We start from the raw sequence: 461,373 nt of genomic DNA on the forward strand, positions 1-461,373 counted from the left end.
CGCTTTGTAAGGACGGTCGTCGATTTCAAACAGCAATTGGCCTTTTTCGACCATATCGCCATCTTTAAAATGAATCGCGGTTAATTCGCCACCGACTCGAGGCATAATATCAACGTCATTTACCGCTTCAGTTCGACCGATAAAAGTATGATAAGGAGTGATTTTTGTTTCGGTTAGGGTAACGGTTTCAACAGAGGGTGCTTGGGCAGTTTTCGTTGCGATATCGCCAGTTTTGCATCCTGATAGTAATGCAGAAGATATAGCAATAGATACCAACGCAAATTTATATTTGGCTTTCATGATAAACCTACTTTATGTAGAAAGTGCCCTAGCCTAAATATTTAAATATATGGATAAACACACTTTCTATTCTGGAAATAAACGAGGGAGTTAGAATTGGTAGTTAAATTCGATACGGTGATCACCATCACCGAAATTAACGTGCTCATTCCAGTTTGCAAAGTAACGAATATTAGCGCGAGGATTAATTTGATAAGACAACGCAAACTCATGAGTTAAGATATTATCTTCACCCGCGTAATAAGTATCTTTATATTGACTAGACCCTGATAATGTATGCATATACATTGGGTTGTAGTTAATCCAGATTTTATCGGTTAATTCAATTTTTGAGTACATACCGACAACGGTGAAAGTACCTGGAATTTCATAACCTTTGTCATCACCACTAAAACCATTAGCAATAGTGACACCCGCACCAGCTAAAGGAAATAACTGCAACATACCAAACTTAGGTAGGCCTTGAATAAAGCTATAAGATGCATCTAATTTATCGTTATCAACATCGTAGTTTACATCCAATTGACGGCCTAGACCTTTTGCGACTTCTACTTGGAAATTACGTAGTCGGAAAGAGTCAATGCTGTCATCAACATTGGCATACATTGGATCGTCATTGTCGCGAATGCCAAATAGCTCACCACCAATGCCTTTCATTTCGATGATGTTCATCGCCATGGTGCCAGGCTGGCTAGATTGGTAAGTTTGACCGATTTTGATGTTCGCGCCTTTGTCAGTAATACCAAAGCCCGCTTGGGTGTAAACCGCAAGTGGGTCAGACATATCTTGTAGTTCTTCGTCATTATTTGTCTGAGCATAAGCAGAAGACGCGAGTTGAAGGGCTGCTGCCATGATAACAACAGACGGTTTCACTAAATTCATAAAACTGTATCCATTTTAATGATTATAAAATTATTCACGTCATGAGGTCATCATAAATAGCAAGCAACACAACTCGCTTTGGATAATATAAATTATCAAAGCAAATTTAATAATGACGAAACATTAGACGTTTTAATTAAAATAAAATAAAGCGTCGTAAAAGTTCAATCACTGCTACTTATATCTTATATAACTTGAAATTTGGTAAGCTTTACGAAGAAGGGAATATTAAAACTTATGAAAATTCAATTATCATTAGAACAAATGATTAATTAAATTTACCATATAAATAAGGAGTGCAATGGTGTTAGGTGATCGCGATCAAGTTTTATTTGTATCGTATATTACTCTTCAGGTAAAGAAGAGAGTTGTAATAAATTGCAAATACCTTAATTTAATTAGCCTTGCGGTCAATTTAGAATAGTTACTCCACAATAAATTGAAAGGAAATCACACTCTGTGATTCCCTTTTATTTTCGAGTGCAAAAGCACCAATTCATTTCGTTAACTAAAAACGCAAACGATTCGCACTATTGCAGTTTCTCTATCCCCATATTGAACAGTGCAAAGCTATAAATATCTGCATTTGTCTCAATTATTTTACGCGTTGGTGTGCCAGCACCATGTCCTGCATTGGTTTCGATGCGAATCAAGGTCGGATTTGAACCCGCCTGTTTTGACTGCAACTCAGCAGCAAATTTATATGAGTGAGCAGGAACAACACGATCATCATGATCACCCGTTGTAATCAATGTTGCTGGGTATTCCACCCCCGCTTTTACATTGTGCACTGGCGAATAACCTTTCAGATATTGGAACATCTCTTTACTTTGCTCTGCCGTACCGTAGTCATACGCCCAACCAGCACCTGCGGTAAAAGTATGATAACGCAGCATGTCCAGTACGCCGACTGCTGGCAACGCCACTTTAAACAGCTCTGGACGTTGCGTCATAACAGCCCCCACTAACAAGCCACCATTCGATCCACCGTTAATGGCTAACTTGTTTGATGACGTTACCTTTTCATCAATTAGAAATTCAGCCGCAGCAATAAAGTCATCAAACACATTTTGCTTTTGCATTTGAATGCCAGCGTTGTGCCACTCTTTACCATACTCCCCACCGCCACGAATGTTCGCTACCGCGTAAACACCACCAAGCTCCAGCCAAGCCGCACGTGTCGGGCTAAAAGATGGTGTGAGGCTAATGTTGAAACCACCATAACCATATAGGATGGTTGGTGCGCTGCCGTCCATCGGTGTCCCTTTTTTATAGGTGATGATCATCGGCACTTTTGTTCCGTCTTTTGAGGTGTAAAACACCTGGCGAGATTCATACAAAGCAGGGTCAAATGGCGCTTTAGATTTGTAGTACACCTCGCTATCACTATCTTTGATGTTCAGACGATACGTAGTGCTTGGCATCTTGTAGTTGGTGAAAGAATAGTAGACTTCGGTTTCTTCTTTTTTACCCGAGAAACCGTATGCGCTGCCAATATCAGGCAATTTGATTTCTCGGATGAGTTTGCCGTTCATGTCGTATTGCTTCACCATCGAGATCGCATCAACAATATAGCTCGCAAACAAGTTGCCACCCGCGGTAGAAACACGTAACACGTTCTTTGTTTCAGGGATCAAATCTTTCCAGTTTTTGGGCTGCGGCTGACTCGCATCCACCGTCACGACGCGTTTGTTCGGCGCATTAAGGTTCGTAACCAAGTACAGTTTCGTGCCTTGGTTGTCTATTACCCAAGTATCAGAACTGGTGTTATCTAAAATGGTTTTCAGCGGGCTGTTTGGCTTACTCAAATCTTTAAAGAACAGTTTGTTACCCGATGTCGATACGCTGGCTGAGATAAACAAGTAGCGTTCATCATCTGACGTATAGCCGCCAACATAACGGTATTTCTCTTCCTCAAACCCGCCGAAAATCAGCTGGTCTTCACTTTGTTTCGTCCCAAGCTTATGAAAGTAGAGCTTGTGTTGATCTGTCTTCGCGGAGAGTTCACTCCCCTGTGGCTTGTCATAACTCGAGTAATAGAAACCTTGATTGCCGAGCCAACTGATGCCGCTGAACTTAATATCCACCAGCGTTTCACCGACGGGCTTTTTGGTTTCTGTATCTAACACAATGACTTTGCGCCAATCGCTGCCGCCTTCCGAAATGCTGTATGCGACCAAAGAACCGTCTCGTGAAAAGCTCACTCCCGCTAACGATGTGGTGCCATCCTCACTAAAAGTATTTGGATCGAGAAAAATTTCTGCTTCACCATCACCTAGCTGCCGATAAAGCACGTCTTGGTTTTGTAACCCGTCATTTTTGTAGAAGTAAGTGAATTTACCCTCTTTGAACGGTTGGCTTTGTTTTTCGTAATCCATGAGCTTAGTAATGCGCTCTTCAATCTGCTTGCGGTAAGGGATTTTCGACAGATAATCAAACGTCACTGCATTTTGTGCCTTCACCCATTCTGCGGTTTCTGGGCTGAGATCGTCTTCCAACCAGCGATAAGGATCACTCACTTTTGTACCAAAGTAGTCATCGACAACATCCACTTTTTGTGTGGTTGGGTACGTGACGGCTTTCGGATTTACCTGTTCAACCGACGACTGCGCCGCTTCATTTGCATGCGCCACAGACAACACACTTCCGAGTGCGAGAGCCGTTGCTAATGCTAGGGTGTTCTTTTTCATGAAATTCCTTTTTATTTTTCTGTTGTCTTTTTGTGCAATACATCAGAACTCTACTATATATCGACAAAATGAATCTAATTTCATTAAACGAGTTGTGAAAGCCATCCTAACTCCCTCATTTCCTGCGAATTCTACATATCGGTAAGTGGAAGTGTAGAGCTTAGGAACAACGCTGAAGAGCTACGATGGCGTTTACTCTCTTTCGTTTAATTCAGTTCGATTTGACGCAAAACCCCAGACTCAGAAGCGAAATCTTGGTCGTGACTAATCAGAACAAATCCACCTTTGTATGCATTTAACGCCTGACTAAGTATTATTTTTGAATCGAGATCGAGATGGTTATCTGGCTCATCAAGCAGCAGCAAAGGCTGGGAGTGTTGATGGCTGACGATCAGCATTGCGAGCTTCATCTTCTCGCCACCGCTTAGTACGCATCCCAACCGAAATACAGCGTCTCGACGAAAACCGATCCCTGCCAATAAGGTTCTCGCTTCACTTTCCGTCATCTCTTGGCAGGTCTCCATTACGTTCTCAAGTAACGAAAGATTTGGATTCACTGCGCCAAAGTGTTGGTCGAGATAATACAAGGGTATATTCACTTGCAGCTCACCACTCAGCAACGACAACTCGCCAAGCAACGTCTTTAACAAGGTTGACTTTCCGCAGCCATTTTTCCCTTTGAGATGGACTTTATCGTTCGCAAAAATCTGCAACGTGATAGGAGTAGAATCCCCAAAAGGCAATGTACCTTCTTGTATCGACAACACTTTTCTCGAACGGTTCGGATTATCTGCAAGATAAAGCTTCTGCGCTTTGAGCTGCTCATGTCGCGATTGCAACGCCTGTTCTTTGGCTTGTAAATGCACTTGTCTGAGTTGCTCATTCTTATTGCGACTTGAGGTGCTGGCGGTCGCGCTATCCTTTTTGCCATCAAGCAAAATTTTGGGCTGACTGCCGTCTTTGCGCAGTTTGTTCCCTTGCGCGGCGCGTTGGTCTGCTTTTTCGCGATTTTTCTGGGCTTGCTCAGCTAACCGTTTTTTGTGTTTATCGACCTGCGCTAACTGCCTTTCGACCGCTTGTAGCTCAGTGCGTTTTTGCTCGGCATACACATCGTAATTTCCCCCAAAAACTTGTAAGCCTAAGCCCGATAGTTCCCAAATTTCCTCCATTGCTCGCAGCAGCTCACGATCGTGACTGATGAGTAAAATCGCGCCGCCGAAATGCGTCATAGACTCTATCAGCCATTGTTTCGCCTCGGTATCGAGGTGATTGGATGGCTCATCGAGAATCAGAAGCTCCGTTTCGTTTTCAAACAGTTGCCATAACTGCAAACGCGCCAACTGACCACCACTGAGCCGAGCACATGAGAAATCAGGGTCTTGCGGTAATCCCATCGCAGCGAGCTGCTGTTTGAGTTTCAATTCAATATCCCACTGCTCGCCAACCAGTTCGAACCAATGTTCAGAAACATCACCTTGTTCAATCTGCTTTAAAGCATGAAAGACCGCATCTTTGCCCAGAAACTGGGCGATCGATTGCTGACCTGAAAGCAAATCAGACGGCTGCTGGCGATACATCATGAAAGAAGAGGGAGAAGTCACAACACCGCTGGCAGGCTGAGTTTCTCCCGCCAAAATGGAAGCCAAAAGTGACTTACCGATGCCATTGCGCCCAACCAAACCAACACGTCGTTTAGTCATGGAACAAGAAATAGACTGGAATAGCGTCTCGCCATTATCAAACTGATGGCTAACATTAAAAGCTTGTAAAACTGGCATAATTTGCCTCCTGTATGACAGGGACAACAGCCGTAGCTATGATTTGAGATTGCAACAAAACGCGTGCACAAACGCATTAAGCTCTATGTAAAGCTCGACGATAAACGTCAAATCAAAAAGTCGTCTTGTTGCAAAGAAATATCGGAAAGTGAGCTACGCCTACTAACCCTGCAGATCCAAAAAATAAGTAAAAATATGGATAACAGGTTTAGTTCTTCATGTTGGCGTAATCTCCTAGAGAAATGATTTGCGAAGTTTAGCGGGTTTTCTGACTAAAAAGCAAGCAGCATTATTTATCAAAACTTTGAACGATTTCGAGATCTTATCTACACAAATTTTGCCCAAGCCATACTATGCTTACAGTAAAGCTAATCCACATAAGGGCGTGGTAATGAAATACAAACATATCCTTGTTGCACTCGAACTGTCCGATGAGAGCACTGTTCTGATCGACAGAGCCGTAGCGATGGCTAACTATCTCGACTCCGATATTTCATTCATCCATATTGATGGAACTCACGGGGAAATTTATCGTGAGCTCGTAGACATTAAAGAGAACCCAGACCAAAGGCCGCTGAATGAGCACTCTATGGAATGTTTGAGAACATTCAGTGAGTACATGGATTATCCACTCAAACACTTCTTCGTGGGTACTGGTGATTTAGCCGATAAGCTCGAAATTACCATCAAAGAGCAAGAAGTGGACTTGCTGATTTGTGGCCATCACCAAGATTTCTGGAGCAAAATCATTTCCTACTCAAGACATCTTATCAACAAGTCACCAGTCGATATTTTAGTCGTTCCTATTCATGATTAATTAGAATTTGACGCTTGCCAAAACCACCAACTTATTTGGTGGTTTTTTATTGATATTGAAACAGCTTAAGCACTTTTCCAAGCTAGCTTGACGGCCATTTATGAGTTACATTTTCTAACCAACCTGCGCTCCTACCGGGCATGGTTATTTAGATAGCAAGGATCCTTATGGCGAATAAAAAAGTATTAATTCTCTTTGCTCATCCTTCCCAGCATCGTTCAGAAGTGAATACTCCACTTTTCAAAGAAGCTCAAAAAATTGAAGGCGTGACATGTGTTGATCTCTATGGTGAATACCCTCGTTTCGATATCAATATCGACCGTGAACAACAACGCTTGCGTGAGCATGATGTGGTGGTTTTTCAATTCCCACTATATTGGTATTCAACCCCAGCAATTTTAAAAGAGTGGCAAGATCTGGTTTTGGAGTATGGCTTTGCTTACGGCACTGAAGGAACCGAACTACAAGGTAAAACCATGCTGTGCGTGCTTTCTGCCGGCGGCAAAGAAGAAGCCTATAAAGCCGAAGGCTACAACCATTTTACGATTCGGGAACTGCTCGCTCCTATCGAGCAAATGTCAGCGCTCACGGGTATGCACTACATTGCGCCTCTTGCTTTGTTCGGCGCACGTACAGCCGAAGAAGAAGGACGAATTCCCCGTCATGTCGAACGGTACAAAAGCCTACTAACAGCATTAGTCGAAGATAGACTGGATGTTGAAGCAGCTGCGTCATTAATCAAACTCAACAGCGCACTTCCGAAGCTCATCAAGGAGGCTTCATGACAGGGATATTCTTACAAGCCTTCGTGTATTTGATTGCCGCTGTGATCGCGGTACCACTTGCCAAGCGTTTAGGGCTCGGTTCCGTTTTAGGTTACCTCATCGCTGGTGTGGTAATTGGTCCAATTATCGGTTTAGTTGGTGAAGAAACAACGACAATTCAGCACTTTGCCGAATTTGGCGTGGTGATGATGCTATTCCTAGTGGGGTTAGAGCTAGAGCCTAAAATGCTCTGGTCAATGCGAAATCGTTTAATGGGCTTAGGCGGTCTTCAAGTTGGCGGTACCATCGCGGCGATTATGGGTATTGCCCTGTACTTTGAACAGCCTTGGACCATTGCCTTAGCCATCGGCTTGATTTTCGCCCTCTCTTCTACCGCGATTGTTTTGCAAACTTTTAGCGAAAAAGGGTTAACGAAGACAGAAGGCGGACAAAACGCGTTCTCTGTTTTGCTTTTCCAAGATATCGCTGTTATCCCGATGTTGGCCTTTATTCCATTGCTGGCCCTGCCGGAGTTAGTCGAACAAGCACAAAATGCTGTTCAAACGGCTGCGCAGCATCATGACGATTTAAACCTCGTGGCCGATTTACCGGGCTGGGCATACGGAATCGTGATCACAGCATCGATTGCGATTGTTGTCGTTGGTGGTCACTTTTTAAGTCGACCTCTGCTGAGCTATGTTGCTAGCTCTGGGCTGCGTGAGATTTTTACCGCCACCGCATTGATGCTGGTGATCGGCATCGCAGCACTGATGAGTTTAGTGGGCTTATCTCCTGCCTTAGGAACCTTCTTGGCTGGCGTTGTATTGGCGAACAGCGAATTCCGTCACGAGCTAGAGTCCAATATCGAACCATTTAAAGGGTTGCTGCTGGGTCTGTTCTTCATCACAGTCGGAGCTGGGATCAATTTCTCAGTTCTATTTGGTGACTTCTGGTTGATCATGGCACTGACCATTGGCGTGATGGTATTGAAAGCCTTGGTGCTATTTATTCTCGCGCTGATATTTAGAGTGAAAGGCAGCAACCGCTGGCTGTTTACCTTAAGCTTGGCTCAAGCGGGTGAATTTGGTTTTGTGTTGCTAAGCTTCTCTGTGCAAAACCACGTCATTCCGTTTGAACTCTCGCAAACGCTTGCGCTGGTTGTTGCTATCTCAATGTTCTTAACGCCAGGTTTGTTCATTCTATTTGACAAATTAATACTGCCGCGTTTTGAAACTCAATCAAACGAAAGGGAAAGCGATACGATTGAAGAAAAAGGCACAGTAATCATCGCTGGTATCGGCCGCTTTGGTCAGATTGTTAACCGCTTGCTTGTTTCTAATGGTGTAACAACAGTGGTGCTCGATCACCAAGCCAACCAAGTCGATAACATGCGCCAGATTGGCACTCGTGCTTATTTTGGCGATGCGACTCGACCAGATATGCTGCACACTGCAGGCATCGAGCATGCGGCTGCGTTGGTCGTCGCAATTGATAACCAAGAATCGAGTGTGGAACTGGTGAAGTACGTAAAACACACGTACCCCAAGGTAACGGTGATCGCACGCGCCTTTGACCGTGGTCACGGCTATCTTTTGCGTCAAGCTGGGGCTGATATTATTGAATCGGAAACCTACCATTCCGCATTGGAGATGGGCGGTCACACGATGAAAGCACTTGGTATTCATCCCTTCTTTGTTGAGCAGCAAAAAGCGACATACAAGCGTGTTGAAGCACGCAAGTCCGAGCTACTCTACAAAGCTTGGGAAGATGATTCTGAAGGCGAACGTTATGACAACAATTTCCGACAACTGTTTATTCAGTTAGAGGAAAAAATGGCGGAAGAGATGCAAAAAGATCGCCATGACAAACTCTCGCGCTCAGAACGTGGTTGGACGCCACCGCCGAAAGGTTACGCCGATGACTTCAATGAAGATAACGTTCAAGAACTAACACCGCCGAGAGAAGAGCCGATCTGACGGTAACTTGCTCAATATTAAAAACCTCCCGTTTGGGAGGTTTTTCTTTTTCAGTACCGAGTCACATGCCGTGCAGGATAAAATGATCTTCTCACGAGATTACATAAGATCATTCATTAAAATCTCATACTCTTCGTTTGCTTCTTCCACTAAGTGAGAAAGCTCTAACGCATCAGTAACTGCAAGATTGAACTGCCACGGAGTTGTGTCTTCTTTACCACAGATTCGAGTTTCACACCCACGGCTCTCAAAAGACAAATCATCAAACTCTGTGGTATGGCGCTCTTGAAGTTCTACAATCTCAACTTCTAATTTACCGACAGGGTTAACTTTAACGTGAGCATGTAAATCTGAACTGTTAGACAAACAATAATCTCTATGAACCGCAATCATGGCCGCCTCCTTGGTCTGCCAACTGACAACTCACCCATGAGTGTAGACGAGGGAGTTTGAACGTGGGGTGAAATAATAATGAAGATTGATCTGTCTCATTGGAGTAGACAATTATTGTTGTGCTGGTATGAATCTCATCTGATTTAAATCGTTCCTAGATCACAAGAGTTGGCATTTACCGAGACTTTCCCTATTATCGAAACAAATTTACTGTAGTCATTCTTTAGAGGTCAGTATGGAGCTTGAAGCCGTCGCTAAAGCACTAAAAGAGTTAGGGCATCCTACTCGTTTAAGTATTTACAAAGAAGTTGTCAAAGCGGGATACAAAGGTATCGCGGTAGGCGGCGTACAAGAAAAGCTTGGCATTCCTGCATCCACTCTCTCTCATCATATTTCTAGTCTAGCCTCAGCCGGGCTTCTCACCCAACGTCGTGAGGGGCGAACCCTTTTTTGCGTTGCAGAGTACCAATGTTTAGATGATGTGATCGGCTTTTTAAAGGCTGAATGTTGCGTTAATGAGTGCTCATAACCTCATAGCAGAGGCGAAAGACTTCGGTTTTACATTAGACTTTACCCGTTCTTGAATGACCGCCGACAAACATAAACACCGAGCTCGCTAAGCTCGGTGTTTTATTTTTTAGTTTTCGACGAGCAACATTGAGGCTTTAGGTGGCACAATTAACTTACCGTCAGATGGAACGTCCTGATCCGTCATCAAATCCACCCAGTCGCCATCCATTTTCAATGCCAAAGACTGCTGACGCTGCGATTTATTAAGCACGACAATGCCTTTGCTCCCTCGCTTAAACACCAGCATATCATCGTTACCTTCAAGAACACTCATCGACTCGCCATGCGTCATATTATGGAATTGGATCATTTTCGCCATTCGCGGATCGTTCCATGCGCCTTGCCATCTTGGCTTGCCATTTTTATCTGTAATACCGCTAGTGTTTAAGTCGGTATAAACCAATGGCACACCACCATCGCGGCCTAGAATGTAGGCATAAGCTAACCATTCATTTTCCTCATCCATGATCAGATCAAGAAAAACGTCATTGTTAGGAATGTCATGCGTGACAACAAATGTAATCGCGCGACCAGGCGAAAGGGCCTGACCGAAACAGTATGGGTCAATCAACGACTTGAAACTGCCCTTTTTAGCAAACGCCTTAAAAATGGTTGAGAACAAAGGGAAATCGTAAGCGCCTAAGCGAGTTTCCTGTAAATACGGCTCAAGAAACAACTGATACTCTTCCTCTGTCGCACCGCCATCGGTAATAATTTCGCCAAATATATGCACATCGCGCGTGATGTCGTCTGTCCATACACGTTTAAGATGCTCTAACGTCATGTGTTTCGCGGCATCAATACGAAAACCTTTCACACCAATGGCTTTCAGTGCTTTTAGGTAAGCGCGTTGCTGCTCAACGACATGGTCACAAACACGGAGGGTTGGCAAGCCAGGATCGGTTGGTCCACCTGTGATGCGTCCATTTTGTACCTGCCATTTATCTTTCCAGTCTTTAATACCGAACGCTTCAACAAAGTCCTCTTCATCAAAAAGCGGTTGAGATAAGTCGCCAAATAACGTTAGCGACTGATATTTCTGTTTGTTTTGTTGGTATTCCTCCAGGACCTCTTGCCTTGGGTATTGGAGGTCTCGGCGAAGGTGGGCCTCATTTGCCATATGGTTAAACACCACGTCAGCGTAAACCCACACGCCAACTTGCTCCAGTTCACGAACCATACGGATAAAGTCTTTGGTATCACCCAACGCATTGTCGATGACACGGTAATCTTGAGGTTGATAGCGCTGCCACCATCGATCATCGTGGGCGCTTTTCATTGGTGGCGAAACCAACACGGAGCCGTAACCTCGCTCGTGGATTTCTTTTGCTCGTTGGGCAATGTCAGCATACTTCCAATCAAACGCATGTAAGATAACATTCGCACCGAATGATTGTATTTCCTGTGAGCCACTCATGTTGTTCTCCTACTCGTTTTCACTCACGATTACTTGTTTGCATTTTTTTGTGAGTGAATTCAATAGTCGAAATTATAAGAGCTATTCATCAGACGCCCTCACCCTTTTCGCCCTAACTCAAGGCTGAAAATGAAGGCGTAGTGACTCCTCCATTGCACAAGTAGAAACGGTTCTGGACGTAAACGAGTAGATGACATTCAAGCACATCGCACATAAAACAAACTAAGTCATTGTTTTGTATTGCAAAAAATCGCATTCAAAATATATAAAAGAAAATGCCCGGGTACGCCCTAAAGGAGGCCAAAGACTAAAAACAGCCAAACCACTCTATTGAGTAACTAATTTTTAATAAAGTGAAACTGGCAGGTGGATCACGTTTGGCGCGTATTCAAAATAGCCCCCTTCTGCGTATCCCACCTTAAAACATGGAAGATTACCGTTTGTATCTATCCCGAAATGACTTCAAAATGCGGAACTTAGCTTATGCCTATTGGTATGAATTACCTTGGAGGGTAATCATGAATATCAAAGAGTTTTCTAGCCTCGTCGGCTTGTCTGCTCATACACTTCGATACTATGAAAAAATTGGCTTACTTAAACATGTCCATAGAAACGCTAGTGGGCATCGAGTGTATAGTGCGAAAGATCTAAGCTGGATTAGCTTCGTAAAGCGATTAAAAGAAACTGCAATGCCGCTTGAAGAGATTCTGGAATATGCAAAATTAAGGGAAGTCGGCTCAGAATCTGTACGACAACGCCAAGCCTTGCTAGAGCAACACCAAGAAAACCTCAAGCTCCACATTGAACAGCAGCAAAAGCACTTAACGGCTCTAGAAGAAAAAATTGCCTTGTATAAAAGCGGAAAAGTTCGTTGACTTAGAGTTAACTCTAACGATTAAGGTATGTTTGCATTTATTCACTAGGAACATATCGATGGAACAATCACGCTTTAACAAAGGACTAGAACTACTCTCTCACATTGATGGCGACGCTGGTCACAATGTCATCGAAAGCTTACAAGATATTTGCCCAGATTTAGCTCAGTACACCATTGAGTATCCGTTTGGCGATATTTATGCTCGCCCAGGCTTAGACCTAAAATCGAGAGAAATCGCAACTGTCGCCGCGCTAACGGCAATGGGGAATTGTGCGCCACAACTGAAAGTACATCTCAATGCAGCACTTAATGTAGGCTGCAGCGAGGCTGAAATTAAGGAAGTCATCTTACAGATGTCCGTCTACGCAGGGTTTCCAGCGGCATTAAACGGCATGTTTGCCTTCAAAGAAGTGCTGGCGGAAAGAGCAGAGTAATCACGACGTTGAAATCAATTTAAAGGCAATTAAAAACGGCCCTTGGGGATCGGGCCGTGATTTAAACAACGAGTGAATTAGCGCTCAGGGGTTTCAAGCAGTTTAACCGCGCAATCTACCGCGTTGTTAATGCCTTGACTACTCTCCAACTTGCCTGAACTTGCAGGACCAAGGGCACAAGAATACAAAGCCAGCTGCTTATCGAACGGCAGATCCAACTGTTCATATAGATTTTGTCGGATTCTTGCATGTTGTTCTGGTTCTTGGTTAGCAAGGCTAATCAACGTTTCATAAATAAGCGTTTTCATGTCTTTCCCTTTTCACTTTATTGCACGGGGTGCATATATATTGTATCCGTTTGGAAAGCACAAATCAGAAGCTAGGTCACAGAACGCGTCGCTAAAAAAGTTTATGTGCGCGGTAAATTGTAATACAAACCTAAAGCCGTTTAGAAAAAGAGCAAAGGATAACTCGATAAATCAGCCGATTAACTAGCATTCGCCGCTGTTTGATCACAATAGCGTCCGATACAAACAAAAACGCCGCTCAATGAGCGACGTTTTTATCTCGATTTCAGCTAATCAAGCATGTTTTAGTTGAAGTGCACTAACATTTCAACGTCATCACCTTGTTCTGGTGCTTGAAGAGAGAAGTGCACATAACCAGCTTCAGTAACAGGAATCGCAAGGTATTCGTTGCTACCTGCATAGTTGGACACGTACTCGTGTTGCTCAACCGTAGGCCAATGCTCTCTGCTGGCGTATAGATCGACATTACCCGTTTGAGAGTGAGCCGTTAGCCATACACGAATCTCTTCAACACCTTCAGGTACATACACTGCCGCATAACGCTGCTTGTGAACGGTCAGCATTTTTGCTTCACCAGACTCTAGTACCACCGGTGCCAAATCGTCTTGCACTTGTGTTGGCGGTGTTTGCGCTTCAACGTCTAAAGCAGCCACAAGATTCACAGAGTCATAGCTATCACGGCCAGTTAAACTGATGTAGTAACGACCTGCTTTCACGTAACCATCCTGCTCTGGCTCAAATACAATCTCTTCATTGCTGCCATCGCCATACTGGCTCATTTCAAAGTCGTAGTAATGCGCAACTTTGTTGTAGCTCATGTAAAGATCCGCATCCCCCGCACCTTCAATAGATACATTAAAGCGAACGGTGTTGGCTGGTACGTCAACGTAGAACAGTTTTTCGCTGTACGCTTCGCCACTGAGTTGAAGGCTTTGGTTCGCCGTCAATTCAGTCACTTGTGCTTCAGGTTCTGTTGGTTCTATTGGCTCTTCTGGGTCAGTACCTGGTTGCTCTGGCTCCACTTCTAACGTATCCAACCAGCGCTCAAACTCTGCGTCATATTGTTGACCTAATGTCGTCACCTGTTGCGCCCACTGTTCAAACTGACCAGTGCGCGACAACGCCAACAAGCTTTCTACGTCTTGCGGATGATTTTCTAGCATGAATCGAACGGCCAAGTAACCCCAACGATAGATACGATTAGTATCGTGAGAATATGTGGTATCAAACACAGTTGAAAGGCTCAGTTTACCGCCTGCAATCAGTTCGATCGCCGCTTGGTAGCCTTGTTTGTAATGCATGTATTCAGCAAAACCTTCCAGCCACCACACGATATGACCGTGGGCTAAGTTATCACTGAAAGAGCCGTACTGGTTAAATCGCGCGTCCAAATAGTGCGTGTACTCATGCTCTAGATTCAAAATCGATAAATCTTCGCCATTCGCATAGCGATAAGCCACGAAACGGGCGGTATTGTCCGCTTTTGATGGATTCCCTTCAAGGTACTGACCACCGTTGTCCGTTGTATTACCAAACAGGAACGAAGAATAATCAACGTAGCTGTCGTTACTAGCAAACACCGCCACCTCAACACGGTCATTCAAGTCATCAGCGACAGGTTGATTGCCCGTATTCGCCACTTGATGGAAGTCGGCTTCTTTCGCAGCCAGCACTTCACACGCTTTCGCAGCTTGAGCATCGGTCAGATCTTCAGAGCGAATGATGGCAGGTCCCTGACACTCAAAACGATTTGGCATCACGCGCGCTGCTAGATCTTGCTTCGCTTGATCTAGGTCCAGACCGTTTAAACCTTCAGGTGCGTAGTAGCTCATCATCTCTACGGCAGCAAGCCACAGTTTGTCATGCTCACTACCCAATGGGTAACGCTGCATCACTTGTTGCATCACAGCCAAGGCTTTGCGTTTGGTCTCCAGATCTGGGCTCGCAAGCAAACGACCAGTTTCACGTAATGCATTGAAAACAATAAAGCTCGCATCCGTATCCAATGCCCAAGCGTTATCAGATGCGAATCTCGTTAATGTATCAATATGGTGAGTATTGTTTGCCATGTAGCGGTAGAACTCATCGTTTGCTACATGACCTGCCATAGAACGGAACAGGTTGTTTAAACCATCGACCCATTGCGTGTCCTGCGCGGTTTCACGGTTAAAGTGCATCAACGCGGCCATCATGCTATCCATGGTCAGCGGCAACTGCTTCACGTTATCAACCATCAAAGTCAAGCTCTTCATTGCGCCAACTTGTTCACGGCCTTGATCCAAAGCATGAGGGTTGTTAAGGAATAGGTTCGTCGACTGAGCAAAACGCTGACTCAACGCTTGCGAAAACTCAGGTGTACCAGTACCAGCGTTGTAGCGAACGTAGTATGCAGCACGAATAAACTCGCCCAGATTTTCTAGAACACGAGCTTGCTCTGCTTCTCCACGATAGCGGGCAATTTCTTGATCCAACGCGACTTGGATACGGCTTAAGCTAGCTTCGCTGTAAATATCGTTCAGCGTTGCGGAAGGAGCTGAAAACCAAGCGTGGTAGCAATCATACTCTGCACCAGAAACGGCAGCAGCCAAGTCTCTCGATTGTTGTAAATCAGCAACAGCGCACTGGTTTTGTGCAAAAGAGAAGCTAGACACACTCGCTAGCATACAAGCAAGCGCCAAACGATGGCGCGGGAAAAAACGGATATGAGACATAACAACACTCATTGATTATTAACATACATTGAGTGGGGGTTTATATTCTTTACAGCTCAAACAGTGAAATCAGTGTCATAAAATTTATGAAATTGCTCCCAAAAATAGGCTTTTTACTCTAAATTTATGGGATCAATCCCAACCCAAGATTTCTCACAATTATCAATAAAAACATTAATTTACCTTTTTCTAAATAACGACTTTATGAGGAAAATTGCCCTTAAACGCCCCCCTTAACTCTTCCAGATAGAGTTCACGACAATCAAAGGTTCTAAATTAAATTTTGATGCTTGATACCATCTATTTTTATTTGTGACTCATTCCCAATAAGTCATCGAGTGCATATCAAAAGGTTGGCATTAATGGTAAATTCTCCGCCAAATCAAACACATTTACTCCTCGAGTCATTGATGAGTGAATAAAGCAGATATTTGGCTAGGGATAATACATGTCACTTTGGGGATTTTTGGGAGCGGGGCTTGCCTACTTCATGACAACGTTTGCCTTTGTTTTTGGCGGCATTTTTTGGTTATGTGCTGAAGGTAATACATTAAGAGAAACAAAGCGCCAGTCATCAATAATGTCCGGGATTATTGCTTGTACTATTGGAACTTGGGTACTTGCTTTTGGTGTTTACGTTTACGGTTACTTTTGGGATAACTCTTCTCACTATTATTTTTATTTGCTCGCTCCATGGGGACTTGCCATTTTTGGGGTAAAACTTCGTAACCGCTGGGTTAAGCAATACGCTCGTGTAAAACACTCAAAAGAAGAACAGTGGCAAAAGCGCTGGCGAGAATTATTAGGAGAAAATACTGAAGATCTTCCACCATATCCACATGATTACGAGCTCTACTCAGGCATTTGGCAAGCCAATGAAGCGCTCCGAGAACAGTGCTTTGCAGCGCTTCCTCACGGGAAAGCAGTCTACGAGAGAGTGAAAGCCTTCCAAACGATGGCCTCCCCCGCAGGTGACATAAACAATCAAGTTTTGCTGAGTAAACTCGATCAGCTAGAGGATGAAATCATTCAAGTTCTTGAGCAACACTCGCAAAAGAAAGTAAGCATTGAAACTGGCGCAGGTACTTTACGCAAAGAGTCAAAACGCAATGTTTATCACCATGAGAATAGCCCAACAGAAGAGCAACTGTACGACTCAATCAACCTCCAACATGATTTGGATCGAGAGCTACGCAACATTATCTATGATCGGCTCGGTTACGATGGCGAAGATGAGTACTTTTTCCTCCAAGCGCCACTCGAAGAGCTTACCGAGAATGAAACCGCAATCAACTGGATGCTCTGGGGTTTAGTAAGCGACCATTTTGCTGTTGACCCATACCAAACGGCGTTGGATCTCAGCCTAATGAATGCGGAACCAAGATGGGGGCAAAATGAACGGTTTGTAATGATTACGGCTCAATAAACGCAAGCACTAAGCCTAACTTTAATATCACCTATTCTGAAACCACCCTCGCGTTGGTTAACTTAGCCAATAAGCCGCCAACGCGATCACGCATTTCACGTCTGTCCACAATCATATCTAATGCGCCATGTGCCAATAAAAACTCACTTCTTTGAAACTCGTCTGGTAGCTTTTCACGTACCGTTTGTTCAATAACACGCCTTCCCGCAAAGCCGATGCTTGCTTTAGGCTCACCAATATTGATGTCTCCCAACATGGCTAAACTCGCCGAGACGCCACCATAAGTTTGGTCCGTCAATACTGAGATATAGGGTAATCTGTGCTCAGATAAGTGGTTTAACGCAGCGCTGGTTTTTGACATTTGCATTAGTGCTACCAAAGACTCTTGCATGCGCGCCCCTCCGCAAGCAGAAAAACACACTAGCCCAGATTTTATATTAATCGCAGTTTCAACGGCGCGGACAAATTTCTCGCCAACCACCGCCCCCATCGAACCAGCCATGAAAGAGAATTCAAACGCACAAGCTACAACAGGCAAGCCTAGTAACTTCCCCTGCATCACAACCAAGGCATCTTTTTCTCCAGTCGTTTTCTGCGCGATGGCAATTCGCTCTTTATATCGTTTTAAATCTTTAAAACCCAAAATATCCTGCGGTTCCAACTCACTTGCCAACTCTTGCTGTGTTCCATGATCCAGAAAAGTGTTTAACCTTTGACGTGCAGCCATTCTCATGTGATGAGAGCACCTAGGACATACTTCCAAATTCTCTTTTAATGCCGCGCGATAAAGTATTTGTTCACATTCAGGGCATTTTGTCCAAACGCCCTCAGGAATGGACGCTTTGCGCGAACCTATTATATTTTTATTCTCAAATAACCTTTCTAGCCAACTCATGTGTACCTCATTATTTATCACCTCGTAGCACGACATCTGCATCGTTTGCCCGCTCTGACTTTTAAATAAAATTGTATGCAACTCAGTCTGAGGATAAAGTGCAATATGCTGGCTTGATAATCCAATAAAGTGGGACAATAGAATGTTTGATAACGTCGACCAAACCTGGTTAAAAAGTTTTCACTGTGTTTATGAGAACAACAGCTTTAAGCGAGCCGCTGAGTGTTTGAATATACCAACATCGAATGTCAGCCGACATATTGCCCTGCTTGAAGAAAAGTTAAACATCAGGTTGTTCAATAGAACGACAAGGCGAATGACGCCTACCGGTGCTGGAGAAGAACTCTATAGCAGCACTCGTCCATTATTAGAACAACTCAACAACGCGCTAGAAACCGTGACTCGCCACTCGCACACCGTAACGGGAGAGCTACGTATTCTTATGCCAGACACACCTGTACTGGCCAAAGCGGTTGTCACCTTTTGCACGCAATACCCGTCAATCTCTTTGTCTTGCGATACAACGCTAAACCCTAAAGATGAGGTTATTGATAGCTTTGATGTCATTTTAAGTTTTCATAGAGGGACTTTGTCTGACAGCAATTGGGTGGCAAGGGAAATCAAACGCTGGCCCAGTGCTATTTTGGCTGCGCCTCAACTGCTTAATAAGTACGCCAGCCCTTACAAAATTACGGATTTAAATCATGTTCCCTGTATCACGACACTTACCGCAGTAAATGGTGCTCCCTGGGTGTTTAAAAACCCCGACGGAGGTCATATTACGCAAACAGTACAATCCTCGTTCAAAGTAAACAGTGGTCATCTCGCTAAATCTGGCGCGTTATCAGGGCTTGGATACGCAATACTTCCAATAGAGTCATGCAAAGACGAGATCGAGAGCGGCAAGCTTGAAGTCATCCCTCTAGAATACGAACCTGAAGATTTAGTGCTTTATGCGTTTTACTCTTCTAGAAAGCACTTAGCCAAGAAAATCTCTATGTTTGTTGAGCACTTAAAACAACACGCGAAACTTAACGCCTAGTTAAGCATTAATCATTTATCACAATAACTATAAAAACTGACATAGTAGAGCAATTCGACATGCGATTTTCTCAAATAAAAAAGCCAGCAATCGAGATTTACTGGCTTTTGCAAAAGGATTTCCGTTGGCGTTTAAATTCTAAACGCTCCTACGTGACGATCGAGAGTTCTCGATAATTCCGCAAGTTGTTGACTTGATTCTTCCAATTGCTCACTCGCCGTTAGCGCGTTTTTCACGGAGTGACTGACGGTATCCATATTCATGTTAATTTCATTTGCTACCGTCGATTGCTGTTCTGTTGCCGTTGCCACTTGAGTATTGATATCCAAAATAGTAGTAACTTGATCAGCAATTGCCTCTAGTGCTTGTCGAGCCAGCTCCGTTTCTGCAGTGCCTTCTTCAATAAGGGTTCTACTATTACTCATTGAATTAACCGCACTTTGGGCTTCGGTTTGCAACTGATGGATCATGTTGTCAATTTCATCAGTGGACTGAGCCGTTTTAGTGGCAAGATTACGGACCTCGTCTGCCACTACGGCGAAACCTCGTCCGGCATCACCGGCGCGCGCTGCTTCAATAGCGGCATTTAACGCCAATAGGTTCGTTTGCTCAGAGATCCCTCTAATGACTTCGAGAATACTACCAATCGACTGAGTGTTGTCCGCAAGACTTACGATAATATTGGAAGTACTGTTCATCTCGTTTTCAAGGTTCGTCATTGCCGTCTTGGTTCTTTCTAGCGTCTTATAGCCATCTTGAGTCTCATTACTTGCCGTGCTCGCAGCACTCGCTGCACCAGCAGCATTTGACGCAATTTCGTTGACGGTCGCGATCATTTCGTTCATAGACGTGACAACCAACATGGTTTGCTCATTCTGCTCCTGCCCTCTTGCAAGCGCTTGTTGAGATTGTCCACGCAGCGCAACAGCGGAACCATTCAGATCCACACCAGTATTTACAACTTGTGTAATGATTTCATGTACCTTGCCAACAAACACGTTGAACGCCGAAGAAATTTGTGCAACTTCGTCATTACCTTTTGCTGGTAAACGAACCGTTAAGTCTCCGTCACCTTTCGAAATGTCTTGCAACGCCTCCTTAAGCGCAGAGAGCGGTCGCATCAGCTTGTTGAGTAGCAGCGATAGAGCCAACACACACAGAACGAAGATCACCACCATGGAAATCAGTTGGGAAGTAATAATTCCATTCGTCGCTTGGCTTACTTCTGTAATAGGAATACCAATATCAAACGTGCCGTACAACTGACCATTCACGTAGATCGGCGCCATGATATCAAACACCCACACTTTCTGGACATCGGCATACCACTTTGAATACTGTTGTACCCCCTTGGTTGCACCTTCAACGGTGTAGTTATCATTGTAGGTTTTATTTAGCTTTTGCTTATCACTGTGAGCAACCGCCGTCACATTGCGATCAATTACGACTGCATAGCTTACGTCTGAACGTTGTTTCAAACCCTCAACGAGCGATTGTAAGTCTTGCATTGGGTTGGCTGAGTTCTCCAAAATATAACTTGCATTTCCTGCTAAAAACTCAGCTTGAACTTGGGATTTGTTTAAGATGATGTCATCGATTTTCTGACTCGAAATTAGGTACGTTGATGCCATACTTGCCACGACAGCAATACCAAACATGGCGCAAACGGCTAATAAGATGATTCTTTTCATTTTAATTGTCTCGGTACAATTCAATGTGATGCTCACGACAGAGCGTTAAGCCTTTCGCCTCTTATAACCAACACAAACTGTATTTTTAGCCTGTCTGGCAAAGCTAGACGTAACTTTGTAGCCACTGTATCTGCCTGATTACCGATAACTTTAGAATGAAGGAAGAAAAGTCTTCAAAACGTCACATTTCTACGAGGTTTGGCTGAAAGACAGAGAGCAATCGCTAACTTCAAGTAAGCGGCCACACTAGCATCGAGAGTTAAAAAAGAGTTCTAGTTAGAGCCTTGAAAATATAAATAAGCGAACGCTTCGACCTATATTCTTACAATTCTCCTTTGCTCAACTAAGTTAATTCTATTCCAAACTCTTTGATAACGATGGTCACAATGAAGAAACAAACGATTGAAATAATGGCGCAAATTCCCAAAGAGAACCAAAATGAGTATCGGCTCAGTAAGAAAGGAAAAACTAGAAACATCGGCAATGTAGGCAGTACATACCAAAAAGTATAAAACGCGTGGTTCGCGAGCTTTTCCTGACCTTGCCCTTCAATATACATCCAAATCAAAGCTAAAATAGTGACCGTCGGGAGCGCTGCAATCAGCGCTCCCGCTTTATCACTTCTCTTGGCAACTTCAGATATCAGCACCACTATTCCTGCGGTTAACGCGTACTTAGTAATCATCCACAACATGAAAGATCTACCTTTAATAAACAAAAAGCGACGTAATAATTACAACAGAGCTTAGCTCATTAACGTCGTAAACCCGTGCATGCCCATATATACACCAACGGCACTAATCAAGATCCCCGATAGATAAGGTGCACGACGAGCCACATCGTTCAAACCACTCCACTTCGATGTTGCTTTTTGAACGCCCACTGCCGCGACAACACCAACCGCAACTAAAGTTAACGCTAGACCAATACTGAACGACACCACCAAGGTTGCACCAAGTGTCATGGCCTTAAGTTGCAAACAAATGAGTAAAACAGTGACCGCCGCCGGGCATGGTATTAACCCACCAGTCAAACCAAACAGAAGTATTTGTCCATTGGTAACATCTCGATCGCCAAAGCGCTTTTGAATATCTAGAGCGTGAGCACGCTCATGAGCGTCTTGGTACTCTTTATTCTCACCTTCCGAATGGGAATCCGCATGAAAATGCACCTCAAAATCGTGGGTATGATCATGGTGCCCGACCATCAACGTGACGAAAAAATCATCAGAGGCTTCAATACAGGAGGCGGATTCCAAATAGCCATCGCGCTCAATAAAGTGATAAATATCAGAAGGCTGTCTGATTGCGTTGGTTAGCACTAGTTTAACGTTTTCAGCCGTTAAAGGCTTACCGTTAAGTGTGCGTAACTGAAAACGGCAGTGATGCCCTTCTTCTACGATAGAAAGCGATAGATGCCCATGACCAGTATCGACAATTTGCGTTCTCCAGTCTCGAGCTTGCTTATGAGCTTTGTGCCAAGCTCGCTCATCGCTCCACGTTCTCCAGAACATCCATAAACCCGTCGAGACGATAATTACCCCAGAGATAAGCTGCATCCATGGCTCCGCAGCTTCTGCAGTAAATCTTTGACTTATATACATCCCACCCGCAGCAATTATCCATACGATCGCCGTATGGGAAAGCGTTGCAGCCAACCCCAACATCACCGCCTGCTTCACTGTTCCTTTTACGGCCACAATAAACGCCGCCATCATCGTTTTGGAATGTCCTGGCTCTAATCCATGTAACGCTCCTAATAAAATAGCGCTGGGTATAAAAAACCATCCATTACCTTGTTGTAATAATGCGACAAAATCCATTGTTATTCTCAATATGCTCTTCTAAAGTTGCCCCAAACTATACTCCCCCCCCAGTATTAAATGCTACCCCCCAGTATAAGATGAGTGCTACATTATCAGTTAGAATATCGCAGTCAGTAACTTAAAGAAGATAAGTCATGTCCCATACAACCAGAGATCAAAAGAAGCTCAATACCCGTGTCAGCAAAATACAGGGTCAGGTGAATGGTCTTAAAAAAATGCTGGAAGAAGAACATGAGTGCCAAGATGTGTTGCAACAAATCGCTGCAATTCGAGGGGCTGTAAATGGCTTAATGAAAGAGGTGATCAAAGGCCATCTCATCGAACACGTCGTATTGGAGGAAGAATTAGAAAAGCGTGAAGCTGATATGGAAGTTGTACTAAAAGTGTTGGACTCCTATATCAAATAACACGATTTCATGAATTTTTTGAAGTGCCATTATCGAATTTCATTAAAATAGATAACGCACGTCCTAAGGCGATAATTTGCAAATGCCTCGCTGGATATCCAACACATAAACATTTATTTTTTATAAGACTCGAGTCGCAACGAACATATTGCCTGCATAGTAAACTCCATGCATTTAAACTGTACATGGAGGTTACTATGCCTGGTGCTTTCGCACATATCACAGCGGTAAATGAAGCTTCTGCTAATAATGCATTGATGAAGTTAAACATACCTCAAGAAGCAAAAAAGGCTTTAGCTCAAAATAAACGGTATTTAGAGCTCGGTTGTGTGAGCCCCGACTATCCTTACCTTGCTCTAATGAATTCTGCGCAAAATAAATGGGCAGATAAAATGCATTACAACCACGTTGGTAAGCTAATTGATGCTCTTATTCAGCAGGTAAAAGCCGCAGATAACGAACACTTTGAAAAAACCTTCTCATGGTTATGTGGCTTTGTAGCACATGTAGCAACCGATATTACTCTTCATCCTGTTGTTGAATTAAAAGTGGGCCCTTACGCAGAAAACGCCCAGCAACACAGAATTTGTGAAATGCACCAAGATGCTTATATTTGGCCGTCCAGGATGCAACTCGGAAGTATTGGCCTTGCAGATAGAGTCAGAGAAAACATCGGCAATTGTGTGGACCAGAGTAACAACAACCTAATAGATCCAGTTATTCGTACTATTTGGTCTAGCGCCCTTTCAGCCACTTACCCTGAATATGCTAAAGAATGCGAGCCTGACGTAAACGTCTGGCACGAAGGATTTCAATCCATTGTAGATAATGCTGAGGAGTCGCATCGCTTATTTCCTTGGGCGAGGCATGTGGCTTCCAAGATAGGGTTAACTTACCCGCTTCCAAACGAAGTTGACTCTACTTATATTCAGGATTTAGAAACGCCAGATGGTATTAAGCACTACGATGAAATTTTTGATAAGGCGATTAAGACAATCCAAATATTTTGGGAAAAGCTGGCAGCTACCATTTATGAAAACCAAGATACTGGCTTTTTTGAAAATTGGAATTTAGACACTGGCCGAAATGAAAGCGGACAGCTTAGTGCTTGGAGAAATCTATGAAGCTAATCATCGTTATCACCCTTCTTCTCTCATTGACCTCTTGCGCTAACAGCTCTCAATATCCTGAGGAGGTCATGTTTGATATGGCCTCGATTTTAAAAGATGTAGCCCAAGCTGTTGACGGTGAGCTCAAGTTTGGAGACACAGCAGGACTAGCAGAGAAAGAAATATTCGAAAATGCGATGTCAGCTAATCCAGCTCAAATCACCAAACTCTCACAGTTAGCTATCGATGGAAACATTTCTAATTATCGAATTCTTTCAGAGTTTCAAGGTAATAATGCAGTTATGTTGATATGTGACGGGGATACAGCACTAATGGAAGATGCAGGTTGCAACTCAGAATTTGATAAGATCTATTGGGACTCCCCAAAACCTTACTCATGCCAAATCAAACTTGATGCGGCAGCTCTTTGTACTGATTAACAGTAGGGGAAATAGAGGAAATTTATGAGTAATACATGGCTTTAACTTATGCCTGTCATGTATTACTCACAATATGCAGAAACAGGTAATATTTAAAAAGCTCAAGCTTACCTGTAAGAAATCACTATGTTCTGTAAAGCACCTTTACAACATGCCAGCCGAACTTGGTTTTGACTAGATGTGGCGTCAGAACCTCGCCAGAAAAGCACACTTTGTCGAACTGAGGTACCATTTGACCACGGCGGAACTCACCAAGATCACCACCGCGCTTACCTGACGGGCAAGTGGAATACTTCTTCGCTAGTGTCTGAAACTTTGCGCCTTTTTTCAGTTGCTTGATAATGTCTTCTGCTTGCTCTTTGTGCTTCACAAGAATATGTAATGCGGCTGCTGTATTTGCCATTGATCTATCTCTCACTATTCTGGTCGCGCAAGTGTACCCAATCCCTTTTAACACGCCAAACATTTCTTGTTTATACCTAGGCGGCTTCAAGGTTCAAATACATGGGACTATAAAACTTTCGGCATAACAAGATTAAAATACAACCAAGTTTTGCTCAGTTAATCACTATTCTTTAAGAGATTGTCTAAAAAGCTCACATTTGTCTCTCCGATGGTTGAAGCCTTCGTCTGATAAGATTAGATTAGACACAATTCGGTGGTATTTATAAGGTTATTTCATGGCAAAAGTCGTTAGTAAAGCGAATCAATCTCAGGGCATGTTGATGTTCAAACTCACCCTGCAACAGAGTTTCGCGATAGGCACGCTAAAAGTCCGTGAAATCGTTCCGTATATGCCAACCACGAAGATCCCTTACTCGCATCATCACGTCATTGGCACCGTTACAATACGTAACTTAACAGTGCCTGTGATCGACATGTCAGCGGCTGTCGGCTTTCGTCCTATCAGTGAAGAAGAATACAAGAATTGCTACTTGATCGTGACAGACTGTTTGCGAACCGTGGTCGCCTTTATGGTTCGTAGTATTGAGAAGATCATTGAATGCGATTGGAAAGCCATTGAAACCCCACCAGCGAGTGCCGGGAAAAATATTTTCGTAACGGGTATTACTCGCTACGAAGACAAAACGGTTCAGATGCTGGATGTAGAACTGCTGCTTTCCAAAATTTATCCGCAATACGAAAACTCAAAGATCCCGATGCTGACAGATGTTGAACGTGAGCGCCTAAAAGCATTAAGCATTCTTTTGGTGGATGACTCTTCCATCGCTCGTAAACAGCTGTGTGATGCTCTTGATAGTATCAATATCGGATACCAAATTTGTAAAAATGGTTTAGACGCATTAGAGCTGATGAAAAGCGAGGCTGAGGCTCATCGACCAATCGATATTTTGGTCAGTGATATTGAGATGCCAGGGCTTGACGGCTACGAGCTAGCATTCGAAGTACAAAATGACTCCGCTCTTAATCACTCATACCGCATTTTGCATACGTCGTTATCGAGCGAAATCTGTGTAGACAGGGCTCACCAAGTTGGCGCACACGAGGCGCTTGAGAAGTTCAATGCTGGTGAGCTGATTGAAGCCATGCTGCGCGGAGCAAAAGAACTAGAAGCCAAAGCTATGGCTTCTTAACTCTAAACTAAACAGCCAAGAAGCAAATTGTCGAATATGGTGTTTTGCGGCCATTTTTTCGCGCAGAAGCTTTGATGCTCGCAGCTGCTAGTTTCTCAGGTCACTTCTTTGGCATCGAGTAACTACGAGATACAAACTCTGTCTCTTCGACTTGATTGATGTGATTAATATAAGAAGCCAAGCTATAAAGTACATTCGCCAATAAGTTCGCGTAACGAAATAGAATGGGGGCAGGTTGCTTCTTACCTGCATGTTCGATCGCAACTAATGCTCGTACCGTTTTTTTAGCTTGGCAACGGCACAAATGCAATTGACTGGATGCAGGGTGCCCTCCGGGTAGAACGAAACCTTTGAATCCACCGTCAATGCGTTGCTTAAGTAATTCATAATCTGCCTTTAGCTCTTCAACTTCCGCTTCTGTAATCGCTAGCTTTCCGCGAACCGAACCATTTAGGTGATATACATTAGGCTGCATTCTTGTCAGTATATCGCGGCTAAACTCGTCCAGATCCATCGCGAGAACTAAACCAATACGACTACAAAGTTCATCTGCCGTGATTTCAAAGTCACAAACCGGACTGTCCTCGTAAATAAAGGGATAGCAAATCTCGCTCAATTCCTTGCTCACAGGCTTCATGCTTTTGTTCCAATATAAAAAGGGAGCCAGTATAACCTAACTCCCCTTATGCGTTCATTATTCCGAATATTCGATATTTACATGACCGGTTTACAATCAAGCACTTTCGATTTTCTTGTGACCTTCTTGAAGGTGAACAAAGTCCACTAAATCGTCGCCAGAGACTTGATACGCTTGACCAAAGCCTTTAACAAACAGTCCCGATTCTGGCTTTAAGTTAAACAACACGAAATCCTCTAGTTGGCTGAGACCATCAATAATCTCACCAAAACGCTCTTTCATTTGTCCAACAACTTGTTGCCACATCTCTGTGTCTCGCTCAACCACATTTGCTACCGCATCAAAAGTTAAGCGCTTACGAGCAAACAACTGCTTTGAAGATTCTTCATCTTCGATCATCATCAAAGAAACGTTTGGATTTTCTAGAAGGTTACGAGCATGACGAGCGATTTTAGAAATGAGTACGAAGTAGCCTTCCTGATTTTGGACATAAGGCGCGTAGCTTACATTAGGGCGACCTTCTGCATCGACAGTTGCAAGCTGAAGCGTACGACGCTCCTGACGAAACTCTTTGATCTCTGGCCCTAAACGACCTTGCAAACGCTCTTGTTTAACTTGTTGATCCATATTGATACCTGACTTTACTAATTAGTATTCGAGTTGAGCCTCGATTATGTTTGTGATTACTTTTTCAATTCGGCTTGTAGGGCGCGGAATGCGGTGACTTGATCTTCAAGTAGCTCGCGCTTTTCGTTACGGCCTAAATAAACTTTGAAAATATTGCTTCCGCACTCAGAGAAAAAGCCAAAATAGTGACTCTCTCTACCCATAAACGGTTTGCTGACCAACGCAACATTTTTAACATTATCTAGTTTCAAGTGACCATGTAGCTCACCTTCTCTGCCCATTAAATTGTAATAGCCACGAGCCACTTTTCCTTTTGGGAATGGTGCTTTGACTTCAAAAATAGAGCCAAAAGAGTGAACAATAGTCGTCACCGAGCCGAAACCAACCAAACCTTCTAGAATGCTTTGTGCTTGCGCTCCTGGAGCGATGGCCACCATTTCCTGCGGCAAAGCTGCAACAACCTCAAATTCAGAAATACCGAGACGTTCTGCCATCGCTGCTGGCAATAATTGCGGTTCTTGCTCTAGTAATGCTTCAACTTGTTGTTTGATTGATTCCATATGTTTTCCGTCTTTTTTCAATTTTTTCATTAATTATTGGATACTTTCGGTACGGTTTCGTTCATCTCTGACGTAAGTACCTGAATACAACCTTGAGCCAATGAAACAGCCCAGAAACTACCAGCAAGAGTAAGAAGTAGGCTGCGTTCATGCAGTTCCACTAAACCTTTTTGCTGCCACACTTTAAATAGGGGCATTAAAAATCCGAACGTGTCCTCCCCCATAAACGATGGCAGTTGGTTTGCCTGAACGATACCGCGATCAAACCCGGATTTGAGTGCAGCAAATAGTGGCTCTAGAGGGCTTTTCTTCATCATCATAGCGATGGTGCTTTGCCCTTCTTTGATGGCTTTAATATAGGTCGCCAATGTGCGATGTTGCATCATTCCGTAACCACCGATATTACCTCCAGCGCCACAGCCAATTGGCAGTACCTCTGCATATGTCTTGGCTAAACTGTTGTATAAACTACGTTCACGGTTATCGATTGCCCAATGGTTCACACTCAGTTGCTTCATATGGTGTTTGGCCATAAAGTTCACACCAAGCTCATACATGCCTGCTTTTTCTGGCGTGGTAGCTGGTGGGGGGATTTTTCCTTTTTCTACAAGGTTAAGCATGGGTGCTGAACCACCGACTACCAACTGATATAAGTCCAACCCGTGTGCGCCAGTCGAGAGAAAATCATTTAAATCTTGCTCTAACACTTCTTTGGTTTGATAAGGCAAGCCGTAGAGTAAATCGATAATGACAGGAATTTTGTCTTCGTTGGCAATCTCGCTAACTCGCTTTAGCACATCTTCTCTATCATCTAATCGTTTCGCGCTGCGACGCACTTGTGTATTAAAACTTTGTACACCAAAAGAGAAACGATTAAATCCACCGTCGAGAGCGCCTTGGTATAGCTCATCAGAAAAACGGTTGATGCGACCTTCTAAGGTGATTTCACAATCCGCAGCCAAAGGAAAGTGATCATGAATCGCCTGACCTAACACGCGAATCTGTGCTGGAGACAGATCCGTTGGCGTTCCACCACCAATATACACAGCATGGAAAATACCGTTTTGTGTCCAAGGCAGTGCAGCTTTCTCCTTGAGCTCCTGCATCAGTGCGTCAAAGTACTCATCAACCAGTGCGCGGCTCGCAGCATTTTGAAAGAAGTTACAAAAGGTGCAACGTACGCGACAAAATGGAACGTGAATATAAAGACAACGTTTATTGGTCGCTTTAACCGAGTTAGCGGTAACGCTTGAAAAAATCGCCTGTTGCTGAGGTGGAGGTACAGGCACGCTCGCTCCGCCAGCGTGTGCCGAATGTTTCTTAACAAAGGCAAATCGCAATGGGTCAGGGCTATCGCTTCCCAACACTGATTCGTCAAATTTATCGATATCGACGCTCATATATACTCGCTTAGCTCCCACCATATAAGGGGTAGAGGCTCGTCTTTAAAAATCTGCAAGAATCATAATTTGAGCGTAATGATAATGCAATTGATAATTGATCTTATTTCGGTTGTGAGTAATAATCTGCTCAAGTTTTCATAGTTTCCCGAGATATTCCGTGAACGTACAAAGATATGTCATTGCAGGAGGTGCTTCCCTTGCCATCCATGCCGCACTTCTTTTTGTTTCTCAAGAAACGAAAGTGTTCGCGATGCCTGCTGGAAATCCAGCAAGTTCGGTAAGTTTAAACCTTGTATCGGCACCACCACCTACCGTCGAAACATCCACGCCAGAAAATGTGGCGCCACCAAAAGAACCGCAGCCTCAGGAGCAGCCTGAGCCGGAAAAGAAGATCGTAAAGAAGCAGGTCGTTAAGAAAGACGCTGTTAAGAAAAAGGTAGTGAAGAAAAAAACAGAGCCGGTTAAACAATCTAAGCCTAAGACGGTGGAACCAGCCAAAGCCGTAACAAAACAAGAGAATCAGCCCGAAGCCAAACCGAAGAAAAAAACGGAACCGGCGAAGAAAGAGATGGTCGCTCAGCAAACCGCGCCAGCGAGCCAATCCAAAGGGGCAACGTCTCAACCTATTTTGGTCGACAAACCTACGTTTGTGAATCAACCAACTCAGCCTCGCTACCCAAGATCTGCACAAAGACGCGGTATCGAAGGCGTAGCCTTATATGAAATATGGCTCGATGAAAATGGCAATCAAATTAAACAGGTTTTGATTGAGTCTTCCGGCACAAAATCGCTGGACGCCTCAGCGCTTCGTGCCATCAAACAGTGGCAATTTACACCACATATTTCGGGCGGGCTAAAAGTGGCTCACCGAGTACAAGTACCTGTTCGTTTTAAGTTGGATGGATAATGGAACAACTACAAGAATTACAAACTCAACTTGGCCTAATGACATGGCCTTTGATCATTTGCTCAGCCCTCACCGTCATGATCATTACCGAGCGGTTATTCCACGTTTTGATTAGCCTTGGCGTAGGGAAACGAGCCATTCGCCAAAAACTCATTGGGTTAGACCCAACGAATGGAAACGATCTTGAGACGCTTGCAGAAGAATTGTCGCATAAGCGACCGCTCCTTTATCGTGGCGTTGCCATGTTGCTTGCCCATCACTCTTTCTCAAAGTCTCTAAGAGAAGATGCCGCAGGCATTTGGCTACAAGAAAAACGTCATCAGCTGCATTCTGGCCTTCGCTTACTGACGTTGATTGGCGTCATTAGCCCTTTGATTGGTTTGCTTGGTACGGTACTTGGCTTAATTGAGATGTTCAAAGGCATCGCTGTCTCAACGGGGAATATCACCCCGAATGATTTGGCAGACGGTCTAGGTTTGGCCATGCGCACTACTGCAGCAGGTCTTATTATCGCCCTTCCTGCGATTTCAGGAGCACAAATCATTGGTTTGTGGGCGGATCGTGTGATCGCCAAACTCGAACACACATTAAACTATGTCAACTTATGGCTTGAAGGTATCTCTCTGCAACACGTGTCGCCAGACAATTCAACATTAGCAGTGCGCTCTTCTGCAAAGGTCGAGGCAGAAGCACAATGATTAAAACGCCACAAGACAACACTCGTAACGACTTAACTCCTGATTTAACACCGCTGTTGGACATCATTTTTATCGTAATGGTTTTCCTGATGTTAACTGCAGCGGTCAAGCTCGATTCATTAGATGTCAATTTACCGAGTACAGAATCTCAGGCCGTTGCAAATGTCGATAAGCAATCCATCACGGTAAATATTCTCAAAGACGAGCCTTACTGGGCCATTAACGGCAAGACATACATCGATTGGGACAACTTTACCCTCGCGCTGCTAGAAGAGAGTAAATCAAGCGATAAACCGATTGTGATTGGAGCAGAAAAAACCGCGAACATTCAGTCGCTAGTTCAACTTCTCGGCTTTTTGCAAGAAAACGGAATTCAGGCAACTCAGTTACTCACTGAAGAGCCATCATAAAAATAAGTAAGATAGAGATCCTTTCAAAATGAAGAACACACGTGCCACCATTCATGCTGTTGTTACGGCAGCCATTTCCCTACTTGCGAGTAGCCAACTTTTTGCCAATGAAACACCATCATCAGAGCGTGTTGTTAGTGCAGGCAGTGCCGTCACTGAACTGTTGCTTGAACTCGACGCCAAAGATAGCTTGGTTGCTATCGACGTAACCAGTCAGTTACCAAAAGGCATGGAACTGCCTAAAGTAGGCTACCATCGCCGCCTTTCAGCAGAAGGGTTGCTCGCCTTACGTCCGACAAAAGTCATTGGCTCTGATGAGATGGGACCGAAAACAGCATTGAACCAATTAAAAGCGGCGGGGGTAGATGTAGAAATCGTCAATACCGATGCCAACGTTGAGGGCCTTTACCAACGTATCGATCAAATTGCGAACCTTATGAATCGACAGGCTAAAGCGGAAGATTTAAAGCAAGATGTGAAAGCGCAAGTTCAAGCACTCAATGCAAATCAACCGGCTCAAGCTCAGAAAAAGAAAGTACTGTTTCTACTCATCCATGAAGGTCGACCTGCAAACGTTGCAGGATCAGAAACCACACCCGATGCAATTATCCAGCTAGCAGGCGGACGAAACCCAGCTGCTGACCAGCTGTCTTCTTACAAGCCTTTATCCACAGAAGCCATGGTAGAGATGCAGCCTGACGTTATTCTCGTTAGCGGTCGCAGCTATGAAACGCTGGGCGGTGCCGATGCGATTTTAAAAGCAATGCCACTGCTCGCCGCAACACCTGCGGGAATGAATAAAAATATCATCACGATTGACGGTCACGCCCTTGTTGGTGGTTTGGGTCTTAAAAGCCTTGCAGAAGCCGAGCGTTTGAATGCGCTGCTTTACCCATAGAGACATGGCATGTTGTTAAGACGTATCTCCCTTTCAACGACGTTATCCGTACTTAGTGGCTTTTTAGCATTTGTTGCTATCGCCTCTATTACAGTAGGTCCAATGAGCATTAGTTTCACTGACAGTTTGCGTAGCCTAACAGGAAGCAGTTCTGATCTCGCTCCTCACATTCAGTTGGTGATTAATGAGATCCGATTACCTCGCACCATTTTATGTATGTTCATCGGGGCTATTTTGGCGATTTGTGGCGTGGTTATGCAGGGCTTATTCCGTAACCCGTTGGCCGAGCCCGGCATCATTGGCGTGTCTGCTGGCGCTGCACTTGGCGGTGCGTTCGCTATTGTTGTATTTGCAGAGTTTAGCCAAAACTATCCGCAACTAATGAACTTAGCTGCGCTGCCTCTTTTTGCTTTCCTAGGTGGTGCGTTGACGACCATTCTCGTTTATAAGCTCGGCACAAGTAAATTTGGTACCTCAGTTACGATTATGTTGTTAGCTGGTGTTGCCATCAGCGCGCTTTCAGGAGCGGCGATCGGATACATGAACTTTATCGCAGATGATCAGATGCTGCGAGATCTGACACTTTGGTCCATGGGCTCATTAGCTGGCGCAAATTGGTCGGGGATAGGCCTATCCGCTGTCACGCTGGCCATCCTATTATTCTGGTTCCAGAAAAAATCGATGGCGCTAAATGCTCTTCTGCTAGGGGAATCAGAAGCAAGACACTTGGGAGTTCCGGTCCAAAAACTCAAACGACAGCTTATTTTGCTCTCTGCATTGGGGGTTGGTATTACGGTGAGTATTAGTGGTGCAATTGGTTTTATCGGGCTCGTGATTCCTCACTTAGGACGCATGCTAGCAGGCCCCGACCATCGAACGCTACTGCCAATCTCTGCACTAATGGGAGCGCTGCTTCTTACCGCTGCTGATATGTTTGCTCGTATTGCCGTGGCACCAGCAGAATTACCCGTCGGTATCGTGACCGCCTTGATCGGCGCGCCCTTCTTCATCTATTTATTGTTCCAGCAGAAAGGGAAGATTTTGTAATGAACCAGATCGTTTTATCGGGTAAAAACATTTCGATGAAATATGGCAAGCGCATTGTTCTCGATGACATCAATATTGATATCCGAGCTGGTGAAGTGACCGCCCTACTCGGCCCCAACGGTGCGGGAAAAAGTACTTTGCTCAAGCTTCTGTGTGGTGAAATCTCTTCAAATCATGACATCGCCTACTTCGGTAAACAAAAGCATGATTGGGAGCCTGAAAAAAGCGCAAAACACATTGCGATGCTCCCACAGCACAGTACGTTGACCTTCCCATTTTTAGCCAGAGAAGTGGTCGAATTAGGCGCGATTCCGCTATCGCTGTCCAATAAAGAAACCACTAAGTTAGCTTTACATTACATGAAACAAACCGATGTAATGCATTTGGCAGAAAGCCTCTATCCATCTTTATCTGGTGGCGAAAAGCAACGATTACATCTAGCACGCGTGATGACACAGCTACACCAATCTGGCGAGGAACGAATCTTGATGCTTGATGAGCCAACCTCTGCGTTAGATCTCGCCCACCAACACAACACGTTAAAGATTGCTCGTGAGGCCGCGAAAATACAGAACGCCGCAGTCGTTGTCGTGTTGCATGACTTGAATTTAGCCTCCCAGTACGCAGACCGACTTGTACTTTTGCATAAGGGAAAACTGGTTTGTGATGACACACCATGGAATGCACTGACGCCAGAGCGCATTGAGCACGTTTATGGCTACCGCTCCATCGTGACAAAACATCCAACTTTAGACTTTCCTCAAGTTCACGCCGCCGCTTAGCGTGTATCTCTTCTGAGCCGTCTCTTCTGCTTTCCAAACGACAAAGGCCCGCAATAATCATATTGCGGGCCTTTGCTTTGATATTTAATCGAATCTTGGGCTCAAAAGAGCGGCGAGAAAATTACTGTGTTCTGCCTTGGCTTTACAACCAAAGCAGCAAACAAGTGTTCATCTATCGCTCTCAATTGCGATTACTTACTCATTTGGATCAATGAACGACCAATCAACCACTCGAGCTCTTTGTCACCACCTGCGCCAAACTGGCTTTCAACCATTTTGTATAAACGGTCAATTCCGTTAGCAGCAAATTCTTGCGCATTTTCGGCCGTGACAATGTGATGGAATAGCAGTCGTAAAATCGCGAGGAACTCAGCATCTTCCAGTGCTTTAATCCAACTTTGTGAAAATGCACTTAGCCCTTTATCAAACTCTAGGTGTTCAATAAACATTTTAAAGATACGGCCATCCAGTGCGGCGGTGAAGTCCGTTTTCTTAGGGAAGTGATGGCTAATACCGGTACGAGATATACCTGTCTGCTGACTTAGAGTCGTGTACGACATTTTGTCGTAACCTAGTCTTAGTAGCTGATCAACAACGGCATCCATGATCTTTTGGATAGTGATTTCGGTATCTTCTTTACTACGCTTTGGCATATTTTAAGCTCTTCTCTTTGTAAATCCATCTAACTCACTATTAAATGAGGCCAGAATGAAATCATTCTTAGCATTATACCCAAGTTGCCCAAGGCACTTCGTTAAGCGAAACCTAAAAATTGAACCGCTAACACCTGCGCATTAAGGCCATTTGGATATATGTACTGCGACTACTTAATATAAAGTTAAGTTCCAAATCATAACGTCTTTACACTGCGTAATGTGCAATTTGCAGTTATGTTTTTGTCAATACATGCTACTCAAAATAAGGCGAAAAGTTAGTCTCATCAAAACCTTGCGCCAATTATTCATCGAAACTATTCAAAGACCAAGAATGATAATTATTAAAAATAATCAATCAAGAAATAGTCTTATAAATTGTCCATTAGTTCAACTGGGCTGAGCGAAATCTCGTCACTATGTTCGTTAATTGATTTTAAATGTTGATATATATCACATTAACGTTCTTGATGATTTAGTAATCCAATCTTTAACCCTTACTTAACAAGCGCCTATTCTGTTCTTTTTTTATTCAAAACTCGTCATTTTTGTAGATACAGATCAAATACCTGATAGAATACCCTTAGTATTTACAAGAGGATTCGTTATGAGTGTCGAATTAGAAAAAAACCAAGTATGTGAAGCTTGCGGCTGCGCAGGCGAGATTGGCTTCATCATCAAAGAAGGTGACGAAGTTGCCGACGTAACGGTTTTCGCACAGACAAAAACAGAGCTAGAGTCTGAACTACAAAAATACATTGAGCTCGCTAAATCAGTATGTGCTGATGTTGAATACAATGTTTCTGAAATAACAGAAGAGTCAAACCAAGCGACGGCTCGATTCAAATTTGAAGTAAGTGCTGAAAAGCTTATCTTTGAATTAAAAACTCGCTCACTCGCGCGTTAATGGAAAAAGCGAGCTCTGTGCTCGCTTTTTTATTTTTCCGTTATCCTAATATTAAACAGACCGTTTTTTGGCGTTTATTTATCTTTTTTGAATACCACCCACTTTAACGAACCATTCGTTTCAAAATCGTTCTCAGCTGTACACATCAGTAATACACCCTCAACATTAATCACGGCTCCGGTGGTGTAGGCTTTATCATCGTAGTAACAGATACGCTGACCTACCTTGCCGTCAGCGACCACCAGCGCTTTGCTTTCTGGCGTACTGTATGATTTAGCAAAAGCGGCCCCAGATAGTAGTACTGCTACAACACCAGCGACAAAAATAGACACTCTTTTTAACTTCATGAAAATCTCCCTCAGACGCTCATGATACTAACAAGGACGCTTGTTCAGTTCTTGGCAGAACCTCATATTCTTCATATCTCTACTGATATTTTTCTCACATTTACTTTTAAATAAACTATATAATCAATCACTTAATCATTCCCTAACTTGCACACTGAAGCAACTCGGCATCGTGAGAGCGTGTATGCTTTCAGATAAAGCCCTAATTTGAAGTTCTTGGGCTAAAAATCAAAAACTGTTAACAAAGTATGCATAATGAGTCTATTTAAGTATAAAATGAGCACTTAAGATCTCTATGTTTAACTAAGTCTCTGGCTATGCGTATTGTTTCCCTTTTCCTTACTTTGATGCTGCTCTGCTTCTCATCTTTCGCATATGAGCTAGATTACTACTCTAAGTTTGGTCACACCGATAATTACGGTAATCTTGATCTACGAAACAAACCTTACACCCAATTACCTTCTGGGTTAGTGGTCAAAGGCAACTTAAATATCTCGCAAACCCCGATCAAAAAGCTGCCTAAGGGGCTTGATGTTGGAGGCAGTTTGGAAGCAACCAACAGCGCACTCAAAACCATTCGCTCAGGTACAAAGATAAAAGGTTATGCGAATCTATTGGGTAGTAAGATCGAAAACTGGCCTAGGGGCATCAAACTCGGCGGTTATCTGAACTTGACGGATACACCATTAAAAACGCTCCCAGCTAAACTTCGAGTCAAAGGCGATTTAAGTGTTATTCGCACTCCTATCTCTGCTCTTCCTGAAGGATTGGTGGTTGATGGTAACCTTTATATAGGAGGATCCGCGCTACAAGTATTTCCAGACACGATGACGGTGAAAGGGAATATCTTTTTAGGTGGCAACAAGATTACCAAGTGGCCTAGCAATTTAACCCTTGGCGGGGCTGTTGCTCCTTAAAAAGTAGACGAAAAAAAGCCCCGGAAAACCGAGGCTTTAAGGCGTTCATAATCCATCAAGTTCAGTGATGAATATTACTCTTGATTGTTCACTGGGTTGGCATAGCTCGCCACCAAATAAGGTCTTGCACCTTCAGGTAACTGCTCCAATTTATCCGCGAGGTGACGCTTCACCGCCTCTGTGATGATGCTCGAATCTTCGCGTCCAGCAGCTAACAAGTTGATTGGGTACAACTTGTAGTTATTATGAATTTGGCGGTCGATTTCACCGGCAAGAGATTCTGGCGTTTCAAACTCTTGATCAATCACATCACCAAACGCGACATGCACACGACCTTTATAACCAATGATGCCCTGAATGATGCTTTCGATATCTTCAAATTCACCTTTTTCATAACGGCCATTTTCTGCTTTTTCGTACAGCTCTTTTGCTTTGGCAATGTCACATGGATCATTTTCATAGGCAATCGAGACAGGAACGATTTTCAAAGAACGCGTGTATTCACCAAAGCTGATCTTCTGCTTGCGACCTTCAACATGGAACATTTTTAAAATCGCAGGATCAGTAAAGTCATTTCCATCTTTGGCACGACCTTCCTTTTGGGCAATCCAAATTGAATTACCGGTATCAAGCGAGTGTTTAATGTAGCTCGACAGTTGTCCTAATGCTTTCATCATTTCTCTAGGCGCCTTAGCAGAGCGCTTAACGATGAAGCTTTTATTGAGTCGCATCAATTCTGTCGCACATGGCTTCTTCAGCAGGTTGTCACCAATCGCAATACGAACTGTACGGTGCCCACTTTGGTACAAGCCATAGTTTACTAGCGCAGGGTCCATCGCAATATCACGGTGGTTAGAAACGAATAAGTACGACGTGTTTTTATCCAGCTTATCCAAACCAGAAAAAGTGACGCCATCCGTTGTCTTATTCAATGTATCTTTCAGATACTTCTTCACTTCAATCTGAATCGCTTCTACAGAATCAAGCTTGCTCCATTTAGCTTTCAGGTAGATGCGCAGGATCGGGCTCATTAGCGTTTTAAACCACGCTGCTTTATTAGCAAAGCGATGATCGAGAATAGCAGTGATAAATTCATCATCTTGGATTAGACGATCCAGCGCTGCTGGAATTTCTTCGTCATTGTAAGGACGAATTTCAATATAAGGATCGGTATTGGCAGTCATTGTTCATTACATATCAAAAAAAGCTGGCACATTTTACGCATAGTTTTGCTGACAAGCAGCATTTCAACCCATACTTTTAACATGGTCATACCAGTTAGGCTACAATTTCTCATGCTAAAAAATTCTCTCAGCTGGTTGGAATCGTATAGGTTTAACGTTACCCTTAGCGCCAAAAAACACTGGTACTCATAATGAACTACGCAATTGAATTTCACGACGCTAAATACCCCTTTCTTGAAGTAGCTGCGCGCAAAAAAGCACTGAAGCACAGTCTGCTGTCTGTCGTCGAAGGGTTAGCCGTCATTAAATTGGGTAAGCAGGAGTATGCCATTGAACCAGGCCAATATTTTTGGATTCCTCAAGGATGTTTGAGCTCCCTCACCTTTTTACCTAATTCTCGTGTATATCGTTGTGATTTTTCTGTGCGTTTAAATGATGACTTCTCACAACAAGCAGGGTTTGTGAAACCTTCACCGCTGCTAAAAGCCCTCGTCGAGAAACTAGCAACAACAGCCGAGCGCTCAGATCTGCAAACCGATCTGCTGACGGTAGTAAGACATGAAGTATTGACTCTCTCTCCTAAACTAGCGCACTCAACGTTAACAAAAACCATCAATCAGTGGACGCCTGGTTGTGACATGGACATATCTAAAGAGCTGTGCTTGGTACTCACACTCCGTGAAGCAAGAAAAATGAAGCTATCGGGCAAGAAAGAAGAGCAGATTGTCGATACGCTTTTTGCGGGTAACACAGAAGAATATGAGCAACTTTGCTTTTTGGTCTTTGGAGAAGCGCTATAAGTCGCACTCTAACGAGCCATCTTTTCAGTATTACGCAAAGTGATGCGCGCAGAGAATAGAGACTCAAATAAAAAGGGCGTACATGGATGATGTACGCCCTTTTTATGTTCGCTCAAGGTGACTAGAAGGGAACTTCTATCTGCATCATCCAGTCAGCGTCGTAATATTCGTGCCAACGATAATCAAATCGCATTCTCGGCTGTCCGTCGGATTTATCACCAAAACCCACGCTGAACATCAGGCCATGACTACGGAGCCACTCTTCTGTGTCCATTTTGCTCTCTTCGTCTCGGAGCTCTTCCGGCATCCAAAAACCAAGCCCAAAATAATTCTTTTCTAGATTCTGGGTTAGGAGTGGTGTGTCTTCCGGCTTAATCGCCCACTCTTCCCAATAGTTTTCTGTTGGCCCTTCGAATTTCGCTTCCGCAGCATACCAAATCAACGCATCCGTACTTAATACGCCAATGGAATCTAAAATTTCTTCACAGATAGGAAGGGTGTTATCTTCAAACACAACAGAACGATCAGAAAAATAGTTACACGCAGAATGAGCTTGTGTGACCACAAGCAGCGCACATGCACTAAATACGGCTAATCTGACCATGAAAATCTGACCTCTCAGTTCCCAGATAATGTTTCTTTGTATAAGCCTTCGTTAAGCAACAATTCACAAACGGACGGGGTTGTGTAGGCGTTTATGTCTTCACCCGTAACCAATGCGTTACGTATATCCGTGCTTCTGACTTTTACTTTTTCAGGGCACGCCATAACAGTCCAACGTTCCATAATCTCGTCTGCTCTACTAAATTTAGCAAATTTGAAGAAATTATCAGGACCTATGACAAAAGTTATATCGGCTGTTGGGTAGATTTCTTGAATTTTTTCTAACAACGCATAGGTTGTCACACTTTGTCCGGGTTGGTATAAAGCTTGCTCTGCATCAGAACGCTGAACATTAGAAAGCCCCATATCTTTGATGAATGCATCAACCATTTTGCACCGAGTTGGGTAATCGAGCATATTCTTGCCCCAAGCGTGTGCAATGCTAGGTTCAAGTAGCACAAGGTCAAAGTGGCTCAATGACTCAATAACACTTTTATGCCCTAAACTAGGTGGGTTAAATGCACTACCAAAAATGGCGATTTTTTTCATATCCGGTGATTACCTGGTTGAAGAGAGTTTTCTAATCTGATGATTTCGGTATGATACTACTAATCTTTACAGCTTTTGACCCTAAAGTCGTGTTTATCAGTCTCAATTGCATGGTTTATCACCATTTGAGCAAGCGGGCTTTGGTGTCTGAAATATTTGCAGGAAAAGGAACCCTAAATGGAACAATCCATCCGTGATGAAATGCGTGTACTCCCTTCAATTGATCCGCATTTTGAAATTGAACGCCGTATTGCTTTTATTAAGCGTAAGCTACAAGAAGCAGGTTGTAAGTCACTCGTGCTTGGCATTAGTGGCGGTGTTGACTCAACCACGTTAGGTCGCCTTGCCCAGCTTGCAGTAGAACAATTGAATGCGGAATCTGGTACTGACAAATATCAGTTTATCGCAGTACGTCTGCCTTACGGTGAGCAAAAAGATGAAGATGAAGCGCAACTGGCACTCTCTTTCATCAAGCCAACACACTCTGTGTCTGTGAACATTAAAGATGGTGTTGACGGTTTGCATGCGGCGACTGATACCGCGTTGCAAGGGACGGGCCTGCTTCCGACTGAAGCCGACAAAATTGATTTCGTAAAAGGTAACGTAAAAGCGCGAGCTCGTATGATTGCACAATATGAAATCGCTGGTTACGTTGGCGGCTTAGTATTGGGAACAGACCACTCAGCAGAGAACATCACCGGTTTTTACACTAAGTTTGGTGACGGCGCGTGCGACCTTGCCCCTCTATTTGGTTTAAGCAAGCGTCAAGTCCGCGAGTTGGCTGCAACATTAGGCGCACCAGAACTACTTGTTAAGAAAGTACCAACGGCAGATCTAGAAGAACTAGAGCCGCAAAAAGCAGATGAAGATGCTCTGAATTTAACTTATGAACAGATCGATGACTTCTTAGAAGGCAAACCCGTTCCACAGCAAGTGAGTGATCGTCTGGTAGCGATTTACAAAGCAACGCAGCACAAACGTCAGCCAATCCCAACGATTTACGACTAAGCGATATTTTCCGTTCACTTTTAAACTCAAAACGCTGCTAAAGTTAGCAGCGTTTTTATTGAGAACCGGGGAGCCTTCTCGATTAGTTTGTTACCGTCACGTCCGTCTCTGGAACAGCACAACACGCCAATACGGTTCCCATCGCACGTTCCTCATCTGTCAACGCAGGCACGTCCGGATGATGTACTTGACCCGACGTAAGCTGAACCTTACACGCGCCGCATAAGCCAGCACGACAGCTATTGCTAACAACCTTCCCTGCGTCTTCAAGCTGATCTAACAACGTTTTCTGATTATTCCCTACAACTTTCGTCCCATTGAAATCGATCGCTATGCTCTTCTCTGGTCTTGAAGTGACTGAAGATACGCCAAACGCTTCTTGATGGTAGTTTTCTTCTGGCAGCCCTTTTCTTAGTAGGAGATTTTTCGCTTTCTCCATAAAACCATCAGGACCACACACAAACACTTGGCGCTGTTCAACATCTTTGATTTGCTTAATGTGTGACAAACTTAAACGCCCTTTTAACCCAAACCAATCAACGGCAGGTTGCGTTAAACAGACTTTTACTTCTAACCCTGGGTGCTCACGCTTTAACTGCTCCAACTCTGAGCGACAAGGAATATCATTTTCGGTACGACATTGATGGTAGAAAACCACGTTCTCCAACTGATTGTGATCCGCTAAGAAACGTACCATCGATAGCATTGGTGTTACTCCACTGCCTGCAGAGAGTAACAATAGAGGCTGCGCTTCATGAGTTTTTAGGTGGAACTGGCCATCAGGTTGTTCTGCCTCTAAAACATCACCGACTTGTAAGTTGTCTAAGAGCGAATTAGAGACTCTTCCACCTGCAATACGCTTAACAGAAATAGCATAGCGACCCGGACGAGACGGACTGGATGATAAGGTATAGCGTCGACCCACTTTCTTACCATCAATATTCACCTCTATTGGCAGGTGTTGTCCTGGCAAGTAATTAGGCAAAGAACCTTTGTTTGGTTCTAACCATAAGGTCACGAAGTCTTGGGCGATTTCCTCACGCTCAACACATGTTAACGTCATGCGCACTGGCGAGTTATCCGCGTAAAACTCCGGCTCTTTGTACTCCACTACTTCAACTTTATCGCCTTGACGAATAATGCCCTCATTTCGCGCGACAAGATTCTGACCAAAGAACACACCACCGACATCGTTTGCACGGAACTGTTGCAAGGTCTTGAGCGGCTCTTTGCTCTCACGGAATGTGCCTCTTTGGGTATTCACCGTAGTCAGGATACAGCGCTCGCAAGGTTTGAGAGACTCAAACTCTACCTCACCGATTCGTATGCGCTTCCATGAATCTTCTTCAAACGGCTTGGTATCAGAGACCACTAAGTTAGTACGGAACTGATCCATAGAGTGTTGCTCAGAGCTTCTTCGGTTCAGTTCATCAAGGGAAGCCTGGCTAATCACTAACACCGGATAACCATCGGCAAAGCTAACGTTTTGTCCTAGCTTTTCGCGAACACGATTCGATTGCTCACCACTAAACAACAACTCAACACGTTGACCCAATACACGACTAAACCAATCATCTGCATCATCTGTGGTGGTATATGCAGTAAACGTGTCTTTCCAAACTGTTGCTGGCGTTTCCTGCATTTTAAAGTCTTGATAACGGATTTTAAGCGGCTCCATCCCCAAACTGCTAAACACAACCCCATCGGATAATAAGGCGGACTTAATGGTTACCATTTGCGGATACTTTCTCGCGGTAATCATAGCGCCATCAGCTTTCGCAATCATAAAACGACGATCGAAGCTCAATCCTTGCTTCTCAACCCATACTGACGACAGCGATAATCCGCCAACTGACTTAACCGGAAAAACATTAATTTGGGACAAAATGGGTTGCGACATAGCCTTCTTCCTACAGGGTGTTTTTTATTTGTTGCAGTATTGTATACCCAAATCACATTAAGTTGCAGAGTCTATTGCCGCTTCATCCAACTCAATTTTTTCTGAATGTTATTCTCGTAAATTTGGTTTGAGCGACAAGTATTTACTACACTCAACATTCGCGTTTTTTAACATCGTTCTGACCAAATACCGTTTGATAAAGTGTGATACGGCACACATAATTCATTTGAGTTATCACTGCCCCCATTTATTGATTTGGAGCTTAATTATGGATACAAGAAAACTGGTTCTGATTTTGTTATGTATCTTTCTTCCGCCTGTCGCGGTGTTTATGGAGAAAGGTCTAAATAAAGACTTTTTGATTAACCTAATATTGACGTGTTTCTTCTTTCTACCAGGTACGATCCACGCGCTTTGGTTAACAATGAAGTAACCACTTACACTCTCACTCTGTAGAAAAGTGAAAAATGGGATGAAATGTGAGGGCAATTCCTCTATCATCCTGTCGCCTAAGCGCAAGCGTTTGCTCAAAAGCAAATACGGCGCTTGGGCTCCAATCAGACAACTTTTCAATGGTGGGAGCAATTAATGACAACACTGACAATCACTCGTCCTGACGACTGGCACGTTCACTTACGCGATGGGGAAGTTCTTAAAGACACCGTTCGCGACATCAGCCGCTACAATGGCCGTGCGCTGATCATGCCAAATACCGTCCCACCAGTTACTACAACCGAGCTCGCCCTAGCCTACCGTGACCGAATTCTAAAAGAGCAACATGGCGAACAGTTTGAACCTTTGATGGCGCTTTACCTCACAGACAACACCACACCAGATGAAATACGTAAGGCTAAAGCCACCGGAAACATTGTTGCTGCCAAGCTTTATCCTGCAGGCGCTACCACAAACTCAGATTCCGGTGTGACCAATGCGAAGAACATTTACCACGTTCTCGAAGCAATGGAAGAAGTCGGAATGTTACTTCTGGTTCATGGCGAAGTAACACATCACGATGTTGATATCTTCGACCGAGAGAAAGAATTCCTTGATACTGTCCTCGCTCCTATCGTCAATGACTTCCCTAATCTTAAAATCGTTCTAGAACACATCACTACCGCCGACGCAGCAAACTTCGTTAATAACGCCTCAGATAACGTAGCTGCTACCATCACTGCTCACCATCTTCTTTTCAACCGTAACCATATGCTTGTGGGTGGTATTAAACCTCATTTCTACTGTTTGCCAATTCTTAAGCGCAGCACCCACCAGCAAGCGCTGATCGAAGCAGCAACTAGTGGTAGCAAGAAGTTTTTCCTAGGTACAGACTCGGCACCACATGCGAAAGGGGCAAAAGAGTCCGCTTGCGGTTGTGCTGGTTCTTACACTGCACACGCAGCGCTAGAGCTTTATGCAGAAGTATTCGAGAATGAAGGCAAGCTGGAAAACTTGGAAGCGTTTTCAAGCTTCAATGGTCCTGATTTTTACGGCATTGCGCGCAACACAGATACGGTAACGTTAGAAAAATCCGCTTGGGATGTGCCGGAAACGATGCCATTTGGCAATGATATCGTTGTGCCTATTCGAGCAAATGAACAAATTGAGTGGAAAGTGAAGTAACCACTTTACTGACGTTCCATCCATAAAAGAGGGTCATGCCTTTCTGTGAAAAGAAGTCATGACCCTTGTTGTTCTTGTCTTGCTTTGGGCTGTGATTACTAGTGGCCGCGAATTTTTTCTACAGCAGCCCACACAGCAACCACAATCAACCCCGCCACAAAGCCGATAATGCCGTTAAGCAAAATAGGCAGAATCGCTGTAGCAACCGAATGACCACTAAAGTTCATAATAATCGGCTCTACAAAGTGATGAATGGCAGGTACGTTGTGCACTACAATCCCCCCGCCGACTAAAAACATCGCGGCAGTTCCCACAATCGTTAACAACTTCATCAGCTTTGGTGCAAAAGCAACTAAAGCACTGCCGACTTTCGCCATCCAGCCCTTACCTTTTGAGCGAATTTCAAGGTAGAAGCCCAAGTCATCCAATTTCACGATGCCTGCTACTAAGCCATAAACACCAATGGTCATGATGACTGCAATTAAGCTCACCACTAAGATTTGCGTCACAAGGCTCGCCCCAGTCACGGTACCCAACGCAATCACAATGATTTCCGCTGAAAGAATAAAGTCCGTTCGAATCGCACCAGCAACTTTGCGTTTTTCATACTCTTCTATCGACTCGCCAGTATTAACTAACTCTTCTTTTTCTTCGTGCGGATGGGAGTGAGGGAATACTTTCTCAAGCACCTTTTCTGCCCCTTCAAAGCAGAGAAACAAGCCGCCAATTAGCAATAATGGCATGATAAGCCATGGAATAATGGCGCTAATGAGTAAAGCAGAAGGAACTAAAATCAATTTATTTTTGAATGAGCCTTTTGCAACCGCCCAAACCACTGGAATTTCTCGCTCAGATGCAACACCAGACACTTGTTGAGCGTTTAACGCTAGGTCATCACCCAACACACCTGCGGTTTTCTTTGCCGCCATTTTCGACATTAAGGCGACATCGTCGAGTACCGTGGCAATATCATCCAACAGTGTGAGTAAACTTGCTCCAGCCATTTTTTTGTCTCTTATATGAAATTGAGTAAGTAACAAAATGTAACACCAATAAATCACTCATCAAAGTGATGATTTTGCAAAGAATACTATCCCAAATGGTGTTTTATATTGCCGTTAAGATAAGACAGGTCTAGTCTTGTGGTACCTTTCAGCAGTCAAAAGAAAAAGTATAGATGAAAAGTGGATACATTTACCCAATCGGTACCCCTGGCCAACCTTGGAGCGAAGAAGAACGTAAAACCTGGTTAGCAACGCAAGAAGTAAAACGTAGCTACCAAGATGAAGTCGTCAGTAAAATCGATGCTCTACGCGAGCGTTTTGATGTTGAACAATATGGTGCGCTCTCATACAACGAGGCACGTTTCCCTCTGTTTTGTGTCAAAACACGCAATTGGGATTCAACGAAGCCTGTTGTATTGGTCACAGGCGGCGTGCACGGTTACGAAACCAGCGGTGTACATGGCGCTTTAAAGTTTGTAGAAACAGAAGCAGAGCGCTACGCAGAGCATTTCAATATTGTCGTTGCACCTTGCGTGAGCCCTTGGGGTTACGAGGTGATCAACCGCTGGAATCCAAACGCGATTGATCCAAACCGCTCTTTCTATAAGGATAGTCCTGCCGAAGAGTCCGCTAACCTCATGAAGCTCGTTGCGACATTAGGCGATGTATTAATGCACATTGATTTGCACGAGACGACAGACTCCGATGAAACAGAGTTCCGTCCTGCGCTTGCCGCTCGTGATGGCATTGAGTACATCGAGGGCATGATCCCAGACGGTTTTTACACAGTTGGAGATAGTGAAAACCCTCAACCCGAGTTTCAAAAAGCGGTGATTGAATCGGTTGCGAAAGTGACTCACATTGCACCTGCAGATGAAAATGGCGAAATCATTGGTTCACCAGTCGTACAGTTTGGCGTTATCAACTACCCAATGGTGAAGCTGGGTCTGTGTGGCGGCGTAACAAATTGCGTTTACGGCACGACAACGGAAGTGTACCCAGACAGCCCAACGGTGACCGACGAAGAGTGCAACGATGCGCAAGTTGCAGCCGTGGTCGGTGGTCTGAATTACGTTCTGGCTCAGTTATAATAAGCGGTTCTTATATTGCTCCGGTGTCATGCCGGAGTATTTCTTGAACATCGCGATAAAAGGGCTGGCTTGGTTATAACCTAACGTTAGCGCGACTTCTTTCACGGTCTGCCCTTTACGCAGCAACTCCATAGAATGCAAATAGCGTACACGTAAACGCCACTCAGTAAAGCTCATGCCCAACTCACTCTGGCAGTGTCTCGCTAACGTGCGTTCAGTGGTATGCACTTTTTCTGCCCATTCTGCCAAACTGATCTCATCCGTCGGCGATTCTTCTACTGCTTTTAAAATCGGTTCAAGATACTTGTTATCGGTCGTTGGTAAAAAGTGGTGTTCCACTTCTTGCTTTGCGAGCTGGTCCAATAACACCTGTACCAAGCGCTTGTCTTCATCACTTTGCGCCACGTTAATATCTCGTTGACGAAAGTCCTCAATAATGGACGACACGATTGGAGTCACTTTGATCAGACTCGTTTTGGTAGGAAAGTGCGCCGTCAATTCAGGGGCAATGTTCAAAGAACAATATTCGATAGGTTTACGGTTGTAACTAGTATGACGGATACCAGCAGGAACCCAAATTGCAAGATGCGGAGGCGCTAGAAATCTTGTATCTTCTGCATCCATCTCTAGGATCCCACCGCTGATCAGCTGCACTTGCCCCCAAGGATGGCTATGAATTCGCGTTTCTGTATTAGAGAGAAAGGCTTCAAAATTCATAAATACATCCGATGGTGCGCGGTCGATTGATAATGAGGGATGAAGATTTCTGGCGCTCTTTTTCAAAATTGTCTTCCTATCGCTTACGATGTCTTTTAAGAGATACTTTTTATTATAAAGACCTGCCAGACTAGCGCCATCAATAATTGTGCTATAGGGTTCTCATGATTTATTTACTTCCGTTTTTCACCGTTATGATTTGGGGTGGTAACTCAATTGTGAATAAGATGGCAGCAAGCGCCATTGAACCAAGTGCGATGAGTTTCTATCGTTGGTTTGTCGCAATGGTACTTCTAACTCCATTTTGTCTGCCTGCGATCATCAAACAACGACACATTATTCGACCTTACTTAACTAAGCTGGCATTTCTTGCGTTACTTGGCATGGTGCTCAACCAATCACTTGGCTACTACGCTGGTTTAACGACAACGGCTTCCAACATGGCACTGATTACCTCTTTGGTTCCTTTGATCAGTGTGTTTTTAAGTGTTCCTCTATTAGGCAAGTCTGTATCAATGTTAAGTATCGTCGGTGGTGTGATTTCGCTCGGCGGCTTGGCGTTTATGCTTGGTCATGGTGATATCACCTACTTTTTACATCAAGACATGACCCAAGGTGATAGCCTTATGCTGATTGCAGCTATGGTATACGCGGCTTATTGCGTGCTGCTAAAACGCTGGAAGATGCCTTTCAGTAGTTTGACTCTGGTTTACATGCAAGGCTTCTTCTCGGTTGTGATGCTTACACCACTTTGGCTCTCTAGTGAGCAACTGTTACCAAGCCAAGGCGCGCTACCATTAATCGCCTATGCTGGCATTGCGGCTTCCATTTTTGCGCCGTTAATGTGGGTGAAAGCGATTGATTCAATTGGCGCTGATTCAAGTGCCATGTTCATGAACTTAATGCCCGTGGTTTCTGTCGTACTTGCTTCAACGTTGATTGGTGAGAAAATTTACGCTTACCACATTATTGGTGGGCTGTTAGTCATCTCTGGCGTTATCCTGTCGCAAATAAAAATACGACACAGAAAGCCACTGCCCAATTCTGAGATTGCCTCCACCGCCAATTAATCCCAGTTCCCCAAGCCACAGAACTACGCTGTGGCTTTTTGTTTTCATCGTTCGAATAAAAGTTAATATTTTGTTTCATTCGCTATTCCCGAAAATTCATCTTGCTGCTAAATTGGGAAAACAATAACCCATCAAGGAAAGACAGATGAGCAGTGGTCAAAGAGACATTACCCTTCGCTTTTTAGCAGAACCCAGTGACGTCAATTTCGGCGGAAAAGTGCACGGCGGCGCCGTAATGAAATGGATCGACTTAGCAGCCTACGCCTGCTCTGCAGCGTGGAGTGGCAAATATTGCATTACTGCATACGCAGGTGGTATTCGTTTTGTTGCGCCGATTCATGTCGGCAACTTAGTCGAAGTTAGCGCAAAAGTCATTTATACCGGACGAAGCTCAATGCACATCGCGATTGACGTGCAAGCCAGTGACCCAAAGCAAATGAAAAACAGACTCACCACCCACTGTATCGTTATTATGGTTGCTGTAGATGAGAACGGAAAACCAACCGACGTGCCGAAATGGGTTCCAGAATCTGATGAAGATAAAGCCTTGGAGCAATCCGCGATCCGCCTTATGAACATGCGCAAAGAAATCGGGGAAGAGATGGAAGCGCACGTAAAGTATCTCAAGTAACCTACATCCGTTAAGAACGCTATTGACTACCTCAACGTTACTTATAACCAGAGTGTGGAGCAACATCATGGTTTTGCCATTTGCTTCACACTCGGCCTCCTCTGTCATAAATCCTTCACCTAGCTTTGCTTAAATCTTTCCACTATTTTGGAGTTGGATAGAGTTTGGATCTTGAGACTAAAAGAAACGACCTTAAGTGAAGAGACGTTGACCAATTTAAAAGCGGTCGAGTACCAGTGGGTAAGAACCATGTACGTCGAGGGGTATAACGAAACAGAAATTAACCATTACATTCAAACCTGCTTTGGCGGTGATGTCACCTTTGCAAATTTATTTCGTCGCGTCGCACTACAGCAAGAAAGCTTATACACACTGCTTCAATACGTTGGATGTGCCCCCTCCAGTCGAGAGTTTTAATCCTTACCTACCTCAATTTTACTGATACCTGAACTCAGGTTATTTATGTGAAGTGCTACGCAGGGCATTATTCAAGCCCTGTGTAATCCATTGCAAAGCCGCTAATCTTTATCCGCTTATTGAACAACTGTATTTAACAGGTATAAAAAAACCTGAGTCTAAACTCAGGTTATGGTTACAAAAACTGTTAGTGATTGAATCGTAAGGAACTAAGCTAACAGCCAGCTATGCGTAACGCCAATAAAAGCCAAGATATTACTGATCGGCGGCCAAACCAAAATTGTAATATCCGTGCTACGTATAAGGGCGACCATGTGGTCGCCCTTTTCTAGTTATTCTTATCAATCTCAGACCACAAGAGATTATCCTTTCACACCACCAGCGGTTAGACCACCAACCAACCAGCGTTGAGCAAGTAAGAATACGGCAGTGATTGGCACTGCTGAAAGTACAGCAGCTGCAGCAAAGTCACCCCACAAGTAGTTTTGTGGATATAGGTATTGCTGCATACCCACTGCAAGTGTGTACGAGTCTACATCAGAAAGTAGTAGTGATGCTACAGGAACTTCACCAATTACCATGATGAACGACAAGATGAATACTACCGCTAGGATTGGCACAGACAATGGAAGCAATACCAAACGGAATGCTTGCCATGGTGTCGCACCATCCAGTGCCGCCGCTTCTTCTAACGAAGAGTCAATACTTTCGAAGTAGCCTTTAATCGTCCAAACGTGCAGTGCGATACCACCTAAATAAGCGAAGATCAGACCGCCGTGCGTGTTCAGACCAAGGAATGGGATGTACTGACCCAATTTGTCGAACAACGCGTATAGAGCAACCAATGCCAATACCGCAGGGAACATTTGGAAGATCATCATCGCTTTTAGGATAGTGTTCTTACCTTTGAACTTCATACGAGCAAACGCATAAGCTGATGTGGTTGATAGCGCCACGATTAGGATTGCAGAAATACCCCCCACTTTTACTGAGTTCCACAGCCATGTCATGACTGGGAATGGTGGCGGTGTAACTGTACCGTCTGGGTTAGTCACCGAGAAACCTAATGCCAATTTCCAGTGATCAAGCGTTGGGTTGTCTGGGATCAGGCTACCCGTTGCAAAGTTACCTTCACGGAATGAAATCGCGATGATCATCAGTAAAGGGAAAATAATCAGTGCCAAGAATGCCCACATCGCAATATGAGTAGCCCAAACACGATACTTTAATGACTTACCTTGTACCATTGCCATTGTAATCTCTCCTTAGTCCTGAGCTACTTTAGTTACGCGTAGGTTGATAAGTGCCAATGCGCCAACCAATAGGAAGATAAGTGTTGCTACTGCACTTGCTAGACCGAAGTCTTGACCGCCTGCACCTTCGAATGCGATTCGGTAGGTGTAACTTACCAATAGGTCTGTGTAACCCGCAGGTTCTGACGTACCAATCATATTTGGACCACCGCCTGTCAACAACTGGATAAGCACGAAGTTGTTGAAGTTGAAGGCAAAGCTCGCAATCAACAGTGGTGTTAACGGCTTCAACATCATTGGTAGCGTGATACGAGTAAAGTTAGTAATAAAGTTCGCACCATCAATTGCTGACGCTTCATATAAATCATCAGGAATCGCTTTTAGTAGACCCATACATAGAATCATCATGTAAGGGAAACCAAGCCACGTGTTCACAATCAGAATCATGGTTTTCGCCATGAATGGGTCTGAGAACCAAGCTGGACTAATACCGAACAAACCTTCCAGAAGCATGTTGATCTCACCAAAGCTTTGGTTAAACAAACCTTTAAAGATCAAGATAGAAATAAACGCCGGTACCGCATAAGGCAGAATCAGTAAGAGTCGGTAAACCGAGCGGCCTTTTAATGCTTCCCACTGAACAACACTTGCTAGAACAAGACCAATTACAAGCGTAAATAGTACGGTGAGTGCCGAGAACACAATCGTCCAGATAAAGATACTGATAAACGGCTCTTTGATGCCATCATCTTTCCACACACGCTCAAAGTTGTGGGTGCCAATGTTCACCACAAAGCCAGGAGACACTGTGCTACCAACAAACTGACCGTTTTCGTCGACAGGTTGGTAGTAACCTACTTCCATATTTGGACGTAACGTCTCTTCAGTACGGTTGTTGTAAAGCGTTTCGCCGTCTTCTTGCAGCGTGTACAAAGGCACAACTGCCGCAAACTTACGTAACCCGCTCATGCGGATGTCTTCACCGCTCGGCAGATGCAAATCAACACTGCTCAACGTATTACGGCTCTTAACAATCGTCTTGATTGATTCTTTCTCGCCCGTTGCTTCTTCAATTGGCGATAGGTCAAGATCCGATGCTGAAAGGCTATCTAGCTGAAAAGTGGGCGTAGCAAGTAGCTCACCATCTTTTTCAACCACAAGCTGATGTCCTTGATCCGTTTTATATAAAGTGAACGGGTAGCTATCACCACTTTGATAAGTTCTGTCCAAAAGTACGCTCTGCGCACGATCAAAAGAGAGTTGGTTTTTCGCGCTGTAGTTGGTAAACGCCAAACCTATGGTGTACGCCAGAGGGAAAAGAATGAAAAGGATCATCCCTGCGATACCAGGGTAGATGTAACGGTGTGCGTACGTCTTTTTACTACCAAAGATGAACAACGCTAAAGCGGTAAGAATGATCGTAAGTAGTGCAAACGCAATCTCACCGCGTGAATACATAAGGATTGTTGCGTAGCCATTGATAATGCCGACTGTGCCTAAAAGTGACCATTTCATGAACACTTTTTTGCTGCTCGGAAGGCTGGCTTCTGGTGCTGTCATAGCATTTGTACCTTGAACTGACTGCATAGGGAACCTGCTAGCGAATATAGAATAAATATAGAAAAGTAAGGAGGAGTTGCCCCCTCCTTAAAAAGGTCTTACTTAATTATTTAGTCATTTGTTTTTCTGCGTCTGCCAATGCTGCATCGACAGTTTGACGACCATCAACTACGTTGATGATTGCGTTCTTAGCCGCGCCCCAGAATGCGTTCATTTGAGGGATATTTGGCATAATTTCGCCGTTCATCGCGTTATCCATAGTAGCAGCGATACGAGTATCTGAATCTAGTTCACGTTGGAACGAGTTAAGCGCTACCGCACCTAGAGGCTTATCGTTGTTAACCATACGTAGGCCGTCGTTTGTTAGTAGGTAGTTCTCAATGAACTCAACCGCTAGGTCTTTGTTTGGAGACGCAGTGCTGATACCAGCCGTTAGAACACCAACGAATGGCTTAGAAGATTGACCTTGGAACTTAGGTAGCGTAGTCACGCCGTAGTTAACGCCAGACTTCTCGATGTTGCCCCAAGACCATGGACCGTTGATCGTCATCGCTGTCTTGCCTTGGTTGAATGCAGACTCAGATACTGAGTAGTCCATATCTGCAGAAATTACGCCTTTGTCTACCAAGCCTTTTACGAAGCTCATTGCGTCTTTAACGCCTTCTTTCGCGATACCAGCGTCTTTAACATCGTAACCTTCAGAAGTGTATTTGAACGCGTAGCCGCCATCAGCAGCCATTAGTGGCCAAGTGAAGTACGGTTCTTTTAGGTTCCACATGATTGCAGACTTGCCGTCTTTTTTAAGTTTTGCATCTAGCGCTGCAACTTCTTCCCAAGACTTCGGTGGGTTTGGAACTAGGTCTTTGTTGTAGATTAGAGATAGAGACTCAACCGCAACTGGGTAGCCGATCAATTTGCCGTCGTAACGTACTGCATCCCAAGCGAAATCAACAATACCTTCTTGAATGTTCTTAGAAGGTTTAATTTCTGCTAGCAGGCCAGCTTCTGCGTAACCACCGAAACGGTCGTGAGCCCAGAATACGATGTCAGGACCGTCACCAGTCGCTGCAGTTTGAGGGAATTTGTCTTGAAGGCCATCTGGGTGAGCCACTGTCACTTTAATGCCAGTGTCTTCTTCGAATTTTTTACCAACTTCAGCAAGGCCGTTGTAACCTTTGTCGCCGTTGATCCAGATAGTAAGTTGTCCTTCTTCGATGGCAGCATTAGCACCAAAAGAACCCAAAGCAACAAGAGTACCTAGTGCTACAGCGCTTAACTTTTTCATGTTCGTATCCTTTTTATATTTTTGATGTAGGGCTAGTCCATTGAGGTTCAGCCGTATTTCGACATATATCATCTGAAATAATCCAATATGTCTCATCCTCCTAATCCCTACGCCCTTACAATTATGACGTATTTTCGTGATCTAAATCGCCAAGGGTAAGAGACTCAAATCACAAAACGGACACTTCCTGTGATCGGTTTCAACTTTAGGTGGTGCAATAATGTGATTTCCGACCAACGGCTTTATTCCTCCTCCTTTTTTACTCCTCCCTACCTACTCCCCCTACAATTATTTCTATTAGGAGGATGTCGCACCTCGCACAATCTTACAAACTTCAGTCATCCAAGAGTGGATGGTAAGAACCCTTTCCCAGCAGTGCCTACGTATTAGGAAAAAGATTTGCTGGTTTTGCATTGCCAGACGAGTGGAATGTCATTATTGGTGTTGTTTGTGGTAATTATTTCACGGGGGAGACAACACGAATAATGTGGGGGAGAGAAACTCGTACTTGGCTATGATGGGTAGCACTTCTATTCAGGACATTTTATTGAAGTGCTACCCTACTTTTCTTACCAACCGCAATAACTTACCGATTCCTACTGTTACTGCTCGCTAGATAATTCATATAATGATGAGCGGTGAATAATAAAAAATTGATCGAGGACGAGCTACATGGCGAGTGTCACGTTAAAAAATGTTTGTAAAGCGTATGGCGACGTACTGATTTCTAAGAACGTAGACCTAACAATCAACGAAGGTGAATTTGTTGTTTTCGTAGGTCCATCAGGTTGTGGTAAATCTACCCTTTTACGTTGTATTGCCGGTCTTGAAGACATTACTTCAGGTGATTTGTATATTGGTGACCAGCGCATGAATGACGTCGAACCATCCAAACGTGGTGTTGGTATGGTATTCCAGTCTTACGCTCTTTACCCACACCTTAACTTATATGACAACATGTCATTTGGCTTAAAATTAGCAAAAGCAGACAAAGCAGAAATCGACAAACGTGTTGAACAGGCTGCAGAAATTCTACAACTGGGTCACTTACTTGAACGCCAACCAAAGGCGCTTTCAGGTGGTCAGCGTCAACGTGTGGCTATCGGTCGAACACTGGTATCGCAACCTAATGTATTCCTTCTGGATGAACCACTATCAAACTTGGATGCCGCACTGCGTGTAAACATGCGTGCGCAAATCACTAAGCTACAACGTCAACTTGGTTGTACCATGATCTACGTAACGCACGATCAGGTAGAAGCAATGACAATGGCAGATAAAATCGTTGTACTAGACGGCGGTTATGTATCGCAAGTTGGTAAGCCGCTTGAGCTTTACCATTACCCACAAAACCGCTTTGTAGCAGGCTTTATCGGTTCTCCGAAAATGAACTTCATGAGCGTATTCATTGATGAAGTAGAAGCAGAGCGCGTCAAAGTTCAACTATCTAATGGCGTATCTTTCTGGATTCCAGTGGATGGCACGACGGTTAACCGTGGCGACCGCATGTCTTTAGGCATTCGCCCTGAGCACCTATTATCCGCTTCTGAAGCTGATGCAAGCATTCACGGTGAAGTGATGATTGTTGAGAAGCTAGGTAACGAAACTCAAGTATACCTAAACCTAGAAGGTGCGGACGCGGACGTTATTTTCCGTCAGCCTGACACGCTCGCAGTCGATACCGGCGATAAAATCGAGATTGGTATTCCAGCACACCGTTGTCACCTGTTCCACAGTGATGGTCGTGCATGCCGCCGCCTATACAAAGAAAACGGCGTAGAAGTCGAATAATTCTTTCGTCCTGAGTCACAATAAATCCCTCTCACTTGAGAGGGATTTTTTTATCCTAATAAATATAAGTAATTCGATACTAAATCATTAATCGTTAACCCATAAGATCACCCGTTTCTTCTACCTTTACATAAACCATTGTCTTTGTACTGATACTTCATTTTTAATACTTTTCCTCATCCCTCATGAGTAAGTACCAGCTTTTTCCTAACCCGCCAAACTTAGCCAAAGGTCTAAATTTCATTCTTATTTCCACTTACCTCAACAACGCAAATTTTTACACTTATCAACGAAATTACACGTGACAAAAAACTTAGAAGCATTCAACAGAATGCTCTGTTCACCAACTACTAATAACGCTCACGACACGGCAATTGGGGGAGACACCCAAGGGCGGTAGCGTGTAAGAAGGGAAACTGAGTCATGAAACAAAAAGGACTTATCCGCTCTCACGAGATGGAGTTCGCTTTTTTATATCGCATCTCAGATCTTGCTGTCATCGTCTCTTTTATGCTGCTTTTAGTGTTCAAAGACATGAATACTGCGATGGGGAAAGATTACGTCATACTGGCTTTTGTTGGAGGCATCTCCTTTCTCTTTATGGCAGAAAGCGGCAATCTGTACCGCTCTTGGCGAACCAGTTCGTTTAAAGAGCAGATGATTATTGTCTGTGTGGCCTGGGCAGTTACTTCCGCGCTTATCTTTATTGTTCTGTATTTTTCGGAAGTCTATGACTTATTTGATAACACTATTCTGGCATTGTGGTTTGCGATTACGCCCGCTCTACTTTTGGCATGGCGAGTGACATTCCGTACCGGATTAGCCTATTTAAGAAAAAAAGGATTCAACACTCGTACTGCAATAATCATCGGCCAAACTCCTCACGGCATTACCCTTGCTAACGAAATTCAAAACCACACTGAACACGGTGTGCTTTTTGATGGCTTTTACGATGAGCGTTCTTCCGACAGATTGCCAAATTCTGCTTACCCTATTAAAGGGGCAGTTGACCACGCTCTTGAGCGAGCCAAAAAAGGGGAAGTGGATTACGTCTATATCGCAATGCCAATGCACGCAAAAGAGCGTATTGCATCGCTTCTTAACCAATTCTCAGACACCACCGCAAATACGTATCTGATTCCCGACTTCTTTACCTATAACCTTTTGCATTCTCGTTGGGCGCAAATCGGCCAAGTTCAAACGCTCAGCGTATTTGATACGCCATTTGCTGGAATTTCTTCCTGGGTAAAACGGTTTGAAGACATTTTGTTTTCGAGCATTATTTTAGCCTTGATCTCTCCAGTCCTGCTCGCCATTGCGATTGGCATTAAGCTGACCTCTAAAGGTCCGGTCATTTTTAAACAGCATCGTTACGGCCTCGATGGACGCAAGATTGAAGTCTGGAAATTCCGTTCAATGACCACTATGGATCAAGGCCCTCACGTGAAACAGGCGACAAAGAACGACCCACGCATTACGCCTTTTGGTGGTTTTCTGCGTCGCACCTCTTTGGACGAACTGCCTCAATTTATCAATGTACTGCAAGGGACCATGTCTATTGTTGGTCCACGCCCTCACGCCGTGGCGCACAATGAAGAGTATCGCCAGATTGTTGACCGCTACATGCTACGTCACAAAGTAAAACCAGGCATTACTGGCTGGGCGCAAATTAATGGCTATCGCGGCGAAACAGACACCTTAGAAAAAATGGAAAAGAGAGTCGAATTTGATTTGGATTACATCCACCACTGGTCGGTTTGGATGGACATCAAAATCATCTTCATGACCGTTTTCAAAGGGTTCACTGGTGCTAACGCTTACTAAGGTTGAGATTATGAAGAAACTGACGATGGCAATAGCATTGAGTCTGTTTTCAACTGGCCTACTCGCAGAACCGATGGCTTACCAAACCGAGTCTGGCATTGAGTTTATTCCCCTCGTAAAAACTTTCTACGAGGGCGATGACAACATCAACAAAGCGGAAGAATCCGGCAATGTAGAATCGGTCAATATTTGGGGTATAGAGCCAAGCTTATTAGCACGTATAGAAAGGAATCGCTATCGCGCAGATATTTTATACAAGTTGAAAGCAGGTTTTTCATCCGATGACCGCAACGACTTCGACGATCATACCTTTCAGTTTTCCAACTTTTTTGAGTTCAATCATCGTCATCGTTTAGTGGTTGATTATCGTTTTCGCGCCCAGCATGAAATTAGAGGGGAAGACATTACCGAAGGTAATGGTAGCGCAATAGACTCACCAATTGAGTTCAACCGTAACGATATCAAAACCAATTATGTCTTTGGCTCTAACGGTGCAAAAGGCAGACTCGAATTCGGTTTAGGCTACAGTGATAAAACCTATCAAAACTACCGTGACGGATTACCTGGGCGCCCAAACGCTAAAACGAAATACAACGATTTTCGAGCTCCCAATGCACACTTGGAATTCTATTTAAGGGCGACGCCAAGAACCTATTGGTTGGTTGGGACAAAACAAATAGTAACCGACTATCAGCACCGAAATTCTTCGCAACCATCCAAAGATAACAACACCAGTTTCTATTACACCGGTGCCGAATGGGAAGTCACAGGAAAAACCAAAGGCATCGCTCGACTCGGTTATCAAATCAAAGATTTTGACAGCGCTCAACGAGAGACATTTAAAGGCTTTAGTTGGGATATCGGCTTTGAATGGCTACCTCAAGAACAAACTCTAGTCAGCGTGAAAACCACTCAAGCGGCAGTTAACCCAGATCAAGATGGCGATTACAACCTACAAACTCGTTATCGACTGAACCTCAAGCACGATTGGAATAGTTACCTTGCAACTCGCTTAGGTGCTATTTATCAACAAGATGATTACACGGGGATCACCAGAAACGACGATCGCTACACTCTATCTTTTGGTATCGATTATCAGATCAAACGTTGGATACAGCTGCAAGCCGATTGGCAATACCAAGATAAAACCTCTAACCGACCAGGTTATAGCTTTGAACAAAACATTTGGACTTTAAGCGCACAGTTTTCTCTGTAACAAGGATTATTAATGAAGTCATTCATCACATTCATGAGCGTCGCGTTATTGCTATTTAGCACCTTGGTCAACGCTGACTCAAGCAAAGAAGATTACTTACTCGACACGGGCGATACCATTTCCGTGCAGGTCTATGGTGAAGAAGACCTTACGATTAAAAATATTCTAATAACGTCAGATGGCTATTTTGATTACCCCTACCTTGGCCGAATCAAAGCAATCAAAAAAACACCGAAACAACTCAAGTACGAAATAGAAACGGGTTTAAAAGGCGATTATCTCATCAACCCAAAAGTGATGGTCACTATCAATAACTTTCGTCTGTTTTATGTCAATGGCGAAGTCAGGAAACCAGGTGGATTTGAATATCGACCAGGATTAACTATCGAAAAGGCCATCGCTTTAGCTGGAGGCTTGACCGACCGAGCCTCACGCAAAGGCATTAACCTCACCAAACATAAAACGGGTCAAACGATAGAGGGTGTCAGTATGCACCGCAACGTTGAGCCTGGTGACATTGTATTTATCGACCAGAGCTTCTTTTAAGTGACAGGGAATCAAATGAACGGGACTCATCCAAATAATCTCCAGATGAACAAAGTAGAACTGATTCGTTTTGGTCATCACTTCAAAGCGATTAAAAAGAATTGGCTAAGCATCGCAGCTTTCACGCTTCTGTTTTCATTAACTTGTACTTGGTATATCTACTCCAAAGCATCGATATACCAAGCTACAGCAACGCTACTCATCCAAGAAGAACAAAAAAGCGCCCTTTCAATCGAGGAAGTATATGGCGTCGACACGACAAAAAAAGAGTACTTTCAAACGCAAATCGCTATTTTAAAATCGAATCATATCGCAGATAAGGTCATTAGAGAGCTGAACCTAACTCAACTACCGGAGTTCACACGCTCAGGTGGATTAAATCAAAAGATCGACCAAATAAAGTCGATCCCTTTTGTTCAAGACCTACTGAATGTGGCACCAAGCCCAAAAGAAACTGCCCAGTTTTCAGAGTCCTATTATCAAGCGCTTCAAGCTTTCAGAAGTAAACTCGATATTGAGCCAGTACGTAACACCCAATTAGTCAGAATTCGCTTTCGTTCTACCGATCCTAAGCTTGCTACGACAATCGCTAACGCGGTCGGCCAAGCCTACATTGACGCAAATTTTGAAGCCAAATTGGTCGTTACACAAAATGCGGCTACTTGGTTGACAAATAACTCACAAAAATTGGAGGAGCGATTACGTAACTCTGAGCAAGCGCTGCAAGAGTTCTTGTTAAAAGAAGGGTTGATCGATATAAACGGTATTGATGAAATTTACGCAAATGAGCTAGAAGAACTCACTCGCAAGCTGAATGTCGCTGTTAATAAGCGTATTGAAGCACAGACGTTAATCCAACTGTTAAGACGTAAATCTTCACAAAGTTTAGACAGCTTGCTGTCAATTGATGAATTCGCTAATCAAGCGCAGATCCGCGACCTAAAATTATCAGAAGCCCAAGCAGCCAAAAATCTCTCTGAGCTGGCACAGCGCTACGGCCCCAAGCATGACCGAATGATTCAGGCGAAAGCGCAGCTTTCTGAAATTCAAGCAAGAACCCAGCAACTCATTCGTGACATTTCCTTCAGTAAGCAACAAGACCTTCTTGCTGCAAAGGCTCAAGAGGACATGCTTCGAGCAGAACTCGATCACAAAAAGTCGGACTTCCAATCGTTAGGGTCACAAAAAGCGCGTTACGAACAGTTAAAACGCGAGGTTGAATCCAATAAGGCACTCTATGAAGCGTTCTTAAATCGTGAGAAAGAGACCAACGCCACCAGCGACTACAAAAATGTCACTGCACGTTTTACTGACAAAGCCATCATCCCTCTATTTCCGGTAGCACCGCAACGAATCAAACTGGTACTGATTGCCACATTTTTTGGCTTTGCCATTGCTTGTGCGCTGGTCATCATCTTAGAAACTCTGCGAGAAGTTATCCGAAGCACAGCCGATGTGCAGGAAAAACTTGGTGTTACGTGTTTAGGCGTGATTCCGATGGTCAAAAAACGCAATTTGCGTAAAAACGGCGTCAGTTATACCGCGTATTTAGATGATGAAGAAAAGCTATTTAGTGAAGCTTGTCGCTCCGTCAGAACCTCGCTTCTGCTCAGACTAACCAACACTAAGCAAAAGATATTGCCCTTTACTTCTGCCATTCCAGAAGAAGGAAAAACATCGACCAGTATCAATATGGCGGTGTCGTTTTCAAAAATGGAAAAGGTGTTGATCATCGACTGCGATTTACGCCGACCTTCCATCGCAAAACGGTTTGGTATTGCTGAATCAAGCCCAGGCTTAACGCATATCCTGACTATGGATACGCCAATCAAAGATTGTGTTACACATATAGAAGAAGCCAACTTAGATGTATTACCGGCAGGCCTAATTCCGCCAAACCCACAGGAACTGCTAGCTTCTGAACGCTTTAAAAAGTTGCTCGAACATTTTCAAAATAAGTATGACCGGATCATTATCGATACACCGCCCCTACTGTCAGTGAGTGATGCACTTATTCTTGGTCAGTATGCCAATGGTCTGATTACCGTCATTCGCTCAGAATCGACAAAATCATCACTGGTTAACCTTGCGTTATCTAAACAAATACAACACTCAGTTCCATCTCTTGGCGTCTTAATCACACAAGCCAAGACTAAGGAAGGAGAAACGCTTTATGTCCAGAAATACGCCTACTAACTCAAACGCATCTTGGTACCAAACGTTGAAAAGCCAAGAACAACCGGTATTGATCTATCAAATGGGCAAAGTAGGTTCGAGTGCATTAGAACATTCCATTCCTAACTCGATTCACTTGCACGACCTTATGACTGTCGATGCGCAAAAACAGATATCCCCTGTTAGAGCGCAATTGCATAAACCTCAGATCAATGCGTTAAAGCGACGACTCAAGCGCATAGCGATGAGCCGTATGTTAAAGCACAAGAAAAAAGTTCGAATTATCTCACTGGTGCGTGAACCGATCGGACGAAATATTTCAATGTTCTTTCAAGCACTTCCGTTTTGGATGGCGGACAAATACCTAAAAGATGATAGCGCAATCCGTACCGAACGTCCGCAGTTACTCCAAGAGGCATTTGATAAGCACATGAATCATCAATATGCGCTGCAGTGGTTTGACAACGAAATCAAACAACTAACAGGGATTGATGTGTTTAACGAACCTTTTAATCACGAAGTAGGCTATCAGACATACCATAACAATAACTTTTCACTGTTGGTCATTCGAAGTGACAAGCTAAAGCAGGCTAACTCCGCAGTCGAAGGCTTTTTAGGTTACCCCGTGGATGTCGTTTATGAAAATCAGTCAGACAACAAATGGTACTCGCCACTAATGAAAGAATTCAAAACGCAATTTCAACCTACACCCGAGTACGTTGAAGAAATGCTGAATTCTAAATTGACGAAGCACTTTTTCTCAAATGCAGAAATCACCGACCTTAAACAGCAATATCTGACCAATTAATCATGAAAACCAAGATTCTACATATTATTAATGATCTTTCTCAGAACGGCGGTGCTCAGAAGTTCTTAGTCGACCTTGTTTTAGAACATAAGCCTGAATACGAAATCAAAATTTTGGTCTTGTGTGATGAAAATGATTACTTACCAACGCTATCCGCCCAAGGGATAGAGTGTTTTAACTGGCGCACTTTGTCATTGAGTGAGAAATACTGTTTGCTACGTTGGCCGCATGTCGTTCACGGGCACCTCTACCCTTCCATTTATCTAGCGCTATTGGCGGTAGGTAAAAAACGAATCCAGACTGAGCACTGCTCTTACAACCGTCGACGTGACTATCCGTTGTTTAAGTTCATGGAGTACGTCTTATATTGGGGCCACGACTTGACGGTCAGTATTAGTGAAAAAGTACAAGATGAACTGGTGAAGTTCATGCCTCGCTACCAACATAAATATCACGTGGTGCACAATGGCGTTGATTTAAAAAGGTTTCCTATGATGCCGAAGAGCGCCAGCCACCTGTTCGACAAACCAGTCATCAAGATTGGAATGGTGGGCCGACTTCACCAACATAAAGATCATGAAACGCTTATCCAAGCACTTGTCCATTTACCAAGACGATACGAGCTCCATCTTGCTGGAGATGGCGAAAAAAAATCGCCACTGCAAGCATTGGCAACAAAGCTCAACGTCACGCAACGTGTTCACTTTCATGGGGTAGTTTCTGATGTTCCAGCGTTTTTGAACGACATGGACATTTACGTGCAATCATCGCATGTCGAAGGCTTTGGCTTGGCGGCGGTTGAGGCCATGGCAGCAGGCTTACCCGTATTATCATCGGACGTACCCGGTTTGGATGACGTCACCGGACGTGCCGAATATTTATTTCAGGTTGGTAACTCAAATGAGCTGAGCCAGAAAGTGCTCCAGCTGTGTGAAAGTGTTGAGCGGTATGACGCTGCAAGTCAATACTCAGTCAATAGGGCCTCTCTCTACACCATCGATAAATTTCGTGAAGGTTACTATGGAATCTACCAGCAGCTTTGCACCAACAAATAGCTCCGCGCCATCGAGCCATCGAGCCTCATGGTTTGCAGCATGCCTATTAGCATTGTTCTTTATTCCTATGAAGTTTCGTGCTGGAGGAATAGCACTAGCACCATCAGACATCGTAAGTCTTTTGTCCATTGGTTTTACAGCGTTAGTGGTATTGGAAGGAAAAGCTGAAAAACTCATGCATCCCTGCATGGGGTTCCTCGTATTGTTCACTGGGTATGTGTTCTTAAATGGCCTGCTAAATCGCGTCCCCCTAATGCCGCTAGTTATAGAAACCGTGCAATGGCTGGCGATTCTCTGCTTGCTTAGCCTAATGTACGCCTATGGCGTGTTTGATGATGAATGGGTAATGGTTTATTTCACTTATCTGCTGTTTTTCATCTGTACGCTCGTTGCCTTATGGCACTTTGCTCAAGGCTATCAAAGCGGGTTTAAGTTACTCGGGGTAAGTAAATACGGGTTCGGTGTACTTTGCTCACTACTGTACCTTTATCGGGATAAAATTCGCGCTTTCCACCTTTTGATGCTCGTTGCTTTGGTATTACTGGTGTTGTCGCAAGAAAGAAAAGCACTACTTGGTTTTTGTCTGCTTTTCTTCTTTGACCAGCTGCTCGTAAAAAACCTGATGAGAAAATCGCTTAATGAAACGTATACGTGGACCATTTTATTGGCCTTAAGCTTTATGGTGTTCACTGCCGTCGCAACTACACTCTATGTTGGGTTTGAAACGTTAGCAGACACATTGGAAATAACCCAAGAAGACGTCTTATTTGCCAACCAAAGTGAAGCTCGCTGGGTGTCGAACCTTCATAGAAAACTCTTACTTGCCAATGGGTTAGATATTTTACTTCAACACCCTATTTTAGGTGTCGGCGCGAAGATGCTGCCCAACTTTATGATCAGTTACTTTAACTATGATGAGCTGGCGATCTACACCCACAACTTTGTGTTAGATACCGCAATTGAATACGGGTTGCTCGGTATCGCCCTATTATTTGGTGGTTATTTTCTTTTTATTCGCTTTTGCTTCCGTAGTCTCAATGACAACAGGAAAAGCCTCTTACTCGCGATATACGCCCTCATCATGGTGTTCTTCGTTGCGGTAAATACCACCATCATTTTAATACTCTTATTACCCGTCATGATAAGCATGAGCCGCGAGTCAAAGGTCAACACCATTGCTCATACTTTTCCGGTAAACCATCACCACGAATTTGAATAATCAAGGATAGGATAGATGAAGTATTCAATCTCTCGACAATTTGACAAGAACCGAGAACTCCAAGCTGACAATTTTGTTTTAGTTTACCAAATGGGCAAAGTTGGCTCATCGTCAATTGAGCACACGCTGGGAGAAAGAAATATCCCAAGCTATCACATCCACACCTTTGATGATCACGAAGAATTTCACATGTATCACAATAAAAAAGACGTGAGTAAATTTTTCGATTTCAAAAACCGTGCGCTCTACCGCTTAGTGCTCAAGCAACGAAAACGTATCTTACAAAAACGCGAACAAATCAAAATCGTCACACTGGTCCGCGATCCAATCGCAACAGTCTTTTCTCGTTTCTTTCAAGACCTCCATTTGCAATTTATCGAAGGCAAAAAGAATGACGCAATTCACCGAGATATGGCAGTCACGTATCAGCACCTCGAACATTGTTTCGATAACTATATCAATCTCAACTATTTTGCGGACTGGTTCGACAACGAGTTAAAACGTAACTTCAATATCGATGTGATGCGTCAAGAACTGGACAACACTCAACCTTTCTTCACATTCAAGAACGAGCAAGCCAACGTCATGCTAATCAAATGCGAAAAGCTCAGTTCTCTCGATAAAGAAATTGGTGAGTTTCTCGGGCTGCAAGACTTCGTGCTGAAAAACAGCAATGAAGCGAAAAACAAGTGGTACTCCAATATCCACCAGCACTTTAAGCATCACTACGACTTTTCAAAGCTGTTCTATATGTACGATCTTCCCTTATATCGCCACGTTTATTCAGAACAAGAACGTGATGCTTTCAAGCATAAATGGATGCAGACAGCAGGAACAAAATCATCATGAAAAAAGTGCTCCATATTACAGAAGCCTTCGGAGGTGGCGTTCAAACAGCCCTCTATAGTTATGCTCACTCCTCTCGAGATGAGCCCTATCAACATTTCTTGCTAGCCAGAGCTCGAGAAAACGACTTAACCAATGAGAACAACCATCATATTTTCACACAGACCAAATGGGTGGAAGGCGGCTTACTTCAATTTGTTCGCGATGCAAACCACATGATTGCATCACTTGCGCCTGACGTTGTGCATTTGCACTCGAGTAAAGCGGGATTTCTCGGGCGATTTCTAAAACTTGGCAAGGCGCGCTTGGTTTACACTCCGCACTGTTATGCTTTCGAACGTGAAGATATCTCCGAATTCGCGCGCCAGCTCTATAAAGCGCTAGAGAAAGTAAAACTAAGCAAAATTGATGTGGTGGCAGGCTGTAGCCAACGAGAATGTGACCTAGCCATTAGCATTGGTGCGAAACGTGCCGAGCTGCTCAATAACTACGTGTCTTATCAAAGTGAAGAGCGTTTAGGGCGAAACAGACAAGAAGCGCTGCGACTTGTTGTGCTTGGTCGTGTTGCGCCCCAAAAGGATCCACAATTTCTCATCGACACATTGCAACACCTTAGTCGATATGCGCTTAACCGCCCATTAGATATCACTTGGATAGGTGGCGGTGACTACACACTTGAACAAAAATTGCGTACAGAAAATGTGGATGTGACTGGCATGTTGCCTCGTGATGAGGTGGTTAAAAAGCTCAAGGGTTCAGACCTTTACTTACATACTGCAGCATGGGAAGGGATGCCGTTAACTATTCTAGAAGCAGCCAAATTACATCTTCCTATGGTGATTCGAACTATCGGCGCGACCCAAGATCTCAACTACCCATTTTTAGCGCTAACACCTGAAGAAATGGCCAAGCAGATCGCGCACTGTGTCAATTATTATGATGAAATTGATTTTTGCCAATATACAACAGCGTTAAACGACGCTTTCAGTGAAGAAAAACAGCGCCTCGCACTCAATAATATTTACGGTTAAATACCTCTATGTTTCACACTATTCAACAAAAATTACTGTTGATGCCCAGCGGTAAAAAAAGCTTGCTATCTACTGGATTGAAAACCGCAATCACGCGTGTGTTGAGTGCGCTATTTGCTTTTTTACTGACACTGATTGTATCAAAGACCAGTGACGCTTCGACTTCCGGTCAATTTTTCTTTTTATTCAACCTAGTCTCACTACTCGCGATCGTTTCTCAGCTAGGTTTTGATGTCTCATTAGTTCGCTACAATGCGATCGCCTTTAACAACAAAGAGACACTTCAACAAAGCCACAACTATAAAACGGCACTTTATCGAAGTATGGCGTTTTGCTTGCTAGCCATGGCCGTTTTGTTGGTAGGATTTAATCTGTTTCCTGAACAGCTAAACCAGACCCAATCGCCAATGCATGCGATTACTTTAGGCTTGTTCTGCATACCGTTTTTGGTGCTTGCACAGACCAACAGTCGTGTGCTTCAAGCATGTAGAAAGGTCGTGTCATCACTGTTTGCTTTACAGCTTGGCGTGAGTATGTTGATGGTCTTTTTTGTCTTTGGCTTGGACTATATCGGTCAGCAAAATATCAACAATCTGATGACCGCACTGCTTCTGGCGAGTGTGGGCGTCGCGGTAATATCCAGTGTTAATTGGCTAGGTTCAGGTCAGTATCAGACATCAGCTTTCGTACCAAACAAAAAAATGGTCGCTTCTGCCAAGCAAGTCTGGATTGGCAGTATCTTCACGAACGTCCTTCAATGGGGAAGCCTTGTCATTGCGGGCTTTTTTATCTCAACAGCGGAACTCGGTTTATTAGCCGCAGCTCAACGTACATCACTGCTGATTGGCTTTGTGCTGATTACCATTAACTTTGTGGTCGCTCCTATGTTTGCCTCTCTCTACAAAGAACGTCAAATGATCAAACTGCAAAGCCTTAGCCGTTTAGCTTGCCGAGCCAACGTTGGTTTGGCCATTGTGCCCGTGATTATTTGCACTCTATTCCCAGAGTTTGTGATGCAGTTTTTTGGTGAAGAGTTTCTTGCTGCTGCGCCACTGTTAGTCGTCCTGTCTTTAGGGCAGTTAGTCAATGTTGCGACTGGCTCTGTAGGTTTTTTATTACTCATGAGCGGTCACGAAAGAACCATGAAATACATTACAATTTCCTCCGGCACAATTTCTATCTGCTTGCTCATTGCGCTTTGCCAAACGTTCGGTGTTATTGGTGCAGCATGGGCGATGGCAATTGGCATGGCAATTCAGAATCTAGCAGCGTTGTACTTTGTAAAACGTTACTTAGGCTTCTTTCCAATAGGTTAATTATGGTTTCAATACTGACACGGATAAGTTTTGTTTTCGTTCTGACGCTTACGGCTTCACTCTCTTTGTGGAAAAGCTCTGACTTACACCATGCCACTTACCTGCAAATGGAAACCTACTTAGGTGGATCGAGTACGCTTCACTTTACTTTCAGTTTATTGATCGGCTTTTTATCGGTCTTCACCTTCCCCTCTTTAGTAAGTTCAAGTAAAGCCGACGTCTTTGGCATCCGCCTTTTGCTACTGCTGTTGGCTATCGTTTCAATGGAAGAAATAAGCCAACTTTTTATTCCAAGTCGCTCATTTAGTTTTGATGATCTCAGCACCAACTGGATAGGCATTATCTTGGGTTACTTTAGTGCCAAGTTGATTCGCGTCCTGCGCACTCGCTCGTTCTCTTGAAATAAGCACCTCAAGGTTATTTGGGTATATAATTACGCCAAACAATCAGACTAACGAGTACATCATGTCATCTCACCCAACCAAAATTACCTTTTTTGAATTCTTAACCCCGTTGATCACATCAGGCAAAAAAACGATTACGATTCGAGATGAATCAGAAAGCCACTACGTTCCAAATACAGAAGTCGAAGTTTTTACGCTAGAGACGGATCGTAAAGTCTGCAACATCAAAATACGCTCTGTAGAACCACTCAACTTTGAAGATATCAATGAGTTTCATGCTGAACAAGAAGCCATCGAACTGCCAAAACTCAAGCAGTTAATTCGAGAAATCTACCCAAACACCGACACGCTATTTGTGATTGAGTACGAGCTAATCAAATAACCCACAACAAACACTAGACGACTGGTCTAATTCATTCTATAGTACGCTTCATGAACGCAAAGACGAACGACACACGCCAACATATTCTCGACGTCGGATACGAGTTAATCGTAAACCGAGGGTTTACGAGTGTTGGCCTTTCAGAGCTTTTAAAAAAGGCCGCGGTGCCGAAAGGCTCGTTTTATCATTACTTCAAATCCAAAGAACAATTTGGTGAAGAGATGATTCAAGACTACTTTACTAAGTATTTTGAGCGTTTAAACGCACGCTTTACCAATACCGATCTGAATGGCTACCAACGCCTGATGAGCTACTTTGAAGAAATGGTCAAAGTAGAAGACGACGTATGTAATGCGAACAAATGTTTGTTGGTCAAGTTAAGTGCGGAAGTCTCCGATCTCTCAGAGCCCATGCGTCTAGCGTTACGCCAAGGTGCAGACAAAACCATTCAAGCAATGGCGGATTGCATTGACGTAGGCATTCAAGATGGCTCTATCCCAAATGGTGACAGTGCTTTATTGGCAAGGCAGATATACTACCTTTGGAACGGCGCAAGCTTGCTGAACAAACTGTATCAAGATCAGGCAGCATTAACGCAAAGTCTGACCTATACTCAACATCTACTGCAAAACACGCGAACTTGCCCATAGTAGGTAGCGTAAAAGTAAGATGAACACCCTACATGTGTTTCACAGTTGGTAATAACTCCTGTGATTGCACAATACACCTTCCCGCTCTATGAGCGGGATATTTTGAAATCAAAACTAGACGACCGGTCTAATCAATAAGTGAGATAAATATGACTAACGCAACAAATCGCAGAATCGTACTCGCGTCACGTCCCCACGGTGCACCAACAAAAGAAAACTTTCGTCTAGAAGAAGTGGCGAAACCGACTCCTCAAGATGGTGAGATGCTACTGAGAACCGTTTACTTATCTCTCGACCCATACATGCGCGGTCGCATGAGCGATGCCGAGTCATACGCCGATCCTGTTGCGGTTGATGACGTAATGATCGCTGGCACAGTTTGTCAGGTAGAAGCATCGAACCACCCAGATTATGAAGCGGGTGAATGGGTTCTTGCATACACTGTTGGCTGGCAAGACTACGCCATCTCAACTGGTGAGATGGTGATTAAACTTGGCAAAGAACCACAAAACCCATCATACGCTCTAGGTGTTGCTGGCATGCCAGGTTTTACCGCGTATATGGGCTTGCTCGATATCGGTCAGCCAAAACCAGGTGAAACCATTGTGGTAGCGGCCGCGACAGGCCCTGTGGGCGCGACCGTTGGTCAAATTGGCAAAATCAAAGGTTGCCGAGTTGTTGGTATTGCAGGCGGAGAAGAAAAGTGCCGTTACGCCAAAGAAGTCCTTGGCTTCGATGAATGTATTGATCACAAAGCTGACGACTTTGCAGAGCAGTTGAAAAACGCCTGTGACCAAGGTATCGATGTTTACTTCGAAAACGTAGGTGGCAAAGTATTCGAAGCTGTAATGCCACTTCTGAATACCAGCGCACGTATCCCACTTTGTGGTTTGATTTCTCAGTACAACGCAACAGAACTGCCTGAAGGTACCGACCATCTTCCATTATTAATGGGTAAGCTGCTGACTAAACGAATCAAGGTGCAAGGCTTCATCATTTTTGATGACTACGGACATCGTTACGGTGAATTTGCGCAAGATATTAATCAATGGTTGGCAGAAGGAAAGATCCAATACCGTGAACATCTAGTACAAGGACTGGAGAATGCACCAGAAGCATTTATCGGTCTGTTGGAAGGTAAGAACTTCGGCAAGCTTGTAGTACAGATTAACGACCCATTATAAGGAAGGGATAAATAAATGATTAAACTTCACCATCTCAATCAGTCTCGCTCAAAGCGCATCATTTGGTTACTTGAAGAGCTAAATGTGGATTACGAAATCGTGCCTTATGTTCGTGACAAAGTGACCTTCATGGCACCGCCTGAGCTAAAGAGCGTTCATCCGCTTGGTAAATCGCCCCTGCTTGAAGATGATGGCGAGTTCATCATTGAATCTGGCGCGATGACCGAATATTTGATTGAGAAGTACAGTGATGGTGCGTTGGCTCCTGAGCGTGGGACGAAGGCGCACACTGAGTACCTACAATGGATGCACTTTGCTGAAAGTTCAGCAATCTTACCAATGTTGTTAAAAATCTTTATTAGCAAAGAGCCAAACGAAACTCAATTTCTATCAGGCTATGCTGACAAAGAAGCGATGAACGTTCTGGGTTATTTCGAGCAATCGCTAGAAGGCAAAACTTACCTAGTAGAAGAACGTTTAACTGGCGCAGACATCATGATGTCATTTATTGTCGAGCTCGTGCATAAGTTCGGTTTGGCTGGTCACTTCCCGAATATTGAGCGTTATGGAAAACAACTCGCAACGCATCCAGCGTTTGAAAAAGCTGAGCAAATTGAAGTGAAGTACTCCTAATCATTCCGCCCCTTTGATGTTCAGTAAAGCGATATCAAAGGGGCGATTTCCGACATTAGCCTTGTCAACAAAGCGCAATTCATGCAAATGCCAGCGTGCTCTTTTTACCCTTTTCGCCAATACGTTAATAAACCAATCATAAAAATCAGCTAAGAATTTGATTCTAAGTTACTTTTCATCATCGTTACCACCTATTGAATTGATAAGCAGTATCAGTTTTTGCTTCCAGCTTTTCCGTAATAATCTTCTCTTCAGTTGCTAAGGTATTGATCCCTGGAGGGGAAGAAAAATGACAAATAAGAAATTAACCACCGCCGCAGGCTGTCCTGTCGCCCATAATCAAAATGTGATGACTGCAGGTCCTCGTGGTCCCCAACTACTGCAAGACGTTTGGTTCCTTGAAAAACTGGCACACTTTGACCGCGAAGTGATTCCTGAGCGTCGTATGCACGCCAAAGGCTCAGGCGCTTACGGCACCTTTACTGTGACTCATGACATCACAAAATACACTCGCGCGAAGATCTTCTCGGAGATTGGTAAAAAGACCGAACTATTTGCTCGCTTTACCACCGTTGCGGGGGAGCGCGGTGCCGCAGATGCAGAGCGCGACATCCGTGGTTTTGCGCTAAAGTTTTACACCGAAGAAGGCAACTGGGACTTGGTTGGTAACAACACGCCAGTGTTCTTCCTCCGTGATCCACTAAAATTTCCAGATCTAAACCACGCGGTGAAACGCGATCCACGCACCAACATGCGCAGCTCGACAAACAACTGGGATTTTTGGACATCACTACCAGAAGCATTCCACCAAGTTACGATCGTTATGAGTGATCGTGGTATTCCAGCGTCTTACCGTCATATGCACGGCTTCGGTAGCCACACATTCAGCTTTATCAACGCAGAAAACGAACGTTACTGGGTGAAATTCCACTTTAAAACTCAGCAAGGCATCAAAAACCTGACTGACCAAGAAGCAGAAGCGATCGTAGGTAAAGACCGCGAAAGCCATCACCGTGACCTTTACGAAGCGATTGAGCGTCAAGACTTCCCTAAATGGAAGATGTACGTACAGATCATGCCTGAGCTAGGAGCGGATGAAGTGAACTTTAACCCGTTCGATCTAACAAAAGTATGGTCACAAAAAGATTATCCATTGATCCCAGTAGGCGAGTTTGAACTGAACCGTAACCCAGAAAATTTCTATGCGGAAGTTGAGCAATCCGCATTTAACCCGGCAGCTATCGTTCCTGGAATTGGCTTCTCGCCAGACAAAATGCTGCAAGGCCGTCTGTTTGCATACGGAGATGCGCAGCGTTACCGCCTAGGTGTAAACCATCACCAAATTCCAGTTAACGCGCCTCGTTGTCCGGTACACAGCTACCACCGCGATGGCGCAATGCGCGTTGATGGCAACTTTGGTTCAACACTAGGTTACGAGCCAAACTACAAACAAGAATGGGCAGAGCAACCAGATTATTCTGAGCCACCTCTACGCATCAACGGCAATGCTGATCATTACGATCACCGTGTAGACGAAGACTACTTCAGCCAAGCGGGTGACCTATTCCGTCTTATGAGCGAAGAACAGCGTCAAACTCTGTTCGACAACACCGCTCGTGCAATGGATGGTGTGCCAGACTTCATCAAAGAACGTCACGTTAACCACGCCTACCAAGCGGACGAAGCTTACGGCAAAGGCCTTGAGATTGCGCTAGGCTTAAACAAGTAAACGGACACTGCACCAGCAAATGCTGTGATAAGTAGACATAAAAAAGGAGGTGCCCCAAAGCACCTCCTCATTCAAGTTCGTTAGTCACACACTAATGTTCAAGGGGAACGATTGTGATCAACTTAAATTTCTTCAAGCTCTTTGATACCAAAGAACTGTTTATCTACTACTGATTCTTAGCCACGGCTTTAATCAGAACAGATGTATCCATGCGACCTAAACCATCGCGTTGAAGGTCTGCGTATTGCTCATCCACTTTTTTAGTTAGTGGGAGCTCCAGACCCACTCGCTCTGCTTCTTGCAGACAGAAGCCTAAGTCTTTGCGCATCCAATCAATCGCGAAGCCAAAATCAAACTGATCTTCCGCCATCGTCTTGGCGCGGTTTTCCATTTGCCATGACCCTGCAGCACCGTGCTTGAGTGTTTCAACTACTTGTTCAATATCCAAACCTGATTTCTGCGCAAGTAACAACGCTTCGCTCAAGCCTTGAAGCACACCACCAATACAGATTTGGTTTACCATTTTACAACGTTGACCTTGGCCATTTTCACCCAGAAGTGTCATTTGCTTCGCATATACGTCCATCACTGGAGCAACACGATCAAAAATGCTTTGTTCACCACCACACATGATGGTTAGAACACCATTTTCTGCGCCTGCTTGACCACCAGATACCGGAGCATCAATGAAGTGATTGCCATATTTGGTACAAGCATCGGCCAATTCAACGGCTAAATCAGCGGAAGTCGTGGTGTGATCAACCAGTACCGCGCCTGCTTTTAGACCGACTAGAATCCCTTCTTCACCGTATACAACGCTGCGCACGTCATCGTCATTACCGACACAAGTAAATACGATATCGCAACCTTCTGCCGCTTCTCGCGGTGTCTCACACGCAATACCGTTGTATTCTGCAGCCCATTTATCAGCTTTGGCTTTAGTGCGGTTATATACTTTGGTTTCATATCCCGCTTTGCTCAAATAGCCCGCCATTGGGTAACCCATAACACCCAAACCAATAAATGCTACTCGTTGTTTTTCCATTGCACGCTTCCCTTAGTTCACCTGACTGAAATGTTTTGTAGCATGCTACTAAAGAATTGAAAACATTACTCGTGATTTATCCTTCACTCGCGGCACAAATAAAAGCGAACCGCGATGTCGGAGTAAATACCAAAAGCATTCATCAGGGTCATCGAGGAGACATTTCTCAGAAGTTAAATGTTAAGACACTCTACGAGCTTGCAACAAAGCCGTAGCGTTCAACATGGCATCCTTGGTACTGACATCCAAGACTTGGATCTTTCGAAAACGTTCCGGTTCTTTAATCGCCACATCGTGAGCAAAAATCACAAACTTCGCTTTCTCGATGTCTTTCTCGGTAATTCGGTTGATGACGCCATTCGCGCCTTGGGTTTCGACTTTAATCTTAATGCCGAGTGCACACGCTGCTTTTTCCAATGACTTCGCCGCTAAGAACGTATGTGCCACACCTGATGGACAAGATGTAACCGCCAAAACATCCGCCTCACCTTCGCCTTGAACGGAACCATATACTTGAGAATGACCTTTGTAGCTTTCATCTTCGGTGACGGTTTTCTTTAGTGCAATCACGATCAACGCCGTGGTAACAGAGCCCGCAATCGTGCCGATGACGTAACCAATTTTTCCATCCACAACAGGGAGAACAATCCAACCGCCCCACGGTGCATGGTTCATTACGTGGAACATAAAGCCAATCACGTTACCAACGATACCACCCGCCACAATAGCGGGTAATACTCGTGCAGGGTCGCCAGCGGCAAAAGGAATCGCACCCTCGCTAATACCGATCATCCCCATAATACCTGCGGCTTTCCCCGCTTCGCGTTCATCTCGCTTGAATTTACTCGGCGCCAAAAACGTGGCTAGTGCCATACCCAATGGCGGCGTACAAATCGCAATACCGACCCCGCCCATCAACCATGGTTGCGTGTTCACTTGGGTTTGAGCAAACAACGTCGCCACTTTGTTAATTGGGCCGCCCATATCAAACGCGGTCATTGCCCCAAGCACAGTTCCGAGCATCACTTTGCCTGACCCCGCCATGCCCGTCAGCACCTCGTTCATGGTGGTCATTGCGCTGGCTATCGGAGCACCTATCACCCACATCACCGCGCCGCAAGTAACAAACGTACCGACTAGCGGATAAATAAAAATCGAGCCAAGCGAACTCATGCTGTCTGGTAGCTGAATTTTCTTTAATAGCCAAACGACAAAGCCAGCAAAAAAGCCGACCACAATCGCACCTAAAAAACCCGTATTGTAATGACTTACCGCAATCCAAGATCCAATCATACCCGGCGCAAGGCCCGGCTTGTCGGCAATAGAATAAGCAATGTAACCACCAAGAACGGCAGTAAACAATGTCAGACCAGCAATCCCCATTTGGGCAATATCGGCCAGAATGCCCTCTTGTGGTACACCACCGTGACCAGAGATCATCACCGACAACGACAACAACACACCGCCCGCAACGATAAACGGGATCATGTGAGATGTGCCAAACAGCAGGTGCTCTTTAATGCGACCAAGTTTTTGCGCCCAAGGGCTTAGGGGTTCTGATGTAAATTCTAAAGAAGTTGGGAGAAATTCATTGGATTGGGTTTGAATATCAGTCAGCATCTCAAGCGCTTCTTCTCGCGATTGAGCCAACTTGAGCTTTTCAACAAAGCCGTCTTCGATAATTTTGGTGGAAATTTGTGCCAATACTTCAATGTGATGATGATCATCACCATCTGGGGACGCCAGCATGAAAAACACATCGGACAGCTCGCCATCTTCGGCGCCATAATCAATCCCATTACGGCTGATCCCGACCGCGACAGCCGGTTTCGCTACAGCATCACTTTTGGCATGAGGGATCGCAATACCATCATCAAATCCTGTGTTACCGATCTCTTCTCGTTTCCAGATATCTGCCAAGAACTGGCTTTGACTATTGAGCTTGCCGGCGGCCTCTAGCATCTCGACCAGCTCTTTGAGCGCTTCATCTTTGGTTTGAGCTTTTAGATCTAAACATATCGTTTCCAGCTCAATTAGGTTTGTGATGTCCATTGTTTTACCTTCCAATATTCACGCTCGAATATATACCCAAGTGAGTTTGAGATACAGGGTCCCCTGGCTCGTATGCGTTCCTACTCATTTTATTTGGGCATAGATTAACCAGTGCCTCCCCTTTGATATATAGGACTAAAAGTGCATTAACTGGATTAATGTAACATGAGATTCAAACTGTGATAGAGCTCTTGCGTTAATCCAGCTCAAATCAATTCAATCTGCGGTGGCTGTGCTAATATCCACAAAAAATAAAATGGATAGAACATGAAAATCGTAGCGGTGACAGCATGCCCTACAGGCATCGCTCATACTTATATGGCAGCAGATGCACTAATGAAAGCTGCGCCAAAACATAACGTGCAAATTAAAGTAGAAACGCAAGGTGCGATGGGGATAGAAAATCAGCTCACTCCTCACGATATCGCTCAAGCGGATCGGGTTTTGATCGTGTCGGATATTGAGATAGAACAACCAGGCCGATTCGAAGGGACGCGCAAAATTCAAATCCCCATTGAAGAGGTTTTGCTGAACGTCGACAAAGTATTCCTCGTCCACTGCCGCGACTAAATTTGCAGATGAACGAATACCAAATCACCTTTTTCGTCGATAATGCAAATGCCAGTGCACACCTTGCTCAGCCACTCAATCGAGTGGCAAAGAAGTTCAAAAGTACCTTACATATCATTAATGTAACGCAAAATCGTGTTGCGGAACTCACCAAGTCCGTGGCGATTTTGCAAGCAGGTCTACAACAAGGTGATTTGTGTCAAATCACAGCGATTGGCATTGACGCAGAGCTGGCCTGCTTCGTCATCAAAGACATGATTGCTGAGCACTTTACTGTGGTGGGCTCTCATATCAACTATGAGTTTTCTAGCCAACTGGCCGAGCGTTTACCACAAATTTGCCCACCTTGTGAAATCAAATGGCAGTACGCCAAAGCGCATACCGAGCTCACCAAGTTTGAATGCCTTAAAGGACTAGCTCAGCTCATCCACCCCATTCATCCCGACGAACTGATTCTTGCTTTTATTAAACGTGAAGAACGTTCATCAACTTGCGTGACTCCGGGGATCGCTCTCCCACATGTGATGTTTTCAGGTGTTGACCATATTTCCATTGCCGTTATTGCGAATGAAAAGTCGATGGATTGGGCTTCGAAGATGGGTGATGTTCATCTGGCTATAGCACTGGTGATTCCAGAAAAGCCGACCCGAGAACAGATCATTGCGGCCACTAACCTCACACGAAATCTGCTTACCGATCAAATGGCGGAACGCCTACTACTAACAAAAAGCAGCGTCGACTTACAAGCGCTGCTGATGTACGCCATGTCGAGGCTGCTTGCCTAAACTTTTCTATGATTTACGCTCTCTGACTGAAGGCTTAAATCGAACCACGATATTCCGTCGGCGTTCTGCCTGTACGGTTCTTAAATACTCGGCAGAAATAGTTCACGTCTTTAAATCCACAGCGCACTGACACGTCATTGAGTTTGAAGTTGTATTTCTTGAGCATAAACTTCGCGCGATCCACGCGTACCCAAGTAATGTAGTCTGCCAAGGTCATGTGCCCCTGCTGACGGAACAAGCGCGACAAATGGTTCGAGGAAATACTGAATCTCGACGCAATGCTGTCACGCGTGATTGGGCGATGGAAGTTCTCTTGAATGTAGATGCAGATCCCTTGATAGAGATCTTGCACACGGCTATGTGACTGCTGCTCGACTGGCGCATCCAACATCGTCTTCGCGTATTGCAGCAATGCTTGCAGTAAAAGCTCATCCATTGGTTTTTTAGTATTCTCACGAGCCAGTGAGCTCAACGCTTCTAAGATGTTATCTATCGCAAATCCTGAGCGCGTTTGGATGCTATGCTTTTGAATATCATAAAAGTTTGCCTCACCTTTGCGTTTGCTCACCAAACTCAACCCAAGTTGTCGACGCCCAAACAAAATACTTAACACTGAGCAATCGGTATCCCAGTCTGGTTTATTCCAACAGTTAGGTGGAATAAATATCGCGTCGCCTTTTTTAGCAACGATGTGCGTTACTTTTCGATCATGACTTTCCATTTCATTAATATATTCCCCATCCAGAACTAACTCTAGGCGAGGGAAATTAACTTGATAGCTAAATTCAGGCGGCGTATGAAAATCTCCTGCAAACCAAATATTATGAAATGGCTCTCTTTCATTTAATACCGCTGAAATTAAATCATGAAAAATCATTGTCTCACACTCTATATATGCATCAATGATGCTATTTACTATAGATATACACCGGACTGGACTTTTGTGCTATTGAGCAAAATCACACTTCCATTTTAATGTTACAAAAATCCAGTTAACGCATCAAATCTCCAGTAAAAAAAACTCTATCAACAACACTCAATCCCTTTTCAAGTGGGAGCGAGGCCACATTTCACTTATCGTTTAGCTTCTTATCCATCATGTCACAGATATGCAGCTAGATTTGTCCAGTGAACGATCTAAATCACACTATAGTTAGTCGGTTACAATCCTCCAGTAAATGCATTTTTTCTTCACTACAGTCTTTTTCTCACTAATTTAAAAATATCCCTGAAATAAAAATTATATTTATAGGGGTTCTACAATGATCACCAAACTAATAAATGAAGACTTAATTAAGCTTGATCTTAAAGCGTCTTCAAAAGAAGACGTATTTAAAGAACTGGTTGCCGTTCTTCATGCCCAAGGTCGTATTTCTGACCAAACACAATTTCTTGCAGATATAAAAGCACGTGAAGAATTAGGAAATACTGGATTTGAAGATGGCGTGGCAATTCCACACGCGAAAAGCGCCGCTGTGATTGAACCAGCGGTTGTGATCGGCGTAAGCAAATCAGGTATCGAATACGGCGCGGAAGACGGCTTGCCTTCAAAACTGTTCTTCATGATAGCTTCTCCAGACGGTGGCGATAACCACCATATCGAAGTACTTGCAGAACTGTCTTCAAAATTGATTGAAGATGGTTTCATCGATGCGTTCTTAGGCGCAACAAACAGCCACGACGCACTGGCACTCCTTCTTGCTAAAGAAGAACCGCAACCAGTGACAGATGCTCCAGCAAACCAAGGTTTCATCATTGGTGTTACTGGTTGTCCTGCTGGCGTTGCCCACACGTACCTAGCGGCGGAAGCGTTAGAGAAAGGTGCAGCGGCGATGGGTTACGAAATCAAGGTTGAAACGAACGGTTCAATCGGTGTGAAAAACAGCCCAACCGCAGAAGAAATCGAGCGTGCAGACGCAATCATCGTGGCATGTGATAAGCAAGTCGACATGAACCGCTTCGCGGGCAAACGCGTGGTTAAAACCAACGTAAAAGCCCCAATCCGCGATGCTCAAGGACTGATTAATGAAGCGTTAAGTGCTCCGACATACCAAGCAGAAGCAAGCAGCAATGCGCAAACTTCTGTTGCAAACAAAGCCTCTCAGGCTCGCTCTGACCTTTACCGCTACTTGATGAACGGCGTATCACACATGATCCCCTTCGTCGTAACGGGGGGTCTGTTGATTGCACTTGCTCTTGCAATCGGCGGTCAGCCAAGTAAAGCCGGCATGGCCATCCCTGAAGGCAGCATGTGGAACCAAATCCTCAACGTCGGTGTGGTTGCCTTTACGCTGATGATCCCAATCCTAGCCGGTTACATTGCTTACGCGATTGCTGACCGTCCTGCTCTGGCTCCTGGCTTGATCGGTGGTTGGATTGCAAACAACGGTTCTTTCTACGGCGCAGACGCAGGTACAGGCTTTATCGGTGCCATCATCGCTGGTCTGCTTGTGGGTTACTTCGTGAAGTGGATTACGTCGATTAACTACCACAAATTCATTCAACCTTTGGTGCCAATCATGATTGCGCCAATCACAGGTTCGTTGTTCATCGCAGGTCTTTTCATCTTCGTTATCGGCGCGCCAATCGCAAGCCTAATGGACGGCCTGACTGCGCTACTAACGAGCATGAGTACAGGTAACGTCGTTCTACTGGGTATCGTACTTGGAGGTATGGCTGGCTTCGATATGGGTGGCCCATTCAACAAGGTCGCATTCCTATTCTCTGTGGGCATGATTGCGAGCGGTCAAACTCAATTTATGGGTGCGATGGCATGTGCAATCCCAGTTGCACCTCTAGGTATGGCACTGGCAACAGCACTTGGTCGTAAGTTCGACCTGTTCGAAGAATCAGAAACCGAAGCGGGAAAAGCAGCAGGTGCAATGGGTCTGGTTGGTATCTCTGAAGGTGCGATTCCATTCGCAGCGCAAGATCCAATGTCAGTGATTCCAGCAAACGTACTTGGCTCAATGGTGGCGGCAGTAATGGCGTTCTCATTCGGCATTACTAACAGTGTTGCTCACGGCGGTCCAGTTGTCGCTCTACTTGGTGCGATGAACCACCCCGTCCTTGCTCTGATTTGTATGGCAGCTGGCGCAACGGTTACCGCAGTAACGTGTGTAACGCTGAAGAAAGTGCGTAAAGCAAAAATGATGCAAGCAGCCGCTTAATCATCCCCTTCCCCCAAATGGCTCCTATGGCTTGGGCAATGTCGCCTAAGCCATGATTTTCTCGCACGGTGACACTCTATGTCTGATTTAACGATGTCCGATACACAAACGATTCAAACTCAAGCTAAGCATCCGATGTTTTTCCTGATGAACAACGTGATTCAAAACTACGCTTGGGGCAGCACTACTTCTGTTAACCAACTGTTTGGCATTGAAAACCCAACGGGCGAACCACAAGCCGAAGTATGGATGGGCGCGCATCCAAACGGTTGCTCAGTGGTGATGGTAAACGGCGAGGAGACCAAACTCTCTTCACTGATTGCTCAAGACATGAATGCTTTTCTGAGTGAAGAAGTCGCAAACCGTTTTGGTGAACTTCCATACCTGTTTAAAGTGCTTGCTGCTGAGAAAGCGCTGTCGATTCAGGTGCACCCAAACAAGCAACAAGCAGAACTGGGTTTTGCACTGGAAGAAAAACAAGGCATTCCCCTAACCGCTGCAAACCGTAACTACAAAGATCCAAACCACAAACCAGAATTGGTTTACGCGCTAACCGAATACCAAGCGATGAATGGCTTCCGCCCAACAAGTGAAATCATCAGCTTCTTCTCTGAGCTGGCGATTCCTGAGCTGCAAGGCTTGGTGGATGATCTTATCGCAAACCAAACGCCAACGGGCTTGGCGACCTTCTTCTCGGGCCTACTGTCACTAGAAGGCGAGCAGAAAGGGATGTCGTTGACGGTGCTATTGGCTCAGGCTCGCATCACCGACTTACCTCTGTTCAACCTGATCTTGGAGTTAGAAACGCAATACCCGGGCGACATTGGTTTGTTTGCGCCCTTGCTACTCAACGTCATCACGCTGAAACCAGGCGAAGCGATGTTCTTGGATGCAGAAACGCCACACGCGTACTTGAAAGGTACGGGACTTGAGATCATGGCGAACTCAGACAACGTGCTACGCGCAGGTTTAACGCCGAAGTATATGGATGTAAAAGAACTCGTTGCATGCACACGCTTCGAAGAAAAACCATTCGACAGCCTATTGCTCGCACCAAATGAAATCGACGACATGTTGGAATACCCAGTTCCCGTCGACGATTTCAAATTCGCGATTGTAAAGCAGGCCAACCAACGAACACTTTATGTAAGAACCGCAGAAATCCTGTTGCCGCTAGATTCCCCGCTCGTGATTACACACGCAAATGGTAAAACATGTGTAGTAGACAAAGGCCAATCTGTTTTCATTCCGGCTTACGCAAAGCAATACACCTTGAATTGCGAAGGTCGCGTTGCACGGGCTTACAGTTAATATCGCTGATTAAGTTTGCATGTCGTTACTGCCAATAAGCAAAAAAGAGCAGAGAAACGTCTCTGCTCTTTTACTTAATATGCGCCTTTCCCGATAAATTCACGCAATAATCAAATTGTCTAGAAAGGTTTACTGCTTAGCGTGGAACATCGCTTGTCCACTTTTATCTTTATTCGACCAAAAGTTAATATTGAACTGTGCATCATCGCTCATTTCAATACGATGCCAATACTGTGGCGGGCTTGTCGCGAACTGACCTGCGTTGATCACGACGACCATTTCAGGCTCTGTCGCGAATTCATCAGCAAAACCATAGTAGGTGACTTGCCCCTCCATTACGCATAACTGCCCAAACACGCCTTCGGCTGTGTTGTGATGAGTTAGAAGAGCTGGAGGCACACTGCCTTTGGTAAAAAATGGCGTCGAACGTTGAACCGTCCAGTCTTTCGGAATACGAAGATGTGACATGGTTATACCCTCTTTGAATATAAAATTGTGCTGCTTGAAGCGAGTTACGATTGCGCGACTTGAGACAGTTCACGCAGTAACGGAAAAGCCTGAGCCACTTGCTCGCCCGTAACAACAAACCCTGTCAATATGCTTTGTTCATTTTCAGCTTTTGCTACGATGCCAGATTGAGAAATCTGCACATTCCAATTCGCGACAGCACTGAAGTCCCCGGCAAGCTGAATTGGGTAACTCGGCGTTTTGACTTTTACCATCATTGGCGGCAACTTCAATTGCGCTTCCTGCCCAAGCAACTGCTTACCTAAAACATTAGCGCTCAACACGATTGGCTGAAGGTATGGAAGCATGCGCCCTTGTATCTCGGCGCAATCGCCCAGAGCGAATACATTGTTCGCAGAAGTCTGCAGCTTAGCGTCGACAGCAATGCCTTTCCCAACCTCTAATCCACAAGCATTCGCTAATTGAGTGTTTGAACGTAAGCCAGCGGCAGAAATCACTACATCAGTATCGATCACTTCACCGCTGTTCAAAGTCGCCACCAACGAATCGGCGGTACGATTCACCTCAACAACCCCATTTCCCAACGCCAGTTGAATGCCTTGCTGCTTAAGTTGGCTTTCCAGAGGCAACGCCACAAACTCAGGAATAAGATTGGCAAGCAAGCGTTGGTTTGATTCAACCACCGTAACGGCTTTGCCGCTGCTCGCAATATCCATTGCAATCTCAACGCCAATCAAACCACCACCGATAACCATTACGCGCTTTGCTTGACTGATTCGCTCTTCTGCGAGCTGATACTCTTGTAACGAATTGAGCGTTAGGACATCGCCAGAAGCATCACCTCGCATTGGAGGAACAAAGGCTTTCGCGCCCGTTGCAAAAATCAGTTTGGAGTACGCATAAACTTGTCCATCTGCTACCACTTGTTGGGCTTGCGTATCCACACTCTCAATTTTAGTGTGGGTTAATAACTCGATATGGTGCTCTTGGGCAAACGCTTCTCCCGTTTTTACCACCAGATCCCTCGCGGTCTGTTTTCTACTGAACACATGGCTCAAATCAGGCTTGTTATACTCCGCACCGTCATCAGCGGTGAATACTTGAATTGACACCTGTGCATCCATTCGACGCACAGTTTTAACCAGTTGATAGGCAGCAAAGCCACTGCCTATGATTACTATTGGTGCTTGCATCACAGCTCCTCACCCCTTGAACTCAACAAATACATCTTTACCCAAGTGACATTCAGGGCAGAGGAAGTAGTCCGGAACGTCTGACCACGTGGTACCCGCTTCAATTCCTTGATTAGGCTCACCCTGAGCAGGGTCATACACCCAGTTACAAACGGTGCAAATCATGCACTGGCAATCTGATGGATGTGCTTCTGAGCTTAGATTAATAAGCTCCCTTTCGACCACGGCTTGCGTTTCTACTTGTACAACGGGCTGTGATTGAACTTGCGGTTCAGACGCAGCCATCATCGGAGACGCAGCAGGACTTGTTAGTGGATGTTTCGCCCACAATTTCGCGATGCTCTTGCCATGTTCACGACACTCACGCATCGCTTTACCATCTGGTCGCCATTTGGTTTTCAGGCTGACTGCCGTTTCAAAACCCGCATCGGTCAACCGTGCGTGGATACGGTCTACCGCACCACCATTCCAACCGTAGCTACCGAATGCAGCGGCTTTTTTCGCTTTAAAGCGCAGACCGGTAATTTCTTCTAGCATGCCTGCGATCTTCGGCATCATGACGTTATTCATGGTAGACGAACCAACCAAGATGCCTTTAGAGCGGAACACATTGGCGAGAATTTCATTCTTATCGTGCTTAGACACATTGAAGACTTTAACTGCGACACCCGGGTCAACATCGTGGATGCCCTGTGCAATCGCGTCCGCCATCATTCGGGTATTGTTCGACATAGAATCGTAGAAGATGGTAATACGATCTTCTTGGTAGTTATCCGCCCATTCCAAATATTGCTCGATGATTTGAACTGGGTTATCGCGCCATACAATACCGTGTGAAGTTGCAATCATGTCGACAGGCAAATTAAAGCTCAACACTTCTTTAATTTTGGATGTTACCAAGCTGCTGAATGGCGTTAGGATGTTTGAGTAGTAACGCAAACACTGTTCCATCAACTCATTTTGATCCACCTCATCGTTGAACAAACGCTCATCGCAGTAGTGCTGACCAAATGCGTCATTACTGAATAGCACCGCATCGCCCGTTAGGTATGTCATCATACTGTCTGGCCAATGCAGCATCGGCGCTTCCACGAACACCAATTGCTTACCGTTGCCAATATCAATGCTGTCACCCGTTTTTACCGTTTTAAAGTTCCATTCGGGATGATGGTGATGGCCAACAATCGAATCAATCGCCGCTTCCGTACAGTAAATTGGCGTGTTCGGAATCTTCTCCATCAATGCAGACAATGCGCCCGAGTGATCTTCCTCTGCATGGTTCACGACGATAAAATCGATCGTCTTAAGATCGATTTCCATTTCTAGGTTCTGGATAAATTGCTGGCTGAATCGATGATCGACCGTATCGATCAGTATGGTTTTCTCTTCACGAATTAGATAACTGTTGTAACTGGTGCCTTTTGTCATTTTGTATTCTGTACCATGGAAATCTTGAACTTCCCAATCGCGTTGACCTACCCAGTGGATATTGTTTTTTACGTGAATTGTCATAATTACTACCTTGAATGACGGGATAAACAAAAATAATTTCTTCTTGTATTGCACTGGGCATGCCAACTTTTAATTACCATATATTTCAATAACTTAATTAAAACACAACTTTAACAACTGTCATTAAGACACAGTTGATAATTGTCATTAAGACACTACAATAGTCATATTGACACAATTGGTATTGGCTATGACTTCTTTAATCGCGCAATGGCTACACATCACGCAAGACCTAAATTCAGCGCTCACTCGGCAAGCTCGATTTGATACCTTATTAACAACGATTCGCGAGATATTAAAATGTGATGCTTCTGCTCTTCTTTTGTATGAAGATCAGCACTTTAAGCCGCTGGCTATCAATGGCTTAGCAAAGGAAGTATTGGGACGCCGTTTTTCTATAAACCAACACCCGAGATTGGAAGCCATTGCACGCGCTGGCGATATCGTACGGTTTCCATCGAATAGCGACTTACCCGATCCCTATGACGGGTTAATTCCGAACATCGACGACAAGCTGCACGTCCATTCATGTATTGGTCTCCCTTTGTTGATCGACGATCAATTGATTGGCGCGATCACTATTGATGCCTTCGACCCGAATCAGTTTGATGGTTTACTCAATCAAGAACTACGCTTTGTCAGTGCGTTAGCCGCGGGTGGCTTGCACACTGCTCTACTACTGGAGCAGTTAGAAACACAAGCAAGCTTGCCACGTGAGTCTTACACTGAGAAACGCACACTAAGCAACGAAATCATTGGCAAATCTGCTGGGATGAAAGCACTTCAAGAGCAAATCGATGCGGTGGCAGATACCGAACTATCTGTGTTGATAATGGGTGAAACAGGGGTTGGTAAAGAGCTCGTCGCAAACGCAATTCATCATCGCTCTCACCGAGCCAATAATACCTTAGTGTACTTAAACTGTGCCGCGTTACCGGAGTCTGTCGCAGAGAGTGAGCTTTTCGGCCATATCAAAGGCGCATTTACAGGTGCAATCAGCAATCGCAAGGGTAAGTTCGAGCAAGCCGACGGCGGCACACTATTCTTGGATGAAGTTGGCGAACTGTCGTTAGAACTGCAAGCTAAGTTACTTCGAGCTCTCCAATACGGCGACATCCAACGTGTGGGTGATGACCGCCATATTCGAGTCAATACACGCATTGTGGCGGCAACGAACCGTGTTCTGCATGAAGAAGTAAAAGCTGGCCGTTTCAGAGCAGATTTGTACCACCGTTTGAGTGTATTCCCTCTTCATGTCCCTCCACTTCGTGAACGTGAAGACGATGTCGTGCTACTGGCTGGTTTCTTTGCAGAGCAACTACGCAGCAAGTTGGGGCTGAACAGTGTTCGACTCTCTCCCACTCTAGTTCAAGAACTTAAAGATTACTCTTGGCCGGGCAACGTGCGTGAACTGGAACACGTCATCAAACGAGCGGGCGTGCTTGCCAAAGCTAGAACTCAATCGCTGGATATCGAATTGGTGGAACAAGATTTCGATATCAAAGCGTCGAACAATCAGCCCATCACTGAAGAGCCAGGTATACCTAGCTCTTCATTTGAACTGTCAGACGCTGGTTTAAAGCAAGCCACTGACACCTTCCAAAAAGCCATTATTCTAAAAGCACTAGAGCAGAATCAAGGAAACTGGGCTGCAACAGCACGTCAGTTAGAACTCGATAATGGTAATTTACACCGCTTAGCCAAACGGTTAGGTATAAAGTAAAAAAAGGATACGGACGGTTTGAATTCCGCAAGAAAATCTATCTCGCTTATGTCAAAATGCACCATCACAATCGAAAAGTCTGTAATGTAATGAACTACCAAGCTGCTATTTTTGATATGGATGGTTTGCTCCTTGATACTGAGCGCGTCTGTATGCGTATTTTCCAAGAAGCATGTGAAGTCCAAAACCTTCCGTTTTATGAAGATGTTTACCTGTCGATCATTGGTCGCAATGCGGCAGGTATTGAAGCAATTTTCCGCAAAGCCTACGGTGAGAACCTAGACCGCCTGCATCATGAATGGCGTACTCGTTACAATGCTGTCGTCAAACACCAAGCCATCCCAGTGAAAAATGGTGTTGTTGAGCTGCTAGAATGGCTGAAAGCACAAGGCTTACCAATCGCAGTAGCGACTTCTACGGCAAAAGAGGTGGCGAAAATCAAACTGGAATTAGCGGGTTTGAGTAAGTACTTCGACAACCTCACCACAGGCTGCGAGGTAAACCACGGTAAACCCGATCCAGAAATCTATTTGCTGGCAGCGAATCGTCTGGATGTAGAACCAAGCCAATGTTTGGCCTTTGAAGATTCCAATAACGGTGTTCGCGCAGCCGTGGCAGCGAATATGGTTACTTATCAGATTCCGGATTTAGTTGAACCTTGCGAAGAGGTAAAACAATTTGGTCATTCCATCGTGCCGTCATTACATGAAGCGTTAGATGCGTTGAAGCAAAATCGCTAAACGTAAACTGCCGCTCTAACTGTTAAAGCTCAGCAATTTGGCTGAGCTTTTTTATGCTTGAGCCTCTCCTCTCACCTTCTCTAATCTACTTCTAATAAACGCCAAGATACTGCTCCAAAGGCTTAATAAGATAGACCTTATCTCTGTACGGGGCGTATTCCTTTCTTTTTTGATTTACCTCACGCCATCGCATGAAATAGGGCCTATGAGTGATCAAATAGTGGAACTAACCAGTACAAGTTTGCAACAAAACGTCAATATACCGCTTGAAGCACGTTTTTCGAGTGAAAATTGGCTGATAATGAGAACTATTGGATGAGATTAATCCAAGTCAGCCCAAAATATAAAATGGAGAGTGTTATATGTCTTTACGTTTATTAGCAGCAACCTTCGCATTAGTAGGAATGAGCTTTGGTGCCCAAGCCAGTGCCGAGTGTGAAGTGTCCCTAGATGCTAACGATATGATGCAGTTTTCTACTAAAACACTGAGCGTTCCAGCCACTTGTAAAGAAGTAAAACTGACGCTAAACCACACAGGTAAAATGCCTGCACAATCAATGGGTCACAACGTCGTTATCGCAGATACCGCTAATCTACAAGCAGTAGGTACGGACGGCATGGCAGCAGGTGCAGAAAACAATTACGTGAAGCCAAATGACGACCGTGTATACGCTCACACAAAAGTGATTGGCGGCGGTGAAAGCACCAGCATTACTTTCAGCACTGAAAAAATGAAAGCTGGCGGCGACTACTCATTCTTCTGCTCGTTCCCTGGTCACTGGGCGATCATGCAGGGTAAATTTGAGTTCAAATAAGAGCTAACAAAGTCAAAACAAGACTCACTATAGGGAAGCCATCGCTTCCCTTTTTATTGCACCTTAGTTAAGCACGTCGATGGATAATCTCATCCAAAGGTACAGGCCTTGCTAAGTAAAACCCTTGAACTTTATCAACCCCACTTGACCGCACAAAGTCATAGTCAGACTGCGTTTCCACCCCTTCCGCTACGACCTCGCAATTTGCAATATGTCCTAACTTAGCAACCAATCGATACAGTTGCCGTCCACGATGATCGTTAGCGTCCAATAGCAGCGATCTGTCTAGCTTAATCTTGTTAAATGGATACTTGAACAAATGAGGAAACGATGCGTAGCCCGTACCAAAATCATCCATTGTGATACGAACTCCCATACTCTGTAGAGCGTTCATGGTGTTAGTTAAAGAAACTTCATTGTCTAATACGGCTTCTTCAGTAATTTCAATTTCAAGCCATTCAGCCGGGATTCCAAAATAGACCAACCGGCCTTGTAAATGCTGAACAAAATCCACTTGTTGAATGGTAGCAACAGAAACATTAATGGCCACTCTTCGCTGCTCAGATAATCCCATTTCCTTCATATCCGACAACACCTTTTCGAGTACTAATTTATCGAGCAGTGGCATGGCATCTAACCGGTGAAAATCTTCAATAAACGTTGGTGAAAGTAAGTTTCCATCTTCATCTTTATATCGAATAAGCGCTTCGTAAGAATACTGTTCCACATCCTTTGTTGAGTGCTGCTTTTGATAAAACATCACCAACTCGCCTTCACGAAGAATGGAAGTTAAACGCTTCTGCGCGGATGACTTGCTGATACTCGATGTGTTCGCATCTTTCACACTACTGAGTAGTGATTTAAATAGGGATTGTTCTAAACCATTGTAAGTATTACTTACACCAAATTGCCCCACATATTTGCCTGCATAGGCTAGATAAAAAGGTCGATAAATTAGTACACCAATCGCAATCACCACCAGTTGAAGTATCGCCCCCTGTACCTGATGCCCCATTGCAACATAACCACTCAACAGAGGCGGTGTCATCCAGTTCACAATATTTTCAACAGGCGCAATTAAGCCGGAAGCAATCGCACAGTAGGTGATGAGAAAACTTACCAGCGGTACTAATACAAATGGGACGACCAGAATAGGGTTAAAGATGATAGGCAAGCCAAATAGCAGCACTTCATTGATGTTGAACATCACCAATGGGGCTGCCGCTAACGCCAGTAAAATATGATTGCGCTCTTTAGCGAACAATAACAGACACAGGAGTAAACTGATGCTATTCCCTGACCCGCCCATGGATAAAAATGCGTCGTAAAAACCTTGGCTAATAACGTTAAGCGACGCTTCGCCTGTTTGCCAAGCAGCCATGTTGGCTTCGGTCGCAGCGTATATTTGCTGCTTGATGGCAAACAACATGTTGTGACCATTAATGCCCGCCGCTCCTAATAAGCTCAAGATGGATTGATAAAATAATCCTCCTGTGAACGTCAGCGGATCAAAGTTAAGTCCAGCCACTGTTGTAGTAAAAGCATCCATCACCGCTGCGGTGACATGAGATAAGCTAACCGCAAATAAAACGAATACGAAAAAATGTAAGACATCTTTAAAAAGACGAGAAGAGAAGTCCATTGCTTGAGGATCAAGCAGCTCAATTCGGAAACTTTTACAATAAACGTATGACACCGTTGCACTAAAGAGTGCTAATAACGGGTTATTCGGCAACATGTAATTACTAGAAAGGCTGTCATTCTCTATTGAAATTAAATAGAACATGACCAACGAATAAATGATGATAATCGCGCTCGACACGTTCACTTTATGCGATAAATAGTAACCAGCCACAATGCAAAACGCTGTGGGATATAAGTTGATTAAAATATCAGAAAGATGGAACAATAACTGAGAAACCTCTGACACCCCTAGGATTCTAGAAGCGTGACCAAGAAAGATGGCAAGTGCGTTAGATAGCGTCAGCGGTAACAGCAATAAGGCAATAGAAGCGAGATCAGTAAGATAAGATTTAGATCCAAGTCGCCATTTATCTGTAAATACCGTTAGACGATGAAAGGGATCAAATACGCGTTCACGACGAGTGTGCATGGTGAGTTCTTATATTAAGTAATAATCATCGGCTGCGAAATAGGCAGCCGTAAATGCAACGGCCAGACTCAGTAACGTATTATTTGGTGGATAATTTTTAGTGTTTCTATTGGCTAAAACAATAGTTTGAATTGCCAGTCACAGCGCAAAGATGTCGCAAGTGCAATTTAACGATTATATACCCCTTGATCCAATGAGATTATTATCCTTAACGATAAAAGCCATACCAAGCATCTCGATATGGCTATCGTTAAAACTGATGTATATACCCTAATGACTTCAAGAAGGAGGCTTCGGTGACACGCCCTTGACGAGCGAGTTGATTTGGCTCACATACACTGTGAACGATTTTTGATTTAGCACGAGTAGAACTTCAAGTCGTTGTCTCGTCTGTAAAACAAATCATTCAATCCCGTGTAGCTCTTTCCAGTTTCCTGGATGAACCACATAGCCGAACAGGGCATGCCCACCATAAACCAGCTCGGTTCCTTCCGGGATCCACAGCATCTGACCTGGGTGAACAAGATGTGTTTCACCGTTTGCGGTCAGCTCGAAACAGCCTTCAATCACAAAAATAACCTCATCATAAAGCACCGTCCAAGCCACTTGAGCGCCTTCCCATTTAGCAAAGCCTACGCCAATGTTTGGTGAAATTTCTGGGCTTAACGCCCTGGCAACATACGCCATTCCAGGCGTATCACCACGAACATTAAAATCTAGGTTTTTACTATCAACGAGTTTGACTTGCTTCATAATTCACTCCGGCTTTGCCATTTTGCTAATTGGATACGCGTTTTTACTCCCATGCCTAAAAAAGGCTCTGGCGGATTCAAACAAGGCATTCCTGTCACTTGCTGTATGTCTTCCAATGATTTAGATGTCGCACCAACGACATAGTCAGCTAACAGCGTTCCAGAAATGGTTCCCCACGCAGCGCCAACACCATTGTCACAAGCGCTGGCATAAACACCTTCATCTAATTGACCAAAAAAGTTAGTAAAGTTACGAGAGATGGCATATACCCCACCCCATGTGTGAGTAAATGGTACGTCGGCCAGCTCGGGGTAACGCGCCAAAAAGACTTGACGATGATCGTCTCGGATTTGCTCTCTGACTTTATCGTTCATGCTTGAGCCATATTTCGGCACGTGTTTGTAAGTATTTCGGATCAAAATACGTCGATCGGCGGTCATACGTAACGTCGTTCCCGCATGATCTGCTGGAGTTAAACCCCAATTCAGCTCACCTCCGTATCGTTGCATTTCTGCGTCGCTCAATGGACGCGTCCAGCTTGCAAAAGTCATCACTGGCAGTAATCTGTTTTTAAGGTAACCAAACTCACGAGTAAAAATGCTGGTGCCAAGTAACAGTTCAGTGGTTTCAACAGAACCACTATCGCCATGTAATACCCAGTAACCGTTTTCTTTACTGAGTTTGCGGATTGGCGAGTTTTCTAACACCTCGACATTCTCTGGAAGGCTTTCCCCTAGCCCACGCACCAGAGCAGCAGGTTGCATTAAATAACCACCTGGCGTGTAAATTGCGCGGCTGTAGTAATTTGTCCCTAAGACTTTCGCCAGCTCACTGCCATTAACATGGAAGTATGGTTCGCCAAGGTCTTTCATTAGGTGCTCAAAGTGATCGAGATACGCTTCACCGCGTGCCCCTACGGCTCCTTGATATTTGCCCTTTGCTGACCACTGACAAGAAATACTGTGCTTCGACACTAAAGTGTCTAGCTGAGCAATCGCAGAACGGTTGAGCGATAATAACTTTTGTTTGTGCTCAGGATCGGGATGCTCAAGTGAAAACTTATGGGGCAAATCGATCACAAAGCCCGAATTTCTCCCTGACGCCCCTTGGCCGATACGTTGTGCGTCAATCAGTATAATTCGTGCGTTAGGCTGAAGTTCAGCTAAACGTCTTGCCATAGCTAGTCCAGCGAAACCGGCACCTAGCACGGCATAGTCAGCAGTTTGTTTACCTTTTAACGCTGGTTTTTCTGCAATACTTGGCAACGCATGGTACCAACCACATGTTGCATCATCATTGGGTAAATGAATCATCTTCTTTCTCCGTTACGCTGCTGACAGTTTCAATGACAATTGATCTAGCCAAGGGCCACGTAATGACTGTACTTTTCTTCCTAGCAACGCAAAGCCAAGCATCGTTCCCTCAGGAGAATAAAACGCAGCGGTCAATTCATCTGCCTGACTCTCGATATACCATTGTCCCAGTTCGTTCGGGGCAACCGGGAAAATAGTGACTGGAAGAATCGGCGTTTTTACAATCACAGGAGTTGGCGTTAACGAGATTGACGCGACATCGCCTAGCAAGCTTTTCGCCACGGAAGGAATCATTTGATTAATCGGCGCAATATACGGCTGCCAACCTTGCTCCGTTTCAACACAGTCGCCTAGCGAGTAAATATTCTCATCACTCGTCTGGCCGAATTGATTCACTTTAATGCCGCGGCCCACTTCTAGCCCTGCCTGCTCAGCCAGCGATACATTTGGCTTGAGTCCAACCGCGCTTAGCACTAGGTCTGCTTCAATTTTCTTGCCACTGTTTAGATGCAAAACCGCGCTTGATTCGGACATTGGCTCGATTCTGGCGAGACTGTCTTGTAGAGCCCATTGCACGCCTCGATCGGCAAGTGCACTTTGTAATGATTCACCCAACTGTTGCGGGATCAAACGCTCCATTGGCCATTGACCTAACCCGATAACTGTCACTTCATAACCGCTTTCGATCAGGTCATTCGCGAACTCACAGCCAATTAAGCCATCACCTAGGATCGCGATGCGCTTTTTGTCTTGCAGCTCCGCTCTGAAACGGCGGTAATCAACTAAGTCGTTCACACTCATAACACAAGAGCGATCTCCCTCAATTGGGATTTCAATCGGTGATGCACCTGTTGCCAGTACCAAGCGGCTGTAGGCGTATTTGCCGATAGAGGTGTGTAGCGTTGAATTGGCACGATCGATATGTTCAACACGGGTATGCGGGTAAACGCGGATATTGAGACGGCTTTCCCACTCCAACGCGCTTTCACTTTGTAGCGCGTCGCCGTCTTTGTTCATGACCAGTGCATTAGACAATGCAGGCTTGCTGTACAGTGCGCCATCATCAGCGGTAAAGACAGTGATCGGAACCGTTTCAGATTGCGCTCTAAGTGCCGCTGCCAACTGGTAACCACTGTGGCCACTACCGATGATAACAATAGGGTCAGCTGAAAATATAGGCTGAGTGACTTCAGATGGAAGTGGCTGAGCCGCATTTGGCTGAACAGACGATCCTACCGATACCGAAGACACTGCCGCGACCTCTTCTACTGGCGCATCGTCGGTAATTTCGATCATTTCAAAATCGGCCTTACCCACTAAACAGTCAGGACATAACCAGTCATCCGGTACATCTTCCCATGCTGTTCCTGGTGCAATGCCATCGGATGGCCAACCTTGTGCTTCATCATAGATTAAGCCGCAAATAATACAGAGCCACTTTCTCATCACTTATACTCCAACTACCTTGTTCAGAATTTCCGTGTTTACAAACCGCTGTCAGATTTGTTGTGATTCCATCAACCTCGCCCTAGCTTGTGGTCTGAAATCCAAGCCGGTACGAGGTGATGAAAATCAAGTTACACGGTAGCTATACGTTGCTGTCTTACTGCAAACGAATGGCAATATTGCGTGTCTGGACATAGCTATAAATCGCTTCTTGTCCTTTTTCTCGCCCAAACCCGGACAAGCCCACGCCACCAAATGGTGTTTCGATACCACCAGCAAACCATTCATTGATGAACACTTGCCCACCACGCAGTTGCTGCGCCACACGCAATGTTGGGTTTAGGCTTTCACCAAAGACACCAGCAACCAGGCCAAAATCGGTGCCATTCGCGATCTCGATTGCTTCTTGCTCAGTTTCAAACGGTGTAATCACCAAAACAGGACCAAACACTTCTTCTTGTGCAATGCGCATATCTGGCGTGGCTTCAATCACTGTTGGTGCCACAAAGTAACCCGATAGATCAGGTGCGTAGCCACCCGTCAGGATGTTTGCGCCGTCGGCTTTTGCTTGCTCTATCATTTCAAGCACGCGTGCTTGTTGATCAGCCGATACCAACGGTGTGATGTCCGGCTGGCTTTCGCCTTGGCCAATGGTTAGGCTTTTTGCCATTTCCACAACCGCCGCTTTTACTTCTTCATAACGCTCTTTTTGAATCAGCAAACGAGACATTGCCGAACAAACTTGACCAGCGTTAAAGAAAATACCGACCTGAACGCTTTTCAAAAGTGTTTCGAGGTTCGCATCTTTCAGCGCGATAGCGGCAGATTTACCACCCAGCTCCATCACTGATGGTGTGGCGCGTTGTGCAGAATCTTTCAGGATGCGTTGGCCGGTCGGTACCGAACCCGTAAAGACGATTTGATCGACTTCTTGGTGCTGAACCAAGTGACTGCCAACCACGGAACCTTTGCCACATAGCAGGTTAATCGTGCCTTTCGGGAAGCCCGCTTTTTCAATCGCTTTAATCAACAACGTCATGGCAAGTGGGGAAATCTCTGGCGATTTGATCACCACTGCGTTACCTGCGGCTAATGCAGGTGCCAATGAGCGTGCACAAATAGAGACAGGGAAATTCCACGGCACAATCTGCACTGACACGCCAAACGGCACATATTGAGTGAAGTCGACATAGTCTTTACCCAACGGAATTGACGTGCCTTCCAGCTTGTCGGCCATGCCAGCGTAGTATTCGAAGTAACGTGCCGACTCTAAAAACTCATCTTTGGCATCTTGCAAAGATTTCCCATTTTCACGACAGGCAACTAACCCACCTTCATCAACCATTTCAAGAATAGCTGCGGCTGCTTTTAACATCCACTCGGTTCTGACGGCTGGACGAACGTCCGAAAGAAGACCTTGATTGACTACTCGACGTGCCGCTTCCATTGCGCGATCGGCATCGGTGATAGTGGCTTCTGCAATCGTCGCATACGCTTCGGCTGTGCCAGGGTTCATGACGGTCAGCGCTTGCTCTGAATCGCACCACTCACCATCAATATAATTAAGGTAATGCATCATCTTACTGCTCCAGTGCCGCTTTCACTTGCTTTGCCAACCAGGTTTGGAAGAAATGCGTCGGAACATCCATTTCTGGTGAGAACACGCCACCACTAAAGCCAGGGGAGTAACGACCTTCCTGCATACCTTCGACCGCTCCAATATCTTCGCCGAACACGACTCGCCACGACTCAACGGTAGCGGTACGACACGCAGCAAACTCATCTTTCGTTGCTTCATCACCCACATAGAAAACACGTAGGTGCTCAACACTCTTATTCGCAGTGATTGGTTCAATCATCATTGCAAAGGCATGATCGGCTTGAATACCAAGCAACACGTTTGGAAAGAGTGCAACGTATTCTGCATGACGCAGTTTATCTTCTGGCCAGCTTGGAAATTTAGGTAAGTGTGTTCCTGCTGTATCAGAAAGGTTGTACGCGAGACTACCTTGACCAGCAAAGCGCTCTGCAAACATGATGTTGTAGTGATCCTCTAGGCGAGAATAACTGTTCAAACTCGGATGCACCCAAGGTAAGTGGTAAGCCTCGCAGTAGTTTTCTACGGCAAGCTTCCAGTTACTTTTCACTTCGATCTCTAAGTTGCCACCCATGTTCACGCGGCGAAGAAGCCCTAACCCATCTTCACCTAAGAATTGCTGCCAACGTTGCTCTAGTGGCGCGATATGATCTTCAAAGCTTTCTGCATTGCCCGATAAGTTAACGAATACCATGTCCATCCAAACGGCTGAACGAAGTGGCTTAAGGCCGTGTTTTTCACACTTAAATCGATCATCTTTGTGTTTTGCGATACCACCGATGTGTGGTGTGCCTTTTAGATTGCCGTCAAGATCGTACGTCCATGAATGGTAAGGACAGCGAATCATGCCTTGAACTTCGCCTGCCTCATGAACCAGCTTCATACCTCGGTGGCTACATACGTTGTGGAAGACTTGGACTTCACCTTGACGATTTCTCATCATGAGTAGTGGAAGATTCATGAAATCAAGTGGCATCACATAGCCATTTTTAAGCAGGTCTGATGCAAAACCAATGCATACCCAAGTGTTACCAAACACCTGATCACGCTCAAAAGTAAAATACTCTTCGCTGGTGTAGGCCTGATTCGGCATCCCTGTTGCTTCACTGATTGGGTTCAGTACATTATCAACTAGTTCAACAGGAATAATGGTTTGGTTGACATTGCTCATATTCTTATCTCCGAGAGTCGAGTTGCATCCAGTGCGTACAACATCGTGTTGTGTTAGTGGAGATGATTTTGATTAACAACCCAGCAACAAACAAACGACTTTTTCGCCGGGTTTGGATGAGTTTTTGTCATTCATGCATTGATCTCAAACAACAAAATAACCTTTTAATTAACAAGGTTCTTCTTGTCATGATTAATACTCATTAACCGATGAGTATTAATCAGTTGAAACACAAAAGCCCTCTCTCTACTCTCTTTCAAAAATTAACAATAACGCAACAAACAATAACGCTAAAACAAAAAGCACTGTGAGGGATGCCTATGAGAGCAACATCTGGGATATTGAAAGGACTCAATCCGACTGTGACTATCGCATCAAAGATCGTCGTTATCGGTTTTGTACTTTTCTGCGCCATTCTCGCCAACCAAGCGGGCCAATACTTCGAAACGATTTCCGGCATTTTGCTGCAGAATATGAAGTGGTTTTACATCGGACTTGTTTCACTCGTTGTCGGTTTTCTTCTTTATCTTATGGTTAGTCGATATGGACATATTCGTTTGAGTAAAGATGACGAAAAACCAGAGTTTAGTTATTTGTCTTGGGTATCCATGCTTTTTTCCGGAGGCATGGGGATAGGCTTAATTTTCTGGTCGGTCGCCGAACCGATGTGGCATTACGCTGACAACCCATTTACTCAAGGCCTGACCAATGAAGCCGCAACAACATCAATGAAACTGACATTCTTTCACTGGGGTCTACATCCTTGGTCTGTCTTTATCATTGTTGCACTCGCATTAGCCTACTTTTCCTACCGTAAAGATCTGCCTTTTACCCTACGCTCTATCTTGTACCCTTTGATTGGCGATCGTATTTATGGGCCTATCGGGCACACGGTTGATATCCTAACAGTCGCGGTGACTGCTTTCGGTATCTCTCAAACCTTGGGGATGGGAGTTATCCAAATAAACTCTGGTTTGAATCAAGCCTTTGGTCTAGACATTAGTTTGGGGATTCAACTCTTTATTATCGTTTCCCTTTGTACTTGTGCGGTTGCGTCGGTGCTATCTGGTGTAGGGAAAGGTATTCGCCGTTTATCAGAATGGAACATGCTGCTTTCACTCGCACTCGTGCTAGTCGTACTTTACATTGGTCCAACTCGCTATATCTTAAATACGCTACTCGAAAGTACGGGGCTTTATGCACAAAACATTGTCGGTATGAGCTTATGGAGCGATGCACAGAATGACTCTGGCTGGCAAAACTGGTGGACGGCTTATTACTGGCCTTGGTGGATGACTTGGGCACCTTTCGTTGGCATGTTTGTGGCTCGTATCTCTAAAGGACGCACAATACGTGAACTTATCGGCGGTGCTCTCATCGTACCAACGCTGATCACGTTCTTATGGATTTCAGTATTTGGTGGTGCAGCGTTGAAGGTAGAGCAAGACGCTCGTGTTGCTCATCAAGAGCAAGTCACTGCGGCACAAGAAGCCAAACAAACACCACCTGCGGATTTTTCTGGCGGCCCGATTCTTGAAGCGACTAAAGCTGATACGACACGCGCTTTGTTTACGCTATTCGACAACCTAGATACAGGTATGTTTGGTAAACTCCTTAGCGTGCTTGCGTGTTTATTACTCGGTACTTATTTCATTACCTCCGCTGACTCAGGTACCTTAGTTCTATGTACCCTCGATGCCGCTGGACACAGTGAGCCTCCTACGTCTATACGCGTATTGTGGGGGATCATGATCGCTGCCATTGCGGGAGTGCTTCTATATGCAGGAGGGTTAAAAGCAATGCAAACGGCCTCCATTATTGCCGGTTTCCCTATCGCGATTTTTATCGCGGTGATGATCTTAACACTGTTCCATAGTATTCGACGCGAACCTAAGCCATGGGCAATGCTTCCTGAACATGTTCACCCAGAGCAAGAGAAACTTGATGGTCCTGTTGAACCGCTTGTTGAAAGCAAAACTGTGGCTTCCGAGCCTATCGCTTCAACATCCTCGCTGAAAGATGATTCCACACTTAATCAGGGACCAGTACTAAGTTAGTGCGTCGTTTCATCAATCAATTAAAAAAGCGGGAACTGATATTCCCGCTTTTTTAACATTACCAAACTCTGTTATTTTCTCTGCTTATTGATTTAAGCTAAGCCTCGATCACCTACCTCATCTGGCAACTGATGCAAAAGCCATTCTCTAAAACGTTTGACGCTGGCTGGGATTAAACCTCTATTTTTAGGTTCAAGCATAGAGAAATTGGAAGGTGTTGAAAGCACGTGTTCGACTGGCCTAACTAAAGCACCGCTTTGTAAGTAGTCGTCCACTAATGATCCCCAGGCTAACGCGATTCCCTGACCATTAATTGCCGCTTGTAACAGCATTGGATAGTTATTGATGTTCATGCGATTACGAGGCGAAATATTTGGCAATCCAACACTCGCAAACCACTGCTCCCAATTCACCCAATCTCTTTGAGACTCTTCCAGATAGAGTAACGTTTTATTGAAGATTTCTTCTGGCTCACTAGGCTGGCCTATTTTCTCTAAATAAAGCGGGCTACACACAGGGAATACTTCTTCTGAAAATAGCGTTGTCACATCCATTTCCGCAGGTGGAGTGCGACAATAAAACAAGGCGATATCGCAATCTAATCGGCGTAAGTCCAACACATTATCTGAGGCCAATATCCTTATATCGATGTCATCATGTTCATTTTGAAATTGAGCGACCTTAGGCAACAACCACAAAGCGGCCATTGCGTTTGTCGTCGCAACCGTGATCTTTTGTTCGCCCTGCCATTTCTTCACTTCACCCGTGATTTGAGCAATATCGAGCAAAGATTGGCTGACAGCTTGATAATATTGAAGACCTGTAGGCGTTAAGTTAATGCTTCGATTGGCTCGCGTGAACATAGCCTTGCCTAAGTATTCTTCTAATTGTCTAATTTGGCGACTGATAGCACCTTGGGTCACGTTTAGCTCGTCAGCGGCTAACGTAAAACTCAAGTGCCGCGCCGACGCTTCAAACGCAACGAGGCTATTTAAAGGTGGGAGGGGTTTGATTTTCATGTATCTTCCAGTAAGGCAGTATTGTAATTATTTTTATTCCCGGCAATCTTATGTTGCACGTGGATAATGCCATTCTGGACAACACCTCAAAAACGACAATTTATAAATGATAAAAAATAGAGATGAATCATAAATTGTTGTGAGAGAGACTGCCGTATACAGTTTCGTGGCTACAACGAGCACAAAAAAGAGGAGCAGTTACTCCTCTTATGCTTAGCCTTTTGGTCATTTTCTCCGAGTTAGCCCATTTACCCTATTGCCAGTTTAGTACTCACGTAACGCGCTTTTTTCTTTCTTGGGCTGGCTAAGAAGTACGCCAAAGTAAGTGGGCCTAATCGTCCCATAAACATCATGAAGATGATCACTAACTCACCCGGTTCGGACAAACTGCCCGTTAAGCCTCGCGATAACCCAACCGTACCCAGCGCTGAGACCGCTTCAAACATAATGTCTAACATAGACGCTTTCTCTGTCAGTAACAGCATGAAGATGGCAAACCAAGTCACGCCCACCGAGATCAGAGTCAGCGCCAATGCCTTGCTGATGGTCTCTTTGGGAATCTCGCGTTGAAAGGCATAGGTTGCTTCATCGCGACGCAAATAGCTGTAAGTTGCCAAGACTAACACCATAAATGTCACAACTTTAATGCCACTTGCCGTGCTCAATGATCCACCGCCGATAAACATCAACACCAGAATGATCGCCGTTGTGGCATCTTCCAACTGATCGATAGCTAAGGTGTTGAACCCTGCCGTTCTTGGCGTCACCGCTTGAAACCACGATGCCCACCATTTCCCTGCTTCGCTCAACGGGGCAAGCGTGTTGGGGTTGTCATATTCAATCAGGTAAATCGCGATAAGTGCCACCACGTTAATGATCATTGTGCCTAAGATCATCATTCGACTGTAAACGGTGAGTCGGTGCCAACGGCGATTGCGTTTTAAGTCAATCCAAACCGAGAAGCCTAAACCACCAATAATGAACGAACTGGTAATGGTGAAGTTAACGACCGGGTCGTCCACGTAAGGCATTAAGCTATCGGCACTCAACGCAAAACCTGCATTGTTAAACGCACTGATGGTGTAGAAGAAACCATGGAACAAACTGGTTTTCCAGCCCAGCTCTTCACTCCAATAAACGCTCAAAATAGTGAAACCAATAAGTTCAACGAGCAGAGCGAACATCAATACAGATTTAGCGGTGGCAATGAGTGTCGATGAGTCAGTTTGGTTGAACGCCTCTCTCGCGACGGCTCTCTCCAAAAAGCCAATTTTTCCGCCCAGAGCCAGCAAGGTCACGATGGCAAACGTCATTAAACCTAGGCCACCACATTGAATCAGGAAAGCGATAACCACTTGCCCAAAAGGCGTAAACGCCGTGCCCGTGTCTACCACAACTAATCCCGTCACCGTAATGGCCGATGTCGCAGTAAACAAGCTTTGAATCCAAGTGATGGGCTCTGTGGTGGCAATCGGCAGTTTGAGTAAAACTGTGCCGAGTATGATCAAGCACGCAAAACTGAGGCTAAGTATCAATGGCGGTGCGCCCAACAATTTTTTACCCGCTTTGGGTTTTCGCTCGATTGGGATAATAGAGGGATGCCACAAAACCATGTTACACCAACCTTGGAGCGACGTATTTCAGCTCAGCGCGACTACCGCAAAGCAACAGCGTGTCGAACTCATTAAGCACAAACTCATCATTGATATTGGTGTAGACGGCTTCTTCGCGCTTCACCAAGATAGGCTGAATGTTGTAACTGCCTCGGCTGATCAACTTAGAAAGCGGCGTATCGTGCAGATTGGATTTAACGTGGATTTCCACCACATACAAGCCATGCCCCATTTCTAAATAGTTGTTCACCATCGGATAGTTGAGTGCCTGCGCGACTCTTACGCCCATCTCCTCTTCCGGATGAATAATGCGTTGCACACCAAGCTTAGACACGATGGTGTGGTGTGCTTTGGTGCTCGCTTTGACCCAAATGGATTTCACACCCAGATTTTTCAGCGCCAGCGTACACAACAAACTGGCCTGCATGTCTTCGCCAATCGCCACCAACACCACATCACTATTCGCTAGCGCTAACTCTCTGAGTGCCCCTTCGTCTGTTGCGTCACATATGACCGCTTGCGTTAACTCTTCGACGTATTTTTCGACGATTTTCGGGTCGCTATCCACCCCCGTTACGGTGTGTCCAAGATGAATAAGTTCTAAGCTGGCGGCAACGCCAAATCGCCCTAAACCAATTACTGTAAAGTGAGCCATATCAATCCCTAACTGTGTTTTATGTATAGAAAATGCTAATGCGTTAAGGGCTAGACTGATTTTCCATCACGAAAAATAGGCAACACGAATCCTGTTCGAGTGCCGATAACCAGCACTAAACCTTGGCATTAACGTTGATTAAATTTGGAATTTAGTGGTGCTTGGACGCCTCAAGCACTAAACGATAGCCCAGCCCCGGCTCAGTTTTTAATAGCCGCTGTTCGTCAGCACTATCGTTCAGTTTTTTGCGTAGTTGACTCACTAACACGCGTAAGTAGTGAGTATCTTCGACATGACTTTTTCCCCAAATTACCGATAGCAAATGAGTTTGCTCAATGAGTTTTCCCGGCTTGAGAATCAACTGTTCAATGAAGGAAAACTCTTTCTTGGTGAGTGGAATTTCCCTCTGATCCAACCAAAATTGGTGAGTACTTTTGATGATTTTGACTCGGCCAGCCACCAGCTCATCAGCGACGGTTTGCTCATCCACCAAATCTCGAACCAGCACTTTGATGCGCGCGATGAGCTCTTTTACGCCAAAAGGCTTGCTCAAGTAATCATTCGCGCCCGCTTCTAAAAGGCGGATTTTTTCCTCTTCTTGATCGCGAGCTGTCAGCACTAGCACTGGCGTTTTATACGTCTGACGAAGCGTAGTGAGAAACTCCGCCCCATCGCCGTCGGGCAAGCCTAAATCTAGCAGAATTACGTGCGGCGAATACGCTTCGAAACACGCTTTGGCTTCTGCAATGGTACTCGCGCCAATGTAATCAAACCCTTCAGCAGACAGCGAAATTCGAATAAAGGTATGAATGCGAGGCTCATCGTCCACGACTAAAACTTTGTAACTCACGCCTGCTCTGCTCCTTGATTGAGTGGAAGTCGAATGCGGATCAGCGTCCCTTCTGATACTGGCATAGATTGAATATATCCTTGGTGTGCGGTGATGATGCCTTTGGCAACCGCGAGTCCCATTCCGGTGCCTGAATCGGCCGATTTGTTGTTCACACCAGAATAGAAAAGATTGAATATTTTTTCCGCATCTTCAGCTTTGATGCCAATCCCCATGTCCCGAACATCAATCACGCACGACGAACCCTGCTTAGAAAGAGAAACCTCAACAGATTCATTCTCTGGTGAAAATCGCATGGCATTATCCAACACATTAAAAATCGCTTGTTCGATGAGCGAACGACTTACTGACAAATAATCAACGGAATCATCCATATTCATGGACACTTTCTCGGTGTAATTTGGCAAACGAGAAACCGCATCCCGCACAATATCTGCAATCAGCTCATCTTTTTTGGTAATTTTTAATGTGCCGTGCTGGAGCTTAGTCGCCTGTAAGAGGTTCTCGATATATTGATGCAAGCGATGGCTTTCTGAAGTCGCACTGTCGAGCAATTCTTTACGCTCTAAGTCATTGAGCTTGGGCATGTACTCGTTGAGTGTGGTCAATGTTCCAATAATGGTTGCTAGCGGCGTGCGTAGGTCATGGGACACCGATAGCAGGATGCTGTTTTGCAACTTGGTTTGTTTTAACTCGCCCTGCTGGCGACGATAAAGATCTGCAAAAGTGCTGGTGATAAATGCCACCACCATAAACACGACTAGATTAAAAATGTCTTCCGGACGAAACATCTGCAAAGAGTAACGAGGCGTCGTGAAAAAGAAGTTGAAGCTCAACGCTTCGATCACCGCCGCCGCATAAGCGAATCGCGAGCTGCATTGAAACGCCACCACCACGACTGCTAACTGCAAAATCAGCAGGACGGCAGCCGTAGAGCCAAACAGTTGGTCTAACAGCCATGAGGCCACAACCGCGCCAACAATCACGATGGCAGAAAAGAGAAATGTGTTATCTCGCCAATGAGCAAACATAAAGTACATCAACCAAAATTCGATGTAGAAAACTTTAGCAAAAGCCCATTCGGAGTTCGCGTAAAAAAAGCGTAAAAAATTCAATAACGACAGTGAGTTATAAACATAATCATCATTAAGTTGGCCTAACTCAATGAATAATCACAAGTTAACGTTGCCCATTTACGCCTACTCACTCGGTATAAACGGCAGACACAAAAAAGAGGAGCATTTGCTCCCCTTTCGTGTAGCGCCATATTAGATGACTTGCCGTTGAGCATCACCTTGCTCAGACAAAAAGCCGCCAGTTTGATGCTTCCACAACTGAGCGTAAACGCCACCCAGTTGCAGCAGTTCGTGGTGCGAGCCTTGCTCAATGATTTTGCCGTCATCCATTACAATCAAACGATCCATCGCGGCAATCGTTGATAAACGGTGAGCAATCGCAATCACTGTTTTTCCTTCCATCAGAACTTCAAGGTTTTCTTGAATTGCCGATTCTACTTCTGAATCAAGTGCAGACGTTGCTTCATCCATGATCAAAATTGGCGCGTTTTTCAGCAGCACGCGAGCAATCGCCACGCGTTGACGCTGACCACCAGACAGCTTCACACCGCGTTCACCCACTTCAACGTCATAGCCAACGTTACCTTGCTCGTCTCGTAGAGATTGAATGAAATCATGAGCATGTGCTTTCTCAGCAGCTGCGATAACGGCACCCATTGAAGCATCTGGATCACCGTAAAGAATGTTCTCTTTAATTGAACGATGCAGCAAAGAGGTGTCTTGCGTGATCATACCGATGTGTTGGCGAAGCGACTCTTGTTCGACTTGCGAAATGTCCTGTCCATCAATACAAATCTTACCGCTATTTACGTCGTAAAAGCGCAGCAACAAGTTGACCAACGTGGATTTACCTGCCCCAGAACGACCGACAATGCCGACTTTTTCGCCCGGTTTGATGGTCAGATTCAAGTTCTCAAATACCGCCTTTTCATCACTGTAGTTAAAACCTACGTGATCAAAACTGATCTCACCTTGAGAGATTTGCAGAGGCTTGGCATTTGGTATGTCTTTCACTTCAACGTCGTTTGAAATCGTATTTATACCGTCTACTACCGTACCGATGTTTTCAAACAGTGCGCTAACTTCCCACATGATCCACTTCGACATTCCTTGTACGCGCAACGCAATACTAATGGCAATCGCAATAGCACCAATTGTTACAGCGTGCTCTAGCCATAGATAAACCGAAATGGCACTGATAGACATCAGCAGTAAATAGTTGATGGCATCAACACTAAACAGCAAACAAGTCACCATGCGCATTTGGCGGTAAACCGTCACCAAAAATTGCTTCATGCTGCTTTCTGCGTATTCCAACTCTCGCTGTGAATGAGCGAATAGTTTTACGGTAGAAATGTTGGTGTAAGAATCGACAATGCGTCCAGTCATTACAGAGCGAGCATCCGCTTGCTCTGTCGCTACTTGTTTCATTTTAGGGATAAAGTAGAACTGGATAACCGCGTACATTCCTATCCAAATCACAATAGGCAACATCAGCAAACCATCGGCCTCGCCCATCATCCAAAGCATCGAAAGAAAATAAACGCTGATATAAACCAGTACATCCACCAACTTCATGACCGTTTCTCGTACCGCTAACGCACTTTGCATCACTTTGGTCGCAACTCGGCCTGCAAAGTCACGTTGGAAAAATCCAACCGCTTGTTTTAGCAAGTAACGGTGAATCAACCAACGGATAGACATCGGGTAGTTACCCAATAACGTTTGGTGCATCACCATTGAGTGGACAAAACCGAGAGCTGGCATCACAACCGCCACTAAGAACAGCATCATTAGCATGCGATCACCCTGATCTTGCCAGAATGTTGCGCGATCCTGATTAGAGAGAATATCGACGAGCTCACCCATATAACGCAACAGCGTCACCTCAGTAATGGCAATAAGCGCACTGAAAACAGCCATGACAAGTAAAGGGGCTTCAAAGCCACGAGTGTAAAAGCGACAGAAGCCAAAAAGTGTCTTCGGTGGCTTTTCGGTTTCCATCTGGGGAAAGGGTTGGGTCAGTTTTTCAAACCAATTGAACATAACAACGACTTTAAGTACCGCGAATGAATTTGCGAACGTTTTACTATCTTTTGATACAAAAGTCAGTAAAATACCGAAACAAAAGTTCAAATGATAATAATTACAATTAAGCTTAGCGTTAATCATAATTGTCGGGAATATATTTATGACAAAGAATAACTTACTGACCATCGCGATCCGTAATGCGTTGGTCTGTGCTTTGGCACCAACAGCAGCAGTGGTTGCATTCACAGCACAAGCTCAAGAAGACGTTGTACAAGATGACATTATTGCAATGGAGACCATTACGGTCACCGCGCAAGCACTTAAAGTAGAAACCCCTGCGGCAGAAACGCCGCGCAGCGTATCTATCATTTCTGAAGATGAACTTCGTGTTCGTGCACCGCAAAAATTGGACGAAGCATTACGCTACACGTCTGGTGTAACCGCTCAACCTTATGGCGCAGACAACGACACTGATTGGTTCAAAGTTCGTGGATTTGATGCAGCGACTTACCTAAACGGCAACCGCCTATTCCGCGATGGTTACTACACATGGTTAGTCGAACCTTACGGCCTAGAAAGTGTAGAAATCGTTAAAGGCCCATCAGCTATTCTGTTTGGTGAATCGGCACCAGGCGGTATCGTGAATGCGGTGCAGAAAAAACCAACGTTTACGCCTCAAGGCGAAGTAAAAGTCGAAGTTGGCAACAACCAACACCAATCCGTAGGTTTTGACATTGCTGACGAAGCAAACGACGCAGGCACCGTGCGCTATCGTTTGGTTGGCTTGATGACAAGCCAAGACGGTGAACTGGACGGCACAAATAACGAGCGTTTCTACCTAGCGCCAAGTGTCGAGTTCGACATTTCTGACCGTACAATGCTGACCGTTTTGGCTACTTACCTTCATGATGACGGTGTACCAACTAACCCATTCTTCCCGGCAGCAGGTACTCTGATTGGTTCTAACTTTGGCAAAATCGATCCTTCGACTAACCTTGGTCAGCCAAACTACGATAAATACGAACGCACGCAGTTTTCTCTAGGTTACTTACTAGAGCACGACATCAATGACACGTGGTCATTCTCGCAAAACCTCAACTACGGCTCCAATGAGTTGTACTTGCGCAGCTCTTACGCGTTCTCAAACAACGATCCAGCGAAAGAAGAGTTAACGCAAGGCATCGTATTCCGTGACGGAAAAAACCAGAGCATCACGTTCGATAACAATGCTGTCGGCAACTGGATGACAGACAACGCAGAGCACACAGTGCTTATCGGTATGGATCTGCAATTCCACAAAACCGATGGCGACGAGCAAGACAACTACGCATTTGGCACCATCAATCCGTGGAACCCAGTTTACGGCAACTTCACCCCGCTTGATCCTGCCAACAACGTGAAACGTGAGATTGAGAAATCTCAAGCAAGTCTCTATTCACAATACCAATTGAAACTGCATGAACAGTGGATTGGTAACATCGGTGCTCGTTACGACTGGGTGAAAACAGAAAACTCTGGCAAAGGCGCTACCGTTGATCAAAGTGAATCTCGTGATGATGGTCAGTTGTCTCTCAGCGCGGGTGTTATGTTCCTTGCAAACAATGGTCTGTCACCTTACGCAAACTACTCTCAGTCGTTTGAAGTGATCAGTACAATTGATACAGCAACCAATGAACTATACAAACCGCTAGAAGGCGAACAAGTAGAAGTAGGTGTGAAGTATGAGCCAGGCTTTATGGATGGCTTTATCAACCTTGCATGGTTCGACATTACGCAAAAGAACGCGTTGGTGACTAACCCTTCAACATGGATCGCGACACAAACGGGGGAAGTGACTTCTCAAGGTATTGAGCTTGAAAGCACGGCGCAGCTAACCGACGATCTAAAACTGATGGCAAGCTACACCTACACTAAAGCAAAAACAGATGAGAGTTTTGGCCAAGGTAAAAAACAAGCCGCACTTATTCCTGAACACCAAGCTTCAGCATGGGTAGACTACAGCGCCTACAGCCTGATTCCAGGCCTCAATATCGGTACTGGTGTGCGCTACGTAGGTGAGTCAAAAGATAACCCTAAGAGCTCGAACCTAACTGTTCCTTCAGTCACTCTTTGGGATGCGTCAGTCACTTACGACATCACTTCACAGTGGCAAGCACAGCTAAACGTGAACAACATTCTGGATAAAGAGTTTGTTTCAGGTTGCGATTACTGGTGTTACTACGGCCAGTCTCGCTCTGTCATGCTAAACGCAAACTACCGCTGGTAATTGAACTTTCTACTCCCCTCTCTTGAGGGGAGTTTTCTCCTAAGAGTCATCCATGTTTCAACTGTCTAATATTGAGATCGTTCGAGGTGGACGTCAGATCCTCGGCATCGACCAACTTAACATCCCAACGAATGAACTAACTGTCGTTTTGGGCCATAACGGTTCAGGCAAATCTACACTGGTGAACTTGCTTTCTGGTCAAATGTCACCAGATAAAGGCACGGTAACACTAAACGACACTTCCCTTTCGTCACTCAAAACCAAAGAGCTGGCAAAGCAGATCGCCTATTTGCCACAAAAGCTGCCCTCCTCGGCTGGTTTAACGGTAGAAGAGCTAGTGCGCTTAGGCCGCTTTCCGTGGCGTGGCGCACTTGGTCGTTGGAAAACAGAAGACAAACAGATCATCACGCAGGCTATGGAACGAACAGGAGTTACACCTTTTGCTCAAGCTTTGGCGGATGACTTATCAGGCGGCGAACGCCAACGTGCTTGGGTGTCTATGCTACTGGCTCAACAATCGCCAATTTTAATTCTCGATGAGCCAACCTCGGCGCTCGATGTTCACCATCAGTTTCAACTAATGGCGCTGCTGGCAGAACTGAATCGAACCGAGAACGTAGGCATTATCGTGATCCTGCACGATCTGAACTTAGCACTGCGCTACGCAACGCACATTGTCGCGCTCAAAAAAGGTCAGATTGCCTTTGAAGGCACCGCCGACATGTTGTTAGATGAAGCGCGTTTGTCTGCACTTTACGAATCACCGATTAAGCTCATTGATCATCCAACCCCAGCCAACACATTGGCGAGCCAAAAGGTGGCTGTTGTATGCGCATAATAGCTCGTTTACTTACTGTGGTTACACAATCTGCTTTTCTGTTAGCATTTTTTATGACTAATGCAAATGCAGTCATCACCGTTACCGATGAATATGGTGAGCATAGTTTTGAGCAAGCGCCGCAGCGCGTTATCGCCTTAAATTGGGACATCCTAGAACAAGTTTTGGCGCTAGACGTGGAACCAATTGCCGCCCCCAATTTACCAGGCTACCGCCAATGGGTGGTTAATCCGTATGCGCCAGAGTCAATCGAAGATATTGGAACCCGAGCCGAGCCCAACTTAGAAAAAATCGCCAACTTGAAGCCAGATGTCATCCTTGCTGCGTCTCCACAGCAAGACTTGATTCCGTTACTCAAACAAATTGCTCCGGTTATCTATTTACCTAATTTTTCTGAAAATGAGGCTGCGGCCGAGACTGCTATTCGCCACTTTCGTACGCTTGGCAAGCTATTCAATAAAGAGGCACTTGCTGAACAGAAATTGGCAGAATTAGATGCTTCATTTGCGCAGATGCGCCAGCGAATTCGCCACTATTACTCTGAGTCACTAAGTGTTCTGGTGATGCGTTTTTCAACCCCGAATACGGTGTTTCTTGCAACCGAAAATTCCACCACAGACTACGTGGTCAGAAAGCTGGGATTACAGACTCCAATTAAAGAGGCTCCACGCGCGTGGGGCGTAAAGCAAGATCGGATTAATCGACTTCAAAACCTTCAAAGCAGCTACGTTCTCTACGTACAACCTTTCCCAGAAGAACGCAAACTGAAAGATTCGCCACTTTGGCAAGCGATGCCGTTTGTAAAGAAGCAGCGGGTAAATTCAGTCAGAGCAGTGTGGGCGTATGGCGGTGCTATGTCTTTGCAATACACCGCTGAAGCGATTACCGACAGTCTAATAGAGTTGGCACCAAAGCAATGAGAACGAAACATTATATTGGTTATCTGGCGCTGATTACGTTACTTAGCGTCTTTAGTCTACAAATTGACACTAATTTATCACTCTTCGAACAGTGGCAATTATTAACAAAACCAGAGGTAGCGAGCGAATTTCGTGACGTATTTTTTACGCAAGCTCAGCTTCCTAGGTTAAGTATTACTCTGCTTGTTGGTGCCATGCTTGGTCTCACTGGCAGCTTAATGCAGCAATTAACGCAGAATAACCTCACCTCTCCTTTGACTCTTGGCACCTCTTCTGGGGCTTGGCTTGCATTAGTCGTGGTAAACATTTGGTTTGTTGATTGGGTAGCCGACTACTCTGCATTAGCCGCAATGGTAGGCGCCTTAGTGGCGTTTGGCCTGATCGTATCTATTGCCGGTGTGCGTAATATGACAGGTTTGCCGTTGGTCGTTTCGGGGATGGTGATCAATATCTTGCTCGGTTCTATCGCCACAGCCATTATTATTTTAAACGCCCAGTTTGCACAGAATATTTTTATGTGGGGAGCGGGCGACCTTTCACAATACAGCTGGGATTGGTTTGAGTGGTTATTGCCTCGCTGCGCTATCGCAATCGTCATTTTGATCGTCGCACCACGTATTCTGACTCTAATGAAACTAGGGCAAGAAGGCGCAGCAGCCCGAGGCTTAGCGGTATTACCTGCTTTTGGCACGTTAATGGTGATGGGTATTTGGCTGATATCAGCCTCAATCACTGCGGTTGGCATTATCAGCTTCATCGGATTACTGACCCCCAATATCGCCAGAGCGATGGGGGCAAGAACACCGCGCGACGAATTGATCAGCAGCATGCTAATGGGCGCAATGCTATTAATCATCACCGACTCTGCCGCCATCTCGCTAAGCTTATGGTTAGAGGAAACCATTCCTAGCGGCGTAGCGGCTGCAGCTATTGGCGCTCCCGCTTTAATTTGGTTTACTCGTAAAAAGCTGACGGCAACCGATCAACTTAACCTTTCAATGAGCCAAGGAAAAACGGCGCTTTCTAAACGCGCGGTATGCAGCATTGCGCTATTCAGTCTGGTTGGGATTCTAGCTTACTCATTCGTTACCCATGGTATAAACGGGATCCAATGGTCCGTGCCAGGGGAGTTTCAATGGCAATTGCGCTGGCCGCGAATGTTAACCGCACTTTCTGTCGGTATTGCTCTATCCGTTGCCGGAATCATTTTGCAACGCATTGTTTACAACCCTCTGGCAAGTCCCGATATTCTCGGTGTGTCTTCCGGAGCCACGTTTGCCATTATTACGACTGGAGTTATCGCTGGGTCACTTCTCTCCGCATTTAACTGGGGTATCGCTTTTTTCGGAAGTATGTCCGTATTGATGTTATTGCTGATTATCGGTAAACGAAGCCATTTTAATCCATCTAACTTCGTGTTGTCCGGCATCGCACTAACGGCACTATTGGAAGCCCTCGTTCAATTTTCGCTAGCTCAAGGTTCTGGTGACAGTTACAAAATTTTATTGTGGCTAACTGGTTCAATTTATCGAGTCACAGCCGACACCGCACTGATGCTATGTTTGGCAATAATGGTTCTGCTTACCGCTGTATTCGCGATTTCTCGCTGGCTAACATTAATTTCCATCGGACGACAATTCTCAAATGCACGAGGACTTAACCCCACCGTAGCCAATACGCTAATGCTCACCATCGTTGCTTTATTATGCGCCTTTTCTACCGCTACAGTTGGTCCGATATCTTTTGTTGGCTTGGTCGCTCCCCATATGGCGATGATGTTAGGAGCAAGAAAAGTGAAAGAGCAACTAAGTGTCGGAGCCTTAATTGGTGCAACCCTAATGTTGTGGGCAGATTGGCTGGGACAAATCGCTATTTATCCAAGTCAGGTCGCAGCTGGCACATTGGTCGCTATTTTAGGCAGTACTTACTTTCTGTTTTTAATGCTGAAAAGTAAATTCAGCTAAGTATTCAGGGAATATAGTTAGAGCTGGAAATACCGTTAGAAAAACAAACCCCGCTATGTTTGATAGCGGGGTTTGTTTTAACTGGCGTACGACACTTCTCTATTTTTCACTCACCACAGGAAAGCGCTGCTCATAAAGTTCCATAAAGTCTTTACGAATCAAATGCTCCAAGTGGTTAGCTTTATCGGTCGGGCAGAAAATCATAACATGCAAAATCTGCTCACCATTGATATTACTAGAAATATGCATATGTGGCTCTGCACCGGGAAGATCGACCCCCGCGTGTTTTTCAATCATCGCATTGTAGCGATGCGCAACATCACTGAAGTAGCTACAATGCTCTTCAATCTTGTCGGTCAAGATTGGTAACAGAGGATACAAATTAACGAAGTCTTTCACCACGATAGAAAAATTGTGGTAGACGTAGCGCTTCATAAAATTGAGGTTCTTTACTGGGTAAGTAAAAAACATACTATTGGGTAAGGTCGCGGTTTTTCCGGTGTAGTGATATTGCCCATGGTGCAGGTCGATCTCTTGAATCACCGTCGCCATCATATTGTGCTCGATCACTTCGCCGCACAGTTTACCGACCTCAATCCAGTCACCGACACGAAAAGAACGTGAGCTTGCTCTTTGAATCGAGCCTGTAAAACACAAAATTATCTCTTTGGATGCCACAACAATGGCAACCGCTATCGCCGTGACACTTAGAGCAAACTCGTTTATTTCTGATTGCCATAAAATAAATAAAATCAGTAATGTAACGGCAAAAGTGCCGTTCTTAGTTCTGGACATCCAGCTGCGCTGATCTTCAGAAAGAAAGGCATGGTCACCACGAATCATCGATAAAATGGTACGACGAATTAACCACATAATCACAAAGATCAGTGCGGTAAAAATCAGTTTATGAGTGAGAAGAAAATCGACGACTAACTGCACTTTCTCCATTCCACGGCTCCCTTAGAATTAAAATACGGCCTAGTAACGGGTAACCATAACAAATTATTTTGTCAGTTGTCCGTGTTCACTCAAGTACTTTTGAGATTACTCCTCTCTAAAGGCGCGATTCATGCTTTCAGTGATTGGCTTTATTAAATAACTTAAAGGCGTTCGCGGTTCAGATAAAATAAGCACTTCCGCGTTCATTCCTGAAGTTAAGCGGTGTTTGGCTACATCTTCTTGCGAAATTGCAATTCTAGCGAGGTAAAAATCCTCTTGGTTTTCTTGTGAAAGCTTATCCGCAGAAATCGTTAACACCGTACCGTCTAATGGTGCCAACGTTCTAGCATTCAGAGCGGTCAGACGAACATGCGCCTGCTGACCTGGGTTAACTAAATCGATATCCTGAGGATTCACGCGAGCCTCGACTAACAACTTATCGTCTTGAGGAACCAACTCTAATAGCGTTTCACCCGAACCAATCACACCTTTTTCGGTAAATACCTGCATGTTGACCACACGGCCTGCAATAGGTGCATTGATGGTTGTTCTCGCTACAATATCTTGGGCTGAGCGATACTCTTCACGGATGGCGACGATTTCCTTTTTGGTGTTTCGTAGCTCCTCGACAATCTCATTCAGTCTTTCAAGCTTCAACTCTTCAATTTGCGCTTGGTTTTCATCCAACCTTTTGCTTACTGTGAGTGATTGTCTGTCTAACTGACTTAAGGTACTCCGCACTTCCGCTGCAAGACGTTTGAGTTGAAGTAAGGTGGATTTACCCGAAAAGCCTTTTTGAACTAAAGCTTGGTTACTGTCTATTTCTTCGGCGATAAAATTGAGTCTTTCTCTCTCAATGACTTTGGTTTGCTGGAGGTTTTCTAGCTCCAAATTTGCCCCAGAAATACTCTGCTCAATGATGCTCAGCTTACTATCAAAGAATCGCTTTCTCGCTTCAAAGATCTTGTTTTGAACCAGTTGAGCTTCTTGGACGATATCGACGCGAGGAATACTTTCAAGATCATCAGACCATACGATCGTTGGCAATTCATCTAGCTCAGCACTTAGACGGTTTTCCTTCGCTAGAGTATGAATAAACTGACCACTTAATGAATCCAACTTCGCCATAGCTTGTCGCTTAGAGAGTTGAATTAATAACTGACCTTTTTCAACTAAGTCTCCCTCCTGCACGTACAGCTTTTCAATAATGCCGCCTTCTAGATGTTGAATTTCTTGTCGCTTAGTGAGAACAGACAAATCGCCATAAGCAATTGCAGCACTCTCTAATTTCGCTGTCGCAGCCCAGTAGCCTAGGCCACCAAGAAAAATACTTAGCGTCACCACACCAAGTAAAATTGGCTTTCGAAAGCTTAGTTTCGCTTGCGGACTAAAACGATAAACGGTTTCAGACGGATGCTGATTAACGGCTGGCAGTTGATTGCTCATTTCTTACCCTTGGAATATCTGTTCTTTCTTCGCCCATCAAGCGTTTTAATACTTCATCTTTAGCACCGTATAATTTGACTCGACCTTCAGCCAAATACAGCAATCTATCCATTTGTCGTAATGTACTCGGATTATGGGCAATGACGATAATCGTTGAGCCTTGCGCCTTTAAATGGGCAATCAAACGTTGATATGCAGCCTCTCCTTCACCATCAAGGTTGGCATTAGCTTCATCGAAAATCACAATAGGTGGATCGCCATAAACGGCTCTAGCAAGTGCGATTCTCTGCCTTTCTCCTCCAGATAAACCACGGCCATTTTCGCCAATAACGAAATCATAACCTTTATTTTTCTTGAGTATTAATTCATGACATCCTGCTAGTTGCGCCGCCTTGATGACTTTAGCGGGGTCTTCCTCTTTGAAGCGCGCGATGTTCTCCCGAATTGTGCCAGGAAACAACTCTACTTCTTGAGCGAGATAACCAAAATGGGCCCCGCGATCTTCCGATGCCCAAGTAGACACTTCCATACCATCAAGCGTAACCTTACCTGCTAATGGCTTGATCGTACCTAATAACAACCGAGCAAACGTCGATTTACCAGTACCAGAAGGGCCAATAACTCCGACAGCGACTCCGGGAGGAATAGATAAGTTGATCGATGAGAGTACAGGCTCTGCTGTGCCAGGATGGCGATAAGCAAGTCCAGTAAGTTCATAGTGTCCTTTTGGCTTTGGCAGTGGCATATTCGATTCATCTTGGCGCACGATTGCGTCGATTTCTTTTAGTCGTTTATACGCGCCTTTAGCAGACATAGCACTTCGCCATGTTCCAATCGCCTGCTCCATCGGTGAGAGTGCCCGACTCATTAAAATGGAACTCGCGATCATCGCTCCCGCAGTAATCTCATGTTGGATCACTAACCATGCTCCGCCTCCCAGCAAAAAGATCTGTAGTGAACCACGTACAAACTTAGAAAAGTTAGCCATGTAAATGGACTTACCCGCCACTCGCTCTTCGAGCATATTGACTTCATTCACGCGCGACTGCCATTTCTCTAAAAACGCGTTCATCATCCCCATCGCAAGAATTGAATTGGCATTTTGCGTGGCTAGCTCGGCGTTGTTGATATGAGAGATCGCCCTGACTTCACTCTCTTGCATGGTTTTACGCGTCATTAGCTCATTGAGTAGCCCGAGACTAAACAATACGATAGACCCGAGTAACGCGATGTGACCCAATACTGGGTGCAATAAATATACGAACAAAATAAACAGCGGTGTCCAAGGCGCATCCAATAGTGGATAGGGTGCTTGGCTGCTCAAAAAGCTTTTGATGTTCTGAATATCTCGCAGCGTTTGCGAGGTGTAACTCTTCCCTGTGTGCGATTGGTATTGAATGCTGCGCTTAAGCATAAAAGTGGACAGTTTGGTGTCCATCCAATAACCAAATGATTTACTCATTTGCGCGCGAGCGATATCAATAATCGACATGGTTAGTAACGCGACAATCACGATAATAGTGAGCAAAAGTAGAGTATCGGTTGAATAGGAGGATATCACTCGGTTGTACACTTGAAGCATGTACAAGGGAATCGAGAGGACTAGTATGTTGATAAAAAGGCTAAAAGCGATTAGCAAGCCCGCAAGCGTGCATAGTTTTTGTCTCACTTCTTTGAAAACCGTTTTTTGCACGACTATTTCCGTTTAAATTGAAAATTTAGGCGCCAGCAAAAGCTAGCACCTAACTTAAGACAGCCTCAAATACACTCTAGAATGACCGAGTTAGTTCACCTCAGCGTGACAGAGCCACATAAACTAATCCCATTCTGAGTGATTTAAGTCATTTAGATTGCAAATAAATCCGCACCGTAAGTATTGATGTCAGTTTCGGTAACGCCAATGAGTTTCACGGTTAGATCAGCACCATCGGTAAACACGGCATTACCTACAGCATCATAGCTAAAGCTTAAATCACCGAAGTCTGTGACCGAGTCGCTAATAATGTGCAAAGAATCTTCACCAATGGTGAAATCCACAACTTTTGCTTCACCATGGCCACCAAACTTATCCGTGAACACAAACTTATCGCCATTGCTGCCGCCAACTAGAACATTATCACCAGAACCAGCTACAAGAATATCTTCACCGACGCCGCCATTTAGTTTGTTGTCACCCAACAAACCCAAAAGCAAATCATTACCTGTACCACCGCCGAGGTAATCGTTTCCTGTACCAGCCCTTAGGATGTCATCACCAGCACCACCAGTTAGGCGATCATCCCCGTCGCCGCCGATCACATAATCGTTACCGCCACCGCCAACAAACGAATCATTACCACCAAAACCAATAAACAAGTCATCGCCGCCATCGAAATCAGCAAATTGGTTATTTACACCTGCATCGCCTAGATACGTGTCATTGTCACTTGTGCTCATTTTTATTCCCTCTTGTCTTAATAATTGAATAGACCTTTTATTCTATGTCTGAGTAGATTTGTAACAGACATGAGAAGTCTAATAGTCAACCGAATAGGAATAAGTTTGAATATGGGATGATATTTCAGACTGACATTTTAATAATAAATATAAAACTTAGTACTTTATAGAGTATTTTCTTTTTATTACAGTAAGTTAATACTAGTACTACAGATTTCGCCTAGCCCAACTTGTTGCTTGCGTACGGTTCTTTACTTCTAACTTTCTAAAAATATTGTATAGATGTGATTTAATAGTATGCTCACTGATAAATAAAGAATCAGCAATTTCCATATTTGAGCCTCCTTCTTTCAACATTTTTAAAACTTGAATTTCACGCCGAGTAAGCTCTACCTCGATAGCGGGCTCAATAATGCTATTCGCTTCTTTTCCTCGATAATAATTAACCAGCTGATCCAGTAATCTTCGAGACAGCCAATTATCTCCTTTTATTATTGCTTTTAACCCCTGACACACCTTGTCCATAGAGTCTCCCGGACCGAATATACCCTTTACATGCGGCCATGAGGCGAGTTCTTCTGTGTCTAAGTCATAACCTAAATTAAGCATTATGGTTCCTAGCACTTTATTACTATCTTTTAAATAAACTAAAGTTTCGGATGGAATCTCAACTGAAAAATCAACAAGCAAAAAGTAGCGTTCCGGAATGAGTTCGTGATAACTAGGGTTTTTAGTATCTATGATCGTTATTTTAGTTTCTATATTTTTAGAAAGCATTTCCTTAAAGTTTTCACTCTGTAAACTTTGTTGAGTGAGCATTAGGACTTCAGGCTTTTCCATATACTGTTCCATAATGTTTCTCATACTTTCAGTGACTTAACATTCTTAAATTCGTCGTTAATCGTCCGCACTTAGTGTGATATGTAAGTGCTAGTCCACAGAGTAAAGTTATTTGCTACTTTTTTAAATTCCAAAGTTATTAAAAAGAGAATCAAAAAAAGTGTTTCTCATAAAAGAAACACTTTTAACACATTTAGGTCACAGTAATGATTAAGAATTCACTAAATTAAATAACGTAGTATTTCAAGGAGATTACACTGTTAACGAGTTATCCGAAATATTTTCTTTCGCCCAAATAAGTGCTTGGACTCTATTTTTTACTTCAATCTTCTTGAAAATATTGTGTAAATGAGTCTTTACCGTATTCTCGCTCACAAATAGTTGTTCAGCAATTTGTTGATTGGAAGCCCCCATAGAGAGAAAGGTAATTATTTGTTGCTCTCGTTTGGTCAAAATAGCGGGAACATTCTTATTTATAGGTTTGCAGTGGCGACGAAGGTGAGTAATGTATTGCTGAGAAAACTTACGGCTGAACCACATATCCCCCTGAAGTACCTTACCAATCCCAACTTGCAGCGTTTTTATATCATCAGAGGTATAAAAAATACCTGCTAGAGTACGCCAAGCAAAAAGATCTTCAGTCGAAACGGATTGATCACAATTAATTAAGATTTCGAGCGTATCTTTCTGTTGCGACTCTTTAAATTCCGAATAACGCCGAAATATTTCATCAGTGATCACGCTGCAATCAACAATAATGGCTGACGCTAAAGGCGAATCTAACGCTCCGTGAATAAGAGAGTCTGGTGTGATTAGAGCAACACTAATACCGAGTTTGGTCTCCAATACATCTTTCAGCAGAGATGACTGCAGACTGCCCTCCGTGATTAAAATGACATTTCTTGTTTTTTGTTGCTCCATCCTGATCGCATTCCCTTGGTCGCTTTTATTGAAATACGCAATAGATTTAGATAGAGCAGTAGTATTGTCAAGTATGAAAATAACTAGTACTAATTAATAACTCATTGAAGTGTCAATAATTTTTAAGTGGCAAGTCTGTAAGAGGTATTAGCATTTTCAGACATTAAAAAGGGAGCATACACTCCCTTTTTTGTATTTGAGTTGGTGATTTTGTCGCGCCCGTTAGAGCCGAAACCTCACCCTAGCTTAGTGAACTGGAACAGAGTTTTTTTGGTTAAATTTACCAAAGTGTTGCTCTAACACTTCTGGCGTCAACTTACCTTCTGCTTCCAGCTTTTTTAGCTCAGCGACGATCGCTTTTTGCTCTTCTAGCGACGGCAGTTTTACTTCTGGCTCCTGAGCGGCTTCCTGAGAAATCTGCTCTAGTTCTTTTTCGAAGTCATTCATAGTACTTACCTAAATTTAGTTAGTGAACTTTTAAACTTCGGCTATTCTATCCAACTCTATAGCTTGAAGCTACCAACCATCTTGTCCAGACGTGAAGAGAGCGCTTGAAGATCACGACTTGCATCCGCCAGCTCTTCTGCCGTTGCCGTTGTCATTTCATTGATCGCGTTGATTTCTTCAATGTTTTGATTAATGGTATGCACCACAGTGGATTGCTCTTCCGTCGCCGTTGCAACTTGTGTATTACGATCAGAGATGTCTGTAATTCGCTCAGAAATATTGACTAACACTTCCACTGCTTCATCGGTTGAAGCGACCCCTTCAATAGTGACCGCTTTACCCGCTTCCATCGCACTTACTGCGTCTTGTGCGTCACTTTGAAGTTGGTTGATCATCCGTTGGATCTCTTCTGTTGAATCAGCCGTGCGTGACGCTAGGTTTCTTACCTCGTCAGCAACCACCGCAAAACCACGACCTTGCTCTCCAGCACGTGCAGCCTCAATCGCGGCGTTCAACGCAAGCAAGTTGGTTTGTTCTGATATGTCACGAATTACGCCCAGAATCGAGCCAATATCTTTAGTTGTCGATGCCAGCTGCGTGACGACAATATTGGTCGTTTCTACGTCATCAGCTAGGCGGCTAATCACCTCTTTGGCTTTCATAACCACTTCACGACCCGTTTGAGTATTATCAGAAGCCTGATTTGCCGTATCGGCAGCAGTAGCCGCGTTCGATGCAATTTCGCTGATGGTCGCACCCATCTGGTTAATCGCCGCAACAACTTGAATGGTTTGATCACGTTGCTCTTGGCTGTTGTCATGTGTGGATGTTGCTTTCGTCGAAACACTTTCTGCCGCTTGACTTAATGAGCCACTGGTCAAAGCAACTTCTTTCATTGTGGCGTGGATCTTCTCAATAAATCCGTTGAAGCCTTTTGAAAGCTGAGCAATTTCATCATTACCCTGAATTTCAATGCGCTGCGCCAAGTCGCCTTCACCTTGCCCAAGGTCGGTAAAACGATCGGCAATCAGTCGAATTGGTTTAGTAATACTATTTGCCAACCATACGCCCATCAGAATGAATACAACGGCGACAATGATGGTCGTAAACAGCATTTTTTGCGCAGTAGCATTTAGGTCCGCGAAGACTTCATCGACAGGAACTACACCAATGACAAACCAATTCATTGAAGGAACATACAAACTGGAAACAAACGTGTCCTGCCCTTCAAAGTCCACATTAATCAAATTGAAGCTGTTTTTATTCAGCAGTGCACTCGCATCACTACCAAATAGCTTGGTGATAGAAGTTTGGTTTTTACCTTGTTGACGATGTATTTGAATCTCACCCTGTTCGTTAGTGAGGAACACATAACCCGTATCTTCAATTTTAAACCCATTGAGCAGCGCAACCATGTCGTCCATCGACTTTGAAAGACCTGACATTGATGTGCCATTTAAGTCTTGGTAGTTGGCAAACATTTTTACTTCGCCGTTTGCCTCTTGGAAAACGCTCACTGACGTTTCTTGACCAGAAGACGTAAAGCCAAAGAACCAAGCATCTTGAGTTCGATTAAGCTGACGCAAGAACCCGTTTTGATTCCAGTAATATGCCGTTTGACGATTGGCTACCGACGCATCATTAAGTCCGTACTGGGATTTAACGTTATTGAGCTGCTGAACTAACTGAACTTCTACCGACGGGTCGCGGTCTGTATTAGATAGGGCTTCGACAATAAACTCGTTTGTTGCGAGCTGTTTTGCGGCTTGTTGCATCTCTACAACTTCGCGGTCAATTTCTGTATTGATTTGCTGCAGCATCGCAGGTAGTTCGATATCAATAAGACGGTGGCTCAACACATCTCTTGCATGACGCTGAGCCATAACACCAACGATAATTGTTGATGCTAAAACAGCAAACGTAATACCAAGTACAACCTTCTGTTTGATGCTCAAGGAATGAAGTTTCAACATATTCGGACCTTTTAAAAGAATCACTTGTTATTGGCCCCATAAGGGGAATCTGGTGCATATCTCATGACACGCACATCACAGAAACTTTATCGGCTCACATATACAAAACTAGAGGCATTTCTCACTATATTATGAAAAATAAATGTAACACTCTGTCAGATAAGAACTTTCAGTGATAGCAAGTACTTGCAATTCTCTGCAGAGTCCCAATATTGAAAAGATAAATTGCGAAAGCGCATTGGAACTTTTTCCATCTGGAAAATGACCAATACTCAACACAAAAATCAAATGGATATCGAGAGTCCAAAGCATGCATAAATCTAACTTCGAAACTCTTCAGCAATACCTAGAGTCGCAGATCATTGGTCAGCAAGATCTAGTCAAACAACTGCTTGTTGCCCTTTTGGCAGATGGACATATTTTGGTTGAGGGCCCTCCTGGGCTGGCAAAAACCCGTGCAGTAAAATCACTCTCAGATTGTGTTGAAGGCGACTTCCACCGAATTCAGTTTACCCCTGACTTGCTGCCAGCCGATTTAACCGGCACCGATATCTTCCGCCCCGAAACCGGAGAGTTCACTTTCCAATCTGGTCCTATCTTCAATTCTCTTATCCTTGCGGATGAGATAAACCGTGCACCGGCCAAAGTACAAGCGGCGATGCTTGAAGCAATGGCAGAGAAACAAGTCACAGCAGGTCGCCATACTTACCCGTTGCCAGAGTTGTTTTTGGTCATGGCGACTCAAAACCCGATTGAACAAGAAGGGACTTATCCACTACCTGAAGCACAGCTAGATCGCTTTTTATTACATTTAGAAGTGGAATACCCAGATGCGGAGCATGAGCTATCTATCTTGCGTATTAACCGCGGTGAAGCAAAAGGCGAAACTACCGTCGAGCGCCCAATGTTAAGCCAACAAGATATATTCACTGCGCGTAAAGAAGTGTTGGATATTCATATGGCCGAAACGATAGAGCAGTACATCGTCCGTTTAGTTATGGCAACACGTCGAGCGAGCGAATATGGCACTGAGCTGGATAAGTGGTTGTCAATGGGCGTTAGTCCACGTGCCACCATCGCTCTGGATCGTTGTGCCCGTGCGCACGCTTGGCTTGCAGGTCGTGATTTTGTGTCCCCAGAAGATGTTCAAACCATGGCTTATCCGGTTTTGCGCCACCGTTTATTACTGAGTTACCACGCTCAAGCGGAAGGCATTACGGCAAACCAAGTCATTGATAAGCTGCTAAACCTCGTTGGCAGTGCATAAGACGAGGGAGTGATATGTCCACAACGCATCCATTGCCACCTCATGCGAATGGGGTGACATTAACCCTTGAAGAGCTGCTGCAATACCGCACTCAATCTGTACGTTGGTTGCCACCAGCACAAAGTATCTGGTCGCAAATGAGCGGTAACCATACCAGCCGCCAAAAAGGGCGAGGCATGGATTTTATGGAAGTACGCCAATACCAACCTGGCGATGATATCCGCAGTATTGATTGGCGGGTAACTGCTCGTACAGGGAAAGCGCACACAAAGTTATTTGCAGAAGACAAAGAGCAAGCTGTGATTCTTTACCTTGACCTGAGTTCTAGCCTGCATTTTGGGTCTAAGTATATGCTGAAGTCGGTTCAATTGGCCCACTTTGCCAGCGTGTTGATTTGGCTCACTTTGGCTAAAAAGGATCGCATCGGTGCGGTGATTGACGATGGACATCAATGTTTTGAGTTTCGCCCTTCCTCTCTACAAAAACAGGGGCTGCGGATTCTTAATGCTATCGTCGATACACATAACGCGCAGGTGGCTCGTACTGCCAACAACGAGGCTCGTACACTGCCGTATACTCAGGTGTTAGAAACACTTCATACACTGACACCTAAGGGCAGCGAACTGATTATGCTCAGCGACTTTGCCCACATAAGCGCAGCAGAGTTGACGCAGTTACGTCGACTAAAACAGCACAATAGTGTGAGGGCTATTCAGTTTTATGATCCTTTAGAAAGAGGTGAAACAAACTTTAGAGGTCAAGTAAAAGCCTCGGATGGACAACGTAGTCAATGGTTCAACTTTGGCTCCAAGGGCCAAAGAAAGGAACTCGAAACACACTTTACTCAACACCAAGAAACCATTAAACAGCAATGCCATTCGATGGCGATTCCATTTAACACGCTATCAAGTGGTTGGCCCTTGATTTCACAATTAAGCTAACAAACTGTACAAGCAGCATTTATTAAGCAGTAATAATAATGACAACAAACAACCAAAGCCTAGACCTTGAACCTCTGATTTTACCAAACGCTCCGGATTGGTTTCCGCTCGCTTGGGGATGGTGGGCAGTGCTTGCGGCCACCGTACTTTTCGTTTTCAGCATTTATCTTTATACGAAATGGCGTAAAAAACGCCTACGCGCGCAAAAGGCAGCCTTAAAACTTTTAACTCAATCTGTCACACCTCATACCCCTTCCTCTGCTCTAGAAATATTGCGTCAGGCGGCATTGAGTTACTTTCCGCGTGAAGAAATCGCGCCATTAACTGGAATCGCTTGGTATGAATTTCTCGATAGCCATACCAAAGAAACTCGATTCGTAGACAAACAACATCAGTGGCAAGAAGCGCTGTATCAGAAATCCTCTCAAGAAAATCATCAAAGCTTGGTCGATGATTGTGTCTTTTGGATAACTCACGCTTTGCCACCAAAGAAAAAGGCAAATAACCGTGACTGAGCAAACACTCATAACCGATCTTGCCCAATGGCTAAACATTGAATTTGTCTGGTGGTGGGCACTATTTTTGCTGCCTGTCCCCTGGCTGGTATACAAGCTCCTGCCACAAGAATCTCAACAAGCCGAGATCAAATTGGCGTACTTACCAACTAATGAGAATGGCAGCAAGCCTAGGCAAGCCCTGCAAAAATCACTATCAATGGCGATCTGGGTTCTTCTTATCATTGCTTGTGCGCGTCCAGTTTGGTTTGGTGATCCAGTTGAGTTCCAACCCAAATATCGGGACTTGATGTTGGTCGTCGACCTATCTGGCTCGATGCAGCAAGAAGACATGGAGCTCAACGGCGAATACATCGACCGCCTCACCGCTGTCAAAAAAGTTCTATCGGATTTCGTGGCAAAAAGAAAAGGTGACCGTCTCGGGGTTGTTTTGTTTGGCGATCACGCGTATTTGCAGACGCCACTCACTGCAGACCGTAAAACCGTCATGCAGCAGATTAATCAAACCGTCATCGGCTTGGTTGGTCAACGAACCGCCATTGGTGATGGCATTGGTCTAGGCACGAAAACTTTTGTAGACAGTGATGCTCCGCAACGAGTCATGATTTTGCTTAGTGACGGCAGCAATACTGCCGGTGTGCTCGAACCGCTCGAAGCAGCGGAAATCGCAAAAAAATACAATGCGACCATTTACACCGTAGGCGTAGGTGCTGGTGAAATGATGGTGAAAGAGTTTTTCATGACTCGCAAGGTTAACACCGCAGCCGACTTGGATGAGCAAACACTAACTAAAGTGGCAGAGATGACTGGTGGACAATATTTTCGGGCGCGAGATACTGATCAGCTCGAAAAGATCTACGACACCATCAACCAGCTCGAGCCCGTGTCAAGCGACACGCAAACTTGGCGTCCGCAGTCAGAATGGTTCCCATACCCATTAAGCGCTGCATTCGTACTGTCGGTATTGTTATTCCTACTGAGGAGAAAACATGGCTGAGTTTATTTTCCTTAACCCTTCTTGGCTTTTGGGGCTCATCGCAATCCCTATTGCGCTCTTGCTCAATCACAAATTTAGAGCAAAAAAATCGACACTGATTGCCCCTCACCTAGCTAAAGTGCTCGGACAAAACACGCAGTCCAAACACTATTTTATTCTCTGGGGCGTAGCTTGGGCCATTGCCTGTATTGCGCTAGCAGGACCAAGCTGGCAATCCAACGCTCGCCCAAGCTTTGAATTAAACCAAAACCGCATTTTGGTGCTTGATATGTCTCGCTCGATGTTCGCTACGGACATCAAGCCTAATCGACTCGCGCAAACACGTTATAAGGCGCTGGACTTACTTCCTAAATGGAAAGAAGGGGCTACGGGTCTTATTGCTTACGCTGGCGATGCCTATAACTTAAGTCCACTGACGACTGATTCCAGTACGCTTGCCGGCATTATCGAGAATTTGTCACCAGAGCTAATGCCTTTTCAAGGGGCAAACCTGCCTTCCGCAATTGAATTAGCGCTCAACCAGTTCTCTCAAGCAGGTGTGCAACAAGGCGACATCATCGTGTTAGCTGATGACCTTGATGAGTCAGAACTGTCTCGCGCGTTGAATTTAGTCGAAGGTAAAAACATTCGGATCTCTGTTCTTGCAGTAGGAACCGCTAATGGCGCTCCCATCGCCCTACCCGATGGTTCTCTTTTAAAGACTGCACAAGGCACAACTGTCGTAGCGAAAACAAATCTGAAGAATTTACAAATACTAGCAAAGAAAACAGGTGGAATTTTTGTTCCTATTCAGCACACCAATCGCGATGTTGAGAACATTTCGGTCTTTACGAGCAACGTTGGCAGTCAACTTTCGGCCAAGCAGAGTGAAGAAGTGAGCACTGATTCTCGCTTAAACGGTGGCTTTTGGTTGCTGCCGCTGTTACTTCTGCCTGCAGCTTTACTGTTCCGACGCGGCCTGATTTGGATGTTTGTGGCCACAATAATACCGATGACTTGGACACAACACGCCGAAGCAAATCCGTTCTTAAATGCCGACCAACGAGGAGCGGAACTCTACAAGCAAGGTGAGTATGAACAGGCGCAAAACCTATTTACAAACCCAAGCTGGAAAGGAGCCGCCAGTTACCAAAAAGGTGACTACGAAGCCGCTATCGAAGCATTTTCTCATGACTCCTCTCCTAACGGCCGCTATAACCTTGCCAACTCTCTGGCGCAAAATGGTCAATTAGAAGAAGCAGCAGAGCTTTATAAAAAACTGCTTGAAGAAAAGCCCAACTTTGAAGCTGCAAAGAAAAACTTGTCGGTTGTGGAACAGAAGCTGAAACAGCAACAGCAACAGCAACAGCAACAGCAACAGCAACAGCAACAGCAACAGCAACAGCAACAGCAACAAAAGTCTCAAAACGGTGAAAGGGAAGAGCAAGGACAACAGTCACAAAATCAGCAAGAATCTGAAAATAAAACAGAAAAGCAAAAAACAGAGCAACATCGACCGAAACGAGGTGAAAAGCAGGCTCATGAACAAGGTGAACCAATGCAGGCTCAAGTGCAGCCAAAAAACACGCATCGGGATGATCCTGAATTCCGTCGTCTAGAAGCAGTCGAAAGCGCTCGCGATCCAAGCTTTTTGATTCGTGCACAAATGCAGCTTCAAGCTCAACAAAAACAACCTCCACAACAATCTCAAAAGGAGTGGTAAGCCCGTGATGAACAAAGGCGTACAACTGATCTTTATTCTTGTGGCCAGCCTATTATCCAGCTTCTCGGTGATGGCACAGACGCTTCAAGCAAGCGTCAATAAAACACAAGTTGCTAAGAATGAAGTGATCAACCTCAGAATCATGGCAGATACTGAGCTCAGCTCAGATGCAATTGACTTTAATGTACTTGAGAACGACTTTTTCTTGGGTCAACCTCGTTATGGGCGCTCCAGCAATAACATTAACGGAAGAAAATCTGTACGTACTGAGTGGAGTATCTCGATTGCGCCGATGAAAGAAGGTGTTCTGACTATTCCGAGCTTTTCCGCAGATGGTATGAGAACGGAGCCAATAAAGCTTCGTGTCACCGCAAGCCAAGCTGAACCCAATCTCGATGACCTATTTAGCTTTAATATCAGTGTCGACAACAGCACGCTGTACCCTCAACAATCTGCGACATTACGTATGCAGCTTTTGATCAAAGCAGATACCCGCCGTCTTGATAACCCACAAATTGTGCCTCCAAAGATTGAAGGCATGAAGCTTGAAGCGATTGGTGGCTTACAGCAGGGACAAAAGATCTTAAATGGATTAGAAGTAGCGGTCATTGAACAGTCGTTTCGCTTAACGGCGAATCAGCCGGGTACTTACACCTTGATAGGTCCTAGACTGACAGGCTCTTACATTTATGGCGACAGCTTGACGGGCTCTACCAAGATCATGCCAATCAACACCAAAGCTGAGCAAATGCCTATCGAGGTAAAACCAATTCCAAGTGAATTTGAAGGGGAATGGCTTCCAGCTTCAGCGTTAGAAATGACGCAGAGCTGGCAAGACGATCAAGGTAATCCACTGTCGGTTAATGCGCTCAACACTGTCAAACAGGGCTCTTCACTCACTCGAACCATTCAAATTAAAGCTCGCGGAACACAAGCCGAATACCTTCCACGAGTAAGTATTGATTATCCAAGTTCGCTGCGGGTCTACCCAGAACAGCCTCAATTCGACAGCGCGAGAGATGGCACCGTTATCATGACAGTGAAGCAAGTCATTATCCCCACTGAGGCTGGGTCATATACCTTGCCGGGATACCATTTGAACTGGTGGGACAGCCAAAATGATGAAGCGAAAAAAGCGACGTTACCAGAGCTACAATTAGAAATAAAGCAAAGTGACACCGGGCTTATCACGTTGCCGGAGTCGCCTCTGCCAACACCACCTGAGTCAGCCATCAGTCCCGAACCAAACAGTGGAGTGAACAGTCTCTGGCAAACTCTGACCTTTGTTTTCGCAGGGCTTTGGGTGGCGACGTTAGGAGTCGCGATTTGGACATGGAAGAAGCGTCCTATGACGGCGAGTAAAACGGTTTCGAATACCGAGCAACCTCTTTGCGTTGATACGTTGAAAAAAGTCATCAATGAAGGGGACGCTGCTAAAATTGAACGCTCAGTAAACGAGTATCTAAACACTCACCGAGACAGGTTAAGCCCTGGTGATGCGCAAGCCGTAAAACAAGAGCTTGACGCCATGAACCAAGCGCGTTTTAGTGCCAATCAACAATCTTGGTGTCCAGACTCGCTACTGGCAAAAATTCAAAACCTTAGCAAAGCAAACGTAACGAAAACCGACCACCAGCTAGAAAAACTATAAAGCAAAATGGCAGCTCACGAGAGCTGCCATTTTGCTTGTGCGACCAAACTCACTTTAGCAGTTTTATCTAAAAATCAACCAAACTGTCTCAGTAACTTTGATGTTATGAGCATCACTTATTCAACAAAAGCTTGATGCTCTAACTCATATCGCCTTACGCAATTTCGACCATGACTCTTCGCTTGATAGAGTGCCTTATCCGACAACTGGTAAAGATGGTCGAAATTAAAGTCTTTGCCTTTCGTTTTGTAACAAGAATAACCGACTGACACAGTGAGCAGCTCACCTTCTGGGTTGTGTTGGTGTTTGATGCCTTCATCTTCAATGCATTGACGAATACGTTCCGCTCTCTGCTTTACCGCCTCTTGATCAGAGCCGATCATTAGTAACACAAACTCTTCTCCACCAATGCGACAGAAAACCTCGTCTTCACCTTTGGTATGATGATCCAAGATATGACCCACGCGCATTAGTGCGATATCCCCTTCGAGATGGCCATAGTGATTGTTAAATAACCCAAAGTGATCAATATCAATCAGGATAAGACCAAAGGACATCGCTTCCTCACACTCTAGCGCGCAATATTTCTGCATCACATGTTCTAACATACGGCGATTGCCAAGACGTGTCAGAGGGTCAAGTTTAGAAAGTACCTCAAGCTGTCGGTTGGCTTCTTCCAACTCTTTGGTTCGGTTCTGTACTTCTAACTCCAGGTTTTCGTTTAATCCGCGAATCGCCTCTTGCGCTTGAGTGCGCTGCAAAACCTCCGCTAGACTGGAAGCGAACATACGAATCACTTCACGTAGCTGAGAAGTCAGCGGCGCGCGCGTCAATAAGTTATCAACGGCAATAAAAGCGATGGGCCCGCTGCTATTCGAAGTCAAAACCGTCATCGCAGCCCAGCCAAAGCCGACAATATTACAGTCATGATAAATAGGAACGGATTCCTCAAATGCAACTTCACTAGGTACGGCGCGAGCTAAATTGATCAACGAAAAGTCTTGTGTCTCACCAAAGAAATAAGACTCATCCACCACATTGCCTTGAATGTCAGTCCCCCAAGTGCCTTGCATGTATGAGCAATTTTCATCGGTCAAAAACACCGCCATCCGATCAATACCAAGATTTTTGATGGCAAAAGTGACGGCCGATTTACATACATCACTGACGGTTGTACAGCGTGATAGCTCAACCATGCTTGAATGCAACATACGCACGTTCTGCTCCTGGCGCTTTCGAATGTAAATTTGTGAGAAAAGGGAGCCAAACGAGTCCAACATCTGTTTTTGATACGCTGTTATCGGCTTGCGATGAATAAAGTTATCAAGCGCGAACCAACCAAATGGCTCATTGCCATCACGTAGAATCAACATCGCGTTCCACCCCTGCCCAACCACTTTACCTGCCGTGTATATCGGCGCATCTTCCACGATCACTAAATTGCTCTCAAGGCTCGACAGCGCAGCGATGTATTCCTCACTCAGTTGATGAAGGTCGTACTGCGTGTGGAATTCATCGATCGTAATACCAGACTCATCCGTGCCGTATGTACCGCTGAAACTTCGCTTTTTCATGTCCAGCAGCATCAGTGTGGTGCGGTCAAACCCCAACCGTTGACGTAGCGCTTCGACGGCTTTGTAATACAAATCTTTTAAGGAATCAGGGTTGGAGATCTCGAGAGCAACTTGCTGAACTAACTTCATGTTCTCGATAAAGCGCTCGCGTTGGTTAATTTCATCGACATATTGCGCTTCACGAATGTCTCTGTGTCTCATCTCTTGCGACGCATTTTTCTCGGCGCGAATGCACTGCCAACGCGCCGCTGCAAGCTGCATTGCATCATAGCTTTCTTCATAGATATTGTGTGCCGTGCGAGCATGAACAGATTGAATCAGTAGGTAGGTGCGTTTGATAGGCGTGTTATCGAGCATCATTATGTAACTATCTCCACCTAAATCTTGGGTGTGATTCCAGTTACAAGTATTGATCGCCAGAGGAATGATGCTTTCAGAAGTGTCAAACTGACTTGCCCACTCCCAGAAGCTGTCAGGATAGCTTTGGATTGGGTAAAGCTCCCCGCGAGAGAAACTCACAGAATAACGGGGATTGATTGAAGGATCTTCAAAAATGGCTAAGGCTTGAGGGGAGAACAAACTCTCTAAATGATCAAATATCGCCTCCGCTAATAAGCGATGATCCCTCGTTGAAGACACTTTTCTTGTAAAACTTCTTAAACTCACCCTACCAACCTAATCTACTTTTTTATTCTCGATAAAAAACTACTTAGGCCATCATATGCAATCAATACAATCAAATTTGAGCTGTTAAGTCATTCGCAAAATTATCAGACTTAGTTTCACATTCGAGAGCTCTTCAGCACTTTTATAACCGTATTTCACATAAGTTACATGTTCTATAAAAAGGGGGGTATTTGTGCTTCCTTGCAAGAATTATTGGTATAGGTTGGTGTTATAAATCTGCAGCTTGAAAAGAAAAAGGCCCCTCAAAAAGAGGGGCAAAGTTACCATCGCTTATAGTTATTTAGTTATGCTTGTAAATATGGCGAATTAACCGAAATCACCATTTACGTAGCCTTGAGTACGGTCATCTTGAGGGTTACTGAAGATCACTTGAGTATCGTTATGCTCAACCAGTTCACCCATTAGGAAGAACGCAGTACGGTCAGAGATACGACGCGCCTGTTGCATTGAGTGAGTCACGATAACGATGGTGTAGTTCTTCTTCAGCTCTTCCATCAATTCTTCGATTTTATGTGTCGCAATTGGGTCAAGTGCCGAAGTTGGTTCATCCATCAGAATCACATCCGGCTCCATAGCGATCGTACGAGCGATACACAGACGCTGTTGCTGACCACCCGACAGACCAAATGCGTGTGACTTCAGACGATCTTTCACTTCGTCCCAAAGTGCTGCACCGCGTAGTGAACGCTCTACCACTTCGTCAATGTGTTTCTTGTCTTTGATACCTTGAGCACGTAGGCCGTAAGCCACGTTTTCGTAGATGCTCATCGGGAATGGGTTTGGCTTCTGGAACACCATGCCAACCTTGATGCGAAGATCCGCGACATCAATGTTGCCGTAAATGTCTTCGCCGTCCATCGCCAATTTACCCGTGATTTTCACGCCTTCGATTAGATCGTTCATGCGGTTCAAACAACGTAGAAGCGTTGATTTACCACAACCTGACGGGCCGATAAGCGCCGTTACTTGGCGAACTGGAATTGGTAGGTTGATCGATTTCAGTGCTTGGTTTTCACCGTAGAATAAGTCTAGGTTTTCAATATCAAATTTGTTCATTTTCTTAATCTCTTAAATCTTGAATTCGTGTCTTTTAACGTGCGTTCTTAATTAGTGTTGTTAGTAAGTTGCGGTGTTAAAACGTCTAGCAATCAGTTTCGTTACCATGTTGATCAGAAGAACAACCACGATAAGCACTGTTGCGGTACCGTAAGCCTGATTCCATTCTTCAACGGTAAACAGTTCGGTAGTCAGTTTGTATAGGTGAACGGTTAATGTACGACCGGAGTCCAACAGAGAATCTGGAATACGAGCAACCATGCCTGCTGTCAGAAATACAGGAGCAGACTCACCAATGACACGACCAATACTTAGAATGACCGAGGTTAAGATACCTGGCATTGCGCTCGGAAGAATCAAACGCCAGATAGTGTAAATTTTTGAAGCGCCAAGGCCGTAAGAGCCTTCACGATACGTTTGAGGCACTGCCATCAGTGCTTCTTCCGTAGTACGGATGATCACTGGCAGAATAAGAATACTTAGAGTCAGTGCACCCGACAGAATCGAGAAGCCTAGGCCAAGAATTGCCACGAAGAACGTCATACCGAATAGACCGAAGATGATCGATGGGATACCCGCCAACGACTCAGTACAGAATCGGATAATCTTTACCAATCGGCTACCGACTTTCGCGTATTCGGTTAAGTAGATTGCCGTCATGATACCCAGTGGCGCCGCTACCGCGATGGATGCGATAACCATGTAGATGGTCGAGACGATCATCGGGAAGATACCGTGCTCTTCACCAGTACGTGTGTAGTTATCAGTAATGAAGTTCCAATCTACGTGTTGTAGACCATTTGATAGGATATACCAGATAATCCAGAACAAAAAACCTACCGTTAGTGCTGCCGAAATCCAAACCAAAGCGTTAAAGACGTTATCTTTGAACTGGCGAGCTTGTTTTAGTTTTGCGCGATCCATAATAGTCACCTTTAACGAGCGATTACTTCGCTTTTTCTCGGTTTAGGTAAAGAAGTACAGCGTTCAACGACATGATGAAGACCAGAAGTACAACACCGGTGGCGTAAAGAGCGTTGGCGTGAATACCGCTTGCGTAAGACATTTCAATCGCGATGTTTGCGGTTAGCGTACGTGCCGAATCCAGGATGCCTTCTGGCATAGCAGGTGCATTACCCATCACCATGATGATCGCCATTGTCTCACCTAAAGCACGGCCAATACCCAAAATCACACCCGTCATGATCCCTGAACGAGCCGCTGGAACGAGCAATTTGAAGATTGTGTAGATTTTCGAAGCGCCAAGTGCCAAAGAGCCTTCTTTGTATGCACGAGGCACAGCTCGAATAGACGTTTCAGATACCGTGATTACGGTCGGTAGAATCATCACACCAAGCACGATGATACCTGCCAAAATCGTGTTACCCGCAGGGACATTAAAGATGTTTTGAATCAGCGGTACGATGATGACCAAACCAAAGAAACCATAAACCACAGACGGGATACCTGCCAAAAGCTCAACTGCAGGACGAATAATATCCGCAAGACGCTTTGGTGCGATTTCGGCAATGAAGATAGCCGTCAGCACACCAATTGGCACACCGACGATTACCGCACCTGCCGTCGATACAATAGATGCAACAATCATTGTCGCAACACCGTAAAGTGCAGGCGGCAGCCAGTTTTGTCCAAGAACGATGCCCGATACACCAGCTTCTTGGAATGCCGGGATACTTTCTCGAACAATAAAGTAAGCAATAACGGCTAATGAGACGATGCCGATAACGGCACTGGTTAGGAACAAGCCGTGGAAGATACGCTCTTTCCAGTCTACGCGACGTTTCTCACGCAGGCCGGGCTTGCTGATAGCTTTAGCGTCAGTATTCATAAGCTTTTCACTATTTGTTGCGATGGTCATTTAAAAAATCTCACGGTTCTGGGCGTTTTGCCGGTGAACACTATGGATAGAAAAGGCTCAGCCCTGAATGGTGGGCTGAGCAAACTTAAGAGTCCCGATAAAATTAGTTAACTGAGATGTAACCGTTTTGGTCAACTAGCTTTTGCGCATCTTCAGTTAGCATCCAGTCTAGGAATTTTTGCGTTTCAGCTGATGGCTTGCCTTCTTTGTAAAGCACAAGGAATGGACGAGCTACTTTGTAAGAACCGTTTTTCACGTTAGCTACCGTTGCATCAACGCCGTCGATTGCTAGAGCATTAACAGTGTTGTCTACAGTACCAAGAGAAATGTAGCCGATTGCGTATGGGTTAGATGCAACCATTGTTTTTAGTGCGCCGTTACCGTTTGCAACTTGAGCACGTTGAGAGATAGCTGATACCTTCTTACCAGAAATCTTCATTTTAAGAGACATGATGTCTTCAAATGCGCCACGAGTACCTGAAGCCGTGTCACGAGTAATTGCTACGATTGGCTTGTCTGCACCACCGACTTCTTTCCAGTTTGATACTTCGCCTTTGTAGATTGCAGTCACTTGCTCTGCTGTTAGGCCAGGCAGTTTGTTTTGTGGGTTAACAACCACTGCGATACCATCACGAGCAACCACTTCTTCGATTAGTGTTGATTCTTTTTCAGAGTCTTTTAGATTACGAGAAGACATACCAAGGTCTGCTGAACCATTTTTTGCTGCTTTAACACCAGCTGAAGAACCAGGGCCTTGAACTTCGATAAATACGTTAGGGTTCTTCTTCATGTACGTTTCAGAGAAAACTTCCATCAGTGGAGTTACGCTGCTAGAACCCACTGCAGAGATAGTTTCTTTAGCAGAAACAGGAGTCACTGCCATTGCGCCTAGAAGTGCGATTGCACCGATTACTGTCTTTTTCATCACAATTTCCTTAAGTGGCTTTATTGCCGTTGTGTTTCACTTGAACGGTGCTCACTTTAGAATTTGAATATGACAGTTGTGTTTCACTTAGTTGAACCCTCTATGACACGTTGTCATTTCTGTATATTAATTCCGCGACTGATCCCTCTACCGTTTTTAGCTTAGCGCTTTTATAAATTGCCGCGCGTTCAAAATGATAACTCCATCGATTTTGGTACATTTCATAACAATTGGATATGAGTAAGTCATTGATTTGACGAATATGGCAATTAAAATCGAAATGCTTATTTATAAAAAAGATAATAATCAAACCGATAGAGGGTCAATCATGCGTCAATTTCTTAGTACGCTTTCTATTAAACTGCAGGTCTTTTTACCTGTTCTATTCACCGTTGTATTACTCATCATTGGATTGAGCGTCGGAATCGGCAAGCTCGACCAAGCATTCAATAAGGTTTCCACTTCCACCAACAAGCTGATCGTTCATAAAGAGGAACTCAGCGCCATCGTAGACAACACCTACGCCATGCGCATCAAAGCCATTTACAGTCTATTTAGAGCCGAAGATGTCCAATCTCTCAACCAAGAACTGTCTGAACGACAAAACAAAAACCGCGATTTTCTGAATTCCATCGATAGCCTCCCAGGCGTTCAAACCGAAGTGAATGCAATGCGCAAAGCCATGGATCACTATGTTGATTTCACGCGCGTCACCATGACACCTCTGCTCACCACCAAGCACTCTTCTGGCTACACCACATCCGATTTCAATCAAAAGTACGAATCTGCGATGGCAGAATACCGATTGGCTGGCGAAGCGATGATCAACGCCATCGACAACCTGTCTAAGCAATTGAATCAAATCGTCACCGATGAAGTCGAAACGAATGGCGAACAGCATTCAACCACGCTCACTTACAGCGCGGTCACGCTTGCAGTTATCTTGAGTGCCGCTTCGCTTATTAGTTGGATACTAGCCAGCTATATCGTTGCACCGATTCGTAACCTTCAAGGAACCATGCAAGAAGTCGCGAAAGGAAATCTATTGGTTAAAGCCGAAGCCATCGGAAAAAACGAAGTGTCGCAACTGGCTCAGGATGTAAACCAAACCATCGACAAACTGCGTGAAACCGTGAGTGCATTAGTTCGAATTAGTGAGGATGTGGCATCAGCATCGACCGAGTTAGCGACTGTTATGACTCAAAGCAGCGTTAACTCAGATCAAGAAAAGCAAGAAGTTGAGCAAGTGGCTTCGGCAATCAACCAACTAGAATCGACCGCAGCTGAAGTGTCGACCAATGCACAAGAAGCCGATAGCGCATCAAATCAAGCAAGCATGCTTACCTCACAAAGTCTGAGCATGTTTGAGGAAAGCACTCGCGCAAGCGAAAAAATGGCAGAACAACTCAACGAAGCCGCAGCCGTCGTGACATCGCTGAAAGATCAATCAGAACACATTGGTCGCGTGATCGAAGTGATTGAAGGCATTTCTGAGCAAACCAATTTGCTTGCACTGAATGCAGCGATCGAGGCTGCACGAGCGGGCGAAAGTGGCCGAGGCTTTGCGGTAGTCGCCGATGAAGTACGTATGTTAGCGGCGCGAACTCAGGAATCGACGAAAGAGATCCAAACCATCATCGAAGAGCTTCAGCAGCAATCGGGTCACGCAAATGAAAGCATGCACTCTAGCTTAGCCATGTTGTCAGACAACCAAGCTCTGGCACAAGAAGTTAGCCAATCACTTGCTAATATCAGTAATGCTATCGCCGCTCTGAACTCAATCAACACGCAAGTGGCGACCGCATCAGAAGAGCAGAAACAGGTCACGGCCGATATCAACAACAACTTAACGAACATCTATGAACTAGTGAGCCAGAACGTGACTGGCATTACGCAGTCCGCCTCTGCCGCTCAAGAGCTTTCAGACTTAGCGGAAAACCAAAAGCACCAACTTAAGCAGTTCCAAGTTTAAACATTCTGCTCAACACGATAAGTGCCAAAGGTTAGAAAAGAAAAAAGCTCCGCACTGGCGGAGCTTTTTATAAAGGCAAAGCTATCAATCTTTATTAACGTAATAAGTATTATTCATCTGTCACTAACAAGAGAGAGCTTTTGAAACTTGAGTCTAATGGATCTCTATTGAAAACCTCACCATTAGTCGTATCAAGAGTAGCAACATGCTTACCGTCACCATTAGGTGTGTTACTCCAGATATTACGTCCTAAAATATCGTCCTTGTCTGTCAGTGTATAACCGCTCGCAAAGCCTGTACCATTCATCGCTGGTCTATAGCAAGCTTGCTCCGTTAACGATACCAACTCTTTAATGTTTGCTAGTCGCCAATTCTTTTTGCCAGCAAAGTTGTGTAGAGGGTGGTTACCGGACGGATTACGAATTTGTTGGGCCGTAGACAGCGCGAATTGCCATGACATCGTAGCTCGCGTTCCGGTGCATTCTTCGTTTGCTGCATTCCATGTCATACCGACTGGACAGCGCATCCATGTAAGACCTGTTTTTAAGTCAGTTACAGTTCCCTTATCTGAATAAGTGTAACGTGTATTAGGTGCTGTTTTAGCAAACTCAGTCGAACACTCTTGTGCTGCCATTGCTACTTGAGAAGCCAACACAAGAGATAGCGCGGTCATTAGTTTCTTCATCTTATTGTCCCTTAACTGCTACTAGACGGATTGGGAATTGGTAGGAATCATAGGCATCTTCACTTGTACTGCTTGAGCGAATCTCAACGAATGAAGTGGCCCCTCTATCTGCGCCCCGAGAGACAATTGCGGGGAAATAAATCTCACCATCCATGAGCTGTGATGATGTGTCCGTAAACCTAAAACCGTCATGCCAAAACGCACCTTGTTCTAAATAAGGACTACCTATGGTTTGCTGTGGAAAGTATTTAACATTAAAACCATAGACGTTGTATTTTGCATATTCATCGTTCGGAGCAAACAGTGTTTGTTCACCAAAGTCTAGTAAGTCATAAGTTTCACGGTAAGTAGGCAGGCGCCAACCAGTGATTCCACATAACGATTGTTTGTTTATGTACTCAACGTATTGGCTCGTAGTACAAATTTCATCGCCCACCTCTTTACAGCCCGCAAGATCTACATCTTTGCTAAATGGCTTAAATGTTTCAGACTCAAACGCAAATAGGCGGTCTTTAAATTGAACCGAGCTCGCATCCGCACTCTTATTTTCCCAAACAAGACCAGTACGCTCATCCAAAGTGCAAGCCCACTCAGTGGCATCTGCAGCTAAAGCAGCGCCTTGTGAATCTAGCTTAACGAACTTAAAGCCCGCGCCTGTCGACGTTTGCTTGTCCTGTTTGTCGAAGCCGTATTCCGCATCTTGACCAGGGTAAGAAGCTTGAACCTCTGCAACGTCTGCAGCGCCATCAGCAAAGTGAAGAATGGCACCCGTATCGTTACTACCAACCGTTTGTTCAGCAACCGCTGCAATTTCTTCAGAAAATGCACTCACTTCCGCTTCAGACAAAAGATCAGAGGCTAGCGATTTACCTTGGAAGCTAAGACTTTGAGCAAGCAGCGCTACGCCTTTGGTCATTTGTTGTGGTTGCATCGCAGCTAATAGCGCAACCGTGTTTTGCTCTAGCTTGTCTAGCTCGCTGGCTTCTGCGTTAGACATCACCGAACCATTCAGCGAAACGCCTACACTAGCCAGTTGCGCTTTAACAATCTCTTCAGCTTGAGCAACGGTTTTACCGTCAACCACAAGACCTGCGAGCAATGTTGTTACACCATTTACTGTGTTACCCGTGGCTAAGTTTTGGCCTGGAGCCGCAAGACGCAACGTTTGGTTTGAGCCTTGATCAACTTGAGCAAGAATCGTGCTAGTCAAAATGTTCTTGTCGCTTGACGTCAGGGAGAACTTACCAGCATTATCCGTTTTAGCACTCGGTTCAGTAGTATCACAAACGTAGTTCTGGTTTAAATCGATACATACTGGCGTATCAAGAAGTGTACCTGCAGAAACGATGGTGCCAGCTACATTATAGGTCGGTGTTGACGTGTCACCACCAGAACCACCGCCACAACCAGCTAGGGCTAGTGACATAGCAACGAAAGAATATTGAAACTTCATAAATTTTGTCTTCTTTAGATTTTAATTAACGAGAACGAATCACTCTCACCATTGAAAGCAGGAAAAGTCCTACCAAGGTCCAAAGCGAACCACTGCCACCTGAACCACCACTGCTTTCTTTAGTGGTATCAGCACTACACTGATACTGAGCAAAGTGACTAACACCCCACTCTTTCAACACCCCAGAGTTCCCTGACACGCGGTCAGATACTTCGAGACGCCAAGTACCCCAACTCGGTTGACCGACAAGTGCTTGTAACTCCTCGTCATACTGAGCGGTGAAGTAACCTTTAAATCCATTGGTATTGCTTGATTGATGGCTAAGTAGCACAACCGATTTACCTTGTGGAGACACAAGCGTCACTTGCAGATCCTGCAATGAGTCATGTTCGATGTTCAGGTAAACCGCAAACGAATCATCAATCGTGCGTGACTTGTCCGATAGCGTCTGAGAGAACAATCTGTCACCCTGCTCAGGCAAAGCGGAGTTCACAGGTTGAGGCTGGATATCGAGCTCTGGCGTACCATTAACCAGCATCACCTTTTCGCTCCACTGGTGAGTCTTTAAGCCTTCAGCAAATTGGTAATCCAATGAAATAGAGGAATCGAATTGCGTGCCACATGTCAGACCGCTTGGTAACGCCACCTTCATTGAGGTCGAGTCAGAAAGCGTTTCATCAAAGTCGAAAACGGATGCGTTATTTAGCTGCCATTGCCCTTTGATGCTCGCTTCGCGGCCAGTTTGGCTCAGGCTCACTCCCACGTCTTGACCTTGTGCGATGTATCGAGCGTCATAGCGAACACGAAGAGGCGCCTTAAGTAAGTTGTGTTTTTTGAAGCTGTCCGTCAGGAACTGGGCATAGTCTTTATTTGGGAACAAAGTGCTTGCGGCAAACACGGTGGATTCCGCAAGATCATGCATTTTCACGCCACGACCAATACCGTACATGCCTTCAAGTACAATGGCGTCAAACTCGCGGAACACGTTATCGGTATCATCACCATATCGTTCAACCGACGCTTTAAGTGCTTGGAACAGTGGCGTTGACCACAGCTCATCGCCTAGTTCACCGCCCACACTAACGTGCGCTGGATACTCTGAGCTCTCGAAGTAACGCGCTCTTTGGTTCCATAAGCTACGAGTTGTTTTGCGTGTTCCGAACATACCGTCCCAGTTGAACACCGTATCTAACTCGAATTCTTGGCCACGGCGAGCTGCGTCTAAATACTGTGTTCGGTAGCTCGCGCTGCCCGCCCAGTAATCACCAACACCTTCTCCAATCGCGCCAGTATGGCCATACGCCCAATCAGGAACGATTTGATAGTGAATCCCGTGTCCTAGCTCGTGCAAAATCACATCTGCATCTGCAGCATCTGGAGATACTCCGCCAACGCCTAACATCAGCGCACGCGAACCTGTGTAGTAAGAAGAGTTGTCGAGCGCTAAACCACGCCCATCAAAACGAAGCGGTTCTTCAAATAAGTCATAGCTCAAGCTCGATAAGTACTGCAGTGAGCTGTCAAGATGGTAAAACGCCATCAACTGCAAAAAGGCATTGTCGCCAAGTTGAGCGCTTTGCATCGCTTTTACATCCGCAAAAGATTGAACCCCCTCAGGCGGCAAAATACTGCTTGTATCACGCACAGGCTCCGCACCTACCGCAGGTGAAGACAGTAATGCAAGTGCATCCACCTGTTTAACGCGCTCGTTGGCTAGGTAGAACTTGCCATCGGACTGCAAAACTTGAATCTGCTTCTCAACATATTGAAGTGGCTGCGGATAATCCTCTAACGAATTCCAAGCAGAATCAGGCGCAGCTTGTTGCTGCATTGTACGTAAATCAGGATCAAAGAGTGAGACGGGAACAGTCACTAACTCACCAGAGCTCAATGCTGGCGGCTCGGTCACTTCCAATCGAACAGGCAGTTCCAGTTCTCCGGCTGGCATCGCCTCACCATTACGAATCACCGTATCTTCAAGGCTTTTGAAAATACGTTCAACTTGGCTGTCTTGGTTAGTCGACAACACAATGGTGCGTTGCGGTTGATACTGCCCATCGACCCACACATCAAAGTTGTAATGATCTCCGAGCTTAGAACGAGTTTGATAGCGAAACTTAAGTTCGCCAGCGCTAGCGTAATTCGCTTGTAAATAGCGCAGCGCTTCAGCTTGGTTCGTAACCGTAATGGCAGCGCTAGGGTAATCCCACTCGGCAGCGTTCGTCACTTGAACGCCTGCCAACGCAAGAGAAAGCGCCAAAAGTTTGAGTTTCATGCAGGGCTCCTACTAAAAGATGTACTTCGCGTTAACCGTAAAGTAACGACCTGGTTCCGTTGAGTAGCGTTTGCTCTCATCCGCTATGCCAGCAACGTCTTGGTAGCGAATGTATTCTTTGTCGAACAGGTTGATGATGGTCGCACTCAAACGAAAATCTTTGGTGATTTGGTAACTTGCCCCCAAATCGAGCGTGTTCCATGAATCTGTTTGTGCGCACTCGGTCTTTTGTCCAAGTGACGTTTGGCAACTCGGCACACGATCCATCGAACCAGCCCAGTTCCACGTCGCGAACGCATTAAAGTCTTGCTGCTGATAGTTCAGCCCAACATTGCCCTCGAAAGGTGTGATGCTACGAACGTACTCGCCTTCGGCGTCCTTTCCGTCCACATAACCAAGCTTGGTACTTAGCTTCCAAGACGAAGTGAAAGCGTACGCGGCAGAAAGCTCGGCGCCGTAGGTTTCAACGCCGTGTAAGTTTTGGTATTGCTTGATGTAGTTACCGAAGTTATCTTGCCCTGTGGTAACAACATCAATGAAGTTTTGGAACTTGTTGTAAAATGCAGAAACGTAAAGTTGCGCGCGGCCATTATCGAATTTGTTACCGATTTCAAAGGAGTCCGAAGTTTCAGCCTCTAGGTCCATGTTCGGTGCAATGACAAACGGCGTTAGCGGCACAAAGTCATGGTTTACGAAGCCATACGCTTTGTCGTATTCCGGAGCACGATAACCGTGGTTATAAGATGCATAAGCGATGTTATTGGCAAACACTTCACGAGAAATCGATAGGCTTGGAGATACCTCTGAGCTATCCATGTCTTTTAATGGGAAGCCGCCCACTTCACCCTCACCGTCCGGTGTTAGACGATGCGCATCAAAGCGCAGGCCGCCTGTAATGGTCCATTTATCCAGCTCCACCATGTCTCGAACGTACAGACCAATGTTATAAGCACGAGCAGGAGCGAAAGGTTGTTTGGTCGAAGGCGTTACCCCGTTCCAATCAATCTTGGAATCGCTATCTGTGCGTTCATAATAGTCAGTAGAAAGCTCGATACCGTAAGCCAATTGGTGCTCAGCATTTGCAGCATAAATCGTATTGGTGAAATCACCACGGAAGCCAATTGTTTCGTCAATGAAGGTTTTGTGTTCTAGCTCGCGACGTCTAACGGTCAAACCATTGTGGTCAACTTGTCTCATTAAACGATTCGTGTCTTCCACCACTTCGGTGTGGCGCCAGTAGACCTTTGTATCTAACTCTTCGAACCAAGTTGGATTAATCGGTGTAACCTCTGCACCAATGTAAGCGCTGTACTCTTTTGTCGATTCATCTTCTGCGAAGTCTTCGATATGCCATTTGCCATCCTTCTGTATAGATGGCGAACCTTCCAGGCGTTGTTGGTCTTGCCGATAAAGTTCGGCACGCGCTTTGACCATCACTTCATCATTGAGGAAATGATTGATGGCGTATGACGCGCTGTAACCATCCAAATCGCGGTTGTACAAATCTTGGCTGAAGTTACGCGTCTCTTCACCTTGCCAATACGCCGCGTTGACTAAGCTTTCCGTGTCGCCAGAACGAAATGCCAGATTGCTCGCGCCTTTGTATTTATTGCTGATCCCCGTGTACGTGCCCGTGGCATCAACATAAAAGTCACGATCTTTTAAAAACTCGCCCGGCTGTTTGGATTTTAGAATCACAGCGCCACCGATAGCACCAGAACCTAAGACTGAGGAGCTCGCCCCTTTCACTACTTCTAATGATTCCAAATTAGAAAGATCAAACGTATCGCGGCCCACTTTGTCATTGCTGTCATTCGCACCAAAACCGTCTGCTGAGCGAATGCCGTCACGAATGATCATAATGCGGTTACCCGTCATGCCTCGAATCGTGATGTTTTGTGGACGCCCAGCGCCACCCGACACACTTACCCCAGGTTCGTGACGCAGCGCATCATAAAGCTCTGTTTCGCCCTTTTGTTCAATCTCTTCGCTAGTGACAACTGCGACGCTGCCTGCTAGTTCAGACATTGGTTGTTCAATCCGATTCGCCGTCACCACGACCTCTTCCATAGAGAAAACGTCAGATTTGGCGTGCACTTGGCTGGCAGCTAGTACCGAAAGTACTGCCGCTGACACTGGGGTAAGCTTCATTTACTGCTCCGCTTTAGATGTTTTAATTAGTGATAAAAGAAAGGCGTATTCTTTTGCTTGTTGTTCTTGCGCTTGTCGTGGGTCCATTTGGTGGCCCGAATTAAAATCGGTCTGCAACAAGTACGGCCCGTCGCGCTCACTTAGCGCGGAAACCTTGGCGAGATACTTGGCACCTTCCCAGTAAGGCACGCGCTGATCGATCAAACCGACTTGAACCAGCATGGGTGGGTAAGCGTCTTTATGAATGTTGAGAATTGGATCGTACGCTTTCATTAGCGCCAGTTGCTCAGATTTGGTTGGGTTACCCCATTCGCCATACTGCTGTGTGGTCAGCGGAAGTGAGGTATCCGACATGCTTGCTACCACATCAACAAAAGGTACTTTAAGCACGACACCTGAAAACAATTTAGGGTCTTGATTAACCGCTCCTGCGACCAACGTGCCACCAGCACTTGAGCCGATGGCAAAAATCTCTCTATTGCCGCGTTCAAACGTTTGCAGCGCATTAGCGGCCGCAACAAAGTCGCCAATAGAATTAGCTTTGCGCACACCACGGCCCTGCTCGTGCCACTCATCGCCAAAGTACCCACCACCGCGAACATGGGCGATAGCGTAAATCACGCCTTGGTCGAGCAAGCTTATGACTTGAGGCATAAAGTACGGTTTCATCGTAAAACCATATGCGCCATAACCGTAAATCATCACGGGTGATTTCGCGTGTAATTTGTCTTTGCGATACGCCAAAGAGACCGGGACAGAAACACCATCGTGCTTGATAAAAATGCGTTGGGAGACATAACGTTGACTATCAAAATCTTGGTAAGCATCTTGAGAATACAAGGTTTTAGTCAGCGTTTTTACATCGAACTCTTCCCACTGAGGAGGCGTAGTCATCGACATGCTTCGTATACGAATCTTGTTTGATTCAAAATCGCCCAACGTGCTCAACCAAGCGACATTGCCATCCTGTTCCAATGGCAGTATCACTTTTTCCTGACCTTGGTATGAATACACCGTCAATGTCGCCACGTTGTTCGGCTTACTGAGTGCCACAACTCCTGCATCATAAAGGTAGAACTGGTCAAGCGGTTCACGAGGGGTAGTAAAGCGTTGCCATGTTGCGCTAAGAGGTGCTAGATCGGTTTGATAAAGTGCAAATGTACCTTCAAGGTTGCTGTTGATGTAAACGCGCCCTTTCGCCACATCCGCGTAATATTCCACGCCCGCTTCCGGCACTCTCAGTGAATCGCTTACGGTGCCCGTTTCTAGATCAACAAGCTTCTGCTCTGTGGTTGACTCGTTGTTGCTTTGCAGCACCACGTAACGGCTATCTGCCGCACGGTAGAAAGAAAGTAACCAATCTGATTTGTATTCGTGCCATACAACTGTTTTAGCCAAAGATTCAGTGGAGATACGTAGGATCTGATGAGGTCGCTGTGTACGCATTTCCTTCGAAACGAGGTAAGCAATCTTACCATCAGGTGAAAGCAATACACCTCTATCGACGTGCGTTGCCAGCTCCGTAGATTGGCCAGAGAGTAAATCAACAACCACGGCGCGATATTGCTCGCTGCCATCAATATCTTCAGTAAAAAGCAACGTGTCTCCGCTTACTTGCCACTGCCCTACTTGATAATACGGATATGCAGATTGACGTTCAGAGAAATCAAATACTGTGTTCTCTTGTGCATACTGGTTCGAACGTGATAGCAACACATAACCACCGTCACGACGCGTTAACGTCCATTCGCGTCCATTTACGATCGACCATGGTTTATCACCTTTATCTGCCACCATGGCTTCCCACTGCACGAGCAGATCTTGCGTCAACGTCTGATATTTTTTTTGATGCTGTTCAGTCTTACGGTTCTGCTCTGTTAGGTAGGTAAGAACTCGCTCATCTTTACGAGCGTCATCTCGCAACCAATTAAAGTCATTAACGGCAAAGCAAGAACTAGAGGTAATTATGAGCCCTAAAAAAACATGAGTAAATTTCATATAGAGAGCAAATTCATTTATAGGATTAATACAATGGCGCGTATTCTGCCCTTAAATAAAAATGAGATCAATTATCATTTTCATAATCATGTAAAATTTTTATCTAGTATGTGAGGAAAAACGTTTGCTTGGACCGAGGTGATAAAACTTAATACCTCTCTAAATTAGCGATCTATGCTGTTTATATAAAACCAGATAAATATAAAAGCCTAGCAAACACGTTAGTATAGAAAGACATCATTTCGCCTGGAGATAAGCATAAAAAAACCCGAGTGCGAACACTCGGGTTTTGAAAAACTAAAATCAGTTGAAAACTGGAGCGACTTTTACTCTTCAGAGTTTGGTGCCGCTGGCTTTTTCTTCGGGATGAACACATCATCACCCACTGATACGTTTTTGTAGAAACTCTTGTCACGTTTAACAGGTTTCTTAGCCGACTTCTTCGCTTGAGGGCGTGATTTCTTCGCTGTCGCTTTCTTGTTACGGAAATCTGGCTTAGGTGGCTTCAGGCCTTTGAACTTACCTTTCAGATCTTCGAATACTGAAAACTCAAGATCTTGTTGTAGGTAAGCTTCTACACGTTTAAAGCTATCCCAGTCTTTTGGACCAACAAGAGAAATCGCATCACCCTTGTTACCAGCACGGCCCGTACGGCCAACACGGTGTACATATTCTTCAGTATGCTTTGGCATATCGAAGTTAATGACGTGTGTCACTGTCGCAATATCCAAACCACGAGAAGCAACATCTGTTGTCACTAGGATCTTGAATACCGCTCGCTCAAACTGGCTCATGATCGTATTGCGTTGAGTCTGGTTCAAGTTACCACTCAATGCAACGGCCTTCAGTTTCTTCTCGTTTAGCTTCGCTGTTAGGCGCTCAGTATCATCGCGCGTCGCCGTAAAGATGATAACTTGGCGATATTCTGCTTCTGAAAGTACGCGATCTAGAATCGCCTCTTTATGATCAAGATGATCACACAGGTAGAATTTTTGCGTGATATCTTTGTGTTCTTCGTTAGAAACACCGATAGCAATACGTTTCGGAGCATTAAGCATTTCAGCCGCAATGTCATTTACGTCTGCGTGATCCAACGTCGCAGAGAACATTAATGTTTGACGGCGACGATGCTTAGCTGCCTTATGGATACGACGAAGCTCTGGTGCAAAGCCCAAATCCAACATACGGTCTGCTTCATCAAGGATCAGCGTTTCCAAACCTTCAAGGTAAAGCGAGCGGTGCTCTAAGTGGTCAGCCAGACGTCCTGGTGTCGCCACGATGAATTTCGGGTAACGGCGCAGTGCTTTCACTTGATCATTAAAGTTCTCACCACCCAAAATCAATGCAGCTTCATAAGATAGGCCAGCAAGCATAGAGCGAAGCTCACCATACACTTGTTTCGCTAGCTCACGAGTGGGAGCGAGAATAACTGCGCGAGGGTCTTTGGCAGAAAACGATTTTGTCTTTAAAGACTTGTGAAGCATTGGTAATACAAACGCCAAAGTCTTGCCCGAACCCGTTTTCGAAGATGCCAATAAATCCTTGCCTGCAATCGCAACAGGAATCGCCTGCTTTTGAATGTCAGTTGGTTTTTTAAAATCGTAGTGTTTTAGGTTCTTCAACAATCGGTTGTCTAGGCCTAGATCTTTAAATTGCAAAGTATTCTCCAATAAATCAGTCAGCGTCTGAGCGCTCTGTAATGTCGTTTCCGCTCTAACGCAGCAAAAAAATAAAGCTCGGTATAATACCGCAAATCATAGGAGTATAGATAGAGATCACACAAACTAATTCCCACGGATGAAAACAAAACATCATTTGCGGCTCAATTAAGAACAAACCCTCGCTTTATTGGTCAGCTGCTTGGCTTAAGATTTAGAGAAAAGCGAGCTCAAGGTGCGCCTCTCGTTCTCCAATAAAACTGCGTAAATGCAGTTATTTGCGCCGAGAAACTTTCATTTGTGTCAATATCGTCTAAATTATTGATATCAGGAACGTGGCAAAAACACCTGCTATGAGAACTGTTGTGGGAATAAGGGAGAGGATAATTCACTCACCTTTGTTAAGCTCAGGTAAAAGTTGACGTCAGGTACTCCATGAAATTCTTGGGTTTTTTTGACTTTTGCTACATCATGTACTGATAAAATGTATCCACATTTAACCTCGCTACTGTATAAAATAATAGTTGGTAGCGAGACTTTCACTATAAGCAAGGAGTTCTTATATGAACAAAACGTTGATCGCAGCTGCAGCAACTTCAGTACTTCTACTAGCAGGTTGTGCTTCTTCTGATGACGCAGCAACAGCAAATGCAGCAAAACTAGACGAACTAAGCAACCAAGTTAGCCAACTAAGCCAAGACGTACAAGCTCTTCAATCTGACGTTCAAAAATCAGGTGCAGCAGCAATGGCTGCTCAAGAAGAAGCTGAGCGTGCTAACGAGCGTATCGATAACATCGCTCAGTCTTACACTAAGTAAGATTTGATACCGCGTCTTAACGCCTGTTAAGGCGCGGTTATTTCGACAGGAACCCCATTCTGTGCGGCAATCGCTGCTTTAGCCTTCACATTTTTCAGTCCGAACTCATCCAGCCACCACTTTAACTCTTTTGGTACCTGTAGGTGATCTTTCTCACCATTGCTGCGAGTCAATGGCTCATGAGCCTCTAAAAATACACTTCTGTCCGGCTCTAGTGATACTTTCACTGGTTGGTTAATGATATTCACTTCTTCACCGTTACGAACTTTTTCAAACAACCATTCAATGTCGCTTGGGTCCATACGAATGCAACCCGCGCTGACGCGCATTCCGATGCCGAAATCTTTGTTGGTACCGTGAATAAGGTATTCACCATTTCCGTAGGCTAAACGCAATGCAAACATGCCAAGCGGGTTGTCTGGACCGGCAGGTACAACGGTTGGCAAATCAATACCTTTCGCTTTGTACTCGGCACGAATCGAGGCTGGCGGCGTCCACGTAGGGTTTGGACGCTTTTGGCTAATACGCGTTGTCATCACCGGGGTGTCTCGCCCAATTCGCCCGATTCCCACGGGGAATACATGCACAATATCTTCCCCTTTCGGGAAATAGTATAAGCGCAATTCCGCTAAATTGATGACAATGCCTTTGTGGGGTACATCTGGGAGGATCAGTTGTGTTGGAATAGTAAGAACGTGTCCCTCTTCTGGCAAGAAGGGATCCACGCCTTTATTTGCCGCCATTAAACCTAGCATCCCGACATCGTAGTGCTTGGCAATATTTGCCATAGTTTCGCCTTCTTGCACGACGTGGTTTTCAAGGCGACCAATTAAACGACTGCCATCCTCTGGTAGCTCGTACATTTTAGCGAATGACAAACCACTCGCTAAAGATAACGATACAGATAACAGCGTACGTTTTGCGAAACTCATTGATCGCTTTTTGCTAAGCATTTCACTTTATTCCTTGGCACTTTTAAAGAGCCGTAAGGTTATCTCTCTTTCTGTCTTGTGATCAACCATCGGCTTGTGATATTCCAGTAAAGAAAATCCCTCCCAAGTCCAAGGTTTATGGATGTATTTGTTTGGCACACTTTTGAGTTCAGGCACCCAGTGGCGCACGAATTGGCCATCAGAATCAAACTTCTCACCTTGGCTTATCGGGTTGAAAATACGGAAGTACGGCTGCCCATCACAACCCGTCGATGCAGACCACTGCCAACCACCATTGTTTGCTGCGAAATCGCCGTCCACCAGCTTACTCATGAAGTACGCTTCGCCCCAACGCCAGTCAATGTGTAAATCCTTGGTGAGAAAGCTCGCGACAACCATGCGAAGCCTGTTATGCATCCAGCCTGTTTGGTTGAGCTGACGCATTGCTGCATCGACGATCGGATACCCTGTCGCTCCAGTCTTCCATCGCTCAAAAGCCTGCTCATCATAAGACCACTGAATTTTATCCTCCCAGTCGATAAAGCCTTTGCCTTTAACGAGCTTTGGTTCGAAAACCAACAGATGCTGATAAAACTCACGCCAAATGATCTCACTCAACCAAGTTGCTTTTCCTTCTGTTAGGTCATTTTGTTGGTTTTCAGCATACAAGCGAGCAATACATTGCCTTGGTGACAATGCACCAATCGCAAGATAGGGAGACAATTGACTGGTGCCATCAATAGCCGGAAAGTCTCGATCTTCCTTGTAAGCATCACTGCGCTCACGAGCAAATTCCCTAAGCTGCTTTAAAACATCATTCGTCGAAGCAAACCAATCCTCGCTGGACTCTCGAGGATAGCTAAACGTGAAGTCTGAACTAAATCGAATTGGCTCTAATTGTTCCAATAGTTTGCTGCTTAGCGGCACTTGTTCGTGAGGCTTTGTTACCGTTGGCATTTGAAACTGCGTCAACCAAGCACGTTTGAATGGTGTAAATACCTTAAAATACTCACCTTGCTTATTGAGAACCGTCGTTGGTGGGTGCACACATTTGTCGTGAAACAGTTCAAAATCGATATCATGGGAAGCTAGCGCCTCACTCACTTGTGCATCGAGCTCTCTTTCATTCACTTCATAGTGAATATTCGCCATAACAGACGTTGCTTCAAGTGTTTTCGCCCATCCACTAATCACTTCGGTACAATCAGAAAACGACGGCACCTCTTCGTATAAAAAAGGAACATTCAGGCTTTCCAACTCGTCGTTGAGATACTCTAAACGACGAGCAATGAGATCCGCCTGCATCGGCGCCATGTGGTGTTCTCGCCACTGCTCTGGCGTCGCGATAAAACAAGCGACAACAGGCTGACCTGAATCTAACGCCGCTTTAAGTGCGGTGTGGTCTAACGTTCGTAAATCACGTCGAAACCATACTAAGATCATGGTGTCTCCTTCGTTTCGTCTACTCTGTTAGGTGCAGTTTCTCAATCACTTCAGAACATCCAATACGTTCGCCAAAACGTGTTTGAAGCATTTTGATGGACTCCACTTGCTTAGCTGCCAGCGCTTTATTGGAAAACAGGTAAATGAGCGAGTAGCTATCAACAACTTCGTGCTCCAGTAAACCAGAGACATCATCAACTTTGTCGATCAGCGTCGTGTGATACCCTTGCTCACACAACTTCGCCGCTTGAATCCAGCTCTCTGCTTCCCTATGTTGTTCAAAGCTGATAAGCAAGCACTTCCCTTTGGAAGCGGCTTTGTTTTCAGAGTCGATAACAAGGGCAAGACGAGTAATCAAACAAGTTTGAAATAACCCCATCTGCAACGATCTCAGCGATCCTTTGACCATCTCCAGCGCGTCAAATACAGGGTCAATAAACTGTTCAATAACCAAATTCAATGGATACTCTTTGAGAACAGAAGCAAGTAAGCTCTCCGCTTTGCCTCGATTCAGTTTCGAAAGTGCTGATAACATGGTTTCTACTTCTTCGAGAGTACGAACTTCATTGTTGACTTCTACGTCAGCACTTTTTCCCAAAAGTCCCTTTACTTTACCGATTGCAATCCCCTTCGCGAGCCAACTCTGGACTTCACGAATCGTATCGAGATCTTGCTGTCGATAAAGTCTGTGCCCTTTTTCTGTTCGCTGAGGCTGGATCAAATTGTATCTTCTCTGCCAAGCTCTCAGCGTAACTGGCTTTACACCCGTGATTTCTGCGACGTCTCGGATCGCGTATAGTTTTTCTTCTGAACTACAAACCATAGCGTAATCTCATCTCCTGCGGATACGGTTCTAAAAACTTCTGTTTTGCTAAATACTCATCTGGGTAAGTGTTTAAGTAGTGCTTAATCAATGTCAACGGTGCTAACAATGGCAATGTACCAGTGCGGTAGTCATGAATTACTGTTGCTAATTCTTCTTTTTCGTCTTTAGTTAAAGCGCGCTTAAAATACCCTTGTAAATGCATTAGTACGTTAGTGTTGTTTTTTCGGCTAGCACGATTCGCAAGTGCCTTCATAAGACCTAAGCGATACTCTTGATAGAATTCTTCGATTTCATAGCTAGCGACATCGGCAACTAAACGACCAAGAGAGCGGTATGACTCAGGGTGATGCGCCATCAAGGTCAACTTATAGCGCGAATGAAAATCGATAATTTTGCCTCGAGTTGGCTCTCCGTCCATCGAGTCATAAAAGTCGTTCAAGCAAAATACTCGGGTAATAAAGTTTTCTTTTAATACAGGATCGTTGAGTCGGCCATCCTCTTCGACGGGCAACCAAGGCATTTTTTTCATCAGCGTTTGTGTGTACAAGCCGACGCCTTCTTTCGCTGCGTTATTTTTGCTATAAACCTTGACGCGCTCCATACCGCAAGTTGGAGACTTGGCACAGACGATGTAACCACAAAGTTGCTCGCTTTGTAGCTCCTCCACTTTGTTAGCAGAGTAAGCAAGCATATTATCGGTATGGTCATTTTCTGGATTTTTAGTTTCTACTAGAGCTACACGCTCTTCTTCGGAAATCAAACGAATTGTTGGTCGCGGCACTGGCATTCCGACACCCACTTCGGGGCATACCGAAACAAAGTCAAAATATGGGCTGAGCTCTTTAGTCACAAAGTTACTTACTTTATGACCAGAGTCAAAACGAACTCGTTCACCCAAAACACAAGAACTGATACCTACTTTGATTGAAGATTCCATGATGACGCATCCCTATACAAAATGTTTTGTTGTATAACTTATAGCAAGGCTTTTCATATTGTACAAGAAAATAAATTGTACAATTTAATCGTTTTACTCTTCTCAAGAGCATTTCGATCAGCGCTTTCTCAAAAGTTTTTGATGTTCTCAGAGTCCATTTTGTGCGCGCAATCGACAAATCGCTCAAAAGCGAATCGATTGCTCTTTTGCTTTCAACAGATTTAGTTATCAACGATGTTCATGGTTTCTAAAAGCGTGGTTTTTGTGACTAAGCTCTCAAGGGGCTACTGTACGTCCCGATATTATTGCTTCAACGAAAACGAACAAGTTCAACAGAATTGGTAATAGCGTTCTATACTAGAGGCGTTTTATCAAAACAAAACTTTGGAGAGCACTTATGGCAACCCCACACATCAATGCACAACCAGGTGATTTCGCTGAAACGGTTCTAATGCCAGGCGACCCTTTACGTGCTAAATACATCGCAGAAACGTTTCTTGAAGATGTGAAGCAAGTTTGTGACGTTCGTAACATGTTCGGCTTTACTGGCACTTACAAAGGCAAAAAAGTGTCTGTTATGGGTCACGGCATGGGTATCCCTTCTTGCTGTATCTACGTACACGAGCTAATCGCAGAATACGGCGTGAAAAACGTAATCCGTGTAGGTAGCTGTGGTGCGGTACGTGACGACGTTAACCTAATGGACGTTGTTATCGGTATGGGTGCTTCTACAGACTCTAAAGTAAACCGTATCCGTTTCAACAACCACGACTTCGCTGCAATCGCTGACTACGGCCTTCTAGAAGAAGCGGTAAACCAAGCGCGTGCTCAACAAGTACCAGTGAAAGTTGGTAACGTATTCTCTGCAGACCTGTTCTACACACCAGAAGCTGACATCTTCGAGAAGATGGAAAAACTAGGCATCCTAGGTGTAGACATGGAAGCGGCTGGTATCTACGGTGTTGCTGCAGACCTAGGTGCGAAGGCGTTAACTATCCTAACGGTTTCTGACCACATCATCCGTGGCGAAAAACTAAGCTCAGAAGAGCGTCAAAAGTCGTTCAACGACATGATGAAAGTTGCGCTAGAAACCGCAATCAACATCTAAGAACAAGTAGTAAGTAATAATTTGCAGCCAGAGTTATTGCTGGCTGCCCGAATTATCCCGAGGGGGCGATTGTGTCTAACGGCGAACTGCCAAAAGACGCAGATGGGTTACAACTCAACTTTTGTAAAACATTGGCGTGTGACAACTTTGGATTGAGTGATGCAAAGCGTTACGTTCTGCAACATGCTAACCCTAAACGTCCGGCGATGGTATGCCGTGAATGTGGAGCTTTCCCCCCCTTACTTAACAATCGCGATGTCGTGAACGAACTTCATCGCCTGCGACACGTCCACAGTGACGGGTTGCCTGCGTGCCGCAATGATGATTGCGAGAACTTTGGACTATCCGTCCACACACATAAACACCTCTACCACGCTTTCGGTTACAGCGGCGATCGTCAACGTTACCGTTGTAAAGCGTGTCAAAGTACCTTTGTTGATAAATGGTCAGGCGCGAACAAGAAGCTACAATTCCAAGAGAATTTAATGGGCTTATTGTTTACTGGTTACTCTGTGCGCGAGATCTGCCGAAAACTCAGTATCAACCCGAAAACCTTTTACGACCATGTTGATCATATTGCGAGTCGCTGTCGCCGTAAATTAGCCACTATTGATGCTCGTTGGGTAAACCACGCAACGCACTATGAATTGGCCTCAAACTATGTTGCATTGCAGCCAAACAGCAATAATGGTGTCTACTGGATTGTTTCTGGTGAAGCCCACTCAGGCTATATTCTTTGTCAACATGTGAACTATTCTGCTGATGAAGAGCCAATCGCCACGCTAGACCATAACCCGTACGACGAGGTCTCTCGTTTTGTTTCCCAAGAGTACACAGCGGAAGCAAGTGAACCGCCAGCGGAACCTTCGAACCTCCTGCGTGAGCGTATTGACCAAAAATACCAAACCATTTTGGCTCGCGGTAACGTGGAAGATCCTCTTGGTAATCTTTCCGTATTCCATTACCCATCTAAAGGTGCATTAGTTCGTCCGCCTTACACATCATACGCTCATTACTTGCATGTACTTGATATGTGTTGCCCCAACAAACGTGTATCTCTATATATGCCTCAAGATCCCCTGCTACGTTCGGCAGCACTGAGCGTTTGTTTGTCTCGAATTAAAGAGAAAAATGTCGACTTGATGTACGTAGAAGAAGATGCAAATTGGGACATGAGCACACCTTTTGGCAAGGTCGATATCGCCTATATGAGCTGGTGGCGAGATCGCTGGGCGATCTCCACTCAAGACGAAAGCCACAAAGGCATTTGCTACCTTGCTGGTGATAGAAATGAGCCCGAGAAATGGTTTAACGTTGCAACAACTCGCCATGTGCAGTTCTATCAAAATCGCTTCCAGATCCTTTTCGAAAGCTTCATTAACGAGCCACGTCGCAAATTACGACCTGCTGGAATTTTACCTCTTTTAGATATATTCAGAGCTTGGCATAATTTGTGCTATCAGGATAAGCAGGGTCTTACCGCCGCACAAAGGCTAGAAGTCACTGATGCTCCTTTGACCATCAAACAGCTCCTATCGTAACTATTGGCATTTAGATGTAGTAATTAGGGGCTGTGACAGTATACATTACGGCACCTAATCGTTTACCAAAGCGTTATCCGCATCGTTTTGGTAATAAAACATGCATCTAACCACTTAATATTAGGTGTGAATTCCAGTTCGATAGTCATGGATGTGAACGTTGGATAAAAACCAAATTCAGCTAGAAGATGAGCTCAAAAAGCTTAAAGGCCAAATAAAAACGGCCCCTGAACACACCTTCAGTATTGCGCAGCAATACCGTATCCGCGCGGAGCAAATTTTATTTGTGGATGGTGAAATCAGAGCATTGCTGATAATGGCGCAGTGCTGTTGGTGCCTAATGGATTACCGACAAGGCTTAAAGCTAGTCAAAGACGCCTACAGCAAGCAAACCCAACTTGAAACCGACGACCACCTGCCCGAAATTCTTCATTTATTTGCTCTCCAATATTGGGGACAAGCAAAGTATTACTCAGCCCAACAATATTGGATTAATGCACTCGAACAATCTGCCCTCGTTGATGATATTGAAATTCAAATCGAATCTCTAATTGGGCTTGGCAACGTATGGCGCATCACAAATGAGCATCAACTTGCCGCTTCCACTCATGAGCTGGCCGTTAAAGTGGCAAACAACGTCCGTATTGCTTGGTTGGAAGGCAAAGCTCGTATCCTGTTGGCTTGGGACTATTACTTACTGAATAAGTTTGTCGAAATGCTCACTGTGCTGGATGGTGCAACCGAAGTACTAAAAGATCATGATGACAGCACATGGCAAGCCGAGATCTGGGACTTTAAAGGCTTAGCGCTACTTGGGCTAGAACGCCTTGATGCCGCAGAAGAAGCCACACAAAAGGCCCATAAACTCGCTATTGAACATGATCTCATTTGGATGAAGGCACACTCGTTTATTAGCCGCGCAAGGCTCGAACTCTTGCGCAAAAATACGGATAGTGCAGCAAAGTTACTACTCGCAGCAGAAGAGTCCGCGCTTAGTTTTGACAACGGCGAGCTACTAAGTCAGATCTGCTTTCAGCAATCCCGAGTCGCTGAAGAGCAAGGTGATTTTGAATCAGCGTTTAACGCGTTTAAAAAATACCGTAAACATGCACTTAAAATGCTCAAAGAACAGACTCATCGAGTCAGTATGGATAAAGCACGCGGCTCCAAACGCCAGCTAGAGCAACGAGCGCGTAAGCTGATTAATCGAATCCGTTCTCAACATGAGTATGACCCTGAAAAACAGTTTTCTAATGTTGTGTCCGAGACCTACTGGTGGGAACAGTTAGTTCTGTTTAAAACAGAGCTCAAACGCTCCAACCACGCGATCATTATGATTCAGCATGCAAACCCCGAATTTCTCGATGTTTGTACTGAGCTAGTTCATGCATTGACGACCTCAAGTGATCTCATCTCACGAATTTCCAGTGACAGACTAGCTATGTTAATTGCAGAGAAAGGTCAAGCAGCAGAAGATGTCTATCGTACGGTTCAGGCAATGTTAGACATCTATCCATGGAAACGTCGCGGGCTGAAAGGTCCCAAACCGATACTGTATTTGCAAGATATCCTGACCTTCCCATTCACTTTGGAGCAACTCGAAGAAAGCTATATTGAGGTAATGAAGCATGGAACAACTGCTTAGCAAGGTTACTGACGCAGGCATCGATCCTTCTTCCGTCTCTGGTGAAGAAGCGATTACGCTGTGGGAGCACATCGGGTTACATACTGCATCCACGAACCGAGAAAAAGCACATTGCTATATCATTAGTGCCGAGTATCGACGAGAAATTAAACAGCTCAACGACAGCATCGAAGAACTACGACAAGCCCTTGAATTGCTCGTTTTACCCGACGATGTAGAAGATATTCTGTCTGTAAAAGCAAGCTTGAGTGATCGTTTGGTAGAAGTAGGTGACTACAACGCAGCATTAACCGAGTATGTTGCTGCAACGAATATCGCCGTCGAATATGGCTATATTGATGAGTACGTACTGGCTATTATTGGAATGGGCAACTTGTGCGATGCCTATGGGGATCACCATCGCGCTTTGCGTTATTACCAAAAAATCGATGCGATCGATCACGCCATTAGCAGTCGCTCCCTACGTCTGCGCTACAAACTTTACATGCTTGCTTGTTACATCAGTTTGAACCGTACCGCAGACGCACAAGAATTATTGAGTGAGTGTGAAGAGCTAAGTATCCTCGTCAGTGATAAAAACCTTGCTGCGCAAATTCATCTCTACCGAGCCAAACTGCATCGTTTGCAAGAGGATTACCCTAACGCATTGCTTGCTATCTCTAATGTCCAGTATACGACGGGCAGTGCTACCACGTACTGGTTATCCACGATGGTCAAAATCGAGACCGCATATTGTCTAAACGGTGTCGGACACATCTCTTTAGCCAACTTAGTGCTGGACTCTATCGGTAAACGAATTCAGAAACACTCGTCTCCTCTTGTCGCTCAGCATTTTTACAACGCAATGAGTCAAGTTTACGCTTCTCAAGGGTTATTTCAGAAAGCATTAAACTGTGAAAAAAAAGCGTTTCGCATTGAATCTGACCTTGTCAAACACATTCCAATTGGTGAATTGGGTTCTACTCAATTACGTCGACTTTCTCGTTTTGAGCTACAGCTCAAACTCATTTTGTCAGAACTTGAAAACAAAGAGCTCAAGGAAACCACCAAACAACATAAGAATACGGTCGCCCAACTACAGCAAGATGTCTTTACTGACCCGCTAACCTCTTTGCACAACCGACGTTGGTTAGAAGTCAAACTCAAAGACCTGCTTTTGCACGATACTGAATTTGCGTTGATGGTCATCGATATTGACCATTTTAAGTCCATCAATGATGAGCTCAGTCACCTTGTTGGAGACAAAGCGATTAAACGTGTGTCTCAAGAATTAGCAGGATACTTCAAATTTAAAGGCGCTTCTTGCGTTCGCTTTGGCGGTGAAGAGTTTCTTGTCATTCTAGAGAATAGCAATCTAGAACGGGCAGAAATGCATGCCGAGAATTACCGCGAACGCATTTATCAATATGGTTGGGACGATATTCTTGGCGAGCGGGGGTTGACCGTATCGATCGGGATTACCTTACATCGAGAAGGAGAGAATACCCAACGTACCTTCTACCGCGCCGACAAAGCCTTGTACCGCGCCAAAGCCAATGGCCGAAACCAAGTCTGTACCGAACTTTAAACCATGCCCCAACCTTCACTTGGGGCATAACAGTGGCTTTTATTCTCTATTCCTTCCTTTAGTACTACTTAGTTTGAATATAGTCGCCTTCACTTCTTATTGTCCCCGAATAGCAATCGATACGGATATCGCATAAACATAATTCAAGTACAAAATAACTTGATTGAACGATAGTTAAGACAAATACTTAAACTGTTCATTTACGTAAGATTTTCCATTAGGTAACAAGCACAGGCAGGTAAGATGTTTCTAGACTATTTTGCACTTGGGTTACTCATCTTCGTTGCTTTAGTGATCTTCTACGGGATTATCGTTATTCATGATATTCCGTATGAAATTGCTAAAGAACGCGAACACCCTCATCAAGACGCAATTCATTACGCAGGCTGGGTTAGCCTTTTCACTTTACATGCACTGTGGCCATTTTTATGGATATGGGCAACATTGTGGCGCAAGGAGCGAGGCTGGGGCTTCAAACAACTTGAGCAAGAAACGCACGACATTCATCACCGTCTTGAAGAGCTCATCGACGAAGTCAACGAACTTAAAAACGAAGTATCGATGTTGAAACAACAAAAGATTCAGCAAAGGCCTTTGACTGAACAAAGTAAAGAGGACGAATAATGGATTTATTGCTGATTCTGACTTATACAGCCCTTTGTATCGCCATTTTTAAAGTCTTTAATATTCCTTTGAACAAATGGACCGTACCTACAGCCGTACTTGGCGGCGTTGTGTTGGTGGGCACACTCGTCCTTCTTATGAACTACAACCACCCATTTACTCAGTTAGGTAACCAAGTGTTCCCAACTACGCCTATCGTCTCTGGTGTACGTGGCCGCGTTGTGGAAGTGCCCGTTCAAGCGAACCAACCGCTCAAAACCGGCGATATTCTTTTCAAAATCGACCCTGTGCCTTTTGAAGCGGAAGTCGCACGCCTTGAAGCGAAAGTGAAAGAAGCAAACCAAGGCGCGTTGGGTTTAGAGTCTGACTTGAGAGAAGCAGAAGCGGCAGTTTTGAAAGCGCAAGCCGATAGAGATAAAGCGCAAAGAGAATTTAGCCGATATCAAAGGGGCTTTGATCGCGGCGCGTTTACGGAACAAGATTTAGATACTCGACGCCAAGCGTACAAAGCGGCAGAAGCCATGCTAGACGTCGCCATTTTGCAGCAAGAGCAAGCACAGATCGCATTAGAGTCGGAAATCGGCGGTGAGAATACCCAAGTCGCGCAACTACTCGCTGAGCTACGTAAAGCAGAGTTCAACCTTGAGCAAACCGTCGTTCGTGCGCCAACCGATGGTTACGTTACGCAATTGGCTTTGCGCCCTGGTGTGATGGCTGTGCCGTTGCCGCTTGCCCCTGCAATGACCTTCGTGCATACCGAAGACATTACGTACACCGCGGCGTTCAGACAAAACTCGCTACAACGTTTGAAGGCAGGCTTTGAAGCGGAGTTTATGTTCCGTGCGATACCGGGCAAGGTATTCCGTGGCGAAGTCATCGACGTGATTCCAGCTATTGGTGAAAGCCAAATTCAAGCCAGAGGTGCTCTGCTTGGTACCGATGCCCTGCGCACAAGCGGACGTGTCTTTGCGAAGCTGAAAATCACGGACGATTTGAGCGAATACCACCTGCCAATGGGTACCGCGGTTGAAGTCGCCGTTTACTCAGACAGCTTTACTCACGTGTCAGTGATGCGCAAAGTGCTGATTCGCATGAAGAGCTGGCAGAACTATTTGTACCTAGACCATTAATGAACAGCTAGCTCATTCATTTATCGATGAAAATAGTATCAGAAAGTGTAATCGGGGGCTGACAATCAGCCTCCGATTTCATTCTAGCCATCCAGACAGATAGCATTCCCACTTTTATCAATATTCTGTATAATGCGCGCCTTATTTTTAATGCTTGCTAAAAAACAAAGCCAGTCAAAGGGATACGTGAATCAAATCACACATTTCCTGAAGAAAAATAGAGCAAACAATAAGCAGCTTGGTTGTTTTGGATATATGTTACACAATCAAATAACCAATGCTTTCCAACAATATAAATGAACGTTCTTTAAAATCGACCATTGAACTGAGGTTATCTATGAATCTTTCTGCTAAAACCGTTGTGGTTATTGCAATCGGTGCTGCTCTTTACGGCATCGGTGGCTTACCTATGTTTGGCATCCCTGTGTTTGCAAACACAACGCTAAAACCAGCAATGGCAGTATTAGCATTGTTCTCAGTACTATTTGGCCCACTTGTTGGCTTTTTGGTTGGTTTTATTGGCCACTGGGTCACCGACCTATTCGCAGGTTGGGGCGTATGGCTCACTTGGGTACTTGGTTCAGGCATTGTTGGTTTGATTATCGGTCTATTCCCTTCTCTAACGCGCTACCGTTTAGAGAAAGGCGAATTCAATATGAAAGACTTCGCGTTATTCGTGGTACTTGCGCTATTAGGCAACGTATTTGGTTACGGTTGCTCTGCATTCCTCGACACGATTTTATACGCAGAACCGTTCACTAAAGTGTTTACCCAGCTTTCTATTATCGCGATCGGTAACACCATTCTTATTGCTATTGTTGGCTTCTTCATTCTTAAGTCTGTCGCTAAACGTAACAAGCAAAGCCGTAACTTAACAGAGGCTTAATGTCGAATGACAATCGAATTTTCTAACTTCTCTTTTAGATATGAGTCGCTGGACAAACCGACGCTAAAAAATATCAATCTAAGGATAGAGAAAGGAGAGAAAATCGTCATTATCGGTCCAAGTGGTAGTGGTAAATCTACCCTTGGGCAATGTCTTAACGGACTGATCCCACACGCAATCAAAGGGGAAACCAGTGGAACAGTGACCATCAATGGTCAAGACACCGCCCCTTTCGACATGCACCAATACACTGAGCAAGTTGGCACCGTACTGCAAGATACGGACAGCCAATTTGTCGGCTTGAGCATTGGCGAAGACATCGCATTTGCGCTGGAAAACCAGCTAACTTCTAACATCGACATGTACCCCTTGGTCAAAGCCACGGCCAAAATGGTCGACTTGGAACAGATGTTAGATCGCTCTCCCCACGATTTATCTGGCGGGCAGAAACAGCGTGTTTCTTTGGCGGGCATTCTCGTCGATGACGTCGATATCCTTTTGTTTGATGAACCACTAGCTGCGCTTGACCCTAAAACGGGTAAAAAAACCATCGAGATCATCGATGAGCTACACCGCGAAACAGGCAAAACCATCGTAATCATTGAGCATCGTCTTGAGGACGTTCTGCATCGCTCAATTGACCGTATTATCTTGATGGAAAGCGGCGAAATCATTGCCGATACAACGCCAGATGAAATTTTAGCGTCGCCTCTGCTAGAAGATTACGGCATCCGCGAACCGCTTTATATTTCGGCTCTGAAAGAAGCAGGCTGCGCGATTGAGGGCGATGCAAAACCTTCTAGCTTAACTACCTTACCGTTGGAGCAATATAAACCAGCAGTACAAGCATGGTTTGATGGTTCAACAGCACAACCACCTAAAACGCCAGCCGAGACTTTGCTTGAAGTCCGTGGCCTCACCTATTCTTACGACGGTGAGAAAAACGCGTTAGAAGACGTGAGTTTTGACATCAAGCGTGGCGAGTTTGTCTCTGTACTTGGCAAAAATGGCTCGGGTAAATCGACCATCACCAAACTGATTATGGGCGTTATTGAAGCGGATAGCGGCTCAATGAGCATGAATGGTCAAGATCTTAACGAACTGACCATCTTCGAGCGCAGCCAGAAAGTGGGCGTGGTGATGCAAAACCCGAATCACATGATTTCCCATCACATGATTTTTGACGAAGTGGCCTTCGGCCTCCGTAATCGTGGCATTGAAGAGAAACAGATCGAAGCTAAAGTACTTGAAGTCCTTGAGCTGTGCGGTTTGAGCAAATACCGTCACTGGCCAATCGAAGCATTGAGCTACGGCCAGAAAAAGCGCGTGACCATTGCGTCAATTTTGGTCTTGGAACCAGAGCTTCTGATCCTTGATGAACCGACGGCAGGTCAGGACTACCGGAACTACACGTCTATGCTGAGTTTCATCGAAAAGCTCAATCGCGAGTTGGGCGTAACCGTGATGATCATCTCCCACGACATGCATTTAGTGCTGGAATACACCACGCGCTCTATCGTGATTGCAGACAGTAAATTAGTCGCGGATGCACCAATGACGCAGGTATTCAGCAGTCCAGAGCTACTAGACCAAGCGAACCTCACCACAACAAGTCTGTTTGAGTTGGCTACGAAAGTTGGCATCGAAGACACCAATGGCTTTATGCAGCATTTTATCAATGTAGAAAAAGCGCACCGCCAACAAAAAAGCAGCGAAGTAAACCAACCAGAGAAAGCGGTGGCATGAAAGACAATAAGATGAAGTTTGGTATCAACTACATCGATACCCAATCGCCACTTCATAAGTTGAATGGCATTACTAAGTTCTTGCTTTTCATTGCTTGGGTAACGGTGGTGTTGACCACGTTTGACTTGCGAATCATTGCACTGTTGATCGTGCTTGGTTTGGGCTTATTGAAAATGACCAAAGTGCCATTTCATGTCTACAAACCACTTTTACTCGGTACAGGCACGGTATTGCTGATCAATGCCCTATTTATGTTCGCGTTAGCACCGCAACAAGGTACTGAGTTCATGGGCTCATCAACGGTTTTACTCTCGTTACCCGGTAATTACTCGCTCACTCAAGAGACGTTGTTTTACCTAGTAACAGTGACGTTGAAATACTTCAGCATGTTCCCAATCGCGTTAGTGTTTGTATTTACCACTCACCCGACGGAGTTTTCAGCTAGCTTGAACCGCTTGGGTGTGCCTTACAAAATCGCCTATGCCGTGAGCTTAACGCTGCGCTACTTGCCGGAAGTGAAAAAGGACTTTGTTAACATCATGCACGCGCAGCAAGCACGCGGAGTAGAACTGAGTAAGAAGACTCCGTTGTTCACTCGTATGAAGAACGTGGCGAAGATTCTTGGCCCTCTGATTTTCTCTAGTTTGGACAGAGCAGACCAAATCTCAAACGCGATGACGCTACGTGGTTTTGGCCGTCACTCATCTCGCACCTGGTACAGCCTAAAACCCCTGACCAAAGCCGATATGATCTGCATGGCGGGGATTGCAGTGATAGTGATTACTGCGATCAGCAAGCGTGTTATGGACACACAACTGTTCTGGTATCCGTTTTAAATTCTAAAGCTTCAAACTGAACATAACGTGGTTAGTGTTGTGACCACGTTATGTTTCCCTCTTTCCCCTCGATAACCCGCTCATTAGCCTCTTGCTTGCAGGTGCTCAAAATAGGCGTGTAATCTCAGCGGCTCGTTGATGTGCCAGAAAGTTGCTTATTTAAGCGACCAACATGAACTAAACTCATCAGTTTTATCAGGGGCTTAATGATCAACTGTGCGCTGCCTACGATGAACAGCCAAGTCCCGCTTTCAATCAACGAATCATTCAAAAAGAAAAAACTACCAATTAAAAACCAAATAGCTATGAGCAGATCGTTGGCAGCACCTAACGCCTCATAGCGACGTTGAATAACGACGTGACGGTTTCCTAGATCTAAATCCAACTCCCTGCCATGTACCTGCACTGTAAAACCCTCCTTAGTGTTTCGACTCATGTTGTACCCGAGTAATTTCAACATACTTAGGTATAAAACCCTAACGGACCCAATAGATATGTACAACCATAGAGGAAACAACATGAAGATAAAGAAAGGGGTGCCTAAGCACCCAATTCAATGAAGCTATTAACAGTAATTAACTTCTATTACTAGATAGTAAGTACCAACTTAGCTCCACTTTAATAAGCGGGTCTCATTGCCCTCTTCTGGCTTCGCTGGAATATTGAGTGACAGCAGTAAGCTCACAGCCGCCATACCTGCACCGATGTAAAATACGCTAGCAGGAGAAACCAGCCAAATCACACCAAACGTAACGGGTATCACAACCGCCGCAATATGGTTAATAGTAAACGCAACCCCAGCGGTCGAAGCCATATCGGCAGGATCAGCAATTTTTTGGAAGTAGGTTTTGATAGCAAGCGCTAGCGCGAAGAACAAATGGTCGACAACATACAATGCAGCAGCCCACTCCGCGGTTTGCACCAAACCATAACCGACGAATACGAAGATCAAACCGACGTACTCAAACATCAGCGCTTTACGCTCACCAACAACGCCGATGAAGCGGCCGATTCGCTTCGCAAACAAGAAGTTAAAGACATAGTTGATTAAAAACAGCAAGGTAATGTCTGCGGCAGAGTAGCCAAACTTCTCGACCATCAAGAAGCCAGCGAAAACCGTGAAAATCTGACGGCGAGCACCACTCATAAACGTGAGCGCATAGTACAACCAGTAACGTTTACGCAGAATGAGTTTCTTGTTTTGAGGCACTTTTGTTTTAAATTGAGGGAAAGCAAATGCCATCACCAAAATAAGCACAAAACCTAAACCACCTGCCATTAGATAGACCGTTTTAAAATCAAGTTTGAGCTGTTCGAGCGAAACCCAAATGGCGCCGTAGGTAAACAGAGAAGCCAAAGCCCCAACAGAAATAAATTTACCCAGCATTTCCGGGGCTTCTTCTTTCGATAGCCATTGTAAAGACAAAGACTGCTTTAGTGTTTCAAAGTAGTGGAAACCGGTGGACATTAACAAGGTGGTAAAAAGTAGACCGTATAAAGTGGGAAAATAACCAGTTAATGCCGTACCAAGCGTAAGCATCGCCAAAGAGACGAGCATAAAGCGTTGTTCACGGATAAAAAGTAAAACGAATACCGCGGTGAAAGCGAGAAAGCCAGGTACTTCTCTAACACTTTGAAGTAAACCGATATCAGCGCCATCAAAGTTCGCTTTCTCGATAACGAAGTTGTTCAACAACGCCATCCAGGTAGAAAAAGCAATGGGCACGATAATGGAAATTAACAGGAGGAAATTTTGCGGCGTTCTCCAGCCTTGCGATGAGGTAGTCATGATGTTTCCTTTAAATATGAAGGCATCATCATAGCTTCAAATGTAACAAATTCGCAATATCATTATTATTTTCAACCCTGGCCAAGCAGATACGGTGTAGAGATATTGTTATGAAAATAAACATCGCACTCAATTCCTTGGTTAAGCGCGATGTTGAAATATCGAGAGAAATAGGTAAAAACGCCAGTGATGAGGCTCAGTAACTTAATCGATATTCTTTACTGTTAGACGATTCTTAAATTCAAACACATGTTCTGGACATACATCCAAACAGCGGCCACAGCTAATGCAGTTTTGCTCCATAACTCGACGATCTCCCTCTTTCAATGGTTGTCGAAGCACCTCAGGTTCTGGGCAGACGTAAAAGCAATCCATGCATTTGGTGCAATCTTCGCGGCGAACAGCAGTAACGCGCAACAGGCTTTTTCGGCCTATCACACCATAGGTAGCACCCAGTGGACATAAGTGCCCACACCACCCATGCTCAACTAAGAGTAAATCCAGTACGAACACCAGTGCGATCAACACCCAACCTGCGCCCATACCAAACACCAATCCGCGATGCAGTGCCGCCACTGGATCTAACCATGTCCAAAGAATCGCGCCAGACAGCGCGCTGCCCAACATCAAAACAGGGATCAGCCAATAGCGAATAGCCGGAGACCAACGATAGCTCGCTTTAATGTTGAACTTTCGGCGCAGCCACGCCGCTAAGTCCGTCACGATGTTCAACGGGCATACCCAAGCACAAAATGCGCGCGGTGCTAAAATCGCGTAGAACACCACAACAATCACTACGCCTAACAACGCATTGAACTCCGGAATATGGCCTGTCGCCAAAGCTTGAAGCACAATTAACGGGTCACTTAAAGGGACCGTATCGAGCAACATACTCGATGAGAGGTTACCGGTTAGAACCCCTAATGTCGGCCCAGCTATAAACAGCGCAATGATGGTGAGCTGACATAGCCGACGTAAAACCAGAAACCGATGCGCGCGCCACCAACCAAGCTTTTCTACCGCTTCTTTGCCAGCATTTTGAGCTAAGTTCTTTGCCATTACTTACCTCCTTTTAGCGATTCAAGCGCACCTTCCGGTACAGGCGTCTCACTAGGGAGGATATTTTCGAGTGGTTTGTCGATCTCTTTCCAACCAAAATTGTAGTGACTGCCCACTTTGCCTTTCGCCAAATCCGTCGGGACGACTTTAATAGCAGCGACATCCAACACGCACGCTTGTTCGCACTTACCGCATCCGGTACACACTTCGGAATTCACTGTTGGGATAAGTTTGGCGTGATAACCGGTTCGGTCGTTGTGAACCATCTCTAACGTGATGGCTTCATCAATCAGCGGACAAACGCGATAACAAACGTCGCATCGTAATCCTTGCCAGTTAAGGCAAGTTTCATGGTCAATAAGAACCGCTGTCCCCATGCGAGCATCATCAATATCGGTTAGCTTCGGATCCAGCGCCCCACTCGGGCAAGCCACCACACAAGGAATGTCTTCGCACATTTCGCAGGGAATATCGCGCGCAGTAAAGTAAGGAGAACCAGTGGCTACAGGAGAAAGTAATGTCGCGAGTTTCAATGTGTCGTAAGGGCATGCTTGAACACACAAGCCACATCGAATACAGGCTGATTCGAAATCGCCTTCTGGCAAAGCACCGGGTGGGCGAATAGGCACACCTTTCGTTTCTCGAGCTTGGCTTTGCAGCGATTGTAAGCCCAACACACATGCCGCTGCGCCAACACCAGCCGCAGTTCGGACAGTATCACGCAAAAATCGACGCCGACTTTGCGATGTTTTAGACTGAGAGGATTTCATGCTATTTCCTCAACGAAACTCCTTTATCAAGTTAAGCATAAATAGCGCTAAACGTACCTCTTCCCCATACCTCATAAGAGGTAACTCCACCCTCAATTGATTCAAGTCAACTGATGTACAGTGCCGTCGTCACAGTTTGAATAATTCCATTTATTTCCTCCAACGTGAAATTCACCACGATACTCTGCCGTGCACGCCATTTTCAGTACAATAATTCAACACCTTTGCAATCTATTCGCTAAATTCAAAGATAAATGACTACTAAAATTTAGAAAAACATCGCTATAACAACCTAATTTAAAAGGTGTTTATCTCTCAAACCTCAAAAAATACTATCCAAAATAAGGAACTGTGGTTAGATTGAAAATTAATACTAAAAAGCGAAGGAGAGAAGCATGGAAATTATCGTACGTCCAACAACCGTTGAAGACGCAGCGGCACTCGTAGAAATCTATTCACAACCAAAAGCACAACGTGAAACCCTGCAACTCCCAAAACCTTCGCTCGCAATGTGGGTAGAACGATTGTCAAATATGCCCGCTGGCGTTTACAGCTACGTCGCTGAAATCGATGGTAAAGTAGTGGGTAACATTGGCTTTCATCACTCGCAGCGTCCAAGAACGGCGCACACGGCCGCGTTTGGTATTGGCGTTCACGACCAGTTTCACGGCCTAGGCGTGGGAAGTAAGTTAATCGAAACCATCATCGAGTTGGCGGATAACTGGTTGAATGTAAGACGCATCCAGTTAGAAGTTAATGCCGACAACGAGACCGCCATTGGCCTGTACAAAAAGCATGGATTTCAAATTGAGGGCGAAGCGATTGATGGCTCCTTCCGAGATGGCGAGTTCATCAATACCTATTACATGGCACGTATCAGGCCAAGTAAAAAGTAAATCAAAGCCTCCTAATTGGAGGCTTTTCTTTTTAAACTTCTACTCACTTTCGTAAGTGAGCCAGCGCTCTGCGAGTCAATGCTTCTGTGTAAGGATTGATCTTCCAGTGATCGGGGCTCCAACCTTTCACAAATCGTTGAAAGTCAGCCCACGCAACCGCAAACAAAGGACGCCATTCGCGCTCGACTTCATTGGGGTCGAGATTCGGCTGATAAACCATTAACGCCTGTTGCAACTGAGCAAAATACGTGTCCAAGACCCAAACTTCCATCTCTGCACAACGTTCTGGCTTGACGGCGCTGCTCATGAACAGTGCTACGTCTTTCATCGCACAGCCATGTCCAACGTATTGAAAGTCGACCGCAGCAACGCTTGATTCTTCTCGATCAAAACAGAAGTTAGCCAATTTGGCATCACCGTGTACAAGCGTCTTGAACTTGGCTTGCGAAAGCGTTTGATCAATTAATTGAGCGGCATTTTTTAGCTCGGTGTCTTGCAGCACCTCAAGCTCATCAGGTCTGGTTGCCAAGTGCCAATACGTGCCGATATGCCACAGCTTATCCGAGCGAACACCGATGTAACGCGCATGAAAGTTCGCCAACCAAGCAAGGCAGGCTCGTAGATGCTCTAGCTTTGCATCGGTGATGACTTTTGGAAAGCCCGCCTCGACGAGGTCTTCCATCACAATTAGCCATTCATTCTCCGATTGGAATGTTTTTAGACCTTGTGGTACTCGGCAGCGAGTGCTCACCTCTCTGGAAAAATGCGTATACCAATTCACTTCCACCTGATAAGAGTGCAGCTTTCTTTGGTGAGAGCGGTCCGTATTCCAACCTCTTGGGTGCTCTGAAGGCTTAGGGAGTTTTACATGCTTAATGATCACCGAACAAGTTGAATAATTAACTCGGACTAACTCACCATAGCCTCCCCATAGCGATTGTATGACTTCTACCGATTGATAATTCCCAAGCTTTAGCTCCTGGCCAATGCTTTGGTAACGTTGGTGGTTGTCGTTCATCATCATGCAAGCAGATGTGACCACGCTTGGTTTTTCTCCATATAATGAATGACATATGGACAGACTGGTTTGATTTGGTAACCGAGTGCCTCAATTTCTGGCAATACCGCTTCCATCATCACTTTTCCGTACCCTTTACCTCGTAATGCTTCAGGAACTACGGTTGATGTGATGTGCATGACATTATTCTCAAGCTGATAAACCACCTTGGCTTTATAACCTTGTTCTAAATCAACCCAAAATGTGTTGTTTTCAACTTCATGAGTTACTTTATGCATATCTTGCTCTCTAATTTTTGTTACGGATTGATTGAATCAAACTATATCACTGAATAGAATCAACACCATGCGGAAGTGCTCTGTCACTTCACGCCATTACCTTCTCAAATCAGGTACGACAATAATAATGAGAAATATGAGCCCTATTGCCAGAGACGGCAAACTACCTCTGCAAAGCAAGAAGGCACCCGAACGTCAGGCAAGTACACTAAATAGCACCGATGCAATGGCAATGGTCGAACATGGCAGTGAAGTAAGTTTAAACGTCACGACACCTGTTGGTACCAAGTTTATTACAACCAGCACATTTGTCGGCTGTCACTCAAATAATACCGCATTGATAGAGGTTCCGAACATCTCCGATGAGGACTTGAAATTCTATTTTCAAGAAGGCTTTTGGATCAATGTAAAAGCGTACTCTCATCGAGGGGAAGGTGCTGTCATTCCATTTCGGGCGCAATTGCAGCACCGACTCGGCGACCCGTATCCAATTTTAGTGCTAAGTCTACCTAACACCATGCAGGTCTTTCAGCTTCGTAAAGAAGTACGTTACGAAGTGAATTTGAGGGCGCGCGTTTGTTTAGAAGCCTATCGAACTGAATGCGAGATAAGAGATTTATCTCGTAGTGGGTGCCGCTTTGTGACATCACCAATGAGCCGACCACTTCAGGTTGGTGATCGCGTTTCATTGGACCTAACCATGCCCGGTGAAAGCCACATGCTCGCGCCATTGCGAGGTCGTATTTGTAACTTACAAAAATCGACACACCATGCTCGCTATGGAATGGAGTTTGATGAGGTTGGTAAAACCAACGCTAAAAGTCTCCTGAGTCACCTAAAATTTGATGGGACTAAACTCACACTAAAAAGGTAGCTTTGATAACGAGCACCAAGCATCGGCCAGTTTTGATACCCGGAAAACAAGAAACCCCTTACTGTAAAGTAAGGGGTTTTGTTTACTAAGAATAAGGCAGAATCTTAGATAACAGTTTCGACTTAGAAGTCGTAACGTAGACCTAGCGCTAGCTCATCTTTTTCATCAGCACCTTCGTTATCCATTAGATCGAAGTTGTATGATGCGTAGCCACGGAAGTTAGGCTTGAAGTAGTAAGTAACATCAACAGCTAGGTTTTCTACAGTATCAGCATCTTCTAGCTCACCTTTGTTGAACGTAGAAGTAAATACAGTTTGGCCCATAGTGTATGATGCAGCTAGTTCGTAGCCTTTGTAATCCGCAGACTCACCTGCAACATCCACGTCTGCGCCTGTGTAGTTACCAGCGAAGTAGAAATCACCTACAGAGTATGCAGCAGCAAGCATGAACTCATCACTATCGTTTTGGTCTGCATAACCAGCACCTAGTTCAATACCAGTATTAGCAAATGCGTAGATACCAGATAGAGAGAAGCCATCTTCCTCGTTGTCTGTAAAACCTTTTGCATCTGTTGTGCGATCAGCAAAGCGGTAGCTAGCACGTACAGCTAGTTGCTCGAATTGGCCTTTGTAAGACAGCATGTTGTCTGTACGGTCAGATACAGGCAGTTTAAGTGCTGCAGTGTTACCGTGGTAAGCCATAATATCGGTAAAATCAGTAAGAACGAATAATGCACCGTCGTTTTTACCGTAAGTTACTTCACCGTATTTACCGCCTAGGCCTGCGTAAGCGTAACGAGTTTCAAGATCACTGTTGTTATCTACGGCACCTTCTTCTTTTGTTTCGAACTCACCTTCCCAAAAACCAACACCGTATAGGTTTTCATTGATTTCCTGTTTGCCTAGGAAGTTAAGACGGATGCGAGTACGGTCTTTTGCCTTACCATCCATCATAGAAAGACGCGCTTCAGCGCGGCCGCCCATCTCAAGAGAAGTGCCATCTTGGTTGTATAGTTCTGAAGCGACAACTTGAGATCCTGATGCCATTAGCGCCACTGCTACAGCTAAAGTTTTTAATTTCATTGTTATTTTCCATATCATTGTTTTATATGTATTTTCTCACCAGAAAAACAGGACTTTTCTGTACCAACGAGAAAACTGGCGGCATAGTAGCAGCTGTTATTTTTCACGCAACGCGTTGAATAAACAGCACTTATAGAAGAAAACACCAAGTAAAATGACGATATGAATACCTCTCAACCATCAAGTTATCGGTTGAGGTAAAAAAATCGTTCGCGTCAAAAAAAAATTGACGCAAAAAATGTAAAAACAATCTCATTATATGTGATTTTGCTCGCAAAATATTTTCACTAAATGACTGTTTTAGATAGACTTCCTGATTTTAAATTAGTTTCTCACAAACAAAAAAATCCCCAAGCAATAGCTCAGGGATTTATACATTTTGTTAGGCGAATAGCGAATTAAAGCTTAAAGAAGCTCAATTGCTCTTTCTGCTTCTCTGCAAGTAATGAAAGCTCAGTGCTCGCGCTTGCGCTTTGACTGATACCCGCCACATTCTGGTTAACCAGTTCAGACATGTTAACCACGTTACGGTTGATGTCTTGAGTGACTTGAGACTGCTCTTCGGCTGCGGTTGCCACTTGCGTGTTTGAATCGTTAATGTTGGCTACCGACTCGGTAATACCAACCAATGCCTCATTCGCTTGTTGCGTCAGTTCGTTGTTACGACTGAGCATATCAAGGCTGACTTGCATGCTGTCATTCGCAAGCCCAGACTGCGCTTGAAGTTCTTCAATAATCGTTTGGATCTCTTGAGTCGAGTCTTGCGTGCGTGCCGCGAGCATACGTACTTCATCCGCAACAACCGCAAAACCACGACCAGACTCACCAGCACGCGCTGCTTCAATCGCAGCGTTCAATGCGAGTAAGTTGGTCTGCTCAGAGACACCGCGAATCACTTCAATAACGTCGTTGATCTGAACCGACTGCTCTTTTAAACGCAGTACGACTTGCGCTGCATCGTTCAATGCCTGAGACATCTGTGCGCTTGCTTCTGCGCTCTCTTGGAAGATAGCCAGACCTGATTGCGCAAGACCATCAGCTTCGCGAGCTGTCGAATCCGCAGACGTTGCGTTATCGCTCACGTTGTTTGCCGTGCTAGCAAGTTCATTAACAGCCGATGCAACTTGTTCGATCTCAGCTAGCTCTAGCTGAGCATTCGCTTCTGCTTGCGTCATTACTGCGGCAAGCTCAGTCGATGCCGAGGCAACCTCTTCACTAATACGAGTTAGCTGGTCGACCGTGTTATAAAGCTGTTCTGCTGTTTGGTTAACATCTTTGCTCAGCTTCGCAATTTCGTTATCACCATCTACATCTGCGCGAACTGATAAGTTGCCCATTGCCAACTGACGCATCACTTCTTGAAGTTTTTGAATAGGCGTAACAATCATGCCTGATAAGATCCACGCCCCCACCAATGAGAACGCAAATACCGCAAGAACTGTCAGCATAGCGTTGTTTTGTACACGCTCATTCTGTTGATGGCTTCTTATGGTTGACTGCTCTGCTTGGTCATTCACATGCTTCGACAGAGTATTGATTTGTTGAACCATTTCTCGGCCAACATTACGGTACTCTTTAATGAATGCACGGTACTCACTGTCCGATTTCAAGCCTTGATCGTACTGGTTAAAGAAAGCCACTGAGCGCTCTGAATATCGAACATAGGCTTCGATCGCTTGGCGAACTTTAATCGCATCTTCACGAAACAGATTACGAGCTTCAATCGCACTTAAATCAGCCTCAACCTGCTTTAAGCCTTCTTTCAATTCATTAAGAAAATTTTCACGACGGGCAGCGTCGTAGATAGCGTAAACCGCTGTAATACGAAGTGGATAAATTTCATCGTCAATACGCGCCAAAGTGTCTTTATGGAAAACCAAAGACTCTTGGTTGGAAGCAATAACATCTTGCTCAGCTTGAAGATTGTTTTTAGTAATCCACAAAGCAATAAACAAAACAATCGCGGTAAATAATACCGGAACCAAAATTTGCGTTCGTACTGACAAATTTTTCAGTGATAACTGCATGACTGGACCTCAGTTGTATGCGTGATGCCTATATCCAAACGAACTCAAGCAACTCTCAATACTGAAGCTGCATTTCGGTTATTTGAATATCTATGCTTCCTTGCGACGGGAAAGTTCCCAGACGAATAAACAAGTGGCGAATATTAGAGGTCGATCACACTTTTGTCTAGTACAAAAAGTCCCCATTTTCAATCTGTTATTGACAATATCCCGACAGTAGTGTCGGGATATTGTCGTTATGATAAATTGTGATCACTTATGATGAGATACATTCACATTTAGGGCTGTTTTAGGCTATTTTCTCAACGAATTGAGCTTGGCTTGAGCAAGGCCAAAAATGGTATCGATTGGATAAGAGCCTTCATCGGTTGGCTCACCGGCGACTTTCCCCGTGAACAGCTCGATGGCTTCAGTGACATGATCAATCGCCCAAATATTAAACTCACCTTTTTCTACTGCTTTCACGATGTCGGAACGGAGCATCAAGTTGTGAACGTTAGATTGCGGGATAATGACCCCCTGCCCTTCATGACGACCTTTAATCACACACACATCGTAAAAGCCTTCAATTTTTTCGTTCACACCACCAATCGGCTGAGCTTCACCAAACTGATTCATCGAGCCTGTAATCGCAATGTCTTGTCGGTTTGGTTGCTTTGAAAAAGCAGACACTACAGCACATAGCTCAGCCATGCTGGCACTATCACCGTCGACACCACCATAAGATTGCTCAAACGTAATCGTTGTGGTTAATGGTACTCGCGCCGTTTTACCAAACACGGAAGACAAGTAGGCCGATAGAATCATCACGCCTTTAGAGTGAATACTGCCGCCCAAATCCACACTGCGTTCGATATCGATAACATCCCCATCGCCGTAACACGTCGTCGCGGTGATGCGATTCGGCGCGCCAAACATGTAGTCGCTGGTGCTTAATACCGAGAGGGCATTCACTTGACCGATAGCCTTCCCTTCAGTACGAATCAAGGTTGTACCGTTAACAAACGTTTCCATCACGTTGTCGCGTAATCGGCTCACTCGCATTTCTTGGTTCTTGAGTGCCTCCTCCACATGACCGATACGGATCATGTTGGAGCTGGCTTGACGAGCAACGTAGTTTGACTCACGTAATAAATTCGCAATATTGGCAGAGTGGAGTGATAGCTTGGTTTGATCACCAGACAAGCGTGAACTGTATTCGATAATCCGTCCCATGGACTTTCTATCACAGTGCAGCATGTTGTTATCGTTCACGACGCTAGAAATAAAGCGCGCATAGTGCAGTTCCGACTCTGGCGTTCGCTTCATCTCATCTTCAAAATCTGCTGTCACTCGGAACAATTCACTGAACTCTGGATCGTAATGCTGTAGCAATTGATAAGTTCGGTAGTCACCAAACAGAATGATTTTAATGTCGAGCGGGATAGGCTCGGGATCGAGTGATACCGCCCCTGTCAATGTCACTTCTTTTTCTAGGGAGGTAAAGCTCAATTGACGAGCACGCAGTGCGCGCTTCAAACCATCCCAAACGTAAGGCTGTTCAAGCACTTTCTGTGCATCCATTAACAGAACGCCGCCATTCGCCTTATGCAAACTCCCCGCACGAATCAGCGAAAAGTCGGTAAACACGGTTCCCTTGAAAGTGGCTGTCTCAATCGAACCGAAGAGCGAATGGTAATTGGGGTTTTCTTCAACAACGATAGGAAAGTCGCTGCTGTTACGGCTTACCAAGACGTTCACTTTATAACGACGTGGCAATTTTTTATCCAACGACGCCGTTGCAATTTCGCCTTGCTCACCACTTTGATCAAGGAAGATATCTGCGTTTTCAACAATATCTTTTTGCAGCTCAGTTAAGTACGTTTTGATTTCAGAATATTCCGCGTAATCCACTTTGAGCTTTTTAATGAAGTGAGTAATCACATCGAGCGTCACTTCATCATTAAGCTTTTTGATTTTGTCGCTGTACGTCTCTTCCCACTCTGTGAGTTCACGGACCATCGAACGTAATCGTACTTCGAGTTCATCAATGGCATCGCTGAACTGCTCTTGCTCTTTCTTACTTAGTGCATCAAAAGACTCTTCCGTATGAAGCTCGTCACCATTCATGGCGACAAACTGATAATCACCTTGTGTGGTAAGCGTCAAGCTAATGCCTTTCTCTTTTGCCTCTCGGCTAATGCGGTCCAGCTCGTTTTGTTGCTTCGCTGCCAATTGATTTTTTAATCGTTCAGCTCGGCTAAAGTACATCTCATTGTCGAACGCTAGGGGTAAAGCATTCAGTAGCTTGCCCATTAAGGCTTCAATATCAACACGTAACTTATTCCCGATACCACAAGGCAGCTTTAATACCTTGGGTGTACGGGTATCTTCAAAGTTCGCAACGTAACACCAATCAAACAAGGCTGCTGCATCGTGCTGGTGACGATTCAGATAGCGCAGGATCATGGTGCGTTTACCTAGCCCATTCTGACCAATGGCGTAGATGTTATACCCTTTCTCTTTGATGGACATCGCAAACTCGACCGCTTTTTGCGCGCGCTCTTGGCCCACAATCTCATCAATTGGAGGTAACTCCTTGGTCGACTTACATGGCATATTCTCTAGATCTGCTACAGAATATAGCTGCTTAGCTTCCAATCTTAGTATTGCCATATCCACTTCCTTTTTTCTTATTTTCGTCATTTGAGTGTAGAGATTATTTGCTTAATTTTAAGTGATTTACCTTCCACCCTAGTTTGATTGGACATTTTATGAGCATAAAAGTGATATCAATACGCACTTGCAATTGATAATCAATTTCATTTAATATCAAAACAAATCAACTCTTGTGGAGATGGACATGAATATTGAGCAATGCTGGATGCGCTACTTGAAAGCAGAGCAACTGATGGAACAAGGCCACTGGCCCGAGGCACATCGTTTATACGACGATGTACTCAGCAATCTACCCAACCACATTCATTCGGCGCTCGAAAATGCTCAAACCAAACCTTGTCAGTTTGTCTGTCTTATCACCGGGCTGAGAGATACGTGCGTCGCACAATCGGAGATTCTCAACAAACTCGGATTACAGCACGATGCTTTTTCAACACTCAATCAAACGTACGCACTATTCCAATTCTTGCAACTAGAGAATCATGAACTTATTGAGCGTGTGGGTCATTTACTTGGTCAACAAAGTGAAGACTTGTTAGCTCATATGGCGGCATTTTGCTCCGCTCAACGTAATGCTCAATGGATGATTGAGCTAGACCATGTGACGCGCGCACATGAGCAGTTTTTGCATTTGCAAGCGATGAGTTCGGCAAAGTCTTCGCCTTCTCACTTTTATAATTAATCTAGAATCCAAGCATTGAGGCCAGCTAGGTTTGTGCTGTCCATTGCTTGAGTATCATTTGCTTTACCAACCACAAGGATCTGTGATGTCTTCTAAAACCATTCTTTCGGTGAATAACCTATCGGTCAGCTTTACGACAAACGATGGGATCGTCGATGCAGTAAAGAATGTTAGCTTCGATTTAAAAGCAGGCGAGACGCTTTCCATCGTTGGCGAGTCTGGGTCTGGCAAGTCAGTATCAACCAATGCACTGATGAAACTATTGCCAGACAACGCTATTTTGCATACGAACTCATCCATCATGTTTGAGGGTAGCTCCATCTTGGATAAAACGGAGCGTGAAATGCAAAGCATTCGCGGTGATCGTATCGGTATGATTTTTCAGGAGCCGATGACCTCATTGAATCCATACATGCGGGTGGGGATCCAAGTCGCTGAGGCCATCATGTGCCACCGTCCAGTGGATAGACGGAAAGCCAAAGCGAGAGTGTTAGAGCTGTTTGAACTGGTTCACATGCCAGAGCCAGAGAAAGCGTACAGCAAATATCCGCACGAGTTTTCTGGCGGTCAGTTGCAACGCATCATGATTGCAATGGCACTGATTAACGAACCCGATATTTTAATTGCCGACGAACCAACCACCGCGTTAGATGTCACGGTTCAAGCAGAAGTGCTGCACCTGATTAAAGAAATTCAGGCTCAGATGGGCATGGCGATACTTTTTATTACTCATGATTTAGGCGTTGTAAAACACTTTGCCGACCGTGTCATTGTGATGTGTAAAGGGGAAGTCGTCGAAGAAGGCGAAACGCAAACACTCTTCGAAGACCCAAAGCACGAATACACACGTATGCTGATCAACTCTATTCCAAAAGGCAGTAAGGACCCTATTAGCGAGAGTGCTACACAACTATTAAAAGCTGACGATATACGAGTCAAATTCTTGATAAAGTCGCATTTTATTGCCAGTAAAAATGAGTACTTCGAAGCCGTAAAAGGCATTTCTCTTGAGCTCAAACAAGGAGAAACACTCGGGATTGTTGGGGAATCCGGTTCAGGCAAGTCTACCCTCGGCCGCGCACTGATAGGCCTCCTGCCATCCACAGGTAAAATCGAATACAAAGGCCAAGATATGGCTTTGCTGACAAACAAAGAACGTTTTGAGCTGAAAAAAGACGTTCAGATGGTGTTCCAAGACCCTTATGGTTCGCTTTCTCCTCGTATGACTATCGGCGAGATCATCACTGAAGGATTAACTGTCCACCAGCCAATGTTGAGTAAAAAAGAACGTATGCAGAAAGCACGCGACGTGCTTCGAGAGGTTCGCTTAGATCCCGCGTCCATCAACCGTTATCCGCACGAGTTTTCGGGAGGCCAGCGTCAGCGTATTGCTATCGCGCGAGCACTGATCCTTGAACCTTCGTTTATTTTGCTTGATGAGCCGACCTCTGCATTGGACCGCTCGGTTCAACTGACTGTGATTGATCTCCTGAAAGATTTACAGAAAAAGCATAACATTGGCTACTTGTTTATTAGCCACGATCTATCAGTCGTCAAAGCTCTTTCTGACCGTGTTCTTGTCATGCAAAAAGGCGAGGTCATGGAGCAAGGTACAGCCGAAAATATTTTCCAAAACCCTAAAAATGACTACACGAAAAAGCTGATAGATGCCTCATTTGATCTTGAAAACAGTGAAAATCAGCACAGTGCGGCTTAGGTTCATCACAGTTTCATATTCATAAACTAGGATTAAGAAAAGGTGATGATTTCATCTTGTCTTAAGAATGGCGTAGCTGCCTTTCGGTTTGGCCGCCGAGACTGGTTGGTTCAAGAGTCAAACTTAGTCAACCTGGCTCACATACTGGCAAACAGTATGAATTGAGTTCCCCCAACCATGAAAAATGCCGCGACAGTGTCGCGGCATTTTTTATTCTCAGAAGCTTCGAGCAACTAAGGCATTAAATCGACTCAATACCCATATTGTATAACGTAAATGCATACACGTCTGTGGTGAGGTCAATTTGCTTACTCAGCGGCATCCCTGCACCATGACCAGCATTGACATCAATGCGTATCAATACTGGATTAGCACCTTGCTGCTTGTCTTGCAGCTCCGCAATAAACTTGTACGAATGTGCTGGCACAACTCGGTCGTCGTGATCAGCAGTTGTCACCAATGTCGCAGGATACTGCACGCCTTCTTTTACATTGTGAACAGGAGAGTAGCCAAGCAAGTATTGGAACATCGCTTCGCTTTGCTCAGACGTGCCATAGTCATACTTCCAGCCTTCTCCAGACGTAAACGTGTGGTAACGCAGCATATCAAGCACACCTACGGCTGGCAGCGCCACCTTAAATAACTCAGGACGTTGCGTCATACACGCACCAACCAACAAGCCGCCATTTGAACCACCACGAATCGCTAGACGCTCGGAGCTAGTGTAGTCGTTTTCAATCAGGTATTCCGCCGCCGCAATAAAGTCATCAAATACGTTTTGCTTTTGCTGCTGAGTGCCTGCGTTGTGCCAAGCTTTACCGTATTCACCGCCGCCTCGCATGTTGGCTACAGCGTAAATACCACCCACTTCTAGCCAGTTGGCCACATTGCCAGAAAACATCGGAGTGAGGCTGATGTTAAAACCGCCGTAACCATACAGCATGGTTGGCGCACTGCCATCAAGCGCGATGCCCTTCTTGTATGAGATGATCATCGGAACTTGCGTGCCATCTTTTGAGGTGTAAAACACCTGTTTTGATTCATACTCACTGCGATCGAATGGCGCTTTTGATTCTTGAAACAGCGTCGATTCACCAGACTCAACATCAAATGAGAAGATCGTCGGTGGCGTCACGTAGTTAGTAAAGGTGTAATACAGCGTGGTTTCTTCTTTTTTACCCGCTAGACCATAAGCCGTACCCTCTCCCGGCAGTTCAACATCTCGAATCCATTCACCTTGGTAGTTAAACTGCTGCACTTTAGAAAGTACATCCACCATATAAGTCGCAAACAGATAACCGCCACCTTTGCTGATTTCTAACGGCTGTTCTTGTTCAGCAATCACATCCATCCATTGCGCTGTTCGGGTGTTGTAGCTGACAACTTTGCCATTCGGCGCATCTAGGTTGGTGTAAAGCAGCAAGGTTTCGTCTTGACTATCAATCAAGTAGGTGTCACCTTGCGTTGTATCACGAAGCGTCACAATCGCTTGGGACTCAGACTGTAAGTCGATATAAAACAGACGATTACCCGATGTGGATTCCGCGCCAGAAATAATGAGGAAGCGATCGTCCGTCGTCGTGGTACCAGACACATAACGGTGAACCTGCGTATCCAACTCACCGAAAATCACTTTATCTTCAGACTGAGGTGTACCAAGTTCATGATAATAAAGCTTGTGATGTTCAGTTCGCGCAGATAACTCACTGCCTTGCGGCTTATCATAGCTTGAGTAATAGAAGCCTTTGCTGCCCCGCCAAGAAATCGACGTAAACTTCGCATCCACAATCTCAGGCTCTAACTGTTCTTTGGTTTCCGCATCAATAACAAAGATCTTGCGCCAGTCACTGCCCCCTTCCGAGATGGAATACGCGACCAAACGATAATCTTTCGAGAAGCTGACTTCGCCAAGAGAGGTCGTGCCCTCTTCAGAGAACGTATTTGGGTCAAGGAAGACTTCGGCTTCTCCCTCCCCTTTACGACGATACAGCACGCTTTGGTTTTGCAAACCGTCGTTTTTGTAAAAGTAAGTATAATCACCGCGCAAAAATGGCTGAGAGTATTTCTCGTAATTTTGACTGTTTGCGACCAAGTCACGAATCTGTTGGCGATACGGGATCTGACCAAGAAAATCGAATGTTACCGAGTTTTGACCCGAAACCCATTGTGCGGTTTCTTCGCTGCGATCATTTTCTAACCAGCGATAAGGGTCGGCAATGTCGTGACCAAAGTAAGTGTCCACGACAGAATCTTTACGTGTTTTTGGGTAATGCATAACGTCCGTGTTACTCCGTTGTTTTTATTAAGTTGTTTATTTTCATATCGTTTTATTGCGGTGACCACCTTAGAGCACCCAATATTGATTTCAACGACATTGTTTTAAATCTATGAAGAACCTAGAAATAATGAGATATCGTTAAGTAACGATCACGAATGTGCTCAATAAGCAGCTTCACTTTATTCGGTGGTTGACGAGTAAACGGGTACACCGCGTAGATACCCAGCTTTTTGCCGACCAGTTCGGGGAAAATATCCACCAGCTGGCCATTACGAATATCGTGGTACACCAAACAGCGCGGGACGTAAGCTATACCATGGCCGCCCAGAGCGGCTTTACGTAATGCGGTCGCGTTATCAGTAGAAAAGCAGCCCGAGACTTTGACGATGTAATTACCATCTTCTCCTTTGAACTCCCAGTCTGTTGCACCTGTGGTTTGGTAAGCGTATTGCAGACAATTGTGCGTGGTGAGATCAATCGGCTCGATCGGCTTCCCATTTTTAGCGATATATGAAGGGGACGCGCATACCACCCATTGGGAATCGAGAATATGTCGTGCGATCAAACTGGAATCGGCTAGGTAGCCAGTTCGAATGACTAAATCGTAACCATCAGCCACCAAATCGACAAAGCGGTTATCCAATGACATGTCCACGGTCAGACCCGGATGAAGGTTACAAAATTCCGCAACGGCATCAGCAAGTATCAAATCTCCAGAGATACAAGGCACGGACATTTTTATGTGACCGCTCACATTCTCTCCAAAGCCTGCAACAGCGTCCATAGCCTCCTGAGTGGCCTGCTTCACATTTTTAGCACTGTGGAGTAACACCTTACCTGCTTCGGTTAAGGTCAATTTACGCGTTGTTCGATATAATAGCTGCGCCCCTATCTCTTCCTCCAACCTTGCCATTCTTTTGCTAACTACCGAATTTGTAAGGTTATTTGCTTCTGCAACCTTACTAAAACTGCCCAGTTCGATTACTTGAGAAAATAGGATTAAGTCGTCTGCTCTCATACGATTATGTCACTTTTGGAATTAATTATTTTCATTATTTCCCTATATCAACAAAAAATAAAGGAGTAAATTCACGCCAAATTAACAAAACCATTACAACAAAAAGTCACCTCTACAGCGGATTGACACCGTTCGAGAAGTCAGCGTACGAAGGATGTACAAATGAGTGAAACCCTACTTGCCCTAGTGGCATTTTCGCCAATTGTTGTTGCCGCCATCTTATTGGTTGGTCTCAACTGGCCTGCTAAAAAAGCCATGCCTGTTGCGTTCGGTTTAACCGTCGCTATTGCTCTAATGTTTTGGGATATGTCAGCCAATCGCGTACTGGCTTCTGTATTCCAAGGGCTAGGCATTACTGTCTCTGTTCTATGGATCGTGTTTGGTGCCATCTTCTTGCTCAACACTTTAAAACACACTGGAGCGATCACCACTATCCGTAATGGATTTACCGATATTTCAGCTGACCGCCGTGTGCAGGCCATCATCATTGCTTGGTGTTTTGGCTCATTCATTGAAGGCGCATCAGGGTTCGGTACCCCGGCAGCAATTGCTGCGCCACTACTGGTTGCAATCGGCTTCCCTGCGCTAGCCGCTGTCCTAATGGGCATGATGATTCAGTCAACGCCTGTTTCATTCGGTGCGGTGGGTACGCCAATCATCGTGGGTGTAAACAAAGGTTTAGACACCCATAACATCAGTGAGTCTTTGGCTGCACAAGGCGCAACATGGGAAATGTACCTGCAAGATATCACCGCGCACGTTGCTGTGATTCACGCTGTTGTAGGTACGATGATCCCTGTATTAATGGCGATGATGTTAACACGTTTCTTCGGCAAGAACAGAAGCTGGAGTGAAGGTCTGGATATTCTACCATTTGCTTTATTCGCAGGTGTCTCTTTCACTGTGCCATACGCATTAACTGGTGTGTTCTTGGGTGCAGAATTCCCTTCACTAATCGGTGGTTTGGTTGGTCTTTCTATTGTTGTTACCGCAGCGAAAAAAGGCTTCTTAGTACCAAAGACTAAGTGGGATTTCGAAAGCGAAGACAAATGGCCTGCTGAATGGCTGGGCTCGCTAAAAGTCGATCTAAACGACAATCCAGGCAAGCCAATGAGCATCGTAAAAGCTTGGGTACCATATGTAATGCTGGCGGTAATTCTCGTCGCAAGCCGCGTAAGTCCGGAACTGAAAGGCTTTGTACAAAGCGTAAGTTTGTCGTTCAGCAATATTCTTGGTGAGACTGGTGTGAGTGCCGCTATTCAGCCGTTGTACCTGCCAGGTGGCATCCTCTTGTTTGTCGCACTGCTTGCCGCAATGTTACAAAGTGGCAGCGTAAAACCATTGCGTGAAGCGTTTGGCGAGTCAAGCAAAACACTGATTGGCGCGGGGTTTGTCTTGGTATTTACCATCCCGATGGTTCGTATCTTCATCAACTCTGGTATTAACGGCGCTGACCTAGCAAGTATGCCGGTTACAACAGCTAACTTTGCCTCTGACCTTGTCGGTTCTGCGTTCCCAGCACTGAGTGCCACCGTTGGTGCGCTGGGTGCGTTCATCGCTGGCTCAAATACGGTTTCAAACATGATGTTCAGCCAGTTCCAATTCGAAGTGGCACAAACACTGTCTATTTCGAGTGTGATTGTTGTGTCGCTTCAAGCCGTTGGCGCTGCCGCAGGTAACATGATTGCGATTCACAACGTTGTTGCCGCATCAGCCACCGTAGGTTTACTTGGTCGTGAAGGCGCAACATTGCGTAAGACGATTATCCCTACGTTCTACTACATTGTAATGACGGGCATTATTGGTTTGGTGTTGATTTACGGCCTCCAAATGACGGATGTCTTGATGAAGTAACGCGAAACGCAGGGTTTGTAGCCCTGCCTAATTTGACACAGCTGTCAGCACTACTACCCCGACATGTTGATTTAGCTTGCTACATCAATCCCCCCGGCAGCTGTGTCATCCTTTCCAATTTGTATAACTGATTGAGTGATTTAACAAAATTTTTCAATCAATTATGTAAATGAGTTACCAACATCAGCAGTTCAAAAGTAAGTGAACCATAGGTAACTATACTCATTTTGATGCCTTCACTGCTTTGCGATGAAGGCTCAACGAAAGAGCAAATTGCTCCACAACTTTGCTTAGAATAACCGCTAGGACACCATTATGATTATCTCAGCTTCTACTGACTACCGCGCTGCCGCGAAAGCCAAGCTTCCCCCGTTTCTATTCCATTATATTGATGGCGGCTCTTACGACGAACGCACGCTGAAGCGTAATACTGACGATTTAGGTGATGTCGCCCTTCGCCAACGCGTCCTACGCGATATGACAGATTTGAGCCTAGAAACCGAGATCTTCGGTGAGAAACTGGCAATGCCAATCGCGCTAGCTCCTGTTGGTCTAACTGGTATGTACGCGCGCCGAGGCGAAGTGCAAGCAGCAAAAGCGGCCGAGAAGAAAGGCATCCCGTTTACTATGTCGACCGTTTCGGTTTGTCCGATTGAAGAAGTCGCACCTGCAATTGAACGTCCAATGTGGTTCCAGCTTTACGTGCTTAAAGACCGTGGCTTTATGAAGAACGTGCTTGAGCGTGCAAAAGCTGCGGGCGTAACAACGCTGGTGTTTACCGTTGATATGCCAGTTCCTGGCGCGCGTTACCGTGACATGCACTCAGGTATGAGTGGCCCTAACGCAGCCATGCGTCGTGTATTCCAGGCAATGCGCCACCCAAGCTGGGCACTGGATGTGGGCCTACTTGGTAAGCCGCACGACTTAGGTAACATCTCAACGTATCGTGGCGAACCAACAAAGCTAGAAGATTACATCGGCTGGTTAGGCGCAAACTTCGACCCGTCTATCTCTTGGAAAGATCTTGAGTGGATTCGTGACTTTTGGGATGGCCCTATGGTCATCAAAGGCATCCTCGACGAAGAAGACGCGAAAGATGCGGTACGTTTCGGCGCGGATGGCATTGTCGTATCTAACCATGGTGGTCGTCAGTTAGATGGTGTACTTTCAAGTGCTAAAGCACTACCAAGCATTGCAGATGCGGTAAAAGGCGATCTTAAGATCTTTGTGGACTCTGGTATCCGTACTGGTCTTGATGTGGTTCGTATGCTCGCGCTGGGCGCTGACTGCACACTGCTTGGTCGTTCATTTGTGTACGCATTGGCTGCACAAGGCGGCGCAGGCGTTGAAAACCTACTGGATCTGTACGACAAAGAAATGCGTGTAGCTATGACGCTTACTGGCGCGAAGTCTATCGCGGACCTTTCTCGCGATTCCTTGGTGAAAATCCCATAATCTTTGCAGGCGAGCAAAACAGAAACGAAAAAACGAGCCACAGTTGGCTCGTTTTTTATTGCTCTTCAACCCGATAATTTGACGAGCAAGCTAACTAACTTGGTGAACGTACTCGATCACGACTTGGTTGCCGTCGATAAACACGTTACTGATATCGCCATCCACCGTCACACGATTTTGTAAATAAACCGTACCAGATGCAGATAGATCACGCTCCGTCAAAGACGGAATCACCTGACCAGGACGTACATGTAGCTGCTCGCATAGCTGTTTTACAAAACCTAGCGTCAGTGGAGAATTACCACGTAACAAGCCAGAAAACTCGTGTAGACTCAAACCAAGGCGCTTCGCCATTTCCATTTGAGTGATGTGCATTTTGGCTTTTTGTGACATCCAGATGTCGTAGAGCGCGTTTCGATCCAGCTCTGTAAATTCCATATCTGCCTCCGCTAATTCAAGAGCCAATACACTCTCACACTTACTTAAGATAAATGTTAGCGATAAGTCAGAGAAGTTATAATTGATCGTTCAAATATCAACGCACATCGGAGATGACGAAGCTCCGCACACGAATGGAACGGCGGCTCATCACTCAGTTTCGACCACTCACTTTTCACCTCACGAACTAGCCTACCTCAGGCGATTTATACATAAGTAAATGATTTAAAGGAAATCACTGGGGTGAAGGAGTAATATCTGCTACCTTTCCTTCCATGGTTCACTAGAAAGAAGTTACATATGTCACAGTGGTTTACCGATTTGCAAAGCTATATTGAAACATCTCATCAAGATTGGAGTGGGAGTGTCCTTTTCATTACACTCGCCAGCTTTATTGCTTGGATAGCTTGGCGACTGATCCGCTCTCGTCTCGCAGTACTAGTAGAGAAAACCCCTTTCCACTGGGATGACATGTTGCTTGATGCGCTAAAAGCGCCAGTCAGTACACTCATTTGGTGTTGGCCAGCAACCGTCTCTATCGGCATCATATTAGAGAGCGAGCTCAACGATAAAATAAACTGGTTAAGCACGCTGAAACTGATTTTGGTGATCAGTATCTTCGTCTGGACCGTTATGCGACTCATTACCAATGTTGAAGAGTACGTCCTAGAACAAAAAAACCGAGATGAAACCACAGTGCAAGCGATAGCTAAAGTCGCGCGCTTGTTCTTTATTACCGTCGGAATTCTCACTGTGATGCAGGCGTTTGGCTTGTCACTGTCAGGATTGCTCACCTTTGGTGGTGTCGGTGGTTTAATCGTTGGTTTAGCGGCGAAAGATCTGCTGTCGAACTTCTTTGGCGGCCTTATGATCTACTTCGATCGTCCGTTTAAAGTTGGCGACTGGATCCGCTCTCCAGATCGCCAAATTGAAGGTACGGTAGAGCGAATTGGCTGGAGAATGACCATCATCCGAACTTTCGATAAGCGTCCTCTTTATGTGCCAAACTCTGTGTTTAGCAACATAGTCGTAGAAAACCCATCTCGCATGCTAAACCGACGCATCTACGAAAAAATTGGACTTCGTTACGACGACGCCGAAAAAATGCCGCAAATCATTACAGCGGTGAAAGAGATGCTTAAGAATCACAAAGATATTGATGCACGCCAAACGCTTATCGTCAACTTCGATACGTTCGGTCCATCGTCACTGCATTTCTTCATTTATACCTTCACAAAAACCGTGAATTGGGTGAGATACCATGAGGTTAAACAGGATGTTCTTCTTCAAGTAATTAACATCATTAAAGAACACGAAGCAGATATCGCCTTCCCAACTCAAACACTCAAGCTCGATCCAGTTCAAATGATAAAAACTGAAGCGCAAGAAGATCACGGCTTCTAATTTCCACCAATACCAATAACAAAGCCCGCTTTATTCAAGCGGGCTTTTTCATTTTTTATTTGCTTGGATTGGTTAGTGCTGCATTAACACCATACGAGCATTCAATGGTTGGATGGGACGATTGTTTTTCCCCATCACTGTCGTAAACGCTTTAATCTGCTCAGGGGAAATGGTTTGTGCTTCTTTCATCACTAACCAACGTACCCCTTCAGAGCATGGTGGTGTCGTTAGTGAGCCATTAAAGCGATAATACGCTTTGTCTTTTGGAAGCAACGCATCCGTTTCAAATGGCAATTTAATCTCTACACCTTGATCTTTACTTGGTATGTTTGCTAGTAACTTCGCTAAATCTGGATTCGCTTTTCCGGATTGAAAAAACACGGCCACAACCGCCAAATGGCCAGTTGTATCAGCATGCACAAAGTGCGCTTCTAAAGGGTATTCTTTGCCATCCACATGGTTTTCTGACGGGGTATGGAAGTGGAACTGCTTTAACGTGAATGCATTGCCATCAATCAACAGTGTGTTGTCACCCTCTAGGCTGGTTTGCAGGGTGTGGCCGTTATTGAGCAATGAGATTGCTTTGCCATGGTAGTCGAACTGCAATTTGTCTAACTTCGCTTCTGCTGCGGAGACAATATTAATTGGGCTTTGGTTTTGACCTTTGGAACATTCAGACGCAAACTCGCCCCAATGCTCAGGCCCGTGACTCCCCTCGTAACCCCAGCTTGCTGCGTAAGCTGTTCCTGTAAATACCAACGCCAAACCTAGTGCTGCCAGTGACTTCTTCATAGTTTTCCTTATTCCTTCAAGTTAAATGTTGTGAAAACAAAACCATACTAATCGCACAGAATTAAGCGGGAATAGAGTGAAAACTATGATTACAAAAGTTTTTTGGAATAGATGCCTCTAGTTATGCAATTGATATGATGCTCAAAATTGAACATCAACGATTATCGAGTCGGTATAAGTGCCAGCTGGTGGGGTGGTTTGGCTTGTTATTATCTCTGCGCGATAATTGAAGTTCTGCGGAGTGATGCCATCGGGAATAGTGTCACCCGTATCCACATCGCTCTGTTCACGACGTTCAGAACCAGTGTCCCCCCACCGCTCCGTCGATGAGGATTTATAGATTTCATACTCCAAATAGTTACCGCCAGATGCCATCCGTCGTTGGCCTCCGGAGGCATTCACACCGTCGTTTAAACCAATGGTAAAAGCACTGTTCTTGGTACAGGTTAATGATATAACCTGACTGACAGGGTCAAAACCTGCCACCAATGGTGATGAACCAAAATTAATATCTGGCGCCGTGATCATACAATCGGGAGTGACTTCCAACTCTACCGTAATCAAGCTTTGTGCATTGCCTGTTTCTCGCCCAAGACATACGCCTCCAACTCCAATTCCTGAGCAATAATTCCAAATCCAAGACACCGTAATTTGGTCTCGATAAGTCCCTGCTGAGAGATTACTACCAGCTCCTGTCCGGGCATAAAGCGGAAATTCAGCTTGAGTGCCAAATAAACCTAGTAAATCGAGCAGCCCAATTTCAAAAAAATTGTAAGTTTGGCCAAAAATGTACTCTTGCGAAAGGCTTGGATCTCCAAAAATCTGATAGCTAAGTTCCGAACTAATATCCGCCGCATTAAGCAACCGCCCATCGTTAGTACTGTTAAACGTTGCAGACACATAGTCGCCACTCAACAAAGAAACAAGTGTAGAAAAGTCACACGTTATCCCTGCGTGAGGCTGGGCTGAGCTCTGTTGCTGAATAGTTGAAACGGTAAACGAGGAAACGCTTCCAAATTGAATCAAAGGCGTCGGCGCAGTGAGCTCACAAGCCATGTTACCGGACGATATAAAAAGAAGAAAAAACCAAAGATAACGAGAATACCGACTCATAATTGTACCTCTGCTTTTTGCTCTTTCGTGCAGACTTGTTTACCTAATGTCTGTATTTTCTCGCTCCGTGTTTGATAGAGTCCCGTTATAAATACTTTACATGGTGGAAAGCCTTCGGGGTAAAAGATAATGTACTCACCTACATTACGCCCCTCAAAATACGTCACTCCATCCCAACCAATTTGCCCTACCACTCCAGTATCTGATTGACCATAAGTTCCTAATGGCAAGTAGGCGTCATTTTCATCAACAACCTCCATGCTTAACGCAACTTGCAAAGCTATTGGGAACTCGAGCAAATAGCCGTACCCAGAATGTATCGACGCGTATTGTTCTGTTGTTGGGAAAAAAGCATTGGCTGGTAATCTAAGCGGATCAATTTCATATTTTGCGGTGTAATATGCCATTGCCCACGGTACAAGTAAGTAACCGTCATCATCAGTCAATCCAACGACTTGATTCTCATATTTGACGGGCACACCTTCAAAACCGCTAGTACTGACAACAGCGAAACTATCATACACATTATTTGCAGGGAATATTTCACCATCGAGTGACGCAACCGAACCCGACATTTCGGCAAAATAATCGTAATTACCACTCGTCCCGTTTAAGCCCGCTCGGAACTCCGCCCAAGAGGCTCGGTAAGTAACATCGGCCTGCTTTCTATTGTCAGGCTTTTCATTAATATCATGCGCTAAGTTGATTCCCAAACCACCTCGAATCGGCGCAAGTCGACTAACACTAGCACGGCCACTAAGATGACCATCGCTTTCACGCTTCATGGTTAATCCCGCGCTACCAGAGAAAGCGCTCAAAGGTAATGAGAATTGTGCTAACGTAACTGCCTCCCCATCGATGTTTCGATTAAACGATAATGACATGTTGATATCGAACGGAAGCGAGCGGCTGTAAGTTACATTAAGTATTCTCGATCGAGAGTCGGTTTGCTGAACATCAAAGTATCCCCCTGATAACGAACCCCACTCATTCAGCCGGGCGCCAACATTTATCTGAGAGACATGCCGAGACAAATTCTCTCGCTCGTTAGTGTTGTCACTTCTCAAGTTCTCTGGTGCTTGGGAAAGCGTGTAAAATCCCTCGCTCTCAACTTGGGTACGAGCGGAAAAGCTAAACATTCGAGATTGATAACTATAACCAACTGAATAGGAACTCGCTCTCTGCTCATAATTACTAAACCTTACCGCCCCATCAATCGTTCCCATATTGAATAGGTTGGTAACAAAACCGACTCCCGCAACAATTAAGTCATCTTTCGCTTCGGTTTGTGCCTCCAACGTTAGCCAGTTTGTCATTCCGTGCCTCGCAGCTGCGACAACAGCACCATCGCCATAGTCATTTGAAGCGTTGCCATAGTTTTGGCGTAAAGCACCAAAACTGGCGTTGTAAGAGGTGTAGTTAGCCTTCAGCAAGTTAGCTGAAAGGAAAAATGGACTGGTCATTGCAGTCCGCCTTCCCTGGGCATCCGTTGCAATCACTGTGGCTTCACCAGCTCCCGATACCATTGGAATATCATTGATAACAAACGGTCCCGGCCCCACAAACAGTGAATCGGTTTTTAATCCGTTTACAAATAAATCTAACGTCGTGGGAGCAGTTACTTCGCCATAAAATGCAGGTAAAGGGGCGGTAACCACATCTGGACGCATAGAGAAGTCATGTGACAGTTGAATACCAGCCATTCGAACTGGTTGACTCCATGCAAGGGGCCTCACAATGTAATCCCCTACTTCAAAGCGCAATCGACGACTTTGATCAACATATTCGTACCTCGTGTCGAAGCGCGTATATTTATTACTTTGTTGCGCTTGAACATCTCGATGAAGGTTAGATTTAAATATTCCCGTCGTAGAAAGTACGCCGAATTCAGAAAAGGCTCTCAATTCGTGGTTAATAGATACTTCTTTTTGACTACTCTCGTGATCATAAACACCAAACACACTGTAATTAAATAACCCACCAGTTCCGAATTTAGCAGGGGAAAAACGCCTCCTGTTCTGCGCAGAAAAGCGTTGCATCGGCAACCAATTCGGAGGCAATGTGATTGATAATTGCAGTGACGATTGCAAATAATCGACCTCTACACCCGATATTGATGTTATGTCTAACTTCTCTTGCGTCCCAGGTAATACATCCGCGACCACGCCAGCAGACAGTAAATCGTCTCTATACACGAAGTAACGCTCGCCTTTACGTTCAACATCCGAGATTAAACCCGTCGGTCGTTGATTAATGACTAGTTCTAACGACAAATGAATATTTTCAAAGTTCTCATAAGAAAAGTTTTCAGGGCTAGGTAACTGCGATAAATGGGTCACTACGTTGTCGCACCAACCCACGCCAGGCGTCATACTGGTAAATAAACAAGATAGATATAAAATCTTATTCATTTTGTTCGAGTGGAATAACGTAACGCTTACCTTCAATATCCGCCTTTACTTTTATATTTTTCATATTGGAGTAAGAAATAGGCCACGTTTTATATTGCTCAGGTAATATATACCCTGCTAACCCTTTCGAAACGATAAAAGGCGATTGGTTTGGTGCGGTCACTGCTAGGTTGACTAATCTGACATAGTGATTACTGGTGTTTTCTATATGAATAAGGTTCTTATCTTTACTCTTTATAATCTTTGCCTGTAGTCCGCTCCAAACTTCATTTGTTCCTTGGGATGGTCTTTTCATCCCTTTACCGTACATAAACAATGGTATGGAATATCTCATTCTCACTTTTACTGCCAGATCATTTTCTTTATTTTCATCTTGAGGCCCTTTAGCTGGCGGGAGTTCATCGATGATAATACGATATGCGTACTCTTTATTCGAAAGCGCCCCATCTTGATTTAATATACGAATAAGTTGCTTGGCACCAGGTGCAATTTTCACAAAAGGAGGCGTAGCTATCAGTTGTCGTTGCTGCGCATATGTATCCTGCCCATCCTTCTGTCCCCACTGAAAAATACGAACCTGCAAATAAAAATCTTCAGTGCCTTGATTAACCATCCAAATTGATGTTGCATTCGATTCAGAAGATATTTTAGGGTAAATAGGCCAAATAAGGAGAGAATTAGCATAGGCCTGTGAAGTTAACGTTGATAAGAAAATAGTGACGAAAACCAGTCTTTTTATTATTAAATCCATTTAATTTCTCCGAAGGTTATCATTTCTTCGAAACAGCGCTTACCACTCAAGCGTTAAGGTAAGAGTATCTGTATAAATACCAGCGATTTCATTTCCATTTAATATCGCCTTTGCCCAAATTGGCACCTGAATGTTGTCAGGGTCTTCATTAGTTCCAACAGAATAGGGAGTATCAATGTCTAATACTTGAGAATGTTCTGCATCTTCAAATAATAAATAATCCACCGTACTCGACTTTTCTGTGTGCTTCAGCTTGCGTACCCCTACCGAAGCGTTCAAACCACCGTCAATCTTAATATTCATGGCTATGCCAGGGGTACAACTTAACGTAAGCCCACCGTTGTAGGTGATGCTGCCTTCTACTTCCGCAGCTTAAATAGCAGAATGTTCACCAAAGTTTAACTCTCCTATTGTTCCAATTTGAGTGCTACTCTCTTCTGTCAGCGCACCATTGATCAGACATCCCGTATCAATGGTCGCTGACACTTGGAAAGTTTCACTCTGCGCTGCAAAAATAGGATAGGAAAAAGTGGCACAGGCGGTGAATAAAAATGCTTTGAGTAATATAGAGTTCACTTACCAACTCAGAGTTACGTTTAGTGTATCAACATAATTTCCTGCGACGCTGCTGGTACCGTATGCCGTGGCGTACAAATTAATGGTCTCTGAATCAACACCATTAAATGTAGAGAGTGCTATAGGGTTACTCGAGGTAAACTGGGTAGAACGATCTGAATCAGTGAAGAGAGTGTAATCCACAAACTCGGATCCGTTGGTCATTGCGTGATTACCTGTCGTCGAACTGGGATCGTTGGCACCACTGACTAAAGAGAAAGTAGGCGTGACTCCATTGCTGCAAAGTATTTCGATCCCCGTACCACCTTCCCCAGTCAAGACTGCGTCTTGCTCAGTAAAAATGGCCGGAACGTCACCAAAATTTAATGAGCCAAAACCAATATTACTGGAACCGTTCACCGCATTATTGCCATTAATGACACAGCCTTCCACTAAATTGATCGAAACGTCTATCGTACCGCTAATTGTCTCTGCCCTCGTTTGTAAGCTCAACACTGTAAATAACAAGGAAATAATCAAACAAAAAATTTTCATATGAAGCTCCATTTCTATCTCTGTGAACTCTATACAGATGATTGTATTATTAGTTATAGCTCAACAAATAAAACAAAGTGCATATCAAGATTAAAAAGATAAAAAGAAGTCAGTTCATTGTAGTTGTCAAAAGAAAAGCAGTGCTTTACACCGAGATATTCTTTTAGGTTGGAATATAAAACCACCAATTAACCATATTAAATAAAAGGTCTTTAGTGTATTCTGCATACGTTGAAACACGAAGAAGGCAGTTTTTTCTGAATTAGACAGCTTTTAGAAACGAAAAGAGATAGGGTGTGAGCTAAATAATAAAAAATCTAACCGTTTAAAAAACGAAAAAAAAACGCCCCTTTCGGAGCGCTTTCTTATTTGAGCAGATTATTCCCAATCAAGGATAACTTTGCCAGACATGCCTGAACGCATGACATCGAAGCCTTCTTGGAAGTCATCAATCTTGTAGTGGTGCGTAATAATTGGTGATAGATCCAGACCAGATTGAATCAGTGAAGCCATCTTGTACCATGTTTCGAACATTTCACGACCATAGATGCCTTTGATAACTAGGCCTTTGAAGATCACTTGGTTCCAATCAATGCCCATATCTGATGGTGGAATACCGAGTAATGCAATACGGCCACCGTGGTTCATTGTGGTTAGCATTGAGTTGAATGCCGCTGGGTTACCAGACATTTCTAGGCCTACATCAAAACCTTCTGTCATGCCTAGTTCAGCCATTACATCTTCAAGCTTCTCTTCAGCAACATTTACTGCGCGTGTTACACCCATTTTACGAGCTAGCTCTAAACGGTACTCGTTTACGTCTGTGATAACCACATGACGAGCGCCGACGTGTTTCGCAACTGCGGCGGCCATGATGCCGATTGGGCCAGCACCAGTGATGAGCACGTCTTCACCGACTAGATCGAAAGAAAGCGCAGTGTGTACCGCGTTACCGAACGGGTCGAAGATCGATGCTAGATCGTCAGAAATCTCGTCAGGGATCTTAAACGCGTTAAATGCAGGAATCACTAGGTATTCTGCAAATGCGCCTTCACGGTTTACACCCACACCGATCGTGTTGCGACACAAGTGAGTACGACCGCCACGACAGTTACGGCAGTGACCACAAGTTATGTGACCTTCACCAGATACGCGGTCACCAATTTCAAAGCCACGAACTTCCTGACCAATCGCAACCACTTCACCCACGTATTCGTGACCGACAACCATAGGTACTGGAATTGTCTTTTGTGACCATTCGTCCCAGTTGTAGATGTGTACGTCTGTACCACAGATAGCGGTTTTCTTAATTTTGATCAGAATATCGTTATGGCCAACTTCAGGTTTATCAACCTCAGTCATCCAGATGCCTTCTTCAGGCTTTAGCTTTGATAATGCTTTAATTTTCATAATGTAACCTTAATTAAAGGCCCTATTATCTAGGACCTAGAGTCTTAAATAAGACCCATGTCCTTACCAACTTCGATGAACGCATCAATTGCACGATCTAGCTGCTCACGAGAATGCGCTGCTGACATTTGAGTACGGATACGCGCTTGGCCTTTTGGTACCACAGGGAATGAGAAGCCGATTACGTAGATGCCTTTCTCTAGTGCTCGCTCAGCAAATTCTGCTGCCACTTTCGCATCACCTAGCATGATTGGAATGATCGCATGGTCAGCGCCGCCCATTGTGAAACCAGCAGCTTCCATACGTGCGCGGAAGTGTGCAGCGTTTTCCCATAGACGGTCACGTAGGTCACCGCTCTCTTCTAGTAGATCTAGAACTCGGATAGAAGCGCTTACGATTGCTGGTGCAACAGAGTTAGAGAATAGGTATGGACGAGAACGCTGACGTAACCAGTCGATCACTTCCGCTTTACCTGATGTGTAACCACCTGAAGCGCCACCCATTGCTTTACCTAGCGTACCTGTAATGATGTCGATACGGTCAACCACATTGTGGTATTCGTGTGTACCTGCACCCGTTTTACCCATGAAGCCAACCGCGTGAGAGTCATCAACCATGGTCAGTGCGCCGTATTTTTCAGCTAGGTCACAAATAGCCGGAAGGTTCGCCACTACGCCGTCCATTGAGAACACGCCGTCAGTAACAATAAGAATGTGGCGTGCGCCCGCTTCTTTCGCAGCAATCAGTTGTTGCTCTAGCTCTTCCATGTTGTTGTTTGAGTAACGGAAGCGCATTGCTTTACATAGACGAACACCGTCGATGATTGACGCGTGGTTTAGTGCGTCTGAAATAATTGCGTCTTCTTTACCGAGAATGGTTTCAAACAGGCCTGCATTTGCATCGAAGCAAGAGGTGTAAAGAATCGTATCTTCTTTACCTAGGAACTTAGACAACTTCTGCTCAAGCTCTTTGTGGATGTCTTGAGTACCACAGATGAAACGTACTGAAGCCATACCAAAGCCGTGTTCGTCCATACCCGCTTTACCCGCTTCAATTAGCGCAGGATGGTTAGCAAGACCAAGGTAGTTGTTTGCACAGAAGTTTAATACTTCTTCACCGGTAGAGATTTTAACAGCCGCTTGCTGCTGAGACGTGATTACGCGCTCTGATTTGTAAAGACCTTCAGCCTTCACTTCTTCAATTTGCTGCTGAATCTGTTGGTAGAATGCAGAAGACATTTGAAATTCCTTCCTGGTTATTTTGGCGAGTATTTACTCGTTTAGAATTAGGTTGAGCCTTTATGTGACGGGCATCACGGGCTATCACTCATCAATTAATTGTAGTGTAATTCAAGGAAGGAAGAAGGATTATCCCTTAAGGTGGAAAAGCATTAATGAATCCAAGGCACAAATTCAATTAATGCTTTCCTATAATATTGTAATAAAAGGAGTTATAGCCCAGTTGGTTGTTTAAGTAGTGCTTCAAAGTCCTTAGCTGGTAACGGGCGGCTATAGTGGAAACCTTGCCCGAACTCACAGTTTAAGTCTTTTAGATAATCGACATGACGCTGTTCTTCAATGCCTTCAGCGACAATCTTAAGGTTCAGCGCTTTCGCCATTGCAATGATCACGTTGACGAGCTCACGATCGGAGTCGTTCTCGAACATATTTTGCATAAAGCTGCGATCAATCTTAAGGCGATCGAACGGGAATTTCTGTAAGTAACTCAACGCAGAATAGCCAGTACCAAAGTCATCGATGGTAAGCTTAGTGCCTAACGCTCTTAAGTTATTGAGCATGTCTAATAGCTCTGAGTCGTGGTTAAAGAGAAGGCTCTCTGTCACTTCAATATCGAACTTATCTGATGGAAGACCAGACTCCTCAAGGCTGTTCTTAATAAACGCAAGTAAGCGATCACAATACCTAAATTGAACACTGGAGAAATTCACAGAAACAAACAGCGGCGTCAGACTTTGCCATTGCGCCGCTTGGCGGCACGCTTGCTGGATAGCGAATTCACCAATTTGATGAATCAAGCCATTTTTCTCAGCAATAGAGATAAACTCTTCAGGATTTACGAATCCGTACTTCTCATCATTCCAACGCATTAACGCTTCTGCGCCAACAATTTTACCACTGCGCAGCTCAATAATAGGTTGATAATACAACTCTAGTAATTGGCTGGAGATGGCATTTCTTAGTCGATTTTCCAAATCCAAATAGCGTTGCAAGTCTTGGTTCATATTGTGGTTATAAAAGCAGAAGGCATCGCGTCCATCTTGCTTCACGCGATACATCGCCATGTCAGCACAGGCGAGGAGCTGCTCGGCATTATCTCCATCATCCGGAAATACAGACATTCCGACGCTGCTACTCAAGAAGAATTCATGGTTGTTCCATACAAATGGATCGTTAAACGCCGAAAGCACGCTTGAAGCAACGCGCTTCGCGGTGTCATTATCAGGCAAGTCAGGAATCACTAATAAAAACTCATCCCCACCAATTCTCGCCAATAAGTCTGTTTTTCTCGCGACTTGATGCAGTCGTTGAGCACTAAGTTTAAGGATCTCGTCGCCAACAAAGTGACCCATTGAATCATTAATCTGCTTAAAGTGGTCTAAATCAATAAACATGACCAATACTTTTGAGCCACTACGTGACGCTCTAATCAACTCCAAAGCCAGTCTCTCAGAACCGTAGCTGCGATTAGGCAAGTTAGTCAACGTATCGTATTTAGCTTGGAAGGCGAGTTCTTTTTCAGACGCTTTTCGGCGTTCAATTTCGTTAGTTAGTTTTCGGTTCTGTTGAGAAAGTATGTCTTTTCGCTTTTTCTCTTCTTCAAGTTTAATTTTCAACTCAATTCTATTATTGTTTGTGATGAACGCATAACACAGCGCAATAACAACCATAACAGCAAGAATACTCAAACCGAGAATGAAGATCCGTGATGTAAAAATATCTCGCTCACTCAAAGGCTCAAACCAAGCCATAAGTTTGAAGTGATGCTTTTCAACAGGCACTTCAAAATATATCTTTCCATCAACGGCTTCAGATATTAAATAATTCTCATCTTTATTATGAGAAGACGTTTTATTTATTGTATCCCATACGACCATCTCAACGTCTTTTATTTTGAGCACCATCCGGCTATAACTGTCTTCGTGCTCTTGATTAGTGAGCTGATCAATAACAATGTTTTTATTGAGATCTGCAATTAGAAAGGCAACTGGCTTTCCAGAAAACTTAACTTGCTTGATGACTTGAATACGCACGTCGTCGTTATATCGAGTTGCACAAACCTCTTCGGGATGCCCATGTTGAGTCATTAAGGTTTGGATATCCACCTTCTGCTCTGTGTTGTCTTCATAGCCTGTCGTGACAATCGTTGTGCCATCACTTCCTACCAGTGTGAGCTTTTTATAGATTTGGCTGCTATTAATTAACTTACCATCTATCTTTTCATCGAAACGACGCTTCAAGTTAATTAAACTCGCTCCTAATCCGTACTCCATCGACATGCCAGAGGCTAAATTAGCAAAGAATGTTTGTACTGTTTTATCTGTAGATAAATTATCAACATCCTCACTGGCAATGGTAAATAAATTATCGAGTGTGCTTGCGTAACTTTTTACTTTTAAACCGAGTTCCCTATGCTGGGATTCTTTTAATTTATTTTGTCCCAAACTTGTCACAACAATAAGCATAGCTAAATAAATAGAGACTAATATTGCGCTTATTGCAATAAATTTTTTACTGGATATTTTTTTAACGGCCTTTTTCATCGGATTTTCTTACTATCTTCTATGAAGTAATCGTTATAAAAGTAGTAAATAGATGGATAGTATTTTTTTACTAATTTTTCGTAGGTTCCATCTTTCTTTATTGAATCTAAATAACGATCAAATGCTTTGCGTAATTCCGGCGAGTTTTTCCGGAATGCAACAGCCATTTTCTGATTTTCGGATACTGGACCAATGACTTTTATTTCACCTGGCCATTTTTCTAATGCAATTAACGTATCGGCGACGTCTAGTAATGTGCTTTCCGCATCATTTTTCATTATCGCTGGCACCATCTCATTAAGAAGACGAGCCCCATCAGGCAGTATGACTTTTGCGCCCGTGTCATATAAGTCATAAAGGTTAGGGTCCAAGCAAGAGTGCTCCAACGCTAACACTTCGCGACCATGAATAAGCTGCTTGACGGTTTTTACATCTTCATCAACCGAACCACTGGGTTTAATCGGACTCAGCGTGGAATCTGTTCTGGAAACTAACCAAACGCCTGACGGGAAGTAATCTTGTGAAAAGTCTAAAACTTCAGAACGCCAGTCAAGAATGGTAACGCCATTTGCGATCAAGTCCCCCTCGATTGGAACACTTTCTCCCACGACGGCTTGCTTATTATGGTATTGAACATCTTGGCCCGTCAGCTTACCGACCATATCGCTCCACTGAGCTGGAACATATTGGTACTTAACGCCCAACGACTTGGCAAAGCCTTTTACTATATCTACATCTAAGCCAGTCAAGGTTTCCACTTCACCTTGTTCAATATAAGAAACGAAGTTAGCGTACGGCACACCAATATGGCGCAACACTCCGCGATCACGAATCTGTTGTAAGTCGTCTGACCAAGCGGAAGAGGACATAACAGAGGCCGCCATAAGCGCCATCGCCGCTAAAGTTCTTTTGAATGTTTTGACTGACATAATAATATCCTTACCTTTCACAAAGCGCCCAATAACGGGCGCTTGAGTGATAAACAACGATGTTAGAACGACGAGTAATACAAATTCGTCATCGCCACCACGAGCCCTTCAACATCCTGCTCGTCATGGAACAAGTGCGTGGAGATACGGAGTGCGTAAGTATCAAAGTCATCATCTTTATGCAGCTTAAAGCTGGTTGTTCGAATGATATAGCCATATTCTTCACGCAGACGATCTCTGAATTCAGTCAATATGTCTTCATTCGTCACATCAGAGAATGGGTTAACTGTGGTTAAGCCACTCGTTAAACCTTCCACGTTTGGCGAGTACATTTGGGCTTGTGGCAAGTACTCTTGTAGTAAGGTTTTACACAAACTACCAAGACTTAGAACACGTTCCTCAATGCGGTCACGACCAATCTCATCCCACATTTTGCAGCTATCAACTAACGCTTGTTTCGCAGGATAGTTGTCGTTCCCGATGTACTGCATCTGTAATTGTTTGCCTAAGTAATCAGCATGAGAAAGTGAAGAGTTGATCAACCACAACGGGTTTTCACGATCACTCCAATACTCATTCAAGCGATTGGCGTTATCACGTACGTACAAAATACCGGTTGCGCCAGGACCACACTGCCATTTGTGACCAGAACCTGCATAGAAATCACAATCCATATCATGGAAATCGAGGTCAAACATACCGACAGTATGCGCTCCATCTACAAGCGTAGGCACACCATATTCTTTCGCTAAAGCACAAATGGCTTTGGCTGGTAACGCCGTTCCCGTTTTATAGGTGATATGAGAGAACATGATGAGGCGAACGTTTTGATGCGCATCAAGCGCGTCGCGGAAAGCTTGGATGTAATCTTGTTCAGAAACGTCTTCAGTACCGGTAAATACTGGTAGTTGAATTTCAACAACATCGACGCCAAAACGATGTTTTGCGACGTTCATCGGTGATGTTGCAGCCATATGCTCATGGTGCGTCGTTAGAATCACATCGCCTGGTTCAAAGTGTAAGCCGTTAATGATCGAACATAGACCATCAGTAGTATTGCGGCTGAGAATGATTTCTTCTGGGTTAGCACCAAAGCCAGGCGCTACTTCTTGAACCATCTCAGAGACATAAGGCCAAGAGCCAAATTTGCCCTTCATATCCCAAGGATACTTAGCCACCAACTTGTTGTTATGCTCGTAATCTTGAAGAACTTGTCTTGGCATAGAACCCGTTGTGCCAATGTTCATGTAAGTCGTACGTTTATCCAAAACGAACTGTCGTTGCACTTTACGCCAAAAGCGCTTATCGTGTTTTCTACCTAGCCCGCGGCTGCTCCAATCAATTTTCTGTTCTCGTGCTTGAACTGCGCCCGAGAAAGCGGAAGCACTCACACCAGCAACAACAGCTCCTGTTGCGCCTTTCAGAAAATTACGGCGGCTGCTATTAGTCTGAATAGATTCCTTGTCTTTCATCTTTTTCAATCCTTGTCGGAAATTAGCCATATTATTAATTTTAAGTGCGTAACTATCTGTTACTAAAACATTATTACCCATTAAAACCAGAGTTTAATTTTTTCCTCTGCCATTAAGTGACTTTAGTTCCAATTTTTTATCTTATTTGATGATATAAGCAACAGTTTGACCACAAACCTATAAACAACCATATTCACATTAAAATATTCATTAAATTGATTATTTTTTATAGAAGACAATTCCGACAACTTCTTTATAAAACAATTATGAGCTTTGTTATAAAGTCATTAAAAATTTAACTTTGCGTTAATTTAAAAATATTCAGGCTATTTTTTGATTGACGTCTATTCTTTTTATATCTGAACAATCTCAATATGTTAAGTCTTAATAATGGAGAGCTGGTTTCGCAGATAGATACCAGTTTAAGACCATAGAGTGAGACACATCACTCTCTGACATAAACCCACCGCTCAACAGACATAAGGAAGAGAAGTTTTCACTAATATGTGCTTGAGCGTACAACCAAAAAGAAGGAAGTCCCATGTTAAAAGGATTGCTATGCATTTCAGTTGCTGCCACTCTCGTAGCCGCTCCTAACGTACTTGCGCAGACTGTCGCGATGAACGATCTCAACAGCAAGAAGAGCGCTGGCACCATTGAGATTTCACAAAGTGACTATGGCGTGGTATTTATGCCTCAGTTATCAGGTTTGTCATCAGGGGTGCACGGTTTCCATGTTCACACTAATCCATCGTGCGATAGCGCGGAGAAGAATGGCAAAACCGTCCTTGGCGGTGCAGCAGGTGGTCACTATGACCCCAGCAACACAGGGAAACATGGCTACCCTTGGACCGATGACAATCATTTAGGCGACCTGCCTCCACTCTACGTGGACATGGATGGTAATGCTAATCAGCCCGTTGTCGCGCCTCGCCTAAAATTATCAGATTTAAAAGGCCGAGCATTAATGATTCATGCTGGTGGTGACAATCATTCCGACCATCCTGCTAAATTAGGCGGCGGCGGTGCGCGCGTTGTATGTGGCGTTATTAAGTAGTCATTCGATAAGCCAAATTCGCGCTTCTCCTCAGGCAGCGAGAAGTGCGAATTTTTGTTGATACTCAGTGTCCGTCTCACACGTCTCTAAGTAGCTGTGGTGCAACATTAAAATTGACTGCACTATCTTTGTACCAATTCCTAATGCGCCACCGACGGCATCTTTATCAATTCGGTTGACAAAAGTGAACAGGATTCGCGACTTATCCTCACTCAAATGCGCTTGGCAATGCACTTCCGAGCCGATTGGGCTGTGGCGCAACGCATTTTCAAGCAGGTTCAATACCAACCGCTCTAAGAGTCCTTTATCACCCACAGTTTGAATCTCGCTATCGATATCCACTTTCAACACCACTTCTTTACGAGAAAACTGGCTCTGCATCGTCTCGGCACATTCTGCCATCAACGCGCCAAGATCTATGGGGCGGTATTCGTAGTTTGGCATTGGTTCCTCTTTACGCGCGGCGTCTAATAAAGCATGCAATTGAGTTGAGAGCTTCTCACAATTTCGGAAAGCGACCTCAATCAAAGGATCGGATTCCGGATGTTGCAAACGCCACGTTTCTAGATAGCCAAGCACGCTCGATAACGGCGTTTTTAAATCATGACTGAGCTGCAACAAGCTCTGACGACGATGAGAAGACTGATACTCCAACTGTAAAAACTGCTGCTGAATGTGCTTCGCCATCATCTGATAAGAGTGCGCAATCGGCACGAGTTCCGGCACTTGGTGAGTAAAGTCAGGTTGCAGGTGAAAATCATGTTCGGCTTGCTGTTGAAGTTGCTTGGTCACGCGCTCAATCGGGTTCAATAGGCTACGTTTCACCAGCACATAAGCCCCTAGAGCAAAGCCTAAAATGGACACTAAGACCAATCCTGCCAGCGCGATGTAAGGGGTATCGACTTGCGCATTAGCAATGGCGTCATGTCGGGTACTGCCAATCACCACATAGAGATAACCGACCGTAGAGCCTAATTCCTCTATCGCCGCAACAGAAAACACTTTGTGTTCACCGCGATTACGAGGATCTTCGCCTAAGATGGGAAGCGGTTCGTTGTTTAAGAATTGCTGAATGGGGTTCAGATCCACCGAGTCCATAAGCTTTGCCCCATCTGGCGCAGCATGGGTGGTGATATTGCCTTGGCTATCGAGGAAATAGATTTCAAAATCAGGGCCGATCAGCATAAGGGTATGAAAGATCGACTTGAGCGCTTTAGGGTTATAATCCGTACCAATCATCAGCGGATTATCATCGCGCATGTGGCTGGCTAGCTCTTTGTGCAGGCTTTGCTTAGTCCGTAACTCAATGGTTTCTTTTTGCCAATTGTAAGTCAGTGCAATCACCACCGCCGCAAGACAGAACCACAAGCTAGTAAATACTACCAAGCGAGATTTGAAGCTCATCCTATCGCCTCCTTAAACAGCGGTGTTTTTGAAACACCCGTGATGATTGAAAAATGACGGTGAAAACAACTGCCGACTTACTGTCTTGGCTTGATGTTTTGACTTACTTTCTTGCATTAGTGTCTTGGTTGAAACTTATATCCAACACCCCACACGGTTTGAATGAAGTGATGATCAGAATCAGACAAAGACAACTTGCTGCGTAAACGGTTTATGGTGCTACACACAGTGTGGTGATAACCAGAATGACTGGTGTTCCATACGTGATCGAGCAATTCATCTTTACTGTAGACTCTGCCCGGACGAGTCGCGAGAAACTGCAGCAAAGTAAACTCTGTCGCGGTAAGAGTGACATCCTTGTCGTTTAGGGATACTTGGTGCAACTCCGGAATGATTCTCAGCGGACCAAAATCCATCGCTTCGTCGAGGACTTCATTTGCTACTTTGGCCTCTGCGGTTTGACTGACTCGGCGCAGCACGTTTCGCACTCGTGCTTGGAATTCTAATACGCTAAATGGCTTAGTGATGTAGTCATCAACGCCCGCTTCTAAACCGTCAACCTTGTCCATTTCACCGTCTCTGGCTGTCAGCATGAGCACTGGATTCCAATCTTGTTGCTGACGCAAATAATGACAGATGTCTAGGCCATCACCATCTGGTAAACCTCGGTCAAGGATCAATAAATCAAAGGGTTGTTGCTGATATTGCGCTTTAGCATCGGCGACATTTGTGGCTCGCGATACTTGGTGTCCTTGAAACTTGAGATGCATCTGAACCAGTTCTGCCAAATCATCGTCATCTTCCACCAACAAGATGTTCGCGACTAAATTGATTGCCTGTTGTTCCATGGTCCTTTCCTTGCCTTCGAGTATCCTCACTTTGCACATGACCGGAACAAATTAGAAATTCTTTCAAAAAAGGTTCCGATGACGCCATGAGGGATAAAGCGCTCGGCTACAAGCGCTTTGGAAAGGAGACGTCATCGGAGCCTGTGTTACTCGACTCGAGTGATGGTGACTTTCGCACCTGGATTCAAGAAACGATGGTTCGCAGAGAGTGCTGAGTTTGCTAATCCGTCATCTTGGCTAACAACACCCGCATGGAATGCAACAACGTCATTGCTGTCATTACGGGCGGCATTGAAACCCTCACCGCCACCTGCTGGGCCCGGAATGGTTGCAGCAAGTTCATCGTTCAGTTCCGTGCCAGAATCCCAAACGTTCATGCTCATTTCATAGCTTTCACCTACTGCGAGCGATTTGAGCGATAGCCCCGTTTCGCCAACAAAGGCATCGTTGGTATTCACAAACATAGACGCCACAGACAAGTAACCGTAACGACGAGGGTCGACTGTGATGGTGACTTCGTCCGATGCACCCGGCAACACCAATCCATTGCCCGAAATACCTTGGTAAACACTGTCATTGCTGTTCATCAACTCAATCAGCTCGGCGTTACTACCGCCTTCGGCAAGATGCTCAAGTTCAACAGATGCAGCTTGGCCAATTTCAAACAATTGGTAGTCACCATTGTGAGTGAGTACCGCAAGCGGAGACATAGGTTGATTCGCAGTCAAGTTAGCCACGTTGACGGTGTAGCGGTACGATTTCACTACGTCGTTATCATCATCGCTTGGACAACCGGCGAGCAAGCCGACTGAAGCTGCTACTAGTAAGATTCTGACTTTCATACATCCCCCTTACTTCACAACGATTGTGATGGTTGCAACTGGGTTTAACCAACGATGGCTGCTGCTGTCTAGGTCACTGATGCCGCCAGTTGGGTCGCTATCACCAAGGTTACCCGGATGCACGTGAACTTTGTCGTTAGTTACCGTTGCTTCAACGCCTGTGCCGCCAGTACCAAAGCTAATGAAAGGTGGGGTTGGCATGCTAGACGCAAGTTCATCGTTCGCTTCTGTACCGGCATCGTAACTTCTTAGCGTTGCTCGGTATGTACCCGCTTCCGTTGGAATCTTCCAACTATCCAGACCGACGAAACCGTCATTGGTTGGCAGCAGCATCGCGCTCAGAGAAAGATATCCGTGGTCGCCACTGTCCAAGGTGAAGGTGGTTGCAACACCCGGATTCAAAATACCACCAGCAGGGTTCTCAACCACCGCACCACCAGCGTTACCAATCACACTCGCAAGACCAGAGATATCACCGCCTTCTGCCATTGCTTCTAGTTCTGGCGTTGCAGCTTGACCCGTTCTGAACATTTGAAGGTCAGAGCCATGTGCGGCAATAATAAGTGGCGTAAAGTAAATGCCTTTGGTTGCGTTGGTTACGGTGATTTCCAATTCCGCCGCATTCACTGATGCAGAGCCGAGTGCCATAGCGACTGAAGTCATGACGAGTCCGAGTTGGGTACGTTTTTTCATTGTGATTCCATCCTTTAATGAGGGTTGAACTACCCAAGCCCATGTGTACGGCTTTACTTCTTTGTTCGTGACTTGAGTAGGTTAAGCATTACGTTTCGAACGTTTTGCGTTCTTGCCTCTAAGAATGACGAGCAAATCTATCAGCAACTTCATCGAATTCTCATAAAATTCTCACAAGTTCTGTACGAATTCTGTCAGCAGCACTTTTTTACTCTTAATCAGCTATTTACACTTCGTGCGCTCCCCTCCTACAATGCGGTATTCCCTGTTTAAATCACGATTCTCACCATGATTCATAACGTTCTGTCTGCCTACTATGGCGAAATCTACGGCATCGCTTTTTTCAACCACTACTTGAACCATTACGCCCAAAGTGAACAACAAACGCTGTGGCAAACCTTGATTGAAGTGGAAGACCTCACCGCAGAAAAGCTCAAACCTGTACTGCTGACAAATGGCATGGATATCGAAAGTCGACACCAAGAGATGCTGGATAAAGGCTTGGCAGATGCAACCAAGTGGATTGGTTTACCATGGCAAGAGTTGGTAGCGACTCTTCTGAAGTGGGTAGAACCTTATGAGGTCAAGTATCAAGAGTGGCATGAAGAAGTGAAAGCTTCGCAGCAATATTCAATCGCTGAGCGAGAGGCTATCGAGTTAATTGCAGACCACGAAACAGCCATTTATCACTGTTGGCAACAATACCATACTGGTGAATCCGGCTTGCCTGCACTCAATACATTTTTAGCAAAATATCGTTAAAGCGAGACGGTGACACTTGAACCTCTTGAAACCGTACCAGACAATATCGTTATTCCGCTGCGCAGAACTGAACAATTATGGTTAATCCAAAACTCATTGCCCTACTTCCTGATCTTGCTTCGTTTATCTTAGTGGTAAACGAAGGCAGTTTTACCGCTGCAGCCAAACAACTCGGCGTGACGCCATCGGCTTTAAGTAAGTTGATCACACGATTAGAGCAAGCCCTCTCGGTGAAACTGTTTGAGCGCACGACTCGTAAATTGATCATCACGCAAGCAGGGCAAAAAGTTTACGACCAAAGCATTGCCATGGTGAACGCGGCTCAGCAAGCGGTTGAGCTGTCGGCGGAAGATCATGCCGAGCCCACGGGTGCTCTCACAGTGGCGGCTCCCGAGGCCTTTCTTAATTCCGTGCTTCAGCCATTTGTGCTGCCATTTCTAGACCGCTACCCAAATATACAGCTCAAACTGCGTGCTGCCGATGGTGAGATTGATCTGTTTCGCCAAGGCATCGATGTTGCGTTTAAGCTCACCGACAAACCCGATGAGAATCTGGTACTCAAAGAGATCAGCAAGACCAATTTGGTTTTGTGCGCTTCTCCAGATTACCTAGCCAAACACGGCATGCCAGCGCACCCAACCGAGCTTGAACAGCACGACTGTATTTACCTTGCAGAGAACGACAAAGACAACATCTGGTCGTTCTTTAAAGAGGAAGCCTTTCATTCGATCGCAGTAAGTGGACGCTACGCCGTCAACCACTCTCAAATGCGCTTGAACGGGGTTAAATCTGGCTTGGGAATTGGGATCTTCCATGACTTCGTGATCAAAGACGCGTTAGAGCAAGGGGAAGTGGTGGAGGTGCTACCGGATTGGATGATAAAGAGTAACTATCACGGCGCTATCGCGATGCAGTATGCACAAACCAAATACATGCCTGCTCGTCTGCGCGTGTTTATCGACTTCGTTAAGGAGCATTTAGTCTCCGAAGACGCTAACCATGCTTGAGGATACTAGCCATGTTTGAAGAGGCTAACCATGTTTAATGCCATTCATCACGTCGCGATCATTTGCAGTGATTATCCAAGGTCAAAACGCTTTTACACCGAATTGTTAGGGCTAAAAGTCATTGCTGAAAATTATCGTAAAGCCAGAGACTCGTACAAACTTGACCTTGCTCTGCCTGACGGTAGCCAAGTTGAACTATTTAGCTTTCCGGACGCACCAGAGAGACCGAGCTTTCCTGAAGCTCAGGGGTTACGCCACCTTGCTTTTCAAGTGGATGATGTCGAGCATGTTAAAGAATATTTAGAGGCGAGAGAAATTGAGGTAGAGCCCATTCGCATCGATGAATTTACAGGCAAAGCGTTTACCTTTTTCAAAGATCCAGATGGCTTGCCGCTAGAGGTTTATCAACGCTAACTTTGGTGGGGCACGAGGAACTGGCGTTTCAAATCGTACACTTAGAGCCAAAAAAGTGTAGCTTTCAGAAATGACCAAGCTCAGTTGTGGAAGTATTGGTGTAGTTGGAAGTGAATCATGATGAAAAGTCGAAAAGTGGCTAAAAGGACAAGGTTTGCCTTTATGGCTGACGGCATTGTCACTTTCTTCGATTTGAACCAATTCAAAACCATTAAGCGTACATAGCGTCGCCCACACGCCCATGCTGTTACCATGAGCATTGATAACAGGCATCAGCGTCACTAGCACCCAACTTAGAGCACTAGCAAATAGCATGGAGCGATAAAAAGGAATTAATCTACGCATAACGGTGACTTAACAAATTTAATTCAGCGTAACTAATTCTGAGTGCTAGCTCAAAAACAGGATCAATAAGTGGTTGCCACCTCACAGCTTTTCTTCAATAACGCAATTGACAGACACAAAAAAGCCCACCAAAACGGCAGGCTATTTTCATATTCTATTGTCAGCTTTTATCGCGATTAGCCGAACAGCTTACTCCAAATACTTGGGTTACGCTTGTCGTGGTATTCTTCACGTAGGCTATCAATTTCACGTAATTGTGCTTTCGCGTCTTGCAGGTTACCAGCGTCTAAGTCTGCCTCAATCTTGTCTAACGTTACCGTTAGTTTATTAAAGCCTTCTAAGTAGGTATCGAATTTCTCTGGTGGATAGTTGCCGCGCTTAGATTGCTCGACGATTGCTTGCAAGCTATCAATTGCAGACTTCATGGTTTCAACATCCGACGCTTCTGCCGCCTGTTTGAATTCCATCTTCATCTGCTTCATGTTTTGTTTTAAATCAACCGCTTCTGCCATTGCGTATGTTGAGCCAAACGCAATCGCACACCCTAGGACTAAAGGACGTAACATTTTCACTTCTCCATTTATAGTGCCGAATTCTCTGTCGGCTTTATTTACCCAAGTAACCCACGCCATAAAAGGCGACAAACTAGCTTAGTTGAGTATTTCCGGGTCGCAGTGTAAAGCAATCTTACGCCAGGTGCATACCTAAAATGTAATCAAGTTTATGCGTTGCGAATGTCGTCATACTCTGGAATTGGCTTACGGCCTCTCAGAGCTAAGAAAGACAAAAACTGCTGAGCGGTGTGAGTAATCACTTTTTTGCTATCGATACCCACTCTATCCATTAGCTCTCCAACCAAATCCAGATTACCAACATCATGACAGAAATGCGCATCACTTCCCGTTGTGAAGAAGACACCGAGATCTTTACCGATTTGTGCAATCTCGTGGCAACGGTCTACGCTACCCACTCGGCTATTCCCTTTTAGCGTGGTGTTATTGATTTCAATCGCAACATTATGCTCTTTCGCGCACGTTAAAACGGCCTGAAAATCAAAGTCGAAATTTGGATTCCCAAGATGGCCAAGCGCATCAATACGACCGTTTTGAATCACATTAATGAGCGCTTCCGTATGAGTTTCTTTGTTTGCAGGACGAAAAACAGGTTCATGGAAACTTGCAATAACCCAATCTAGGTTACGATCGACACTCAGCGGAATATCGATGTCGCCTTCGGTATTAAGAATGTTGGATTCCACACCCCGAATGATCGCGATACCGTCCAAAAATCGAGGCAGGATTTTTTGGTTGGAGAAAAACCAGTAATGCGGCGCGCCCGGCATTGATTCTGCGTGATCGGTCGTACAGAACATATCCAAGCCGTTCTCTTTCGCCAATTTTGCATTTTCAATCAAGGTGCTGTACGCATGACCACTGGCGTACGTATGTGTATGGGTATCAACTTTAAATTCCATCATCCACTCTCTTAGGTGCGCTATCTTGCGTGCTATTGTATACCTACACGTGACGTACCGTCAGCCCAAGATGAGTATCAGACTTAAGCTTGCTCCTCACTGATGGCTTTTATTAGGGGCAACGCTTTTTCCCATCCGTGATTAAACATAGAAACAAAGTCGCTGTGCGTATGAATGGTGACATTGAGTAACAAACGATCACTATTGGTGTCGATCTGATAGATCTCTCGTGATCCAATCCACTTAGATGCTAAATCCCCATCCAATTGCTGCCTATTATCCGGATTAAAAATAGCAATGTGATGAAATTCAAGACGCTGTTGCGGTTGCACGATATCGATAGTCGCTCGCGTTCCGCCCATATCGGGATCAAAAAAAGTGATGCCTTGCCCTTCTTCCCATATCCCATCAAATTGAGACTGGGGTGAGAAAGCCTGTGCCCAGCGTTTGTATAACTCAGCATCGGTTAGCACTTCCCACACCCGTTGCGGTGTAGCTGAAATCTCAACGTAATAATTTAGCGTAAGCATTATTTCTCTCCCTGAACCTTTCTTGACGCTAGTTCATTGTCAGAAAAAATCAAACCTCACCTCTGATTTGCCTTACTTAATCCTCTATTTTCCGACAGGCTAAGAAGTTCTCGCTTGTAACCTACCACCACGATGCGCCGTAAAGCGAACCCAACATGTGTTCAGTATGGTTGCGAGCACGATTAAACTCATCCCGATAATTTGGCTTTGACTCATTCGGTCATCGAAAAACGCACTCTGCCAAACCGCGGTGAACAGTAGGTTAGTAAAAATAAGTGGTGCAAGTTGAGAGCCGCTGCTTGCCAGTTGATACGCTTTGGAGCGGAAAACTTGGGTGTTAATGATCATCAGGGACATCACACCGAGCCACAGCATATTAGAAGAAACAGTAGATTCCATCACATTGGCTTTGAGGAAAACATCGATGTCGTTAAACAACGTTAGCGGTAACAGAAATACGGCAGCAAACCCAAACGCCCAAAAGTTGATTTCTAATGGCGACATATCAGTTTTACTCACTTTATATAGCGTAAGCTGAGAGCCGGAATTGAAGAGTCCACCAGCTAGACCGAGTAATAAATCCGAGCGCCAAGTAAACTCCCCACCAACTCCCGCCAACATAACCACTCCAGTAAACGCCATTGCTAAAGCCGCCAATGTTGAAACGCGAATGTGGCCTCCCATAAACAGCTTTTCAACCAAAGGAATAAATAATGGGCCAGTGGCAAACAATACCACCCCTTCTACCAGCGTTAACGTTTGTAGTGACGCGATGAAACACAACTGTGATAAGCCGATACAGAAGGCGCGAAGCAAAATCGGTTTTAACGTCCCAGCTTTAGGAAAGGTAAGATTTTTGAAACGAAGTAAGACAAGCAAAATAAGTGCAGGAGCCAAAAAGCGTAAGAAACTAAACAGTGTGACGGAAAGTTCACCTGTCAACTGCTTTGCTAACAACCCAGTAACAGATAAGCTTAACGTAGACATCAGCATGAAAAGAATAGATTTATTTACTGCATTCATTCGATACTCCTTAATATGTGGAGTATTTTATGAGATATCACTTATTGTAAATAGCGAGTAATATTAACCATTAATGTAAGAAAAACTTACAGGTTAACTTATCTCTCATCATGTTACGGTTTCTAAAATATGCGTAAATTAGTCCCTCTAAAATCCATCTATGCATTTGTCGCTGTGGCGGAATCTGGCAGCATGACAGAAGCAGCGCAGATATTAAGTGTGAGTCATTCGGCGGTGAGTCAGGCGATAAAATCACTGGAGACTCAGGTCAACAAACCTCTGTTTGATCGCGTAGGCAGACAAGTTCAACTTAATGCTGACGGTAAAAAATATTATCGAAAGGTTGCGCCAGCTTTAGAACAAATTGTCGATGCCACAGAAGCGCTAATCCAAGACCAAAACTTGCAACGTATTACGCTTAATATGGTGAATTCCTTGGCGCTGCATTGGTGGATTCCGCGAATGTCGAGTTTGCAGGACTTTGCTCCGCAATTAGACGTTCGTTTATCAAACCTGTCTGGCAGGTTTAATCTAGAGCAAGAAGGTATCGACGCTGCCCTCGTGCATGGAAACACCGAGGAATGGCAAGATTATTACTGTGAAAAGCTCAGTGAAGATGAACTGGTTTTGGTGTGTAGCCCTGAATTGATAGCTAAGACGAATGACTCAAATATAGCTCAACTGTTAAAGCAGTATCCCATCATTGAAGTCACTAACGAACGAAGAAAAAATGACTGGAACGTGTGGCAGAATGCGACTGGCATCCTGCGACCTAAAAGCAAAAAGCCAATCACTTTTAATATGTCGATACAAGCCGTGCAGGCGACGACTCGTCGTTTAGGCTTATTGGTGACTCATCGCTTGTTTGTGAAAGATGACATCAAATATGGCCAGTTAATCGAGCTGGGTAAACCCGTCATTAATCCTAACCAACAGTTTTACTTTGTTTGCCCACCACACAAGCTAAAGCTGGAATCGTTTCACCTTCTGCGCTCGTGGTTGCAACAATCATTCAATTAAAGAAACCTTTTGTTAAGCACATTCATTGAAAAATTAGTATAAAGTTAGAAAGAGCACTTTTCATCCAAGGATGGTTTATGAAGCGGTATCAAATATGGTTAAGCGTACTCTGCCTCGCAGTACCCATGAGTGCAGTCGCTGAAAGTGAAGACGCTCATTCAGAGCAAGGCATCTCAACGGCAATCATAGGCGGCCAGCAAGCCACTCAAAATCAATTGCCCTTTTTCGCACGACTCATTCTACACAAAACTGGCGCTAATCAATTTGCCAACATCTGTGGCGGCACAATTGTTAATGACCGCTTCATTTTAACCGCCGCTCACTGTGTAGAGCCGAGTGTTTTTTCTGACGGATGGACAATCAATGATCTACGAGTTTTAGTAAAAAACCCGACAATGAATGATGTGTTTGTTGAAGAATTCAAAGATGTTCGCTCTATCGTCATTCATCCAAATTACGAGCCTAGTGATTTATGGATTAATGATATCGCCGTACTTGAACTTACCCACCCGATCACCGACAACGTTCAATCCATTACGTTGCCGCAAGATTTTGGTGATTACAGCAGCCAATCGGTTTATCAGATATTCGGTTTAGGGCAAACCTCGACCAACGATGAAAATGGACCAAGTTATTTGCGATGGGCGGAAGTAAAACCACTCACCGATGCGCAATGTGCTTCTTTAGTGACCGGGTTTAATGCTCAAGAAAGCTTATGTGCCAATGGGTTTCCTGAGCGCAGTTATACCGGTATTTGTAGCGGTGACTCTGGTGGCCCTCTCACCTATCAAGACAATAACGGAATGTATCAACAAATCGGTATTGTAAGCTATGGTTCTTCTGTTTGTGAATCCGCTGCGATTCCGAGTGTGTTTACTGAGGTTCTAAATTACACAACATGGATTGAAGCCCAAACCAGTTCGGGAGTGAAGACTCGTTACAATGCCCTCTTAGCAAGCACAGAAGATTATCATAGTGAAGGTGATTCCGGCTTTGAACCAGAAGATACCAACACATCTGGCTTTGAGGACAATGGCAGTAGTGGTGGCGCACTTGGCGCAGGGATGATCATGCTTGGAGGCTGGTTTGGTTGGCTAAGACGCCGAAGCTATTATTCGCGCTCCAAATAGCTTCGATAAGACATCATAATATCTTGCGCTTAACACGAGAGTTGATGATGTCTTCTATTATTTTTTGCTCTTTTTTCGCTTTTTCATAATTTTGCTTAGTACGCCATCGTTCGAGCACTTTTTCTAACCCTTGAACACGAGCGTGTTTGTGCTCCAGCGTTTTTTGTACAGACGCGCATTCCGCTTGCATGACGGCTTGTTCATGCTCATGGTGGCGAAGCATTTTTTGCAGCATTTGATCGACACGATTAAAGTTCATCAGCGCTGCGCTTGTCAGTGTTGGAACAGTTCTTGTTGATTGTCCCGCATGGCCTTTCAATGCTGACAATTGTTCCAACTGCATTGAAAGATGGGAGTGACGTTGGCGCATGGCATCAAGTTGCTGACCCACACGATCACGTTGCTTTTCTTCCATTTGTTGCAGCTTACCCACTGCTTTTAACTTGGATTTCATCTCAACAATACCACTCCCACTTGGTTAAGCACTTTGAAAAAGCTGCGCGAGCTCGGTCAAACTGGTTGGGTAATCCACTGACTCATTGGCGGCTTGTTGTAAATACGCACGTAAGTTTGGATACATAGCAACAGATTGATCTAATTCAGGATCTTGCCCCGGTTGATAGCCTCCTAACGGCAGCAGTTCTTTCACCTGAAGATAGTTGGAGTACATCTGGCGGAAATTATTCGCGATCGTGCTATGCGCCTCCTGTGTACAGGTGCTCATACAACGGCTAATAGACGCATTAATATCAATGGCAGGATAGTGCCCTTGCTCGGCAAGTTGACGCGATAATACGACATGCCCATCTAAGATAGCACGCGCAGAATCCACGACAGGATCTTGCTGGTCGTCCCCTTCCGCCAACACGGTATAAATTGCGGTTAGGCTACCGTGCTGATTTTCACTGTTGCCCGCACGCTCAAGGAGTTGCGGTAACACGCTGAAGACAGAGGGCGGATAACCGCGAGATGCTGGAGGCTCGCCAAGCGAAAGAGCGATTTCACGCTGTGCCATGGCGTATCGAGTGAGAGAGTCCATCAACAACAGAACATCTTTGCCTTGGTCTCGAAAATACTCGGAAACGCGATGACAAAGCAGTGTCGCTCTTAACCTCATCAGCGGGGATTCATCAGCAGGAGCTGCGATGATAATCGCCTTCTTGCGCGCCTCTGGGGTTAAGTTTCGTTCGATGAACTCGCGTACCTCTCGGCCTCGCTCACCAATAAGACCAACCACAATCACATCGGCTTCGGTGTTTTTGGTGATCATCCCCATTAAAACACTTTTACCGACACCACTGCCCGCCATTAAGCCAATGCGTTGACCTTTTCCGACGGTCAAGAGTCCATTGATTGCGCGCACCCCAACGTTGAGTGGGGTATCAACAGGACGTCGCTTCAATGGGTTAATCGGTTTTGGTTCAAGTGAAACACGATCTCCCCCTTTTAGCGGTGCCCCGTCGTCCAACGGCTCACCTAAACCATTCAGCACTCGCCCTAACCACTGAGCACTTAACTGCACGGTACTGTCACCGTCCAGAGGAATGACTTTCGCACCAGCAAATAAGCCACCTAAGCGCCGAATAGGCATTAGGTAAGCAATAGTGTGCTCAAAGCCCACCACTTGCGCTTCGATCATGTCGCCTTCTGCGGTTTCTACGAGACAGCGCTGCTCCAGTTTAAACCGGCACCCAACGGCTTGTAACATTAAGCCGTTTACTTTAATCAAGCGCCCTGTCACGCGAGCAACAGGGATTGAATCGAGCGAAGCCAATGCTTCGCTCAAACGCTCACTCAATAGCTCATGGCTTAAGGTATTACTCATGCTCTGATTCTACCTGCGGAATACTAACTTCATCCAAAAGGTGTTGTTTTACATTGTCCATACAGGCTTCTAAACGAGAGTCGCAACTTGCATCCGCCTCTGCATCATCGGTCACTAGTTGGCAGCCACCAATCGGAAGTTCCGTATTAGCCACCAGTTTCCAAGATTGTGGCAGATCAGCATTAATGTGAGTAATTCTTTCTAAATCCTGCGGATTTAAATGCACGGTTACGGTTTCCGCTTTGCCTGGCATGGCAGACAATGTCTCATCCACCAAGGCAAGGATCTGTTGAGGCATTAAAGTGAGCTCAGCACGAATCACTTGCTGAGCCACTTTTTGTACCAGCTCACAAATCATATGACGTTGCTGTTGCTCTTTTTCGTCTTGCCAGCGAGACAGCGCATGAAAGAGCTCGTTCACGGGTTTCGCCGCCTCTAGAAAACTCTGTTTTCCTGACTGCTCACCAGACACAAAGCCTTTTTGGAAGCCTTCTTTTTGTCCATCTAACAGGCCTTGTTGCTTACCCTGCTCGATACCTTGACGTAAGCCTTCTTCATGCCCTTGCTGTAAACCTTGTTGAAAACCGGCTTCAAGCTGTTGTTGAATATCAACTTGCGGCTCTTGCCAACCCTGGTTATCTAGCCCGAATTCGTCTTCTATAGCCTTAGGCTGCGCCAAAGGCGGAAAACGGTGCAAACGGTATCCACTCGGCGGCAGTCGCATCGTACTTGATTTTGTCTCTACCATGACGTTACTCCACCGTTGGCTCTTCATAAAGAAGCAACTGAACTTCACCAGATTCATCCAATTCACGCACCATTTGCATGATGTCTTGACGCGCTTTTTGAACACGACTTAGCGCAACAGCCCCGCGCGCTTCCATATCGTCTTCCAGTGCTTTCACCATACGCTGAGGCATAGAACGTTTAATGGCTTGCTGTAACGTAATTTCTGAACCTTTAAGTGCAACTGCCCACAATTCTAGTGGGATCTGCTGCACCAGCATGTCCATGGTTTCTTCACGCTGACGACCAAGAACCATAAAGTCGAACATATTCTCTTCAATGGCATTAACGACATCTTCATCATGCAACTTCAGCATTTCCATCAACGACCCGCGATCACCTTCAAAGCGGTTAATGATGTCAGCAGCTTGCTTGACACCAGATAGCGGTGTGCTTTGGCTTGCAGATACTTTTTCAATGCAGCGCTCAACGAGCTCATGCAAATCAATAGCAACTTGATGATCGATGTCTTGCAGCTGAGCAATTCGGAACAAGATTTCGTCATGGTAATCTTGTGGCAGGTGCTTCAACACCGCTGAAGAGCTATCAGCTGGCAAATAGGCAAGAAAAATCGCTTGCATTTGCGGGTGCTCATTCACAATGAAACGAGCAAGCGTTTCTGCTTCTACCCACTGTAAGCGCTGCATATTGTTGCGAATTTCATCACCATACAGCGTATTCAGCAGCCCTTTTGCCAAATCATTACCCAATGCTTTACGTAGCGTATTAGACAAATATTCTTTAGAAGCTCCACGAATGCCACTGTGCTCACGAAAGTCTTCAAAGAAAGTTTGAATAACGCCGCGAGCGGAATCGCTCTTAATGCCATTCAACTTCGCCATTGCACGAGTCACCCGCTGGGTTTCATCACGGCTAAAGTGCTGTAAAACCTTCGCAGCGGCATCCTCGCCCATGCCTAATAGCACGAGCGCGGTTTGTTCTACATAACTAAGCGTCTGCTTTGATGGAACTGTGTTCATTGATGTTTACCCATTGTTTCAGTATTTCGGCTACGCGCTCTGGCTCTTCATTGGCAATAAGCTGTAGGTGTTTCAATTGAATCTCTAGTGGCGAACCGGCTGGAGGCAGCATGTCGCTGTTTACATCTAAGCCGGAAGAGGCTGAGATACCTTTTTCTGATAGACGGCGATCAAGCACTTCTTCATGCTCACGCTCTTCACGCGTTTGCAGGTTGTCATAATCAGGCTCTTCTTGCGGCTCTGCAAAGTCTAACTCTGGTACTGGCTTATCAACGCCTGTGAGGTGCATGATCAATGGGCGTAGTACGAAGAAGATCATCGCCAAGCCTAACAAACCACCGATAACGTAACGTATTGGCTGCTGTACTGTAGGGTCTTGCCACCACGGCAGCGCAGGAGGCGCATCAATTTCAATTGGAGTGAAGTTGAAACTCATCAAGCTTAAGCTGTCACCTCGTGCCGCAGAAATACCGACAGCATCCATGATCATATTTGAAATCTGCTCTTTATCTGCTTCACTCCAAGCAACACCATCCGGAGAGGCTTTCGAGTTCAACAGTACCGACACGCTCATTTTCTCAATTTGACCTTGTTGGTATTGAGTACGACGAACACTACTCCCCACTGCATACTGACGGTTTACTTCAGAGCGTGCGTTGGTGTTTTGGCTATCGTTCGTTTCTACTTCTTCACCAGTTACCGGCGGTTGGTTGCTTAGAGAACCTGGTACGCCTAGCGCAATTTGGTCAACTGAGTTGTTGTGAATGGTGTGCTCGTTACGTACGACAGGTGCGTTATCCAAAATCTCTTGCGTTTCTTCAACTTGGCTAAAGTCCATATCAGCAGCGACTTGCACACGGAAGTTACTCGGACCCACAATTGGCGTAAGCATGTCTGCTGCGCGTTGAATGATCTGCTTCTCAACGTTCTTTTGATATTCAAGGTATTTTGCATTGACTTTACCTGCTTCCGCCGAAGCAACATCTGCACTGAGTAAACGGCCATATTGGTCGATAACAGATACAAATTCAGGCTTCATCGCCGTCACGCTACCAACCACTAAGTTGATGATTGCTTCAACTTGCTCAGACTTGAGGTCTTCGCCAGGTTTCAGCTCAAGCATCACTGACGCTGAAGGGTTCTCGCTGTTTTGACGAACAAATAAGGTTTGACGAGGAATAGCTAAGTGAACACGCGCATTCGCCACTGAATTCAGAGACATGATAGTGCGTACTAACTCACCTTCTAAACCATGACGGTAACGCGCCGTTTCCATAAATTGGCTTGTACCGAGAGAGCTGTCTTCTTTAAGCGAATCCAAACCTGTCGGCAGTTTGGCTTTAACACCTTTTGACGCAAGCAACATGCGAACTTTCGCAACTTCGCCTTCTGGCACAAGAACTTGGCCATTTTGCTCTTGCATACGGTAGCTCACACCTTCACTTTCTAATACCGAGACAATCTCTCCGATATCAAAACGTTCTTGTTGGCTATACAGTGGACGGAAGCTTTGTGAGGAACTCCAAAGAGCGACCACAATGATTGCCGCAACAATCGCAGCGAGTACGGCAGATAACACTAGGTTTCTCTGACTACTCGACCAGATTTGCTTCAGCTTCGTTGTTACATCGTCCATGCTATTCGCAGTAGAAAATGTCTGTGCTGAGCCGGAGGTCATGGCTGTATTTCCGGCGACTTGGGGGGTTAGTTCTGACATGAATTACACCGGCATCTTCATAATATCTTCAAATGAGGTCACGACTTTGTTGCGCACTTGCATCAAAGCATTAAATGATAAGCTGGCTTTTTGGCTAGCGACCATCGCACCAACTAGGTCATCACTTTTTCCTGTTTCTACGGCCGTCATTTTTTGACTAGCCACTGATTGATGTTGATTCACTGTATCCAACACATTTGTCATCGCTTGTGAGAACGATAATGGTGCGTTTAGTGATTGTTGATCTAAAGGATTTGCACTCACGATAAACTCTGGCGGCTGCACTTGTGCCTGCATCGCCTGCATTTTTGACAACATAAGTTGCTCTGCCGAGACCGCATGAGTAGGTTGACTTGCCATCTATTTTTTCTCCTATTAGGCAGCCGAGCCTAGTGCCGACTGTAAATCAATACCATGTTCTCGCATGGCTGCGAGTTTGTAGCGTAGCGCTCGAGTTGATACTCCAAGCGCGTTTGCGGTTTTCGTTCGGTTTCCACCAAACTGACGTAATTTTTCTAAAATAAATTGATATTCGGCCTGCTTCTTCGCTTCTACATGACCAAAGCTTGAAGCTGGCTCAGCGGATGAAACTGGCGCAACAAGTTCAATAGGTAGCATCAGATCATGGGCAGTAATGTAGTCACCATGACGCATGACCAATGCACGCTGAATGACATTTTCCAACTCGCGAATATTGCCTGGCCAGTGATACTGACTCAGCGCACTGATCGCATCTTGGGATAGATGACAGCGACTGCTATCTTGATACTTTTCAATAAAGAATTGGCTGATCGGTAAAATGTCTTCTTTTCTTTCACGCAAAGGCGGCCAGTGCAGAGGCAAAACATCCAATCGGTAATAAAGGTCTTCACGGAATGTGCCTTTTTGAACTTCTTCCCGTAAGTCTTTATTGGTTGCCGCAATAACACGAATATCAAGCTTCACCGCCTTGTGGCTACCTACGCGTTCCACTTCACGCTCTTGAAGAACTCGTAATAACTTGGCTTGAACTGCAGGGGACATTTCTCCGATTTCATCTAGCAAAATCGTCCCGCCATTCGCTTCTTCAAACTTACCGCTTTGAGAGTTAGTCGCTCCTGTGAAGGCACCTTTTACATGACCAAATAGAACCGCTTCTAGCATCGACTCTGGAATGGCGGCGCAGTTAACCGCCACAAATGGACCATCAATACGTGGAGAGTGCTCATGCACATATCGAGCCAGCACTTCTTTACCCGTACCCGATTCGCCTGTAATTAACACGCTGGCGCTGGTGCAAGCGGCACGATGCGCCAATTGCAGTACCTGTTTGCTTCGCCAAGATTCCGCAACAATGTTGGCCATTGGCTTACCTAGCGCTTCAACGCGCTTCAGTAAATTGAGCAGCTGATTCGCTTCAAATGGGCGTAATAGATAATCGGTTGCTCCCGATTTCATCGTCTCAGCAGCCAAGATTCCCTGCTCTTGATCGACAATAGCGATAACAACGCCAGAGTTACGTTGCTTTTGGTGGCAAGCAACAAACTCGCGGACACACATATCCGGTAAAGTAGAGCTCACAAGAGTGATTTCTGCCCGCTCTTCAAGTAATGCGCCTCGGCCAGTACGAGTGTGTTTTGCGGTGTAACCTGCATTTTGCAACACATCCAATACTGGTTGAGCAAGAGCTTCATTCGGCTCAACCAACAAAATTTTCGTTTTCGTCATCATTGAACCTTAACTTCCGTTTGTTGATTTTGTTGTTGTACATCAGGGTGGTGTTTCACTTCCGTTCGCTCGTTATCTCTAACTAGGCGCAACGTTACGCGTCGATTTTTCGCTTGGCCCTTCGTCGAACTATTGCTGGCAATTGGGTAACGAGAACCATGCGCTCTTGTTTCGAGCATCGATTTATCAATACCAAGTTCAACTAAGGCCTCGGCAACTTGCTCTGCTCTAGTACGTGATACTGAAAGGTTCGCCAAACTAGAACCAACGTTATCGGTGTGGCCATCAATTAAAATCTTGGTCACACGATCATCAACAGATACATAGCTATTTAACGCTGCGAGCGTTTCTTGCTGCTTACGACTTAGCGCCTTCTGACCAAAGTCAAAAGACAGAACAAGATTTCGTGCCTCTGAAAACGAAAGCTTAGGCAAACGCGCTCGACAGGCATTAAATGGCTTGAGCGCGTTTTGAATTTGAATAGTCGGAATCACAATCTCTGACAAAGAGGAAGCGTTACTTCCCTTTAGTGACAACGTCACCCAATTACCAGTAGCAATTGAATCTATGAGTTCATCAACGCCTTTGCTGAAGACAAATCGTTGGGATGGCTTAGTAAAATCAAGGGTGGCAAACTCTTTTCTATAAAGCTCACCAGACCAAGGGGCACTTTGACTTATTAGAGCAATCGTTTTCCATTTATTATTTTCATAATGTATATCGGAAATAAAATAAGTTTTATTGTTAGGTTCCGAGCGGAAATAAAACTTCCCATACGGCGTGCTTGAGTGCAATAAGTTGCATTCAAAGTTGTTTCCTTTATATGTCCACTTTGAAAGGTCCATGGGGATGGTCACAACCTCACCTGAATATGTCACCTTAGACACTAGCAAACTGACAAAAATAAATATTTTACAATTTATTAAACTGTTAGGGTTCATGTATATCTTACAATTCCATGACCTTATCAATTTAATTAAATATGCCACTAAGCCGTGATAACTGGCATAGCTAATCATGTTAATTACCTATTCTGAATATTGAAACTGGTTACAAAATACTCACAAGAGCATAGCCAAACCTTTAAAATTAAGATTTAAACTTTAAAAACAATGTCTTATATTTTAATTATCTAAATTAGCCGTTACACCATGAAGATGGTTTTAAAAAGTTAATAACAACTAAAAACGCTTAATATTTTTATATTTTCTTATTAAGCAATTTATAAAGGAAACTAACCCTTTTTAAATTTTATTAAAAGATTAAGACTATATGCTCAAGGCAACATGTGAACTAAAGTCACAATCTTAGAGTTTGAAACTAAAAGATCATTAAAATTTCTGTGTAGACTACACGCCATTAAGTTAAAACAGTTTCGATTGTTAACGCACGGTAAAATATAAATGGAAAATAGAGTTAGCGAGCCTATTTCTGATATTCAACTACTTGATGTAGAATTATTAGGCAAACCTATTCATATCATTCGTGAAAAGCTTGAAGGCTTGATTTCAGAGTCTTGTTCCAGCCTTACGATTGAATTACAAAATTGGCTCAGTACGAGTAAAGTGGAAGCTAGCTTAACCTCTGTAAACTTGCATCGCTTTACACCAATAAAAATGGATAAAGACCAAACGTCAACCTATCAACACCAAGAGGGCGGCATGGTATTTGTTCATGGAGATGCTCACACGTTAATAAAACTGGCAGATCGGTTCTATGGCGCCAGCACTGAGCGTTCAGCAACAACACTGACAGCAAGTGATCTCCGCTTACAAGAGCGAATCAGTCGTATCATTATTGGTTGGCTTGCACCAGGTGAGATGTGGGAAATGGGTGAGTACGAAGCGCCCCGAGGGATTGGAATTAACGTGCAATTAAACATCGCGTTTGACGATCACCAAGGCTCAATTCATCTCAAACTAGATAGCCACCTTATTCAAACACTGATCGAGCAGCTTGAACTGCAGCCCGATACGGATTTGTACCAACCATTCTGTCGCTCTTTAGAGGCAACGCCTGTTCGACTGAATGTTGTTTTAAGTAAAAAGAAGATGCCGTTGAGCGACGTTGTTGGCTTACAACCTAACGATATTTTACCAATTGAGCTTCTTAATACGGTTCCAGTCAGCATTGGTAACCAATCTTTATTTACAGGTCGTATTGCTGAGCAAGACGGCCAACTTGTTTTGATCTTTAACCCTGATAAGGAACCGCAGCGATGAGCGAAGCGCCAGAAACGAATGCATTCGACGCAGAAGAATTGAACTTTGACGACTTTCAATTAGAAGACTTTGAAGCTGAAAGTACGCTCCAACAAGAACCAGCAACTGCGGAACGTGATCTTAGCTTTTTCAAAAGTATTCCCGTCACTGTCACGCTGGAAGTTGCAAGCAAAGAAATCCCACTTGGGGACTTAATGAAAGCCGGAGAAGGCACGGTTATCGAACTTGAAAAGCTCAATGGTGAGCCTTTAGACGTAAAGGTAAACGGCTCTCTAATGGGTCACGCTGAAGTCGTCGTCGTTAATGATAAGTACGGACTTCGTCTGATCGATGTACATGACTCTGCATTGAGTGGCGTTGGTCAATAATCTTAGGTAGGCATCACAATGAAAAATCTGAGCGCTTGGCACCGTTGGTTACCTCTTTTGGTACTGGTGTCACTTTTGTTTGCTTTCCCAACCATGGCGGCAGACAACGGCTTAACTATCTTGTCCGTTTCTGATGGCGACACACAGCAAGAATACAGCGTTAAATTGCAAATTCTGTTGTTGATGACGGCGCTCAGTTTTCTTCCAGCATTCATTCTGATGGCAACGAGCTTTACTCGGATTATCGTCGTCCTCGCGATTTTGCGCCAAGCCCTTGGTCTTCAACAAAGTCCTCCTAACCGCGTATTGGTTGGGATTGCTTTGGCATTGACCTTGCTGATCATGCGACCTGTTTGGAGCAATATTCATGAAAATGCATTTCAACCGTATGACAATGGTGAAATCACGCTCATACAAGCATTCTCTGTAGCAGAGAAACCCGTGAGAGAGTTCATGCTGGCACAAACTCATCAAAGCTCTCTTGAGCAAATGCTGCGTATTGCCAATGAACCACTCGACCAAAACGTTGAAGATATTTCTTTTGCGGTTGTCTTGCCTGCGTTTGTCATCAGTGAACTAAAAACCGCCTTTCAAATTGGCTTTATGCTCTTCATCCCCTTCTTGGTTATCGACTTGGTTGTCGCCAGTGTGCTCATGGCAATGGGTATGATGATGCTATCGCCTTTGATTGTTTCACTCCCTTTTAAACTGGTGGTGTTTGTACTCGTGGATGGCTGGGCAATGACGGTTGGCACATTATCTGCCAGTTTCGGTTAAATAGGAGCATGCTATGACCCCTGAACTAACCGTAACGTTATTTTCCGATGCAGTATGGCTGATCATTCTGATGGTTGCGGTACTGGTTGTTCCTGGCCTAATTGTCGGTTTGTGTATCGCCGTTTTCCAGGCCGCCACACAAATCAACGAGCAAACACTCAGCTTTTTACCACGTTTGCTCGTTACGCTATTGATGGTGATTTTTGCGGGTCATTGGATGCTCCGAAAAATCATGGAACTGTTTGATTTCTTATTCCACAACATACCGGGGATGATTGGCTAATGGCCATCACATTTGCAGAGCTCTCAGCGATACTCGGTCAACTCTGGTGGCCGTTTTTTCGTGTGGGAGCTGTATTTATTTCGATGCCCTTCTTTGGTGATGCAATCATTCCCGTTTGGATCCGTACCTTACTGGCACTTTCGATCGTCGTGATTACCGCACCATTGATGCCACCAATGCCACAAGTCGAATTATTCTCCATGACGTCTCTATTCCTTGCTTTTGAGCAAGCGATTTGGGGCGTGATGTTTGGGCTAATTTTGCACATGCTCTTTAACGTTTTCACCATGCTTGGTCAGGTCGTTTCTCTGCAAATGGGATTGGGTATGGCAATGATGAATGATCCTATCAACGGACTTTCTGTCGCCATTTTGGGCCGCATATTTCTTATATTTTCAACCTTGTTATTTCTCGCGCTAGAAGGACACTTGCTCGTCATTGATATCGTGATTCAAAGTTTTGTCGTGTGGCCGGTCGGTTCTGGCATAACATCGCTTTCTCTGCAAGGCGTTGTAAATATTTTCGGTTGGATGTTTGCTTCTGCTTTAGCACTAGCGTTGCCTGCTATTGTTTCAATGCTCTTAGCCAACATCAGTTTTGGTGTGATGAATCGCGCCGCCCCCTCACTCAACGTGTATGCGTTAGGCTTTCCAATGACGATGCTTCTTGGCCTGTTCAGCGTATTAATTTCAGTATCTGGTGTGCCGGGTCGCTACACCGCGCTTGTGCACGACACCATCAGACACTTGAGTAACTTTATGTTGGGGGGCGCATGAGCGATCAATCGTCTCAGGACAAAACTGAAAAAGCCTCGCCGCAGAAAGTAAAAAAAGCACGTCAGGAAGGACAAATTCCTCGAGCAAAAGAGTTTACTACTGCGGTGATATTTCTAGCGGTAGCGCTCTACTTTTACTCTCAGCTCAATAGCATTTGGGAAAGTATGTCAGGTATTTTTCGCTACAACATGATGCTGACGCGAGCCGACCTAGAAAATCCTAAACAGCTTGTCGAGCAATTAGGACAAAGTTTAGCGGTAATCATCGACATGTTATTACCGTTGTTTACCGTCATTATTATCGTGACCTGTGGTAGCAGCCTTGTACTAGGCGGTTGGATGTTCCGTCCGGCGAACGTGATGCCAAAGCTGAGCAAAATTAATCCTTTAAGTGGGATAAAGCGCATTTTTTCGACACGCTCAGTGGTTGAGCTCTTAAAGTCCACGTTCAAAGTAGCCGTGATCTTCGGCATCTTATATGGCTATTTAGACAACCACTTACAGCCTCTGCTAGGTATGCAAAACTTACCTTTAAGCCAAGGCTTTTCCCTGGTGATGTCTATTCTCTTTGAAGGCTTACTGTTGATGGGGTTTGCGTTGTTGTTATTTGGTGTTGTAGACATTCCCTACCAACGTTGGGAGCACCTAAAAGAGCTGCGTATGACCAAACAAGAGCTGAAGGAGGAATTCAAGAACAACGAAGGCCGCCCAGAAGTAAAGCAGCGAATCCGTCAAATTCAACAGCAGTTTGCACGCCGTAAAATCGATAAGATGGTACCAACGGCTGACGTGATCATCACTAACCCAACTCACTACGCTGTCGCTCTGAAGTACGAACCTTCACTTTCTGATGCTCCATTTGTAGTTGCAAAAGGCGTAGACGAAACAGCCATGCACATTCAACGAATCGCCCGAGAAAACAAGGTGGAGATCATCAACTCACCACCGTTGACTCGTTCGATCTATCACACCACGGCGATTGAACAAGCAATCCCAAGCCAACTGTACATTGCCGTGGCACATATTCTTACTTACGTTTTGCAATTGAAAGCCTTCCGTAAAGGTGAAGGAAAAGAGCCAACTCCTTTGCCTCATTTTTCGATTCCAAAGCATTTGCAGCACTGATTAACCCGCGTTTATCCAAGGACACGAAAGTATGCTTAACCGGTTAAAACAACTTCAAACATCAACCAAAGGCTACATTGGCATTCCAATTGTCTTGCTAATGATTTTGGCAATGGTGATTTTACCTTTGCCTCCCCTGCTATTGGATGCGTTGTTTACCTTCAATATCGTCTTAGCAATCCTAGTATTGCTGGTCAGCACTACCGCAAAGCGACCATTAGACTTTTCTGTTTTTCCAACGATTTTGTTAGTCGCGACATTATTACGTCTTACACTGAACGTCGCTTCCACACGAATCGTACTCCTAGAAGGACATAATGGGGGGGATGCGGCAGGTAAAGTCATCCAAGCGTTCGGTGAAGTCGTTATTGGCGGTAACTACGTCGTTGGTATGGTGGTGTTTGTTATCTTGATGATCATCAACTTCGTCGTAATTACCAAAGGTGGCGAACGTATCTCTGAGGTGTCTGCGCGCTTTACTTTGGATGCCTTACCGGGCAAACAGATGGCGATTGATGCCGACTTAAATGCCGGTCTTATCGATCAGGAAACCGCTCGATTGCGTCGTAAAGAAGTCGCTAACGAAGCCGATTTCCACGGCTCGATGGACGGTGCCTCAAAGTTTGTGCGAGGCGATGCTATCGCTGGTTTGCTGATTCTGTTTATCAACATCATTGGTGGTATCAGCATCGGCGTCTTTGAGCATGGACTCGCAGCATCTGACGCCTTTAAAACCTACGCACTACTTACAATCGGTGATGGCTTAGTAGCTCAAATTCCGTCACTTCTATTGGCAACGGCTGCAGCGATTATCGTTACGCGAATTAATGATAGCGATAATGGCATGTCGGAAACCATGCAAAAACAATTGCTGGCAACCCCGGCGACATTGTTTACCGTCGCCGGCATCATGGCTGTGATAGGCATGGTACCAGGCATGCCACATTTGGCCTTTTTTGCTTTCGCGGGTGCTTTAGCTTTCGCGGGTTGGCGTCAAACGAAAAAGCCCGTGCAAGACTCCCAAATCGAGGAAGTCGAAGCACTTTCACAAGCCATGCAAGAGGACGATACACCACTTACGTGGGACGATATTCCTCATGTTCAAACGTTGTCGCTTTCCCTGGGCTACCGTCTCGTTCACCTAGTCAACAAAGAACAAGGTGCACCTTTATCACAGCGTATTCGCGGTGTGCGCCGTAACCTATCTGAACAAGTCGGCTTTTTATTACCAGAGGTGCGTATTCGAGACAACCTAAGCCTTAAGCCGAATCAGTATACAATTTCTCTCAATGGCGAAGTGATCGAACAAGGCTTTATCGAGCCAGAACGTTTGATGGCGATTGCAGTCGGCGAAACGTACGGTGAAGTAGATGGTATTTTGGGCAGTGATCCTGCTTACCAATTACCAGCAGTGTGGATTGAACATCAAGACAAAGCGAAAGCGCTGAACATGGGTTATCAAGTGGTCGATGATGGCACGGTCATCGCGACTCATATTAGCAAGATAATGAAAACAAACCTTGCTGAGTTGTTTACGCACGACGATGTTGAAGCCATGACGCAACGTTTGACACAGCAAGCACCGAAGTTAGCCGAAGCCCTAGCCGCGGCACTTAACCCTGCGCAGCAACTCAAAGTATATCGCCAGTTGTTACTAGACCAAGTGCCACTAAAAGATATTCGTACGATTGCTAACACGATGCTGGAGTCCGCGGAAAACACTAAAGACCCGATTTTACTGGCATCTGATGTGCGTTGCGCACTAAAACGCACGCTCGTAAACCTGATTGCGGGACAGAAAAACGAATTAAATGTCTATGCTCTCTCTGATGAACTAGAACAAATGCTACTGACTTCGCTACAACAAGCACAATCTTCTGGTACAGTAATATTAGACAGCTTCCCAATTGAGCCAAATATTCTTGGTCAGTTCCAACAAAACTTGCCACTGATAAGACAACAGCTCAAACAACAGGGATTACCTCCGATTCTTCTCGTTATGCCTCAGTTACGTCCACTTCTGGCTCGTTACGCACGCACATTTACGCAAGGACTGGCAGTATTGTCTTACAACGAAATTCCAGAAAACAAACAAATCAATGTGGTAGGAAACCTTGGTTAATCTTATTTCAACACATGCGATGTACGAACATTTGGTTGGTCTCGCAGTACAACATATCGTCACGGATGACGATCAATTAGTATTTGATGCTTTAAAGCACAATGACATTCAACACGCGTGCCAAGCCATTCGCGAGACTCAATCAGGCGAGGTAGAATTCCAACACCTGACGTTGAGATTTGGCACGCGTGGCGAACAAAGCGTCTATCAATTCGAACTCTCTGAACAAATGCAGTACTGCCTAGATTTGTTCAGCCTTTATCTCGCATTGCGACAAACACAGTTTCAGCTAGAAGCCTTTCACCCCGACTTAATCAGTAACGTCGTCGTGCCGATAAGAATTGACGCATTACTATGGGAACCAGGCATATACTTTCTCGAACAGATGATTCAGTTTCACTCTTCCGCTTTTCAACATGTGATTCCTTCTCTTCAAGCAGACAAAACGCTATGCGCCTATGATAAAGTCTCAGCGCTGATAGAGAAGTTAAGAGAAAACGCCTACTCACTTTGGTTTGAAGTCGCGACATCACAAGTGAACTTCGAACGAGTCGCTGACTTTAGTCCCGATATGATCAAACTATCAGTCACGTTAGAGGATAAAGAAGAAAGACATGCTTTCCTACCGATTGCTAAGTTCTTAAGAAAGCACAAATACCCTTGGGTAGCCGGGCGGGTAGCGAGCCAAACAGAGCTAAACCGCTATCGCTTGTTAGGGGCCAATTATTACTTTGGTTATTTCAGTGACATCCCAACCTCCCTCTCTTTTCAATCTTTTGGTGAGGAATGACAGAATCCTAACTATTAATCTTTATAAAACAGCGCGAATTATTCGCGCTGTTTTTTTATTTATAACGAAGAACGACAATATTGATAGATGACTGCTTCCCTGATTAAGTCAGGCTTATTCAGGTTATTTGATGTTATATCTGTATTTTCATGGAATACAAGTCACTAAAAATCATCAATTTTGATCTTTTTTAGGAATTTTTTAATTTTCAAATTAATCATTAAAGCTGACCGACCGCCTCTAGTTAGTGACTAGGGAATATCCCGAGGCCTGAAAGATATAGTGACTAACTAAGGAGACTAAGATGGCTTTATCAATGCACACTAACTACGCATCGCTTGTAACTCAAAACACTCTGAACAACACAAGCGGTCTTCTAAACACTGCGATGGAGCGTCTAAGCACGGGTTACCGCATCAACTCAGCAGCAGACGACGCTGCGGGTCTACAAATTGCAACTCGTCTGGAAGCTCAGACTCGTGGTATGAATGTAGCGATGCGTAACGCACAGGACGGCATCTCTATGATGCAGACTGCTGAAGGTGCAATGGATGAGATGACAAACATCACATACCGCATGAACGACCTAGCAACACAATCTTTGAACGGCTCAAACAGTCAAGAAGACCGTGCGGCTTTGGATGCAGAGTTCAAACAGCTAGCATCTGAGCTAGGCAACATCATGGAAAACACTTCATTTGGTGGTCAAAAACTTCTAGCTGAAGGCGGCGGTTTTGGTGCAAGCAGCGTTACTTACCAAATTGGTGCGACTGGTGCAGAGAAACTAGCTGTAAATGCAAAAACACAGCTAAACGACATCTCGACAGCAATTGCTGGCCTGACAAGCATCAGCACTGCTGCTGCAGCTTCTACAGCTCTTGCAAACCTTTCAAGCTCTGGCGGTATGCTAGCAGATCTAGGTACAGCACGTGCTCAGTTTGGTGCTAACATCAACCGTCTAGAGCACACAATGACTAACCTTGGTAACATGACTGAAAACACTTCTGCAGCAAAAGGCCGTATCACTGATGCAGACTTCGCTACAGAGTCTTCAAACATGACTAAGAACCAAATGCTTATGCAAGCAGGTACAACAGTTCTTTCTAAGACTAACCAGCTTCCTGGCATGGCAATGTCTCTACTACGCTAATCATTGAAGCTTATAACCCCACCCATCCGGTGGGGTTTTTTACTATCTGAATATTATGACACCAGTTTATTCTCAACATATTGATATCATTCGCTCTCGTTGGCCTGACGTAGCAAAAGCCTTAGACAGTGCAGACTTTAGCGACTTACACTTTGAAGTAGTTGAAAAAGCAGCGATGACCCTAAAAGTCAACGGAGTTCAACTTAGCAGTGCTTATGACCCGGTCGAAGAAGCCTTCCAGTACCGAAGCCTAACGTCTAGCGACGATTATCATATTTGGGGCATCGGTATGGGCAATGTCCCATCCCTGTTAACACAAGATAAAAATGCTCGATCAATTCGTGTTTATCTTTATAACCTACCGTTAGCAAAATTGGTGCTTTCTCTCGTTCCACAACAATGGATATCCGATCCTCGTGTTTCGTTGATCATCGTCTCAGAAGACCAAAGCGATATAGGTAGAAAACTCGCGAGCCTTACTTGGGATGATTGTATCATTCTCAATGCCGACAGAGCCATTTCGCGTCATACTCATCAATGGCTTTATTTCCGCTTAGAAAACCGTGTTTTGATCGGCTATGCAAACGCTAGCTATAGACATAGCGATGAAGAACTGCTCACAAGAGAGAAAGAAAACGAACCTCTTTTAAAACGCCTAAACTCTTCTGATCATTATCTTATGTATCAAGTAGACGACGCTATTTGTATTGGTGCTGGCCCATCACTCCAGCATCATATTGAAGAGTTAAAAACAGTCTATAACCGACCAAATCGTCCCAAGCTTATTGCTGCATCAACTGCATGCAAGTGCTTAATTGAAAATAACATCAAACCAGATGTCGTATTTGCTGTAGATTTAAATTTAGGTGACGAACATATTCCATATGAGATCGCCAAAAATACTATTTTGGTGTTTGGTAGCCATATGCCTAGCCGTATTTTCCAAAACTGGCATGGCGAGAAGTATTACTTACACTTGGGTGACTTCACATACGACAGATTTGCAAGCAAACTACCGGTTAAATATCGCCCTTACTCGTTTGGTTCGGTAATCCATCCTCTAATCCACTTCACCCTTTTACAAGGTGCTACCCAAGTATCACTAATCGGATGCGATTTTGGTTTCCCTGGAGATATCATCCATTCAGGACGCGAAAACAGACCAGACGACCCGAACGCGACGATGACAGCACGAGTAGAGAATGGTTATGGTGAGATGATCAAAACCTCACCAGCCTACCGCATGTTTGGAAGCGGTGTTGAGAACCTAATAGCAGCATCACCACAGACCAAGTTTTACAATTGGAGCCGTATTGGTGCAAAAATTATTGGTGCTGAATATTTCAATGTGGAGGAACTATATGGCAACCGAGATTAACTCTGTTTATGACACTTTTATTAAAACTTCAGAGGTTTACTCATACGGTGACCACTTGACAGGCGACTTAATGTTAGGGAGATGTCTAAATCTCCTAACAAAATTATTCACCGTTCAGTCAGAGCGCACGTCTGTTCTCGAAATACTTTCGCGAATAAATACCGCCCGAGAAGTTCATGACTTCACTGCACTTGCAGATATTCTAAGGTATGAAATTGCGCCTAACATAAAAGCGTTGAGTGAACGCTATTAGCTCTAGAGAGCCTCATCATTGAGGCTTTTTTATCGCCTGATGTAAATAGAACTATTATTATCCCAATGAGAGTCTGGCAATCTAAAACCTACTTTCAGCATAATATTCCTTAACACTTTGTTAAATAACTCTAGTTCCACTGGCTCAGGACTATTATCTAACTGATAGCGTTTTAACTCAGGAAATTTTGATATGGCCTCTTTTTGGATACTTGCCAACTCGTCAGAATTAAGACTCTGCTTGCTAAGTAATTTAGCGTGAATAAAGCGCTCATATTCGCGAGCACACTTCATTAGTCGTAAGGCAAATTCGTTCATAATTGTTGTTTTTCTTTCCGATACTCCAATTTGATGAAAAGATAACAGGAAGCATATAAATACGATGTAAGAATTATCTTAATTCATTAGAAGTAAACACCGAAATATCTGTTCTGAGTCCCTTCCTCCCTTTCAACTCCACTTAGAAATTCTATTAAACATTTACGAGTCTTGAGTCGCCTTGTCTTATAGGAAAACGCTACTTGTTTTCTAGAGGAAAGCGGAACACAAAAGGTGGAACCACAGCTTCCTCTCTATGAAATAATACATCGCAAAACATTGTTATATATAGCTATTTATATACGGCACACATCTTGCGATGAACTGTTAAACCAAGGCATAGCAGATAAGCTATTTAAGCCGTATATATGAGAGAGGGAGTAACCTCATGAGTTCATTAGATCCAATTACAATGGCTACTAAATTTGCCACTTTTGACGTTCAACCGTTTCAACAGCGCTATCAGCTACAAGCCAGCAAATATCAAGCGCAACTTTCCGCTCTAGGTAAAGTTGAAACGGCATTACGAGACTTTCGTAATTCGTTAAACGAAATGAACAGCAGCACAAACACCATCATTAAGAACAGTGCAACCCTATCTCAGGAAGGTTACTTTACAGCCAGTGCAGATGCTAAGGCCCTCACAGGCAACTACCAAATTTTTGTTGAGCAAGTTGCCACGTCTCATCAAGTCTCTACAGGGATGCCTGCTGATCTAGAAGCAACAACTGAAGTCCCAACAACTGGCTCTCTCGAGTTCACGATCAATGGCGAAACAATGACGCTAGATCTATCGACTGTTGATTCAGACGGTGATGGCACAGCAACAGTCAGTGACTTAGCAAAAGCAATCAACAACAACAGCGATAACCCTGGAGTAAACGCCACCTTAGTTCGCTCAAATGGTCAAACTCACTTTATGTTATCAAGCACTGAAACTGGTGTTGCTAACCAAATCAACGTATCGGCGTCTGGTACTGGCCAAGCCTGGTTTGAAGATGCATTCACAAATCTAAACCAAATTAGCGCCCCGCAAGATGCTGTAATGTGGTTGGGAGCTAAAGACTCTGGTCTCAAACTGACGAACGCAAGCAATACATTTGAAGGTGTAATCGACGGTGTAGATATTACTCTAACCAAAGCTCAAGCTTCTGGTGAAACACCTGTTGGCCTTGATATAGGCTCTGACAGCGAAGCAACTAAAGAGCAATTGGATAAGTTTGTTGACGCATATAACACTCTTATTGGCGCAATGAACCAGCACACCCAAATAGGTAGTGAAGACAAAAAACGTGGAGTGTTAGCAAGTGATCCAACACTTCGCTCCATTGAGAGCCAATTAACTAATTTGGTTCGAGGGGAACACGGTGGTATGCGTCTGAGTGAAATCGGTGTGAGCTTGGATCGTGATGGGAAAATGAAAGTCGACCACGAAAAATTCGCCGAAGTTCAAAAGAATAACAGCGTGGGCTTGGAAGCAATGTTTAATGGCGACGATGCCTTACTTGACTCAATGGACGCGATGATTGATCCATTTCTGAAGTTTTCATCAGGCGCATTCAAATCCCGTAAAAATGCGCTTCAAGCTAACTTGGATCGCATAGAAGATAAACAATCTACATTAGAGCGTAAATACGATATGTCGTACAAACGCTACATCAAACAGTTCACACAAATGAACGCGTTAATGACCCAAATGAACCAAACCATGTCGATGTTTGGCTAAGCCTTTAGGAGAAAAAACTCATGCTTATGGACTCTGGCTATGACTCGTACCAGCAAGTAGACCTCAACGCGCAAGCGGCAGCAGCAAACCCACACCAATTAGTCATTATGTTGATCGATGGCTTACTTGATGAAGTTGAACGTATTCGTGGCCATTTGGCTGCGAATCGCTTGGCGGAGAAAGGTAACGGAATCAACAAATGTATGAACATCTTAATTGGGCTCACAAGCGCTCTAGATGATGAGAATGGTGGCGAAATTGCTGAAAACTTACGCCAGCTGTATGACTTCTGCCAAGTTGAGCTTTATTACGCCAGCGTGCAGAACGATGCGAATCGCTTGGTTAATGTCGAGCGTGTAATGGGTAACATTCGTGAAGGTTGGATGAATTTTGGACAACAAGCATAAAGTGTCGCCAGAGCGATTTCGTCATTTATCTCAGCTCATCCAATTCGCTACAAAAACAGCAGATTGGCATGCGCTTAAGCGCTATGACTTGCAGTTGCGAGAGCTATTGATCAGTCACAAACCTTTTTTGAAGGATCCTAAGCTTGCACCTGAAATTCAACGTGCCAAAACCGTTCATGCAGATGCATTCGCTAGATTAGAAAAGTCGAAGAACGAGTTAGAAAAAGAGATGAATATGGTCAATGACCATCAAGAGCGCGCTATGGCCTATCAATTAGCGATGACCATGGAGCTAACTCAATGATCGTATCTCCTTCAACTCAAATATCCGGCAATTCATCACCTGGCCATGAAGGCAACATAAAACAAGCAAGAGCTGTACACGGTTTTTCTCATAACCCTATGTCTGAGCATAGCCAGTATGACGGCCAAGGTTTCGCCTCAGCTTCAACCGTGCCGAGTTTTCATCTTACCGCTCCAGCTTTGGACAGCGAAGAAAAGGCGTATGATCGTGGTTCGGATACTGACGAACACTCGGCTTCTGAAGCAGATGCTCACCTGACAAGTACACTGGGTTCAACAGAATCACCTGATCTTGCTATGCAAGCTCAGGCTCTAACCCAGAGTATGCTCACTATGGCCGAAAAGCAGCCGGGTCAGTTCGGAAAAACTCCGCCTTTAGCGGTAGCTAACGACGTTAAGTCTGCAACACAAGACTCAAATAACGCCTTACTAAACACCTCTCCAAAGCAACAAGAGGTGCAACAAAGCCAACCGATGTCATCGAACTCGCGTCTATCAATCTCCAGTGCCGACTTTCAGACCCTATTGAGTCAACCAGCTCAAGGGCAACCAACGGCCTCACCACTCCAAGGACAAACACCAACGCCACAAGCCCCGAACACCGCCGTTGCCACGAGTCATATTCAAACTCAAGGCTCTGAGTGGGCGGCTGTGCGCGTTGACACCAGTGCTGGAAAATGGGGAGAGCAAATGATGCAAGTTCTGCATGACCGTGTGACTCTTCAAGCGCAACAAAATGTACAAGAAGCCAAAATCCGCCTCGACCCACCGGATTTAGGTAAGCTGGATTTACTTGTACGTGTTGAAGGCGACCGACTAAGCGTGCACATCAATGCCAATGCAGCCGCAACACGAGAAGCTTTAATGCAAGTGTCTGAGCGTCTACGCACAGAACTGCAAGAGCAGAACTTCGTCCATGTCGATGTCAACGTGGGCTCTGATCAAAGCCAGAGTCGCAATGACCAACATACAAATGAAGAAGACGCCACTATTTTCGCAGCACGAGAATCTGGTGCATTCCAAACTACAACAACAAACTATTCAGAACACTGGCTGAACACTCAAGCCTAGTTAATCCTCGAGGAAAAAGGTTATGACCAAACAACAAATGATCGCCCTGTTTATCGCCATGATCATCACCAGCGCCCTCGTTTCGGCCGCCACGATTATGGGCGGAATCTGGTACTTAAACAAACACGCTCAAGAGTCACCTGACTCTGGTTCCTTGATCGATGATTCTCCATTGTCATTTTTAGTCACAGAAGAACCGACAAGCAAAGGTCCTAGCTTCCATCCTTTAGACAAAGTCGTTTTGACCGTAAAAGGTAAAAAACAGACTCACTTTGTCATGCTAGAACTAGCGATTGAAACACGCCGTCCTGAGCGCATCAAAGACATTGATGAATACATGCCAATGGTACAAAACTCATTATTAAAATTGTTTAGCGACAAAACATTTGATGAGTTACAGCAAGCGGGTGCCATCGATATTCTGCAAAACGAAGTAAAACAAACGCTTTTACTGGCTTTTGCTAAGACAGACATCGTTCGCGAAATCGACGATGTTTTGTTGACTAAATATGTTGTGCAATAACGGAGCACAACCATGTTAGACATGAATATACAAGACACCTATACCACAGAAGAGGAAGTGACGACGCCATCACGCCCAATTGACGAAAATGCACTGCTGCAACGTCATCAAGTTATGGTGAAACGCGTCGTTAACCAGCTACGTGTTCATGCCACTTCTCACTGTAGTATTGAAGATATGCAGCAAATTGGCCTTATCGCTCTAGTTGAAGCTGGACGCCGATACGGCGATGTTGACGATCCTCATTTCCCTGCCTTTGCCGTGTGTCGCGTTCGAGGTGCAATTTTAGACGAATTGCGCCGGCTAGATTGGCGCTCACGTAAAACTCGCCAACAGGCTCACGAACTCAATGACGTAACTCGAGATCTCACACGCTCTTTAGGTCGGATGCCCACGGATGCAGAAATCATCCAAGCCTTGGGGACGAATGAGCAGGACTATTACAACCGCCAAAATGCCGCCCTTGCGGGAGAGATGCAAAGCCTTGACCAACTAATGGAAAGCAGTGGTGATAGTTATATTGGCGGGCAATATGATGGCATGGAACATGAGCATATTCGTCGCAGTTTAGATAGCGCTTTAGGCAAATTGCCGAAGCGTGATCAATTGCTGCTTACTCTGTTCTATCAACATGAACTCAACTTACACGAAATAGCTCTGGTATTGGATCTGACACCACCTCGTATATGTCAGCTTCACAAACAAGCGCTGAAACAACTCAACCAATTAATGTCCTCTTAGGAGTCACAAGATGCAAAAGTTTTTTGGAGTCCTCACTATCCTGGTGTGCGTCTTCGGTGGATACATGTGGGCCGGCGGTAACTTAGGCGCTATCTGGCAACCAGCCGAATTCCTTATCATCATTGGCGCTGCTGCTGGTTCTTTGATCATCGGTAACCCACCTCACGTACTGAAAGAAATGCGTCGCCAAGTGCCTGCGACCATTAAAGGCCCGACAGAAGAGCATGAGTACTACATGGAATTAATGGCGCTACTCAATAACTTGCTCGAGACAGCGCGCAACCGTGGTTATAAGTTCCTGGACTCTCACATTGAGTCGCCAGAACAGAGCTCTATGTTTCTCGCTTACCCGACGATTGCTGAGGATCATCGCCTAATTTCTTTCATTACTGATAATTTACGTTTAATGGCAATGGGACAAATGTCGCCTCATGAATTAGAGGGACTGCTAGAGCAAGAAATTGAAGCTATCCAAAACGAAATGCTTTTGCCTTCACGCTCACTACAGCGTACAGCAGAAGCACTACCTGGCTTCGGTATTCTTGCAGCAGTTGGTGGCATCATTATCACCATGCAGGCCATTGATGGCTCAATCGCTATGATTGGTTATCACGTTGCAGCAGCTCTCGTAGGTACATTCATTGGTATTTTCGGTTGTTACTGTGGTTTAGACCCACTAAGTAACGCCATGGCTCAGCGAGTAAAACGTAATATGACTGCTTTTGAATGCGTACGCGCAACCTTGGTTGCCTACGTAGCGAAGAAGCCGACATTGCTCGCCATTGACGCTGGTCGTAAACATATTCAGCTAGACATCAAACCAACATTCAACCAAATGGAGAAGTGGTTAGCTGAACAGGAGGGATAATGCAAAAACAAGAGCATGTAGTGTTCAAACGTGCCAAAGCACACAGCCATGATGAACCTCATGGCGGCGCGTGGAAAGTCGCGTTTGCTGACTTCATGATCGCCCTAATGGCGCTGTTTCTTGTGCTTTGGGTTATGCAGGTGGTAGACAAAGAAGAGCGTAAAGCAATTGTCGCCCACTTACATAGCTCGAGCGTATTCGACAAGAGTTACGGTAATCCATTTGATACTTCACAAAGTATCTCTCCTATTGACTTGGCACAGGACTCTTCTGTGCCAAGTAAACACAATTCCAACCACGTGGTAAGCTCATACTTTCGAGGTGACGGCGATGGGCCAGAAATCGACTCGTTGATTCCTGGTAACTTCGATACTCAGGAGCAACTTGCAGCGCTGGCGAAAGTCATTGAACGAATGACCGCTCAGATTAACGCACAAGGAAATGTCAACGTCACCGTGACCCCACAAGGCTTACGTATCGTCCTTCAAGATGATTACAAACAGCATATGTTCAGTCGTGGTGGCGCAGAGCTGACCCCTTTCTTCGAAGACTTATTACTTGCACTTGCGCCTGTATTTCAGCGTGTGAACAACCCACTGATCATCAGCGGACATACGGATGCGATTCCATTTAAAAAACGCTTTGGTCGTCAATCAAACTGGGCGTTATCTGCATCTCGAGCTGATGTCGCAAGAAATACGCTGGTTGAAGGTGGCATGCCGGATGATCGCGTCATGCAAGTCACAGGCATGTCGGATAGAGCACTGCTTAACCCTGATGAACCAGATTCAAGCGAAAACCGCCGTATCGAGCTGTTCGTTTTAACGACGCCAGCAGCCAAAGTACTCGAAACTCTTTTTGGTAACCACCAAGAAAGTGAACTGCAAAAAGCGAAAGATAAAGCCGAATTTAACCAACCAGTCATTCGACAAGAAGTCATCAATTACTCGGGTGATACGGCCACCAACGAAGTAAATATTCAAGAATTATAACCTCAAAAGGTCACCTCGCCTGATGGTGACCTTTCTAACTGAAACCTCTGTTACTGTGACTTTTTAGTTGAGTTCTATATGCACATAACACCTTCCGAAAACAAAAAACGCGATCTGTTGAAGAAAGCCTTTTTATGGTTAATTATCTTCGACTACCTTTTATTGGCGTTTTTCTTAACTCAGCTGTCCAGTTTAACGCTTAACAGTGGGACCATGATTAGTATGCTGCTCGTCGTCTACAACGTCTTACTCGTTTCTCTGTGCTTTCAAAGAACCAATAAACAGGATTCTTATATTATCTACCCTGTTTTATCCGCGACGTTGTTGGCATTTGTCTGCTTTCTTTATTTCTTTTTTTTAATTTAGATACCAGACTCCACCATTGATTTGATTTTTAATGCTTTTTCGAAGTGGTCGAGCCGATGGGTCTGAATCCACCACGTAGCTGCCTCCATCAACTGTTCAGGATCATCATTTTTGTTGGCGAAAAACGCATAAAATGAGAGCCCAACCTGCTCACCTTTGCTTTCGATCTTTTTGTCACAGACCTCTATTATTTTGTCTCTCAATGAAGCTCTCATTTCTATTCCCTTACGCTAGTACATACTCGCTAACCATACGGTTGAAAGAAATCAGATCAAACGAACCTTTAATTTCAAAACGTACTCTTCCCACCTCACTCATGAAGAACTCAATTTCGCAATCTAAGTCAAAAGTACCAGACGTCTCGATAGAAAATGCATTGATCTTGCTATAAGGCAGCGACGTGTAATCCACTTTTGAGCCCGTAATCCCTTGCACATTCGCCGCAATCACTCGCTTGTTGGTAAACACCACTTGGTCGCGAACCGTTTTAAAGCCCGCAAATACCGACTCGCCATCAATAAGAAACTTGTGAAAATCTTCCCTAACTTTTGATACCTCAATGGGTTTAAGCTTAAACACTGATGAATTGTCGAAATCGATCATAGTCATTCCTTTTTAGTTGATAGCGAACAAACTCAACGTAGCAGATACACAGACCGTTGCCTATCAGCTAAGTACCATCTTTCGATTTCAAACCTAGGAAAAAATTCAACAAAGTGCATTACTTCCAGCCCTGCCGCCATAGCTCTGGGTCTTTCAGCTCTTGCCAGTTCATCTCTTGCTCACGTTTACTCATAACCGCCTCAATGACACATTTCACAACATTGCCGTCTTCATCCAGTTCCATTTCAGTTACGACAAAGTGCTTCTCTTTATTTTTAGGTGACGTCGCCGTCCATTTGCTGTGCAATAGCTTCTTGGGGTGAATTTTATTCATAGTAGTATACCAATTTAACTAGCATCTTTATGTATACGACTGAATACCAAGAGAGAATCAGATTTTATTTTTAAGCATCCACGAAAAGAAAAAGCCGCAAAAGAGGTCATCCCCTAATGCGACCTTACTTGCAACCCAATTAGGTCTTTTGACCGTTCAAACGAGGGTTTAAGTACTGACTCTGTAGCAACTGCAACGCCTTACCAACCAGCACAATCACCACCGCGCCAATCAATACGGGCGTGAACAGAAAACTCCACCCCTGCCCAGATGCCATGATCAAGATTGGATTTGCGCCCGCAGGTGGATGCGTTGTCTTCGTAATCAGCATTGCTGACACTCCTAACCCAGTCGCAATCGCGAGCGTGATTGGCGTGATCTCAACATATTGGCTAAACGCAATACCGATAGATGCCGTAATGAAGTGACCAATGATCACATTTTTTGGTTGAGCGAGAGGGCTGCTAGGCACCCCAAACACCAACACCGCCGTAGCACCAAATGGCGCCATGAGAAGTACAACCTCAGTAAGAGACACCTCGGCGTAAGACAACACACCAATAGCCAATGTCGCACCAAGCCCCGCGACCAACGATAAAATTAAATTATTCATAAACACCTCAAAGTAGACCGAATTGTCTACAAATTAAAATAGACAAACCTGTCTACCTTTGTCAATATGTGTTTGTAGAACTTTTTGAGGACGTAGTTATGAACAAAAAGAAACAGTTATTGATCGACACCGCGTTGTCGCTGTTTTACAAACAGGGCATCAACTCCATTGGCATCAATGAAGTCCTTAAAGTATCTGGCGTGGCTAAACGCACGCTGTACAGCCATTTTGAAAGCAAAGAAGCGCTCATCCTCGCCGCACTAGAACAACGCCACCAAATCTTCATGGCGTGGCTAGAGGAGAAACTATCACCAGCACAATCGAGCACAGACGTGATCGACCAGTTGTTTACCGCGCTTAACGGCTGGTTTCATGGTTCTGAGGAAAAATTGGGCGAGTTTCGCGGCTGTTTTTTCATCAACACGTCCGCCGAATTTAGTGACGACAGCGGCGAGATTGCAACGTATTGCCGCCACCATAAACAACAGGTTCGTGAGCTAATTCAACGCTATCTCAAATCAGACAACACATCATTACTCGATGCCATTTGCATCATGAAAGAAGGTGCCATTACCACCGCTTACATGACAAAAGAGTACGACGACGTCACAGAGAAATGCGTAGAAATTTTGCGCAAACTGTAACCGCAACTGTAAGAAAGCAAGCAACGAATCGACCGAGCTCCAAACTGGCAAGAATGTTCAGAAATGGTAAGGTTATTTTATCAACCTAATGAGACATGCTTGATATGAAAATTGGCGAACTGGCACAAAAAACGGGCCTTGCTCCCTCGCGTATTCGATTTTACGAGCGCATCGGACTGCTAAAAACCGTGACCCGTAAAGCCAACGGGTACCGCGAGTATCCGCAAGAAGCATTAATGATTCTGGACATGATCACAACGGGTCAGCAAGCTGGATTCAGTTTGGATGAACTAAGTGCGTTACTGCCATCCGACCTTTCTAACTGGGATCATCACCAGTTATTGACGACCTTGCAGCAAAAAGTCCAAGAGCTCGACGAGCTTGAGCGAAAAATCGCGCAGAGTAAAAGCAAGTTAAAAGAAGTACTTAAAGAGATTGAAGCTAAGCCAGATGACATGGACTGTGCAATGAATGCAAAACGCGTCATGTCTCAGCTTGGACAAACGATTCTGACCAAAGAAAACCCGTCAAATAAAAAGTAAAGCCGTCAGCAAATCAAAGCAATGTTAACAAGCGAAGCTTTACTCTTGATGTTGGGTTAGAGATTCGCCAATTCCCCTGCTAGCCACTAAATTGAGTCTGTAAAAACCATTCGCTCTTAGCTCAGGTGTACCGCCTCCTTGTTTCTATAATCAATAAAAAATCAATCCAATTTATCTTCAAAATGTGGGTTGACCTTAAACCTAACTTTAACGTTAGGATGAATATCAAAGCAACACAGCAGGAGATTGGTGAATGCAAACGATATTGGGTGCAAGTGGGCAAATTGGCCGTGAGCTGGCATTAAGCCTAAAACGGGACTTTACGAGCGACATCCGATTGGTGAGCCGCAATCCGCATCGAGTCAACGAGACGGATCAACTGGTAAAAGCGGACTTGCTCGACGCGAAACAAACATCAGATGCCGTAAAAGGTTCTAGTATCGTTTACCTTACTGCAGGGCTACCAATGGATACTCAACTGTGGGTGGAACAGTGGCCAACAATGATGCGTAATGTCATCGCCGCATGTAAAACTCATCAAGCAAAGCTTGTTTACTTTGATAATACCTACATGTACCCGCAAACGGATACGCCTCAACAAGAAGATGCACCATTTCAGCCCAATGGAGAAAAAGGTCGAATTCGTGCGGTCATTACTGACATGCTGCTAGAATCGATGAATAAAGGAGAAATCGAAGCCGTTATCTGTCGTGCTCCGGAGTTTTACGGCCCGGGGAAAACGCAAAGCATCACTAATTCCGCCATTATCGATAATCTACTTAACCAAAAGAGCGCAAAGGTGTTTTTACGTGATGACACCAAACGCAGCTTAATTTATACGCCAGACGCAAGCCGAGCCATGGCGCTAATTGGGAATACGCCCGATGCTTACGGACAAACTTGGCATTTGCCTTGTGATGATCGTCGACTGACGTATCGGGAGTTTATCGCTGTTGCAGCAAAGGTTTTTAACGTTCCGCCGAACTACAAAGTCATCAAGCGCTGGCAATTGTGGCTAGCTGGGCGATTTAATCAAACCATTCGAGATGCTGCCGAGCTTTTGCCTCGCTACGAATCTGACAACCTTTTTGTTTCGGATAAGTTTCAGACTCGTTTTCCAGATTTTCAAATCACCACATTCGAACAAGGCTTGACCACAATTAAACAAGAAAAAGCCAATGACCAGAAACTTCTTTAAGCAGGCATTGATAGGAGCTTTTTGATGAAAGATAACACACCGGCATCATCCCCAGATCGTTGGATCATATACGGAGCCAATGGTTATACAGGCGAGCTAATTGCGAGAGAGGCCGTAAAACGAGGTCACCACCCAATCCTTGCTGGTAGAAGTTTAGAGAAAGTACAAAGCCTAGCGGCTGAACTAGGGCTGCAAAGTCTTGCTTTTTCTCTTGAGGATAAAAGCAGCGCAGTCCAACACATTTCGGGTTCATCACTGGTATTAAACTGCGCAGGACCCTTTTCTTCGACGGCAAAACCGATGATGAAAGCGTGCCTAGAAGCAGGCGCACATTACCTCGATATTACAGGTGAGATCTCTGTATTTGAGTTTGCACAAACGCTGCAATCACAAGCAAAGGAAGCTGGTGTCGTATTGTGCTCCGGTGTTGGTTTTGATGTTATTCCAACGGATTGCATTGCAGCCACATTGAAAGCTGCGCTACCAGATGCAACACACCTGTCTCTCGGTTTTGACTCTCGCTCTGGTTTTTCTCCGGGCACGGCGAAAACGTCTGTCGAAGGTTTGGCTCAAGGCGGTAAAGTGCGGCTTAACGGAAAAATCACCACCGTTCCGCTAGCGTATAAAGTTCGCAACATTGATTTTGGTGACGGCGAAAAACTTGCGATGACCATTCCGTGGGGCGATGTTTCAACCGCCTATTACACCACGGGGATTGAGAATATTGATGTTTTTATTCCCGGATCGCCAAACATGATAAAAAACGCTAAACGAGCGAATTGGGTTCGCCCCCTTCTCGGCATAACCTGGGTACAAAGCCTCATAAAAAGCCGTATTGAAAGAACCGTAAAAGGACCGAATGAGGATCAAAGAAACCAATTACCCACATACGTATGGGGTAAAGCAAGCAACAAACTCGGACAAAGCAAAACAGCACGAGTACAAACGGCCAATGGCTATAGCTTAACCGTAACGGGATCTCTGGCGATTGTAGAACACCTGCTACATACGAAGCCTGAAGCCGGTGTATACACCCCATCTAAGCTCATGGGATCCAATTTTGTGTCGCAGCTTCCCGGCTCTAGTGGCATAACCATTGAAGAGTAAACAAAAAGGCACCAATCGGTGCCTTCTGCATTAACAGGGGTTGAGGCCATCACAACTCGTGTTCGGTACGGGCGATGATGTCATCCTGCGCGTCTGGTGACAGCGCGGTAAAGAAGGCTGAATAGCCCGCAACTCGCACGACAAGGTCACGATATTGCTCAGGGTTCTTCTTCGCTGCCAGCAAGGTTTCACGAGAGACGATGTTGTACTGCACGTGCCAACCTTTATGGTGATTAAAGAAGGTACGAATCAGCATCGATAGCTTGAGCTTATCTCCTTCTGAAGCGACAGCCGCTGGGCTTAACTTCTGGTTAAGCAGCACACCACCCAAGATTTTATTAGCTTGAATTTTACCGACTGAGTTGTACACCGCCGTTGGTCCCAAACGGTCAGAGCCCGATGCTGGACTTGCGCCTTCCGCCAGTGGCGTTTTCGCTTTTCGACCATCTGGTGTTGCCATCGTGGATGCGCCAAATGGCACGTTGGCAGAGATGCTCGATGTTCCCGCGTAGTAGCCACCACCAATTGGTCCGCGCCCATGACGTGTGTTGACAAATTGCGCCAACTCATCGATATAAACTTGGTAAGCATCAGCCAGCAATTGGTCGACATAATCGTCGTCATTGCCGTATTTTGGCGCGAAGTTGATTAAGCGTTGGCGAAGTTGTTCGTTCTCAATACCATCGAAGTCTTCTTCTAATGCTTTTGCCAGTTCCGTTTGGCTGATTTGTGCTTCTTCAAACACCAAATGTTTGATCGCCGCCAAACTGTTACCCAAATTGGCGATACCCACTTGCAGGCCAGATACCCAATCGTATTTCGCTCCGCCTTCTTTTACGGTTTTACCACGCGACAAACAGTCATCCACCAGCGATGAGCAGAAAATATCTTGCGCTTGCTGCTCAAGCACACTGTCGACTACGGTATCGATCTCTATCGATTTACGTGTGTAGTAGCGAATTTGCTTCGCCCAAGAAGCGGTGACTTGCTCAAAGCTCTCGAAGTTACCTTTTGCTAGCGACTTATCATGCGGCAAGAAGGCTTTGCCCGTCGTTGCATCCACACCTTCGTTAAGCGCAGCCAGTAAAATACGCGCAAAATTAATAAAGCTCATGCCCGTGCAACGGTAACCCCATTTGCCTGGAACAGCGGTTTCAATACAGCCAATAGACGCGTAGTTGTAAGCGTCTTCTTTCTCAACGCCAAGCTTGATGAACTCTGGGATGACAATTTCATCGTTGTTGAATGCAGGCATACCGAATCCGCATTTGATCACTTCAATACAGCCCATCAAGAACTCTTTATTCAGACCTTCATGATAGCGAACACTCAAGTTCGGTTGTGTGGAACGTAGCTGACCACAAGACTCTAAAATAGCCCAAGATAGCGGATTTACGGCGTCTTCAGGTTCTCCATTCTCATTCAGCTTTTGGCCACCGATACAGACATTTTGATACAGAGGAGAACCTGCCGATGCTTTTGAGTGCGCGCCAGAGCGAATCTTGTTTACTTCAAGCAATTTCAACCAACAGCTTTGCAATAACTCAAGGGCGAACGCTTTGTTCATCGCGCCACTTTCAAGATCACGCACGTAGTAGTCGTTTAGGAACTGGTCCATCCGACCGAATGAAACAGAGTGGCCATTCGATTCAATTTGCAACATCAACTGCACAAAATAGCTCAGTTGCAGAGCTTGCCAGAAGTTGGTTGGCGCATGGAAAGCCACATGACGACAGTTTTCTGCGATTGTCTCCAGTTCCGCTTTCCTCTCTGGTCGCGTTTCGTTTTGTGCCATTTCCAGAGCGAGATCGGCGTAACTCACCATGTGTTCCTGAATCGCAAGCAAGACAATTTCGACGGACTTATAAAACTGCTCTTTCTTCAATCCTTCATACGTCGACACGTCGTTATTAACGCGATGCTGACGAACCTCATCCAGCAGCCCGTTCATACCGATCTTCAGGATTTTTTCGTTATCCACTGCAAGGTGCGCGTCGCCCGAAGTCATGTTGCCTTCGGCTTTAATGATGGTGCTGGCTAAGATCTCTTGCTGCTCGTCGGTAAAAAGTCCATAGCAGCGATCTTGAACCGTTTTACCGCGCCAGTATGGCGTAATGGCGTGAATGCTTTGTTTGTCTTCTTCACTTACCGCAAAACCAGCCCCAGGTCGGTCGGCCAGTTCGTCTATTTCCGCTTCAATCCAACGCACCGTGTATTCAGGGAAGATCGGCGCAGCGCGTACTTTGCTCGCTTGGTTGCCTACAATCAGCTCGTCGTGCTTAATCCAAATGGTGCGAGTGCGTAAGTGCTCTTGTAACGCCAACGCTCGTTGCACAATCACAGGTTTGTCTTCATTTGCCTGATACGCTCGAGTATAAGCCTCTGCGCGCTCAGTACAGATAGGCGGCGCTACGATGTTGACCAGTGCCGATTTGTGGGCTTTGATTCGCTCTGGAAGGGTATGTAGGTCCATGGTTAACCTCTAACAATCACGTTAAGTTGAGTATGTTCGCTTGCGTATTGCATTGCGTTTTCTAGCAGTTCTGGATTATTTAATGGTTTGTCAGAACACTCGTAAGGCATATCGAGCAAACGGTATTTATTGATGCCGAGGGTGTGATACGGCAGCAAGTGAAGTTCTTGACAGCTTTCTAAAGAAGCAGCGAAATCAATGATCGCTTTGAGCTCATCAATGGTGTCATTGAAGCCCGGCACAACAGGAATACGAATCACAATGCGTTTCGCAATTGGTGCCAATTTTCTAAAATTGTCTTTGATGCGTTTTAACGATCCCTTCGCCCAGCAGAGAAACTTTTCTTCGTCGGTGTGTTTAAGATCCGCTAACCAGCAATCAATATACGGCGCGACTTTTTCTACGTTTTTCCACGGTACATGCATGCAAGACTCCACCGCCGTAGACACATGGTTTTGATGCAAACGTTCGGCAAGTTCTGCCACAAGACTTGGCTGCATCAGCGGCTCGCCACCAGAAAATGTCACGCCACCTTGGCTTTGATCGTAGAAAGGCTTGTCTTTCATCAACACTTCAAACAGGTCGTCCGATTTCGCCGCTTCTCCACATATGCTGAGCGCTTGTGTTGGACATACGTTTCGCAGCGCTATGATCTGCGCTTCGCTCATGGCTTTTCGATTGATGATGATTTGATCGTCAATGCGTCGGATACCATCGCTTGCCATGTCGCCGTTTACGGTTTGCTTATAAGCCGACACACAAAGCTGGCAGTCCGCCATACAACTGCGCTCATCAAACAGCAGAGAGTGCTTTTCACTACGGCTTTCTGGGTTTTGGCACCAAGGACAGGACAGACTGCATCCCTTCAGAAACAGAATGGTGCGAATACCATCACCATCGTGGGTCGAGAACCTCTGAATATTGAAATACATTGCTGTCCGCCTCTTGGTTTGCTCTTCTACTTTTCACGCTTTTCTTTTTCTGAAAGCTTCATTTGATAATGAAATATTGGAACTTAGCTTTCGATTAATGAAATTATTATGGCTTCAATTGAAATTTCAATTGATCAAAATCAAGATCTCAGCGGATTGTCAGATCTATAGTGATCCCATCATCAAAACGAAGATTTTGTATAAGGTAGAACCCATGATCGAACTCTATTTAGATACTGCTGACGTGGCAGAAGTAAAACGCTTTAACCAATGCCTACCTCTGAAAGGGGTAACCACAAATCCAAGTATTTTGGCGAAGTCAAAACAAGGCTTGAACCAAACCTTAGCTGGCATGCAAGAAGCGCTAGGGGGCACACCCCGTTTCCATGCTCAAGTGGTGAGCACAACTGTAGAAGGCATGGTGGAAGAAGCGCGCCAAATCCATGAATTACCTTATGATATGGTCGTCAAAGTGCCAGCAACCGAAACAGGCTTATCGGCAATTAAGTTAATGAAAAAAGAGGGAATTCAAGTACTCGCCACTGCTATTTACTCTGCTCAGCAAGGTTTCCTTGCGGCATTGTGCGGCGCTGACTATCTTGCGCCTTATGTGAACCGTATTGATGCGATGAACGGAAACGGTGTAGAAGTGGTCGCAGACCTGCAATTGCTACTGGATCAAAACCAACTGCCTACAAAAATTTTGGCAGCGAGTTTTAAAAATACCCAACAAGCGATGGAAGTGATGAAGTTAGGCATTGAAGCGATCACCTTGCCTGTCGATGTGGCCGCGCAGATGTTTTCTCATCCATCAGTTCAGCCGGCTGTCGATCAATTTGATAAAGACTGGAAATCCACGTTTGGCAACAAACTTTCATTTGAAAGTTAAGCATAAAATTATCGAAAGTCCCGTTCCTCCTCGATCGAGGGGCTTTTGATATGGGAATCTCTGAGAAAAAGTAACATTCGCGCAGGCAACTGTTTATAGATGCGGCTTACGAAGAGATTCCCACCTCACTAATCTCGCCTCTACCTTCACGCAAAGTACTCTATTCGTAACATCACTACTGACGAAAAACGCTCGTTCCACAAGCAAAAAATTTTGCTTCAAACCGACAAACTCACAAGCACAACGCATCAATAAGTCGGTAATTATTAATTTTATCTATTGGAAATGAACACTGTTCATTTATAATCAGCGAACCTAACGCCGTAACAAGGAATCCACTTCATGAAACGCATTGCGCTTCTCTTTGCCATGTTTGCATTACTTTCTGGTTGTAGCAGCATGTCGCCAGAACAATGCCAAACCGCAGATTGGTATCGCGTCGGCTACCAAGATGGCCGCTCAGGCAACAACCCAAACATTTTGTACGAATACATTAAAGACTGTCGCGAAGCAGGCGTAACGCCAAATCACGTTGAGTGGCAAGACGGTTTTGATAAAGGCACCATTCTTTACTGTTCGCCAGACAATGGTTACACGGTGGGTGTAGAAGGAAAAACCTACTATGGCGTTTGCTCTAACGATCTTTTCCTTAAAAACTATCAGTTAGGCCATCAAGAATATCAGCGTCAACAACGCATTAACGCATTAGATGCGGAGATATCACGCCTTGATCATCAATTGGATGCAAACTTAGATAAAGACAGCGCGAAGCGTATTAGAGAGAGAAGAAAACAACTGGCGCGTGAGCGTGCATCACTCATCTCGCCAGGAGCTAATTACTACTTTAACTTTTAGTCGCGACGGGCTACAACGCTAGGGTCATAAAGCGGCTGTTTGGATCAGGTTGATAGTCGCCAAACGGCTCGCAGTGCGCGAAGCCATGTTTTTCATATAGGCGATGCGCGGGTTCAAAAAATGCCATCGACCCAGTTTCCAAACTTAGACGTTGTATCCCCTGATGTTTCGCTTGCTCAATCACGTGATTGAGTAAGCGGGATGCCACGCCCTGTTTTCTCGCCGATAACGTCGTACGCATCGATTTCAACTCTGCGTGACCATCTTCTAGTTGGCTCATTGCCACACATCCCAATAGCTGCTCACCATCCCAGCCCGTCCAAAACGTGATTGAAGGCAACTTCAACTTGCTTACATCTAACGCATGCACGCTCTCTGGTGGCGATGTAGCGTACATGTCCTGTAAATGCTCTTCCAACAACGCAATCACCTGCGGCCGTTCTAAATCGTCAATTTCAATTCTCATATTTCCATCCTTGGTGTTTTCCAAGTTAAAGCGGCTGTTTCATAATGTGTTGCGGTCCAACGGGGCCGCCGTGGTAAAGCTCATTGGTATCTTCAAACCCTGATTTTAAATAGCACTGATAAGCAGGTATGTTGCGGCAATTCACGGTGAGATAAAGCGCATCAAACTCGGGATAATGGCGTTTGGCGAAATCGGCAAACTGTTGAATGGCTTGCTTGGCGATGCCTTTGCCTTGATGACGGTGATCCACCAGCAAAGCACGCACGCCTAAACTGTTTTTCGGGCAAAAATCGTATTTCTCGCTGTAAGCTGCATCAAATAGAAAAAAGCCAACCACGTCATCGTCTGCCAGAATCAGATGCGGAAGCTCTGTGGGTTCAAGACGTGTAAGCATTTCACCCACATCCACGACCGTAAACTGCGATTGCTCTTCTAGCACGCTAAGTTCGCAAGTTTGTTCATGTCGCTCAGGCGAATACTTTTCAATGGTAATCATAATCTTCCTTGTTGTTTTTATGCTCAATTCATACAGGGTATGTCGTAAATAGAAATACCTAGTGTCGTATTTCCCACTCGCAGGCAAACGTTTAGCACTCTATTATCCTCGCCATTCGATAGAGAGGTTTCCATGTCCCGTTTTTTACTTTGTAGTTTTGCACTCGTTTTACTCTACCCTACTGCCATTGATTTGTATCTTGTTGGTTTGCCTCAAATTGCGTCAGATCTCAACGCCAGTGAATCACAGTTGCATATTGCGTTTTCGATCTATTTAGCTGGCATGGCTACCACCATGTTATTCGCGGGGAAAATTGCAGACTCTGTGGGACGAAAGCCTGTTGCCGTCGTCGGCGCGATGATCTTTGTGCTCGCATCTTTTCTCGGCGGAATGGCTGAACAACCAAACACTTTTTTGATTGCTCGCTTTTGCCAAGGCATCGGGGCTGGATCTTGCTATGTCGTCGCGTTCGCGATTTTACGCGACACGCTAGACGATGAACGCCGCGCGAAAGTATTGTCGATGCTCAATGGCATCACCTGTATCATTCCAGTGATCGCACCCGTGATTGGTCACTTGATTATGCTGAAATTTCCTTGGCCGAGTTTGTTTACCACAATGGCAGGAATGGGCATTCTCGTCAGTGTATTGGCCATTTTTGTTCTCAAGGAATCACTACCCAGCCAACAAGGTGAAGAACAGACAACGCCAGAGAGCCATCAAGAGACTTTCTTCGAGCGATTTTTTATCAGTAGGCTGATCATTACTGCACTTGGAGTGACCACCATTCTGACCTTTGTTAACGCTTCACCAATTGTCGTGATGAGCATGCTTGGTTTTGATCGCGGTGGCTATTCTTCCATCATGGCAGGGACTGCGACGATCAGTATGTTGATTTCGTTCTCGGCGCCATTGGCATTGGGGATTTTTAAGCAGCGTACCTTAATGATGACCTCTCAAGTATTGCTCGCTTGTGCAGCCATCGTGCTCAGTGCTACCCATTTCCATGACGGACAATCTCATTACTATGTGTTCGGACTTGGGCTGATTTGCGCTGGCTTCGCTTGTGGCTTTGGCATGGCCATGAGCCAAGCGCTCAGCCCATTCTCTCAACAAGCTGGCGTGGCAAGCTCGTTACTGGGCATTGCTCAAGTTTGTAGTTCCGCGTTCTATATTTGGTTTATGGGTTTCATCGGCGTTAGTGCACTGAATATGTTGGTGTTTATCTTAGTGTTAGGTAGCGTAATCAGCCTTGCTCTAATACTATTGATTCCAAAGCCTGTTCACGATACCCATTATGAAGAAATCCCTAGCGCGACTTGATTTAAACTTACTATTCACTCTGCAATTATTGCTGCAAGAGCAAAGCGTCTCGAAAGCCTCGAAAAAGCTGAACGTTACGCCCTCTACCGTAAGTAAGTCGCTCAACAAACTTCGTCATTGGTTCGATGATCCTTTGTTTGTCAAAACACCTAAAGGTCTTGCGCCAACGCCTTTGGCACAAAGCATGGAGCAAGACCTTGCAGAATGGCTGCAAATTGGCAGCCAAATTGCAGAAAAACGCAGCGATATTACGCCGAAAGGAGTGCGTTTTGATATCACGATTGAGTCGCCATTAGTGCTCACGGTGCTGGACAGACTCATCGTCGCTATCCACCAGCGATACCCTGAAGCGAAAGTAAAAACCAGTAACTGGGATTACGATTCACTCGACGCCATCATTCGAGGCGAGGCGGATATCGGTTTTACCGGCCGAGAAAGTCACCCGAGATCGAAAGAGTCGTTGGATCTTCTGCCGTATTTCTTAGATTTTGAGATTCTATTTTATGACCTGCCGATGGTGTATTTACATAAAGATCATCCGGCATTACAGCAAGAGTGGAATCTCGAGACCTTTCTGAGCTACCAACACATTAATATTGTTTGGGAAAAAAGTGAAACTTGGGCGTTGGATGAAGTGTTAACGGAACTAGGGCTACAGCGCTCTATCGGGCTGACGATGTCCAACTTTGAGCAATCCCTTTTTATGGCAGCGCAGCCCACGCATGACATGATCACCACCGCGCCGCACTATTGCAAAAGCTACACAGAAAAGCTGCATCTCGATTTGGTGTGCTTGCCAATTCCGTTAGACCAAACTCAACAAGACAAGTTACTGATTCCATTTACCATGATTTGGCATAAACGCAATGCGTACAATCCCAAATTGCTATGGTTGAAAAACACCATCAAGTCATTGTACGAACAACCATCCCTACCACAGTAACACTTAGGCTAAGGTCAGGTTTTCTCTGGTGATTTTTGCTGATTTTCTCGCTCTGACAGCTATAACTAATCACTTTATCAACTAATGAAAAAGGTCGTTTGACGCTACACTCAATCCATATTTCTGCGTTAAGGGCCAAGGATGTCGACCTTTTTACTCACTGCTATTACGATGCTGGCGTTCGCCGCCAATTCATTATTGTGCCGACTTGCATTGGCCGAAGGGTTGATTGATGCAGGAAGCTTCACTCTCGTCCGATTGATATCTGGCGCGATTACCTTAATCGCATTGCTTGTCGTGAGAGGTCAGTGGAAAACCGATCGGCCAACTTCTCGCTTTCGCTTTTTTGCTGGCGTTGCTTTATTTGGTTACGCAGCCCTTTTCTCTTTCGCGTACTTACAACTGGCGACAGGAACCGGTGCTTTGCTTTTGTTTGGTGCCGTGCAACTGACTTTACTGGCCATCTATTGGTGGCAAGGTGAGCGCTTTCAGTTTCTCGAAATCATCGGTATCGGCCTTTCGATTGTTGGCTTTGTTTGGTTAATGTTGCCATCTGCCACTCGCCCCGACATCAGTTCTGCACTTCTCATGTTGATTTCTGGCGTTTGTTGGGCTGCGTTTACTGCGCTCGGCAAACAAGCGCCTTCTCCAAGTAGTGGCATCACATGGGGGTTTATCGCTGCATCTATGATTGGCATACTCCTATCACCGTTGATGCTGTCCTCAATCTATCTCTCTTTGAGCGGAATCTTGCTCGCTATCACGTCTGGCGCCATTGCATCTGGCCTTGGGTATACGCTTTGGTATCAAGTCATGCGTAAGCTCTCTTTACTTCAAGCCGCCGTCAGCCAACTTTCCGTGCCAGCCATTGCTTTGCTGCTAGGTACCGTCGTACTCAACGAGTCTCTTTCACTGCATACACTTTTAACCAGTGGCATCATTCTTGGTGGTATCGCTTTGGTTTTTTTATCTCGATCCAAAAAAACAAGCGAACAATCGGCAAGCCGATAAAAAATAATAACTTTCCCTCTCAAATACCTATTCATCATCTATGCTTTTTAAAGCAGCAAAGCTCATTGCAGATGGTACGAGTGGCCTGCTTTAGTATCAGGCGAAGGATATAAGGTGAGAATTGGCTCGCACAACACGACGATTTTGTTTCAAAAGTGAGAATTGTCACAGATCGCGATTGTGCTCGTTTTAGGCGTTTCGTCAATAACGCCAAGGGCTAGCGCGAGATCGAGCCAAATACGCACTTTGTGTTTTGACAAAGGGTTTACAAAGCACACTTTTTCACCCGCTATATTCCGCCCCCCGAATTTATTCAGAACAAGATTCTGATTATTCATATAAGAAATTCATCAACTTATAACGATAAGCCTGAGCAAACTTTGACACTATGAACGACAAAATAAAATTCGCTATTAAAGTATCGCTTAGCCTGACTCTGGCTTATCTGATCCCGTTTGCCATGGGTTGGCCGCAAGCATCGACGGCCGCAACCACAGTGATGCTGATTGCATCCACAGGCAGTCGTCGTGAATCCCTCGCCAAAGGTACCTTACGTGTGTTCGGTACGTTGGTTGGCGCCGTCGTTGGCTTGTTACTGGTGGGATTATTTGCTCAAGACCGCTTGCTGTACATGCTGAGCGTGTCGGTTGTGGTCTCTTTCATTTTTTACTTCCGTAATGCCTACCAAAAAGATCCAACGCTACTCATGCTGACCGGCGTCATGACGCTGATGATGTCCAATGGCGGTGACGCAGAAGGTGCGTTTCTTTATGGCGTTGACCGCGCTTATATGACGGTGTTTGGGGTAGTGGTTTACACACTCGTGGGGACTTTCTTATTCCCGACCAAAACAGAACAAAACCTAAGACAGCTCATCGAACAACTCAACCAAGCACAACGCGCGTTGTTCACCGCTATCTTGCAAAATTTCGAGCAAAAATCGGCGAGGCAAGTATCTACTCTAGAAAAGGGAGAAGAAAATCCAGAAGCTGAAGAGCCACAACCTAACGTGGATTCTCTTATCGAACAGATGTTTGCCGCCCAAAATGCGCTCGAACAGCGTTTTGCCACAGTCAGTGTGGAATGCAGCGACGTGTCGGCCTACATGAAAGAGTGGCGCTTGGCGGTTCATTTGAACAAGCAAGTAACGCAACAATTGACCGTTGCGGCGCACAGCCACTTTAGCCACCAGCAAGACCGTGAAAGCATCAGTAACTTTGATCAAGCCGTGGCGGAAATTGACGCGCTATTTGATACCTGCCAACAAGTCTGGGACGAAAAAGAGCCCGCTTTTCGTGCTCAAGAGTTCAAAGTCGAATACAACCAGGCGTTGCTTGAAGACGCGGCGCACCTAGAGAAAGGCTCTGCGCTTATGCTGGGGCACCTCTTGGGGCTCATGCATCAAAACTTGTCGCGTTTAGCGGAGAGCATTAGCTGCATTGACTCTGTGACGAACAATGTCTCCTTTGACGTGCCGCTGCCGAAACCGAAAGGCAAGTTTCTATGGTGGGACGCAGAAAACTTTAAAACCGCGGTCAAAACCTTTGTCACTTATTGGGTTGCAGGACTGATTTGGATTTATTTCAATCCACCAGGCGGCTACTCGTTCGTAGTCTTCTCGACCATGTTTATGTCTTTGCTGTCGTTCGTGCCTGTGCACCCGATTTTGTTGCTTGTGCTGTTCACTTTCGGCTTCTTGTTCGCGGTGCCTTCTTACGTCTTCATTCTTCCGCAATTGGATCTCGGATTAGAACTTGGCCTGTTTATCTTTATCTACACCTTTATCGGCTTTTATCTGTTTAACGGGCCAGTGACGATTTTCTACATGGTGGGCTTGTTTGTTCTCGGTTTAGACAACAACATGTTCTATCACTTCGGGATCCTCATGACGATCATGCTACTGTTCTACATGGTGGTGTTCATGATCATTTTCGCGCACTACTTCCCGTTTAGCTCACGACCAGAACACCTCTTTTTGACTATAAAAGAGCGCTATTTTAGGCACACTCGGGATCTGTTTGACTCCTATCAGAAGCAGTCCAGTTCGATTATTACACCGCTCAAACGGGCCTTACACTTGGTGACGCTCAACGTTTCATCGAAAAAGCTCAAGGTGTGGGGTTCGAAAATCAACCACAAACACTTTGACAAAACCACGCCAGAAGCGATTGCCGCGTTTAGCAAAGCGTGTGATGTACTCAGTAATCACATCAACATCTTAATGGCCGCCGAGAAAAAGTTGCTGACCAATCCGCTGATTACTCAACTTCGCCAACAACACCGCGATTCCATCATTCCTTTGATGGCGGGCGCTTTAGCCAGCCATCAAGCAACACAAGAACTCGATTCCGTATTCGACCAATACAGTCAGGATTACCAATCATTCGAAGATAAACTGGAAGATTTTTTTAGTGAGTTAGATTTATCTGACTACGCTTATTCAGAGATAGCCGGTTTTTATATCTTGCTGAATTTAAAACGGAACGTGTTCGAAGCAATCAAGCATTGCAAGCAAACCTACGAGGATATCGATTGGGTGAACTTACAACAGAAGCGTTTTTAAAGGTGGGGATATGATGCTTCCAAAACTAACTAAACCAAGCCTCGCCATACTTTCTCTGCTCGGGCTCAGTGCGTGTACCACTGTAGGACCAGATTATGTTCATCCAAAGCAGGCGCCACTGCCAAGTGACTGGTCGGTGCAAAAAGCAGCCAAAGATACGCAGCAATCAGAGCAACAGCTACAACAATGGTGGCAGCAATTTAATGACTCAACTCTCAATCAACTGGTTGAGTTGGCGAGCAAACAAAACCTCGATTTAGAAGCCGCAGGGCTACGCATTGTACAAGCACGTTCATTGCTTGGCATTTCGACTGGCTTGCAATACCCGCAAGTTCAAACCGTGTCAGGAAATCTAGCGCGTGCCTACGTGAATGATCAGGGTGTAAACAACGCCACTTTGTCGTTTGATGCTGCGTGGGAAATGGATATTTGGGGCAAGTATGCTCGCGGTATTGAGTCGGCAGAAGCCGGTTATTACGCATCCATCGCGTCGTATCACGACATAATGGTCACCATCACCGCAGAAGTGGCGCGTAACTACATTAACTATCGCACCTTCCAAGAGCGCATTTTGCTGTCTCGTCGCAACATCGAAATTCAAGAGCGTGTCGTCCGCATTACACAGGTGCAGTTCGACTCTGGCAACGTTACAGAATTGGACGTTCAACAGGCGAAAAACCAACTCTATACTACCAAAGCGGCATTACCGAGTCTTGAAGTCGCGATGAAACAATCACGTACCGCGTTGGCGTTATTACTAGGTGCATTACCGGAAGAAGTAGACGAGCTGCTGCAATCAGATGGAATGCATAAGCAAATTGCTGACTACGAAAAACAGTTCAAATCGACAGGCAGAAAATCGGCGTTATCGGGCACCGACGAGCGCTCCATTGTGCCGCGCCCACCGCTGTTGGATACCCAAGTGGATGCGAACTTAGTGATGCGCCGCCCGGATTTACAAGTCTCTGAGATGCAAGCTCGCGCGCAGAGTGCGCAAATTGGCGTGGCGGAAACCGCTCTGTACCCAAGCTTTTCGCTGTTCGGTTCCATCGGTATCGACAGTACGGTTCCCGATGGCAGCAGTTTCAGTTTTAGCGATTCGCTCACCATGGTGGTTGGTCCAACGTTCAGTTGGAATATTTTCCAATACGGGCGCGTGAAAAATAACATTCGTTTCGAAGATGCTCGCTTCCAAGAAACACTGACCAACTACAACAAAAAAGTGCTGCAAGCCGTGAACGAAGTGACCAATGCGATCGAAGCGTATGACCTGTATTTGCAGCAAAAAGATTTACGTCTGCAATCGGTCAACTCTTCCATTCGTGCATTCAACATCTCCATGACGCAGTACGAAAACGGCCAAATCTCTTTTGAACGTCTGCTCAACTCGGTAGAGAAAATGACCCGTGCGGAAGACAGCTACGCAACGATCAAAGGGAACGTCGCGAACCAAGTTGTAGCGCTCTACAAAGCCCTAGGTGGAGGCTGGCAAACCCAAACAGGCAAACCCTTCCTCAGTGAATCTATTGCCAAGCAAATGACAGAACGAACTGACTGGGATGGTTATTTAAATGAAGAAAACCGCGTATTGCCGCCTTTGCGCCTCGAAACTCCGGATGAGACCAGTGATGAGAACAAAACGGAGGATCTCTAATGCCTCATGAACTCTCTTGGGGAGACATTTACTTTTCTCCCACGTTACTGGTGCTCTTTCTCGCCGTCACGGCAACGTGGATAACGGTGATGATATTGAACAAGACACGTTTGTCTCGCTTCATCGCTTTTCCGTCTCTGACGTTTATTGCCATCATGGTCGGTTATGTGGTGGCCATCGACAGCTTTTATATTCAATTTTAGGTGCCAAACAAGATGAAAAAACTATTCGTAATCGCACTCAATCTTGTCATTCTTGGTGGCGCAGCTTGGCTCGGCTATCAAAAATTTGAAGAGTATTTTAATAACCCTTGGACACGCGACGGCCAAGTGCGCGCCAACGTCATCAAAGTAGCTCCTCGTGTATCAGGCCCAATTGTAAATGTCGCGGTGCAAGACAACCAAGAAGTGAAAACAGGCGATTTACTGTTTGAAATCGACCCTGCGACTTACGAAGTTGCTTTGTCTCAAGCCGAAGTGGCACTAGAACGCGCCATTGTTAGCTCTCGCGGTAAAAAAATCGAATACGACCGCCTTAAAGATATTCGCGCGAAAGACCGCGGCGCGGTTTCTCACAAGGATCTGATTCGTCGTGAAATCGCTTACGAAGAATCGCTACTGCAAATCAAATCTGCAGAAGAGCAATTAAAATCAGCGCGCCTTAACCTCAGCTTTACCAAAGTTTATGCGACCGTCGATGGTTTTGTGTCTAACCTCGATATTCGAAACGGTACGCAAGCGGTCGCAAACCAGCCACTGCTGGCGCTGATCGACAAGAACAGTTTCTGGGTGTTTGGTTTCTTCCGTGAAAACCAACTCGCGCAAATCGAACCTGGCAGCCAAGCACGTGTCACTTTGATGTCTCACCCAGACACGCCAATTGAAGCAACGGTTGACTCTATCGGTTGGGGTATTGCGCCGAAAGACGGCACGGTCGGCTACAACCTTCTTCCAAACGTGAACCCTGTATTTCAGTGGATTCGCTTAGCACAACGTATTCCGGTGCGAATCTCAATCCAAGAACTTCCAGAAGATGTTGATCTTCGATTCGGGCTTTCTGCGTCCATCATGGTGATGAAAGATTCATCGGCAGAAAATGAACAGTAACTAAGTGAGAAGAACCATGGTCATTGGTAAAAAACTCAAAAACATTAATGAAGAAAACAACTTCTTCTATCTAACTTTAGCGCTGGTGATTTTGTTGCTAGGGAGTGCGATGGCACAAGTGGTAGGTGAAGGGACGATTGAACACATACTGCAGGCGTTCACGGTTCTCACGTTCATTGTCTGCTTTGCCAGCCTTCGCTTCGACAAAATGTGGTCTCGTTTCCTCTATACCCTGTTTGGCGTTTGGGTTCTTGTGATTGTTATCAAGACCGTTTTCAACATCCGAGAGATGAATGTAGTGATGCTTGCCCTCACCTTCGCATTCTTTTTCGGCACTTTTAAATCCATCGCAAGGCAGATTCTTTTCACTGGCCACGTCAATAGCAACAAAGTCATTGGCTCAGTCGCGCTTTTCTTACTGCTTGGTCTGATGTGGGCAATTGCCTATCTCATTCTTCTAGAGTTCTCGCCAACCTCATTCACTGGGATGGAAGCCATTTCTTGGGGGCAGAATTTCTCTAATGCGGCGTATTTCAGTTTCGTCACCTTAACCACGCTTGGTTATGGCGATATCAGCCCTCTAACACCTCTGGCTCAAGTCGTGGTGTATTTAGAGGCCATTACAGGTGTGTTCTATATGGCGATTGTTGTTTCAAGTCTCGTCAGTTCTAACATTGATCATCAGGTAAACAAAAATGGATAAACAATCGGTAAAAATCGACAGTAAGCTTTTCATCAGCAATATGGTGGAATCGGCAATACGCATTGGCTTGATCTTCGTCTTGCTGATGTTTACGTACGACATCATCAAACCCTTCATTCTTCCCGTTATTTGGGGTGCAATTATAGCCGTCGCTTTAATGCCACTTACAAAAAAGCTGGAGCGTGCATATGGCGGTCGTAGAGGCCTGGCAGCCACAACGATTGCTTTACTTGGTATTGCACTCTTAGTCACACCACTTGTTATGGTGTCAGGCTCCATTGTGGATGGTGCAACGCATGCGCTTGAAGTATTGCAAAACGGACAAGTGAAGATCCCAGGTCCAAAACCTTCCGTTGCGGATTGGCCTGTCGTAGGTGATAAGCTCTATGAGGTGTGGACCCTATTCGCGACTAACCTTGAACAAGCGATTCAAACCTTTATGCCGCAGATAAAGTCCGCGCTCACTTCTTTGCTAGGCACACTTGGCGGTGTATTGGGCAGTTTACTGCTTTCAATCTTGTCACTTGCGATTGCAGCAGGTTTTATGACGTACTCTGAATCTGCAGCATCAGGTCTAAGAACCATCGCTATTCGTACCGCTGGTGAAAACGCTAAAAGCTGGACCACGCTTATCGCAGCAACCATTAAAAGCGTACTGCTTGGCGTAGTCGGTGTGGCGGCGATTCAAGCGCTACTGATCGGTGCTGGTTTCTTTGTATTTGGCGTTCCGGCAGCTGGTTTGCTCACTCTGATTCTGATGATCTTGTGTATCGCTCAGCTACCAGCGCTGCTTGCCGTACTACCAGTGATTGGCTTCATGTACATGACTCAAGATACAACGACAGCCACCATGTTTACTGTCTGGGTAGTAGTTGCAGCACTTTCTGAAAACCTGTTCAAACCAATGTTAATGGGACGTGGTGTCGACGTACCAATGCCTGTGATTCTGCTCGGTGCCATCGGTGGTATGCTTTTCTACGGCATCGTAGGTCTGTTCTTAGGTGCCGTTATCCTGGCGATTTGGTATGAGTTATTTGTTTGGTGGTTGAGCATTGAGAAAGCACAACAGCAAGAAGAAATGGCAGAACAACAAGACGCTTCTGATGACCAATCAGAGCCTGGACACGGTGCTGGCATATAATAAATCAATAAGTTAGAAAGAAATTTAATCTATAACTTATGATATCAAACCGCTCTATTGCAGCGGTTTGATTCTATTTGGATCACAGTTTCCCCGTAATAAATGCGATAAAAATGACGTTCTTGTTAAATTTTCATACTTCTTACACTTGGGAGTTGCAATCGGGCAATGAACGATGCACTCTCGATGACCACTAATTTGCTTAGGATAAAAACAATGAAATTGATCAAGCCTTTAACTTGTGCGCTTGCTCTCGCAATGAGTGGCATGGCATTCGCAGATGTAACCGTGAGTGTTCCTGACAACGTTTCAGTATTAGCGGCTAACGGTGAAAAAGCAGACCTTTCGGGTGGTTTTTTCGCCTCGGAAAGAACACTAACGTTACCTGATGGCGTTAACCAAGTCGTATTTCGCTTCGCCCCTTACTTTAACCAAGGCAATGACCGTTTAAGTGTTGAAAGCGATGTTATCGTTACACGATTTGACGCTGCCAATGCCGAGCTGACGCTACAAATGCCAGAATACCGCAACCTTCGCGATGCGGAAGAAAAGATCAAGGACTTAGATTGGAAACTGGTTGATGATTCAGGCAACACCGTCGCCGTTGAGCAAGACAAATTGATCAAACCGGGTATGCAAATCGGTCGTGATTACGTGCGTGAAGTGGAAAGCTACAACAAAACAGGCGGCGTTGCTGCTATCGCTGTTGCTGGTGCAGCCGTTGCTCAACCAGTCACACTACCAGCAAAGATTCCTGAAGATATGCAACAAGCAAGAGCGACTGCGGTTAAATCAGATTCGACAGCAGAAGAGATGCTGCACTTCTGGTACCAAAAAGCAGACGCAGAAACCAAAGCTCGCTTTAAAGCGTACGTTAATCAACAATAAGTCTGATTGACTCTATCGATATTAAAAAAGCCACTTCATGTGGCTTTTTTGATCGAACAAGCTAGGACGTTTGAACGACTTTGGTATTGGTGATCATCATGTGTTCAATATGGTTATATCAATTTAACCAAACGCTACCAGTAACGCTCATAGATGATATTGCCTCCTGTTTTAGGACGATACTTTTCCAACCCAAGATCTTGTAAGACTGGCAAGGTATCTTTGATCATCTGCGGGTTCCCACACATCATGACAAAACTACTTTGAGCAGAGAATGGCACATCAGCAGCGTTGGACAGTCTACCCGATTCGATGAGTTCGGGAATTCGACCTTGTAACTGACCATCCACCACTTCCCTACTGACTATCGGGATGTACTTTAATCTGCCTTCATATCGTTGCTGTAGTTGCTCAATCAGATATTTGTAGACCAGATCTTTTTCGTAGCGAACCGCATGAACAAGCACAATTCGCTCATTATGAGGTGGTAAGTTTATATCATCCAGTAGCGATAAAAACGGTCCAATACCTGTACCTGTAGATAGCAGCCACAGATCATGAGCCTGTTTAGGAATAGAATCGTGGATTAAGTCACCATGTGCGGTCTCACCAACATAAATGCTATCACCAGATTTAAGCTTTTGGAGCCTTGGAGAAAGTTCTCCTTGAGGGTCGGCTACTATTAGAAACTCCGACCAATCGAACTGTTCGCTTGGCGCATTAACCACAGAGTAAGCACGACTGATCAGCTTGCCTTCATCATCAAGCAAAGCAAGCTTGGTGAACTGACCAGCTTTAAAGGAAAGAGGCGCGCCTGAAACCCTTAAACTGAACAGTTCGCCAGTCCAGTCAATGCGTTTTTCCACCTTGGCTAGATTGAAACCTTTCAGCTCAGTCATAAGACACCTCCTATTTGGTTACTCTTAGTTAAACTTACGCCTTCAACTCAATTATGTAAAATGTCTAGTTTACATAATAAGATCGCCATTTCATTTCACATTTTAAAAACAATTTTATTACATATTAAATGATTACATCTAGAATAAATGCTCAAAGTGATAAGTCGCGTCGCAATTTGTGGCAAAGCAGATGAAAAAGGAGCACTAAAAATGGACACACTGTTAAAAGACTTTCCCGTTATCACAGAGATCAAAGTCGCATGGGGTGAAATGGATGCTCTGCAACACGTCAATAACGTGGTCTATTTTCGCTACTTCGAGACGGCGCGTTTAGATTACTTCAACAAAATTAATCTGCTAGTCGACCTGCAAACCTCGCAAATTGGACCAGTACTCAGCGAAACGCAATGCCGCTACAAGCTGCCTGTCACTTACCCAGACACGTTATTAGTCGGCTCGCGCGTGATCGACATGCAAGAAGATCGCATCACGATGGAATACCAAGTGCTGAGTAAGAAGTGGGGTAAGATTGCGACCATCGCGACCGCTACTGGTGTGATGTTTGATTTTAAGAACAACGTAAAAGCTGCGATTCCAGACCACGTTCGCCAGTCGATTTTAGACTTGGAAGGAACTGTGGGTAGCACGCATCATTTAGAGTAGCAAGAAACAAGAGATTAAAGGCGAGACTCCCCCGACAGCGCTTCTTCATCGCTGTCGGGAATAACGTAGGGCTAATCTTCTAGACTACGCGATAAGAGAACTAGCGTCATTCTAGCGAGACTAAGAATCTACTTACCGCTTGCTGCAGGCCATAGAGTGATCAGCAGAACGTCTCGATGTATAGCGCTTCCACCTTATCTCTTGCCCATTGCGTTTTACGCAAAAACTTCAGAGAAGATTTGATCGACGGATCTTTCTTAAAACAGTTCACTCGAACGCGCTCATACAGGCCATTCCAACCAAAGTGTTCAACTAGTCGGGTGACGATTTTTTCTAAACTCAACCCATGCAGAGGGTTATTCGGCTGTTCGTTGCTCATGTTGTTGATCCAGTAACGATGTAAGTGGCGGGCTAATCTAACTCAAAGTGACCACTTAACCTAATGTTTTCACCTTCAAAGGCGTTTAGCTTGAATTACTTTGCTCATCTCCCCTATAGTAGCTCAAACTTCACAAACATCCTTTTCACGATGAAAGCCCTCAACGACCTCAATATTTTTGTCGAAACCGCGCGCCAAGGCAGCTTTTCAAAAGCCGCCAACAGCATGGACATGACACCTGCCGCCATTAGCGCATCGATTAAGCGTCTTGAAGGGCAAATCGGTTTCCCGCTGTTTGTGCGTTCCACCCGAAGCCTGCGTTTAACCTCAGAGGGCGAACTGTTTTTAGACAAAACCACGCAAGCATTGGCAACATTGCAAGAGGGGCTGGATCAGATCTCAAGTGCGCGTGGCGAGTTATCTGGTCAACTGCACATTACTGCGCCCTCCGATTTTGGTCGCAATATGTTGCTCGATTGGGTAGATGAGTTCATCGATCTCTACCCAAATGTTTCCATCAAACTAGAGCTGTCCGATAGCTTGACGGATATGTACACCAAGCCTGTCGATATTGCGATTCGCTACGGCGAGCCGGCCGACTCCAATCTGGTCGTGTTGGCTTTGTGTGGGTCAAACGAACGGATCTTATGTGCATCGCCAGAGTACGTAGCTACACATCCAGAACTCACCTCTCCTGCCGATTTAACGCAACACAACTGCTTGTGCTATATGGTCGCGGATTCGGTCTACAACAAATGGACGCTCACGCGTGACGGCGAGAAAGAACAAATCGTGGTCAGCGGTAACTTGATGAGCAACGATAGTGACTTGCCACACCGGTTAGCGATCAAAGGCAAAGGCATTGCGAATAAATCATTGATGGACATCAGCCGAGACTTAATCGAGGGAAGATTGGTGCGAGTGTTACCAGAGTGGGATTGCGGCCCAGTACCGCTCTACATGGTGTGCGCCGATCGTCGCTTACTGACGCCAACAATTCGGACTTTCCGCGACTTTATCCAACAAAAATGCTGCCAGCAACGCGCCAACGTGCTGGCAACCTTCTGTCATTAGGCGATAAATCGAAGAGGACGAATCTGGGTATATTCAACCCAATCGTTCTCTTCCAATGTTTCAAGAAACGTCGCCATGTGCGGGCTTTGCAAATGCTTATCCAAGGCCTCTTGCGATGCCCAAATTTCTTGGAACATAAATAGGCCTTCAACTTTCTCGTCAAGATACAACTCGTATTGGCAACAGCCTTCTTCTTGACGAGTTGGCTCTAGTAAACCAGCAAGCAAATTCGACACCTGATCCTTGCTGTCTCGGTAGGCTTTCACTTCTGCAACTAAGTGGATCATCGTTTTATCACTCTTTTGCGATTTATATATTGATTACAGGGTTCTACGTCACCTGTAAGCAAGCTCGAATTAGATCTCGGTGAATACGGTTTCTGCGTCCCAGCGAGACTTTGGCGTTTTCGCGTTGAAGTCATCTTCCGCGTGGTAGCCAAGCGGCACGATCACAACGCTGGTGTAACCTTTTTCGCGCAAGCCAAATTCTTCATCCAGCACTTTGGGATCAAACCCTTCAATTGGCACTGCATCGATTTCTAGCGTCGAAGCACCCAGCAGCAACGTACCCACGTTGAGGTAAACTTGTTTCTCCATCCAATGGTTCGCATCTTTCAGATCAAAACGGTGCATGTTCACAAAGTAGCTACGACCACCGCGCACGGCCGCTTTCGCTTCTTCGGTTGGGAATCGGCCATCTTTTTCTTCTTGCGCCATTAGCGCTTCAATGTAGTCGTTATCAATGCCTGTTTTCGCACAAAACACCAATACGTGAGAAGCGTTGAGAATCTTCGCCGCGTTAAACGCGTAGTTCTCTTGTGCCGCTTTAGCGATGCGCTGTTTACCTTCTTCTGTGCTTGCCAGAATGAAATGCCAAGGCTGGGAGTTCACACTCGATGGACTAAAACGAACCAGCTCTTTAACTGCATCGATTTTTTCTTGAGGTAGCTTGCGTGTTGGGTCAAACACTTTCGTTGAGTAACGAGATTTTGCAGCTTGTACGATATCCATGAGGTTCTCCAATTAATGAGTTTAAGCTGAGTAACAGCATAACCTCATGAGATAAAGGGAAAAACCGATTTCGATTAAAAACATTTTCAAAATAAATTTGAAAATAAAACGATAAGAAAGGCTTTGAGCGTTCTCACTGAACTTCTTCATCTTTTCGGCAATAATGCATGTTTGCTCGCAACCAAACTCAACTCATGCTGCCTCAAGATAACGTTATTACATCCTTTCTGTGCAAAAAGCTCGGTCACAATCACCTTCGAATTGCCGGCGAATATTGGCACATTGAGAAGTTGGTGGCCTTGCAATGCATGATGTTGAAAGAAGCGCCTAACCTCCAAGAAGGGCTGCTTTGGTGGAGTAAAAGTGTCTCATTACTCGACCGCCGTTTGTACGTCACATTTCAACATGGTGATGCCCAAATCCATCTGCAAGTCGAATGCAGAACGGCCGATATGCCAAATTGGGCGGAGTCGGTGTTTGGCTTGCTCAAAATGCAGTTGGAGATGCTTGAGCTAAGCGAATCAATACAGGTACAGGTACAAGTTCACGCCAACAATCCACTCGCGGCCGATATTTTTCTAGAGGAAACACGAGATTCTAAAACGAGTTCAAGCGTGTTTGACTTGGTGAAACATGTTTATTTGCTACTTTCTCACCAGCCAATTGAGCAACCAGAATTACTGAGTGTTTTGAACGCCTTGTTCATCAAAAACAGTAATTACGCGCTCAAGTTAGAGCAAGCGGCAAGGCAACTGGGCGTCTCCAAACGCACCCTGCAACGTCGACTGCAAGAAAAGCAAATGAGCTACTCTCAATGCGTTGATTTCGCGAAAAAAAAGCAAGCACTCACTTTGCTTGCCGACACCCAACTCACAACGCAGCAAATCGCCTATCAACTCGGTTATGAAGAACCATCGAATTTTCACCGCACTTTTCGTCGTTGGTATCCGTTTTCACCCATGCAGTATCGCCAACAATGTTTGGATAACCGAACTCAGCTAAATCAGCAACCGATCCGCTTGTACTACGCCAAAGCCAATACCTTCGACGATAACCACATCGACCAACCTGTCGGTAAAATCTGGATGGAAGTGGACAATATTGCGTTTGAGAAAGTGGTCTCGGTAGAATGCCGTGACCGTGATGGCGCATGGCGGCGCTACCCCGCTTTCTTCGAGCGTTTTTTAAGTCATGGCACCGAACTATGGGCAACGACCGAACTTCCGGTGGCGCATCCCCTTACCTTTCGCCTGTGTTATGAAGTCGATGGGGAACGTTACATTGAGAATAACCACCAGCGTGATTATGTGGTTTCTAAGGGGCTTTTAATTGGCGCAACGGAATACATTGTCCCGACTCGGCAGCTTATTAATATTGGGGCGCAATACACGCTCTTTGTCGAACTGGCATGCCGACTTGAAAACGTTGTGAGGATTGACTGTTACGTCGATGATGACCCCACACCTCACGCAATGCGCTTAACCCAACACTCGCTATATTATGCTTGTTGGGTGCTGCAATTATCGCTCACTCAAACTGCAAAGCAGTGCCGTTTCCGCCTTTATGATGAATCCGGCAACGAGCTCGCGAAAGAGCATTACCCGATACAATATCCTATTGTGCAACCGCTCAATTAAAACTGTCGGTCAGATCAAAATCATCTCTTCGTGACATCATTTCACGTCTTTTTTGGCGTGAAATGACACCCTCAATTTCAAACCTTTGCTTTATCGTTTCTGCATTGCTGCATAACGGAGGCAAAAACTGTGTTTGAAACTCTACCTAACCCAATGAATAAAATAAAAATACTTCCTTTCGCGATCGCTCTTGCTCTTTCTGGCTGTGGAAGCGACGAAACCACACCAGTCGATACAGGCAGCCACATGGCATCTCCTGATTGGCAAGATCAAATCATTTACTTCCTGATGATCGACCGTTTTAACGACGGCGACAGCGCTCTTAATGATCAAGGGCAAAACGAATTCGATCCGACTTCGGATAAAAAATTCAGCGGCGGCGACCTCGTTGGCGTGAGTGATAAGTTAAGCTACATCGAAGATCTCGGTGCCACATCGATCTGGATTACTCCGCCAGTTGCTAACCAATGGTGGGATGCAGAGCAAAACTACGGCGGCTACCACGGGTACTGGGCGCGCGATTTTCAAAAAGTGGATGAACACTTTGGTGACATGGAAAGCTACCAAGCGTTAGCACGCGAAGTGCATGCGCGTAACATGTTCTTAATTCAGGACATCGTGACCAACCATGTAGGCAACTTCTTCACATACGATGATCCTTACAGTTATGATCCAAGCCTACCTTGCCAAGGCTTCCGTTTGATTAAAAATGCACTACCCGCCGGACAAGAACTGCCTTATCCACTCAACATGAATGAGTGTAAAGAAGACGGTACTGGCATTTATCACTGGACGCCAACCATCACCGACCACAACGATCCGGTACAAGAAAAAACCTGGCAACTCTCTGATTTGGATGACCTTAATACGTCCGATCCTGAAGTACGCGCTTATCTAAAAGAGAGCTACCGAAAATGGATTCGCGAAGTCGGCGTCGACGGATTCCGTATCGATACGGTGAAGTTTGTTGAACACGATTTCTGGAACGACTTCCTACACGCCAACGATGGTGTGATGACGCAAGCGGTTGATACCGGTCGTAACAACTTCCTCACTTTTGGTGAAGTATTCGAAACATCTACGCCTTACCACACCGAAGGCGAAGAGAAGATGCTGACTTACATCGGTGAAAGTGGCTCGCCGAAACAGCTAACCTCGGTACTGAACTTCCCATTGCAAGCGACCATGACGCGCGTATTTGCATCAGGACAACCGACCGACTATTTACGTTTCCGTCTTGAGAAAATGATGGAGATGTTCCCAAATCCATACATCATGCCGAACTTCATTGATAATCACGACATGCCGCGTTTTCTGTCGCAAGGTAGCGTGAATGACATGAAACAAGCACTGATCACCATGATGAGCGTGCCGGGTATTCCTGTGATTTACCAAGGTACAGAACAGGCGATGTCAGCGGCGCGCGATGCGATGTTTGCTGGCGGCTACCGTGAAGACGGCGACTACGTAGACTCATTCGACCAAAACAGCGAGATGTACTTGTTCATCCAAGAGCTTGCTAAGTTACGTACCGAAAACAAAGTCATGACACGCGGCGAAATGAAAGTGATTGGCAGCGATAAAGCCGGCGCCGGTGTGTTCGCTTTTACCCGAACGTTGGATAACGACGAAGTCTTAGTGGTAATGAACACATCGAATTCCCCGATGTTGATGAACCAACTCGATGTAGAGCAAGCGGGCGGCACTGTTTTCCAACAACAAATCATGTCGAACTGGGCAGACGCTCCGGAGAAGCTAATCGCAGATGAAAACGGTCACGTAACCCTTAAGCTACCAGCCAAATCTGCCGTGATTTACTCGAAAACTAACGACACCCAATCGGTAGATACACCAGACCTCAAAATCCAACTAGCGCAGGATTGGGAAGGGCAAACCATCACAGATGACATCGTGATTGCTGGTACTGCTAATGCAAACGAGAAGTTGAACCTCGTCGTCGATGGTAACTTGGAAACAGCGCAAACCATTACTGTAGGTGCTGATGGTCAGTTTAGTGTCACGCTGTCGACTCGTCACTTTGCTATTGGCGAGCAACAGCACCGCTTCGCGATTTATTCCACCGAGAAAAAAGCAGGCATCGAGGACGTGAGTTTTGTCTCGAACCTAAACTGGTCAAACACGCCGGATGACACCATTGATGATGCAGGTGATGCGCAAGACGGCACTGGCGGTCCTAACGGTAACTACTCATTACCAACCGATCCAACGTTCGACAAAGACAACAGCCAACTCGCAATCAACAAAGCAGAGGTGTTTACCGTTGGCAGTAACGTACGTTTGACCTTCACCATGGACAAAATCACCGACACTTGGTTGCCACCAAACGGCTTCGACCACGTGGGTTTCACCATCTTTATTGATTTACCTGAAGAAGCCGCAACTAACTTGTCTGAGCTACCGAAGATCAACGCTTCTATGCCAAGCGGAACCTGGAGTCGTAATGCGGTTGTTTTTGGCTGGCAAAGCTCGATTTACAACACCAAAGGAGCAAATGCGACGACATGGGGAGAAGCGGTCACGCCAGCACCAACAGTGACAGTAGACAAAGCCAATAACACTATTTCGATGGACTTTGCGAGTGACGCGCTGGGTCGACCTGATTCACTGGATGGCATTCAATTCTATGTGACGACTTGGGACTTAGACGGCCTTTCGGCAACTTACCGTCCGCTAGAACAAAACAAAGGCCCTTGGAACTTCTCCGGTGGCGCATCGGATGAAAGTAAGATTTGGGACGATTTACCAATCATCACCTTGTCGGAATAAACCGTTAAATAAGACACCGCCCAGCGTTTAGCTGGGCGGTCATCAACCAAAGAATGCAGAAAGACACTTCTCTAGTTTTTATTCTAGTTAAAGAACGATTTCACCCACAGCACCAGACTGTCCCAAAGCTGAGCGAACCACGAGCCCTCTTCTACCGCTTGGCTGCTGACTAAGGGATAACTCGCCACGGTACTGTCATCGCTTTTCCAAACGACCTTACCAATCTCATCCCCTTGCGCGATCGGTGCAATCAATGGTTCATTTAACACCACACTCTTATCAAGCCCAGCCGTCATTGAACGAGGCAGAGTGAGATAGGCATCATTAGCGAAGATCGCCTCAACTTGATTGGCATTTCCCTTCCAAACGCGAACTTTAGACTCAACCTGCCCTTGTTTGGCAACTTGTTTGGTGTCATAAAAACGAAAACCATAACTGAGCAAATTCTTGGATTGGCTCGTTCGAGCCTGTTTACTTGGCGTGCCCATCACTACCGAAATCAACCGCATTTTCCCTTCTTTGGCGGAGCTCACCAAACTGTATCCCGCATTGCTGGTGTAACCGGTTTTGCCCCCGTCGACGTCAATGGAATTGTCCCACAGTAATTTATTGCGGTTGTACTGCGTAATGTCGTTCCACTTGAAGACTTTCTCACTATATAGCGCATACACAGCGGGAACATCGTTGATGATCGACTGCATGAGTTTTGCCATATCGGTGGGTGAGGTTTGGATGCCTTCACTATCGAGACCATGGGAGTTTACAAAATAAGTGTCTTGCAGCCCTAACTTCTCAGCCCAACCATTCATCAAGGCGACAAAGCCGCGTTCACTGCCTGCAACATGCTCAGCCAGTGCAACGCACGCGTCATTACCCGACTGGATGATCACGCCGCGCATTAAGTTCGCAACACTAATTTCATCTTTCGGTTTGATGAACATTTTAGAAGATCCGGGAAACTTGGCCGACCACGCGTTTTCGCTCACGGTGACAACATCATCCCATTTCAAACGCCCCGCTTTGATTTCTTGTCCAACTACATAAGCGGTCATCAACTTGGTTAAACTCGCCGGAGCAAGGCCTGCTCGCCCGTTATGCTCGGCAATAATGGCACCGGATTGAAAGTCCATTAATACGTAACCTTTCGCCTTTAATTGAGGTGGGTTGGGCGTAACAACGGCAAAAGTAGGTACGCTTATTAAACAAGCCACAATAATCCATCGAGCCAGTGACACTTTCATCCGACTTCCTCCATGCTCTTACTTTGTCGCAACTCTATTGAGCATAGCTCACTCAACCAGTTGCACCAGTCGCTAATCGTTTCATTTTCTTGAACTTACATTGATTTGACCAAGGTATAGAACTGACGAAGCGATTTGGAAATAGCATTGGTTCTTCACGCCATTCGCAGTAAAGTAGCGCTACCCCTCAATAAGGAAATAAAGATAACAATGAACGCTCAATCATTTATCGACGCAGGATTGCATTACACTCCCCACAGCTTTACCGTTCCTCTGGATTACCAAGACCTGAGTAAAGGCACCATTGAAGTCTTCGCTCGTGCGGTTTGCCTAGTTGGCGATGAAGAATCGACCAAACCTTGGTTGGTTTACTTTCAGGGCGGGCCAGGCTTTCCCTCTCCGCGTCAAAACGGCAATAACGGCTGGGTAAAACGCGCGCTCCAAGAGTACCGAGTGTTGCTTCTCGACCAGCGCGGTACGGGCAACAGCAGCGTAATTAATCACCAGACGCTTGCTCACCTCACGCCAGAGCAACAAGCAGACTACTTGAGCCACTTCCGAGCGGATAACATCGTGCGCGACGCGGAATACATTCGTGAGCAATTTGGCGTAGAAAAATGGGCGATCTTAGGTCAAAGCTTTGGTGGTTTTTGCTCCCTCACCTATTTGTCTTTGTTCCCAGACAGCTTGCTACAAAGCTACATCACGGGTGGCGTGCCATCAGTCTCGCGTCATGCCGACGATGTGTATGACGCTACCTTCAAACGTACCATGGAGAAAAACCAAGCGTTCTTCCAGCAATTCCCAAAAGCGCAACAACTTTGCCAAAACATTGCGAATCACTTGTTGGAAAATGAAGAGTACCTACCAAACGGTCAACGCTTCACGGTGGAGCAATTTCAGCAAATCGGTATCAACTTTGGTGTGAGTGATACTTTCTTGCCAACTTACTATTGGCTAGAAAGTGCATTGATTGAAGTGAACGGCAAACAACAACTTCGTTATGAGTTCTTGAACGATATGTTGGCACAGCAAAACTTCCAAACCAACCCGATTTACGCCATTTTGCATGAATCAATTTATTGCCAAGGCTTTGCGTCGAATTGGAGTGCTCACCGTGTTCGCCAAAGCCGTTCAGAGTTTAATTATGAACCTGGCAAGCCATTTTACTTTACGGGGGAAATGGTCTTCCCATGGATGTTCGATCAATACGTCAACCTCAAGCCACTAAAAGATGCCGCTGAAATATTGGCCGCGAAAGAAGATTGGACTGCGCTGTACGATCAAACACAACTGGCTCAAAACAAAGTGCCTGTCAGTTGCGCCGTTTACGCCGATGATATGTTTGTGGAAATGGATATCAGCCGAGAAACGCTCGCGTTAATCCCAAACTCAAAAGCGTGGATCACTAACGAGTACGAGCACAACGGTTTACGTGCCGACGGTGAGCGCGTTTTAGATAAGTTAATTGCGATGGGGAATCAAACCGCCGCTAATTTGAAATAAATACTATAAAAACGCCTCTTCTAGAGGTAAGAGGCGTTTCATTCCTACCATCTTGTTTTTACGAATCTCTTACGCGCTTGGTCATACGTTTCGTCATCACCCGGTAGCCCATTTTATGATAGAAATCCTCACCTTCATGGTTAAATGACGCCACGGTTAAGCCGATTTCTTCTATTCCTTGAGCACACAAATCACTTTCCATCTTATCCATCAGCGATAAACCTATTCCTAAGTTTCGATGGTTCTCTGAAACAATAAGCTCATTAATAAAGCCAACGCGTTTTTCTGGTGAAATCAGCGACTGAACGTTACGAACCGAACCAGAGATAAAACCGACGACCTTTCTTTGCGAGCAAGCAATAAAAGCGCTCACGCTCCCGTCAAAATACTTTTCGAAGGTGCTATATGATTCTCTTAGTTGCGCCAATTCCTTGGGTGGACGATAGAAGTTCGGTTCAGCTTCATAGTGCGATGTATCGAGTTCAACGAGTAATTGTTTGAGCAAGGGAGCATCTTCTTCCCTCAGCCGCCTGATATAAAACTGCTGCATGTCCTTTCCTTGCCAACTGATACGATTATTATTTTGTAGCTCTTGCGCACAACTTTAATGAAGAGCCGAAGAAGGAATCACAGTACAAATTTAAACCAAAAGTGTCGAGTTCAACTTACCTTGTTCTCTACAATTTATGCTTATAATTTGAACACATAGCGATTTTACCCGCGTGACGCTTTGCCGCATCAAAACACCGCTACATCCTGCCTAGCCATAATATCCGCATAATTTGTCCGTATTTCCGACTAATTTAGTCAGGTATACTTCGTGCCGCTAAAATTTTAAGGTCGTTGACCACCTGTATTTTTAAAGGAAACCTCATGAGTCAGTATGTAGTTTGTGCGCTGTACAAGTTTGTTGAGCTGAATAACTATCAAGAACTACGCGAGCCATTACTTGCGTTGATGGAAAAACACCATATTCGCGGGACATTACTGCTGGCAAGTGAAGGCATCAACGGCACTGTTGCCTCTGATCGTGCAGGTATTGATACGCTACTGGAGTGGCTAAACAACGAGCCTCGTTTGACAGGCACCGTATACAAAGAGTCGTACTCTGAGACCCAGCCATTCAATCGCACCAAAGTGAAACTGAAAAAAGAGATCGTAACATTAGGTGTTGAAGGCATCGACCCTCGCCACGTAGTGGGTACTTACGTGAAACCTCAAGAGTGGAACGATCTTATTGCTGATCCTGAAGTGTTTGTTGTCGATACACGTAATGATTACGAAATCGAGATCGGCACATTCAAAGGCGCTGTAAACCCAAATACTGAAACCTTTCGTGAATTCCCAGACTATGTAAAAGAAAACATGGACCCGGAAAAGCATAAGAAAGTGGCGATGTTCTGTACCGGTGGTATCCGCTGTGAGAAATCAACTGCTTACATGAAAGAACAGGGCTTTGATGAGGTCTACCACTTAGAAGGCGGCATTCTTAAATATCTTGAAGAAGTTCCTCAAGAAGAGAGCATGTGGGAAGGTGACTGCTACGTTTTCGATGGCCGTGTTGCAGTAAACCACCAGCTAGAAAAAGCAGATTACGATTTATGTAACGCTTGTCGTCTACCGATCACTGAAGAAGACAAACAGTCAGAATTGTTCGAGCAAGGCGTGAGCTGCCCGAAATGTCACGGCACACACTCAGAAGAACAAATTGCTCGATTCCGCGAACGTGAAAAACAAATTGTTCTTGCAGAACAACGAGGCGAGCAGCATGTTGGTGGCGAAAGTGCCAAGCAAAGAGAAGCTCGACGTGCCGCTAAGTACGCACAAAAAGAAGCTCAGCGTAAACAAGACTAAGCTCGACTCTAATTCTATTTTAAGCGAGCTGCCGTAAGGTGGCTCGCTTTTACTATGCACCAACACTCCTTCAATACAATTTTGTATCCCTCACCAAAACCTCTAGTTGATTGTCTCTTTTGCCTTCGGGTAGCCCCACCATCTCATCATAAGCACTTTTATGTACTAAAACCTGCTTATTTGCTTTGATATTCTTGCACTTCTTTTGCATCTCGATAAGGGAATGAGCCCTCAAAAAGATACCGTTGTCATCAGTGATTAATTGCGCTTTCCCATCAACTACGACAGATGCTTGATACAATGCGAGATCAAGCGAGTGAATGATCAATTTATCTACGTAGAAGAACTTTTCTAACTTACTCAGTGGTATCGACATATCTCACCTCCTTGTGAGCAACCTCTACGTTTTAATGAACAAAACCGATCATTAGGTGAGATCTCTTCGGATCATTTGCGTACAACATCGGAAACAAAGAGGATTCCGATGCAAACAATCAATGTCGTGTGGTTAAAACGAGATTTAAGACTGACTGACCACCAGCCCTTAACACAAGCACTGTCGTCAAAGCACCCAACGGTACTTTTATATATTGTTGAACCGTTGCTGTTAAACAACCCTCACTATTCTGAGCGTCACTGGCGATTTGTTTGGCAATCATTGCAAGACATGAATGAGACGCTCAAAGCCTACAGACACCACATCACAGTTTTGTTTGGCAATGCCTTAGCATGTTTTCAATCAATTCAAATGCAATATCAAATCAACGCTGTGTTTTCTCATCAGGAAATAGGGCTCAATTGCACCTTTGAGCGCGATAAGCAAATTGCCGCTTGGCTGTATGAGCAAAACATCGACTGGTTTGAGTTCGAGCACGGTGCTGTTATTAGAGGAGCAAAAGACCGGCAGGGTTGGGACAAACATTGGGATTTGGTCATGAGAGCCTCCATAAGCCCTCTTGAGCTGCAAACCAACTTGTTGCATTCATTGGATGCAGAATCACTCGGCTGCGCGTTTTCGCCACCTTCATCCTGGCTATCAAAATGCAAAGGAATGCAAACGGGAGGAAGCCAACTCGCTTGGAAAACACTGGAGGACTTTTTCAATCGTCGAGGTCGTGATTACTATCGAAGCATTTCTAGTCCCACAGCCTCACGTACAGCCTGTACTCGCCTTTCTCCATACCTCGCTTGGGGTAATATATCCTTGCGTGAAGTTTATCAGTACCTATTGAAACACTGGCAAGTTGTTGGGTTTCGTCGCAGCTTAATTGCGTTGTCTTCACGGCTGCATTGGCACTGCCATTTCATACAGAAATTCGACATGGAGTTTTACTGTGTTAACCGGGCTTACGAATCGTTGATTAAACAAAGTAGCACTTTCGATGAAGAAAAGTTAGCAGCATGGAAATCTGGATATACTGGCATACCTTTGATCGATGCCTGTATGCGCTGTTTGCATCAGACTGGCTATATAAACTTTCGCATGCGCGCCATGCTGGTTAGTTTTCTCACTCATCACATGAACATGGATTGGCGAACTGGCGTGACGCATTTAGCGCAACTATTCCTCGACTTTGAGCCTGGTATTCATTACCCACAATTCCAAATGCAAGCCGGGATAACTGGGACCAATACAATCCGGATTTACAACCCGGTTAAGCAAGCCCAAGAACATGACCCTGATGGCGCGTTCATCTATAAATGGGTGCCTGAATTGCAAATGGTCCCCACCCCACTATTGTTCGAGCCCTGGACAATGACACAGATGGAAACCGTCATGTACCACTTGAAACCGGATAGCCGTTACCTAGCGCCTATTGTCGACCTAAACAGCGCAGCTAAAGACGCAAGGGAGCGTCTATGGGCATGGCGGAAACGGGCCGATGTAAAACAAGAAGGCAAACGGATTTTAACGCGACACGTGAGGCCATCGAAAGAAAGCAGGGCTCGTTGATCATCTTTTCATTTAGATGCGTACAAACGAAGACATTCTCTAGGGAAACCGTTGTACCCCCAACTCGTAAGGAACACATTATGTTTAAACGTATCTTGGTTATCACGGCTACATTGATGGCGACTTTATCTTTTATGCTTCCCGTCAAGGCTCATGAGCATGGCATGATGAAGGCTGATATTGTCGACGTTGCCACTGAAAACGGCTCTTTCAATACACTTGTCGCTGCAGTGAAAGCGGCTGATCTAGTCGATACACTCAAAGGAGAAGGCCCATTTACTGTTTTTGCACCAACGGATGACGCTTTTGCAAAACTGCCTGACGGTACAGTCGATATGCTCTTAATGCCGGAAAACAAAGACAAGTTAGTATCCATTTTGACTTATCACGTAGTTCCAGGGAAAGTGATGGCTGCCGATGTTGTTAAGCTGGACAAAGCAGCTACGGTTCAGGGGCAAGACGTGATGATTAAAACCATGGGTGATAAAGTCATGGTCAACGATGCAAATGTAATGGCAACCGATGTGAAAGCTAAAAACGGCGTCATTCATGTTATTGATACCGTCATTATGCCTAATTAAATGATTCAGAGGGCGGTATATTCCGCCCTTTAAACGGTGCTTCTTCTATCCTTAATACTGCCCCTTCCCACCTTCAACCCAACAACTAGCAACCCATTCACTCTAACTATAAAAAAGACAAAAAAAACATTAAAACCAATACCTTAGAAGCAAAATAGCACAATATCAATGAGGCTGGCGTACCGTTACCTTTCAATTTGAGAACATGATTCCATGTCAGTGTCGTTTACTTTTCCACATGTAAATTCTTGAGCTAAATTTTGGCTGCTCAATCACATTTCGGCAAACCACTCGAAAGGGTGGGACGCAAAGCTTCCGGTCTGTCAGCATTCCATCATCAAAAGTAATGCTCATGATAGCGGGGTTGCCATGTTGCAACACTACATTATCCAAAGTATGGATTCATGCAGCGTTGCTTCATGCTCAGCATGCGCCGAGGTGTGACATTAATTTGTCAGCCATAACAGAGGACATGTGATGAAATCCTTCCCAACCAAATCCGTACTTGCATTAGCACTTGCAAGCATTAGCTCAAGTGCTGCGGCTCACGGCTACGTATCAGAAACCAATGATGGTGTCGCTGCAAGTCGCGCGGCACTATGTAAGTATCCAACACCTGATACTAACGAAAAAAATAATAACTGCGGTGCCATTCAATACGAGCCACAAAGTGTTGAAGGTCCTGATGGTTTTCCACAAACAGGGCCTCGCGATGGAAAAATAGCAAGTGCCGAAACCGCTCTAGCTGCCGCTCTTGATGAACAAACTGCCGACCGCTGGGTTAAACGTCCTATTCAATCAGGTACACAGACTTTTGAATGGACATTTACCGCTAACCATGTGACGCGTGACTGGAAATATTACATCACCAAACCTGATTGGAACCCAAATGCCTCACTATCACGCGACTCGTTTGATCTGACTCCTTTCTGTGTAGTCGACGGCAATATGGTTCAACCTCCAAAACAGGTGAGCCATCAATGTAATGTGCCTACGCGAGAGGGATATCACGTCATTCTGGCGGTATGGGATGTTGGCGACACAGCGGCTTCATTTTATAACGTGATCGATGTGAAATTTGATGGTGACAGTCCAGTCATTCCAGATTGGACGCAAGGCGGTCAAATTATTCCGACGATGGATTTAAATGTTGGAGATTCGGTTTATACACGCGTATTTGATCAGGCGGGTGAAAACATAGCTTATCGAACCGAGCTAGAAATTACCGATGCAGTCATGGGCAAAGCGAAAAATTGGTCTTACGCTCTAGCAACGAAGATCAACCAAGAGCAAACTAAACTGCAAGCTGGACAGTATGCCGAGGATAAATTCACTCCTGTTTATGGTACTAATCCGGTGTATCTGCAAGCTAATAGCAGCCTTGAGCGTGTAGAAGTCGGCTACAAGATAGAAACTCCCGTTCCAGAGTACTCACTCACAGTAGATGGCTTAGCAGACGAGTATATCATTGAGTCAACACCGACAACGTTGGATCTGACACTAACTGCTGAAGGCGATTTAAACGCAGAACTCACCGTGTACAATCACCACCGTGAGCCACTTGCAAGCTGGGCAGACGAAATGAAAGACGGCTCGGTGGAGGCAGTATCGCTCGCTTTAAGCAAATCAGAGCCTGGTCACCATATGCTCGTGACTCGTATTAAAGACAAAGATGGCAACTTGGTGGATCAGCAAACGCTCGACTTTCACTTAAAAGAAGAGTCAGTAACGCCACCACCATCTGGCGAGTACGATTTTGTCTTCCCTGAAGGGCTATCTAGCTACACAGCGGGCACAAAAGTGCTTGCAAGCGACGGTGCCATTTACCAATGTAAACCCTTCCCATACTCTGGTTACTGTGTACAGTGGAAAGAAAGCGCAAACCAATACGAACCAGGAACAGGTTCACACTGGGAAATGGCTTGGGACAAAGTCAACTAAATCGCCCTTTGAACGTTAAGTAAAAAGAGCCTCGCTATGAGGCTCTTTCATTATCAAACGCAAAAATGGCAGTTTTCCCGATCTAAACCATGAACACCTGACAAATTAGCCAAATGAGCCCGCCCTTCAATCAGCCCCATTTCATAACCTTCCAATAGAACGTTTTGTCGCATTGATAAGCGCTGAACAGGAAAATTATCTGGTGGTGCAATCACTCTGACATGCGTTCCCGGTGGAGGGTTACGAATAAATTCCAACGATTGATTGTAGTTATCTGCACGCCTTAACATCGCGTCCGCCATTTTAGGATGTTCGGCAAATAACTTCTTCATCAGCCATGTGGTTTTTACTGGCTTCTTGGCATAATTTAGCGGGTGAGAAAGCACAACGGTTATGTCGCGAGCCCCGCGACGATAAGCCTCACGCACCGGGATAGAATCTGCAACCCCACCATCGGTATAGCAGCCTCCAGAAAAGCAAGGGGTGTGCTTGTATGCAATGGGTAACGCTGTTGTCGCTTCAATCGCATGATGAAAATTATCACGCGTCACGCGATAATAGTCTGCCTGTCCTGTATCTACATTCGTCGTCGCTGCCAGAAAAGGAATACCATTAAACAGTTTATTTTCATCGACGGGATACAAACGATTAGACTCTTCAAACAGCCACTTCACATCAATGAGATCCCCACCTTTAACGAATCGAGTCGGATCAAAAAAGCGTTTACTCGTTGCCAGCTTAGTAATGACATTAATGCTGCGATGTGGATAGTCGGTCAAATAACCAATCAAGTTTGATGCGCCAGCAGATACACCAATGGCAAAATCAAACGGTTTATAACTCTGCTCTAAAAACGCATCTAGCACTCCGCTTGCGAAGACACCTCGCATCGCGCCACCTTCCACTACAATTGCTTTTGTTGCCATATTTCCCCCATTATTCTTGCCAAAAGAGTAATGAAATTCGTGCAATCAAAACAATTGAATATTCTTATTATTGAAATAGGTGAAGTCTATTTATTTCTTTCTTAGAAAGTGAAAACTAAAGTTCAAAAAATCCACACCAGCTAGAAATGTAGGTGTGGATTTAGACGAGATGGAGACGCCTATGAGAAAACAGTTTTATAGGCTTCGCCCGCGCCATCAATAAACATTTGAGTACCGATAACCGCTAAGATTAAGCCCATCATTTTCGTCACGACGTTCAGAGCACTCGGTCCAACTGCTTTGACCAATTTGTCTCCAAATAAAAACAATATATAGGTAATAACACACAACACAGCAAAAGAAACGATGGTAATAATGGTTTGATCAAAACCACCCGCCGTAGCAAAGTTCATCGCGGTAGCAATCGTTCCAGGCCCTGCTAATATCGGCATCGCAAGTGGAGAAACGGCAATGCTCAACGCCGCCTGCTGCTGCGCTGGAGAATACGCTTTCTCTTTAGTTTTCTGATGCGTCGAATCACCTTGAAGCATATTAAAACCGATCAAAAACACCAAGATACCGCCCGTTATTCGCAAGGCGTACAGCGTGATACCAAACAAATCAAAAATTAATTTACCGGCGATCGAAAATATCGCAATGATGACAAATGCAATAAAAACAGAACGAAGTGCCATGGAACGCACGGTTTCTTTATCCTCATCTGCCGTTAAACTCAAAAAGATAGGAATATTGGCGATGGGGTTCATGATCGCAAAGAAGCCCATAAACACCGTGACTGTATGAACGATGAGTTCTTTCATATTTTCCGCTGCAGTTAAACTGTTGATTCTAAAAACAGTATATACGCTCTCAAGCAGAACGAGTGATGTATTCTCTATTCATCTTCACACTTATGCGCTAAGCATTGTTTTTCTTTTGAGATAGTTTACCGACTCATCAAATATCGCTAAGGTGAGGCTTCAGCCTTTACATGTAACAGGGGATGTTAAGTCACCATGAACAGTACGATACAAACAATTCTCAATCACCGCTCAATTCGAAAGTTCACCTCACAACCTATTGAGAGCGAACAATTAGAAACGATTCTACAAGCTGGCCTTGCGGCGTCTTCATCAAGTATGTTGCAAGTCGTCTCAATTATCCGCGCTACCGATAAGGAAAAGCGTACGCTATTGGCACAATATGCGGGGAATCAAGGGTACGTTGAAAGCGCTGCTGAGTTTTTGGTGTTTTGCATTGATTACCAGCGCCACGCAAGTATCAATCCTGATGTGCAAGCTGATTTCACCGAGTTAACACTTATCGGTGCTGTTGATTCTGGCATCATGGCACAAAACTGCTTACTTGCAGCAGAGTCTATGGGACTAGGAGGCGTGTATATTGGTGGCTTACGAAACAATGCTCAAAAAGTCGACGAGTTATTAGGCTTACCTAAAAATACAGCCATTTTATTTGGTATGTGTCTTGGTCATCCAGATCAAGCCCCTGAAGTTAAGCCACGTCTACCTGCTCATGTCGTGGTGCATGAGAATCAATATCAAGACCTGAATTTGGATGATATTCAGGCTTATGACCAAACCATGCAAAACTACTATGCAAACCGTTCGAGCAATCAAAAACAAAGCACTTGGTCACAAGAAGTCACCAGTAAACTAGCTGGCGAATCACGTCCGCACATCCTGCCTTACTTAAACAGTAAAGGGCTCACTAAAAGGTGATGACCACAGTACGATAGGATCAAAAAAGGCCTCTGAAGAGGCCTTTAGAATTTATCAGCAAAAACTCGCTTAGTTACCGCCTGAACCACCTGATGGCGGATCAACAGGATCAACTGGTTTGCCTGGCTTCGCATCTGGAATCGATGGCACTACCGGTTTGAAATCATCTACAGGTTTTCCTGCTTCGATCTCTTTTTCAACCTGGTTAACAACATCTTTAGTATCTTCTTCAGATATCTCTACGTAGATAACGTCACCAGAATCATTTTTAGGGTAATTTGGGTTCTTCTTAATTACCTCTTCAGTTACAGCTTTAGCTGCTACTGAAATTGCTTTCGGAGAAGCCGTAGGGTTCGCTTTAATGACATCTGAAACTACATTCGCTGTAGCAACCAGTTTAGTCGCTAATGCTTTTGTTGCAGCATCACCACTCTCATCTAACTGCTTAACTACACTTTCAGTATTGCGAAGCAAATCATTAACTGAAACGCCCATCGCATTGACATCAAGACCTAAGTCAGCAAACACTTGCTCTGCAACCTCGGGCGTGTAAATTGCACCTTCTTCCAAAGTATCCGTTACTAGAGTAGTAAACGGTGAACCTGTTACAGGTGCATCTGCTTGCGCTAGACCTTTTGGAATTTTGTAATCAGTTGTAATACGTTTACCATTAGATGCATCTACACTCTTATCAGTGTGCTTTAATGTGAAAGTACACTCACTAGGAGCACTAACTACATCTATGTGACTAATGCGCGCATAGCCAACCATACCTTTGTAGTTTGTTGTCAGTTCATCAGCCTTACCTTTTAAATCTCCACCACAGTCGTAAGAGACTTCCATGCCGATAACAGCTGGATCATAAGCCTGTACTGAGTATGTTTTTACCTCAGGATCGCTGTCACTACCACAACCTGCTAGTAGGACTGCAGCCACACTTGCCGTTAAAAGTTTGATTTTCAAAATTAGCTCCAATATTTGTTGTTATATCCGACCGCAACAGGAAGCATAACGGCAGTTGCATATGGTGTAAATAGGATGCATACAACTTTGGCATGAGTTTTTTCACATTCCTGCCTGTTTACATGTGCAAAATCATGCATTCATCTCAATAACGCTAAATAGACATAATTTTGTCATGTATTCGTAAGTATTTTTTAAGTATGTAGTTGCCTTTATTGCAACCAGATGGATAATGGTTGACTATTTTTGTGGGGTAGATTTTTCACCTTCATAAATGAAACTAAGAGCTCTAAGTCGCTAGCAGCCATTTGGAGTGTTTATTACACAAATAATTCTGAATGGACTCGCTTTCTAAAGGCTTAAAACTGCAGTAAATCGTCAACATTGATGAAATGCAGTTCAATTAGAATGAATCAATTTCAGTCGGCAAACTTTCTTTCGGTAGTTATAAACCAATGAACACATTTAATAAATTTTTGGGGATATCAGTACTTCCTATCCTTCTTACAGGGTGTACTCTGCCTGGTAGCCATCTTTCGGTCAGTGACAAAACAGTAATGAGCACTGAATCGAGTGATATAGAATCGCAGGTTACGGTTTATCCTTTAACTTTGGAGCGAGTGACCTCTTTAAATTCAATAGATCCTTTTTCAAAGCCAAATCCAGAGTTAGATATTGAAATCGCCAAGTATGAATACGAAGTAGGACCTGGTGATATCTTAAATATTACTATTTGGGACCACCCAGAGCTCACGATCCCAGCTGGCTCATATCGTAGTTCAGCCGAAGCAGGTAACTGGGTGCATTCGGATGGCACGATCTTCTACCCTTACATTGGCGTTGTACACGTTGAAGGTAAAAACGTTCGCCAAATTCGTGCAGACATTGCCAACCGTCTTGCAAAATACATTGAGAGCCCGCAAGTCGATGTAAGCGTTGCAGCATTTCGCTCTAAAAAGACTTATGTGACTGGCGAAGTGAACAAGCCAGGGCAACAACCAATCACAAACATTCCTCTTACACTTCTTGATGCCGTGAATAGAGCAGGCGGACTGGCAGCCGAAGCCGATTGGCGTAATGCAACACTGACGCGAAACGGTGTGGTTGAAAATGTCTCTTTGTATGCTCTGATGCAACAAGGCGACTTAACTCAAAACCGTCTTCTAAAGCCAGGTGATATTGTTCATATTCCCCGTAACGATGCACAAAAAGTATTTGTTATGGGCGAAGTTAACGATCCAAAACTACTCAAAATTGATCGCAGCGGTATGAGCCTTACTGAAGCTCTAAGTAGCGTTGGTGGTATTAATGAAATCTCCGCCGATGCTACTGGCGTTTTCGTCATCAGACGTTCAAAAGAAGAAGCTAAAATGGCGGACATTTATCAGTTGGATGTTTCTGATGCTTCTGCTTTGGTGATTGGAACAGAGTTTGATCTCAACCCATACGACATAGTCTATGTAACAGCCGCGCCTGTTAGCCGTTGGAACCGCGTTATTGCTCAACTTGTTCCAACCATTTCCGGCTTTAACGAATTAACCGAAGGTGTACTACGAGTACGCACTTGGCCGTAAAAACGACGTGCCGCAAGAAAGTTATCTCTTGCGGCATGCATTCAATAGTTACGTAGCTCAATTGTGCAATATAAAGAAGCAAGCAATTCAGTTGGGATCATAGGCATACAATTTAAAATAGGGTAAGCATTTGTTTTCTAATATTCTTGTCGTCTGTGTAGGTAATATTTGCCGCTCTCCAACAGGAGAGCGGCTTTTGCAGTCTTTACTACCAAACAAACATGTCGCGTCAGCGGGAATCGCGGTGGATAAAAGTCATTTAACAGGAAAAGCTGCTGATGATATGGCAACCACCATCGCGAACGAACATGACGTAAGCTTAGATGGACACGAAGCACGACAATTAACACCTGAGCTTTGCGCTCAATACGATCTGATATTGGTTATGGAAAAAGGTCATTTAGAAGCCTTAACCAAAATCGCTCCTGAGGCACGAGGCAAAACGATGCTGTTTGGACAATGGATAAATGAAAAAAACATCCCTGATCCATACAGACAAAGTAGAGAAGCCTTCGAACATGCTTATACGCTTATAGAAAAAGCAGCAAAAGCGTGGTCTCAAAAACTATAAGCCGCAAGGCTAAATAAACGCCAATGGCAAGGTATTTAAGAAGTTAAAGTAATGACAACACAAACTATTAAGCAATCACGTCAAGCAGACGATGAGATCGATTTGGGAAAGTTATTTGGGATCATTCTTGATGCCAAATGGCTCATTCTATGTACCGTAGTCCTATTTTCAATTATAGGCGTCGGCGTTGCCATTCTATCAACACCTATCTACAAAGCTGACGCTCTTATCCAAATTGAAAGTAAGAGCTCCGGTGGTATTTCAGCGATGGTTGGTGATATGGGAGAGCTGTTTTCAGCAGAGTCATCAGCGACAACAGAAATTGAGATCATTAAATCTCGTATGATTTTGGGTGGTACAGTTGATAAGTTCAACTTAACCACGGTCGTCTCTCCGAATTACATACCTATCGTCGGTAAGGGCTTAGCTCGACTGCAAGGCGAACAAATCAGTCTGAGCGTTTCAAGATTTAATACCCCTTCTTACGCAGTTGGAATTCCTCTAACTCTCGAAGTTATTGATGCTGAAAAACAGACGTTCAGACTTATAGAAGATGACAATAACGTCATTTTAGAAGGTAAGGTTGGCGAGCTCATTGAAAAGAACGGCTATCAATTCTTAGCTACAGAAATGATAGCGCAAGACGGCGCATCGTTTACCGTGAGTAAAGTCAGCAAATTAGATGCAATCAATGCACTGCAACAAAACTTATCGATTAGCGAACGTGGTAAGCAAACCGGGATTATTTCTTTAAGCTTCTCTGGTGAAGATCGCGCTAAGATTCAAGCTATCTTGAACGACATTAGCCAGAACTACTTCTTGCAAAACGTTCAAAGAAACTCAGCAGAGGCAGAGCAAAGTCTCGAGTTCTTGAAAGGCCACCTTCCAGACATCAAAACAAAACTGACCGCTTCTGAAGACGTTTTAAATCGATTCCGTCAAGAAAATGAATCTATCGACTTAGGCCTTGAAGCTCAATCAACGCTGAAAGTGATGGTTGAATTAGAAGCGCAGTTAAATGAGCTTACATTCAAAGAGAGTGAAATCAGCCAGCGCTTTACACAAGATCACCCGGCTTATAAGTCTCTGCTTGATAAACGTGAGACGCTACTCAAAGAGAAAGAGCGTCTTAATAAACAAGTTCAAAAGTTACCGAAAACACAGCGTGAAGTTCTACGCATGACGCGCGATGTAGAAGTAAACCAACAAATCTACATCCAGCTATTGAACAAGGTTCAAGAGCTCAACATCATTAAAGCAGGAACCGTTGGCAACGTTCGAATCTTAGATAACGCTCAATCGTTCTCTAAGCCAATCAAGCCGAAAAAGGCGCTTATCGTTGTGCTAGCCACACTGCTTGGCGGCATGGCAGGCGTGGCTTTCGTATTAATTCGTGCGGCATTCCACCGTGGTGTAGAAACACCAGATCAAATTGAGCAGATTGGTATGCCTGTTTACGCTAGCGTTCCAAAATCTATTCAACAACTGGAATTTGCAAACAAGCTTAAACGAAACAAAGGCAGCAACGATGAGCTAGTCCTTCTTGCTGAAGCTAACCCGGCCGATCTTTCCATCGAGGCCCTGCGTAGTCTTCGTACTAGCCTGCACTTTGCGATGATGGAAGCGAAGAACAATGTTCTTATGATTTCAGGTCCAGCACCATCTATCGGTAAAACGTTCGTATCGACAAACTTTGCAGCCGTCGCTGCGAAAACAGGTCAGAAAGTACTGCTTATCGATGCAGATATGCGTAAAGGTTATTTGCAGCAATGTTTTGGTTTACGTTGGGATAACGGCCTTTCTGATTATTTGAGCGGCAAGACATCCCATAGCAATATCATTAAATCAACATCCATCGACAATCTAGATGTGGTTACTCGTGGCCAAGTACCACCAAACCCGTCAGAGCTTTTGATGCATCCTCGCTTTAAGAGCTTTGTTGACGAAATGTCGGCGCAGTACGATCTTGTGATCATCGATACGCCGCCTGTACTCGCGGTTACCGACCCAAGCATTGTTGGTGCAATCGCTGGAACAACACTGATGGTAGCTCGTTTTGATCAAACGACTTTGAAGGAAATTGAAGTCGCACAAGGTCGCTTTGAACAATCCGGCGTGGAAGTAAAAGGCGTAATTCTAAACGCCGTAGAGAAGAAAGCGTCAAACTCATACGGATATGGTTACGGTTACTATAACTACGCTTACAAGAGCGAGTAATTAATATCTACATGTATTACAAAGCCCTGCTAGACCTAGCAGGGCTTTTTTATTACTGGATCCTGTAATGCATATCTACTAGAAAACGGATGGTTGTTAGCATCTACATAGGCATTGGCTGTCAAACTATTCAGCACTTCTTTAATGGGGCTGATATTTTGTGATGCGGTTCTCTCATGAATAGTTGCATGATGGATTGTGAAACTCTACTATCAGTCTGCTCACGCCTAAAGCCCCCAACACTCGCGGAAAGAACTTGGTTCACGGCAACTCTTCCACCCTGCTCTGTATAGCAGGAACAATCTGTTTTTACCTTCTTTTTAGCTTCTATTTAGGCGAGTGTGGAAGAGATAAGAAAGGTGAAGAATGAACTCTACAAATAGCTTCTTAATCAACATTAACCAACAAAAGTCCGTTGCAAAAAAAAGGCTCAAAGCTATACGTCAACACGATGATGAGATGTTGGATCGAGTTAAGCGATTTCACTCCAAACCAGAATCATTAGCTCCCAATACAATTCAATTAGCTGACGTTCAACATTCGCTAGCCAGAGAATTAGGTTTACCAAGTTGGAGTAAATTAAAAGCGCATGTCGAAGAGTTAGAAGCTCACAAAGACGCCATCAAAAAACACTTCCCTCCTCTTGATAGCGAGCTAAAAACGCTCCATGTCCGCTGTGGGCATGATATTCAGCAACGGCTTAAAGACAGCGGATTCGAGGGAACGTTTTTAGCCCTAATAGATCCGCTTTGTATTGGCCCCATACCAGCAACACCACAAAACTTCCTTGCCATTCGTGCCCAATATGTCGTAGAGACTCTGCTGCCCGTGATGAAGCGTGAAGATTCAGTGCAAGATATTGTCAAATTTGAGCAAGCTAATATTGATACGCTGCTCAGTGATACATTTGAACGAATCGTCTTTTGGGTCGAACATGACAGCTATGACCAATTAATGCTGCTTCGAGCCCTAACGTTGTTAGAGAATGTAGAAAACAAGGTGATAGAGATCATTGAGTTGAACCAGTTCCCTGGCACTGAGCGATTCATCGGTTTAGGGCAGTTGCCTAAAGAGGCTATTCGCGCATGTTGGCAATACCGTAAACCCGTGACAGCCAAATTATTCAGTCAGGCTAAACATTCCTGGCACGCTGTCACATCACCGGCACCCATCTCTATGGTTAATTTGATCGAGCAGCATGATCTAGATTGCTTACCTAACATGCTCAACGTGCTAATACGCCATATGCAAGAGTTACCTCATTCACAAACAGGATTAAGCTTGACTCAGCAGATTGCATTAGAGGTCCTAAGTTCTCAAAATCGTTCAATTCTCATCAAAGATTGGTTTGAGCAATATCAACAACGTGAACCTCTACCTTACCTGGGCGATGTGATGTTTTACGCCTTACTCCTCCCTCTAGCACAATGTCAAACGCCTTTAATCACGATTGAGTCACGTGAAAGGGACTGGTGGGAACAGAGCGTCCATATCACTGAGGCTGGTCTACATTGTTTGGAAGGCTTTATACGAGCGAAGCAATACTATTGGATTGGGGGCATTGGCAATACCCCTCAGAATAATTGGAGTTGGAATCACCTCCAATTATCTACATTGGCCAACCATCATTAATCAGCGGATAGGTAACATAAGCAGGGGCATAGACGGCTCGTTAGTTCCTTATGTTCAGCCCAATACAAAAACAATCAAAAAGAGACGGCTTCTAGCCTGAATAAAATCTAGATAGTTATGCAAGAGCAACATTCCTTAGAGATAATATGCACTCCATTTACTACTAAAAATAAATGTAAATACTCTTTCTTATCGGTTGTATGTTCGATAAAAGTGTTAAAATACAAACTTTTCGACCAGTCAAATAGTTAATATTTGGTTAAAACTCTATTTTTATTAGTGATAAAGTTCACATCTATTAACCATTTAGAGGATTATTCTTTCGTATTTTCTCACTCCACTGCTACTCTGCTCGCCGCTTTGAAGTGAACTCAAGGTGCATAACTATAAGGAGTGTTCTCATGAATACCAAGAAACCGATGTCGCTAACCAGCCGCGTAATTTTGGGTATGGTAGCGGGTATCTTGACAGGATTTGCAATTCGCACACTTTTTGCCGGCAACGGATTTGTCGACGCATACATTGTTAATGGATTATTTGAAGTTGGTGGACAGATCTTCGTCGCCAGCTTAAAAATGCTCGTAGTACCTCTAGTGTTTGTTTCACTAGTTTGTGGTACTAGCTCCCTCAAAGACCTTTCTACACTGGGTCGCATGGGTGGTAAAACCCTCGCTTTCTACGTTACAACAACGGCTATCGCGATTACGCTTGCTCTAACTATGGGTACTCTGTTCCAGCCAGGTGCTGGCGCTGACCTAACCGCAGCAAGTTCATTCAAATCAGCAGAAGCACCATCTTTGGGTCAGGTGATCATCGATATGTTCCCAACCAACCCTATCAGTGCGATGGCTGAAGGTAAAACCCTGCAAGTTATTGTGTTCGCAGTGCTATTTGGTATCGCGATCAGCGCAGCAGGCAAACCTGGTGAACGTATTGCAGCGTTCTTCTCTGATCTGAATGAAGTGATCATGAAACTGGTTGCGATTTTGATGAACTTGGCGCCTTATGGTGTGTTCTTCTTAATGGCGAAGCTATTTACTGGTCTTGGTCTGGGCGCAATCGTCAATCTGGCGGAGTACTTCTTAGTACTGGCGGGGACGCTTGTCCTGCACGGCCTAGTCACTTACAGCTTAATGTTAAAAGGTTTCACTGGTCTAAATCCAATTACGTTCCTACGTAAGATGGAAGACGCGATCATGTTTGCTTTCTCGACCGCATCATCAAACGCGACGATTCCAGTGACAATGGAAACGGCTAAGCACCGTATGGGGGTTGAGAACCGCGTATCATCGTTCACAGTACCACTTGGTGCAACCGTGAACATGGACGGTACGGCGATCATGCAAGGTGTAGCAACCGCCTTTATTGCTCAAGCCTTCAATATTGATTTAACTATGGGCGATTACCTCATGGTAATCATGACAGCTACATTGGCATCTATCGGTACTGCGGGTGTTCCTGGTGTTGGTCTTGTAATGCTAGCCATGGTATTGAATCAAGTTGGTCTGCCTCTTGAAGGTATCGCGCTCATCATGGGTGTTGACCGTCTTCTTGATATGATTCGTACCGCGGTAAACATCACTGGTGACAGTGCAGTAACCGTCATTGTCGCAAAATCAGAAGGCGCATTGGATGAAGCTCGCTTCAACGATCCAATGGCAGGCGTAGCCGAAGAAGAAGTGCATCTTAAACGCGCTGACGCCTAAATCGTTTTACGACTAAGTTATCCTGTCTAAGAAAAAACCACCTTATTCTAAGGTGGTTTTTTGTTTCCATGTGTTGTCCTGAAATGTATTTACACATTGAGGACAAATTATGACTACTGCACATAACCCCTACGTTAAGCGAACCCCGCGTGAAAGCACACTATGCTTTAAATTACAGGTCGTCGATGCTATTGAAAAAGGCTACATGAATTACAAACAAGCCCAAGCAACCTATGTTATTCAAGGGCGTTCAACGGTTTTAACCTGACTAAGAAAATATGGAAAAATGGATTGGATACATAACCCAAGGAAGAACACCATGCATAAAAAACGAAACCGAAAGAGTTTCCGGCTAAAAAAATCCAACGACTTGAAAGAGAATTGGAAGATGAACGGGTGAAGAGCCTCTCCTTTAACGAGTTAATTGATATTCTCGACTCTGAACATGGGACGAATCTCATAAAAAAGTATCTCGCCTACTGTCCTTTGCTTCTCACCATAGAACACCTGCCTTCATACTTTGGTGCAAAAACTACATGATATTTATAATTCCATCGCGTGTGCGCTAAGCTCTTTTTGTATCCATTGGGACCCCTTTCAATTCTTAATTAACTCTGCAATTGCCAGACCACAAAACGTTTTTATCAAATTGAAAGGGGTTATATAACTGACTTATAGCTGTAAGCTTTACGGGAAATCCAGCCTAACTGGAGGCCTCTATACAAAAAGCCAACAGCTAACGAAGTTGGCTTAGTGTAAAAAATGTCAACGCATTTTAATACGAGATGCCCCCGCTAAAGGTGCTAATGTACAGATATAATTGCTTCTAGACTTTTCTTAGTTACGAATCGGTAAGTAGCTAGGTTATGATAATAATTCTTCTGAAGAATTAGAGTTTTACTAGTCTATGTTTATCATTTTGAAAATGACATAAGGGACATTTTCATCATATAGAGATACAAATTCCATTATTAAATTAAAGATCAAAACCAAATCGCGATAGGTAGTAGTCTGATAATTAATTTGGTACTAAGATACATACATCATAAATTCATGTTTAAAAATAGTCTTTTTTTATTCAGTTTCTCATTTCCAATACTTGCATTAGGTTTCAACGAAAGTATGTTCGGTTTTTTTAAGAAATTTAAATACACATTAAGCCCAGAGATAAAAGGTACTTTAGTTCTTGAGCAAAGACCTCTAGAAAATGTAACCGTTTACTTAGAAGCTAATTTTTTAAAGAATACTTACAAAAGGAGTTCAAGTACTAATGAGTTAGGTGAATTTCACTTTAAACCAGTCATACATTCTCAAAGGTTCAAAGAATCAGCTTTGAATCAAACATATTCATATATCGGAATATATACCTATATAAATGAAGAAAAGAAGTACATTTGGGAGTCCCAGTTAAACTACGTTTCACCGCCTATATTTATAAAAGATAACTTAAATAATCTTTACTGTGAGCTTAAAAATAAAGAATTCCGATATTTTTTCAAAAATATCAATCTAGATAATGCTCGAGATCTAATGGTTATTAGCAATTGCAATTTAAATGGATTTTTATATAAAACAGAGTTTACGGAGGATACATAATGCCGTCTTTAACACCAAAACTTGCATCAGAGATCGCGAATATACCGTATGGAGTATATCAGGGGCAAGGGAGACTAGCGTTCAAGGGACAAGGAGGTTTTGAAAAACACTTTGCATTTTCGCAGCAAGATGTTTTTAGTGGCCGAACTGGAGGTATCACAGGATTAGATCGTATACCATTGTTTAGAAAAGTGATACCTGGTGTAATGAGAACATCTGAAGCGTTTGCGGTAATTGGTGTTGGGAAAGGAAAATATAAGGGAGATTTAGTAATTTCCATTAGAGGGACGCAAAACGCCAATGATTGGGTAACCAACCTAAATGTAGGCCTTAAAGGCTCTCCAAATGGCTCTATTGCTCATGCTGGATTTATTAATTCATTTTCAAGTATCAAACCAAGTATAAAACAATATTTACAGCAATTCCAAAGTTTACCTAACCGAATTCATTGTGTTGGGCATAGTTTAGGAGGGGCTCTAGCTTCATTATGTTCTGATTGGCTGAGAGAAGAGTATTCATTAAGAGTGAATTTATATACTTTTGGCGCACCTAGAGTTGGTTTAGAACAATATTCCCGTAAATCTAGTAAAAGCAACGACAAAGTATACCGCTGTACTCACGGCGCAGATCCTGTACCTAAAGTACCTGTCTGGCCATTTATTCATGCGCCACATAATGGCGATGAGTACCGCTTAGACGCTAGTACTGGCTTTAATTTAAGTGCTCATAGTATGTCTAGCGAAACAAGTTTAGGGTATTTAGATAATGCTAACTCCGAAACGTGGGGAGCAATAAAAGTCAGATCTAACAAGTACTTGTATACTCCTACTAGATTTAAGTTTGAGCACAGAAACCAAGCATCATTTACAGAGTATTGGTCAGAAAGAATTCAAGCAGCATTAATAACATTATTAAAAGATACTGGCTTGTATTCAGCAATAGCAGCCCAAGCCACAGTATCTACTGGAATGACATTTTATGACATACTCGCTAGAAATATAGAAAAAGTAGCTAAAGCATCTAAAGTAAGAGAATTACAAGTCAAAGGGCTTTTAGGCCATATGCTGGTGTTTATTGGAAAACCAGTAACAGCAATTGAAGATATGTCTGCAAAATTTATTAGAAATGTTTTTCTTATGGTATTTGGAAAACTTTATCGAGCAGCACAAATGGCTATTAGCGCTGTACAATAAATTTTCAACTTAATCCGCCATCGAATTCAATTTTTCTCTGGCTCGTTCTTCGTGTTCTTTAGTGATGGCATTGCCGACAGAGTTAGCGGCTAACGTAAGCGCTGCCATGTCATCGGTAAAGCCGACGCCTGCTAACACATCTGGCACCATATCGGTTGGTAATACAAAGTAAGCCAACGCGCCACCTAAAATCGCCTTATGGCGAACGGCGGTGTTGGAATCTGTCATCGCGAGCCATGATTTGATACCCATAACGGCAATTTCTTCACCCGCTTTCTTAACCGACCCTTTCATTTTGCGCCAGAAGGTTTTCTCATCTGGCGCTTGCATCGTTTGATCTTTGGCGTCTTTCGGCGCCGATTTTACAGACATTGTTGTGGTCATCGTTGCCTCCGAAATTTATGACTGTGGCCAACATATTAATAAATCGAACCTGAACGCAAGATTAATAACAAGAAATGATAGTAAAGTGAAACAAAAACACAGATAGAAAAATCCCCAAACCGAAGTCTGGGGATCGTGATGTTGAGAACCAAGCTTTAGAAGGAGAATGCCTTATTGAGCAATCTTCTCCAGTACACGCATCAGCATTTTGATTCGTGGCTCGATAGACTCAAGCAATAAATACTCTTGATCGCTATGGAAACCTGCACCGATAGGTCCTAGACCATCCAAAGTTGGAACGCCAAGGATTGCCGTATTGTTTGCATCAGAGCCGCCACCCACTTCTTTCCAGTTGATGTCGATAGACAGTTCACTTGCTGCGTCTTCAACTAATGCCATCAGGCTTTCGGTTTGCGCGCTTGGCACCATAGAAGGTTTGTAAGCTTCACGAACCAACTCGATGCTAACGCCATCAACGAATGGTGTTTCCAGCATGCCGTTTAGCTTGCTATCGACATCATCGTATTCTTCATTACTCCAGAAACGCACATCCACGATCGCTTCAGCGTGCTCAGGGACGATGTTTGCGCTGTTACCGCCAGACACAATACCCACGTTTAATGTGGTGCCAGATTCGAAGTTCGTCATAGCATTGATTGCGAGAATCCAGTTCGCCATCTCGGTAATTGCACTGCGGCCATTTTCTGGCTCGTTGCCCGCGTGGGCTGCAATGCCATTAAACGTGATTTTGTAACGCGCCATGCCTTTGCGCGCTTTGACTAAACCGCCGTCTGCGCGTGCTGCTTCTGCCACCAATACGTTTTTCGCGTTTTTTGCAACAGATTGAATCCAGTCGACCGAATCTAACGATCCGGTTTCTTCGTCTGGGTTCATGCAGATACAAATCGACAGTTTATCCAACACCGCTTGGTCGAGGTTACGCATCGCGTACACAATATTCAGCAAGCCAGATTTCATGTCCGAGACACCCGGACCATACGCTTTGTCAGCGTCTTGAGACATAGGACGTAATCCAGCGGTACCGACAGGGAACACGGTATCCATGTGACCAATCAGCATCACGTCAACTTGCTCAGCCTCAGGCTTGTTTCGAACTTCAAGACCGATGCCCGCTCTGCCACAGTCGATGCGTTTTACGCTCCAACCTGACATCGCTTGGTACTTCCCTTCAAATTGAGAAGCGATGAACTCAATGCCATCAGTGGTGTACGTGCCACAATCGACATTGATGAGAGGACGAAGTTCTTCGAGATATTCATTGAGAGAAAACTGCATGATTGCCCCCTAAACAAACAAGTTCATGACTAGCATTGCGCCAAATGCGTTCAATACGGAAATCGCAATCATAATTGGGATATAACGACCTTCAGTACCGATAGGTCCCATAATTCGCCCCATGTACTGAACCTGTGAGCCCATTAGGTAAATTGCAGGCGCAAGAATCGCAATGTGCGTTCCGTTCAAGATGCCTTGGTCAAACAATGTGATAACCACGCCAACTGCGCCGCCCATCGACATCCAAGCACCAATCAGCACCGCAGCCGCTTCACCTGGCAAACCAAAAACTGCCATTACTGGAGAAAATACCGAGCCCATCAAATCCAACGCGCCAGTAATCTGCAACGCTTTAATGATGACAAACGCCATAAGAACGTTAGGCACAGTTGATGTTGTCGCAATAACCCAGCCTTTTTTAGCGCCTTCAACGAAAATATCTGTCACCATCGGCTTACTTACTTTTACGTCACTCATTACGCCGTCTCCTCTTTTAAGTTCTCAGATTTGTTTTGATCTTGCTTGTCTTCTTTACCTTCTGTGATGTTTAGGTAGATACGGAATAAGTTCGCGCCCACAATTTTAAACAAGAACATCACCACAACCGCCAAACCAATAGAAGACGTTACGGCAAGCGAACCATCCGCCATCGTCAGCGTAAACAGCACCGCCCCTGAGGAAAAAAAGTTAACAATGGTGGCACCAGCGGTGAACTGGAACATAGTGAACACATCGGTTTCGCGTTTGGTAAGATGGCCTTCATCTTTAAGCTGACGAGTCATCGCCGCACCTGCATCGGTACTTTGCAGCGAAGCGATAAGAGCCAAACCAGAGTTACCCGGAATACCCATAATTGGACGAAGAAGCGGCGTTAACAGTTTGCGTGCTGCTTCTAGTGCGCCATAGTGCTCAAGTACATTGATCATACCCAGTGCGAACATAACGGTAGGAATCAAAGTAAGTGCAAAAATGAAACCGTCACGTGCACCGCTACCACCAGTACCACGAAGCGACGTTGTTGCAACTTGCACACCGTCAGCCGTTTCGGTGACACCATAAGCCACCTTGCCGAAAGAGCCATTCAACGTGGTGAAATCAAATACGCCATACCATTCGTTCGATTGCATGAGACCAGAAAAGAAGACGACCGCAAACGCCAGTGCAACGTAGCCCCCCAGCGTAACCTTGCGCTCGGTTTGAACAGGATTTTTCATAACATTACCTACACATGTGGGACAGGACACATATGTTCACTCGAATAATGTGCTAGAGAGATGATCAAAATCAATCCGCCTGCCGAACATTCTAGCGACTCAGTTATGAAGTTTTGTTTTATGATTTTAATCACATTTGAAAGATAATAAAAATTTGTGCTAACAATTAGGTATATTAATCTATATCGATACCTCTGGACTTCTTCATCAATCAGACCAATGATTCCAACGAATATTGCTTTCTACAACATTCATGACGTACTTCATACTTTGGCATTGAGGCGATATCGATTAACTCGAAAGTAACATTCCATAATGAAATTTAGGTTAGGATTGTCCGGTCATATTCAAACGGCATAAACCAGAATCAACAGGACTAGGCAGCCCATTGTTACGCTCACAACCTAAAATAGCCAAGTGGACACTCGCCCTCGTGTTTTGGGTGGTGATGGTATGTTTAAGCCAAAATTCCGGCTTCTCGAAAAGCTGCCCTAAGGCTCACCAAATACAGAGTCAGCAAGATGAAAGTGTGAATTTATCACCATCTTGCGACCTTTCAGAGAAGCTAGTTCAAGCGTACCAACACCAGTTGGACCATATTCTTATTCCATTTTTTCTGTTTGCTTTGATTGTGGCGCTGCCGATGGCATCCACAGCAATTCATTATCTGGAATACACAGAACCGATACCGGAAAAGTATCGGGTTCACCTAAAACTTTGCGTGTTTAGAGAATAAACCTAGCAAGGCGAAAGATCTTCTCGCCTGACTTTTGTACGTATTTTATTCACTTCACATAACAAACAACGAAATCTAAAAGTTTTAGGAAATATTATGACATTCACTCGTACACTTTTGACGTTAACGATGGCTATCGTACCTGCCGTATCTTTCGCATCAGAAAAGACCGCAGAACAAAAGCTAGGGGAAGTTACTCAGATACTAAAAGAGAATCCTCAAATTCTTGATTCATTGCACCAAAACCTTCAAGAGTACATTGCGTATCAACAGTCATTTGGCGACACCTTGAAGGAGGTTCGTCACTATCTAAGTGATGGCAAACATTCCTCTTTTGGAGCTGAAAACCCTGAGTTAACCATTATTAACGTAACGGACTACAGTTGCCCTTTTTGTAAACGTTTAGAAGGAGAACTGGTCAAAGTTGGCAAAGAATATCCGCAGATAAAAGTGCTTAACCTCAATGTCTCTTTTAAAGAACAATACGAGAAAAACGGCTACAACTCGGCAAGTTACGCATTAAATGTTTGGCAAAACCAGCGAGATAAGTACGAACAAGTGCATGAGTTACTGGTGAAAAAACCGGGCGCACATGATGCACGTTCGTTAAAACAAATCGCGAAAAAAACGGGGACAGAAGCGCAGCTTGTCGACGACAAAGAGACCAAAGCACTGCTTGATAAGAACTATCAGTATTTCACGCAACTTGGTTTACGCGGCACGCCTGCGTTGATCATTAATGATCAAGTTATTCCTGGCTATGTGCCGTTTGACGAGCTAGAAAAAGTCATCGACCAAGAACTGGCGAACTAAAACAACAAAGCCCTTCCTTGATAACTCAAGGAAGGGCTTTTTATTTATCGACATAAAGAGCGTTTAGTTACTTATCACGTCCTACAAACGCCACGACGACTTTGTCATTGCCAAGCGAACGAGAGAAAACGTACGCACCTTCCTGTTCAATCACTCGATGCTGACCTGCGCCAATGGCAGGGTGTGCTTGACGGAACTGACCAAGGCTTTGCCAATGTTTGAGCAGCGCTTGCTTCTCATCCGATAGTTTCCAAACCATGTCTGAACGTGTGCCTTGGTGGAAATCATCCGCGTAAGGACCAATGTTACGACCTACTTCATCACCATAATAAACCTGAACCGCACCTGGGCTCAGAAGCAGTGCATTCGCGGCGTTACGCTGCATGCCGTAGTCTTTGAAGCGAGAGAAGAACAACTCCGTATCGTGAGAAGACATGTAACTGACTGGGTTGAAGTCTTTCTCGTTCGCGATAGTTTCCGCATAGCTTTGGTAAGTGTCTGCCATTTGGCTAAAGCACGCCGCGCCTTTGTCTAGCTTCTTCTGCATATCGAAGTTGATCAACGCGTCAAAACCATCATCGAAATAAGGGCTGCGATACGCGGTGTGTCCCCAGACTTCGCCCATCATCCAGAACGGCTGACCTGATTTGCCATTTTCTTTACGCCACTGCTCTAAGCTGTTCGATGCTTCTTCTTTTAGACGCTTCCAAACTTCACCTTCGACGTGTTTCACCGTATCGACGCGATAACCATCAATGCCGAAGCGTTTCACCCAGTCAGTTTGCCACTCAATCAAGTAATCCGAGACGGTGTAATTGTCACGAGCTTCTACGCGAGTGCCAGGGTTATTCAACAACCATTGCGGCGGCGTGACTGCTTTATTGGATTCAGTAATGAAATCTGGCAAGCCAGCAAGAGACATCGTAATGTCGCTACTGCCCGGAGCTGGGTAACCTGGCAAGCCGGTTCTTACCCAATCGCCGCCCCACCATTTAGCCCAGTTCGGACTCTGATAATCAATATTCTGGTGATAGCTATGCCAATTTTCACCCGCTTTTGGTTGCCAGTCGCCCCATTTCTTGGGCAGATCGGCATTAGGCTTTAACACCTCAATACCGTCAAATTGCAAATCGGCTAACGTTGAGTAACCAGTGTGGTTGATTACTGCATCCATCAAGACTTTGAGGCCACGTTTGTGCGCCTCTTCCACCAGCGTTTTCAAATCTTCTTCGTTACCGAAGTTCTCATCAATCTTGGTGAAATCGCGCGTCCAGTAGCCGTGGTAAGCATAAAACGGGAATGAGCCACTATCGCCACCACCGACAAAGCCGTGCACTTGTTCAACGATTGGCGACAACCAAATCGCGTCTGTACCTAGGCTCTTAATGTAATCCAGTTTCTCAATCACGCCTTTAAGGTCACCGCCGTGGAAAGTACCGATCTCTTCTTTGCCGTCTTTTTTGCGACCATAGCTGTTGTCATTGCTCGTATCAGCATTGTTGAAACGGTCAACCATCACGAAGTAAATGTTCGCGTTTCGGTAATCAAATGGCACCGCCTCTTTGGTTTTCTGCACAGGCTCTAGCAGCACTAGGCCGCCAGAGTCTTTACTTGGCGTCAGTGATACTTTCTGTTCTTTCACTTCAACCATTTGACCTGAATAAGCATCTCGTAACTTGGTGCCTTCAGGAAAGCTATCCCCCAGATCGATCGTCACTTCACCGCCTTGGTAAACCTCACATTGCACTTGTGGGATTGGGCGTTTGAATTCAGTTTTGGCGGCTTTCTTAGGTTCACGCTTAAAACGCAATGTTTTGGCTTCTGCATCAAAAGCAAAAGAGTAATCGCCGGTAAAGCGGATTTTTAACGGCAGTTCCGTTGGTTTTCCGCAGTTCAGCGCAAGAGGTTTGTTGAACTTCACTTTCTGACCATCGGGTGCAACGCAATCACCTTCAACGCCCGTGATTTTAAGCGTGTATCCGTCTTTGGTTAGAGGCACAACCAAAGACTGCTCTGCACTTAGCGGGAAGTCACGGCTGTTGGTCGTGGTAGAAATGGTGATGTTAGGCTCGGCGATGGCACTTGCCGACGCAAGCAGTAAAGTAGTGGTAATCAGGTTCAGTTTCATCGTTCAGTCCATTGGCAGCACATGGTAACCATGCACATTTATTAGTTTTATTCACACTAATTGTGCCTAGATAAGAAACTGAACACATCATTCTAACTGCCTACGCCCCAAAGGTCGTGACGCTTCACATTTTATTGATATAGGGGCGTAGTTCTATTTAAGCGCAATAGATTGAGGGAGTTAAAGTTGCACGCTGCCAAGATTGCTCATTTGATTCATCGCCCATCTTGTGCGGCGAGCAGTGTAATCACTTTGTGGATAGACTTTGATTCGATATGGGTTTGGCAACACCACGGCTAAACGCGCTGCTTGCCACTTCGAGAGTTGCTTTGCACTGACACCAAAATAATTCTGCGCCGCCGCTTCAGCACCGTAAATACCGGGACCAAATTCAACCACATTTAGATACACTTCGAGAATACGCTCTTTACTCCACATCAGCTCCATCAGCAAAGCAAAGTAAAGCTCGTAAGCCTTGCGAGCGTAGGAGTGAGAAGGAAACAAAAACACATTTTTCGCGGCTTGTTGGGTAATCGTGCTCGCGCCTCTCGACGGGCCATTGTCACCTGCCTCGGCAATCACGTCGAATAGCGATTCGAAGTCCAATCCATAGTGATGAGGGAATTTTTGGTCTTCGGTCGCAATCACCGCTAACTGCATATTTTTTGAAATACGCGAGAAGGGTACCCATTCGTGTTGGCTGCTGTCTGGATAGTTCTTTGGTGGCACAACAATGCGGCTTAACTTCCATCCCCATATTGGCGGATCGACATATTTCACCACACCAACCAAAACGACTGGGGCGATCAGTAATATCAACACCATTTTAAATAGAAATGACTTAAGCCTTTTCAACATGTGTGGCTCCCCAATGCATTAGCGATTGATGATAAACAAACCAGCGAGCTTGCCTGATTCAATCAGGAACAACAAGTTTTCGAGGTAAAAAATAGGTCAAAAAAAAGCCCGATTTACATTGTAAAACGGGCTTAGAATTTGATTAAGTTGAATTATTTGTTCAGCTTGTAGAACACGGTTGAAAGTGGTGGTAAACGAAGCTCAAGTGATTGAGGCAGTGATTCACTTTCGACTTTTTCCGTTTTCACACTGGTCTGCACTTTAAAATCGCTGCCGCCGTATTTGCTGTCGTCCGTGTTCAGCAGTAATTCGTATTGACCTGCATTTGGAACGCCTAAACGAAAACGCTCGTGTGGTACGGGCGTAAAGTTGGTGATGATCAGAATGCGCTCACCATCTTTACTGATACGCTCGTGCGCTAGGATGCTCGCATCCGCTTCGTCTTGTAGACGCCACTCAAAACCAGCAGGAACACAATCTTGATCGTGCATCGCCGCTTCATTGCGGTACAAGTGGTTCAAATCGCGCATCAGCTTTTGAACGCCTTGATGACGTTCGTATTCCAGCAAGAACCATTGCAACTGATCATCGTGATTCCACTCCGCCGTTTGGCCGATTTCCGCGCCCATGAAGTTCAGCTTTTTGCCCGGTTGACCATACATGTAACCGTAGTAAGCACGTAGGTTTGCGGTTTGCTGCCATTCATCGCCCGGCATCTTGTTATGGATAGAACCTTTGCCGTACACCACCTCGTCGTGAGAGAGAGACAAGACGTAGTTTTCGCTGTGCGCATAAACCAGCGGGAAGGTGATAGTATTGTGGTGGTATTTGCGGTGAACAGGATCTTCTTTGATGTATGAAAGACTGTCGTGCATCCACCCCATATTCCACTTGAAGCCAAAGCCTAAACCACCCATAAAAGTTGGCGCAGACACGCCCGGAAACGCCGTTGACTCTTCCGCAATCGTCATCGCATTCGGGAAGTGCTTGTACACTTCTTCGTTCATCCATTTTAAGGTTGCGATTGCGTCGTAGTTTTCGTTACCACCGTCGACGTTTGGTACCCACTGATCGTGGCTACGTGAGTAGTCGAGGTAAAGCATCGATGCGACTGCGTCCACGCGAATGCCATCAATATGGAATTGTTCAAACCAATACAGCGCATTCGATACAAGGAAGCGACGCACATGTTCACGGCCTAAATCGTAGATGTATGAGTTCCAATCTTGGTGCCAACCGCGACGCGGATCCGGGTCGTGGAACAGAGGCGTACCATCAAAGTTCGCTAAACCGTGATCATCCGATGGGAAATGCGCCGGAACCCAATCCAGCACTACACCGATACCAGCTTGGTGACACGCATCCACGAAGAATTTGAAATCATCAGGTGAGCCAAAACGGCTGGTTGGCGCAAACAAGCCAACGGGTTGATAGCCCCATGAACCGTAGAATGGATGCTCAGACACAGGCATCAGCTCAACGTGGGTGTAGCCCATATCCACAAGGTATGGCACCAACTGCTCCGCGAGTTCGCGGTAGTTGAGGAAATCGCCTTTCTCGTTGCGCTTCCATGACCCTGCATGCAGCTCATAAAATGATAACGCTTCATCACGCTTTTGCGTCACTGCGCGATTTTGCCATTTCGCATCTTGCCATTGGTAACGCTTGTGATCGTAAGTAATGGACGCGAACGATGGGTACTGCTCAGAGTAAAAACCCCAAGGGTCTTGTTTGTGTGGCAGCCCTTCCCCATTTGGCCCTTTGAGCTCAAATTTGTACTGAACGCCTTCTTCTAAGCCAGGAATGAACAAGCCCCAAATGCCATAATCTAAACGTTGCATTGGGTGACGACGACCGTCCCATTGGTTGAAGCAACCCACAAGGCTAACAGCCGATGCATGCGGTGCGTAGACAAGGAAGCGAACACCGGAGATGTTTTCACCGCCACGTTCTAGCGTGACAAAGTGTGCGCCCATATAGTGATACATGTCTTTGGGCGTATGCAGATGCTCGTACTCTTGGTAAATATTGTGGTACTGGTACGGGTCATCAATAATTTGTTCAACACCATTCCAATCGACCGCCAAACGGTAGTGGGTCAGGTGTAAATCGAGTTGTTCTTTTAAGATAAAACCGCTGTCACCATCACGCTCAAGCGCCACGCGAGGTTCGCCATTAACAAGCAGTTCAACCTTGTTTGCGCCCGGCATCCACACTCGCAGCGATCCTTCGCCATCATCAATGAATGGCCCCAACGCCGAAAATGGGTCTGAGTAAGCCGCCTCAGCAAGCAGTTCATATGCGCGTTCGTGTTGTTTCTTTATTTTCTTGGTTTTGGTGGTTTTCAAATCTTTCTCCCTAGAGCCAATATCCTTTTCAAGACCAGAAATCTGAATCAAACATCGGTTTCTCCACAGCCAACGTTGTGAACTCACAAAAGACTTCGCTTAAAACATGTATGCATCAAGCGATGTCAAAAACAAAAAATGCCCGCTATTGTCGCGGGCATAATAACGGTACTTCATCCTAACGGATTGTGTTTTCGGAATGAGTGACCTAGACGGAACTTTCGTACCTCTGAGCTAACAAAATTGGTAATCCGCTCATTCATCTACGTCACTCTACGCATCTTATTTGCTCGCCTGTGCGCGAACTTCAGTGAGGCGTTTGGAAATGCGATTCACATCTTCACGGCTGAAGATTTCATCTAGGTTCATCGACAACTTACGACGCCAGTTTGGATACTCATCCACCGTGCCAGGAATGTTGACCGGTTGATCCATTTCTAGCCAGTCTTCAAGCTGAACGCTAAGCAGTGCAGAGTCACCCGCAGCTACGTGCAGTTGCAGCGCTTCGCTTAGGTACGAGTCCATCGGTACGTACTGAGCATCATGACCAATGCCTTCTGGCAAATAGCCGTGCCAGCGAACGCTGTCTAAGATACCTTGCTTGCACTTCAAGCGATCAGCAAATAAGCCTTCCAACTGTTTTTCATCTGGGTACAGGCCAATCTCACGACCCATTTTCAAATCATCGCAGTGCCAGAAACCACGCAGGGTTGGCATGTCATGCGTACACAGTGCCGCCATCGATTGCTCTGCGTAGTGCTTCGGAGAAATGAACCCACCGTCTTCTTTCGAAGTTTCGAAGAAGAATACTTTGTATGAGTGCACACCTGCATCGCGTAGGATATCGACGATTTCATCTGGCACAGTACCTAAGTCTTCACCAATCACAGAACACTGATGACGGTGCGACTCAAGCGCTAAGATTGCTAGCATGTCTTCCACTGGGTAGTACAGATACGCACCTTCTGTCGCCTTCTCGCCTTTTGGAATCCACCAAAGGCGAAGCAGACCAAGTACGTGGTCGATACGCAATGCACCACAGTGCTTCATGTTGGCACGTAACAACTTGATGTACGCGTCGTAACCCGTCGCTTCTAAAACTTGAGGGTTAAGCGGAGGCAGACCCCAGTTTTGACCCAGAGGACCAAGTACATCCGGCGGCGCACCGATGCTTGCGTCTAACACTAAGTTACCGTCGTCGGCCCAAGTTTCACTACCTGAGTCGGCAACACCGACAGCAAGGTCACGGTACAAGCCCACAGCCATGCCTTTTTCTTCTGCCAGTGACTGCGCTTCTTTGATTTGATCGTCTGCGATCCACTGAAGGTACATGTACAAGTGAACGCGGTCTTGATTGTCTTTGATGTATTTCTGAGTGCCGGCTGCGTCGAATGTGCGGTATTTCTCAGGGAATACAGGCCAACCCCACATGTTTGAATCTTCTGCGTGTAAATCCGCATGAAGCGCATCGAATGCAGCTTGGTGTAACAAGCTATCGCCGCCTTTTTCTACAAAATCCAAGAATGCACGAGCGCGGTCGGTGTTTTTGTCTAAATGGCGAGCTTTAAACTCACTAAACAGCAGCGGAAGAACGCTCATTTTCAGTTGCGAAACTTCTGTGTAGTTCACCCAATGAGAGTCACGTGCTTTTTGTAGACGCTGTTGAAACTCTGCACTGCCAACACGTTGCTGAGCTTCAGCACTCAGTGCGAATTCAGGTACAGAACTTACGTCGATGTACATGATATTCAACCAACGACGAGAAGACGGGCTGTATGGGCTCGCGCCTTCTGGGTTCGCTGGGAACAGTGAGTGAATCGGGTTCAAACCAATGAAGTCACCGCCACGAGAAGCGATATCGCTCACCAACTGTTTTAGGTCACCAAAATCACCGATACCCCAGTTGTGCTGAGTACGCAATGTGTAAAGCTGGATACTAGGACCCCATAGCTTTTTATGTTGGTTTAGATCGTCTTGTTTGAAACACGCTTTCGGCGTGATGATCAATGACATCTCGTAAGGCGTTTTACGACGCTTACGGCTGACAATCAATTTGTGATAACCCCAAGCCAAGTTCTTTGGCAATGCAAACACTAGAGGGCCACCCTCAGCACGCTCATCACGAACAATTTGGGACTGAAGATAGCCTTCAAGTACCTCTCCTTGTTCTGTTTCTAAACGCCAGCTGAATTCACTCTCACGAGCACTCGTACCTAGGTTTAGTTCCACTTCGACTGGTTCGCCGTCGCGTAAAACAAGAACAGGGGCTAGTACGTCTTTTTTATGTTTCTTTTCAGCAGAAGCCAATAGTTTTTCATCGCTGCTAGTATCGTAGCCAAGCGAAGCGAGCAAGCGGCGTAGCGTCTCCTCAGACACTTTTGCCTCATCTCCCCAAGCACTGACATAGCTATCAGCCAATCTCGCCATTTCCGCGACTTTCTTTAATGCTGTTTGTTCTTTCATCGCTTTCTCCGAAGGTAATACCAACACCTTCCATGTAGGGTTTTATTGTTATCAATAACTTCTTTTGGAAAATGACCAAAGGTAGCGCTTGGCTACCTTGGTCTTAACTCTGTTCTATTAACGGTGAACCGCTTTTAGTTTCCAGATGTTGTTCACATAGTCGCGAATTGAGCGATCTGAGGTGAACTTGCCGACGAGGGCGGTATTAAGAATGGCTTTCTTCGCCCAGCCAGCTTGGTCTTTGTATTGTTCGCTCATGTCTTCGTGCGCTTTCACGTAAGATGCGAAGTCCGCAAGACATAAGTACGGATCACCACCATCTAGTAGGCTGTCGTACGTTGCACGCAGTAAGCCTGGTTGACCTGGAGTGAATTCTTCACCCAGTAGTAGGTCCATAGACGCTTTGAGTAGGTGATCCGCATTGTAGTAATCAAATGGGTTGTAACCTTGAGCTTTCAGCGCTTTCACACCTTCAACGTCTAGACCGAAGATGTAGATGTTCTCATCGCCTACTTCTTCACGAATCTCAACGTTAGCACCATCCATCGTACCGATCGTTAGGGCACCGTTAAGCGCCATCTTCATGTTACCAGTACCTGATGCTTCTTTACCCGCAAGTGAAATTTGTTGTGATACGTCCGCCGCAGGAATAATAATTTCAGCCATGCTCACGCGGTAATCAGGAATGAAGACCACTTTCAGCTTGTTGCCGATGCGAGGGTCGCTGTTCACTTTCTCAGCAATTTTGTTAATAGCGAAAATGATTTCTTTCGCTAGGTGGTAACCCGGTGCCGCTTTCGCTGCGAAGAACACAACGCGAGGCACACATTCGAAGTCTGGTTCGTTAATAATGCGATGGTACAGAGACAGTACGTGTAGAAGGTCTAAGTGCTGACGCTTGTACTCGTGCAGACGCTTGATTTGAACATCGAAGATCGCATTAGTATCGAGTTCGATACCCATGTTCTCTTTCACCCAGTTAGCTAGGCGTTCTTTGTTCTCTTTCTTCACTGCCATGAATTCTTTCTGGAATTTCTCGTCAGTGGCGTACTTAGCGATGCCTTCTAGTTGCTCTAGTTTCGCTGGCCATTCTGGACCGACTTTCTCTGTGATTAGCTTAGAAAGACCTGGGTTACAGAACTTCAACCAACGACGTGGCGTAATACCGTTCGTTACGTTGTGTAGACGTGTTGGGTACATTTCGTGGAACTCTGGGAATAGGTCTTTCTTAACCAATTCAGAGTGAAGTGCCGCTACACCGTTTACTGCGTAAGAGCCAATTACACATAGGTTTGCCATGCGAACCATGCGGTGGAAACCTTCTTCGATGATAGAAAGCTTCTGTTGTTTTGCGACATCACCCGGCCACATTGCACGTACGTCTTGTAGGAAGCGGTGGTTGATCTCGTAAATGATCTCCATGTGACGTGGTAGTAGGTGCTGAATTAGCGACTCCGGCCATGTCTCTAGTGCTTCTGGAAGTAGCGTGTGGTTTGTGTACGCGAAGGTTTGAGAGCTGATTTCCCAAGCCGCTTCCCAAGTTAGACCTTTTTCGTCCATCAGGATGCGCATTAGCTCAGGAATCGCAATCGTTGGGTGAGTATCGTTAAGCTGGATAGTCTCTTGCTTCGGTAGATCCGCTAGCGAGTAGCCAGCTGCTTCGTGGCGACGTAGGATGTCACGTACAGACGCAGCTGAGTGGAAGTACTGTTGCATTAGACGCAGTGTTTTACCTTTCTCGTGGTTGTCGTTCGGGTAAAGCACTTTAGTGATGTTGCCCGCGTCGATCAGTGCGTGCTGCGCTTCGAAGTAGTCACCGTTGTTAAAACTTGCTAGCGAGAATGGTGCAATTGCCTGACATTCCCAAAGACGTAGCGGGTAAACCGTGTCTGATTCGTAACCTACGATTGGTAGATCCCAAGGCATTGCTCTTACAGACATGCCAGGAACCCATTTGCGAACTTCTTTACCGTTCTCGTTAACTACTTCAACGTGACCGTAGAAACCGATCTCTTGAGCAAGTTCTGGACGAGCAATTTCCCAAGGGTAACCTTCTACACCACGCCATGCGTCAGGTGCTTCTTGCTGGCGACCATCTTTAAAAGACTGTTTGAACAAACCGTATTCGTAGTGCAAGCCGTAACCGACGGTTGGGAATTCTTGCGCCGCACATGAATCCATGAAACATGCCGCTAGACGACCAAGACCACCGTTACCCAATGATGGGTCACGTTCTTCTTCTAGCAGGTCAGTTAGGTTGTAACCCAGTTCAGCCATTGCTTCTGTTACTTGTTCGTACAGACCCATGCTGATTAGGTTGTTACCCGTCAAACGACCGATAAGGAACTCTAGAGAAAGGTAGTTAACGCTCTTCGCACTTTTAATGCGTGGATCTTCTTCAGTAGCAAGCAAATCTAAAGTAGTGAACTCAGCCAGTGCATGACCCATTGCTAGGTACCAAGCGCGGCTGTCTGCGTTTTCAATCGTGTGAGCGTAAGTTACAGATAGGTGTTTCTTTACGCTTTCTTGGAACGACTTCTTGTCAAATTGTTTTTGTTGAGTAGGTTTCATTACGAAATTCTCACGTCTTTTGGTAATTCATCTGCCATACATCGTGCATTTACCTCTGTGAATAAACATCCTCCTAATTCTCCTCCTTTGAAGGAGGAGGGCTGAGGGCGTAGAGGGGGTACCATTGCTAGGTTAGTGATCCAAATCTCAACAAAGTGAACTTTGCTCTAGTTCTTAGTGATTTTGATCACAATGGAATATGAGAAAGGTTAAAACCCGTTCATGACGCTTTTTATAGCCCACTCATCTGATGATGTGAAAATTGCAATATTGGTCACATTAACTTGGTTAACATGGAAAGATTTTTCATAATCGATGTGCAACGAGATCTTAATACACTCGACACAAAAGATATTTAAGTGACAATAATCACAAATAAAGGGCGTAGTTGATGGTAAATCCATCAACCCTTGAGAATTAGGAAGTGGATCAAAGTAACGGACATTTCTGATGTCGTAACATCCCACACGGCTCACAGGATTGTACGCTTTTTATACAAACTAGAATTAGGCGGTGTGAGTTATTTCTAGTTTTCGCTAGCTTTTATATCTAAGTGACCGTATGGAATGGTTTTTCAGACGGATGCAAGCCCCAACAAGAGGCGACATTAATCGCATTCAAGCAGTTTTTGATGCTGATGGCATCATTCAGTAAGACGAAGCTTTCGAGGGGGCCTTACTGAAATGATCACGTCGCAATCACTTGGGTATACATAAATAAGGACATAATTACTAATGTGGATTCCATCTAAGCTTACTCGACCAGGACGCCTGCACAATGCCATCGTGCGCCCACGAGTGTTGGACTTACTACAGCAAGCGCCTTACTACAAATTGGTTTTATTCCGCTCCCCAGCAGGTTACGGAAAAACCACCATGGCAGCGCAGTGGCTATCCGATAAACCAAACGTCGGTTGGTACAGCATTGATGACAGCGATAACGACGGCTTTCGCTTTGTAAATTACCTGCTTCAAGCATTAAACAAAGCCACCAACTTCAGTTGCTCTAACGCACAAAAACTGGCGGAAAAACGCCAGATCTCTTCTCTACGTTCTTTATTCAGCGAAGTATTCGCGGAAATGGCTGATTTTCATCAAGAGTGCTATGTGGTGCTAGATGACTATCACTTGATCACCAACGATGAAATCCATGAATCCATGCGTTTCTTCTTAAAACACATGCCAGACAACCTCACCGTTGTGGTAACAAGTCGTGCAGCGCCGCCTCTGGGTACTGCAAACTTACGTGTTCGTGATTTAATGATCGAAATCGGCAACGAGATGTTGGCGTTCGATACCGAAGAAACAACTCGCTTCTTTAATCAGCGTATTGCCGATGGCATCGACGAAGACATGGCAAACAGCCTCAGAACCTATGTGGAAGGTTGGCCATCGGCGATGCAGTTGATCGCGTTACAAGCGCAACATCAAAACCGTACATTGGCACAAACCGTAGAGTCGGTATCGCAGTTCAATCACGCGCATTTGTGGGATTATCTAGTCGAAGAAGTATTCGACTTGCTCGATCACGAAACTCGTCATTTCTTGATGCAAGTTTCCGTGCTTGACCACTTCAATGATGAGTTGGTGTTTGCCCTCACCCAACGCGAAGATGCGCTTGGTTTGATCGAATCATTAAACCGCTACGGCTTATTCATCTACCCACTTGAAGGGGAGCAAAACTGGTTCCGATTCCATAACTTATTTGGCGAGTTTTTGTCTCATGAGCGCCAAGCGCGTATTCCCCAGCAAGAAAAAGACCTCCACCGCAATGCAGCTGTTGCCTGGTTACAACAAAAAGCACCGCACCAAGCGATTCACCATGCACAAAAGTCGAACGATAAAGATTTGGTGGTAGAAATTCTAAACGAATTCGGCTGGAAGATGTTTAACCAAGGCGAGCTCAGCACGCTGGAGAGCTCAATTAATAAGTTGGATGCTGAGCTTCTGTTCAGCCACCCAAAACTTACGATGCTCCGAGCTTGGTTGGCTCAAAGTCAGCACCGTTATAACCAAGTAGGCCACCTGCTTGAAGAAGCGGAAGAAGAGCATAAAAAGCGTAACATTGAGTTAGATATTCATTATCAAGGTCAAGCAAACGCGCTGCTTGCTCAAGTGGCTATCAACAGCAACCAGCCAGAGAAAGCACTCGAATTAGCGGAGCTAGCACTTAGCCAACTTGATAACACGATTTACCGTAGCCGCATTGTGGCAACTTCGGTTGTTGGCGAAGTTAACCACGTGCTAGGTAAACTCGACCGCGCGTTACCGATGATGCAACAAACCGAGAAGCTGGCTCGTCAGTACCAAGTTTACCACCAAGCGTTATGGGCGATTTTACAACAAAGCGAGATTTTGATTGCGCAAGGTTACGTACAAGCCGCCTTTGAGCTGCAAGATTCCGCATTCCGTTTGATTGAAGATCAGCAACTTCAACATGTTCCTCTGCACGAGTTTTTGCTGCGTATTCGTGCGCAAGTGCTTTGGTGCTGGAACCGACTTGATGAAGCAGAGGAGTGTGCCTACCGAGGTCTACAAATTCTCGAAAACCATTCGCCAAGTAAGCACTTACACAGCTACTCGATGCTGGCGCGTATTGCGGTTGGCCGTGGCGAGCTAGACAAAGCCGGTAAATTCATTGAGCACATTCAACATTTGATGAAGCAGTCGACTTACCACGTAGATTGGACAGCAAACGCTTCACTATCGTTGATCCTATTTTGGCAAGCGCGCGGTAACACCGATGCAATGCAAGAATGGCTCAACACTGCGGTTCGTCCTGAATCGGCATGCAACCACTTTTCACAATTGCAATGGCGTAACATTGCACGCGCACACATCAACTTAGGTCAATATACCGAAGCGCGCGCAGCATTGGATTTCCTCCAAAGTGAAGCTCGTCGAACCAACCTGATCACAGATACTAATCGCAACTTAGTGGTCGAAGCGGTGTTTGCTGCTCGTCAAAAAGACGAAGAGCAAGCAAAAGCTTTGCTAAAAGAAGCGTTAGTGATGACAAACCAGACGGGGATGGTAGGTAATTTCCTCATTGATGGCGCCACCATTGGCGGGCTACTGGAGAAGTTAAGCCTACGCCATGAGCTAGGCGATCTAGAACGTCACCGCGCTCAACAATTGATGAAGGATATTTCGTCCAATCAGCGCAGCCGCTCTATTCACTTTGATGAAGACTTCATTGAGAAGCTGGTAAACCACCCTAACGTACCGGAACTGGTTCGCACAAGCCCACTAACTCAACGTGAGTGGCAGGTGCTTGGTTTGATTTATTCTGGTTTCAGTAATGAGCAAATCGCGCAAGAGCTTGATGTGGCAGGCACCACGATTAAAACCCACATTCGCAACTTGTACCAAAAGCTCAATATCGCCAATCGTAAAGAGGCCATTGTGACAGCTGAAAATTTACTCCAGTTGATGGGGTACTGATCAGCTCAAGAAAACAGATTAAAACCTAAAGTGAAATACAAGGGCTTGGCGTGATGCGTCAGCCCTTTTTTTATGAGTCTAGAACGAGGGAAGTGCAATTTGCAAAGCACGTAAGTAACGTTGTTCATATAAAAAAATAGCCAACCGCAATAATCGCGATTGGCTTATATTTAGTGTGAACAAATTGTATTCACTAACAACGTCAGTTGGCTAGGTGACCCTCGGCTTAAGAAGGGTCGAGCAGTATTATGCATTAATCATGCCAAAATGCAAAGACTTATTTTTGGGCACAGGATCTCATATAAAGTGAATTTGTCTATATAAAATATAGCAAAACGCAAATTCAATTATCAAATTGCATTTGCATAATGCAATAAACGTAGCCATTGATAGTACAGTTAATCATCTCAATAATGTAAACCAAATATTAAGATATCGTTGTATTTGCATCACCTCATAACCTGTAACAAAAATAAGCAATTACTTGGATATAAAACCCAGTAGCTACAGCACTATTTCATACTTTTTTCGTCGCAATGTTTGTATACTCTGTGCCATCGAAACGACTTAGCATTAGAGCAATGAACTACTTAATTACTTTCTTCAAAGGAATCGCCATGGGAGCAGCAGATGTTGTTCCTGGCGTATCAGGCGGCACCATCGCGTTTATCACCGGCATTTACGATACGCTGCTTGAGAGCATTCGACGCATTAACCCATCACTTTTCTCTATTTGGCGAAAAAAAGGGGTTAAAGCCGCCTTTAATCACATCAACGGTTTCTTCCTTCTCGCTCTGTTTGCCGGTATTTTCACCAGCATTGCTACGCTAGCAAAGTTGATCACTTGGCTTCTTGACACACACCCCATCCCACTTTGGTCATTTTTCTTTGGTCTGATTTTGGTATCGGTCTATCACATTATTCGTCAGGTTGAACAACGTGATCTTATCCGCTTCGTGACTTTACTTGTTGGTGTCGGGTTTGCTTACAGCATCACCGTGCTTAAACCTCTGCACATGGAACCAACGGCTATTAACACATTGTTCGCTGGTGCTATCGCGATTTGCGCGATGATCTTACCGGGCATCTCTGGCAGCTTTATCTTGTTATTGATTGGGATGTATGCGCCAGTATTAGCCGCCGTGAAAGGTTTCCAAGTCGATACATTGGCGCTGTTTTTGTCAGGTTGTGTGATTGGTTTGCTGTCCTTTTCGCATCTATTGTCGTGGTTACTACGCAAGTTCCGCGATTTCACTCTGATGTTTTTGACTGGATTAATGATTGGTACGTTGCCAAAGATTTGGCCTTGGAAAGAAACCATCACTTGGCGCACCAATTCAAAGGGTGAGCAAGTGCCCTTGCTACAGCACAACCTATCACCATTTGAATTTGAACACGTAACATCACAACCTTCTCAGTTAGTGCTTGCCGTTGTGATGATGCTTGCTGCCATTGCGCTGGTTTTGAGCCTCGAAAAATTTGCAGATTCAGACAAGTAACTGCGGTATCAAATCAATACGGAATCAACAAACAAGAACGGAGCCAATTGGCTTCGTTTTTGTTTGTTGGCTAAGAGAAAATCATCGCAATTGAAAATCTTTATGGGCTTGATTCAACAACCCCTACACCGCGCGGTTATTTTGATCTCTGGCATCGAGGCACAACGCACAATTTATCTAGGCCACGAGTTGGCGAATGACGCTTCTGTGCTACGATGCAGGTAATGTTAAGTGATAAATGCTGAACCTTAATGAAAGTGTTACAAATCGCCGTTGTTTCAGCCGCACTGGTTGCGGGATTTTATGCCCCAACTTTACTAAAAAGCTTTTCTTCATCCACTCCGATCAAACCGATAGATGAGTATTGCGTTCTCTCTACTGCCTCGTGCGTTCAAGAGAATGTTACGATGACGCTCAACGCAGATACTGCTCAACCCTTGGTCCCTACTACTCTGAATGTTGAGTGGCACACAAGCGATGCTGAGCAACTCGTCCTAAGCCTTTCAGGAAGAGAAATGGAGATGGGAGAACCCAAGTTTTTACTGAAGCAAGTCACTCCCGGTCAATATCAAGGTGACATCATTCTGCCGGTTTGCACTCAAGACGCCATGACCTGGGTTGGTGAACTCAGTGATGGAGAGAATACCGTTTACCCTGCTATAAAAATGCAAAGATAAGGAATCGTTATGAGCCGCAATTGGTCCCTATTTCTCGTAGTTGCTTTCGCCCTCGGGTTTGGCGTAAAAAGCTATTTAGATAATCAGAAAACGAAGCCAGAGCAAGTGGATAGTTCCACCTCTCAACAAACGGTATTGTTTGGGGAAAATAACCAAGCCGTCAATATCTTCGATGTGAATGACCCTCGCATTCGAGTCGTCTATTTTGGTTTTACTCGCTGCCCAGATGTTTGCCCAACTTCGCTTGCTATGCTGGCAGGAGCCCTGAATCAAATCGATGAAGCGCAAAAAGCACAACTGCGCCCAATGTTCATTTCTTTAGATCCAGAGCGTGATGAGGCCGATGCCTCGGCGAAATATGCCCATTACTTCCATCCAATGATTGAAGGCCTATCGGCACCGCTTGATGTAACCACACCTTTGGCACACAACTATGGTGTTATTTTCCGAAAAACCGAATTGGAAGGCTCGGAGCTCAAATACACGCTTGATCACAGCTCTTACTTTTACTTCTTGAAGCCGGATGGCACGTTAATCACCAAGGTACCGCATACACTCTCGCCGGCACCGATTGTTGAAGCCATTTCAAAACTGACGACTGAAGGCTCCTCAAATGACAGTTAAGTCAGTGCTGAAACAGTTTTTCATTTTCCTAACTCAAACCAACCCCAATGTCGAACAAGACGTCGATACGATCATTGACGCCATTGGGGGGATAGAAAACCTGCTAGAAACTGGAGCATGCGCGACTCGGCTGCGTCTTACCCTCAGAACGACGTCCATCATAGATAAAAATGCACTCAAAAATCATGGCGCACATGGCGTCGTGATACTGGATGAGCGTCATGTCCAAATCATATACGGCTTAAAAGCCAACACGTATTCGCAGATAATGGAAGAGCGCATCAACAAACAAAGCTAATATTTTCGCAGTATAGCTACCCTCTAAGAAAAAGGGCGGCTATACTCTCTTGGCTTAATTAATTCACTTATTTATTAACCAACGAAGAGGACACATGATGATTGTATTGAATAACACTAACTGGGCATCGCAAGGGTAACCCTAACCGCACCAATTACGTGGCATAGCCACGACTCCCCTTCTCTGCCCGGTCTTCACCGGGGTCAACTCTATCCGAATTAGACCCTAATGCGATTTGTATTAAGGCGCTTTTTTGCGTCTGGGATAATTCAACAATGAATCAAACACATACTTTTTGTGACACATTAATTTCAACTTCAAACCCACTAAAACGATTGGGTTGGAAACCATTTTTTCAGCAACAACTGACACTAGACGATTACGACGACACTATCTTTGCACGTGTGATTGCGCATCACCGAAGTGGTTACCTATTGGCGACAGAAACGGGGCAAGTCCACCTCAATGCCCACCACTCTCTACCCAATATGACCGTCGGAGACTGGGTTATCTTAAATGACGATCAGCAATTTGTTCGCTTACTGGATCGCTTGAGCCTCTTTAGCCGCAAAGCAGCGGGCAGCAAAGTGGCAGAGCAACTCATCGCCGCAAATGTGGATACCGTTTTTATCGTCTGTTCCCTTAACGACGACTTCAATTTAAGTCGTATTGAACGCTATCTCGCCTTGGCTCATGAAGCCGAAGTCGAACCCGTCATCGTCCTTTCCAAAGCCGATTTGTGTGACGACGTCAATGAACTCAAAAGCCAAGTACAGAAGCTAGACCCTCTGCTAGTCATTGAGACGGTCAACGGCTTAGATGCAGAAAGTACTTCTAAGCTCATGAGTTGGTGTAATGAGGGGCAAACCGTCGCTTTTATCGGTTCTTCAGGCGTTGGCAAATCAACTCTTGTGAATGCATTACTCGGGCAGCAAGAACAGGCGACTGGGCATATTCGTGAAGACGATAGCAAAGGGCGACATACAACCACATCGCGCTCTATCCATCTATTACCTGATGGCGGCATCTTGATTGATACTCCGGGAATGCGCGAGCTTCAACTAGCAGACTGCGAAGTGGGCGTCAGTGAGGCATTTTCTGACATTGAGGTTCTCGCTCAGCGTTGTCGCTTTGGTGATTGCCAGCATCAAACTGAGCCGGGTTGCGCAGTTCAAGCTGCGATTGAAAATGGCAAACTGGAGGTTCGTCGTTTCAATAACTATCAAAAACTATTGCGAGAACAAGCCTTTAACGGCGCGACTTTGACAGAACAACGAGCTCAAAGTCGACAGTTCGGGAAACTCACTCGAAATGCCATGAGTGATAAGCGCAGGCGCCAACAAAGTTATTGATTTGTTACGTTTGAGTTGTCAATAAAATCAAAGGAGACGAAAGTCTCCTTTTTAACAACTTTATTAAAAACCATTACTCATAACTAATGATAATTTTCAACATAAAAATCCTATTTAAATAACATTGAGCAAACATTTAATCCAAAAACAAACTAAAACTAGACACAAAATATTACCAAGCTAAGATATGTGATATTCAGCAAGAAAATGGCTGAATTTATAAAAACAGGATAATTGATAATCATGTGTCTTAGTGACCAGAAGCAATGCTCACCCCTTGCAATACAAGGGCATTATCGCCGTGTAATGATGGACTATTGCCCTGCTCGCTCTGGCATAAAATTGCAGGAATGATGTATGCAACACAACAGCCTCGTTGCCCGATTTGCTCGTGGTAACCTCGTCGTCCAGATCCTTGTCGGTATTGTCTTTGGTATTTTGCTCGCCACAATTTCCCCAAGCCATGCCGAAAGTGCAGGATTAATTGGTAGCCTTTTTGTTGGTGCTCTTAAAGCGATCGCGCCAATCCTTGTGTTTATTTTGGTTGCCGCTTCAATTGCGAACCAAAAGAAAAACCAGCACACGTACATGCGTCCAATCGTTGTACTGTACCTGATGGGTACGTTCTTCGCGGCGCTATCAGCAGTGGTTCTAAGCTTCCTTTTCCCGACCAATTTAACGCTTGTCACCGGCGCTGAAGGTGCAACGCCGCCTCAAGGTATTGCTGAAATTCTGCGCACACTGTTGTTTAAACTGGTCGACAACCCAGTAAATGCACTAGTAGAAGCAAACTACATTGGCATTCTTGCTTGGGGTGTGGGTCTGGGTCTTGCGCTACACCACGCATCTGCAACAACGAAAGCCGTGTTTGAAGATCTCAGCCACAGCGTGTCTCACATTGTTCGCTTTATCATTCGTCTTGCACCATTTGGTATCTTTGGTCTGGTTGCTTCAACGTTCGCAACAACAGGCTTTAGCGCACTAGCAAGCTACGCACACCTTCTGGCGGTTCTTCTTGGCGCAATGATGATCATCGCACTCGTTGTAAACCCGGCGATCGTGTTCGTTAAAACTAAGCAAAACCCTTACCCACTTGTATTCCGTTGCCTACGTGAAAGTGGTGTAACCGCGTTCTTCACTCGTTCAAGTGCGGCGAATATCCCAGTAAACATGGCATTATGTGAGAAGCTAAAACTGGACGAAGATACGTACTCAGTATCTATCCCACTAGGTGCGACCATTAACATGGCTGGTGCTGCAATCACTATCACAACGCTAACGCTTGCAGCTGTGCACACTATGGGTATTGAAGTTGATCTACTGACTGCGCTACTGCTCAGTATTGTGGCTGCGGTTTCTGCATGTGGCGCATCAGGTGTTGCAGGTGGCTCGCTACTACTTATCCCACTTGCGTGTGGTCTGTTTGGTATCTCAAACGACGTAGCAATGCAGGTTGTAGCGGTTGGCTTCATCATCGGCGTGATCCAAGACTCTGCTGAAACTGCACTAAACAGTTCAACAGACGTTGTCTTCACAGCAGCAGTTTGTAAATCAGAACAGCAAAAAGCTCAGTAAGACTGACAGAATAAATAGAAAGGGGAGCCGATGATGGCTCCCCTTTTTTATATACTAATTATTTGCGCTCAATTACGCGGTGGCCAGAGCAACCTCTTCAATTGAGAAATGCTTACTTGGCTCAACAAACTCTTGCTGTGCCGCGATAGTTTGCAGCTCCCACTCCCCTGCATGGTAAGTGGCGCTTAATACCCCGTAACACGCGTCATGGCAGTGTTGGAAAGCTTGTTTAGGAGACCAACCCTTCAATAATCCAGCGGTGAAGATCGCCGAAATAAGGTCGCCTACACCCACAGGTTGTTTGACAAACTCAAACTGAGGGCGCTTCGCTAAGTAAATGCCTTCTTGCGTTGCCAGTAACATGTTGAAGCTGCCATTCTCTAGGCAGTAAAGGTGCTTCACTAGCACTATTTTTGGACCTTTCGCTAGTGCACGTTGGCATGCCGTGATCGCATCGTCTAACGAGTGGATTTCCATCTCTGCAAATTGGCTTAGCTCGAACTGGTTAGGCACGATCACATCTGCCATTGGCATCAGACGGTTTAACAAGTTTTCTGCAATACCCGGCGCCACAATACAGCCTTTGTCTGGCGCGCCCATCACAGGGTCGCAAACATAAAGTGCGTTCGGGTTCGCTTGCTTCACCTTCGTCACGGTTTCTTCAACAGCAAGGCACTGCTCTGCGCTGCCTTGGTAGCCCGTCAACACCGCTTGGCATTTTTCCAATGCACCGATGTTTCCAAGACCACGAACTAACTCGCTGATGTCTTCAGCCGCAAACGCTCGCCCAGTCCAGCCTTCTTGATACTGCGTGTGGTTAGAAAATTGAACGGTATGAATCGGCCATACTTCGAAGCCCATGCGTTGCATTGGGAAAACGGCACTGCTGTTACCAGCATGACCAAAAGAAACATGAGATTGTATAGAGAGGATACCTTGCATAGTACCTTACCTCTTATTGTTGTTATCGATAGTTCAAAGACAGCGGCAAGCGCCAGTTTTGCGAAACCAGTAGTGTATCCGACAAACCAAGATTCTCTAACTCAATTCTCGTTAACTTCTTCAGAGTAAGTTGGAGCGCTGGTTTTCAACACCATCTTCTTGATTTCCATTTTGTCTTTATTCAGTGCGATTTCTAGGGTATCTCCTTCCCTTATCCCGAGTTGAGTCAGGATTACGCTTGGAATGACTACGGCGGTATCGTCACCGATTTTAACAGGTTGACTTATCATCTTTCGTCCTCCAAATGTCGAAAATGAGTTTTCACATCATTGGATATTTATTCCCAAGAGCCTTGTTCTGACTTGGGCTTGGCATAAGCGCCTAAAAACAAAGAGCCTTCCACACCGCGTTTGGGAAGGCTCTTTCATTATTATTTTTTAATTTGCTAAAGGCTCATGCTTGGCAGCAATCAGACCGTAAGCACTCCAGCCTAGGAAGGTGACGATTGAGCCCCACATCATCGCTTCGTAGCCAGAACCATATAGCGCGTAGAAGCTGTATAGGGAACCAATCAGAGCGATAATGTTGGTGGTTTTCATCTCGCGCTCTGGCACGTGCGCCACTTGCTGCATGATGAAAATTGCGCCCATACATAGGATGTAAGGAATAACGTTCGTTACTACCGCTAGGTTAACCAGCGCTTCGAACTGCTCGTTCAGCGTTGGAGAAATAGTCATTAAAGACAGCACCGATTGGATAACCGTGATGGCCACCATACCTTTGATTGGCGTACCACGTTTGTCCACTTGAGAGAACAATTTAGGGAAGAAGCCCGCATCAGAAGATGATTTGAACACTGACGCGATAGTGAACTGCCAACCTAATAGAGAACCCGCACAAGCCAATACCGCCATACCAGCAACCGCTTTACCTGCTGCTGAGCCAAGCATCACAGACCATACGGTTGAGAATGGTGCGGTAGAAGCGGCAAGCTCAGAGTTTGCAACGATACCAGAACAGATGTTTGTCGATACAATGTAAACCACCGCAGCAATCAACGTACCGCCCAATACTGCGATTGGTACGTTCTTCTCTGGGTTTTCTACCGCTTCTGAGTTCGCACATGCCGATTCAAGACCAAGAAACGCCCATAGTGTCATGGCAATAGAAGCACTCACAGCTTCACCAAATGGTAGGTGGTGTGGGTTCCAAGCTTCTATGTACATGGTTGGGTTAAACCAGAACCAACCAACAATACCTAGCGAACATACCGGTAGGATCACCCCCCATACCGTGAAGGTACCGATTTGACCTGTGATTTTCGCACCACCGAAGTTAGCGAAAGTACAAATCCAAAGAATGGCGATGGTATACAAACAGGTTTCGACCGGAGATAGGGTCACTTCAAAAAATGCGGAGCCGTAACCCACACAGGTAATCGCGATCGCAATATTCGCAATAAGGAGCGACAAACCGTAAGTCCAGCCCGCCATAAACGCACCCGATTTACCGAATGCGTAAGACGCGTAACCGTTCATACCGCCGTCACGTTTACTAAAGCGACCACATTTTGCAAACACATAAGCCAACGCCAAAGAGCCCGCTGCCGTGATCAGCCAAGACAACACAGAAATGGTGCCCACTTGCGCCAGTTTACTTGGCAGCATGATAATACCGGAGCCAGCCATATTGATGAACGTCAGAATGGTTAACTGCACCACCGACATTTTTTTAGTTTCAGTACTCATAAATTATTCTCCACGAATAAGCGGTTCGCACCGACGCCGGAGCGTGGTGCGAACGGGTAGATTAATCTTTTAGGACATAGCAATGTGCGGTAGTGCGACCGTCGACATCTTCAAGGTACACACCTTGAATTTCTGGCGCGAAGCCTGGGAATCGGTTGATGCCTTCTTCTAGAGATAAGAAGTAATCCACCACCTGTTGAGTCCAGATTTCACCAGTGATCACACAGATAATGCCTGGAGGGTAAGGCAGTGCACCTTCGGCGGCTACGCGGCCGACGGCCTCTTTAAGTGGTAGGTAATCGCATTCACCGCGGAAGTATTTACGTGTTGCCACGTCTGGTTTGTGAACCATTTGTGGGAAGTATTCACTGCGGAACATCGCTTTTTGTAGCTGTTTCACGTTCAGCTCTTTGTACATGTCATGCATTTCCTGACATAGCTGACGGATGGTGTAACCACGGTAGCGCTCTTTGTTCGCTTCGTAGACGCCTGGTAGCACGATACTGAGAGGTGCATCATCACGAATGAATTTTTCAAATCGGTTGATTTGCGCGACAAGGTGACGGATCTTACCCATATCTTCGGCAGGAGTGAGTAGGAACAAGATGGAGTTCAAGTCGCACTTCTCAGGGATGATGCCGTTTTCTCGAAGGAAGTTCGCCAACAGCGTTGCCGGAATACCGAAATCTGCGTAGCTGCCGTCTTCGGCAATGCCTGCCGTGGTTAGCAACAATTTACATGGGTCAACAAAGTATTGACCTTCGCCATAACCTTCAAACTTGTGCCAGTTTGCATCTGGCTCGAACATAAAGAACTTCTTGTTGGTCGCGATCACATCCGTGTCGTAACTGCCCCAAGGTTGACCTTCAATTTCATTTGGAATGAACGGACGAATTAACTCACAACTTTTGAGAATTTCTTTACGCGCTTCGATACCTGTCTTAACTGCGTCGCTCCATAAACGTAAGCCTGCTTCACCATCGTGGATCTTCGCGTTCACATCCAATGCAGCAAACAACGCATAGAAAGGAGATGTCGATGCGTGCATCATAAACGCGTTGTTAAAGCGTTTGTGATTGCAGTAACGAGCTTGGCCTTTGATATGGCGGTCTTTTTTGTGGATTTGCGACGTTTGAGAGAAACCAGCTTGTTGCTTGTGAACAGACTGGGTCACGATCACACCCGCATCTTCTGGTTTCAGATCCAGTAGCAGTGGCGAACAATCTTTCATCATAGGGATGAACTGCTCATAGCCTACCCATGCCGAGTCAAACAAGATGTAGTCACAAAGGTGGCCAATCTTATCCATGACGTAACGAGCGTTATAAATTGTACCGTCGTAAGTACCCAACTGGATGATGGCCAGGCGGAACGGACGCTCATCTCGTGCACGCTCTGGAGATACTTTCGCGATTTGAGCACGAATATACTCTTCATCGAAACAGTGCTCATCCATACCACCAATGAAGCCCCAAGGGTTACGCGCTGTTTCTAGATAAACTGGCATACCACCCGCTTGGATTAACGCGCCGTGGTGATTCGACTTGTGGTTATTGCGGTCGAACAATACCAAATCACCTTCAGTTACTAGCGCATTACACACCACTTTATTTGAAGCAGAAGTACCATTAAGTACGAAGTAAGTTTTGTCAGCGTTAAATACTTTTGCAGCGTGTGCTTGCGCTTGGTGTGCAGAACCTTCGTGGATCAGTAAGTCACCTAAGTCCACGTCCGCGTTACACAAGTCGCTACGGAATAGGTTTTCGCCAAAGAAATCGTAGAATTGTTTACCAGCAGGGTGTTTTTTGAAGAACTGACCACCTTGGTGCCCTGGACAGTCAAACGCCGAGTTACCCATCTCAACGTAGTGCGTTAATTGCTTGAAGAAAGGAGGGAGCAGACGACACTCATATTTAGTCACGGCTTCATTAATTTGACGGCAGTAGTAATCGATAGATTGTCTTTCTAAATCAATAACCCCCGTTAACCAAACGTAATCTTCTGCCGAAACTGGAGTTTCATCGGTCACTAAGAAAACAGGAATTCCGTACCCTGTTTCCGAAATCATTCTATGCAGACCCGCTTTAATGTCTGCTGACGTAATAATAGCTGCACCAACGTCGGTTAATTCAACTTGTTCTAAAGGCAGTAAGTGACGATTAAATTGTTCATCTAAAGATTCAGCTAATAAGCTAAAGTCTTCAGGCATGTAATTACTAACACCTATAATTAAACGTTTCATTTGAAATATCTCTTTTTTGTTCTTTAAAAATGACAAGGACAGATATTACAAACGAAATATTTATTTAAAATTCAAATTACAAATTTCGTGATTAAATTTTCATATTTAAAAGACTTATTTTATCGAATTAAAATTTAGAGACTTTCATCACTTTCCAATTTCTATCTCAATGATATTGAAACGCACCTAAAAGGAAAGATCCTTCAATAATTATGTGACAACGCCCATTATTAAAAAGAAGGTTATTATAAGAAAATAAAGTTTTGAGATTTCCATCACTATATAATAAGTTAAATTATATTATTGCAGTTTAAAACACTCCACTTTTAACCAAATTTAAACACATAATAAAAGAGCCATCAACACATGTATTGATGGCTCTTTACTTTGGATATAAAGAAAAAACAACTTAATTGAATAAATGACTATCTAGCTTGACTCCACCATTCGACCATTGTTGATAACGCTTTACAGACATGCCTGACGAGTACATGGTATGTTTACAATCCATACACTCAACAAAATACAACCCACTCATTCCTGCCATAACGTGCAGCCTTCGGCTATCGCAGCGCTTGCAGGACAGGCGCTTTACTTTGGTGTTGACGTCAATACGCCGAGCAAAGTTTAACGTTTCGTGAGAGCATAAAGCGTCAACAGCACTATCTTTAAAAGGATGCTCACTAAGTAAATAATTAATGGCGTAATCGTACACCGGGGGAATTGAAGATTTTCCACTTTCAATATTACTTATCTTAGCAATGGAAACGCCTAATAAAGAAGCGAACTCAGCCTTACTGTACTCTAAGATAAATCTTGAAGAGATGAATTTATCTGCACTAATGATTCTCAACATACACAAATCTCTAATAGAAATAAAAACAGAGCAAACTAATTCGCTCCATTTCTGCTGAAACATGTAATGAAAAAGTTACTTCCTAGTGTAATTCTGCATATTATCTATGCTATTTTATTTTGTATGTCATCTTGCGCCTAATTAATTATAAAATCAATAATCCATGCCTAAATATAAAAACACAATTTAAGATTTATAATACAATTTTTAATTTACATTATTAGATAAAGTAATGAATACTATTCACCTATTACTCTGGGCATCAAGTATTGCTCTTCAATCATTATTACTATCAATTGAAGAGACTTGATTTGAGCCCAACAGGAGAAGTAGATAAAGAGGGAAATCCCTCTATTTGAAGATAAACATATCCCGCCTTAGCGAAGTACTAAAAATGTGTTGAAATATCGAATAAATAGTATGCAATCCAGTAAATAAATCGCTTAGATAAGTTTACAGTCTGTAATTGTGATCGACAGAGATACTGAGACAGAAAGGCAAAAGAAAAGCCTCAATTATGAGGCTTATGGATAAGATAAATTATGGTTGAAGGAAATTCTGCGTGAAATCGAGCGCCTCTTTAGAGAGCTTTTTTTCGGTGGACGATGTGGTTGTCTGTCCCTCCGTCGTTGCGGTCGTCATGTCAGGCTGGAAGTTCGGCGCCGATGCTTCATCCCATGCGTTAGCATCGTCTTTATTTTCGTCACTCAACACCGCGTTAAGCTCCTCCTCTGCAGGAAAATACGCTTCGCGTTTGTACACCTTGTTCAGCGCACGAATAATGGAATGCTTTCTCACCATCCCTGACGCAAGCTTTCTTTGCAACGGTTTCGCTATGGATTGCAATCCAACGACGACATCAACACCAATATTGGTTGCCACTTCGTCACGCAACGTACGCGCTGGCTGATACCCCATATTGGCAGCAAGAAACAACCAAACATAAGCAATCGCATTGCCTGTTTTACCTTTGTCCTTCCACGCTTCGCCAGCATGATACATCGCCTCGGCGCTACCACCTTCTGCGGCTCTTTCAAGCCAATAGCAGCCTTTGACCATGCTTTTTTCTGTACCAACACCATTTAGGTAACATAAGCCAACTTGGATTTTTCCGTCCGCACTGTCTTTTTCAGCCGCTTTCATAAACCAATAAAGCGCATCTGCACTGCGTCCTGCACTATTGTCTGGTGAAAGTTGCCATTCACCCATGTAAAGCATGGCATCAATGCAGCCTTCTTCGGCTGCAGTTTCAATCAGTTGGTTACCTTTGGGAATATTTTTTTCCGTTCCGCGACCAAAAACCAACGCTTTGCCTGTCGCAAATTTCGCTTCGGTATCCCCTTCCATTCCGGCAATGGCGGTACGCCAAAAGTTTGCCTGCTCTTTTAAAATCACATCTTCACGCATGCGCTCACTCAAGCGAACAATACCGTACATTCCCGTCACATTGTCCAACTTAGCGGCTTTATCATACCAATACAGCGCTTGACGAATGTTGTCCTTCTCAGCTTCTTTCGCTAGAAATAAAATGGTGGGGATATGTCCGGTTTCTGCTTTGAACTCACGCTCTTTACGCTCTTGCTCTCGCGCTTTTTGCATCGCCTTTCGATAAGCGGCTTCGCGAGCTTTCCTCTCTGCCTCGAGTCTCTGTTTCCGCATCGACAACGAGATCATCCACACAAATATCAGGACGAGTGAAAGGCCAGTTGCCGCAATGGCAATGCCCATACTACTCATAAATAGCCTCTTTTGGTTTCAGGGCCCAATTCATCTCCCTCTCAGGGAAATCTTAAGATTACGCGCCGACATAACGCCGACTACCTTCATTATATAACGACCACTTAGCGAAAATCTGAAGCTTGCCAAGACTTAATGGCGCTATTTTATTCAATATAACTGCAACTTATTTTTAATTAAAAAATATCACTGCAAATTTTATAGAACTTAATCACGGTTTTGGGGCTGAGATATTCTCCTCCCCTATCATCCCCCCTTGCTCCTCCTATAAAAATTTACATTTTAATGATGTGCAGAAGCTCTCACTATGCGTCTGTTTTATTATTTAATTTGTGAACAAAATCGACTGTGACAGAAAATTTTCACTTGTAAAAAACTTAACTGCCTGCTCTCACATTTTGCTGATGATTCAGTGTATTAGCATCTGGTTGAACATTTCCTTTTTCGGCATCTGCCTTTCTAGCGTGTGCGAAACCTTCTTGATGACTGAGTCAGCGAAGGCAGCGCGCAGCTCAATATCAATTCAATAACAATGGATTTGTAAACGTGGACAATAAGACATTTAAATTATCAACAATTGCCAAAACCGTACTGCCTTTGATTTCCGTCGCAGTCATCAGCGGTTGTGGTAGTGACAGCACGAACGAAGATACGACGAACCCAGGCTCAGGCTTGTACCCTGCGGGAGAGAACGAGGTCATCATTTATTACAAACGCGATGTGGCGTCCGCTTCAACGGCCAACGACTATGAAGGTTGGGGCTTGCACCTGTGGAACGGTGAAGGCTGTACCAGCACAGATTTAGACGCAATGGGCATTCCTAGCACAGGAACGGATTGGTCGGAACCGCATCCATTCGATGGCATCAACGACACCTACGGTGCTTACTACGTACTGAAAGTGAACCCAGATGCCTCTGACCCACACGAATGCATGAACTTCATTCTGCACAAAGGTGATGAGAAAGCATTCGGCAGTGCAAACTCAAAAGTGGAGCTGACGAAAATCGGCGAATCTAAAGGGTTGTTTGGCTTCCACGGCAGCAGTGAGCTTTACTACGAGCCAATCGAAGAACGCCCTGTTGATATTGATGGTCAAAAAGCGCATTGGCTAGATGCCAACACCATCGCGTGGGAAGCGGCGGCCAATGCGGATTCCATGAAGCTGTTCTACAGCCTCAGCAACGACATTAAAATGGATGAAGACAAGCAAATCTCCGGTGGCACGGCGGTTGAGTTGACGAAAGCAGGTGATTTATCTGATGGTCTGAAATCACGCTTCCGTCACCTTGCTAGCCTCCAAGCTGCAGGCATTGATGTCGATGACGCGACCCTACGCACGATCCTGAAGTCACAAATCGTTATGGTAGCTTACAACGCAAATGGTGACGTCATTTCTGCAACTGAAGTGCAAAAGCCGGGGGTTCTTGATGCAGTATTTGCCGATTCCAAGGCAGGTAACGCGATTGGTCAAGAGCTCGGCGCGATTGTGGAAGGCGGTGCTGCAACCTTCAAGCTATGGGCACCAACTGCTCAAGATGTTGATCTTATTATCTACGATGAAAACTTAGCGGAAGAAGCTACCGTTGCAATGACAGAAGATCCAGCAACAGGTATCTGGGCTTCTGAGGCACAAAGCAATGTTGTTAACAAATACTATCGCTACCAAGTTAAGGTGTACCACCCTACAACTGGGGTCGTTGAAACGCGTTTGGTAACAGACCCATATTCAATGAGCTTGTCTAAAAACTCGCGATACTCGCAAGTGGTTGATTTAGATGACCCAAGCTTAATGCCTCAAGATTGGAATAACTACGCGCGCCCAACGGTTAAAAAAGACGAAGACCATGTCCTTTACGAGTCACACATTCGTGATTTCAGCTTTAATGACAGCAAAGGCACGCCAAGTCTTGATGGCAAATATCTTGCCCTTACAGAACCTGAGCGTGAGTCTGTTTCTCACTTACAAGCCTTAAAAGATGCAGGCCTAACAACGCTGCATATCCTACCAGCATTTGATATTGCAACCGTGGATGAAGACGCCGACAAACGAATCGATATCACCGACACCGTGGGTAAACTTTGTGGCATCAAGCCAGAAGCGTCCATCTGTGAGACCGAAGACGACGGCAAAGTGATTGAAGAGGTATTAAACAGCTACGACCCAACAACGGGCAAAGCACAAGCGTTGATGAACGATCTTCGCATGCTAGACAGCTTCAACTGGGGTTACGACCCATACCACTACACCGTGCCAGAAGGCAGTTATGCGACCGATCCTAACGGTTCTAAACGTATCCTTGAGTTCCGCGAAATGGTTCAAGCGACGCATAAAATGGATCTGAAACTGGTCATGGACGTGGTGTACAACCACACGAATGCATCCGGTGTGAACGAAAAATCAGTACTGGATAAAATTGTCCCTGGGTACTACCACCGCCTAAACGTCAACACTGGCGGCGTAGAAAACTCAACCTGTTGTGATAACACCGCAACCGAGAACCTAATGATGGGTAAACTGATGGTTGACTCATTGATGGTGTGGGCGGATGACTATAAAGTCGATGGTTTCCGTTTTGACCTTATGGGCCACCAGCCGAAAGATGTCATGGTCTACGCACTTGAAAAAGTCCGTGAAATTGATCCGAATACTTTGTTCTACGGCGAAGGCTGGGACTTCGGTGAAGTTGCGCAAAACGCTCGCTTCGATCAAGCGACACAAGTCAACATGGCGGGGACAGAAATCGGTACTTTCTCTGATCGTCTGCGTGACGCAGTTCGTGGCGGAAGCCCGTTTGATGGCGGTGTAGATTCTGAAGGTAAGCACCCACTTCGCTTCAACCAAGGCTTTGGTAACGCCGCTTACCCGAACGAAGAAACTAAAACTGATGCAGAATCTGTGAATGGCCGCCTACACAACCAAGATCTGGTTCGTCTAGGTATGGCTGGTAACTTAGCTGACTACGTCCTTCTGGATTACAAAGGCGAAACCAAACTTGGTAAGAATGTTGATTACAATGGTGCTCCAGCAGGCTACACAAAAGTGCCATCAGAGAACATTTCCTACGTGTCTAAGCACGATAACCAAACGCTGTGGGACAACAACGCTTACAAGATTGCGACAGGCACTTCATCTGCTGAGCGAGCACGAATGCAGTCTGTATCACTATCAACGGTGATGCTAGGTCAAGGTATTCCGTTCATTCACATGGGTTCTGAGCTATTGCGATCTAAGTCAATGCAGCGTGACTCGTACGATTCTGGTGACTGGTTCAACCGTGTATTCTTCGATGGAAGCGACAATAACTGGAACGTTGGTCTACCACGTGAAGACAAAGACGGTGCAAACTGGGAGTTGATCAAAACCATCGTCGGTGACAGCACGGCGAAACCAGACTCAACGGACATCGAGCTGACGAAGCAACAATTCCTAGAGCTACTAAAAATCCGCAGTACAAGCGAACTGTTCCGCTTAGACACCGCGCAAGAAGTGATGAATCGTGTTGATTTCCGCAACGTGGGCCAAGACCAAGTGGAAGGCTTGATTGTGATGTCTATCGACGATGGTACATCAGCGGGTGCCGATTTAGATTCGAACTACGATGCTGTCGTGGCCGTTGTGAACTCAACATCAACTGAGAAATCTTTCAAAGTTGCTGGCGCAACTGGTTTCGAGCTGCATGAAGTTCAACAAAACTCTGCGGATGACATCGTGAAAGGTGCAAGCTTCGCCAATGAAACGTTCACAGTACCAGCACTGACAACAGCGGTATTCGTACAGCCACAAGACGGCGCGCAAGGTGCAGGCCTACCAGTAAACACGGACAATAAAGACGTATCGAGCATTCCTCCTTACGGCGAAACTGTGGTTTACGTCAAAGGCACCATGAACGAGTGGTCAGATAGCAGTGACTGGGCGATGACCTTTATTGGCAATGGCATGTACTCTGTAACTGGCGTTCTTGAAGCTGGTGAACACGAGTTCAAATTTGCGGATTCAGGATGGGCAAATCCAAACATCGGTTGTGATGCTGCGGATTTGGCTTCTGGCTCACTAGACTTAGGCTCTGCGGGGAACTGTACGTTGTCTGTCGCTGAAACTGGTAAGTACAACTTCACTCTGAACGCGTTACATGTTCAAGATGAAAGCGTAGAAAAACCTGTCGTTTCAGTGACGAAGTCAGCAGATGCACCAACATTCGGTGAAACAGCACTTTACCTACGTGGCACTATCACCACATGGGATACTCCAGCGCAAGACTCAACTGCGAAGTTCAGCTATGTAGCAAATGACGTTTACTCGCTAGACATTGACCTAGCGGCGGGCAACTACGAGATGAAAGTTGCGAGCGCAGACTGGGCAGCAGACACCAACTTCGGTGGAGAAGGCAGTGTTGAGCTTGGTAAAGCGCTAACGATGGAAGTCGGTGGCGGTAGTGCAAACCTCAAAATTGCGATTGCAGAAGCGGGAAATTACAACTTCCACTTCAACGCGGCTGACAAGTCGGCGCCAATCGTGACGGTAACGAAAAACTAGTTTCATTTAAAAACATCCGTAATGAAAAAGGGGAAGCATCGCGCTTCCCCTTTGTTTTGTTGGCATCACTAAATGGTGGATACCAAAATCAAGAAGGTGTTAGTTTCCCCAAATCTGTTCAACAAACTCTGGGTGATCAACGAATGGATTGCGATTGCCCTGAAACTCAAACACTTGTTGATTGCGGTTTTGTTCTTTTTCACTAACGGGATCATTTTTGTGCCAACGCTTCAGCATGTTTAACATCCAAGGTTCAAAAACTGTTGAACTTGAACCATCAAGGACAGCATCCGCATTGCTTGAATTGCCTTCCCAGTTACCTACAACATTTTCATAGCGGGTTGCTATGTAGAAATAGGCACGAGCAAAGTCGCCTTTGAACTCATCGATCGGCTCAAACACCGTACCGGAATAACCTAGGCTAGTACTTGCTTGACCAAGTTTAGAACCATTACTAGACACGTACGTCGCGGTGCCCACTTCACCAAATGGCCAGTTACTGCGCTTCGCATTCACATAGCCATCGGTCGCAAACAAATGGTGACCATCTGAGTTCATCGGTTCAACTTTACCGCCAAACCAGCTTTTCGGGAACGAGTGTTCACGGTTGTAGCAATCCCCTTCTTGGCTATATTGACCACATTGGTCTGTCACTTTCGTGAAGCTGATAGCATCACTGCCCGCAGGTTTCTCTGAATACATATCGAGAATAGAGCCATCATTTTCGTAATAGCGATCAATATCAGCATCTTTTACCAAGGTCCACACCGCAGAATAACCTCGGCTAGTGTGGTTGTTGATGATGTTAAACAGCGCCGTTTTTAGAGCGTAGCCCGTCTTGCCAGACGCCGCTTGGTAGTAACCATCAACTACTGGTGGGGTCGTGGTTGAGTCACCTAACGTAAAGTCGGTGGTTTCGCTTTTCGCAAATTCAGCGCCAGAGGCAAGTGTATTATCCCCCACCTTCAACGCGTAAGACCCCGAACCATTGCCACAGCAAATGCCGTCGCCATAGCTGTCTTGAATCGTAAATTGGTAGTTACCATCGGCTAAACACATGGTCTTTTCAATAGTGGTTGACGACTCATACCCCTGACCAGAGAAAAGCACTTGCGCTTGGCTATTTTTCAACTCCCAGCTAGTTTCTGAGCCATAGTTGTCCGTCGTGAGTGTAAGAACCACTTCATGATCGCTACAATTTTCTACAGGAGGTTGTGTACTTGTCTCGGTCGGTTGAAAATTATCGACGTAGACAACTTCTGAGCCATCAAACCCGGCCTCATCATAAAAACGCAACCCGACATTGATGGTCTTGTTCGAACTCGCAGTATAGTTATGCGCCAGCTCTTGCCACTGGTTTACCTGCTGCGGATCTGAGTAATTGTGATAACCATCAACCACCAGACGTGCTTTTACATTTCCTTCGGTGTGATAAACCGAGACAGAAAACGGATAGGTTTTCCCTTGCTCCACATTAATGGTTTGCAAAAGGTCAGTGTTGCTTTGGGTACCTGTATTCACGACGACTTGAGCAGCCAGGCCGCCCGATTTGATTTGTTCGCTGCTTGGCGACACCGCGATGCCAGCGTCAATCACTGACCACTGCGTAGGCGCACTGCCATTCCACTGTTCAAAGTCACCATTGAGAATTTGGCTATATGCAAGCGGAGAGCTAATAACAGCAAGAAGACAGAGGGGTTTCGTTATGGATTTCATTATACTTTTCCATTAGTTATGTAAATCCCAAACACGATAAACATATTAGTAAGGCATAAGTAATCCTTCGGTCACACTTTTACGCTGCACAAGTGTTAATTTACTTTTTAATGTGCAGCTTATCTCACAAATATCTACCTGCCGAAAACAAACGCCAATGCAAAAAGCGAAGCAACCTGTTGGCTACATCGTTGGAAAACCATTAAGGGAAAAGTAAAACGGACGGAAAAAAGCCAAGTGTGCGCCTATGGGGGTCAGCAACAACACTTGGCTTGTGTATGAGAAAAGCTTCTGGTCAGCTCAACTGATGAGCGGTGATTCTGGATACTTCCTAGGGTGTAACCGCAAAGAATCGACCTTGTAATGGCGACATCGGAATTTGATATTGACCATTGCTTGGCGTAATTTTTTCATTCGTGAGCAGATCCACCAACTCACCAGTACTAACACTTTCCTGATTAAGAATAATTGTTCTCGCGCTTTTCGAAGTGTTTAGCGCAAACAGTACTTTGTCTGTACCAGATTGTTTCAAGTCCACATAACTGCCGTTACTCGCAACTAAATTCGTGCGTGACCCCTGATACAATGCTGGGTGCGCACTGCGCATCGTCATCAGCGATTTCACGTAAGCTTTGAGATCGGCTTGGTTTGCGTCAAGTGTCGCCGTCACACCTTCAATTTTTGCACTGCTGCGCGCAACGTGATCATCGCACAAACCTTGAATGGCGCAGGTGTTGTTGTCTTCTTTTGCGGCAAAACCATCCACTTGATCCCCGATTTCATCGCCGTAGTACAGCGTGATTGGCCCAGTGTAGGCAGCTTGGAAGGCAAACGCAGCTTTATGGCGTAACCAATATTCTGCATCATTCACATCCGCCAAGTTTCCGCGCTGTAACAAGTCACCAAAGCGCACTAAATCATGGTTGCCGATCATCAAATTCGGTTGCGCATGCGTTGGATATTGGTTGTGTGTGCTGTAGCCGTTGTCTAGCCAATCCACACCGCGACCACCCACGCCACTCTCATTCACGGCCAAAGTTTCTACGATGCGATAGCGCATCGGGAAGTCAAATGCAGAGCACAATGCTGGATCGCTGTTCGATCCATACGCCTCATTCGCGATCTCAGACTCCCCTTTCCAAATCTCTGCCACCATGTAACCCAACGGATTCACTTGTTCGCCTTTGCTATTGGTGTACGTGACACCTTGCGAGGCTTCATCGACAGCTTTACGAAGTTGTGTCCAAGCGTCTGTCGGAACTTGATAGGCTTGATCTAAACGCCAGCCGTCAATCTTGAGTTCTTTGATCCAATACGTTGCTACCTCTTTGTAGAAGTCGAGACTGGCCGGGTAATCAACGGGGTTACTCGATCCCGTTGGCAACAAGCCGGAGGGAGATGGTTTGATCAAACCATCTTTGTGATGACCAAATACGCCATCAAAAAACACGTATAAACCGCGCTTGTGTGCTTCTTCGACTAGAGTTTTCGCGGTCGCTAAATCACCAAATTTTGGGTCGATCTTAAAGTAATCTGTCGCAAAATAGCCCGTGGCGTCCAAACGATCGGCCCAGTGATCTTGTCCTGCTATCGCTTCAGACTCAAAAACTGGCGTCAACCAAATCGCGTTCATCCCTAAATCTTGGATGTAATCGAGTGAATCAATCACCCCTTGCAAATCGCCATTATGATGACTGGTGCCATAGCCCGTACCGTGACCAATGCTCGCATCGCCATCCACAAAACTCTCGACCATGATTTGATAAGTACGAAGTTGGTTACTTTGCGCCATGACATTGGCTTGGCAAGCATAACTGGTATCCGGTAGCGGAGTGCTGCTATTAGTATCGCCACCACCAGAAGAATTACACGCAGATAAAGCACCAATCACACTTAACGCAAGCAGCGATCGATACAGGCGATGGTTACGTCGGACGTTACGCATTTTACTCTCCCTAACTTACTCAAATTAAGTAAAAACATTTGAGTAATAAAATTAACCCCAACATGCCTCCCATGTAGGGGTTAATAAATAAAAACAGATTTTAAATAACTGAATGGAATATTATTGACACTTATTTACCATAACATGAAGAGGTTTGCCTTTTCCTTCAAATTGAAGGCTCCAGACATATTTCCCGTCTTCTTTAATATCAACTGAAGTATCTGTACCGTAACCACCAAATGTTAATGGTGTTAATTCTCCAACGTTCATTCGATTGCCTTTTGCGGTAAATTGTGGGAACCACAATTCGGTCGCATACTGCATTTTGTAGGAACCTACTTTTTCCTGAACCACAGCTTGGTAGAAGTTATTTCCTTTGTAGGTGTATTGACGTTGAGGCACGTGTTTCCAGTCGGAATCCGCAAACGTACCCACCACAAACAATGGTTTAGAAATTGGTCCTTTCGCCGTGCTATCTGGGTTGTCACACGCTTTCATAAAAGCAACCACTTCGTCTTGAGACATATTCACAACAGGCTCTGCGGCCGCTTCTGGTTCTGCTGTCGATTGACAACCAACTAAGGCAACAAGTAGGGCAGCAGCAAGAGAGGTCTTCATCATGTTCATTTCACGTAATTCCTTTTTAGTATATCCAAAGCAAAATAAACTCAACGTTTAAAAGAAATATTAATCGTTATTAAAATGGAAATATCAAACGCTAAATAAATAGCGTCGGATTGCGAATTTAAATTACTTCGAGAAGTTCATTTATTTCCTAAGTACAAAAAATAAGTTAGGAACTGTCAATAATTATTGATCTAACCAATATAAAAAACAAAACAATAAAAATAATTATGTGAATAAGATAACTCTATGTAGGGGTATTTTTATTGGTTTATATTCTATGAAAAAAGGCCAGCATTTTGCTGGCCTTTTATATTCAATTATTTTTTATTTACGGCTTTCACAAACACTTGTTGCGCACCTTCAATACCCAGTTCTTTTGCTTCATCGAGCAAGGTGAGTGCTTTCGGAATATCGTTCGCTGCGACTGCCGCTTCAATTGAGCTGTGATAGTAGCTAGTGAGATCCGTACCTTGAGGAATGTTGTCGTTTTTCGCAACAATCTTGGTATTCACGATATCATTTGCGGATACCGACAAACGGAACTGACCCAGTGGGCTGTGTTTCGCTAAAGGGTCTGCAATATCTGGCGGCTGAGTGTGGCGCGCCATGGCGAAGGCTTTTGCAGGATGCAGAACTTGCGTACTGCCTTTTAGATCAGCGGAAGTCGTGTACACCAATACATGCAGATCGTTACCTGTCATGTCTGGAATCACATTGAGATCAAGTACGAATTTATCGTTGTCCAACAGTTTTGCTGGTTCGTACTTAAACTTTGAGAAATCTGCTTGGTAAATGGTTTCTCCTGCCGAGTTCATCACTGCGACATTAGGAGCATAAAATTGAAGTTCTTTACTTACGAATGTCTCTAATTTGATATCGAGACTGCCACGGTTGCCCGGAAGAGCAAACGCTGCAATAGCGCCAGCACTGTTACCATCCAACAGCATTTGGCTTTTATCAGTCAAAGCGAATTCAGTAACCACAGGTACATCAACCGTTACCCATTGAATATCACCCGATTGAGTGATCACTTGTTGCTGACCTTTTGGACTCATCTCTACTTGTTCTACGGACGCACAACCAGTAGCCAACATGCCCAGCAGTACGGGAGCAAGCCATTTTTTCATTACTGTCTACCTCGACTCTTTATTGTTTTTTAAATAAATACAGCCAGATAAGTTCTGGCTGTATCATTCTAGGACAATTTAGGACTTAGTGGTTAGATGATTACCACCAAGCTTCAGCTTGTACACCGAATTGGAACGTATCGTCTGAACGACCGTTGTCAAATGTGTTAGAGTTGTCTTCTTTGTCAGCCGTTAGGTAAGAAGCGTAAACACGGATTTCAGGACGAGCCCAGAAGCTAGAACCAGCAGACCATGCTTGAGCAACAGTTAGCTTACCGTATTTGTTTTCGTCGCCGTCGTTATCGTCGATAGCGTAACCAGCTTCGAAGATAGTTTTGTGGTTGTCATCCCATTTGTACATTGGACGAACTACAACAGACATTGTTTCCCACTTGTCTTGGCCAGCCCACATGTCTTCACCAACACCGTAAACTAACTGGTGACCCATTTCCCAGCTGTCACCCATGCCGATTACACCCCAGTTGATTAGGCGGTAACCAGATGCACCGTTATCAGCTTCTGCGCCGTACCAGCTACCGTCGCCGTAGAATGCCATTGTTTTTGAGTAGCCTTCAGTACCGTACTGAAGCACTGTTTTGTTGAAACCAGCGTCTAGACCTTGAGTCAATTCTGCTGTGAACATTACGCCGTTTTTCGCATCTTTAGTGCCGTTTGGCGCAGCGTCAGTTTCGTTAAGGATTGCGTAGTTCAAGCCCATTTCTAGAGAACCGTTGTCCCATAGAGGAAGACCTGCATAACGTACGTCTAGAGTGTTAACGTTTGTATCGCCGCCATCGTTACCTGGATCTGCGATATCGCCACGGTCGTTACGAACCCAAGCGAAAGAAACTTTACCTGGACCAGCTTCGATACCTTCAACACCAGCGCCCGCGCCAGAGATGTTCCAGTAGTAGAAGTCAGAGATATGAATGTCGTGACGTTGGTAGTAGCGCTTACCAGCCCAAAGTGTTGCTTCTGGAGCAAAGTTTAGTAGGCCTTTAGCTTGAACGTTGAATTGACGTAGTGCGAATTGTGCATCGTCAACACATTTCACTTCGCCGTTATCCAAACCACAGTTAGCAGAAGTGCTTTCCCAGTCGTTTGAACCATTAGAAGTCATTGCAACCATAGAGTCTACGTAGAACGTTTTGCCGTTGTTGTTGTAAACTTCTTTACCTAGTTGAATCTCGCCGTAGATATCGCTTTCATTACCTAGACGACCGATCTTGTTCTTTTCGAATGTTAATTGTTGACCACCGTCAGCGTTCACGCCAACGCCAGCACGCATGTAACCGTGGAAATCCACTGCGAACGCAGAACCAGCAGCTAAAGTTGCAGCCACAGCAGCAGCAATTGCACTTACTTTTTTCATTCTTAACTCCATTAAGGGTATTTATAATTCTGTCTTCCCTGCTCACTCTTTTAGGTGAATATAGGCAGTAAAAACACACCTAAAGAAAGAGAGGTAAGATGGGAACGAATCCCCGTTTGTTTCAACAGTTATGAGATTACCCGAGGCGTACAAGGATGACTTCCTCCGCCCCAAACTAATTTAGGGGGGATGAGAAGGGAGTAGAAAATTTACCGAATGGTGTTTTTTCGAGTCAGATCACCAATCTAGGGAGGAATTAGTAAGTTTATTCGGTTTTGAGCCGCTACAAAGTGATAGCCATTTCATATTTTTGACTCTAAGCCGTCACATAAAGTAATTAAATTACATGAATATTTTTATATTTAGGGTGGTTGACCTTAGTAAGACAAAGTTTTTAACTTATAGTTTCCTAAAGGTAGCAATAAATATTAAATAAAGTATCTCCGATGACACGACTTCTCTCTCGCCCTTACCCCTTGGGTGCAACTGTAAATAAAGAAGGTTGTAACTTCTCTATTCACGCTCCGGGGAATAAAGACATAAAACTCGCCCTGTTTGCAGACGATGGCAGTTACGCGCTTCATGATTTACCGAATGAATACGCTGGCATACGTCATACTTTTATTCCGGATATTAAGCCGGGGCAAAAATACGGTTACCTTGTCTCCCACAAGGAAGAGCCACTATTAGTTTCTGACCCTTACGCAAAGTCAATTGATAAAGCCCTCCACTACCACCCTCCCTACTCTCCAGCCAAAAGTTTCGATATGCCGAAGTGCATCGTTATCGAAGATAATTTTGACTGGCAAGATACGGATCATCCGCGTATACCCAGAGAAGAGATGGTGTTGTTTGAGACACACGTCAAAGGGCTTACCCAACTTCACCCAGAAGTTGAGGACAAGCTGAAGGGGCGCTATTTAGGTCTTGCATCACCTAAAATGCTGGCCTTTTATGAACAGCAAAACATCAACACGCTGCAATTGCTACCTGTCGCAGCGTGTATGCATGAGCCTCACCTACTAGAGATGGAAAAGGTCAATTATTGGGGATACAACCCTTATCTCTTTATGGTGCCCGATCCGCGCTACGCAGAAAAAGACGCCGTCACAGAGCTCAAAACAACGATTCGAGAACTGCACAAAAACGGCATCGAAGTGATTCTCGACGTAGTTTACAACCACACCGCAGAGGGGGGGGAAGGGCCTACAATTTTCAACCTGAAAGCGCTCGATTCCCGTTTTTACATCAAACATGGCAACCACTTCGCAAATTACACTGGTTGTGGCAACACGGTCGATCTCACCTATCAACCCGCTTTAAACCTTGTGATGGATACATTGCGCTACTGGGTTAGCGAATTTAAAGTCGATGGTTTTCGTTTCGACTTAGCCGCAACGTTAGGGCGTCAAGGCGATGATTACAACCCAGAAGCAGCTTTCTTTAAAGCCGTTGCGCAAGACCCTATTTTGCGTGAAACCAAATTGATTGCCGAACCTTGGGATATTGGTCCAAATGGCTACCAAGTGGGTAACTTTCCATTTGGTTGGAACGAATGTAATGACAAACTGCGTGATATTTCCCGCAGTTTTTGGCGCGGTGATCAAGGCTATTTAAAAGAGTTTGCCACTCGATTAATGGGCTCTCGTGATATTTATAGTGCAGCGAACTGGCCATACAAACTCACGGTGAATTACATCACGTATCACGATGGCTTCACACTGCAAGATTTAGTGTCTTACAAGCACAAACACAATGAAGCTAATGGCGAAGAAAATCGCGACGGCCACGGTGACAATCGCTCAGAAAACTACGGTGTCGAAGGCGAGACAGAAAATCTGATGATCATCGCCACGCGTGAGAAGCAAAAACGCAACCTTATTGCCAGCTTGCTGTTTGCTTTTGGAATCCCACACATCCTCACTGCTGACGTGCTGTCTCACACCCAAGGCGGTAACAATAATGCCTATTGCCAAGATAACGAAACCAGTTGGCTTAACTGGGGAGAAACGGAGCGTAAGCAACATTTCAAAACGTGGATGTCGCAAATGGTCGCCAACCGAAATCAATACATGGTGCCATTTATCCGAGCTTTCAGTGGCGAAAACCGCAATAACAACCGCATTTTCTGGCGCCGAACAGACGGTCGCTTAATGGAGCATGATGATTGGAACCGTTTAAGCTCTGTCGCACTTCACCTTGGCATCGGTAAAGAAGGACAAGAGCTGGTCTATCTCATCAACCAAACTAACGCTACAGCGCGCTTTAAGCTCCCCAATGAGCGAAAGCAAGAATGGGTAACGATCTGCGACACAAACGTACGTAACCTTAACCCAGGGCATGCTGAAGGCGAGGTTTTGCTATCACCTACTTCGATGGTAATTTTGCACTACCAACCAAACCAAAGCACACCAAAAGGTGAGCAACCGCATAGCTAAGTTATAAACGTTCCAAAAAAGCAAAGCCGATGCATCTCTGTGCTTCGGCTTTTTTATTGGTTAGATTTACTTAACTCATTATTCGCAAGGTGGCGCTAGGTGAATCAGAGCCAATCCACCCAGTGACGTCTCGCGGTATTTCTTGTTCATGTCTTTGCCCGTTTGGTACATGGTTTCAATCACCTTATCCAACGAGATCAAACATTTACTATTACGCTTTAATGCCATGCGAGAAGCATTGATCGCTTTCATTGCACCCATCGCATTACGCTCAATACACGGCACTTGCACTAAGCCACCAATTGGGTCACAAGTCATGCCTAGTGAGTGCTCCATGGCAATCTCGGCCGCAATACAAATTTGCTCATTGCTGCCACCACGTAGCGCGGTTAAGCCAGCAGCCGCCATAGAAGAAGAAACACCGACTTCGCCCTGACACCCCACTTCGGCACCCGAGATAGACGCATTGGTTTTGTACAAGATGCCAATCGCACCGGATACAGCAAGGAAGTCTTTAAGCTGTTTGGTATCGAGCTCTTTGATGAAGCGATGGTAGTACATCAATACCGCCGGAATCACACCCGCCGCACCATTAGTTGGCGACGTTACGACTTGTCCACCAGCCGCGTTTTCTTCACTCACAGCAAAGGCAAACAGGTTAATCCAATCCATGATTTCCATTGGATCGTTTTCGATTGCTGCATTTGCTTCAAGCTTCTTCAACAAGTTAGGCGCACGGCGGGTCACGTTCAAGCCACCATCCAAGATACCTTCTGTCTCAAAACCGCGCTCCATGCAACGCGTCATCACACGCCAGATCTGTTCTGCGCGTTGATTGATGGCTTCCATATCCTGAAACGCTTGTTCGTTTTTCAGAATCATGCCGCCGAGGCTCATGCCGTTCTTCTCAGCCTGTGCCAACATTTCGTCCGCGCTGGAGAATGGGAACTGAACGTCTACGGGTGCAGTCGCACTGCCATTTTGCAATTCATCCGCCGTTGCGATGAAACCACCACCGATAGAGTAGTAAGTTTCAAACCCAACCTGATTGCCGTGCGCATCTAACGCAGTAATCGTCATACCATTCTCATGCAGAGGAAGGTTCTCTTCATGGAACAACATGTCCGTTTTGTAGTTGAATTCGATTTCATGACGGCCATCGACAGACATCATGCCCTCTTCAATCGCCTTGCGCATCGCTTTGTTCGCAGAAGCGATTTTGATGGTATCTGGTTTGTTACCTAACAGACCCAAAATCGTTGCACGGTCAGTATGGTGACCAATCCCCGTTAACGAGAGTGAGCCGTATAAATCGACTTGAATACGAACCACTTTTGCCAAGTTCGATTCAATCAAACGAGTGAAGTGGTAACCCGCGATCATTGGACCATTGGTGTGAGAGCTAGAAGGGCCCACACCAATCTTGTAAATATCAAAGATGGACAGCATAAACTTACCTATTACGACAATGCAGCATAAAGCCAATCTGGGAGAACCATACAAGCGGCGATGGTCGCCACAGCGAACCCCAACAGCCCGTAATGGCTTGCGGTTGGCTTTGCAAAAAGATGTTTTTGATTATTGATAAAGACTTGTTGCTCGGCAGTCACAGCGCCCCAACGACGGCTCACTAACACACCAAACAAAAGGAAGACGAACGTACCAATTGGCGCGAACCACGGCCAAGCCACGTCGAGATACATCGCAGTAAACACCGCAATCACACTCATGATACTGCCAACGATCACGCCTTTCTCATTAGCTTTCGCCCAGAATAAACCAAGCACGAATGACCCCAAGCGGATACCAACAAAAATAGAAGTCAGACTAGCGATGGTTTTGAGTACCGATTCATTCGATACCGCCAGAAGAGCTGGCACTACCACCATGGCTGCCGCGAGCAAACTCATCTTCCTTGCGACTTTTTCGTAGTGCTCATCATCGGCACTTTTGCGAACGAAACGCTTGTAGATATCAAACGTCGCGACGGTCGCCATCGAGTTGTAGGTCGAATCTAAGGTCGACATTGCAGCCGCTGCCAATGCGGAAATGATCAAACCAACCACAATTGGGTTAGTGTGGTTGAAGACGAAATCCAAAATCACTTCGTTGCTGTTTTCAAACGATTGATCTTGATAGAAAACACTCAGAAGGACACCGAGTACCGCAAAGAATAAGTACACAAAAAACGCACCGTAACCACACAACAGCATCGACTTCTGCGCCGTCTTTTCACACTTCGTCGCTAGCGTGCGTTGGATGATCAGTTGGTTGGTGCCATACACACTCAGATGCAAAAAGCTCACTGCAACCACGCCTGCCCAAAGTGTGGTATCTACGCCTAAATCAAAGTCTAAGTTGATGATATTCAGGTGATCACGAGAAAGGTAATCTGCCGCATTTATCTCTGTCACTAACATAGCAAAGATGGCGATGCTGCCCGCAACTAATACTGCGGATTGCAACATATCGGTCCAGATCACCGTGGAAATCCCGCCAGCATAGGTATAGCAAGCAGTAAAAATACTAATGTAGATAATAGCTTCAGAAATACTGATGGGCAGAACTTGCACTAAGATCAGCGCCACGGCATACAAAATCACACCCGCAGAAATGCATTGCACCACAATAAACACTATCGAGTTGATGGTTCTTGCATACACCCCAAACCGGTGCTCAAGGTATTCATAAATCGAAGTCAGACCCAGCTTATAAAAGACAGGTACAAAGAAGATAACAGTGAAAAAGATAACGATGGGATAGTTAAGGTGAATACTCATCGCTTCCATGCCAGAGCTATAAACCCAACCAGGCATCCCTACAAACGTCATCGCACTAATGTAAGTCGCAAGTATCGAAACACCCGCCGTAAACCAGCCAAATTGCTTTCCACCCGTTGAAAAGTCGCCACCATTGCTGTAGCGCTTATTCACTAAATAGCTGATTAGTATGGTAATTGATACATATAAAGCAATCACCACAAAACTTGAGTACGTAACCATTTTGAGGTTTTCCTAATTCTGGGTAGCTAATTATTATGCCCAGATATTACTTTAAAAAGGCACTTTCAAACGATAAACCCACTGTAAGTGTGATTATTATCACTAATATAGGCGAAAATGTATTCAATATCGCCAAAAACACCAATTAGTGAGATCCTTATCACTAAAAACCAAATAATGGGTACGCATTCATTTTAAAATTGATTTTGATCACGGATCTAATAACCTTAAAAAAACTATGATTCACACCGACACGAAATCGAAGATGATCCAAATAAGATCGTGTTCATTAAGTTTGAATAGCAACAAATCCTAAGTGAAATAGAGGTTTATCGGTCATGAATGCCAAAAGACACATGAGCGAAGTTCCTATGATTCAAAGGGTAGCTGCCTATCTAGCGATACTGGTTGGTTACTTTTTCTATTGTTATAACTTTGTAATTATTGACTACGTACGCCCATACATCGTTGAAGCGTATGATGGTATTAGCCTGTCAGACACTGCCCAGTTCTATACATGGCAGTCGGTTGGTGCACTTATCGGTGCATTGAGCTGTGCTTGGTTCGCAACAAAATTTGGTAAGAAATCCACTCTTATTACCATCACAGCCCTAAACGGTGGCGCAACGATCATCAATATGATGTTCACCGACTACACAACATGGGCAGCAATGCGTTTCATCATTGGTTTGTCACTGGGTGGTTACTTCACCGTAGCAGTGAGCCTGATGATCGGCCTATTTACGCCAACGGTACGTGGTAAGTTGACGGCATTCGCGTCTTCTATGTTCTCTGTGGCACTGATGGTAATGGGTGCGTATGCAGCATTTATTGCAAGCATCGATGCACCATGGGAAAGCCTAATGCTTGTTGGTGGTATCCCACCATTGGCAGCCGCTGTGGTCATGATCTTTGTGCTACCTAGCGACAGCAAAGTGATCGCTTACGGTGAAGAAGAACAAGCAAAAGCGGAAGAATCAGACGCACCAGCGAAAACAGGCTCTTGGGGCGAAATGCTAAGCAAACCTTACCGTAAGATCACATTAACGTGTCTATTGCTGGCTGGCCTTAACTTCTACGGTTTCCAGTTCTTTGGTGGCTTCGTAACGACTTACCTACGTGATGTACGTATGTTCGACGGTGCAACCATCGGTCTCATCTTCTCTATCTCAGCGTTTGGCTCACTGTTTGGTGCGTGGTTCTGGGGTTGGGCGGCTGACAAATTCGGTCGTAAGGTGAACGCATTTGGCTTCATCCTCGCGGGCATCATGGTTTCAATCTTCTTTGTTGCACCTGGCGACATGGTGATTGGCGGCCTAAACATGCTGGCTCTACTTGGTCTGATTTACAACTTCGGTCTGTCTTCTTCAGCGGTATGGGGTGGTTACTTCTCAGAACTGTTCCCAGCACACCTACGTAGCTACGGCGCGGCGCTATTCCACGGCGGTCGTATCCTCGGTATGTGGGCACCAATGGTACTTATCTTCATCCAAGAGCGTACCGACCTACAAACCGCAATGTGGGGTTCACCAATCGTATGGATCATTGCTGGTCTTCTATGGCTATCACTGCCAGAGACACTAAAAGGCGGCGTGTTCGATAAGAGCAAAAAAGCCGAAGCAGCAAAAGCGTAACTGAATTTAAAAAACTCCGGCTGGCTCCCCGGCCGGATGAAAAAACTTAATTTCGAGTCCTGTTCCCAAAGCCGACTCGACAGCAAATAAGAGAGTTTATTATGTCTAAATATCAAGAAGCGAAACGCGTTGTACGTGAATACTTCAGCGCAATGGAAAACGCAACTCACGAGAACGTGGCAGAAGTACTAAAAGCACACACTTCAGAAGATTACCTATGGCGTGGTGTTTACCCATTCCGTGAGCAACAAGGCGCTCAAGCAGCGGCTGACGTTTTCTGGGCTCCTTTGATGAAATCAATGACTCGCATGCAGCGTCGTCAAGACATCTTCATCGGTGGTGAGAACGAAGTAACATCAGGTGAAATCTGGGTAATGAGCATGGGTCACTTCATGGGTCTATTCGACGCTGAATACCTAGGTATGCGCCCAACTGGCAAGATCATGAACATCCGTTACGCAGAATTTAACTGTGTTGAAAACGGTAAGATCACTAAGACTGGCCTATTCCTAGACCTTCTAGGCGCGATGGACCAAGCGGGTTGTTACCCACTACCACCATCAACAGGTAAGCACTTTGTATACCCTGGTCCTCGTAACCACGACGGTCTACTGTTCGAAGACGCAGCACCAGAAGAAGGCGTAGCAACACTAGCACTAGTGAACAAGATGGTTGATGACCTATCCGCACTAAACGACAGCGGCGCAATGGGTTGCCCACCAGAAGTTCTTGAGAAGAGCTGGTCTAAAGACATGATCTGGTACGGTCCATGTGGTATCGGTGCGTCTTACACAATCCCTCGTTACCAACAGCAGCACCAATTGCCGTTCCGTAACAACCTAAAAGACAAGAAGTTTAACGGCCACGTATGTCGTTTCGCAGAAGGTAACTTCTCTTGTTTCTTCGGCTGGCCAAACCTATCTAACACACCAATCGGTGGTTTCCTAGGTATGACAGGTGGTGAAGTACGTGCAGACATGCAAGTGGTTGACGTTTACTACCGTGACGGCGACAAGCTATCTGAGAACTGGGTACTGATCGACCTTCCTTACTGGCTAAAACAGCAAGGTCTAGACGTATTCGAGCGTACTCAGCAGATCCTAAACCCTTCTCTATAAGAAGTACTAGGGGCGGATTGTCAACCCGCCTTTATGTTGCCTGAATCCCCCTCTCGGTTCAGGCAACATGCTCCCAACTCGTGCCTCAAGGATGGGGCACAACCTCAAGATAGAACCCTTATTCACAACGGGCACGAACGCACGGTGGCTTTCTGCGCCCTAAATAACGAGATTGATGATGAAAAAGTCGACCCTTTCTGCAGTGATTTTAGCAGCGCTTACTTCTAGCTCAGCCTTTGCTGCACACACTTTTGTTAATGACGCTGGCGACAGCCTAACCATCGATGGCCGTTTCGATCTTCGCTACCAAGACCGTGGCGGTGATGACAACGGCGAATGGAACAGCGGCAGCTCACGTTTCGGTTTGAAAGGCCAAATGGGTCTGGATAACGGCTGGACTGGTTTCGGTCACGCGGAATGGGGCTACAACTCTGGCGCGAACGGCGACAACATTTACGACCGCTTGCTATACGCAGGTGTTGATCACGAAAAATACGGCAAGATTGCTGCGGGTACTAAGCAGTGGTCTACCTTCTACGACGTAGCATGGTACACCGATTTAGGTCGTGTATTCGGTACTCGTGGCTCAGGTGTTTACAACTTAGCTGACTGGGGTATCGCATCCGGTGCTGGTCGTGCGGAAAACTCAATTACGTACCGTAATTCCATCAATGAAAAAGTGAGCTACGGCTTTACTTACCAAACCACGCGTGAAGATGTTGCTCTAGCAAGCAATGCGACAGCCTCACTGAAAAACGGCATGGGTGCATCGATCACTTACAAACCGGTTGATGGCGTAACACTGGGTGCGGCTTACCATCAAAATGAAGTTGCGGATCTAGACGCAAGCGTAGTTGGCGTAGAAAACGGCGACAACATGCGCATCATGCTATTGGGCGCAAACTACAGCAACGGTGGCTTCTACGCAGGTGCGACTTTCCACGTTGGCGAAAACTGGGAAGCAGTGAGCCAAGGCGGTACGGACGTAATGTTCGATACCCTAGGTGGCGAAATCTACACTTACTACCACTTCGACAACGGCCTACGCCCAACGTTGAACTACAACTACATGGAAGATCGTGGTGACGAGACACAAGGTTACGAGCGTAACTTGCTGATCCCTGGTCTTGAATACCACTTCCAGAAGAACAAATTCCTAGTTTGGACTGAATACCAGTTCGACCTAGGTAAAGATCAGTACGATAGCAGCAAATTCGAAAACCGTGATGATCAATTCGCGGCAGGTATTCGCTACTACTTCTGATAACCACGAGATAAGTTATTCCGGTTACGTAACTTATTCGATTTAGTGGAAATGAGAAATAAGAGCAAGCCTTACCTTTTTGGGGTAAGGCTTTTTTCGTATGCAAAACATGAAATGTGACTTGGGTACTACCCAAATTGCGCCACCAAAGACAATCTAACCCTTTATTTAACTAAATCTTGCTTATTTCTCTTTATGACTACGTACCTATTTGTGTTAACCTAGTCACAGTTAAACTGACTTATGAATCCACTCACATGAATCCTGCAAAACAAACCGTAACATCGAAGGACGTTGCCAAACTGGCTGGCGTTTCTCAATCTACTGTATCGCGTGTGTTTGTTCCGGGCAGCTCAGTGTCAGAGAAGACCAAGCAAAAGGTCTTTGAAGCTGCGAAAGCCCTAAACTACCGTCCAAATGCTTTTGCACGTAGCTTGACCACCAACGAATCTAAGTTGATCGGTTTGGTATTCCCCGATGCGGATTACCCTATCCACATGAAAACACTCCAATTGATTTCAAGTGAATTGCAGAAGCAAGGCTACTCAGCAGTGTTGATTCCATGGCAAGTGGATGATGAAGACAACCACTCAATCCCGAACATCTTCCAATACCGTGTAGATGGTGTCATTGCCGCTTCCGCTACCTTCAACAAATCACTGTATGAAGAGTGTGAAGAGTTCAATATCCCTATCGTTCAGTATGCACGCGTCGTAGAAGGCACTAAGAGCAGTTACGTTATCAGTGACAACTACGAAGCTGGCCAACAAGCCGCGCAACTTCTGCACAAAAGTGGCGTGAAGAATGCGGTTTACCTGACGGGTGAAGTGCCAACCTTTACCAACGACGAGCGCCAAAGCGGCTTCTGCTCTGAATTTGAAGACCTAACTAGTAATACGCCACGCATCGTTGAAGCCACTTATGATTACGCTAGCTCACTCGACAAAATCCGCGAAATACTCGCTGATAAAAACCGACCAGAAGCCGTGTTCTGTGCGACCGACAACCTTGCAATGGCTGTTATGGATATTGCGCGTATCGAATGCGGATTGAGTATCCCGCAAGACTTACAAGTCATTGGTTTCGACAATATTCCGCAGACAGAGTGGTTGAGTTATCAGTTAACCACATTCCGCCAAGATTTTCGTCGTCTCGCTCGCGAATGCGTGAAGATCATTGTTGACCAAATCAATACTAAAAACGGTAGCTTGGTCAAAATGATGGTACCAGTGAAACTAATCGAGCGGCAGACAACGAAAGCTTGAATGACTAAAGCCAACCATTCGGTTGGCTTTTTTATTTGCTTTTGCTCAACCTCAATGGTCCATTTAGTGTTGTAAGCATTAATGAACCTCTGTACATTTATGAGCTATTACAGTATGTGAACCAAATTAAAAAGGCGTATAGTCCATATGGCTACTTATCTTTACACACGTTACTCGCCAAAGAATCGAGCTTATCAAGAGCACCTCGGTGTCCTAAAAGCGTTCGTGCCTGATGCCCAACATTTTGAGGATAAGGTTCGCGGTTGCATGCCTCCAGCAGAACGAGAAGCTTTCCAACAGCTACTCAATATCGTCAAAGCAGGTGATACGATTGTGCTCTGGTGGCTAACGGCATTTGGTCGAGATTTTAGTCAGGCGTTAAATACAATCAAAGTGTTACTAGCAAAAGGGGTCACACTGAAAACCGTTTGTGAGCCACTCACATTTGAACCGGATTCTGTGCAAACTCAAACGCTACTCACCGTGTTATCTGGATATGGAAAAGTGCAGACTGAACATCGCCTGTTTGCCGCAGAGCAAGGACGGCAAGCCATTAAAGATCAACCAGATTTGTGGAAACAGAAATTTCGCGGACGCCCAGCAGACAAAACTAAACACCAACAGATCGCAACGTTGCTGTTAGAAGGCTATACGTTGAAGAGTGTTTCGGAGCAGTGTGATGTCAGCCTATCTACCGTAAAACGCGTCAAATCTAAGTTAAATGAAGTGGATGATGAAGGCTGCCTCAGAACACGAAAGCAAAGAGGTTATTCTGATGGTGATCCATCATGAGTCGCCCAATCAACTTTCGCACTATCTTACTCGCCTGTCTTATTATCAGTGTTGGCCAATTGAGCATGGGGCTTGTTATGCCCTCTTTGCCATGGATCGCAAAAGACTTTTCTATCTCCCTTGATCAAGCCCAACTGCTCGTGAGTATTTACTTACTCGGTTTTGGTCCCTCTCAGTTCATTTACGGTCCGGTATCGGATGCTTTGGGTCGAAAAAAAGTGCTGCTGACGGGCTTGCTCATCGCGATGTCTGGTCTATTAATGATCATTTTCCTCAGTGACACCTTCACAGGCATGGTGATGGGGCGTTTTCTACAAGGCTTAGGAACTGGGTGCTGCGCGGTACTTGCGAGAGCATCGACTCGAGATAGATTTAGCGGTGATGAGCTCCCTGTCGCCATGTCTTATATCGCTATGGCAGCTTCGATCACGCCACTCATTGCGCCTGTGATTGGCGGCTTTATCAACTTCCACTTTGGTTGGAGTATGGTGTTCATTTCACTGTTAGGTTATGTCTCACTCGCTTGGGTAATCATCGCCTTTAAGTTTACAGAAACCATTGCAAAACGATCTGTTATTCCGTCACCACGCAACATGCTTTTCCAGTATCGAGACTTGGTGACGTCACGTTACTTTATGAGTTTTGCCAGCATCAGTTGGTTAAACTTCAGCCTGATGATAACGACCGTGTCCGTGATGCCATTTATCATGCAAGACCAAATTGGCATGACATCCGATCAATACGCAATGTGGGCACTCATTCCCGCTTTAGGTATGTTAGGCGGTACCACGATTTGTAACCGAGTAAGGCCAATTATCGGCAACAAAAGAATGCTACTTTGTAGTCCATTCTTGCATCTCAGTGCTGCAATATGGTTGTTCTTCTGCCCGGTAGAACCGCTGTATTTAATGTTGGGGCAACTATTAATGATCTTAGGTAACGGCATTGCTCTACCTTGCGCGCAAGCCATGGTAATGCAACCCTACAAAAAGCAGGCTGGTGCTGCAGCAGCCATGTCTGGAGGTGGACAAATGATCGTATCCTCATTGGTCAGCTTAACATTGGTACAGCTTGGTTTAAGCCAAGCCTGGCATCTATCAATCGTTATTGTGGTGTTTGCAGCAATAACGCTCACCAACATTCTACGAGGTTTTGGAGCAGAGCAACCTTCAGAACAGTAACGAAAAGACTTACTATTGTCCTTATAATTAAGAACACATCGTATAAGCTTTAACTAAGGATAAGTTGGCGGGTACTAACATGATGTTGCATTTACGAATTGGCGCGCTACTAGTCGCCACTTTTATATCCGCTGGCACCGCCGCGAAAGCCAACGAGTACTGGCAATTTGATAGTGACGATAACGGAATCACTATCTACTCTCGAGAGCATACCGGCGGTTTAGTTGAGATTCGTGCTCGGATGTTCACACCCACCAGCTATGGCGCATTTTTAACGCTATTAGAAGATAGTGACAATATCCCGAACTGGATTGACAATGCCAGTCATAGCCGGGTTTTAAATCAAATATCAGCCACCGAAAACATCGTTTATACCCAATTTACGGCGCCATGGCCTACAAAAAATCGTGATATGCTCACCTACTCTAAATATTGGGTCGATGAACTTGGGTTCACGATAAAAATCAAAAGCGCACCAGACTCATATCTTGCTGAACAAAAGGGCTATGTTCGCATTCGTTCGGTTGATGCAACTTGGGAATTACAAAAGCTCACTAATGGCACGACACTCATTGACTACAAAGCGTTTGCTGACCCCGGAGGCCTTTTGCCAATCTGGCTAATCAACAAACTATCAAAACAAAGTGCACGAGCAACATTTAGTAACCTAAGAAAAGAGTTACCAAAATATCAGCAATACTCCCATCCTCAGATAAAGGAGTAAACTTCACGTTTGCTCTTTAATTACGATTACGGTGTTTGAAAAAAGTGCCCACAAAAGAGGCGAAGGCTAACCCCAAAAAGAGCCAAAACAAAGGGATAAACCCAAATGACTCTACTAATAAGCCATTTTCATCTACGTAAGAGCCCTGAGCGTGGTACGCAATTAAACATGCCACACCACTCAAAAACAAAACTATGCTCAGTTTATATTTACGAATAAACCCCATCTAAACCTCAAGCAATCAATTGATATGTCTTCGACATATTGCCACCGTATATAGTTCACTCAAAAAACATAGTGTCTCTATGTTTGCTCCAATCTTTATTAGAGGTCTTTTAGTCAGAGACAAGATAAAAACCCAAACATAAAGAATAAAAAGTCAAATTTAACTCAAAATATTATATGCGTTCTCAGAACTATCTTGACCTTTTTTCTCACATATACAGTGTAATTGTTATCATTTTGTTTGCTCAATGCTGCCAAAAATCGTTCACATCTCTCCCAAAGTAATTAGTGTTCTAAATATTTTTATTGCTCTATACAAAAACAAATCAAACAACAAAAGACCTTTAAAATCAAAACTTAAGATTCATAAATCAATTGTAAAACAATAATAGAAACGAGTTGACCTCTTCATTTCTTTCGCTTTTTTAATTGAACGTCTAATCAAGTTAACGCACAATGCCATCGACAACTCACATAATAAATCATGAAAAAAAGGAAGTGTCTTCATGCATAATTTTTCAAAAAGTGCAGTGGCAACTTTAATCTCTGGCCTTTTGCTTGGAACTTCAGCGAATGCGGGAGTGAGTATCACACAAGGAAAGACCACGATCCCCGATGGCGAAGCTACACACGCTCAAGACATTACCGTTCAAAACGAACATGTCGCCTTCGCTCTCGCTGTTGAATCAGCACCACCATGGGGAGTACCGCGAGGAACATTGGTCGATTTGGCAGCAGTAAAGAATGGCAAAGTAGACCTTGACCGTGTTGCCTTTGCTGACTTCATTCCTAACAGCTGGTCCGCATGGCCGAATGATCGCAAATCCATTGAAATTATCGAAGACAGCGACAATAAAGCGGTCATTAAAGTGAGCCGCAACTTCGATAACGTTGATATCACAACATGGTATACACTCGCGTCTGGATCTGACTCAATTGCGCTTAAAACGGTCATGACCAACCAAGGTAAAAAAGATCTCGCGTTAGAATCAGGGCACACCATTTGGCCAGACACTGGCTACCAATTTGCCGTGCCGGGATTGGAAGGGAAAGAAGAATCCATGGCCGACAATGCCCTCGCCGATCGCATGGTCGCTTATGATCGAGACTGGGCCTTTGCACTTCATGCTCCTTATTTTGATCGCGTCAAATACAATGGTCGTGACATGTACCTAGGGCATACCTTGAAAGCAGGTGAAAGCCGCACTTTCCAATCCCGATTACAAGTGGTTCCAAATGGAGACATGGCCCCCATTGTCAAGGCAGAAGCTGACCGACTAGGACAAGCGACAGGCACCATCAACGGCCAATTACGCGCAGATAATGGTCGTGTTCCTGAAGATGCTATCGTGATGATCGAAAAAGAAGGACAACCCTATGCCTGGACATTGGCCAAAGATGGCCAGTACAGCATGGCGCTGCCTGAGGGTGAGTACCAAATCTACGGCACAGCGACTGGTCACGCAAACAGCGAGCTGCAATCGATTCAAGTGGCGAGAAATAGCGACCAAACACTCGATTTTACGTCTCTAAAACGCCCTGCAACTCTCTCACTTCAAGTTGAAGAGGCCACATCAGGTCTGGCCAAAGATGCGAGAATCACCATCCTTGAAGGTCAAGCGCCACCGGTTGAATTTTTGGGTAAACGCACCTTCTTTACCGATCTGCTGCCTGCAGGTCATGCGGAGCTAAAACTGGCACCCGGTCAATACAAATTAGGTATCAACTCTGGTGGAGGCTTTACAGCTAAAACCCAAACATTAGACGTAACCCTAACATCCGGTAAAACGACGAAGCAACGAGTAGAAGTGCCTCAAGTGACGTTTCCTAACCGTCAGCATTGGTATGGCGCAGATTTACACCATCATGGCAACGTGTTGGAAGGCGTTACTCCGCCAGAAATTGTTGTGCGCGCTCAGTTGGCAACGGATCTTGACCTGACTTTCATTAGCGATCATGACTCAACCATTAACCACCAGAAGTTTGCAGAACTATCTGCGAAACGTGGCGTGCCTTTCATCCCGTCGATCGAAGTTTCGCCATCATGGGGACATATGAACCCATTTCCTATCGATAATGGCGCCGAGCTAAAGGTCGATCCTGGCACTGCTGACGTTCACACGTTACTTAACGCCGTACATGAGATGGGGGCTGAAGTCGTACCGATGAACCATCCATACAACGATTATGGCTACTTTACGAATATCGCTAAAAATGCAGTCCCTGGTGGTAAAACGGATCGCTTCGACCTTATGGAGCTTAATGCGCGCGTAGACAATGAACCAACGTTGAAGAAAGCGCATAAACTCTGGGACCTGGGTGAAGCAATGTACTTTACGGCGGGAACCGACACCCACGATGCGTGGAACCAACTCACGGGGCAGATTCGAATGATGGCAAGAGTCGATGGAGAGCTAACGCCGTCGAAGTTTGCGCAAGCACTTAAAGCCGGCCATGGCTACGCAACACAAGGCCCTATTCTTTATCCGCAAAACATTATGTTTGGTGAAACAGCAACAGCTGGCGATACGTGGGACATCCACGTCGTTGCAGCCGATGGTCTAAAAGAAATTCGATTGATCGGTAAAGGCGGCAACGTGCTGAATACCCTGACGATTAACCCGAAAGTTTATACTCAACGCATAGAGTTGTCGCTACCTATACCTAGCGACGCAGAGGGATGGATAAGTTTAGAAGTCGAAGATAAAGACGGCAGCACAGCCTGGAGTAACCCTGTTTGGTTGCAGTCATAATCTTGATGGAAGTCCGACTCGATGGTAAACAAACCTGAGTTCGACGATGAAATAAAGGCGGCACTGCGCCGCCTTTTTTCTACTCGATGTTTTACTGCTGTGCAACCGTCACGGGTTTGGTCGCACCACGGTAATCAAACTCAAAACCAATACCTTGATCTGTTACATCCATCGTCATACCACCAACAAGCTCGCCTTGTAAGCTTTTCATAACATCATCAGGTAACGGCTCACCAGTCACGGCTGATGCACTTTCCAGCACTTCCAAAATGCGTTCTGAATCGAAGTCAAAACTGAACAAGCCATTTGGAGAAAGTGGTTGTGCCATCACTTCTTTGCTCGCGTCTTCGGCATTCTCACCACTGTAGAGCGTAAAATGGTTTTCGTTTAAGCGAGCAAACACATCCATCTTCAAGCCTGTGTGCATTTCGAGCAGGTCACTAACATTAACAGGCTGGTTATCCGGCTGAATTTGTAATTGAGCAAGCTCAGGGACAAACATTTGCGCGGTTTGAATAAGCATCATTGGATCATTGGCAGATAGAGACAACATACCATCTAGCTGGCTAAATACTTCACCGTGCTGAGCATTAGTGTCAACGTGGATATCAAACATTTGCAGGCTTAATCCTTTCAGGCCGTTAACCATGCCGGAGCCCATGCTCACAGCTGCGGCTGGGTTTTGGCCACCCATCTCTTGCTGCATTTGTGTCAATAAAGAACATTGGTACTGAGGCTGAGTCAAGTCGCTCCAAATCTGACCAATCGATGGCGCTAGCGTATTAATGTCTAAACCAAGCGCCATGCTAAAGAAGCTCTTATCATTGTTCGATTCTGCCAAAACGCCACGAATCGACTTAAGCGCACCTAGAATCACTTTATTTTTCGATTCAACAACAAAAGCACCTTTAATGAATGCCTGCTCGCCTTTCAACTTGTATTCCGCAAATGCGACGGATTGAGGCCAGTTTTCTGCAACTTGAGTAAGTTCAGTATGACAGGCTGGTGAGCGCATCTCCTGAATAGTCGGCTCAGGGTCAACGGCATCCAGCATGCTGACTTGACGCGCAAAGATATTGCCATCTTTCGTCGTCAAACCTTTAACCAATTCACGGTGATCAAAGTAACCGAAAGAGTTATTGTTTTCGCCGTATTTAGCCTGCAACGCCGCTAGGCGTCCACTCTCCGCAATGCTTTGACTTGGCGACTCAAGTCCCAATGCCATTTTAAGCGGGTTTTGAACACCCAATTGCGGAATATCAACCGTTAACGTAAGTACGTTGTCAACCACGGCAACAACCAAGCCAATGCCATCTTGCGGGTCAACCGAATCTGTCATCTCGTAACGACGAAACTCAACTTCACCGAGTTTAACCAGCTCGTGCTTAGCACCGCTCATCTGCTCTTCGTGATCCAATGTTTTCCATAACGCGGCAGGGTCTTCAATCTTCAATTTGTACACTGGTACCATACCGATTGTGTACAACACAGGATTAATGTTTTCTCCGGTACCTAAGTAGGCTTTTAACGTTTCTGGCGATGCAGCGCTCTCCAGATATCCATCAAACAAGTTAACGGCAAACTGTTGCTGTGGAGAAAGTGGTTCATCGGCAAAAAGTTCAGCAATCGAGCCTTGGTTAGCCGTGCCAAATGCATTCATGTATTTATAATGATTAAAAGGTTCCGTCTGATACGTCACCATGAGCGAATCCGCAGGAACTTGCGAAAGTAGTGATACTGAATCACTCGGGGTAGTATTGTTTTGGTACAGGTAGCCAGCGCCCCCTGCAGCTGCGACCACTGCTGTAGCCAATAGTAGTTTTTTCACGACCAACTCCGTTGTCATAGTTATGTGTTCCTAAGCGAAATATCACGCTTAGGTTTAAAGCCTTTGAATAGCACTTTTATATCGACCGCTATCATAAACAAGTTATCGATATAATGAATGTCGGTTTGATAAATTATCCAACATTTATAAGGTAAACCGTGAAGTAAGTTGAATTGCGTGAGGATGCTATTGGCAATATTCACAATCTAATTTCTCGGATAACCACCTTATAAATCAAAATCTTCAGTTCAATAAAGCGATTTGGAGTAACTACGACCAAAAGCACCAGGATATTAAATCTTTATTGAGTCTTTTATCTAATATCTGAAAACGCCTCACGGCCTGACACTTCTTTCCAATTTGCCTCTAGCGGTCCCCGTTTGTTTTCCTTACATTCCCATTAACTCAGTGACGAGACGTATACCAGATACGAGCAGTAGAAGACGATGAAAGACCAGTTGACGATCTCTATATCAACCATCAATGGCTCCAGACATTGGTACTTCAGTAAAAGGATGCAACGCAATCTAAAAACGTTTTTATGCTTTTTTGTCATTGCTCTGGCCGCAACCGCGATCTTAATTCATCACTTGTACACTCGCGTCGATAATGCCGCGTTAAAACAAGCTGAACTGACAGAACATTCGCGCACTATGGGTGAAGAGCTCAGCACACTGAAAGCATTAAAATCCGAGCTGGAAAGTGATCTCTCAGAGCGAGAAGAGCGAGTACAACTTGTTTCGGAGCGTTTGGGAGAGTTAGAGAAAGTCCTTGGAGTTGGAGAACATACTACCACGGATAATTTGGATGCCCGACTTGATGCGGCGGCGATTACGTCGAACGTTCGCATGGTGTTGTTAAACCAAATACCAAGCGGGTCTCCGGTCGGTAAAGCGCGGCTCTCTTCTCGCTTCGGTAAGCGCATTCATCCGGTGACAAAAGTCGCTAAGATGCATCGCGGGCTCGATTTTGCCGTGAATACCGGTACTAAGGTTTATGCCCCAGCAGATGGGGTTGTGGAAGTCACCCGCCGCAGCAATAAAGGCTCTGGTAACTTCCTCAGGCTGCAACATTCTTTCGGTTTTTCGAGTTCTTATTCGCACTTGAAAAAGTTCAAAGTAAAAAGCGGTCAGTTCGTCAAAAAAGGGCAACTGATTGCTATTTCCGGCAACAGTGGGCTCTCTTCTGGCCCTCACCTTCACTACGAGGTGCGTTTTGTTGGGCGAGCACTGAATCCGAAGCCATTTGTCGATTGGAGCCTCAATGATTTCGAAGACATTTTTACTAAGGAGCGAAGAATACGATGGGAATCTTTAATCAAAACCGTGGAACAACGAGTAGCTCAGCAGCTTCAACTCTCATCGCCAAAGGCTGTGCTGTTAGCGGAGAACTCAAAGTAGAAAACGATGTCCAGATTGATGGCATCGTCGATGGTCAAATTAATGTAGAAGGCACTCTCGTCGTTGCAGAAAGCGGCCGAGTAAACGGTGAGATCTACGCTAAGCAACTGATCATCAATGGTATGATGGATGGTAACTGTCACGCAGAACACATTCAAGTACTTGCCAAGGGACGTGTAAGTGGGAGGATCTGGAGTAATAACCTCAGCATCGAACCTGGTGGTAAATTCTTTGGTGAAGCGGCCGAATTACCTGAAAAAGAAGTGGTGACACTGAAAGGGAAGACTCAAGAGAACGCCAGCACGAAAGAAAACAATACCAACAATGAAAAGCGACCTGCGCGTAAATCAGCGTAAACTCTTTGGTTAAAGTGCATAAAAAAGACGGCTTTCACGCCGTCTTTTTTATTACTAGAGACACAAGCTTCGTCAGAAGCTACAGTGATTATTCGGCCGGGTTTAAAATCATCACCGAGCGCTTTGCTTGCGGACCAAAGGCCGCTTTCGCATGCGCTTTCACTTCTTCTAATGTCACACTCTTAGCCGCTTTCTCAACGTCAAGCAACACATCGACGCCGTAATCATGCACTAAGTAGCGAGTATACGACCATGCGCGCTGAGCAGGGTTATCATCTAATCCTTGCATCGCTACCGCCAATTGCTTCGCTGCCGTATCCACCTCTTTTTGCGTGATGTTCGAAGCTAGGTCATCAAACATTTTGCCTAACTTGCTATCTAAAGCAGCCACGTCTTCGGGCTCAACTTGAGATTCCAAGAGCCAATCAGAGATTGGTTCGCGATCTTGCGTCACGGTGTAAATATTTGGGCTGTAATCGAGACTAGACTCTTCTCGCACAATATCCAAAACACGCGCATTACTGATACGTTGCAAAATGTCTTCGATAACCGTGTCCCTTGCCGTACGTTGGTAATCGTTCGTGTTAGTCAAACGCATTACGTACAACGATGAAGGTTCATGACCATCCGCAACGACTGTTCGCGCCGGCACGTCGGTGTTGAACGCAACATGGTAATCAATCGAACGACCCGGTTTCATCTCGATGGAGGCCACATACTTACGCAAGAGTGGCGTAATTTCTTCCGGCTCGACATTTGCCACAATAACCATTTTAAAACCATCATTGGTTTTGAAAAGTTGCTCATGCACCGCCAATATTTGCTCGGAAGTCACTTGCTCTACATCGTCACTGGACACTATACGATGACGACTACCCGGCAAATAAGAATTACCGTTTGCTTTCTGAATCAGTTTTCCCATCGGCGATTCAAAAAAAGCGCCACTCTGCTGTTTAAACTCTTGCTTTGCTGCCGCCATCTGGCGCTCGTCAACTTTGATCTCCGTCGCTAGGTTGTACAACCCATTCAACGCGTAAGTTAAATGCGTTGTTGGCGCGGTAATTTGTGAACCGTGACTGGTCGCATCAAGAATCGCGCTAAGCGCAATGTTATTTTTGCGTAAGTAACTGTCTAACTCTGAACCAGAAAATGCCCCTAACCCACTGCGTATCGCCGTCGTTGCAGCGATTTCATACGCAGCATATAACGCTGGATCAACGGCGGCTTTACCACCTTGGCTCGCATAGTAAATATAAGCTCGACCACCCGCTTTGGCATCTTTTTGGAACCACACTTCGACACCGTTTGATAGCGTATAAACTTGAAAGCCACCCGCTTCCTGACGCATGCTGGTGATGGTACCTTCTTGAGTAGGCTGTAAGAATCCATCCACTTTGTCATACATCTCTAACGGTTTTTCGCCAGTTTGGAGGTAGGCACTGTATAGATCGGTAAATACATCATTGAACTGAGCTGACGTTTCACTTTTCCCCAACCCAATCACAAAGATTGGTTGCTCAGACAACAAGGCATTCAATTGCGTGTTAATGCTCTCTAGATTCTCGTTGTTGATGAATTCAGACAAACTCTGGGCGTAACTCTCTTTTGATTGACTCACACTGCCTTGGTCAATTTGGAAAACGCGCGCTTCTGCGTAACTGTTTGGCTTACGCTGGTCCCAGTCTGAATCAATATTTGCGAGCTCACCTTGCCAATTTGACATGATGCTCTCTAACTCAGATTGAGTCGCACCATAATCTCTCAGTGACGCCAACGTGCTGATGAAAGTTTGATGCATTTGTTCACGACGCTCAGGCGCAAACGAAATACCTGCCGACATCATGCGCTGGTAGTTGGAGTAGTAAGGCTGGGCATAAGCATACTGAAAAGGTTCAGCGGCATCATTAAGTACACGAATCAGACGTTGTTGAATTAGCTGTGTTGCGACTTCATCACGCCACACTTGATGCTGCTGTTCAATCGTAGTGCTGCCACTTAGACCACGCTCAATCACTAAATGAAGGCTTGGTGATTCCATCGTGTTACTTGGCAAGATTCGGTTTTGGTTATTCACTCGAATATCGCGGCGCTTCTCTATTACGGTATCCGAGGTGCTTTCCCAGTTCGAGAATTTGTTTTTGATAATATTGGACAGTGAATCCACGTCGATATTACCGGTCACAACCAACTCGGCATTTTGTGGTTGGTACCACTTGTCGTAAAACGCTTTTAGCTTGCTTGATGAGGCATTTTGAATCGCTTCGCGAGTACCAATTGGGTCGTGTTCACCATACATAGTGCCTTCAATCGACACTTGATAAGCATGCATAGAAAAGGACTTATCATCCGGGTTAGCACGTCGCCATTCACCAAGGATCACCCCTTTTTCTTTCTCTACTTGTTCAGGAGCAAACTGAAGTCCGTTTCCGATATCTCTCATCCACTTCAGGGCATCTTCCAGCTTTGTATTATTGGCAAGATCAAGTTGGTAAGAAGTTTGCTGATAAGTGGTAAAGGCGTTGATATCGGCACCAAAGCTACCACCAGATTGCTCGAAAAGTTTAACAACGTCGTTGCCGGTAAAATGCGTGCTGCCATTAAATGCCATGTGCTCAACGAAGTGAGCGTAGCCTTTTTGATTGGCTTCTTCTTGGAACGAACCAATGTGCATCACCAAACGAACCGAAACTTCTTGGTCTTGAGTTGGATAGATGTGGTATTTCATTCCATTGGATAGCTGATTAACGTGCCAGTTGGCATCAGGCTGAATCGGCGTGGATTGTTGTGTCAGAGCACACCCTGACAACAATAACGCGGGGACTAACAATATACTGCGCATAACTATTGCCCATAACAATGATTAAGCCGAACAATATAATCCTCGTTCCATGACCTTCACATTTTTAATGGATTATTTACTACTCAAACGTGACGTAAATCACCTTTTAATGAAATCAATTATCATTTACAAAAATAGACAAATCCTTACTTTACAAATAGATAAATAATAAAGCTTAAAAGCCTTTTTCTTATTTGATGTAAAACTCAAATTCGCGACATGGAGTCAGTATTTATTTTGAGCAATAAAATATAATTATTGAACAGATTCGAATCTGACTTTCTGCTGCATATTCAACGGCTCGGTGAGTCCTGATGAGAATAAAAACACAACAACTATTATTCAAAGATCTATTATTCGCTTTATGTTCAAAAATCTATCATTAAAAAACAAACTGGCAATCTCTGCCAGTGCTGCCATCATTCTCGGGGGAGTGCTGGTAGAAGGGCTGTCTTTTCGAGATTCATTAAACAGACTGGATGTCGAAGTCGCGCAACGACTAGAAAGCACCAGCGCATCTTACAATCAATACGTAAAGGACTGGTTACTCTCAAAAGAGCGTGCACTGACGTCACTCTCTTCCGATTCAGAAAAGCGTTCTCTGGTTACGCACTTGAAACAAGTCCGAGACTCTGGCGCGTTTGATAACGTCTTTCTCGCTTACCCAGACGGCTCACAAGACAACGCCAATGGGGTGGTTTTGCCACCAGGTAATAACGACCCACGCAAATGGGGTTGGTACACCAACGCCATTGCCAATCCATCGAAAGTCTTTATGGATAACCCAACCGTCGCAGCGGCCACGGGGGCCAACGTCGTGTCGCTTGGTAAAGCCCTGCAACTACATGGTCAAACCGTCGTTCTGGGTGCTGACGTCGAGATCGGTGATATTCTAAACAGCCTCAACCAAGTGATCCTGCCGGGTGAAGGCTATATGTTTATTGCCAACGATCAGGGCAATATTTTCACCCATAACGACGGTAAGCTGCTGAATCAACCTGTTAGCAAGCTGGGCCTAAACAACAGCGATATTACCTCTGCCGCACGTTCCGGCACAGAGCGTCGTGTCTCGATTAACAACACCGAATATGTGGTTTACGCGCGCCATATTGAGGGCACCAAACTCACAACGGTCACAGTGTTAGATCAAAACTCGTTGGTTGCCCCACTTTACGATGCTGTTTGGGATCAAATCATCGCAACCACTATCGTCGTCGTTATCTGTGTAGCTTTGTTTAATCTGCTATGTAACATCTTGTTCCGTCCGCTCTACAACGTTTCGAATGCGCTCGCACAAATCGCAAACGGCAGCGGCGACCTAACTCAACGCATCAAAGTAGAAAACCGTGACGAAGTTGGTGAGCTGGCTGAAAACTTCAACCAGTTCGTTGAAAGTTTGCAGCAACTTATTGGTCACATTCGTCACCAAGCGGAAGAACTGAGCCAACAATCGGAGCTGAGCACGAATCGCGCGAATCAATCGGTTTCCGATCTGAACCATCAGCAACAAGAAATCACTATGGTGGCGACCGCTGTGACTGAAATGGCATCGGCAACGCAAGAGATTGCAGCACATGCAGAGCAGACGGCTAAAGCCGCTCAAGACTCTTCAGCAAGCACACAAAACGGTCATGAGTTGGTGATCAACTCCAAATCGTCCATCAATAATTTGTCTTCTGAAGTCAACCAAGCGAGCGTTGTCATCGGCGAGCTCAACCAGCACGCGCAAGACATCTCTACAGTACTATCAACGATTCGAGACATCGCAGAGCAAACCAACTTACTAGCTCTGAATGCGGCGATTGAAGCGGCGCGTGCAGGTGAGCAAGGTCGCGGTTTTGCCGTTGTTGCAGACGAGGTGCGCGTGCTATCACAACGCACACACACCTCAACCGAAGAGATTCGCTCGACGATCGAGACTTTGCAACAGACCACACAACGCGCTGTGACCATCATGGATACAAGCTCTCAACTTGCCCAAGGATCAGTGGAAGATGCCGATCGCGCAGCACTGGCTCTGGATGAAATCAACGCGGCCGTTGCGTTGATCAGCGATATGGCAACGCAAATCGCGACCGCAGCCGAAGAGCAAACGCACGTAACCAATGAAATCACACAAAACGTCACGTCCATTAAAGATGTGACCGATCACTTGGTGATTGGTGCCGAAGAATCGATGAATCAATCTGCTGAGCTGAAATCGCAAGCCGAGGATCTCAACTCGAAAGTGGCAACGTTTAAACTGGCTTAAGCGCCACGTTAGGAACGCTCTTAAAAACAACAAACCCCGCTAGTAACTGAGTTGCTAACGGGGTTTGTTTTTATGGCTCAGCGTTTTAACTGCAGATAGCTTTCGAAAGACGTAAGACCTACACCGCCACACACATCGGCGTGCCTGAGATTGGGTCGTTAAATACTCTCGCTTGTAAATCAAACACCGATGCCAACATGCCTTCTGTCAGTACCTCTTGCGGTGTTCCCTGCGTGACTAACTGACCTTTTTCCAACACCACCAAATGATCACAGTAACGGCAAGCTTGGTTTAGATCGTGCAGCACTACCACTACAGTTTTGCCTTTGTCGTTCATATGCCTCATGAGTTTCATCAGCTCAACTTGGTGAGAGAGATCCAAGTAAGTGGTTGGTTCATCAAGCATCACTACGTCAGTATCTTGCGCCATTACCATCGCAATCCACGCCCTTTGTCTTTGACCACCAGACAACGATTCAACTGGCTTGTCAGCAAACTCTATCACGCCAGTATCTTGCATTGCTTGCTCGACTAAGGCTTTGTCTTGTTGACTTAACCTGCCCCAATGAGAGAGGTAAGGCGAGCGGCCATATTCGACCAGTTTTCTGACGGTAATACCTTCAGGACTGACAAGAATCTGCGGCAGCAAAGACAACGAGCGTGCCAAGCGTTTATCACCGTAGCTGCTTAGTGGTTTGTCGTCATACAACACTTGGCCGGACGCTGGTTTATTGATGCGTACCAAGGTTTTTAATAGTGTCGACTTACCGCAACCATTTGGACCAACAAGCGCGGTAATTTTACCTTGAGGAATCAACAAAGAGAGATCTGGAATGATGGTCTGTTTGCCGTATGCGACGGATAAGTTCTGCGTTCGTAACATGCTTACCAACCTCGATAACGATACAAAAGAAAAATGAAATATGGTGCGCCAATAACAGAAGTCAACACACCCGCTGGTAGCTCAATTGGCGGCTGTAAGCCTCTCGCTAAACCATCGGCGCAAATCACCAACAAAGCGCCAAGGGTTGCAGCGGCAGGAATCAACAACTTGTGATTGTGGCCAAACAGCAAACGCGCAAGATGCGGCGCAAGCAGGCCAACAAAGCTTATTGTACCTGCCACAGACACGCTGATGCTCGCCAGCAGTACCGCAGCAATCAGCGCAAGAATTTGGATCTGTCTTGGTTTCGTGCCAAGCGTAGTGGCGCTTTCTTCTCCCAGTCCCATCACATCTAGCCGCCAAGCCAGCCAAAACGCCAATGGCAGTAGCAGCAATAAAGCACTCCAAATAAACGGCACTTGTTGCCAGTTTCGTCCCCACAAACTGCCGGTTAGCCATACCATTGCCGTGTTGATTTCGATAGGGTGCACAATCAGAAGAAAGTCGATACCGCTGGCTAAAAATGCGCTGACAGCAACACCAATCAGCGCCAAACGTGCTGGTGTTGGTTTCGACCAGTAAGCCAGCACAGCAATAAAGCCAGCAGCAAGCAAGCCTCCCGCCATGGCGACCATCGGCAACATTGCCACTGGCGCATTCGGATACAGCACCAAACAAGCGGTAGCCGCCAGTCCTGCTCCTGCGCTTATCCCCATTAAATCTGGTGAGGCAAGTGGATTACGGATGACGCCTTGCACTAAAACGCCTGACAGCCCCAACCCAGCGCCCACGCCAATGGCGAGCAACATTCTCGGTAATCGATATTGGTGAATCACAAAGTCCGAGTCAGGGAAAGAAAACAGTAATGCAAAAACCTGTTGAGCCGACATGTTCGCCGCGCCAACAAACAGCGTGAGAGAAGACGCAATCAGCAAAAATCCAACTAATGCAAACAGTTTGGTTTGATTCATCATGATGATTTCCTCATTGCAATCACGATAAAACAAGGTGTGCCCAACAGTGCGGTAATCACGCCCACCGGCGTTTCGGCCGGAAAGGCAATCGCGCGTGACAAAGCATCTGCCCACGTCACCAATGCCGCGCCACACAAAGCGGAAACCGGAATGAGAATGTGATAGTTGTGACCAACAATCGGGCGTACCAAGTGCGGCACTAACAACCCGACAAAGCCAATTGGCCCAGCAATCGCCACGCTAGTACCCGCCAACAGCACAACCGCTAAACCACTGATTAATCGCGTAAGACGAATGTTACCACCCAACCCGACAGCAACTTCGTCCCCCAACGCGAGTAAATTTAAGTTTCGCGCTAATCCCATGGCGAGCACAAAACCTAAAGTCGCAAAAGGCCACAGTTGCTGCCACTGCTGAGAATCTACCGCAGAGAGTGAACCCGTTAACCAATGCAACACGCTGTAAGCCATGTCATCCGCCAAAATTACCGACGCACGAGTTAACCCTATCAGCAGCGCACTGATGGCAATGCCTGCCAGCACCAAACGCAATGGGTGAGAACGCGCGGAGAAAAAACCACCCAACAACATGACCGCACCACCACTTAGTAGCGCGCCGAATACCGCGTTGATGATTGGGTTCAATTGACTAAAGAATGGTACGCCGATGGACGCCAAGGCCATAAAACACGCCGCACCAGCATTAATGCCGAGAACGGATGGCGACGCCAAAGGGTTGCGAGTTAACCCTTGCATCAGCACGCCAGATACCGCAAGCGAAGCACCAATCAATAACCCCGCATAGGCGCGAGGAGCGCGCAACGTCGCAAGAATTTGATGCAGCATATTGCCCTCATCAAATGCAAACCAATAGCTTGTCAGATCATTAACGCTCAAAGAAAAGTTGGACCAGCCAATCATTGAGGCTGCATAGCCTGAGAGCGTACACAACGCCATAGCACAGACAAACAAGCTCGCTTTCCAATGCGATTTGCTAACCGAAGACGCGCTTTCCGAGCTTATCGCCGAACTCATGAGCGCTCCAATAACGCTTCAAGATTGCGGGCAATTTCTTCCGCAGCCAACATGCCGCGATTTAACGACCACAGTTCAGGAGAGACCTCAACAAGTTGCTGTTTTTTCGCAGCGGTTAGCAACTTAAACAATGGATTTTTGCGCCACTCATCCACAATATTTGGTTGAGAGTAAAGTCCAACTAACAACCAATCAGGGTTGGTTTTTAGTAAAAGTTCGAAACTGGTTGGGATATACGCTTTTTGCTCAGATGGAGCCAGCGGGCTTTGGATGCCTAGTGTACTCAAAACGCCGCCAGCGTAAGAAACCGGACTATGCAGCCACATCCCTTTGTCGGAAACCACACCAAACTGAATGGTTTCTTGTGTCGCAAAATGCTGTTTGAACTCCGCCATGGTCTGTTTGTGCTGCTCAATGCGTTGTGTCATTTGCGCTTGCTTGCCAATTGCCACTCCGATTTTCTGTGCGGATTCGAGGTTTTCTTGATATGTCTCACCACGGCTTTTTAACAGCAAGGTTGGCGCAATTCGCTGCAAATCTTGATAAATCGCGCGGTGACGTTCTGCATCAGCAATGATCAAATCCGGCTTGAGCACCGCAATCGCCTCTAAACTCGGTTGTGAGCGCATGCCGACCGATTGCCAAGGCTCAATCTTGGCACGAACAGCAGGAATGACTCGTGTGGCATCGTTGTCATCGGCAACGCCTACCGGAGAGACATCGACGGCCGCCAGAGCGTCCACAAACGAAAACTCCAAAACCACAATACGTTGAGGTATCGCTTCTAGCTCAAAAGTGCCTTGCTCATCTTGCACGCTACGCACCTGAGCACTTGCGGAAAATGACATAAAAACTGAGCTCAACAGCATCAGTAAAACGGTTGAAAAGTGTTTGATCGTAAATTGTTTTTTATTTTTCATCTTGCTTTTTTCCAGTGCTAGAGTTTTCCAGTACCTAAGATCGGCAAAGTCGCCAAGGTAAATTGGCGACTTTTCTTTTCAAACTCGGTGAACGAAACGCTTAAAACTGATAGTTCAGATCCAGTGTGTAAGAGCGTCCCGGAGCTGGGTATCGACCAACTGGGCTGGTATCAATCCCACGGAAGTAATACTCCTCGTCAAACAAGTTGTTTACTGCAACATTCATCCGCAACTTGCCTTTGTCGTCTTTGTATAAATCCGTACCTAAGTTGAAGTTCCACACCATGTAAGACGGCACTTTGCCCGTTTCACCTATTGCGTCTTCGGCACTGGTGTTGGCGTTATCAGTATACGAATCACTGAAGTAGAAGCCCGATAGCGTGGTGTCCATGCCGTAAAATGCGTAGGTTGCATCCCAACCAAGCTGATGCTTAGAGGTGTAAGGCAGTTGATTACCTTTATTCTCACCTTCTTCTTCAAGCGTAGCGTCTAGATAGTTATAGCTTGCGCCTAAACTCAGTGCAGGTAGCGCTTCAGGCACATAACGAGCAGAAAGCTCTAAACCTTGGTGAAGGGTTCTACCTATATTTTCAGACGTATTTGTCGCACTCCGCCACTGCAACTGATCCTTAAAGTCAATGCGATACAAAGCTGCATTGAAGCTTGTTGAATCTTGAACATATCGAACGCCAAGTTCGTAGTTCCAAGCCAACTCACTGCTTTCCTCACCGACCCCTCGAACATTAACAAGCTGAGGAACGCGAAGAGATTTCTGCGCATTGGCATAGCTCAGCCATTGTTCATTCCAGTTATATGCGATCGTCACACCAGGCAATAATTCAGTCACCTTGTTTCCAGATTCTTGCCCGCTGCCCAAATCTTTATAGGACATATCAACAAATTCATAACGAAGTCCGGGCGTGACTTTTAACGCACCATTAAACAACCCGACTTCGTTGCTCACATATCCTGCGTACGCATCGGTATCAAGGTGCCAGTTTCGCGGTACATTTGTGGCTCCGCCTGACACTGGTGTTTGTGTCACTTTATATTGAATGTCTTCATTAATGTAACGAGTCCCTATAATCCAGTTTTGCGTAATGGCACCTCCATCAACAAAAACAGCAAGCTTAGGTTCGATACCATAAACACGGAACTCTCGTGGTGAAGTACTTACTTTCGTAGAAGGCAAAGCCGGATCTGCCCAATGGCCACCCGCGCTGTTAAAGCCCCACTTGAAAAGACGCTCTGACTTATGACCAAACGTTAGCACTTCTAGCTCGGCACTGTCGGCAAATGGCAAATCGTGAATGTACTTAACACTCCAGCGCGTCGACTTACCTTCATAATCATCGTAAGGACGTTTCGATTGGTGACGATCTTGCTCGTAATCTTGTGGCGAAAGTGCGCCCGGCATTTGCGTTTCAGCATCGTAACGTTGCAGGAATGCTTGAATCTCTTGAGTGTCACTCAATAGCCACTGTGCTTTAGCTTGAAAGTTCTTCACGTCCGTATCGGAATGCTCACGGAAGCTTTCGCCTTTTAGGAAGTTACCCTCCAACTGCAGCGCGAATGTGTCGCTTAACCAGCCGCCCGTGCGCAGGTAAAAATCATTCAGTGGCGCATCACCGCCATCAAACACGGTAAGGCGGTTACTGATTTCAGTTTGCCAAGTGTGTGGAATCGGTTTGGTTACTAGGTTGATCACACCACCGACGTTGTTTGGGCCGTACTGCACTGCGGCACCACCGCGTACAATGTCAATACGATCAAGCATCGACAGCGTTGCTGGGAAGATAGACTGACCAGTATGGCCGTATGGCGCGAGCGTTAGCGGCACACCATCCATCAAGAACTGAGCATGACCACTGCGGCTTGCTTTCAAACCACGTACGGAAATGTTAGGCAATACGCCTGTTCCGCTTTCATCCTGAACTTTAATACCCGGCACGCGCTGTAGCGCATTATCAATCGAACCCGCTGCGGTTTTCTCGATTTGATCGCGGGGAATGACGGTACGAGCACCTGGGTACTCTTTGACATCTTCAATTTCAGAGTTACCAATCACGCTACCAGTGACAACGACGGTTTCCATCGCGGTAGTTTGTTCTTTTTTAGCAGGAGCGGCAACCGCGCTCATGGATGTGGCAGAAGCGATTGCAATCGCAAGCACACTGTAAGTGGTAGACAAACCAGCACGTACACGCACTTTACCATCCAAATTCTGGTAAGACATTAAGATCTCCTTTGCGAGAAATTGAGCCTCGGGCAGAATACATCCCGTAGGCTCTCGGGGCTAAACATCCTCAATATGAGGTAAAAATTGGCTAACAGGCGCTAACTACGCACAAAAAGCCTAGAACTGATATCCGTAGCTGAGCATGAACTCGGCTGGTGCGCCGTAGCCAATCTGGTTTAAGCCAGACGTGCCGTTTGTTGCGCCAAGAATGTATTTCTCATCCAAAATGTTGTAAGCGTTCGCTTGGATTTTGTGACGACCAGTTGTGTACGCCGCCATCAAATCCACCGTTGTGTAATCGCCAAGTGCGACTGCTTCGTCGTTACCTGCGTAACGATCGCCCACGTACTTCACACCACCGCCTAAACGCCAGTTGTCATCCAATTGGTAAGTGCTCCAAAGAGAGAACAAGTGGTCTGATACATCGTTCGGCTTTTTGCCTGTGGCTTTGTCTTCCGCATCCAAATAGCTGTAACCCACAGAGATGTCCCACTGTTTGGTGATTTGACCGCGAGCCTCTAATTCAATGCCTTGGTGACGCACTTCAATTTTATCGATCACATCGCCGTCCACGTTGGTTTGTGGTTGCTCTTGATCAATCTGGAACAGTGCCGCATTCAACATTAATGCGTTATCCAAAAGGTACGCTTTTGCACCCACCTCTTTTAAGTCGGTGTGGAAGAATTCCGCCAATTTTGGATTGATGTAGATACCAGCGTACGGTAACTGCCAAGAGCGCGCTAAACTGGCGTATACGGATGTGTCGGAATTGATACGGTATACCAAACCAGCACGGTAGCTGACTTTGTCATCATCCAACTTTTCCTTATCTGAGCCCGATTTTTGTTGTTCGAGCTCCATCGAGTCGTAACGCACGTTACCGATCAAAGAAAGGTCGCCCCACGTATAGACGTCTTGCACATACAAACCTGTCGTGGTGGTGGTATTGTCACGAAATGGCTTAAAGCCCGGATCAGTCGTTGGACCAACGACTGGGTCGTAGATATTTTGCGGAGGAAGCGTTTTATCACTTGCCAACGTTAGGTCGATATCGATCTGGTTGAAATCTGCACCCACCATCAATTGATTGTCCCTGGTTTCCCAAACCAACTCAGATTGCAAAGTGGTCGTAGTACGTGGATCGTAACCAAAGTTGTTAACGGTTTGAGACACTTCATTACCCGTCACTTTGCCCTGACGCGTGCCTTTTTGCTCAAGTTCGATATGGTTGAACGCCGCTCGGTTGTTCCATACCCATTGATCATTCAGACGCCATTCGTAATCCACCGCAATACGGAGACTGTCTGACTCCTGATAGTCGTTTGTGCCGCCAAAGTAAGTGCTTACTGGCAAATCAACTGGCTTGCCATTTTTTGATGGCACACCACGATATGGCACTAGTTCTTGATGGGCGTATTCCACGTCAATATCAATGGTGTGACCATCCGCTGGTAACACACGAATGGTCGGTGCAATGAAGAAATCGTTTGAATCAACATGATCAACGTACGAGTCGGCTTGACGGTATTCCAAGTTAATACGCCCGTTGACCTTATCTGTGAACGCCATTGAGCTGTCGACCTGACCGACATACTGGTTGTTGCTACCTACACTGCCGTTTACGTGAGTAAAATTCTCACCGTTAGCGCGTTTCGTCACCAAATTGATGATGCCCCCAGCCGAGCCACGGCCATACAAAGCGCCCGCAGGGCCTTTCACAATTTCAACGCGTTCAACATTCGCTAAGCTGCGGTAAGACTGCAACGTACCGTCATCTCGCAAGCCATCACGGTACATATCGTTGAGTGAATCAAAACCGCGAATCATGAACTGGTCACGGCTGCCTTCGCCCAAGGTGTTATTGACCCCGGCTACCCCATCTAGCGCATCCACTAAACGCACCGCGCCTCGGTCTTGCATTTCTGTTTTCGTTACTACGGATACTGCTTGTGGCACATCAAGCCATTCCACATCGGTTTTGGTTCCTGATTGAGGCATGTGTTCAGCATAACCTTCGTACTGATGCCCGAAAACTTGAATCGTTTCAGTTGCTGATGAGGTTGAGTTCGTCTCTTCTGAAGCCACTGCGCTTGGTGCTACTAGTGAAGAACCAATCGCGACCGCCAAGGGGGTCAGGGTCAATAATTTATTCATTCCATAATTCCGTTTAGTTGTTATAAAGTCAACGGATGGAAATAAGAACAAATATTATTTCTATTTGCAATATTAATTTTATGCTCTATATTTATTTACCCTAAAAACACAACTAACAACAAAAAAAACCAAACATAATAACAATAAACACTAAAAATTCTGCCCTCCGTCTCGCGAGAGGCACATTGGAAGACGACCGTGAGCGACTTTATCAACGTTAGAAGAAAATGTTAGAAAATTAGGAAAGCTCATGAAATCTACGATGATTATCGTAAGTCATGTCGTTAACGATGCAGTCACTCACGGCTTCGTGCCTGCAGCTAAAGCGATGGACCTTCACGTCGTTCTTATCACCGACCATAAGCTCAGCCATTTAGAGCTGGCGAGTCGTGATAGTCACTTTAATCCGGATACCATTCTAGAATGTGATGTCTTCAACCCATTAGAACTCATCGAAACCATCACGGAGCATGAATTAAAGCCAGACGCTATTTTCAGCAATAGTGATCACTTACAAACTTCCACCGCCATCTGCGCACAATTTTTTGGTCTACCGGCCAAAGATTGGTCTGTCACGTTAAAGGCCAAAAACAAACACTTAACTCGACAAGTGTTGAATGAAAAAGCCCTACCCAACACACAAAGCTGTTTGTTGCACCGCCATTCGAATGTGGCATTAGGCATAGACTTTCCTGTCGTGGCAAAACCCAAAGAAGGCGTGGCAAGTTTAGATGTGCAGCGCTGTGACTCCCAAAGCGAGCTCGACGCATACTGCGATGCGTTTTGGCAAAAACACCCAAACGCCGCCATTCTGGTGGAGCAATTCCTTCAAGGGCCGTTGGTTACGCTAGAAACTTTAGGAGATGGTGAGCGCCTTATCGCCGTGGGCGGTTTTGATGTGTCGCTCTCAGAGCCGCCTTACTTTATCGAAACCGCCGCAGACTGGAACGGACCAAACGGCATTGCTCACCGAGAAGCTTGCTTGGCTCAACTGAAAGCGTTCGGCGTTGGTTTTGGAGTTTGCCACAGCGAATTTATCATTACGGAAAATGGCCTGGTTCTGGTGGAAATTAACTACCGCAGTATTGGAGATGGCCGCGAATTCTTGCTCAACAATCTCGCTCACTTCGGCTGGTTTAGCACGATTTTGGGTCTGCATCTGGGTCGAAGATTGGACGGCGATTACCAAATTCATGGGTCAGCGCACGTGCACTACGTAGTTGCGGAGCACAGCGGTGTGATTGATGGAGATTCGACCTCCTTCATCCAAAACGATGACGATATCATCACCCAGCAACAGGTACTAAAAACCGCTGGAGAACACTTCCAACAGAGTTATTCCAATAAGGATTATCTCGCCCGAATTTCGATTGTCTCACCATCAGGGCGAAACCTCGACCAAGCGCTGCAGAACGCGCTTAGCAATTTCGATCTAGCTCCGACTCGCGAGGTGGCAGCATGAATCACAACGCTTTATACCTAACCCAACGATTGATCGATACTTGCCTGCGCGAAGACATGTTTGGCATTTTATCGAACGCCAAGTTCAGTAGCGCCGCACCAAAAGGGGTTATTGTTCCTCAAAGCGAGCAAGTCTGGCTGACCTTTGATAATCCGGATTTCACGCTCTATTTACCTGTTGTGCCAACGTATTACATGCAGCATTGGTGTTACGGCCAAACCAATGGCGAAGCGCCGCTAGGTTGGTGGGTGGAGAGGAATGGCCAAGTCGAGCATCAGCAGCATTATCAAGAGTGGATTGCGCTACTAACGACACTGGCGCATGAGAGCTCTCACGAATTATTAGCGGGATATCTTCAAGAACTGGAATGCGCAGAGAAACACAAAGCACTCTGTGACCAAGCGTTTCGTCACCACGCCGACCACATTTCTCAACCAATATCCGAGCTTGGTTCTTGGCATCAAAAACTGCTGCTTGCCGACCAGATCGCTTCTTACCTTGACCACCCGTACTACCCAACTGCGCGGGCGAAGTTTGGTCTGAGCGATGAAGACCTTGCTAAGTACGCGCCCGAGTTCGCACAAAGCTTTGCTCTGCATTGGATTGCGATTGAAAAATCACTGGTGACATTAACCAGCGAACAACCTGATTGCTGGCCAACAATGGAGCAAGTTGGGCTTCCTGCTGATTTTGCACTGAGCCACGTACTGTTCCCTGCGCATCCGCTCACCCTTCGCTCTTTAGAAGCCTTACCCGAAGGCATGATAGAAGCGCCGTTTACGTACCTAAACGTGACGCCAACGCTTTCCGTTCGTACTGTGGTCGTCAACGACGCGCCGCACATTCACATCAAAGTTCCGCTGATCATGCGATCGCTAGGCACGAAAAACATTCGCTTAATCAAGCCTTCAACACTGTATGACGGCCACTGGTTTGAACGCCTACTCAGCCACCTTGAACAAACGGACGCAGACTTAAGCACTCGCTTGTTCCATTGCAACGAAAAACACGGTGGACACGTCGGCGAGGATAAAACCTTCGCGTACATCGTACGTGAGTACCCACTTACTCATTGCGAAGACAAAGCGTTAGTTCCGGTTGCCGCACTGGCAAGCCCAATGCCTGACGACCGCTTGTTCTTAGAACATTTGGCAGAGCAGTACTATCAACAAGATACGCTGGCGTGGTTCAAAGATTACGTCGACCTATTATGCCAAGTACACCTTACCTTGTGGCTTCGTTATGGCATTGCATTGGAGTCCAACCAGCAAAACGCCATCGTTGCATTTGATCAACAGGGCAAAATGACGCTCGCGATGAAAGACAACGACGCAGCGCGAATTTGGCCAGAGCGCTTCCACTTTGCAACAGAGCATGCCGCCCAAAAACAGGGCGCAGGAACAATTCCAGTGGATTGCGATGAACTGCTCGACCAACGCATCAAAGTCGACAATGAATTGGCGCTCGGTCAGATGTTTACCACCATCACATTACAACTGGATATCGCAGCGATTGTAGAAGCCATGGCTACAAAGGGCATTGCCTCTTCAGCATCGCTTTACGCCATCGTGGCCAAAAGCATTGCTGAGCAACTCAACCGATTGGAAGGCGAAGGGTTAGAAACAAAACTGGCACGCGAGTTACTGCAAGAGGCGCCTGATTTGTACGCCAAGTACTTGTTGAGCTCTGGCAGTTTGCTCTCGAAAGAAGCCTCCGGCGCGAGTGACATCAATAAGTTCTATGGTTTGTCGGCCCCGAACTTCTTACTGCTTTCTAGCGAAGAAGCGCAGCGCGCCTACTTAGAAGCCATCAAAAAAAGCGTACGTTAAACGATTATGACCAAACTCATCTACAGTGTGTTGTTGTGCCACTTTATCGCTGCGTTTGCCGCGTTAGGTATGCCGCTATTTCTACCCGTCGTGTTGCCAACATTAGGCGCAAGCATTGATGCGGACTGGGCAGGGGTATTGTTTATCCTACCTACGTTTTGTACTGCGTTGGCGGCGCGATTTTGGGGCAACTTTGCCGATCGCTACGGTCGCCGCCGCTCACTCTTGCGTGCGCAACTTGGCCTTGCAGCAGGTTTTGCGCTGTGCGGCTTGGCAGACAACCTCGCCATGTTTGTGTTTGGTCTTATTGTTCAAGGAACCTTTGGCGGCACCATGGCCGCCTCGAACAGCTACTTATCTAGTCAACTTAAAGAAGCCAAAACGCTCGGCAAGTCACTCAATAAAACCCAACTATCTGCTCGCTTGGCGCTGATCGTTGCGCCCATTGGGCTCGGCTGGAGCTTGTCCGAAACCAACCCACTCAACGCGTACCTGTGGTTATGCGTTTTGCCTTTAATTGCTATGGGCATCACGCTAACACTGCCTGCGGATAAACCCGCCGAACGAAACCTCGAAAAGCCAAACTCAGAATCTCAGCAAGAAAAACCGGTTGCACAGAAAAACGCAATGCATGCCATTCGCTGGATCTTCTTTGCTCAGTTCGGGTTTGCGTTTTCCATGGTGGTGACCTTTCCTTATTTCTCGCCGTTTGTGCAGCAATATGGCATCACTCACCACGCATGGATCGGTTTTTTGTACGCACTGCCGCATGGCGTCTATCTGTTGCTGGCAGGCAAAATCCACGTGTTGTCAGATGGGCTGAATCGCCATCAACCGCTGCGCACGTTGTGGCTCGGGTTTGCATTGCTTGCCGTGAGCTCTGCCTTGCATTTGATTGCGTCCGAAATCGCACTCATTGCTGCGAGAATTATCTTCGGCATCGCGATGGTGTGTTGTTATCACGGATTGCATCAGCATCTTGCGTGCAATCTGGATCGCAAACTCAGTGGCAAAGTATTTTCTCGCTTTGATGCCATGTCCAAATGGGGTGGCGTGGCGGCGGGATTTTGCGCTTCTTTCATTTCTAGCTTGGGGCTACTTGAGGTTCCTTTCCTACTTTCTGCGATAGTCAGCGTAATCACCTTGATCGCGCTGGTTCTCCATTCAAAATTTGGAAATCAACATGTTACAAACTCAATCCTCTCAGACTAGCGAGTTGCGCGCGCATGATGTGCAGCTCAATCGGGAGAAGGCCCAACTCAACACGATAATGGGTGTTCTTAATTGTTACTTACGTGAATTTGCGCTACCGAATCAACAAGTGGAATGGCGCTACCAATCGACATCGCTACCCCAAACGTTAAAACGCAACTATTCCGCCAAGCAACGGGTAGCCGTTCATCTGTCTCAACAAAATGGCGTGCTGGTTTTGCCGATTCACTACGCGAGCAAACTGGGCAAAATCAAATTGGCAGAACTGCCTTGGGCGAAAATGCCGGGATCTGGTTGGGCAAAATTGGATGCCACGCAAACTCTTACGCTTTTGCTTAACTATCTCAAGCAGGTATTGGCGATCCCGTTTAACCATGAGCTGATCGAACAACTGGAAAATAGCGTGCTGGTTACCGAGCAGTTTCTCAACGTCGCGCCCAAATCGCATCACAACGAATTTATCGCTTCGGAACAGTCTCTGATTTGGGGTCATACTTTCCATCCGACCCCAAAAAGTCGTTCGGGCGTCACCATGGATGATCTCTTGGCGTTTTCTCCAGAAGTCGGCGCGCAAGTCCCGCTGTACTGGTTTGAAGTGGATACGTCCTTACTTGATGTGCTGAGTTCCGACGGAGAAGCTAACCCTGCGCAGCGCATGCTACAACAGCTCGCGCCACAACACACCACCAGCAATGGGAAGACACTCTACCCTTGCCATCCTTGGGAAAGCTACACCATTTTGAGCAACCCAAGCGTGAAGCGTGCCATTGAACAAGGCAAGATCACGCCACTGGGTTTAGGTGGTGAAAAGATGCAGCCGACCTCTTCAGTTCGTACCCTCTACCACCCAGATATGGATTGGTTTGCGAAATTCTCCATCAACGTACGATTAACCAATTGCGTGCGAAAAAACGCGTGGTACGAACTCGACAGCGCCGTGCAGCTCACGTCGATTCTTAAACCAATTAGAGAAAACGAACAGCTGCACAACCCCGTATTTAAAGTGATGACAGAGCCTTACGCCACCACGTTGAATCTAGAAAGCGTCGCTGAGCGTAATTGGGACGACAACACCAAAGCGCGCGAATCGTTTGGGATTTTGTATCGCGAAAATTTCTCGCTGAGCGAAGTCGATATCTTAAAACCAACCCTCGCTGGCGCTCTGTTTGCTTACGACAAAAACGGCAACAGTTGCATTGCTCAACGCCTTAAAAACAAAGCGCGTACTACGCAAAATCGCTATTCCGACATCGCGACACTGTGGTTTGAACGCTATTTGCATTGCCTAATTCCGGGTGTGTTTAACTACTACTTCAAACACGGGGTGGCGTTTGAGCCGCATTTGCAAAACACCTTGATTGGCTTTGAGCAAGAGGTGCCGTGTTGTGTTTGGATTCGTGATTTGGAAGGCACTAAATTACTGCCGGAGTTCTGGCCAGCAGAAACATTAGCTGACTTGTCTGAACGCGCGCGACAATCGGTTTACTACAGTCGCGAACAAGGCTGGAATCGCATCGGATACTGCACCTTTATCAACAACATCAGCGAAGCGATTTTCTTCATCGCAGAAGGTGATGAACCACTAGAGCAAACGCTGTGGAATGCGGTGCAAAGTGCCATTGTGCGTTGGCAATCCGTGAATGGAAAACAGCCGGAACTAGAAGCGTTGCTGAATGGCGGTCACTTCCCAAGCAAAAATAATTTCACCACGCGCTTGATGCAAAAAGCCGATAAAGAGTCGGGCTATACCCAAGTTGCCACGCCTTGGCAGCAACACGAAAAAGGAGCGCAACATGCCTAATTCCCTCTCTCTACCGACACGCGTTAGCCAGCAAATTCACACGCTCGCACAGCAGCAAAATCAACCCTTGTGCGCGTACTTGTATGACCTAAACGCCTTAGAAGAACACATCAAACAACTGCGTCACGTTTTGCCGAAAAATGTCGAGCTATTTTACGCGGCCAAAGCCAATCCATCGGGCCCGATTCTCAAAACGCTCGCGCCGTATGTCGATGGTTTTGAAGCGGCATCTGGTGGGGAATTGGCACACCTCCACCAGCAACAACTCGATAAGCCATTGATCTTCGGCGGCCCAGGAAAAATGCCAAATAAATTGCAACAAGCGATTGAACTTGATGTCGATGCAATTCATGTCGAAAGCCTCACCGAGCTGCAACGCATTGGAGCACTAACCGAGCGCCTCAACCGCCCGACTTCGATCTTTTTGCGTATGAACATAGATATCGGCGACATCACGCTCAGCAAGTTGGCGATGGGCGGCAAGCCGACTCCTTTTGGTTTGGACGAGTCCGAACTGAGTAATGCTTTGATGTTGCTGCGCGATTTCCCGCAAGTGTCACTCAAAGGCTTCCATTTTCACTTGATGTCGCATCAGCTCGATGTTGAACGTCACTTAGCGTTAATGCAGCGCTATTTCCAAGTCGTGAAGGCGTGGCAACAAGAGTTTGAACTCGGTGAGCTGATGATCAACTTGGGTGGAGGCATGGGGATTAACTACCAAAACCCTGAGCAACACTTTCCGTGGATGGAGTTTTGCGACAAGTTGGAATTCCTCATCGCCAAAGAGCAAGTGCAAGACTGGACACTGCGTTTTGAATGCGGACGTTTCATCACGGCGGCATGTGGTTATTACGTGATGGAAGTACTGGATATTAAGCAAAATCTTGGCGAAAACTTTGTCATCGCACGCGGGGGAACTCACCACTTCCGCACGCCAGCAGCGCAGAGCCATGATCATCCATTCGTCATCCTGAAAAGCGAGCAACACCATGAGATTTCTCACTCAATTCAGCATGCACAAGCGACCTTTGTCGGCCAGCTTTGTACGCCCAAAGATGTGCTGGCACGCAATCAACACGTCGCCCACGTCGATATTGGTGATTACGTTGTGTTTACCTTAGCGGGCGCCTATGCGTGGAACATCTCCCATCAAAACTTCTTGATGCATGAACCGCCGATCTTCCACTATTTTTAAACGGCATACTTCGCTTCATTCAAGCCCCAATCATTGGGGCTTTTTTATTCCACTCGGCACAAATTCATTGCCATTAACCGCTTTGCGAAATAGCAATAATGCGTTTTATCAGCTCGTCGGGTTCCATCTTGGGATTGCGGTAAAAACGGAAGATTTCCGAGTTTATCGCTTGCTGGGCAACCGGATTGACCGCCATCGAATCAATCATACTCGGCACAGCGAGGTTGTGTTTAACGCCGTAGTGAAAGTCTTGATATGACTGGACCTGACACGGATTAAAATCGCTGATGTCGATATCGGTACGTACCGGAATCGAGCCTTTTACCTTATTGAACTTAGCTTGAAACTCGACGTCTGCCAGCGCGCTTGCGGTTTGCTGAGCAGCCTCGGAAGAAAACGACTTGCTCGACATAAACACCAAGCTGTCCATGTTGTAGAGGAATACACCATCGCTGTCCGGCGTTGGGTAACAGCCGACCTCTTGCGGAACCGAGACTTGATTGGCGAGCAGCTCGCCCAAAATCCAATCACCGCCGATTTGAAACAGCGCCTGACCGTCGGCTAGCGCTTGGGTCGCCGTATCCCACTTACTGTCGGGTAATTGGTTGTCGATCAACAAACTCAGGCGACGAAATTGCGTCAGCGCTTGGCGCAGTGTATCGCTGTCGATGCTGTCTCGCTCAAGTTTAACCATCGCATTGGTGTAGAACTCAACACCGCCAGTGGAGATCACTAAGTTCTCGAAAAGTTGGGCGACTTGCCACGGCTGCTCACCGACCGCGATCGGCACGATGCCATTTTGCTTAGCAAGCTCCATGGCAGCGAACATCTCTTGCCAGTTTTTCGGCGCGGAGAGATTCAGTTGTTTAAGCAGCTTGTGGTTGACCCACAGCCAGTTTAAGCGGTGCAGCGTAAGTGGCAGGGCGATATAGCCGTTTTGTGTTTTATTGATTTCGATAGACAGCGGGTAGAGCACCTCGTCCCAGCGCTGCTCATCCGCTACCGCATTGACGTTGTGCAAAATACCGATGGCATCCCACGCCTTAATACTTGGCCCTTCGATTTGCGCGAAGCTGGGTGGATTGCCCGCCAGCGCGCGAGCTTGCAGTACCGTCATCGCGCTGTCGCCACCACCGCCTAACACCGGGCTTTGCAGCAGATCAATATCGTGCTGTTTTAGCTGAGCTTTAAGTGTTTGCAGCGCTTGCTGCTCGCCGTCAGAAGTCCACCAATGTAAAAACTCTACCCCTTGTGGCGACTCAGCGTGAGCGACGCAAGGGGCGAGCAACAGTGGGAACAAGAATGCCAGTTTGTTCATAGTCAGTCTCTCGGGAAAGTCAGCGTGGCGCAGAGGCCGCCAAACTGAGAATGGCTCAGCAACAAGTTGCCGCCATGAGCCTTTGCAATACTCTGTGAAATGGTTAACCCCAGCCCACTGCCTTCTTTATCGTTGCTAGCGCGGAAGTATGGCTGGCAGAGCTTTTCAAGTAATAAATCGTCAACACCATCACCGTGATCTTCAATTTCAATCTGGATCGACTCTGGGCTTTCACTCAGCGTAATGTCCGCTTGATGGCCGTATTTGAGCGCGTTATCGACCAGATTCTGAATGCAGCGCTTAATCGCTAACGGTTTACCAGCAAAGTGGGTGCGGATTTCGCCGTGGATGCGAATCGCGTCCGGCGCATCGGCGATATTGGCGGAAATGTGCTGAATCAGTTGGGTGAAATTGATCGGCTCGATTTCCTCGTGGATATCGGTCTCTTTAATGCATTGCAATGCGCCTTTGACCATCAAATCTAGGTCGTTACTCAGGCGGATAAAGCGTTCTCGCTCGGCGTCGTCATCCAGCATTTCCGCCCTCAGTTTTAGGCAGGCTATCGGCGTTTTCAGATCGTGGGAGATGGCGCTGAACAGCATCTCGCGGTCTTTAATGTGGCTGTCGATGCGTCGGTTCATTTTGTTAAACGCACGTACCGCCGCTTTCAGTTCGTTACTGCCTCGCTCAGAGACTTCGGGCACGTCTAATCGGCTCGACATCAGGGTTGCGGCTTTTGCCAGCTCTCGAATGGGTTGAATTTCTTTGCGAACGATAAACCAGGTACACAGCAACAGCATTAGCGCGGACACCAATAGCGTCAGCCATTGGCGCAACTCAAAATAGTTAGTCTCTAGGTTGATGTAAGGCGCGGGTAGCACCGCCGCGAGATAAAACCATTCGTTCTGCGCGACTTCGACCTGCATCACCAAAATGGGTGGATTGAGGTCACCAAACGAAAGCGAATAATGCGCCCACAATAGTGGCAGTTCATCGATAGGTAGCTCGTTGTTGAACACTTTGAGTTTGTCGCGCTGGGTGAACTCCACCTCGATATTAGGAATGCCGCTCAGCTCGCTTTCTAATACCTCGCGAACTTGGTTGATGACCAACGTTTTGCGCTCGCTCTCTGGCAGTGGGTCGACATCAATCTGGTGATTGTTGAGTGAGACGAAAAAGCGCGTACCACCCATGTTGCGCAGTTGATTGAGCACCAAGTGGCGATATTCAGAAGGGAGGGTTTGAAAGAAAGCGATGGTGGAAGAAGCGCTCAGTGCTAAGCTTTTGACTGTGGTGGTCAGGCCCTCTTTATCGCGTTCGCTGGCGTGTTGATACCAGATAATCCCGGATAATACCTGCGCCAGAATGATCACCAGCAACAGGAACACACTGGTGCGAACGACCAGTGATCCCGTCCAGCGTTTAATTCTCATAATGCACGTCCGTGGTCAGCATGTAGCCTTTGTTGCGCACCGTTAGGATCAGCGAGCGGTCTTTATCTTCAAGGTGATGACGCAAGCGGCTGATCTGCACGTCGATGCCGCGTTCAAATGGGTCGGCATCGCGTCCCCAGATCTCGCGCGCAATGTCATCGCGAGACAATATTGATTGCGCGTGGTTGACGAACAAACCGAGCAGCGACAAATCCGCGCCACTCAGTTGCTTAACTTCGCGGCTAGCGACGTGGGTCAGTTGCCGGGTTACGGTATCTAACAACCAATCATCAAAACGCACTTTACGCGTCAGTTTGCTATTGGCGGTCGATTGGCTGCGTCTCAGAATCGTTTTGATGCGCGCGAGCAGTTCGCGCGGACTGAATGATTTGGTGATGTAGTCGTCAGCGCCCATTTCTAGCCCTGCGACTCGGTCGGCTTCTTCAGTGACGGCGGTCAGCATGATGATCGGGATATCGGAGTTTTTGCGCAGTTTCTGGCACAGGGTAAAGCCGTCTTCACCGGGCATCATAATATCGAGGATGATCAAATCAGGATGGTGATCGTTGAGCAGTTGCCACATCACGCCGCCGTTTTCTGCGCAAAGCACTTCAAACCCTGCGCGACCAAGGTAATCTGACAACGCTTCGCGAAGGTCGAGGTTGTCATCGACGACCAGTATCTGCTTGTTTTCCATCCTACTTTCCCTGTGTCCGTCCCTGTGCCTGCCCCTGAGTTTGGCGCTGGCCAATATGATGCATTCTTAAAGGCCCATACACAATCGAGCCGATTGCAATTTTCACTTCTCGGTGTAAGAGATTTGTAAGCGGCCACTTACAAACTGATTGCCTTTTGTAACCTTAGGCGCCGCCTTGCTCGCTATGATCATCCTGACCTTACGTGAAACAACATGACCTGAAGGAATCAGGTCCTACAACACTGGCATTCGTCAGGAGGAAACCATGTTTGCAAGTATATTTGGACAACTACAAAAAATAGGGCGGTCGTTGATGCTGCCTGTGGCGGTGTTACCGGTGGCCGGCTTGATGCTGGGTATTGGTAACGCGGGTTTTACGTTTATTCCAGACGCGGTCAACAAAGTGATGCTCGCCGCCGGTGAAGGCGTGTTCGGCAACATGCAGTTGATGTTTGCGGTCGGTGTGGCGCTCGGGTTATCAAAAGGCAATGACGGTGCCGCTGCGCTCGCAGGCTTAGTTGGCCTAATTATTATGAACGCATCGCTCGGTATCGTGACTGGCCTGCGCGGCCTAGAAACTGACGCCACCATCATGGGCGTTGAGACGCTGCAAACCGGGGTGTTTGGCGGCATCTTTATCGGTGCGGTCGCGGCAATCATGTACAACCGCTTCTACAACATCAAACTGCCGGAATATTTGGGCTTCTTCGCGGGTAAGCGATTTGTGCCCATTGTCACCGGTTTATCGGCGATCGTCGTTGGTGCGATTCTCGCGTTTGCATGGCCACCTATCGGACAACTTCTTGATGCATTCTCTCATTGGGCAGCGTACCAAAACCCTGTACTCGCGTGGGCGGTTTACGGAGCGGGCGAACGTTCATTACTCCCGGTGGGTTTGCACCACATCTGGAATGCGCCGTTCTTCTTTGAAGTCGGCAGTTACATAGACCCAGAAACAGGTAAAGAGTTTACCGGTGAGCTCACTCGCTTCTTCGCGGGCGATAAAACCGCAGGTTATCTGTCTGGTGGCTTTATGTACTCCATGTGGGCGCTACCAGCAGCGGCACTGGCGATTTACCACTGCGCGTCTCCAGAGCGTAAGAAAATCGTCGGTGGTTTGATGATGTCTGCGGCGTTGACCTCTTGGTTAACTGGTATCACAGAGCCAATCGAATTTACCTTCCTATTCGTCGCGCCAGTGCTGTACGTGATCCATATTTTCCTTACCGGTATTGCGTTTGCGATCACCGCATTTTTGGAAATCAAACACAGTACTGACTTTGCGCACGGCGCGATCCAGTTCTTCCTTTACTACCCAATGTCGACCAACGCGTGGATGTTCATCATCATAGGTCCAATCTGGGCGACGCTGTACTACGGCTTGTTCCGCTTCCTAATTGTGAAGTTGGATCTGAAAACGCCGGGCCGTGAAACCGACATTGCAGAAGTGAAGATTGCCGGACAACCTGATGAAATTGCGGTGGATGTAGTAGCTGCATTGGGCGGCAAAGCCAATATTAAGTCAGTCGATGCGTGTATCACCCGTCTGCGTGTCTCGGTAAAAGACATTGCCAACGTTGATGTTGCTAAGCTAAAAGCGCTCGGCGCGCGAGATGTGTTAGTGATTGGCGACAGTTTACAAGCGATTTTCGGTACGCAGTCTGACTCAATTAAGTCAGAAGTGCACAGCGTACTCGCCACCTCCTGATCTTACCTCCCCCAATCTAGGTAAGATTTGCCAACCTCCCAGCGAGGTTGGCTTTTTCGTTTTCGGAGTAAAAAAAGCGAAGCCAATAACCAGCCCTACTTCGCCGCCGCGTGGGTTAAATTGCCCAGCACGCCGCTGATTTTGTTCAATACCTCGTCACAGCCTTCAATATGATGGCGCTGCTTTAAATACATAGGATCGTTGTAAGCTAACCACGTTTTGCCTTCAGCATCTTCATACACCAACACTTTTTGGGGTAAATCGAGCGCCACTTCCTGCGCACAGATCATCAGTGGCGTGCCCACTTTAGGGTTCCCAAACACGATAACTTCGGTTGGTCGCAACGTCATATCGACTTTCGTGGCGTTCTCTTGATGGTTAATGCGCGCAAAGACGTTCAACCCTTTTTCTTGCGCGATAGCGACAAATTTATCCGCCGTATCTTTTGCTGAATGCGTGCTCGCAACGGTTACCACCCCCTCCCCAGCCAATGCACTCAATGACGCCAACGCCACGACCAACACGATGATTACTTTTTTCATTTGTCGTCCCTTCCTCTCTACCTGAGTCGAAAACTGTAAATATAGAAAAACCAAGTGTAGGAAAACTATAGAAGTCAGATTCCGCTATCGCGAATTGCACTCTACCCACTCAAGAGTCGACCGTGTAACACGGATTAATTGATTCAGATTAATAAAGCGTTAACTAGCTGAGCATCAAAAGCGTGAAATACGTAACATTTGCAGCCTATTTTAGTAAGAAAGAGAAAAGTAGTGACACGCGATCAATTTGAGTTATTAGCACCCGGTGGTGATTTAGATTCCATCAAAGCCGCCATTGCCGCTGGCGCCGATGCAATTTACTGTGGGCTCGACCGCTTCAATGCTCGTAACCGAGCGACCAACCTCACCTTAGATAACTTAAATGGCGTGTTAACGTTGGCCCATCAGCACAGCTGTAAGATTTTCCTAACGTTGAATGTGCTGATTTTAGAAAGTGAAATTCCAGCGATTGTTCGCTTGCTCAGCCAACTGAACACCACCAAAATCGATGGCGTGATCGTGCAAGATCTCGGTCTGGCCTACATTCTCAAACATCACTTTCCCGATTTGGATGTGCACGCTTCAACGCAACTGAACACGCATAACGAAGGCCAGATCCTCTTTCTCAACCAGCTCACCGCAAGCCGAGTAAACTTATCTCGCGAACTTAACATCGATGAAATAAAACATCTGGCGCAATTTGGTCGCGAGCACAACGTAATGATGGAAGTGTTTGTCCACGGCTCATACTGCATCGGATTCTCCGGAATTTGCTACATAAGTTCCGCTCGCAATGGTGCATCAGGTAACCGTGGACGCTGCAGCCAACCTTGTCGCGAACAGTACGAAACGACCAAAACAGGCAACAACTATCCACTCAATATGAAAGACAACTCCGCCTTTGGGGACTTGGAAGCGCTTGCCGATGCTGGCGTGTATTCCTTAAAAGTGGAAGGACGAATCAAGAAATCGCACTACGTCTATACCGTGGTCGATAATTGGCGTCAGCAAATCGATCGCTTGTGCGAGGGTTTGGAACTCTCTGAAGACACCACCGAGTTATACACGGTGTTCAACCGCAATTTCTCCAACGCATTTTTGCAAGGTGATTTCGGCAAGGCGATGTACATCGACAACCCGCGCGACCACGCTGTAAAGCATTTTTCGAAGGTTTATCAATGCCAGTCTGCTGATGATGTGCAAGCGGTGAAAAAGAAACTCTACGACGACAAAACCGCGATCATTGAGAAAGTGGCAGAGCAAACTAAGTCGTTCGATGTCACTTCAACACAAGTATCCGGCAGCAGCTTGAAAGGGTCGATTGATGTGCCAACTCTGCCAGCGCTACCTCAACCAGACCCTCGCCAAGGTGCGCCAAAATTATCGGTTCTGATCTCGTCAGCACAAGAAGCCATGCTGTGCGAATACCACGACATTGATGTTTACTATCAATTGCCAATGGGATTGTCTGGCGAACTGAGCGCGATGATTGAGTTGTTCCAAGCCAACCCAATGCTCAAACCTTGGTTCCCAGCCATTTTGATTGGCGAAGACTACCACGCCGCGCGCGTATTTTTGGAAACCATCCAACCTGAGTTGTTGATCACCAACAACTCAGGCGTCGGCATGATCGCAAAAGAGCTCGGCTTAGGCTGGGTGGCAGGCCCACAAATGAACACGGTGAACTCATACGCGTTTAAATGCCTTCAAGACGAGTTCGCGGCAAGTGGCGCGTTTGTTTCTAACGAGCTGAATATGAAGCAGATGCGCCATATCAAGCGTCCGAAAAACATGCGCAGCTTCTACAGCATTTATAATCCAAATACCCTACTCACGAGCCGCCAATGTTTGTTCCAACAAACCGAAGGATGCCGTAAGGTGAAGGTCAACAAAGGTTGTTTGAAACGCTGTGATAAACGCACGTCTATCATCAACTTAAAAGACAATCCTTACGTGGTGCAAAAACAGAAAGGCAGCCACAATTCGATCTACAGCGAACACAACGTCTTAAACCTGCAAGTGCTGCACGATCTGCCTCAATTATTTACCGATGTGTTGATCGATCTGCGTGATATCCAGACCGAAACGAAAGTCTCAGCAAGCAAACCTGAGTTGATTGACGCGTTCTTAGCTCTACTTGAAGAACACAGCGAACAAACCGTCCAAACGCTGAATGCCATGATTCAACCAACAGCCAACGCGCAGTATTTAAAGGGGTTGTAGAATTTTTCTAACGAGGCAAACAAAACAATAAATTATCCTACACTCTACTAGAGGGAAGCGTAACGCTTTGTAAGTCAGATGGTTGGCTGAAGAACATAGTTCATCAATAGAAGAACTTCCTGGCCATTTGAGATAATTTATTTGAGTACGCCATGAAAATATCTAAAGGTATCGAAGAGCAGGGGATCCCTGTCGGAAACTATTACGACAAATACAATACTCAGAACCCCATCGCCAGAAAAATGATGAGCAATTTCGATCATCATTTATCGCAACTGGTTGATATGGTCACACCAAAGTCGATACACGAAATCGGCTGCGGAGAAGGAGTCTGGGCACTTAAATGGCATCAACAAGGGATCCGTGTGAAAGGGAGTGACTTCTCCCAACAAGTGATTCAACTAGCAAGAGACAATGCCCAAGCACACAACTTGGAAGACATTTTGTTTGAACAAAAAAGTGTGTATGACGTTGCTAGAAAGACTGATTCTGCTGACCTTGTTGTTTGTTGTGAGGTCTTGGAACACCTAGAGCATCCCGAGCAAGCACTAGCAACATTGCAAGATCTCGATACTGACTATTACATTTTTAGTGTGCCAAGAGAGCCGTTGTGGTGTGCGTTAAACATGGCAAGAGGTAAATATTTAAACAGTTGGGGCAATACTCCCGGACATATCCAACACTGGTCCAAGAATGCCTTTCTGACTTTGCTCAATCAACACTTTGAGATTCTCGAAGTACGCTCTCCCATTCCTTGGACCATGGTTTTATGCCAGCGTGTGAATCATGAAACATAATAAGAGTAAATTCATATTAAGTTGGGTTGGGCGAATCATTACTATTTTTTCCATCGCCTTTGTATTAATCAAGCTCTCTACATACTCGCAGCAACTGAATATTCAGGATATTCCCTCTTACTCCTATCTGGTATTTATTTTTTGCATAGGCCTCTACGCCTTTGGCAATTATGTTCTTTCTATGGCGTGGCGACTTTTAGTCGCGAACAGTGAATATACTTTGTCTGCATCAACTGCCATTTGGGTGTTTGGCGGATCTCAAATTGCTAAGTATCTACCTGGAAACATTTTCCAATTCGCTAGCCGACAAGTAATTGGCGTACAACACGGAATTAAGAATAATGTATTACTGAAATCGACCTTATGGGAAATAGGGTTGATGGGTATTGCGGCTGGTTCGTTTGGCGTCTTTCTGCTGAATGAGTACTTCCCTAGTTTAATGGGGTACGAGATGACTTTATTCGCTGGACTTATCGTGATCACCGGATCAATATTAAGCTTGATAGCCAGTCGCAATTACCTAAAAGCTTGTGGGCTTTATCTCTGCTTTTTTTTGGTATCGGGCGGCATTTTCTCACTCATATTTTTTACGCTAAACGACAGTCTAACTCCAACTTTAGAGACATTTTTACAAACATCTTGTTACTTCATCATCGCATGGTTAATAGGGTTTGCCACCCCAGGCTCTCCTGCGGGGTTGGGTGTCCGAGAGGCTGTTTTAATCACACTCCTAGATTCGCCGAGTATTGAAGATACACTCTTAGTTGCCGTCCTTATTTCCAGAATCGTCACGGTTCTAGGAGATATGTTGTTCTTCGCTATCTCGAGTCTATTTAGGCCTAAGCAAGCCGTATCAAATAACTCACTTCTTTAAAGTATCGAGGTAACTCGCTATTACTCTCCAGATCGTTTTCGCTTGGTTTCAAACTGATAAGTGGGCGACTTTTTCTGATGTTCCAGCTTTTCTTCCAGCACCTCAATTCGATGCAATACTTTTTCGGTCAGTTTTCGATTGAACCCTATTAGATCGGCCACCAACCCCATCAATAAAGTGATGAAACCCAAGATAAGTAGCGTTGACCCCAAGACCAATGACTGAATATGGCCATCTCCCGCTCCATTTAAAAAGAAATACAGGAATCGCATAATGGGAATCACACCGCAAATCATCGCCACAGAGCCAATAAACAAAAACACTTGCAGAGGTCGGTACATGGTATAAACCCTGACCAAAGTAGAGAGCGACATTTTTAGAAACTGCGGAATGCTCTTAAACAGACGGGACTCTCGCGTTTTTTCATTAGTTCGGATTGGCACCGAAACCACACCAATCCTTTTTGCACTTGCTTGAATCAACATTTCTATTGTGTAGCTAAAATCCGATACGATATTAAGTTGTTGTGCCGCTCTTCTCGATATTGCGCGAAAACCACTCACAGCATCTTTAACATCCAATCCCGTCGCTTTGGCAATAATAAAGCTCCCCGACACTTGTAAACATCGTTTAAATACAGAGAAATGTGTATTGCTATACCCTCCTCGGTCACCAACAACAATTTCTGCTTGGTGCTCGATAATAGGCTTAACCAAGTGCGGAATATCGGCCCCATTATATTGATTATCGCCATCGGTGTTCACAATGATATCAGCATGAAGACGAAGGCACTCCTCAATCCCTCTTCGAAATGAGTAAGCAAGCCCCTTATTGCCCTGGTTAGTAATAATATTCTCAACACCACACTTGCGTGCGACTTCTGAAGTACCATCCGTAGAACCATCATCGATGATTAGAATCTCTATCTTAGCGATACCATCAACGCGCTTTGGTATTGAGCGAATAACATCAGCAATATTGTCCGCTTCGTTAAAGCACGGAATTTGAACAATTAACTTCATGCTTGCTCCTCATGTTCTGAATCAACATTACTGTGCGTATTAGAAGCCGGTAAATAACCTCTGCTTCTCTTCAAGGTTGCGAGGTCGGTACAGGTTATCTCCCCAACGCAGAACGACTTTACCTGGCTCTTTCGACGCTAATTCATAGACACCCCGCGCCAAGTATCGAGCTTGACCTGCCAACCAAACCTTGCCATTAATCATAAGACTATTGCTAGCTTCAAGCGTATATAGGCCCTCGATGTTGACCATAACTTCCCGATTAAGAGAGTTGGGCGTCAATTCAAACGTCTTTCCTGCAACATACAGGTGCGACCAATGATGAATGTAGTTCTGCCTTAACGCTTGAATATCTAGCCTTAATAGCCCTTTATCGGTTTTGTCAGGGCCAAACACATCTAAATAGTGCGAATTAACCAGTACAAAAGCCGGATTGTCTTGCTCTATAGCATTGCGAATAACGGGGATGTTTCTCGCAATATAATCTTCGTAACCCCACGTACTCATGAAAAAACCTTGTTTTGAAAAAGTCGGAACCATGGAGCATCGATCAATATAAGCAACAGGCTGAGGAAAGATTTTATGTACTTCATCAAGAAACTGACGCTGGTAGGCCAAGTTGCTTTTTATCGGTAAAACAAAACCATTCACCACAATGGATACCGCAAACAAGCAAGGAACAATAAAATTAAAAAATTGTGCAACTCTTGCGTTAGTGAAATTCTGGATACCAACCCAAGCCACAGCAAATAAAGCACTCACTGGAGCAAGCATAAAAGCGTAATAGTATGGGAAAGCGTTGCGATAAAAGAGCAAAGTGAAGAGTAATAAACTTAGGCACAAAAACTTAATCGATGACTCCCGGCTTAATAGCTTTTGCGAAAAACACGCATAAACAGCAGTACCAATACCAATGAAAAGAGCTAACCAATACCATGAGTTCGTCGAAACTGAATGAACAAAGTAAAACAATCGAGGAAAAAGCTCGCGCTGGTTTAGTGTCTTATCCGCAGCACCGAACATCGTTCCTGCATCACCAACCGAACTCGCTCCATGTATAGAGAAGTAATGCCAACTGTATAGCATCGCAAAGGCAACCAGTATTGCGACTCCATACATGAGAACTTGCCTAAAATAACGCTTACGATTTCGCGACCAATAAAGCGAGGTTAAAACTATGCCTATAAAAGTCGGGATATACAGAGCGGTCTTTAAAGTGACGAGCAAGGCGACAGCCGTAAGGACACCAGCAAGAATGGATACACGCCAAGAAAATGTTGTACTAAACACATAATACAGCGCCGCCATGATCATACATGTCGCGATAGGATCAGTACGAAAACTGGCCCCCATACGAACATTATAAACAAAAGAAAAATAGGCAAGCACCGCAAAAAGTGCCGCCGATTTGCTGCAGTACAATCGACATAACTTGTATAGATAAAATCCCGTGAGTAATTGAAAGAAGACCATAACGACTCTCGCCACAATGATCTGGTCAACATCGTTATCTGATACACCACTCAGCCAAGTAAAGAAGTGAATGTGAAAGGTTTGGAAACTATTAATCACCTCGCCGTTAATAAACCGATGCACAAAAGATAGGTAATAAAACTCGTCCCAATTTACTTCGTAATTAAACGCAACAAAAAACCGAGCGATTACAGCCACTACGATTAGAATACAAAGAAAAATAGAAGTGCTAGAGGTAGTATCTCTATCCGATAAATGACGTTTATTAACCTGTTCAACAGTCTCCATTCACCCTTCCTTGTTAATCGTTTCTCGACTAGTGGCATGCTCTGAGACATTAAGTTGTATGAATAAGGTTAGAACTGCCAGTAATGAGTATAGTCATGATTCAAAACCAAATAAGGGGTGGCAGGAGAAGTTTCGAGAGCAAAACACCGTTGAGCAACGAGACCGTGTTTTTATTCCACACTTTGAAAGCGGGAAACTTTGCATTATTTCAAAAGGCTTTAGTATTAAGTCTCTCAACATATCTTGAACACTCACTGTGCACTGACTACAATGGCGCACTTTTTACGGAATTTAGGTCACAAACATGACAGATACAGCTAAACCAGCTCTACCAGATCGCCTAGCAGGTAACCCACGTAGCCCATTCTTCATCAAAGAATGTTTCGATCACCAAATCGGTATCCGTTTTAACGGCAAAGAGCGCACAGACGTAGAAGAATACTGCGTGAGCGAAGGTTGGGTGAAAATTGCTTCTCCTAAAGCAAAAGACCGTTTTGGTAACCCAATGCTGATCAAACTTAAAGGCGAAGTTGAAGCGTACTACGTATAAGCTGACCAAGCTGAATTTCTTTGAAAGCTCGAGTTTGACTCGGGCTTTTTTAATGCCTGTTATATCCCTTTCTCGATTAATCTATTCCCTCCTCTATTCAGTACAAGTTATTAAGAAATCGATGTAAATCGCTGTTTTTATCTGATTGTTGGCTAAAGTTTATATAGAACTTACTGTAATAACCATTGCCAAAAGAAACGACACCTTTTGAATACAGGGAGAGGAAATGGAAAGCCCACTTGTCACACTCAAACACGCCAGCAAAAGCTTTGTTGATGGCAAAGAGACACATCGCGTGTTGGAAGGAGTCGATTTCACCCTGAATTCAGGAGCGAGTGTCGCACTGACGGGGGCAAGTGGTAGCGGCAAAAGTACTTTACTCAATATCATCGCTGGCTTTGAACCACTTTCCGGTGGTGAGTTGTGGCTAGACGGCGACAACGCAGCGGCTTGGAAAGACCCAAAATGGAGCCGCTTCCGCCATCAAAAGCTCGGCGTTATCTTCCAGCAATTCAACCTCTTAACACCTCTTAACGTAAAGAAAAACATCGCCTTTCCTCTCAATTTGAATCAACAGAAATGGAATGACTGGTGCGATTATCTGGTCGAAACGTTAGGCATCAGCCAGCTTCTCGACAGGCATGTTTCTGCTCTTTCAGGCGGTCAACAACAACGCGTCGCGATTGCCCGTGCACTTGCCCACAAACCCAAACTTCTGCTTGCCGATGAACCCACAGGCAACCTTGACCAAAAAGCGGGCTTAGAAGTGATGAAACTACTCAGTGAAATCACCACCCAAGGCAATACCGCTGTGCTCTTGGTGACCCACAGCCCTGAGTGTGCCGAGTTCATGCAAACCCAATTACGTTTAAAAGATGGGCGTTTGAAGGATGGTCGTTTGCAAAGCGGACTGACGCAAAATCAGCGCGATGTAAATGAGCAACATCATGAAGCAAGCTAAGCAACCAAACACCAGATTCACTCATACGCGACTCGCCCTGAATCTGTTTGCGGCACATTATCGACAATCGCCGCTGCAAGCCGCTGCGATTCTGATCGGTATCGTACTGGCTGTGACCTTGTTTGTTGCGGTGCAAGCCATCAACCTCAATGCCAAGCGCAGTTATGCGGAGTCTACCGAGCAGCTTAGCGCACAAGCTCAGAACTTAATTATTCCACCAGCAGGGCAAAACTATCTGCCCGAATCGCTCTACTTCACCCTTAGACAAAACGGACTCAGTGCAACACTACCTGTAATTGAAGGGCGAGTGAGAGACGAACAAGGGCGTCGCTGGTCAGTACAAGGTAGCGAGTTGATTGCCGCCATCTCTTCACGTTCTCGCTATTCATCAGAAAACCAGCAGAACGTATCTTTGTTCGACAGTGCTTTACCTTTACCAGAGCTTTTAGCTGGCAAGCCGATCGTGATGATGAGCCAATCTCAACATCAAAACTTGGGAGAGCTGGAAACCCTAACTTTAGACGACATTCCAACCCAAGTGGTGGTGTTGCCTGACGAATGGCAGTTAGGTAGCCGAATGTTGATGGACATAGGCTTCGCCCAGCAACTGCTCAATAAACAAGGACAGCTCAGTTACATTGCGGTTTTCCATTCGGGTGATAAAGGGAATAAAGACACGCAAGCAAATTGGCAAAGCATCATTGGTGAGCAAGGACAATGGATTTCCAATAATCAAAGTACCGACCTTGGCTCGCTGACCGATAGTTTTCACCTCAATCTCACCGCAATGAGCTTACTCGCCTTTTTAGTCGGGCTGTTCATTGCTTACAACGGCGTCAAGTACAGCTTGCTGAAACGCAATCGGCTGTTAGTGCAGATTCAACAGGCGGGCGTTGCGCCGAGCATTGTGTTCTCTGCGCTGTTAGTTGAACTCACTATTCTCGTTACCATCGGCGCTTCCCTCGGTTTTGTATTGGGCATGCAGCTCAGCCATTGGTTGCATCCGACTGTAGCACTGACTTTAGAACAACTTTACAGCGCAACACTGTTGCCTGGCACTTGGCAGTGGCAATGGTGGGCGCAAGCACTGCTGCTCACGTTAGCCGCAACCCTGTTGGCTTGTTGGCAACACTTTAAACAGCGAGTGCGCCAGCCGCTTTCCTCTCATGGCGGATTTTATCAGGCACCTGAAGCTTCTAACGAAAACCAATTGTTCGTGATAGGTGCTGCGTTGACGGCTCTCGCACTCGCAGGGTTATGGCTGAGTGAGCATCACCGCTTCACCATGGCGTGGCTCGGCATACTTGTGGTGTCGATTCCTTTGTATCTACCTAAAACACTCAGCGTGTTAGCCAATTGGTGTGAAAAGCGCACCAGTTCTGGTTTGATGCAGTATCTGTTTGCTGAGCTGCGCGAGCTGATTTCTCCGCTTTCTCTCGCCATGATGGCACTGCTACTCGCCGTTACTGCCAATATGGGGATGAATACCTTAGTGGGCAGCTTCGAATCCACCCTAAAACAGTGGCTAGAACAGAGGCTACATGCCGATATTTACGTCAGCCCTGCGCAAGGGGAAATCGCAGATGTGGAGCGCGCGTTAGGGCAGTTCGACAAGGTTGAGACAGTCTACAAGCAATACTACGTCGACGATAACCTGCAAGGTTTACCGATTTTGCTTGGCACCAAAGACAAAGATACCTTAGAACAAACCATGGTGTTCAAATCGCATTTGGAGAACTTCTGGCAGCATTTTTACCAAGGTAAGTTAGTCGCCATCAGTGAACCAACCGCGATCAAACTGGGTTTATCACTGGGTAGCGAACTTAAGCTTGATGCCATTCCAAATAAGAACCTGCTTGTGGGTGCGATATTCCGCGATTACGGCTCACCCAATGGTGAAGTGTTATTAGCACCAAAGTTATGGAAAGAGAGCGGATTTACCGACCTGCCGACAAGCCTTGGCATAAAAGTCTCGGGGGACCCACAAATCGTCTACGAGCAACTGCGCGATCAATTGAATCTGCATCCAAGTCAGCTCTACGATCAGGTGCAAATCAAATCCATCGCGTTGGATATTTTCTCGCAGACCTTCGCCATTACGCGCGCACTCAACGGCGTGACTTTGATGGTCGCCGTGATTGGTTTGTTCAGTGCTTGCTTCATGTTGCTTGACGCGCGCAAAGCCGCCATTGCAAGACTGTATGCACTTGGCGTCAGCCGTCGTAAATTAATGACCATGGTGGTCGGACAGATCATTGCTTTGGTGAGTTTTACTCTGGTTATCGCCTTACCTCTAGGAGCTATGGTGGGTTATGTGCTGACAGATATCGTCACCTTGCGCGCTTTTGGTTGGAGCTTAAATTATCTGTGGAATTGGAGTGATGCCCTCAGCATTGCGGCAATCACCATCTTGGTGGCGGTGATTGCAACCTTGATTCCGCTGTGGCGATTGGTCAGTAAGCCTGTCGTGTCCAGTTTGCAAAGCGAGGTGTTGTGATGGTTCGGTTGGCAAGCAAACTTACTCTACTCATAAGCAGTCTGTTCCTATTTGGATGTGAAGATCCCCAACAAAAAAATATGGGCACGCAAAATATGGGCGCATTGCTGGGCAGTGGAGATATGCAAAGCGAGAGCAACCGATTCACACCCGTAGAAAAAGGTGTTGAACTCACCTTTCCTACCGATCATCAAGCGCACCCAAACTTTCGTCATGAATGGTGGTACTTAACCGCTAACTTAATTGATGAAGAAGGTAATCCTATCGGAATACAGTGGACTCAATTTCGCTTTGCTGCTGCGCCACCAATGGGCGAAGATGACGTGAAGAAAACCGAATGGCAAACTCAGCAAATCTACATGGCGCATAGCGCGGTTACAACGCAAGACAAACATTATGCTGATGAAAAATGGTCACGCGATCAAGCCTCTCTAGCTGGCGTCGACACCTCACCATTTCGGGTTTATCTCGATGATTGGCAGTGGACTTCTTCAACCAACGACCTCTTCCCTGCCACTTTGAAAGCGAACTCCGAACAGTTTGGCTATTCCCTGACGCTTACCAGCAGCGCACCGTATCAAAAGCAAGGCGAGCAAGGGTACAGCACCAAAAGCGCCGATGGTCAGGTGGCTTCCTATTATTACAGCCAACCGTTTATTGATGTCTCCGGTGAAGTCACTATCGACGGCGAAACCTATCAAGTGTCGGGCAAAGGTTGGATAGACCGAGAGTGGAGCTCGCAATTCTTACTCGACTCACAACAAGGCTGGGACTGGTTTGCCCTAAGATTGAGTGACGAGACCAGCTTGGTGGTGTTCCAATTGCGGGATTCCGAAACCGGAGCAGCCAGTTACTCCAGCGCAAGGCTGATGCAGCAAGATGGTTCTGGCATCGCTATCCCACAAAAAGACATTCAGTTAGAGGCGACCAAGCAAACAGAAATCCAAGGGCGAAAGTATCCAATCCAGTGGCAAGTGTCGATTCCAAATCAGCAAATTGAGCTTACCGTTTCTGCTCTCAACCCGAACGCGAAAATGCCTCTTTCTGTGCCTTATTGGGAAGGCCCAGTGCGTATTGAGGGCTCTCATTCTGGGACTGGTTATATGGAGCTGACGGGATATTAAGCGCTCTGAACGGATTTCAATTACCGTTGAGAAGCCATCTTAAGAACCATCTCCTACCCGCAACAGAATGCATCACAATCAGAAATAAATGACTACGACGCATTTATTCGATACTAGCCTTGAATCCTTGCTTCATTGCGGTACGCTTTGAGCAAATCAAACAAGGGTGGCCCCTCTCATGCGTGTCGATTATCACCAACGACTCGTTCCTGTTATTCGCTATCTGGAACAGCACTTTAACGATCCTCTCAATTTGCTCGAAGTGGCAGCGCTAGCCAACCTCTCTCCCTATCATTTTCACCGTACCTTTAAGGCGGTACAAGGCGAAACATTAGCCGACTTCATTCGACGTTTACGGCTAGAGGCGGCAGCAGACGACCTTTTCAAATCAAAGCAACCAGTGCTGAACATCGCGTTAGAGTACGGTTTTTCTAGTTCGCAAAGCCTAGCTAAGGCGTTTAAGCAGCATTATGGCGTAACACCAACCGCCTTTCGCGACTGTAAAAACTACCAGCAATTTTCTGAACTCGCGCGAAACAGCAAGATTGGACACGCACTGCGCAAGAATGGAAACGAACGAGCCCTAAGCGATTCATATACTGACTCTGAACTCACAACATGGAGCAACAATATGGAAACGCAAAACTTTGATAAAGCAAAACTGGCTTACATTCGCGTAAACGGCCCTTACGGCCAAGGCTATGAAGAGCCATCAGGTCGCTTGTATCAATGGGCAGGGATAAAAGGTTTAGCGGGTAATACCTGTATCTTCATTTATCACGATAACCCAGAAATCACGCCAGACGAGAAGTGTCGTACTGACATCTGTCTAATGGTGCCAGAAGATACCGAAGTACCAAAAGGCATTGAGCTGCAAGACTTCCCCGGCGGTCAATATGCGGTGATGCGCCAGCAAATTACCGAATTCAGCCAATACCCTAAAGCATGGGATGATTTGATGAGCAAAGTGGTTGAATCTGGTATTGAGAACGACTGTCGACCTTGCTTCGAACTTTATCATAGCTACGATCCACAAACGCACCATGCAGACGTCAGCTTCTGCACTGCCATCAAATAATCGAAAAAAGCCTGCACGTTCGCAGGCTTTCCTTCTATTAGAAATAATGTCTAAATCGATTAGATCGCTTCGCCGTTTACTGTAACAGCAACATCAATATTGCCACGAACGGCGTTTGAGTATGGGCAAACTTGGTGTGCAATGCGCGTTAGCTCTAATGCTTGTTCTTGTGGTAGATCTAACTCTGCCGCGAGGCTAACGGTCAACGCAAAGCCACCGTTTTCATTCGGACCAATACCCACTTCCGCTGTTACGGGTGCACTTTTCAGGTTTACTTTACCTTCACGTGCTACGTGCAGAATAGCGTTAGAAAAACATGCTGAATAGCCCGCTGCGAAAAGCTGCTCAGGGTTAGTTGCTGCACCTGTGCCGCCCATTTCCTTCGGGTATGACAGCTCTAGATCGAGAAGACCGTCATCTGTTTTTACTTGACCATTACGACCAGCCAAAGCAGTAGCTTGAGTTTTGTATAGAGTAGTCATGCGATTGTCCTTCTTAATTTAAGTTGTGCACAATTTAATTGTTTGCAATCTTATATCGAAGTAAAGATAGTTTGCAACTATATTGTGCACAATTTATTTTGTTACTCTCTTTCTCTGTGAGCAGGTAGGCAACGCCAATGAGCCAGTGTTACACCGACAACACCATGACCAACGACGATAAACTCTTACTCGAAAACCAAGTTTGCTTCCCGCTCTATAGTGCAGCAAATGCGGTGATCCGAGCTTACCGCCCTTTGCTGGACGAACTTGATCTGACTTATTCGCAATACTTAGTGATGATGGTGTTGTGGGAGAAAGACGGTGCCAGTGTTAAAGAACTGGGCTCGCAACTGCATTTGGATTCAGGCACGCTCACGCCGCTGCTTAAACGATTAGAAACAAAAGGCTATGTAGAACGTGGTCGTAGTGAAACCGATGAGCGCGTTCGCGTACTCAACCTAACCGAGCAAGGTCGTGACCTCAAAGAGCAAGCCAAGTCAGTGCCAAACGCCATGATGTGTAAAATCACGTTAGAGCTGGATGAAATGATCATGCTGAAGAAGTTGTGCGGCAAGGTGCTCGACAATCTGAACTAAAAAATAAAAGCATCAGCTTCCCCACTTCTTATTAGAAAGAGCCTGCCGAAATGCAGGTTCTTTCGATCTTAGCCGGACGATCTCTTAAAGGTCATCATCGGTATCTCTATTACCACTCGGCCTTCATCTTCAATAAAACCTATCAAAGCAAACTCACTTACATCGGGCTTCCCTATGAATAAAGATAGGAAATGACTATCAATAGGATAGTTACAAGCGATTTTCCTTAAACACAATCCAATGCGAATATACTTTCCGAAAGCAAGAACTGCTCACCCTAAAACATTCTGAGGAAAGTAAAAATGATTAATACAAAGATCAAACCATTTGCAGCTACAGCATACAAAAACGGCGAATTCGTTGAAGTAACAGAACAAGACGTTCTAGGCAAATGGGCTGTATTCTTCTTCTACCCAGCAGACTTCACATTCGTATGTCCGACAGAACTAGGTGACCTAGCAGACCACTACGAAGAGCTACAAAAACGCGGCGTTGAAGTGTACTCAGTATCAACAGACACACACTTCACTCACAAAGCTTGGCACGATAGCTCAGAAACCATCGGCAAGATCCAGTACTACATGCTTGGTGACCAAACAGGCAACATCACAAACAACTTCGGTGTGATGCGTGAAGGCCAAGGTCTTGCAGACCGTGCAACGTTCCTAATCGACCCAGAAGGTACTATCCAAGCAATGGAAATCACTGCTGAAGGTATCGGTCGTGACGCAGAAGACCTACTACGCAAAGTGAAAGCAGCTCAGTACGTAGCAGCACACCCAGGCGAAGTTTGCCCAGCAAAATGGAAAGAAGGTGAAGAGACACTAGCGCCATCACTAGACCTAGTTGGCAAAATCTAAGCCACTGATAGCACACGCTAAGCGCGCATTGAGTTCCTAGCTAGCTTAGCGTCTAAATTAGAGAGCATTCCAGGTTAGATACTTTGACGACCTTCGGCCTGGTTTGCTCTCCCCTTCGATTTATCCAGAGTAACCATTGAATTAAGGCGATAACAACTATGTTAGACCAAGCGATCCAACAACAACTCAAACAATATCTGGCTAACGTAAAACAAGAAGTACGTTTAGTGGTTAGCCTAGATGAAAGCAAAGCATCAAACGACATTCTCTCTCTAGCCAACCAAATTGCTGAGATGAGCGACCTCATCACCGTTGAACGTGACGACAACGCCAGCGCACGTAAACCGGTAATGGCCGTCACTAACCCAGAAAAAGGCACTGCACTGCGTTTTGCCGGTTTACCTATGGGCCACGAATTTACCTCTCTGGTATTGGCGCTGCTGCACTCTGGCGGTCACCCAATCAAACTAGAGCCAGAAGTGATTGAGCAAATCGCGGCACTAGACAAAGATCTAGACGTAGAAATCTTCATTTCACTGTCGTGTCAAAACTGTCCGGACGTGGTTCAAGCGTTCAACATGATGGCGGCGATCAACCCGAGAGTAAAAGCAACCATGATCGACGGTGGTTTGTTCCAAGATGAAGTGAAACAACGCGACATCATGGCCGTACCAAGCGTATTTGTGAACGGTGAGCTATTCGGTCAAGGTCGTATGTCGCTGACTGAAATCCTAAACAAAGTGGATGACGGCGCGAGCGAGAAAGCGGCGAAAGCACTGAGCGAAAAAGACCCATACGACGTACTTGTTGTCGGCGGTGGTCCTGGTGGTAGCGCAGCTGCTCTATATGCTGCTCGTAAAGGTATTCGCACTGGCGTTGTTGCTAAACGCTTTGGTGGTCAGGTGATGGACACCATGGCAATCGAGAACTTCATTTCGGTAAAACGCACTGAAGGTCCAAAACTGGCCACTGACCTAGCTGAGCACCTAAAAGAATACGACGTAGACGTAGTAACTGAGCAACAAGCTGACAAGCTAATGGGCGCAGCACACACAGAAGATGGTTTGATTCACATCCAACTTGAAAGCGGGGCAACGCTGAAGAGTAAGAGTGTCATCCTAAGCCCTGGTGCACGCTGGCGTGAAATGAACGTTCCGGGTGAGCAAGAATACCGAAACAAAGGCGTCGCGTACTGCCCACACTGTGACGGTCCACTGTTCAAAGGCAAGAAAACTGCGGTTATCGGTGGTGGTAACTCAGGCATCGAAGCCGCTATCGACCTTGCTGGTATCGTAGAACACGTAACGGTTCTTGAATTCGCAGACGTACTTCGTGCAGACCAAGTGCTTATCGACAAAGCGAACTCACTACCAAACGTAGACATCATCACAATGGCGCAAACAACAGAAGTAGTGGGCGACGGTACTCGCGTAACAAGCTTGAAGTACAAAGACCGCAACACAGATGAAATCAAAGAGATTGAACTGTCAGGTATCTTTGTTCAAATAGGTCTAGTACCAAACACAGAATGGCTAAAAGATTCAGAAGTAGCGCTATCTGAGCGCGGCGAGATTGAAGTCGGCAGCCGTGGTGAAACCTGCTTAGAAGGTGTTTTTGCAGCCGGTGACGCAACCACCGTTCCTTACAAACAGATCATCATTGCGATGGGTGAAGGTGCAAAAGCAAGCTTAGGCGCATTTGACTACCTAATCCGTAAGCAAGGTTAATCTCCAATTTCTTGAGCACAAAGCGCACGGTGCGGTGTTTTCTTCCCCGGAAAACCAATCGGGGCACCGTGACAGCGATGAGTAACAAGAAATAAAATCAAAAAAAACCTAGAAGCCCAAAGACTTTGCCAGCAGGTATTAACTGCTGGCTTTTTTGGTTTTTGGGGAGGGGTGTAAGTACATCCCCCAGCACTCCGAGTTCAAACTGGAGGGAATGGCTCTACAATCACGGATAATTCAATTCACACCACCAGCATCACAACGCGCTGCAAATAGATTCTGAATACTCGCTTAGGCTCCTTCAGAATGACGCTGTTCGTTTAGCGCTCTCTTCACGTCATTCCCGCGAACCTAGGTGAGACTGGGAATCTACCCACCGCAAGCTTGAACGAAAGAAATTCATACACATACACGTGACGCATCAACGGTTAGAGGGTTCTGAACATGATCCTCCTCTCAACGTCAAACCACCAACCCCACCTAACCTGCGCTTGTATCAAACTCTAAAGATCTCAGCACTCCGAGCTCAAGGTGGCAAGTTCTACAATCGCGGATAATTCAATTCACACCGCCAGCATCACAAAGCGCTGAGAATAGATTCTGAGTACTCGCTTAGGCTCATTCAGAATGACGCTGTTCGTTAAGCGCTCTCTTCGCGTCATTCCCGCGAACCTAGGTGAGACAGGGAATCTACTCACCACAAACTCGCTCGAAAATGATTAGCACGAACAAACAAAAGATGAAAGAGGGTTGCAAGCACCTAACCCAACTCGCAGATTCAAAGTACCACTCCACCGAATCTCTCCATGTACCAAGCTCCAAATATATCAACCCTAAAAAATTTTAAAAAAGCCCTTTACCTCGACTTAACTTGAGGTTTTAGCATGTTCATCGTTGGCTAGGAAATGACAAAAAGGAGCACATCATGATCCAACTAGAACATATTAATTTAGTCGTGAAAAACATCCCTGAAATGCTGAAGTTTTATCAAACTGCATTTCCACATTGGTACGTGCGTGATGAGGGGAAAGGCGAATGGAGTGGCAAGCCAAGAAACTGGCTACATTTTGGCGACGAGTATCAATATATTGCGATGAGTGACCACGGTGAAGGAGAGAACCGCGAGTTGGGCGGCCACCAAGTAGGGCTAGCGCATTTTGCTTATGTGACCAATAACGTCGAAGCCATCATACAAAGACTGACCGATGCAGGTTATCCGATTGCCCAACCTGGGGCTGATGAGCCATATCGCAAGAATGTGTATTTTGTTGACCCGGCAGGTTTTGAGATCGAATTCGTTGAATACCTGACGGATGATCCAAAACTTCGTAACCTGACAAGCTAAAAGAGACGTAAATAATAAAACGCCAGCAGATGGTTACTGCTGGCGTTTTAGTTTATCTATCAGGTTTCTTTATCGCATTAGCGCTGTTTGGCAAAAACCTGAGTCCAGTAATACCCGTAGCTTGCCGAGTGATTTTCGACAAGCGACGCGCCCATCTGATCAAAATCCGCACTCATGATATTGAGGCAGTGACCTTCGCTCGATAACCAAGCATTAACGACGGCGTTGATGGAACTTTGCCCTACGGCGACATTCTCACCAATGGCGCTCCAAGCATAGCCCGTTGCGTTGACTCGATCTGACATATTGCTGCCGTCAGAGCCTGTATGACTCATGAAATCGCTGTTCGCCATGTCGCTTGAGTGGCGATAAGCGGCGCTTTCCAAATCGTAGCTCCAAGTCAGGGCCCCAACAGGTGGCATGGTGGTTGCGCCACACTGTTGTGTAGTAGAGCGAGCGCTGTTGACCGCTTCGAGCATCTGCTCGGCAAATGTGCCTTGTGACGATGTGGAACCTGTGTTTTGAGAGCCGTTTTCTACAGGCGCTGACGACTCCCCATCGCCGCCACATGCGCTGAGAAGTAGGGCCAAAGCAGGCACTAAGATCTTAGTTGGCATTGTCTTTCCTTTATGAGTGACGAAGAGCAAACTGCGCTTGTCGATAATAACGCCCAATAACCTAACAAAAACCCATAAAAGCACCATATGGCTTGGAGTGTTTTAACCAAAGACTCACATGAAGTTTTCAATCACCTTGGTTCGGTTGGTAAATCGGCAACGTTTCAGCCCACGTATGGAATGGCGTTTCATCCATATCCTGTATCGCTTGGGTGATAAAATCGATGAACACCCTCACTCGAGCAGGCACATATTCCCGGTTGGCATAGAGAAGATACACGCCATTTCCTGCTTGGCGCATACTCGGAAATATCGGCACTAAACGCGCCGCTTTGAGCCAATCTCTCGCGATAAAGTGAGGAATCTGAGTTAACCCTATGCCTTCTGCGCAAAGCTCTGCCATGGATTCGCCGTCGTTTACAATAAAATTTCTCTCGGGGTTATACTCACTTGCACCGTCTGGTTCTGGCATCCGAATCGGCAACAGTTTCCCCGTTTGTTTAAAACGAAAACGAACCCAAGAATGGTCATTGAATACATCCGGGCCACTCGGAACACCATGCCGCGCTAAATAATCCTGACTGCCACAAATAATAAAATCGATAGGACTTAGCTGGCGCACAATCAACTGGCTGTCCTGAACGACACCAGATCTAATAGACACATCAATCCCTTGCTCAATAATATCAACGTAGGCGTCATCGTAATGAATATCGATAGTGATACTGGGGTAGCGGCGACAAAACTCTTTTAATAAAGGGCGAATGTAAAGGCGACCGTAAGAGACCGGCACATTAATCTTAAGCAGTCCTGAAAGCGCATCATTGTGGCTTTTCAATGAATCCTCACACGCCGTCAGTTCGTCCAGTACAAACCTAGCGGTATTTGCGTATCGACGACCGGCTTCTGTCAGACGGATCTGTCGCGTAGAACGCTGGAACAGCTGTATTCCCAAGTCGCTTTCAAGACGATGGATGGCCTTACTCACCGTAGAAGGATCTGTGCCATACGCTTTGGCGGCCGCAGCAAAACTGCCACCTTCTAAAGTGGCAATAAAAAATCGTAGGGACCGTATCTTATCCATAAAACTCGTGCATTCCATTCGTGAACTTTATTCACTTTAGTAAAGACAAAGTGGCTCTTCAATCACCAATCAGCCCAAATATAATGAATCTCAATAACTTGATGCTCTGTTAGCGAGGAAAAAACAATGGGTAAAAATGGATTAAAGAATGCACTACAACTATTGATAGCGACCTTAGTCCTATTCTTTGGGATGCTTCAAACGGCACATGCTGCGGATAAACGCATTGGCATTCTGGTTTACGACGGCGTACTGACCTCTGATGTTACTGCGCCTTTAGAGGTCTTTGGCGTCGCAAGTCGTCTGACTTGGTTTAGCGATTATGAAGTAGTCACTATTTCCGTCTCTGATCAGAAAACCATTATCACTGAAGAGGGATTAAAAATTGGTGTGGATGCTTGGATTGGCGATCAGCCGGAACTCGACGTGCTGGTTTTAACATCCAGCTACGACATGGATTCGCTAATCGAAAACAAGGATCTAATTCACTTTATTCAAACCACCTCAAAGGCGGCAGATTGGATGGCAAGTAATTGCTCTGGTGCGTATCTATTGGCCGAGGCTGGCCTTTTAAACGGTAAGAAAGCGACGACATGGGCAGGAGGTGAAAACGGATTACAAAAAGACTATCCAGCAGTTGATGTACAGGTCGACCAGAATTTTGTTGTTGATGAGGGCGTCATCACCTCAAACGGCAGCCTAGTTAGCTATCAAGCCGCCCTTAAATTGCTGCATCTCATGACTTCGGAATCTAAAGCTCAAGAAGTCGCAGACGCCCTTCAATACTCACGTTTTTCTACCCAGCCATTTTAAGCGGGCAAGAATGAAACCGCAGGTAACCTTTGAGCTTCAGAGGTTACCTTGCTACTCAGCTCTACACTTCTGATCTTAATGCTATGGAAAAACACAAACGATACGAAGCAATGACGAAGGAGCGATACCAAGATATCTATCGTCTCGCGTATTGGCTATGCAAAGATCATCACCTTGCTCAAGATTTGGCGCAAGAAACCTTTCTGAAAGCGTGGCGATTCTTTGATAACTTAAATGATCCCAATGCCGCGAAGCCTTGGCTCATCACCATTTTGCGTCGTGAGAATGCTCGGCGCTTTGATAAAAAGCAGTACGATTTTGTCGATATTGATGAGTGTGTAATACAGGCAAAAACCTACCCTGGCAGTGACCACGACATGGCACAAGATTGGCTTAAAAAACAAATGATGATTCTCGAACCCAAATACCGAGAGCCATTGGTCTTAAAACTCGTAGTCGGGTTTAATCATAATGAAATTGCTCAAGTCTTAGAGCTTAATCACAACACCGTGGCGACTCGATTATTCAGAGCACGCAATCAGATCATTGCGCAGAGGGAGGGCGATCAAGACACAAAAAAGTAGTCAATCATGTCAACTAACTGGCTATGCTCCGGTCTATTTCATAAGTCGTTACACAACTCGGCGCTTTAACGCTTTACATCAAGCGCGACTAGATGAACACTTCTCGTCAAAGTACAATAACAGCCGACATAGAGTAGAGTCAGTAAAACATTATGAGTAACACGACGGCGAAAAAGCCGAATCCCCTATTCGAGATTCTTTTTAACGTATTCATCCCTTCCTTTATCTTGATGAAGTTTAGCGGCGATGAACACCTAGGAACAGCAATGGCGCTGGTTGTCGCTTTGCTATTTCCTATCATTTACGGCGGTATGGACCTTGTCCGGAACAAGAAATTTAACTTTATTTCTGCACTTGGCTTTATCAGTGTTTTATTAACTGGCGGCATTGGCTTGTTAGAGCTCGATACACGTTGGTTAGCCTTGAAAGAAGCCCTGATCCCTGGCCTGATCGGTTTAGCGGTTTTGGGCTCAACGTTTACCCGCTACCCACTGATGCAGAAGTTAGTACTGAATGACACGGTATTGAATTTATCGCTGATTAACGAACGCTTGAAAGAGAACGGTCAATCAGAGGCATTTGAACGTTGTCTAATGTCATCAAACTATCTGTTTGCGAGTACTTTTGCGTTCTCATCCGCGATGAACTACTTCCTTGCGACTTGGATCGTGACCAGTCCTTCGGGCACGGCTGCCTTTAATGAAGAGTTGGGTAAGATGACGCTTTACAGTTACCCAATGATTGCCATCCCAAGTATGTTGATGATGTTCGGTATTTTTTATTACATTTGGCGTCAAGTACGTACGATGACATCGCTCGAGACAGAGCAAATTTTCCATCTAAAATAGTCCCATCATCACAAATAACCCATCAAAAAGGGAGGATTTTATCCTCCCTTTTCTCAACAGACTCACTGTAATTCATAGCGTCAAAATGATTTTTCCTGACACCGCCGATGAGCGTTGCTCAACCATTTCAATCGCAGTTTGAAAATCCTCTAGAGGCAGCTCAGACGCTACATTTAACTTTATATCGTTGGCAATAAAGTGGTCTAGCATTTCAGCGAATACCGCCTTTCTCCCGCCTTTACCTACCGATTCTTCCCAATACCGCAAAAAGAAGGTGCTAAAGTCGATGTTGTTGGTCTTCATCAATTTAAAAAACGCAGGCGTATAAGGCGCTAACGACAATGTTCCGTAGTTGATGTATTGGCCATTTTCTTTCAAGGTACGAATGAGATGCGTGCCAGCCTCACCACCTATCGCATCCAAAGCGGCCGTTGGTTGTGGCAGTTTGCGCGTTTGCAGTTGCGCATGTAAGTCTTGCTTCGCGTCCAACACTGGAATCGTATCGTACGGATACTCGTCTGGCTTTGAAGTGACAGCAATCAGTGTAAAACCCAGTGAATGGGCGAGCTGGGCAAATATCTTACCGATCGCTGACCCTGCCGCATTGATGATTACCACATCCTCTTTGTTCAACTTAGCCACTTTAGTGGTGATAACCCACGCGGTTAGCGCGTTGATGTACAACTGGCAGGCATAGCCGTTATCCAAACGTTCAGGTAGCGGAAAAAGATTCTCGGGCGAAGCATCGATGTAGTATTGCCAAGTACCACTCATCGCCACCAACACTTTTTGCCCAACCTGAAAGCCAGTGTGACCGACAGCACTGACTTCCACCACACGCCCAACCGCTTCAAATCCCGGCACGCGAGGTGGTACGTGAACGCGGCGGTATTGCCCAACACCATAAATGGAAAGCAAGTCACTTGGGTTAATGTTTGTAGCTTCGAGCCTCACCCGAATCTTGCCCTGAACAAGCGGTTTGAGGGGCTCTTTTTCCAACGACAGCGACGTTTTGGGCTGACCAAAACAGAATTGATTCACTCGAGTATTTATCGTTGGTGCCATTGTTATTCATACCATGTAATTGAAATTCAAAAAGGAAGTTTCGCGACTTCTACTCAAAAGCATTAAGTGAAGTCGAAGCTCTGTATTTCTACCTGCGCGATGCGCCGTTCACTCTAAACTGTTGTGGCGTCATATCAAAATAGGCTTTAAATGCTTTGATGTAGGATGAGTCGTTTTGATAACCCACTAGGTCTGCAATGGCTTGGATTGGCAACGATTCATCTAACAAAGAAAGCGAGTAAATCAGCCGAATTTGTTGCCGCCAAAGCAGAAATGAAGTGTTGAATTCCTTGGCGAACAACCGTGATAAAGTGCGCTCAGACGCCCCAATTTTCTCCCCCCACTCTTTTAGCGAACAGCTCAACGCGGGCTCGTCAGTCAGTTGCTCGAAAATCAGTTTGAGTCGTCTGTCTTGTGGCAGTAATAACTGAAATGTCTGCACGTTGCTTTTCAAAATTTGATCATGCAACACCGCCAGCAAATGCAGCACTTCTTCATGGCTTGCCTCATTTTCACACTGTCTGCGGATCTCTTGTAAAAGCTCATTTAAAAACGGCGTTAAAGCAATAGTTCTCACTTGTGGCTCGTACATTGCGCCAAACGCAGGGTTAAGGTAAATGCCAACAAAGATCGTGTTACTCAGAGCAATCGACTCGTGTTGAACACCCGCAGGAACAAATAACGCAGAAGTGTGCGGAACCAAATGCTGATAATGCTCCGTTTGCGTTTGTAATAACCCTTTGATAGGAAAGATGATTTGATGCCAAGTGTGTTGATGCAGCGCATCAATGTAACCTTTTGGCATGTCGATGGTTTTCACCAAAACAGGAGAATGGGGATTCGCGGCCATCATTTCATTGGAGGTCATGACGCCTGACTTCGAATCAATTTGGCGAGTTAGCATTGTTGATTGTCTTTTCATCCCTATTCCGACACAAGTTCACTAGGCTATCATGCTCCGCATCGCGAATGAAGGTAAACACTTTATCTCTCATTCATAATAAGGAGGTTACATGAAGAAAATCGGCGTCGTAAAAGCTGTACTAGCAGGGAAAACTGTCCCTTATGCTCATGGAGCGCAAAGCGCAATCAACAAACAAGTGTTGCCCGAGCGCCAGCACGCAACAGAGCTTGGTTTTACCAGTGATGAGCAAGGCGATCCGCGCTTTCATGGTGGGATTCAAAAAGCGCTTCATATTTACCCAAGCGAGCACTACCCAATCTGGCAACAACAATTAGGTGAAAGACCAATTTTCCAATCCGCCGGCGGCTTTGGCGAAAACATCAGCTCCGAAGGCGTCACCGAATCCACGATTTGCTTGAAAGATAAAATTCGCATCGGCTCAACACTACTGGAAGTATCGCAAGGTCGCATGCCTTGTTGGAAACTTAACGTACGCTTTGACCAACACGACATGGCGAGAAGACTGCAAGATACGCTTCGAACAGGCTGGTATTTCCGAGTGTTGGAGGAAGGCGATATCGGTGCAGGTGACAAGATTATTCTGTGTGAAAGACCTTATCCAGAATGGCCACTGGCTCGCATCATGGGGGCGGTTTTCACTGGCTGTTTAGATAGAAAAGAACTCACTCAGCTGTCTGAGCTGCCGTTAGTCGAGTCTTGGGGCAAGTTGGTCGAGCGCCGCCTAGAAACTGGCGAAGTCGAGGATTGGGAAATGCGCTTGGTTGGCCCAACAAGACAATAAAAAACGCAGAGTAAAAGCTCTGCGCTCGCTATAAAAACGTGGCCTTGGTTATTGCTGTCCTGCTGCATATTGACCATCGGTAACTTGCTCTTTCCAGATGACGTTTTCACCGTCTTTTGACGCCGTAACCACTAGGTGAGTCATTGGCGCATTTGGTGTTGCACCGTGCCAATGGTCGATACCAGGCGGACACCAGACACTATCACCAGCAGCAAATCGAATTACATGCCCATCACGCGTTCCTGTAAGTGCGGTACCAGAAGTGACGATCATGTGTTGTCCTGCAGGGTGAGTATGCCAAGCGGTTCGAGCTCCTGCATCAAAAGTGACATAGGCGGCGCTGTAGTTTGCAACTTCGTTTTCAGGAAACAACATCTCGACGTTAACTTTCCCGGTAAATAGGTTTTCAGGTCCTTGAAACGATTTCTGATCAGCAGAGCGATAAACTTGCTGCGAAGATGAGTTACCATCGGCTGCTTGAGCGATTGGAAGCATAAATCCCGTCGACAACAGCACAGACCAAATAAGCAATGATGATTTATTTTTCATAAAACGAATTCCTTTCTAATTGATATGATTAGCCAAATAATATTTATTTTTCCAAAACTGTTTTTAGGACCGATTGAGCATTGTTAGACACACTTTCACCACAGCACTCACTTAATACAACAATAAATTCCTCTAACTCTTGAATAGAAACATTGTTATTCATACTGATATTATAGTGAGCTGCTAATTGGCTATTAACACCGTTCATATTTGCTAATGCTGCAATCGTAGCAATTTCACGCTCTTTCCAAGTGAGCACATCGCGTTCAAAAATATCACCAAACAAATGTGCTTTTAGGTATTCATCAATTTGCGGAGAAAAATCGAATAGCGCGCCTTTTACTTCTGCACCAACAAGTTGTGTTTGGTTTTCAGCGCCAAATTCTAAGCTGGTTTTATCGTTAGGTAACGCGCTTGATTCTCGCCCTAAGGTATCAGTAATACCTTGGCTTTTACGTTCCTCCAACACCGTCATAAATGTTGCTAGTCCATTCAAACTGCGCGGAAATCCAGCATACGCATACAACTGAGCCAGCAGTTCTTTTATCTCGTTGACCGTTAGGCCTGCGTCTAACCCATCATTAAGGCTTTGTGTTAGTTTTTCTATTTCACCACTCGCAGTAAAAGCAGAAATAGGAATAATAGCTCGCTCTTTATCACTGAATATTTCTGATGCTGAAGCGATATTCGTTGTGCATAGCGTTGTCATAGTGAGCACCAATATTAATATTGATTTAACAGATTTGTTTAATGCTTTCATATCAAAATTCCATTATGTAACGGTGTTCTAATCCATAGAAGTTCTAGAAATATATTTATTAGCGTTCTGATTTCTACATTAATAATTCACATTGTTAACTGGGTCATTAATTTACTTTTTCGATCGTGACACGGTTTGTTTCTTTCGAAATAAAGCAATGAATCCCATCATCGATTTGACCTAATTTAATTAACCCAGACGCGTAACCAAAGTCTTTATAAAAGATAACTAAATTTCCCCAAGGGGCGTAATAAGAGATGTCACCCGCTTTTGATTGAGTTCCAGAAGGTGCGCCTTCGCGAGTTAACTTATTCGGTAAGTAAGCAATTTTCTCTGTATTTGCGTAGTCTTGTAGATCTAATGTTAGAGGCAATTGACGAACAAAATCGTCTGTACTCGCACTGCTCTTCAATGTGCCTAAAACACTGCAATCATCGAAAATAAAACGAATTTTCACTATATTTTCCTCCAATCCAGCGCTATTAACTTCTGCGTTTACAATGCAGGGGAACATCCAGGCACTACTCACCAAAACGCATCTCACCCACTGATTGAAACGGTATGCTTGTCTCATCGAGATTCCCTTTTCTCACTGAAAACTTGCTCGGGCTACTTTAGTTGCATGTACTCTTGATCAGAGACTGGTTCGCACCATTCATTACTTGCGCCTTCAGCCGGTATTTCTATTGCTACATGTGAGAACCAACTGTCTTTAGCTGCGCCATGCCAATGCTTAGTACCTGGCGCGATATGCACGACATCGCCAACATTCAACTCTTTTGCTGGTTGGCCAAATTCTTGATACCAACCTCGCCCTCCTGTCGCTAACAGAATCTGCCCACCTTCATGATGAATATGCCAAAAATTGCGACACCCTGGTTCAAACGTTACGTTCGCCACGATAAGACCAGGCTGATTGAGCAACGCCAGATAACTCGTACCGGTAAAGTAATCCGCATACGCTTCATTCTTTTCACCAAACTCGAAAATGCCTCGACCTTGAAATACACCGGCTTGCAGTACGTCAGGGATTTGAGTATTGCTTTTGTTATTCATCATGACTCCAAATAGTGTTCTTGAGTGCTTACAACTCACCAAACCATGGGTTCACTGTATTGCGCTTTGATAGATGACCGTTAGCCTATTCATTGCTAATACTTGCCCAATATTCCAAACCAATACAAAAGACAACCATACTTGAAACCGGTTAGAAAAAACGGAATAAAAACTCATCTATACATAAGTAGTTGACTATTAAATAATAAAATTCATGACAGACAATTAACCCGCTCAAAAACCAACCAGAAAGATCACTCTCTGATCGCTTAACCTCGAAATAGACACTTGCCCAATATTCTTTACTTAAAGAAATGAACTGTTATAACTATGCTTAATCAAGTCGCTTAGTTGACTCCGAAAAAGCGTTAACTACAAAGGCAGAAATCGCATGCCGTTAACCCCGAACCTGAGGCCAACCAGAGGAGAGCACTGACTTATGCAAGAGGTACCGTCAAACACTTCGTCAACCCTGGCCAGTGCAATAGAAAAGCTTGCCAAGCACATTGAGAAATGGGCAAATGGCGCGAACCAATATGACACAGAAATTCCAGGATTAAGGTTCAGTCGTTGGGCAACCCCAACACCACCGACAAGCTACACCCACAACCCAAGTATTTGCTTAATTGCTCAAGGGAGAAAGCGCGTGTTGTTGGGTGAAGATAGCTTTGTTTACGATGCTAACCACTTTTTGATCTCCTCTGTCGACTTGCCGATTATCGCCAATATCATTGAAGCCAGTGAAGATAAACCTTATTTAGGGGTGATTATGGAGCTGGATCTGACTGAAATATCTCAACTTATTGTCGATAGTGAGCTGACGTTTAATCAAAGCAAAGAAGCACAAAAAGGCATAGCGGTTGGAGAGTTGTCGGAGCCATTACTTGACGCCTTTCTGCGTTTAATAGAGCTGCTGGATGAAGGACAAAGCATCAAAATTTTAGCGCCGATTATTAAACGAGAGATTTTTTATCGACTGTTAATCACCGAACAGGGCGCTCGTCTTAATCAAATCGTAACTGCAGGAAGTCACAGCCATCAAATTGCAAAGGCCATTGATTGGTTGAAGAATAATTTCGTAAAGCCTTTAAGTGTCAGTGATTTAGCCGCCTACAGCGGCATGAGTAAATCGGCGTTTTATACCCACTTTCGCTCTATGACATCTATGACGCCACTGCAATTTCAAAAGAAATTAAGACTCAGCGAAGCTCGGCGTTTAATGCTGACAGAAAACCTCGATGCCATGGCGACTACGTTTAAAGTGGGTTACGAAAGCCCTTCTCAATTTAGCCGTGAATACAGCCGTTTATTTGGTGCGCCACCATCCAAAGACATCAAGTCTTTGCGCGAGAGTATGGGTCAAGCTCGGAATATCCTAGGAAGAAGCTAGCAAGTGAAACCGTCAGCCTCGTACTGCCTCGAGGCTAACGGTTTTATTATTTGGGAGAGAATGAACGTCACCTGCATTTGCAAGCAAAACTGCTCAATATTGCTTATAACACCGCTTGTCGACTAGGCAAAAAGACCTCACCCAACATACAGCGAACCGAGCCACCACCAATAGATTCTATGGTAGAAACATCGAATGGCAGCAATTTACCGTGCGTAGCAAGTTGATTTCTTTGTGCAGGAGAGAAAGCATCGTATGCCGATTGCGACATCGCAATGACTTTGTCTCCATTGATGGTTTCCAACTGAAGAATGTTGCCACAGAAGTGGTTCATTTGCTCAATCGAAATAGAGATCACTTGCTTATCTTTGGCGAGTGATTTCAGAACAAAACGACGCTCAAATTCTGGGATCACTTCGTCACAAATCACGCAAAACTGTTCGCCAACCGCCATCATCACATTAGTGTGATAAATCGGCGCACCAGATGGCAAACGGGTTTGGAAAGAAATCACTCGTTCATAGCCAATACGATCGGCGTAATCTTCTAAAACCAGACGATCACAACGTTGTGAAAGTGCGGCATAGACCGTTTTATTTAAGTGGTCAAAAACCATCACACCCGTGCTTTCTAAATACGCTTGCTCATCAAGATATTCAGTTAGGCTGCTACGTCGATGAACTTCTCGCCCAGCTTGCGCTAGTGCCGCCACAAGCGCATCGGGACGCACTTCTTTTTGACGGTTTTCACAGGCCATTGGAAAGGTGTACAACGTGCCATCTGGCGTAGTGCTAAACCAGTTGTTTGGAAATACCGCATCTGGCGTCGAAACATCTGAAGCTGGATAATCAAACTCAACAACTTGAACGCCCTCTTGACGCAGCGTTGCTACCATACTCGCGAACTCGGCCATCACTCTACGCGAGACTTCTTCTTGGCTGAGTGACACTTTATGTTGGAACTCATTATCTTGTGCGGTTTCTTCATTAAAACGAAACTCTTTCGGTGGCACCATCACTACGCAGTTTGCGGTTTGGCGCTGAGCACTTTGCGTGCTTTCTTCTTTCCCATTAGCAAATTGGGTCACTGATTCGTGTAATAGCATCCAATACATTCCTTATCACTAGAATGAGGAGATTGTAAATTTATTGTTAACTTCAGTTTTGCTGTTTTCACAATTAATTTAATTACCTAGAAGTAATTTTCACTGCACTTAGCTTATTTCTCCCGAAATTTTATTGTCACTATGCAGGTTTAAGGTTTTATGGCACCGTGATGAACATGCGAAGAATTCATCATAAGAATCAGAACCATAGACAACCACCCCCATAACCAACTAGTTACATTTAAAACACAATCGGTTAGACTATTTTTTCGCCCCTCTCGTCAATCCGTCTGCTTTATCGAGGAGCAGCCAAAACCCCTTATACACGCGACTTCGTCCAAAGCTGCGTGAATCGATGGATTTAGCCACCCCAAATGGCACTGTTTTAACTTTAGGATGAGTTATGTTTAAACGATTTGAAGGCTTTACAGAGCCGTTCCCCAAATCTACACCAGATCAGCCTCCTTCAGGGATGCTCGCTTTTTTACGTTATTACACCCGCGGCTACGAAAAGCCTTTGATCATCATGTCTTTGATGGCCACGATTGTTGCTGTCGTTGAAGTTATGTTGTTTGGCGCGATGGGACAATTGGTTGATTGGTTGTCTACCAGCAATCCAGAAACGTTCTTGCAAGACAATAAAGCAGATTTAATTTTCTACGGAACCTTATTGTTGGTTGTCATGCCCATTTTGGTGATCGTTTATTCGTTGCTCGTTCACCAAACATTATTGGGCAACTATCCAATGTCTATCCGCTGGCTTGCACACCGGTATTTGCTCAATCAAAGCTTAAACTTCTATCAAGATGATTTTGCAGGCCGAGTTGCAACTAAAGTCATGCAAACGTCACTAGCTGTGCGCGAAACCGTCATGAAAGCTATGGATGTGTTTGTTTATGTTACGGTTTACTTCACTAGCATGATCATTATGTTAGCAACGGCAGACTGGCGTTTGATGATCCCAATGATCGTCTGGCTGCTCGCTTACATCGCTATCCAAATCTATTTCGTTCCTAAGCTTAAAGACGTCGCTTCAGCGCAGGCCGATGCACGTTCGACAATGACAGGACGCATCGTCGACAGCTATACCAATATTCAAACGGTCAAACTGTTTTCTCATAGCCAGCGCGAAACCCAATATGCTGAGCAAGGCATGAAGGGATTTTTGAATACGGTCTATCGTCAAATGCGCCTAGTGACCGGCTTCGACGTTGCTGTAGAGATCTCAAACTATATTTTGGTGTTTTCCGTTGCTGCTTTATCGATTTACCTGTGGTTGGATAGTGCCATCAGCGTTGGCGCGATTGCGATTGCTGTTAGCCTTGCATTACGCGTAAATGGTATGTCGATGTGGATCATGTGGGAAGTTGGCTCCCTCTTTGAAAATATGGGAACCGTAGTCGATGGAATGAAAACGCTCTCTAAGCCTATTGATATTAAAGATAAACCAGACGCAAAAGACTTAGTTGTCACTGAAGGTGGCATTCACTTTGATAACGTCAGCTTCCATTACGGTGAGAACAAAGGCGTGATTAGCCACCTCGATCTCAACATCAAACCAGGAGAGAAAGTCGGCTTGGTTGGGCGCTCCGGCGCCGGAAAATCAACTCTGGTCAACTTGTTACTTCGTTTCCACGATGTCGAAGACGGCAGCATTAAGATCGATGGACAGAACATCTCTGAAGTCACACAAGACTCTTTGCGTTCAAAGATCGGTATGGTGACCCAAGATACTTCTCTGCTGCACCGCTCTATTCGCGACAATATTTTGTATGGCAACCCAGATGCGACAGAAGAAGATTTGCTGAAAGCCACCAAGCAAGCGCATGCCCATGAGTTTATTGAAACTCTGACCGACCCATTTGGCAACGTCGGATACGATGCGCAAGTTGGTGAACGTGGTGTGAAACTGTCTGGCGGCCAACGTCAGCGTATCGCAATATCTCGTGTGCTACTCAAAGATGCACCATTGCTGGTACTGGATGAAGCTACATCGGCTCTGGATTCAGAAGTCGAAGCAGCGATTCAGGAAAGCTTGAATGAATTAATGCAAGGAAAAACCGTTATTGCGATTGCGCACCGATTGTCGACCATCGCACAAATGGATCGCCTCATCGTGCTAGATAAAGGCAGTATTGTTGAGCAAGGTTCTCACCAAGAGCTCATCGCGAACAACGGTATTTATGCCCAGCTTTGGGCGCATCAAACTGGCGGATTTATCGCTGAAGAGTTAGAAAATCAACACGTTTCTTAATTAGCGAGAAACCCAATAAAAACGGCGCATGAAGCGCCGTTTTTCATTTTTATTGATAAACCTATACTCATATAGCCATTATAGTTTCTCATATATGAAACACCCTCCATGATAAAGCTCACATTTTTTCTGCTAATATACCGCCTCGTTGCGTATCCATTGCAATGAACACAATACAGAGTTTTGAGCCGTCTTCATTTGTCATTTCACTTTTTGAGAAACAGCTATACTCAATAGATGGCTTAGTTATTAGATTAACAATAAGGTAATTAGCTTATGTGTAAATGTGGTTCAATGCAGATCGTACAACTCAAACCAAGTTGGGCTGACAAGCTATTCGGCTACTCAGAAAGATGGAAATGCCAACTGTGTTGTAAGATCTACCGCATCTAAAATTAAAAATAGAATCTTAGTTTTTCTAAGAAAAAGCAGTGGCCCGACAGTAATTGTCGGGTTTTGTTTTTCTGCACATCCATTTTTATCCCTTCGCAACACGGTCACTCATCACGGCAAAACCTAGCATCTCAATGTGACTTAGGTATAGAATCAGGCCCACTTATTTATTCCGATATTCACATATAACTGGTCACTATGAACAAAAGTTTACTAACGAATGTCCTCGCTATCGCTTTGATGGCTGGAGGTCATCAATTACAAAACGACTACCTTTGGTATGCGGGGCTGTTTGCGTTCTCAGGCGCCATCACTAACTGGCTTGCCATCCACATGCTGTTTGAAAAAGTGCCTGGATTATACGGTTCTGGCGTGATCCCCGCGCGATTTGAAGAGTTTAAACTGGCTATCAAAAACTTGATGATGGAGCAGTTCTTTACCGAAGCGAACATCGATCGATTCTTGAACAAAGAAATGGCGGGCGGTGTAAACATCGATCTTCAACCTGTGATTGAGAAAGTGGATTTAAACCCAGCGTTTGACTCTTTGGTAGAAGTGATCGAAGGCTCTCAATTTGGCGGCATGCTAGCGATGTTTGGCGGCGCGGAGGCATTACAACCTATGCGGCAGCCTTTCGTCGAAAAGATGCAAGAATCCATTATTGAGTTGAGCAAGAGCGATAACATCAAAGAAGCACTGAAAGAGCAGTTCGAATCTCCTGCTATGATGGATGAGATAAAGCAAAACATTGAAGGCATCATTAATCAGCGCTTGAGCGAGTTAACACCCGCACTGGTCAAAGAAATGGTGCAAAAAATGATTAAAGAACACCTTGGCTGGCTAGTCGTTTGGGGTGGCGTATTTGGTGGTTTGATTGGTGTTATCAGCACCTTTATCGGCGCATAGTCGCTCACCGATTTATCAAAAAGGAGCTTCGGCTCCTTTTTTGATCTTGAAAAAGTAATATGCCAAGCCACGCTAAATAACGGGGCTCAACGCATAAGCGCTGCGGTCATAGACATCAGCCTCGCCTAACCAAGGAGCTCCGGGTTTACGCCAAATCCTGTTTTATGTTCTTCAATTACCACTTCACTGCGAGTCTGGATTACGCCTGGAAGCGTGCCTAACTTACTCGACATAAACTCCTGATACGCTTTCATGCTCTTAACACGAACCTTTATCATGGTATCGAAGTCCCCAGAGAGCGAATAACACTCTTCAATTTCCGGCATCAATTCGACGGCTTTCGCAAACTTTTCAAAAATGGAAAAACTGGTTTGGTCTAAGCGAATATGGATAAATACTTGCACATCCAACCCTAATTTTTCCGCATTCAGCTCAGCATGGTAGCCATTGATATACCCCTCTTTTTCTAGCCGCTTCACGCGGTCAGAACACGGCGAGGTCGTTAAGTTGATCTGCTTTGCGAGTTCAACAACTGGAATTCTGCCTCTTGAATGAAGCACTCTCAAAATGTGTAAATCAATCCGGTCCAATTGGTAACTCATTAACCACATCCTTGTAACCACTCAGGAAGCATCACATTAATCGTTGCTTAAACAATTGCAAACCATCAAATGCACAGCATGTGAAATTCAGCAGAGAATAATTCGAAAATAACTAAGGAAGGAAAGGGCTGCGATTACTGCCGCTCTCTCCATAACCGAGTATGAAGAACAAAAGTAATCTAGCGGCTCCCGTAGAGTCGCAAATTTGAAAGCGTGTGATACGCCTTTATAGATCTGGCGTGCGGGGCAAGCAAGCCGCCCTGTTTAGCTATTAATCATAGCTATTGCTCTGAATTAGAGAGCTGCCGACGTATGCCTGGTAGGATGAGGAATCACTTCTCCAATTGCACGATGATTACAGCATCGACAGTAATATTGTGGTTCCATCTCGTAGTAGTGTTCACCTGATACAAATTTCGCCATCAGCTGTGTAAAACTCACCACTTTACCTGTCAACGAATCAACGGGCTGTGGCTCGCAACGCTTCATGATCACTTTATGTTGCGTTGATTTTCTACAAGCTGCGCAATATATATCCGGCATTTCTCTTCTCCCTGTTTTTCAGTACTACTGACAATTGACATATTTTGTTCAAAATAATTCCACAATAAAAAAGCCCCTTTAATTTTTTGTGTCCTATCTTCAAAAAATTGGACGAAAGTATCAAAAAATTGAGACATTGGTCAGACCTCAACTTTTGTACCACTATTATGAACGAACGCGCTTATGTGTGTAATAATACGACACATCACACATAAGCAATTGTTGCTACTCGCTATTTCAATCTGCAATGATCAATTTTATGGCGTTTTAAATATGGCTTTCACTCACATTTTCGATTCAGGCATTACTTGGTTGTTTAAACATGCCTGATTTACAGTGTGAATCTGCAATTTCCACGATACTGACTCATCTCAAGGACGCACGATGACGCTTCAACCAACGCTCACGACACAAAGGCTTATTCTTCGCCCATTTCATCCGACAGACAGCGCAACAGTCGCACGACTCGCAGGAGACAAGAGCATTGCAGATATGACCGCAAACATTCCTCATCCCTATGAAGAGCCGATGGCACAAGTTTGGATTAAGAGCCATGTTGGCGTATATCACCAACGTAGTGGGGTCATATATGCCATTACTCAACGTCAAGACGAAGCGTTAATTGGTGCTGTTAGTCTGCTAAACATCTCCGAGGGAGTCGGCACATTAGGGTATTGGCTTGGCGTCGATTATTGGGGGAATGGGTTTGCTCAAGAAGCGTCAATGGCTTTAATTCAGTTTGCCAGACCACATTTTGAGTTATCGGGCCTAAAAGCGATGCACTTGGTCGAAAACAGACAATCCCAATCAGTCATTCAAAAGTTGGGCATGACGTATATCGACAATCACATCATCAAAATGCAGGGAAAAGAACGAGAAGTCTGCGTATACCAGCAAATATTTTCGCCTCAAGTAACCGTAGCAACCTCTCAAAATTAAGGCACTAAAAAACCAGCCTCTCAGCTGGTTTTATCTTTCACCTTGAAAGGCAAAAATACTAGTCTTGTGCGACTTTCACACGAATCTTGCTCTTATGTACTGAAGACAGGTTTAGTGCCTCCAACGCCGCAACGGCTTCGGCTTCATCCGGCATGATCACAAAACCAAACCCTTTTGATAAACCCGTCTCTTGATCAAGCACGACGGTGCAAAGCTCAACTTTGCCGTAGTTTGAGAACAGAGTACGGATGTCTTGCTCTGTCGTCTCACGAGCTAAGTTTCTTACTAGAAGTTTCATATTAAACCATTTTATGTTTATAACGCCTCAATTCTCTCAGCTTCTCCCTTACAAACCAAGTGAATAATGTTGTTGCGAAGGCTAGATGTCTCTAAGTGTTTCTGTTTAAATGATTTTTAGTGATAACGCTCTGAATCCTGCATTACGAAACGATTGGAGTATAAAAGCCTAGGAGATTCGACATGGAAACCAAACGTTTAAAGCTCATCCCAGCTTGCTTGGAACGTGCAGAAGAAGCACATCAGGCCGTTGTTCGTAGCCAAAAAACGCTTGAAGTTTACCTGCCATGGGTACCTCACGTGCTCACTTTAGAAGCGATGATTGCAGGGACAGAGAAAGCCATCGCAAACTTTGAAAACTTCGAAGAAGAGTTGCGCTACTACCTAATCGACAAGGAAAGCGATCGTTTACTCGGCGCCATTGGGTTAATGATCCATGATCAAGAGATACCGGCATTTGAGATTGGCTATTGGCTTGATGATCGCGCGGTAGGCTACGGTTATATCTCTGAGGCGGTAGCGGCGATTGAAAACTATGCATTCGAAGCGTTGGATGCGAAAAGAATCGCGATTTTAGCCGATGCGAATAACCGCAAAAGTCGTGCGGTTGCTGAGCGCTGTGGGTATGAGTTTGAAGGTGAGCTACGCAATGCTCGGCGTGCGCCTTCTGGCGAGCTGAGTAACACCGTCATTTACGCCAAAGTTCGTCGTGACTAACACACTCACAAAGAATAAAGCGACGTGACAGTCTGGCCTCAAGCAATCACCATTAACGTTTATTAAGTTCAGATAAAACAAAGCCCGCTGTATAAGCGGGCTTTGTGTTCGTAAAAGGAAGTAATTAGTCTAGTTCAACTAGTTTCTTCTCGTACGATTGATGTTGGTCTAATACGTCTTGCGCTGCACCGCCTGTCGCTTTGCTGATAACAACGATAGCAAGCGTAGAGAAGATGATGCCCGGTACGATTTCGTACACATCAAACCAACCGCCAGTTAGCTGCTTCCAAACTACGATAGTGATACCACCAACAAGGATACCTGCTAGTGCGCCGTTACGGTTCATACCGCTCCAGTAAAGGCTAAGTACAACCGCAGGACCAAATGCAGCACCGAAGCCAGCCCAAGCGTAAGAAACAAGACCAAGTACTGAACTATCTGGTGTCATTGCTAGGAATAGCGCAACAAGCGAAATCACGATAACGCCGATACGGCCAATCATTACGATTTCTTCAGAAGAGGCTTCTGGCTTGAACACTTGCTTGTAGAAATCTTCTGCAAGCGCTGAAGATGAAACAAGAAGCTGTGAGTCTGCTGTACTCATTACCGCCGCTAGAATTGCTGCTAACAACATACCCGCAACGACAGGGTGGAATACTGCGTTAACCAATAACATGAAGATCTTCTCGCCATCTTCTAGTTGAGTGCCCGGATGACCCGTAACCCAAACCAGACCGACAAGACCAACAAGCATTGCACCAACCATAGATAGTGCAGTCCAAATCACAGCGATACGACGTGCAGTCGTTAGATCTTTGTTTGAACGAGACGCTTTAAAACGCGCTAGGATGTGTGGCTGACCAAAATAACCAAGACCCCATGCCGCTAAAGAGATGATAGCAATCGCAGACAGTGGTTCGCCTTTGGCGTCATTCCATAACGTTGCAAGTTCTGGATTGATGTCATGCAGATCAGAAGTTAGCTGACCTAGACCACCGTCCATTACTGCAACAGGAACAATCATTAGCGCAGCCGCCATTAGCAGACCTTGCACTAAGTCAGTCCAAGATACCGCAAGGAAACCACCGAATAGTGTGTAAGAAACCACACACACCGTACCGATAATAACAGCGTAGGTGTAATCTAGACCGAATACCGTCTCAAACAGTTTGCCCCCTGCGACCAAACCTGAGCTGGTGTAGAAAAGGAAAAATAGAAGAATGAAAAACGCAGAGATTGTCTGGATCAGTTTCGACTTATCGTTGAAGCGACGTGACAGGAACTCTGGCAACGTTAACGCGTCAGTTTGGATACTGTAGGTACGTAGGCGTTTTGCACTGATGAGCCAGTTTGCCCATGTACCAAGAAGTAGACCGCCGGCTAACCAGAAGGCCTCGATACCCGCAGCGTACGCATAGCCAGGCAAGCCTAGCAGCAACCAGCCACTCATGTCTGAAGCACCTGCAGATAATGCAGCAGGCCACGGACCTAGGCTACGGCCACCTAGGAAGTAATCAGATGAATTGGAAGTCCTCTTATACGCGTAAACGCCAATAGCAACCATAATCAGTAAATACGCCACAAAAGTGGACGTGATAGCAAAGCTATTTTCTATCATTAGATAGTCCTCGTTATAATTATTTCCTTCCTTGCCTGCCCTGATATTTTACCGTCTCAGCAATACATCAGAGTATAAGAAACCAATCTGGACCGGCTCTCAGTCCAGTTACTCCAGATTGGTATCACAAGTCAGGTTAGTGAGTTTCGTTCCCCAACTCGAGTAGAGTCGCGTTACCACCCACCGCGGTAATATTTATCGTTCGAGTGCGCTCGGTAATGAAGCGCAACGAGAGATGAGGATCATGAGCCAATTTCGGTGACTCTAAATCCGTTTCAGAAACTAAGCCGACGATTGCACCGTCACGCTTAGCTAGTTGAAGATTGAGCGCATGCTCAACCTGTGAACGCCCAACATAACCCACACTACGTACATCGCTCTCAAGCAACGAAGCAGACGCATCGTACGCAACAACCTGGACTAAGTTAGATGGGAAGTTTGCCAACGCTACAGCTTGCTTAACCAGTTGGTTTAGCTCTGCATTGTCACTGCAAACGACCACACTGTTGCCTGCAATTAAGGCACAGGTGATCATCGCAAAAGCACTGTATAACGCATTATCAGCAGGCTCGATGTTGTTTTCACAAATCACCAAAGCCACACCGCGTCCTGCGGCATACAGTTCGTTAGTTTCCCCTGTAGGGCCAACTAACTGGTGAGTTTCTGCAAGAAGAGCTGATGCTTGTTGCAAGTGGTAAGAAACCACTTTGGCAACGGTAGACTGCTGCCCTTCTAATGCAGATTTAAATGCCAGAACATGCTCGCATTTGTAATCAAAATCAGTCAGATTCCACTGCTCCCACGCAGAGAATGCATCTTTAAAATAGGTGATCTGATGAACCATAATGCGACTCCTTATGCGTTTTCTGCTTGAGCAAGAAGATGTTGAGTAAAGCGGAATAGGTAGTGTGGACCACCAGCTTTCGGGCCAGTACCCGACAAGCCTTGACCACCAAACGGCTGTACGCCAACCACAGCACCAACTTGGTCTCGGTTGATGTAGCAGTTACCTACTCGAGCGTGTTTCTCAATCCAACGGTACGTGGTTTCGTTACGGCTATGGATACCCATCGTCAAGCCAAAACCCGTTTTGTTGATCTGCGCAACCACGTTCGGTAATTCAGACGCTTTAAAGCGAACAATGTGCAAGATTGGACCAAATTGTTCTTCTTTCAGCACATCGATGCCCGAGATTTCAAACGCACTTGGTGAGACAAAGTCACCATGCTGGCACGATTCATCCAGCTGTAGCTGAGCGACTTTAGTCTGTGTTTTGCTCATTTGCTCAAGGTGAGCAAGGAGTTTTTGTTTTGCATTGCTGTCGATAACCGGACCAACATCCGTTTTGTGTAGGTAAGGTAAACCAACATGCAGTTCATTCATCGCACCTTGAATCAGGTTGATCATACGGTCTGCTACATCTTCTTGTACAAATAGAACACGAAGGGCAGAACAACGCTGACCGGCAGATGCAAACGCCGAACGAATCACATCACGCACCACCTGCTCTGGCAATGCCGTACTGTCCACGATCATTGCGTTTTGACCACCTGTTTCCGCAATAAACGGAACCGGTTTCGCCCTGCGCTCCGCAAGCGTGACGTTAATGCGTTGCGCAGTTGCCGTTGAACCAGTGAATGCCACACCAGCAATGGCATCATGAGAAGTCAGTGCATGGCCGATCTCAGCGCCGCGACCAGTAAGTAACTGAATCACACCAGCAGGGAAACCCGCATCAAGCATTAATTCAATAGCGCGAGCGGCAATTAAGCTTGTTTGCTCAGCAGGTTTGGCAACCACTGTGTTACCCGCAATCAGTGCTGCCGTTACCTGACCAAGGAAGATAGCCAACGGGAAGTTCCAAGGGCTAATACATACAAACACACCAAGACCTTCACGGCTAGAAATGCGTTTCACACCGTCAAAACCTTCTAGCTCAAATGGCTGTAGGTTTTGCGCTTGTTTCGCGTAATAACGACAGAAATCCACTGCTTCACGAACTTCATCAATACTATCGTGAATCGTCTTGCCCGCTTCTTTGTGACAAATCGCCACCAGCTCAGCCAGATTTTCTTCCATTAAGTCAGCAAGCTTTTCTAAACAAGCCGCTTTTTGCTCAACAGGAACACCTTTCCAATCAGAGAAAGCAGTTTGCGCCGCATCAATTGCAGCGGAAACATGATCAAGAGTTGCAAATGCCACCTTGCCGACTTCAATTCGGCGATCGTACGGTGCGGTGATGATCTCAGCCGCATTTTCCTTGATCATGCTTTCGGCAAAACGCTCACCATTGATCATCGGGCCTGCAACCCACTGATTGTCCATGAAGCTTTCTACTTGCGCTTCAAATGGCTTCGCCTCACTGTCGATATCAATGTTGACGCCGTATGAGTTCTTACGCTCAGGGAAGATGTCGGCAGGTAATGGGATCTTGTCGTTGTGTAGCGTGTCAAAACCCGTCAACACATCAACAGGGTGATGAGTCAACTCGTAAATCGGACAACGCGCATCAACCAGACGGTGTACAAACGAGCTGTTTGCGCCATTTTCCAGCAGACGACGAACCAAGTACGGAAGAAGATCAGCATGGCTACCGACAGGAGCGTAAATACGTACTGGCTGACCATACATTTCCATAACATGGTTATACAGTGAATCACCCATACCATGTAGACGCTGGAACTCGTACTCTTTGTGCTCAGCCATAACGGCGATTGCCGTCACCGTGTGGGCATTGTGGCTTGCAAATTGCGGGTAGATATTACCGCGAACACCTTCGCTAAGTAGGAAACGAGCACAAGCTAGGTACGCAACGTCCGTCGCTTCTTTGCGAGTGTATACCGGGTAATTAGCGTAACCCGCTTGTTGAGACCACTTGATTTCGCTGTCCCAGTACGCGCCTTTAACCAAACGCAGCGGAATAAGGTCACCCTGCTCTTTTGCGAGTGCGTTTAGCCACACCAAGACTGGTAGAGCACGTTTTGAGTAGGCTTGAATAACCAAACCAAACTTGCCCCAACCTTTCACAAGATCGCTACGGTACACTTTCTCAAATAGCTTCAGAGAAAGCTCAAGGCGATCCGCTTCTTCTGCATCGATTGTGATTGCAACGTCGACTTCGATTGCACGTTTCAATAGCTGCATTAGTGAGTCATACAACTCTGTCATTACACGTTCTTCATTTGCGACTTCGTAGCGCGGGTGTAATGCAGAAAGCTTGATGGAAATCGAAGGCGCAGGACTGGTGTCATTGCCGTAAGTCTCTCGACCTACCGCTTCGATCGCCATTAGGTAATCTTTGAAGTACTTGTTCGCGTCCGCTGTGGTTAACGCCGCCTCACCTAACATATCGAATGAGTAGGTGAAACCTTTGTCGCGCATTGGGCGACCGTTCTTTTGCGCTTCTTCGATCGTACGACCACGAACAAACTGGTGACCCATGATCTTCATTGCCTGATACATGGCTTTACGAATCACAGGCTCAGAGAATTTATTTACCAGACGGTTTACAGCCTGACCTGGGCTCTGGGTGCCTTGCTCACCAAGACCAACCACTTTACCTGTTAGCATGAGGCCCCATGTTGATGCGTTAACAAACACAGAGTCAGAGTTTTTCAGGTGAGATTTCCAGTCTGCGACGCTCAACTTATCTTTAATCAAAGAATCTGCTGTCGCGGCATCTGGGATGCGCATTAATGCTTCTGCAAGACACATCAGCAAGATACCTTCTTGAGTATCTAAGCTGTATTCCAACAATAGGGCATCAATCATCTGGATTGACTTCTTATCGGCACGAATGGCTTCGATAAGTTGGGTCGTTTGGGTAGTGATCGCCGATTTTTCATCCTCTGTCGGCGTCGCTAGTGGCAATAGTTGCTCTAGCCATTGAGACTCGTCCACCATATACAATGGCGAGATCAGTGACCACAACTTATCAAGCGGCTGCCCGATAAATTCCGGTGTCAACACGTTCGTAGTTGTAAACATGTGTGTTCCTCAATCTCACTCCTCGAAAACCGCTTCGAGGATTATCAATGGCTGGCAGTGTATTTTGAGGCCGATAAGAATACTTGTCAAAAACTACGACATTTTTGCCAAAAACTCGCTTTTATAACAAAACATCCACATAGTCACATTCAAATAGGTAATATTTTGTGTTGTAAATTTTAATTTTTTCATTGCAATCACAACAAAATATCAAGAATATCAATAAGATTTTTGTGAAGCGTTCGTTCTAAGAGAAAATGTAGGATCAAGTGGCATATCAGTCACACCAAAGGACAGAGAATTTAACAAAACGAGAGATAGGTCACGTGAATAAAACACAAAAAAACCATGCATATTGCATGGCTTTGTTCTGATTGCTGATAATTTGACCTAAAAATACGCGTTGTTATCCAACTTGTTTTTTATAGCGGGATGGCGATATTCCCTGCAAGCGAGTAAAAGTATGAGTAAACGTACTCTGGCTTGAGAAACCAGTGAATTCGGCAATTTGCCCTAAAGAAAGGTGGCCTTGCTCGATTAATTCACGAGCCATATCGATACGCTTTCCGAGAACATATTGATGAGGTGTAATCCCCATCTGCTCCTTAAACAAGCAATGGAACTGACTTTCCCCAAGAAACACTCGTCCCGCTAACTGAGCCACACTGATTTTATGGCTAAGGTGCTGCTCGATGTAGCGATCAATCGCCTCCAAATCAAAGCGTGACTCTTTTCGGCTAGTCTCAAATGCCGAGATATGGCGCTGCATTAATGCAATCACGGTGTCGTTGCACGCGCGACTTAACAGCAGGTCGTCCGGATGGTTTCGCATTTCCTGAACCAACATCTGTATCAGCTTCTGAATTTGACCGTCTAACTGAAAGTAGACATGGTCTCTCTCCAGATTATTGATTTTCTGCAGCATTTCAGGATCATCATTTTTCGGTTTTGGCATATTCAACACCAAAATATCCGATTGATTAATAACGCCACCGAAAGCATGATCAGAGCATGCGGTTACCACACAACCTTGGCCAGGACCGACAAGATTACCTCGTCCACGCACTTCAAATTCGGCTTGTCCTTTTAAACCAATCACGATCTGAGTGTAAGAATGATCATGGCAATCCATATAAGACGGAAGTGTGATCAGTTCTGCTGGCTTAGGCAGCATAATCTCTTGATATGGCAGGGCTTTGGGGTTATCTGAATCACTCATTTTAAACAGTCGTCTTTACACGGTCAGCTTACGTCTTGGCATCATATACCTTCCTTGTTGGGTTGCAACTTTTCCCCAACTCAATCGCACAAGATCAAAACAGCATGATCAAGTTCGTTTACATGATCATAGTTCCGGAACGATGATCATGCGAGGTTAACTTACGGTCAATGAGCAACCAATTTTATTAACAAAAACGGATAGATAGAAGCACCTTACGTATACATAACCAATAAATATAAAGATCTTTGTTACCGAACAATCCGTTATTTGGTAGAACACTGCTGTTCAAAATAGATAAATCGCCTCATAAACAGATCAAAGCCACCTCTTGAAATCAACATAGAGGGATTTCCCCCCTTACTAATATGCTTCTGATTCAATACATTAGTCCTCGAGCTTTAAGATGCATACGATCTAAAGCTCTCGGTATCTCATTGATACCTCTAACTTACTTAGCAGACCCTCGCTAGGTAATTTAGAACCTCTTCTACACGTCGACAAGATTATATCTTGTGTTGCCAGCCCGTCTTCAGGCTGGCTTTTTTTTCGCTTCTCAACAATGAAAACAATGGCATAAGCTGATATTATAGCTTTCGTCTCACTGTCCCTCTCATATGACTTAGGCGCCGTTCTCTCTCTCGATGAGTGATATGAACGCCAACTAAATTACAACTGAGTTGTAGGAAGCATGATCAAGGACGATACGAGTTGTAAGCCGAACATCAGGCGGACATCCGTGAGCGCACATATCTGTAATGAAACAGACCATTTTCCCAATTAAATTCTTCGTTCAATTTCGTTGTTGTTTATCACTGTGTGACGAAAATATCGAACACCATGAACTTAATTGGATTGAGCGCCAATCAACGAACGTGTTCTAGCAACGTGACTGCCTACTTGGCAATGTCAATATTAACGACGCAACACGGACGTCTCTGTATTGGTAAAAGCAGTATGTAGTGAGTCCTTTTGTGAATATTTCAGTCGATACCATAGAACAATCCCTCCTTAAACAGCTACCAGGTTGTTGGGGATGCAAAGATAAAGATTCGGTATTCCGCTACGTAAATCAGGAATACGCAGAACTGTTGGGACACACGTCGCCCGAGGAGTGCGTCGGTAAAACTGATTTTGAGATGGCAAGCCCAACCACTGAATGTGCACAAGAATTTCAACGCCAAGATAAACACGTCATCGAAACTGGTGAGTCACTCAAAATTCTTGATATCCATCCTTATCCAGATGGCCGCTGGCGAGCGCATATCTTTACTAAAACACCGTGGCGAAATGACAATGGTAACATCGTAGGGACCATTTTCTACGGAAGAGAACTCACCGACACCGCCGTGATTGAAGTGGGGTATTGGGTTTGTCGTGCAATCAGCACCAACCCTAATCAGCAATCCATCTTCCGTTTCTCTGATTTACAACCAAAACCAGAGAAGCTCACATGTCGCGAGCAAGAAACGCTTTTCCTCCTGCTCTACGGCAAGAAGCCACAATTCATCTCTCAGGTCATGGGCATATCAACAAAAACCGTTGAAGGCCACGTCGCACGCTTACGTAATAAGTTTGCAGCGAACAGCAAGAACGAACTAATAGATAAAGCAATGGAAGCTGGCTACGGATCTGTTGTACCCAAAACGCTGCTTAAGCATCAATTATCGGTAGTGTTGAATGGAGAGCGATAATTCGCGCCACTTTCTACCTAAAAAAACACCGCCCAAGTGGGCGGTGTTTGTTTATTCATGAGGCACGAGAGTTTATGGCGCTAGACGGTCAATGTCCCAACTTCCGTCATGTTGGGAGAAAAGAAAGCGGTCATGAAGACGATGTTCACCACCCTGCCAAAACTCGATGCTCTGTGGTTTTACGCGAAAGCCACCCCAGAAGGTTGGAACCGGTATTTCACCCTTCGCAAATTTCTGTTTTAGCTCTAAAAACTTACCTTCTAGTACACCTCGAGCAGAAATACGGCTACTTTGCTTGCTCGCGATTGCGGCTAATTGGCTCTCTTTTGGACGAGAAGTAAAGTATTTCATATTTTCTACGGCGGTGAGCTTTTCCGCCACACCTGTAATATGAACCTGGCGCTCTAACGGATGCCAAGGGAAGTGCAAACTAATATTGCTGTTATGCTCAAGCTGCTGGGCCTTGCGACTGCCTAGGTTGGTGTAAAATACAAAGCCATTTTTGTCGACGTTTTTCAATAGAACAATGCGTTGAAACGGCATGCCATTTTCATCAACCGTTGCAACTGTCATCGCAGTCGGATCCGTTAAACCCGCTTCAACTGCTTGCTCTAGCCACAGATTAAATTGATCAATAGGATCAGCTTTCAAATCTTTACGACGTAGCCCACCTTTGGTGTACTCACGACGAATATCAGCAAGTTCCATCTTTACTCCTTCACTCGTTTTTGTCGATTGTGCTCCCGATACTGAGGAAATACAAGGACATCATTGTGCTTGTTATCGTTGCCGCTCACAGCATCACAGTGTGTCATTTGATACCATGACACAAAAAACCAGTGAGCTGATCGTGAACTTACTCAACCCTAAAGCCCTACGCCATTTTCTATTGCTACTGTGTGCCGTTGGCATTTCAGGGCTTGCGCTTACTCATCATTACGCAACTCAATACCAACATGATCAGTGGCAACAAAAGCTAGAGAGACAAGCAGCGCAAGTGTCGCAAGAAGTCGACTACGAGCTGGCAAAGTTTGAACAGATACCAAACCTATTAAGTCACGATCCGAGATTACTCAAAGCAGTAGAACGCGGAGCGCCCTCTCACGAGCTCAACCTATTGTTAGCAGATTGGTTGAAACAAAGTTTGGCCGATACGATTTACGTTCATGACCGCACAGGGTTGGTCATTGCCTCAAGTAACTTTCAGCAAGAAGATACGTTTGTTGGTTCCAGCTTTAGCTATCGTCCCTATTTTAAAAATGCGCGACGCGGTGAACCTGCTCAATATGTCGGGTTAGGCGTTCGTTCAAATAAACGTGGGTACTTCTTCTCATCTCCGCTTTGGGTAAATGATGAGGTCGTTGGCGTGATCACGGTAAAAGTGAATTTGGAGCAGTTGGAACAGCGTCTTTCGCAAACCACGACGGACGTACTCATCACGGATAAACACAATGTCGTGTTTATGAGCAATTTGCCTAACTGGCGCTATCGTGCACTTTTCCCGCTGTCACCGAGTGCGATAAACGAGCTTACCGAAACGCGTCAGTATGGCGATACCTTACCAGAGTATTTTGGTGAGCTTACCGCGCAAAGTGGCGTCAGCGAGTTTGCTGATAATCAATTGCTCCTCTCACCCAATTACCTCGCATACGCGACACATTTATTGGATAAAGGATTTCGCGTCGTTGCCTTGATAAACCACAACACCGTCCTTGCCGCCGTTTTACAGGCTGATATCGTCTTCCTGATTCTATATGCGCTCATTGCGCTGATTGCGTTGGCGTGGTTCCAAACACTCGTGAACAAGGCACGCCTAGCCGACCTTAATGTGAGCCTAGAAGAAAAAGTGGTGCAACGGACACTAGTGCTGAGTGAAGCCAACCAAAAGCTACAACAGACCATCCGCCAATATGAGCAAAGCCAGCAAGAGCTCAAACAAACGCAACAAGAGTTGACCCAAGCCGCGAAATTAGCATTATTGGGTGAGCTGTCTGCCAGTATTAATCATGAGATAAATCAGCCACTTTCCGCACTAAGAACCTATACCGAAAACTCGCAGCGTTTGTTGGCAATGGAAAAATACCCAATGGTCGCCGACAACTTGGGCAAAATGCTAACACTCAATGACACCATTTCGGAAGTGATCGCACGCTTAAAAGTCTTCACTCGGAAAGCCACGCACGATTCACACAATGAAATCGCGGTACTGCACGACGCAGTACATACTGCCACCAGCATTTTGAGCAACAAACTCATTAAACAAGGGGTGACATTAAAAGTCCCAGCCATCGATTATAATGTGAAGCTAGCAATTCACAGCGTTGAGTTAGAGCAAGTTCTGATCAATCTCTTCCACAACGCTGCACAAGCGATGGAAAACTACTGCATTGATCCGCAAATATCTATTGCCGTTCAGTGTCATGATGACAGCTGTGACATTCTTGTTTCCGACAACGGGCCCGGCATGTCGGACGAAGCCCTAGCAAAAGTCTTTGACCCATTTTTTACGACTAAGCCAGAGGGCTTAGGATTAGGTTTGACCATCTCCAAACGCATTTTAGAAAGCTATCATGGTTCACTCAGTGCTTATAAACATCAGAACACGGAACAACAAGCAGGAGGCATGACCTTTATCGTAACGCTGCCAATCGCTATCCAAAACCAACGCAACCCAGAAGTGGAAAACAACCATGAATAATCCCGTTTTCTTTGTTGATGATGAACCACATATTCGTGATGCCGTCGCTCAAGCACTGCTTATTGAAGGGATAGACGTCACCTGCTTACCAAACGCCGTGGAAGCCTTACGCGTTATCGACCCAAATACGCCAGCGATCATCATCACCGATATCCATATGCCCGTGATGGATGGATTGGAGTTCATGCGAACGTTGCGAAGTAAAAACGATCACTTTCAATTTATCGTACTTACCGGACATGGAGATGTGAAAACCGCGGTAGATGCGATGAAAAGCGGCGCGTACGACTTTCTCGAAAAGCCTTTTGCAACGGAACAACTTATGAAGTCGCTCAATAACGCTGGTGATAAGTTGAATCTATTGCAGGAAAACATCTGGCTTAAAAAAGAGCTCGACATGCAAACTCATGTTGGTCCGAAAATGATTGGTCACAGTAAAGCCATGGTGAGCATTCGTCGCGCTTTGATCAGCGCACCAACGAACCAGCCGATCATTTTTGTTGGTCAAGATGGCACAGGTCGCCGGCTCGCCGCACAATTTGCCCACGACATACATGCAACGCCAGACAACGAGTTAATCGCCGCTTCTGGTGAGGATCTATATGAGCTTTCATTAGAAGCCCTCGATAAAGCCATACATCGCTTGATTGAAGGAAAAAGCCATTGCAGCTTGTACTTACATAGTGCTGAGCATGTCTCATATGAACAATGGCAATGCTTGTTTAACCACCCGAAACTTGAGCGTGTTTTTGGTGCGACAACCCAAGTTGATCCGTCTATCAAAGCCCTGGCTACTCTAATTCACTTGCCGACACTCGATGAAAGAAAGGAAGATATAGGGCCTTTATATAAGCACTTTGTACGCCACGCTGCGAGTCGTTACCAGCTTCAACCGCCACACATCAGCTTAGAAGAAGTCAAACATCTGACCGATTTAGAATGGCCAGAAAATATTAAGCAGCTACGCCAATTTGCAGAACTTCGCGCGCTCAAGCCAGATACCTTCCGAATGGAAGATTGGAACAGTGAAAAAAGTATCGAAATTCAGAGTATGACTCAGCGCACAGAATACTTTGAATATTGCTTATTATTCGATGCACTACAAAGACACCGAGGCAGACTCAAAGAGGTTCAACTAGAATTACAGGTATCACGCAAAACCTTGTACGACAAACTAAAAAAACATCAGTTGGATAAAACCAAGTTCAAGGCGCAATAGCCATACTCTGACGGTATCTCCACTTTTCTTTTGCTAGAGAAGCATTGAAAACGCTCATTCGGAGAGAGAATGGTCTTCGTCTCATATTTTTATTCGCCGAGCATACTGACATGATCGGTTAATAATAATAAGATCAAAAAGATAATCAGCATTTATATAAGCAGGGACTGTGATGAGCCGAGATAACTACAACAAACTCAACAATGAAGAGTTGGATTTTGTTGACGACAAAACTGCAGCATTGCTCCTCAACACCCCCAACAGCGCACGTTTGATGCTCTGGGTGATGGTGTTGTTTTTTATTGCTGCAATAGGCTGGGCATCTTGGGCTGAAATCGACCAAGTCACTGTTGGTCAGGGAAAAGTCATTCCTTCTTCACAGATTCAAGTTGTCCAAAACTTAGAAGGTGGCTTAGTCAAAGAAATTTTAGTCAAAGAAGGTCAGTTGGTTGAAAAAGGTCAGCAGTTGCTTCTTATCGATGACACTCGCTTTCGCTCTGATTTTCGTGAGCGTGAACAACAAGTTGCCAACCTAACTGCGTCTGTGCTGCAACTCTCAGCTTCAATCAACAGTGTTGCCGTGAATCGTGATTTTGAAACGGAAAACTGGCGCCAAAGCGTAGTACTCGATTATGGCAAACTGACCTTTCCACCAACTTTAGAAGAAACTCAACCGAAACTCACTCAGCGCCAGAAAGCTGAATACCGCGAAGATTTAGACAATTTACGCAACCAACTTTCGGTGATTGACCAACAAGTTCAGCAAAAGCAGCAGGACTTAGTAGAGATTGAAGCGCGAGTAAGGAACTTACGTCAAAGCTATCAATATGCGAAGAAAGAATTAGACATCACCAAACCGTTGGCTGATGAAGGTGTTGTGCCTCGTATTGAATTACTCAAGTTACAACGCCAAGTCAACGACACCCGCCGCGAAATGACTTCCAGTGAGCTCAAAATCCCGGTATTAAAGTCAGCGATTCGAGAATCCATGCTTAATCGCATCGATGTTGCGCTCAAATTCCGCTCTGAACAGCAAGAGAAACTCAACAGCGCCCAAGACCAGTTATCTGCTTTGGTTGAATCAGCAGTGGGTTTAGAAGATAGAGTCAATCGAACCGTTGTGAACTCGCCAGTCACAGGCAAAATCAAAACGCTGAACATCAACACCGTTGGGGGTGTTATCCAGCCAGGCATGGATATCGTCGAAATTGTACCAACTGAAGATACGTTATTAGTAGAAGCGAAAATTGCGCCAAAAGACATTGCATTTTTGCGCCCAGACCTACACGCCATCGTGAAGTTTACGGCTTACGACTTCACTAAGTACGGCGGCTTAGAGGGTGAATTGGAACACATCAGCGCAGATACAACCCAAGATGAAGAAGGAAATAGCTTTTACATCGTTCGTGTCCGCACCGATAAAACGAATTTTGGTCAAGATGCAGATTTACCAATCATTCCAGGAATGACGGCATCGGTCGATATCATCACAGGGAAGCGAACCGTTTTGGAATATCTACTTAAACCGATTTTAAGTGCCAAAACGAACGCCTTGAAGGAGTAAATCACACCAAGGTACTCACAACGGCGAGTATTGAGCGATAAGTGATTAAATAAAAAGCACTTGTTTCTCACTGACGAACCCTTTAGAAGAGTATACTTGTGATATGAGTCGAATATGCGATCCAATTTGAAGCGTAAAGTTACATTATTAATCAGTTTAAGTTGTTTTTCGTTCCAAATTGGTGCGTTAAGCAGTAAAGAACAACAATGGGTCAATACGGTCACAGCGGTGTACGGCGAACGTGCGGGATTGCGCGTAAATACATGGCGAAAAAACCTCGACTTATTTAAACAATTAGAGACACATGAACAGCTCGCTGGCGTCAACGACTTTTTTAACCAGCTGTATTTTGTTGACGACATAAAACTGTGGGGAAAGACAGATTATTGGGCTACGCCACTCGAATTTTTAGGGAGTAATGCAGGGGATTGTGAGGATTTCACCATCGCCAAGTACTTCTCGTTACTCGAGCTAGGAATACCAGATTCTAAGATGCGTTTGATCTACGTAAAAGCCATCGAACTGAATCAGTTTCACATGGTATTAGCTTACTACCCAACCCCAAGCTCTGAGCCGCTCATTCTCGACAATATCAACCCTGATATTGTCCGAGCCTCTAAACGTAGCGACTTGCTACCGATATACAGTTTTAATGGTACAAACCTGTGGTTGATGAAGTCTTCTGCTAGCACTGGAGAGCTGGCAGGGAAAGCATCACGGTTGAGCCTTTGGAATGACTTACGCTCGCGCGAACGTAAGTTGCAGTTAAATAAACCTAAAATTAACTATGACGAGTGAGAAACATGACCCTATATAAGAAGCTTGTAGTGGGAATGGTTACGGTCTTTATACTCTTGTTGGCATCAGTATTCGTAATCCAATTCAACACGACTCGAGACAGCTTGGAACAACAGCAACGTTCAGAGGTCAACAACACCATTAACACCGTAGGTTTGGCATTGGCTCCTTACCTTAAAGACAAAGATAAAGTCGCGGTAGAATCCGTGATTAATGCTCTGTTTGACGGCAGCACCTATTCGGTTGTTCGCCTTACCGCTTTAGATTCTGACTACCAAATCGTGCGCACTTACCCGGTAAAACCAAGTACGGTGCCACAATGGTTTATCGACATGAATCTATTCAAAGCCATTCACGATAAGCGCGTAGTAACCAGTGGTTGGATGCAACTTGCTGAAGTGGAAATCATTAGCCACCCAGGAGCAGCTTACGAGCAGCTCTGGCAAGGCTTTATTGGTTTGTTATCTGCATTCAGTGTCATTTTCCTGGCTGGTTTAATTGCGATTTCGTACATCCTCCGTCGCTCACTAAAACCATTAGCGGCCATCGTGAAAAAAATGCATGAAATCGCTAATAACCAATTTGGTGAACCACTTGCTCGTCCAAGAACTAAAGATCTGATCGCGGTGGTAGATGGCATTAACATGATGTCTGCTCAAATTGAGCTGTCATTCAAAGAGCAAGCGAAAGAGGCACAACGACTGCGTGCTCAAGCTTACCTCGATCCTATCTCCAAACTGGGTAATCGCTCGTTCTACATCAACCAAATCGACCAATGGTTGGCAGAGCAAACGCAAGGGGGTATCGCGCTACTCCATGCAGAATACATTGGTGACATTTACGAGACAAAAGACTACCAACGCGCCGATGCCCACGTAAAAGAGCTGTCTCAACGTCTGAAAAACACCATTGATGTGCCGGGAGCTACCATTGCACGCCTATCTAGTGATGAATTTGGTCTGCTTTTCCCACACATGGATGAAAGCGAACTACGCATTTTGGCGGACAGCATCGTGAACTGCGTTAACGGGTTGAACACTGATCCAACAGGTCTAGCCAAACCAAAAGCAGCCTTAGGTGTTGCGCATAGTAAAGACCAAAAAACGCGCTCTGAAATCTTATCTATGGTGGATAATGCGCTCTCGAAAGCCAAAGCTCAACCAGACAAAGCTTACGGCTTTATCGGCAGTGACACACCTTCTAACTTAATGGGTAAACAGCAGTGGAAAGCGCTGGTTGAAGAAGCGATTCATAGCGATTGGGTTAAATTCCGCTTCCAAGCAGCGAAGAACACTTGGGGTAAAGTGTTCCATAACGAAGTGTTCTCAAGCATCGAAAAAGAGGGCGAAACGTTCCGTGCCAACCAATATTTATTCGCACTAGAGCAGCTAGACGCCACCAATATTTTCGACCAATACGTTATTGAGTCGATGATTAAGATGCTAGAAAGTGGCGAGCTAACCGATCCTGTCGCGATCAATATTGCGCAAAGTAGCTTGTCTCAGCCATCGTTCATTCGCTGGACCACCAGCATGTTGGAAAAACACGCAAAAGTGGCCTCTAAGCTACACTTTGAAATTCCAGAGGAGTGTTTTATTGATCAGCCTCACCACACGGCGCTGTTATGTAATGCCATTCGCCAATCCGGGGCTGAGTTTGGCGTAGATAACTATGGACGTAACTTCCAATCATTGGAGTACATCCAAGAGTTCCGCCCGAACTATGTGAAGCTCGATTACCTATTCACACACAACTTACACGACGAAAAACAGAAATTCACGCTAACGTCGATTTCTCGTACTGCCCATAACCTAGGCATTACGACTATCGCGTCGCGTATTGAAACTCAAATCCAGTTGGACTTCCTCACCGAGCATTTTGTTGAGGTATTCCAAGGATTCATCGTCGACAAGGAATAAAAAGGTTTACCACAGATGAAAGACCCTTTACTGAATTCGCTCATCTACGTTAGCCGTTACTATGGGTTAGCTAACTCGCCAGAAGCGCTGGTCAATGGCCTTCCGCTTTCAGACGGCAAGCTAACTCCATTTTTACTACCAAGAGCAGCGGAAAGGGCCGGATTGGTTGCCAAGGAAAACCGTGCAGAGCTGGAGAACATCTCCAGCCTGATTCTGCCGGCAATCTTAGTTCTTAAAGGCGGTGACTCATGCGTTCTCAACAGCATTAACGCGGAGACACGCGAAGCCGAAGTCACCACCTTAGAAAGTGGAATGGTGCCAATCTCCATTCCATTAGAAGACCTACTTGAGCAGTACACTGGTCGCTACTTTTTAGTTAAAAAGCAATTCCGTTTCGATGAGCGCTCTCCCGAAGTGCTCAAAACCAACGAAGGTCACTGGTTTTGGTCAACCTTGTGGCAGTCAAAACGTATCTACCGCGATGTTTTAATCGCCTCACTTCTCATCAACCTCTTTGCCGTTGCCGCCCCGCTGTTCACTCGTTTGGTGTACGACAAAGTGGTACCGAATCTCGCGTTTGAAACCTTATGGGTATTGGCAAGCGGCATCTTTGTTGTCTTTCTATTCGATTTCATACTCAAATCGTTGAGAAACTACTTTATTGATGTCGCAGGAAAGAAGTCTGACATTCTGATTTCCTCCAAGCTGTTCAGCAAAGTGATGGGCATCCGAATGGAGTCCAAGCCGCCTTCAGTCGGCGCATTCGCTCGCCATCTTCAAGAGTTTGAATCTATTCGAGAATTCTTCACGTCTGCAACCGTCAGTGCCCTAATTGACCTGCCTTTTGCCATTCTGTTCTTGGTGATTATATGGCTAATGGCTGGCGATCTTGTGTATGTTCCAATGGTCGGCGTGGTCATTTTGATTGTTCATTCACTACTGATTCAAGGACCGCTACGTCGCTCTATAGAGGAGGGGTCACGCTTAGCATCGCAAAAATACGCCAACTTAATTGAGAGTCTAGCGGGGCTAGAAACCGTAAAAATGCTCAGCGCGCAAAGCCAATTCCAATACCGTTGGGAAGAAGCGGTGGCGCACATGGCGAACTGGAACATCAAAAGCCGCCGCATTACCGACAGCATCCAGAACGCGGCTGGCTTCGTACAGCAAAGTAGTAACGTTGGGATGATCATTCTCGGTGTTTATCTGATTGCAGAAGGCGAACTCACCATGGGTGGCTTAATTGCCGCAACCATGTTGAGTGGTCGCGCCATAGGGCCTTTGGTTCAGTTGTCTTTGCTCTCAACGCGCTACAACCAGGCGAAGTCTTCTATGACGATTATCAATCAAGTCATGGAAATGCCGGATGAGCAAGAAGAAGGGAAACGCTACATCCATCGCCCAATCATCCAAGGTAAGATTGAAATTGATCGCGTAACGTTTCATTACCCAGACTCTCCTGTCGCGTCTATACGTAACATTTCTCTCACGATAAATCCTGGTGAAAAAGTCGCGATAATCGGTCGGATTGGTTCGGGTAAGACAACGTTAGAGCGCTTGATCATGGGCTTGTATAAGCCAACAGAGGGACACGTACGTATAGATGATACTGATATCGCACAGCTTCACCACGTTGATGTTCGACGTAACATCGGCTGTGTGCCTCAAGATTCGAATCTATTCTTCGGTTCGATTCGCGACAATATTACCTTGGGTCGTCCACTAACGGATGACCGAGACGTGCTTGATGCAGCAAACCGTGCAGGCGTGACCGCATTTACACAATCGGATCCAGCTGGTTTAGAACGTCAAGTTGGTGAAGGTGGTGCGATGCTTTCTGGTGGTCAACGTCAATCAGTCACGATCGCTCGTGCATTTTTGGGCCGTCCTCCCGTCCTACTCATGGATGAACCGACCAGCGCGATGGATAACCGCTCTGAAATGCATATTAAGCACCAGCTATCTCAGCTCAAACCGAGCGAAACATTGATACTGATTACGCATAAAACGTCGATGCTCGACATCGTTGATCGAGTAATTGTGATGGAGAAAGGCAGCATCATTGCTGATGGTCCTAAAGCGCAAGTGCTGAATGACCTAAAGCAAGGCAAAGTACGTGCGGTTAGCTAACCGAAATTAGCATTTAGAAAAGAGAAAGGCCCCGTTTGACTCATGTTTAACGGGGCTTATTTTATTGAGAATCCAAGATAGTTAAGCTCTTCAAGGGCTATCCAAACGAGCACTAGCCCCACAATCACGACCAACATCATAATCGCCTTTTCATCTTCTTCCATTTGATAGATATCCTAGCAAGCCATTTCACTCAACACGTCTTAGGTTATCAGGACAAAAATCATATTCAGCACGTTTATACGATCCTAGCCTCATACAATACCGGATATGAGATACAGCTCAAACATTAAACACTTTAAAACCGCATCAACTTTGGTTGAATATATGCGGGGAGCGCAAACAGAAGTAAAGCTCTGCACACTATTGATAAAACTCTACAACTCTCCGTAGGCTCTAGGGCTAAATTCCTAAGTAGAGAGACGAAAATGGAGAGAAAAAATTTGTGATTACTTACATCAGAAAATCAGCTATAACAGCGGTTTTCTTAATATCGTCGAGTTGAAGAAATGAATGATTGGATCCATCTAGATCAAGTGAGCCAGTATTTCACCGCTGGCTCTCTCGGGTACAAAGTCTTAATGGGCATTATTGTCCTGATTGCTTATCGCATTCTGAAGAGAATCGTCAATCGAGCCATTTTAAACTTAGCGACCTCAAAAGGTGTAAAAAAGGCCCGCCTGAGTTTTATTCAGCGTTGTTTTAACGTCGTGCTTTTATTTTTAACCGCTTCTGTTTTTGCCATTATCACCGGGATTGGCTATGGCGATGTGTCATTGTTCCTATCGTCCATTTTCGCCGTATTGGGTGTGGCGTTTATTGCGCAATGGTCAATTCTGAGCAACATCACTGCCAGCTTTTTGATCTTTTTTGTCTTCCCATACCGAGTGGGCGATCGCATTAAAGTCGTAGACAAAGACGAAGACATCAGCGGCGAGATTCAAGAAATCAGTATGTTTCACGTGTTAATTAAGCACGATAACGGTAACTTGATCACTTACCCAAACAACCAGATTTTGCAAAAAGCGGTACTAAAGCTGGCGAAAAACAAGCCAGAGCCAAGTAAAGCAAAATCTCGGATTTATACTCGCAGAAAGAAATAACCCACTAAAAAGCCGATGTAGATACATCGGCTTTTTAATATCACTTGGTAGTCACAAATAACCCAAAGTTAATGGAGAACAACAGTGAAGAGACAAAACGTATAAACTGAAAGGTCACCGCTGTATTCTTTCATGATAAACACATGACACATCGCCGAAACCAAAAGCGCCACTTTAACCAAAGTAAGCTTCTTCTTTACGAACCTTAAATAAATACAAAAAATAGAGATGGTGCAAGCAAAGAAAAAATCGTCACTAGTTCCATCTTCCTTAAAATACAAGGACATGATTTTAGTTAAGCTTATATTTTTAGCTTCATTATGAGCCACCCACTAATATTTAGCGAGATAAGGGCAGAAAAGAGGTAAAAAACAAGACTGACCGAAACAAAAAGTAGTGCATGCACTTTTTCTTCTAAGCTCTCTGGATGAACATTCATATCCACATCAAACACCCCCGCTATAAAGTGTGCAAATACCGTGGAAGAGGCTGTAGAAAGGCCTCCTACCATAATGATAATAATCCCTCGCCTTAAGAAACGATGAAATGTACTTTTCCCGCCTTGGATCAGGTCTGAGTTTACATATTTTAATCTATTTTTCCGCCTATTAATCATCACTAGTATCGGTACCTTTATCATTGTTTCCAAGAGAGTTTTCTACATTTTTAAGATCTTCCTTTAACGCTTTTATACACGATATTCATCGTCGTTGCATTCACTGTAGTTATGCCGTCGGCTTACCCTATAAGAAAGCTCTTTAGATACCAATTCGTACTTTATCTATCTCAAATCTCTTCTTGACCTCAACTTAGCTTGAGGTTTTAGCCTTAGTCGCACGATTCAAAATCAACAATGAAAAAGGAACCATTGTGTCCAAAATTGCGATTATTTATTTCTCTAAAACCGACGTTACTGGTCAGCTTGCTCGCGCGATTGCCGCAGGCGTTGAACAACAAGGCATTAAGCAGCAAGATGACTGTGAAATCCTCTCTCACCGAATTGAAGGCAGTGAGATTATTGAGGGACGTTTTGTGAACCCTAAACTAATGGATGAACTTGCTGAGTGTGATGCGATTATCTTTGGCTCACCGACCTATATGGGCGGTGTAGCAGCGCAGTTTAAAGCATTTGCAGATGCAAGCAGTGAATCTTGGTATTACCAAAAATGGGCGAGCAAAATCGCGGCTGGCTTTACCAGTGGTGGGGCAATGAATGGCGACCAATCTTGCACATTACAATATCTACAAACGCTCGCTAACCAACACGGCATGATGTGGGTCGGGTTGGATAAGATCAGCAATTCTGGGGAGCAAAACCTGAATCGTTATGGTGTACAAGGTGGTATTGTTGCACAAGGTGGTGAAGGTGGTCAGTTGCATGCTTCTGATGTTGCAACGGCGGAGTATCTTGGCAAACGAGTCGCAATGCTAGTGGACAAGCTCTCCGCTCGCTAACAATAAAAAGAAGCCCCGTAAGACACATCTTCGGGGCTTCATATTTATCGCTTGTTTTGAGCGCTACTTCTTGATGTAGAGATCTTTCGAGTAGATACGACCTTCTACGTTGTTCTTGGCAAAACCGCCAACCGTAGGACGAACCAAACGCGCTTGCATGTAATAATAGATTGGCGCAATGGGCATATCTGCCGCCAGCAACCGTTCAGCTTGGTCGTAAAATCCTTGGCGCGCTTTCTCATCGGTTGCAGCCAATGCACTGTTCATCGCGTTGTCGTACGCTGCATTGCTGTAACGTGCAAAGTTACCCGAAGAACCTGAGCGAAGTAAGCTCAGGAAAGTAGACGCTTCATTGTAATCACCGCACCAGGAAGCACGCATCACATCGAAATTGCCTTGTTTACGCGCCACTAAGTATGACTTCCACTCTTGGTTTTCTAACTCCACGTTTGCACCGAGATTTTTTTGTAGCATCGACGCTATCGCAACGGCGATAGATTTATTTGCCTCACTGGTATTGTACAGCAATTTGAAATCCAAAGATTTGCCATCACCGTATCCCGCTTCTTTCAGCAGTTCACGCGCTTTCTCATCACGTTGTTGTTGACTCCAGTTACTGTATTCTGGCGGCGTTGCATCAAACCCTGCGGTGTACTGATGCGCAAAAGTATAAGCAGGAAGGTTGCCCACTTGCGTGACACCATTTGTAATCACATCGCGCATGATGGAGTACGACACCGCTTGACGCACTCGCGCATCATCAAATGGCGGACGAGTGGTATTGAACGCGTAGTAATACGTGCACAGTAATGGCACCACCGTGTAAGCCTGCTTGTAATCTTGTTTAAGCTTCTGCGCCATATGAGTCGGCACATCTGACGTGATATCCAGCTCTCCTGCCGCATAACGATTGATCGACGCGTTTTGGTTTTCAAACGGAATGTAAGTCACTCTGTTTAAATGCGTATCTGCGCTGTCCCAGTAACTTGGATTCTTAACCAGTTCAATGCGCTCATTCACGACCCACTTATCCAATGTGAATGAACCATTGCCAACAAATTGGTCTGGATCGCTCCACGGCTTGTCGCGGTTTTCCACTGTCGCTTGATGCACTGGCATCATGGACGTGTGCCCAGTCATGGCAACAAAGTACGGCACTTGACTGTCCAACTCAAAACGTAGGGTGTATTTATCTACCGCCTTGATACCGAGCTCGTCCAAAGGCTTTTTGCCCTCTGCTACATCGGTGATGTTTTTGATCTTGGTGAGTTTGAGATACCAAACATTTGGAGAAGCGGTTTTCGGATCTACCGCTCGGCGCAGTGAATAGACAAAATCATCCGCCGTCACAGGCTCGCCATTCGACCATTTTGCGTCTTTGCGTAAGTGAAAAACAAAGGTTTGGTTGTCCTTGGTTTCCCATGATTCTGCCACACCGGGAATAATATTTCCGTCACGATCTTGAATCACAAGCCCTTCAAATAAGTCACGAATCACATGCATTTCTGGCAGACCTTCGGCTTTCGCTGGGTCAAGCGTCGCCGCCTCTGCGTCATTCGCACGTACTAAATGCTGTTCTGCGGCAAGTTGAATGCCTTTAGGTAAGGTCTCCGCAGCAACTGATGTAGCAAGAAAAGGGGTGAATAAAGAGGAAATCAGCAACGCCGTTGAATGTTTTTTAAAATCCATATCGTTTTTCGTTCTCCTAACGCGTCTTGTGAAGCAAGTGCCACAATTAACATTTCAACCGTTGACGAGTTTAAACGGTTCGGTTTAGCTAGGTTTAATTAGCTTAGATATTGATACTACTTCATCAATCAGGAGATTACGGTGAGTCTAATTCCAAGAACGGAAAGAGCGGCATTTTTAATTCGGCCAACAATATACGGTCAATCCGTGCTTGGTGCGCCATTACTGTATTTTCCGGCTCAAGTCGAAAGTGCTTCGCGAGGTTTGATTTTAGCAGGCACTCACGGGGATGAGACGGCCTCGATTGCAGGTTTGTCCTGCGCGCTAAGAAGCTTGCCTGCTGAAAACTTACGACATGATGTGATTCTGTCAATGAATCCTGACGGCAACCAGCTAGGCACACGCGCAAATGCAAACCAAGTGGACCTCAATCGCGCGTTTCCAACCCAAAATTGGACTGAGCATGGCACAGTGTATCGATGGAGTTCTCACACACCCGTTCGAGACGTAAAAGTGAAAACTGGCACTAAAAACCAGCTAGAGCCAGAAGTTAGCGCATTAATTAACTTGATTGAACTACGCAAGCCAAAGTTTGTTGTGTCGTTTCATGAACCGCTTGCGTTTGTAGATGATCCAAAACATTCCAACCTTGCCAAATGGCTCGGCGAGCAGTTCCAACTGCCAATCGTAGACGATGTCGACTACGAAACACCCGGCTCATTCGGCACTTGGTGTAGTGAACGTAATTTACCTTGCATCACGTTAGAGTTACCTGCGATTTCTGCCGATCTCACCATTGAAAAACATCTGTCCGCCTTTATTGCTTTGCTGAGGCACAATCCGGATCTTTAGTCCGCTGTTGGTTAAGCGATCATGTGAGGATCTGCTTGATGTCGGTACTGATATCGCTGATCAACTGACGGGCACTGTCGTCTCTTTGCTGAACCAAGATGATAAACAGCAAATCGGTGATCACGTTTTGCGCGGTGCGTGAAGCAATGGATGAGCTGCGATGTTCCGTTTCATTTGCAATCGTATCAAACGTAATATCGGCAATACCGCGCAAGCGACTTCTCCCAGGAGCAGATAACGCAATCACCTTCGCGCCCTGCTCTTTTGCCGCTTCTGCCGCGACGAGAATTTCTTTGCGTTCGCCCGAATACGAAATCGCAATCTGCACATCTTCTGAAGAGAGGGTACGAGCAACAGCAATCTGCACGTGGCTGTCTTGTTCAGAAAGCGCCGTAATACCGAGTTTAAGCAGTTTAAAGCTTAAATCCTTCGCGGTCAGGGCTGAGCCCCCAATCCCGACCACTTGCACTCGACGCGCTTCACTCAACCATTTCACCGCTTGGTGACACGCTTCGTAAGACAGCGTATTGGTGGTTTGAAACATAGCGTCGGTTTTCGCTTTCACCAGTTTCTGTGAAATAACCGCAATGGGGTCGTCAGCCAAAATATCACTGTGCAGCGGTGTCGACTGCATCGCATGCTTACGGCCAATCTCTTCATTCAGAGCTAATTTAAACTCGCTGTAACCTTTAAAGCCAATACGCTGAGTAAATTTCACAATGCTCGATTGACTCACTTTTACTTGCGCCGCAAGTTCTTGGCTAGTGAGCAGCGCCGCCTTTTCTGCGTTTTCAACAATCCAATCGCCGACCAAACGACCACTTTGCGAAAGCTGAGTACGCCTCGCGACTATCTTATTGACAACTGACACAACAAAAACCTCAAAAAATTTAAATAAATTATTCCAGAACAAAAATAATCGGAGTTTGATTTAACCCCATGATTACTCTAACCAAGCCAGTTTATACCGGATGTAATGGACGTATGTTTTCTCTCATTATTCCAAATTTCTCCTGCACAAAGAATAACCTCAAGTGTGATTTTTATCACCAAAACAGAATATTTTATTCCATAGAATCGCCCTCAGATTGAACATTACGAAGAGTGTAAAACATGAAAATTGATTTAAGCCGATTGGTGACAGAAAGCCGTAATCCAGCCAGTGCAGAGATTGATACGCTTTCGACCATCGAGATGCTGCAAGTCATTAATGAAGAGGATCAAAAAGTCGCGCTCGCGGTCAAAGCAGTGCTACCACAAATTGCAAAGACGGTTGATGCAATTACTGCAGCGTTCGCCAATGGTGGCCGTTTGGTTTACATGGGAGCTGGCACATCAGGCCGCTTAGGAATTCTTGATGCGAGCGAGTGTCCTCCTACCTACGGCACGCATCCAGATATGGTGATTGGCTTAATTGCTGGTGGACACCAAGCGATTTTGAAAGCGGTAGAAAACGCAGAAGACGACGCGAAAATGGGTCAAGACGACTTAAAAGCGCTTCACCTCACCAAACATGACGTGGTTGTAGGCATTGCAGCGAGTGGCCGTACACCTTATGTACTAGGTGGTTTGGAGTACGCTAAATCCATCGGTTCTACGACCGCATCTATCGCCTGTAATCCGGAATGTGCAATGGCAAAAGCGGCCGACATCGCGATTCTGCCGATTGTTGGCGCAGAGGTCGTTACTGGCTCTTCTCGCATGAAAGCCGGCACCGCACAAAAACTGGTGTTAAACATGCTCACGACAGGTGCAATGATTCGTAGCGGTAAGGTATTTGGCAACTTAATGGTGGATGTAGAGGCCACCAACGCCAAGCTCATCCAACGCCAAACCAACATTGTTGTAGAAGCAACTGGCGCATCAAAAGAAGAATCAGAGCGAGCATTAAATGCCTGCGATCGCCACTGCAAAACTGCCATCTTAATGATTTTGGCCGATTTGGATGCCGAACAAGCCAAATCACGCCTCGCCGCGCACAACGGTTTTATTCGCGCAGCACTAAATAATAACTAAATAATCCGAGTTCTGAAGGATAGACCCTATGGCAAAAATAACTTCAAACACAGTATCGCAGTTGCTGTCCGCAGTGGGTGGCAGCAGCAACGTAAGCAAATGTGGTAACTGTATGACGCGTTTGCGTTTATCGCTCGCCAACAATGGTTTGGCTGATCAGTCAGTTATCAAGCAAATTCCCGGCGTAATGGGTGTGGTAGAAAGCGACGAGCAATTCCAGATCATTCTTGGTCCCGGTAAAGCTCAGCAAGCTGCCGATATGATGAATAAGTTGATCGACAGCTTAATCTCTGGTGACAGTGAAGAACCAGATATGCCGCAACAAGATCTTTCTGCCGTCGCGGCCGAGCAGAAAAAACAGATGAAGAGCAAACAAACCAGTGCGGTTCAGCGTTTTTTAAGCAAGTTTGCCACCATCTTTACACCGCTGATTCCCGGCTTTATCGCTGCGGGCTTGCTGCTTGGTTTTGCCACGTTATTGGAACAAATCTTCGTGCTCGACCAAACGCCAAGCCAGTTTATGTTGGATTTGATTGCCTATATGAAGGTCTTTGGCAAAGGCTTGTTCGCTTTCTTAAGTATTTTGATTGGTTACAACGCTCAACAAGCTTTCGGTGGCTCAGGCGTCAATGGCGCCATACTCGCTTCCCTATTTGTGTTGGGTTACAACCCCGATGCAACGTCAGGCATTTATTCAGGAATGAATGAGTTCTTCGGTTTTGCGATTGATCCTCGTGGCAACATTATTGGCGTGTTGATGGCAGCGATCATTGGTGCTCAGGTCGAGAAAAAAGTGCGTCAGTATATGCCTGACGATCTGGACATGATCTTAACCTCAGTTGTCACGCTTTTGATCATGGGTGCTGTAACGTTTTTGATCATCATGCCAATCGGTGGTGAGCTATTCAAAGGCATGTCTTGGTTGTTCCTAAACTTGAATGACAACCCATTAGGCGCTGCAATCTTGGCAGGTTTGTTCTTAATTTCTGTGGTATTTGGCATCCACCAGGGTTTTGTTCCAGTGTACTTCGCATTGATGGAAGCACAGGGCTTTAACTCGCTATTCCCTATCCTAGCGATGGCTGGTGGCGGTCAGGTTGGCGCGTCAATGGCGCTGTATTTCAAAGCCAAAAAAGACGCTCTACTGCGCACTCAAGTTAAAGGCGCTATTATTCCTGGCCTTCTAGGTATTGGCGAACCATTGATTTACGGCGTGACATTACCACGCGTAAAACCATTCGTTACCGCTTGTATTGGTGGTGCTGCGGGCGGCTTCTTTATCGGCTTAGTTTCTTACCTTGGCTTGCCAGTTGGTCTTAATACGGTGTTTGGCCCGTCCGGTATCGTGGCGATTCCTCTCATGACATCAGAAAATGGCATCTTCCCGGGCATGATGGTGTTTGTTGCTGGCCTGCTTATCTCTTACATCGTCGGCTTCCTCGCGACTTACTTCTTTGGCTGCAAAGACGTCGATTTAAGCTAAATCATTCTTCCCCTATAGGAATGGACTAGCTCGCGCCCTTGGCAAACAAGGGTGCCCCCTCTCTCTACTTCACGACAATTTTTCTTATTCCGTTACTCGGAAGGGGCTTTGTCGTACCTAAAACAATAGAAATGAAAGGTCGTTAATCATGAAAAAGCACATTTTGACTCTACTTCTCCCTACGTTGATGGCATCAAACGCAATGGCAGCGCAGCTGTATCAAGCGGAAGATGGGTCAGTTTTAAATATTTACTCTCGTCTTGGTTTCAATGTCACCAGTAAAAATGACGAGCACGGTGATGCAAATGGCGAGTTTGATGGCCGTATTGGTTTAAACGGTTCACAAACCATCAACGAGTACGCGTCGATCATCGGCCAAGCGCAATACCAAGTGGGTGCCGCTGAATACGCAAACCAAGTAAACGACAAACCGTCTCTGACCGCACGTTATGTATGGGCGGGTGTTGATGCGAAAGATTATGGTCGCATTACTGGTGGTCGCGTGGCATCTGGATTGATTATGTTTACCGACATTGGTGATGTGTTCGCCTCTTCCGATGTTTCTATGGCGCGCCAAGCCAATAAAGTCGACAAAACCGCGACGCAAGTTTTCCGTCAAGATGGCACGCTGCAATATCAAAACAGCCTAGGTAATTTCGACTTTTCTGTCGCGTACATTTTAGGAAACAACACTTCTGAGCTCGACTACGGTTACAACGCTGCACTGCGTTATACGCTAGACATGGGGAATTTGGGTACCTTGGCGCCAGTGGTGGCGATGCAGAAAAATAAAGGTGATGCACGTGAAAGCAACGACACCGATTACACATTCTGGGGCGCAGGTACGCGTTACTACTTAGGTGATTTGATGTTGGGTGCGTTGTACTCGGAAGATGAACTAGAGGGCTATTACTCACAAACTAGTACCGACAAAGTGATGGAACTGACGGCGGTTTACAGTGTAAATGACAAATGGGCACTGCGTGCTGGTTATCGTTCTTTAGAAAACAGTGATGGTGACGAGCTAGAGCTGAAAGATACAACGCTAGAAATGCAATACAAACTGACGCCTCGTTCTTCTATCTACACAAACTACGTTGATCGTAACGGCTCGCGTGGCTACAGCAATGGACAAGAAGTCTCGTTTGGCGGTGCGCACGCAGACGAAAGCTACTACCACTTAGGTCTGCGTTACGAGCTGTAAGCACGATACTTAATGTAAGTTAGCTGAATCCATGAGCTTCTTCTATGTCCGGTCAGTAGTTATTGCCTTTAATGCTGATTTGAAGAAGCTCACCCTCACAATATGTTTTCTTCGTTACCTGTTTTGATCAACACGCCTGCATCAGGAAAGCTGGTGACAGTGTTTTCGCATTCCTTTGCTTCCTCAATTGTTGCTAAGTTTGTTGTCGCTATTCGCCGACAGAATATATGTTCCTAAAGTGATCAATGAACGCTCGCGTTCTTCTTGGTAAGTGCTTACGTTTTGGGTAAAGCAGATAAAGCGGCAAAATCGCATCCGTTTGCCAATCTGGCAGCAAACTCACGAGTTGTTCTTTTTGTGCAGGTTCGAGTTTAGCCAGTGCAAATTCATCTAACATGGCTACACCACAGCCAGCCAAAGTAGCATCCAACATGGACTGGACAAGATTAAAACTCAGCACACTTTCTAACTCAATGCTGCACTGTTGTTGAGTTTGCTTATGCCTAAACGTCCACTTATCTAACACTAAGTCGCGACTTTTATAGAGGATGTGCTCCAAGTCACCAAGCTTCTCTGGCGTACTTACATTTGGTTTATCAGCTAAATACGAGCGATGAGCGATCGGTTTACAGTGTAAAGTGCGTAGCTGATGGCCGACGTATCCCTCTGGAGGAGTATCGGTAAAGTAGAATGCGATATCAAACCCAGCCTCAATCAAGTCGAGAGGTGTCTCTGTGAAGATCACTTCGACGCTCACTTGTGGATGTTGCAATCGAAACTCGATCAATGTTTGGCTGAGTAACGCGGCTCCGAAAGAAGCAGACGCCGCTATTCTCAATTTTCCCGATACGATCTCGTTTGCCATGACTTGCTCATTGATCTGCTCAGCGCCTTCGCGCAGTTGCTTTACCTGCTGATAAAACCGCAAACCATCGTAGGTCAAATTAAACTGGCGCGTAGTTCGCTGAATAAGCTGCACCGACAATATCTCTTCAAGCTGTTTAAGTTGCCGACTTACATGCGCATTCGAACAATTCAGTCGCTTTGCTGCGCCAGCAATACTTCGCTCCTCGCACAAAGCAACATAAAGTGGTACGTAGCTGAGCCATTTTATTTCCATACAGTAATTCTGAATCTCTAAAATCAAACTACTGGAAATAATAGAAAGCATCTAAACTCTGTACAACCTAAATTTGAAAGGATGAGTTATGAGTGTTTTCGACACGTGGTTAAAAGGTCAAGTCATTAAAGATCACATCACTAATCCCAATATCATCGTTGGCGATTACAGCTATTACTCGGGCTTCTATCATCAAAAAAGCTTCGAAGAGCAAGCGGTACGCTACTTGTTGGGTGACCCCGTCACACTTCAAGAATGGCAAAGTAGAGAACCCGGTAGCATCGACAAATTAATCATTGGCAAGTTTTGTTCCATCGCTTCTGGAGCCACCTTTATGATGGCAGGAAACCAAGGTCATCGCATTGACTGGATTTCAACCTTCCCCTTCTCTCCTGAAGAATTTGGAGAGGGCGTACAAGACGGTTTCGAGCGTGCCGGAGACACGGTGGTGGGGAATGATGTTTGGATTGGCAGCGAGGCGATGATCATGCCCGGAGTAAACATCGGCGATGGAGCCGTCATCGGAGCACGCACCGTAGTGACGAAAGACGTCCAACCTTATTCGGTGGTGGTTGGAAACAACCAAGTCGTACGTCAACGATTTAGCGATAAAGAGATTGAAACTCTACTCAATATCCAATGGTGGAACTGGCCAATAGAACACATTAAACAAGCAATGAAAGTAATGTGTAGCAGCCAAGTCGGTGGGCTTGCGGACTACTATCAAGAGCACATTGTCGATTTGTATTGTAGATAAACAAAAGCCCACACATCTTGTTGCGGCGTGTGGGCTCAGTGAGTAAGAAAGCTTAAACCGCAGCGACGTCCTCTTCTTCCAAGTTCGCCGAGACTTTAATTTCGTATTGATTGAAACGGAACGAACAACCGCCATGAGTGCGCTTTGTCGTTACTTGTTCGTCGCCAAACTGCACCGTCACGCGAGTGAAGACACGCTCTTTGGCTTCGACAATATTTTCTTCTAACGCGACTTCAAAGTCATGTTCCGTTTGTTCTAGCTTTTGCTTTATCGCTTCAAGCTGCTCGTTGTTTTGTGTTTTCATCACATCAATCTGAGCTTGTTCTTCGTCGGTACGTTCGGCTTTAGGACGTTTCTTAAATTCGAGCTCTTTACGAATCACATCCATCGTTCCTTCTTGAGCGCGTTTGTATTGATCTTTGAGCTCTGCCAATCGCTCCTTAAATGCAGAATAGCGCGCGAACGCTTCTACCTTAGTGACGGTGTCGCCTTCTACGCCCAATTGTAAGCACACAACTTTGTCACCGACTTTTGCATCTCCGCCGCTGAGCGTGCCGTTCCTACCGTTCGCATCCAGCACCGTCAGATTGCGCCCACAAACAATATCGTTATTCATGCTGTGCACCGCCAACTCAATATCTTCGCCGGCTTGCAAATCACAATATTGGGCGTAGCTGGCACGAATCGAACCTTTGGCTTTGACGTGACAACTTTTTGGCTGGCCATCACTCACGGTGTGGCCAATGATACCTTTACCAACTTGAATGTCGTCTTGCGCTTGTACGTCAGCCGATTCAATGAAGCCGCCTACAGTAATAGAGCCCGTTGCTTTAACAATCATTCCGGATTCAATATTGCCACCGATAATCACATTCCCTTTAAATTTCACGTGACCTGTATTTACGCCAACGCTATTGAGGCAAAGTGCGTTATCAACTTCAATGGTTTTGTCTTTAATCAGAGGCGTACCGGATACCGATGCAATCAATAGGTTTGGGTCGTGCTTGCTTATCTCGGTGCCCTTGCCTGGCTTCATTGGGCTGTCTTTTCCAGCTTGTGGAGGAATCACTCGCCCTTGAACAGTAAAACCAGGCGTACCTTGGGTCGCAGGCGTGCGGCGCATCACCTCATCGCCTACGTCAACCGCGATAGTTTCACCGAGGTTACGTAAATCAATTTTGTCGCTAGCAGATTGGCCGTCTTTGGGTTTGAGGATGCGTTTGGTGATGTCTTTAACGAGAGGAGTAAAAAGAGCGTCTTTGCCTTTGATAGGTTGCTTACCTACCGCTACAGGTTGAGAAAAAGTTTCGCCGGGTTTGAGCTGAGTGCTGACAACCAACACTTTCTTCAAAGCCAGTTTGTTGATGCCTTTCGAAACTCGCGCTTGAGCAAGGGCTTGAACAATCTCGGGGCCACGTAAACCTCGGCCTCCGTACGCGCCGACAACGTTCATACTGGCGAGCATGTCATTATTCGATAATTCAACCTCAACTTGCGCGTTGCGCTTTTCCGCAATGACGATGCCTTCGTAAGCCTCGGCTTTACGTTCTTTGGCGCAGTTAATGAATCTCACGACTTCCCCCTCAACAACAAACATCTTTTCAGCGTTCACTGCGACGAGCTGCTCGTTTAATTCATTTTGATTTAGTTCACCACCGAGGTCCACTTCTCCCGGAAGACGGGCTATCACCTTGGTCTTATCTTCAGATAACTCAAGACACAGCTTCCACATACCCTTACCACTTTGCTTCCCATCAACACTTTCAGTCTACCCAAATCCGTTTTCTGAACAAACCTCGCATTTCTTATTATAGGGCTCACGTCACTAAAGAAAGTAATCCATCAATAACGGTTAAACAGATATTAAGAGAGCATTTCGATTTAACCTAAAGCTCAATCAAAATACACGCCGAAATAAAAAGGAGCTGGATTTACAGTGTAAAATCAGCTCCTAATAATTTCATTTACAGTGTAAATTTCCCTTTAGTGTTTACAGTGTAAATCGTTCCAAATGTGTCTTACTTCGTCCCTTAACTGCTGCTCAACTTGCCTTCTTCCAGGTAAACCAAATTGCTGAGCACATTCAGTCCAACTACGGTTAAGAAAAAGCTTACTGATCATCAAGTCGGAAGCGGAGTTCAAACCTAAGTTAAGTAACCACTGCTGAAGCCAAGCAGACACGGACTCATAACTGTTACCACCATCAGCATAGCATTCAATTAGTAATAACTTAGCGGGATGAAGTGGACTCATTCCCAAAGGTTGCGGTAATAGAGCTCGAAAAATTGAGGCTTCTAATTTTGGATAGACGTCAGCCACATTGTTAGACAACATTTCTTCAAATAGCGCCTGAGATTCATCGACCCAAGCCGTCTGTTGGGAATCACAAGGTTTGACCATCAAGACTGAATAACAACCGCTAGCAGCATCGCGCATTGACCCTAAGCGAATTGCACGGAAGTTCGATTGTCGCCAGAAATGGACCAACTCTTCCGTCGCACCGAAACTCGTGGATAAGTAAGCAATGTGTTTAGCCGCCATTTGATCAATTTGCTGCAACATTTTTTGACCGATGCCTCTTCCTTGCAATTCCGGATGAACAGCAATTCTCATGACTCGCAGCGTCGATAGCTTCGCAACATTGGGGAATCCAAGGTGGTTTGCAATCGTAACTGGGGCTAAGTGTCCTTTAGGACGACGCTTACCAAGCTGAATTTCTTCAACCAATTCGGCGTCAAGCCCACCCTCTTCGACCGCTAATATTACCCCCACAACCGCATTATCTTGCTTAGCAAAATAGAGCTGACTGTTGTCGTCTTGCAAAAGGTGAATCAAATCATTCGGCGAGGTCTGATAATGAGCATTAACCAAAAGAGCGAAGCACTCGCGCAGCAAACTAGGCTGCGATATCAAATCGTCCTTATCGGCTTTAGAAAGGGAAATTGAGTCGACCTGGTTAAGTTGATGGTGCGTAAACTCCGCATCCAACAAAAACGCGTCATAGAGCCATGATTCGAGCGCATCATTCATGCTCCAGCGGATGGGCTGTGTCATGTGCCATGTTTTCATTCGCGAACGCTGTTTCTGAAGCCAATCAACAAATTTAATCGTAAAGCCCCGGCCACAACCTTCATAACCGTGAATAGTCGTAGAAAAAACGAGTCGATGATAATGTTCGGTAATGCTTTTAAGCATAGGAACTGGAATTGCAGCCGCTTCATCGACAAGTAACAAATCACATTCAGGTCGGCTCGATAGAAGTTCGTCAGGAGCAATGAATTGAATGGCTCCCTGCCCTGATTCTAATCTGTCCTTCCTAATACGCTGCGCATTAGGAAGTAACCGCAAAGCATGTTGGTAAACAGGCTCAACAGCTTTTATAGATGGTGCCGTAATTAAGATTCTAAGTGGCTTCTGCTGTAATAAGTTCGCACACGCAATGCCGAGGGCACTTGTTTTTCCGCGCCCACGATCAGCGGTCAAAACTAACGGTCGCTTTCGATGTCCAGTTACCACCTTTTCAATTAGAGAAATGGCATGTTCTTGTTCCGTGTAGTGGCTTTCTTTTTCTGCTTGCTTGATGTCTGGAGACGTTGGCAATGCTTTGTCTTGCTCAATAACAACGAGCTTCTCCCATTGTTTGTGCATCCATTGCTGAGCAAAATTCGTAGGTTGTCGCGACTCAGTAATGACAATAAGAAGACCACCGCCAACCAATGAACCAAGCGCGGCGGTAAAGCTATTTGCGTCAAAACCATTTCGAGCATCAAACAATAGAACGTCACACTCTCTGCCTAACAACATGCGCCCTTGTTTAGGCGAAACACTGTATGCGTTTTCCAAACCAAAATCGCCGACACAAAACCAACGTTGATACATCTGTGTTTTATGGAACTCTGACACCAATGCATCTTGCCAAGAAGACTCGCCTTGAATGACGATGCCGAATCTTTGGAAAGATTGGTGAGCTTGTTGTTGAAGTGATGAAAGGAAATCAGATTGTGTCTGCATTTTGTCTATCCAACGTTGAACTGACGCAATGGTATCACATCTTTAATTTGACGCTTCGCAGATATAAAAAAACCGCCCGGAGGCGGTTGATTCAATCATCTTTTGTTATTGCAGCTTGTTTTGCACAAAGGCAAGAATCTCTTCCATCAAGCTGTCGTCAACTTTCTTCAAGTTCAACGCCAGACTGCTACCTTTTCGGCTGTAGCTTGCTCGACCTTTTACTAAGTCGACTTTTTCGGTCTTCTTGCCAGGTTTTGCTGGTGCAAGCTCAGCGATCCAGTTTTCGATGCTTTCCGTGACTTCTTTTGTCAGACGAGCAACGCCTTGAGCTGTGCTTCGCTGCCATAAAAACCCTTCGCTAGAGCGACATTTATCTAACAGCTCTTGCTGCTGCTCTGACGTTAGCGTTGAAAACTGTTTGTGCAGTTTCACGATTGTTGGGCGACCGAGATCGCCAACATTCGGATACGCTTGAAGCAGTTCTAACGGTAATGCTGCGGCTTTTAAAGCGCCACTTACTAACGCTTCACTGCACTGGAACATTTTCGCCAATGCTTTCTGATCTTCAGCTTCACCACTATCTAGTTTAGCCTGCATCTCTTTACCTTTTTCGTACAAAGAGAGCGGCTTGTGAGCATTTGCCACATCAGACAAAAACTTTGCATGGTCAGTATTGATGTTGTCAGCAACATAAACCAAAAAATCTTGCTCCGCGAGGATACAAGACATGCGACGACGGCTACCATCTAAAACTTCAATCTTGCCATCTTTAGTTCTACGACCCACCGCTGGATATTGTTGGCCACGCTCTTTGAGTGTGACTAAAACATCAGATAAAGCATGTTCGTTTAAGAACGATTGCTCACGAGCGTTATCAACAAACACCGTTGTTTCTGTCGCGACTTTCTCTGCAGGAATACGAACAAGTTCAAACTGAACAATGTTTTCACCTGCGACAGCTAGCTCAATCGTTTGAGCTTTTTCTTTTGCCGCGGTTTGCGCCTCTTGTGGAGTCACAACACGACGTTTATTCGTTTTGCCAAATAATTTCGCGTTTAATTCAGACGTTTTCAAAGCCATTTACTTATTACCCCTGATTCAATGACGGCCAATTAGAATGCAGCACACGCTCTAATTCCAGTGCGCTTTTATGAACAGCATCTTGTGCGGTGGCTAGCGTCTTCTTACCGCCTTCAAAATCGCTTACTGTCAGATCAAATACTGTGCTGTAGGTATCGGCACAGGTTTCAAACGCACGGCTACGAGGGATAGTAGCCATCATAACTTGGTCACCTAGAAGATAGTTCATTTCAGTTAAAACAGAAACTTGCTTCTTATTGTCGTCCTCAAACATGGTTGGCATCAAGCGAACAAACTCAAGACCATTCCAGTCTTCCGGAAACATTTCATATACCGTAGGCAAATGCTGGAAGAAGTTTACTGTTGAAGCCCAGTCCAGACGCTTAGCCGCACAAGGGATTAACAACGCATTTGATGCATACATCGCATTCCATACTAGTGGGTCAACGTGTGGGCCGGTATCAATCATGATGATATCGAAGTCATCAGCAATTTTATCAATCAGTTGCTCTTTTAGCAGACGAACGATATCGAGTGATGGATCTTCAGATAGCGTTTGCCATGCTTCAGCATTAAACATTGCGTCTTCTGGAAACGCTGAAATCGACTTTAAGTTCGGGTATTGCGTTGGCAGCAATACGTTTTTACGCAAAAATTCACTATCAATTTCTACACCATCAGGCACGTTACCCAACATAATGTCTACAGCAGAATAGATATTGTCATGCTCTGCCATGCTGATTTGTGGGTTGAGGAATAAACGTAGCGAGCCTTGTGGGTCTAAGTCGATTAAACAAATACGGTAGCGTTTATCCAAATTTAGCGCTAAACATGCCGCTAAATGGACCGCTGTCATTGATTTGCCTGTACCACCCTTCTGGTTCTGCACGTTAATAATCCAAGGTTTGTTACCTGAATTCTTCTTACGCTCATGAAATTTAGGCACTTCAGCCGCATCCATAAGCATATGTGCTTCTTCTAACGTAATTGAATAGTGATTCGCGTTATTTTTAGTAAATTGATGGCCAGCCGCTTCCATCTTACCAATCGCGTCATCGAGCTTACGACGAGTTAAACCTGAACGGGTTTCCATCATCGCCTTAGACATTGGTGGGAAGTAGTTATCGCTTCGCTCTTCTAAAACAATTTCAATACGGTCAGCTTGAACCTGCTGAGTCAGCTCCGCCAACTCAAGAAGGTTTTCAATCGTTTTTTCTCTTTTCATGCCAAATTCCGTTGGAAGGATTTATGCTTGCAATTGTACAGCAGTAAAGACCAAAAACAACAAAAAGGTGCACGAACATTTTGAATAACCATCACATAAAAAAACACTCAAATCGACGCTTTTATGATTTATGGTAAAAAACATAACTATTTTTAATTAAATAATCTTCGAATAAATGGACACCTTAAACTTAAAAATAAAAGTGTTACAGCGTCACTCATTTACAATGTAAATCAATTTTCTACCGGAACGATTATATTCTTAAGCTAAATTACGGATTATGTTAGGCCAACCTAATTTAAACAAAAAATAGAAAGCAATCTTTCAACATGAACGCTAATAACAACCTTGATCATGTATCCGAGCCAAAAAGGGCAGTTCAAGTGATGTTCCTATGGAAGTATGATCAAGGTATGCTTATGATCATGCTTCCATGATAAAACACAAATACGAAAGCATGATCATGGAAAAATAGAGTAGACGAGGGTGTAAACACGCGGATTAAATAAGATCCATCAATCGGAAATATGATCAAGCTATAGAATCTCTCGGAAGCATGAGTTTTTGTCTCTAATTTACGGTTGAATGCAGTCAGAATGGGGGATGGAGAAGAAATTAGTGGATAGAGAAGCCGGAACAATGAAATTGTTCAAGTGACTATGATAAATCTTACTCTCATGATCATGCTTCCTAAGAATAGTCCGAAACTAGGTTTTACTGCGGAATAAGAGCTACTTGGATGTATTTTCATCACATGCGTAATTTATCATCAATATTATCTCCAGAACGATAGCTATCTCAGCTCTTGATCATCGATCCGAGTATCAATAACATCGACAATGCTCAATAAAATCCTCATTAAGATCATTATTAAACACAGCATCTGTGGATAACCTGTAAAAACATCATGATCATCGTTTCAAGACTCTTTTGATCATCTTTTCATAAACTTAATGATCATGCTTACGAGCAAATGTGATCATGCTTTCAGGCTATTGTTGATCATAGTTTCAGAATTAACATGATCATAGTTCCGACACTCGTGAAAATAATCACTTTATAGAACATGCACTTAGCGGCAAAACGACAGCCAGATCATTAGATCATATAATCAATTAAGATCAGATTAATCAAAAAGATCAGTTATTTAAAAAACAATCTTTTTTCTTTATTTATGATCTGTTTTTCTTTATTCTTCGGAACCATAGCACAACTACGGCTAGTGTGATCTGGATCTAAAATGACGGCTGATGAAAAAATTCTGATTAAAGCACCTAGAAGCCATAAGGATGGCCATCTTTTTGAGGTACATGAATCCTCTGCAGATTGGGTAGAGCAGTACCAACATTTCAAAGGGGTGACCAAAAGCATCTTAGAGTTGCTTAATCTGATCTCATTGCGAGGTTTCAGCAGCAAAGATGGATTGGTTTCAACCACAGAGATTGTGGAAGCGACGGACGGACAACTCACTCGTGCAGCTCTGCAACAACGCTTACGTGCAGCAGTAAACATTGGTTTGTTTACTCAAACTCCAGTGCGGTTTGAAGAAGGACTTGCTGGTAAGACGATGTTACATAAGTTTGTTAATCCTAATCAGCTTATTTCAGTGTTGGGTGCAACAAGTCTTGTTACAGACAAAGTACGCCAAAACGAAAAGCAAAAACGTTCAAAAGCATTGGCTCAAACCCAAGTCAACAAGCGTTTGTTGAATGAACATGGGTTGAATACCCCTCCAACGATGAAAGATGAAGCCGATCAATTTGTCGTGTCTCCAACGAATTGGGCTGGGATCATTGACCAAGCACTTGCACCACCAAGAACTCGAAAAAGTTATCAGAAATCCATGGTGTCGATCTCTGGTACCAAAGCGGTTATTGAAACGCGATCATCCAAAAATATCATGACTGTGGATGATCTGATGACCTTGTTTGCTCTGTTCACGTTGACCGTGCAATACCATGATCATCACAAAGATCAGTATCAACTCGACGCAGCACACGTGCCGAACAAGACGCCGTTATACATTACTGATATTTTGTCGCTTCGAGGCAAAAAAGACAGTGGTCCAGCACGTGATTCTATTCGCGACAGCATTGATCGTATTGAGTTTACCGATTTCCAGCTGCATGAACTTACTGGTCGTTGGCTAAGTGAAAACATGCCAGAAGGATTCAAAAGTGATCGTTTTCGTTTTCTTGCTCGAACCATCACTGCGTCTGAAGAAGCGCCTGTAGAGGGAAGCGATGGTGAAATTCGTATCAAGCCAAACTTGTACATTTTGGTTTGGGAGCCTTCGTTTTATGAAGAACTATTAACACGTGATTATTTCTTCTTGTTCCCACCAGAGATCTTGAAGCAACATACTTTGGTATTCCAACTGTATTCTTTCTTCCGTAGCCGCATGGTGCGTCGTCATACTGACTGCATGCTGCTGAGTGAATTAAACCAGAAGCTGGCACGTAACATTGAATGGCGACGATTCTCGATGGATTTGATCCGAGAGCTGAAGCGTTTATCGGATGGTAAGGGAACGGATGAGCTGTTTGTCGTGAATTTGTGGGGTTATCACCTGACGATCGAAACTATGATCGAGAATGACAAAGTGATGGACTACCAGATCGATATAAAATGCGATGTGGAAGAAGTCTTACGTTATTCACGTGCGCGAACAACCAACGCAGGAAAGCGTAACATGGCGCCTACGCTGCCAAACCCACTTCGTAATGAGATGGTTACCCGACAACAGCTTGAAGAGCTCTCAGGCATCATAGACGGCGAATTTGAGCCTATCCAACGCAAAGCGCCATCTCCAAGAGGGAATTTAGGCCGCCGCGTGAAGCAAAGAAAACACCTGGTAGAGATCAATGCAGACGAGATCACCATTACTTTATCTAAATATACCTCACCAGAGGCTCTAGAACGCAGTATAACGGCTTTATCTGCGATGACAGGGCACTCGTATGCCTCAATCAAAGAAGAGTGCTCTGATTACATAGAGAAGCTTGATTGGCTAAGGGTAGGGGATGAGCCAATTCCTTATGAGACATTAAGCAAAACCGTCGAGCTGTTTAACACCCAAAATGATGTTAAGCACCTTACCATTGAGCGCTTGATTGCTGGATTAGCGGTACGTCGGAAAGTGTGCCGTCAAATCTTCGATGGCCATATGGATGAAATGGTATTCCGCGCTCTGGATGAAATGGCGATTTAAAAGCGTTGCTTGATGTGTATCAAGCAATAGGCGTGGCGTATTGATTTGAAATGTAACAATGTCTTTCGATGATAAAAAACAGACTTAACTCTAACAAATCACTGACATTAGGAGCCAAGCCTGAGACTACTATTTATCACGAATAGACAACCTTTTGTCCTTTCTGATGATTAATAGATTGGCTCATATTGTTACATTCATTCTGAATAGACTTCGCGAGTTTCTCCTCAGGAAACTCGCTTTTTTTTACCTCAAATTCCTCAAAGTAAGCCTTGATCATTTTTCCAGATTAATGAGATAAACCTTGATCATGCTTCTTGGCTTCATTCCAGTGTAAAGAACGCATCAAAGCAACATGCGACTCGATCAAGTTATGTGCTTGTTGTTGCCACTCATTTTGATCGCATTGCTGATTACAAAACTCTAACGCTAAAACGGTAAGGTGCTGAAGTCGCTTTAAACACCAATCTTTTATCAGAATATCGGTCGATACCTGACATGCCGCTTGCTCAAGCTTTGCGCTCGTGTAAAGCAAGGTTTGATACGCTTTTTGAGGATCTTGGTACCTAGCATGTTGAAACACACGTAAACAACCGTCTAGCCAGCAAGCAATCGCTTTGCTTTGAACTTCGTTCAGTTCTGGGCCAAACACGCCGTCGGGCGCTTGATATAAGATCGCTTCCAGGTTTTCAACTTGATCATGCTTCCGATGTTCATACCACATGGCGATCTGATCTTGCCAAGTCCTCAATTCCATTACGCAGCCTCAGTCCATTGTTTTACATAGTGATTGGGTCCTATTTGATCAAATTCGTCGACAATGATGCTGCTACGACTACGAATTTCATCGGCATCTATCGAATAGTTTGGCTCACTTTTCACTAAGTTACCAAAAGGAAGCTCTGGATCGGGAACGGCTGAAATCAATAGTTTGGTGTACGGGTGCTGCGGATTCTTCAGTATTGAGTGTGTATCACCCCATTCAACGATTTGCCCTTTGTACATCACAGCTGTTTCTTCCGCGATGTAGTGTGCGGTCGCCAAATCATGAGTAATGTACAAAAAGCCGATTCCTAGCTCTTGCTTCATGCGCTGCATTAGATTCAGTACCCCGAGGCGAATGGAGACATCCAGCATCGATGTTGGCTCATCCGCAAGAATGATTTGCGAACCGACGGCGAGAGCACGTGCTAAGTTTACTCGCTGACGTTGTCCACCACTAAGCTCGTGAGGAAACTTATTTAATGTCTCTTCAGGTAGTTCCACCAAATTTAAAAGCGCTTCCAAACGGGCAGGAATGTCACGCTCGCTTTTGATTTGCTTATGAATCTTTAAAGGGCGTGTGAGATGATGGCGAATGGTATGAGTTGGATTGAGTGAGCCAAACGGATCTTGAAACACCATTTGTACTTTACTGCGATACTCTTGGAGCGCTGAGCGTGACGTAATCTCATTGATATTAGTGCCATTGAAAAGGATCTCGCCTTCTGTTGCCGGATAGACTTTAGTGATCAAGCGAGCACACGTACTTTTACCGCAGCCTGATTCTCCAACCAAAGCCAGCGTTTTTCCTGCATACAGATCAAAGCTCACGCCTTGGAGCGCACGGAAGGTTTCCTCTTTCGCTAAACCACCGCCTACTCTGAATTCTTTAATCACGTTTTTCATTTGGATGATAGGCTGATTCATGATTGCGCTCCTAGTCGCTCTGGTTGTTTGTGGACGTCGTGGATGTTTGGGAAAGAAGCCCATAGCTTTTGTGTGTAGGGATGTTGAGGATTATTACGAATTTCGTATGCCTGATCGACTTCGACGATTTCTCCATGCCGCATGATGGCAATGCGATCACACAATTGGCTCATCAGCGCCAAGTCGTGCGTAATAAAGAGTACTGAGAAGCCAAATTCATCTCTAAGCTGATAGATTTGTTGTAAAATCTCCCTTTGTACCACCACATCTAAAGCGGTTGTGGGCTCATCCATAATGATCAGCTTAGGGTTCAAAGACAAAGCAATGGCAATCACCAAGCGCTGACGCATTCCACCTGAAAATTGGTGAGGGTATTCCGTTAACCGTTCTCGCGGAATATTGACCAAGTCCAATAGTTTTTCTGCTCGATCTTTCGCTTGAGCGTTGGTGAGTCCTTGGTGATGACGCAATACGTCTGCGAATTGCTCTTGGATCGTTAAGACAGGGTTGAGTGAGTTCATCGCGCTTTGAAACACCATGGCGATTTCACTCCACCTCAGAGCGGTTAGATCAGAATCTGAGAGGCTAAGAATGTCTTTGCCATCAAATAATATTTTACCGCCAGAAATGAACGCTGGCGGCTTATGGAGACGATTGATCGAGAATGCGATCGTGCTTTTGCCACATCCCGATTCACCAGCAAGCCCAAATACTTCCCCTTTGCCGATATCGAAGCTGACGGATTTTACCGCATTGAAATCACCATTATCGGTGATGTAATCGACGCATAAATCTCGGATCTGGATGACCGGATTATTGTGGTATGCATGATTTAAGTTAATACCATCCATATAAACACCTTACCAATGTAAAAGATAATTATTATCATTATCAGGTGTGATGGTTTTTAGAAAGTGGCAAGCGGTGAATCAGTGAAGTGACTCGAAAGTTAGGCGAAATAAAAAGTGGTATCCGGCGTTGTTAATGAAGTCAAGGAAGACGAGAATTGAGAGCTGGATCAGCACACTTTTCTTAGGGGGAATTATTCAAATCTAATCGTAAATTTGCCCCTTGGCAAAACTTAAATGATGGATCTATTAAGGAGTTAACGAAAGGGCGGGAGGGGTCACATTTCCCTACAGTTTTTCTTACCACCTCGTTCCTGTTTTGCTATAGATTACGCATCGAAAACATGGTGTGTTCGGAGGAAATATGTCCATTAATTCTATCGACCATGACGAGATGACCAACATCGCTCACAAATGGGAATTACCTGATGAAGAAGCCGTTGTGAAGCCTGAGAAAACAGTGAAATCAGCAGAAGCCAGAAGACGCATTGAAGCGCTACGTGAAATCCGTGAAAGTGGATTGACCATTGAAGAAGCAAGGGAGCTTGGCTTGATACACTGATTGCTCTAGTTTGGTATAGCAATCCATAGGGTAGTCGTCGGGCTGCCCTTTTTATTTTTCCTTCCATTTTAGCCATTGCGTCTCACCACAACATCTCACATCTCTTTATTTTTCTTATCCAAACGTTCTAATTCACCTCTATTTCACCTAAAAAGTTCTAGATCCAAACTCATTTTCATCTGTGTAGAAGTTTGACAATCTTACCTAGCGTTACTAAAAGATATATCAATAGCGATATGCTTTTTGTTGATTATCGCGACCACAAAGCAAGGAGCGCGAGTATGGTTGACCAAATCCTTTTTTATGAGCCCGATGAGCCCCACGGTTTTCTTTCCAATTTTTGCCATGCCCCAGTCAATATATCCTCCCAAACTTGGCCCACCAGCGAACATTATTATCAAGCCCAAAAGTTCCTCGATGCGCAGTTACAAAGCAAAATTCAACACGCGAGCACTCCCGATGAAGCATTCGCCTTAAGCCGAAAATACGAACATTTCGTCAGAAGTGACTGGGAGGATATGAAGTTGGCCGTTATGGCTTTCATCGTTAGAGAAAAGTTTCTGCAAAATCCACCTTTAGCGCAGCAGTTAATGAGAACGGGTAACGCTTGTCTCACAGAGCATTCTCACAAAGATGCCTTTTGGGGGGATGGGGGAGACGGTAAAGGAGAAAATCATTTAGGAGAAATTCTGATGAACGTTCGGGCTGAGCTGAGACATGTCGAGCCCTACAATCTCGTGAAGTTCATCGATAAAGCCAAATTGCCTACCCAATGGGGCACATTTATGATGTATGGCTTCGTTGAAACTGCCACGAACAAAGAGCATCTTGCCCTCGTGTATGGAGAGCCTGCAAGCAGCGCTGCACCGCTTATTCGGTTGCATTCGGAGTGCCTTACTGGCGATGCCTTGTTTAGTACGCGTTGCGACTGTGGTTTTCAGCTCAATAGGGCGCTACAAAATATTGTCGAAGAGGGATGTGGTGTACTGCTTTATTTGCGTCAAGAAGGACGTGGTATTGGCTTGATTAATAAAATTCGAGCTTATCACCTCCA

The 461,373-nt window shown here is 45.3% G+C and carries 400 protein-coding genes, 2 pseudogenes and 1 riboswitch (2 of these 403 running past the window's edge); of the genes and pseudogenes, 206 read left to right on the forward strand and 196 right to left on the reverse strand.

Going from position 1 to position 461,373, the window contains the following annotated elements:
* The 4 genes from vmeP to L3V32_RS12030 form a co-directional block, all read right to left on the reverse strand.
* A protein-coding gene (gene vmeP, locus L3V32_RS12015; RefSeq protein ID WP_237284370.1) for an efflux RND transporter periplasmic adaptor subunit VmeP crosses the window boundary here: on the reverse strand, positions 1 to 300 show its 5' end (the start). The gene continues 843 nt to the left of window position 1, outside the view; 300 of the gene's 1,143 nt are visible here — the first part of the coding sequence; it begins with the start codon at positions 298 to 300; the stop codon falls past the left edge of the window.
* Between the two features lie 90 nt (positions 301 to 390).
* On the reverse strand, positions 391 to 1,182 hold the full coding sequence (locus L3V32_RS12020) for a hypothetical protein (RefSeq protein WP_021450687.1): 792 nt from the start codon (positions 1,180 to 1,182) through the stop codon (positions 391 to 393).
* Positions 1,183 to 1,712: 530 nt separating this feature from the next.
* A complete protein-coding gene (locus L3V32_RS12025; protein ID WP_237284371.1) occupies positions 1,713 to 3,872 on the reverse strand; it encodes a prolyl oligopeptidase family protein in 2,160 nt (719 codons plus the stop codon).
* Between the two features lie 206 nt (positions 3,873 to 4,078).
* Positions 4,079 to 5,650, reverse strand: a complete 1,572-nt coding sequence (locus tag L3V32_RS12030; RefSeq protein WP_237284372.1) for an ATP-binding cassette domain-containing protein — start codon at positions 5,648 to 5,650, stop codon at positions 4,079 to 4,081.
* A gap of 391 nt (positions 5,651 to 6,041) precedes the next feature.
* Here L3V32_RS12030 and L3V32_RS12035 point away from each other — a divergent pair, with 391 nt between their 5' ends.
* The 3 genes from L3V32_RS12035 to L3V32_RS12045 all read left to right on the forward strand — a co-directional run bounded on the left by L3V32_RS12035 (position 6,042) and on the right by L3V32_RS12045 (position 9,207).
* A complete protein-coding gene (locus tag L3V32_RS12035) occupies positions 6,042 to 6,467 on the forward strand; it encodes a universal stress protein (protein WP_005392539.1) in 426 nt (141 codons plus the stop codon).
* Positions 6,468 to 6,634: 167 nt separating this feature from the next.
* Positions 6,635 to 7,252: an NAD(P)H-dependent oxidoreductase gene (locus tag L3V32_RS12040; RefSeq protein ID WP_005392538.1), complete on the forward strand. Its 618-nt coding sequence runs from the start codon at positions 6,635 to 6,637 to the stop codon at positions 7,250 to 7,252.
* Positions 7,249 to 9,207 (forward strand): monovalent cation:proton antiporter-2 (CPA2) family protein, encoded by a 1,959-nt coding sequence (locus L3V32_RS12045; protein ID WP_053809602.1) that lies wholly within the window; start codon positions 7,249 to 7,251, stop codon positions 9,205 to 9,207. The genes L3V32_RS12040 and L3V32_RS12045 overlap by 4 nt, the downstream gene beginning before the upstream one ends.
* Before the next feature lie 99 nt (positions 9,208 to 9,306).
* On the opposite strand, the gene L3V32_RS12050 is transcribed toward L3V32_RS12045, so the two are convergent.
* Positions 9,307 to 9,600 carry a hypothetical protein gene (locus tag L3V32_RS12050; protein ID WP_005392536.1) on the reverse strand — a complete coding sequence of 98 codons (294 nt, stop codon included), beginning with the start codon at positions 9,598 to 9,600 and terminating at the stop codon, positions 9,307 to 9,309.
* A 235-nt stretch (positions 9,601 to 9,835) separates the two neighbouring features.
* On the opposite strand from L3V32_RS12050, the gene L3V32_RS12055 reads away from it, so the two are divergent.
* Positions 9,836 to 10,129, forward strand: a complete 294-nt coding sequence (locus L3V32_RS12055; RefSeq protein WP_005375388.1) for a helix-turn-helix transcriptional regulator — start codon at positions 9,836 to 9,838, stop codon at positions 10,127 to 10,129.
* Positions 10,130 to 10,237: 108 nt separating this feature from the next.
* Here the strand turns inward: L3V32_RS12055 and L3V32_RS12060 are convergent, their stop codons facing one another.
* On the reverse strand, positions 10,238 to 11,587 hold the full coding sequence (locus L3V32_RS12060; protein ID WP_237284373.1) for an alpha-amylase family protein: 1,350 nt from the start codon (positions 11,585 to 11,587) through the stop codon (positions 10,238 to 10,240).
* 518 nt (positions 11,588 to 12,105) lie between these two features.
* Between L3V32_RS12060 and L3V32_RS12065 the strand changes: the two genes are divergently transcribed.
* Both L3V32_RS12065 and L3V32_RS12070 read left to right on the forward strand, forming a co-directional pair.
* The gene (locus L3V32_RS12065) at positions 12,106 to 12,462 is read left to right on the forward strand and encodes a MerR family transcriptional regulator (RefSeq protein ID WP_005392533.1); all 357 of its coding nucleotides are present in this window, start codon (positions 12,106 to 12,108) and stop codon (positions 12,460 to 12,462) included.
* A gap of 58 nt (positions 12,463 to 12,520) precedes the next feature.
* Positions 12,521 to 12,898 (forward strand): carboxymuconolactone decarboxylase family protein, encoded by a 378-nt coding sequence (locus tag L3V32_RS12070; protein WP_104972819.1) that lies wholly within the window; start codon positions 12,521 to 12,523, stop codon positions 12,896 to 12,898.
* Positions 12,899 to 12,975: 77 nt separating this feature from the next.
* Here the strand turns inward: L3V32_RS12070 and L3V32_RS12075 are convergent, their stop codons facing one another.
* Positions 12,976 to 13,206: a PAS factor family protein gene (locus tag L3V32_RS12075; protein ID WP_005375384.1), complete on the reverse strand. Its 231-nt coding sequence runs from the start codon at positions 13,204 to 13,206 to the stop codon at positions 12,976 to 12,978.
* A gap of 284 nt (positions 13,207 to 13,490) precedes the next feature.
* Complete coding sequence (locus L3V32_RS12080; protein WP_237284374.1) at positions 13,491 to 15,917, reverse strand: M9 family metallopeptidase; 2,427 nt, start codon at positions 15,915 to 15,917, stop codon at positions 13,491 to 13,493.
* Positions 15,918 to 16,365: 448 nt separating this feature from the next.
* On the opposite strand from L3V32_RS12080, the gene L3V32_RS12085 reads away from it, so the two are divergent.
* Positions 16,366 to 17,343 (forward strand): hypothetical protein, encoded by a 978-nt coding sequence (locus tag L3V32_RS12085; RefSeq protein ID WP_237284375.1) that lies wholly within the window; start codon positions 16,366 to 16,368, stop codon positions 17,341 to 17,343.
* Positions 17,344 to 17,374: 31 nt separating this feature from the next.
* Here the strand turns inward: L3V32_RS12085 and accD are convergent, their stop codons facing one another.
* Positions 17,375 to 18,238: an acetyl-CoA carboxylase, carboxyltransferase subunit beta gene (accD, locus tag L3V32_RS12090; protein ID WP_139059245.1), complete on the reverse strand. Its 864-nt coding sequence runs from the start codon at positions 18,236 to 18,238 to the stop codon at positions 17,375 to 17,377.
* 142 nt (positions 18,239 to 18,380) lie between these two features.
* Here accD and L3V32_RS12095 point away from each other — a divergent pair, with 142 nt between their 5' ends.
* Entirely contained in the window at positions 18,381 to 19,280 is a 900-nt protein-coding gene (locus L3V32_RS12095; protein ID WP_237284376.1) for a LysR family transcriptional regulator, read from the forward strand.
* A gap of 131 nt (positions 19,281 to 19,411) precedes the next feature.
* Here the strand turns inward: L3V32_RS12095 and L3V32_RS12100 are convergent, their stop codons facing one another.
* The 3 genes from L3V32_RS12100 to L3V32_RS12110 all read right to left on the reverse strand — a co-directional run bounded on the left by L3V32_RS12100 (position 19,412) and on the right by L3V32_RS12110 (position 22,793).
* Positions 19,412 to 20,971 (reverse strand): methyl-accepting chemotaxis protein, encoded by a 1,560-nt coding sequence (locus L3V32_RS12100; RefSeq protein ID WP_047008423.1) that lies wholly within the window; start codon positions 20,969 to 20,971, stop codon positions 19,412 to 19,414.
* Positions 20,972 to 21,314: 343 nt separating this feature from the next.
* On the reverse strand, positions 21,315 to 21,665 hold the full coding sequence (locus L3V32_RS12105; protein ID WP_005392525.1) for a DUF3147 family protein: 351 nt from the start codon (positions 21,663 to 21,665) through the stop codon (positions 21,315 to 21,317).
* Between the two features lie 51 nt (positions 21,666 to 21,716).
* Positions 21,717 to 22,793, reverse strand: a complete 1,077-nt coding sequence (locus L3V32_RS12110) for a nickel/cobalt efflux protein RcnA (RefSeq protein WP_237284377.1) — start codon at positions 22,791 to 22,793, stop codon at positions 21,717 to 21,719.
* 137 nt (positions 22,794 to 22,930) lie between these two features.
* Between L3V32_RS12110 and rcnR the strand changes: the two genes are divergently transcribed.
* The 3 genes from rcnR to L3V32_RS12125 all read left to right on the forward strand — a co-directional run bounded on the left by rcnR (position 22,931) and on the right by L3V32_RS12125 (position 24,752).
* Complete coding sequence (rcnR, locus tag L3V32_RS12115; RefSeq protein ID WP_046873754.1) at positions 22,931 to 23,203, forward strand: Ni(II)/Co(II)-binding transcriptional repressor RcnR; 273 nt, start codon at positions 22,931 to 22,933, stop codon at positions 23,201 to 23,203.
* 197 nt (positions 23,204 to 23,400) lie between these two features.
* Entirely contained in the window at positions 23,401 to 24,327 is a 927-nt protein-coding gene (locus L3V32_RS12120; RefSeq protein WP_237284378.1) for a zinc dependent phospholipase C family protein, read from the forward strand.
* Entirely contained in the window at positions 24,324 to 24,752 is a 429-nt protein-coding gene (locus tag L3V32_RS12125) for a hypothetical protein (RefSeq protein WP_237284379.1), read from the forward strand. The genes L3V32_RS12120 and L3V32_RS12125 overlap by 4 nt, the downstream gene beginning before the upstream one ends.
* 124 nt (positions 24,753 to 24,876) lie before the next feature.
* Here L3V32_RS12125 and ppiC read toward each other — a convergent pair whose 3' ends face one another.
* Complete coding sequence (ppiC, locus tag L3V32_RS12130) at positions 24,877 to 25,218, reverse strand: peptidylprolyl isomerase PpiC (protein ID WP_074189873.1); 342 nt, start codon at positions 25,216 to 25,218, stop codon at positions 24,877 to 24,879.
* Between the two features lie 214 nt (positions 25,219 to 25,432).
* On the opposite strand from ppiC, the gene L3V32_RS12135 reads away from it, so the two are divergent.
* Positions 25,433 to 26,347 carry a chemotaxis protein gene (locus L3V32_RS12135; RefSeq protein WP_005392519.1) on the forward strand — a complete coding sequence of 305 codons (915 nt, stop codon included), beginning with the start codon at positions 25,433 to 25,435 and terminating at the stop codon, positions 26,345 to 26,347.
* A gap of 100 nt (positions 26,348 to 26,447) precedes the next feature.
* Here L3V32_RS12135 and L3V32_RS12140 read toward each other — a convergent pair whose 3' ends face one another.
* The 4 genes from L3V32_RS12140 to hutW all read right to left on the reverse strand — a co-directional run bounded on the left by L3V32_RS12140 (position 26,448) and on the right by hutW (position 29,571).
* Entirely contained in the window at positions 26,448 to 26,984 is a 537-nt protein-coding gene (locus tag L3V32_RS12140) for an ATP--cob(I)alamin adenosyltransferase (protein WP_048625311.1), read from the reverse strand.
* Between the two features lie 96 nt (positions 26,985 to 27,080).
* A complete protein-coding gene (gene hutZ, locus L3V32_RS12145; RefSeq protein ID WP_046873758.1) occupies positions 27,081 to 27,611 on the reverse strand; it encodes a heme utilization protein HutZ in 531 nt (176 codons plus the stop codon).
* Between the two features lie 56 nt (positions 27,612 to 27,667).
* A complete protein-coding gene (gene hutX / locus L3V32_RS12150) occupies positions 27,668 to 28,171 on the reverse strand; it encodes a heme utilization cystosolic carrier protein HutX (RefSeq protein ID WP_237284380.1) in 504 nt (167 codons plus the stop codon).
* 29 nt (positions 28,172 to 28,200) lie between these two features.
* A complete protein-coding gene (hutW, locus tag L3V32_RS12155; RefSeq protein ID WP_237284381.1) occupies positions 28,201 to 29,571 on the reverse strand; it encodes a heme anaerobic degradation radical SAM methyltransferase ChuW/HutW in 1,371 nt (456 codons plus the stop codon).
* 160 nt (positions 29,572 to 29,731) lie between these two features.
* Here hutW and L3V32_RS12160 point away from each other — a divergent pair, with 160 nt between their 5' ends.
* From L3V32_RS12160 to L3V32_RS12185, 6 genes are read left to right on the forward strand one after another with little or no spacing between them, the layout of a single operon-like run.
* Complete coding sequence (locus tag L3V32_RS12160; RefSeq protein WP_109169152.1) at positions 29,732 to 30,481, forward strand: energy transducer TonB; 750 nt, start codon at positions 29,732 to 29,734, stop codon at positions 30,479 to 30,481.
* Complete coding sequence (locus tag L3V32_RS12165; RefSeq protein ID WP_005392513.1) at positions 30,481 to 31,179, forward strand: MotA/TolQ/ExbB proton channel family protein; 699 nt, start codon at positions 30,481 to 30,483, stop codon at positions 31,177 to 31,179. Before L3V32_RS12160 ends, L3V32_RS12165 begins: the two co-directional genes overlap by 1 nt.
* Positions 31,176 to 31,589, forward strand: coding sequence for a biopolymer transporter ExbD (locus tag L3V32_RS12170; protein ID WP_048625312.1), 414 nt, complete (start codon positions 31,176 to 31,178; stop codon positions 31,587 to 31,589). Before L3V32_RS12165 ends, L3V32_RS12170 begins: the two co-directional genes overlap by 4 nt.
* Before the next feature lie 28 nt (positions 31,590 to 31,617).
* The gene (locus L3V32_RS12175) at positions 31,618 to 32,487 is read left to right on the forward strand and encodes a hemin ABC transporter substrate-binding protein (protein ID WP_237284382.1); all 870 of its coding nucleotides are present in this window, start codon (positions 31,618 to 31,620) and stop codon (positions 32,485 to 32,487) included.
* A gap of 9 nt (positions 32,488 to 32,496) precedes the next feature.
* The gene (locus L3V32_RS12180; RefSeq protein WP_237284383.1) at positions 32,497 to 33,534 is read left to right on the forward strand and encodes an iron ABC transporter permease; all 1,038 of its coding nucleotides are present in this window, start codon (positions 32,497 to 32,499) and stop codon (positions 33,532 to 33,534) included.
* Entirely contained in the window at positions 33,534 to 34,316 is a 783-nt protein-coding gene (locus L3V32_RS12185) for a heme ABC transporter ATP-binding protein (protein ID WP_065645727.1), read from the forward strand. Before L3V32_RS12180 ends, L3V32_RS12185 begins: the two co-directional genes overlap by 1 nt.
* 191 nt (positions 34,317 to 34,507) lie before the next feature.
* Here the strand turns inward: L3V32_RS12185 and L3V32_RS12190 are convergent, their stop codons facing one another.
* Positions 34,508 to 34,969: a TetR/AcrR family transcriptional regulator gene (locus L3V32_RS12190; protein WP_005392508.1), complete on the reverse strand. Its 462-nt coding sequence runs from the start codon at positions 34,967 to 34,969 to the stop codon at positions 34,508 to 34,510.
* A 607-nt stretch (positions 34,970 to 35,576) separates the two neighbouring features.
* Between L3V32_RS12190 and L3V32_RS12195 the strand changes: the two genes are divergently transcribed.
* Positions 35,577 to 35,876, forward strand: a complete 300-nt coding sequence (locus tag L3V32_RS12195) for a YfcZ/YiiS family protein (RefSeq protein ID WP_005375307.1) — start codon at positions 35,577 to 35,579, stop codon at positions 35,874 to 35,876.
* Positions 35,877 to 35,950: 74 nt separating this feature from the next.
* On the opposite strand, the gene L3V32_RS12200 is transcribed toward L3V32_RS12195, so the two are convergent.
* Entirely contained in the window at positions 35,951 to 36,223 is a 273-nt protein-coding gene (locus tag L3V32_RS12200; protein ID WP_046873765.1) for a YnjH family protein, read from the reverse strand.
* 317 nt (positions 36,224 to 36,540) lie between these two features.
* Between L3V32_RS12200 and L3V32_RS12205 the strand changes: the two genes are divergently transcribed.
* Positions 36,541 to 37,140, forward strand: a complete 600-nt coding sequence (locus tag L3V32_RS12205) for a hypothetical protein (RefSeq protein ID WP_104972836.1) — start codon at positions 36,541 to 36,543, stop codon at positions 37,138 to 37,140.
* Between the two features lie 74 nt (positions 37,141 to 37,214).
* Here L3V32_RS12205 and L3V32_RS12210 read toward each other — a convergent pair whose 3' ends face one another.
* Positions 37,215 to 38,324: a 1-acyl-sn-glycerol-3-phosphate acyltransferase gene (locus L3V32_RS12210; protein WP_006742201.1), complete on the reverse strand. Its 1,110-nt coding sequence runs from the start codon at positions 38,322 to 38,324 to the stop codon at positions 37,215 to 37,217.
* Between the two features lie 191 nt (positions 38,325 to 38,515).
* Here L3V32_RS12210 and L3V32_RS12215 point away from each other — a divergent pair, with 191 nt between their 5' ends.
* Entirely contained in the window at positions 38,516 to 39,124 is a 609-nt protein-coding gene (locus L3V32_RS12215) for a hypothetical protein (RefSeq protein WP_047008435.1), read from the forward strand.
* 121 nt (positions 39,125 to 39,245) lie between these two features.
* Here L3V32_RS12215 and L3V32_RS12220 read toward each other — a convergent pair whose 3' ends face one another.
* Entirely contained in the window at positions 39,246 to 39,728 is a 483-nt protein-coding gene (locus L3V32_RS12220; protein ID WP_006742203.1) for a hypothetical protein, read from the reverse strand.
* Between the two features lie 14 nt (positions 39,729 to 39,742).
* On the reverse strand, positions 39,743 to 40,276 hold the full coding sequence (locus L3V32_RS12225) for a nicotinate-nicotinamide nucleotide adenylyltransferase (RefSeq protein ID WP_104973047.1): 534 nt from the start codon (positions 40,274 to 40,276) through the stop codon (positions 39,743 to 39,745).
* Positions 40,277 to 40,453: 177 nt separating this feature from the next.
* Between L3V32_RS12225 and nadE the strand changes: the two genes are divergently transcribed.
* Positions 40,454 to 41,284, forward strand: a complete 831-nt coding sequence (nadE, locus tag L3V32_RS12230) for an ammonia-dependent NAD(+) synthetase (protein WP_006742205.1) — start codon at positions 40,454 to 40,456, stop codon at positions 41,282 to 41,284.
* Positions 41,285 to 41,366: 82 nt separating this feature from the next.
* On the opposite strand, the gene L3V32_RS12235 is transcribed toward nadE, so the two are convergent.
* Positions 41,367 to 43,184, reverse strand: a complete 1,818-nt coding sequence (locus L3V32_RS12235) for a hybrid-cluster NAD(P)-dependent oxidoreductase (RefSeq protein WP_237284384.1) — start codon at positions 43,182 to 43,184, stop codon at positions 41,367 to 41,369.
* A 268-nt stretch (positions 43,185 to 43,452) separates the two neighbouring features.
* Between L3V32_RS12235 and L3V32_RS12240 the strand changes: the two genes are divergently transcribed.
* Together L3V32_RS12240 and pyrC are read left to right on the forward strand one after the other, a co-directional pair.
* Positions 43,453 to 43,617 (forward strand): YqaE/Pmp3 family membrane protein, encoded by a 165-nt coding sequence (locus L3V32_RS12240; RefSeq protein WP_005375297.1) that lies wholly within the window; start codon positions 43,453 to 43,455, stop codon positions 43,615 to 43,617.
* Positions 43,618 to 43,772: 155 nt separating this feature from the next.
* Positions 43,773 to 44,801, forward strand: coding sequence for a dihydroorotase (gene pyrC / locus L3V32_RS12245; RefSeq protein ID WP_005392496.1), 1,029 nt, complete (start codon positions 43,773 to 43,775; stop codon positions 44,799 to 44,801).
* Positions 44,802 to 44,899: 98 nt separating this feature from the next.
* On the opposite strand, the gene L3V32_RS12250 is transcribed toward pyrC, so the two are convergent.
* Complete coding sequence (locus L3V32_RS12250; RefSeq protein ID WP_005392495.1) at positions 44,900 to 45,805, reverse strand: DUF808 domain-containing protein; 906 nt, start codon at positions 45,803 to 45,805, stop codon at positions 44,900 to 44,902.
* A gap of 173 nt (positions 45,806 to 45,978) precedes the next feature.
* Between L3V32_RS12250 and L3V32_RS12255 the strand changes: the two genes are divergently transcribed.
* A complete protein-coding gene (locus L3V32_RS12255; RefSeq protein ID WP_237284385.1) occupies positions 45,979 to 46,896 on the forward strand; it encodes a M14 family metallocarboxypeptidase in 918 nt (305 codons plus the stop codon).
* Here L3V32_RS12255 and L3V32_RS12260 read toward each other — a convergent pair.
* Positions 46,891 to 47,679, reverse strand: coding sequence for a helix-turn-helix domain-containing protein (locus L3V32_RS12260; RefSeq protein WP_048625321.1), 789 nt, complete (start codon positions 47,677 to 47,679; stop codon positions 46,891 to 46,893). The genes L3V32_RS12255 and L3V32_RS12260 overlap by 6 nt on opposite strands.
* A 98-nt stretch (positions 47,680 to 47,777) precedes the next feature.
* Here L3V32_RS12260 and L3V32_RS12265 point away from each other — a divergent pair, with 98 nt between their 5' ends.
* From L3V32_RS12265 to L3V32_RS12275, 3 genes are all read left to right on the forward strand, one after another.
* Complete coding sequence (locus L3V32_RS12265; RefSeq protein ID WP_005392491.1) at positions 47,778 to 48,683, forward strand: DMT family transporter; 906 nt, start codon at positions 47,778 to 47,780, stop codon at positions 48,681 to 48,683.
* Positions 48,684 to 48,828: 145 nt separating this feature from the next.
* Positions 48,829 to 49,314 carry an acyl-CoA thioesterase gene (locus L3V32_RS12270; RefSeq protein WP_005392490.1) on the forward strand — a complete coding sequence of 162 codons (486 nt, stop codon included), beginning with the start codon at positions 48,829 to 48,831 and terminating at the stop codon, positions 49,312 to 49,314.
* Between the two features lie 171 nt (positions 49,315 to 49,485).
* Complete coding sequence (locus L3V32_RS12275) at positions 49,486 to 49,731, forward strand: hypothetical protein (RefSeq protein WP_005375277.1); 246 nt, start codon at positions 49,486 to 49,488, stop codon at positions 49,729 to 49,731.
* Between the two features lie 362 nt (positions 49,732 to 50,093).
* Here L3V32_RS12275 and malG read toward each other — a convergent pair whose 3' ends face one another.
* From malG to malE, 3 genes are all read right to left on the reverse strand, one after another.
* Complete coding sequence (gene malG, locus L3V32_RS12280; protein WP_005375275.1) at positions 50,094 to 50,984, reverse strand: maltose ABC transporter permease MalG; 891 nt, start codon at positions 50,982 to 50,984, stop codon at positions 50,094 to 50,096.
* 12 nt (positions 50,985 to 50,996) lie between these two features.
* Complete coding sequence (gene malF / locus L3V32_RS12285; RefSeq protein ID WP_031780258.1) at positions 50,997 to 52,571, reverse strand: maltose ABC transporter permease MalF; 1,575 nt, start codon at positions 52,569 to 52,571, stop codon at positions 50,997 to 50,999.
* A 79-nt stretch (positions 52,572 to 52,650) separates the two neighbouring features.
* Complete coding sequence (gene malE, locus L3V32_RS12290; RefSeq protein WP_005375272.1) at positions 52,651 to 53,829, reverse strand: maltose/maltodextrin ABC transporter substrate-binding protein MalE; 1,179 nt, start codon at positions 53,827 to 53,829, stop codon at positions 52,651 to 52,653.
* 672 nt (positions 53,830 to 54,501) lie between these two features.
* On the opposite strand from malE, the gene malK reads away from it, so the two are divergent.
* The 17 genes from malK to L3V32_RS12375 all read left to right on the forward strand — a co-directional run bounded on the left by malK (position 54,502) and on the right by L3V32_RS12375 (position 72,638).
* Entirely contained in the window at positions 54,502 to 55,620 is a 1,119-nt protein-coding gene (malK, locus tag L3V32_RS12295) for a maltose/maltodextrin ABC transporter ATP-binding protein MalK (protein ID WP_005375271.1), read from the forward strand.
* A 423-nt stretch (positions 55,621 to 56,043) separates the two neighbouring features.
* Complete coding sequence (locus L3V32_RS12300; RefSeq protein WP_048625323.1) at positions 56,044 to 57,444, forward strand: undecaprenyl-phosphate glucose phosphotransferase; 1,401 nt, start codon at positions 56,044 to 56,046, stop codon at positions 57,442 to 57,444.
* A 10-nt stretch (positions 57,445 to 57,454) separates the two neighbouring features.
* Positions 57,455 to 58,660: an outer membrane beta-barrel protein gene (locus L3V32_RS12305; protein ID WP_237284386.1), complete on the forward strand. Its 1,206-nt coding sequence runs from the start codon at positions 57,455 to 57,457 to the stop codon at positions 58,658 to 58,660.
* 33 nt (positions 58,661 to 58,693) lie between these two features.
* Entirely contained in the window at positions 58,694 to 59,206 is a 513-nt protein-coding gene (locus L3V32_RS12310; RefSeq protein WP_225311846.1) for a polysaccharide biosynthesis/export family protein, read from the forward strand.
* 15 nt (positions 59,207 to 59,221) lie between these two features.
* Entirely contained in the window at positions 59,222 to 61,402 is a 2,181-nt protein-coding gene (locus tag L3V32_RS12315) for a polysaccharide biosynthesis tyrosine autokinase (RefSeq protein ID WP_237284387.1), read from the forward strand.
* A complete protein-coding gene (locus L3V32_RS12320; protein ID WP_176319697.1) occupies positions 61,380 to 62,189 on the forward strand; it encodes a putative capsular polysaccharide synthesis family protein in 810 nt (269 codons plus the stop codon). The genes L3V32_RS12315 and L3V32_RS12320 overlap by 23 nt, the downstream gene beginning before the upstream one ends.
* 2 nt (positions 62,190 to 62,191) lie before the next feature.
* Positions 62,192 to 63,244 (forward strand): glycosyltransferase, encoded by a 1,053-nt coding sequence (locus L3V32_RS12325; RefSeq protein WP_237284388.1) that lies wholly within the window; start codon positions 62,192 to 62,194, stop codon positions 63,242 to 63,244.
* Positions 63,210 to 64,463: an O-antigen ligase gene (locus tag L3V32_RS12330; protein WP_237284389.1), complete on the forward strand. Its 1,254-nt coding sequence runs from the start codon at positions 63,210 to 63,212 to the stop codon at positions 64,461 to 64,463. The genes L3V32_RS12325 and L3V32_RS12330 overlap by 35 nt, the downstream gene beginning before the upstream one ends.
* Positions 64,464 to 64,478: 15 nt before the next feature.
* Entirely contained in the window at positions 64,479 to 65,312 is an 834-nt protein-coding gene (locus L3V32_RS12335) for a putative capsular polysaccharide synthesis family protein (protein WP_237284390.1), read from the forward strand.
* Positions 65,309 to 66,340 (forward strand): glycosyltransferase family 4 protein, encoded by a 1,032-nt coding sequence (locus tag L3V32_RS12340; protein ID WP_237284391.1) that lies wholly within the window; start codon positions 65,309 to 65,311, stop codon positions 66,338 to 66,340. The genes L3V32_RS12335 and L3V32_RS12340 overlap by 4 nt, the downstream gene beginning before the upstream one ends.
* An 8-nt stretch (positions 66,341 to 66,348) precedes the next feature.
* A complete protein-coding gene (locus L3V32_RS12345) occupies positions 66,349 to 67,656 on the forward strand; it encodes an oligosaccharide flippase family protein (RefSeq protein WP_225461268.1) in 1,308 nt (435 codons plus the stop codon).
* A 2-nt stretch (positions 67,657 to 67,658) separates the two neighbouring features.
* Positions 67,659 to 68,057 carry a VanZ family protein gene (locus L3V32_RS12350; RefSeq protein WP_145472147.1) on the forward strand — a complete coding sequence of 133 codons (399 nt, stop codon included), beginning with the start codon at positions 67,659 to 67,661 and terminating at the stop codon, positions 68,055 to 68,057.
* A 64-nt stretch (positions 68,058 to 68,121) separates the two neighbouring features.
* Positions 68,122 to 68,442, forward strand: coding sequence for a N(4)-acetylcytidine aminohydrolase (gene yqfB, locus L3V32_RS12355; protein WP_005392475.1), 321 nt, complete (start codon positions 68,122 to 68,124; stop codon positions 68,440 to 68,442).
* 50 nt (positions 68,443 to 68,492) lie between these two features.
* Positions 68,493 to 69,092, forward strand: a complete 600-nt coding sequence (locus L3V32_RS12360; protein WP_237284392.1) for a TetR/AcrR family transcriptional regulator — start codon at positions 68,493 to 68,495, stop codon at positions 69,090 to 69,092.
* A gap of 149 nt (positions 69,093 to 69,241) precedes the next feature.
* The gene (locus L3V32_RS12365) at positions 69,242 to 70,276 is read left to right on the forward strand and encodes an NADP-dependent oxidoreductase (RefSeq protein ID WP_006742222.1); all 1,035 of its coding nucleotides are present in this window, start codon (positions 69,242 to 69,244) and stop codon (positions 70,274 to 70,276) included.
* A gap of 15 nt (positions 70,277 to 70,291) precedes the next feature.
* Positions 70,292 to 70,909, forward strand: coding sequence for a glutathione S-transferase family protein (locus tag L3V32_RS12370; RefSeq protein ID WP_006742223.1), 618 nt, complete (start codon positions 70,292 to 70,294; stop codon positions 70,907 to 70,909).
* 289 nt (positions 70,910 to 71,198) lie between these two features.
* On the forward strand, positions 71,199 to 72,638 hold the full coding sequence (locus L3V32_RS12375) for a catalase (protein ID WP_237284393.1): 1,440 nt from the start codon (positions 71,199 to 71,201) through the stop codon (positions 72,636 to 72,638).
* 166 nt (positions 72,639 to 72,804) lie between these two features.
* Here the strand turns inward: L3V32_RS12375 and L3V32_RS12380 are convergent, their stop codons facing one another.
* Both L3V32_RS12380 and L3V32_RS12385 read right to left on the reverse strand, forming a co-directional pair.
* Positions 72,805 to 73,683 (reverse strand): NAD(P)-dependent oxidoreductase, encoded by an 879-nt coding sequence (locus L3V32_RS12380; RefSeq protein ID WP_104970214.1) that lies wholly within the window; start codon positions 73,681 to 73,683, stop codon positions 72,805 to 72,807.
* Between the two features lie 180 nt (positions 73,684 to 73,863).
* Positions 73,864 to 75,735: a fructose-specific PTS transporter subunit EIIC gene (locus tag L3V32_RS12385; protein WP_237284394.1), complete on the reverse strand. Its 1,872-nt coding sequence runs from the start codon at positions 75,733 to 75,735 to the stop codon at positions 73,864 to 73,866.
* Positions 75,736 to 76,002: 267 nt separating this feature from the next.
* On the opposite strand from L3V32_RS12385, the gene L3V32_RS12390 reads away from it, so the two are divergent.
* Positions 76,003 to 76,305 carry a PTS fructose transporter subunit IIB gene (locus L3V32_RS12390; RefSeq protein ID WP_005463048.1) on the forward strand — a complete coding sequence of 101 codons (303 nt, stop codon included), beginning with the start codon at positions 76,003 to 76,005 and terminating at the stop codon, positions 76,303 to 76,305.
* Positions 76,306 to 76,313: 8 nt separating this feature from the next.
* Positions 76,314 to 77,090 (forward strand): PTS sugar transporter subunit IIA, encoded by a 777-nt coding sequence (locus L3V32_RS12395; RefSeq protein WP_237284395.1) that lies wholly within the window; start codon positions 76,314 to 76,316, stop codon positions 77,088 to 77,090.
* 34 nt (positions 77,091 to 77,124) lie between these two features.
* Here L3V32_RS12395 and L3V32_RS12400 read toward each other — a convergent pair whose 3' ends face one another.
* On the reverse strand, positions 77,125 to 77,967 hold the full coding sequence (locus L3V32_RS12400; RefSeq protein ID WP_006742228.1) for a helix-turn-helix transcriptional regulator: 843 nt from the start codon (positions 77,965 to 77,967) through the stop codon (positions 77,125 to 77,127).
* A 385-nt stretch (positions 77,968 to 78,352) separates the two neighbouring features.
* Here L3V32_RS12400 and L3V32_RS12405 point away from each other — a divergent pair, with 385 nt between their 5' ends.
* Together L3V32_RS12405 and manA are read left to right on the forward strand one after the other, a co-directional pair.
* On the forward strand, positions 78,353 to 80,260 hold the full coding sequence (locus tag L3V32_RS12405) for a fructose-specific PTS transporter subunit EIIC (RefSeq protein WP_237284396.1): 1,908 nt from the start codon (positions 78,353 to 78,355) through the stop codon (positions 80,258 to 80,260).
* A gap of 78 nt (positions 80,261 to 80,338) precedes the next feature.
* Positions 80,339 to 81,571: a mannose-6-phosphate isomerase, class I gene (gene manA / locus L3V32_RS12410; protein WP_237284397.1), complete on the forward strand. Its 1,233-nt coding sequence runs from the start codon at positions 80,339 to 80,341 to the stop codon at positions 81,569 to 81,571.
* A gap of 129 nt (positions 81,572 to 81,700) precedes the next feature.
* On the opposite strand, the gene L3V32_RS12415 is transcribed toward manA, so the two are convergent.
* Genes L3V32_RS12415 through norV form a run of 3 tightly spaced genes read right to left on the reverse strand, consistent with a single transcriptional unit; the run spans position 81,701 to position 84,744 of the window.
* A complete protein-coding gene (locus L3V32_RS12415) occupies positions 81,701 to 82,039 on the reverse strand; it encodes a DUF1971 domain-containing protein (protein ID WP_006742231.1) in 339 nt (112 codons plus the stop codon).
* Positions 82,040 to 82,083: 44 nt separating this feature from the next.
* The gene (gene norW, locus L3V32_RS12420; RefSeq protein ID WP_237284398.1) at positions 82,084 to 83,232 is read right to left on the reverse strand and encodes an NADH:flavorubredoxin reductase NorW; all 1,149 of its coding nucleotides are present in this window, start codon (positions 83,230 to 83,232) and stop codon (positions 82,084 to 82,086) included.
* A 9-nt stretch (positions 83,233 to 83,241) separates the two neighbouring features.
* Entirely contained in the window at positions 83,242 to 84,744 is a 1,503-nt protein-coding gene (gene norV, locus L3V32_RS12425; RefSeq protein WP_237284399.1) for an anaerobic nitric oxide reductase flavorubredoxin, read from the reverse strand.
* A 190-nt stretch (positions 84,745 to 84,934) separates the two neighbouring features.
* On the opposite strand from norV, the gene norR reads away from it, so the two are divergent.
* The 3 genes from norR (at position 84,935) to azu (ending at position 88,022) form a co-directional block, all read left to right on the forward strand.
* Complete coding sequence (gene norR / locus L3V32_RS12430) at positions 84,935 to 86,467, forward strand: nitric oxide reductase transcriptional regulator NorR (protein WP_237284400.1); 1,533 nt, start codon at positions 84,935 to 84,937, stop codon at positions 86,465 to 86,467.
* A gap of 89 nt (positions 86,468 to 86,556) precedes the next feature.
* Positions 86,557 to 87,207, forward strand: a complete 651-nt coding sequence (locus L3V32_RS12435) for an HAD family phosphatase (protein ID WP_005392456.1) — start codon at positions 86,557 to 86,559, stop codon at positions 87,205 to 87,207.
* 362 nt (positions 87,208 to 87,569) lie between these two features.
* On the forward strand, positions 87,570 to 88,022 hold the full coding sequence (gene azu, locus L3V32_RS12440; RefSeq protein WP_005392455.1) for an azurin: 453 nt from the start codon (positions 87,570 to 87,572) through the stop codon (positions 88,020 to 88,022).
* 67 nt (positions 88,023 to 88,089) lie between these two features.
* Here the strand turns inward: azu and L3V32_RS12445 are convergent, their stop codons facing one another.
* The 7 genes and pseudogenes from L3V32_RS12445 to L3V32_RS12475 form a co-directional block, all read right to left on the reverse strand.
* Positions 88,090 to 90,135 carry an EAL domain-containing protein gene (locus L3V32_RS12445; RefSeq protein ID WP_237284401.1) on the reverse strand — a complete coding sequence of 682 codons (2,046 nt, stop codon included), beginning with the start codon at positions 90,133 to 90,135 and terminating at the stop codon, positions 88,090 to 88,092.
* A gap of 402 nt (positions 90,136 to 90,537) precedes the next feature.
* A complete protein-coding gene (locus L3V32_RS12450; RefSeq protein ID WP_005392453.1) occupies positions 90,538 to 90,888 on the reverse strand; it encodes an ethanolamine utilization protein in 351 nt (116 codons plus the stop codon).
* Positions 90,885 to 92,201: an FAD-binding oxidoreductase gene (locus L3V32_RS12455; RefSeq protein WP_237284402.1), complete on the reverse strand. Its 1,317-nt coding sequence runs from the start codon at positions 92,199 to 92,201 to the stop codon at positions 90,885 to 90,887. Before L3V32_RS12455 ends, L3V32_RS12450 begins: the two co-directional genes overlap by 4 nt.
* Before the next feature lie 12 nt (positions 92,202 to 92,213).
* Positions 92,214 to 93,497: an NAD(P)/FAD-dependent oxidoreductase gene (locus tag L3V32_RS12460; protein WP_237284600.1), complete on the reverse strand. Its 1,284-nt coding sequence runs from the start codon at positions 93,495 to 93,497 to the stop codon at positions 92,214 to 92,216.
* Positions 93,486 to 93,647, reverse strand: a pseudogene (locus tag L3V32_RS12465) (rubredoxin); the annotation flags it as partial. The pseudogene L3V32_RS12465 and the gene L3V32_RS12460, both read right to left, overlap by 12 nt.
* 157 nt (positions 93,648 to 93,804) lie before the next feature.
* On the reverse strand, positions 93,805 to 95,226 hold the full coding sequence (locus L3V32_RS12470) for an aldehyde dehydrogenase family protein (protein ID WP_237284403.1): 1,422 nt from the start codon (positions 95,224 to 95,226) through the stop codon (positions 93,805 to 93,807).
* Between the two features lies 1 nt (position 95,227).
* Positions 95,228 to 96,415: an aromatic ring-hydroxylating dioxygenase subunit alpha gene (locus L3V32_RS12475; RefSeq protein WP_005392447.1), complete on the reverse strand. Its 1,188-nt coding sequence runs from the start codon at positions 96,413 to 96,415 to the stop codon at positions 95,228 to 95,230.
* A 320-nt stretch (positions 96,416 to 96,735) separates the two neighbouring features.
* Between L3V32_RS12475 and L3V32_RS12480 the strand changes: the two genes are divergently transcribed.
* Entirely contained in the window at positions 96,736 to 98,472 is a 1,737-nt protein-coding gene (locus L3V32_RS12480; protein ID WP_237284404.1) for a BCCT family transporter, read from the forward strand.
* A 92-nt stretch (positions 98,473 to 98,564) separates the two neighbouring features.
* Here L3V32_RS12480 and L3V32_RS12485 read toward each other — a convergent pair whose 3' ends face one another.
* The 6 genes from L3V32_RS12485 to L3V32_RS12510 form a co-directional block, all read right to left on the reverse strand.
* Entirely contained in the window at positions 98,565 to 99,491 is a 927-nt protein-coding gene (locus L3V32_RS12485) for a LysR substrate-binding domain-containing protein (protein ID WP_005392445.1), read from the reverse strand.
* 248 nt (positions 99,492 to 99,739) lie between these two features.
* The gene (locus tag L3V32_RS12490) at positions 99,740 to 101,104 is read right to left on the reverse strand and encodes a TrkH family potassium uptake protein (protein WP_237284405.1); all 1,365 of its coding nucleotides are present in this window, start codon (positions 101,102 to 101,104) and stop codon (positions 99,740 to 99,742) included.
* Position 101,105: 1 nt separating this feature from the next.
* Positions 101,106 to 101,759: a TrkA family potassium uptake protein gene (locus L3V32_RS12495; protein ID WP_005375180.1), complete on the reverse strand. Its 654-nt coding sequence runs from the start codon at positions 101,757 to 101,759 to the stop codon at positions 101,106 to 101,108.
* A gap of 151 nt (positions 101,760 to 101,910) precedes the next feature.
* The gene (locus tag L3V32_RS12500; RefSeq protein WP_109169184.1) at positions 101,911 to 102,609 is read right to left on the reverse strand and encodes a response regulator transcription factor; all 699 of its coding nucleotides are present in this window, start codon (positions 102,607 to 102,609) and stop codon (positions 101,911 to 101,913) included.
* Positions 102,606 to 103,640 (reverse strand): DUF4118 domain-containing protein, encoded by a 1,035-nt coding sequence (locus L3V32_RS12505; RefSeq protein ID WP_237284406.1) that lies wholly within the window; start codon positions 103,638 to 103,640, stop codon positions 102,606 to 102,608. Before L3V32_RS12505 ends, L3V32_RS12500 begins: the two co-directional genes overlap by 4 nt.
* Positions 103,641 to 103,877: 237 nt before the next feature.
* On the reverse strand, positions 103,878 to 105,731 hold the full coding sequence (locus L3V32_RS12510) for an ABC transporter ATP-binding protein (RefSeq protein ID WP_237284407.1): 1,854 nt from the start codon (positions 105,729 to 105,731) through the stop codon (positions 103,878 to 103,880).
* Positions 105,732 to 105,876: 145 nt separating this feature from the next.
* Here L3V32_RS12510 and L3V32_RS12515 point away from each other — a divergent pair, with 145 nt between their 5' ends.
* The 4 genes from L3V32_RS12515 to fhuB are packed head-to-tail and all read left to right on the forward strand — an operon-like array spanning position 105,877 to position 111,704.
* Entirely contained in the window at positions 105,877 to 107,982 is a 2,106-nt protein-coding gene (locus L3V32_RS12515; RefSeq protein ID WP_237284408.1) for a TonB-dependent siderophore receptor, read from the forward strand.
* 52 nt (positions 107,983 to 108,034) lie between these two features.
* Positions 108,035 to 108,820, forward strand: a complete 786-nt coding sequence (locus tag L3V32_RS12520) for an ABC transporter ATP-binding protein (protein WP_237284409.1) — start codon at positions 108,035 to 108,037, stop codon at positions 108,818 to 108,820.
* Entirely contained in the window at positions 108,811 to 109,740 is a 930-nt protein-coding gene (locus L3V32_RS12525) for an iron-siderophore ABC transporter substrate-binding protein (protein WP_237284410.1), read from the forward strand. The genes L3V32_RS12520 and L3V32_RS12525 overlap by 10 nt, the downstream gene beginning before the upstream one ends.
* Positions 109,737 to 111,704: a Fe(3+)-hydroxamate ABC transporter permease FhuB gene (gene fhuB / locus L3V32_RS12530; protein ID WP_237284411.1), complete on the forward strand. Its 1,968-nt coding sequence runs from the start codon at positions 109,737 to 109,739 to the stop codon at positions 111,702 to 111,704. The genes L3V32_RS12525 and fhuB overlap by 4 nt, the downstream gene beginning before the upstream one ends.
* A gap of 99 nt (positions 111,705 to 111,803) precedes the next feature.
* Here fhuB and L3V32_RS12535 read toward each other — a convergent pair whose 3' ends face one another.
* The 8 genes from L3V32_RS12535 to L3V32_RS12570 form a co-directional block, all read right to left on the reverse strand.
* Positions 111,804 to 112,652 (reverse strand): mechanosensitive ion channel family protein, encoded by an 849-nt coding sequence (locus L3V32_RS12535; protein WP_005392418.1) that lies wholly within the window; start codon positions 112,650 to 112,652, stop codon positions 111,804 to 111,806.
* A 96-nt stretch (positions 112,653 to 112,748) separates the two neighbouring features.
* Positions 112,749 to 114,089 carry an HlyD family type I secretion periplasmic adaptor subunit gene (locus L3V32_RS12540; protein WP_005392416.1) on the reverse strand — a complete coding sequence of 447 codons (1,341 nt, stop codon included), beginning with the start codon at positions 114,087 to 114,089 and terminating at the stop codon, positions 112,749 to 112,751.
* The gene (locus tag L3V32_RS12545; RefSeq protein ID WP_182035851.1) at positions 114,064 to 115,782 is read right to left on the reverse strand and encodes a type I secretion system permease/ATPase; all 1,719 of its coding nucleotides are present in this window, start codon (positions 115,780 to 115,782) and stop codon (positions 114,064 to 114,066) included. Before L3V32_RS12545 ends, L3V32_RS12540 begins: the two co-directional genes overlap by 26 nt.
* Positions 115,783 to 115,934: 152 nt before the next feature.
* Positions 115,935 to 116,525 carry a calcium-binding protein gene (locus tag L3V32_RS12550; protein WP_005392412.1) on the reverse strand — a complete coding sequence of 197 codons (591 nt, stop codon included), beginning with the start codon at positions 116,523 to 116,525 and terminating at the stop codon, positions 115,935 to 115,937.
* A 207-nt stretch (positions 116,526 to 116,732) separates the two neighbouring features.
* Complete coding sequence (locus tag L3V32_RS12555; protein ID WP_080619247.1) at positions 116,733 to 117,389, reverse strand: LuxR C-terminal-related transcriptional regulator; 657 nt, start codon at positions 117,387 to 117,389, stop codon at positions 116,733 to 116,735.
* Between the two features lie 228 nt (positions 117,390 to 117,617).
* Entirely contained in the window at positions 117,618 to 118,286 is a 669-nt protein-coding gene (locus tag L3V32_RS12560; RefSeq protein WP_182035853.1) for a LuxR C-terminal-related transcriptional regulator, read from the reverse strand.
* A 246-nt stretch (positions 118,287 to 118,532) separates the two neighbouring features.
* A complete protein-coding gene (locus L3V32_RS12565; protein ID WP_005392406.1) occupies positions 118,533 to 118,733 on the reverse strand; it encodes a restriction endonuclease subunit S in 201 nt (66 codons plus the stop codon).
* 56 nt (positions 118,734 to 118,789) lie between these two features.
* Positions 118,790 to 120,706 (reverse strand): methyl-accepting chemotaxis protein, encoded by a 1,917-nt coding sequence (locus L3V32_RS12570; RefSeq protein ID WP_005392399.1) that lies wholly within the window; start codon positions 120,704 to 120,706, stop codon positions 118,790 to 118,792.
* A 310-nt stretch (positions 120,707 to 121,016) separates the two neighbouring features.
* Here L3V32_RS12570 and L3V32_RS12575 point away from each other — a divergent pair, with 310 nt between their 5' ends.
* Genes L3V32_RS12575 through L3V32_RS12600 form a run of 6 tightly spaced genes read left to right on the forward strand, consistent with a single transcriptional unit; the run spans position 121,017 to position 127,779 of the window.
* Positions 121,017 to 121,973, forward strand: coding sequence for a MoxR family ATPase (locus L3V32_RS12575; RefSeq protein ID WP_237284412.1), 957 nt, complete (start codon positions 121,017 to 121,019; stop codon positions 121,971 to 121,973).
* A gap of 14 nt (positions 121,974 to 121,987) precedes the next feature.
* Entirely contained in the window at positions 121,988 to 122,914 is a 927-nt protein-coding gene (locus L3V32_RS12580) for a DUF58 domain-containing protein (protein ID WP_053808320.1), read from the forward strand.
* 38 nt (positions 122,915 to 122,952) lie between these two features.
* Positions 122,953 to 123,429, forward strand: a complete 477-nt coding sequence (locus tag L3V32_RS12585) for a DUF4381 domain-containing protein (RefSeq protein ID WP_047008481.1) — start codon at positions 122,953 to 122,955, stop codon at positions 123,427 to 123,429.
* Positions 123,422 to 124,426: a VWA domain-containing protein gene (locus tag L3V32_RS12590; protein ID WP_006741917.1), complete on the forward strand. Its 1,005-nt coding sequence runs from the start codon at positions 123,422 to 123,424 to the stop codon at positions 124,424 to 124,426. Before L3V32_RS12585 ends, L3V32_RS12590 begins: the two co-directional genes overlap by 8 nt.
* On the forward strand, positions 124,419 to 126,128 hold the full coding sequence (locus L3V32_RS12595; RefSeq protein ID WP_237284413.1) for a VWA domain-containing protein: 1,710 nt from the start codon (positions 124,419 to 124,421) through the stop codon (positions 126,126 to 126,128). The genes L3V32_RS12590 and L3V32_RS12595 overlap by 8 nt, the downstream gene beginning before the upstream one ends.
* Positions 126,129 to 126,132: 4 nt before the next feature.
* The gene (locus tag L3V32_RS12600) at positions 126,133 to 127,779 is read left to right on the forward strand and encodes a BatD family protein (RefSeq protein WP_237284414.1); all 1,647 of its coding nucleotides are present in this window, start codon (positions 126,133 to 126,135) and stop codon (positions 127,777 to 127,779) included.
* Between the two features lie 116 nt (positions 127,780 to 127,895).
* Here the strand turns inward: L3V32_RS12600 and L3V32_RS12605 are convergent, their stop codons facing one another.
* The 5 genes from L3V32_RS12605 to L3V32_RS12625 form a co-directional block, all read right to left on the reverse strand.
* Positions 127,896 to 130,019 carry a GGDEF domain-containing protein gene (locus L3V32_RS12605; RefSeq protein WP_237284415.1) on the reverse strand — a complete coding sequence of 708 codons (2,124 nt, stop codon included), beginning with the start codon at positions 130,017 to 130,019 and terminating at the stop codon, positions 127,896 to 127,898.
* Positions 130,020 to 130,346: 327 nt separating this feature from the next.
* Positions 130,347 to 131,096, reverse strand: a complete 750-nt coding sequence (pstB, locus tag L3V32_RS12610) for a phosphate ABC transporter ATP-binding protein PstB (protein WP_005397884.1) — start codon at positions 131,094 to 131,096, stop codon at positions 130,347 to 130,349.
* 60 nt (positions 131,097 to 131,156) lie between these two features.
* Positions 131,157 to 132,020 carry a phosphate ABC transporter permease PstA gene (pstA, locus tag L3V32_RS12615; RefSeq protein ID WP_005397882.1) on the reverse strand — a complete coding sequence of 288 codons (864 nt, stop codon included), beginning with the start codon at positions 132,018 to 132,020 and terminating at the stop codon, positions 131,157 to 131,159.
* 22 nt (positions 132,021 to 132,042) lie between these two features.
* Positions 132,043 to 132,975: a phosphate ABC transporter permease subunit PstC gene (pstC, locus tag L3V32_RS12620; protein WP_006741921.1), complete on the reverse strand. Its 933-nt coding sequence runs from the start codon at positions 132,973 to 132,975 to the stop codon at positions 132,043 to 132,045.
* 103 nt (positions 132,976 to 133,078) lie between these two features.
* Positions 133,079 to 133,900: a phosphate ABC transporter substrate-binding protein gene (locus tag L3V32_RS12625; RefSeq protein ID WP_006741922.1), complete on the reverse strand. Its 822-nt coding sequence runs from the start codon at positions 133,898 to 133,900 to the stop codon at positions 133,079 to 133,081.
* A 328-nt stretch (positions 133,901 to 134,228) separates the two neighbouring features.
* Between L3V32_RS12625 and L3V32_RS12630 the strand changes: the two genes are divergently transcribed.
* A complete protein-coding gene (locus tag L3V32_RS12630; RefSeq protein ID WP_237284416.1) occupies positions 134,229 to 135,872 on the forward strand; it encodes a methyl-accepting chemotaxis protein in 1,644 nt (547 codons plus the stop codon).
* A gap of 109 nt (positions 135,873 to 135,981) precedes the next feature.
* On the opposite strand, the gene L3V32_RS12635 is transcribed toward L3V32_RS12630, so the two are convergent.
* The 6 genes from L3V32_RS12635 to L3V32_RS12660 form a co-directional block, all read right to left on the reverse strand.
* Entirely contained in the window at positions 135,982 to 136,557 is a 576-nt protein-coding gene (locus L3V32_RS12635) for a DUF1566 domain-containing protein (protein ID WP_237284417.1), read from the reverse strand.
* A 1-nt stretch (position 136,558) separates the two neighbouring features.
* Entirely contained in the window at positions 136,559 to 138,010 is a 1,452-nt protein-coding gene (locus tag L3V32_RS12640; protein WP_237284418.1) for a DUF1566 domain-containing protein, read from the reverse strand.
* 25 nt (positions 138,011 to 138,035) lie between these two features.
* Complete coding sequence (locus L3V32_RS12645) at positions 138,036 to 140,285, reverse strand: proprotein convertase P-domain-containing protein (protein ID WP_237284419.1); 2,250 nt, start codon at positions 140,283 to 140,285, stop codon at positions 138,036 to 138,038.
* A 12-nt stretch (positions 140,286 to 140,297) separates the two neighbouring features.
* The gene (locus L3V32_RS12650; protein ID WP_237284420.1) at positions 140,298 to 142,436 is read right to left on the reverse strand and encodes a TonB-dependent hemoglobin/transferrin/lactoferrin family receptor; all 2,139 of its coding nucleotides are present in this window, start codon (positions 142,434 to 142,436) and stop codon (positions 140,298 to 140,300) included.
* Positions 142,437 to 144,434 carry a prolyl oligopeptidase family serine peptidase gene (locus L3V32_RS12655; RefSeq protein ID WP_237284421.1) on the reverse strand — a complete coding sequence of 666 codons (1,998 nt, stop codon included), beginning with the start codon at positions 144,432 to 144,434 and terminating at the stop codon, positions 142,437 to 142,439.
* 326 nt (positions 144,435 to 144,760) lie between these two features.
* Positions 144,761 to 146,104 carry a DEAD/DEAH box helicase gene (locus tag L3V32_RS12660; protein WP_047009779.1) on the reverse strand — a complete coding sequence of 448 codons (1,344 nt, stop codon included), beginning with the start codon at positions 146,102 to 146,104 and terminating at the stop codon, positions 144,761 to 144,763.
* A 551-nt stretch (positions 146,105 to 146,655) separates the two neighbouring features.
* Between L3V32_RS12660 and L3V32_RS12665 the strand changes: the two genes are divergently transcribed.
* Positions 146,656 to 146,910 carry an Lpp/OprI family alanine-zipper lipoprotein gene (locus L3V32_RS12665; RefSeq protein ID WP_005375145.1) on the forward strand — a complete coding sequence of 85 codons (255 nt, stop codon included), beginning with the start codon at positions 146,656 to 146,658 and terminating at the stop codon, positions 146,908 to 146,910.
* A 26-nt stretch (positions 146,911 to 146,936) separates the two neighbouring features.
* Here L3V32_RS12665 and L3V32_RS12670 read toward each other — a convergent pair whose 3' ends face one another.
* From L3V32_RS12670 to L3V32_RS12685, 4 genes are read right to left on the reverse strand one after another with little or no spacing between them, the layout of a single operon-like run.
* Positions 146,937 to 147,863 (reverse strand): L,D-transpeptidase family protein, encoded by a 927-nt coding sequence (locus L3V32_RS12670; protein WP_005394922.1) that lies wholly within the window; start codon positions 147,861 to 147,863, stop codon positions 146,937 to 146,939.
* A 6-nt stretch (positions 147,864 to 147,869) separates the two neighbouring features.
* Positions 147,870 to 149,285, reverse strand: a complete 1,416-nt coding sequence (phrB, locus tag L3V32_RS12675) for a deoxyribodipyrimidine photo-lyase (RefSeq protein ID WP_237284422.1) — start codon at positions 149,283 to 149,285, stop codon at positions 147,870 to 147,872.
* A gap of 19 nt (positions 149,286 to 149,304) precedes the next feature.
* Entirely contained in the window at positions 149,305 to 150,108 is an 804-nt protein-coding gene (locus tag L3V32_RS12680) for a MerR family transcriptional regulator (RefSeq protein ID WP_047009571.1), read from the reverse strand.
* On the reverse strand, positions 150,098 to 151,048 hold the full coding sequence (locus tag L3V32_RS12685; protein ID WP_046875782.1) for a DUF523 and DUF1722 domain-containing protein: 951 nt from the start codon (positions 151,046 to 151,048) through the stop codon (positions 150,098 to 150,100). The genes L3V32_RS12680 and L3V32_RS12685 overlap by 11 nt, the downstream gene beginning before the upstream one ends.
* 397 nt (positions 151,049 to 151,445) lie before the next feature.
* Between L3V32_RS12685 and deoD the strand changes: the two genes are divergently transcribed.
* From deoD to L3V32_RS12730, 9 genes are all read left to right on the forward strand, one after another.
* Positions 151,446 to 152,156: a purine-nucleoside phosphorylase gene (deoD, locus tag L3V32_RS12690; RefSeq protein ID WP_005394915.1), complete on the forward strand. Its 711-nt coding sequence runs from the start codon at positions 151,446 to 151,448 to the stop codon at positions 152,154 to 152,156.
* Between the two features lie 71 nt (positions 152,157 to 152,227).
* A complete protein-coding gene (locus tag L3V32_RS12695; protein ID WP_005394913.1) occupies positions 152,228 to 153,697 on the forward strand; it encodes a hypothetical protein in 1,470 nt (489 codons plus the stop codon).
* Between the two features lie 160 nt (positions 153,698 to 153,857).
* A complete protein-coding gene (locus L3V32_RS12700) occupies positions 153,858 to 155,342 on the forward strand; it encodes a lipopolysaccharide assembly protein LapB (protein WP_047009573.1) in 1,485 nt (494 codons plus the stop codon).
* Entirely contained in the window at positions 155,326 to 156,909 is a 1,584-nt protein-coding gene (locus tag L3V32_RS12705; protein WP_237284423.1) for a diguanylate cyclase, read from the forward strand. The genes L3V32_RS12700 and L3V32_RS12705 overlap by 17 nt, the downstream gene beginning before the upstream one ends.
* A gap of 243 nt (positions 156,910 to 157,152) precedes the next feature.
* Entirely contained in the window at positions 157,153 to 157,533 is a 381-nt protein-coding gene (locus L3V32_RS12710) for a DUF3302 domain-containing protein (RefSeq protein ID WP_006741936.1), read from the forward strand.
* On the forward strand, positions 157,533 to 158,663 hold the full coding sequence (locus L3V32_RS12715) for an HlyD family secretion protein (RefSeq protein WP_104973090.1): 1,131 nt from the start codon (positions 157,533 to 157,535) through the stop codon (positions 158,661 to 158,663). Before L3V32_RS12710 ends, L3V32_RS12715 begins: the two co-directional genes overlap by 1 nt.
* Before the next feature lie 337 nt (positions 158,664 to 159,000).
* A complete protein-coding gene (locus tag L3V32_RS12720; RefSeq protein WP_065275470.1) occupies positions 159,001 to 159,549 on the forward strand; it encodes an ECF-type riboflavin transporter substrate-binding protein in 549 nt (182 codons plus the stop codon).
* A 6-nt stretch (positions 159,550 to 159,555) separates the two neighbouring features.
* Positions 159,556 to 161,295: an ABC transporter ATP-binding protein gene (locus tag L3V32_RS12725; protein WP_237284424.1), complete on the forward strand. Its 1,740-nt coding sequence runs from the start codon at positions 159,556 to 159,558 to the stop codon at positions 161,293 to 161,295.
* Positions 161,292 to 162,131, forward strand: a complete 840-nt coding sequence (locus tag L3V32_RS12730; protein WP_237284425.1) for an energy-coupling factor transporter transmembrane protein EcfT — start codon at positions 161,292 to 161,294, stop codon at positions 162,129 to 162,131. Before L3V32_RS12725 ends, L3V32_RS12730 begins: the two co-directional genes overlap by 4 nt.
* Positions 162,132 to 162,255: 124 nt before the next feature.
* Here L3V32_RS12730 and L3V32_RS12735 read toward each other — a convergent pair whose 3' ends face one another.
* The 4 genes from L3V32_RS12735 to napG all read right to left on the reverse strand — a co-directional run bounded on the left by L3V32_RS12735 (position 162,256) and on the right by napG (position 165,749).
* Positions 162,256 to 162,567: a YrhK family protein gene (locus tag L3V32_RS12735; protein ID WP_043884592.1), complete on the reverse strand. Its 312-nt coding sequence runs from the start codon at positions 162,565 to 162,567 to the stop codon at positions 162,256 to 162,258.
* A gap of 171 nt (positions 162,568 to 162,738) precedes the next feature.
* Complete coding sequence (locus L3V32_RS12740) at positions 162,739 to 163,920, reverse strand: MFS transporter (protein WP_005394895.1); 1,182 nt, start codon at positions 163,918 to 163,920, stop codon at positions 162,739 to 162,741.
* 204 nt (positions 163,921 to 164,124) lie between these two features.
* A complete protein-coding gene (gene napH / locus L3V32_RS12745) occupies positions 164,125 to 164,979 on the reverse strand; it encodes a quinol dehydrogenase ferredoxin subunit NapH (RefSeq protein ID WP_237284426.1) in 855 nt (284 codons plus the stop codon).
* Positions 164,979 to 165,749 (reverse strand): ferredoxin-type protein NapG, encoded by a 771-nt coding sequence (napG, locus tag L3V32_RS12750; protein ID WP_015313573.1) that lies wholly within the window; start codon positions 165,747 to 165,749, stop codon positions 164,979 to 164,981. Before napG ends, napH begins: the two co-directional genes overlap by 1 nt.
* Positions 165,750 to 166,144: 395 nt before the next feature.
* Here napG and L3V32_RS12755 point away from each other — a divergent pair, with 395 nt between their 5' ends.
* Positions 166,145 to 166,645: a GNAT family N-acetyltransferase gene (locus L3V32_RS12755; RefSeq protein WP_164665886.1), complete on the forward strand. Its 501-nt coding sequence runs from the start codon at positions 166,145 to 166,147 to the stop codon at positions 166,643 to 166,645.
* 43 nt (positions 166,646 to 166,688) lie between these two features.
* Here the strand turns inward: L3V32_RS12755 and L3V32_RS12760 are convergent, their stop codons facing one another.
* A complete protein-coding gene (locus tag L3V32_RS12760; RefSeq protein ID WP_374269803.1) occupies positions 166,689 to 167,663 on the reverse strand; it encodes a phosphotransferase in 975 nt (324 codons plus the stop codon).
* A gap of 2 nt (positions 167,664 to 167,665) precedes the next feature.
* Entirely contained in the window at positions 167,666 to 167,941 is a 276-nt protein-coding gene (locus L3V32_RS12765; RefSeq protein ID WP_006741945.1) for a GNAT family N-acetyltransferase, read from the reverse strand.
* Between the two features lie 127 nt (positions 167,942 to 168,068).
* On the opposite strand from L3V32_RS12765, the gene L3V32_RS12770 reads away from it, so the two are divergent.
* The gene (locus L3V32_RS12770; RefSeq protein ID WP_043884593.1) at positions 168,069 to 168,815 is read left to right on the forward strand and encodes a flagellar brake protein; all 747 of its coding nucleotides are present in this window, start codon (positions 168,069 to 168,071) and stop codon (positions 168,813 to 168,815) included.
* Positions 168,816 to 168,937: 122 nt separating this feature from the next.
* On the opposite strand, the gene L3V32_RS12775 is transcribed toward L3V32_RS12770, so the two are convergent.
* From L3V32_RS12775 to L3V32_RS12785, 3 genes are all read right to left on the reverse strand, one after another.
* Complete coding sequence (locus tag L3V32_RS12775) at positions 168,938 to 169,897, reverse strand: porin (protein WP_005394882.1); 960 nt, start codon at positions 169,895 to 169,897, stop codon at positions 168,938 to 168,940.
* Between the two features lie 398 nt (positions 169,898 to 170,295).
* Positions 170,296 to 171,924: a methyl-accepting chemotaxis protein gene (locus L3V32_RS12780; protein ID WP_237284427.1), complete on the reverse strand. Its 1,629-nt coding sequence runs from the start codon at positions 171,922 to 171,924 to the stop codon at positions 170,296 to 170,298.
* 294 nt (positions 171,925 to 172,218) lie between these two features.
* A complete protein-coding gene (locus L3V32_RS12785; RefSeq protein WP_237284428.1) occupies positions 172,219 to 174,579 on the reverse strand; it encodes a Lon protease family protein in 2,361 nt (786 codons plus the stop codon).
* A 187-nt stretch (positions 174,580 to 174,766) separates the two neighbouring features.
* Here L3V32_RS12785 and L3V32_RS12790 point away from each other — a divergent pair, with 187 nt between their 5' ends.
* Together L3V32_RS12790 and L3V32_RS12795 are read left to right on the forward strand one after the other, a co-directional pair.
* Positions 174,767 to 175,264 (forward strand): hypothetical protein, encoded by a 498-nt coding sequence (locus L3V32_RS12790; protein ID WP_237284429.1) that lies wholly within the window; start codon positions 174,767 to 174,769, stop codon positions 175,262 to 175,264.
* A gap of 85 nt (positions 175,265 to 175,349) precedes the next feature.
* Complete coding sequence (locus L3V32_RS12795; RefSeq protein ID WP_237284430.1) at positions 175,350 to 176,981, forward strand: ABC transporter ATP-binding protein; 1,632 nt, start codon at positions 175,350 to 175,352, stop codon at positions 176,979 to 176,981.
* Positions 176,982 to 177,222: 241 nt separating this feature from the next.
* On the opposite strand, the gene L3V32_RS12800 is transcribed toward L3V32_RS12795, so the two are convergent.
* Both L3V32_RS12800 and L3V32_RS12805 read right to left on the reverse strand, forming a co-directional pair.
* The gene (locus L3V32_RS12800) at positions 177,223 to 179,256 is read right to left on the reverse strand and encodes a prolyl oligopeptidase family protein (protein ID WP_237284431.1); all 2,034 of its coding nucleotides are present in this window, start codon (positions 179,254 to 179,256) and stop codon (positions 177,223 to 177,225) included.
* A gap of 121 nt (positions 179,257 to 179,377) precedes the next feature.
* The gene (locus tag L3V32_RS12805; RefSeq protein WP_005375112.1) at positions 179,378 to 180,277 is read right to left on the reverse strand and encodes a LysR family transcriptional regulator; all 900 of its coding nucleotides are present in this window, start codon (positions 180,275 to 180,277) and stop codon (positions 179,378 to 179,380) included.
* Between the two features lie 162 nt (positions 180,278 to 180,439).
* Between L3V32_RS12805 and L3V32_RS12810 the strand changes: the two genes are divergently transcribed.
* Complete coding sequence (locus tag L3V32_RS12810) at positions 180,440 to 182,131, forward strand: L-lactate permease (protein WP_237284432.1); 1,692 nt, start codon at positions 180,440 to 180,442, stop codon at positions 182,129 to 182,131.
* A 315-nt stretch (positions 182,132 to 182,446) separates the two neighbouring features.
* Positions 182,447 to 183,586: an FMN-dependent L-lactate dehydrogenase LldD gene (gene lldD / locus L3V32_RS12815; protein WP_005383962.1), complete on the forward strand. Its 1,140-nt coding sequence runs from the start codon at positions 182,447 to 182,449 to the stop codon at positions 183,584 to 183,586.
* 90 nt (positions 183,587 to 183,676) lie between these two features.
* On the opposite strand, the gene L3V32_RS12820 is transcribed toward lldD, so the two are convergent.
* Positions 183,677 to 184,024, reverse strand: a complete 348-nt coding sequence (locus tag L3V32_RS12820; RefSeq protein WP_005375109.1) for a helix-turn-helix transcriptional regulator — start codon at positions 184,022 to 184,024, stop codon at positions 183,677 to 183,679.
* A gap of 300 nt (positions 184,025 to 184,324) precedes the next feature.
* On the opposite strand from L3V32_RS12820, the gene L3V32_RS12825 reads away from it, so the two are divergent.
* On the forward strand, positions 184,325 to 185,428 hold the full coding sequence (locus tag L3V32_RS12825; protein WP_237284433.1) for a mechanosensitive ion channel family protein: 1,104 nt from the start codon (positions 184,325 to 184,327) through the stop codon (positions 185,426 to 185,428).
* Positions 185,429 to 185,500: 72 nt separating this feature from the next.
* On the opposite strand, the gene L3V32_RS12830 is transcribed toward L3V32_RS12825, so the two are convergent.
* The 12 genes from L3V32_RS12830 to L3V32_RS12885 all read right to left on the reverse strand — a co-directional run bounded on the left by L3V32_RS12830 (position 185,501) and on the right by L3V32_RS12885 (position 199,197).
* Positions 185,501 to 186,220: a carbonic anhydrase gene (locus L3V32_RS12830; protein ID WP_237284434.1), complete on the reverse strand. Its 720-nt coding sequence runs from the start codon at positions 186,218 to 186,220 to the stop codon at positions 185,501 to 185,503.
* Positions 186,221 to 186,361: 141 nt separating this feature from the next.
* Complete coding sequence (locus L3V32_RS12835; protein ID WP_065646354.1) at positions 186,362 to 187,333, reverse strand: spore coat U domain-containing protein; 972 nt, start codon at positions 187,331 to 187,333, stop codon at positions 186,362 to 186,364.
* On the reverse strand, positions 187,330 to 189,744 hold the full coding sequence (locus L3V32_RS12840; protein WP_374269645.1) for a fimbria/pilus outer membrane usher protein: 2,415 nt from the start codon (positions 189,742 to 189,744) through the stop codon (positions 187,330 to 187,332). Before L3V32_RS12840 ends, L3V32_RS12835 begins: the two co-directional genes overlap by 4 nt.
* Positions 189,737 to 190,495 (reverse strand): molecular chaperone, encoded by a 759-nt coding sequence (locus L3V32_RS12845; protein WP_046875764.1) that lies wholly within the window; start codon positions 190,493 to 190,495, stop codon positions 189,737 to 189,739. Before L3V32_RS12845 ends, L3V32_RS12840 begins: the two co-directional genes overlap by 8 nt.
* 39 nt (positions 190,496 to 190,534) lie before the next feature.
* Positions 190,535 to 190,846: a spore coat U domain-containing protein gene (locus tag L3V32_RS12850; RefSeq protein WP_308191686.1), complete on the reverse strand. Its 312-nt coding sequence runs from the start codon at positions 190,844 to 190,846 to the stop codon at positions 190,535 to 190,537.
* 21 nt (positions 190,847 to 190,867) lie between these two features.
* Entirely contained in the window at positions 190,868 to 191,071 is a 204-nt protein-coding gene (locus L3V32_RS12855) for a hypothetical protein (protein WP_237284436.1), read from the reverse strand.
* Positions 191,072 to 191,566, reverse strand: coding sequence for a spore coat protein U domain-containing protein (locus L3V32_RS12860; RefSeq protein ID WP_237284437.1), 495 nt, complete (start codon positions 191,564 to 191,566; stop codon positions 191,072 to 191,074).
* Positions 191,567 to 191,983: 417 nt separating this feature from the next.
* Positions 191,984 to 193,015 carry an L-threonine 3-dehydrogenase gene (gene tdh / locus L3V32_RS12865; RefSeq protein WP_005394871.1) on the reverse strand — a complete coding sequence of 344 codons (1,032 nt, stop codon included), beginning with the start codon at positions 193,013 to 193,015 and terminating at the stop codon, positions 191,984 to 191,986.
* A gap of 44 nt (positions 193,016 to 193,059) precedes the next feature.
* Positions 193,060 to 194,253: a glycine C-acetyltransferase gene (locus tag L3V32_RS12870; protein ID WP_005394869.1), complete on the reverse strand. Its 1,194-nt coding sequence runs from the start codon at positions 194,251 to 194,253 to the stop codon at positions 193,060 to 193,062.
* Between the two features lie 212 nt (positions 194,254 to 194,465).
* Positions 194,466 to 196,796 carry a bifunctional diguanylate cyclase/phosphodiesterase gene (locus L3V32_RS12875; protein WP_237284438.1) on the reverse strand — a complete coding sequence of 777 codons (2,331 nt, stop codon included), beginning with the start codon at positions 196,794 to 196,796 and terminating at the stop codon, positions 194,466 to 194,468.
* A complete protein-coding gene (locus tag L3V32_RS12880) occupies positions 196,793 to 197,725 on the reverse strand; it encodes a transporter substrate-binding domain-containing protein (RefSeq protein WP_237284439.1) in 933 nt (310 codons plus the stop codon). Before L3V32_RS12880 ends, L3V32_RS12875 begins: the two co-directional genes overlap by 4 nt.
* 62 nt (positions 197,726 to 197,787) lie before the next feature.
* Positions 197,788 to 199,197: an aminotransferase class V-fold PLP-dependent enzyme gene (locus L3V32_RS12885; protein ID WP_006741963.1), complete on the reverse strand. Its 1,410-nt coding sequence runs from the start codon at positions 199,195 to 199,197 to the stop codon at positions 197,788 to 197,790.
* A gap of 541 nt (positions 199,198 to 199,738) precedes the next feature.
* On the opposite strand from L3V32_RS12885, the gene L3V32_RS12890 reads away from it, so the two are divergent.
* Complete coding sequence (locus tag L3V32_RS12890) at positions 199,739 to 200,254, forward strand: superoxide dismutase family protein (protein WP_167427761.1); 516 nt, start codon at positions 199,739 to 199,741, stop codon at positions 200,252 to 200,254.
* A gap of 30 nt (positions 200,255 to 200,284) precedes the next feature.
* Here the strand turns inward: L3V32_RS12890 and L3V32_RS12895 are convergent, their stop codons facing one another.
* The 4 genes from L3V32_RS12895 to L3V32_RS12910 all read right to left on the reverse strand — a co-directional run bounded on the left by L3V32_RS12895 (position 200,285) and on the right by L3V32_RS12910 (position 204,041).
* Positions 200,285 to 201,658, reverse strand: coding sequence for a HAMP domain-containing sensor histidine kinase (locus L3V32_RS12895; protein WP_167427762.1), 1,374 nt, complete (start codon positions 201,656 to 201,658; stop codon positions 200,285 to 200,287).
* 116 nt (positions 201,659 to 201,774) lie between these two features.
* The gene (locus L3V32_RS12900) at positions 201,775 to 202,506 is read right to left on the reverse strand and encodes a response regulator transcription factor (protein ID WP_237284440.1); all 732 of its coding nucleotides are present in this window, start codon (positions 202,504 to 202,506) and stop codon (positions 201,775 to 201,777) included.
* 146 nt (positions 202,507 to 202,652) lie between these two features.
* On the reverse strand, positions 202,653 to 203,348 hold the full coding sequence (locus tag L3V32_RS12905) for a spondin domain-containing protein (RefSeq protein ID WP_237284441.1): 696 nt from the start codon (positions 203,346 to 203,348) through the stop codon (positions 202,653 to 202,655).
* A gap of 9 nt (positions 203,349 to 203,357) precedes the next feature.
* Positions 203,358 to 204,041 (reverse strand): spondin domain-containing protein, encoded by a 684-nt coding sequence (locus L3V32_RS12910; RefSeq protein WP_237284442.1) that lies wholly within the window; start codon positions 204,039 to 204,041, stop codon positions 203,358 to 203,360.
* Positions 204,042 to 204,329: 288 nt separating this feature from the next.
* Between L3V32_RS12910 and L3V32_RS12915 the strand changes: the two genes are divergently transcribed.
* From L3V32_RS12915 to L3V32_RS12925, 3 genes are all read left to right on the forward strand, one after another.
* Complete coding sequence (locus tag L3V32_RS12915; RefSeq protein WP_237284443.1) at positions 204,330 to 204,803, forward strand: hypothetical protein; 474 nt, start codon at positions 204,330 to 204,332, stop codon at positions 204,801 to 204,803.
* Positions 204,804 to 204,880: 77 nt separating this feature from the next.
* The gene (locus L3V32_RS12920; protein ID WP_237284444.1) at positions 204,881 to 205,810 is read left to right on the forward strand and encodes a LysR family transcriptional regulator; all 930 of its coding nucleotides are present in this window, start codon (positions 204,881 to 204,883) and stop codon (positions 205,808 to 205,810) included.
* Positions 205,811 to 205,840: 30 nt separating this feature from the next.
* The gene (locus L3V32_RS12925; RefSeq protein WP_237284445.1) at positions 205,841 to 206,224 is read left to right on the forward strand and encodes a VOC family protein; all 384 of its coding nucleotides are present in this window, start codon (positions 205,841 to 205,843) and stop codon (positions 206,222 to 206,224) included.
* On the opposite strand, the gene L3V32_RS12930 is transcribed toward L3V32_RS12925, so the two are convergent.
* The 5 genes from L3V32_RS12930 to L3V32_RS12950 all read right to left on the reverse strand — a co-directional run bounded on the left by L3V32_RS12930 (position 206,204) and on the right by L3V32_RS12950 (position 209,596).
* On the reverse strand, positions 206,204 to 206,569 hold the full coding sequence (locus L3V32_RS12930) for a hypothetical protein (protein WP_104972915.1): 366 nt from the start codon (positions 206,567 to 206,569) through the stop codon (positions 206,204 to 206,206). The genes L3V32_RS12925 and L3V32_RS12930 overlap by 21 nt on opposite strands.
* A 176-nt stretch (positions 206,570 to 206,745) precedes the next feature.
* Positions 206,746 to 207,135: a cytochrome b562 gene (locus L3V32_RS12935; protein ID WP_005394852.1), complete on the reverse strand. Its 390-nt coding sequence runs from the start codon at positions 207,133 to 207,135 to the stop codon at positions 206,746 to 206,748.
* 155 nt (positions 207,136 to 207,290) lie between these two features.
* The gene (locus tag L3V32_RS12940; protein WP_170902869.1) at positions 207,291 to 208,043 is read right to left on the reverse strand and encodes a phosphatase; all 753 of its coding nucleotides are present in this window, start codon (positions 208,041 to 208,043) and stop codon (positions 207,291 to 207,293) included.
* An 83-nt stretch (positions 208,044 to 208,126) separates the two neighbouring features.
* On the reverse strand, positions 208,127 to 208,573 hold the full coding sequence (locus L3V32_RS12945) for an SRPBCC domain-containing protein (RefSeq protein ID WP_237284446.1): 447 nt from the start codon (positions 208,571 to 208,573) through the stop codon (positions 208,127 to 208,129).
* A 99-nt stretch (positions 208,574 to 208,672) separates the two neighbouring features.
* On the reverse strand, positions 208,673 to 209,596 hold the full coding sequence (locus L3V32_RS12950) for a DMT family transporter (RefSeq protein WP_005394849.1): 924 nt from the start codon (positions 209,594 to 209,596) through the stop codon (positions 208,673 to 208,675).
* Between the two features lie 129 nt (positions 209,597 to 209,725).
* Here L3V32_RS12950 and L3V32_RS12955 point away from each other — a divergent pair, with 129 nt between their 5' ends.
* The gene (locus L3V32_RS12955) at positions 209,726 to 210,616 is read left to right on the forward strand and encodes a LysR substrate-binding domain-containing protein (RefSeq protein WP_006741976.1); all 891 of its coding nucleotides are present in this window, start codon (positions 209,726 to 209,728) and stop codon (positions 210,614 to 210,616) included.
* 125 nt (positions 210,617 to 210,741) lie between these two features.
* On the forward strand, positions 210,742 to 211,746 hold the full coding sequence (locus L3V32_RS12960; protein WP_237284447.1) for a trypsin-like serine protease: 1,005 nt from the start codon (positions 210,742 to 210,744) through the stop codon (positions 211,744 to 211,746).
* A gap of 13 nt (positions 211,747 to 211,759) precedes the next feature.
* On the opposite strand, the gene fliJ is transcribed toward L3V32_RS12960, so the two are convergent.
* From fliJ to L3V32_RS13000, 8 genes are read right to left on the reverse strand one after another with little or no spacing between them, the layout of a single operon-like run.
* Complete coding sequence (gene fliJ, locus L3V32_RS12965; RefSeq protein ID WP_005394844.1) at positions 211,760 to 212,200, reverse strand: flagellar export protein FliJ; 441 nt, start codon at positions 212,198 to 212,200, stop codon at positions 211,760 to 211,762.
* A gap of 24 nt (positions 212,201 to 212,224) precedes the next feature.
* A complete protein-coding gene (gene fliI / locus L3V32_RS12970; protein WP_005394843.1) occupies positions 212,225 to 213,571 on the reverse strand; it encodes a flagellar protein export ATPase FliI in 1,347 nt (448 codons plus the stop codon).
* On the reverse strand, positions 213,564 to 214,319 hold the full coding sequence (fliH, locus tag L3V32_RS12975) for a flagellar assembly protein FliH (protein ID WP_005394841.1): 756 nt from the start codon (positions 214,317 to 214,319) through the stop codon (positions 213,564 to 213,566). The genes fliI and fliH overlap by 8 nt, the downstream gene beginning before the upstream one ends.
* A gap of 4 nt (positions 214,320 to 214,323) precedes the next feature.
* Positions 214,324 to 215,337: a flagellar motor switch protein FliG gene (locus L3V32_RS12980; protein ID WP_005394839.1), complete on the reverse strand. Its 1,014-nt coding sequence runs from the start codon at positions 215,335 to 215,337 to the stop codon at positions 214,324 to 214,326.
* Positions 215,306 to 217,054, reverse strand: a complete 1,749-nt coding sequence (gene fliF, locus L3V32_RS12985; protein WP_031780427.1) for a flagellar basal-body MS-ring/collar protein FliF — start codon at positions 217,052 to 217,054, stop codon at positions 215,306 to 215,308. The genes L3V32_RS12980 and fliF overlap by 32 nt, the downstream gene beginning before the upstream one ends.
* 3 nt (positions 217,055 to 217,057) lie before the next feature.
* Positions 217,058 to 217,414, reverse strand: a complete 357-nt coding sequence (fliE, locus tag L3V32_RS12990) for a flagellar hook-basal body complex protein FliE (RefSeq protein WP_005375045.1) — start codon at positions 217,412 to 217,414, stop codon at positions 217,058 to 217,060.
* Between the two features lie 15 nt (positions 217,415 to 217,429).
* Positions 217,430 to 218,761, reverse strand: coding sequence for a sigma-54-dependent Fis family transcriptional regulator (locus L3V32_RS12995; RefSeq protein ID WP_237284603.1), 1,332 nt, complete (start codon positions 218,759 to 218,761; stop codon positions 217,430 to 217,432).
* Positions 218,761 to 219,780: an OmpA family protein gene (locus tag L3V32_RS13000; RefSeq protein ID WP_237284448.1), complete on the reverse strand. Its 1,020-nt coding sequence runs from the start codon at positions 219,778 to 219,780 to the stop codon at positions 218,761 to 218,763. Before L3V32_RS13000 ends, L3V32_RS12995 begins: the two co-directional genes overlap by 1 nt.
* A gap of 384 nt (positions 219,781 to 220,164) precedes the next feature.
* Between L3V32_RS13000 and L3V32_RS13005 the strand changes: the two genes are divergently transcribed.
* From L3V32_RS13005 to L3V32_RS13050, 10 genes are all read left to right on the forward strand, one after another.
* Positions 220,165 to 220,983 carry a FliM/FliN family flagellar motor switch protein gene (locus L3V32_RS13005; protein ID WP_237284449.1) on the forward strand — a complete coding sequence of 273 codons (819 nt, stop codon included), beginning with the start codon at positions 220,165 to 220,167 and terminating at the stop codon, positions 220,981 to 220,983.
* A complete protein-coding gene (fliN, locus tag L3V32_RS13010; RefSeq protein ID WP_005398044.1) occupies positions 220,980 to 221,351 on the forward strand; it encodes a flagellar motor switch protein FliN in 372 nt (123 codons plus the stop codon). The genes L3V32_RS13005 and fliN overlap by 4 nt, the downstream gene beginning before the upstream one ends.
* Before the next feature lie 18 nt (positions 221,352 to 221,369).
* Entirely contained in the window at positions 221,370 to 222,128 is a 759-nt protein-coding gene (gene fliP, locus L3V32_RS13015; protein WP_237284450.1) for a flagellar type III secretion system pore protein FliP, read from the forward strand.
* Between the two features lie 13 nt (positions 222,129 to 222,141).
* A complete protein-coding gene (gene fliQ / locus L3V32_RS13020) occupies positions 222,142 to 222,411 on the forward strand; it encodes a flagellar biosynthesis protein FliQ (RefSeq protein ID WP_005375036.1) in 270 nt (89 codons plus the stop codon).
* On the forward strand, positions 222,411 to 223,187 hold the full coding sequence (gene fliR, locus L3V32_RS13025; protein WP_006741982.1) for a flagellar biosynthetic protein FliR: 777 nt from the start codon (positions 222,411 to 222,413) through the stop codon (positions 223,185 to 223,187). The genes fliQ and fliR overlap by 1 nt, the downstream gene beginning before the upstream one ends.
* The gene (gene flhB, locus L3V32_RS13030) at positions 223,184 to 224,311 is read left to right on the forward strand and encodes a flagellar biosynthesis protein FlhB (RefSeq protein ID WP_006741983.1); all 1,128 of its coding nucleotides are present in this window, start codon (positions 223,184 to 223,186) and stop codon (positions 224,309 to 224,311) included. Before fliR ends, flhB begins: the two co-directional genes overlap by 4 nt.
* Positions 224,312 to 224,342: 31 nt before the next feature.
* The gene (gene flhA / locus L3V32_RS13035) at positions 224,343 to 226,433 is read left to right on the forward strand and encodes a flagellar biosynthesis protein FlhA (RefSeq protein WP_237284451.1); all 2,091 of its coding nucleotides are present in this window, start codon (positions 224,343 to 224,345) and stop codon (positions 226,431 to 226,433) included.
* Positions 226,434 to 226,452: 19 nt separating this feature from the next.
* Positions 226,453 to 227,223: an EAL domain-containing protein gene (locus L3V32_RS13040; protein ID WP_046875750.1), complete on the forward strand. Its 771-nt coding sequence runs from the start codon at positions 226,453 to 226,455 to the stop codon at positions 227,221 to 227,223.
* A 304-nt stretch (positions 227,224 to 227,527) separates the two neighbouring features.
* Complete coding sequence (gene lafA, locus L3V32_RS13045; RefSeq protein WP_005398051.1) at positions 227,528 to 228,373, forward strand: lateral flagellin LafA; 846 nt, start codon at positions 227,528 to 227,530, stop codon at positions 228,371 to 228,373.
* A gap of 55 nt (positions 228,374 to 228,428) precedes the next feature.
* On the forward strand, positions 228,429 to 229,751 hold the full coding sequence (locus L3V32_RS13050; protein WP_005398053.1) for a 6-hydroxymethylpterin diphosphokinase MptE-like protein: 1,323 nt from the start codon (positions 228,429 to 228,431) through the stop codon (positions 229,749 to 229,751).
* Between the two features lie 282 nt (positions 229,752 to 230,033).
* Here the strand turns inward: L3V32_RS13050 and L3V32_RS13055 are convergent, their stop codons facing one another.
* Positions 230,034 to 230,321: a hypothetical protein gene (locus L3V32_RS13055; protein ID WP_134646112.1), complete on the reverse strand. Its 288-nt coding sequence runs from the start codon at positions 230,319 to 230,321 to the stop codon at positions 230,034 to 230,036.
* Positions 230,322 to 230,709: 388 nt separating this feature from the next.
* Between L3V32_RS13055 and fliD the strand changes: the two genes are divergently transcribed.
* From fliD to L3V32_RS13100, 9 genes are all read left to right on the forward strand, one after another.
* Positions 230,710 to 232,047 (forward strand): flagellar filament capping protein FliD, encoded by a 1,338-nt coding sequence (fliD, locus tag L3V32_RS13060; protein WP_006741986.1) that lies wholly within the window; start codon positions 230,710 to 230,712, stop codon positions 232,045 to 232,047.
* Positions 232,048 to 232,067: 20 nt separating this feature from the next.
* The gene (gene fliS / locus L3V32_RS13065) at positions 232,068 to 232,454 is read left to right on the forward strand and encodes a flagellar export chaperone FliS (RefSeq protein WP_005398523.1); all 387 of its coding nucleotides are present in this window, start codon (positions 232,068 to 232,070) and stop codon (positions 232,452 to 232,454) included.
* On the forward strand, positions 232,438 to 232,758 hold the full coding sequence (locus L3V32_RS13070) for a hypothetical protein (RefSeq protein WP_005398525.1): 321 nt from the start codon (positions 232,438 to 232,440) through the stop codon (positions 232,756 to 232,758). Before fliS ends, L3V32_RS13070 begins: the two co-directional genes overlap by 17 nt.
* Entirely contained in the window at positions 232,755 to 233,828 is a 1,074-nt protein-coding gene (locus L3V32_RS13075; protein WP_237284452.1) for a flagellar hook-length control protein FliK, read from the forward strand. The genes L3V32_RS13070 and L3V32_RS13075 overlap by 4 nt, the downstream gene beginning before the upstream one ends.
* A gap of 22 nt (positions 233,829 to 233,850) precedes the next feature.
* Positions 233,851 to 234,351: a flagellar basal body-associated protein FliL gene (fliL, locus tag L3V32_RS13080; RefSeq protein WP_005398533.1), complete on the forward strand. Its 501-nt coding sequence runs from the start codon at positions 233,851 to 233,853 to the stop codon at positions 234,349 to 234,351.
* 12 nt (positions 234,352 to 234,363) lie between these two features.
* Positions 234,364 to 235,092, forward strand: a complete 729-nt coding sequence (locus tag L3V32_RS13085) for a FliA/WhiG family RNA polymerase sigma factor (protein ID WP_005396579.1) — start codon at positions 234,364 to 234,366, stop codon at positions 235,090 to 235,092.
* 10 nt (positions 235,093 to 235,102) lie between these two features.
* Positions 235,103 to 235,960: a flagellar motor stator protein MotA gene (motA, locus tag L3V32_RS13090; RefSeq protein WP_005396580.1), complete on the forward strand. Its 858-nt coding sequence runs from the start codon at positions 235,103 to 235,105 to the stop codon at positions 235,958 to 235,960.
* On the forward strand, positions 235,960 to 236,952 hold the full coding sequence (locus L3V32_RS13095; RefSeq protein WP_005396581.1) for a flagellar motor protein MotB: 993 nt from the start codon (positions 235,960 to 235,962) through the stop codon (positions 236,950 to 236,952). Before motA ends, L3V32_RS13095 begins: the two co-directional genes overlap by 1 nt.
* A gap of 78 nt (positions 236,953 to 237,030) precedes the next feature.
* Complete coding sequence (locus L3V32_RS13100) at positions 237,031 to 237,318, forward strand: hypothetical protein (protein WP_046875744.1); 288 nt, start codon at positions 237,031 to 237,033, stop codon at positions 237,316 to 237,318.
* Here the strand turns inward: L3V32_RS13100 and L3V32_RS13105 are convergent.
* The 4 genes from L3V32_RS13105 to L3V32_RS13120 all read right to left on the reverse strand — a co-directional run bounded on the left by L3V32_RS13105 (position 237,315) and on the right by L3V32_RS13120 (position 238,868).
* Complete coding sequence (locus L3V32_RS13105) at positions 237,315 to 237,533, reverse strand: DUF6500 family protein (RefSeq protein ID WP_085342540.1); 219 nt, start codon at positions 237,531 to 237,533, stop codon at positions 237,315 to 237,317. The two genes, L3V32_RS13100 and L3V32_RS13105, sit on opposite strands and share 4 nt — an antisense overlap.
* Positions 237,534 to 237,543: 10 nt before the next feature.
* The gene (locus L3V32_RS13110) at positions 237,544 to 237,921 is read right to left on the reverse strand and encodes a PH domain-containing protein (protein WP_005396583.1); all 378 of its coding nucleotides are present in this window, start codon (positions 237,919 to 237,921) and stop codon (positions 237,544 to 237,546) included.
* Between the two features lie 118 nt (positions 237,922 to 238,039).
* Positions 238,040 to 238,255 (reverse strand): TIGR02450 family Trp-rich protein, encoded by a 216-nt coding sequence (locus L3V32_RS13115; RefSeq protein WP_046875742.1) that lies wholly within the window; start codon positions 238,253 to 238,255, stop codon positions 238,040 to 238,042.
* 139 nt (positions 238,256 to 238,394) lie between these two features.
* The gene (locus L3V32_RS13120) at positions 238,395 to 238,868 is read right to left on the reverse strand and encodes an HPP family protein (RefSeq protein WP_005462762.1); all 474 of its coding nucleotides are present in this window, start codon (positions 238,866 to 238,868) and stop codon (positions 238,395 to 238,397) included.
* Between the two features lie 98 nt (positions 238,869 to 238,966).
* Between L3V32_RS13120 and L3V32_RS13125 the strand changes: the two genes are divergently transcribed.
* The 4 genes from L3V32_RS13125 to L3V32_RS13140 all read left to right on the forward strand — a co-directional run bounded on the left by L3V32_RS13125 (position 238,967) and on the right by L3V32_RS13140 (position 242,359).
* Positions 238,967 to 239,512 (forward strand): TetR/AcrR family transcriptional regulator, encoded by a 546-nt coding sequence (locus L3V32_RS13125; RefSeq protein ID WP_237284453.1) that lies wholly within the window; start codon positions 238,967 to 238,969, stop codon positions 239,510 to 239,512.
* A gap of 95 nt (positions 239,513 to 239,607) precedes the next feature.
* Positions 239,608 to 240,054, forward strand: a complete 447-nt coding sequence (locus tag L3V32_RS13130) for a MerR family transcriptional regulator (protein ID WP_229623586.1) — start codon at positions 239,608 to 239,610, stop codon at positions 240,052 to 240,054.
* 253 nt (positions 240,055 to 240,307) lie between these two features.
* Positions 240,308 to 241,252, forward strand: coding sequence for an SDR family oxidoreductase (locus tag L3V32_RS13135; RefSeq protein ID WP_237284454.1), 945 nt, complete (start codon positions 240,308 to 240,310; stop codon positions 241,250 to 241,252).
* 24 nt (positions 241,253 to 241,276) lie between these two features.
* Positions 241,277 to 242,359: a trans-acting enoyl reductase family protein gene (locus tag L3V32_RS13140; protein ID WP_237284455.1), complete on the forward strand. Its 1,083-nt coding sequence runs from the start codon at positions 241,277 to 241,279 to the stop codon at positions 242,357 to 242,359.
* A 49-nt stretch (positions 242,360 to 242,408) separates the two neighbouring features.
* Here the strand turns inward: L3V32_RS13140 and L3V32_RS13145 are convergent, their stop codons facing one another.
* Both L3V32_RS13145 and L3V32_RS13150 read right to left on the reverse strand, forming a co-directional pair.
* The gene (locus L3V32_RS13145; RefSeq protein WP_237284456.1) at positions 242,409 to 244,832 is read right to left on the reverse strand and encodes a formate C-acetyltransferase/glycerol dehydratase family glycyl radical enzyme; all 2,424 of its coding nucleotides are present in this window, start codon (positions 244,830 to 244,832) and stop codon (positions 242,409 to 242,411) included.
* Between the two features lie 2 nt (positions 244,833 to 244,834).
* Complete coding sequence (locus L3V32_RS13150; protein WP_029837021.1) at positions 244,835 to 245,764, reverse strand: glycyl-radical enzyme activating protein; 930 nt, start codon at positions 245,762 to 245,764, stop codon at positions 244,835 to 244,837.
* A 214-nt stretch (positions 245,765 to 245,978) separates the two neighbouring features.
* On the opposite strand from L3V32_RS13150, the gene L3V32_RS13155 reads away from it, so the two are divergent.
* Both L3V32_RS13155 and L3V32_RS13160 read left to right on the forward strand, forming a co-directional pair.
* Complete coding sequence (locus L3V32_RS13155; protein ID WP_053301582.1) at positions 245,979 to 246,653, forward strand: fructose-6-phosphate aldolase; 675 nt, start codon at positions 245,979 to 245,981, stop codon at positions 246,651 to 246,653.
* Between the two features lie 342 nt (positions 246,654 to 246,995).
* Positions 246,996 to 247,508 carry a DUF2799 domain-containing protein gene (locus tag L3V32_RS13160; protein ID WP_237284457.1) on the forward strand — a complete coding sequence of 171 codons (513 nt, stop codon included), beginning with the start codon at positions 246,996 to 246,998 and terminating at the stop codon, positions 247,506 to 247,508.
* Between the two features lie 10 nt (positions 247,509 to 247,518).
* Here the strand turns inward: L3V32_RS13160 and L3V32_RS13165 are convergent, their stop codons facing one another.
* Both L3V32_RS13165 and L3V32_RS13170 read right to left on the reverse strand, forming a co-directional pair.
* Positions 247,519 to 247,974 (reverse strand): GNAT family N-acetyltransferase, encoded by a 456-nt coding sequence (locus L3V32_RS13165; protein ID WP_237284458.1) that lies wholly within the window; start codon positions 247,972 to 247,974, stop codon positions 247,519 to 247,521.
* 25 nt (positions 247,975 to 247,999) lie between these two features.
* Positions 248,000 to 248,470, reverse strand: coding sequence for a GNAT family N-acetyltransferase (locus L3V32_RS13170; protein WP_222133518.1), 471 nt, complete (start codon positions 248,468 to 248,470; stop codon positions 248,000 to 248,002).
* Between the two features lie 132 nt (positions 248,471 to 248,602).
* Here L3V32_RS13170 and L3V32_RS13175 point away from each other — a divergent pair, with 132 nt between their 5' ends.
* From L3V32_RS13175 to L3V32_RS13220, 10 genes are all read left to right on the forward strand, one after another.
* Complete coding sequence (locus tag L3V32_RS13175) at positions 248,603 to 249,793, forward strand: MFS transporter (protein WP_237284459.1); 1,191 nt, start codon at positions 248,603 to 248,605, stop codon at positions 249,791 to 249,793.
* Positions 249,768 to 250,736 carry an HTH-type transcriptional regulator YidZ gene (yidZ, locus tag L3V32_RS13180; protein ID WP_024702169.1) on the forward strand — a complete coding sequence of 323 codons (969 nt, stop codon included), beginning with the start codon at positions 249,768 to 249,770 and terminating at the stop codon, positions 250,734 to 250,736. Before L3V32_RS13175 ends, yidZ begins: the two co-directional genes overlap by 26 nt.
* Positions 250,737 to 250,877: 141 nt before the next feature.
* On the forward strand, positions 250,878 to 251,747 hold the full coding sequence (locus L3V32_RS13185; protein WP_140316439.1) for a DMT family transporter: 870 nt from the start codon (positions 250,878 to 250,880) through the stop codon (positions 251,745 to 251,747).
* Between the two features lie 388 nt (positions 251,748 to 252,135).
* On the forward strand, positions 252,136 to 254,310 hold the full coding sequence (locus tag L3V32_RS13190) for an FUSC family protein (RefSeq protein WP_237284460.1): 2,175 nt from the start codon (positions 252,136 to 252,138) through the stop codon (positions 254,308 to 254,310).
* A gap of 10 nt (positions 254,311 to 254,320) precedes the next feature.
* Entirely contained in the window at positions 254,321 to 255,964 is a 1,644-nt protein-coding gene (locus L3V32_RS13195) for a TolC family protein (protein WP_237284461.1), read from the forward strand.
* Positions 255,964 to 256,167, forward strand: coding sequence for a DUF1656 domain-containing protein (locus L3V32_RS13200; protein ID WP_005462724.1), 204 nt, complete (start codon positions 255,964 to 255,966; stop codon positions 256,165 to 256,167). Before L3V32_RS13195 ends, L3V32_RS13200 begins: the two co-directional genes overlap by 1 nt.
* A gap of 12 nt (positions 256,168 to 256,179) precedes the next feature.
* Positions 256,180 to 257,070: an HlyD family secretion protein gene (locus L3V32_RS13205; RefSeq protein WP_237284462.1), complete on the forward strand. Its 891-nt coding sequence runs from the start codon at positions 256,180 to 256,182 to the stop codon at positions 257,068 to 257,070.
* Between the two features lie 16 nt (positions 257,071 to 257,086).
* Positions 257,087 to 257,773: a potassium channel family protein gene (locus tag L3V32_RS13210; RefSeq protein WP_005396612.1), complete on the forward strand. Its 687-nt coding sequence runs from the start codon at positions 257,087 to 257,089 to the stop codon at positions 257,771 to 257,773.
* Positions 257,766 to 258,914, forward strand: coding sequence for an AI-2E family transporter (locus L3V32_RS13215; protein WP_005396613.1), 1,149 nt, complete (start codon positions 257,766 to 257,768; stop codon positions 258,912 to 258,914). The genes L3V32_RS13210 and L3V32_RS13215 overlap by 8 nt, the downstream gene beginning before the upstream one ends.
* A 216-nt stretch (positions 258,915 to 259,130) precedes the next feature.
* Positions 259,131 to 259,802 carry a DUF2057 domain-containing protein gene (locus L3V32_RS13220; protein WP_048625417.1) on the forward strand — a complete coding sequence of 224 codons (672 nt, stop codon included), beginning with the start codon at positions 259,131 to 259,133 and terminating at the stop codon, positions 259,800 to 259,802.
* Positions 259,803 to 259,936: 134 nt separating this feature from the next.
* On the opposite strand, the gene L3V32_RS13225 is transcribed toward L3V32_RS13220, so the two are convergent.
* The gene (locus tag L3V32_RS13225; protein WP_237284463.1) at positions 259,937 to 260,701 is read right to left on the reverse strand and encodes a ferredoxin--NADP reductase; all 765 of its coding nucleotides are present in this window, start codon (positions 260,699 to 260,701) and stop codon (positions 259,937 to 259,939) included.
* Between the two features lie 210 nt (positions 260,702 to 260,911).
* On the opposite strand from L3V32_RS13225, the gene L3V32_RS13230 reads away from it, so the two are divergent.
* Entirely contained in the window at positions 260,912 to 261,364 is a 453-nt protein-coding gene (locus L3V32_RS13230; protein ID WP_005374933.1) for a thioesterase family protein, read from the forward strand.
* Positions 261,365 to 261,524: 160 nt separating this feature from the next.
* Here L3V32_RS13230 and L3V32_RS13235 read toward each other — a convergent pair whose 3' ends face one another.
* The gene (locus tag L3V32_RS13235) at positions 261,525 to 261,743 is read right to left on the reverse strand and encodes a VF530 family DNA-binding protein (protein WP_005396617.1); all 219 of its coding nucleotides are present in this window, start codon (positions 261,741 to 261,743) and stop codon (positions 261,525 to 261,527) included.
* 150 nt (positions 261,744 to 261,893) lie between these two features.
* Here L3V32_RS13235 and L3V32_RS13240 point away from each other — a divergent pair, with 150 nt between their 5' ends.
* On the forward strand, positions 261,894 to 262,817 hold the full coding sequence (locus L3V32_RS13240) for a LysR family transcriptional regulator (RefSeq protein WP_031818458.1): 924 nt from the start codon (positions 261,894 to 261,896) through the stop codon (positions 262,815 to 262,817).
* On the opposite strand, the gene L3V32_RS13245 is transcribed toward L3V32_RS13240, so the two are convergent.
* Positions 262,814 to 263,104 (reverse strand): putative quinol monooxygenase, encoded by a 291-nt coding sequence (locus tag L3V32_RS13245; protein WP_237284464.1) that lies wholly within the window; start codon positions 263,102 to 263,104, stop codon positions 262,814 to 262,816. The two genes, L3V32_RS13240 and L3V32_RS13245, sit on opposite strands and share 4 nt — an antisense overlap.
* Positions 263,105 to 263,173: 69 nt before the next feature.
* A complete protein-coding gene (gene nfsB, locus L3V32_RS13250) occupies positions 263,174 to 263,827 on the reverse strand; it encodes an oxygen-insensitive NAD(P)H nitroreductase (RefSeq protein ID WP_074190356.1) in 654 nt (217 codons plus the stop codon).
* A 167-nt stretch (positions 263,828 to 263,994) separates the two neighbouring features.
* On the opposite strand from nfsB, the gene L3V32_RS13255 reads away from it, so the two are divergent.
* Both L3V32_RS13255 and L3V32_RS13260 read left to right on the forward strand, forming a co-directional pair.
* A complete protein-coding gene (locus L3V32_RS13255; protein ID WP_237284465.1) occupies positions 263,995 to 265,464 on the forward strand; it encodes an AraC family transcriptional regulator in 1,470 nt (489 codons plus the stop codon).
* 129 nt (positions 265,465 to 265,593) lie between these two features.
* On the forward strand, positions 265,594 to 268,251 hold the full coding sequence (locus L3V32_RS13260; RefSeq protein ID WP_237284466.1) for an alpha-amylase family glycosyl hydrolase: 2,658 nt from the start codon (positions 265,594 to 265,596) through the stop codon (positions 268,249 to 268,251).
* Between the two features lie 83 nt (positions 268,252 to 268,334).
* On the opposite strand, the gene L3V32_RS13265 is transcribed toward L3V32_RS13260, so the two are convergent.
* On the reverse strand, positions 268,335 to 269,492 hold the full coding sequence (locus L3V32_RS13265) for a D-alanyl-D-alanine carboxypeptidase family protein (RefSeq protein WP_237284467.1): 1,158 nt from the start codon (positions 269,490 to 269,492) through the stop codon (positions 268,335 to 268,337).
* Between the two features lie 210 nt (positions 269,493 to 269,702).
* Here L3V32_RS13265 and L3V32_RS13270 point away from each other — a divergent pair, with 210 nt between their 5' ends.
* Positions 269,703 to 270,998, forward strand: a complete 1,296-nt coding sequence (locus tag L3V32_RS13270; protein ID WP_237284468.1) for an alpha/beta fold hydrolase — start codon at positions 269,703 to 269,705, stop codon at positions 270,996 to 270,998.
* A 58-nt stretch (positions 270,999 to 271,056) separates the two neighbouring features.
* Here L3V32_RS13270 and L3V32_RS13275 read toward each other — a convergent pair whose 3' ends face one another.
* The gene (locus L3V32_RS13275; RefSeq protein WP_006740790.1) at positions 271,057 to 271,548 is read right to left on the reverse strand and encodes a GNAT family N-acetyltransferase; all 492 of its coding nucleotides are present in this window, start codon (positions 271,546 to 271,548) and stop codon (positions 271,057 to 271,059) included.
* Positions 271,549 to 271,871: 323 nt separating this feature from the next.
* On the opposite strand from L3V32_RS13275, the gene L3V32_RS13280 reads away from it, so the two are divergent.
* Positions 271,872 to 272,852 carry a rhodanese-related sulfurtransferase gene (locus L3V32_RS13280; RefSeq protein ID WP_085342522.1) on the forward strand — a complete coding sequence of 327 codons (981 nt, stop codon included), beginning with the start codon at positions 271,872 to 271,874 and terminating at the stop codon, positions 272,850 to 272,852.
* A 70-nt stretch (positions 272,853 to 272,922) separates the two neighbouring features.
* On the opposite strand, the gene L3V32_RS13285 is transcribed toward L3V32_RS13280, so the two are convergent.
* The gene (locus tag L3V32_RS13285; protein WP_237284469.1) at positions 272,923 to 273,228 is read right to left on the reverse strand and encodes a DUF6482 family protein; all 306 of its coding nucleotides are present in this window, start codon (positions 273,226 to 273,228) and stop codon (positions 272,923 to 272,925) included.
* Positions 273,229 to 273,336: 108 nt separating this feature from the next.
* Here L3V32_RS13285 and L3V32_RS13290 point away from each other — a divergent pair, with 108 nt between their 5' ends.
* The 3 genes from L3V32_RS13290 to gbpA all read left to right on the forward strand — a co-directional run bounded on the left by L3V32_RS13290 (position 273,337) and on the right by gbpA (position 277,328).
* Positions 273,337 to 274,806, forward strand: coding sequence for a cryptochrome/deoxyribodipyrimidine photo-lyase family protein (locus L3V32_RS13290; RefSeq protein ID WP_237284470.1), 1,470 nt, complete (start codon positions 273,337 to 273,339; stop codon positions 274,804 to 274,806).
* 80 nt (positions 274,807 to 274,886) lie between these two features.
* Positions 274,887 to 275,387, forward strand: coding sequence for a fasciclin domain-containing protein (locus tag L3V32_RS13295; protein WP_237284471.1), 501 nt, complete (start codon positions 274,887 to 274,889; stop codon positions 275,385 to 275,387).
* A gap of 271 nt (positions 275,388 to 275,658) precedes the next feature.
* Positions 275,659 to 275,759, forward strand: a riboswitch (cyclic di-GMP riboswitch).
* Between the two features lie 105 nt (positions 275,760 to 275,864).
* Positions 275,865 to 277,328, forward strand: a complete 1,464-nt coding sequence (gene gbpA, locus L3V32_RS13300; protein WP_237284472.1) for an N-acetylglucosamine-binding protein GbpA — start codon at positions 275,865 to 275,867, stop codon at positions 277,326 to 277,328.
* Between the two features lie 53 nt (positions 277,329 to 277,381).
* On the opposite strand, the gene L3V32_RS13305 is transcribed toward gbpA, so the two are convergent.
* Together L3V32_RS13305 and L3V32_RS13310 are read right to left on the reverse strand one after the other, a co-directional pair.
* Positions 277,382 to 278,254, reverse strand: coding sequence for a patatin family protein (locus L3V32_RS13305; protein WP_048625429.1), 873 nt, complete (start codon positions 278,252 to 278,254; stop codon positions 277,382 to 277,384).
* Between the two features lie 179 nt (positions 278,255 to 278,433).
* Positions 278,434 to 279,075: a MarC family protein gene (locus L3V32_RS13310; RefSeq protein WP_005397799.1), complete on the reverse strand. Its 642-nt coding sequence runs from the start codon at positions 279,073 to 279,075 to the stop codon at positions 278,434 to 278,436.
* Between the two features lie 195 nt (positions 279,076 to 279,270).
* Between L3V32_RS13310 and nfsA the strand changes: the two genes are divergently transcribed.
* The gene (gene nfsA, locus L3V32_RS13315; RefSeq protein WP_237284473.1) at positions 279,271 to 279,993 is read left to right on the forward strand and encodes an oxygen-insensitive NADPH nitroreductase; all 723 of its coding nucleotides are present in this window, start codon (positions 279,271 to 279,273) and stop codon (positions 279,991 to 279,993) included.
* Between the two features lie 69 nt (positions 279,994 to 280,062).
* Here nfsA and L3V32_RS13320 read toward each other — a convergent pair whose 3' ends face one another.
* Positions 280,063 to 280,956, reverse strand: a complete 894-nt coding sequence (locus L3V32_RS13320) for a hypothetical protein (RefSeq protein ID WP_237284474.1) — start codon at positions 280,954 to 280,956, stop codon at positions 280,063 to 280,065.
* Positions 280,957 to 281,411: 455 nt separating this feature from the next.
* On the opposite strand from L3V32_RS13320, the gene L3V32_RS13325 reads away from it, so the two are divergent.
* The 8 genes and pseudogenes from L3V32_RS13325 to L3V32_RS13365 all read left to right on the forward strand — a co-directional run bounded on the left by L3V32_RS13325 (position 281,412) and on the right by L3V32_RS13365 (position 291,445).
* A complete protein-coding gene (locus L3V32_RS13325; RefSeq protein WP_006740798.1) occupies positions 281,412 to 282,530 on the forward strand; it encodes a polysaccharide export protein in 1,119 nt (372 codons plus the stop codon).
* A gap of 130 nt (positions 282,531 to 282,660) precedes the next feature.
* Complete coding sequence (locus tag L3V32_RS13330; RefSeq protein ID WP_237284475.1) at positions 282,661 to 283,101, forward strand: low molecular weight phosphotyrosine protein phosphatase; 441 nt, start codon at positions 282,661 to 282,663, stop codon at positions 283,099 to 283,101.
* Positions 283,102 to 283,152: 51 nt separating this feature from the next.
* Positions 283,153 to 285,318 (forward strand): polysaccharide biosynthesis tyrosine autokinase, encoded by a 2,166-nt coding sequence (locus L3V32_RS13335; RefSeq protein ID WP_237284476.1) that lies wholly within the window; start codon positions 283,153 to 283,155, stop codon positions 285,316 to 285,318.
* Positions 285,319 to 285,684: 366 nt separating this feature from the next.
* A complete protein-coding gene (locus tag L3V32_RS13340) occupies positions 285,685 to 286,950 on the forward strand; it encodes a DUF1835 domain-containing protein (protein WP_237284477.1) in 1,266 nt (421 codons plus the stop codon).
* Between the two features lie 401 nt (positions 286,951 to 287,351).
* Positions 287,352 to 288,656, forward strand: a complete 1,305-nt coding sequence (locus L3V32_RS13345; RefSeq protein ID WP_005397791.1) for a dicarboxylate/amino acid:cation symporter — start codon at positions 287,352 to 287,354, stop codon at positions 288,654 to 288,656.
* Positions 288,657 to 288,765: 109 nt separating this feature from the next.
* Positions 288,766 to 289,133, forward strand: a pseudogene (locus L3V32_RS13350) (IS3 family transposase); the annotation flags it as partial.
* A gap of 645 nt (positions 289,134 to 289,778) precedes the next feature.
* Positions 289,779 to 290,252 carry a DUF6795 domain-containing protein gene (locus L3V32_RS13360; protein ID WP_237284478.1) on the forward strand — a complete coding sequence of 158 codons (474 nt, stop codon included), beginning with the start codon at positions 289,779 to 289,781 and terminating at the stop codon, positions 290,250 to 290,252.
* Positions 290,252 to 291,445 carry a lipase family protein gene (locus tag L3V32_RS13365; RefSeq protein ID WP_237284479.1) on the forward strand — a complete coding sequence of 398 codons (1,194 nt, stop codon included), beginning with the start codon at positions 290,252 to 290,254 and terminating at the stop codon, positions 291,443 to 291,445. The genes L3V32_RS13360 and L3V32_RS13365 overlap by 1 nt, the downstream gene beginning before the upstream one ends.
* A 9-nt stretch (positions 291,446 to 291,454) precedes the next feature.
* On the opposite strand, the gene L3V32_RS13370 is transcribed toward L3V32_RS13365, so the two are convergent.
* The 4 genes from L3V32_RS13370 to L3V32_RS13385 form a co-directional block, all read right to left on the reverse strand.
* Positions 291,455 to 291,829: a YkvA family protein gene (locus L3V32_RS13370; RefSeq protein WP_140348663.1), complete on the reverse strand. Its 375-nt coding sequence runs from the start codon at positions 291,827 to 291,829 to the stop codon at positions 291,455 to 291,457.
* A gap of 171 nt (positions 291,830 to 292,000) precedes the next feature.
* Positions 292,001 to 293,125, reverse strand: a complete 1,125-nt coding sequence (locus L3V32_RS13375) for a M20 family metallopeptidase (protein WP_237284480.1) — start codon at positions 293,123 to 293,125, stop codon at positions 292,001 to 292,003.
* Between the two features lie 9 nt (positions 293,126 to 293,134).
* Entirely contained in the window at positions 293,135 to 293,602 is a 468-nt protein-coding gene (locus L3V32_RS13380; RefSeq protein ID WP_005458317.1) for a YjiG family protein, read from the reverse strand.
* A complete protein-coding gene (locus L3V32_RS13385) occupies positions 293,602 to 294,339 on the reverse strand; it encodes a nucleoside recognition domain-containing protein (RefSeq protein ID WP_237284481.1) in 738 nt (245 codons plus the stop codon). Before L3V32_RS13385 ends, L3V32_RS13380 begins: the two co-directional genes overlap by 1 nt.
* 448 nt (positions 294,340 to 294,787) lie before the next feature.
* On the opposite strand from L3V32_RS13385, the gene L3V32_RS13390 reads away from it, so the two are divergent.
* The gene (locus tag L3V32_RS13390) at positions 294,788 to 295,075 is read left to right on the forward strand and encodes a hypothetical protein (RefSeq protein WP_084742283.1); all 288 of its coding nucleotides are present in this window, start codon (positions 294,788 to 294,790) and stop codon (positions 295,073 to 295,075) included.
* Positions 295,076 to 295,171: 96 nt separating this feature from the next.
* On the forward strand, positions 295,172 to 295,888 hold the full coding sequence (locus tag L3V32_RS13395) for a DsbA family protein (RefSeq protein ID WP_150917523.1): 717 nt from the start codon (positions 295,172 to 295,174) through the stop codon (positions 295,886 to 295,888).
* A gap of 67 nt (positions 295,889 to 295,955) precedes the next feature.
* Here L3V32_RS13395 and L3V32_RS13400 read toward each other — a convergent pair whose 3' ends face one another.
* The 5 genes from L3V32_RS13400 to L3V32_RS13420 form a co-directional block, all read right to left on the reverse strand.
* Positions 295,956 to 298,016 (reverse strand): alpha-amylase, encoded by a 2,061-nt coding sequence (locus tag L3V32_RS13400; protein ID WP_237284483.1) that lies wholly within the window; start codon positions 298,014 to 298,016, stop codon positions 295,956 to 295,958.
* Positions 298,017 to 298,196: 180 nt separating this feature from the next.
* Positions 298,197 to 298,874 carry a monofunctional biosynthetic peptidoglycan transglycosylase gene (gene mtgA / locus L3V32_RS13405; RefSeq protein WP_237284484.1) on the reverse strand — a complete coding sequence of 226 codons (678 nt, stop codon included), beginning with the start codon at positions 298,872 to 298,874 and terminating at the stop codon, positions 298,197 to 298,199.
* A gap of 152 nt (positions 298,875 to 299,026) precedes the next feature.
* A complete protein-coding gene (glgB, locus tag L3V32_RS13410) occupies positions 299,027 to 301,273 on the reverse strand; it encodes a 1,4-alpha-glucan branching protein GlgB (RefSeq protein ID WP_237284485.1) in 2,247 nt (748 codons plus the stop codon).
* Between the two features lie 231 nt (positions 301,274 to 301,504).
* Positions 301,505 to 303,685 carry a 4-alpha-glucanotransferase gene (gene malQ, locus L3V32_RS13415; RefSeq protein WP_005396760.1) on the reverse strand — a complete coding sequence of 727 codons (2,181 nt, stop codon included), beginning with the start codon at positions 303,683 to 303,685 and terminating at the stop codon, positions 301,505 to 301,507.
* Between the two features lie 117 nt (positions 303,686 to 303,802).
* Positions 303,803 to 306,256 carry a glycogen/starch/alpha-glucan phosphorylase gene (locus L3V32_RS13420; RefSeq protein WP_237284486.1) on the reverse strand — a complete coding sequence of 818 codons (2,454 nt, stop codon included), beginning with the start codon at positions 306,254 to 306,256 and terminating at the stop codon, positions 303,803 to 303,805.
* A gap of 734 nt (positions 306,257 to 306,990) precedes the next feature.
* Between L3V32_RS13420 and malT the strand changes: the two genes are divergently transcribed.
* The 7 genes from malT to sstT all read left to right on the forward strand — a co-directional run bounded on the left by malT (position 306,991) and on the right by sstT (position 315,724).
* Positions 306,991 to 309,699, forward strand: a complete 2,709-nt coding sequence (gene malT, locus L3V32_RS13425; RefSeq protein ID WP_005396763.1) for an HTH-type transcriptional regulator MalT — start codon at positions 306,991 to 306,993, stop codon at positions 309,697 to 309,699.
* A 581-nt stretch (positions 309,700 to 310,280) separates the two neighbouring features.
* Positions 310,281 to 311,198, forward strand: a complete 918-nt coding sequence (locus L3V32_RS13430; RefSeq protein ID WP_193447813.1) for a DUF368 domain-containing protein — start codon at positions 310,281 to 310,283, stop codon at positions 311,196 to 311,198.
* Positions 311,199 to 311,449: 251 nt separating this feature from the next.
* Positions 311,450 to 311,875 carry a hypothetical protein gene (locus L3V32_RS13435; protein WP_237284487.1) on the forward strand — a complete coding sequence of 142 codons (426 nt, stop codon included), beginning with the start codon at positions 311,450 to 311,452 and terminating at the stop codon, positions 311,873 to 311,875.
* A gap of 9 nt (positions 311,876 to 311,884) precedes the next feature.
* The gene (locus L3V32_RS13440; RefSeq protein WP_006740812.1) at positions 311,885 to 312,499 is read left to right on the forward strand and encodes an SCO family protein; all 615 of its coding nucleotides are present in this window, start codon (positions 311,885 to 311,887) and stop codon (positions 312,497 to 312,499) included.
* The gene (locus tag L3V32_RS13445; protein WP_237284488.1) at positions 312,489 to 312,797 is read left to right on the forward strand and encodes a PTS transporter subunit EIIB; all 309 of its coding nucleotides are present in this window, start codon (positions 312,489 to 312,491) and stop codon (positions 312,795 to 312,797) included. Before L3V32_RS13440 ends, L3V32_RS13445 begins: the two co-directional genes overlap by 11 nt.
* A 275-nt stretch (positions 312,798 to 313,072) precedes the next feature.
* On the forward strand, positions 313,073 to 314,149 hold the full coding sequence (gene rsgA, locus L3V32_RS13450; RefSeq protein WP_237284489.1) for a ribosome small subunit-dependent GTPase A: 1,077 nt from the start codon (positions 313,073 to 313,075) through the stop codon (positions 314,147 to 314,149).
* 357 nt (positions 314,150 to 314,506) lie between these two features.
* Positions 314,507 to 315,724, forward strand: coding sequence for a serine/threonine transporter SstT (gene sstT / locus L3V32_RS13455; RefSeq protein WP_005396770.1), 1,218 nt, complete (start codon positions 314,507 to 314,509; stop codon positions 315,722 to 315,724).
* 72 nt (positions 315,725 to 315,796) lie between these two features.
* Here the strand turns inward: sstT and pdxY are convergent, their stop codons facing one another.
* The 6 genes from pdxY to L3V32_RS13485 form a co-directional block, all read right to left on the reverse strand.
* The gene (gene pdxY / locus L3V32_RS13460; protein ID WP_065646148.1) at positions 315,797 to 316,666 is read right to left on the reverse strand and encodes a pyridoxal kinase PdxY; all 870 of its coding nucleotides are present in this window, start codon (positions 316,664 to 316,666) and stop codon (positions 315,797 to 315,799) included.
* A 101-nt stretch (positions 316,667 to 316,767) separates the two neighbouring features.
* Complete coding sequence (locus L3V32_RS13465) at positions 316,768 to 316,956, reverse strand: AbrB/MazE/SpoVT family DNA-binding domain-containing protein (RefSeq protein WP_005396772.1); 189 nt, start codon at positions 316,954 to 316,956, stop codon at positions 316,768 to 316,770.
* A 147-nt stretch (positions 316,957 to 317,103) separates the two neighbouring features.
* Complete coding sequence (gene potE, locus L3V32_RS13470) at positions 317,104 to 318,414, reverse strand: putrescine-ornithine antiporter (protein ID WP_005396773.1); 1,311 nt, start codon at positions 318,412 to 318,414, stop codon at positions 317,104 to 317,106.
* A gap of 61 nt (positions 318,415 to 318,475) precedes the next feature.
* Complete coding sequence (speF, locus tag L3V32_RS13475; RefSeq protein WP_031780582.1) at positions 318,476 to 320,656, reverse strand: ornithine decarboxylase SpeF; 2,181 nt, start codon at positions 320,654 to 320,656, stop codon at positions 318,476 to 318,478.
* Positions 320,657 to 321,065: 409 nt separating this feature from the next.
* Complete coding sequence (locus tag L3V32_RS13480; RefSeq protein WP_237284490.1) at positions 321,066 to 321,512, reverse strand: helix-turn-helix domain-containing protein; 447 nt, start codon at positions 321,510 to 321,512, stop codon at positions 321,066 to 321,068.
* A 540-nt stretch (positions 321,513 to 322,052) separates the two neighbouring features.
* Complete coding sequence (locus L3V32_RS13485; protein WP_046875696.1) at positions 322,053 to 323,249, reverse strand: tetratricopeptide repeat protein; 1,197 nt, start codon at positions 323,247 to 323,249, stop codon at positions 322,053 to 322,055.
* A 546-nt stretch (positions 323,250 to 323,795) separates the two neighbouring features.
* Here L3V32_RS13485 and pulA point away from each other — a divergent pair.
* Positions 323,796 to 327,785 carry a pullulanase-type alpha-1,6-glucosidase gene (gene pulA / locus L3V32_RS13490; protein WP_237284491.1) on the forward strand — a complete coding sequence of 1,330 codons (3,990 nt, stop codon included), beginning with the start codon at positions 323,796 to 323,798 and terminating at the stop codon, positions 327,783 to 327,785.
* A gap of 99 nt (positions 327,786 to 327,884) precedes the next feature.
* Here the strand turns inward: pulA and L3V32_RS13495 are convergent, their stop codons facing one another.
* The 5 genes from L3V32_RS13495 to L3V32_RS13515 form a co-directional block, all read right to left on the reverse strand.
* Complete coding sequence (locus L3V32_RS13495) at positions 327,885 to 329,501, reverse strand: endonuclease (RefSeq protein WP_237284492.1); 1,617 nt, start codon at positions 329,499 to 329,501, stop codon at positions 327,885 to 327,887.
* Between the two features lie 331 nt (positions 329,502 to 329,832).
* A complete protein-coding gene (locus tag L3V32_RS13500) occupies positions 329,833 to 331,446 on the reverse strand; it encodes an alpha-amylase family glycosyl hydrolase (RefSeq protein ID WP_124008127.1) in 1,614 nt (537 codons plus the stop codon).
* Between the two features lie 120 nt (positions 331,447 to 331,566).
* Positions 331,567 to 332,073 carry a hypothetical protein gene (locus L3V32_RS13505; protein WP_006740821.1) on the reverse strand — a complete coding sequence of 169 codons (507 nt, stop codon included), beginning with the start codon at positions 332,071 to 332,073 and terminating at the stop codon, positions 331,567 to 331,569.
* A gap of 317 nt (positions 332,074 to 332,390) precedes the next feature.
* Positions 332,391 to 333,200 (reverse strand): MalM family protein, encoded by an 810-nt coding sequence (locus L3V32_RS13510; RefSeq protein WP_005398230.1) that lies wholly within the window; start codon positions 333,198 to 333,200, stop codon positions 332,391 to 332,393.
* A 100-nt stretch (positions 333,201 to 333,300) separates the two neighbouring features.
* Complete coding sequence (locus tag L3V32_RS13515) at positions 333,301 to 334,572, reverse strand: maltoporin (protein ID WP_006740823.1); 1,272 nt, start codon at positions 334,570 to 334,572, stop codon at positions 333,301 to 333,303.
* 446 nt (positions 334,573 to 335,018) lie between these two features.
* Between L3V32_RS13515 and glgX the strand changes: the two genes are divergently transcribed.
* Positions 335,019 to 337,010, forward strand: a complete 1,992-nt coding sequence (gene glgX, locus L3V32_RS13520) for a glycogen debranching protein GlgX (RefSeq protein WP_237284493.1) — start codon at positions 335,019 to 335,021, stop codon at positions 337,008 to 337,010.
* A 78-nt stretch (positions 337,011 to 337,088) separates the two neighbouring features.
* Here the strand turns inward: glgX and L3V32_RS13525 are convergent, their stop codons facing one another.
* Together L3V32_RS13525 and L3V32_RS13530 are read right to left on the reverse strand one after the other, a co-directional pair.
* Positions 337,089 to 338,459 (reverse strand): L-serine ammonia-lyase, encoded by a 1,371-nt coding sequence (locus L3V32_RS13525; protein ID WP_237284494.1) that lies wholly within the window; start codon positions 338,457 to 338,459, stop codon positions 337,089 to 337,091.
* Positions 338,460 to 338,470: 11 nt separating this feature from the next.
* A complete protein-coding gene (locus tag L3V32_RS13530) occupies positions 338,471 to 340,012 on the reverse strand; it encodes a sodium:solute symporter (protein WP_237284495.1) in 1,542 nt (513 codons plus the stop codon).
* A gap of 338 nt (positions 340,013 to 340,350) precedes the next feature.
* Here L3V32_RS13530 and L3V32_RS13535 point away from each other — a divergent pair, with 338 nt between their 5' ends.
* From L3V32_RS13535 to L3V32_RS13565, 7 genes are all read left to right on the forward strand, one after another.
* Positions 340,351 to 341,646 carry an MFS transporter gene (locus tag L3V32_RS13535; RefSeq protein ID WP_237284496.1) on the forward strand — a complete coding sequence of 432 codons (1,296 nt, stop codon included), beginning with the start codon at positions 340,351 to 340,353 and terminating at the stop codon, positions 341,644 to 341,646.
* 101 nt (positions 341,647 to 341,747) lie between these two features.
* A complete protein-coding gene (locus L3V32_RS13540) occupies positions 341,748 to 342,764 on the forward strand; it encodes a nuclear transport factor 2 family protein (RefSeq protein WP_005374772.1) in 1,017 nt (338 codons plus the stop codon).
* 178 nt (positions 342,765 to 342,942) lie between these two features.
* Positions 342,943 to 344,028, forward strand: coding sequence for a porin (locus tag L3V32_RS13545; protein WP_237284604.1), 1,086 nt, complete (start codon positions 342,943 to 342,945; stop codon positions 344,026 to 344,028).
* Between the two features lie 257 nt (positions 344,029 to 344,285).
* On the forward strand, positions 344,286 to 345,293 hold the full coding sequence (locus L3V32_RS13550; RefSeq protein ID WP_074190328.1) for a LacI family DNA-binding transcriptional regulator: 1,008 nt from the start codon (positions 344,286 to 344,288) through the stop codon (positions 345,291 to 345,293).
* A gap of 147 nt (positions 345,294 to 345,440) precedes the next feature.
* Entirely contained in the window at positions 345,441 to 346,085 is a 645-nt protein-coding gene (locus L3V32_RS13555; RefSeq protein WP_109169267.1) for a recombinase family protein, read from the forward strand.
* Positions 346,082 to 347,266: a multidrug effflux MFS transporter gene (locus L3V32_RS13560; RefSeq protein ID WP_237284497.1), complete on the forward strand. Its 1,185-nt coding sequence runs from the start codon at positions 346,082 to 346,084 to the stop codon at positions 347,264 to 347,266. Before L3V32_RS13555 ends, L3V32_RS13560 begins: the two co-directional genes overlap by 4 nt.
* Before the next feature lie 79 nt (positions 347,267 to 347,345).
* Entirely contained in the window at positions 347,346 to 347,990 is a 645-nt protein-coding gene (locus L3V32_RS13565; RefSeq protein WP_237284498.1) for an START domain-containing protein, read from the forward strand.
* A 16-nt stretch (positions 347,991 to 348,006) separates the two neighbouring features.
* On the opposite strand, the gene L3V32_RS13570 is transcribed toward L3V32_RS13565, so the two are convergent.
* On the reverse strand, positions 348,007 to 348,216 hold the full coding sequence (locus L3V32_RS13570; protein WP_006740828.1) for a DUF3955 domain-containing protein: 210 nt from the start codon (positions 348,214 to 348,216) through the stop codon (positions 348,007 to 348,009).
* Between the two features lie 505 nt (positions 348,217 to 348,721).
* Here L3V32_RS13570 and L3V32_RS13575 point away from each other — a divergent pair.
* Complete coding sequence (locus L3V32_RS13575) at positions 348,722 to 350,968, forward strand: CehA/McbA family metallohydrolase (RefSeq protein WP_237284499.1); 2,247 nt, start codon at positions 348,722 to 348,724, stop codon at positions 350,966 to 350,968.
* A gap of 91 nt (positions 350,969 to 351,059) precedes the next feature.
* On the opposite strand, the gene L3V32_RS13580 is transcribed toward L3V32_RS13575, so the two are convergent.
* Positions 351,060 to 352,814 carry a hypothetical protein gene (locus tag L3V32_RS13580; RefSeq protein WP_237284500.1) on the reverse strand — a complete coding sequence of 585 codons (1,755 nt, stop codon included), beginning with the start codon at positions 352,812 to 352,814 and terminating at the stop codon, positions 351,060 to 351,062.
* Positions 352,815 to 353,242: 428 nt separating this feature from the next.
* Between L3V32_RS13580 and L3V32_RS13585 the strand changes: the two genes are divergently transcribed.
* Complete coding sequence (locus L3V32_RS13585) at positions 353,243 to 354,196, forward strand: M23 family metallopeptidase (RefSeq protein ID WP_005395595.1); 954 nt, start codon at positions 353,243 to 353,245, stop codon at positions 354,194 to 354,196.
* Complete coding sequence (locus L3V32_RS13590) at positions 354,100 to 354,552, forward strand: polymer-forming cytoskeletal protein (protein WP_074190324.1); 453 nt, start codon at positions 354,100 to 354,102, stop codon at positions 354,550 to 354,552. The genes L3V32_RS13585 and L3V32_RS13590 overlap by 97 nt, the downstream gene beginning before the upstream one ends.
* A gap of 88 nt (positions 354,553 to 354,640) precedes the next feature.
* On the opposite strand, the gene L3V32_RS13595 is transcribed toward L3V32_RS13590, so the two are convergent.
* Positions 354,641 to 357,391, reverse strand: coding sequence for a pitrilysin family protein (locus L3V32_RS13595; RefSeq protein WP_237284501.1), 2,751 nt, complete (start codon positions 357,389 to 357,391; stop codon positions 354,641 to 354,643).
* Positions 357,392 to 357,755: 364 nt separating this feature from the next.
* Between L3V32_RS13595 and L3V32_RS13600 the strand changes: the two genes are divergently transcribed.
* Positions 357,756 to 359,642, forward strand: coding sequence for a methyl-accepting chemotaxis protein (locus L3V32_RS13600; RefSeq protein WP_237284502.1), 1,887 nt, complete (start codon positions 357,756 to 357,758; stop codon positions 359,640 to 359,642).
* A gap of 118 nt (positions 359,643 to 359,760) precedes the next feature.
* Here L3V32_RS13600 and fecE read toward each other — a convergent pair whose 3' ends face one another.
* The 6 genes from fecE to L3V32_RS13630 all read right to left on the reverse strand — a co-directional run bounded on the left by fecE (position 359,761) and on the right by L3V32_RS13630 (position 367,846).
* Positions 359,761 to 360,525, reverse strand: a complete 765-nt coding sequence (fecE, locus tag L3V32_RS13605) for a Fe(3+) dicitrate ABC transporter ATP-binding protein FecE (protein WP_237284503.1) — start codon at positions 360,523 to 360,525, stop codon at positions 359,761 to 359,763.
* 2 nt (positions 360,526 to 360,527) lie between these two features.
* Complete coding sequence (locus L3V32_RS13610; protein ID WP_374269807.1) at positions 360,528 to 361,496, reverse strand: FecCD family ABC transporter permease; 969 nt, start codon at positions 361,494 to 361,496, stop codon at positions 360,528 to 360,530.
* Complete coding sequence (locus L3V32_RS13615) at positions 361,496 to 362,455, reverse strand: FecCD family ABC transporter permease (RefSeq protein WP_374269809.1); 960 nt, start codon at positions 362,453 to 362,455, stop codon at positions 361,496 to 361,498. The genes L3V32_RS13610 and L3V32_RS13615 overlap by 1 nt, the downstream gene beginning before the upstream one ends.
* Before the next feature lie 74 nt (positions 362,456 to 362,529).
* Positions 362,530 to 363,453 (reverse strand): Fe(3+) dicitrate ABC transporter substrate-binding protein FecB, encoded by a 924-nt coding sequence (locus tag L3V32_RS13620; RefSeq protein WP_089184044.1) that lies wholly within the window; start codon positions 363,451 to 363,453, stop codon positions 362,530 to 362,532.
* Positions 363,454 to 363,553: 100 nt separating this feature from the next.
* Entirely contained in the window at positions 363,554 to 365,689 is a 2,136-nt protein-coding gene (locus tag L3V32_RS13625) for a TonB-dependent siderophore receptor (protein ID WP_237284505.1), read from the reverse strand.
* Positions 365,690 to 365,809: 120 nt separating this feature from the next.
* Positions 365,810 to 367,846, reverse strand: a complete 2,037-nt coding sequence (locus L3V32_RS13630; protein WP_237284506.1) for a TonB-dependent siderophore receptor — start codon at positions 367,844 to 367,846, stop codon at positions 365,810 to 365,812.
* A gap of 250 nt (positions 367,847 to 368,096) precedes the next feature.
* Between L3V32_RS13630 and L3V32_RS13635 the strand changes: the two genes are divergently transcribed.
* The 5 genes from L3V32_RS13635 to L3V32_RS13655 are packed head-to-tail and all read left to right on the forward strand — an operon-like array spanning position 368,097 to position 375,345.
* Positions 368,097 to 369,308, forward strand: coding sequence for an acetyl-CoA carboxylase biotin carboxylase subunit family protein (locus L3V32_RS13635; protein ID WP_237284507.1), 1,212 nt, complete (start codon positions 368,097 to 368,099; stop codon positions 369,306 to 369,308).
* On the forward strand, positions 369,305 to 371,137 hold the full coding sequence (locus L3V32_RS13640) for an IucA/IucC family protein (RefSeq protein WP_237284508.1): 1,833 nt from the start codon (positions 369,305 to 369,307) through the stop codon (positions 371,135 to 371,137). Before L3V32_RS13635 ends, L3V32_RS13640 begins: the two co-directional genes overlap by 4 nt.
* Before the next feature lie 6 nt (positions 371,138 to 371,143).
* Entirely contained in the window at positions 371,144 to 372,349 is a 1,206-nt protein-coding gene (locus L3V32_RS13645) for an MFS transporter (RefSeq protein ID WP_237284509.1), read from the forward strand.
* Positions 372,321 to 374,150 (forward strand): IucA/IucC family siderophore biosynthesis protein, encoded by a 1,830-nt coding sequence (locus L3V32_RS13650; protein ID WP_237284510.1) that lies wholly within the window; start codon positions 372,321 to 372,323, stop codon positions 374,148 to 374,150. Before L3V32_RS13645 ends, L3V32_RS13650 begins: the two co-directional genes overlap by 29 nt.
* Entirely contained in the window at positions 374,143 to 375,345 is a 1,203-nt protein-coding gene (locus L3V32_RS13655) for a type III PLP-dependent enzyme (RefSeq protein WP_237284511.1), read from the forward strand. Before L3V32_RS13650 ends, L3V32_RS13655 begins: the two co-directional genes overlap by 8 nt.
* A gap of 73 nt (positions 375,346 to 375,418) precedes the next feature.
* Here L3V32_RS13655 and L3V32_RS13660 read toward each other — a convergent pair whose 3' ends face one another.
* The 3 genes from L3V32_RS13660 to L3V32_RS13670 are packed head-to-tail and all read right to left on the reverse strand — an operon-like array spanning position 375,419 to position 378,793.
* Positions 375,419 to 376,663 carry an ABC transporter substrate-binding protein gene (locus L3V32_RS13660; RefSeq protein ID WP_237284512.1) on the reverse strand — a complete coding sequence of 415 codons (1,245 nt, stop codon included), beginning with the start codon at positions 376,661 to 376,663 and terminating at the stop codon, positions 375,419 to 375,421.
* 2 nt (positions 376,664 to 376,665) lie between these two features.
* Positions 376,666 to 378,096 carry an ATP-binding protein gene (locus L3V32_RS13665; protein ID WP_237284513.1) on the reverse strand — a complete coding sequence of 477 codons (1,431 nt, stop codon included), beginning with the start codon at positions 378,094 to 378,096 and terminating at the stop codon, positions 376,666 to 376,668.
* On the reverse strand, positions 378,086 to 378,793 hold the full coding sequence (locus tag L3V32_RS13670) for a response regulator (protein WP_005383484.1): 708 nt from the start codon (positions 378,791 to 378,793) through the stop codon (positions 378,086 to 378,088). Before L3V32_RS13670 ends, L3V32_RS13665 begins: the two co-directional genes overlap by 11 nt.
* 265 nt (positions 378,794 to 379,058) lie before the next feature.
* On the opposite strand from L3V32_RS13670, the gene ptsG reads away from it, so the two are divergent.
* Positions 379,059 to 380,501 carry a glucose-specific PTS transporter subunit IIBC gene (gene ptsG / locus L3V32_RS13675; protein WP_237284514.1) on the forward strand — a complete coding sequence of 481 codons (1,443 nt, stop codon included), beginning with the start codon at positions 379,059 to 379,061 and terminating at the stop codon, positions 380,499 to 380,501.
* A 95-nt stretch (positions 380,502 to 380,596) separates the two neighbouring features.
* Here ptsG and L3V32_RS13680 read toward each other — a convergent pair whose 3' ends face one another.
* Entirely contained in the window at positions 380,597 to 381,043 is a 447-nt protein-coding gene (locus L3V32_RS13680) for a DUF302 domain-containing protein (RefSeq protein WP_237284515.1), read from the reverse strand.
* Positions 381,044 to 381,274: 231 nt separating this feature from the next.
* Here L3V32_RS13680 and L3V32_RS13685 point away from each other — a divergent pair, with 231 nt between their 5' ends.
* From L3V32_RS13685 to L3V32_RS13695, 3 genes are all read left to right on the forward strand, one after another.
* Positions 381,275 to 383,266 carry a U32 family peptidase gene (locus L3V32_RS13685; RefSeq protein WP_237284516.1) on the forward strand — a complete coding sequence of 664 codons (1,992 nt, stop codon included), beginning with the start codon at positions 381,275 to 381,277 and terminating at the stop codon, positions 383,264 to 383,266.
* A gap of 152 nt (positions 383,267 to 383,418) precedes the next feature.
* Complete coding sequence (locus tag L3V32_RS13690) at positions 383,419 to 384,063, forward strand: bifunctional 2-polyprenyl-6-hydroxyphenol methylase/3-demethylubiquinol 3-O-methyltransferase UbiG (RefSeq protein WP_053808213.1); 645 nt, start codon at positions 383,419 to 383,421, stop codon at positions 384,061 to 384,063.
* Positions 384,053 to 384,937: a hypothetical protein gene (locus L3V32_RS13695; RefSeq protein WP_237284517.1), complete on the forward strand. Its 885-nt coding sequence runs from the start codon at positions 384,053 to 384,055 to the stop codon at positions 384,935 to 384,937. Before L3V32_RS13690 ends, L3V32_RS13695 begins: the two co-directional genes overlap by 11 nt.
* A gap of 20 nt (positions 384,938 to 384,957) precedes the next feature.
* On the opposite strand, the gene L3V32_RS13700 is transcribed toward L3V32_RS13695, so the two are convergent.
* Together L3V32_RS13700 and L3V32_RS13705 are read right to left on the reverse strand one after the other, a co-directional pair.
* Complete coding sequence (locus tag L3V32_RS13700) at positions 384,958 to 385,959, reverse strand: glycosyltransferase family 2 protein (RefSeq protein WP_237284518.1); 1,002 nt, start codon at positions 385,957 to 385,959, stop codon at positions 384,958 to 384,960.
* A 39-nt stretch (positions 385,960 to 385,998) separates the two neighbouring features.
* Entirely contained in the window at positions 385,999 to 387,720 is a 1,722-nt protein-coding gene (locus L3V32_RS13705) for a glycosyltransferase family 39 protein (RefSeq protein ID WP_237284519.1), read from the reverse strand.
* A gap of 304 nt (positions 387,721 to 388,024) precedes the next feature.
* Between L3V32_RS13705 and L3V32_RS13710 the strand changes: the two genes are divergently transcribed.
* The 5 genes from L3V32_RS13710 to L3V32_RS13730 all read left to right on the forward strand — a co-directional run bounded on the left by L3V32_RS13710 (position 388,025) and on the right by L3V32_RS13730 (position 393,930).
* The gene (locus L3V32_RS13710) at positions 388,025 to 388,270 is read left to right on the forward strand and encodes a DUF3297 family protein (protein WP_005383498.1); all 246 of its coding nucleotides are present in this window, start codon (positions 388,025 to 388,027) and stop codon (positions 388,268 to 388,270) included.
* 226 nt (positions 388,271 to 388,496) lie between these two features.
* Complete coding sequence (locus tag L3V32_RS13715; RefSeq protein WP_237284520.1) at positions 388,497 to 389,231, forward strand: ABC transporter ATP-binding protein; 735 nt, start codon at positions 388,497 to 388,499, stop codon at positions 389,229 to 389,231.
* Positions 389,218 to 391,728 (forward strand): ABC transporter permease, encoded by a 2,511-nt coding sequence (locus L3V32_RS13720; protein WP_237284521.1) that lies wholly within the window; start codon positions 389,218 to 389,220, stop codon positions 391,726 to 391,728. The genes L3V32_RS13715 and L3V32_RS13720 overlap by 14 nt, the downstream gene beginning before the upstream one ends.
* A complete protein-coding gene (locus tag L3V32_RS13725) occupies positions 391,728 to 392,852 on the forward strand; it encodes a lipocalin-like domain-containing protein (RefSeq protein WP_237284522.1) in 1,125 nt (374 codons plus the stop codon). The genes L3V32_RS13720 and L3V32_RS13725 overlap by 1 nt, the downstream gene beginning before the upstream one ends.
* A gap of 178 nt (positions 392,853 to 393,030) precedes the next feature.
* A complete protein-coding gene (locus L3V32_RS13730; RefSeq protein WP_237284523.1) occupies positions 393,031 to 393,930 on the forward strand; it encodes a GyrI-like domain-containing protein in 900 nt (299 codons plus the stop codon).
* A 59-nt stretch (positions 393,931 to 393,989) separates the two neighbouring features.
* On the opposite strand, the gene L3V32_RS13735 is transcribed toward L3V32_RS13730, so the two are convergent.
* Entirely contained in the window at positions 393,990 to 394,412 is a 423-nt protein-coding gene (locus L3V32_RS13735; RefSeq protein WP_006740859.1) for an organic hydroperoxide resistance protein, read from the reverse strand.
* A 137-nt stretch (positions 394,413 to 394,549) separates the two neighbouring features.
* Between L3V32_RS13735 and L3V32_RS13740 the strand changes: the two genes are divergently transcribed.
* The 4 genes from L3V32_RS13740 (at position 394,550) to L3V32_RS13755 (ending at position 398,940) form a co-directional block, all read left to right on the forward strand.
* Positions 394,550 to 395,008 (forward strand): MarR family winged helix-turn-helix transcriptional regulator, encoded by a 459-nt coding sequence (locus L3V32_RS13740; RefSeq protein ID WP_237284524.1) that lies wholly within the window; start codon positions 394,550 to 394,552, stop codon positions 395,006 to 395,008.
* 302 nt (positions 395,009 to 395,310) lie between these two features.
* The gene (gene ahpC / locus L3V32_RS13745; RefSeq protein WP_005395542.1) at positions 395,311 to 395,868 is read left to right on the forward strand and encodes an alkyl hydroperoxide reductase subunit C; all 558 of its coding nucleotides are present in this window, start codon (positions 395,311 to 395,313) and stop codon (positions 395,866 to 395,868) included.
* Positions 395,869 to 396,026: 158 nt separating this feature from the next.
* Entirely contained in the window at positions 396,027 to 397,595 is a 1,569-nt protein-coding gene (gene ahpF / locus L3V32_RS13750) for an alkyl hydroperoxide reductase subunit F (protein ID WP_237284525.1), read from the forward strand.
* Between the two features lie 925 nt (positions 397,596 to 398,520).
* Positions 398,521 to 398,940 carry a VOC family protein gene (locus L3V32_RS13755; protein WP_006740863.1) on the forward strand — a complete coding sequence of 140 codons (420 nt, stop codon included), beginning with the start codon at positions 398,521 to 398,523 and terminating at the stop codon, positions 398,938 to 398,940.
* A gap of 77 nt (positions 398,941 to 399,017) precedes the next feature.
* Here L3V32_RS13755 and L3V32_RS13760 read toward each other — a convergent pair whose 3' ends face one another.
* Complete coding sequence (locus L3V32_RS13760) at positions 399,018 to 399,557, reverse strand: CAP domain-containing protein (RefSeq protein WP_025793616.1); 540 nt, start codon at positions 399,555 to 399,557, stop codon at positions 399,018 to 399,020.
* Between the two features lie 127 nt (positions 399,558 to 399,684).
* On the reverse strand, positions 399,685 to 400,641 hold the full coding sequence (locus L3V32_RS13765; RefSeq protein ID WP_237284526.1) for a LysR family transcriptional regulator: 957 nt from the start codon (positions 400,639 to 400,641) through the stop codon (positions 399,685 to 399,687).
* Between the two features lie 126 nt (positions 400,642 to 400,767).
* Here L3V32_RS13765 and L3V32_RS13770 point away from each other — a divergent pair, with 126 nt between their 5' ends.
* The 3 genes from L3V32_RS13770 (at position 400,768) to L3V32_RS13780 (ending at position 402,886) form a co-directional block, all read left to right on the forward strand.
* Positions 400,768 to 401,454 carry a DJ-1/PfpI family protein gene (locus L3V32_RS13770; RefSeq protein WP_237284527.1) on the forward strand — a complete coding sequence of 229 codons (687 nt, stop codon included), beginning with the start codon at positions 400,768 to 400,770 and terminating at the stop codon, positions 401,452 to 401,454.
* 83 nt (positions 401,455 to 401,537) lie between these two features.
* Positions 401,538 to 402,038 (forward strand): sigma-70 family RNA polymerase sigma factor, encoded by a 501-nt coding sequence (locus L3V32_RS13775; protein ID WP_237284528.1) that lies wholly within the window; start codon positions 401,538 to 401,540, stop codon positions 402,036 to 402,038.
* 152 nt (positions 402,039 to 402,190) lie between these two features.
* Positions 402,191 to 402,886 carry a VC0807 family protein gene (locus L3V32_RS13780; protein ID WP_046875662.1) on the forward strand — a complete coding sequence of 232 codons (696 nt, stop codon included), beginning with the start codon at positions 402,191 to 402,193 and terminating at the stop codon, positions 402,884 to 402,886.
* Between the two features lie 72 nt (positions 402,887 to 402,958).
* Here L3V32_RS13780 and L3V32_RS13785 read toward each other — a convergent pair whose 3' ends face one another.
* Positions 402,959 to 403,951 (reverse strand): zinc-dependent alcohol dehydrogenase family protein, encoded by a 993-nt coding sequence (locus L3V32_RS13785; protein WP_237284529.1) that lies wholly within the window; start codon positions 403,949 to 403,951, stop codon positions 402,959 to 402,961.
* Positions 403,952 to 404,039: 88 nt separating this feature from the next.
* Positions 404,040 to 404,855 carry a helix-turn-helix transcriptional regulator gene (locus L3V32_RS13790; RefSeq protein WP_048625576.1) on the reverse strand — a complete coding sequence of 272 codons (816 nt, stop codon included), beginning with the start codon at positions 404,853 to 404,855 and terminating at the stop codon, positions 404,040 to 404,042.
* A 109-nt stretch (positions 404,856 to 404,964) separates the two neighbouring features.
* On the opposite strand from L3V32_RS13790, the gene L3V32_RS13795 reads away from it, so the two are divergent.
* Positions 404,965 to 405,657 (forward strand): MOSC domain-containing protein, encoded by a 693-nt coding sequence (locus L3V32_RS13795; RefSeq protein WP_237284530.1) that lies wholly within the window; start codon positions 404,965 to 404,967, stop codon positions 405,655 to 405,657.
* A gap of 48 nt (positions 405,658 to 405,705) precedes the next feature.
* Here the strand turns inward: L3V32_RS13795 and L3V32_RS13800 are convergent, their stop codons facing one another.
* The 4 genes from L3V32_RS13800 to L3V32_RS13815 all read right to left on the reverse strand — a co-directional run bounded on the left by L3V32_RS13800 (position 405,706) and on the right by L3V32_RS13815 (position 408,025).
* Positions 405,706 to 406,206, reverse strand: a complete 501-nt coding sequence (locus tag L3V32_RS13800) for a cupin domain-containing protein (protein WP_046875660.1) — start codon at positions 406,204 to 406,206, stop codon at positions 405,706 to 405,708.
* 43 nt (positions 406,207 to 406,249) lie between these two features.
* Positions 406,250 to 406,966, reverse strand: a complete 717-nt coding sequence (locus L3V32_RS13805; RefSeq protein WP_237284531.1) for a carboxymuconolactone decarboxylase family protein — start codon at positions 406,964 to 406,966, stop codon at positions 406,250 to 406,252.
* 106 nt (positions 406,967 to 407,072) lie between these two features.
* Positions 407,073 to 407,423: a cyclophilin-like fold protein gene (locus L3V32_RS13810; RefSeq protein WP_053808330.1), complete on the reverse strand. Its 351-nt coding sequence runs from the start codon at positions 407,421 to 407,423 to the stop codon at positions 407,073 to 407,075.
* Between the two features lie 152 nt (positions 407,424 to 407,575).
* Positions 407,576 to 408,025 (reverse strand): cupin domain-containing protein, encoded by a 450-nt coding sequence (locus L3V32_RS13815; RefSeq protein WP_081442386.1) that lies wholly within the window; start codon positions 408,023 to 408,025, stop codon positions 407,576 to 407,578.
* A 436-nt stretch (positions 408,026 to 408,461) separates the two neighbouring features.
* Here L3V32_RS13815 and L3V32_RS13820 point away from each other — a divergent pair, with 436 nt between their 5' ends.
* Positions 408,462 to 409,412 carry an AraC family transcriptional regulator gene (locus tag L3V32_RS13820; protein WP_237284532.1) on the forward strand — a complete coding sequence of 317 codons (951 nt, stop codon included), beginning with the start codon at positions 408,462 to 408,464 and terminating at the stop codon, positions 409,410 to 409,412.
* A gap of 103 nt (positions 409,413 to 409,515) precedes the next feature.
* Here L3V32_RS13820 and L3V32_RS13825 read toward each other — a convergent pair whose 3' ends face one another.
* Complete coding sequence (locus tag L3V32_RS13825) at positions 409,516 to 410,517, reverse strand: arginine deiminase-related protein (RefSeq protein WP_054866774.1); 1,002 nt, start codon at positions 410,515 to 410,517, stop codon at positions 409,516 to 409,518.
* 403 nt (positions 410,518 to 410,920) lie between these two features.
* Here L3V32_RS13825 and L3V32_RS13830 point away from each other — a divergent pair, with 403 nt between their 5' ends.
* Together L3V32_RS13830 and L3V32_RS13835 are read left to right on the forward strand one after the other, a co-directional pair.
* Positions 410,921 to 412,771 carry an ABC transporter ATP-binding protein gene (locus L3V32_RS13830; protein ID WP_237284533.1) on the forward strand — a complete coding sequence of 617 codons (1,851 nt, stop codon included), beginning with the start codon at positions 410,921 to 410,923 and terminating at the stop codon, positions 412,769 to 412,771.
* Between the two features lie 591 nt (positions 412,772 to 413,362).
* On the forward strand, positions 413,363 to 414,070 hold the full coding sequence (locus L3V32_RS13835) for a DUF445 domain-containing protein (RefSeq protein WP_164665975.1): 708 nt from the start codon (positions 413,363 to 413,365) through the stop codon (positions 414,068 to 414,070).
* A gap of 125 nt (positions 414,071 to 414,195) precedes the next feature.
* Here the strand turns inward: L3V32_RS13835 and L3V32_RS13840 are convergent, their stop codons facing one another.
* Complete coding sequence (locus L3V32_RS13840) at positions 414,196 to 414,672, reverse strand: Lrp/AsnC family transcriptional regulator (RefSeq protein ID WP_006740877.1); 477 nt, start codon at positions 414,670 to 414,672, stop codon at positions 414,196 to 414,198.
* 294 nt (positions 414,673 to 414,966) lie between these two features.
* Positions 414,967 to 415,215 (reverse strand): hypothetical protein, encoded by a 249-nt coding sequence (locus L3V32_RS13845; RefSeq protein ID WP_012842405.1) that lies wholly within the window; start codon positions 415,213 to 415,215, stop codon positions 414,967 to 414,969.
* 384 nt (positions 415,216 to 415,599) lie between these two features.
* Here L3V32_RS13845 and L3V32_RS13850 point away from each other — a divergent pair, with 384 nt between their 5' ends.
* Positions 415,600 to 416,154 (forward strand): GNAT family N-acetyltransferase, encoded by a 555-nt coding sequence (locus L3V32_RS13850; protein WP_065645217.1) that lies wholly within the window; start codon positions 415,600 to 415,602, stop codon positions 416,152 to 416,154.
* A 58-nt stretch (positions 416,155 to 416,212) separates the two neighbouring features.
* Here the strand turns inward: L3V32_RS13850 and L3V32_RS13855 are convergent, their stop codons facing one another.
* Entirely contained in the window at positions 416,213 to 416,452 is a 240-nt protein-coding gene (locus L3V32_RS13855; protein WP_005392166.1) for an RNA-binding protein, read from the reverse strand.
* A gap of 182 nt (positions 416,453 to 416,634) precedes the next feature.
* Between L3V32_RS13855 and L3V32_RS13860 the strand changes: the two genes are divergently transcribed.
* Positions 416,635 to 417,168, forward strand: a complete 534-nt coding sequence (locus L3V32_RS13860; RefSeq protein WP_006740879.1) for a GNAT family N-acetyltransferase — start codon at positions 416,635 to 416,637, stop codon at positions 417,166 to 417,168.
* Positions 417,169 to 417,292: 124 nt separating this feature from the next.
* On the opposite strand, the gene putP is transcribed toward L3V32_RS13860, so the two are convergent.
* The 4 genes from putP to L3V32_RS13880 all read right to left on the reverse strand — a co-directional run bounded on the left by putP (position 417,293) and on the right by L3V32_RS13880 (position 423,992).
* Positions 417,293 to 418,786, reverse strand: a complete 1,494-nt coding sequence (putP, locus tag L3V32_RS13865) for a sodium/proline symporter PutP (RefSeq protein WP_005392162.1) — start codon at positions 418,784 to 418,786, stop codon at positions 417,293 to 417,295.
* Between the two features lie 136 nt (positions 418,787 to 418,922).
* Positions 418,923 to 419,630, reverse strand: coding sequence for a 1-pyrroline-5-carboxylate dehydrogenase (locus L3V32_RS13870; RefSeq protein ID WP_237284534.1), 708 nt, complete (start codon positions 419,628 to 419,630; stop codon positions 418,923 to 418,925).
* Between the two features lie 11 nt (positions 419,631 to 419,641).
* Entirely contained in the window at positions 419,642 to 422,773 is a 3,132-nt protein-coding gene (putA, locus tag L3V32_RS13875; RefSeq protein ID WP_237284535.1) for a bifunctional proline dehydrogenase/L-glutamate gamma-semialdehyde dehydrogenase PutA, read from the reverse strand.
* Positions 422,774 to 423,179: 406 nt separating this feature from the next.
* A complete protein-coding gene (locus L3V32_RS13880) occupies positions 423,180 to 423,992 on the reverse strand; it encodes an AraC family transcriptional regulator (protein WP_237284536.1) in 813 nt (270 codons plus the stop codon).
* A 974-nt stretch (positions 423,993 to 424,966) separates the two neighbouring features.
* Between L3V32_RS13880 and L3V32_RS13885 the strand changes: the two genes are divergently transcribed.
* Positions 424,967 to 425,686 (forward strand): PAS domain-containing protein, encoded by a 720-nt coding sequence (locus L3V32_RS13885; RefSeq protein WP_170892450.1) that lies wholly within the window; start codon positions 424,967 to 424,969, stop codon positions 425,684 to 425,686.
* A gap of 72 nt (positions 425,687 to 425,758) precedes the next feature.
* On the opposite strand, the gene pdxH is transcribed toward L3V32_RS13885, so the two are convergent.
* Positions 425,759 to 426,394: a pyridoxamine 5'-phosphate oxidase gene (gene pdxH, locus L3V32_RS13890; RefSeq protein ID WP_005392142.1), complete on the reverse strand. Its 636-nt coding sequence runs from the start codon at positions 426,392 to 426,394 to the stop codon at positions 425,759 to 425,761.
* A 115-nt stretch (positions 426,395 to 426,509) separates the two neighbouring features.
* Here pdxH and L3V32_RS13895 point away from each other — a divergent pair, with 115 nt between their 5' ends.
* From L3V32_RS13895 to L3V32_RS13925, 7 genes are all read left to right on the forward strand, one after another.
* Complete coding sequence (locus L3V32_RS13895; protein ID WP_237284605.1) at positions 426,510 to 428,384, forward strand: ATP-binding protein; 1,875 nt, start codon at positions 426,510 to 426,512, stop codon at positions 428,382 to 428,384.
* Positions 428,377 to 429,603 carry a sigma-54 dependent transcriptional regulator gene (locus tag L3V32_RS13900; protein ID WP_237284537.1) on the forward strand — a complete coding sequence of 409 codons (1,227 nt, stop codon included), beginning with the start codon at positions 428,377 to 428,379 and terminating at the stop codon, positions 429,601 to 429,603. The genes L3V32_RS13895 and L3V32_RS13900 overlap by 8 nt, the downstream gene beginning before the upstream one ends.
* A 172-nt stretch (positions 429,604 to 429,775) precedes the next feature.
* Positions 429,776 to 431,167 carry an HlyD family type I secretion periplasmic adaptor subunit gene (locus L3V32_RS13905; protein ID WP_005392136.1) on the forward strand — a complete coding sequence of 464 codons (1,392 nt, stop codon included), beginning with the start codon at positions 429,776 to 429,778 and terminating at the stop codon, positions 431,165 to 431,167.
* 114 nt (positions 431,168 to 431,281) lie between these two features.
* Positions 431,282 to 431,965, forward strand: a complete 684-nt coding sequence (locus L3V32_RS13910) for a transglutaminase-like cysteine peptidase (protein ID WP_005392134.1) — start codon at positions 431,282 to 431,284, stop codon at positions 431,963 to 431,965.
* Between the two features lie 5 nt (positions 431,966 to 431,970).
* Entirely contained in the window at positions 431,971 to 433,884 is a 1,914-nt protein-coding gene (locus L3V32_RS13915) for a LapD/MoxY N-terminal periplasmic domain-containing protein (protein ID WP_031780239.1), read from the forward strand.
* A gap of 15 nt (positions 433,885 to 433,899) precedes the next feature.
* The gene (locus L3V32_RS13920; RefSeq protein WP_182033889.1) at positions 433,900 to 436,014 is read left to right on the forward strand and encodes a type I secretion system permease/ATPase; all 2,115 of its coding nucleotides are present in this window, start codon (positions 433,900 to 433,902) and stop codon (positions 436,012 to 436,014) included.
* 509 nt (positions 436,015 to 436,523) lie between these two features.
* Positions 436,524 to 437,117 carry a mechanosensitive ion channel family protein gene (locus L3V32_RS13925; RefSeq protein ID WP_012842403.1) on the forward strand — a complete coding sequence of 198 codons (594 nt, stop codon included), beginning with the start codon at positions 436,524 to 436,526 and terminating at the stop codon, positions 437,115 to 437,117.
* Between the two features lie 301 nt (positions 437,118 to 437,418).
* On the opposite strand, the gene L3V32_RS13930 is transcribed toward L3V32_RS13925, so the two are convergent.
* Positions 437,419 to 437,757: a hypothetical protein gene (locus L3V32_RS13930; protein ID WP_104973199.1), complete on the reverse strand. Its 339-nt coding sequence runs from the start codon at positions 437,755 to 437,757 to the stop codon at positions 437,419 to 437,421.
* 230 nt (positions 437,758 to 437,987) lie between these two features.
* Between L3V32_RS13930 and L3V32_RS13935 the strand changes: the two genes are divergently transcribed.
* Positions 437,988 to 438,572, forward strand: coding sequence for a flavodoxin family protein (locus tag L3V32_RS13935; RefSeq protein ID WP_048625492.1), 585 nt, complete (start codon positions 437,988 to 437,990; stop codon positions 438,570 to 438,572).
* Positions 438,573 to 438,635: 63 nt separating this feature from the next.
* On the opposite strand, the gene L3V32_RS13940 is transcribed toward L3V32_RS13935, so the two are convergent.
* On the reverse strand, positions 438,636 to 440,261 hold the full coding sequence (locus tag L3V32_RS13940; protein ID WP_237284538.1) for an ABC transporter substrate-binding protein: 1,626 nt from the start codon (positions 440,259 to 440,261) through the stop codon (positions 438,636 to 438,638).
* Between the two features lie 141 nt (positions 440,262 to 440,402).
* Here L3V32_RS13940 and mpaA point away from each other — a divergent pair, with 141 nt between their 5' ends.
* On the forward strand, positions 440,403 to 441,113 hold the full coding sequence (mpaA, locus tag L3V32_RS13945) for a murein tripeptide amidase MpaA (protein WP_237284539.1): 711 nt from the start codon (positions 440,403 to 440,405) through the stop codon (positions 441,111 to 441,113).
* A 19-nt stretch (positions 441,114 to 441,132) separates the two neighbouring features.
* Here mpaA and L3V32_RS13950 read toward each other — a convergent pair whose 3' ends face one another.
* Positions 441,133 to 441,984, reverse strand: coding sequence for an SIS domain-containing protein (locus tag L3V32_RS13950; protein ID WP_237284540.1), 852 nt, complete (start codon positions 441,982 to 441,984; stop codon positions 441,133 to 441,135).
* 242 nt (positions 441,985 to 442,226) lie between these two features.
* Here L3V32_RS13950 and murQ point away from each other — a divergent pair, with 242 nt between their 5' ends.
* From murQ to L3V32_RS13965, 3 genes are all read left to right on the forward strand, one after another.
* Entirely contained in the window at positions 442,227 to 443,129 is a 903-nt protein-coding gene (gene murQ, locus L3V32_RS13955) for an N-acetylmuramic acid 6-phosphate etherase (RefSeq protein ID WP_104970363.1), read from the forward strand.
* Between the two features lie 28 nt (positions 443,130 to 443,157).
* Positions 443,158 to 444,612: a PTS N-acetylmuramic acid transporter subunit IIBC gene (murP, locus tag L3V32_RS13960; RefSeq protein WP_237284541.1), complete on the forward strand. Its 1,455-nt coding sequence runs from the start codon at positions 443,158 to 443,160 to the stop codon at positions 444,610 to 444,612.
* 148 nt (positions 444,613 to 444,760) lie between these two features.
* Entirely contained in the window at positions 444,761 to 445,816 is a 1,056-nt protein-coding gene (locus tag L3V32_RS13965) for a porin (protein ID WP_237284542.1), read from the forward strand.
* A 208-nt stretch (positions 445,817 to 446,024) separates the two neighbouring features.
* Here L3V32_RS13965 and L3V32_RS13970 read toward each other — a convergent pair whose 3' ends face one another.
* Entirely contained in the window at positions 446,025 to 446,936 is a 912-nt protein-coding gene (locus L3V32_RS13970) for a LysR family transcriptional regulator (RefSeq protein WP_237284543.1), read from the reverse strand.
* Between the two features lie 88 nt (positions 446,937 to 447,024).
* On the opposite strand from L3V32_RS13970, the gene catC reads away from it, so the two are divergent.
* A complete protein-coding gene (gene catC / locus L3V32_RS13975; RefSeq protein ID WP_104973207.1) occupies positions 447,025 to 447,693 on the forward strand; it encodes a type C chloramphenicol O-acetyltransferase in 669 nt (222 codons plus the stop codon).
* A 52-nt stretch (positions 447,694 to 447,745) separates the two neighbouring features.
* Here the strand turns inward: catC and L3V32_RS13980 are convergent, their stop codons facing one another.
* From L3V32_RS13980 to L3V32_RS13995, 4 genes are all read right to left on the reverse strand, one after another.
* On the reverse strand, positions 447,746 to 449,425 hold the full coding sequence (locus L3V32_RS13980; protein WP_237284544.1) for a DUF342 domain-containing protein: 1,680 nt from the start codon (positions 449,423 to 449,425) through the stop codon (positions 447,746 to 447,748).
* A 251-nt stretch (positions 449,426 to 449,676) separates the two neighbouring features.
* On the reverse strand, positions 449,677 to 451,704 hold the full coding sequence (locus L3V32_RS13985) for a tRNA(Met) cytidine acetyltransferase TmcA (protein WP_237284545.1): 2,028 nt from the start codon (positions 451,702 to 451,704) through the stop codon (positions 449,677 to 449,679).
* A 105-nt stretch (positions 451,705 to 451,809) separates the two neighbouring features.
* Positions 451,810 to 452,784, reverse strand: coding sequence for a ParB/RepB/Spo0J family partition protein (locus tag L3V32_RS13990; protein WP_237284546.1), 975 nt, complete (start codon positions 452,782 to 452,784; stop codon positions 451,810 to 451,812).
* Positions 452,785 to 452,791: 7 nt separating this feature from the next.
* A complete protein-coding gene (locus L3V32_RS13995; RefSeq protein ID WP_005374503.1) occupies positions 452,792 to 454,009 on the reverse strand; it encodes an AAA family ATPase in 1,218 nt (405 codons plus the stop codon).
* A gap of 1,240 nt (positions 454,010 to 455,249) precedes the next feature.
* Between L3V32_RS13995 and L3V32_RS14000 the strand changes: the two genes are divergently transcribed.
* Complete coding sequence (locus L3V32_RS14000) at positions 455,250 to 457,220, forward strand: replication initiator protein RctB domain-containing protein (protein ID WP_104972136.1); 1,971 nt, start codon at positions 455,250 to 455,252, stop codon at positions 457,218 to 457,220.
* Positions 457,221 to 457,509: 289 nt separating this feature from the next.
* Here L3V32_RS14000 and L3V32_RS14005 read toward each other — a convergent pair whose 3' ends face one another.
* Genes L3V32_RS14005 through L3V32_RS14015 form a run of 3 tightly spaced genes read right to left on the reverse strand, consistent with a single transcriptional unit; the run spans position 457,510 to position 459,760 of the window.
* Positions 457,510 to 457,977 carry a hypothetical protein gene (locus L3V32_RS14005; protein ID WP_047009714.1) on the reverse strand — a complete coding sequence of 156 codons (468 nt, stop codon included), beginning with the start codon at positions 457,975 to 457,977 and terminating at the stop codon, positions 457,510 to 457,512.
* The gene (locus L3V32_RS14010) at positions 457,977 to 458,909 is read right to left on the reverse strand and encodes an ATP-binding cassette domain-containing protein (protein ID WP_237284547.1); all 933 of its coding nucleotides are present in this window, start codon (positions 458,907 to 458,909) and stop codon (positions 457,977 to 457,979) included. Before L3V32_RS14010 ends, L3V32_RS14005 begins: the two co-directional genes overlap by 1 nt.
* Positions 458,906 to 459,760, reverse strand: coding sequence for an ABC transporter ATP-binding protein (locus L3V32_RS14015; RefSeq protein WP_237284548.1), 855 nt, complete (start codon positions 459,758 to 459,760; stop codon positions 458,906 to 458,908). Before L3V32_RS14015 ends, L3V32_RS14010 begins: the two co-directional genes overlap by 4 nt.
* A gap of 361 nt (positions 459,761 to 460,121) precedes the next feature.
* On the opposite strand from L3V32_RS14015, the gene L3V32_RS14020 reads away from it, so the two are divergent.
* Both L3V32_RS14020 and ribA read left to right on the forward strand, forming a co-directional pair.
* Positions 460,122 to 460,319 (forward strand): PA3496 family putative envelope integrity protein, encoded by a 198-nt coding sequence (locus L3V32_RS14020; RefSeq protein WP_005392088.1) that lies wholly within the window; start codon positions 460,122 to 460,124, stop codon positions 460,317 to 460,319.
* A 281-nt stretch (positions 460,320 to 460,600) separates the two neighbouring features.
* Positions 460,601 to 461,373, forward strand: partial view of a GTP cyclohydrolase II gene (gene ribA / locus L3V32_RS14025; RefSeq protein ID WP_074190277.1) — the 5' portion only. Its footprint extends 289 nt past the window's final position; 773 of the gene's 1,062 nt are visible here — the first part of the coding sequence; it begins with the start codon at positions 460,601 to 460,603; its stop codon lies beyond the right edge, outside the window.

The organism is Vibrio sp. J2-4 (assembly GCF_021728155.1).
In the GTDB taxonomy this organism is placed as follows: domain Bacteria; phylum Pseudomonadota; class Gammaproteobacteria; order Enterobacterales; family Vibrionaceae; genus Vibrio; species Vibrio diabolicus.

Bases quoted from the DNA above. Each gene is read 5' to 3' on its own strand.
- L3V32_RS12020 (WP_021450687.1), bottom strand. From the start codon at position 1,182: ATGAATTTAGTGAAACCGTCTGTTGTTATCATGGCAGCAGCCCTTCAA.
- L3V32_RS12025 (WP_237284371.1), bottom strand. From the start codon at position 3,872: ATGAAAAAGAACACCCTAGCATTAGCAACGGCTCTCGCACTCGGAAGT.
- L3V32_RS12030 (WP_237284372.1), bottom strand. From the start codon at position 5,650: ATGCCAGTTTTACAAGCTTTTAATGTTAGCCATCAGTTTGATAATGGC.
- L3V32_RS12035 (WP_005392539.1), top strand. From the start codon at position 6,042: ATGAAATACAAACATATCCTTGTTGCACTCGAACTGTCCGATGAGAGC.
- L3V32_RS12040 (WP_005392538.1), top strand. From the start codon at position 6,635: ATGGCGAATAAAAAAGTATTAATTCTCTTTGCTCATCCTTCCCAGCAT.
- L3V32_RS12045 (WP_053809602.1), top strand. From the start codon at position 7,249: ATGACAGGGATATTCTTACAAGCCTTCGTGTATTTGATTGCCGCTGTG.
- L3V32_RS12050 (WP_005392536.1), bottom strand. From the start codon at position 9,600: ATGATTGCGGTTCATAGAGATTATTGTTTGTCTAACAGTTCAGATTTA.
- L3V32_RS12055 (WP_005375388.1), top strand. From the start codon at position 9,836: ATGGAGCTTGAAGCCGTCGCTAAAGCACTAAAAGAGTTAGGGCATCCT.
- L3V32_RS12060 (WP_237284373.1), bottom strand. From the start codon at position 11,587: ATGAGTGGCTCACAGGAAATACAATCATTCGGTGCGAATGTTATCTTA.
- L3V32_RS12065 (WP_005392533.1), top strand. From the start codon at position 12,106: ATGAATATCAAAGAGTTTTCTAGCCTCGTCGGCTTGTCTGCTCATACA.
- L3V32_RS12070 (WP_104972819.1), top strand. From the start codon at position 12,521: ATGGAACAATCACGCTTTAACAAAGGACTAGAACTACTCTCTCACATT.
- L3V32_RS12075 (WP_005375384.1), bottom strand. From the start codon at position 13,206: ATGAAAACGCTTATTTATGAAACGTTGATTAGCCTTGCTAACCAAGAA.
- L3V32_RS12080 (WP_237284374.1), bottom strand. From the start codon at position 15,917: ATGTCTCATATCCGTTTTTTCCCGCGCCATCGTTTGGCGCTTGCTTGT.
- L3V32_RS12085 (WP_237284375.1), top strand. From the start codon at position 16,366: ATGTCACTTTGGGGATTTTTGGGAGCGGGGCTTGCCTACTTCATGACA.
- accD (WP_139059245.1), bottom strand. From the start codon at position 18,238: ATGAGTTGGCTAGAAAGGTTATTTGAGAATAAAAATATAATAGGTTCG.
- L3V32_RS12095 (WP_237284376.1), top strand. From the start codon at position 18,381: ATGTTTGATAACGTCGACCAAACCTGGTTAAAAAGTTTTCACTGTGTT.
- L3V32_RS12100 (WP_047008423.1), bottom strand. From the start codon at position 20,971: ATGAAAAGAATCATCTTATTAGCCGTTTGCGCCATGTTTGGTATTGCT.
- L3V32_RS12105 (WP_005392525.1), bottom strand. From the start codon at position 21,665: ATGTTGTGGATGATTACTAAGTACGCGTTAACCGCAGGAATAGTGGTG.
- L3V32_RS12110 (WP_237284377.1), bottom strand. From the start codon at position 22,793: ATGGATTTTGTCGCATTATTACAACAAGGTAATGGATGGTTTTTTATA.
- rcnR (WP_046873754.1), top strand. From the start codon at position 22,931: ATGTCCCATACAACCAGAGATCAAAAGAAGCTCAATACCCGTGTCAGC.
- L3V32_RS12120 (WP_237284378.1), top strand. From the start codon at position 23,401: ATGCCTGGTGCTTTCGCACATATCACAGCGGTAAATGAAGCTTCTGCT.
- L3V32_RS12125 (WP_237284379.1), top strand. From the start codon at position 24,324: ATGAAGCTAATCATCGTTATCACCCTTCTTCTCTCATTGACCTCTTGC.
- ppiC (WP_074189873.1), bottom strand. From the start codon at position 25,218: ATGTTTGGCGTGTTAAAAGGGATTGGGTACACTTGCGCGACCAGAATA.
- L3V32_RS12135 (WP_005392519.1), top strand. From the start codon at position 25,433: ATGGCAAAAGTCGTTAGTAAAGCGAATCAATCTCAGGGCATGTTGATG.
- L3V32_RS12140 (WP_048625311.1), bottom strand. From the start codon at position 26,984: ATGAAGCCTGTGAGCAAGGAATTGAGCGAGATTTGCTATCCCTTTATT.
- hutZ (WP_046873758.1), bottom strand. From the start codon at position 27,611: ATGGATCAACAAGTTAAACAAGAGCGTTTGCAAGGTCGTTTAGGGCCA.
- hutX (WP_237284380.1), bottom strand. From the start codon at position 28,171: ATGGAATCAATCAAACAACAAGTTGAAGCATTACTAGAGCAAGAACCG.
- hutW (WP_237284381.1), bottom strand. From the start codon at position 29,571: ATGAGCGTCGATATCGATAAATTTGACGAATCAGTGTTGGGAAGCGAT.
- L3V32_RS12165 (WP_005392513.1), top strand. From the start codon at position 30,481: ATGGAACAACTACAAGAATTACAAACTCAACTTGGCCTAATGACATGG.
- L3V32_RS12170 (WP_048625312.1), top strand. From the start codon at position 31,176: ATGATTAAAACGCCACAAGACAACACTCGTAACGACTTAACTCCTGAT.
- L3V32_RS12175 (WP_237284382.1), top strand. From the start codon at position 31,618: ATGAAGAACACACGTGCCACCATTCATGCTGTTGTTACGGCAGCCATT.
- L3V32_RS12180 (WP_237284383.1), top strand. From the start codon at position 32,497: ATGTTGTTAAGACGTATCTCCCTTTCAACGACGTTATCCGTACTTAGT.
- L3V32_RS12185 (WP_065645727.1), top strand. From the start codon at position 33,534: ATGAACCAGATCGTTTTATCGGGTAAAAACATTTCGATGAAATATGGC.
- L3V32_RS12190 (WP_005392508.1), bottom strand. From the start codon at position 34,969: ATGCCAAAGCGTAGTAAAGAAGATACCGAAATCACTATCCAAAAGATC.
- L3V32_RS12195 (WP_005375307.1), top strand. From the start codon at position 35,577: ATGAGTGTCGAATTAGAAAAAAACCAAGTATGTGAAGCTTGCGGCTGC.
- L3V32_RS12200 (WP_046873765.1), bottom strand. From the start codon at position 36,223: ATGAAGTTAAAAAGAGTGTCTATTTTTGTCGCTGGTGTTGTAGCAGTA.
- L3V32_RS12205 (WP_104972836.1), top strand. From the start codon at position 36,541: ATGCGTATTGTTTCCCTTTTCCTTACTTTGATGCTGCTCTGCTTCTCA.
- L3V32_RS12210 (WP_006742201.1), bottom strand. From the start codon at position 38,324: ATGACTGCCAATACCGATCCTTATATTGAAATTCGTCCTTACAATGAC.
- L3V32_RS12215 (WP_047008435.1), top strand. From the start codon at position 38,516: ATGAACTACGCAATTGAATTTCACGACGCTAAATACCCCTTTCTTGAA.
- L3V32_RS12220 (WP_006742203.1), bottom strand. From the start codon at position 39,728: ATGGTCAGATTAGCCGTATTTAGTGCATGTGCGCTGCTTGTGGTCACA.
- L3V32_RS12225 (WP_104973047.1), bottom strand. From the start codon at position 40,276: ATGAAAAAAATCGCCATTTTTGGTAGTGCATTTAACCCACCTAGTTTA.
- nadE (WP_006742205.1), top strand. From the start codon at position 40,454: ATGGAACAATCCATCCGTGATGAAATGCGTGTACTCCCTTCAATTGAT.
- L3V32_RS12235 (WP_237284384.1), bottom strand. From the start codon at position 43,184: ATGTCGCAACCCATTTTGTCCCAAATTAATGTTTTTCCGGTTAAGTCA.
- L3V32_RS12240 (WP_005375297.1), top strand. From the start codon at position 43,453: ATGGATACAAGAAAACTGGTTCTGATTTTGTTATGTATCTTTCTTCCG.
- pyrC (WP_005392496.1), top strand. From the start codon at position 43,773: ATGACAACACTGACAATCACTCGTCCTGACGACTGGCACGTTCACTTA.
- L3V32_RS12250 (WP_005392495.1), bottom strand. From the start codon at position 45,805: ATGGCTGGAGCAAGTTTACTCACACTGTTGGATGATATTGCCACGGTA.
- L3V32_RS12255 (WP_237284385.1), top strand. From the start codon at position 45,979: ATGAAAAGTGGATACATTTACCCAATCGGTACCCCTGGCCAACCTTGG.
- L3V32_RS12265 (WP_005392491.1), top strand. From the start codon at position 47,778: ATGATTTATTTACTTCCGTTTTTCACCGTTATGATTTGGGGTGGTAAC.
- L3V32_RS12270 (WP_005392490.1), top strand. From the start codon at position 48,829: ATGAGCAGTGGTCAAAGAGACATTACCCTTCGCTTTTTAGCAGAACCC.
- malG (WP_005375275.1), bottom strand. From the start codon at position 50,984: ATGGCAATGGTACAAGGTAAGTCATTAAAGTATCGTGTTTGGGCTACT.
- malF (WP_031780258.1), bottom strand. From the start codon at position 52,571: ATGCAGTCAGTTCAAGGTACAAATGCTATGACAGCACCAGAAGCCAGC.
- malE (WP_005375272.1), bottom strand. From the start codon at position 53,829: ATGAAAAAGTTAAGCGCTGTAGCACTAGGTACTCTTGTTGCTTTGGGT.
- malK (WP_005375271.1), top strand. From the start codon at position 54,502: ATGGCGAGTGTCACGTTAAAAAATGTTTGTAAAGCGTATGGCGACGTA.
- L3V32_RS12300 (WP_048625323.1), top strand. From the start codon at position 56,044: ATGAAACAAAAAGGACTTATCCGCTCTCACGAGATGGAGTTCGCTTTT.
- L3V32_RS12305 (WP_237284386.1), top strand. From the start codon at position 57,455: ATGAAGAAACTGACGATGGCAATAGCATTGAGTCTGTTTTCAACTGGC.
- L3V32_RS12310 (WP_225311846.1), top strand. From the start codon at position 58,694: ATGAGCGTCGCGTTATTGCTATTTAGCACCTTGGTCAACGCTGACTCA.
- L3V32_RS12315 (WP_237284387.1), top strand. From the start codon at position 59,222: ATGAACGGGACTCATCCAAATAATCTCCAGATGAACAAAGTAGAACTG.
- L3V32_RS12320 (WP_176319697.1), top strand. From the start codon at position 61,380: ATGTCCAGAAATACGCCTACTAACTCAAACGCATCTTGGTACCAAACG.
- L3V32_RS12325 (WP_237284388.1), top strand. From the start codon at position 62,192: ATGAAAACCAAGATTCTACATATTATTAATGATCTTTCTCAGAACGGC.
- L3V32_RS12330 (WP_237284389.1), top strand. From the start codon at position 63,210: ATGGAATCTACCAGCAGCTTTGCACCAACAAATAGCTCCGCGCCATCG.
- L3V32_RS12335 (WP_237284390.1), top strand. From the start codon at position 64,479: ATGAAGTATTCAATCTCTCGACAATTTGACAAGAACCGAGAACTCCAA.
- L3V32_RS12340 (WP_237284391.1), top strand. From the start codon at position 65,309: ATGAAAAAAGTGCTCCATATTACAGAAGCCTTCGGAGGTGGCGTTCAA.
- L3V32_RS12345 (WP_225461268.1), top strand. From the start codon at position 66,349: ATGTTTCACACTATTCAACAAAAATTACTGTTGATGCCCAGCGGTAAA.
- L3V32_RS12350 (WP_145472147.1), top strand. From the start codon at position 67,659: ATGGTTTCAATACTGACACGGATAAGTTTTGTTTTCGTTCTGACGCTT.
- yqfB (WP_005392475.1), top strand. From the start codon at position 68,122: ATGTCATCTCACCCAACCAAAATTACCTTTTTTGAATTCTTAACCCCG.
- L3V32_RS12360 (WP_237284392.1), top strand. From the start codon at position 68,493: ATGAACGCAAAGACGAACGACACACGCCAACATATTCTCGACGTCGGA.
- L3V32_RS12365 (WP_006742222.1), top strand. From the start codon at position 69,242: ATGACTAACGCAACAAATCGCAGAATCGTACTCGCGTCACGTCCCCAC.
- L3V32_RS12370 (WP_006742223.1), top strand. From the start codon at position 70,292: ATGATTAAACTTCACCATCTCAATCAGTCTCGCTCAAAGCGCATCATT.
- L3V32_RS12375 (WP_237284393.1), top strand. From the start codon at position 71,199: ATGACAAATAAGAAATTAACCACCGCCGCAGGCTGTCCTGTCGCCCAT.
- L3V32_RS12380 (WP_104970214.1), bottom strand. From the start codon at position 73,683: ATGGAAAAACAACGAGTAGCATTTATTGGTTTGGGTGTTATGGGTTAC.
- L3V32_RS12385 (WP_237284394.1), bottom strand. From the start codon at position 75,735: ATGGACATCACAAACCTAATTGAGCTGGAAACGATATGTTTAGATCTA.
- L3V32_RS12390 (WP_005463048.1), top strand. From the start codon at position 76,003: ATGAAAATCGTAGCGGTGACAGCATGCCCTACAGGCATCGCTCATACT.
- L3V32_RS12395 (WP_237284395.1), top strand. From the start codon at position 76,314: ATGAACGAATACCAAATCACCTTTTTCGTCGATAATGCAAATGCCAGT.
- L3V32_RS12400 (WP_006742228.1), bottom strand. From the start codon at position 77,967: ATGATTTTTCATGATTTAATTTCAGCGGTATTAAATGAAAGAGAGCCA.
- L3V32_RS12405 (WP_237284396.1), top strand. From the start codon at position 78,353: ATGATCACCAAACTAATAAATGAAGACTTAATTAAGCTTGATCTTAAA.
- manA (WP_237284397.1), top strand. From the start codon at position 80,339: ATGTCTGATTTAACGATGTCCGATACACAAACGATTCAAACTCAAGCT.
- L3V32_RS12415 (WP_006742231.1), bottom strand. From the start codon at position 82,039: ATGTCACATCTTCGTATTCCGAAAGACTGGACGGTTCAACGTTCGACG.
- norW (WP_237284398.1), bottom strand. From the start codon at position 83,232: ATGCAAGCACCAATAGTAATCATAGGCAGTGGCTTTGCTGCCTATCAA.
- norV (WP_237284399.1), bottom strand. From the start codon at position 84,744: ATGACAATTCACGTAAAAAACAATATCCACTGGGTAGGTCAACGCGAT.
- norR (WP_237284400.1), top strand. From the start codon at position 84,935: ATGACTTCTTTAATCGCGCAATGGCTACACATCACGCAAGACCTAAAT.
- L3V32_RS12435 (WP_005392456.1), top strand. From the start codon at position 86,557: ATGAACTACCAAGCTGCTATTTTTGATATGGATGGTTTGCTCCTTGAT.
- azu (WP_005392455.1), top strand. From the start codon at position 87,570: ATGTCTTTACGTTTATTAGCAGCAACCTTCGCATTAGTAGGAATGAGC.
- L3V32_RS12445 (WP_237284401.1), bottom strand. From the start codon at position 90,135: ATGCACACTCGTCGTGAACGCGTATTTGATCCCTTTCATCGTCTAACG.
- L3V32_RS12450 (WP_005392453.1), bottom strand. From the start codon at position 90,888: ATGAAGCAAGTCAAACTCGTTGATAGTAAAAACCTAGATTTTAATGTT.
- L3V32_RS12455 (WP_237284402.1), bottom strand. From the start codon at position 92,201: ATGATTCATTTACCCAATGATGATGCAACATGTGGTTGGTACCATGCG.
- L3V32_RS12460 (WP_237284600.1), bottom strand. From the start codon at position 93,497: ATGATCGAAATTACCGACGATGCGCCAGTAGAAGAGGTCGCGGCAGTG.
- L3V32_RS12470 (WP_237284403.1), bottom strand. From the start codon at position 95,226: ATGATGCATTACCTTAATTATATTGATGGTGAGTGGTGCGATTCAGAG.
- L3V32_RS12475 (WP_005392447.1), bottom strand. From the start codon at position 96,415: ATGAGCAATGTCAACCAAACCATTATTCCTGTTGAACTAGTTGATAAT.
- L3V32_RS12480 (WP_237284404.1), top strand. From the start codon at position 96,736: ATGAGAGCAACATCTGGGATATTGAAAGGACTCAATCCGACTGTGACT.
- L3V32_RS12485 (WP_005392445.1), bottom strand. From the start codon at position 99,491: ATGAAAATCAAACCCCTCCCACCTTTAAATAGCCTCGTTGCGTTTGAA.
- L3V32_RS12490 (WP_237284405.1), bottom strand. From the start codon at position 101,104: ATGGTTTTGTGGCATCCCTCTATTATCCCAATCGAGCGAAAACCCAAA.
- L3V32_RS12495 (WP_005375180.1), bottom strand. From the start codon at position 101,759: ATGGCTCACTTTACAGTAATTGGTTTAGGGCGATTTGGCGTTGCCGCC.
- L3V32_RS12505 (WP_237284406.1), bottom strand. From the start codon at position 103,640: ATGTTTGCTCATTGGCGAGATAACACATTTCTCTTTTCTGCCATCGTG.
- L3V32_RS12510 (WP_237284407.1), bottom strand. From the start codon at position 105,731: ATGTTCAATTGGTTTGAAAAACTGACCCAACCCTTTCCCCAGATGGAA.
- L3V32_RS12515 (WP_237284408.1), top strand. From the start codon at position 105,877: ATGACAAAGAATAACTTACTGACCATCGCGATCCGTAATGCGTTGGTC.
- L3V32_RS12520 (WP_237284409.1), top strand. From the start codon at position 108,035: ATGTTTCAACTGTCTAATATTGAGATCGTTCGAGGTGGACGTCAGATC.
- L3V32_RS12525 (WP_237284410.1), top strand. From the start codon at position 108,811: ATGCGCATAATAGCTCGTTTACTTACTGTGGTTACACAATCTGCTTTT.
- fhuB (WP_237284411.1), top strand. From the start codon at position 109,737: ATGAGAACGAAACATTATATTGGTTATCTGGCGCTGATTACGTTACTT.
- L3V32_RS12535 (WP_005392418.1), bottom strand. From the start codon at position 112,652: ATGGAGAAAGTGCAGTTAGTCGTCGATTTTCTTCTCACTCATAAACTG.
- L3V32_RS12540 (WP_005392416.1), bottom strand. From the start codon at position 114,089: ATGAGCAATCAACTGCCAGCCGTTAATCAGCATCCGTCTGAAACCGTT.
- L3V32_RS12550 (WP_005392412.1), bottom strand. From the start codon at position 116,525: ATGAGCACAAGTGACAATGACACGTATCTAGGCGATGCAGGTGTAAAT.
- L3V32_RS12555 (WP_080619247.1), bottom strand. From the start codon at position 117,389: ATGAGAAACATTATGGAACAGTATATGGAAAAGCCTGAAGTCCTAATG.
- L3V32_RS12560 (WP_182035853.1), bottom strand. From the start codon at position 118,286: ATGGAGCAACAAAAAACAAGAAATGTCATTTTAATCACGGAGGGCAGT.
- L3V32_RS12565 (WP_005392406.1), bottom strand. From the start codon at position 118,733: ATGAATGACTTCGAAAAAGAACTAGAGCAGATTTCTCAGGAAGCCGCT.
- L3V32_RS12570 (WP_005392399.1), bottom strand. From the start codon at position 120,706: ATGTTGAAACTTCATTCCTTGAGCATCAAACAGAAGGTTGTACTTGGT.
- L3V32_RS12575 (WP_237284412.1), top strand. From the start codon at position 121,017: ATGCATAAATCTAACTTCGAAACTCTTCAGCAATACCTAGAGTCGCAG.
- L3V32_RS12580 (WP_053808320.1), top strand. From the start codon at position 121,988: ATGTCCACAACGCATCCATTGCCACCTCATGCGAATGGGGTGACATTA.
- L3V32_RS12585 (WP_047008481.1), top strand. From the start codon at position 122,953: ATGACAACAAACAACCAAAGCCTAGACCTTGAACCTCTGATTTTACCA.
- L3V32_RS12595 (WP_237284413.1), top strand. From the start codon at position 124,419: ATGGCTGAGTTTATTTTCCTTAACCCTTCTTGGCTTTTGGGGCTCATC.
- pstB (WP_005397884.1), bottom strand. From the start codon at position 131,096: ATGAACAAATTTGATATTGAAAACCTAGACTTATTCTACGGTGAAAAC.
- pstA (WP_005397882.1), bottom strand. From the start codon at position 132,020: ATGGATCGCGCAAAACTAAAACAAGCTCGCCAGTTCAAAGATAACGTC.
- pstC (WP_006741921.1), bottom strand. From the start codon at position 132,975: ATGACCATCGCAACAAATAGTGAAAAGCTTATGAATACTGACGCTAAA.
- L3V32_RS12625 (WP_006741922.1), bottom strand. From the start codon at position 133,900: ATGAAAAAGACAGTAATCGGTGCAATCGCACTTCTAGGCGCAATGGCA.
- L3V32_RS12630 (WP_237284416.1), top strand. From the start codon at position 134,229: ATGCGTCAATTTCTTAGTACGCTTTCTATTAAACTGCAGGTCTTTTTA.
- L3V32_RS12635 (WP_237284417.1), bottom strand. From the start codon at position 136,557: ATGAAGAAACTAATGACCGCGCTATCTCTTGTGTTGGCTTCTCAAGTA.
- L3V32_RS12640 (WP_237284418.1), bottom strand. From the start codon at position 138,010: ATGAAGTTTCAATATTCTTTCGTTGCTATGTCACTAGCCCTAGCTGGT.
- L3V32_RS12645 (WP_237284419.1), bottom strand. From the start codon at position 140,285: ATGAAACTCAAACTTTTGGCGCTTTCTCTTGCGTTGGCAGGCGTTCAA.
- L3V32_RS12650 (WP_237284420.1), bottom strand. From the start codon at position 142,436: ATGAAGCTTACCCCAGTGTCAGCGGCAGTACTTTCGGTACTAGCTGCC.
- L3V32_RS12655 (WP_237284421.1), bottom strand. From the start codon at position 144,434: ATGAAATTTACTCATGTTTTTTTAGGGCTCATAATTACCTCTAGTTCT.
- L3V32_RS12665 (WP_005375145.1), top strand. From the start codon at position 146,656: ATGAACAAAACGTTGATCGCAGCTGCAGCAACTTCAGTACTTCTACTA.
- L3V32_RS12670 (WP_005394922.1), bottom strand. From the start codon at position 147,863: ATGCTTAGCAAAAAGCGATCAATGAGTTTCGCAAAACGTACGCTGTTA.
- phrB (WP_237284422.1), bottom strand. From the start codon at position 149,285: ATGATCTTAGTATGGTTTCGACGTGATTTACGAACGTTAGACCACACC.
- L3V32_RS12680 (WP_047009571.1), bottom strand. From the start codon at position 150,108: ATGGTTTGTAGTTCAGAAGAAAAACTATACGCGATCCGAGACGTCGCA.
- L3V32_RS12685 (WP_046875782.1), bottom strand. From the start codon at position 151,048: ATGGAATCTTCAATCAAAGTAGGTATCAGTTCTTGTGTTTTGGGTGAA.
- deoD (WP_005394915.1), top strand. From the start codon at position 151,446: ATGGCAACCCCACACATCAATGCACAACCAGGTGATTTCGCTGAAACG.
- L3V32_RS12705 (WP_237284423.1), top strand. From the start codon at position 155,326: ATGGAACAACTGCTTAGCAAGGTTACTGACGCAGGCATCGATCCTTCT.
- L3V32_RS12710 (WP_006741936.1), top strand. From the start codon at position 157,153: ATGTTTCTAGACTATTTTGCACTTGGGTTACTCATCTTCGTTGCTTTA.
- L3V32_RS12715 (WP_104973090.1), top strand. From the start codon at position 157,533: ATGGATTTATTGCTGATTCTGACTTATACAGCCCTTTGTATCGCCATT.
- L3V32_RS12720 (WP_065275470.1), top strand. From the start codon at position 159,001: ATGAATCTTTCTGCTAAAACCGTTGTGGTTATTGCAATCGGTGCTGCT.
- L3V32_RS12725 (WP_237284424.1), top strand. From the start codon at position 159,556: ATGACAATCGAATTTTCTAACTTCTCTTTTAGATATGAGTCGCTGGAC.
- L3V32_RS12730 (WP_237284425.1), top strand. From the start codon at position 161,292: ATGAAAGACAATAAGATGAAGTTTGGTATCAACTACATCGATACCCAA.
- L3V32_RS12735 (WP_043884592.1), bottom strand. From the start codon at position 162,567: ATGAGTCGAAACACTAAGGAGGGTTTTACAGTGCAGGTACATGGCAGG.
- L3V32_RS12740 (WP_005394895.1), bottom strand. From the start codon at position 163,920: ATGACTACCTCATCGCAAGGCTGGAGAACGCCGCAAAATTTCCTCCTG.
- napH (WP_237284426.1), bottom strand. From the start codon at position 164,979: ATGGCAAAGAACTTAGCTCAAAATGCTGGCAAAGAAGCGGTAGAAAAG.
- napG (WP_015313573.1), bottom strand. From the start codon at position 165,749: ATGAAATCCTCTCAGTCTAAAACATCGCAAAGTCGGCGTCGATTTTTG.
- L3V32_RS12755 (WP_164665886.1), top strand. From the start codon at position 166,145: ATGGAAATTATCGTACGTCCAACAACCGTTGAAGACGCAGCGGCACTC.
- L3V32_RS12760 (WP_374269803.1), bottom strand. From the start codon at position 167,663: ATGAACGACAACCACCAACGTTACCAAAGCATTGGCCAGGAGCTAAAG.
- L3V32_RS12765 (WP_006741945.1), bottom strand. From the start codon at position 167,941: ATGCATAAAGTAACTCATGAAGTTGAAAACAACACATTTTGGGTTGAT.
- L3V32_RS12770 (WP_043884593.1), top strand. From the start codon at position 168,069: ATGAGAAATATGAGCCCTATTGCCAGAGACGGCAAACTACCTCTGCAA.
- L3V32_RS12775 (WP_005394882.1), bottom strand. From the start codon at position 169,897: ATGAAATTAAAAACTTTAGCTGTAGCAGTGGCGCTAATGGCATCAGGA.
- L3V32_RS12780 (WP_237284427.1), bottom strand. From the start codon at position 171,924: ATGCAGTTATCACTGAAAAATTTGTCAGTACGAACGCAAATTTTGGTT.
- L3V32_RS12785 (WP_237284428.1), bottom strand. From the start codon at position 174,579: ATGGCAATACTAAGATTGGAAGCTAAGCAGCTATATTCTGTAGCAGAT.
- L3V32_RS12790 (WP_237284429.1), top strand. From the start codon at position 174,767: ATGAATATTGAGCAATGCTGGATGCGCTACTTGAAAGCAGAGCAACTG.
- L3V32_RS12795 (WP_237284430.1), top strand. From the start codon at position 175,350: ATGTCTTCTAAAACCATTCTTTCGGTGAATAACCTATCGGTCAGCTTT.
- L3V32_RS12800 (WP_237284431.1), bottom strand. From the start codon at position 179,256: ATGCATTACCCAAAAACACGTAAAGATTCTGTCGTGGACACTTACTTT.
- L3V32_RS12805 (WP_005375112.1), bottom strand. From the start codon at position 180,277: ATGAGAGCAGACGACTTAATCCTATTTTCTCAAGTAATCGAACTGGGC.
- L3V32_RS12810 (WP_237284432.1), top strand. From the start codon at position 180,440: ATGAGTGAAACCCTACTTGCCCTAGTGGCATTTTCGCCAATTGTTGTT.
- lldD (WP_005383962.1), top strand. From the start codon at position 182,447: ATGATTATCTCAGCTTCTACTGACTACCGCGCTGCCGCGAAAGCCAAG.
- L3V32_RS12820 (WP_005375109.1), bottom strand. From the start codon at position 184,024: ATGGAATTTACAGAGCTGGATCGAAACGCGCTCTACGACATCTGGATG.
- L3V32_RS12825 (WP_237284433.1), top strand. From the start codon at position 184,325: ATGTCACAGTGGTTTACCGATTTGCAAAGCTATATTGAAACATCTCAT.
- L3V32_RS12830 (WP_237284434.1), bottom strand. From the start codon at position 186,220: ATGAAGAAGTCACTGGCAGCACTAGGTTTGGCGTTGGTATTTACAGGA.
- L3V32_RS12835 (WP_065646354.1), bottom strand. From the start codon at position 187,333: ATGAGTCGGTATTCTCGTTATCTTTGGTTTTTTCTTCTTTTTATATCG.
- L3V32_RS12840 (WP_374269645.1), bottom strand. From the start codon at position 189,744: ATGAATAAGATTTTATATCTATCTTGTTTATTTACCAGTATGACGCCT.
- L3V32_RS12845 (WP_046875764.1), bottom strand. From the start codon at position 190,495: ATGGATTTAATAATAAAAAGACTGGTTTTCGTCACTATTTTCTTATCA.
- tdh (WP_005394871.1), bottom strand. From the start codon at position 193,015: ATGAAAATTAAAGCATTATCAAAGCTAAAGCCTGAAGAAGGCATCTGG.
- L3V32_RS12870 (WP_005394869.1), bottom strand. From the start codon at position 194,253: ATGTCTTCTGCATTCTACCAACAGATTCAGCAGCAAATTGAAGAAGTG.
- L3V32_RS12875 (WP_237284438.1), bottom strand. From the start codon at position 196,796: ATGAAAAAGGCCGTTAAAAAAATATCCAGTAAAAAATTTATTGCAATA.
- L3V32_RS12880 (WP_237284439.1), bottom strand. From the start codon at position 197,725: ATGTCAGTCAAAACATTCAAAAGAACTTTAGCGGCGATGGCGCTTATG.
- L3V32_RS12885 (WP_006741963.1), bottom strand. From the start codon at position 199,197: ATGAAAGACAAGGAATCTATTCAGACTAATAGCAGCCGCCGTAATTTT.
- L3V32_RS12890 (WP_167427761.1), top strand. From the start codon at position 199,739: ATGTTAAAAGGATTGCTATGCATTTCAGTTGCTGCCACTCTCGTAGCC.
- L3V32_RS12895 (WP_167427762.1), bottom strand. From the start codon at position 201,658: ATGAGCTTCAAATCTCGCTTGGTAGTATTTACTAGCTTGTGGTTCTGT.
- L3V32_RS12900 (WP_237284440.1), bottom strand. From the start codon at position 202,506: ATGGAACAACAGGCAATCAATTTAGTCGCGAACATCTTGTTGGTGGAA.
- L3V32_RS12905 (WP_237284441.1), bottom strand. From the start codon at position 203,348: ATGAAAGTCAGAATCTTACTAGTAGCAGCTTCAGTCGGCTTGCTCGCC.
- L3V32_RS12910 (WP_237284442.1), bottom strand. From the start codon at position 204,041: ATGAAAAAACGTACCCAACTCGGACTCGTCATGACTTCAGTCGCTATG.
- L3V32_RS12915 (WP_237284443.1), top strand. From the start codon at position 204,330: ATGATTCATAACGTTCTGTCTGCCTACTATGGCGAAATCTACGGCATC.
- L3V32_RS12920 (WP_237284444.1), top strand. From the start codon at position 204,881: ATGGTTAATCCAAAACTCATTGCCCTACTTCCTGATCTTGCTTCGTTT.
- L3V32_RS12925 (WP_237284445.1), top strand. From the start codon at position 205,841: ATGTTTAATGCCATTCATCACGTCGCGATCATTTGCAGTGATTATCCA.
- L3V32_RS12930 (WP_104972915.1), bottom strand. From the start codon at position 206,569: ATGCGTAGATTAATTCCTTTTTATCGCTCCATGCTATTTGCTAGTGCT.
- L3V32_RS12935 (WP_005394852.1), bottom strand. From the start codon at position 207,135: ATGTTACGTCCTTTAGTCCTAGGGTGTGCGATTGCGTTTGGCTCAACA.
- L3V32_RS12940 (WP_170902869.1), bottom strand. From the start codon at position 208,043: ATGGAATTTAAAGTTGATACCCATACACATACGTACGCCAGTGGTCAT.
- L3V32_RS12945 (WP_237284446.1), bottom strand. From the start codon at position 208,573: ATGCTTACGCTAAATTATTACGTTGAGATTTCAGCTACACCGCAACGG.
- L3V32_RS12950 (WP_005394849.1), bottom strand. From the start codon at position 209,596: ATGAATGCAGTAAATAAATCTATTCTTTTCATGCTGATGTCTACGTTA.
- L3V32_RS12955 (WP_006741976.1), top strand. From the start codon at position 209,726: ATGCGTAAATTAGTCCCTCTAAAATCCATCTATGCATTTGTCGCTGTG.
- L3V32_RS12960 (WP_237284447.1), top strand. From the start codon at position 210,742: ATGAGTGCAGTCGCTGAAAGTGAAGACGCTCATTCAGAGCAAGGCATC.
- fliJ (WP_005394844.1), bottom strand. From the start codon at position 212,200: ATGAAATCCAAGTTAAAAGCAGTGGGTAAGCTGCAACAAATGGAAGAA.
- fliI (WP_005394843.1), bottom strand. From the start codon at position 213,571: ATGAGTAATACCTTAAGCCATGAGCTATTGAGTGAGCGTTTGAGCGAA.
- fliH (WP_005394841.1), bottom strand. From the start codon at position 214,319: ATGGTAGAGACAAAATCAAGTACGATGCGACTGCCGCCGAGTGGATAC.
- L3V32_RS12980 (WP_005394839.1), bottom strand. From the start codon at position 215,337: ATGAACACAGTTCCATCAAAGCAGACGCTTAGTTATGTAGAACAAACC.
- fliF (WP_031780427.1), bottom strand. From the start codon at position 217,054: ATGTCAGAACTAACCCCCCAAGTCGCCGGAAATACAGCCATGACCTCC.
- fliE (WP_005375045.1), bottom strand. From the start codon at position 217,414: ATGGCAAGTCAACCTACTCATGCGGTCTCGGCAGAGCAACTTATGTTG.
- L3V32_RS12995 (WP_237284603.1), bottom strand. From the start codon at position 218,761: ATGACGAAAACGAAAATTTTGTTGGTTGAGCCGAATGAAGCTCTTGCT.
- L3V32_RS13000 (WP_237284448.1), bottom strand. From the start codon at position 219,780: ATGATTAGCTATGCCAGTTATCACGGCTTAGTGGCATATTTAATTAAA.
- L3V32_RS13005 (WP_237284449.1), top strand. From the start codon at position 220,165: ATGGAAAATAGAGTTAGCGAGCCTATTTCTGATATTCAACTACTTGAT.
- fliN (WP_005398044.1), top strand. From the start codon at position 220,980: ATGAGCGAAGCGCCAGAAACGAATGCATTCGACGCAGAAGAATTGAAC.
- fliP (WP_237284450.1), top strand. From the start codon at position 221,370: ATGAAAAATCTGAGCGCTTGGCACCGTTGGTTACCTCTTTTGGTACTG.
- fliQ (WP_005375036.1), top strand. From the start codon at position 222,142: ATGACCCCTGAACTAACCGTAACGTTATTTTCCGATGCAGTATGGCTG.
- fliR (WP_006741982.1), top strand. From the start codon at position 222,411: ATGGCCATCACATTTGCAGAGCTCTCAGCGATACTCGGTCAACTCTGG.
- flhB (WP_006741983.1), top strand. From the start codon at position 223,184: ATGAGCGATCAATCGTCTCAGGACAAAACTGAAAAAGCCTCGCCGCAG.
- flhA (WP_237284451.1), top strand. From the start codon at position 224,343: ATGCTTAACCGGTTAAAACAACTTCAAACATCAACCAAAGGCTACATT.
- L3V32_RS13040 (WP_046875750.1), top strand. From the start codon at position 226,453: ATGTACGAACATTTGGTTGGTCTCGCAGTACAACATATCGTCACGGAT.
- lafA (WP_005398051.1), top strand. From the start codon at position 227,528: ATGGCTTTATCAATGCACACTAACTACGCATCGCTTGTAACTCAAAAC.
- L3V32_RS13050 (WP_005398053.1), top strand. From the start codon at position 228,429: ATGACACCAGTTTATTCTCAACATATTGATATCATTCGCTCTCGTTGG.
- L3V32_RS13055 (WP_134646112.1), bottom strand. From the start codon at position 230,321: ATGAACGAATTTGCCTTACGACTAATGAAGTGTGCTCGCGAATATGAG.
- fliD (WP_006741986.1), top strand. From the start codon at position 230,710: ATGAGTTCATTAGATCCAATTACAATGGCTACTAAATTTGCCACTTTT.
- fliS (WP_005398523.1), top strand. From the start codon at position 232,068: ATGCTTATGGACTCTGGCTATGACTCGTACCAGCAAGTAGACCTCAAC.
- L3V32_RS13075 (WP_237284452.1), top strand. From the start codon at position 232,755: ATGATCGTATCTCCTTCAACTCAAATATCCGGCAATTCATCACCTGGC.
- fliL (WP_005398533.1), top strand. From the start codon at position 233,851: ATGACCAAACAACAAATGATCGCCCTGTTTATCGCCATGATCATCACC.
- L3V32_RS13085 (WP_005396579.1), top strand. From the start codon at position 234,364: ATGTTAGACATGAATATACAAGACACCTATACCACAGAAGAGGAAGTG.
- motA (WP_005396580.1), top strand. From the start codon at position 235,103: ATGCAAAAGTTTTTTGGAGTCCTCACTATCCTGGTGTGCGTCTTCGGT.
- L3V32_RS13095 (WP_005396581.1), top strand. From the start codon at position 235,960: ATGCAAAAACAAGAGCATGTAGTGTTCAAACGTGCCAAAGCACACAGC.
- L3V32_RS13100 (WP_046875744.1), top strand. From the start codon at position 237,031: ATGCACATAACACCTTCCGAAAACAAAAAACGCGATCTGTTGAAGAAA.
- L3V32_RS13105 (WP_085342540.1), bottom strand. From the start codon at position 237,533: ATGAGAGCTTCATTGAGAGACAAAATAATAGAGGTCTGTGACAAAAAG.
- L3V32_RS13110 (WP_005396583.1), bottom strand. From the start codon at position 237,921: ATGATCGATTTCGACAATTCATCAGTGTTTAAGCTTAAACCCATTGAG.
- L3V32_RS13115 (WP_046875742.1), bottom strand. From the start codon at position 238,255: ATGAATAAAATTCACCCCAAGAAGCTATTGCACAGCAAATGGACGGCG.
- L3V32_RS13120 (WP_005462762.1), bottom strand. From the start codon at position 238,868: ATGAATAATTTAATTTTATCGTTGGTCGCGGGGCTTGGTGCGACATTG.
- L3V32_RS13125 (WP_237284453.1), top strand. From the start codon at position 238,967: ATGAACAAAAAGAAACAGTTATTGATCGACACCGCGTTGTCGCTGTTT.
- L3V32_RS13130 (WP_229623586.1), top strand. From the start codon at position 239,608: ATGCTTGATATGAAAATTGGCGAACTGGCACAAAAAACGGGCCTTGCT.
- L3V32_RS13135 (WP_237284454.1), top strand. From the start codon at position 240,308: ATGCAAACGATATTGGGTGCAAGTGGGCAAATTGGCCGTGAGCTGGCA.
- L3V32_RS13140 (WP_237284455.1), top strand. From the start codon at position 241,277: ATGAAAGATAACACACCGGCATCATCCCCAGATCGTTGGATCATATAC.
- L3V32_RS13145 (WP_237284456.1), bottom strand. From the start codon at position 244,832: ATGGACCTACATACCCTTCCAGAGCGAATCAAAGCCCACAAATCGGCA.
- L3V32_RS13150 (WP_029837021.1), bottom strand. From the start codon at position 245,764: ATGTATTTCAATATTCAGAGGTTCTCGACCCACGATGGTGATGGTATT.
- L3V32_RS13155 (WP_053301582.1), top strand. From the start codon at position 245,979: ATGATCGAACTCTATTTAGATACTGCTGACGTGGCAGAAGTAAAACGC.
- L3V32_RS13160 (WP_237284457.1), top strand. From the start codon at position 246,996: ATGAAACGCATTGCGCTTCTCTTTGCCATGTTTGCATTACTTTCTGGT.
- L3V32_RS13165 (WP_237284458.1), bottom strand. From the start codon at position 247,974: ATGAGAATTGAAATTGACGATTTAGAACGGCCGCAGGTGATTGCGTTG.
- L3V32_RS13170 (WP_222133518.1), bottom strand. From the start codon at position 248,470: ATGATTACCATTGAAAAGTATTCGCCTGAGCGACATGAACAAACTTGC.
- L3V32_RS13175 (WP_237284459.1), top strand. From the start codon at position 248,603: ATGTCCCGTTTTTTACTTTGTAGTTTTGCACTCGTTTTACTCTACCCT.
- yidZ (WP_024702169.1), top strand. From the start codon at position 249,768: ATGAAGAAATCCCTAGCGCGACTTGATTTAAACTTACTATTCACTCTG.
- L3V32_RS13185 (WP_140316439.1), top strand. From the start codon at position 250,878: ATGTCGACCTTTTTACTCACTGCTATTACGATGCTGGCGTTCGCCGCC.
- L3V32_RS13190 (WP_237284460.1), top strand. From the start codon at position 252,136: ATGAACGACAAAATAAAATTCGCTATTAAAGTATCGCTTAGCCTGACT.
- L3V32_RS13195 (WP_237284461.1), top strand. From the start codon at position 254,321: ATGATGCTTCCAAAACTAACTAAACCAAGCCTCGCCATACTTTCTCTG.
- L3V32_RS13200 (WP_005462724.1), top strand. From the start codon at position 255,964: ATGCCTCATGAACTCTCTTGGGGAGACATTTACTTTTCTCCCACGTTA.
- L3V32_RS13205 (WP_237284462.1), top strand. From the start codon at position 256,180: ATGAAAAAACTATTCGTAATCGCACTCAATCTTGTCATTCTTGGTGGC.
- L3V32_RS13210 (WP_005396612.1), top strand. From the start codon at position 257,087: ATGGTCATTGGTAAAAAACTCAAAAACATTAATGAAGAAAACAACTTC.
- L3V32_RS13215 (WP_005396613.1), top strand. From the start codon at position 257,766: ATGGATAAACAATCGGTAAAAATCGACAGTAAGCTTTTCATCAGCAAT.
- L3V32_RS13220 (WP_048625417.1), top strand. From the start codon at position 259,131: ATGAAATTGATCAAGCCTTTAACTTGTGCGCTTGCTCTCGCAATGAGT.
- L3V32_RS13225 (WP_237284463.1), bottom strand. From the start codon at position 260,701: ATGACTGAGCTGAAAGGTTTCAATCTAGCCAAGGTGGAAAAACGCATT.
- L3V32_RS13230 (WP_005374933.1), top strand. From the start codon at position 260,912: ATGGACACACTGTTAAAAGACTTTCCCGTTATCACAGAGATCAAAGTC.
- L3V32_RS13235 (WP_005396617.1), bottom strand. From the start codon at position 261,743: ATGAGCAACGAACAGCCGAATAACCCTCTGCATGGGTTGAGTTTAGAA.
- L3V32_RS13240 (WP_031818458.1), top strand. From the start codon at position 261,894: ATGAAAGCCCTCAACGACCTCAATATTTTTGTCGAAACCGCGCGCCAA.
- L3V32_RS13245 (WP_237284464.1), bottom strand. From the start codon at position 263,104: ATGATCCACTTAGTTGCAGAAGTGAAAGCCTACCGAGACAGCAAGGAT.
- nfsB (WP_074190356.1), bottom strand. From the start codon at position 263,827: ATGGATATCGTACAAGCTGCAAAATCTCGTTACTCAACGAAAGTGTTT.
- L3V32_RS13255 (WP_237284465.1), top strand. From the start codon at position 263,995: ATGTTTGCTCGCAACCAAACTCAACTCATGCTGCCTCAAGATAACGTT.
- L3V32_RS13265 (WP_237284467.1), bottom strand. From the start codon at position 269,492: ATGAAAGTGTCACTGGCTCGATGGATTATTGTGGCTTGTTTAATAAGC.
- L3V32_RS13270 (WP_237284468.1), top strand. From the start codon at position 269,703: ATGAACGCTCAATCATTTATCGACGCAGGATTGCATTACACTCCCCAC.
- L3V32_RS13275 (WP_006740790.1), bottom strand. From the start codon at position 271,548: ATGCAGCAGTTTTATATCAGGCGGCTGAGGGAAGAAGATGCTCCCTTG.
- L3V32_RS13280 (WP_085342522.1), top strand. From the start codon at position 271,872: ATGAGTCAGTATGTAGTTTGTGCGCTGTACAAGTTTGTTGAGCTGAAT.
- L3V32_RS13285 (WP_237284469.1), bottom strand. From the start codon at position 273,228: ATGTCGATACCACTGAGTAAGTTAGAAAAGTTCTTCTACGTAGATAAA.
- L3V32_RS13290 (WP_237284470.1), top strand. From the start codon at position 273,337: ATGCAAACAATCAATGTCGTGTGGTTAAAACGAGATTTAAGACTGACT.
- L3V32_RS13295 (WP_237284471.1), top strand. From the start codon at position 274,887: ATGTTTAAACGTATCTTGGTTATCACGGCTACATTGATGGCGACTTTA.
- gbpA (WP_237284472.1), top strand. From the start codon at position 275,865: ATGAAATCCTTCCCAACCAAATCCGTACTTGCATTAGCACTTGCAAGC.
- L3V32_RS13305 (WP_048625429.1), bottom strand. From the start codon at position 278,254: ATGGCAACAAAAGCAATTGTAGTGGAAGGTGGCGCGATGCGAGGTGTC.
- L3V32_RS13310 (WP_005397799.1), bottom strand. From the start codon at position 279,075: ATGAAAGAACTCATCGTTCATACAGTCACGGTGTTTATGGGCTTCTTT.
- nfsA (WP_237284473.1), top strand. From the start codon at position 279,271: ATGAACAGTACGATACAAACAATTCTCAATCACCGCTCAATTCGAAAG.
- L3V32_RS13325 (WP_006740798.1), top strand. From the start codon at position 281,412: ATGAACACATTTAATAAATTTTTGGGGATATCAGTACTTCCTATCCTT.
- L3V32_RS13335 (WP_237284476.1), top strand. From the start codon at position 283,153: ATGACAACACAAACTATTAAGCAATCACGTCAAGCAGACGATGAGATC.
- L3V32_RS13340 (WP_237284477.1), top strand. From the start codon at position 285,685: ATGAACTCTACAAATAGCTTCTTAATCAACATTAACCAACAAAAGTCC.
- L3V32_RS13345 (WP_005397791.1), top strand. From the start codon at position 287,352: ATGAATACCAAGAAACCGATGTCGCTAACCAGCCGCGTAATTTTGGGT.
- L3V32_RS13360 (WP_237284478.1), top strand. From the start codon at position 289,779: ATGTTCGGTTTTTTTAAGAAATTTAAATACACATTAAGCCCAGAGATA.
- L3V32_RS13365 (WP_237284479.1), top strand. From the start codon at position 290,252: ATGCCGTCTTTAACACCAAAACTTGCATCAGAGATCGCGAATATACCG.
- L3V32_RS13370 (WP_140348663.1), bottom strand. From the start codon at position 291,829: ATGACCACAACAATGTCTGTAAAATCGGCGCCGAAAGACGCCAAAGAT.
- L3V32_RS13375 (WP_237284480.1), bottom strand. From the start codon at position 293,125: ATGCAGTTTTCTCTCAATGAATATCTCGAAGAACTTCGTCCTCTCATC.
- L3V32_RS13380 (WP_005458317.1), bottom strand. From the start codon at position 293,602: ATGAGTGACGTAAAAGTAAGTAAGCCGATGGTGACAGATATTTTCGTT.
- L3V32_RS13385 (WP_237284481.1), bottom strand. From the start codon at position 294,339: ATGAAAAATCCTGTTCAAACCGAGCGCAAGGTTACGCTGGGGGGCTAC.
- L3V32_RS13390 (WP_084742283.1), top strand. From the start codon at position 294,788: ATGGTATGTTTAAGCCAAAATTCCGGCTTCTCGAAAAGCTGCCCTAAG.
- L3V32_RS13395 (WP_150917523.1), top strand. From the start codon at position 295,172: ATGACATTCACTCGTACACTTTTGACGTTAACGATGGCTATCGTACCT.
- L3V32_RS13400 (WP_237284483.1), bottom strand. From the start codon at position 298,016: ATGAAACTGAACCTGATTACCACTACTTTACTGCTTGCGTCGGCAAGT.
- mtgA (WP_237284484.1), bottom strand. From the start codon at position 298,874: ATGTTGAAAAGGCTTAAGTCATTTCTATTTAAAATGGTGTTGATATTA.
- malQ (WP_005396760.1), bottom strand. From the start codon at position 303,685: ATGAAAGAACAAACAGCATTAAAGAAAGTCGCGGAAATGGCGAGATTG.
- L3V32_RS13420 (WP_237284486.1), bottom strand. From the start codon at position 306,256: ATGAAACCTACTCAACAAAAACAATTTGACAAGAAGTCGTTCCAAGAA.
- malT (WP_005396763.1), top strand. From the start codon at position 306,991: ATGTGGATTCCATCTAAGCTTACTCGACCAGGACGCCTGCACAATGCC.
- L3V32_RS13430 (WP_193447813.1), top strand. From the start codon at position 310,281: ATGAACTACTTAATTACTTTCTTCAAAGGAATCGCCATGGGAGCAGCA.
- L3V32_RS13435 (WP_237284487.1), top strand. From the start codon at position 311,450: ATGAAAGTGTTACAAATCGCCGTTGTTTCAGCCGCACTGGTTGCGGGA.
- L3V32_RS13440 (WP_006740812.1), top strand. From the start codon at position 311,885: ATGAGCCGCAATTGGTCCCTATTTCTCGTAGTTGCTTTCGCCCTCGGG.
- L3V32_RS13445 (WP_237284488.1), top strand. From the start codon at position 312,489: ATGACAGTTAAGTCAGTGCTGAAACAGTTTTTCATTTTCCTAACTCAA.
- rsgA (WP_237284489.1), top strand. From the start codon at position 313,073: ATGAATCAAACACATACTTTTTGTGACACATTAATTTCAACTTCAAAC.
- sstT (WP_005396770.1), top strand. From the start codon at position 314,507: ATGCAACACAACAGCCTCGTTGCCCGATTTGCTCGTGGTAACCTCGTC.
- pdxY (WP_065646148.1), bottom strand. From the start codon at position 316,666: ATGCAAGGTATCCTCTCTATACAATCTCATGTTTCTTTTGGTCATGCT.
- L3V32_RS13465 (WP_005396772.1), bottom strand. From the start codon at position 316,956: ATGATAAGTCAACCTGTTAAAATCGGTGACGATACCGCCGTAGTCATT.
- potE (WP_005396773.1), bottom strand. From the start codon at position 318,414: ATGAGTACTGAAACTAAAAAAATGTCGGTGGTGCAGTTAACCATTCTG.
- speF (WP_031780582.1), bottom strand. From the start codon at position 320,656: ATGAAACGTTTAATTATAGGTGTTAGTAATTACATGCCTGAAGACTTT.
- L3V32_RS13480 (WP_237284490.1), bottom strand. From the start codon at position 321,512: ATGTTGAGAATCATTAGTGCAGATAAATTCATCTCTTCAAGATTTATC.
- L3V32_RS13485 (WP_046875696.1), bottom strand. From the start codon at position 323,249: ATGAGTAGTATGGGCATTGCCATTGCGGCAACTGGCCTTTCACTCGTC.
- L3V32_RS13495 (WP_237284492.1), bottom strand. From the start codon at position 329,501: ATGAAATCCATAACGAAACCCCTCTGTCTTCTTGCTGTTATTAGCTCT.
- L3V32_RS13500 (WP_124008127.1), bottom strand. From the start codon at position 331,446: ATGCGTAACGTCCGACGTAACCATCGCCTGTATCGATCGCTGCTTGCG.
- L3V32_RS13505 (WP_006740821.1), bottom strand. From the start codon at position 332,073: ATGAACATGATGAAGACCTCTCTTGCTGCTGCCCTACTTGTTGCCTTA.
- L3V32_RS13510 (WP_005398230.1), bottom strand. From the start codon at position 333,200: ATGAAAAAATGGCTTGCTCCCGTACTGCTGGGCATGTTGGCTACTGGT.
- L3V32_RS13515 (WP_006740823.1), bottom strand. From the start codon at position 334,572: ATGAAAAAAGTAAGTGCAATTGCTGCTGCTGTGGCTGCAACTTTAGCT.
- glgX (WP_237284493.1), top strand. From the start codon at position 335,019: ATGACACGACTTCTCTCTCGCCCTTACCCCTTGGGTGCAACTGTAAAT.
- L3V32_RS13525 (WP_237284494.1), bottom strand. From the start codon at position 338,459: ATGCTGTCCATCTTTGATATTTACAAGATTGGTGTGGGCCCTTCTAGC.
- L3V32_RS13530 (WP_237284495.1), bottom strand. From the start codon at position 340,012: ATGGTTACGTACTCAAGTTTTGTGGTGATTGCTTTATATGTATCAATT.
- L3V32_RS13535 (WP_237284496.1), top strand. From the start codon at position 340,351: ATGAATGCCAAAAGACACATGAGCGAAGTTCCTATGATTCAAAGGGTA.
- L3V32_RS13540 (WP_005374772.1), top strand. From the start codon at position 341,748: ATGTCTAAATATCAAGAAGCGAAACGCGTTGTACGTGAATACTTCAGC.
- L3V32_RS13545 (WP_237284604.1), top strand. From the start codon at position 342,943: ATGAAAAAGTCGACCCTTTCTGCAGTGATTTTAGCAGCGCTTACTTCT.
- L3V32_RS13550 (WP_074190328.1), top strand. From the start codon at position 344,286: ATGAATCCTGCAAAACAAACCGTAACATCGAAGGACGTTGCCAAACTG.
- L3V32_RS13555 (WP_109169267.1), top strand. From the start codon at position 345,441: ATGGCTACTTATCTTTACACACGTTACTCGCCAAAGAATCGAGCTTAT.
- L3V32_RS13560 (WP_237284497.1), top strand. From the start codon at position 346,082: ATGAGTCGCCCAATCAACTTTCGCACTATCTTACTCGCCTGTCTTATT.
- L3V32_RS13565 (WP_237284498.1), top strand. From the start codon at position 347,346: ATGATGTTGCATTTACGAATTGGCGCGCTACTAGTCGCCACTTTTATA.
- L3V32_RS13570 (WP_006740828.1), bottom strand. From the start codon at position 348,216: ATGGGGTTTATTCGTAAATATAAACTGAGCATAGTTTTGTTTTTGAGT.
- L3V32_RS13575 (WP_237284499.1), top strand. From the start codon at position 348,722: ATGCATAATTTTTCAAAAAGTGCAGTGGCAACTTTAATCTCTGGCCTT.
- L3V32_RS13580 (WP_237284500.1), bottom strand. From the start codon at position 352,814: ATGACAACGGAGTTGGTCGTGAAAAAACTACTATTGGCTACAGCAGTG.
- L3V32_RS13585 (WP_005395595.1), top strand. From the start codon at position 353,243: ATGAAAGACCAGTTGACGATCTCTATATCAACCATCAATGGCTCCAGA.
- L3V32_RS13590 (WP_074190324.1), top strand. From the start codon at position 354,100: ATGGGAATCTTTAATCAAAACCGTGGAACAACGAGTAGCTCAGCAGCT.
- L3V32_RS13595 (WP_237284501.1), bottom strand. From the start codon at position 357,391: ATGCGCAGTATATTGTTAGTCCCCGCGTTATTGTTGTCAGGGTGTGCT.
- L3V32_RS13600 (WP_237284502.1), top strand. From the start codon at position 357,756: ATGTTCAAAAATCTATCATTAAAAAACAAACTGGCAATCTCTGCCAGT.
- fecE (WP_237284503.1), bottom strand. From the start codon at position 360,525: ATGTTACGAACGCAGAACTTATCCGTCGCATACGGCAAACAGACCATC.
- L3V32_RS13610 (WP_374269807.1), bottom strand. From the start codon at position 361,496: ATGAATCAAACCAAACTGTTTGCATTAGTTGGATTTTTGCTGATTGCG.
- L3V32_RS13615 (WP_374269809.1), bottom strand. From the start codon at position 362,455: ATGGCGTTGTGTACGCTCTCAGGCTATGCAGCCTCAATGATTGGCTGG.
- L3V32_RS13620 (WP_089184044.1), bottom strand. From the start codon at position 363,453: ATGAAAAATAAAAAACAATTTACGATCAAACACTTTTCAACCGTTTTA.
- L3V32_RS13625 (WP_237284505.1), bottom strand. From the start codon at position 365,689: ATGTCTTACCAGAATTTGGATGGTAAAGTGCGTGTACGTGCTGGTTTG.
- L3V32_RS13630 (WP_237284506.1), bottom strand. From the start codon at position 367,846: ATGAATAAATTATTGACCCTGACCCCCTTGGCGGTCGCGATTGGTTCT.
- L3V32_RS13635 (WP_237284507.1), top strand. From the start codon at position 368,097: ATGAAATCTACGATGATTATCGTAAGTCATGTCGTTAACGATGCAGTC.
- L3V32_RS13640 (WP_237284508.1), top strand. From the start codon at position 369,305: ATGAATCACAACGCTTTATACCTAACCCAACGATTGATCGATACTTGC.
- L3V32_RS13645 (WP_237284509.1), top strand. From the start codon at position 371,144: ATGACCAAACTCATCTACAGTGTGTTGTTGTGCCACTTTATCGCTGCG.
- L3V32_RS13650 (WP_237284510.1), top strand. From the start codon at position 372,321: ATGTTACAAACTCAATCCTCTCAGACTAGCGAGTTGCGCGCGCATGAT.
- L3V32_RS13655 (WP_237284511.1), top strand. From the start codon at position 374,143: ATGCCTAATTCCCTCTCTCTACCGACACGCGTTAGCCAGCAAATTCAC.
- L3V32_RS13660 (WP_237284512.1), bottom strand. From the start codon at position 376,663: ATGAACAAACTGGCATTCTTGTTCCCACTGTTGCTCGCCCCTTGCGTC.
- L3V32_RS13665 (WP_237284513.1), bottom strand. From the start codon at position 378,096: ATGAGAATTAAACGCTGGACGGGATCACTGGTCGTTCGCACCAGTGTG.
- L3V32_RS13670 (WP_005383484.1), bottom strand. From the start codon at position 378,793: ATGGAAAACAAGCAGATACTGGTCGTCGATGACAACCTCGACCTTCGC.
- ptsG (WP_237284514.1), top strand. From the start codon at position 379,059: ATGTTTGCAAGTATATTTGGACAACTACAAAAAATAGGGCGGTCGTTG.
- L3V32_RS13680 (WP_237284515.1), bottom strand. From the start codon at position 381,043: ATGAAAAAAGTAATCATCGTGTTGGTCGTGGCGTTGGCGTCATTGAGT.
- L3V32_RS13690 (WP_053808213.1), top strand. From the start codon at position 383,419: ATGAAAATATCTAAAGGTATCGAAGAGCAGGGGATCCCTGTCGGAAAC.
- L3V32_RS13695 (WP_237284517.1), top strand. From the start codon at position 384,053: ATGAAACATAATAAGAGTAAATTCATATTAAGTTGGGTTGGGCGAATC.
- L3V32_RS13700 (WP_237284518.1), bottom strand. From the start codon at position 385,959: ATGAAGTTAATTGTTCAAATTCCGTGCTTTAACGAAGCGGACAATATT.
- L3V32_RS13705 (WP_237284519.1), bottom strand. From the start codon at position 387,720: ATGGAGACTGTTGAACAGGTTAATAAACGTCATTTATCGGATAGAGAT.
- L3V32_RS13710 (WP_005383498.1), top strand. From the start codon at position 388,025: ATGACAGATACAGCTAAACCAGCTCTACCAGATCGCCTAGCAGGTAAC.
- L3V32_RS13715 (WP_237284520.1), top strand. From the start codon at position 388,497: ATGGAAAGCCCACTTGTCACACTCAAACACGCCAGCAAAAGCTTTGTT.
- L3V32_RS13720 (WP_237284521.1), top strand. From the start codon at position 389,218: ATGAAGCAAGCTAAGCAACCAAACACCAGATTCACTCATACGCGACTC.
- L3V32_RS13725 (WP_237284522.1), top strand. From the start codon at position 391,728: ATGGTTCGGTTGGCAAGCAAACTTACTCTACTCATAAGCAGTCTGTTC.
- L3V32_RS13730 (WP_237284523.1), top strand. From the start codon at position 393,031: ATGCGTGTCGATTATCACCAACGACTCGTTCCTGTTATTCGCTATCTG.
- L3V32_RS13735 (WP_006740859.1), bottom strand. From the start codon at position 394,412: ATGACTACTCTATACAAAACTCAAGCTACTGCTTTGGCTGGTCGTAAT.
- L3V32_RS13740 (WP_237284524.1), top strand. From the start codon at position 394,550: ATGAGCCAGTGTTACACCGACAACACCATGACCAACGACGATAAACTC.
- ahpC (WP_005395542.1), top strand. From the start codon at position 395,311: ATGATTAATACAAAGATCAAACCATTTGCAGCTACAGCATACAAAAAC.
- ahpF (WP_237284525.1), top strand. From the start codon at position 396,027: ATGTTAGACCAAGCGATCCAACAACAACTCAAACAATATCTGGCTAAC.
- L3V32_RS13755 (WP_006740863.1), top strand. From the start codon at position 398,521: ATGATCCAACTAGAACATATTAATTTAGTCGTGAAAAACATCCCTGAA.
- L3V32_RS13760 (WP_025793616.1), bottom strand. From the start codon at position 399,557: ATGCCAACTAAGATCTTAGTGCCTGCTTTGGCCCTACTTCTCAGCGCA.
- L3V32_RS13765 (WP_237284526.1), bottom strand. From the start codon at position 400,641: ATGGATAAGATACGGTCCCTACGATTTTTTATTGCCACTTTAGAAGGT.
- L3V32_RS13770 (WP_237284527.1), top strand. From the start codon at position 400,768: ATGGGTAAAAATGGATTAAAGAATGCACTACAACTATTGATAGCGACC.
- L3V32_RS13775 (WP_237284528.1), top strand. From the start codon at position 401,538: ATGGAAAAACACAAACGATACGAAGCAATGACGAAGGAGCGATACCAA.
- L3V32_RS13780 (WP_046875662.1), top strand. From the start codon at position 402,191: ATGAGTAACACGACGGCGAAAAAGCCGAATCCCCTATTCGAGATTCTT.
- L3V32_RS13785 (WP_237284529.1), bottom strand. From the start codon at position 403,951: ATGGCACCAACGATAAATACTCGAGTGAATCAATTCTGTTTTGGTCAG.
- L3V32_RS13790 (WP_048625576.1), bottom strand. From the start codon at position 404,855: ATGCTAACTCGCCAAATTGATTCGAAGTCAGGCGTCATGACCTCCAAT.
- L3V32_RS13795 (WP_237284530.1), top strand. From the start codon at position 404,965: ATGAAGAAAATCGGCGTCGTAAAAGCTGTACTAGCAGGGAAAACTGTC.
- L3V32_RS13800 (WP_046875660.1), bottom strand. From the start codon at position 406,206: ATGAAAAATAAATCATCATTGCTTATTTGGTCTGTGCTGTTGTCGACG.
- L3V32_RS13805 (WP_237284531.1), bottom strand. From the start codon at position 406,966: ATGAAAGCATTAAACAAATCTGTTAAATCAATATTAATATTGGTGCTC.
- L3V32_RS13815 (WP_081442386.1), bottom strand. From the start codon at position 408,025: ATGATGAATAACAAAAGCAATACTCAAATCCCTGACGTACTGCAAGCC.
- L3V32_RS13820 (WP_237284532.1), top strand. From the start codon at position 408,462: ATGCAAGAGGTACCGTCAAACACTTCGTCAACCCTGGCCAGTGCAATA.
- L3V32_RS13825 (WP_054866774.1), bottom strand. From the start codon at position 410,517: ATGCTATTACACGAATCAGTGACCCAATTTGCTAATGGGAAAGAAGAA.
- L3V32_RS13830 (WP_237284533.1), top strand. From the start codon at position 410,921: ATGTTTAAACGATTTGAAGGCTTTACAGAGCCGTTCCCCAAATCTACA.
- L3V32_RS13835 (WP_164665975.1), top strand. From the start codon at position 413,363: ATGAACAAAAGTTTACTAACGAATGTCCTCGCTATCGCTTTGATGGCT.
- L3V32_RS13840 (WP_006740877.1), bottom strand. From the start codon at position 414,672: ATGAGTTACCAATTGGACCGGATTGATTTACACATTTTGAGAGTGCTT.
- L3V32_RS13845 (WP_012842405.1), bottom strand. From the start codon at position 415,215: ATGCCGGATATATATTGCGCAGCTTGTAGAAAATCAACGCAACATAAA.
- L3V32_RS13850 (WP_065645217.1), top strand. From the start codon at position 415,600: ATGACGCTTCAACCAACGCTCACGACACAAAGGCTTATTCTTCGCCCA.
- L3V32_RS13855 (WP_005392166.1), bottom strand. From the start codon at position 416,452: ATGAAACTTCTAGTAAGAAACTTAGCTCGTGAGACGACAGAGCAAGAC.
- L3V32_RS13860 (WP_006740879.1), top strand. From the start codon at position 416,635: ATGGAAACCAAACGTTTAAAGCTCATCCCAGCTTGCTTGGAACGTGCA.
- putP (WP_005392162.1), bottom strand. From the start codon at position 418,786: ATGATAGAAAATAGCTTTGCTATCACGTCCACTTTTGTGGCGTATTTA.
- L3V32_RS13870 (WP_237284534.1), bottom strand. From the start codon at position 419,630: ATGGTTCATCAGATCACCTATTTTAAAGATGCATTCTCTGCGTGGGAG.
- putA (WP_237284535.1), bottom strand. From the start codon at position 422,773: ATGTTTACAACTACGAACGTGTTGACACCGGAATTTATCGGGCAGCCG.
- L3V32_RS13880 (WP_237284536.1), bottom strand. From the start codon at position 423,992: ATGAGTGATTCAGATAACCCCAAAGCCCTGCCATATCAAGAGATTATG.
- pdxH (WP_005392142.1), bottom strand. From the start codon at position 426,394: ATGGAACTTGCTGATATTCGTCGTGAGTACACCAAAGGTGGGCTACGT.
- L3V32_RS13895 (WP_237284605.1), top strand. From the start codon at position 426,510: ATGACACAAAAAACCAGTGAGCTGATCGTGAACTTACTCAACCCTAAA.
- L3V32_RS13900 (WP_237284537.1), top strand. From the start codon at position 428,377: ATGAATAATCCCGTTTTCTTTGTTGATGATGAACCACATATTCGTGAT.
- L3V32_RS13905 (WP_005392136.1), top strand. From the start codon at position 429,776: ATGAGCCGAGATAACTACAACAAACTCAACAATGAAGAGTTGGATTTT.
- L3V32_RS13910 (WP_005392134.1), top strand. From the start codon at position 431,282: ATGCGATCCAATTTGAAGCGTAAAGTTACATTATTAATCAGTTTAAGT.
- L3V32_RS13915 (WP_031780239.1), top strand. From the start codon at position 431,971: ATGACCCTATATAAGAAGCTTGTAGTGGGAATGGTTACGGTCTTTATA.
- L3V32_RS13920 (WP_182033889.1), top strand. From the start codon at position 433,900: ATGAAAGACCCTTTACTGAATTCGCTCATCTACGTTAGCCGTTACTAT.
- L3V32_RS13925 (WP_012842403.1), top strand. From the start codon at position 436,524: ATGAATGATTGGATCCATCTAGATCAAGTGAGCCAGTATTTCACCGCT.
- L3V32_RS13930 (WP_104973199.1), bottom strand. From the start codon at position 437,757: ATGATAAAGGTACCGATACTAGTGATGATTAATAGGCGGAAAAATAGA.
- L3V32_RS13940 (WP_237284538.1), bottom strand. From the start codon at position 440,261: ATGGATTTTAAAAAACATTCAACGGCGTTGCTGATTTCCTCTTTATTC.
- murQ (WP_104970363.1), top strand. From the start codon at position 442,227: ATGAAAATTGATTTAAGCCGATTGGTGACAGAAAGCCGTAATCCAGCC.
- murP (WP_237284541.1), top strand. From the start codon at position 443,158: ATGGCAAAAATAACTTCAAACACAGTATCGCAGTTGCTGTCCGCAGTG.
- L3V32_RS13965 (WP_237284542.1), top strand. From the start codon at position 444,761: ATGAAAAAGCACATTTTGACTCTACTTCTCCCTACGTTGATGGCATCA.
- L3V32_RS13970 (WP_237284543.1), bottom strand. From the start codon at position 446,936: ATGGAAATAAAATGGCTCAGCTACGTACCACTTTATGTTGCTTTGTGC.
- catC (WP_104973207.1), top strand. From the start codon at position 447,025: ATGAGTGTTTTCGACACGTGGTTAAAAGGTCAAGTCATTAAAGATCAC.
- L3V32_RS13980 (WP_237284544.1), bottom strand. From the start codon at position 449,425: ATGTGGAAGCTGTGTCTTGAGTTATCTGAAGATAAGACCAAGGTGATA.
- L3V32_RS13985 (WP_237284545.1), bottom strand. From the start codon at position 451,704: ATGCAGACACAATCTGATTTCCTTTCATCACTTCAACAACAAGCTCAC.
- L3V32_RS13990 (WP_237284546.1), bottom strand. From the start codon at position 452,784: ATGGCTTTGAAAACGTCTGAATTAAACGCGAAATTATTTGGCAAAACG.
- L3V32_RS13995 (WP_005374503.1), bottom strand. From the start codon at position 454,009: ATGAAAAGAGAAAAAACGATTGAAAACCTTCTTGAGTTGGCGGAGCTG.
- L3V32_RS14000 (WP_104972136.1), top strand. From the start codon at position 455,250: ATGACGGCTGATGAAAAAATTCTGATTAAAGCACCTAGAAGCCATAAG.
- L3V32_RS14005 (WP_047009714.1), bottom strand. From the start codon at position 457,977: ATGGAATTGAGGACTTGGCAAGATCAGATCGCCATGTGGTATGAACAT.
- L3V32_RS14010 (WP_237284547.1), bottom strand. From the start codon at position 458,909: ATGAATCAGCCTATCATCCAAATGAAAAACGTGATTAAAGAATTCAGA.
- L3V32_RS14015 (WP_237284548.1), bottom strand. From the start codon at position 459,760: ATGGATGGTATTAACTTAAATCATGCATACCACAATAATCCGGTCATC.
- L3V32_RS14020 (WP_005392088.1), top strand. From the start codon at position 460,122: ATGTCCATTAATTCTATCGACCATGACGAGATGACCAACATCGCTCAC.